Source organism: Planomicrobium okeanokoites, from assembly GCF_003428875.1.
In the GTDB taxonomy this organism is placed as follows: domain Bacteria; phylum Bacillota; class Bacilli; order Bacillales_A; family Planococcaceae; genus Planococcus; species Planococcus okeanokoites.
This window is the reverse complement of record NZ_QQRS01000002.1, coordinates 170,620-580,726: the sequence shown is the minus strand read 5'-3', so window position 1 is coordinate 580,726 and position 410,107 is coordinate 170,620. Positions and strand designations below refer to the sequence as shown.

427 protein-coding genes, 1 tRNA gene, 4 pseudogenes, 8 riboswitches and 1 other annotated feature (1 of these 441 cut by a window edge) are annotated in these 410,107 nt (G+C 46.0%); of the genes and pseudogenes, 315 read left to right on the top strand and 117 right to left on the bottom strand.

The genetic code is table 11. The features are described 5' to 3' along the window. Window positions 1–479 precede the first annotated feature (479 nt). From D2910_RS07925 to mtnW, 9 genes are all read right to left on the bottom strand, one after another. The gene (locus D2910_RS07925; RefSeq protein ID WP_117313045.1) at window positions 480–950 is read right to left on the bottom strand and encodes a hypothetical protein; all 471 of its coding nucleotides are present in this window, start codon (window positions 948–950) and stop codon (window positions 480–482) included. A gap of 147 nt (window positions 951–1,097) precedes the next feature. Next, window positions 1,098–1,478, bottom strand: coding sequence for a VOC family protein (locus D2910_RS07920; protein ID WP_117313044.1), 381 nt, complete (start codon window positions 1,476–1,478; stop codon window positions 1,098–1,100). A gap of 16 nt (window positions 1,479–1,494) precedes the next feature. Continuing rightward, the gene (locus D2910_RS07915; protein WP_117313043.1) at window positions 1,495–2,136 is read right to left on the bottom strand and encodes an alpha/beta fold hydrolase; all 642 of its coding nucleotides are present in this window, start codon (window positions 2,134–2,136) and stop codon (window positions 1,495–1,497) included. 120 nt (window positions 2,137–2,256) lie between these two features. After that, window positions 2,257–2,667, bottom strand: coding sequence for a DUF4395 domain-containing protein (locus D2910_RS07910; RefSeq protein WP_117313042.1), 411 nt, complete (start codon window positions 2,665–2,667; stop codon window positions 2,257–2,259). A 79-nt stretch (window positions 2,668–2,746) separates the two neighbouring features. Continuing rightward, complete coding sequence (gene mgtE / locus D2910_RS07905) at window positions 2,747–4,105, bottom strand: magnesium transporter (protein ID WP_117313092.1); 1,359 nt, start codon at window positions 4,103–4,105, stop codon at window positions 2,747–2,749. A gap of 180 nt (window positions 4,106–4,285) precedes the next feature. Next, window positions 4,286–4,819, bottom strand: a complete 534-nt coding sequence (locus tag D2910_RS07900; RefSeq protein WP_084243507.1) for a 1,2-dihydroxy-3-keto-5-methylthiopentene dioxygenase — start codon at window positions 4,817–4,819, stop codon at window positions 4,286–4,288. A 25-nt stretch (window positions 4,820–4,844) separates the two neighbouring features. Then, the gene (locus D2910_RS07895; RefSeq protein WP_377280274.1) at window positions 4,845–5,474 is read right to left on the bottom strand and encodes a methylthioribulose 1-phosphate dehydratase; all 630 of its coding nucleotides are present in this window, start codon (window positions 5,472–5,474) and stop codon (window positions 4,845–4,847) included. After that, a complete protein-coding gene (locus D2910_RS07890) occupies window positions 5,471–6,136 on the bottom strand; it encodes a 2-hydroxy-3-keto-5-methylthiopentenyl-1-phosphate phosphatase (protein WP_117313041.1) in 666 nt (221 codons plus the stop codon). Before D2910_RS07890 ends, D2910_RS07895 begins: the two co-directional genes overlap by 4 nt. A gap of 2 nt (window positions 6,137–6,138) precedes the next feature. Further along, window positions 6,139–7,353, bottom strand: a complete 1,215-nt coding sequence (gene mtnW / locus D2910_RS07885) for a 2,3-diketo-5-methylthiopentyl-1-phosphate enolase (RefSeq protein ID WP_117313040.1) — start codon at window positions 7,351–7,353, stop codon at window positions 6,139–6,141. A gap of 77 nt (window positions 7,354–7,430) precedes the next feature. Next, window positions 7,431–7,540, bottom strand: a riboswitch (SAM riboswitch). A gap of 818 nt (window positions 7,541–8,358) precedes the next feature. Continuing rightward, window positions 8,359–8,513: riboswitch (SAM riboswitch) on the top strand. A gap of 77 nt (window positions 8,514–8,590) precedes the next feature. Between mtnW and mtnK the strand changes: the two genes are divergently transcribed. The 7 genes from mtnK to D2910_RS07855 all read left to right on the top strand — a co-directional run bounded on the left by mtnK (window position 8,591) and on the right by D2910_RS07855 (window position 16,615). Beyond that, window positions 8,591–9,769 (top strand): S-methyl-5-thioribose kinase, encoded by a 1,179-nt coding sequence (gene mtnK, locus D2910_RS17025; RefSeq protein WP_205854595.1) that lies wholly within the window; start codon window positions 8,591–8,593, stop codon window positions 9,767–9,769. A 3-nt stretch (window positions 9,770–9,772) separates the two neighbouring features. Continuing rightward, on the top strand, window positions 9,773–10,816 hold the full coding sequence (gene mtnA / locus D2910_RS17020; RefSeq protein ID WP_205854594.1) for an S-methyl-5-thioribose-1-phosphate isomerase: 1,044 nt from the start codon (window positions 9,773–9,775) through the stop codon (window positions 10,814–10,816). A 330-nt stretch (window positions 10,817–11,146) separates the two neighbouring features. After that, entirely contained in the window at window positions 11,147–12,232 is a 1,086-nt protein-coding gene (locus D2910_RS07875) for a sugar ABC transporter substrate-binding protein (protein WP_117313039.1), read from the top strand. A 76-nt stretch (window positions 12,233–12,308) separates the two neighbouring features. Then, window positions 12,309–13,844 carry a sugar ABC transporter ATP-binding protein gene (locus D2910_RS07870; RefSeq protein ID WP_117313091.1) on the top strand — a complete coding sequence of 512 codons (1,536 nt, stop codon included), beginning with the start codon at window positions 12,309–12,311 and terminating at the stop codon, window positions 13,842–13,844. Continuing rightward, window positions 13,768–14,805 (top strand): ABC transporter permease, encoded by a 1,038-nt coding sequence (locus tag D2910_RS07865; RefSeq protein ID WP_117313038.1) that lies wholly within the window; start codon window positions 13,768–13,770, stop codon window positions 14,803–14,805. The genes D2910_RS07870 and D2910_RS07865 overlap by 77 nt, the downstream gene beginning before the upstream one ends. Before the next feature lie 147 nt (window positions 14,806–14,952). Next, complete coding sequence (locus tag D2910_RS07860; RefSeq protein ID WP_117313037.1) at window positions 14,953–15,957, top strand: EAL domain-containing protein; 1,005 nt, start codon at window positions 14,953–14,955, stop codon at window positions 15,955–15,957. Between the two features lie 64 nt (window positions 15,958–16,021). After that, window positions 16,022–16,615 (top strand): flavin reductase family protein, encoded by a 594-nt coding sequence (locus D2910_RS07855; protein WP_117313036.1) that lies wholly within the window; start codon window positions 16,022–16,024, stop codon window positions 16,613–16,615. Window positions 16,616–17,078: 463 nt separating this feature from the next. On the opposite strand, the gene D2910_RS07850 is transcribed toward D2910_RS07855, so the two are convergent. The 4 genes from D2910_RS07850 to D2910_RS07835 all read right to left on the bottom strand — a co-directional run bounded on the left by D2910_RS07850 (window position 17,079) and on the right by D2910_RS07835 (window position 20,865). Beyond that, on the bottom strand, window positions 17,079–18,086 hold the full coding sequence (locus tag D2910_RS07850) for a FecCD family ABC transporter permease (RefSeq protein ID WP_117313035.1): 1,008 nt from the start codon (window positions 18,084–18,086) through the stop codon (window positions 17,079–17,081). Beyond that, entirely contained in the window at window positions 18,083–19,081 is a 999-nt protein-coding gene (locus D2910_RS07845; RefSeq protein ID WP_117313034.1) for a FecCD family ABC transporter permease, read from the bottom strand. Before D2910_RS07845 ends, D2910_RS07850 begins: the two co-directional genes overlap by 4 nt. 66 nt (window positions 19,082–19,147) lie before the next feature. Beyond that, a complete protein-coding gene (locus tag D2910_RS07840) occupies window positions 19,148–20,068 on the bottom strand; it encodes an iron-hydroxamate ABC transporter substrate-binding protein (RefSeq protein WP_117313033.1) in 921 nt (306 codons plus the stop codon). A 5-nt stretch (window positions 20,069–20,073) separates the two neighbouring features. Continuing rightward, window positions 20,074–20,865: an ABC transporter ATP-binding protein gene (locus tag D2910_RS07835; RefSeq protein ID WP_117313032.1), complete on the bottom strand. Its 792-nt coding sequence runs from the start codon at window positions 20,863–20,865 to the stop codon at window positions 20,074–20,076. A 132-nt stretch (window positions 20,866–20,997) separates the two neighbouring features. Here D2910_RS07835 and D2910_RS07830 point away from each other — a divergent pair, with 132 nt between their 5' ends. The 3 genes from D2910_RS07830 (at window position 20,998) to D2910_RS07820 (ending at window position 23,850) form a co-directional block, all read left to right on the top strand. Beyond that, window positions 20,998–22,047 carry an NAD(P)/FAD-dependent oxidoreductase gene (locus tag D2910_RS07830; RefSeq protein WP_117313031.1) on the top strand — a complete coding sequence of 350 codons (1,050 nt, stop codon included), beginning with the start codon at window positions 20,998–21,000 and terminating at the stop codon, window positions 22,045–22,047. Window positions 22,048–22,616: 569 nt separating this feature from the next. After that, a complete protein-coding gene (locus tag D2910_RS07825; protein ID WP_117313030.1) occupies window positions 22,617–23,453 on the top strand; it encodes a PP2C family serine/threonine-protein phosphatase in 837 nt (278 codons plus the stop codon). Continuing rightward, the gene (locus tag D2910_RS07820) at window positions 23,443–23,850 is read left to right on the top strand and encodes a GNAT family N-acetyltransferase (protein WP_240633576.1); all 408 of its coding nucleotides are present in this window, start codon (window positions 23,443–23,445) and stop codon (window positions 23,848–23,850) included. Before D2910_RS07825 ends, D2910_RS07820 begins: the two co-directional genes overlap by 11 nt. Here D2910_RS07820 and D2910_RS07815 read toward each other — a convergent pair. After that, window positions 23,820–24,416, bottom strand: a complete 597-nt coding sequence (locus D2910_RS07815; RefSeq protein ID WP_117313029.1) for a histidine phosphatase family protein — start codon at window positions 24,414–24,416, stop codon at window positions 23,820–23,822. The genes D2910_RS07820 and D2910_RS07815 overlap by 31 nt on opposite strands. 90 nt (window positions 24,417–24,506) lie before the next feature. On the opposite strand from D2910_RS07815, the gene D2910_RS07810 reads away from it, so the two are divergent. Together D2910_RS07810 and D2910_RS07805 are read left to right on the top strand one after the other, a co-directional pair. After that, window positions 24,507–25,076 (top strand): GNAT family N-acetyltransferase, encoded by a 570-nt coding sequence (locus tag D2910_RS07810; RefSeq protein ID WP_117313028.1) that lies wholly within the window; start codon window positions 24,507–24,509, stop codon window positions 25,074–25,076. A gap of 47 nt (window positions 25,077–25,123) precedes the next feature. Then, on the top strand, window positions 25,124–25,840 hold the full coding sequence (locus D2910_RS07805; RefSeq protein WP_117313027.1) for a sulfite exporter TauE/SafE family protein: 717 nt from the start codon (window positions 25,124–25,126) through the stop codon (window positions 25,838–25,840). A gap of 345 nt (window positions 25,841–26,185) precedes the next feature. Here the strand turns inward: D2910_RS07805 and D2910_RS07800 are convergent, their stop codons facing one another. Together D2910_RS07800 and D2910_RS07795 are read right to left on the bottom strand one after the other, a co-directional pair. Next, window positions 26,186–27,025 (bottom strand): aldo/keto reductase, encoded by an 840-nt coding sequence (locus D2910_RS07800; RefSeq protein ID WP_117313026.1) that lies wholly within the window; start codon window positions 27,023–27,025, stop codon window positions 26,186–26,188. Between the two features lie 76 nt (window positions 27,026–27,101). Further along, window positions 27,102–28,331: a dicarboxylate/amino acid:cation symporter gene (locus tag D2910_RS07795; RefSeq protein ID WP_117313025.1), complete on the bottom strand. Its 1,230-nt coding sequence runs from the start codon at window positions 28,329–28,331 to the stop codon at window positions 27,102–27,104. Between the two features lie 629 nt (window positions 28,332–28,960). On the opposite strand from D2910_RS07795, the gene D2910_RS07790 reads away from it, so the two are divergent. Beyond that, complete coding sequence (locus tag D2910_RS07790) at window positions 28,961–30,193, top strand: MFS transporter (protein ID WP_117313024.1); 1,233 nt, start codon at window positions 28,961–28,963, stop codon at window positions 30,191–30,193. A 44-nt stretch (window positions 30,194–30,237) separates the two neighbouring features. On the opposite strand, the gene D2910_RS07785 is transcribed toward D2910_RS07790, so the two are convergent. Further along, window positions 30,238–31,089: a MurR/RpiR family transcriptional regulator gene (locus tag D2910_RS07785; protein ID WP_117313023.1), complete on the bottom strand. Its 852-nt coding sequence runs from the start codon at window positions 31,087–31,089 to the stop codon at window positions 30,238–30,240. Window positions 31,090–31,211: 122 nt separating this feature from the next. Between D2910_RS07785 and gnd (D2910_RS07780) the strand changes: the two genes are divergently transcribed. From gnd (D2910_RS07780) to D2910_RS07720, 14 genes are all read left to right on the top strand, one after another. Then, the gene (gnd, locus tag D2910_RS07780) at window positions 31,212–32,096 is read left to right on the top strand and encodes a phosphogluconate dehydrogenase (NAD(+)-dependent, decarboxylating) (RefSeq protein WP_117313022.1); all 885 of its coding nucleotides are present in this window, start codon (window positions 31,212–31,214) and stop codon (window positions 32,094–32,096) included. A gap of 417 nt (window positions 32,097–32,513) precedes the next feature. Further along, window positions 32,514–34,058, top strand: a complete 1,545-nt coding sequence (gene gntK / locus D2910_RS07775) for a gluconokinase (RefSeq protein WP_117313021.1) — start codon at window positions 32,514–32,516, stop codon at window positions 34,056–34,058. A gap of 197 nt (window positions 34,059–34,255) precedes the next feature. Continuing rightward, window positions 34,256–34,408, top strand: a complete 153-nt coding sequence (locus D2910_RS16860) for a hypothetical protein (protein ID WP_165850154.1) — start codon at window positions 34,256–34,258, stop codon at window positions 34,406–34,408. 389 nt (window positions 34,409–34,797) lie between these two features. Continuing rightward, window positions 34,798–36,474, top strand: a complete 1,677-nt coding sequence (locus tag D2910_RS07770) for an FAD-binding dehydrogenase (protein ID WP_377280309.1) — start codon at window positions 34,798–34,800, stop codon at window positions 36,472–36,474. A gap of 23 nt (window positions 36,475–36,497) precedes the next feature. Then, window positions 36,498–36,794, top strand: a complete 297-nt coding sequence (locus tag D2910_RS07765; RefSeq protein WP_117313019.1) for a hypothetical protein — start codon at window positions 36,498–36,500, stop codon at window positions 36,792–36,794. Then, window positions 36,787–37,230 carry a DUF4181 domain-containing protein gene (locus tag D2910_RS07760; protein ID WP_117313018.1) on the top strand — a complete coding sequence of 148 codons (444 nt, stop codon included), beginning with the start codon at window positions 36,787–36,789 and terminating at the stop codon, window positions 37,228–37,230. The genes D2910_RS07765 and D2910_RS07760 overlap by 8 nt, the downstream gene beginning before the upstream one ends. A 17-nt stretch (window positions 37,231–37,247) precedes the next feature. Then, window positions 37,248–37,463, top strand: coding sequence for a hypothetical protein (locus D2910_RS07755; protein WP_117313017.1), 216 nt, complete (start codon window positions 37,248–37,250; stop codon window positions 37,461–37,463). Beyond that, on the top strand, window positions 37,460–37,885 hold the full coding sequence (locus tag D2910_RS07750; protein ID WP_240633575.1) for a GNAT family N-acetyltransferase: 426 nt from the start codon (window positions 37,460–37,462) through the stop codon (window positions 37,883–37,885). The genes D2910_RS07755 and D2910_RS07750 overlap by 4 nt, the downstream gene beginning before the upstream one ends. A gap of 80 nt (window positions 37,886–37,965) precedes the next feature. Beyond that, window positions 37,966–38,505: a GNAT family N-acetyltransferase gene (locus D2910_RS07745; protein WP_101801070.1), complete on the top strand. Its 540-nt coding sequence runs from the start codon at window positions 37,966–37,968 to the stop codon at window positions 38,503–38,505. A gap of 35 nt (window positions 38,506–38,540) precedes the next feature. After that, entirely contained in the window at window positions 38,541–39,116 is a 576-nt protein-coding gene (locus D2910_RS07740) for a nucleotidyltransferase family protein (protein ID WP_117313016.1), read from the top strand. Window positions 39,117–39,128: 12 nt separating this feature from the next. Further along, complete coding sequence (locus tag D2910_RS07735) at window positions 39,129–39,647, top strand: GNAT family N-acetyltransferase (RefSeq protein ID WP_101801072.1); 519 nt, start codon at window positions 39,129–39,131, stop codon at window positions 39,645–39,647. After that, on the top strand, window positions 39,644–40,207 hold the full coding sequence (locus D2910_RS07730; protein ID WP_117313015.1) for a GNAT family N-acetyltransferase: 564 nt from the start codon (window positions 39,644–39,646) through the stop codon (window positions 40,205–40,207). The genes D2910_RS07735 and D2910_RS07730 overlap by 4 nt, the downstream gene beginning before the upstream one ends. Continuing rightward, window positions 40,200–40,676, top strand: a complete 477-nt coding sequence (locus tag D2910_RS07725; protein ID WP_117313088.1) for an 8-oxo-dGTP diphosphatase — start codon at window positions 40,200–40,202, stop codon at window positions 40,674–40,676. The genes D2910_RS07730 and D2910_RS07725 overlap by 8 nt, the downstream gene beginning before the upstream one ends. Window positions 40,677–40,694: 18 nt before the next feature. Continuing rightward, window positions 40,695–41,537 carry a hypothetical protein gene (locus D2910_RS07720; RefSeq protein ID WP_117313014.1) on the top strand — a complete coding sequence of 281 codons (843 nt, stop codon included), beginning with the start codon at window positions 40,695–40,697 and terminating at the stop codon, window positions 41,535–41,537. Window positions 41,538–41,586: 49 nt separating this feature from the next. Here the strand turns inward: D2910_RS07720 and D2910_RS07715 are convergent, their stop codons facing one another. Beyond that, window positions 41,587–42,012 (bottom strand): NUDIX hydrolase, encoded by a 426-nt coding sequence (locus D2910_RS07715; RefSeq protein WP_117313013.1) that lies wholly within the window; start codon window positions 42,010–42,012, stop codon window positions 41,587–41,589. Between the two features lie 170 nt (window positions 42,013–42,182). On the opposite strand from D2910_RS07715, the gene D2910_RS07710 reads away from it, so the two are divergent. From D2910_RS07710 to D2910_RS07685, 6 genes are all read left to right on the top strand, one after another. Further along, window positions 42,183–42,827 (top strand): class I SAM-dependent methyltransferase, encoded by a 645-nt coding sequence (locus D2910_RS07710; protein ID WP_117313012.1) that lies wholly within the window; start codon window positions 42,183–42,185, stop codon window positions 42,825–42,827. A 36-nt stretch (window positions 42,828–42,863) separates the two neighbouring features. Beyond that, the gene (locus D2910_RS07705; RefSeq protein WP_117313011.1) at window positions 42,864–43,625 is read left to right on the top strand and encodes a metallophosphoesterase family protein; all 762 of its coding nucleotides are present in this window, start codon (window positions 42,864–42,866) and stop codon (window positions 43,623–43,625) included. Window positions 43,626–43,636: 11 nt separating this feature from the next. Next, entirely contained in the window at window positions 43,637–44,047 is a 411-nt protein-coding gene (locus D2910_RS07700) for an HIT family protein (protein ID WP_117313010.1), read from the top strand. Between the two features lie 198 nt (window positions 44,048–44,245). After that, window positions 44,246–45,166, top strand: coding sequence for an ABC transporter ATP-binding protein (locus D2910_RS07695; protein WP_117313009.1), 921 nt, complete (start codon window positions 44,246–44,248; stop codon window positions 45,164–45,166). After that, window positions 45,159–46,115, top strand: a complete 957-nt coding sequence (locus D2910_RS07690) for an ABC transporter permease (protein WP_117313008.1) — start codon at window positions 45,159–45,161, stop codon at window positions 46,113–46,115. Before D2910_RS07695 ends, D2910_RS07690 begins: the two co-directional genes overlap by 8 nt. Before the next feature lie 38 nt (window positions 46,116–46,153). Next, complete coding sequence (locus D2910_RS07685; protein ID WP_117313007.1) at window positions 46,154–46,579, top strand: DUF4064 domain-containing protein; 426 nt, start codon at window positions 46,154–46,156, stop codon at window positions 46,577–46,579. Between the two features lie 475 nt (window positions 46,580–47,054). Here D2910_RS07685 and D2910_RS07680 read toward each other — a convergent pair whose 3' ends face one another. From D2910_RS07680 to D2910_RS07665, 4 genes are all read right to left on the bottom strand, one after another. Next, a complete protein-coding gene (locus tag D2910_RS07680; protein WP_117313006.1) occupies window positions 47,055–47,786 on the bottom strand; it encodes an SDR family oxidoreductase in 732 nt (243 codons plus the stop codon). 102 nt (window positions 47,787–47,888) lie between these two features. Then, window positions 47,889–49,220: a DUF4179 domain-containing protein gene (locus D2910_RS07675; RefSeq protein ID WP_117313005.1), complete on the bottom strand. Its 1,332-nt coding sequence runs from the start codon at window positions 49,218–49,220 to the stop codon at window positions 47,889–47,891. Further along, on the bottom strand, window positions 49,213–49,731 hold the full coding sequence (locus D2910_RS07670; protein ID WP_084243551.1) for a sigma-70 family RNA polymerase sigma factor: 519 nt from the start codon (window positions 49,729–49,731) through the stop codon (window positions 49,213–49,215). The genes D2910_RS07675 and D2910_RS07670 overlap by 8 nt, the downstream gene beginning before the upstream one ends. 115 nt (window positions 49,732–49,846) lie before the next feature. Beyond that, the gene (locus tag D2910_RS07665) at window positions 49,847–50,158 is read right to left on the bottom strand and encodes a hypothetical protein (RefSeq protein WP_101801083.1); all 312 of its coding nucleotides are present in this window, start codon (window positions 50,156–50,158) and stop codon (window positions 49,847–49,849) included. Between the two features lie 297 nt (window positions 50,159–50,455). Between D2910_RS07665 and D2910_RS07660 the strand changes: the two genes are divergently transcribed. From D2910_RS07660 to D2910_RS07630, 7 genes are all read left to right on the top strand, one after another. Beyond that, window positions 50,456–51,145, top strand: coding sequence for a Type 1 glutamine amidotransferase-like domain-containing protein (locus D2910_RS07660; RefSeq protein ID WP_117313004.1), 690 nt, complete (start codon window positions 50,456–50,458; stop codon window positions 51,143–51,145). Between the two features lie 47 nt (window positions 51,146–51,192). Further along, window positions 51,193–52,506, top strand: a complete 1,314-nt coding sequence (locus D2910_RS17050) for an alpha/beta hydrolase-fold protein (RefSeq protein WP_240633574.1) — start codon at window positions 51,193–51,195, stop codon at window positions 52,504–52,506. Window positions 52,507–52,525: 19 nt separating this feature from the next. Continuing rightward, window positions 52,526–52,999 (top strand): GNAT family N-acetyltransferase, encoded by a 474-nt coding sequence (locus tag D2910_RS07645; protein WP_117313003.1) that lies wholly within the window; start codon window positions 52,526–52,528, stop codon window positions 52,997–52,999. A gap of 19 nt (window positions 53,000–53,018) precedes the next feature. Beyond that, on the top strand, window positions 53,019–53,495 hold the full coding sequence (locus tag D2910_RS17015) for a GNAT family N-acetyltransferase (protein ID WP_205854593.1): 477 nt from the start codon (window positions 53,019–53,021) through the stop codon (window positions 53,493–53,495). Next, complete coding sequence (locus D2910_RS17010) at window positions 53,496–54,014, top strand: DinB family protein (protein WP_205854592.1); 519 nt, start codon at window positions 53,496–53,498, stop codon at window positions 54,012–54,014. Window positions 54,015–54,069: 55 nt separating this feature from the next. Beyond that, window positions 54,070–54,309, top strand: a complete 240-nt coding sequence (locus D2910_RS07635) for a hypothetical protein (protein WP_117313002.1) — start codon at window positions 54,070–54,072, stop codon at window positions 54,307–54,309. A gap of 89 nt (window positions 54,310–54,398) precedes the next feature. Next, the gene (locus tag D2910_RS07630; protein WP_117313001.1) at window positions 54,399–54,938 is read left to right on the top strand and encodes a GNAT family N-acetyltransferase; all 540 of its coding nucleotides are present in this window, start codon (window positions 54,399–54,401) and stop codon (window positions 54,936–54,938) included. A gap of 158 nt (window positions 54,939–55,096) precedes the next feature. Here the strand turns inward: D2910_RS07630 and D2910_RS07625 are convergent, their stop codons facing one another. From D2910_RS07625 to D2910_RS17005, 3 genes are all read right to left on the bottom strand, one after another. After that, window positions 55,097–55,513, bottom strand: a complete 417-nt coding sequence (locus D2910_RS07625; RefSeq protein WP_117313000.1) for an NUDIX domain-containing protein — start codon at window positions 55,511–55,513, stop codon at window positions 55,097–55,099. Between the two features lie 75 nt (window positions 55,514–55,588). Then, window positions 55,589–56,149 (bottom strand): peroxiredoxin family protein, encoded by a 561-nt coding sequence (locus D2910_RS07620; RefSeq protein ID WP_117312999.1) that lies wholly within the window; start codon window positions 56,147–56,149, stop codon window positions 55,589–55,591. Window positions 56,150–56,165: 16 nt separating this feature from the next. Next, window positions 56,166–56,825 (bottom strand): hypothetical protein, encoded by a 660-nt coding sequence (locus tag D2910_RS17005; protein WP_205854591.1) that lies wholly within the window; start codon window positions 56,823–56,825, stop codon window positions 56,166–56,168. A 340-nt stretch (window positions 56,826–57,165) separates the two neighbouring features. On the opposite strand from D2910_RS17005, the gene panB reads away from it, so the two are divergent. Further along, window positions 57,166–58,002: a 3-methyl-2-oxobutanoate hydroxymethyltransferase gene (gene panB, locus D2910_RS07610; protein ID WP_117313086.1), complete on the top strand. Its 837-nt coding sequence runs from the start codon at window positions 57,166–57,168 to the stop codon at window positions 58,000–58,002. 80 nt (window positions 58,003–58,082) lie between these two features. Here the strand turns inward: panB and D2910_RS07605 are convergent, their stop codons facing one another. Further along, window positions 58,083–58,490 carry a DUF1259 domain-containing protein gene (locus D2910_RS07605; protein WP_117312998.1) on the bottom strand — a complete coding sequence of 136 codons (408 nt, stop codon included), beginning with the start codon at window positions 58,488–58,490 and terminating at the stop codon, window positions 58,083–58,085. Between the two features lie 348 nt (window positions 58,491–58,838). Next, window positions 58,839–59,312 (bottom strand): universal stress protein, encoded by a 474-nt coding sequence (locus D2910_RS07600; RefSeq protein WP_084243563.1) that lies wholly within the window; start codon window positions 59,310–59,312, stop codon window positions 58,839–58,841. A 226-nt stretch (window positions 59,313–59,538) separates the two neighbouring features. Here D2910_RS07600 and D2910_RS07595 point away from each other — a divergent pair, with 226 nt between their 5' ends. The 4 genes from D2910_RS07595 to D2910_RS07580 all read left to right on the top strand — a co-directional run bounded on the left by D2910_RS07595 (window position 59,539) and on the right by D2910_RS07580 (window position 62,791). Then, complete coding sequence (locus D2910_RS07595) at window positions 59,539–60,213, top strand: Crp/Fnr family transcriptional regulator (RefSeq protein ID WP_372869688.1); 675 nt, start codon at window positions 59,539–59,541, stop codon at window positions 60,211–60,213. Window positions 60,214–60,517: 304 nt separating this feature from the next. Then, complete coding sequence (locus D2910_RS07590) at window positions 60,518–60,640, top strand: cytochrome c oxidase subunit 2A (RefSeq protein WP_117312997.1); 123 nt, start codon at window positions 60,518–60,520, stop codon at window positions 60,638–60,640. A 28-nt stretch (window positions 60,641–60,668) separates the two neighbouring features. Next, entirely contained in the window at window positions 60,669–61,136 is a 468-nt protein-coding gene (locus D2910_RS07585) for a cytochrome c oxidase subunit II (protein WP_084243566.1), read from the top strand. 2 nt (window positions 61,137–61,138) lie between these two features. Continuing rightward, window positions 61,139–62,791 (top strand): b(o/a)3-type cytochrome-c oxidase subunit 1, encoded by a 1,653-nt coding sequence (locus D2910_RS07580; protein ID WP_117312996.1) that lies wholly within the window; start codon window positions 61,139–61,141, stop codon window positions 62,789–62,791. Between the two features lie 954 nt (window positions 62,792–63,745). On the opposite strand, the gene D2910_RS07570 is transcribed toward D2910_RS07580, so the two are convergent. Then, complete coding sequence (locus D2910_RS07570) at window positions 63,746–65,221, bottom strand: murein hydrolase activator EnvC family protein (RefSeq protein WP_377280310.1); 1,476 nt, start codon at window positions 65,219–65,221, stop codon at window positions 63,746–63,748. 660 nt (window positions 65,222–65,881) lie between these two features. On the opposite strand from D2910_RS07570, the pseudogene D2910_RS07565 reads away from it, so the two are divergent. The 5 genes and pseudogenes from D2910_RS07565 to D2910_RS17045 all read left to right on the top strand — a co-directional run. Continuing rightward, window positions 65,882–66,013 (top strand): annotated as a pseudogene (locus D2910_RS07565) (DUF3934 family protein); the annotation flags it as partial. Between the two features lie 218 nt (window positions 66,014–66,231). After that, window positions 66,232–67,068, top strand: a complete 837-nt coding sequence (locus tag D2910_RS07560; protein WP_117312992.1) for a nucleotidyltransferase domain-containing protein — start codon at window positions 66,232–66,234, stop codon at window positions 67,066–67,068. Window positions 67,069–67,081: 13 nt separating this feature from the next. After that, on the top strand, window positions 67,082–67,600 hold the full coding sequence (locus D2910_RS07555; RefSeq protein ID WP_240633572.1) for a GNAT family N-acetyltransferase: 519 nt from the start codon (window positions 67,082–67,084) through the stop codon (window positions 67,598–67,600). Window positions 67,601–67,638: 38 nt separating this feature from the next. Beyond that, entirely contained in the window at window positions 67,639–68,133 is a 495-nt protein-coding gene (locus tag D2910_RS07550; protein WP_117312991.1) for a hypothetical protein, read from the top strand. A gap of 33 nt (window positions 68,134–68,166) precedes the next feature. After that, the gene (locus D2910_RS17045; protein WP_240633571.1) at window positions 68,167–68,697 is read left to right on the top strand and encodes a hypothetical protein; all 531 of its coding nucleotides are present in this window, start codon (window positions 68,167–68,169) and stop codon (window positions 68,695–68,697) included. A 30-nt stretch (window positions 68,698–68,727) separates the two neighbouring features. On the opposite strand, the gene D2910_RS07540 is transcribed toward D2910_RS17045, so the two are convergent. After that, window positions 68,728–69,168: a YybH family protein gene (locus D2910_RS07540; RefSeq protein WP_117312990.1), complete on the bottom strand. Its 441-nt coding sequence runs from the start codon at window positions 69,166–69,168 to the stop codon at window positions 68,728–68,730. Between the two features lie 254 nt (window positions 69,169–69,422). On the opposite strand from D2910_RS07540, the gene D2910_RS07535 reads away from it, so the two are divergent. From D2910_RS07535 to D2910_RS07525, 3 genes are read left to right on the top strand one after another with little or no spacing between them, the layout of a single operon-like run. After that, window positions 69,423–69,893, top strand: coding sequence for a GNAT family N-acetyltransferase (locus D2910_RS07535; protein ID WP_117312989.1), 471 nt, complete (start codon window positions 69,423–69,425; stop codon window positions 69,891–69,893). Between the two features lie 21 nt (window positions 69,894–69,914). Next, complete coding sequence (locus D2910_RS07530) at window positions 69,915–70,451, top strand: GrpB family protein (RefSeq protein ID WP_117312988.1); 537 nt, start codon at window positions 69,915–69,917, stop codon at window positions 70,449–70,451. 54 nt (window positions 70,452–70,505) lie between these two features. Beyond that, window positions 70,506–71,180, top strand: coding sequence for a metallophosphoesterase (locus tag D2910_RS07525; RefSeq protein WP_117312987.1), 675 nt, complete (start codon window positions 70,506–70,508; stop codon window positions 71,178–71,180). A gap of 265 nt (window positions 71,181–71,445) precedes the next feature. Here the strand turns inward: D2910_RS07525 and D2910_RS07520 are convergent, their stop codons facing one another. After that, window positions 71,446–71,970 (bottom strand): P-loop nucleotide/nucleoside kinase family protein, encoded by a 525-nt coding sequence (locus tag D2910_RS07520; protein WP_117312986.1) that lies wholly within the window; start codon window positions 71,968–71,970, stop codon window positions 71,446–71,448. 93 nt (window positions 71,971–72,063) lie between these two features. Here D2910_RS07520 and D2910_RS07515 point away from each other — a divergent pair, with 93 nt between their 5' ends. From D2910_RS07515 to D2910_RS07500, 4 genes are read left to right on the top strand one after another with little or no spacing between them, the layout of a single operon-like run. After that, complete coding sequence (locus tag D2910_RS07515) at window positions 72,064–72,540, top strand: GNAT family N-acetyltransferase (RefSeq protein ID WP_377280275.1); 477 nt, start codon at window positions 72,064–72,066, stop codon at window positions 72,538–72,540. 22 nt (window positions 72,541–72,562) lie between these two features. Then, entirely contained in the window at window positions 72,563–73,006 is a 444-nt protein-coding gene (locus D2910_RS07510; protein WP_117312985.1) for an ASCH domain-containing protein, read from the top strand. A 14-nt stretch (window positions 73,007–73,020) separates the two neighbouring features. After that, window positions 73,021–73,515 carry a GNAT family N-acetyltransferase gene (locus D2910_RS07505; protein ID WP_117312984.1) on the top strand — a complete coding sequence of 165 codons (495 nt, stop codon included), beginning with the start codon at window positions 73,021–73,023 and terminating at the stop codon, window positions 73,513–73,515. Between the two features lie 34 nt (window positions 73,516–73,549). Beyond that, window positions 73,550–74,017 (top strand): GNAT family N-acetyltransferase, encoded by a 468-nt coding sequence (locus D2910_RS07500; protein ID WP_117312983.1) that lies wholly within the window; start codon window positions 73,550–73,552, stop codon window positions 74,015–74,017. Between the two features lie 235 nt (window positions 74,018–74,252). Here D2910_RS07500 and D2910_RS07495 read toward each other — a convergent pair whose 3' ends face one another. Next, entirely contained in the window at window positions 74,253–74,792 is a 540-nt protein-coding gene (locus tag D2910_RS07495; protein ID WP_117312982.1) for a Rossmann-fold NAD(P)-binding domain-containing protein, read from the bottom strand. Between the two features lie 75 nt (window positions 74,793–74,867). Between D2910_RS07495 and D2910_RS07490 the strand changes: the two genes are divergently transcribed. From D2910_RS07490 to D2910_RS07465, 6 genes are read left to right on the top strand one after another with little or no spacing between them, the layout of a single operon-like run. Next, a complete protein-coding gene (locus D2910_RS07490) occupies window positions 74,868–75,434 on the top strand; it encodes a hypothetical protein (protein WP_133299087.1) in 567 nt (188 codons plus the stop codon). Between the two features lie 24 nt (window positions 75,435–75,458). Further along, on the top strand, window positions 75,459–76,001 hold the full coding sequence (locus tag D2910_RS07485; protein ID WP_165850158.1) for a kinase: 543 nt from the start codon (window positions 75,459–75,461) through the stop codon (window positions 75,999–76,001). 4 nt (window positions 76,002–76,005) lie between these two features. Then, the gene (locus D2910_RS07480) at window positions 76,006–76,533 is read left to right on the top strand and encodes a hypothetical protein (RefSeq protein WP_133299086.1); all 528 of its coding nucleotides are present in this window, start codon (window positions 76,006–76,008) and stop codon (window positions 76,531–76,533) included. A gap of 9 nt (window positions 76,534–76,542) precedes the next feature. After that, window positions 76,543–77,547: a DUF2268 domain-containing putative Zn-dependent protease gene (locus D2910_RS07475; protein ID WP_117312978.1), complete on the top strand. Its 1,005-nt coding sequence runs from the start codon at window positions 76,543–76,545 to the stop codon at window positions 77,545–77,547. A gap of 37 nt (window positions 77,548–77,584) precedes the next feature. Beyond that, window positions 77,585–78,649 carry a DmpA family aminopeptidase gene (locus D2910_RS07470; RefSeq protein WP_117312977.1) on the top strand — a complete coding sequence of 355 codons (1,065 nt, stop codon included), beginning with the start codon at window positions 77,585–77,587 and terminating at the stop codon, window positions 78,647–78,649. Between the two features lie 18 nt (window positions 78,650–78,667). Continuing rightward, window positions 78,668–78,862: a hypothetical protein gene (locus tag D2910_RS07465; RefSeq protein ID WP_117312976.1), complete on the top strand. Its 195-nt coding sequence runs from the start codon at window positions 78,668–78,670 to the stop codon at window positions 78,860–78,862. A 216-nt stretch (window positions 78,863–79,078) separates the two neighbouring features. Here the strand turns inward: D2910_RS07465 and D2910_RS07460 are convergent, their stop codons facing one another. Together D2910_RS07460 and D2910_RS07455 are read right to left on the bottom strand one after the other, a co-directional pair. Continuing rightward, window positions 79,079–80,296 (bottom strand): MFS transporter, encoded by a 1,218-nt coding sequence (locus tag D2910_RS07460; RefSeq protein WP_117312975.1) that lies wholly within the window; start codon window positions 80,294–80,296, stop codon window positions 79,079–79,081. Further along, window positions 80,293–81,336, bottom strand: coding sequence for an ArsR/SmtB family transcription factor (locus D2910_RS07455; RefSeq protein WP_117312974.1), 1,044 nt, complete (start codon window positions 81,334–81,336; stop codon window positions 80,293–80,295). Before D2910_RS07455 ends, D2910_RS07460 begins: the two co-directional genes overlap by 4 nt. 140 nt (window positions 81,337–81,476) lie before the next feature. Here D2910_RS07455 and D2910_RS07450 point away from each other — a divergent pair, with 140 nt between their 5' ends. The 3 genes from D2910_RS07450 (at window position 81,477) to arsC (ending at window position 83,367) form a co-directional block, all read left to right on the top strand. Beyond that, window positions 81,477–81,962: a tetratricopeptide repeat protein gene (locus D2910_RS07450; RefSeq protein ID WP_117312973.1), complete on the top strand. Its 486-nt coding sequence runs from the start codon at window positions 81,477–81,479 to the stop codon at window positions 81,960–81,962. Window positions 81,963–81,977: 15 nt separating this feature from the next. Then, the gene (locus D2910_RS07445) at window positions 81,978–82,829 is read left to right on the top strand and encodes an alpha/beta fold hydrolase (protein WP_117312972.1); all 852 of its coding nucleotides are present in this window, start codon (window positions 81,978–81,980) and stop codon (window positions 82,827–82,829) included. Between the two features lie 118 nt (window positions 82,830–82,947). Continuing rightward, window positions 82,948–83,367: an arsenate reductase (thioredoxin) gene (gene arsC, locus D2910_RS07440; RefSeq protein ID WP_117312971.1), complete on the top strand. Its 420-nt coding sequence runs from the start codon at window positions 82,948–82,950 to the stop codon at window positions 83,365–83,367. Between the two features lie 77 nt (window positions 83,368–83,444). Here the strand turns inward: arsC and D2910_RS07435 are convergent, their stop codons facing one another. Further along, a complete protein-coding gene (locus D2910_RS07435) occupies window positions 83,445–84,290 on the bottom strand; it encodes a GAF domain-containing protein (protein ID WP_117312970.1) in 846 nt (281 codons plus the stop codon). A 244-nt stretch (window positions 84,291–84,534) separates the two neighbouring features. On the opposite strand from D2910_RS07435, the gene D2910_RS07430 reads away from it, so the two are divergent. The 3 genes from D2910_RS07430 (at window position 84,535) to D2910_RS07420 (ending at window position 89,346) form a co-directional block, all read left to right on the top strand. Then, the gene (locus tag D2910_RS07430) at window positions 84,535–86,466 is read left to right on the top strand and encodes a fructose-1,6-bisphosphatase (RefSeq protein ID WP_117313081.1); all 1,932 of its coding nucleotides are present in this window, start codon (window positions 84,535–84,537) and stop codon (window positions 86,464–86,466) included. A 194-nt stretch (window positions 86,467–86,660) separates the two neighbouring features. Beyond that, window positions 86,661–87,113 carry a CopY/TcrY family copper transport repressor gene (locus D2910_RS07425; protein WP_084243594.1) on the top strand — a complete coding sequence of 151 codons (453 nt, stop codon included), beginning with the start codon at window positions 86,661–86,663 and terminating at the stop codon, window positions 87,111–87,113. 85 nt (window positions 87,114–87,198) lie between these two features. Beyond that, window positions 87,199–89,346, top strand: coding sequence for a heavy metal translocating P-type ATPase (locus D2910_RS07420; protein ID WP_117312969.1), 2,148 nt, complete (start codon window positions 87,199–87,201; stop codon window positions 89,344–89,346). A gap of 78 nt (window positions 89,347–89,424) precedes the next feature. Here D2910_RS07420 and D2910_RS07415 read toward each other — a convergent pair whose 3' ends face one another. Then, window positions 89,425–89,835, bottom strand: a complete 411-nt coding sequence (locus D2910_RS07415; protein ID WP_117313080.1) for an Lrp/AsnC family transcriptional regulator — start codon at window positions 89,833–89,835, stop codon at window positions 89,425–89,427. Between the two features lie 117 nt (window positions 89,836–89,952). Here D2910_RS07415 and D2910_RS07410 point away from each other — a divergent pair, with 117 nt between their 5' ends. The 6 genes from D2910_RS07410 (at window position 89,953) to D2910_RS07385 (ending at window position 95,290) form a co-directional block, all read left to right on the top strand. Next, window positions 89,953–90,714, top strand: a complete 762-nt coding sequence (locus D2910_RS07410; RefSeq protein ID WP_117312968.1) for an MBL fold metallo-hydrolase — start codon at window positions 89,953–89,955, stop codon at window positions 90,712–90,714. Window positions 90,715–91,078: 364 nt separating this feature from the next. Continuing rightward, entirely contained in the window at window positions 91,079–91,366 is a 288-nt protein-coding gene (locus D2910_RS07405; protein WP_084243598.1) for a metal-sensitive transcriptional regulator, read from the top strand. A gap of 77 nt (window positions 91,367–91,443) precedes the next feature. Further along, complete coding sequence (gene copZ / locus D2910_RS07400) at window positions 91,444–91,647, top strand: copper chaperone CopZ (protein WP_179135716.1); 204 nt, start codon at window positions 91,444–91,446, stop codon at window positions 91,645–91,647. 72 nt (window positions 91,648–91,719) lie between these two features. After that, on the top strand, window positions 91,720–94,149 hold the full coding sequence (locus D2910_RS07395; protein ID WP_117312967.1) for a heavy metal translocating P-type ATPase: 2,430 nt from the start codon (window positions 91,720–91,722) through the stop codon (window positions 94,147–94,149). A gap of 109 nt (window positions 94,150–94,258) precedes the next feature. Further along, window positions 94,259–94,606, top strand: coding sequence for a hypothetical protein (locus D2910_RS07390; RefSeq protein ID WP_117312966.1), 348 nt, complete (start codon window positions 94,259–94,261; stop codon window positions 94,604–94,606). 351 nt (window positions 94,607–94,957) lie between these two features. Continuing rightward, on the top strand, window positions 94,958–95,290 hold the full coding sequence (locus D2910_RS07385) for a hypothetical protein (RefSeq protein WP_117312965.1): 333 nt from the start codon (window positions 94,958–94,960) through the stop codon (window positions 95,288–95,290). Between the two features lie 386 nt (window positions 95,291–95,676). On the opposite strand, the gene D2910_RS07380 is transcribed toward D2910_RS07385, so the two are convergent. Beyond that, window positions 95,677–96,222, bottom strand: coding sequence for a hypothetical protein (locus tag D2910_RS07380; protein ID WP_117312964.1), 546 nt, complete (start codon window positions 96,220–96,222; stop codon window positions 95,677–95,679). Then, window positions 96,206–96,727, bottom strand: a complete 522-nt coding sequence (locus D2910_RS07375; protein ID WP_117312963.1) for an RNA polymerase sigma factor — start codon at window positions 96,725–96,727, stop codon at window positions 96,206–96,208. The genes D2910_RS07380 and D2910_RS07375 overlap by 17 nt, the downstream gene beginning before the upstream one ends. 278 nt (window positions 96,728–97,005) lie before the next feature. On the opposite strand from D2910_RS07375, the gene D2910_RS07370 reads away from it, so the two are divergent. The 9 genes from D2910_RS07370 to D2910_RS07325 all read left to right on the top strand — a co-directional run bounded on the left by D2910_RS07370 (window position 97,006) and on the right by D2910_RS07325 (window position 104,206). Continuing rightward, window positions 97,006–97,524 (top strand): DUF421 domain-containing protein, encoded by a 519-nt coding sequence (locus D2910_RS07370; RefSeq protein ID WP_117312962.1) that lies wholly within the window; start codon window positions 97,006–97,008, stop codon window positions 97,522–97,524. Window positions 97,525–97,650: 126 nt separating this feature from the next. Beyond that, entirely contained in the window at window positions 97,651–98,448 is a 798-nt protein-coding gene (locus D2910_RS07365; RefSeq protein ID WP_117312961.1) for an aminoglycoside adenylyltransferase domain-containing protein, read from the top strand. A gap of 373 nt (window positions 98,449–98,821) precedes the next feature. Continuing rightward, on the top strand, window positions 98,822–99,349 hold the full coding sequence (locus D2910_RS07355) for a GNAT family N-acetyltransferase (RefSeq protein ID WP_117312959.1): 528 nt from the start codon (window positions 98,822–98,824) through the stop codon (window positions 99,347–99,349). A 35-nt stretch (window positions 99,350–99,384) separates the two neighbouring features. After that, window positions 99,385–100,227, top strand: a complete 843-nt coding sequence (locus tag D2910_RS07350; protein WP_117312958.1) for a hypothetical protein — start codon at window positions 99,385–99,387, stop codon at window positions 100,225–100,227. A gap of 398 nt (window positions 100,228–100,625) precedes the next feature. Continuing rightward, on the top strand, window positions 100,626–101,036 hold the full coding sequence (locus D2910_RS07345) for an outer membrane protein assembly factor BamD (RefSeq protein ID WP_117312957.1): 411 nt from the start codon (window positions 100,626–100,628) through the stop codon (window positions 101,034–101,036). A gap of 348 nt (window positions 101,037–101,384) precedes the next feature. After that, on the top strand, window positions 101,385–102,092 hold the full coding sequence (locus D2910_RS07340) for a DNA alkylation repair protein (protein ID WP_117312956.1): 708 nt from the start codon (window positions 101,385–101,387) through the stop codon (window positions 102,090–102,092). Between the two features lie 150 nt (window positions 102,093–102,242). After that, window positions 102,243–102,656: an RrF2 family transcriptional regulator gene (locus D2910_RS07335; protein WP_117312955.1), complete on the top strand. Its 414-nt coding sequence runs from the start codon at window positions 102,243–102,245 to the stop codon at window positions 102,654–102,656. A 24-nt stretch (window positions 102,657–102,680) separates the two neighbouring features. Beyond that, window positions 102,681–103,580, top strand: coding sequence for an NAD(P)/FAD-dependent oxidoreductase (locus D2910_RS07330; RefSeq protein ID WP_117312954.1), 900 nt, complete (start codon window positions 102,681–102,683; stop codon window positions 103,578–103,580). Window positions 103,581–103,606: 26 nt separating this feature from the next. Then, window positions 103,607–104,206, top strand: a complete 600-nt coding sequence (locus tag D2910_RS07325) for a class I SAM-dependent methyltransferase (protein WP_117312953.1) — start codon at window positions 103,607–103,609, stop codon at window positions 104,204–104,206. A 148-nt stretch (window positions 104,207–104,354) separates the two neighbouring features. Here D2910_RS07325 and D2910_RS07320 read toward each other — a convergent pair whose 3' ends face one another. From D2910_RS07320 to D2910_RS07310, 3 genes are all read right to left on the bottom strand, one after another. After that, window positions 104,355–104,681, bottom strand: a complete 327-nt coding sequence (locus D2910_RS07320) for a DUF3784 domain-containing protein (protein WP_165850153.1) — start codon at window positions 104,679–104,681, stop codon at window positions 104,355–104,357. 200 nt (window positions 104,682–104,881) lie between these two features. Continuing rightward, window positions 104,882–106,684 (bottom strand): M3 family oligoendopeptidase, encoded by a 1,803-nt coding sequence (locus D2910_RS07315; RefSeq protein WP_117312951.1) that lies wholly within the window; start codon window positions 106,682–106,684, stop codon window positions 104,882–104,884. Window positions 106,685–106,939: 255 nt separating this feature from the next. Beyond that, complete coding sequence (locus D2910_RS07310) at window positions 106,940–107,143, bottom strand: hypothetical protein (RefSeq protein ID WP_133299085.1); 204 nt, start codon at window positions 107,141–107,143, stop codon at window positions 106,940–106,942. A 296-nt stretch (window positions 107,144–107,439) separates the two neighbouring features. On the opposite strand from D2910_RS07310, the gene D2910_RS07305 reads away from it, so the two are divergent. Genes D2910_RS07305 through D2910_RS07295 form a run of 3 tightly spaced genes read left to right on the top strand, consistent with a single transcriptional unit; the run spans window position 107,440 to window position 108,826 of the window. Then, entirely contained in the window at window positions 107,440–107,778 is a 339-nt protein-coding gene (locus D2910_RS07305) for a hypothetical protein (RefSeq protein WP_117312949.1), read from the top strand. Between the two features lie 34 nt (window positions 107,779–107,812). Beyond that, window positions 107,813–108,460, top strand: a complete 648-nt coding sequence (locus tag D2910_RS07300; protein ID WP_117312948.1) for a DUF3885 domain-containing protein — start codon at window positions 107,813–107,815, stop codon at window positions 108,458–108,460. Between the two features lie 21 nt (window positions 108,461–108,481). Beyond that, window positions 108,482–108,826 carry a DUF6176 family protein gene (locus tag D2910_RS07295; RefSeq protein WP_117312947.1) on the top strand — a complete coding sequence of 115 codons (345 nt, stop codon included), beginning with the start codon at window positions 108,482–108,484 and terminating at the stop codon, window positions 108,824–108,826. 63 nt (window positions 108,827–108,889) lie between these two features. On the opposite strand, the gene D2910_RS07290 is transcribed toward D2910_RS07295, so the two are convergent. From D2910_RS07290 to D2910_RS07280, 3 genes are all read right to left on the bottom strand, one after another. Beyond that, window positions 108,890–109,459, bottom strand: a complete 570-nt coding sequence (locus tag D2910_RS07290) for an anthranilate synthase component II (RefSeq protein WP_117312946.1) — start codon at window positions 109,457–109,459, stop codon at window positions 108,890–108,892. Beyond that, window positions 109,456–110,796 carry an anthranilate synthase component I gene (trpE, locus tag D2910_RS07285; RefSeq protein WP_117312945.1) on the bottom strand — a complete coding sequence of 447 codons (1,341 nt, stop codon included), beginning with the start codon at window positions 110,794–110,796 and terminating at the stop codon, window positions 109,456–109,458. The genes D2910_RS07290 and trpE overlap by 4 nt, the downstream gene beginning before the upstream one ends. Window positions 110,797–110,876: 80 nt before the next feature. Then, window positions 110,877–111,087, bottom strand: a binding site (T-box leader). A 130-nt stretch (window positions 111,088–111,217) separates the two neighbouring features. Further along, the gene (locus D2910_RS07280; RefSeq protein WP_117312944.1) at window positions 111,218–112,546 is read right to left on the bottom strand and encodes a TrkH family potassium uptake protein; all 1,329 of its coding nucleotides are present in this window, start codon (window positions 112,544–112,546) and stop codon (window positions 111,218–111,220) included. A 137-nt stretch (window positions 112,547–112,683) separates the two neighbouring features. Next, window positions 112,684–112,828: riboswitch (cyclic di-AMP (ydaO/yuaA leader) on the bottom strand. A 194-nt stretch (window positions 112,829–113,022) separates the two neighbouring features. Between D2910_RS07280 and D2910_RS07275 the strand changes: the two genes are divergently transcribed. Both D2910_RS07275 and D2910_RS07270 read left to right on the top strand, forming a co-directional pair. Continuing rightward, window positions 113,023–114,420, top strand: coding sequence for a M1 family metallopeptidase (locus D2910_RS07275; RefSeq protein ID WP_117312943.1), 1,398 nt, complete (start codon window positions 113,023–113,025; stop codon window positions 114,418–114,420). Window positions 114,421–114,438: 18 nt separating this feature from the next. Next, window positions 114,439–115,179, top strand: a complete 741-nt coding sequence (locus tag D2910_RS07270; protein ID WP_117312942.1) for a hypothetical protein — start codon at window positions 114,439–114,441, stop codon at window positions 115,177–115,179. Between the two features lie 457 nt (window positions 115,180–115,636). Here D2910_RS07270 and D2910_RS07265 read toward each other — a convergent pair whose 3' ends face one another. Next, a complete protein-coding gene (locus D2910_RS07265) occupies window positions 115,637–116,356 on the bottom strand; it encodes a cytochrome c biogenesis CcdA family protein (RefSeq protein ID WP_117312941.1) in 720 nt (239 codons plus the stop codon). A gap of 98 nt (window positions 116,357–116,454) precedes the next feature. Here D2910_RS07265 and D2910_RS07260 point away from each other — a divergent pair, with 98 nt between their 5' ends. The 3 genes from D2910_RS07260 (at window position 116,455) to D2910_RS07250 (ending at window position 118,247) form a co-directional block, all read left to right on the top strand. Next, the gene (locus D2910_RS07260; RefSeq protein ID WP_165850152.1) at window positions 116,455–116,976 is read left to right on the top strand and encodes a redoxin domain-containing protein; all 522 of its coding nucleotides are present in this window, start codon (window positions 116,455–116,457) and stop codon (window positions 116,974–116,976) included. 143 nt (window positions 116,977–117,119) lie between these two features. Next, complete coding sequence (locus tag D2910_RS07255) at window positions 117,120–117,683, top strand: hypothetical protein (protein WP_117312939.1); 564 nt, start codon at window positions 117,120–117,122, stop codon at window positions 117,681–117,683. A 21-nt stretch (window positions 117,684–117,704) separates the two neighbouring features. Then, window positions 117,705–118,247 carry a GNAT family N-acetyltransferase gene (locus D2910_RS07250; protein WP_117312938.1) on the top strand — a complete coding sequence of 181 codons (543 nt, stop codon included), beginning with the start codon at window positions 117,705–117,707 and terminating at the stop codon, window positions 118,245–118,247. Between the two features lie 36 nt (window positions 118,248–118,283). On the opposite strand, the gene D2910_RS07245 is transcribed toward D2910_RS07250, so the two are convergent. Further along, the gene (locus D2910_RS07245) at window positions 118,284–118,751 is read right to left on the bottom strand and encodes an immunoglobulin-like domain-containing protein (RefSeq protein WP_117312937.1); all 468 of its coding nucleotides are present in this window, start codon (window positions 118,749–118,751) and stop codon (window positions 118,284–118,286) included. Between the two features lie 104 nt (window positions 118,752–118,855). On the opposite strand from D2910_RS07245, the gene D2910_RS07240 reads away from it, so the two are divergent. Together D2910_RS07240 and D2910_RS07235 are read left to right on the top strand one after the other, a co-directional pair. Then, a complete protein-coding gene (locus tag D2910_RS07240) occupies window positions 118,856–119,326 on the top strand; it encodes an SRPBCC family protein (protein WP_117312936.1) in 471 nt (156 codons plus the stop codon). A gap of 53 nt (window positions 119,327–119,379) precedes the next feature. After that, the gene (locus tag D2910_RS07235) at window positions 119,380–119,646 is read left to right on the top strand and encodes a hypothetical protein (RefSeq protein WP_117312935.1); all 267 of its coding nucleotides are present in this window, start codon (window positions 119,380–119,382) and stop codon (window positions 119,644–119,646) included. Window positions 119,647–119,727: 81 nt separating this feature from the next. Here D2910_RS07235 and D2910_RS07230 read toward each other — a convergent pair whose 3' ends face one another. From D2910_RS07230 to D2910_RS07220, 3 genes are read right to left on the bottom strand one after another with little or no spacing between them, the layout of a single operon-like run. Beyond that, window positions 119,728–120,786: a hemolysin family protein gene (locus D2910_RS07230; RefSeq protein ID WP_117312934.1), complete on the bottom strand. Its 1,059-nt coding sequence runs from the start codon at window positions 120,784–120,786 to the stop codon at window positions 119,728–119,730. A 52-nt stretch (window positions 120,787–120,838) separates the two neighbouring features. Continuing rightward, on the bottom strand, window positions 120,839–122,146 hold the full coding sequence (locus tag D2910_RS07225) for a hemolysin family protein (protein WP_117312933.1): 1,308 nt from the start codon (window positions 122,144–122,146) through the stop codon (window positions 120,839–120,841). Between the two features lie 34 nt (window positions 122,147–122,180). Continuing rightward, the gene (locus D2910_RS07220; RefSeq protein WP_117312932.1) at window positions 122,181–122,570 is read right to left on the bottom strand and encodes a MerR family transcriptional regulator; all 390 of its coding nucleotides are present in this window, start codon (window positions 122,568–122,570) and stop codon (window positions 122,181–122,183) included. Window positions 122,571–122,933: 363 nt separating this feature from the next. On the opposite strand from D2910_RS07220, the gene D2910_RS07215 reads away from it, so the two are divergent. Continuing rightward, the gene (locus D2910_RS07215) at window positions 122,934–123,698 is read left to right on the top strand and encodes a TerC family protein (protein WP_117312931.1); all 765 of its coding nucleotides are present in this window, start codon (window positions 122,934–122,936) and stop codon (window positions 123,696–123,698) included. On the opposite strand, the gene D2910_RS16775 is transcribed toward D2910_RS07215, so the two are convergent. Next, window positions 123,695–123,988, bottom strand: a complete 294-nt coding sequence (locus D2910_RS16775; protein WP_133299083.1) for a hypothetical protein — start codon at window positions 123,986–123,988, stop codon at window positions 123,695–123,697. The two genes, D2910_RS07215 and D2910_RS16775, sit on opposite strands and share 4 nt — an antisense overlap. 114 nt (window positions 123,989–124,102) lie before the next feature. Beyond that, window positions 124,103–124,927 carry a DUF1835 domain-containing protein gene (locus D2910_RS07205; protein ID WP_117312929.1) on the bottom strand — a complete coding sequence of 275 codons (825 nt, stop codon included), beginning with the start codon at window positions 124,925–124,927 and terminating at the stop codon, window positions 124,103–124,105. 156 nt (window positions 124,928–125,083) lie between these two features. Here D2910_RS07205 and D2910_RS07200 point away from each other — a divergent pair, with 156 nt between their 5' ends. From D2910_RS07200 to D2910_RS07180, 5 genes are all read left to right on the top strand, one after another. After that, window positions 125,084–125,629: an RNA polymerase sigma factor gene (locus tag D2910_RS07200; protein ID WP_240633570.1), complete on the top strand. Its 546-nt coding sequence runs from the start codon at window positions 125,084–125,086 to the stop codon at window positions 125,627–125,629. After that, window positions 125,622–126,491, top strand: coding sequence for a signal peptidase I (lepB, locus tag D2910_RS07195; protein ID WP_117312928.1), 870 nt, complete (start codon window positions 125,622–125,624; stop codon window positions 126,489–126,491). The genes D2910_RS07200 and lepB (D2910_RS07195) overlap by 8 nt, the downstream gene beginning before the upstream one ends. A gap of 232 nt (window positions 126,492–126,723) precedes the next feature. Beyond that, complete coding sequence (locus tag D2910_RS07190) at window positions 126,724–127,272, top strand: NUDIX hydrolase (protein ID WP_117312927.1); 549 nt, start codon at window positions 126,724–126,726, stop codon at window positions 127,270–127,272. 22 nt (window positions 127,273–127,294) lie between these two features. After that, window positions 127,295–127,741, top strand: coding sequence for an NUDIX domain-containing protein (locus D2910_RS07185; RefSeq protein WP_117313078.1), 447 nt, complete (start codon window positions 127,295–127,297; stop codon window positions 127,739–127,741). Between the two features lie 20 nt (window positions 127,742–127,761). After that, the gene (locus tag D2910_RS07180) at window positions 127,762–128,655 is read left to right on the top strand and encodes a Type 1 glutamine amidotransferase-like domain-containing protein (RefSeq protein ID WP_117312926.1); all 894 of its coding nucleotides are present in this window, start codon (window positions 127,762–127,764) and stop codon (window positions 128,653–128,655) included. Between the two features lie 459 nt (window positions 128,656–129,114). Here D2910_RS07180 and D2910_RS07175 read toward each other — a convergent pair whose 3' ends face one another. Together D2910_RS07175 and D2910_RS07170 are read right to left on the bottom strand one after the other, a co-directional pair. Next, complete coding sequence (locus tag D2910_RS07175; protein ID WP_117312925.1) at window positions 129,115–133,659, bottom strand: FtsX-like permease family protein; 4,545 nt, start codon at window positions 133,657–133,659, stop codon at window positions 129,115–129,117. Beyond that, window positions 133,652–134,347, bottom strand: a complete 696-nt coding sequence (locus D2910_RS07170) for an ABC transporter ATP-binding protein (RefSeq protein ID WP_117312924.1) — start codon at window positions 134,345–134,347, stop codon at window positions 133,652–133,654. Before D2910_RS07170 ends, D2910_RS07175 begins: the two co-directional genes overlap by 8 nt. Before the next feature lie 412 nt (window positions 134,348–134,759). Between D2910_RS07170 and D2910_RS07165 the strand changes: the two genes are divergently transcribed. Then, window positions 134,760–135,272, top strand: coding sequence for a GNAT family N-acetyltransferase (locus D2910_RS07165; RefSeq protein ID WP_117312923.1), 513 nt, complete (start codon window positions 134,760–134,762; stop codon window positions 135,270–135,272). Window positions 135,273–135,605: 333 nt separating this feature from the next. Here D2910_RS07165 and D2910_RS07155 read toward each other — a convergent pair whose 3' ends face one another. Then, window positions 135,606–136,517, bottom strand: coding sequence for an iron-hydroxamate ABC transporter substrate-binding protein (locus D2910_RS07155; protein WP_117312921.1), 912 nt, complete (start codon window positions 136,515–136,517; stop codon window positions 135,606–135,608). Window positions 136,518–136,686: 169 nt separating this feature from the next. Here D2910_RS07155 and D2910_RS07150 point away from each other — a divergent pair, with 169 nt between their 5' ends. Beyond that, window positions 136,687–137,349, top strand: a complete 663-nt coding sequence (locus tag D2910_RS07150) for a uridine kinase family protein (RefSeq protein WP_117312920.1) — start codon at window positions 136,687–136,689, stop codon at window positions 137,347–137,349. 351 nt (window positions 137,350–137,700) lie between these two features. Here D2910_RS07150 and D2910_RS07145 read toward each other — a convergent pair whose 3' ends face one another. Beyond that, on the bottom strand, window positions 137,701–138,111 hold the full coding sequence (locus tag D2910_RS07145; RefSeq protein ID WP_117312919.1) for a GNAT family N-acetyltransferase: 411 nt from the start codon (window positions 138,109–138,111) through the stop codon (window positions 137,701–137,703). A 327-nt stretch (window positions 138,112–138,438) separates the two neighbouring features. Here D2910_RS07145 and D2910_RS07140 point away from each other — a divergent pair, with 327 nt between their 5' ends. From D2910_RS07140 to D2910_RS07115, 6 genes are all read left to right on the top strand, one after another. Continuing rightward, window positions 138,439–140,394: a phospholipase D-like domain-containing protein gene (locus D2910_RS07140; RefSeq protein WP_117312918.1), complete on the top strand. Its 1,956-nt coding sequence runs from the start codon at window positions 138,439–138,441 to the stop codon at window positions 140,392–140,394. Between the two features lie 335 nt (window positions 140,395–140,729). After that, complete coding sequence (locus D2910_RS07135; RefSeq protein WP_117312917.1) at window positions 140,730–141,593, top strand: AraC family transcriptional regulator; 864 nt, start codon at window positions 140,730–140,732, stop codon at window positions 141,591–141,593. A gap of 130 nt (window positions 141,594–141,723) precedes the next feature. Then, on the top strand, window positions 141,724–141,912 hold the full coding sequence (locus D2910_RS07130; RefSeq protein WP_112221786.1) for a hypothetical protein: 189 nt from the start codon (window positions 141,724–141,726) through the stop codon (window positions 141,910–141,912). Between the two features lie 167 nt (window positions 141,913–142,079). Further along, window positions 142,080–142,538, top strand: a complete 459-nt coding sequence (locus D2910_RS07125) for a VOC family protein (protein WP_117312916.1) — start codon at window positions 142,080–142,082, stop codon at window positions 142,536–142,538. 95 nt (window positions 142,539–142,633) lie between these two features. Further along, window positions 142,634–143,725: a low temperature requirement protein A gene (locus D2910_RS07120; RefSeq protein ID WP_117312915.1), complete on the top strand. Its 1,092-nt coding sequence runs from the start codon at window positions 142,634–142,636 to the stop codon at window positions 143,723–143,725. Between the two features lie 69 nt (window positions 143,726–143,794). Beyond that, window positions 143,795–144,217 carry a VOC family protein gene (locus D2910_RS07115; RefSeq protein WP_117312914.1) on the top strand — a complete coding sequence of 141 codons (423 nt, stop codon included), beginning with the start codon at window positions 143,795–143,797 and terminating at the stop codon, window positions 144,215–144,217. A gap of 90 nt (window positions 144,218–144,307) precedes the next feature. Here D2910_RS07115 and D2910_RS07110 read toward each other — a convergent pair whose 3' ends face one another. After that, complete coding sequence (locus D2910_RS07110; RefSeq protein ID WP_117312913.1) at window positions 144,308–145,117, bottom strand: MBL fold metallo-hydrolase; 810 nt, start codon at window positions 145,115–145,117, stop codon at window positions 144,308–144,310. A gap of 581 nt (window positions 145,118–145,698) precedes the next feature. Here D2910_RS07110 and D2910_RS07105 point away from each other — a divergent pair. The 4 genes from D2910_RS07105 (at window position 145,699) to D2910_RS07090 (ending at window position 149,594) form a co-directional block, all read left to right on the top strand. After that, window positions 145,699–146,196 carry a hypothetical protein gene (locus D2910_RS07105; RefSeq protein ID WP_117312912.1) on the top strand — a complete coding sequence of 166 codons (498 nt, stop codon included), beginning with the start codon at window positions 145,699–145,701 and terminating at the stop codon, window positions 146,194–146,196. A gap of 113 nt (window positions 146,197–146,309) precedes the next feature. Further along, window positions 146,310–146,615, top strand: coding sequence for a hypothetical protein (locus D2910_RS07100; RefSeq protein ID WP_117312911.1), 306 nt, complete (start codon window positions 146,310–146,312; stop codon window positions 146,613–146,615). 511 nt (window positions 146,616–147,126) lie between these two features. Further along, a complete protein-coding gene (locus tag D2910_RS07095) occupies window positions 147,127–148,599 on the top strand; it encodes a glycoside hydrolase family 32 protein (protein ID WP_117312910.1) in 1,473 nt (490 codons plus the stop codon). A gap of 29 nt (window positions 148,600–148,628) precedes the next feature. After that, on the top strand, window positions 148,629–149,594 hold the full coding sequence (locus tag D2910_RS07090) for a carbohydrate kinase family protein (RefSeq protein WP_117312909.1): 966 nt from the start codon (window positions 148,629–148,631) through the stop codon (window positions 149,592–149,594). 188 nt (window positions 149,595–149,782) lie between these two features. Here D2910_RS07090 and D2910_RS07085 read toward each other — a convergent pair whose 3' ends face one another. Then, entirely contained in the window at window positions 149,783–152,218 is a 2,436-nt protein-coding gene (locus D2910_RS07085) for a PAS domain S-box protein (RefSeq protein ID WP_240633569.1), read from the bottom strand. A 350-nt stretch (window positions 152,219–152,568) separates the two neighbouring features. On the opposite strand from D2910_RS07085, the gene D2910_RS07080 reads away from it, so the two are divergent. The 4 genes from D2910_RS07080 (at window position 152,569) to lepB (D2910_RS07065) (ending at window position 155,213) form a co-directional block, all read left to right on the top strand. Continuing rightward, on the top strand, window positions 152,569–153,483 hold the full coding sequence (locus D2910_RS07080) for a DMT family transporter (RefSeq protein WP_117312908.1): 915 nt from the start codon (window positions 152,569–152,571) through the stop codon (window positions 153,481–153,483). Between the two features lie 157 nt (window positions 153,484–153,640). After that, entirely contained in the window at window positions 153,641–153,970 is a 330-nt protein-coding gene (locus D2910_RS07075) for a hypothetical protein (RefSeq protein WP_117312907.1), read from the top strand. 46 nt (window positions 153,971–154,016) lie between these two features. Beyond that, window positions 154,017–154,523, top strand: coding sequence for a DUF3916 domain-containing protein (locus D2910_RS07070; protein ID WP_117312906.1), 507 nt, complete (start codon window positions 154,017–154,019; stop codon window positions 154,521–154,523). A gap of 123 nt (window positions 154,524–154,646) precedes the next feature. After that, a complete protein-coding gene (gene lepB, locus D2910_RS07065) occupies window positions 154,647–155,213 on the top strand; it encodes a signal peptidase I (protein WP_117312905.1) in 567 nt (188 codons plus the stop codon). 118 nt (window positions 155,214–155,331) lie between these two features. On the opposite strand, the gene D2910_RS07060 is transcribed toward lepB (D2910_RS07065), so the two are convergent. Genes D2910_RS07060 through D2910_RS07050 form a run of 3 tightly spaced genes read right to left on the bottom strand, consistent with a single transcriptional unit; the run spans window position 155,332 to window position 156,935 of the window. After that, complete coding sequence (locus tag D2910_RS07060) at window positions 155,332–155,820, bottom strand: DMT family transporter (RefSeq protein ID WP_117312904.1); 489 nt, start codon at window positions 155,818–155,820, stop codon at window positions 155,332–155,334. 11 nt (window positions 155,821–155,831) lie between these two features. Then, on the bottom strand, window positions 155,832–156,497 hold the full coding sequence (locus D2910_RS07055) for a Crp/Fnr family transcriptional regulator (protein ID WP_117312903.1): 666 nt from the start codon (window positions 156,495–156,497) through the stop codon (window positions 155,832–155,834). Window positions 156,498–156,509: 12 nt separating this feature from the next. Next, complete coding sequence (locus D2910_RS07050; protein ID WP_117312902.1) at window positions 156,510–156,935, bottom strand: DMT family transporter; 426 nt, start codon at window positions 156,933–156,935, stop codon at window positions 156,510–156,512. A gap of 231 nt (window positions 156,936–157,166) precedes the next feature. Between D2910_RS07050 and D2910_RS07045 the strand changes: the two genes are divergently transcribed. The 8 genes from D2910_RS07045 (at window position 157,167) to D2910_RS07010 (ending at window position 161,764) form a co-directional block, all read left to right on the top strand. After that, window positions 157,167–157,763 carry a class I SAM-dependent methyltransferase gene (locus D2910_RS07045; protein WP_117312901.1) on the top strand — a complete coding sequence of 199 codons (597 nt, stop codon included), beginning with the start codon at window positions 157,167–157,169 and terminating at the stop codon, window positions 157,761–157,763. A 63-nt stretch (window positions 157,764–157,826) separates the two neighbouring features. Continuing rightward, the gene (locus D2910_RS07040; RefSeq protein ID WP_117312900.1) at window positions 157,827–158,840 is read left to right on the top strand and encodes a serine hydrolase domain-containing protein; all 1,014 of its coding nucleotides are present in this window, start codon (window positions 157,827–157,829) and stop codon (window positions 158,838–158,840) included. Between the two features lie 51 nt (window positions 158,841–158,891). After that, the gene (locus tag D2910_RS07035; protein WP_117312899.1) at window positions 158,892–159,173 is read left to right on the top strand and encodes a hypothetical protein; all 282 of its coding nucleotides are present in this window, start codon (window positions 158,892–158,894) and stop codon (window positions 159,171–159,173) included. Window positions 159,174–159,195: 22 nt separating this feature from the next. Further along, window positions 159,196–159,516, top strand: coding sequence for a hypothetical protein (locus D2910_RS07030; protein WP_240633568.1), 321 nt, complete (start codon window positions 159,196–159,198; stop codon window positions 159,514–159,516). Window positions 159,517–159,892: 376 nt separating this feature from the next. Continuing rightward, window positions 159,893–160,639 (top strand): hypothetical protein, encoded by a 747-nt coding sequence (locus D2910_RS07025; protein ID WP_117312898.1) that lies wholly within the window; start codon window positions 159,893–159,895, stop codon window positions 160,637–160,639. Window positions 160,640–160,911: 272 nt separating this feature from the next. Next, the gene (locus tag D2910_RS07020) at window positions 160,912–161,124 is read left to right on the top strand and encodes a spore coat protein (protein WP_117312897.1); all 213 of its coding nucleotides are present in this window, start codon (window positions 160,912–160,914) and stop codon (window positions 161,122–161,124) included. Window positions 161,125–161,296: 172 nt separating this feature from the next. Beyond that, window positions 161,297–161,503, top strand: coding sequence for a hypothetical protein (locus D2910_RS07015; RefSeq protein ID WP_117312896.1), 207 nt, complete (start codon window positions 161,297–161,299; stop codon window positions 161,501–161,503). A 3-nt stretch (window positions 161,504–161,506) separates the two neighbouring features. Continuing rightward, window positions 161,507–161,764 carry a DUF4362 domain-containing protein gene (locus tag D2910_RS07010; RefSeq protein ID WP_117312895.1) on the top strand — a complete coding sequence of 86 codons (258 nt, stop codon included), beginning with the start codon at window positions 161,507–161,509 and terminating at the stop codon, window positions 161,762–161,764. 104 nt (window positions 161,765–161,868) lie between these two features. Here the strand turns inward: D2910_RS07010 and D2910_RS07005 are convergent, their stop codons facing one another. From D2910_RS07005 to D2910_RS06980, 6 genes are all read right to left on the bottom strand, one after another. Then, window positions 161,869–163,068 (bottom strand): M20 family metallopeptidase, encoded by a 1,200-nt coding sequence (locus D2910_RS07005; protein WP_117312894.1) that lies wholly within the window; start codon window positions 163,066–163,068, stop codon window positions 161,869–161,871. A 20-nt stretch (window positions 163,069–163,088) separates the two neighbouring features. Then, entirely contained in the window at window positions 163,089–163,928 is an 840-nt protein-coding gene (locus tag D2910_RS07000) for a MetQ/NlpA family ABC transporter substrate-binding protein (RefSeq protein WP_117312893.1), read from the bottom strand. A gap of 36 nt (window positions 163,929–163,964) precedes the next feature. After that, the gene (locus tag D2910_RS06995; protein WP_117312892.1) at window positions 163,965–164,615 is read right to left on the bottom strand and encodes a methionine ABC transporter permease; all 651 of its coding nucleotides are present in this window, start codon (window positions 164,613–164,615) and stop codon (window positions 163,965–163,967) included. Beyond that, on the bottom strand, window positions 164,605–165,636 hold the full coding sequence (locus D2910_RS06990) for a methionine ABC transporter ATP-binding protein (protein WP_117312891.1): 1,032 nt from the start codon (window positions 165,634–165,636) through the stop codon (window positions 164,605–164,607). The genes D2910_RS06995 and D2910_RS06990 overlap by 11 nt, the downstream gene beginning before the upstream one ends. 139 nt (window positions 165,637–165,775) lie before the next feature. Next, window positions 165,776–165,890: riboswitch (SAM riboswitch) on the bottom strand. A 135-nt stretch (window positions 165,891–166,025) separates the two neighbouring features. Beyond that, window positions 166,026–167,057 carry a C39 family peptidase gene (locus D2910_RS06985; RefSeq protein WP_117312890.1) on the bottom strand — a complete coding sequence of 344 codons (1,032 nt, stop codon included), beginning with the start codon at window positions 167,055–167,057 and terminating at the stop codon, window positions 166,026–166,028. Window positions 167,058–167,090: 33 nt separating this feature from the next. Then, entirely contained in the window at window positions 167,091–167,660 is a 570-nt protein-coding gene (locus D2910_RS06980; protein WP_240633567.1) for a TVP38/TMEM64 family protein, read from the bottom strand. Between the two features lie 235 nt (window positions 167,661–167,895). On the opposite strand from D2910_RS06980, the gene D2910_RS06975 reads away from it, so the two are divergent. The 9 genes from D2910_RS06975 to D2910_RS06930 all read left to right on the top strand — a co-directional run bounded on the left by D2910_RS06975 (window position 167,896) and on the right by D2910_RS06930 (window position 175,538). After that, complete coding sequence (locus tag D2910_RS06975; RefSeq protein ID WP_117312889.1) at window positions 167,896–168,513, top strand: bifunctional transcriptional activator/DNA repair enzyme AdaA; 618 nt, start codon at window positions 167,896–167,898, stop codon at window positions 168,511–168,513. Beyond that, on the top strand, window positions 168,464–169,372 hold the full coding sequence (locus tag D2910_RS06970; RefSeq protein ID WP_117312888.1) for a DNA-3-methyladenine glycosylase family protein: 909 nt from the start codon (window positions 168,464–168,466) through the stop codon (window positions 169,370–169,372). Before D2910_RS06975 ends, D2910_RS06970 begins: the two co-directional genes overlap by 50 nt. Further along, window positions 169,365–169,865 (top strand): methylated-DNA--[protein]-cysteine S-methyltransferase, encoded by a 501-nt coding sequence (locus D2910_RS06965; RefSeq protein WP_117312887.1) that lies wholly within the window; start codon window positions 169,365–169,367, stop codon window positions 169,863–169,865. Before D2910_RS06970 ends, D2910_RS06965 begins: the two co-directional genes overlap by 8 nt. A 90-nt stretch (window positions 169,866–169,955) precedes the next feature. After that, a riboswitch (cyclic di-AMP (ydaO/yuaA leader) is annotated at window positions 169,956–170,103 on the top strand. A gap of 86 nt (window positions 170,104–170,189) precedes the next feature. Then, window positions 170,190–170,846 (top strand): potassium channel family protein, encoded by a 657-nt coding sequence (locus tag D2910_RS06960; protein ID WP_117312886.1) that lies wholly within the window; start codon window positions 170,190–170,192, stop codon window positions 170,844–170,846. Between the two features lie 65 nt (window positions 170,847–170,911). Then, on the top strand, window positions 170,912–172,276 hold the full coding sequence (locus D2910_RS06955) for a TrkH family potassium uptake protein (protein WP_117312885.1): 1,365 nt from the start codon (window positions 170,912–170,914) through the stop codon (window positions 172,274–172,276). 82 nt (window positions 172,277–172,358) lie between these two features. Further along, a complete protein-coding gene (locus tag D2910_RS06950) occupies window positions 172,359–173,375 on the top strand; it encodes an ion channel (protein ID WP_117312884.1) in 1,017 nt (338 codons plus the stop codon). A gap of 214 nt (window positions 173,376–173,589) precedes the next feature. Continuing rightward, complete coding sequence (locus D2910_RS06945; protein ID WP_117312883.1) at window positions 173,590–174,162, top strand: DNA-3-methyladenine glycosylase I; 573 nt, start codon at window positions 173,590–173,592, stop codon at window positions 174,160–174,162. Between the two features lie 3 nt (window positions 174,163–174,165). Continuing rightward, window positions 174,166–174,678, top strand: coding sequence for a GNAT family N-acetyltransferase (locus D2910_RS06940; RefSeq protein WP_117312882.1), 513 nt, complete (start codon window positions 174,166–174,168; stop codon window positions 174,676–174,678). 557 nt (window positions 174,679–175,235) lie between these two features. Beyond that, complete coding sequence (locus tag D2910_RS06930) at window positions 175,236–175,538, top strand: hypothetical protein (protein ID WP_117312880.1); 303 nt, start codon at window positions 175,236–175,238, stop codon at window positions 175,536–175,538. A 13-nt stretch (window positions 175,539–175,551) separates the two neighbouring features. On the opposite strand, the gene D2910_RS06925 is transcribed toward D2910_RS06930, so the two are convergent. Then, window positions 175,552–175,830, bottom strand: coding sequence for a hypothetical protein (locus D2910_RS06925; RefSeq protein WP_117312879.1), 279 nt, complete (start codon window positions 175,828–175,830; stop codon window positions 175,552–175,554). Window positions 175,831–176,030: 200 nt separating this feature from the next. Here D2910_RS06925 and D2910_RS06920 point away from each other — a divergent pair, with 200 nt between their 5' ends. From D2910_RS06920 to D2910_RS06830, 18 genes are all read left to right on the top strand, one after another. Further along, a complete protein-coding gene (locus D2910_RS06920; RefSeq protein WP_117312878.1) occupies window positions 176,031–176,495 on the top strand; it encodes an NUDIX hydrolase in 465 nt (154 codons plus the stop codon). Between the two features lie 137 nt (window positions 176,496–176,632). Next, on the top strand, window positions 176,633–177,352 hold the full coding sequence (locus D2910_RS06915) for a class I SAM-dependent methyltransferase (RefSeq protein WP_117312877.1): 720 nt from the start codon (window positions 176,633–176,635) through the stop codon (window positions 177,350–177,352). Window positions 177,353–177,618: 266 nt separating this feature from the next. Further along, window positions 177,619–178,443 (top strand): MBL fold metallo-hydrolase, encoded by an 825-nt coding sequence (locus D2910_RS06910; protein WP_117312876.1) that lies wholly within the window; start codon window positions 177,619–177,621, stop codon window positions 178,441–178,443. Window positions 178,444–178,488: 45 nt separating this feature from the next. Then, the gene (locus D2910_RS06905; RefSeq protein ID WP_117312875.1) at window positions 178,489–178,992 is read left to right on the top strand and encodes a hypothetical protein; all 504 of its coding nucleotides are present in this window, start codon (window positions 178,489–178,491) and stop codon (window positions 178,990–178,992) included. A gap of 142 nt (window positions 178,993–179,134) precedes the next feature. Next, window positions 179,135–179,575 (top strand): NUDIX hydrolase, encoded by a 441-nt coding sequence (locus D2910_RS06900; protein WP_117312874.1) that lies wholly within the window; start codon window positions 179,135–179,137, stop codon window positions 179,573–179,575. A 410-nt stretch (window positions 179,576–179,985) separates the two neighbouring features. After that, a complete protein-coding gene (locus tag D2910_RS06895; protein ID WP_240633566.1) occupies window positions 179,986–180,540 on the top strand; it encodes a sigma-70 family RNA polymerase sigma factor in 555 nt (184 codons plus the stop codon). Beyond that, complete coding sequence (locus tag D2910_RS06890) at window positions 180,530–181,333, top strand: hypothetical protein (protein ID WP_117312873.1); 804 nt, start codon at window positions 180,530–180,532, stop codon at window positions 181,331–181,333. The genes D2910_RS06895 and D2910_RS06890 overlap by 11 nt, the downstream gene beginning before the upstream one ends. Before the next feature lie 148 nt (window positions 181,334–181,481). Continuing rightward, window positions 181,482–182,018 carry a sigma-70 family RNA polymerase sigma factor gene (locus D2910_RS06885; protein WP_117312872.1) on the top strand — a complete coding sequence of 179 codons (537 nt, stop codon included), beginning with the start codon at window positions 181,482–181,484 and terminating at the stop codon, window positions 182,016–182,018. Next, on the top strand, window positions 181,999–183,414 hold the full coding sequence (locus D2910_RS06880) for a DUF4179 domain-containing protein (RefSeq protein WP_117312871.1): 1,416 nt from the start codon (window positions 181,999–182,001) through the stop codon (window positions 183,412–183,414). The genes D2910_RS06885 and D2910_RS06880 overlap by 20 nt, the downstream gene beginning before the upstream one ends. 128 nt (window positions 183,415–183,542) lie before the next feature. After that, on the top strand, window positions 183,543–184,007 hold the full coding sequence (locus D2910_RS06875) for a YhfM domain-containing protein (RefSeq protein WP_117312870.1): 465 nt from the start codon (window positions 183,543–183,545) through the stop codon (window positions 184,005–184,007). A 139-nt stretch (window positions 184,008–184,146) separates the two neighbouring features. After that, the gene (locus D2910_RS06870; protein WP_117312869.1) at window positions 184,147–185,013 is read left to right on the top strand and encodes an ABC transporter permease subunit; all 867 of its coding nucleotides are present in this window, start codon (window positions 184,147–184,149) and stop codon (window positions 185,011–185,013) included. A 4-nt stretch (window positions 185,014–185,017) separates the two neighbouring features. Next, window positions 185,018–186,040: a peptide ABC transporter permease gene (locus D2910_RS06865; RefSeq protein WP_117312868.1), complete on the top strand. Its 1,023-nt coding sequence runs from the start codon at window positions 185,018–185,020 to the stop codon at window positions 186,038–186,040. 541 nt (window positions 186,041–186,581) lie between these two features. Then, the gene (locus D2910_RS06855) at window positions 186,582–187,337 is read left to right on the top strand and encodes a hypothetical protein (protein WP_117312866.1); all 756 of its coding nucleotides are present in this window, start codon (window positions 186,582–186,584) and stop codon (window positions 187,335–187,337) included. An 85-nt stretch (window positions 187,338–187,422) separates the two neighbouring features. Then, the gene (locus D2910_RS06850) at window positions 187,423–187,926 is read left to right on the top strand and encodes a PH domain-containing protein (RefSeq protein ID WP_117312865.1); all 504 of its coding nucleotides are present in this window, start codon (window positions 187,423–187,425) and stop codon (window positions 187,924–187,926) included. Then, the gene (locus D2910_RS06845; RefSeq protein ID WP_165850151.1) at window positions 187,919–189,403 is read left to right on the top strand and encodes a PH domain-containing protein; all 1,485 of its coding nucleotides are present in this window, start codon (window positions 187,919–187,921) and stop codon (window positions 189,401–189,403) included. The genes D2910_RS06850 and D2910_RS06845 overlap by 8 nt, the downstream gene beginning before the upstream one ends. A 225-nt stretch (window positions 189,404–189,628) precedes the next feature. Then, entirely contained in the window at window positions 189,629–190,480 is an 852-nt protein-coding gene (locus D2910_RS06840) for a mechanosensitive ion channel family protein (RefSeq protein WP_117313073.1), read from the top strand. Between the two features lie 605 nt (window positions 190,481–191,085). Next, complete coding sequence (locus tag D2910_RS06835; protein WP_117312863.1) at window positions 191,086–191,316, top strand: hypothetical protein; 231 nt, start codon at window positions 191,086–191,088, stop codon at window positions 191,314–191,316. Window positions 191,317–191,438: 122 nt separating this feature from the next. Then, window positions 191,439–191,723 (top strand): hypothetical protein, encoded by a 285-nt coding sequence (locus tag D2910_RS06830; protein WP_084243715.1) that lies wholly within the window; start codon window positions 191,439–191,441, stop codon window positions 191,721–191,723. Window positions 191,724–191,758: 35 nt separating this feature from the next. On the opposite strand, the gene D2910_RS06825 is transcribed toward D2910_RS06830, so the two are convergent. The 3 genes from D2910_RS06825 to D2910_RS06810 all read right to left on the bottom strand — a co-directional run bounded on the left by D2910_RS06825 (window position 191,759) and on the right by D2910_RS06810 (window position 194,627). After that, the gene (locus D2910_RS06825) at window positions 191,759–192,328 is read right to left on the bottom strand and encodes a hypothetical protein (protein WP_117312862.1); all 570 of its coding nucleotides are present in this window, start codon (window positions 192,326–192,328) and stop codon (window positions 191,759–191,761) included. Window positions 192,329–192,479: 151 nt separating this feature from the next. Beyond that, window positions 192,480–193,442, bottom strand: coding sequence for a hypothetical protein (locus D2910_RS06820; RefSeq protein WP_117312861.1), 963 nt, complete (start codon window positions 193,440–193,442; stop codon window positions 192,480–192,482). 423 nt (window positions 193,443–193,865) lie between these two features. Then, window positions 193,866–194,627, bottom strand: coding sequence for an SDR family oxidoreductase (locus tag D2910_RS06810; RefSeq protein ID WP_101801223.1), 762 nt, complete (start codon window positions 194,625–194,627; stop codon window positions 193,866–193,868). 141 nt (window positions 194,628–194,768) lie between these two features. On the opposite strand from D2910_RS06810, the gene D2910_RS06805 reads away from it, so the two are divergent. The 10 genes from D2910_RS06805 (at window position 194,769) to D2910_RS06760 (ending at window position 202,733) form a co-directional block, all read left to right on the top strand. Next, on the top strand, window positions 194,769–195,326 hold the full coding sequence (locus tag D2910_RS06805) for a TetR/AcrR family transcriptional regulator (protein WP_117312859.1): 558 nt from the start codon (window positions 194,769–194,771) through the stop codon (window positions 195,324–195,326). Between the two features lie 24 nt (window positions 195,327–195,350). Then, entirely contained in the window at window positions 195,351–196,202 is an 852-nt protein-coding gene (locus tag D2910_RS06800) for a DUF2785 domain-containing protein (protein ID WP_117312858.1), read from the top strand. Window positions 196,203–196,236: 34 nt separating this feature from the next. After that, window positions 196,237–196,776: a GNAT family N-acetyltransferase gene (locus tag D2910_RS06795; protein ID WP_117312857.1), complete on the top strand. Its 540-nt coding sequence runs from the start codon at window positions 196,237–196,239 to the stop codon at window positions 196,774–196,776. A 21-nt stretch (window positions 196,777–196,797) separates the two neighbouring features. After that, window positions 196,798–197,652 (top strand): phosphotransferase family protein, encoded by an 855-nt coding sequence (locus D2910_RS06790; protein ID WP_165850150.1) that lies wholly within the window; start codon window positions 196,798–196,800, stop codon window positions 197,650–197,652. Between the two features lie 113 nt (window positions 197,653–197,765). Continuing rightward, window positions 197,766–199,265, top strand: coding sequence for a flotillin family protein (locus D2910_RS06785; protein WP_240633565.1), 1,500 nt, complete (start codon window positions 197,766–197,768; stop codon window positions 199,263–199,265). A gap of 144 nt (window positions 199,266–199,409) precedes the next feature. Further along, a complete protein-coding gene (locus D2910_RS06780) occupies window positions 199,410–200,327 on the top strand; it encodes a DUF5996 family protein (protein WP_117312855.1) in 918 nt (305 codons plus the stop codon). A 227-nt stretch (window positions 200,328–200,554) separates the two neighbouring features. Further along, on the top strand, window positions 200,555–200,704 hold the full coding sequence (gene rpmG / locus D2910_RS06775) for a 50S ribosomal protein L33 (RefSeq protein ID WP_112221669.1): 150 nt from the start codon (window positions 200,555–200,557) through the stop codon (window positions 200,702–200,704). A 60-nt stretch (window positions 200,705–200,764) separates the two neighbouring features. Beyond that, entirely contained in the window at window positions 200,765–201,034 is a 270-nt protein-coding gene (gene rpsN / locus D2910_RS06770) for a 30S ribosomal protein S14 (protein WP_117312854.1), read from the top strand. A 36-nt stretch (window positions 201,035–201,070) separates the two neighbouring features. Next, window positions 201,071–202,093, top strand: coding sequence for a metal ABC transporter solute-binding protein, Zn/Mn family (locus D2910_RS06765; RefSeq protein WP_117312853.1), 1,023 nt, complete (start codon window positions 201,071–201,073; stop codon window positions 202,091–202,093). Between the two features lie 109 nt (window positions 202,094–202,202). After that, window positions 202,203–202,733, top strand: a complete 531-nt coding sequence (locus tag D2910_RS06760) for a DinB family protein (protein WP_117312852.1) — start codon at window positions 202,203–202,205, stop codon at window positions 202,731–202,733. A gap of 176 nt (window positions 202,734–202,909) precedes the next feature. Here D2910_RS06760 and D2910_RS06755 read toward each other — a convergent pair whose 3' ends face one another. Together D2910_RS06755 and D2910_RS06750 are read right to left on the bottom strand one after the other, a co-directional pair. Continuing rightward, window positions 202,910–203,569 (bottom strand): class D sortase, encoded by a 660-nt coding sequence (locus D2910_RS06755; RefSeq protein WP_422762735.1) that lies wholly within the window; start codon window positions 203,567–203,569, stop codon window positions 202,910–202,912. Next, the gene (locus D2910_RS06750; protein WP_117312850.1) at window positions 203,570–204,937 is read right to left on the bottom strand and encodes a processed acidic surface protein; all 1,368 of its coding nucleotides are present in this window, start codon (window positions 204,935–204,937) and stop codon (window positions 203,570–203,572) included. A gap of 160 nt (window positions 204,938–205,097) precedes the next feature. Between D2910_RS06750 and D2910_RS06745 the strand changes: the two genes are divergently transcribed. From D2910_RS06745 to mreB, 9 genes are all read left to right on the top strand, one after another. Further along, window positions 205,098–205,793, top strand: a complete 696-nt coding sequence (locus tag D2910_RS06745) for an HAD family hydrolase (RefSeq protein WP_117312849.1) — start codon at window positions 205,098–205,100, stop codon at window positions 205,791–205,793. A gap of 586 nt (window positions 205,794–206,379) precedes the next feature. Beyond that, the gene (locus tag D2910_RS06735; RefSeq protein ID WP_117312847.1) at window positions 206,380–206,610 is read left to right on the top strand and encodes a hypothetical protein; all 231 of its coding nucleotides are present in this window, start codon (window positions 206,380–206,382) and stop codon (window positions 206,608–206,610) included. Window positions 206,611–206,738: 128 nt separating this feature from the next. Then, a complete protein-coding gene (locus D2910_RS06730) occupies window positions 206,739–207,326 on the top strand; it encodes a copper resistance CopC family protein (RefSeq protein ID WP_117312846.1) in 588 nt (195 codons plus the stop codon). After that, window positions 207,251–208,384, top strand: coding sequence for a copper resistance D family protein (locus tag D2910_RS06725; protein WP_133299079.1), 1,134 nt, complete (start codon window positions 207,251–207,253; stop codon window positions 208,382–208,384). Before D2910_RS06730 ends, D2910_RS06725 begins: the two co-directional genes overlap by 76 nt. A 12-nt stretch (window positions 208,385–208,396) precedes the next feature. Beyond that, window positions 208,397–209,005: a dienelactone hydrolase family protein gene (locus D2910_RS06720; protein ID WP_165850149.1), complete on the top strand. Its 609-nt coding sequence runs from the start codon at window positions 208,397–208,399 to the stop codon at window positions 209,003–209,005. Between the two features lie 223 nt (window positions 209,006–209,228). Then, window positions 209,229–209,522: a MarR family transcriptional regulator gene (locus tag D2910_RS06715; RefSeq protein ID WP_240633564.1), complete on the top strand. Its 294-nt coding sequence runs from the start codon at window positions 209,229–209,231 to the stop codon at window positions 209,520–209,522. Between the two features lie 57 nt (window positions 209,523–209,579). Beyond that, window positions 209,580–209,777: a helix-turn-helix domain-containing protein gene (locus D2910_RS06710; RefSeq protein ID WP_165850148.1), complete on the top strand. Its 198-nt coding sequence runs from the start codon at window positions 209,580–209,582 to the stop codon at window positions 209,775–209,777. A 51-nt stretch (window positions 209,778–209,828) separates the two neighbouring features. Next, window positions 209,829–210,263, top strand: a complete 435-nt coding sequence (locus D2910_RS06705; protein ID WP_133299078.1) for a hypothetical protein — start codon at window positions 209,829–209,831, stop codon at window positions 210,261–210,263. Between the two features lie 58 nt (window positions 210,264–210,321). Beyond that, a complete protein-coding gene (mreB, locus tag D2910_RS06700) occupies window positions 210,322–211,341 on the top strand; it encodes a rod shape-determining protein (protein WP_117312842.1) in 1,020 nt (339 codons plus the stop codon). Window positions 211,342–211,366: 25 nt separating this feature from the next. Here mreB and D2910_RS06695 read toward each other — a convergent pair whose 3' ends face one another. Continuing rightward, window positions 211,367–211,546 carry a hypothetical protein gene (locus D2910_RS06695; protein ID WP_117312841.1) on the bottom strand — a complete coding sequence of 60 codons (180 nt, stop codon included), beginning with the start codon at window positions 211,544–211,546 and terminating at the stop codon, window positions 211,367–211,369. Between the two features lie 96 nt (window positions 211,547–211,642). Continuing rightward, on the bottom strand, window positions 211,643–212,950 hold the full coding sequence (locus D2910_RS06690) for an MFS transporter (protein ID WP_117312840.1): 1,308 nt from the start codon (window positions 212,948–212,950) through the stop codon (window positions 211,643–211,645). A 323-nt stretch (window positions 212,951–213,273) separates the two neighbouring features. Next, a riboswitch (cobalamin riboswitch) is annotated at window positions 213,274–213,450 on the top strand. A gap of 161 nt (window positions 213,451–213,611) precedes the next feature. Here D2910_RS06690 and D2910_RS06685 point away from each other — a divergent pair. The 9 genes from D2910_RS06685 (at window position 213,612) to cls (ending at window position 221,820) form a co-directional block, all read left to right on the top strand. Next, the gene (locus D2910_RS06685; RefSeq protein ID WP_117313070.1) at window positions 213,612–214,097 is read left to right on the top strand and encodes an acyl-CoA thioesterase; all 486 of its coding nucleotides are present in this window, start codon (window positions 213,612–213,614) and stop codon (window positions 214,095–214,097) included. Window position 214,098: 1 nt separating this feature from the next. Beyond that, the gene (locus tag D2910_RS06680; RefSeq protein WP_117312839.1) at window positions 214,099–216,381 is read left to right on the top strand and encodes a ribonucleoside-diphosphate reductase subunit alpha; all 2,283 of its coding nucleotides are present in this window, start codon (window positions 214,099–214,101) and stop codon (window positions 216,379–216,381) included. A 13-nt stretch (window positions 216,382–216,394) separates the two neighbouring features. Beyond that, the gene (locus tag D2910_RS06675; RefSeq protein WP_117312838.1) at window positions 216,395–217,441 is read left to right on the top strand and encodes a ribonucleotide-diphosphate reductase subunit beta; all 1,047 of its coding nucleotides are present in this window, start codon (window positions 216,395–216,397) and stop codon (window positions 217,439–217,441) included. Then, window positions 217,422–217,910 (top strand): flavodoxin domain-containing protein, encoded by a 489-nt coding sequence (locus tag D2910_RS06670; protein WP_117312837.1) that lies wholly within the window; start codon window positions 217,422–217,424, stop codon window positions 217,908–217,910. The genes D2910_RS06675 and D2910_RS06670 overlap by 20 nt, the downstream gene beginning before the upstream one ends. Window positions 217,911–218,174: 264 nt before the next feature. Next, entirely contained in the window at window positions 218,175–218,504 is a 330-nt protein-coding gene (locus tag D2910_RS06660; protein WP_205854590.1) for a PadR family transcriptional regulator, read from the top strand. Then, a complete protein-coding gene (locus D2910_RS06655) occupies window positions 218,501–219,685 on the top strand; it encodes a DUF2812 domain-containing protein (RefSeq protein ID WP_117312834.1) in 1,185 nt (394 codons plus the stop codon). Before D2910_RS06660 ends, D2910_RS06655 begins: the two co-directional genes overlap by 4 nt. A 127-nt stretch (window positions 219,686–219,812) precedes the next feature. Further along, window positions 219,813–219,959, top strand: a complete 147-nt coding sequence (locus D2910_RS16855) for a hypothetical protein (RefSeq protein WP_165850147.1) — start codon at window positions 219,813–219,815, stop codon at window positions 219,957–219,959. Between the two features lie 97 nt (window positions 219,960–220,056). Beyond that, window positions 220,057–220,251 (top strand): hypothetical protein, encoded by a 195-nt coding sequence (locus tag D2910_RS16850; protein ID WP_084243744.1) that lies wholly within the window; start codon window positions 220,057–220,059, stop codon window positions 220,249–220,251. Between the two features lie 108 nt (window positions 220,252–220,359). Then, entirely contained in the window at window positions 220,360–221,820 is a 1,461-nt protein-coding gene (gene cls / locus D2910_RS06645) for a cardiolipin synthase (RefSeq protein WP_338088687.1), read from the top strand. A gap of 202 nt (window positions 221,821–222,022) precedes the next feature. On the opposite strand, the gene D2910_RS06640 is transcribed toward cls, so the two are convergent. The 3 genes from D2910_RS06640 to D2910_RS06630 all read right to left on the bottom strand — a co-directional run bounded on the left by D2910_RS06640 (window position 222,023) and on the right by D2910_RS06630 (window position 225,806). Next, window positions 222,023–222,775, bottom strand: a complete 753-nt coding sequence (locus tag D2910_RS06640; RefSeq protein WP_117312832.1) for an ABC transporter ATP-binding protein — start codon at window positions 222,773–222,775, stop codon at window positions 222,023–222,025. A 1-nt stretch (window position 222,776) separates the two neighbouring features. Continuing rightward, complete coding sequence (locus D2910_RS06635; protein ID WP_117312831.1) at window positions 222,777–224,408, bottom strand: ABC transporter permease; 1,632 nt, start codon at window positions 224,406–224,408, stop codon at window positions 222,777–222,779. A gap of 330 nt (window positions 224,409–224,738) precedes the next feature. Next, window positions 224,739–225,806, bottom strand: a complete 1,068-nt coding sequence (locus D2910_RS06630; RefSeq protein WP_084243747.1) for a Fe(3+) ABC transporter substrate-binding protein — start codon at window positions 225,804–225,806, stop codon at window positions 224,739–224,741. 211 nt (window positions 225,807–226,017) lie between these two features. Here D2910_RS06630 and D2910_RS06625 point away from each other — a divergent pair, with 211 nt between their 5' ends. The 14 genes from D2910_RS06625 (at window position 226,018) to rpiA (ending at window position 241,059) form a co-directional block, all read left to right on the top strand. Further along, window positions 226,018–227,514 (top strand): amidase, encoded by a 1,497-nt coding sequence (locus D2910_RS06625; protein WP_101801257.1) that lies wholly within the window; start codon window positions 226,018–226,020, stop codon window positions 227,512–227,514. Window positions 227,515–227,805: 291 nt separating this feature from the next. Beyond that, complete coding sequence (locus D2910_RS06615; protein WP_117312829.1) at window positions 227,806–228,432, top strand: anthranilate synthase component II; 627 nt, start codon at window positions 227,806–227,808, stop codon at window positions 228,430–228,432. Continuing rightward, entirely contained in the window at window positions 228,407–230,149 is a 1,743-nt protein-coding gene (pabB, locus tag D2910_RS06610; RefSeq protein ID WP_117312828.1) for an aminodeoxychorismate synthase component I, read from the top strand. The genes D2910_RS06615 and pabB overlap by 26 nt, the downstream gene beginning before the upstream one ends. 523 nt (window positions 230,150–230,672) lie before the next feature. After that, a complete protein-coding gene (kduD, locus tag D2910_RS06605) occupies window positions 230,673–231,431 on the top strand; it encodes a 2-dehydro-3-deoxy-D-gluconate 5-dehydrogenase KduD (RefSeq protein WP_084243751.1) in 759 nt (252 codons plus the stop codon). A gap of 113 nt (window positions 231,432–231,544) precedes the next feature. Further along, on the top strand, window positions 231,545–232,441 hold the full coding sequence (gene gnd, locus D2910_RS06600; protein ID WP_084243752.1) for a phosphogluconate dehydrogenase (NAD(+)-dependent, decarboxylating): 897 nt from the start codon (window positions 231,545–231,547) through the stop codon (window positions 232,439–232,441). A gap of 78 nt (window positions 232,442–232,519) precedes the next feature. Then, window positions 232,520–233,578: a TRAP transporter substrate-binding protein gene (locus D2910_RS06595; RefSeq protein ID WP_084243753.1), complete on the top strand. Its 1,059-nt coding sequence runs from the start codon at window positions 232,520–232,522 to the stop codon at window positions 233,576–233,578. A gap of 127 nt (window positions 233,579–233,705) precedes the next feature. Continuing rightward, window positions 233,706–234,215, top strand: a complete 510-nt coding sequence (locus tag D2910_RS06590) for a TRAP transporter small permease (RefSeq protein WP_084243754.1) — start codon at window positions 233,706–233,708, stop codon at window positions 234,213–234,215. A gap of 33 nt (window positions 234,216–234,248) precedes the next feature. After that, window positions 234,249–235,523 (top strand): TRAP transporter large permease, encoded by a 1,275-nt coding sequence (locus D2910_RS06585; protein WP_117312826.1) that lies wholly within the window; start codon window positions 234,249–234,251, stop codon window positions 235,521–235,523. Between the two features lie 38 nt (window positions 235,524–235,561). After that, on the top strand, window positions 235,562–236,530 hold the full coding sequence (locus tag D2910_RS06580) for a sugar kinase (protein ID WP_117312825.1): 969 nt from the start codon (window positions 235,562–235,564) through the stop codon (window positions 236,528–236,530). Between the two features lie 18 nt (window positions 236,531–236,548). Beyond that, window positions 236,549–237,193 carry a bifunctional 4-hydroxy-2-oxoglutarate aldolase/2-dehydro-3-deoxy-phosphogluconate aldolase gene (locus D2910_RS06575; RefSeq protein ID WP_117312824.1) on the top strand — a complete coding sequence of 215 codons (645 nt, stop codon included), beginning with the start codon at window positions 236,549–236,551 and terminating at the stop codon, window positions 237,191–237,193. A 386-nt stretch (window positions 237,194–237,579) separates the two neighbouring features. Next, complete coding sequence (dgoD, locus tag D2910_RS06570; RefSeq protein ID WP_101801266.1) at window positions 237,580–238,728, top strand: galactonate dehydratase; 1,149 nt, start codon at window positions 237,580–237,582, stop codon at window positions 238,726–238,728. A 351-nt stretch (window positions 238,729–239,079) separates the two neighbouring features. Next, complete coding sequence (locus tag D2910_RS06565; protein ID WP_117312823.1) at window positions 239,080–240,075, top strand: C-terminal binding protein; 996 nt, start codon at window positions 239,080–239,082, stop codon at window positions 240,073–240,075. 20 nt (window positions 240,076–240,095) lie between these two features. Continuing rightward, window positions 240,096–240,362, top strand: a complete 267-nt coding sequence (locus D2910_RS06560) for an HPr family phosphocarrier protein (RefSeq protein WP_084243760.1) — start codon at window positions 240,096–240,098, stop codon at window positions 240,360–240,362. 13 nt (window positions 240,363–240,375) lie between these two features. Beyond that, complete coding sequence (gene rpiA / locus D2910_RS06555) at window positions 240,376–241,059, top strand: ribose-5-phosphate isomerase RpiA (RefSeq protein ID WP_117312822.1); 684 nt, start codon at window positions 240,376–240,378, stop codon at window positions 241,057–241,059. 71 nt (window positions 241,060–241,130) lie between these two features. On the opposite strand, the gene D2910_RS06550 is transcribed toward rpiA, so the two are convergent. Both D2910_RS06550 and D2910_RS06545 read right to left on the bottom strand, forming a co-directional pair. Beyond that, complete coding sequence (locus D2910_RS06550; protein WP_117312821.1) at window positions 241,131–242,258, bottom strand: MFS transporter; 1,128 nt, start codon at window positions 242,256–242,258, stop codon at window positions 241,131–241,133. Window positions 242,259–242,322: 64 nt separating this feature from the next. Further along, window positions 242,323–242,850, bottom strand: a complete 528-nt coding sequence (locus D2910_RS06545; protein WP_117312820.1) for a TetR/AcrR family transcriptional regulator — start codon at window positions 242,848–242,850, stop codon at window positions 242,323–242,325. Window positions 242,851–243,093: 243 nt separating this feature from the next. On the opposite strand from D2910_RS06545, the gene D2910_RS06540 reads away from it, so the two are divergent. Both D2910_RS06540 and D2910_RS16845 read left to right on the top strand, forming a co-directional pair. After that, window positions 243,094–243,537 (top strand): YhfM domain-containing protein, encoded by a 444-nt coding sequence (locus D2910_RS06540; protein WP_117312819.1) that lies wholly within the window; start codon window positions 243,094–243,096, stop codon window positions 243,535–243,537. Window positions 243,538–243,577: 40 nt separating this feature from the next. Next, the gene (locus tag D2910_RS16845) at window positions 243,578–243,715 is read left to right on the top strand and encodes a hypothetical protein (protein WP_165850146.1); all 138 of its coding nucleotides are present in this window, start codon (window positions 243,578–243,580) and stop codon (window positions 243,713–243,715) included. Window positions 243,716–243,813: 98 nt separating this feature from the next. Here the strand turns inward: D2910_RS16845 and D2910_RS06535 are convergent, their stop codons facing one another. Continuing rightward, window positions 243,814–244,266: a DUF305 domain-containing protein gene (locus D2910_RS06535; RefSeq protein ID WP_117312818.1), complete on the bottom strand. Its 453-nt coding sequence runs from the start codon at window positions 244,264–244,266 to the stop codon at window positions 243,814–243,816. Between the two features lie 195 nt (window positions 244,267–244,461). Continuing rightward, window positions 244,462–245,049: a YdhK family protein gene (locus D2910_RS06530; RefSeq protein ID WP_117312817.1), complete on the bottom strand. Its 588-nt coding sequence runs from the start codon at window positions 245,047–245,049 to the stop codon at window positions 244,462–244,464. 278 nt (window positions 245,050–245,327) lie between these two features. Between D2910_RS06530 and D2910_RS06525 the strand changes: the two genes are divergently transcribed. The 3 genes from D2910_RS06525 to D2910_RS06515 all read left to right on the top strand — a co-directional run bounded on the left by D2910_RS06525 (window position 245,328) and on the right by D2910_RS06515 (window position 248,026). Further along, window positions 245,328–246,731, top strand: a complete 1,404-nt coding sequence (locus D2910_RS06525; protein WP_117312816.1) for a sensor histidine kinase — start codon at window positions 245,328–245,330, stop codon at window positions 246,729–246,731. After that, window positions 246,709–247,392 (top strand): response regulator transcription factor, encoded by a 684-nt coding sequence (locus tag D2910_RS06520; protein ID WP_205854589.1) that lies wholly within the window; start codon window positions 246,709–246,711, stop codon window positions 247,390–247,392. Before D2910_RS06525 ends, D2910_RS06520 begins: the two co-directional genes overlap by 23 nt. A 301-nt stretch (window positions 247,393–247,693) precedes the next feature. Beyond that, window positions 247,694–248,026, top strand: coding sequence for a hypothetical protein (locus D2910_RS06515; RefSeq protein WP_117312815.1), 333 nt, complete (start codon window positions 247,694–247,696; stop codon window positions 248,024–248,026). A gap of 119 nt (window positions 248,027–248,145) precedes the next feature. On the opposite strand, the gene D2910_RS06510 is transcribed toward D2910_RS06515, so the two are convergent. The 6 genes from D2910_RS06510 to D2910_RS06485 form a co-directional block, all read right to left on the bottom strand. Continuing rightward, window positions 248,146–249,843, bottom strand: a complete 1,698-nt coding sequence (locus D2910_RS06510) for a cbb3-type cytochrome c oxidase subunit I (protein ID WP_117312814.1) — start codon at window positions 249,841–249,843, stop codon at window positions 248,146–248,148. Between the two features lie 21 nt (window positions 249,844–249,864). Then, window positions 249,865–250,332, bottom strand: a complete 468-nt coding sequence (locus tag D2910_RS06505) for a cytochrome c oxidase subunit II (RefSeq protein WP_101801275.1) — start codon at window positions 250,330–250,332, stop codon at window positions 249,865–249,867. 39 nt (window positions 250,333–250,371) lie between these two features. Further along, window positions 250,372–250,527, bottom strand: a complete 156-nt coding sequence (locus tag D2910_RS06500; RefSeq protein ID WP_117312813.1) for a cytochrome c oxidase subunit 2A — start codon at window positions 250,525–250,527, stop codon at window positions 250,372–250,374. A 458-nt stretch (window positions 250,528–250,985) separates the two neighbouring features. Continuing rightward, window positions 250,986–251,606, bottom strand: coding sequence for an FMN-binding negative transcriptional regulator (locus tag D2910_RS06495; RefSeq protein ID WP_117312812.1), 621 nt, complete (start codon window positions 251,604–251,606; stop codon window positions 250,986–250,988). A 27-nt stretch (window positions 251,607–251,633) separates the two neighbouring features. Next, the gene (gene paiA, locus D2910_RS06490; RefSeq protein WP_117312811.1) at window positions 251,634–252,149 is read right to left on the bottom strand and encodes a spermidine/spermine N(1)-acetyltransferase; all 516 of its coding nucleotides are present in this window, start codon (window positions 252,147–252,149) and stop codon (window positions 251,634–251,636) included. 9 nt (window positions 252,150–252,158) lie between these two features. After that, a complete protein-coding gene (locus D2910_RS06485) occupies window positions 252,159–252,611 on the bottom strand; it encodes a MarR family winged helix-turn-helix transcriptional regulator (protein ID WP_117312810.1) in 453 nt (150 codons plus the stop codon). 318 nt (window positions 252,612–252,929) lie between these two features. On the opposite strand from D2910_RS06485, the gene D2910_RS06480 reads away from it, so the two are divergent. Further along, a complete protein-coding gene (locus D2910_RS06480) occupies window positions 252,930–253,793 on the top strand; it encodes a GAF domain-containing protein (RefSeq protein ID WP_117312809.1) in 864 nt (287 codons plus the stop codon). A 54-nt stretch (window positions 253,794–253,847) separates the two neighbouring features. Here the strand turns inward: D2910_RS06480 and D2910_RS06475 are convergent, their stop codons facing one another. After that, window positions 253,848–254,630, bottom strand: a complete 783-nt coding sequence (locus D2910_RS06475; RefSeq protein WP_117312808.1) for a potassium channel family protein — start codon at window positions 254,628–254,630, stop codon at window positions 253,848–253,850. A gap of 131 nt (window positions 254,631–254,761) precedes the next feature. On the opposite strand from D2910_RS06475, the gene D2910_RS06470 reads away from it, so the two are divergent. Together D2910_RS06470 and D2910_RS06465 are read left to right on the top strand one after the other, a co-directional pair. Continuing rightward, window positions 254,762–255,502, top strand: coding sequence for an SDR family NAD(P)-dependent oxidoreductase (locus D2910_RS06470; RefSeq protein WP_084243776.1), 741 nt, complete (start codon window positions 254,762–254,764; stop codon window positions 255,500–255,502). Between the two features lie 80 nt (window positions 255,503–255,582). Continuing rightward, the gene (locus D2910_RS06465; protein WP_117312807.1) at window positions 255,583–256,443 is read left to right on the top strand and encodes a fumarylacetoacetate hydrolase family protein; all 861 of its coding nucleotides are present in this window, start codon (window positions 255,583–255,585) and stop codon (window positions 256,441–256,443) included. 93 nt (window positions 256,444–256,536) lie between these two features. Here D2910_RS06465 and D2910_RS06460 read toward each other — a convergent pair whose 3' ends face one another. Next, complete coding sequence (locus tag D2910_RS06460; RefSeq protein ID WP_117312806.1) at window positions 256,537–257,460, bottom strand: LysR family transcriptional regulator; 924 nt, start codon at window positions 257,458–257,460, stop codon at window positions 256,537–256,539. Window positions 257,461–257,671: 211 nt separating this feature from the next. On the opposite strand from D2910_RS06460, the gene D2910_RS06455 reads away from it, so the two are divergent. From D2910_RS06455 to kduD (D2910_RS06250), 41 genes are all read left to right on the top strand, one after another. Then, window positions 257,672–258,670 carry a tripartite tricarboxylate transporter substrate binding protein gene (locus tag D2910_RS06455; protein ID WP_240633562.1) on the top strand — a complete coding sequence of 333 codons (999 nt, stop codon included), beginning with the start codon at window positions 257,672–257,674 and terminating at the stop codon, window positions 258,668–258,670. A 34-nt stretch (window positions 258,671–258,704) separates the two neighbouring features. Beyond that, window positions 258,705–259,193, top strand: a complete 489-nt coding sequence (locus tag D2910_RS06450; RefSeq protein WP_101801284.1) for a tripartite tricarboxylate transporter TctB family protein — start codon at window positions 258,705–258,707, stop codon at window positions 259,191–259,193. Window positions 259,194–259,205: 12 nt separating this feature from the next. Further along, a complete protein-coding gene (locus D2910_RS06445) occupies window positions 259,206–260,726 on the top strand; it encodes a tripartite tricarboxylate transporter permease (RefSeq protein WP_101801285.1) in 1,521 nt (506 codons plus the stop codon). 22 nt (window positions 260,727–260,748) lie between these two features. Beyond that, the gene (locus D2910_RS06440) at window positions 260,749–262,353 is read left to right on the top strand and encodes a gamma-glutamyltransferase family protein (protein ID WP_117312805.1); all 1,605 of its coding nucleotides are present in this window, start codon (window positions 260,749–260,751) and stop codon (window positions 262,351–262,353) included. Between the two features lie 11 nt (window positions 262,354–262,364). Continuing rightward, complete coding sequence (locus D2910_RS06435) at window positions 262,365–262,913, top strand: chromate transporter (protein WP_101801339.1); 549 nt, start codon at window positions 262,365–262,367, stop codon at window positions 262,911–262,913. Then, window positions 262,910–263,440 carry a chromate transporter gene (locus tag D2910_RS06430; protein WP_101801287.1) on the top strand — a complete coding sequence of 177 codons (531 nt, stop codon included), beginning with the start codon at window positions 262,910–262,912 and terminating at the stop codon, window positions 263,438–263,440. Before D2910_RS06435 ends, D2910_RS06430 begins: the two co-directional genes overlap by 4 nt. 19 nt (window positions 263,441–263,459) lie before the next feature. Continuing rightward, the gene (locus D2910_RS06425; RefSeq protein ID WP_117312804.1) at window positions 263,460–264,431 is read left to right on the top strand and encodes a Bug family tripartite tricarboxylate transporter substrate binding protein; all 972 of its coding nucleotides are present in this window, start codon (window positions 263,460–263,462) and stop codon (window positions 264,429–264,431) included. 109 nt (window positions 264,432–264,540) lie between these two features. Beyond that, window positions 264,541–265,023, top strand: a complete 483-nt coding sequence (locus D2910_RS06420) for a tripartite tricarboxylate transporter TctB family protein (RefSeq protein WP_133299076.1) — start codon at window positions 264,541–264,543, stop codon at window positions 265,021–265,023. A 24-nt stretch (window positions 265,024–265,047) separates the two neighbouring features. Next, complete coding sequence (locus D2910_RS06415; protein WP_101801290.1) at window positions 265,048–266,577, top strand: tripartite tricarboxylate transporter permease; 1,530 nt, start codon at window positions 265,048–265,050, stop codon at window positions 266,575–266,577. Between the two features lie 260 nt (window positions 266,578–266,837). Continuing rightward, complete coding sequence (locus tag D2910_RS06410; protein ID WP_117312803.1) at window positions 266,838–267,635, top strand: carbon-nitrogen family hydrolase; 798 nt, start codon at window positions 266,838–266,840, stop codon at window positions 267,633–267,635. Between the two features lie 541 nt (window positions 267,636–268,176). Next, window positions 268,177–269,376, top strand: a complete 1,200-nt coding sequence (locus tag D2910_RS06405) for a quaternary amine ABC transporter ATP-binding protein (RefSeq protein ID WP_117312802.1) — start codon at window positions 268,177–268,179, stop codon at window positions 269,374–269,376. After that, window positions 269,369–270,229: an ABC transporter permease gene (locus tag D2910_RS06400; protein WP_117312801.1), complete on the top strand. Its 861-nt coding sequence runs from the start codon at window positions 269,369–269,371 to the stop codon at window positions 270,227–270,229. Before D2910_RS06405 ends, D2910_RS06400 begins: the two co-directional genes overlap by 8 nt. A 69-nt stretch (window positions 270,230–270,298) precedes the next feature. After that, complete coding sequence (locus tag D2910_RS06395) at window positions 270,299–271,225, top strand: glycine betaine ABC transporter substrate-binding protein (protein ID WP_117312800.1); 927 nt, start codon at window positions 270,299–270,301, stop codon at window positions 271,223–271,225. Between the two features lie 277 nt (window positions 271,226–271,502). After that, window positions 271,503–272,855, top strand: coding sequence for a dihydroorotase (locus D2910_RS06390; RefSeq protein ID WP_117312799.1), 1,353 nt, complete (start codon window positions 271,503–271,505; stop codon window positions 272,853–272,855). Between the two features lie 60 nt (window positions 272,856–272,915). Further along, window positions 272,916–273,536 carry a cysteine hydrolase family protein gene (locus D2910_RS06385; protein ID WP_117312798.1) on the top strand — a complete coding sequence of 207 codons (621 nt, stop codon included), beginning with the start codon at window positions 272,916–272,918 and terminating at the stop codon, window positions 273,534–273,536. A gap of 273 nt (window positions 273,537–273,809) precedes the next feature. Beyond that, window positions 273,810–275,486: a PucR family transcriptional regulator gene (locus tag D2910_RS06380; protein ID WP_117312797.1), complete on the top strand. Its 1,677-nt coding sequence runs from the start codon at window positions 273,810–273,812 to the stop codon at window positions 275,484–275,486. A gap of 117 nt (window positions 275,487–275,603) precedes the next feature. Next, complete coding sequence (locus D2910_RS06375; RefSeq protein WP_117312796.1) at window positions 275,604–276,581, top strand: amidohydrolase family protein; 978 nt, start codon at window positions 275,604–275,606, stop codon at window positions 276,579–276,581. 21 nt (window positions 276,582–276,602) lie between these two features. Then, entirely contained in the window at window positions 276,603–278,177 is a 1,575-nt protein-coding gene (locus D2910_RS06370) for a nitrilase-related carbon-nitrogen hydrolase (RefSeq protein ID WP_117312795.1), read from the top strand. Further along, entirely contained in the window at window positions 278,152–279,648 is a 1,497-nt protein-coding gene (locus D2910_RS06365; protein WP_117312794.1) for an aldehyde dehydrogenase, read from the top strand. The genes D2910_RS06370 and D2910_RS06365 overlap by 26 nt, the downstream gene beginning before the upstream one ends. Before the next feature lie 171 nt (window positions 279,649–279,819). Next, window positions 279,820–281,553, top strand: coding sequence for a CocE/NonD family hydrolase (locus D2910_RS06360; protein ID WP_205854588.1), 1,734 nt, complete (start codon window positions 279,820–279,822; stop codon window positions 281,551–281,553). 106 nt (window positions 281,554–281,659) lie between these two features. After that, entirely contained in the window at window positions 281,660–282,229 is a 570-nt protein-coding gene (locus D2910_RS06355; RefSeq protein WP_117312793.1) for a TRAP transporter small permease, read from the top strand. Then, window positions 282,229–283,494, top strand: coding sequence for a TRAP transporter large permease (locus D2910_RS06350; protein WP_117312792.1), 1,266 nt, complete (start codon window positions 282,229–282,231; stop codon window positions 283,492–283,494). The genes D2910_RS06355 and D2910_RS06350 overlap by 1 nt, the downstream gene beginning before the upstream one ends. A 23-nt stretch (window positions 283,495–283,517) precedes the next feature. Next, window positions 283,518–284,564: a TRAP transporter substrate-binding protein gene (locus tag D2910_RS06345; protein WP_165850145.1), complete on the top strand. Its 1,047-nt coding sequence runs from the start codon at window positions 283,518–283,520 to the stop codon at window positions 284,562–284,564. A 550-nt stretch (window positions 284,565–285,114) separates the two neighbouring features. Then, entirely contained in the window at window positions 285,115–286,746 is a 1,632-nt protein-coding gene (locus D2910_RS06335; protein ID WP_117312789.1) for a sensor histidine kinase, read from the top strand. 1 nt (window position 286,747) lies between these two features. Beyond that, window positions 286,748–287,419: a response regulator gene (locus D2910_RS06330; protein WP_117312788.1), complete on the top strand. Its 672-nt coding sequence runs from the start codon at window positions 286,748–286,750 to the stop codon at window positions 287,417–287,419. 192 nt (window positions 287,420–287,611) lie between these two features. Beyond that, window positions 287,612–288,592, top strand: a complete 981-nt coding sequence (locus D2910_RS06325) for a Bug family tripartite tricarboxylate transporter substrate binding protein (protein WP_117312787.1) — start codon at window positions 287,612–287,614, stop codon at window positions 288,590–288,592. Window positions 288,593–288,626: 34 nt separating this feature from the next. After that, a complete protein-coding gene (locus D2910_RS06320; protein ID WP_117312786.1) occupies window positions 288,627–289,076 on the top strand; it encodes a tripartite tricarboxylate transporter TctB family protein in 450 nt (149 codons plus the stop codon). A gap of 13 nt (window positions 289,077–289,089) precedes the next feature. After that, a complete protein-coding gene (locus tag D2910_RS06315) occupies window positions 289,090–290,580 on the top strand; it encodes a tripartite tricarboxylate transporter permease (protein WP_117312785.1) in 1,491 nt (496 codons plus the stop codon). Window positions 290,581–290,606: 26 nt separating this feature from the next. Then, window positions 290,607–292,124: an FAD-dependent tricarballylate dehydrogenase TcuA gene (tcuA, locus tag D2910_RS06310; protein WP_240633580.1), complete on the top strand. Its 1,518-nt coding sequence runs from the start codon at window positions 290,607–290,609 to the stop codon at window positions 292,122–292,124. Window positions 292,125–292,189: 65 nt separating this feature from the next. Beyond that, window positions 292,190–293,563, top strand: a complete 1,374-nt coding sequence (locus tag D2910_RS06305) for an SLC13 family permease (protein WP_117312784.1) — start codon at window positions 292,190–292,192, stop codon at window positions 293,561–293,563. Window positions 293,564–293,846: 283 nt separating this feature from the next. Then, window positions 293,847–294,863 carry a LacI family DNA-binding transcriptional regulator gene (locus tag D2910_RS06300; protein WP_117312783.1) on the top strand — a complete coding sequence of 339 codons (1,017 nt, stop codon included), beginning with the start codon at window positions 293,847–293,849 and terminating at the stop codon, window positions 294,861–294,863. Between the two features lie 41 nt (window positions 294,864–294,904). Continuing rightward, entirely contained in the window at window positions 294,905–295,543 is a 639-nt protein-coding gene (gene hxlA / locus D2910_RS06295) for a 3-hexulose-6-phosphate synthase (RefSeq protein ID WP_117312782.1), read from the top strand. Further along, window positions 295,527–296,084 (top strand): 6-phospho-3-hexuloisomerase, encoded by a 558-nt coding sequence (hxlB, locus tag D2910_RS06290; protein WP_117312781.1) that lies wholly within the window; start codon window positions 295,527–295,529, stop codon window positions 296,082–296,084. Before hxlA ends, hxlB begins: the two co-directional genes overlap by 17 nt. Window positions 296,085–296,149: 65 nt before the next feature. Then, on the top strand, window positions 296,150–297,187 hold the full coding sequence (locus tag D2910_RS06285) for a TRAP transporter substrate-binding protein (protein WP_101801340.1): 1,038 nt from the start codon (window positions 296,150–296,152) through the stop codon (window positions 297,185–297,187). Between the two features lie 73 nt (window positions 297,188–297,260). Then, on the top strand, window positions 297,261–297,743 hold the full coding sequence (locus D2910_RS06280; protein ID WP_101801297.1) for a TRAP transporter small permease: 483 nt from the start codon (window positions 297,261–297,263) through the stop codon (window positions 297,741–297,743). Beyond that, the gene (locus D2910_RS06275) at window positions 297,740–299,032 is read left to right on the top strand and encodes a TRAP transporter large permease (RefSeq protein WP_205854587.1); all 1,293 of its coding nucleotides are present in this window, start codon (window positions 297,740–297,742) and stop codon (window positions 299,030–299,032) included. Before D2910_RS06280 ends, D2910_RS06275 begins: the two co-directional genes overlap by 4 nt. Window positions 299,033–299,063: 31 nt before the next feature. After that, window positions 299,064–299,351 carry a cupin domain-containing protein gene (locus D2910_RS06270; RefSeq protein ID WP_117312780.1) on the top strand — a complete coding sequence of 96 codons (288 nt, stop codon included), beginning with the start codon at window positions 299,064–299,066 and terminating at the stop codon, window positions 299,349–299,351. 91 nt (window positions 299,352–299,442) lie between these two features. Continuing rightward, window positions 299,443–300,399: a sugar kinase gene (locus D2910_RS06265; RefSeq protein ID WP_117312779.1), complete on the top strand. Its 957-nt coding sequence runs from the start codon at window positions 299,443–299,445 to the stop codon at window positions 300,397–300,399. A 27-nt stretch (window positions 300,400–300,426) separates the two neighbouring features. Further along, a complete protein-coding gene (locus D2910_RS06260; RefSeq protein WP_117312778.1) occupies window positions 300,427–301,044 on the top strand; it encodes a bifunctional 2-keto-4-hydroxyglutarate aldolase/2-keto-3-deoxy-6-phosphogluconate aldolase in 618 nt (205 codons plus the stop codon). Next, window positions 301,041–302,036, top strand: coding sequence for a Gfo/Idh/MocA family protein (locus tag D2910_RS06255; protein ID WP_117312777.1), 996 nt, complete (start codon window positions 301,041–301,043; stop codon window positions 302,034–302,036). The genes D2910_RS06260 and D2910_RS06255 overlap by 4 nt, the downstream gene beginning before the upstream one ends. 34 nt (window positions 302,037–302,070) lie before the next feature. Next, complete coding sequence (kduD, locus tag D2910_RS06250; protein ID WP_117312776.1) at window positions 302,071–302,835, top strand: 2-dehydro-3-deoxy-D-gluconate 5-dehydrogenase KduD; 765 nt, start codon at window positions 302,071–302,073, stop codon at window positions 302,833–302,835. Between the two features lie 76 nt (window positions 302,836–302,911). Here the strand turns inward: kduD (D2910_RS06250) and D2910_RS06245 are convergent, their stop codons facing one another. From D2910_RS06245 to D2910_RS06230, 4 genes are all read right to left on the bottom strand, one after another. Further along, window positions 302,912–303,784, bottom strand: coding sequence for a GGDEF domain-containing protein (locus tag D2910_RS06245; RefSeq protein WP_117312775.1), 873 nt, complete (start codon window positions 303,782–303,784; stop codon window positions 302,912–302,914). 244 nt (window positions 303,785–304,028) lie between these two features. After that, a complete protein-coding gene (locus D2910_RS06240) occupies window positions 304,029–304,850 on the bottom strand; it encodes an alpha/beta fold hydrolase (RefSeq protein ID WP_117312774.1) in 822 nt (273 codons plus the stop codon). A 254-nt stretch (window positions 304,851–305,104) separates the two neighbouring features. Beyond that, the gene (locus tag D2910_RS06235; protein ID WP_117312773.1) at window positions 305,105–305,980 is read right to left on the bottom strand and encodes a hydroxymethylglutaryl-CoA lyase; all 876 of its coding nucleotides are present in this window, start codon (window positions 305,978–305,980) and stop codon (window positions 305,105–305,107) included. Next, complete coding sequence (locus D2910_RS06230; RefSeq protein WP_117312772.1) at window positions 305,977–306,648, bottom strand: GntR family transcriptional regulator; 672 nt, start codon at window positions 306,646–306,648, stop codon at window positions 305,977–305,979. The genes D2910_RS06235 and D2910_RS06230 overlap by 4 nt, the downstream gene beginning before the upstream one ends. 326 nt (window positions 306,649–306,974) lie before the next feature. On the opposite strand from D2910_RS06230, the gene D2910_RS06225 reads away from it, so the two are divergent. From D2910_RS06225 to leuD, 6 genes are all read left to right on the top strand, one after another. Beyond that, on the top strand, window positions 306,975–307,610 hold the full coding sequence (locus tag D2910_RS06225; protein WP_117312771.1) for an isochorismatase family protein: 636 nt from the start codon (window positions 306,975–306,977) through the stop codon (window positions 307,608–307,610). Further along, a complete protein-coding gene (locus D2910_RS06220) occupies window positions 307,603–309,651 on the top strand; it encodes a hydantoinase/oxoprolinase family protein (RefSeq protein ID WP_117312770.1) in 2,049 nt (682 codons plus the stop codon). The genes D2910_RS06225 and D2910_RS06220 overlap by 8 nt, the downstream gene beginning before the upstream one ends. Window positions 309,652–309,655: 4 nt before the next feature. After that, window positions 309,656–311,425 (top strand): hydantoinase B/oxoprolinase family protein, encoded by a 1,770-nt coding sequence (locus tag D2910_RS06215; protein ID WP_117312769.1) that lies wholly within the window; start codon window positions 309,656–309,658, stop codon window positions 311,423–311,425. A 68-nt stretch (window positions 311,426–311,493) separates the two neighbouring features. Then, the gene (locus D2910_RS06210; protein ID WP_117312768.1) at window positions 311,494–312,738 is read left to right on the top strand and encodes a CaiB/BaiF CoA transferase family protein; all 1,245 of its coding nucleotides are present in this window, start codon (window positions 311,494–311,496) and stop codon (window positions 312,736–312,738) included. 19 nt (window positions 312,739–312,757) lie between these two features. Further along, window positions 312,758–314,176, top strand: a complete 1,419-nt coding sequence (gene leuC / locus D2910_RS06205; RefSeq protein WP_117312767.1) for a 3-isopropylmalate dehydratase large subunit — start codon at window positions 312,758–312,760, stop codon at window positions 314,174–314,176. A gap of 1 nt (window position 314,177) precedes the next feature. Next, window positions 314,178–314,780, top strand: a complete 603-nt coding sequence (gene leuD, locus D2910_RS06200) for a 3-isopropylmalate dehydratase small subunit (RefSeq protein WP_117312766.1) — start codon at window positions 314,178–314,180, stop codon at window positions 314,778–314,780. Window positions 314,781–315,050: 270 nt separating this feature from the next. Here the strand turns inward: leuD and D2910_RS06195 are convergent, their stop codons facing one another. Together D2910_RS06195 and D2910_RS06190 are read right to left on the bottom strand one after the other, a co-directional pair. Further along, a complete protein-coding gene (locus D2910_RS06195) occupies window positions 315,051–315,491 on the bottom strand; it encodes a hypothetical protein (RefSeq protein WP_117312765.1) in 441 nt (146 codons plus the stop codon). Window positions 315,492–315,608: 117 nt separating this feature from the next. Further along, window positions 315,609–316,679: a DNA/RNA non-specific endonuclease gene (locus D2910_RS06190; protein WP_117312764.1), complete on the bottom strand. Its 1,071-nt coding sequence runs from the start codon at window positions 316,677–316,679 to the stop codon at window positions 315,609–315,611. A 369-nt stretch (window positions 316,680–317,048) separates the two neighbouring features. Here D2910_RS06190 and D2910_RS06185 point away from each other — a divergent pair, with 369 nt between their 5' ends. Continuing rightward, on the top strand, window positions 317,049–318,908 hold the full coding sequence (locus D2910_RS06185) for an LTA synthase family protein (RefSeq protein ID WP_117312763.1): 1,860 nt from the start codon (window positions 317,049–317,051) through the stop codon (window positions 318,906–318,908). Window positions 318,909–319,478: 570 nt separating this feature from the next. Here D2910_RS06185 and D2910_RS06180 read toward each other — a convergent pair. Then, the gene (locus tag D2910_RS06180) at window positions 319,479–319,895 is read right to left on the bottom strand and encodes a very short patch repair endonuclease (protein WP_117312762.1); all 417 of its coding nucleotides are present in this window, start codon (window positions 319,893–319,895) and stop codon (window positions 319,479–319,481) included. Between the two features lie 126 nt (window positions 319,896–320,021). On the opposite strand from D2910_RS06180, the gene D2910_RS06175 reads away from it, so the two are divergent. The 14 genes from D2910_RS06175 to D2910_RS06110 all read left to right on the top strand — a co-directional run bounded on the left by D2910_RS06175 (window position 320,022) and on the right by D2910_RS06110 (window position 336,851). Beyond that, entirely contained in the window at window positions 320,022–322,820 is a 2,799-nt protein-coding gene (locus D2910_RS06175; protein ID WP_117312761.1) for a Z1 domain-containing protein, read from the top strand. 2 nt (window positions 322,821–322,822) lie between these two features. Beyond that, on the top strand, window positions 322,823–324,865 hold the full coding sequence (locus D2910_RS06170) for a hypothetical protein (protein ID WP_117312760.1): 2,043 nt from the start codon (window positions 322,823–322,825) through the stop codon (window positions 324,863–324,865). Beyond that, entirely contained in the window at window positions 324,858–325,820 is a 963-nt protein-coding gene (locus D2910_RS06165) for a hypothetical protein (RefSeq protein WP_117312759.1), read from the top strand. Before D2910_RS06170 ends, D2910_RS06165 begins: the two co-directional genes overlap by 8 nt. A gap of 1 nt (window position 325,821) precedes the next feature. Next, window positions 325,822–326,478, top strand: a complete 657-nt coding sequence (locus tag D2910_RS06160) for a DUF6339 family protein (protein ID WP_133299075.1) — start codon at window positions 325,822–325,824, stop codon at window positions 326,476–326,478. Further along, window positions 326,462–327,805: a DNA cytosine methyltransferase gene (locus D2910_RS06155; RefSeq protein ID WP_240633561.1), complete on the top strand. Its 1,344-nt coding sequence runs from the start codon at window positions 326,462–326,464 to the stop codon at window positions 327,803–327,805. The genes D2910_RS06160 and D2910_RS06155 overlap by 17 nt, the downstream gene beginning before the upstream one ends. 11 nt (window positions 327,806–327,816) lie before the next feature. Then, a complete protein-coding gene (locus tag D2910_RS06150; RefSeq protein ID WP_133299074.1) occupies window positions 327,817–328,737 on the top strand; it encodes a PD-(D/E)XK motif protein in 921 nt (306 codons plus the stop codon). A gap of 158 nt (window positions 328,738–328,895) precedes the next feature. After that, window positions 328,896–329,978: a DNA cytosine methyltransferase gene (locus D2910_RS06145; protein WP_117312756.1), complete on the top strand. Its 1,083-nt coding sequence runs from the start codon at window positions 328,896–328,898 to the stop codon at window positions 329,976–329,978. Beyond that, complete coding sequence (locus D2910_RS06140; RefSeq protein ID WP_117312755.1) at window positions 329,978–331,243, top strand: DNA cytosine methyltransferase; 1,266 nt, start codon at window positions 329,978–329,980, stop codon at window positions 331,241–331,243. Before D2910_RS06145 ends, D2910_RS06140 begins: the two co-directional genes overlap by 1 nt. A 112-nt stretch (window positions 331,244–331,355) precedes the next feature. Then, the gene (locus tag D2910_RS06135) at window positions 331,356–332,315 is read left to right on the top strand and encodes a restriction endonuclease PLD domain-containing protein (RefSeq protein ID WP_117312754.1); all 960 of its coding nucleotides are present in this window, start codon (window positions 331,356–331,358) and stop codon (window positions 332,313–332,315) included. A 33-nt stretch (window positions 332,316–332,348) separates the two neighbouring features. Then, window positions 332,349–332,603 (top strand): hypothetical protein, encoded by a 255-nt coding sequence (locus tag D2910_RS06130; RefSeq protein WP_117312753.1) that lies wholly within the window; start codon window positions 332,349–332,351, stop codon window positions 332,601–332,603. 34 nt (window positions 332,604–332,637) lie between these two features. Next, on the top strand, window positions 332,638–333,147 hold the full coding sequence (locus D2910_RS06125) for a hypothetical protein (protein WP_117312752.1): 510 nt from the start codon (window positions 332,638–332,640) through the stop codon (window positions 333,145–333,147). Window positions 333,148–333,267: 120 nt separating this feature from the next. Next, the gene (locus D2910_RS06120; RefSeq protein ID WP_240633560.1) at window positions 333,268–335,403 is read left to right on the top strand and encodes an AAA family ATPase; all 2,136 of its coding nucleotides are present in this window, start codon (window positions 333,268–333,270) and stop codon (window positions 335,401–335,403) included. Then, on the top strand, window positions 335,396–336,427 hold the full coding sequence (gene mcrC / locus D2910_RS06115) for a 5-methylcytosine-specific restriction endonuclease system specificity protein McrC (RefSeq protein WP_117312751.1): 1,032 nt from the start codon (window positions 335,396–335,398) through the stop codon (window positions 336,425–336,427). The genes D2910_RS06120 and mcrC overlap by 8 nt, the downstream gene beginning before the upstream one ends. Window positions 336,428–336,461: 34 nt before the next feature. Further along, window positions 336,462–336,851, top strand: coding sequence for a hypothetical protein (locus D2910_RS06110; RefSeq protein ID WP_117312750.1), 390 nt, complete (start codon window positions 336,462–336,464; stop codon window positions 336,849–336,851). Between the two features lie 102 nt (window positions 336,852–336,953). On the opposite strand, the gene D2910_RS06105 is transcribed toward D2910_RS06110, so the two are convergent. Beyond that, window positions 336,954–338,099, bottom strand: coding sequence for a hypothetical protein (locus tag D2910_RS06105; RefSeq protein ID WP_117312749.1), 1,146 nt, complete (start codon window positions 338,097–338,099; stop codon window positions 336,954–336,956). Between the two features lie 188 nt (window positions 338,100–338,287). Here D2910_RS06105 and D2910_RS06100 point away from each other — a divergent pair, with 188 nt between their 5' ends. From D2910_RS06100 to D2910_RS06040, 12 genes and pseudogenes are all read left to right on the top strand, one after another. Further along, a complete protein-coding gene (locus D2910_RS06100; protein ID WP_101802224.1) occupies window positions 338,288–338,839 on the top strand; it encodes a glycerol-3-phosphate responsive antiterminator in 552 nt (183 codons plus the stop codon). Window positions 338,840–339,059: 220 nt separating this feature from the next. Then, a pseudogene (locus D2910_RS06095) lies at window positions 339,060–339,350 on the top strand (FGGY family carbohydrate kinase); the annotation flags it as partial. 28 nt (window positions 339,351–339,378) lie between these two features. After that, window positions 339,379–340,992, top strand: a complete 1,614-nt coding sequence (locus D2910_RS06090; protein WP_117313062.1) for a glycerol-3-phosphate dehydrogenase/oxidase — start codon at window positions 339,379–339,381, stop codon at window positions 340,990–340,992. Window positions 340,993–341,237: 245 nt separating this feature from the next. Then, entirely contained in the window at window positions 341,238–342,113 is an 876-nt protein-coding gene (locus tag D2910_RS06085) for an MIP/aquaporin family protein (protein WP_084243816.1), read from the top strand. A 13-nt stretch (window positions 342,114–342,126) separates the two neighbouring features. Then, the gene (gene glpK / locus D2910_RS06080; RefSeq protein WP_117312748.1) at window positions 342,127–343,650 is read left to right on the top strand and encodes a glycerol kinase GlpK; all 1,524 of its coding nucleotides are present in this window, start codon (window positions 342,127–342,129) and stop codon (window positions 343,648–343,650) included. 172 nt (window positions 343,651–343,822) lie between these two features. Further along, entirely contained in the window at window positions 343,823–344,272 is a 450-nt protein-coding gene (locus D2910_RS06075; protein WP_117313061.1) for a DUF4357 domain-containing protein, read from the top strand. A 45-nt stretch (window positions 344,273–344,317) separates the two neighbouring features. Beyond that, a complete protein-coding gene (locus D2910_RS06070) occupies window positions 344,318–345,289 on the top strand; it encodes a LysM peptidoglycan-binding domain-containing protein (RefSeq protein WP_117312747.1) in 972 nt (323 codons plus the stop codon). Between the two features lie 118 nt (window positions 345,290–345,407). Beyond that, complete coding sequence (locus D2910_RS06065; protein ID WP_101802229.1) at window positions 345,408–345,788, top strand: YhjD family protein; 381 nt, start codon at window positions 345,408–345,410, stop codon at window positions 345,786–345,788. 412 nt (window positions 345,789–346,200) lie between these two features. Beyond that, window positions 346,201–346,566, top strand: a complete 366-nt coding sequence (locus tag D2910_RS06055) for a YolD-like family protein (protein WP_084243820.1) — start codon at window positions 346,201–346,203, stop codon at window positions 346,564–346,566. A gap of 189 nt (window positions 346,567–346,755) precedes the next feature. Then, window positions 346,756–347,520: a 3-oxoacyl-ACP reductase FabG gene (fabG, locus tag D2910_RS06050; RefSeq protein ID WP_117312745.1), complete on the top strand. Its 765-nt coding sequence runs from the start codon at window positions 346,756–346,758 to the stop codon at window positions 347,518–347,520. Window positions 347,521–347,536: 16 nt separating this feature from the next. Then, window positions 347,537–347,986, top strand: a complete 450-nt coding sequence (locus D2910_RS06045; RefSeq protein ID WP_117312744.1) for a MaoC family dehydratase N-terminal domain-containing protein — start codon at window positions 347,537–347,539, stop codon at window positions 347,984–347,986. After that, complete coding sequence (locus tag D2910_RS06040; RefSeq protein ID WP_117312743.1) at window positions 347,983–348,405, top strand: MaoC/PaaZ C-terminal domain-containing protein; 423 nt, start codon at window positions 347,983–347,985, stop codon at window positions 348,403–348,405. The genes D2910_RS06045 and D2910_RS06040 overlap by 4 nt, the downstream gene beginning before the upstream one ends. Before the next feature lie 397 nt (window positions 348,406–348,802). Here D2910_RS06040 and D2910_RS06035 read toward each other — a convergent pair whose 3' ends face one another. After that, window positions 348,803–349,414 carry a hypothetical protein gene (locus tag D2910_RS06035; RefSeq protein ID WP_117312742.1) on the bottom strand — a complete coding sequence of 204 codons (612 nt, stop codon included), beginning with the start codon at window positions 349,412–349,414 and terminating at the stop codon, window positions 348,803–348,805. Between the two features lie 340 nt (window positions 349,415–349,754). Between D2910_RS06035 and D2910_RS06030 the strand changes: the two genes are divergently transcribed. After that, entirely contained in the window at window positions 349,755–352,034 is a 2,280-nt protein-coding gene (locus D2910_RS06030) for a putative bifunctional diguanylate cyclase/phosphodiesterase (RefSeq protein WP_240633559.1), read from the top strand. Between the two features lie 78 nt (window positions 352,035–352,112). Here the strand turns inward: D2910_RS06030 and D2910_RS06025 are convergent, their stop codons facing one another. The 3 genes from D2910_RS06025 to D2910_RS06015 all read right to left on the bottom strand — a co-directional run bounded on the left by D2910_RS06025 (window position 352,113) and on the right by D2910_RS06015 (window position 355,869). After that, window positions 352,113–353,390: an ATP-grasp domain-containing protein gene (locus D2910_RS06025; protein ID WP_165850144.1), complete on the bottom strand. Its 1,278-nt coding sequence runs from the start codon at window positions 353,388–353,390 to the stop codon at window positions 352,113–352,115. A 157-nt stretch (window positions 353,391–353,547) separates the two neighbouring features. After that, the gene (locus D2910_RS06020; protein ID WP_117312740.1) at window positions 353,548–354,513 is read right to left on the bottom strand and encodes a class F sortase; all 966 of its coding nucleotides are present in this window, start codon (window positions 354,511–354,513) and stop codon (window positions 353,548–353,550) included. A gap of 24 nt (window positions 354,514–354,537) precedes the next feature. Then, window positions 354,538–355,869 (bottom strand): hypothetical protein, encoded by a 1,332-nt coding sequence (locus tag D2910_RS06015; RefSeq protein ID WP_117312739.1) that lies wholly within the window; start codon window positions 355,867–355,869, stop codon window positions 354,538–354,540. A 430-nt stretch (window positions 355,870–356,299) separates the two neighbouring features. Here D2910_RS06015 and D2910_RS06010 point away from each other — a divergent pair, with 430 nt between their 5' ends. From D2910_RS06010 to D2910_RS05990, 4 genes are all read left to right on the top strand, one after another. Further along, window positions 356,300–356,866, top strand: a complete 567-nt coding sequence (locus tag D2910_RS06010; protein ID WP_084243828.1) for an RNA polymerase sigma factor — start codon at window positions 356,300–356,302, stop codon at window positions 356,864–356,866. Further along, window positions 356,859–357,758, top strand: coding sequence for an anti-sigma factor (locus D2910_RS06005; protein ID WP_240633558.1), 900 nt, complete (start codon window positions 356,859–356,861; stop codon window positions 357,756–357,758). The genes D2910_RS06010 and D2910_RS06005 overlap by 8 nt, the downstream gene beginning before the upstream one ends. 426 nt (window positions 357,759–358,184) lie before the next feature. Beyond that, window positions 358,185–358,781 carry a kinase gene (locus D2910_RS05995; RefSeq protein ID WP_117313057.1) on the top strand — a complete coding sequence of 199 codons (597 nt, stop codon included), beginning with the start codon at window positions 358,185–358,187 and terminating at the stop codon, window positions 358,779–358,781. Window positions 358,782–358,809: 28 nt separating this feature from the next. After that, window positions 358,810–359,526, top strand: a complete 717-nt coding sequence (locus tag D2910_RS05990; RefSeq protein WP_084243832.1) for a nucleotidyltransferase domain-containing protein — start codon at window positions 358,810–358,812, stop codon at window positions 359,524–359,526. 69 nt (window positions 359,527–359,595) lie between these two features. Here D2910_RS05990 and ytvA read toward each other — a convergent pair whose 3' ends face one another. Then, window positions 359,596–360,390, bottom strand: a complete 795-nt coding sequence (gene ytvA, locus D2910_RS05985) for a YtvA family blue-light photoreceptor (RefSeq protein WP_117312737.1) — start codon at window positions 360,388–360,390, stop codon at window positions 359,596–359,598. Between the two features lie 264 nt (window positions 360,391–360,654). On the opposite strand from ytvA, the gene D2910_RS05980 reads away from it, so the two are divergent. After that, window positions 360,655–361,350, top strand: a complete 696-nt coding sequence (locus tag D2910_RS05980) for an aspartate/glutamate racemase family protein (protein ID WP_117312736.1) — start codon at window positions 360,655–360,657, stop codon at window positions 361,348–361,350. Window positions 361,351–361,389: 39 nt separating this feature from the next. On the opposite strand, the gene D2910_RS17040 is transcribed toward D2910_RS05980, so the two are convergent. Continuing rightward, a complete protein-coding gene (locus D2910_RS17040; protein ID WP_233208580.1) occupies window positions 361,390–361,599 on the bottom strand; it encodes a thioredoxin family protein in 210 nt (69 codons plus the stop codon). A 319-nt stretch (window positions 361,600–361,918) separates the two neighbouring features. Between D2910_RS17040 and D2910_RS05970 the strand changes: the two genes are divergently transcribed. The 12 genes from D2910_RS05970 to D2910_RS05915 all read left to right on the top strand — a co-directional run bounded on the left by D2910_RS05970 (window position 361,919) and on the right by D2910_RS05915 (window position 369,640). Then, entirely contained in the window at window positions 361,919–362,488 is a 570-nt protein-coding gene (locus D2910_RS05970; RefSeq protein ID WP_117312735.1) for a class I SAM-dependent methyltransferase, read from the top strand. Between the two features lie 198 nt (window positions 362,489–362,686). After that, window positions 362,687–363,070, top strand: coding sequence for a DUF302 domain-containing protein (locus D2910_RS05965; protein WP_117312734.1), 384 nt, complete (start codon window positions 362,687–362,689; stop codon window positions 363,068–363,070). 69 nt (window positions 363,071–363,139) lie between these two features. Continuing rightward, window positions 363,140–364,258 carry an MBL fold metallo-hydrolase gene (locus D2910_RS05960; protein ID WP_117312733.1) on the top strand — a complete coding sequence of 373 codons (1,119 nt, stop codon included), beginning with the start codon at window positions 363,140–363,142 and terminating at the stop codon, window positions 364,256–364,258. 169 nt (window positions 364,259–364,427) lie between these two features. Further along, window positions 364,428–364,688: a metal-sensitive transcriptional regulator gene (locus D2910_RS05955; protein ID WP_084243837.1), complete on the top strand. Its 261-nt coding sequence runs from the start codon at window positions 364,428–364,430 to the stop codon at window positions 364,686–364,688. A 155-nt stretch (window positions 364,689–364,843) separates the two neighbouring features. Next, window positions 364,844–365,323 carry a DsrE/DsrF/DrsH-like family protein gene (locus tag D2910_RS05950; protein WP_084243838.1) on the top strand — a complete coding sequence of 160 codons (480 nt, stop codon included), beginning with the start codon at window positions 364,844–364,846 and terminating at the stop codon, window positions 365,321–365,323. 20 nt (window positions 365,324–365,343) lie between these two features. Beyond that, a complete protein-coding gene (locus D2910_RS05945; RefSeq protein WP_117312732.1) occupies window positions 365,344–365,709 on the top strand; it encodes a rhodanese-like domain-containing protein in 366 nt (121 codons plus the stop codon). 19 nt (window positions 365,710–365,728) lie between these two features. Then, window positions 365,729–366,025, top strand: a complete 297-nt coding sequence (locus D2910_RS05940) for a rhodanese-like domain-containing protein (protein WP_117312731.1) — start codon at window positions 365,729–365,731, stop codon at window positions 366,023–366,025. A 59-nt stretch (window positions 366,026–366,084) separates the two neighbouring features. Continuing rightward, the gene (locus tag D2910_RS05935; protein WP_117312730.1) at window positions 366,085–366,654 is read left to right on the top strand and encodes a sulfurtransferase TusA family protein; all 570 of its coding nucleotides are present in this window, start codon (window positions 366,085–366,087) and stop codon (window positions 366,652–366,654) included. A 39-nt stretch (window positions 366,655–366,693) separates the two neighbouring features. Further along, entirely contained in the window at window positions 366,694–367,089 is a 396-nt protein-coding gene (locus D2910_RS05930; protein WP_117312729.1) for a DsrE/DsrF/DrsH-like family protein, read from the top strand. A 45-nt stretch (window positions 367,090–367,134) separates the two neighbouring features. Beyond that, window positions 367,135–368,262, top strand: coding sequence for an MBL fold metallo-hydrolase (locus D2910_RS05925; RefSeq protein ID WP_117312728.1), 1,128 nt, complete (start codon window positions 367,135–367,137; stop codon window positions 368,260–368,262). 315 nt (window positions 368,263–368,577) lie between these two features. Beyond that, window positions 368,578–368,805: a sulfurtransferase TusA family protein gene (locus tag D2910_RS05920; RefSeq protein WP_084243844.1), complete on the top strand. Its 228-nt coding sequence runs from the start codon at window positions 368,578–368,580 to the stop codon at window positions 368,803–368,805. A 58-nt stretch (window positions 368,806–368,863) separates the two neighbouring features. Further along, a complete protein-coding gene (locus D2910_RS05915) occupies window positions 368,864–369,640 on the top strand; it encodes a sulfite exporter TauE/SafE family protein (protein ID WP_084243845.1) in 777 nt (258 codons plus the stop codon). A 208-nt stretch (window positions 369,641–369,848) separates the two neighbouring features. Here D2910_RS05915 and D2910_RS05910 read toward each other — a convergent pair whose 3' ends face one another. Together D2910_RS05910 and D2910_RS05905 are read right to left on the bottom strand one after the other, a co-directional pair. Further along, on the bottom strand, window positions 369,849–371,717 hold the full coding sequence (locus D2910_RS05910; RefSeq protein ID WP_117312727.1) for a heavy metal translocating P-type ATPase: 1,869 nt from the start codon (window positions 371,715–371,717) through the stop codon (window positions 369,849–369,851). A 217-nt stretch (window positions 371,718–371,934) separates the two neighbouring features. After that, complete coding sequence (locus tag D2910_RS05905) at window positions 371,935–372,363, bottom strand: hypothetical protein (protein ID WP_117312726.1); 429 nt, start codon at window positions 372,361–372,363, stop codon at window positions 371,935–371,937. A 431-nt stretch (window positions 372,364–372,794) separates the two neighbouring features. Between D2910_RS05905 and D2910_RS05900 the strand changes: the two genes are divergently transcribed. Together D2910_RS05900 and D2910_RS05895 are read left to right on the top strand one after the other, a co-directional pair. After that, window positions 372,795–374,903, top strand: a complete 2,109-nt coding sequence (locus tag D2910_RS05900) for a sensor domain-containing protein (RefSeq protein ID WP_117312725.1) — start codon at window positions 372,795–372,797, stop codon at window positions 374,901–374,903. Window positions 374,904–375,061: 158 nt separating this feature from the next. After that, window positions 375,062–377,365 (top strand): bifunctional diguanylate cyclase/phosphodiesterase, encoded by a 2,304-nt coding sequence (locus D2910_RS05895; protein WP_165850143.1) that lies wholly within the window; start codon window positions 375,062–375,064, stop codon window positions 377,363–377,365. Window positions 377,366–377,505: 140 nt separating this feature from the next. Here the strand turns inward: D2910_RS05895 and pdxT are convergent, their stop codons facing one another. Together pdxT and pdxS are read right to left on the bottom strand one after the other, a co-directional pair. Continuing rightward, entirely contained in the window at window positions 377,506–378,096 is a 591-nt protein-coding gene (pdxT, locus tag D2910_RS05890; protein WP_117312723.1) for a pyridoxal 5'-phosphate synthase glutaminase subunit PdxT, read from the bottom strand. A gap of 2 nt (window positions 378,097–378,098) precedes the next feature. Next, complete coding sequence (gene pdxS / locus D2910_RS05885) at window positions 378,099–378,983, bottom strand: pyridoxal 5'-phosphate synthase lyase subunit PdxS (protein ID WP_117312722.1); 885 nt, start codon at window positions 378,981–378,983, stop codon at window positions 378,099–378,101. Between the two features lie 206 nt (window positions 378,984–379,189). Then, window positions 379,190–379,233, top strand: a riboswitch (PreQ1 riboswitch). A gap of 7 nt (window positions 379,234–379,240) precedes the next feature. Between pdxS and queC the strand changes: the two genes are divergently transcribed. Genes queC through queE form a run of 3 tightly spaced genes read left to right on the top strand, consistent with a single transcriptional unit; the run spans window position 379,241 to window position 381,032 of the window. Next, entirely contained in the window at window positions 379,241–379,906 is a 666-nt protein-coding gene (queC, locus tag D2910_RS05880; RefSeq protein WP_117312721.1) for a 7-cyano-7-deazaguanine synthase QueC, read from the top strand. Next, window positions 379,903–380,328, top strand: coding sequence for a 6-carboxytetrahydropterin synthase QueD (gene queD / locus D2910_RS05875; protein WP_101802253.1), 426 nt, complete (start codon window positions 379,903–379,905; stop codon window positions 380,326–380,328). Before queC ends, queD begins: the two co-directional genes overlap by 4 nt. Further along, window positions 380,325–381,032, top strand: coding sequence for a 7-carboxy-7-deazaguanine synthase QueE (gene queE, locus D2910_RS05870; RefSeq protein WP_117312720.1), 708 nt, complete (start codon window positions 380,325–380,327; stop codon window positions 381,030–381,032). The genes queD and queE overlap by 4 nt, the downstream gene beginning before the upstream one ends. A 57-nt stretch (window positions 381,033–381,089) precedes the next feature. Here the strand turns inward: queE and D2910_RS05865 are convergent, their stop codons facing one another. Then, window positions 381,090–382,346, bottom strand: coding sequence for a YeeE/YedE family protein (locus tag D2910_RS05865; RefSeq protein WP_117312719.1), 1,257 nt, complete (start codon window positions 382,344–382,346; stop codon window positions 381,090–381,092). 295 nt (window positions 382,347–382,641) lie between these two features. On the opposite strand from D2910_RS05865, the gene phnD reads away from it, so the two are divergent. Both phnD and D2910_RS05855 read left to right on the top strand, forming a co-directional pair. Then, window positions 382,642–383,544 (top strand): phosphate/phosphite/phosphonate ABC transporter substrate-binding protein, encoded by a 903-nt coding sequence (phnD, locus tag D2910_RS05860; protein ID WP_117312718.1) that lies wholly within the window; start codon window positions 382,642–382,644, stop codon window positions 383,542–383,544. A 171-nt stretch (window positions 383,545–383,715) separates the two neighbouring features. Next, window positions 383,716–383,922: pseudogene (locus tag D2910_RS05855) on the top strand (thioredoxin domain-containing protein); the annotation flags it as partial. Between the two features lie 283 nt (window positions 383,923–384,205). Here the strand turns inward: D2910_RS05855 and D2910_RS05850 are convergent. From D2910_RS05850 to D2910_RS16840, 6 genes are all read right to left on the bottom strand, one after another. Further along, complete coding sequence (locus D2910_RS05850; protein WP_240633557.1) at window positions 384,206–384,814, bottom strand: polysaccharide deacetylase family protein; 609 nt, start codon at window positions 384,812–384,814, stop codon at window positions 384,206–384,208. A gap of 67 nt (window positions 384,815–384,881) precedes the next feature. Beyond that, window positions 384,882–385,643 (bottom strand): phosphonate ABC transporter ATP-binding protein, encoded by a 762-nt coding sequence (gene phnC / locus D2910_RS05845; protein WP_117312716.1) that lies wholly within the window; start codon window positions 385,641–385,643, stop codon window positions 384,882–384,884. 13 nt (window positions 385,644–385,656) lie between these two features. Next, window positions 385,657–386,412, bottom strand: coding sequence for a phosphonate ABC transporter, permease protein PhnE (gene phnE, locus D2910_RS05840; protein WP_117312715.1), 756 nt, complete (start codon window positions 386,410–386,412; stop codon window positions 385,657–385,659). Between the two features lie 116 nt (window positions 386,413–386,528). Further along, window positions 386,529–387,578 carry a selenide, water dikinase SelD gene (gene selD / locus D2910_RS05835; RefSeq protein ID WP_205854586.1) on the bottom strand — a complete coding sequence of 350 codons (1,050 nt, stop codon included), beginning with the start codon at window positions 387,576–387,578 and terminating at the stop codon, window positions 386,529–386,531. 21 nt (window positions 387,579–387,599) lie between these two features. After that, the gene (locus D2910_RS05830; RefSeq protein ID WP_205854585.1) at window positions 387,600–388,610 is read right to left on the bottom strand and encodes a glycosyltransferase; all 1,011 of its coding nucleotides are present in this window, start codon (window positions 388,608–388,610) and stop codon (window positions 387,600–387,602) included. A 262-nt stretch (window positions 388,611–388,872) separates the two neighbouring features. Then, window positions 388,873–388,969, bottom strand: a tRNA-Sec gene (locus D2910_RS16840). A gap of 136 nt (window positions 388,970–389,105) precedes the next feature. On the opposite strand from D2910_RS16840, the gene selB reads away from it, so the two are divergent. From selB to selA, 3 genes and pseudogenes are all read left to right on the top strand, one after another. Beyond that, window positions 389,106–391,004 carry a selenocysteine-specific translation elongation factor gene (selB, locus tag D2910_RS05825; RefSeq protein ID WP_117312713.1) on the top strand — a complete coding sequence of 633 codons (1,899 nt, stop codon included), beginning with the start codon at window positions 389,106–389,108 and terminating at the stop codon, window positions 391,002–391,004. 67 nt (window positions 391,005–391,071) lie between these two features. Next, window positions 391,072–391,254 (top strand): annotated as a pseudogene (locus tag D2910_RS17100) (Rdx family protein); the annotation flags it as partial. Window positions 391,255–391,284: 30 nt separating this feature from the next. Continuing rightward, complete coding sequence (gene selA / locus D2910_RS05815) at window positions 391,285–392,697, top strand: L-seryl-tRNA(Sec) selenium transferase (protein WP_117312712.1); 1,413 nt, start codon at window positions 391,285–391,287, stop codon at window positions 392,695–392,697. Window positions 392,698–392,779: 82 nt separating this feature from the next. On the opposite strand, the gene D2910_RS05810 is transcribed toward selA, so the two are convergent. Next, window positions 392,780–393,649, bottom strand: coding sequence for a patatin-like phospholipase family protein (locus tag D2910_RS05810; RefSeq protein WP_117312711.1), 870 nt, complete (start codon window positions 393,647–393,649; stop codon window positions 392,780–392,782). 196 nt (window positions 393,650–393,845) lie between these two features. Between D2910_RS05810 and D2910_RS05805 the strand changes: the two genes are divergently transcribed. Continuing rightward, entirely contained in the window at window positions 393,846–394,265 is a 420-nt protein-coding gene (locus D2910_RS05805) for a universal stress protein (protein WP_084243860.1), read from the top strand. Between the two features lie 53 nt (window positions 394,266–394,318). Here the strand turns inward: D2910_RS05805 and D2910_RS05800 are convergent, their stop codons facing one another. Beyond that, entirely contained in the window at window positions 394,319–394,861 is a 543-nt protein-coding gene (locus D2910_RS05800) for a recombinase family protein (RefSeq protein WP_117312710.1), read from the bottom strand. A 174-nt stretch (window positions 394,862–395,035) separates the two neighbouring features. Between D2910_RS05800 and D2910_RS05795 the strand changes: the two genes are divergently transcribed. Then, window positions 395,036–396,496, top strand: a complete 1,461-nt coding sequence (locus D2910_RS05795) for a SulP family inorganic anion transporter (RefSeq protein WP_117312709.1) — start codon at window positions 395,036–395,038, stop codon at window positions 396,494–396,496. 47 nt (window positions 396,497–396,543) lie between these two features. Here the strand turns inward: D2910_RS05795 and D2910_RS05790 are convergent, their stop codons facing one another. Then, on the bottom strand, window positions 396,544–396,729 hold the full coding sequence (locus D2910_RS05790) for a hypothetical protein (RefSeq protein WP_133299072.1): 186 nt from the start codon (window positions 396,727–396,729) through the stop codon (window positions 396,544–396,546). Between the two features lie 134 nt (window positions 396,730–396,863). Here D2910_RS05790 and D2910_RS05785 point away from each other — a divergent pair, with 134 nt between their 5' ends. From D2910_RS05785 to D2910_RS05765, 5 genes are all read left to right on the top strand, one after another. Then, window positions 396,864–398,228 carry a copper amine oxidase gene (locus tag D2910_RS05785; protein ID WP_101802266.1) on the top strand — a complete coding sequence of 455 codons (1,365 nt, stop codon included), beginning with the start codon at window positions 396,864–396,866 and terminating at the stop codon, window positions 398,226–398,228. A gap of 211 nt (window positions 398,229–398,439) precedes the next feature. Beyond that, window positions 398,440–399,237, top strand: a complete 798-nt coding sequence (locus D2910_RS05780) for an alpha/beta fold hydrolase (protein ID WP_117312707.1) — start codon at window positions 398,440–398,442, stop codon at window positions 399,235–399,237. Window positions 399,238–399,248: 11 nt separating this feature from the next. Further along, window positions 399,249–400,178, top strand: coding sequence for a GGDEF domain-containing protein (locus D2910_RS05775; RefSeq protein ID WP_117312706.1), 930 nt, complete (start codon window positions 399,249–399,251; stop codon window positions 400,176–400,178). A 150-nt stretch (window positions 400,179–400,328) separates the two neighbouring features. Next, entirely contained in the window at window positions 400,329–401,150 is an 822-nt protein-coding gene (locus D2910_RS05770) for an alpha/beta fold hydrolase (RefSeq protein WP_101802270.1), read from the top strand. Window positions 401,151–401,269: 119 nt separating this feature from the next. Further along, window positions 401,270–402,115 (top strand): STAS domain-containing protein, encoded by an 846-nt coding sequence (locus D2910_RS05765; RefSeq protein WP_165850141.1) that lies wholly within the window; start codon window positions 401,270–401,272, stop codon window positions 402,113–402,115. A 57-nt stretch (window positions 402,116–402,172) separates the two neighbouring features. On the opposite strand, the gene dapA is transcribed toward D2910_RS05765, so the two are convergent. Then, window positions 402,173–403,054: a 4-hydroxy-tetrahydrodipicolinate synthase gene (gene dapA / locus D2910_RS05760; RefSeq protein WP_117312705.1), complete on the bottom strand. Its 882-nt coding sequence runs from the start codon at window positions 403,052–403,054 to the stop codon at window positions 402,173–402,175. Between the two features lie 146 nt (window positions 403,055–403,200). Then, window positions 403,201–403,381: riboswitch (Lysine riboswitch) on the bottom strand. 129 nt (window positions 403,382–403,510) lie between these two features. On the opposite strand from dapA, the gene D2910_RS05755 reads away from it, so the two are divergent. The 5 genes from D2910_RS05755 to D2910_RS05735 form a co-directional block, all read left to right on the top strand. Next, entirely contained in the window at window positions 403,511–404,131 is a 621-nt protein-coding gene (locus tag D2910_RS05755; RefSeq protein WP_117312704.1) for a class I SAM-dependent methyltransferase, read from the top strand. Window positions 404,132–404,187: 56 nt separating this feature from the next. Continuing rightward, window positions 404,188–405,045 (top strand): KPN_02809 family neutral zinc metallopeptidase, encoded by an 858-nt coding sequence (ypfJ, locus tag D2910_RS05750; protein ID WP_117312703.1) that lies wholly within the window; start codon window positions 404,188–404,190, stop codon window positions 405,043–405,045. Between the two features lie 133 nt (window positions 405,046–405,178). Then, the gene (locus D2910_RS05745) at window positions 405,179–406,345 is read left to right on the top strand and encodes a TraB/GumN family protein (RefSeq protein ID WP_101802274.1); all 1,167 of its coding nucleotides are present in this window, start codon (window positions 405,179–405,181) and stop codon (window positions 406,343–406,345) included. A gap of 259 nt (window positions 406,346–406,604) precedes the next feature. Further along, complete coding sequence (locus D2910_RS05740) at window positions 406,605–409,664, top strand: efflux RND transporter permease subunit (RefSeq protein WP_117312702.1); 3,060 nt, start codon at window positions 406,605–406,607, stop codon at window positions 409,662–409,664. A 208-nt stretch (window positions 409,665–409,872) separates the two neighbouring features. Then, window positions 409,873–410,107 carry the beginning of an MDR family MFS transporter gene (locus D2910_RS05735; RefSeq protein ID WP_117313055.1) on the top strand. 1,115 nt of this gene lie beyond the right edge of the window, so 235 of the gene's 1,350 nt are visible here — the first part of the coding sequence; it begins with the start codon at window positions 409,873–409,875; the stop codon falls past the right edge of the window.

The following is a 410,107-nucleotide window of genomic DNA, read 5'->3' as shown; positions in this document are numbered from 1 at the left end:
CCGCTTCACCTCTACTATAAAAAAATTAGTAGGATAAACCAATGCCTTGGTTCGTCCTACTAATCTTAGTATGTTTTATGGAGAGGGTTAAGTTTTTGGTGGTAATATTATACAATAAAATCGGTGTTAAATTGAAATGAGGAACTGGAAAGTATTCAAGGTGATTTGGAAAGTAAGTCCAAATATTGGAAAATAAATTGCTGATTTTTCATTCTTTGATACGGTAAATCCCGCTCTCAATATGTAATGGACAGTATTTCATGGTTAACAGACAGTATTCTTGTTGAAATGGACAGTAAACATCGATTAATGGACAGTATTCGACTCATAACAGACAGTATATCCATGAAAGTGGAAATATCATTTCTCTCAAGCTTTTATCAGAAAACATCGTATAACAAAAATAAAGCAAGAAATTTCAGTTGGATGAACTGAAGTTTCTTGCTTTTATCTTTGTCATTTTGATCAATGGTTTAAGCTCAATTTTTTGCTGGGTCTGTTAACGTGTTCATTCTCACAAACTCTCCTACATTATAGCCGATCCAAGCACCGATAAATGGAAAGGCAGCTGAAGAATAATTCATTCCTGAATTATTGAAATCTGTTGTAAATATGAATATCGTAATAAAAACTGTTAGAACAACACCGAAGGCTGCTTCCAATGTTTTTCGCCGTTTCCAACGTTTCTCTCCTAAGCGAGCTTTATCAAACTCCTGAACACGTTTGCTTGTCTTTGTACCGATAAATTTTCCTGTTTTTAAATTGTACACTATACTTGCTGCCAAAATTACAACAAGGACATAAAAAATTCCTATGAAGAGATAGAACTGTCCATATTCCATAAAGTAATTTAGCAATACAAACAGCAGGAGCATCGCAAGATTGTATTGGAGTAACTGCTTCTTTTTTAGGATCTTAACTTCCCGTAAATCCCATTGCGTTTCTTCCATTTTATCTCCCCTTTAAATCCAACCGTTTCCTTAACTCATCTATATGCATATAAACTAACTGTAACATAAATATTCAGACTATTTTCGGAAGAAATGGATTTTAACAAAGAAAGCCCGGACAAATTTACAGTCCGGACTTTTTCATCGCTATGAAGCAATCTTATCACTCGTCAAAGCATGCGTATTTCCCTCGGTGTCTTCAAAGAACGCCATCCACGTTTCAGCGGGACCGTTTTTGACGACACAATGGGGAGGGCCGCTGAACTCGACGCCACGCGCTTGAAAGTCGGCGTAGCTGAGGTCAATATCTGTCACATCAAAATAGAGCACCGAACTGGCATGGGCGAATTGCTCTTTTTCCGGCAGGCTCAGCATCAGGCGCAAGCCGCCGCAGTCGAAGAACGCCATCGTATCAGTGTTGAACAGGAGGGACAGGCCCAGTTGTTCTTTGTAAAAGTCGATCGCCCGTGCAATATCTTTCACAGGCACGCCGATTTGACTGATTTTCTGCACAGCGGTTGTAGTCATTAATATTGTCCTCCTTTTAGAATTTCTCGATTTCTGCCATGATGTCTTTCATGATGTCGATGGAAGCGAGGGTCTTTCCGGAAATCTCCAGGCTGTGTTCGGTGCCCGGCACCAATTGCAGCGTCATCTGCGGATTCTTATTTAATTCATTCCAGCGCTCTGCATCATAAACCCGATCTTCATCGCCAATAAAACCGAGTGCCCGGTTCGGGAGAGTCTGCATCGCGTCAAAAACATCCGGCCGTTTGATGAGCGGCGTCAGCCAGATAGCGGCTGCATCCCGGAACAGCGGACGCTGCAATTCGGACGCCAACGCGATAGTGCCGAGCGATTTGCCGATAAGGCAGAAATCCTTATAGGAAGATTCGGCAATCACCTGGCCGATGACCTTCGCCACGTCAAAGCGGATGGCTTCGCTCAATTCTTCCATACTGAAGTCATCGTAAAAGTCATCGTTGTAACGGTAATTTACATTTAAAACATCATAGCCTTTTTGCAGATAAATATCCGTCGCGTAATGGAACAGCGGTGCCTGATTCGTATACCCTGCACCCGGCAGCATTACAGCAAGGCGGTCCGAAGCTTCTTCCTGCCTAATCATCAGATAAGGGACTCCGTAACCTTTATAACCTTCAGCAGATCCTTTTACTAATTTCATCAGCAATTCCCCCTATTATTTCCAGTATAGCGAAATTTCGGAATTATGGAATAAGAAATAAATAAAGACATATAAAAACGCCACATCGAAAGTGAAACATTTTCAATGTGGCGTCCAGTTTTAATTCGTCCGTGTACGGTTGTGCTTCATCATCATCAATCGGTAGCGGATGGTGCAGCCGATGCAATAGCCCATCAGTGCAATGCCGGCTGCTGCCATGACCATGATGGCGAAGAAATATGCGGCTGCCGTAATTCCGGCAGCGAAGAATACCAATGATAACCCCAGGCAGACAGTCGCAATCCATTGATTGAACAATTGCTGGTCGCGGTCTTCCTGGATATATTCATTGGCCGGCTTCTTCAAAATCGGTCTGGCGGCCTTGATGACCGGATTTTTCTTCGTGATCAATGTATAGACACCCACTGCAAAAGGCAGCAGAAGAATGGCTGGTGAAAAGATCAGTCCGGCGATAACGGACAATACGATAAAACTCTGATTTAATTGGACAAGCGGTTTTGGAATCGTCATAATGCAGCCCCTTTACTCTTTTGTTCATTATACCAAGTAACTTAATAGGAATAAAGGGAATAGAACTGGCGCAACCCTTTTACATCAGTTGCGTGATAAAAACTGTGGCGATGCCGAAATAAATCAGCAGCGACAGAATATCGTTTATTGTGGTGATCAGCGGTCCCGATGCGATGGCGGGGTCGATGTTTAATTTGAATAGAAGTAAAGGAATGATGGTGCCGGCCATGGTCCCGATGATGAGCGTCAGGAGCAGCGAACTGCCGACGACAAAGCCGAGCACGAGGCTGCCTTGCCAGAAATAAGCGATGCCTGTAATCAGCACGGCGCAAATCACGCCGATGATGATGCCGACCCATAACTCCCTGACGATCAGTTTGATGCTTTGACGGAAATTCGGTTTTTGCGATACGAGGCCGCGGACGACCACTGCCAGCGACTGGGTGCCGGTGTTCCCGGTCATGCCCGCGATCATCGGCATGAAGAAAGTCAAAGCGACGACCGTTTCGAGTGTGTTTTCAAAGCGGCTGATGATGCCGCCGGAAAACAGGCCGATAAACAATAACAGGATCAGCCACGGCAGGCGCCGATAAGCCGCAACAATCGGTTTCGTCTTGAAATCGATCGACTTACCCGAAGCGGAAAGTTTCTCGATATCTTCATTGGCTTCCTGCATCACGACATCGATCACATCATCGACGGTCACAACACCGACGAGCCGGTTATCGCCCTCGACAATCGGCAGGGAGACGAAATCATAGCGGCTGATCAGGTTGGCGACTTCTTCCTGATCCGTCAGCACATCGGCTTTTACGACACGGCTGTACATGACATTGCTGATTTCCTCATCCAGTTCGCCGAGCAGCAGATCTTTATAGGAAACCACACCTTCGAGGCGCCGATCCTCATCGACCACGTACAGGTAGTTCAGAAATTCAGCATATTCAATGAAATGCTTGATCTTGTCGATGGCTTCCCGGATCGTGTAATGACCCGGAATCCAGACGTAGCGGTCATTCATGATCCGACCGGCCGTTTCAGGCGGGTAATTCATCAGGTTCTGGACAATCGTCGATTCATCGCTGTTCATATTCGCCAGCAATTCGTCGGCGCGATGAGGCTCGATGTCGGCAAGCAGCGAAGCGAGGTCGTCATTATCCATCCGGTCGAGAACTTTTTTGGATTTCTCGATGCCCAGTTTATGCAAGATCTCCAGCTGCTCGTCGCTGTCGAGCTCATCCATCAATTCCGTCAATTGTTCCGTCGTTAAATATAGAAGGAACTTGGTGCGGTGCTTGCCGGGGATGCGGAGATAATGCTGTGCCATATCATAGGGCTGCAGTTCATCCATGACCTCCTGGAATTCCTGGATACGCCCTTCTTTGAGTGACTGCACAATGGCCAGTGTAATTTCGTTATCGGTCATTAATAATGCCATCAGAATCTCCCCTTGGATCAGCAGAACATCCGCCGCATCCGTAAGCGGAAACGGTGTGTTCATTTGTTACACTATCCCCCAAAACGCCGGTGATGAAAAGCTTTTTATACACAAAAAATCCCGGGAGCCGAAGCGATGCGCTTCTTCACCGGGATTCTGTTTCATTTACTTAACATGCTTTCAGCTCTGCACGCTTTCTTCCTGATAAACCGGCACCCATCCTTCAGTCGTCACGAAGATGCGCACAGCGACCACTTTGCGGTCATCGGAAAGTGTGAAATAATGCGTGATGTTTTCCGGCACCGAAATCAAATCGCCAGGCGTCAGGTGGACTTCGAAAAAGCGCTCGTCCTTGCCCTGGATGATGAAAACGCCGTGGCCGCTGACAATATAGCGGACTTCGTCGTCTGTATGGATGTGTTTGCGCTGGAAGTTCTTCAACAGTTCATCCAGTTTCGGGTTCGAATCGGAAAGGGAAATGACGTCAGCCGCTTTATAGCCGCGACGCTCAGAGATATCGTCGATTTCCGCTTTGAACGCTTGCAGGATCTGTTCTTTCTCGTCATCGCTCAAATCGAATTTTTCGCGGAGCGGTTCCGGCAATTTATTGATGTCCCAGTGTTCGTAAACAACTTCCTGCTGCTCCAAAAATGCTGCGACTTCGTTTTGCGCTTCGATCGTTTCGTCTGTACCTTGAATTTTGATGATTGCCATTAATAATCTTCCTCTCTGATTGGGTTTATTTTATTTGAAGTAATGCCAATTGATATTGAAATAAAAACTCGCTGGCCTCCAATAATTTCTTCGCTTCAAAAGCGTCTTTGCCCCATACGGTGATGCCGTGGTTGCGGATCAGCACGGCGCCTTTATCGGCCGTCAGGTGTTCTTCGAAATCTTCCGCCAGCCGTGGAATGTGAGCGTGGTTGGCGATGATCGGAATGGACAGCACGGCATCTTCATCCCATAAGCCGAATGCTTTGATGAGTTCCTGTCCCTTGAAATCGATTTTGCCATCGCGTCCGTAATGTTCGGACAAGACGTTATTGGCAACGGTGTGGACGTGCAGGCTGCAGCCGGCACCGGTTTTATTGTAGATGGCGCTGTGCAGCAGCGTTTCGGCGGAAGGCTTGAGGTGAGTGGCTTCGACCGGCTCACCTGCCGCATCGACGAGGAGAAAATCCTCATCGGTCCGTTTGTATTTATCCTTGCCGCTTGCTGTGACCAGAAACTGGAGCGGCGCATCGTTCACTTTGATGGCGAGATTGCCGCTTGTGCCCATGAACCAGTCGCGCCCGGCAAGCACGTCTTTAACATCCGCCAACTCATTCCATTTTTCCTGCAGCTTCGTCAATGTCTGTTCTGTCGTCATGACCGCACCCCTAATTTCGCATCGATGATTTCTGTAACGTCCCCGAAATTCTCAAAAGGCTCGTAAGGAATATTGAGTTCCTCGCATTTTTCAATGAGGAAATCGCGGGCAATGACAAGGTCGGCATATTTTGCCGCCTGCAGATCGGTGATCGAATCGCCGATGACAATGCTCGTGCCGCCGTCCGCAAGTAATTTGCGAATGATTGACGGCTTACAGCAGCCGCAGCCTTGGCTCGCGCACTCGTCGTCGCAGCCGTGCGGGAAATCGATTCGGATGGTATCGCCGGAGAAGTCCGCTTCGTTGCAATAAATGCCTGCGAACGGTCCGAACGGTTCAAGCAGGGGGTAGACGAAAAAGTCGATGCCGCCGCTGACGATATAAAGCGGGATGTTGTGCTGTCTCGTATAGGCGACGAAATCCGCAAAGCCTTCACGGATCTCCGCCTGCTCAAGCACGTATTCGATGACTTCATCCTTTTTGGAGGATGGCAATAAAGAAAACATCTTTTTGACACCTTCACGTATGGAGATGGTCTGAGCGAGAATCTCGTCTTTGATTGGTTCCCAGCCTGGCGGATCGAAATGCTTCATGATGGCGATTAAATTATCGTTGGTTGTGATTGTGCCATCAAAATCACAAAAGATGATTGGCTGTTTCATAATTACCCCCATAATTCCAAAGCTGTTTTTAATTCTGGTTGCTGTGTGCTTGCGTCTTCCAGGCTTTGCTGTTGCAGGACGGCATCGACCGCTTGGCGAAACGCCTTGCCGCCACCTGCTGCGCCGTCCGGATGTCCATGGACACCGCCGCCTGCATTGATGATGCTGTCGATGCCGAAATCGTTGATGAGTAATGGCACAAGTCCCGGATGGATGCCGGCGGAAGGAACCGGGAATGTTGGTTTTAACAGGCTGTCATTTGTTAACTGTTCGCCGAGAGCCAGTGCCGCTGTCTTTTCCATGGCAACACTGCCGTAAGGAGAGGGAAACAGCGAGAAGTCAGCCCCTGCGTATCGCGTCAGCTTACCGAGTGCAAGCGGCGCTGCGACACCATAGAACGGAGAAGAAGTGAACGCACCGCTGAACGCCGGATGCGCCATGAGCGGCAGAGCGATTTCATCGTCTTCCGCCAGTTCCTGCAGCACATCGAGCCCGTAAGCATGAACATTGAACAATAAAGCATCGGCGCCGAGTTCACGGGCTTTTCGTGCCTTGTCGCGTAATTGTGATGTGCGGCCCGACAGATTCACCGCGTAAAGCGTCCGGTGGCCGGTTTCGCTATATACTTCGTGCAATACCTGTTTCGCAGCGGTGATGCGCTGCTCAAAAGGAGTCAGCGGATTGTCGAACAGGATTTCGTCATCTTTGACCAGATCGACGCCGCCAAGTGCCTGCTGTCTGAGCTGCGCCGTTAAATAATCGATGTCCCGGCCAATCACACCTTTGAAGATGCTCATGACGAGCGGGCGGCCGTGGACATCGAGCAATCCCCGGATGCCGTCGATGCCAAAGCGCGGTCCAGGAAATTGTTGGAGCAGACCTTCTTCAAAATCGATGTCCAATAATCTCACTTCACCGTCGAGCGACAATTTGCCGAACACGGTGGTCAGAATTGCCGGCAGGTCCGCCGAGAAATTCGCGCTTGGATAGGAAACTTTGATATGCGCTTTGATTGCATCGGGCTTGAGCGGGTGAGGGCTTTGTGGAAATTCCTCCACCGACACCACATGGCCTTTATGTTTTTTCAATTGCTCTTGCTCGAGAAGCGGCAAGTCGGTCCACGACCCGATCGTGAGCCCAAGCGCGATGCCTTCCGCTTTCTTCTCAAATGATCCCGCTTGGCCGTATACCTGATAGCTCGCTGTCAATCTGCTCATATGTGACACTCCTTAAGTTCTTTTCCTGAAAAATAAAAAACCTCTTCAAATAAGAAGAGGTTAAGGGCGTTAACGACTTCTTATTTCTCAGCCACACGTTCTGGCTGCAAGAATTAGCACCGTGTCCATTACTGGACCGGTTGCCGGGCTTCGTAGGGCTTGTCCCTCCACCTGCTCTAAATAAGAATTGATATTCGGTTAGTTGTTGCAATAAAGTAATTCTGATTATTCCACGTGCGAAGAATTCTGTCAACAGGGAATTGTGAGAAAGTTTTTTGGGAGAGATGCCAATGATAAAACTGCATAGATGGAAGTGAGCAGCTCTTCGCTCACGAACCCAGCAGTTTGCGCAGCAAACTGTAGGCAATCAGGGTTTTGGATTTGGTTTGGGCGGCGGAAAGGGCTCCGGACAGTAAACAGGCCGCTCCGGACAGTATTTTCGTTTTGCGGACAGTATTTTGAGAATGCGGACAGTATTTCAGTGTATCCAGATAGTAAACCCTTAATTTGGAAATTAGAGTAGCTTGAAAATGGAAAACCATAACGCAAACAATCCAATTCCTATACGAAATCGCTGATTTTCATCAAATCCACCATCAGCAACCACCGAAATTTTCAATCGGCGACCATTTTCACGGTAAAACAGACGAAATCACGACCGAAACCGCCTCTCACTTCAACAAGCTCCGACAAACTGCCCCAAAAACCAAAGAATTAGGAATGGAAAAGCCTTCGCCGCCAGCGAAGGCTCCTTTCAAACCCACAAACCCAGGAAGTTTCCGCCGAGCGGAAAACTTCCGCTAAAAGGGACTTAGTTTTTATTTGAAGTAAAGGGGGAGGTGCAAAAGCAGTCCATCCACACAGCAGTTCTTTCATAAGAGCATACAAAATGGGACGAGCAGCCATTTTGCAAATTGAAAAATAATTCAAAAATTCTTGTTGACAGTCTATTCTGAACCGTGATAGGATTCATCTCATAACAAAAACCGCATATAAAACTTAGTACTCTTATCAAGAGCAGGCAGAGGGAAATTGGCCCTATGACGCCCAGCAACCGACCGTAATACCTTCGTGAGAAGGGGCGCTTTATGCGCCGGGATGAAAATCCCGCAAGGCACGGTGCTAATTCCACCAGAAAGTTATTTTCTGGAAGATAAGAGGCATGGAACCTCTTAATTCTGCGCCTCTTTCTTTCGGGAAAGAGGCGTTTTTATATTGTATTTTAGGAGGAAAAACCATGACAACTACAGCAATATCCACATATCATGCATTGACAGAGGCGGAGGCAATCGCTTTGGCGGCGGGACTTTTCCCGGCAGGAACAGATCTGGAATGCCAGGAAATCGGCGACGGCAATTTGAATTACGTGTACCGGGTAAGCGACCGGGCAAGCGGCAAAGGCGTCATTATCAAGCAGGCGCTGCCTTATGCCAAGGTGGTGGGCGAAAGCTGGCCGCTGACCTTAAAACGTGCGGCGATTGAAGCTGCGGCGTTGCGTAAGCACGGTGAATACGCTACTGACCTCGTGCCGGAAGTGTATGGCACCGATGAAGAATTGGCGTATACGATCATGGAAGATCTGTCGCATTTGACGATTGCGCGTGAAGGTTTGATCCAAGGAAAAGAGTATCCGAAGCTTTCAAACGATATCGGGGAATATCTGGCACAGACTTTATTCCATACATCGGACTTCGCGTTGCATCCGTTTGAGAAGAAGCGGCTGGCCGCTGAATTTTCCAACCCGGAACTTTGCAAAATTACGGAAGACTTGATTTTCACGGATCCATTTTTCGATTACGAGACAAATGATTTCGAACCGGAACTTCGGCAGACGGTCGAAGCCATCTGGCACAATGACCGTTTGAAACTCGAAGCGGCGAAATTGAAGCGCAGCTTTTTGACGGAAGCGGAGGCATTGCTTCACGGCGACCTCCACACCGGCAGCATTTTCGCTGATGACAATGAAACCAAGGTCATCGATCCGGAATTCGCTTTTTATGGACCGATCGGCTTTGATGTCGGCTTATTCATTGCCAATCTGATTGCGCAGGGCATCACGCGGAACGGCGATGGCCGCGGCACAATCGTCGGCCATATCGAAAACACGTGGCAGGTGTTCGAAACGCGTTTCACAGAGCTTTGGGAAAATGAAGGCATTGAAGATTTCAAGAAGGTTCCGGGTTACCGCGAATCCGTTCTCGACAAGGTTTTCAAAGACACGCTCGGTTTTGCCGGCTGTGAATTGATCCGCCGCACCATTGGCTTGGCGCATGTCAAAGACCTGGACGGCATTGAAGATGCAGCAGTGCGCATCGAATCCAAAAAACAGGCTCTCCGCATCGGGGAGACATTAATCTTAAAACGCAGTGAACTCACATCGATACAAGATGTGACAGCGCTTTTGAAGGAGCTGTAAAGAATGGCAATCCCATTATCGATCCAATGGATCAACAACCAATTGATCATTCTCGATCAACAAAAACTTCCGCATGAAACGGAATACATTGCGCTGAACACAATCGAAGATGTCTACGACGCGATTATTACCATGAAAGTCCGCGGCGCACCGGCAATCGGCATAACAGCGGCTTACGGTTTGGCGCTGGCTGCCCAAAAGCACGATACGGAAACACTGGAAGTTTTCCATCATTTCGTGAAAAAAGACGCGGTTTACCTGGCGTCTTCACGTCCGACGGCAGTCAATCTGGCATGGGCGATCGGCCGGCTGCAGCAAGTGATCCAATCAGCCAAAACGCTTGCAGCGGCAAAAGCGGAAATTTTAGCAGAAGCGAAACGCATACATCAGGAAGACGAGGAAGCGTGCCGGACAATCGGCGGTTATGCGCTCGATCTATTGGAAGGCCGCTCGAGAGTGATGACCATCTGCAACGCGGGCTCCATTGCGACAGCGAAATACGGCACCGCGCTCGCGCCGTTTCATCTCGGGAAGGAATTGGGGCGTGAGTTCGAAGTCTTTGCCTGCGAGACGCGTCCGGTATTTCAGGGGTCGCGCATGACGGTTTGGGAGCTGCAGCAGTCTGGTGTGGATGTGACGCTGATCACCGACAGCATGGCGGCGCACACGATCGGTGCGAAAGGCGTTGAAGCGATCATCGTCGGCGCTGACCGCATTGCGGCAAACGGCGATACAGCCAATAAAATCGGCACCTTCAATCTGGCAATTCTGGCCGCTGCCTATAAAATTCCGTTCTATGTGGCAGCACCGGCATCAACTTTCGATTTGCAGATTCCAAACGGCAAAAACATCCCGATCGAAGAGCGATCGGCGAAGGAAATTACGCATATTGCCGGCCAGCAAGTTGCACCGAACGGCACAAAAGTCTACAACCCGGCATTTGACGTGACACCGGCGCAGTATATTACGGCAATCATCACGGAAAAAGGCATTATTCATCCGAATTATGAAAGAAATATACCGGAATTGTTTGCGACAGTTAAGTAAGTTATATAATCGATATTCCGCAAAACAGCTTTGCTTTCCTGGGGGCTTGCACTGAGCTAACTCGGACTCAGTAGCCTTCGCCCGAGTGGATCTCAGCACTTCGCTCGAAACAGAGTTGGAAAGCCAACTCCGTTTCTATTCCCCTGGGAGTCTCCGCTGTTTTGCTCCATATCGTTAGAAACTTCTCTCAGCGACGGTGCGTTTCCGGACTGAGCGGAGCAATAAGACGAGTGTTCTTCTCGGCTTATTGCGGGAGCTTTGTCCATAGCACCGAAGCGGTATTCATAGTGATTACAACAAAAATATTGCAAGTTAAGAAGGAGAAAACTCATGAAAAAACAATCATTTTTAATAATCGGGGCTTTATTGTTCATCAGTATTTTATTGGCGGCGTGCCAGCCGAAAGGCGAGACGGTGACGGAAGCGGAAACGGATTCGGATAAAAAGTCGGAAGCATCGGAACATCCGCTGGCGGGCAAGGAAGTGGCGTTGATCCTGCAGCAGAATCTTGGAACGTTTTCGGCGCAATACATAGCCGGAGTGGAAGAACAGGTTGAGAGCTTCGGCGGCAAAGTGACCGTATTCAACTCTGAAGGAGACCTGGCGAAAATGGCATCCAATTTGGATGCCGCCATCAACCAGGGAGCAGACGCGATCCTGATTGACCACGGAACGAAAGAGGCGTTGAACCAAGGCGTCGAAAAAGCGGTGGAAAAAGGGATTCCGGTTGTAGCATTTGACGCAGGAGTTGATGTGGAAGGCGTGGTTTCGCTTGAACAGGGAGATCAGCTGATGGCGGAACAGACGTTAACGAAATTGGCTGAAGACCATAACGGCGAAGCGAATATTGTAAAAATCTGGACAGCAGGATTTGCCCCGATGGAACGCCGTCAAATCGCTTATGAGCAATTCTTGAAAGACAACCCAGGCATCAAAGAAGTAGCGGCATTCGGTGCTGCCACTCAAAATACAGCGCTTGATACACAAGCGCAGATGGAAGCAATCCTGAAGCAATACCCGAACGAAGGCGACATCACAGCTGTTTGGGCGGCTTGGGATGAATTCGCGAAGGGCGCTGTCCGTGCCATCGAGCAGGCAGGGCGCACAGACATCAAAGTCTACAGCATCGACATGAGCGATGAAGATTTGCAGATGATCCAAAAAGACGGCAGCCCGTGGGTGGCTTCGGCCGCAGTCGACCCGACAGATATCGGACGCATCCAGGTGCGTTACGCGTACCAATTGATCAACGGCGAACAGCCGGAGGAGAAAGTGGTGCTGGAGCCGGTCTTCATTGATGCCGCTGAGCTTCCGGACGAAACGGTGACAACTGAAACGTTGAGCGAGCACATCGAAGGATGGGGAGCAAGCGAGCAAGGCTATACCGACGATCTTCGTGAACTGGAAGGGGAATAAAGGATTGGAGCCGTCCTCGGAATTGGGCGGCTCCTTTCGGCGAAAGGAGGGTGCAGAAGTGGCACAATTACTGGACATGCAGGCAATCGGCAAACGATTTGGCCATGTAACGGCGCTGGAAAACGGCCAGCTGGAACTCGAAAAAGGTGAAGTTCACGCTTTGCTCGGTGTAAACGGAGCGGGAAAAAGCACGATGATTAAAATTCTTTCAGGAGTTTATGGCCAAGACAGCGGCGAAATCAGGCTGGACGGTAAAGTCATTTCCCTGCGTTCACCGAAACAGGCCAAAGAACACGGCATTTATTGCGTTTACCAGGAAGTCGATACGGCCATTGTTGCGGATCTGACGGTCGCGGAAAATATCCTGATGGACAGTTTTGCTTCAGGCAGCAATTTCCTGTTGTCGAAACAGAAGATCAACAAGCAGGCGAAAGAAGCGCTGGTCCAATTGCAGTCGGAGGAAATCGCCGTAACTCGAAAAGCGGGCACGCTCACTTTGGCGGAGAAGCAGCTGGTGCTGATCGCCCGGGCGCTCGTGCATTCGGCAAAGCTCATCATCTTCGATGAACCGACAGCGCCCTTATCATTGACGGAATCGGACAAACTGTTTTCAGTCATCCGAAAATTGAGCAGCGAAGGCGTCGGCTGTGTATTCATTTCCCATCGGCTGCCGGAAGTATTCGAAATCAGCGACCGCATCACTGTGATGCGCGAAGGGAAATGGGTAAACACTTTCGTTACGGCAGAGTCTGATTCCGAGCAAATTATCGAAGCGATGCTGGGTGAAACGCTCAGTCATGAACTGGAGTACCAGACGCATGCGACTGGCGAGAATCTGCTGGAAGTTCGGGGGTTATCGGACAGCGGCAAGCTGAAGGATATTTCATTATCCGTGAAAGCCGGTGAAATCGTCGGGATTGTCGGACTCGTCGGGGCAGGCAAGACAGAGCTGGCCAAAGCGCTGTTCGGGGTGTCAAGTTCAGTCAGCGGCTCTGTGGAAGTCGCGGGAAAACAGGTCCGTATCAAGCATCCGGAAGATGCGATTCGGGCAGGGATGGCATTGATTCCCGAGGAACGCCGGAAAGAAGGGCTGTTTGTCCACGAAACGCTGCGAGCCAATGCCTCGTTCCCGAATCTCCGGAAATTCTCGACCAAGCTGTTCATGAATAAAGCAGCGGAAAACAGATTTGCCGAAGACATCATCGATAAATTAAAGATCAAAACCGGCGATACGGAAACACCGCTTGTCCATCTGAGCGGAGGCAATCAGCAGAAAGTGGCCATCGGTAAATGGATGAGCCTCGATTCGCTGCTTTATTTATTCGATGAGCCGACCAAAGGCGTCGACATCGGCGCAAAAGTGGACATCTTCAAATTGATCCGGGAACTGGCCGGAAGCGGCAAAGCCTGCCTTTATTTCTCCAGTGAAATCCATGAAGCGATCGGCATCTCCGATCGGATTCTGGTAATGTGCGATGGTCAGATCGTGAAGGAATTGTCACGTCAAGAAGCGACCCAGGAAAGGATATTACTCTATGCAAGCGGTGGAAAAGAAGAGCTTACCCCAAACGAAAAACTCAGCGAAAGAGAACGCAGTTCAGTTCCTGTTTAAATACGGCGCCATTATCCTGCTGATTGTCATCATCCTGTATTTCAGCAGCCTCAGCGACGCGTTCTTCAGCTACGGCAACTTCGCGGACATCCTGCGGTCGATTTCAATCGTCACGCTGCTGGCACTCGGCGTCACATTTACGCTCGTCGTCGATGGCTTTGACTTGTCTGTCGGTTCGACGATGTCCCTGTCGACCGTAGTGACGGCGTCACTGATGGTGTGGTATGACATGCCCCTGTGGCTCGTACTGTTATTGCCGCTGCTGATCGGTGTCGCGGTCGGCCTTGTCAACAGCTTCCTCATCACGGTCATCGGCATCCCCGATCTCCTCGCGACGCTCAGCATGATGTATATCGTGGCGGGGCTTCACCGGACGTATACGGAAGGCTATTCGATCTACAATAATATGCCGCTGACTTCCGGCGGCACGGCTCCCGGCCAATTGTCGGAAGCGTTCCTGTGGATCGGCCAGGGCCAGATGCTCGGCCTTCCGGTGCCGGTATGGATCATGGTCGTCATGGTGCTGGCGGCGTATGTGATTTTGAATCATACCCGCTGGGGCCGCATTCTCTATATGACCGGCGGCAATGCGGAAGCGGCTACCTTGTCAGGCATCAACGTGAAACGTGTGAAGACTTCGGCGTACATCATTTCCGGCGTCTTCGCTTCGATGGCGGGCATCTTGTTTACGGCACGTGTCGGCTCCGGCCAGATTGACGCCGGCGCACCACTCCTGATGGAAGCGGTAGCGGCAGTCTTCGTCGGCTATTCGGTGCTCGGCGCCGGCAAGCCGAATGCGCTCGGTACGTTCTTCGGCGCAGCCGTCATCGGCATCCTGTTGAACGGGCTGACGATTCAGAACCTGCCGTATTACGCATTCGATATCATCAAAGGGGCAGTATTGGTCGCAGCGCTTGCGGTTACGTATGTGTATGCGAAGAATAAGTTTTCGAAGAGTTAAGCTTAATAAACTATAAAGAATAATAGCAGAACAGCCGATATACTATTGGATGTTCTGCATTTTTTTATCTAAAAATTGAATAATAATAAAGATTTATTAAGCAATTTAAGGTAATCTGAATTGTATAGTACAAAAGGAGTGTGACCAATGGAATGCAATAATTGTTCAGTCGCTGAGCTGAGGTTTGATATCAAGTTGGAAGGCGAGGCGAATCTGTCCTTGATGGATAAAGTCGTCAGCCACTTGGAAAGACGTGACATGGAGATTACAAGGAAAGAAAATAGATTGCTTATGAAGGAGCGGGGCGCACAGGAATTTCTCGATTTCTGCCTGCACCTGATGGAACCGGCGCAAGTGCAGTTCCGGCTTGATAAAGGTGAATGGCAGGAACTGAGTGAAATGGAACAGGTCTTCAAGACGGAGTGGATCGATGAAGTGATCCGCAAGGAATTGCTGGTCTGCCATTATCAGCCGATTGTAACGGCAAACGAAGAGATTTTCGCTTATGAAATGCTCGCCCGGTTCCATAACGAAGACGGCTCGGTCATTTACCCGAACGAAATCTTCCCCGCTGCCAAATCGCGCAGCCGGCTTTACGCGCTCGACCGCGTGTGCCGCATGGCCGCTGTACGCCATTCTGCTGCAATAAAAGATGTGAAAGCGTTCATTAATTTCATCCCGACTTCGATTTATTCGCCTGAATTCTGCCTGCGCTCGACGATCAATCTGGCCAACGAACTGGGCATCGATCCACGCCAACTGGTATTTGAAGTGGTGGAGACGGAAAAAGTGGATGACATCGATCATTTGCGGGACATCCTCGCTTTCTATAAGAAGAAAGGTTTCCAGTACGCGCTGGATGATGTGGGTGAAGGTTACAGCACCATCGAGATGCTGGCGGATCTCGAGCCGCATTATATGAAGCTCGATATGCAGTATGTAGAAGGCGTGGCAGAAGACGCTGAAAAACAGAAAACGGCATTGCGTTTCCTTAAAAAAGCGCTGGAAATCGGATCGGTTCCGCTCGCGGAAGGCATTGAGATGAAAGAGGATTTTGAATGGCTTAAACAGCAGGGCTATGAACTATTCCAGGGTTATTATTTCGGCAAACCGTCAAAAGAGCCGCAAGGAATTGCGACAGTTCCAGTTTAAAGTGAGCATTTCCTGCGGCAATAAAAAGCGTTTCGGGTAAACTGGATGAAAAGGAGTGGTGGCTGTGCTGAGCTTTGATCCTTATCAACAGACAGAACGCGAAAATTACAAATTGCTTGTGGGCACGATCATACCGAGGCCGATTGCTTTCGTCACAAGCAAATCCGAAGATGGAATTGTGAACGCGGCGCCTTTCAGCTACTTCAATATCGTGTCGTCGAATCCGCCGATGCTGTCCGTTTCCGTTCAGCGCAAAGGCGACGACAAAAAAGATACTGCGCGCAATGTGCTGGCGGGCAAAGAATTCGTCGTTCACATCGTCGACGAAGAAAATGTCTTCGAAGTCAATGAAACCGCGGCATCGCTGCCGCCAAATGAAAGCGAGATCGATGTGACCAAACTGACGCTGGTCGACAGTGAGGAAATCGATGTGCCGGCTGTGGAGCAGTCCAAAGTCCGTTTTGAATGCGTCCTTCACCAGGCGATCGACTTGCCGAACACGGATCTGCTGATCGGCAGGATCGTCCGGATTCATGTCGACGAAGCAATATATGAAAACGGCCGCATCAATGCGGATGCCTTGAAGCCGGTCAGCCGCCTGGCGGGTACGAATTACGCCAAACTAGGCGAAATGTTTTCGTTGAAGCGGCCGGATTAACTAAGGGTCCATGCCGGAAAGCGCTGCTTTCCGGCATGGCCTTTTTCTTTTATATCGGGTTATGCAAAGTTCGAAAGCAGGAGCGGATGTTTTTCGCTGTGCGAAAAACTCCAGTCTTTAAGGAAGTCGCCGCGGAAGTGGCGGCTTTTTCAAATTGGGGGGTGGTTTTGGGGTGAGCGCAACTAAAATGGGTTTAAGCGCAACTAAATGATGAAATCGCGCAACTGAAAGAAAAGATGTGGAAAATTTTTCGAATTATCGTCTGCTTTTTAACATTCCAGCGTTGAATAATCGCTGACCGCACCTCAAATGGAGAGAAGCGCACCTCGTAAGCCGATTTCCGCACCTCGCAAACGAATAACCGCACCTCAAACGCTTCAACCCGCACCCCAACCGATTCAACCCGCACCCCAAACCAAAAAACGCAGCCAGCTCACCAAGCTGGCTGCGTTCCCCGCATATTTCATTTCTTCATCAATAAATAAACAAAATAAGGTGCGCCGATCAAGGCGGCCATGACGCCTGCCGGGATGCCGGACGGCTCGAGCAGATTGCGGCCGATGGAATCCGCCAGCAAGAGCAGCCAGCCGCCGATCAGAATCGCAAGTGGCAGGAATAGTTGGTGGCGCGGACCGACCAATGCTTTCGCGATATGCGGCGCCATCAGGCCGATGAAGGCGATGCCGCCCGTAACGGAAACAGCTGAAGCGGCCAACGCGACGGCAGCGAGCAGCATCGTGATGCGCTCTTTTTCGACGGAGACACCCAAGCCGACCGAAACCGGTTCGCTGAGTCCGAGCATATTCAAGCGATTGGCTTTATAGAGGACAAACGGGATGAGCACCAATAGCCACGGCAGCAGCGCCAGGATGAACGGCCAGTCTGTACCCCAGATATTGCCGGCCAGCCAATTGGCGATGAAATCCACTTTTTCGCGTTCAGCGGATGAAATCAGCACAATCATGACGCCGGACAGCGCCATCGAAAAGCCGATGCCTGTCAGAATCAGCCGGATTGGCTGAAGCCCTGTCTCTTTCTGATAAGAGAACAGGTAGATCAATATCGCCGTCAGCAAAGCGCCGCCAAAAGCGACTAATGGCAATAGATAAACGAACGAACCTGCCTCGACAGGCACGAACAGGAAGAACAAAGCGATTGCAGCGCCGGCACCCGAATTGATTCCGATGATGCCTGGATCTGCCAGGTCATTGCGCGTAATGCTTTGCAGGATCGCACCGGACAAGGCGAGCGCCATACCAGCAAGCACCGTAATCAGGATGCGCGGCATGCGGATGGAGAACAGGACGAAATTTTCCTTGAACGTGCCTTGACCCATAAGCGCGGCAAAAATACGGTCATATCCCATGGATGAGTAACCTGCACCGACGCTGATGATGGCTGTCGCCAAAATCAACCCGAGCAGTGTGAAAAAGAAGAGACGCTGTTTTTTTATCAAAGCTGACTGAATCATGTGAATGCGCGGCCTCCTTTACGGACGATGATCAGGAAGAATGGCAAGCCGAGCATGGCGACGATTGCCGCCACCGGCGTTTCAAAAGGCGCGTTGATCGTTCGGCCGAGCAGATCGGCGAACAGCATGAAAATCGCACCAGCCACAGCGGACATCGGGATGATGTGCCGGTAGTCAACGCCCACGATAGCGCGCACGATATGCGGGACGAGCAAGCCGACAAACGCCATATTTCCGGCAAGCGCGACAGCGGCACCTGCCAAAGCCGTGATGACGACAAACAGCAGCGCTTTGGTGCGGTTGGTGTTCTGGCCGAGGCCGATTGCCGCTTCCTCGCTCAAACTCAGGATGGAAAGTTGGCGTGACAACAGCAGCGCAACCACCATCGCAATCAAGATGAACGGCGTAATCGTCTGCAGCTGGCCCCATGTCGTGCCGATCAAGCCGCCGGCCGTCCACATGGAGATGTCTTTTGAAATTTTAAAGTATAAGCCGATCCCTTCTGCAACGGCAGTAAGGAAAGCGGAGATGGCAGCACCTGCCAGCACAATCCGGAAAGGCGAGAAGCCGCCTTTTTTCATTGAGCCAAGGCCGAATACCAACGCACCGCCGACAGCTGCGCCAATAAAACAGGCGACCATGATGCCGAAATAATTGGCAGCGGGAATCATGGCGAGTGTTACCGCAAGTGCTGCATTGGCTCCGGCAGTCAGGCCAAGAAGACCCGGGTCCGCTAACGGATTGCGTGTCATCCCCTGCATGATGGCGCCGGACACAGCAAGCGCCGCGCCAACCAGGACAGCCGCCAGTTCACGCGGCAGGCGGATTTCACGAATCACTGAAATTGCATCGTTTGTAAGGTTTGAGAAGAGGGCGAGCCGGATATCGTTCAAGCCGATATCGGCTGCGCCAAAAGCGATGGCGGCTGTAAACGTCAGCACGAAAACGGCGACCGCCGCGAGCATCTTGGCAAAGAAATTGAATTTTGTCGGCATAAGGCATCATCATTTCTGTTAAGGATAAAAAGGAATTCCCGAGGATCCAGGAATTCCTTTTCTTTTTTATTGAGCTAAAAAGTTCTCTTTAAAGAATTCCAATTGGTAATCCAGTGAAAGCGGATCGTTGAAATAGAATTCCTTGGCGTTCGCTTCAAAGACATGGCCGTTTTTCACGGCTTCCGTATTTTTGTAGACATCTGTTTCCTGGAACGAATTGTCCTGTTCAGAGTCTTTGCTGAAGATCACGTAGTCGCCCATGTATTCAGGCAGAACTTCCTGTGACAACGCGTAGTAGCCGTCTTTCAAAGCCATTTCTTCCACTTTCGCCGGCATTTTCAATTTCATTTCCTGATAAAGGATTTCCGTTCCGCGGCCCCAGGCGTCGCCGAACACGTAAATTTGTTTATCGAAGTTCTCGATGACCGAGACGGTTGCGTCTTCACCGATTTCAGCACGGATTTCTTCGCCGGCAGTTTGCGCGCGTTCTTTAAAATCGTCAATCCAGGCTTGAGCCTCTTCTTCTTTGTTTACAACTTTACCGATTTCAAGATGCTGCGTCAGGTAATCCACGTTATTGTATGTAAACGTGACTGTCGGTGCGATTTCGTTCAACTTATCAATGTTTTTCATAGTGGACGAACCGATGATCAAATCGGGGTCCAATTCAATGATTTTCTCGAGGTCATCTTCGGCAACTTCTTCCACATCCGCCAATTCTTCTTCAAATCGAGGGTTCATCTTAGACCAGGAATCCACTCCGACCAGTGGCACATCAAGCGCCATGGCATTTCCTGCATAAGTCGATAAGACGATGACACGCTGTGGATCTGCAGGAACTTCAATCGGTCCTGTTTCTGATTCATATGTAATCGTTTCCGGCGTCGTTTCCGCCGAAGCTTCATCTTTTTCTTCCGTTGACTCTGAGTTGCACGCTGCAAGGAATAAAGCAGCCAATAAAATCAGCAAGAATGTTAATTTCTTCATTATGGTTATGCTCCTTTGATTAAGTTATAGGTGATGCAAATCGGTTTCTGCGTTCTTGGGTCCATTCCAATCTCCGCATCAATCCGAAAGACGGTTTTCAAGACATCGGCAGTGATGACTTCATGGCATGCGCCGGCTTTGATGATTTCACCGTTCTTCATGGCAATCAGGTGGTCGGCGAAACGTGCGGCCTGATTCAAATCGTGCAGGACCATGACGATGGTGCGTTCCTGCTCTTCATTCAGCTTCTGCAGCAACTCAAGAATTTCGAGCTGGTGGGCCATATCAAGGTATGTAGTCGGTTCATCCAGGAAAATCATTTCCGTTTCCTGGGCGAGTGCCATAGCGATCCAGACGCGCTGGCGCTGGCCACCCGATAAGGCATCCACCGGATGATATTTGAAGAACTGTGTACCGGTCACATCGAGTGCCCAGTTGATGATGTCATGGTCCTCGGCTGACAGGCGTCCGAAGCCTTTCTGATAAGGGAAGCGGCCGTATGACACCAATTCACCGACGGTCAAACCTGGCGCGTTTTCCGGAGTCTGCGGGAGAATAGCAATTTTCCGGGCGAGCTTCTTTGTATTTTCTTTGGCGATATCAGCGCCGTCAAGCACGATGCTGCCGGACTGATGGGGAATGACGCGTGTCAGGGCTTTTAGTAAAGTGGATTTGCCGCAGCCATTCGAGCCGATGATGGTGGTGATTTTCTTATCGGGGATGGACAGCGATAAATCTTTTACGATCGCACGGTCTCCATAGCTGATATCCAGATGCTCAGCGAACAGGCGAACCATATAGTAAAACCTCCTATTTGAAAATTAAATGAGAAACTAATTGATAACGATTATCATTTTCAGTACAATCAATACTATAAGGCGGATGCATGTCATTGTCAACGGTCAACTTAAGAGAAAAGGATGATTCTAATGAATGAAATAGAAGTTTTTGACGTCACCATTATCGGCGGAGGCCCAGCAGGATTATATTCAGCTTTCTACAGCGGCCTTCGGGAAATGAAAACGAAAATCATCGAGTTCCAGCCGCGCCTGGGCGGGAAAATCCACGTTTATCCCGAGAAGATGATCTGGGATGTGGGCGGTCAGCCGCCGATGCCGGGTGCTAAGCTGATCGACCAATTGGTGGCGCAGGGACTGACATTCAACCCGGAAGTGGTTCTCAATGAGAAAGTCCAAAGCATTGAGAAACAGGAGGATGGCTTGTTCAGGCTGGAAGGCTCGTCCGGCCAGATCCATTTCTCCAAAACGGTGATCGTCGCAGTCGGCGGCGGCATCCTCAATCCGCAGAAACTGGAGATTGAAGGCGCCGAGCGCTTTGAAGTATCCAATCTTAATTACACCGTCAAATCGCTCGAACGTTTCAAAGGGAAGACCGTCCTCATTTCAGGAGGCGGCAACTCGGCCATCGACTGGGCCAATGAGCTCGAGCCGATTGCCGACAAAGTATTCGTCAGCTACCGGAAAGATGCGCTGGCAGGGCACGAAGCCCAGGTCAGCCAATTGCACGGGAGTTCTGTCGTGTGTTATTTGAATACATCCATCAGCCGGTTGATCGCTTCAGACAGCCGCGATGCCATCGAGCTCGTTGAGTTGACCAATCGGGTAACTGCGGAGAAAATCCTGCTTCCTATAGATGAAGTCATTATCAACCACGGCTATGAGCGCGACATCAGCTTGCTCGGCAACAGCCCTTTGGATATTGAGATTGCGGATGATTACTATATTGCGGGAACGCCTAAAAGCGAATCATCGGTCGATGGCCTCTTTGCCGCCGGCGATATCCTCCAGCATCCCGGCAAACTCAATCTCATCGCCGGCACATTCCAGGACGCAGCCAACGCCGTCAACCAGGCGAAAAGCTACATCCAGCCCGACGCCAATAAAATCGCCATGGTCTCGTCGCACAATGAAATCTTCAAGAAGCGCAACAAAGAATTGGTCAAACAGATGATGAGTTAAGGGAGGCGGCCTCTGGGGCCGTCTTTTTTTCTTTGAAGATGGAGTCGAGTTCAAAAGCGTGGAGCGGATGTTTTTCGCGGTGCGAAAAACTCCAGTCTTTGGGAAGCTGCCGCGGCAGTGGCGGCTTTTTCAAAATAGGGGTTGGGGTTGGTTAGGGGACCGCAACTAAGTTTAAGCGCAACTAAATTGAATCTAACCGCAACTAAATTGTGAAATCGCGCAACTAGAATAAATAATTTGTTAAATATTTCAAGTTGTAATTCTCTTTTTAACATTCCAGCTTTGAATAGTTGCTGACCGCACCCCAGATGGAGAAAACCGCACCTCGCAAGCTAATTTCCGCACCTCAAAAGGGAATAACCGCACCCCAACTGAGTCAAGCCGCACCCCAAACGGTTCAACCCGCACCTCACACGATCCAAGCCGCACCCCAAGCCAATCAACCCGCATCCCAATCACAAACCAGCCACATCCCCACCGATTTTATTCACATAAATCCCGAAAAAGTTTTCCAGTCGCTGGCAGATGTTCTATAATTGTAAGAATATTAAAAAGAGGATGTGGGGTTGATGGAGGAGTTTGACTGGGTAGGCAGCGAGGAGCATTTTGTGGATCGGCCGGATATATGGAAGATGCAGAAGATGGCGATCGGGCGGTTTGGCGGCAATTCGGCAGCGGGGCAGACGAAGAACGAGGATGCTTGTCTGGCTTGGGCGAATCCGGAAGAGGACTGGGAATTGGCGATGATCATGGATGCACATGATACGGCGGAAAGCGCCGAAGTGGTGATGGAGCAATTCCTCGCGCATCAGGAAGAGATCAGATCGTTCTTGTCCATGGACGTCAGCTTTGAATTTTTTCAGAGTCTCGAGGCTTTGCTGCTGCGGATTTTTCGGCAAAAGGATTTCCTCGCGACGTGCCGGGAGATACAGGGTGAAACCGCGTGTTTGATCACGATCCGCAAAGGCAAGCACTTGTATTGGTTTTCGGTCGGCGATTGCCTGCTCTATCTATTTCATCCAGAACTTGCGGCAATGGGACAATATCAGCTGAATCAGCGTCATTTTTACGAGTGGATCGGACGCAATAACAGCTTTGCCCAGGCAGTGCCGAGCTTCAGCAGCGGCTTGCGTGAATTGCGGCAAGGGCGGAACCAGATCTTATTGGCGACAGATGGCCTGACGGAATGTCCGGGCGAACCTTATAAGGAACCGGCAATTATCTACGATCAGTTTGATGAAATAAATGAAGAAACTGGCATCCGGAACTTGCTTGAAACCGTTCAGCAACAAGGGGTGCGAGACAGTGTCACGTTAGTCACCTGGACAGTGGATGTTGCAGAAAAACCGCTATACGCCAGCAATCAGCAAACTGTGACGAAAGAGGATAGTTGGGGTGTTGAGTAAAGCTGCAGCACCCAAACCCAGCCTGGAGCTCAAGAAATTGATGGCTTCTGCGATGGCGGAGAAGCAGGTGGAAGCGGAATATGCCCGGTATATTGAGGATCCGAATCGAAATTTATATCTAATGGGTGAAGCGGCGTTTATTGGCATCGACTTGAAAGGCCCTTCGCGCTGTGAGATTCGCCATATTGCAGTTGGCGTCGATTGCCGCAGCAGCGGAATCGGTTCCCGGATGATTGAAGAAGTCACCAAACGTCACGAGGTCCAGGAAATCTTTGCTGAAACAGATGTGGATGCCGTCGGTTTCTACCGGAAAATCGGCTTCAATATAAAAAGCCTGGGCGAAAAATACCCAGGCCGTGAACGATTTTATTGTGCGAAGACTTTGCCGTCCAAGTGACGGGTGCAGTTATAGAGCGGGCATTGCCACGCATCCTCAGCATTTTTCAAAATAGTGATCGAGGTATTATCGAGCAGGGTCTTCGTGAATTGCTCCGGCAATAATGATTGGAGCGTCAACCCGATCAAGCCGCCGTGGCTGACGACAAGGACACGTTTGCCCGGATAATCTTTCACGATGTCCTGCAAGGCAGCGGCACCGCGTTCGGCCACCGTTTCACGTGTTTCCATCCCGAGGTCGAGCGAGCGCCAGTCGGCTCCCCATTTGGCAATGCGGTCATCTTCGGTCGTGCCTTCGATTTCGCCGCCGCTCATTTCGCGCAGCCGCGCATCAAAACGGCTGACGGAAAGTCCGATTTTTGCGCCAATGATTTCAGCGGTTTCCTTGGCCCGTTCCAAATCACTGGTGATGATCAGGTCCCATTCCTCTTCGGCTGCCAGCCGTTCGGATAACGCGATGGCCTGTTCACGCCCGGTTTTATTCAGCGGAATATTGCTGTTGCCCTGCGCAATCCCGAGTACGTTCCATTCTGTAATGCCGTGTCTGACGATGCCGATTGTGGTCATCCGATCCAACTCCTTTGACGATTTCTACTATATAGAATAAACCAATTTTGGAACTGACGCACTCGCTAATATCAAACAGGGGGAATCCGGATGAATGAAAAAACCATGATTTACGAAAAATTACCGACTATTGAAAGCGAGAGATTACTATTGCGCAAACTCGAAATGACGGATGCAGATGACATGTTCGAATACGCATCCGAGCCCGCCGTATCGCGTTTCATGCCGTGGCAGGCACACCAAACAACTGACGATACGAGAGAGTTTATCAACTTTATTCGCCAAGGCTATGAAGACAATAAAAAGTTGACCTGGGCCATCGAGTTGAAGAGCGAAAACAAGATGATCGGAACCATCGATTTCGTCAGCTGGCTGCAGAAACGGCAGCGGGCGGAAGTCGGCTATACACTGTCCCATCATTATTGGGGGCAAGGACTGATGCTTGAAGCTGCGGAAACGCTGATCGATTTCGGCTTCAAGGAAATGGATCTCATCAAAGTAGAAGCGCCGATTATGCTGGACAATACACAATCACAGCGCGTCGCCGAAAAACTTGGCATGATTCGTGAAGGTGTATTGCGCAAACACATGATCATCAAAGGGGAATTTGTCGATCTGGCGATGTATGCGGTTCTGAAGGATGAATTTTATTCGCGGTAAGCGTGTGGTAAAATCGTAGTCAATCTCATTGTAAGGCGGGTGCTTTTGTGGAAGTCTTCCTGTTCATCGCGATTATCCTGACGGCATCCGTACTCCAGACCAGCACCGGTTTCGGATTCTCGATTCTGGCGACACCTTTTCTGTTGCTTCTTTTCGACGTCAGTGACGCCATCCAAATAAATCTTGTGCTGTCGCTGATCATTTCCTCAGCGCTGATTTCGAAAATTCGCAAAGACATTGATTTCGATATTTTGAAAAGGCTGATCATCGGCAGCATCGCGGGCATGCCGATTGGCATCGCTGTTTTTGTGGTTGCCGATATGCAGAAGCTGAAACTGGGCATCAGTTTGGTCATTCTGCTGCTGACTGTTTTGCTGATTTTATCCCTGCGCATCAGGCGGACGGCGGGTCGCGATTTCCTGTTTGGCGGCTTGTCGGGTAGCCTGACGACCAGCATCGGCATGCCGGGGCCGCCGCTTTTGCTGTATTTCTCGGGAACCGATACCCTGAAGGAAAAGCTTCGGGGAACCACGCTCGCATTTTATCTGTTCATTTATTCGGTCAGCCTGGTGCTCCAGATTATTTTTACGGGCACGCACCGCACCGTCTGGATCTCCAGCGCGATGGCCATCCCTATTGTGCTGCTCGGCCTGTATCTCGGTCAGCGGCTGTTCCACCGGATCGACCAGCGCACTTTCCGCTATGTCACTTATGCGATTCTGCTGTTTACGGGTGTGTATTTGTTGGTGGATAATTTGGGCTGACCACTATGGAATAAAAACGAAAATGTCTTTGAATATTTTCTAACCGCAACTAAATCAAGTTTAAGCGCAACTAAATTGAATCTAACCGCAACTAAATGACGAAATCGCGCAACTAAAAATAAAATATTGGAAAATATTTCAACTTAATGGTCGCTTTTTTGTATTATAGCTTTGAATAATTGCCGACCGCACCTCAAATGAAGATAACCGCACCTCGCAAGCCGATTTCCGCACCCCAACCGATTCAACCCGCACCCCAACCGATTCAACCCGCACCCCAACAAAAAAAAGCCATCTTTCTCACCGGCAAGCGGTGCAAGAAAGATGGCTTTTCGCATCATAAAATCAAAAATCGAAATTATCCGGGTCCGGACCGACGCGGCGGTTTTCATTGAGCGCGGAAATGCGTTCCATGTCTTCGTCGGTCAGCTCGAAATCGAATATTTGGCCGTTCTGGATGATGCGCGGTTCTTTTGAAGATTTCGGAATGGTGACGACGCCGTTTTGGAGGTCCCAGCGCAGGATAACTTGTGCCGGCGTTTTTTCGTTCTTCATCGCAATTTCCTCGAGGACAGGATGGTCGAGCAGCTTGCCTTGCATGAGCGGCGACCAGGCTTCCAATTGAATATTGCGGGCTTTACAGAATTTATGAAGTTCTTCCTGTGTCAGCAGCGGGTGATACTCGACTTGATTGACCATCGGTACGATATCGACATCCTTCAATACATTCTCCAGGTGATGGATCTGGAAATTACAGACGCCGATCGCTTTGACGCGGCCGTCTTTATACAATTTTTCAAGCGCGCGCCAAGCATCTTTATACTTTCCTTCCACCGGCCAATGGATCAAATATAGATCGAGATAATCGAGTCCCAGCTTCTCCAGGCTCGCTTCATATGCGGACAGCACAGAATCGTAGCCGAGATCGGAATTCCATACTTTCGATGTGATAAAGATATCTTCACGTGACAGGCCGGTTTCTTCGAGTGCTTCGCGGACTCCCCGGCCGACACCGGCTTCATTGCCATACATGGCGGCCGTATCGATGCTTCGGTAACCGTTGACAATTGCTGTCCGCACGCAATCGGCGGTCTCGTCGCCGTCCTTCAGCCCGGATACGCCGAGGCCGAACCAGGGCATTTCGACGGCATTATGCAATGTGCTGGCGGATGCCAAATTTTTCATCGGATGAACACCTCCCAATCGTAAATAACTTGTCTTTTAATATACCCGCTGTTCCAATAAAAAAACGGCAGCTGCGTTACGCTTTTGCAGCCTGCCGTTTCTTTTCGGTTTTATCGATGACAGTCGTGCCGACAAGGTCACCGGTTACGTTCAGCATCGTTGCGCCCATGCCGACAAGTGCGTCAATCGCTGTCAGCAATGCGACAGCTTCCATCGGCAGTCCGAGCTGCGCGAAGACGGTGGCGATCATGACGATTCCGGCTCCTGGCACACCGGCTGTACCGACAGAAGCGAGCGTACCGACGAGCACCACCATCAGCATATCCGGCAAGGATAAGGGATTGCCTGTCAAATTGGCGGCAAAAGCGGCGGATACGGCGATTCGGATGGCGGCTCCATCCATATTGATGGTAGCACCGAGCGGCAGGCTGAAGCCGTACAAACTTTTCGATAAGCCAAGACCGCGTGCTGCTTCAAGTGTCAACGGCAAAGTGCCGGAGCTGCTTTGTGTAACGAACGCTGTCAGAATCGGCGTTCGCGCATGGCGGAAGAAGATGCCCGGTTTTATTTTCATCAAAATCAACAGAAGGGTATAGAGCACAATCTGCACGGCGATGGCGACATACAGCACGAGCACCATTTCACCGAGTGACAGCAGCGTATCAAGCCCCTGGCTGCCGACCACTTCCGCCATGATGGCGAAAACGCCGATCGGCACATATTGCAGAATCACTTTCAGGACGACGATGGTCGCCTCATTCAGACCGTTGACGGTTTTATAAAGATGCTCCCCAAGCTCCCCGAATTCCGCTGAGCTGCGCATATAGGCGATCGCCAACCCGAACGCGAATGCCGTGAAGATGATGCCGAGCAGATTCATTTCAGTGAACGCAGTAAAGATATTCGATGGTACGATATTCAGCAGTACATTGATGACACCGGGATTTTCAGGGGTTTCAAAAGTTTCATCGGCTGGCAGCGTCATGCCGGTGCCGGGCTGGAACAGGGTTGCGACGGTCAACCCGACGATGATGGCGAACGCCGAACTTAAAACATAATAGAGAAATACCTTTCCGCCCATGCGGCCGAGGTCACCGAGACGGCTCTGATTGACGCCGACCATCAAGGTGAACAAGATCAATGGAATGATCAGGAACGTCAATAAATTCAGCAGCAGATCGCCGAGCGGCGCCAGCACCGCAGCGTCTTCCCCGAACAGCAGCCCGACGATCACTCCAAGGATCAGGGCGATGGTGATTTTAACTATTAAAGATGTATCTGTATATTTTCTCCAAATGGCTTTCATATGCTACCTCCTTCAAATTATTGAAATATAGTTTAATCCGTACAAAATTACTTGGAATTACCCATTACAGTAGATGAAGGGCGGGCAGCTGTCAAAGCCGTTGCTCAAAAGGATGGTTTTACTAAACGATATTCCGCAAAACTGCTCCGAAGACATTAGCCGAAGCTTGCAAGGCTAAGTCTTTGCGACGAAGCAGCGCAGCGATGCAGGAGCACGCTTTACTTCCGCTCTTTTGCTCCATATCTATAGAAACTTCACTCAAAACAAAAACTGTAGATAAGTGTGTATTTTTTTATCAAAAATTTACCCTATACACTATTAGTGCCCAATGTTATCCTATTGAAAACCAAATGCGAAGAAGAGAAGAGTAGGCAGATCCCAACCTTTCACAAGAGACCCCTGGCAGCTGGAAAAGGGGAGAGGCGGACGGCTGAAACAAAACTCTGAGCAGCGCGCCGGAACCAGCGAATGGGGGTGGCGCGACAGGAGCTCCTGTTACCGGGCAAAAGTATAAGCAGGCGCGTCCTGCCGTACTTAATGAGACTGGCATGGCGACATGCCGGTGAACTGGAGTGGCACCGCGAACCCGAACCGCCTCCAAGACGAATTGTCTTGGAGGCGGTTTTTTTATGACGAAATTATTTGATTGGAAAGATCCGCTGATTTTATTGGCGGCAGTCGGCATTTCGAATATCGGGGCATGGATTTACCTCATCGCCTTGAATCTCAAAGTGCTGGCGATGGCAGATAATTCAGCATTGGCGGTTGCCGGCCTCTATATGACCGTGCCGCTCGCCGCGATTTTCACGAATATGTGGGCGGGCAGTCTGATCGACCGGCTGAACAAGCGCAAGCTGCTGATCGGGCTCGACCTGGCACGGGCAGCGCTCATTCTGCTGCTGCCGCTGTTCGATTCGCTGGCATCCATCTATGCCGCCGTTTTTGTGCTCGGCATCGCCGGCTCCATGTTCGCGCCGACGTCGATGGCTTATGTGACCCTGCTGCTGAAACCTTCGCAGCGTCAGCGCTTTAACGCTTTTCGGAGCCTTGTCGGTTCCGGCGCTTTCCTGCTGGGTCCAGCTGTCGCCGGCACCTTGCTAGCCGTCGGCAGTGCGGACTTTGCCCTTTATACCAACGCCGCAGCTTTATTTCTTGCGGCTATGCTGACCGCCATTCTGCCGAACCTCGATGGCAATAAAACCGGCAGCGCCGAAGAGCCATTGAATCTGAAACTGGTTCGCCGCGATTTGGCTGCGGTGCTCGCTTTCAGCAGGCGGAACCGTTATATAGCGCTAGTCTATCTGACTTTCAGCGCGGTGACGGTGTTGGCAACTGCACTCGATTCACTGGAAGCTTCTTTTTCGATTCTGGTGCTTGGCTTGAGCGAACAGCAATACGGCTTTCTCGTCAGTGTCGCCGGTGCCGGGATTGCTGCCGGATCGCTCGTCGCCGCTGGGCTCGGCAATCGGCTGACAGTTTCTTTCCTGATGGGAGGGGGCGCGATAATCGTATCAGCCGGTTATCTCATCTATGCTTTTTCTGAGGATTTCACAGGCGCCGCAATCGGCTTCTTTGTCCTGGCGTTTGCGCTCGCATTCGCCAATACCGGTTTCCAAACCTTCTATCAGGAAAACATTCCCGTTGCCATGATGGGCCGGATCGGCAGCATCTACGGCATGGCTGAAGCGATCCTCGTCATCCCGCTGACACTTTGCTTTGCCGTGGCTGCTGAATTGCTGGCCATCCGCCCGGTCATCATCACCGGCTCCCTGCTGATACTCGGCGTCAGCAGCGGTCTGGCCATTTTGGTCAGCAAGGAGCAGCCCGCTGCGAATAAAACAGAGAGCGAAACCGCCGTATGATCGTAAAAAAAACAGACCTGCCATCCAACGGCAGGTCTGTTTTCCTATAAACGTTTATGCGACATTGCTTCGCGCATATCCTGAAGCGATTGTTTGCCGTCATCGCCGCGCTTAATCATCAGGTTGGTGTACAGCGCATCGATCAGACTCAGCTGCGCGATGCGGGAAGACAAGGCTTCCGAGCGGAAATCGGTTTCCTCAGAAACCGTGTAAAGGCAAATATCCGATTCCTTCGTCAACGGGGACTTCGCGAAGTTTGTCAGGCAGATGATGGTGACGCCTTTATTTTTCAGCACACGCAGCACATCCAAAATATCGGTCGTCGAGCCGGAATGGGAAATGACAATGGTGGCATCCTGCTCATTCATCTGGGATGCGGACATCACCTGGACATGGGCATCAAGATTCATGGCCACCGGCAAGCCGAGGCGAATGAATTTATGGTAGCCGTCCATCGCAACGCTGGCAGAACCGCCATTGCCGAAAAATTCGACTTTGCGGGCGTTCATGATCGTCGTGACGGCTTGCTCGATTGTTTCGCCGTCCACAATCTGCAGCGTCGCTTCCAATGTCTTGATATTGGACCGGAACACTTTTTCAGCGACCGTTTTCACTTCATCGCCTTCTTCGATCTGCTCGTGGATATCTTTAAGCGGCGTCACCACTTCGGAAGCCAAGGAGATTTTAAAGGCCTGAAAACCTTTAAAGCCGATGCGCTGGCAGAAGCGGAAGATGGTGGACTCCGCGATGTTTAATTCGTCTGCTATTTGATTGATCGTCAAATGGATGATATTGCGCGGATCATTTAATACAAAATCAGCGATTTTCTTTTCTTTGTCGCTGAACTGTGAATAATTGCCCCGTATGGCCGCCTGCGCAAACTTTTGTTCTTTCATAAGTGAATTCCTCATTTCTGACACGTTTCGTACTGACATTATACTACACTTCCCTTGTGTAAGGAAAAAAATTTGATATAATAAAACCACTACGGAAAAAAATTCCCAAAGGGGCGATTGAAATGGAAATTGGTTTGATTGGATTAGGAAAAATGGGCTTGAACCTGGCCTTGAACTTAGCGGACCACGGACATCAAGTGGTCGGATACGATAATTTTGCCACAGTTGAAGAGGATAGCTTCAAGCGGGTTTCTTCTATAGAAGAAATGGTAGGCAGCTTGAAAGCACCGCGTACGATCTGGCTGATGGTGCCGGCGGGCGAAATCACGGAAACAGTGATCGGCGAACTGCTGCCTTTACTCGAAAAAGGCGATACATTGATCGACGGCGGCAACTCGAATTATAAAGATACGCTGCGCCGCGCAGCAATGCTGCAGGAGCACGGAATTTATTTCTTCGATTGCGGCACGAGCGGCGGCACAGAAGGCGCGCGCCACGGCATCTGCTCGATGATTGGCGGCGACGAACAGAAATTCAAGGATATCGAACAGGTATTTAAGGACATCTCTGTTGAAAACGGCTACCTGTACACAGGCAAAGCCGGCAGCGGCCATTTCCTGAAAATGATCCACAACGGCATCGAATACGGCATGATGCAGGCGATTGCGGAAGGCTTCGATATCCTCAGTAAAAGCCAGTTCGATTACAATTATGAAGAAGTGGCAGGCGTGTGGGACAACGGTTCCATCATCAGCTCATACCTGATGGGCCTCACACAAAACGCGTTTTCAAAAGACGCCAACCTCGACGGCATCCGAGGCGTCATGAACTCATCCGGCGAAGGCCAGTGGACCGTCGAAACGGCACTCGATCTGCAAGTCGCAGCACCGGTCATCACCATGTCATTGATGATGCGTCACCGTTCACAGGAGGACGACACCTTCACAGGCAAAGTCGTCGCAGCCCTGCGCAACGAATTTGGCGGACATGCTGTGGTTAAGAAATAAAGGATATATAAACTGAATTAAAGTATCAGTTTAAAATTCCGCTTCGTCGCTTAGGACAAAGCTCCCGCAATAAGCCGAGAAGAGCACTCGTCTTTGCTCCGTCGGCATTCGCCTGCTCCATAGGCGCGCCGGCGCTGAGAGAAATCTCTGGAGATATGGAGCAAAACAGCGAAGACTCCCAGGGGAACAGAAACGGAGTTGGCTTTCCAACTCCGTTTCGAGCGAAGTGCTGAGATCCACTCGGACGAAGGGGACCGAGTCCGAGTTAGCTCAGTGCGAGCCCCCAGGAACGCGAAGCTGTTTTGCGGAATATCGTCTACTTGATTTATTGTCTTAACCTTTATATTTTAAAACAGTTAGACCGGCAACCCATATTTTATTCGCGTATAATTTGAGTATCAGAAGAGGAGGGTTCCAATGGCTGAACCATCACATTATCTTGGAGTGGACATCGGGACGACTTCGACGAAAGCCGTTCTGTTCGATAAAGCCGGGCAGGTGCTGGCGACGGAGACGATTTTCTATCCGCTACACACGCCGACGCCGCTGACAGCGGAACAGGATCCGGAAGAGATTTTCCGCGCGGTTCTCGGCACAGTGCGGGAAACGATCCGCAAAAGCGCCATCGACCCGGAAACGCTGAAATTGGTATCGTTCAGTTCGGCGATGCACAGCCTGATTGCGGTCGGCGCGAAGGATCAATTATTGACGGAAAGCATCACCTGGGCGGATTCGCGTGCTGCCAAACACGCCACCCGCATCAAGGAAGAAATGGACGGCCATTCAATTTACCTGCGCACCGGCACACCGATCCATGCCATGTCGCCGTTATCCAAAATCGTCTGGCTGAAAGAAGATAAGCCGGAGATTTTTGGTCAAACGGCGATGTTCGCAGACATCAAGAGCTTCGTGTTCCATAAATTATTCGGGGAATACGTCGTCGACCATTCCATCGCTTCAGCGACCGGCCTGTTCAATCTCGAGAACCTCGATTGGGACAGCGGTGCGCTTGAAGTTGCCGGAATCTATGCCGGCCAGTTGCCGAAACCGGTGCCGACGACGCACCCCTTGAGCGGCTTAGCGTCAGAATATGCTGCTTTCATGGGAATTCCTAAAGACGTGCCGTTCATTATCGGCGCAAGTGACGGCGTACTCGCCAATCTTGGGGTCGGCGCCATCGATCCGGGTGTCGTCGCTGTCACGATCGGCACAAGCGGCGCTGTGCGCACCGTTTCTCCGGTGCCGAAAACCGATCCGAAAGGGCGGACGTTCTGTTACGCGCTCACCGCCGACCACTGGGTCATCGGGGGAGCGGTCAATAACGGCGGCATCATTCTCCGTTGGCTGCGCGACGAATTCGCCGCGGCGGAAGTCGAAACGGCCAAACGACTGTGCATCGATCCGTACGACGTATTGACGCGCATCGCTTCAACCGTCAATCCGGGATCCGACGGTCTGCTGTTTCACCCATATTTGACGGGTGAACGCGCGCCGCTGTGGGATTCCAATGCCCGCGGCTCGTTTTTCGGCCTGAGCATCCATCACGAAAAGCAGCATATGATCCGTGCCGTGCTCGAAGGCATCGTCTATAACCTGTATACCGTTCTGCTCGCGGTCGAGGAATTGACCGGCGAACCGACGCTGATCAAAGCGTCCGGCGGCTTTGCCCGTTCGGAAATGTGGCGCCAGCTGATGGCCGATATCTTTGGCCAGCCCGTCACCGTTCCGGAAAGCTTCGAAAGCTCTTGCCTCGGCGCCGTCGTTCTCGGCATGTATGCGCTCGGTGAAATCGACGACTTCAGCATCGTCGGTGACATGATCGGCCACACGCATACCCACGAACCGGATCCGGACTGCACCGAAATCTACAAGGAACTGCTGCCGATTTTCATCCGGCTGTCACGCCTGTTAACAGACGAATATGCAAGCATCGCCGACTTCCAGCGTAAGCACCTGGGCTGATGCGAATAAAATCCGGTGCCCCCAATGGATGGGGTGCCGGATTTTTTTATGTGGCAATTCACATAGGGAAAGGTGTATACGGATAAGATGGAGAGTGGAAGTTTTTCGCAGGCCAGAAAACTTCCAGTGTTGTGGGAACCTTCGCGGGAGCGGAGGTTTTTTCATATTAAGGGGGTTTTGGTAGAAGGGGGATAGATTTGAAACGCCAGCTGGAAATATTTTCTTTATTTTTCCTCTTTTACATTTTCTGTGGAAATTGTGACTTATGCGCGATTAGAGAGTTTTATGCGCGTTTAGAAGAATTATTGCTTAAAAAAGGTTATAGGTTTTTAAAAATTTATTATGGATAAAATTTCCGGACTTAGCATGTTAACTTTTGCGCCAGCGAAGAATTATTAAAAGTAGACCAAGTTATAGTAGGGAATTAGAGTGCTTCGCTGGGAATACTTTCTTTATATTATTTAGAATTCGAAAAATTCTTAGTCCAATGAATTTGCGGGCGATAAAATAATTATACGGGCGATTAAATGGATTTGCGGGCGATTAAAAAATTTTGCGGGCGTTCCAGAGTGCTTTACGGGCGTTCAGCAGAAATTCTCCTCAATGAAACCGATACAGCTTCTTTTTAAAATAATATTAGCTAATATTTCCAGACTCACCACCACCTTTATTGTCAGAAAACAAAAATTATTAACTATAATTTACCAGCTCAAAATGATACGATATTAGCAGAAACAGCATCACCAAGGGGGAAGCGTGGATGGAGTTTGATGTGATCGTAGTGGGGGCCGGGTTGGCGGGATTGACGGCAACAGCGGAGTTGGCGGATGCCGGCAGGAAAGTTTTATTGGTGGACCAGGAACCGGAAGCGTCTTTCGGCGGACAGGCCTGGTGGTCATTTGGGGGATTATTCCTGATCGACTCGCCGGAACAGCGGCGTATGGGAATCAAAGATTCGAAAGAGCTGGCGTGGCAGGACTGGCTTGGCGCGGCAGGCTTTGACCGGACAGGCGATGAAGATTATTGGGGATTGAAATGGGCGAAAGCGTATGTCGATTTCGCAGCTGGTGAAAAACGGGAATGGCTTGCCAAAATGGGTGTGAAATTCTTCCCTGTCGTCGGCTGGGCCGAGCGAGGCGGCTATCTCGCCGAAGGCCACGGCAATTCGGTGCCGCGGTTCCATATCGTGTGGGGCACGGGTCCAGGAATTGTCGCGCCATTCGAACGCCGCGTCCGGGAACATATGAAAAACGGACTCGTCGAATACCGGCCGCGCCATCAAGTGGACGGCTTATTGACCCAAGGCGGTGCCGTCACCGGTATCCATGGATCGATTCTGGAACCGAGCAACGTGGCAAGGGGAGAAGTAAGTTCACGCAATAAAATCGGAGACTTTACATATAACGCCAAAGCGGTAATCGTCACAAGCGGCGGCATCGGCGGCAATCACGAATTGATCCGCAAAAATTGGCCGGAGCGGCTCGGCGAAGCGCCGCAGGACATGTTATCCGGTGTGCCGGAACATGTCGATGGCCGGATGCTCGCGATTACGGAGCAGGCAGGCGGTCGCCTCGTTAACCGCGACCGCATGTGGCATTACACGGAAGGCATCAAAAACTGGAGCCCGGTGTGGAAGCGCCACGGCATCCGCATTCTGCCGGGACCGTCTTCACTGTGGTTCGATGCAACCGGCAAACGCTTCCCGGCGCCGAACTTCCCAGGCTTCGATACGCTGGGGACGCTCGAAACCATACAAAAAACAGGCTATAGCTATTCCTGGTTTATCCTGACGCAAAAAATAATCGAGAAGGAATTTGCGCTGTCGGGCTCTGAGCAGAATCCGGATTTGACCGGCAAAAGTATCCCGCAGGTGCTTTCCCGGGTAAAAAAAGGCGCAACAGCGCCGGTCCAGGCTTTCATGGATAAAGGCGAAGATTTTATTGTCGCGGATAATCTGCCCGATCTGGTGTCCGGGATGAACGAGCTGACCGGCGAAAACCTGATCGATCTGAAAGAAATCGAACGGCAAATTGCTGCGCGTGACCGCCAGCTGGACAATACATTTACAAAAGATCTGCAGGTGACAGCGATGCGCGGAGCCCGGAATTACAGGGGCGACCGTTTGATCCGCGTCGCTGCGCCGCATAAAATATTGGATCCAAAAAACGGTCCCCTCATCGCAGTGCGCTTGAATATCGTCAGCCGCAAAACGCTCGGCGGCCTGCAGACGGACTTAAGCTCACGCGTCCTGAATGACGCCGGCCAGCCCATTCCGGGATTATACGCCGCGGGAGAAGTCGCCGGTTTTGGCGGCGGTGGAGTGCACGGCTACCGTTCGCTCGAAGGGACATTCCTTGGAGGCTGCCTGTTTTCCGGCAGAGTCGCAGGACGGGCTGCAGCTGAATTCAGCGGCTGATATCGATGGAGAGGATGATTTAGATGAATAAGAACTATCTTACTTTCGCTTATGCAATTTCTGGTATCAGCATCATCATCGGCTTGCTCATGATCTTCAACAGCGGCTCCAGGGGGCAGTCACTCGCTTCTGCCGAAATTAACCGTAATGACGGTATGATGGATACAGCTCAATACAATATGAGCTACGAAGCCGGCATCAACCAATTTCTTATCCTGGGCGGCATTCTTATGGGCTTCGGCTTATTGATGACCTGCGTCCTGTCATTTGTTCTATTACTCAGATCCAAGCCGGAAGCCGAGGAAGAATTGCATGTTTGATGATCATCCGGACTACTCCCGTACATGGCTGCCTTTGGACTTTGAGTGGAAATTTGTTTTATTTCTATTGGGTATGGTTGCAATCCTGTTTCTCGTCAATCTGTTCCTGAAGAAAGTGTTGGGTGTCGAGAAACGGAATATATTCAAAACGAATTATGTGAATGCCAGGCATGAGAAAGTGGAGTTCTACTTGAATATAGCCGGGACTGTGGGGATGGTTGCTGCATTAATCTATGGATATGAACATGGTGCGCTGTATCCGATCTACGCCTCTGTCGTCGCGGCGTTGATCGTCACTCTCTACAAAGCGTATATGGAACGGAAATACGCAGAAAATCCGAGGGAGTACATTTTCACACTTCTTGAATTTCCTTTGATCATCCTGCTTATCCTAAGTTTCGCCGGTTTCATGTTCCCAGATATTCCATTATTTTAAGCAAAGGATGAATTTTGATGAAAAATAAAACGATGAGACTGGGGTGGATCCTGCCGAATGTGCTGATGTATTTTTTACTGATCGGTTTGCTGGTATTCATTAGTCTAAACGCTGAAGGACTGCAGGAAATAAACCAATTTATCATCTATATCATGCTGGCGTTAATGCTGGGGCTTGTGACAGTGGGCGGCAGTTTCCGGATACGGAGTTGGATTAAAGAAGGCAAGTTATGAAAGGCGGGAATCACATCATGCAGGAACAGCAGGAGCTGATAATCCGTCCATATGAAGTAACGGATTTTCCGGCAATTCATCAGCTGAATGAACAGGAAGGCTGGAGCAATCTGGTGGCGAATCATGTACAGACCAAAGCGGCATGGCAAGGGTCGAATCTGGCCGTAGTGGCGGAGCAGGATGGCCAATTGGTCGGCTGTCTGCGCGCGCTGACGGACGGAGCAGTGACACTATATGTCTGCGAATTAATTATAGAGAAAAGCAGGCGGGGCACTGGAATTGGCGGGAAGTTAATGCAGCATGTCCATGATTTACATCCTGGAACACGGATGGAATTGCTCGCCAGCAGCACATCAAGAACGTATTATGAAACAAAAAAGTTCCGTGCTTTTTATGGATTCCGAAAAACGTATGAGGAATAACTGAAATGTTTCACGTGGAACATCTTTTTGTTCTTTTAGCATGATTTTGTCCGGATGGACAAGGAAGAGGAGACGGTACGATGCGGGGAGAAAAAGTTCATATCCGTTTTTTGACGCTGGACGACGCGGAAGCGAAATTACAGATGGAACTGGACAACAAAGAGTTCTTCAAAGAATTCTCCGTCATTACCGGCGAAGATTTCTATACTTTATTGATGCAAAAAGAAGTGATCGAACAAAGCACGGAGAACCGCGAAGCTGGCCGGGAGTATAATTTTGCGATTGTGGAGAATGAAACCGGCCGATTGGTGGGCTCGATCAACCTTTTCCGGATTTTCCGCGGACCGCTGCAAAGCAGTATGATCGGTTATGTAGTCGACAAGAAATTTAATGGCAGAGGCTATGCGACAGAAGCGATCCGGCTCGCTGCGGATTACGCTTTCCAGGAACTTGGACTTCACCGGATTGAAGCCGGTGTCATGCCCCATAATGCCCCGTCAATCCGCGCGCTTGAAAAGGCTGGGTTCGAACGGGAAGGACTTGCCCGTAAAAATGTGCAGATCAATGGCCAGTGGCAAGATCACGTGGTCATGGCAATCATCAATCCGGAAGACGAATAAAGAAGTGGAACTATTGATGGAGCGGGAGATGCGGGATGAAAACGAAAGAAGACGTTTTGAATCTCATTGAAAAAGACGGATGGATGATGGAAGTGCTGCGTACAGCAGAGTCGCTGCAATTGCCGGATTGGTGGGTGTGCGCCGGCTTTGTGCGTTCCAAAGTTTGGGATCGTCTTCACGGTTATGCGGATAGAACTCCTTTGGGCGACATCGACGTCATTTATTTTGATGAAAATGCTTTGGACGAAGAGCTGGAGAAAGACTACGAAAGTCAGTTGGGCCGGCTGATGCCGGGCTTGCCGTGGTCGGTAAAGAATCAGGCACGAATGCACGAAGCCAATGCTTTGCCGCCTTACCGGTCCGCAGTCGACGCCATTTCGCAATTCCCGGAAACGGCGACTGCGTTAGGAGCGAAGCTGGATGAGCATGGCGAGTTTGAATTGACGGCGCCGCACGGTATGGATGATTTAATTCGCATGAAAGTTTGTCCGACTCCGGCTTTTGAAAAAGACGAGCGATTGATGGAGATTTATCATCAACGGGTCGAATCCAAGAAGTGGACAGAAAAATGGCTGAAAGTGGAAGTGGATGCAGGAATAAAGCGGCATTAAGAGGTGGAAGTTATGAAAATCGAATCGGAACGTTTAGTTCTTCGCCGTTATGTGGATGGAGACTTCGCTTTTTTGCATGGCATGGCAGCGGATCCCGAAATGGTGAAATATGTCGGAAACGGCGAAACGCGGGATAGGGACGGAGCGCTGCGTTTTCTTTACTGGGTTTATCAGGGGTATAAGGATGATCCGGCAACAGGGCTGTTATTGCTGGAGCGGAGGAGCGACGGGGAGCCTGTGGGCCATGCCGGACTCGTCCCGCAAAAAGTGGACGGCGCCGATGAATGGGAAATCGGCTACTGGGTTGCTAAGGATTACTGGTCACAAGGCTACGCGACTGAAGCGGCAAAGACCCTGCGGGATTATGCTTTCGGTGAACTCGGCAAAAAACGTGCTGTGTCATTGATCCATCCTGACAATAAAGCATCGCAGCGGGTTGCTGAAAATTGCGGCATGAAGCTGGAGAAAGAGAGTCTGATATCCGGCAGAGCCGCTTATGTATATGCAATCCACAAGGAGGAATGGAAATGAAATTTCCTGTATTGGAAACACCAAGGCTTCGTTTGGTTCAAATTGGTCCCGAGCATATCGATGCGCTGTTCGGCATCTTATCCAAAGACGAAGTAACGGAGTATTACGGAATGGACAGTCTTCAAGACCGCCACATTGCTGAAAAAATGGTGTCGGCGTTTCAAGTCGGCTTCGAAGCTCAGCGCAGTTATCGCTGGGGGCTGGAACTGAAAGAGACCGGTGAGTTTATCGGCACAATCGGGCTGAATAATTTAAATCCGGGAGCAAAGAAATCGGAGATCGGCTATGAATTGCATCCGGATTTCTGGCGCAGGGGGCTGGCGAAAGAAGCCGTGCTTGAAGTACTCCGTTATTCGTTCGAAGAATTGGGGCTCTACCGGATGGGTGCGGTCACATATCCTGCGAACGATGCTTCAAACACCATGCTGAAAAAACTGGGGTTCAAGCAGGAAGGGGTATTGCGCGGTTATTTATTCCAGCGGGGAACCTCGCACGACGCGCTGATTTTTTCGCTGCTTGAACCGGAATGGAAGGCGTTGCGGGTGAATGGCAATGGCTGATGGCTCCAACATAACTTTGATGACGATGTGTCTTGTACTCGACGGCGATAAGGTGCTGCTGATTGAGCGGCCGCCGGAAAAAGGGTTTCCGGGTTATATCGGAGCCGGCGGAAAAGTGGATTTTCCGGAGTCGATTGCCGAAGGCGCCATCCGTGAAGTGAAAGAAGAAACGGGATTGACTGTCACCAGGCTGATTTATAAAGGATTGGATGAATTCACTGACCTCAGTGAGGGTTCACGTTATATGGTGTTCAATTACATAGCAGTGGAATTTGAAGGCGAGCTGCTGGAAAATCCGCCGGAAGGAAAGTTGATGTGGGTGCCAGTGGCAGAAGCGCTGAAGCTGCCGATGCAAGGATGGTTCCGTGAGCGCTTTCCATTATTTTTTGAAGATGGCACATTTGAAGTGCATAAGCGATGGGACGGCGTTCAGGAAGAGGCGTTGAAGGAGTCGATCAGAAAATTATAGGACAAGGCGGGCGATCGAATGGTGAAAATCGTCGACACAGCAGGTTATTTTTTGAAGAATTACGAGGGCACCACTGCATTTTTAAGAAGTTATTATAACGAATATCCGGAAATTTTCGCCGAATATTTCGCTTATCATTGCAAGGACACAGAAGAACGCCATCTGCAGTCGATCCGCAAATACCCAAAAGCGATGGAGGGAATCGAAGCCGCCCGGTGGAGGCTGCCTGCCTTAATAGAAGAAACCGCTACAGCCTACGAACGGCTTTACGGCATCACGTTTCCGGTCGATGTGAATCTGCTTGTCGGAGGTTTTGGCTCGAATGCCTATACATACCGGGCATTGATCCCGGATATCAGCTTCGCGCTTGAAAAACTGTCGCCGGAGCCGGACCATTTGCGGGTTATCGCCGCGCATGAGTTCGGCCATGCGGCACATCACATCATTTCTGACAGGGCAGATATCGATTGGAGCCGGGTTGACTGGACCCACCCGCTGACTTGGATTTATCAGGAAGGCGCGGCTACGCATTTTTCGAGAAAGACTGCAGCCGGTCTGGATGCGGCCGTCTATTATTCATTCGACAGCGAAGGCGGCGAATGGCTGGATTTTGCGGTCCAAAATACCGCTGAAATAAAACGGGCATTCGCGGAAGATTACCGGACACTCGATTCGGCGGAGCTATTCAAGGAATGGTTCTCCATCAACGGCGGCAAGCGTTTCGGCTATGATCGGCTCGCATATTTCCTGGGAAATAATTTCTTTCAAAGCAAAATTGAAGAGATCGGTGAACTGAAGGCGATACTCGACTGGGGAGAGGAAGGGTTTCTGGAATCTGCTGAGGAGTGGTTGGAGGGATAGTGTGGCGATGTAAATGTGCGGGTGAAAGTCACCCGCATATTTACTCTTGTTATGTAGAGAACGTTTCCGGTGCCGCTAAAAATGACAACAGCTCCTCGCGGTCTTCCGGATAGGAAAATGGCAACATACGCAATTCTTCAGCCGGCTTCCAGGCGATATCAAGTATCGACTCGTCGGGATCTTGAATTTTAGCTTCGCCTCCGATAATGTTGACGGCAAAATAATGAACTTCATAGGCAATATTAAGATGTTCATATACACCTTTCTTCACTTTAAGTTTCATCAGGATTTCCGCTGTAAAGCCGGTTTCCTCTTCAATTTCCCGGAGCACGCATTGCTCGAAAGTTTCTCCTTTTTCGAGGCCGCCTGTGGGAATGGACCATTTTTGGGTTTCAACAGTTTCGCCTTCCAGAACCATCAATAATTGGGACGATTCATTTATGCAGATTCCAGCAGCACCATACCAGGTTCCCATTGCAGTCGCACCTTTCTCTAACAGGGTTCTGTAATTATTTCGACAAAACAGGGAAGTCTCCTTTTAGTGAGAGGGCTTTTTTAATGAATAGTGTCTGAACTGTGCATGTAACTGTCCCACCCGATTTATGTTAAAATTTAGGTAATCAAGATCAACGGAGGAATACATATATGTTAAATAAGCAAGGCTTTGATTTGTGGGCAAACGATTACGACCGCACCGTTCAATTGAGCGAAGAAAACAACGAATATCCGTTTGCAGGATATAAGGAAATATTGAATTTGATTTTCAATGAAGCTATGCAGAAAGAACAATCGCATGTGCTGGACATCGGATTCGGAACAGGTATATTAGCGGCAAAACTATGCGAAAATGGCCACCATATCGACGGCATCGATTTTTCGGAGGAAATGATCGCCATCGCGCAGCAGAAGATGCCGAAAGCACGTCTCCTGCAAGCGGACATCACTGAAGGTCTGCCGGAACCGATTGCCAGCAGCCTTTATGATACGATCGTCAGCACGTATGCGCTGCACCATCTGACGGATGCAGAGAAAACGGTATTTATCGAAACCTTGCTGGCGCGCTTGAAGCCGGATGGCAAGATCTATATCGGCGATATCGCGTTCCGTACACGCAAAGATCTGGCGCAATGCCGATTGAACAGTATTTCTTACTGGGACGAGGATGAGTTCTACTTTGCCTACGACGAGTTTAAAGCATCGATCAGTCACATCTGCCACAGTGAATTTCACCCCGTGTCGCATTGTGGGGGCGTCATCATTCTGTCAAAAGCAAACACGGATGTTTCGTAACAGCAGGGAAGAAATGAAAAATGGAGGAATCCAGCCATGAAATTTGCAGTGATAACGGATGTCCACGGCAACGCCGGCGCTTTGGAAGCGGTGCTTGCTGAAATCGACGCTGCCGGTGATGTCAGCCATATTTATTGTCTGGGCGATATGATTGCGATCGGTCACGAAACGGGTGAAGTGCTGGGTATCCTGTTTGGCCGGAACGACGTATCGATGCTCACCGGCAACCACGATGAAGCTGTTCTGGCGCTCGCAGCAGGACGCGAATATCCAAGAAGCCATCTCCACGTCCTTGCCCACCATCAATGGATTGCGGATAATATGGACGCCAAGTTTATCGGGAAGCTTGAGCAATTGCCGCGCGTCATCCGTGAAGAATTCAGCGGACATCGTGTGCTTTTCACACATTATCATATGGAAAACCGTAAAACGGCAATGCCGATCAGCGAGGATCCGTTCTCACAGATCGTCGAGCCGAATCTTGGCAACGCTGAAAAAATGTTCAGCGGCCACGATGAAAGTCTCATTTGCTTCGGCCATCACCATCCGCAGCATTTTTTTCATAACGACCGGACGATTTACCTGAACCCCGGTGCTCTCGGCTGCAACGATAAACCGGAAGCACCGTATGCCATCATCGAAGCGAAAGAAGAGGGCTTTGAAGTGGAAATAAAATCGGCTGCCTATGACAATAAAAAGTTTCTTGAGGCATATGACAAACTGCAGGTGCCGGAGCGTGATTTCATTCTGCGCATATTCCACGGCGGCCAGGCAAATGCTTCATTGAAAAAGAGATAGGGGAGAAAACAATGACTTATAAAGAGGATTGCCCATACTGTAATTTCGCGGATGACCCGGAACAGCATATCATCCTTGAAAATGATACATGCTACTTTTTGCAGCATGACCGTCATCAAGGTGTGTTGGAAGGATCCGGCATCATCATTCCCAAAACCCACCGCGTGAACACATTTGAATTGACGAAGGAAGAATGGAATGACACTTACGAATTGATGCAGCAGGCGCAGGAATATCTGAAGCAGGAATATTCGCCTGACGGCTTCACGCTCGGCTGGAATGTCGGCGAAGCGTCGAATCAATCAATTCTGCACAGCCATTTCCATATCATCCCGCGTTACAACGATGAACCGTATGCCGGAAAAGGCTTGCGCCACTGGATCAAAAAGCCGGAAAACAAGCGTCCGCAGCATCAGAGTTAATTAACGTAATAAGCAATGCCGCAAAAAAGTACGTCTTCAGTGAGGGAGACGTACTTTTTTTGAATTTCTGTATCAACCTATTTTCACCACCTTAAATTTTCTGTATCCAATAATTTTTAGGAGAATTACCATTTATGGGAACTTTCTTCCTGTTGGTTCGTAGAAAAGAGTGGAAAGTAAAATACGGAGGTGCACATCATGTCGAAGCCGGCAATGCAATTAGTGAATTTAAAAAAGACGATTGGCAGCAAGCCGATTATCAAAGGACTGGATTTTGATATCAGGGCAGGCGAAGTGTTCGGGTTTTTAGGGCCGAACGGTGCAGGGAAGACGACAACGATCCGGATGATGGTTGGACTCATCGACATCACAGAAGGCGATGTCCTGATTGAAGGCAAAAGCATCAAAACCGATTTCAAAGGAGCGATCCAGCATGTCGGCGCTATCGTTGAAAATCCGGAGATGTATCCATTCCTGAGCGGCTGGAAGAATCTGAAGCAATATGCGCGGATGGTTGAAGGCGTCACAGATGAGCGGATCAAAGAAGTGGTTTCTCTGGTTGGACTGGAAAAGGCGATACACGAAAAAGCGGGGCGTTACTCACTTGGTATGCGCCAGCGTCTTGGAATCGCTCAGGCTTTATTGCATGGACCGTCGATTTTGATACTGGATGAGCCGACAAATGGGCTGGATCCATCAGGAATCCGTGAAATCCGGAAATACATACGCAATCTTGCGGAAAAAGAGAATGTGGCGGTTATCGTATCCAGCCACTTACTGACGGAAATCGAATTGATGTGCGACCGGATCGGCGTCATCAAAAACGGCGAATTGATCGCCATCAAAGAGGTCAGAGCGGTCGAGAACGAGGAAGCGCTGAAAGAAGTGTACATCGAAGTCGAACCGATGGATACGGCCAAAACCTACCTGGACGGCCATCTGGCCAATGAAGTCGGTGTCGGCAGCAAGGAACTTTCCATGTCGGTCAAACGGGAAGAGATTCCGCACATCCTGAAAAACCTGATGGAGCTGGGCATCAGCATTTACGGCGTCCGTGTCCTTCAGGCAACGCTGGAAGATAAATTCTTTGACCTGATTGGAGAGAATACGATTGAATAATTTCATGAAGCTGATCTGGAATGAACAGATCAAACTGTACGCGAAAAAAGGTACGTGGGTCATGTTTGCGGTGCTCCTCGTGATTGCCATCGGCGGAGGACTTATTACAAAATTTTTCGGAACCGAGTCGGATTTCAAAGAGTACGGGGATGGCTGGCAAACGGAATTGCAGGAAGAAAATGCGCAGCTGACTGCTGAAATGGCGGATGAAGAATTCGGCGGCTTCATGAATGACATGATTATTGCCGAAAACAATTACCATCTCGAAAATAACATCAAGCCGCAGCCTTATGACGGCTGGGAATATGTGCTTGAAAACAGTTTCCTCACTTCGGTCATCAGCCTGTTCACGATTATCGTGGCAGCGGGCATCATTTCAAACGAATTTAAATGGGGCACCATCAAATTACTGCTGATCCGCCCGATTTCGCGGACGAAGATTTTATTGTCCAAATACGTGTCCGTATTGATATTCGCTTTGACATTGCTCATATTCCTGCTGTTGGCATCCTGGTTAGTCGGCGCAGTATTATTCGGATTGAACGGCTTGAATCCGATGATCGTGCAGGACATGATGCCAGGCTACGCATATAATGATGTATTGGGTGAAATCGCGAAATCTTACGGCTTCAGCATCGTCACACTGGTGATGATGGCGACTTTCGCCTTCATGATTTCGGCTATCTTCAGAAGCAGCGGCATGGCAATCGGCCTGGCGATCTTCCTGATGATGGCGGGCAACACGATTGTCGCGTTCCTGTCGCAATACGAATGGTCGAAATTCATCCTGTTCGCCAACACCAACCTGCAACAATACACAAACGGTACGGAACCGATGATTTCTGGAATGTCGATGACCTTCTCGATCATCGTGCTGCTGGTCTACTTCGCCATCTTCATGGGCGCAGCGTGGGCAGCCTTTACGAAACGGGACGTAGCAGGAAATTAAAGCTTAACTTTGAATAAAACATTTAGGAGGAATAAATAATGAAACGTACAGCAGAAATCGTATTAGGAATTATTGGAGCGTTAGGTTATGCATTTATGGCGGCAATTGGAGGATTCATGCTCTGGATGCAGAACAATCGAGAACTAATGGAAGAAACGATGACGGGGACAGGCGACCCGACGACGGATCTGACAATGGATGAGTTCGATGCAATGATTGACTTGATGGGTGCAGGCGGATGGGTGCTTCTGGCATCAGCCATCGGCGCAATCGTTCTCGGAATCATTGCAATGGTCTTGCTGAAAGGCAACAGTAAGCCGGTCATCGCCGGCATCATCTTCATCGCCACTGCAGTTATAGTCTCGTTCGTTACAACAGGCGTCGGCGTCATTGCCGGTATTTTCTATCTGGTAGCCGGCATCATGTGCCTTGTGCGCAAACCGAAAACGACGTTGGAAATGTAATTCGGAATTGAAATGGGAGGCTTTTCGCGCAGCGAAAAGCTTCCTTTTTGGTTTTTGAAGTTTTTGGGATTTTTGGAGAGGGGATGTGTGGGTTGAAGAGATGGTTTAATCGGGGAACGGCGGTTTGCGTGCGATTAGAATGAAATGCGTGCGATTAAGACCAGCTTGCGTGCGATTAGAAGAAGATATGCGCGATTAAGAGAAAATACGCGCGATTAAAAAATTTTATGCGCGATTAGAAAAAAATACGCTCGATTAGCCATCACTTATGCGCGTTCCGCGAAAAAGCCCCCTGGAATCCAAAATTCCAGGGGGCTTGCGGGCGGTTAAAAATTTTTGCGGGCGGTTAGACAAAAATGCGGGCGATTAAAATTATTTGCGGGCGATTAATCGAAAATGCGAGCGATTAAAAAGTTTTATCGGCGTTCAGCAAAAATCCCCCTGGAAACAGAATTTCCAGGGGGATTGCCACAAATTATTTCTGTTGTCTAGGACGGATCAATATTTCATTCACATCGACATGCGCCGGCTGCTCAACGGCATACCCGATCGCGCGCGCGATGTCTTCCGCCTGCAGGAATTCCATGGACGGGCCATTCGAAAAGGCCGACAAGATATCCTTGTCCGTAATTGTTTCCGTAAGTTCCGTCGCAACGGCACCCGGTGACACGATTGTCGCACGGATGTTCATCGCAGGATCCAACTCCTGGCGCAATCCTTCCGTAATTGCGCGCACGGCAAATTTCGTGCCGCTATAAACTGCACTGCCTTTTGTGACATCATGTCCCGCCACGGAAGAAACATTGATGATGTGGCCCTCCTTACGCTCTTCCATATGCGGCAGGACGGCTGCGATACCGTAAAGCACACCTTTGATATTGACGTCGACCATGCGGTCCCACTCGTCAATCTTCAATTTATTCATGAATGATAAAGGCATCAAGCCCGCGTTGTTCAGCAGAACGTCGATTTGTCCGAACTGCTCGATAGTCGCTTCGGCCAACGCTTTCATTTCTTCGGCTGACGTAACGTCCGTCACTTTATAAGCCGCGCGTCCGCCGGCGTCTTCGATTTCCTTCTTCAATTCCACGAGGCGTTCTTCGCGCCGCGCCGCCAGCATGACGGAAAATCCTTTATTCGCCAACTCTTTTGCTGCTGCTTGTCCGATGCCGCTGCTGGCCCCGGTGATGATTGCTGTTTTGCTCATCTTCGATTCACTCCATTTCCATATATTGCATACGAATTGCCTTTCATTGAAATAAAACAGGCAAGAACCTTAAGAAGGTTCCTGCCCTTTAGTGTACGCTTGTCATTTTTTCAGTTCAATTTTAACGTCTCCGTTGATGTAGTTGGGGTAGGCGAACAATTCCATTTTGACGGGGTTGATATAGCCATCGTCATTGATATCGACTGTCCAGGAGCGAATATTGTCTTCCTTGAACCCCATTCCTTCCGACGCAACATCCACTTTCTTTCCATTTGCATCGGTTAGTCCTGCTCCGAGTCCAAAATTGAATTCTTCTTCAAGCGGAGTCTTTAAGGTTAATTCAAATCCGTCACGGCTTGAGTGGACCATCTCCAGATTGTCATCCTTCGGAGTATTGATCAATGAACCTTTTTCCGTATCAATGACAAGAGAAGCGTTTTCTTTGTCGACTGCCTGCATTTTATTGATCCGCAAATAAAGCTCTTCGGGAGTTTCGAAATAATTGCTTTGAAGGAAATAAACGTAATCACCATTTTCATCTTCGCCGCGGGAAGAAATCCCATTCATAATTGATCCCCAGACTTCGCCATTCTGATCTTCCAGGCGCATATCTTCAAATTGAAGAACTTTCATCGTATTTTTTGAATCGAATGAAATTCGAACACCAATACGCAGCGGGTGGATCGTAACGTCTTTTACGGTGAATTTCTGCCCTTCAACTTCAACTTCCTCATTCATCTCATAAACGATACTAGGCTTCACGTTTTCCGGAATTGTAAAAGGCACAGAAAAATCGAACTTAGTGCCATCCAATATTATCGGCAACTCCAAGGTGAAATTTAAATCTTCAAATTTGACCGGGTCCTGGAAAGTGAAGCCCAAAATATCGGAATATCTCCTCGGTGAATCTTCCTGAGTGATTGGATGATTATAAGAAATACTGGATGGCGGCACATCCTGCTGATTTTCTAAAGCAGGCCCTTCGATCACAATATCCCCCATCTCCACAGCCGACTCAATCGTATAAAAAATATTCATCCCCGACTCATCCAAAATAACTCCGTCAATCGTCAAAGTCGCGTTGCCAATCGTTTGCGACTCGCCGATCGGCTGGTAATATTCGTTTTCAAATACGCCTTGTAATCCTTTATCATTCTGGATCAATTCCACAAATTCCTCCATACCCGGAATCGAGGCCACCGCATTGGCAAAAGCGGGGGACACGCGGATCGTCGTCACCAAGGTCAGTATAATCAACGCCGCAGCCGCCAAACTCCAAAGGGTCCGCTTGCGCTTGGCCCGCGCTTGCAGCTTTTCACGTTTCGCCCGTTCCAGTCCCTGCATGATTGCGCCATCCGCCGCTTCCAAAGGAAGAGCGACCTGTTCAAGGCGATCTTTGAAACCAGTCAATTTCTGTTCCTCTTTTTCATACATGGTCCATCTCTCCTTTGCCTTCGAAATGGCTGCGCAGTGTCCGCAATGTTTTATGCAATCGTGATTTCACGGTGCCTTCCGGGATTTTCTCGAGGGCAGCGATGTCTTTGATTTTGACATCCTGAAAATACTTCATATAGATCAATTGCTGCTCATCGGCCGACAAGATGCTTAAAGCTTCCTGCAATTCCAGCTGCGTCAGGTTGTCAGATACAGCGGAATCCGCTGATTTTCCATCTCTGACGTAACGTTTGTCTTTCTTTAATTGATCCTGGCAATAGTTGATTGTAATGCGGATGAGCCAGGTCTTGGCATAAGCAGGTTCTTTTAAAGTGCCGATTTTCTTGAATGCACGATAAGTCGTCTCCTGCAATGCTTCCAGCGCATCGTGCTCGTTTTTCAGGAAAGCCAAAGCTGTCCGCAATAAGGCTTCTTTATGTATTTGCATCAACGTGACGAATGCTTCTTCATCACCTTTTATCGCTTTTCGGGCGACTTCAATATCGTCCACAACCCACACCCCATTTCTTTCCGGTTACACATTAGACACGGCAGTGCCGAAAAAGTTCATATGAAATAAAATATTTTATTCGCATAAAAAAATCCCGGTATCGAAACCGGGAGGGCTAATCTTCTGCCCGGACACCCCGGGCTCTTTTTAAGATGAACCAATTCATGAACAGGTAGACCGGATAAAGCAGAAGCACCAGGCCATAGCTGAAAATCCAGTGGATGTTGTCTTCCGCGGCATCCATAGTCATGGACTGGAACCAGCCGAAGATCAGCATCAAACTGAGCAGGCTGGCGATGAAAATGCTGACAAAACCGATCAAAAGATTCTCGGAAATCCGAGTGACAAACCAGGCGATCACCATACACAGGACAGCTGCAGCGGCTAGGAAGAAAATATATAAATTCAAAACCGTATCCACATCCACCCGCATTCCTCCTAAAACCATTTTTAGAATCAGCAATTGGAATAAAATCTTTAATAAAACCATTTTACCTCATCTGCCAGAAAATAGGGGTACGTTATGGCAAACAAATCAAAATGTTCCGAATTGCATTGTAATGAGGCGGTTTGAACGGTAATATTTACCTATACAAAGCGATCCGCTCAATCGATGAACTGCAGCTGCCAGGCATTTTCAGTTTACGCCCAACTCTTGTTCAAATACGCCCAACTCGCAAAAACTCAATAGAAAACCCGACTGAAAACGAAGGAGCGAACACTTATGAAACAAATTATCGCAATGGGCGGAGGCGGTTTCCTGATGGAACCGGAAAATCCGTTGCTTGACCGTTATATCTTGAAGCAGGTCGGAAAAGACAGGCCGAAAATCTGTTATGTCGGCACGGCCGCTGGCGACAATGAAAACATGATCCAGAATTTCTATAACTTCTTCAATGGGGAAAATTGCGAGACGAGCCATCTGTCTTTATTTAAGCCGCCGGTCAGGGACCTGGAAAGTTATGTGCTGGATAAGGACATCATATATGTAGGCGGAGGCAGCACGAAAAATCTGCTGGCCCTCTGGAGGGAATGGGGGCTGGATGAAATCATGCTCAAAGCGCTGGATCAGGGAATCGTCTTGGCCGGCATCAGCGCGGGATCGATCTGCTGGTTCGAGGAAGGCGTGACCGATTCCTATGGTGATAAGCTGGAGCCGCTGAAAGCGCTCGGTTTCCTGAGTGGCAGCAACTGTCCGCATTACGACGGCGAAGCCGAAAGACGGCCGACTTACCGGAAGCTGGTGGACGACGGCACATTGCAGCCGGGAATTGCCGCAGATGACGGAGCGGCCATTCATTACGTCAACGGAGAAATAAAGAGGATTGTCAGCTCCCGGCCAGAAGCGAAAGCGTATTTTGTGTCGCCAGGGAAAGAGGAGGAGCTGGAAACTCGATATTTAGGCGATGAATAAGATAGTTAACCCAAAAAACTCCGGCTAACACGAAAGGAAGACGAGCTATGCTTGAGGTGTTTCCGATTTATTCAGAAAAACTGAAGAATGAACGACTCATCCGGGTGTATACGCCACCGGCTTATCAGCATGAGCAGAAAAGCTACCCGGTCCTGTATATGCATGACGGCCAGAATGTTTTCAATGACGAAGATGCTATTGGCGGGTCCTCACTTCAACTGGAGAAATATTTGGATAGCAATGATCTGGAAATTATTGTGGTTGCCATCGATCAAAATAGTCCCGAGCGAAAAGACGAGTATTGTCCTTGGCCGAATAACGAGTACAGCCGTAAATTATTGGCCGATGAATCGCTGTCGTTTGGCGGCAAAGGGGGTTTATACAGCAGCTTTGTAGTGGAAGAACTAAAACCGTTGATTGACTATAAATACCGCACGCAGAAAAATCGGTCAGCAATGGCAGGTATTTCAATGGGAGGGCAGATCAGTCTTTATATTGCCTGTAAGTATCCACATGTTTTTAAAGATCTGATTATCTTATCAAGCGCTTTTTACGCGAATCAGGAAGAAATGGAGAATCTTTTGGAATCAGCGGATTTAACCGGTATTGACAGTTTTTATATGGACTGCGGAACTGAAGAGGCAGGTACTGGCAGTTTTATAAGCACGGAATTTCTGGCTTCCAACAAATCGATCCAGGAAATCGTACAACGGAAAATCCCGCACGCTTCATTCCAAGTGCTTGAAGGAAATGAACACCATTACCGGTTTTTTCAAAACAGGGTTCCAGCACTTTTTACCTTCCTGAATAAAGAAGACAAAAGAAAGTTAAAAAGGAAATATGGTGATCGTTCAGGCTGGAACAGATTGATAAAAAGGGATTTTAAACAAATGAAAATAGAAGATGGCAGCTTTGCCGGCGATGTTACACTGCTGACAATGAACCAAGTTTCAGCCCCAGCGATATTTAACTATCCGAGCAGTAAAGTGTGTGTGGTAGCCGATGGGTATAGCTGGCTTCAGCATTTTCCGGAAAATGAGCGTTTTTCGCTGACGACGGTATTTGATGACATGGACAATATTGTCCAATGGTATATCGATATTTGTCTGGAAAATGGCAATGAAAATGGCCGTCCCTGGATGGACGATCTGTATCTGGATATAGTCGTTCTACCTGATGGAGACATTATCCATAAAGATGCCGAAGAACTGGAAGCGGCTCTTGCAGATGGGGTTATTACAGAAGAATTTTACCGGATTGCATGGGCTGAGGCTAAACGGATAACGCTGCTTCTTGAACAGGATCGATTCGAATTGATCAAGAAAACAAAAGAGCATAGACTGCTTTTACTCGAGCAGTAATCTAAAAGAAGGTGCATTCATGAAATTCACATCAGAACCAATGACAAAAAGTATCGCCGCGGAAATTCTGAACTGGCGCTATTCCTATCCTTATGATTTTTATAATAATAGTGTGAACGACGAATCGATGAGTGAAATCATGGATGGTACATACTGGGCGGTCCGCAATGAAAAAGGGGAACTCTTCGGATTTTATTGTACCGGCAATTCCGCGCAAGTGCCGGCCGGCCGGATAATTGGTGTTTATCCTGATGGCTGCATCGATTTCGGCCTTGGCATGAAGCCGGCGGAGACGGGGCACGGCTTGGGCAGCGAATTTTTCGCTTATATAAAGCAGGAGATTCTCCAACAGCAGCCTGGCAGGCCATTGCGGCTGACAGTGGCCACATTCAATAAACGCGCCATCCGCCTTTACGAAAAGTTCGGATTCAAAAAAGAGGCTGAATTTAAGACGGACTTTGCGGTGTTTCTGACGATGGTGGAAAAAGACTGAAGCAAATGAGGCGGGATAGATGAGAATTACATTGCGGGAGGCAGCCGAATTCGACGCTGAGGCGATACACAGAATGCAGCTGGAAGCATTTGCGCCGTTGCTGAAAAAATACAGGGATTACGGCACGAGCCCTGCGACAGAACCGCTGGAAAAAACGGTCAGCCGCATCAAAAATCCTGACAGTCGTTATTACATGATTTTGGCTGAGAACGAACTGGCCGGCGCCATTCATATTGTGCGCAAAGAAAAACAGGGAAGCCTGTGGATCAGTCCAATATTTATTGGCACAGCCCACCAAGGAAAAGGCATTGCGCAAACTGCCATGACGATGGCGGAAGAGCAGTTCGCAGACGATAAAATTTGGGAACTGTCGACGCTCGCTGAAGAAGCGGGTAATTGCCATTTGTATGAAAAACTGGGATATCAGCGTACAGCCAAGGAACGGAAAATCAATGACAGAGCCACATTGGTTTATTACAAAAAGGAGATGAATTAGATGATCGATTATGTCATTAAAGCGTCAAAAGGCTATCCGGATAAAATCGGTGAGCTGGTGTCGATGCTGGAACATGCGCGTGCTGTCACCCTTTGGGAAATCGGCGGAATGACCCAGCAGCAACTGGATCATTTAAAAACACGCCACAGCAATTCGATTGGTGCGTTGCTGCTGCACATCGCCGCAATAGAAAAAGTGCATCAGGTGATATCGTTCGAGAAGCGGGATTTTACTGAAGAGGAGATGGCGTACTGGGGATCTGCAGTCGACCTTGGAGATGAAGGGAGACGCGATATCAAAGATCGTCCTCTCGAATTTTATCTTGAGGAACTGGCGGAAGTCCGGAAAGAAACTTTGAAACAGCTGAAGACGAAAGACGAAGCGTGGCTGTTCGAAGAAAATACGTGGCCGAATGGCGTCTCTTACAATAATTATTATCTTTGGTTCCATGTACTTGAAGATGAAATCAGCCATAGAGGACAGATTCGTATGCTAAAACGGGAAATGAAGCACCGGTAAATCTAACTATTACGTTAAAGTAGTGTTGGAAATAGAGAAAATCAGGGGGATGACAATGAAATTGTTCATAGCTATATTGTTAAGCACGATTCTCGGCTATTTTTTATTATTCTTCGGACCATTTGTCGGGGGGCTTCTGGCGTTCGGAATTGTATTAGGTCTTCTGATCAGAGGACTTATGCTGCTGAATGAAATCCATAAGATCATGATCGGCAAGAAACCCGGAAGATCAGTTCTTGATGAATACCTGGAAGAACGGAACAGGAAAGAAAATGCGGCTGAGTTTAAAATGTAAAGAAACTTAGGAATTCAATTTTAAAGCGTAATGGTGTAGTGTAGACTACCTATGAAGAGCTGAAATTACTGAAGAGGAAGTGGACCTCGATGATTACGTTACGTTATTTTGAAAAGAAGGACTTCAAGCAATTGACGGACTGGGTGGAGACAGCGGAGTTCATGCTGCAATGGGCGGGACCAAGCTTCGTCTATCCTTTGAATGAGTTTCAATTGAAGGAATATTTGAAAGACGCGAATAAGAAAGATTCAACTTCCTATATCTACAGTGTGATTGAAGAGGAGACACAAAAACTGGTCGGCCATGTTTCCTTGTCCCGGATCGACCGGAATAATCGATCTGCGCGTATTGGCCGCGTCATTTTGGGCGATCCGAACACAAAAGGCAAAGGCTTTTGCTGTCAGATGATCCAGCAAGTGCTGAAAATCGCTTTTGATGAGCTTAACTTGCACCGGGTCACACTGGGTGTCTTTGATTTCAATAAAGCGGCCATCGCCTGCTATGAAAAAGCCGGTTTCCAAAAAGAAGGCTTGATGCGCGATCACCAGAAATTTGGCGATGACTACTGGAGCCTTTGGGAGATGGGAATACTCGAAGACGAATGGCGGAAAATAACTGAACGTGCGTAAAGAAAAGGCGGAGCCAAAACGATGGCTTCGCCTTTTTCTCTGTCTTAACCAGCTGAAATAGGCTGAACGCCGATATAATTTCCTGAACATCGATAAACACTTCATCAATGTCGAAAACGTGATGTTATATAAAGCAATTACTCACCCTGCGACATCCTTTACAGCATCTTATCCGCCAAACGGATATTCACTTTCAAGTAATCGGGCAGCTCTTCATGCACCAGAATTTCATTAGTCGTCATCCACAAAACCTCATCGACTTCATCCGCACTTTTGGCAAAAGGCTCGCCAGTCCGGTGATGGCATATAAAGACGATATCGATTACGTTCACTCCTGAATCCGTCACAAATGAAGAACTGTTTACATAGTTAAGGCCAGAAACTTCACAGCCGACTTCTTCGAATATTTCCCGTTCAAGGGTTCTTTCGAGAATATCAGAGGAAAAGCCTTCGATATCACATTGTCCACCCACCAGTGACAAACTGCCTCCGGCATGTTCCTCTTTTTCACTTCTGCGGATCAACAGCCATTTGCCATTCCGGTGAATGGCGCCCTCCACGTTTACTGCAAACATTTAATTAACCCCTTTTATCTGATCTGAGCTTCAATAATCATAATATTTCCCGGGAAATACTCTCCGTGCCAAAACTCATTTCATTTTCTCATACTCCTGTACCATCGTATTATAATTCATGGCACCATAAGCAATATAACTGATTTTTCCTTCTGCATCAATCATGTATGACGTAGGGTAAGCTTTGACATTGTAGGCGGAAGAAATATCACCTTTCGGATCCATCAGAACCGGGAAAGTTAAGCCCATTTCTTCGACGAATTTGGCTACGCCATCTTCACTTTTTTCCGTATCGGTCAAGTTGACGGCGAGGATTTCGAGGTCTTCATTGTCATAGAGTTTCTGCATGTCCGGCATTTCAGCGCGGCATGGCGGGCACCAGGTAGCCCAGAAATTAACGAAGACCGGTTTGCCCCGGAAATCCGAAAGCCTTGCTTGTTCACTACTGAGAGTTTCAAGTGTGAAATCTGGTGCAGTCTTACCGACAGCGAGACCTGTGTCAGCAGATTCGCCGGAAGCAGCGGAAGATGCAACGTCATTTGGCTGATTGGCGGAATCAGTGCCGGTCATGGTGAAATCGTAGATGGCCCATGACAGCATGGCGCCGATGATAAGAAAGAATATAATTTTTTTCATAAGAAGCCTCCAAAATTTAATTTAAATCGGGATCGGGCCGGTCTGATGACCCAGTGACTAGCAATCCGAAACATGCGGCAAGAAACAATGCCAGGAACCAGGGTTCTACAATATAACCAAAAACGGATAGATACGGCAGCATGAAATGAATGGTAAAGAAGCCGGCTGCTGCGGCCGCCAGCACGATGCTGATTTGATTCAGCGGATCCATCCGTCCCTGCAAGCCATGGAACAACGCCAGTAAAAGGCCGAAGACCACCAGATAAGGGAGTGAAAAAGGGTTTTCACGCCAAGCCAACTGGATGAATTCATAGACAAACGAGGCAGCCAAAAAAATCTGCAGAAACGTATGGGCCAGCCGTCCACCGGCTAGTTTACCCTGTTTGGCTTTAACATAGATCAAGATGCCAGTAAAAAGCGCAGCCAGATAAAAAGCTTCCGAATTGCTTGGATAGGCAAGGACTGCAAGCGGGTCCTGGACAAATAAAGGCAAATTCAATAAAATTTTTGCGAGCCACAGGAACAGCACGAAGTTGATCAGCTGCGAAGTGATTTCACTGATTTGCTGTTTTCGCTGTTCTTTTGGCAAATTACTCAGCAGGTAAAAAGCCAGAAATGCAAGGGCAAAGCTGATTGCAATGATTAGAATGATGGTTAATTTACTGATGATGGCCATAAGAACCTCCGAAAAATAGTAGCTATCGTATACTATACAGGGTATATGAAAAAGTTTAATCAAATTTGCTTGGAAATGAAAGTGTGTCCATATGGATTTCATTTTCTTATAAAGCGGGAAATATTGTCAGACTATTACAGCTTCTGCTATAGTGTGAGTGAGGGCGGTATCCGAATGGAACTGCACCGGCAAAACGATCGCAAACTATAAAACATTCTGCCTTGATCAATCAATGACAGGGACGGAGGAAACCAGCCGATGAAAATCCTGTCCTTCTGTCCAATTTGGAACAGAAGGCTTTTTATGTCCGGTTTTCTTCCTGAAAAGGAGAGAAAAAATGATGAAGAACACAGCTGTATTTACGAAGATGAAAAAAGAAGGCGAGAAAATCGCCATGTTGACGGCTTATGATTACCCTTCCGCTAAAATCGCGGAAGAAGCGGGTGTGGATATTATCCTGGTCGGAGATTCACTCGGAATGGTCGTTCTCGGCTATGATTCCACAGTCAAAGTGACAATCGAAGATATGATCCATCACGGCAAAGCGGCACGCCGCGGAGCGCAGGACACATTTCTAGTGGTCGACATGCCGTTCGCTTCATTCCATGGGGATATTGACCGCACTTTGCAGAATGCCGTCCGTATTTTTCAGGAAACAGGTGCGGAGGCTTTGAAGCTTGAGGGGGCGGATGAAGTGACTGATGTCATCAGACTGCTGACACGAACCGGTATCCCAGTTGTGGCGCATCTGGGTTTATTACCGCAGACGGCGGGGGTGCTCGGTGGCTTTAAAGTGCAGGGCAAGACGGCTGACGCGGCCAAAAAACTGATTGAAGACGCGAAGGCATGTCAAGCGGCCGGCGCGTTCATGCTGGTACTGGAATGCATTCCGTATCAATTGGCCAAAGAAGTGACGGAAGCCGTATCGATTCCGGTCATCGGTATCGGCGCCGGCAGCGAGACGGACGGTCAAGTGCTCGTTTACCACGACACTGTTAAATACGGTTCGCATCATCTGCCGAAATTTGTCCGTTCCTATGCGGAAGCAGGGGACGTCATGAAAGCTGGATTGAGCACCTATGTCAGTGAAGTGAAGTCTGGTGCTTTCCCTGCAGAAGAGCACCGGTTCACGATGAAAGAAGAGGAACTTCAGCAATTATATGGCGGCAAAGCCTGAACATAAATAAATCCGAATCCCTGTAAATGGGATCCGGATTTTTTATCTAATTTATATTGTCATGCTTGAAAGTTCCAGCGTCAGCTTACGGATTCAAGAGGCTCAAGCGCTTTTAAACAGGCTGCCAGGCGCATCGCAAAATCTTTCGGGCATTCCATGGATTCCAAATGCAAACAAACGATATTGGGATTGGTTTCGCAACGCTGCTTAAAATTGACGGGAAGCGGTATATAAAAATCGGACCAAGCCGCTGTAAAGGCTGGCAATTCTTCCGGCAATAGAAGGATTTCCGCTATATTCAAAGCGTGGCCATTATCTTTCAAGTTCTTAAAGGAAATATCCAGCTCCAAGATACAAGAGAAATTATTCTGGTCCGTGTGGATATTCAACCGTCTTTTCTTCTTGACAACACATGTCTCCCCTAAAACTTCAACCTCTGCATCAAGCAAGGCGGCGACTTCATCCGCTGTTTCCTGTAAACGGTTCATAATACTCTCTCCTTCCTTTTTTATCCAATAAAACTCACTAAAAAACGCCAAAAAAGAATCCAATGATCCTTTCCGGCGTTGTCAGCAGCACAATTGTCTGTGTCATCCTGTCCGAAGTTCGCTGATATTATATTTTATATTTGCTAAACATGAATAGACAAAATAAGCAGAAACGCTAATTGTTTTCCGACTCCTGTACTTCTATTTCCAATTTCAGTATCCAATCAAACCTAAATATAAAAAATAGGTTCTTAAGTCATGCCAAGAATAGAATGAGGTAAGCCGGAATCGAAAAAACCGTCTCCTGCATGGCAGGAAACGGCCGGGGTGTAGAAGATATTCAGAGATTTATTCGCTGAGCTGCTCTTGCCTCGCGGCGTCCTCTTCAGTCCGGACAACAAGGACGTCACATTTCGCAAAACGTACTATGCTTTGGGAAATGCTGCCCATGATGATCCGTTCCGCACCTGTCAGTCCCGTTGCACCGCAGATGATCAGGTCGGCGCCGGTCCGTTCAGCTATTTCTTTCGGAATGACGGATTTGGTGACTCCATATTCGACGATGACATTCACGGTTTCAACGCCTGCTGCTTCAGCTTCCTGTTTGTGCTTCGCCAAGAGATCCCGAGCTTCAATTTTCGCGCGTTTTGCACTATTTTTGTCATACGCTTCCACCATACCAAAAGAACGGTTGTCGATAATATTGACCAGATTCAGCACAGCGTTATTGCGCAAAGCGATGTCTACCGCTTTTTTATACGCCCATTCCGCTTGCCGTGAGCCGTCTAAAGCTACCAGTATATGAGAATATTTAAGAGTCATTCCAATCTCCTCCTTAAACCTCTTGTCTTTAACCAATTCTCTATCTCATTTCAATCTTCCTTCTTTTTCATGATAAATAGTTATATTTGATGCAGCAGAAGGTTTTCATTTTAATAGGAAATAAATACAAAAAATTTACGTCAAAAAACTGTTAATATGATATTCTTAACCTAAGATATTCAAGGAAAGTTGGAGCAATTTGAATAAAAAAAATACGGAAATCGGAATACATGAAGCGTTGCTGGGAAATGGCGCCATCCGCCACACCAGCAGAAAATATTCCAAAGGAAGCTACCTGTTCCGGGAAGGCGATCCGATCAGAGGCATCTACCTGGTGAAGGCGGGGAAAGTCCAAATCGGAAAGGTGACGCCTGAAGGCCGGGAGCTGACTTTGAAGATTTGCGGAGTTGATCAGATGGTCGGTGAAATCACGGTGTTCTCAGGACCTTCCAAGTACCGGCTGGATGCCAAAGCGGTTGAAGATACCGAATGCCTAAAGATCACGATTGAAGATCTGGAAGAAGCATTGCAGCGGGATCAGGAACTGGCCATGGCATTTATGCGCTGGACCGGTATGGATCAGCAAAAGACTCAGACGAAATTCCGCGATCTTTTGCTGCATGGCAAAAAGGGTGCGCTGTACTCGACACTGATCCGCCTCAGCAACAGCTACGGCGTAAGCCATCCTGAAGGGGTCCTCATCGATATGGTGCTGACCAATCAAGAGCTGGCCAATTTCTGCGGCATGACGCGCGAAGTGGTGAACCGGATGCTGAGTGATCTGAAAAAAGATGGCGTCGTTTCCATGAAAGACGGCAAACTCGTCATCCACCAGATTCCCAGACTGAAAGACGAGATCAATTGTGAAGAATGCCCGATTTATTTATGCAAAATCGATTAGGAAGCCGAACCGGAGACGGGGAGGCTTCTTTTTTTGCGGAAAAATTTTATTGCGTGCGATTAAATCAGGATGCGTGCGATAAAGAATGGTTTGCGTGCGATTAAATCAAAATGCGTGCGATAAAAAGCAATTTGCGTGCGTTCAGGTACATCGGCAGGCTGCCGATGGGACTCTTCGTCATTTTTTGTCCGAAAATTGACAACTTCACTAAAAACTTGTCCAGGTGTGATATTTATCACAATGCAACGGAACAGAAAAGCATAAGCTGACAATATAGAACGAATGACGTAAGAGGTGAAAATAGATGAGCAAAAATAATGAGCATGATGGAATGGATCTGCGAGGGACGCTTGCCAGTGTAATGGTTGTGGGTGTCATCATCGTCGTGATGTGGGTTGTAGTTTATATGATGTATATAAGCAGATAGAGAAAGAAGCAGAGGGGAGAAATTTTTAATGCATTTGCATAAATTTGAAAAGATTTGGCTGGTTTTTGGAATTATATCTTTAATTGTATTCTTAAGCATTGTAGGCGTTACGGCATTTTCGCAAGACCATCATCCGTCAGGCGGGATGGATACGATCGACCCGAAGAAAGTCGATCAAACAGCACCATTCGATAATCCGGGTGTTACCCAAATCGATGATGACACGTATCAGGTGGCGATTGTCGCCAGTGCGTTCAGCTACACGGCACCGGAATTGCGCGTGCCGGCAGGCAAAGAAATCATTTTTAAAGTGACAAGCAAGGACGTCGTCCACAGTTTCACGATCGACGACACAAAAGTGAATATGATGGTCGTTCCGGGCCAGATTACGACACGTGCCTATACTTTCGATAAACCCGGCAAGTATTTAATTCTCTGCAATGAATACTGCGGAACGGGCCACCATTTTATGTTTACAGAAATTGAGGTGTACTAAGCATGATCGCTCTGCAAGATCGCAAATTAGCATTATGGTATATCGGCGTTGCCTACATCGCCTTCCTGATTGGAACACTGATGGGACTGCTGCAAGTCTTCATCCGCAACGATAAACTCGATTTGCCCGCATGGCTTGATTATTATCAAATTCTAACGGCACACGGTGTGCTGCTCGCACTTATTTATACAACGTTCTTCATCTTTGCATTCTTTGTTACCGGCATGAGCAAGAGCCTCGGCACATTCGGGCCGAAAGTAAGACTCGTTTCCTGGATCGGTTTTTGGGTGACGCTGATCGGTACAGTCATGGCGACTGTCATGATCGTCGCTGGTGAAGCATCGGTTCTGTACACTTTCTACGCACCGCTGAAAGCAAGCGGCTGGTACTACGTCGGCCTGGCGCTGTTCGTAGTCGGCACTTGGATCTCCAGTTTCGCGCTGATCGGCCATTACCGCGTATGGCGCAAAAATAATAAAGGCCAATTGAGCCCGTTATTCGCATTCATGACAGTCACAACCATCGTACTATGGCTGATCGCTTGTCTGGGTGTTGTTGCAACCGTGCTGTTCCAATACATTCCTTGGGCTTTCGGCTGGACAGATACGATCAATGTCGAATTAAGCCGGTCGTTGTTCTGGTATTTCGGACATCCACTCGTATATTTCTGGTTATTGCCGGCATACATTGCCTGGTATGTAATCGTACCGAAAATCCTGGGCGTCAAAGTTTTCAGTGACTCGTTAGCCCGTCTGGCATTTGTACTATTCATCCTGTTCTCGATTCCGGTCGGTTTCCACCATCAATTAACAGAACCGGGCATCTCGAACTTCTGGAAATTCCTGCAGGTCGTCTTAACGTTCATGGTTATTATCCCATCACTTATGACAGCCTTCACAATGTTCGCGAACTTTGAAATTTCAGGACGCAAAAAAGGTGCAACCGGCCTGTTCGGCTGGTTCAAGAAATTGCCTTGGAAAGACGTTCGCTTCACATCGATCTTCATCGCCATGGCATTCTTCATTCCCGGCGGAGCAGGCGGTATCATCAACGCAAGTTTCCAATTGAACGAAGTTGTCCATAACACGCTTTGGATTGTCGGGCATTTCCATATCACGGTCGGTACACCGGTCGCGATGACATTCATGGGTCTCACATTCTGGCTCATCCCGTACTTGACTGGCCGTAAATTCACTAAAGCCATGCAGAAGCTGGCATTCGTCCAGATCATCACCTGGTCAATCGGCATGCTGCTCATGTCGACTTCCCAGCATATTCTGGGCTTGCTCGGTGCTCCGCGCCGGACGGCTTTCTCGAATTACAATAATCACCCGAGCGCACTGGAATGGTTCGATGGCATCCTCACTAGCCATGTAACAATGGCAGTCGGAGGAAGCATCCTGTTCCTGTCCGCCATGATCCTGATCTACATCGTCGTCATGTCGATGTTCCTGTCACCGAAAGCATTGAAAGTGGAAGACCAGGTCGAATTCCCGATGGCCGAAAGCGACAAGACAAATACACCGAAATGGCTTGAAAACTGGTGGATCTGGATCGGCATCGCTTTTGCTTTAATCATCATCGCCTACGCGATCCCGCTTTCTTCCATGATCATGCATGCACCACCTGGTTCAGAAGGATTCAAAACTTGGTAGGAGTTGAATAATTATGTTCACAATGGTCATTTCCATGATGCTGATTTTCATTCTCTTCACAGCTATATTGGTCGAAACAAGCGTTTCTGACGAGGAATAAAGAGAAATAGTGGAGTTAAAGAGCCAGCTGTCTGCGGACAGCTGGCTTTTTGGTGTGTGGTTTTGGTTTTTAACGGAAATTCGGGTAAAAGATACGGGTTTTTATAGAAGAATAGCCTGAGGGAAGAGGAATCTTGCTGCATCTTGGCAGTTATGTGCGGTGAGCCGATTTTATGTGCGGTGAGGAACATTTGTGTGCGGAAAAGAAGTTTTATGTGCGGTGGCAGGAAAATATGTGCGCAGTGCTAATTTTACGAGATTTTCACCAATTATATGTGCTCCGAATTTCAGATACTCTAAAATTCCAGATCCGCCACACCCAAAACCCAAGAACAACAGCGGATGTTTTTCGCCGCGCGAAAAACTCCAATCCCTTAAAGGAAGGCTTCGCGTCCGCGAAGCCTTTTTCATCTAAAAGGACTTATGGGGCAAAGAAAATCTCGCCCTTAAGAAGTTGGGATAAGAAGAGCAATTAGGTTTTTCTCGGATTCGACTAATTGCCATCTACTATAGAAGGGAAATTCATGAGAATAGTAATGTTTAAGCTGATTTTATTTCTAAAGGCTGAATTTGAGGTAAGGACGTCTGCTAGATGAGAATATTTTGATGGGTAAAGAGGAAATTACTCTTTTGAAAAGTTTTGTGGGCGGGAGAGCCGGGTTTGTGCGCGGCAAAGCACCGGTTATGCTCAACTAAATATTTGTATGCCAAAAATGATACTTTCTTGTCGCCGCCAAACCTCATCCCAATCCCTTAAAGGAAGGATTCGCGGAGGCGAAACCTCCCCCAACCAAATCATCCTCCCAAACAAAAAAGAGCAAACACCCAAAGGTGCTTGCTCTTGCTCATTTATGATCAGTTAAAGTAGTTTAATGGGTTGACTGCGTTTGTGCGCGCGCCGTTCCATGGGCCTACGTGTACTTCAAAGTGAAGGTGAGGACCGCTTGAGCGTCCTGTGCTGCCCATTGCGCCGATGCGGCCGCCCTGGGAAACGAATTGGCCTTGCCCAACAGAAATTGAATTCAAGTGAGCGTATACTGTTGCGTGTGTTTTACCGTTGATGGAATGCGTCATCATGACAACATTACCGTAAGATCCCATAGATCCTGCATAAGTTACATAACCAGATGCTGCTGCACTGATAGTTGTTCCAGTACCGTTGGCAATATCAATACCGTAATGGAACTCTCTAGCTCCGAAAATTGTACGGTAGCCGAATGGTGATGAGATGCGGCCTGATGCTGGACGGATGAATCCTGAGCTTACTGCTTCAGTTGGAGCTGAAACGACTGGTGCAGGTGCACTTACTTTTTCTTTCTCTGCCGCTTCACGCTTAGCTGCTGCTTCGCGTTCGTTGGCTGCCTGGCGCTCAGCTTCGTTTTTCGCTGCTGCGCGTTCAGCTGCCGCACGTTCTTCTGCTGCTCTTTCAGCCGCAGCACGTTCTGCCGCTGCTTTCTCGGCTGCCGCTTTTTCAGCTGCTGCACGTTCAGCCGCCGCTTTTTCAGCCGCCGCGCGCTCAGCTGCTAATTTAGCCTGGCGCTCTTCTTCAGCTTTGCGTGCCAATTCAGCAAGACGAGCTTGCTCTGCCGCAATTTGGTTTTCCAATTCTGCGCTGACTTCGATAACGTCCGCGTATTCTTCAGTCATTTCGCCTTTTTCGCTTTCAAGTCGTTTCTGTTCTGCTTTCAACTCTTCAGCAAGAACGCCCTGTTGTTTTTTCTGGCTGTCCAGATCAGACTTCAAGCTTTTCAGCTCAGCGTTGCGAGCTTCCTGCTGCGCAAGTTTTGACTCGACAGAAGCTTTCTGTTCTGCCAGCAATTCTTTATCTGCTGCCTGTTCACGCATGATTTCGCGGTCTGCGTCGATCAATGTGCTGACGGCAGAGAAACGGTCGATGAAGTCAACAAAGCTGTTGGCGCCAAGAAGGACGTCTATGTAGTCAACAGATCCGCCGCTCAATTGGATTGCGCGTGCGCGTTCCTGCAACAATGCAGTGCGTTCTTCGATTTTGATCTTCAATTCTTCGATTGAAGCTCTCAATTCTTCGATTTCAGCTTTAGTTGTATCGATATCGGCTTGGACACTGTTGATCTTGCCTTCAGTTTCCTCGACTTTATTGTTCAATTCCTGGATTTTCCCAAGGATTGTTTCCAATGTTGATTTGGTAACTTTGATTTCTTTGTCTTTTTCTTTGATGCCTGAGTTCAATTCAGCTTTTTTCTGCTCGGCTTCCTGTTGTTGCTGTTCAAGTTTGTTTAATGTATTGGCATTGACATCGGCAGTCGGCAATAAAAGCGAGATAGCTAATAATGATGAAACCCCAGACAACATCCATTTCGACTTCAAGTTCAAGTTGTTTTTCCCCTTTCGAATTTACGGTCTCTTTCTATCGTTTCTATATATATACTGTCAAATAGTTTTGTTGGATAAAAATTCGGTGCCTTATAATTGCAGCACGTTCATTATAACAGCTCTAAACCTCTTTTATGTTACAGTTGTATATCATTTTCGACGCTCTTTTGGTGATTTTTATAGGTATTAAGATACTCATTAACCTTTACACGAAATAAAATCTGGAATGCCTGTGCCAAAAGGTCCTTATTCTCGTTAGATTGGTGAAAAATCTGATAAATAGCTTCAGTTTATGCAGTAATAACAAGGGTTTGCTGTTTAATTCCAAATAAATGATCAATGCCGAACACGCAGCCAGATAAAGAGGATTCCGGTGGAATTTGGCTGCCCACCAGCGCCTTAAAAGAGAATTGGTAAAAAGAGTAGGTAAATCTGCTTGCGTTTTATTGAAATAAAACAGTAATAAAAAAAGAGTAGGACAGTTTTGTATTCGTCAATAAAGACAGGAGTGAAACTTATCTGGGGATAATGAATCTTGGAAGTTAGGGTAGGATCACCTGAAGTTTCTGGCGCTGCATGGATTAGAGGGTGTGCTAAAGGTGCTCCCTCCGTGTTATAATGCAAGATAGTAATGGAGTGATGGAAATGGCAAAAGAAAAGAAAAAAAGCGGCACTGGCCAAGGAACCGGCAAGAAAGGCTGGAACCGCTGGAAAGCGGGATCCAATAAAGCCAAGAGTTTTAAGCCGTACACAAGCAAAAACAACAAGAAATCCACGGACAATAAATCAGGCGAAAAAGCGAACGCTGATGAACCTGGCTGGATTGACGGTTAATTGAAATACACTGAAGCTGTCCTAAAAAGGACGGCTTTTTTTATATCTTCTCTTTTCTTCTGTAAATCTCCTTCTTTTGTACCAAAAAATGTTGCTTATGAGTAATGCGAATGGAATGATATGGATACAGGCAGAAATGGCAGGAGGAGAAAGGGATGAAAATAGAAGAAAAACATTTGCAGCGTGACAGTCAATTACCCGAAGCCAGGAACCGGTTGCTGGACCGGATTCGAAATGATCTCGAACAGGACTCAGATGTGCTGGCAGTTTATCTGGCTGGCTCCCTCGCGAAAGGGAATGCCGACAGCTATTCGGACATTGATCTCCACACCATCGTGAAACCTGAAAAGCTGGAAGGTTTTATTGCCGATAAATTCGGACGCGCGGGGAAGTGGGGCAATGTACTGTTCTATGAAGGAATTGCGGCGTCGCCGGTGATAGTCAGCCATTTCGACTGCTTCATCAAAGTCGATTCCTGGTACCATACCGCCGATGATATCACGCCATCTATTTGGATGAAGGGCATGAAAATCCTTTATGATCCTCACGGCTTGCTTGAACCGATTTGTCAGCTGTCGGAAGAAGCCATCTATAAAATCACGCCCGCGGAAGTGGAATTCTGGCGTACGAAAATACTGGCATTCATCCATGAAACCTACCGTGCGGCCATGAGAGGCGAACCCTATTACGCGCTTGCCAATCTCGACAGCGTACGCTGGCTTACGGCATACGGCTGGTATATGGAAATGGATCGGCATCTCGACAGCCCTTACCAGGTATGGTCAAAAATCGAAGGCTCAAGAAGCCGTCTGAGTGAAGAGCAGCTGCAGCGCTTGGCCGGCTGGGAAGCGGACCGTGACCCGGGCAGTGTATTGATGGCGCTCGAGAGCATATCGACGGAATTCATCCGGCTCAATAAAACATTGAGCGAGCAGGCCGGCACAGACAATAACAGCAAAGTGGTTAGACGGGCACTTGGCTTGGTGCTGTAGAGGGGGAGAGGATTTGAAAATACGCAGAATGAGCCATGGCGATTTAGAGTTGATGACGAAATGGCTCAATACAAAGGAAGTCCTTGAGTTTTTCGGAGATCCAGCTGCCCCGCCGAGCGCCGGGCAGCTCCGTGAAAAGTATGGCCCCCGGATTGACGGGTCAGTAGCGGTTGAACCTTATATCGCCGAAACGGCAGGCAAGCCGTTCGCGTTCATGCAATGCTGCAGGTTAACGGATGAAGATTATAAAAGCTATGGCTATTCTATGGAAGAAACTATTTACGGCATCGACCAGTTTATCGGTGAACCGGAACTTTTCGGCAAAGGGTACGGCACGCAAATGGTGACTGAATTTCTAAGCTTTATTTTTAAGGAAAAAGAAGCGGACGCTGTCACGGTCGATCCTGAATTGACCAATCCGCGTGCCATCCGCTGTTACGAAAAATGCGGCTTTCAAAAGGTGAAGCAAATCGATGGAGAGCGGAAATGGCTTATGGAGATTAATCGTGGGCGGTGGGCTGAAACTTTATGAGCTGATGAGTCGACTACTGGTATAAAGGGGCTGATGAGATGGGGGAGAAGTTTATAATTATTGTGGCGTTTATTGTCGCGGCCCTGCTGCTTTATGGCTGCGGAACGGCTGACGAGCAAGCAGGCGACCTGGCCGATCAGTCGGAGCCCATCCATTCACAATCCCAAACACCACCGGCTCTTGAACTGAAAATCGGTGACGAAACCATCCAGACATACCGGGGAAGCTACAGCTGGAGCTATTACGATTCGGAAGAGAAGTCGATGTCGGGGATCGAAGCAGAATCGATTCCACCGCATGAAATGATAAGCACGGACAACGCCCGGAAAGTTGACCGCCATGCGGATGTCGCCCTGGAGTTCGGCGAACGGCCGTTGTCCTATCAACTATTTGTCTGGGACGAAGCGGGCAACCGCACTGCCTATCCCGTTCCATTCGAGCTGTCGGAGCATGAAGGTCCGACGCTTTTCGAGATTTTTGCGCATTGGGAGCAGGGGCAGGCGAGCTACGTGGTTGCGCTGGATGTGGAGTGAACGACTGCCTATATATGAAGAGGAGGGTTCTTTTTGAGTCGAGGAAAAGAATATCAGTTATCCTTATTGCCGATGGGAATTTTTCTGGCATCAGGGCTGTTAATTTTGCTAATCGGTATTCTGGCTATAGCAGAAGCAGTTCAAGAAAGCGCGTGGCAAACGATTAAAGCTATCGGATTAACCCTTGTATTTCCCACTCCCTTTATAGCGTATCCCATCTATCTCTGGAGAAAAAGAAAAGCCGGAAAGACTTTTTACTGGGATGAAGAAGGCATCGTCATCGATTTGCAAGGCAATAAAGTTTACTGGGATGAAATAGAAGACATTCGATTTTTTAGGAGTTATTATATCTGGTTTTCCAAATCCACTGTCATCTACCCGCATTACACACACCATGAAAAGATAAGGGAAAGAAGAAAAAAGTGGATGCCGACCCCTGGTCATTCAATCGACTGGATCCTGATTGAAAATCCGAAAGACTACCACAAGAATGTCATGCAGGCGTGGAAAGAAAAACAAAAATTGGATAAGAATAAATGGGAACTTGGAGAAACAGAAAAATAACAGGGATTGCCGCAGCAATCCCTGTTATTTTTACTTCGCGTCGAAAATCCCTTTTCCAGTATCCATATCGATGGGCAGCGATGAATGCTCATGGGCGATGCTCCAGGAATCGCTGTCCTTTTTCAAGCCGAATGTGAACCGGTTGGTCATTTCACGCAATGTCTCACTTGAATCTTCATCCCGTGCAGCAAAAGTGATCGCACAATGCACGAATGCCGCTTTTTCATCTTCTGCGATTACCACATCATTAAAATCCACTTCGAGCAAAATATTCTCATTGTCCAATCCATTGAACCACTCCGCCACATTCTCTTTCCATGCCGCAATCCCCTTGCTCTCCCAGTGATTCCAGCTGTCGAAAATATGGATATCCGGATTGTAGATGGTCAGAAATTTGTCTGCATCCTGTTCGTAGATGGCTGATTTGTAAGTGTCCAGTACGTCCTGCACTTTGTGGTATTTCCCAGTCATATTCAACTTCCTCCTCTGTCGGCTGTAATTACGTGATTGCTTGCTAGTGAAGGTATTCGGGATTCAGGAATTTATTCCCTTCTTTTCATAGACTTTAAATAACTACTTCTATAATAAAGTTCTTTTTATTCTGATGGAAATTAATGCTAATATTATTAATAATAAGATTTTTTTGAGTTGATTGGGAAGACTTGAAGCAGATCTGTTGAACGGAAATATTATGCGAATGAAAAGAGATCTGGAGGAATAGAGAAATGAACATCAACAATCTTCAGCAATCCATGCAAATCGTGCTCATAACTGAACAATACGAAGAGGCGGCGAGGCAATTGATCCTCGACGGACTGGAAGAGCGTTTCGGGTTTTTGGATCATTCCTTCAATCCGGACCTGCGGAACATCATCCGAAACTACAGCCGGAATGGCGATGTATTCCTGGTTGGTCTGGAGGATAATAAAGTCGTCTGCACAGGAGCGTTAACCAAAGAAAGCGAAACTGCCGGAAGAATCCAGCGGATGTCTGTGAAGAAATCCCATAGACGCGACGGCCTGGCCGAATCGATGCTGCGAAAGCTGGAGGAAACAGCTAGGCAGCAAGGATATAAAAAACTGGTCCTCGAGACGAACAACGAATGGCATAGCGCGATCGAATTTTATAAGAAGATGGGCTATGGAGTGGACTGGAAAGATTCGGAACGCAGCCACTTCGTGAAATTATTGGGTTGATTGTTATAAAGGGGGAGTTCAATGAAGCTGGGCCTCAAAAAGAATGAAGTGAAAATAGTGGATTACACACCTGAATGGGCTGCAGAGTTTATTCGCGTGCAAGAAGAGCTGGTTGAAAATACGGGTCTTGATGAAAATAGGATTGAACATATCGGCAGTACGGCGATCAAAGGGATGGCGGCAAAGCCGATTCTGGATTTAATCGTTGGAGTTGACGACTTGAATCAGGCGGATCGAGAGTTGCTGCAGGCGTTTCAGCAAACTGGTTTTCTTCGATTGAAAGTGGAGCGGCCGGGTGAAATCGTGCTGGCGAAATTTACGGACGATACGTATCAGGAAAAGACCCACTTCATCCATTTGGTCGAATATCGGGGAGACCTATGGAATGACTTGATCTATTTCAGGGATTACCTGAATTCAAATGTGGAAGCCAAAACGCAATATTTACAGGTCAAATTGGCGTATCTGGAAAAGGCAGCTGCAGGCATGAAAGAATACACGGATCATAAAGAAGCGTTTGTGAAAGGGATTATTGCGAAGCGAACAGAGTCATTTTAAATAAAGGCTGTCGTTTCCGGCAGTTAAGACGGTGTAGCGGGGGAGTGCGTTTTTATGAAAAGGACTTTGGTGATCAGTGACATTCACGGTGAGCTTGAACTTTTTGAGGAGCTGCTGCAACAGGCGGGGTATGATGCTGCCGAAGACCAGCTGATTTTACTGGGAGATTATGTGGACCGCGGTCCGGATTCAAGAGGCGTTTTAGAGCGGGTCATCGAGTTGAAAAAGTTAGGTGCAATCGTATTGAGCGGAAATCATGACGCTATGATGCTGGCGGCGGCAAAAGGTGAACCCGCCGCCCTGGAGAGATGGGCGAGAAATGGCGCCATTCCAACTCTGCAAAGCTACGATCCGTCAATCAAAGAGGCCGGACTTCCGGAAACAGACATCTTTTGGAATCACGTCGCCTTTATTGGAGAGCTGGGCTTTTTCCATGAAACAGACGATACTATTTTTGTGCATGCGGGTGTTCAGCCCGGCACACCGGTTCAGCAGACGGATCCGTATATATTGATCTGGATACGGGAAGAGTTCTATGAAGCCTACGAAGGCGAAAAGACGGTAGTATTCGGCCACACACCGGCGTTTCTGCTGCGGCCGGGTGGCGGAAATGACATCTATTTTGGCGGCAATAATATAATCGGCATCGACGGCGGCGCGGCATATGGCAGCCAGCTGAATTGTCTGGAGCTGCCGAGCCGGAAGAGATATTTTGTGGAGAAACCGTGAGAAGCGACGATAATTTCGGGGTGGAAAACGGCTGAATGATCATAGAATGCTAATAAGTGATCATAGAATCCCCTGAGTGATCATAGAATGAAATAAGTGATCATAGAATCCGCTGAATGATCATAGAATAAAATAAGTGATCATAGAACCCAAAATACCGCTCATAGAATTGCAGCACTCCAAAAATATACCTTTTTCTTTCACGATTTCACGTATTTCATTGCCAATACCGTCTCTTTTATGCGAATAAAACTATCTTTTGCTATTATTTCTTTAAATAATCGATGACTTCTGGCAAATAAGCTGCAACTGGTCGTGCAGTATTGACGGTCAGGATTTCATGTCCGACAGGCTTTTTGCTGTTGGCGATTGTATAAGTGAAAGCTTCCGGTGAATGAATTTCCGGGATTTGGCTGACCATTCTGTTGCGTGTTTTTAATCTTCGGTTGATTTCGTCCATATCATCCAAATAGCATTCCACATACTTGTAACCGGCATTATATTTTTCGCAAAGGAAAATTCCTTTTTCGACAAGTTCATCGTACAAGCAGGGGCTGTCCAAAATGACGTTAAATCCTTGTGAGAGGTGGAATTCGACTAACGACCAATCGATGTTGTAGGCGATTTTACCGGCAAGCTTCGGGTCGATAGGCGCGTGCTCGATCGATTCCATCAAAGAAGATTTGACGATGTCGTGATCAACGATAACCGCGCCAAGCTGTTGTGCGATTTCACGGGAAAGCGATGACTTTCCGGACCCCGGAAACCCGGACATTTGAGCAAAGAACATAGAAACTCCTCGTTTCTCATAATATTTTATGTACTGCATAATCTATATTCTAGCTTATTTCTTACTTAAATCGAATCTGGAGGTGAACCAGCATTGGACTACTCTTTTCAAACAATGACCCAGCAGCAGGCGGAAGAAATCGCCGCCAATTGGCGTTACAGCGGGGAATATGCTTTTTATGATATGGACGCGGATCCGGAAGATTTAGCGGAATTTTTAGACCCGGAGGCACGCAACAATACATATTACAGCGTCATCCAAAACGGGGGAGTCGTCGGCTTTTACAGTTTTATTCAAACGGCTCAGGACACAATCGACATCGGACTGGGAATGAAACCGGATCTGACCGACAGCGGAAAAGGAAACGAATTCCTGAAAGCGGGCATGGAATATGCAAAATCCACCTACAATCCCCAAAAAATCACATTATCCGTAGCCGCCTTCAACAAGCGCGCGATTAGAGTTTATGAAAAGGCCGGCTTCAAAGAAACGGAACGATTTCAGCAGGCTACCAATGGCAGCGTTTTTGAGTTTGTAAAAATGAGTTATGACTGCACAAGCAAAAATTGATTCAGGAAATGAGGTTTTATTGATGAACAAACAGACAGAAAAATTCTGGAATAATTATTGGGTGGGACAAGGACAAGCGAAGCCGGAGAAAGTGGAAGCATTTCAATTTGGAGCGGAAGCGGACTGGCTGGCGGACCTGGTCGTCGAAGGCAAGAAAACTGCGACTTGCTCTGCCCATGTTTTATATGAAGTTGAAAATGAGCCTTTGCCGCAAGTCGGCCAATACAACATCGTCCTGGATGCGAAAGAAGAGCCCGTTGCAATCATCCGCGTGACCGAAGTTTCAATCATGCCGATGAACGAGGTGCCGGTGGAATTTGCGTTGGCAGAAGGCGAAGGGGATTATGAATTCTGGTGGTCTGCGCACGAAAAATTCTTCACAAACGAACTCGAAGCGCACGGTCTCGAATACTCGGAATCGATGCCGCTCGTCTGCGAGCGCTTTGAGACAATCCATACAAAATAATAGGAGAGAAGACCATGGAAGTAACCATTGCCAAACCAACTGAAAATCATATAGAAGCAATTTCCGCGATTTGCTCGGCCGGCTGGAAGCAAACCGTTGAGGGGAAATTAAGCGAAGCTTATCAGGAACGAAATGTGGATTTCTGGTATAACCACGAACGCATCCGCAGCGATCTGGAAGCCGGATCCTATACACACGTGGCTTTGATCGACTCTAACGTAGCGGGAGTGATTGGCGGCGGGCTAACCAGTCCTGGAGTGAGCGAGATATTCATGCTTTATGTAGAGGAAACTTACCGCTACAAAGGAATCGGCAGGCTGTTGCTGGAAGCGTTGACTGAATTGCAGAAAGAGCAAGGAGCAGCGGAACAATGGGTGTCGGTGCAAGAAGGCAATCAGTTCGGCATTCCGTTTTACGAAGCACGAGGGTTTCGGCTTCAAGGGAAGAAGACGGAAGGGACCGATACCGGCGAAGAGCAGGTGTCATTGCGGTATTCAAGGGAGATATGAAGAGGCATAAGTAAAGACACAAAGGGGTGCGGTAATGAAAACACAACTGACAGAAATGAATGATGAAGAATTTGATCAATACATGGAATTTTTTATTCCGGATTACGCCAAAGACTTATCCGACAATTTTATGATTCCGTATGAAAAAGCTTTGGGGGAGTCCAAAGCTTTAATGGCCACTTTACTTCCGGACAGGCAGAACTCAGCAGACCAGCACATCCGTAACATTTATTCACCTGAAGACGACAAGAATATCGGCGTGCTCTGGTATAACATCCAAGCCGAAAGCAATAAAGCCTATATCTACCACATCCTCATTCATGAAGCGTTCAGAAAAAGAGGATTCGCCAGCCTCGTGCTGAAGGAGTTAGAGGACGCGGCGAAAAGTGCCGGCGTCACTTCTATGGGATTGAATGTCTTCGGCAATAACCCTGGGGCCCAAAGAGTTTATGAGAAATTGGGTTACCAGCCGGCGTCTATGGCGATGGGGAAACGGATTTAGGCAAGAGTATGCTGCAGTATTTTAAAGGACCTTCTTCAAGGGTCCTTTTTTTACTTTCTGGAATCAGAAAGTAAAAAGAAAAGATATCCAAATAGTTGGGGATTAACTAAAATCACCACTCAAATATCTCTCACATCAATTGTTGATGCAAAAAACACAGAATGATTGGATGGTCTCCGCCTGGCGGAACCATCCCAGGAACATTCGCCGGGGCGAATGTTTTTCCGTTCAGATCTTAAGGTCGTCTCTCCCAAGGACTGAGCGTCCCGACGACGTATTGCGCTTTCTCGCCCCGTATCGCTTCAATGACACCAGTCGAAATCTCATCATTTGTAAGCCAGCGGGATGTGCCGCTTTCCAGCTTAAAACCGAGTTGGATTTGATAATAATGGACATGTGAGGGCACAGAAGCCTTGGCTTTTATCTCTTCCAGGTTGGAGCTGCTGCCGTTTACATGGAATAATTTCCATTCGGAGTCTTGCTGAAGAGAAGAGATTAAGCAAGGGATCACATCTCGACCATCTGAATGGATCCAAGCAAGCACCAATTGAATTGGGCCATTCTTTTGCTGAATCTGGGCTAACTGCTGAGCTAATTTTTCAGTGTCCTTATAATCGACTAACATCGAGTTTATTCCTTCAGGATTTCGTTCGACCAGCCGTTGCATTTTGCTGAGATTGCGGCCAATCGCCGAAACGCGGTATCCATTATGCGACAGCCAGACAGAAGTCTGGGCGAGCATTCCTGTGCCACCGATCACTAGTGCGTGTTTCATAAAAATCAGTCCTTTTTTGAACAGAATAATGCGATAATTGTAAATTAAAAGCCAGTAAAAGGGAATTAATGAGTTATGATAGAAGGAAAAAGGAGAATTCGAGTGAAACACTTACTTTTAAAAATCGCAGTGTTTTCTATTTTTTCATTTTTGATCATGGTGTCAGAAACGCCCTCATACCTAAAAATCATTTTTATATCCGTCATGCTGTTCTTTTTTCTGCCGTTCCGCTATGAATTTTTTACAAAGGAGCGGATGTGGAGAAAGTTCATAGCCGCAGTGAGTGGGACGATTATATTTACGATGCTGGTTCTATTTGTGCCGGTGCTGCTTTCTGGCGATTTAACGAATTTTAGTATTTTTATCGAATCTGGAGACTCTTTAGGATATAGTATACTCGTTTTTTCCATTACCCTTTTTTATTTTCTTATTTACGGCCTGCCGGTTTCGTTGTTATCGGATTGGTTAGCGGCGCGTTACCCTCATCGCATGGTGGCGGCAGGATTCGTGCATTTTGGATTTGGCATGCTGCTGATAGGGGAACTGTGGATTCTCCCGGTTCTCAGTGCAATGATCTTTTGGGTGATCGATGAACTTCTGCGAAGAAGAACGGCGAAAGAAGTCGCAGAAGTGAATATATAAGATATTGAGAAAGGCCTGATTCCAATAAAAACAAAGCTAATTATCTTACGGGGAAACTCGGGAAGCGGAAAAACCACAATAGCGAAAAGCCTGCAGGACCGTTTCGAGGATGGCACGCTTTTGGTGTCGCAGGATGTTGTGAGACGAGACATGCTGAGCGTCCGCGACAGAAAAGGAAACCTATCGCTGGAGCTCATCCGGCAGATCACCGAGTACGGTAAAGGCAAATGTGAGTTTGTGATTTTGGAAGGAATTCTAACGAAAGAACGCTACGGTGAAATGCTGATGGACTTGATCAGATTTTATGAGGGCAATGCCGATGTGTATTACTTCGATTTGCCGCTCGATAAGACAATCGAGCGCCATCAGTCACGTGAACTTGCAGATGCATTTGGTGAAGAATCATTGCGCGCCTGGTGGCGGCCAAAAGATTATCTCGGCACAGCGGGTGAAACGATGCTGACGGAAGAAATGACGGAGGAAGATATTCTGGATTTGATTTGCAGTTCAGGTCATCGGAATGCTGAACACAAAATAAAATTCAGTCAGGAAATGAAAGGGAAATAGTCTGGTGGAGAAAGGAATAGGACACATGACTCACTCAAATGAAGAGAAGCGTAAGCTCGTATCGATTGATTTGACAGAAGGAAAGCGGGTATTTGACACGAGCAAGATGGATGACTGGTCTCAAGAAGAATGGGAAGCCTTTGTCGGAGACGAAAATGATCATCAACATCATCTTGAAATTCCTCTATTGAATACAAACGACTATCATTTCTTGATTTCATCCGTTTACTTAAATGAGGCTACAAAAATTCATACATTGGAAATGCAGATTGAAAACAGGACTGAAAAAGATTTGAGCGTTTTGGTAAAAGAGCTGAAGTTGGATGACAAGTACTTTGATATTTACAAAAACCAACGATATTTAGTTAAGGCGCATGAAAAAAGCGAAGGGAAAGTTGAAGTCTTGGCATATGGAGACATCTATGATTTATTCAACCACTCTCTATTTATGTGTATTGATATAGAAGAAGCTCAGACAGGTAAATGGCTTGAAGGATATGAATTCGATGTAAAGGTCTTCCCTGAACAGTAACGAAGTGAGGTGGACACTATAAATCATTTAAAGAAGCTTGGCGCAGCAACCCTATTAATCGCGTTTCTTTCCGGATGCTCGTCAGAAGAACCTATTGAAACGGACGAAGTGAAAGAAAGCGGAGAGCAAACTCCAGAACCGGAACCTGCCGTACTGGAAGTCGGTACCCAGCAATTCAAAATCTTTTCCTACTACGACGCATTTGATGATTATGTGGAACTGGCGAAAGAGCAGCCTGAGGAACTGGACGATGCGTATGCTCAAACCATTTTTCACCCCTTCCGGCAAAATGCTTTTAGTGAAGGCAAAGGGCTCGAATACATGGATCTATTGATTTTAACTCCACCGCAAGACATCATACCGCTGCAGAGTGCACTCGCAGCGTTGTCTGATAAAGAAGCGGAGTTCCAATCGGAAATTGAAGAGTCGCTCGAAAGATCTGCGCAACTTTTGCCTGGCGGTAATAAAACCGTGCATATTTTTCCGGCAAATCCGGCTTATATCCATGGGATGAGTCCGGAATTGAATGCAAGAGGAGTAGCTTTGAATGAAGAAGTAATGATTCTGTTCGTGCATTCAAGTCTTGCTGCAGAAGAGTTGAAGCATACAGTAGCCCATGAATATTTTCATTTGATTGACATGGAAAAAGGAACTTTCGAAAGTTCGACGGCTGAATCCACATTGCTTGAAGCGACGATGATGGAAGGGAAAGCAGTGGCTTTTTCACTGCTCAGCTATCCAAGTATAAACCTGTCATGGATTTCAAATGAGGACGGCAAGGTTACTGAACAGGTGCGCACCATGTTCATAAATCAAAAAGATTCTGCCGATATGCAGGTTTGGGAAGATTTCCTTAACGGCAATCCCCTAAAAAGCATCCCGCCGTTCGCCAATTACATCATCGGACACGAAATCATGCAGAGTTTTCTGGCTAACCACCCTGAAATGGATATCAGTGAATGGCTGGGGATGAGCGCTGAAGAAATATTGGCAGGCAGTGATTTTGGAGAGTAAGCAACTTAATTTCAATAAACTCAAAGGAGCCGATAACATGTTCAACCAAAAACGGATACGCGATTACGGAGTGAAAATCGGCCAGCTACAAACTGGGCCGTGCAACGCCATCACTGATGTAGAAGGTGTAACGGTCGGGCATGTGACGCTCAGCGAAGGGGACAGCCAAACAGGTGTGACGGCTATCCTGCCGCATCAAGGGAACATCTTCAAAGAGAAGCTGATCGCTTCCAGCCACGTCATCAACGGTTTCGGCAAAACGATGGGAACGATTCAGATGAAGGAGCTCGGCACTTTGGAGACGCCGATTCTTTTGACGAATACGCTGGCTGTAGGAACAGCTGCCGATACGCTGACCGATTACATGCTGGAGCAGAACCCTGAAATTGGACGAACGACTGGAACGGTGAACGCAGTGATCGGCGAATGTAATGATATGCTCCTGAATGACATCCGCGCGAAATTTGTAAAGCGGGAACATGTTCTCGAGGCGCTCCATAACACTTCATCTGATTTCGCGGAAGGAGCGGTCGGAGCAGGGACCGGTATGCTGTGCTACTCGCTGAAAGGCGGAATCGGTTCCGCTTCCCGGATCATGGAGATGAGCCACGGCAACTATACAATCGGGGTACTCGTGTTGTCGAATTTCGGTATTCTCAGTGATTTGCTTATACAAGGCAAAGCAGTCGGGCAGGAATTGAAGGAGGCTCTTCTCGAATCTTATAAGGAAGAAGATAAAGGCTCTGTCATGATTATCGTTGCAACCGACCTGCCTGTATCTGAACGCCAATTAAACCGGATCCTCAAAAGGGCGGTTACTGGCTTGTCCAGAACCGGTTCGATCATCACCAATGGCAGCGGTGAAATCGTCATCGGCTTCTCGACCGCTGCCCGCATACCACACGAAAAACCGGAACAGCTTCTAACCATCCCGCAAATTCACGAAGAAGATATGGACACTGCTTTCCGCGCGATAGGTGAAGCGACGGAAGAAGCGGTTTTGAATTCATTGGTGACGGCTCATGAAGTAACCGGCCGTGATGGCAATAAAAGACCGGCGTTCAAGGATTTAATTGATAAGTTTGACGTATCGTTAGTGTAAGGGGGAGGGAGAGTTTCAGTGGTGAAAATCAGTGAAGAAAAGAAAGTTATGTTTGTTATGCTTCTTGCAATCGCGGCCATTATATACGCAGTAATTGATATAATACTGCAGATTCAAGCTGGTTTCTTCTCACGTATCTTCATCTCTTTTCTTATATTGGTTCAAGCAGTGTTGATTATTTATATAGTGGTGCCTGAAAAGAAGAAGCCGTGAAGCCTATTCATACGATTGAAGTAATAACACGATAAGTGAACAGTTAAAGAAGTAGATAGCTGTGAATCCTTCTTAGCAGAGAGGACCACAGCTATTTTATTAAGCCAATTTATTAAGCCAATCTTTTTGGAATTCCCACTAACTGGATGGTCCAGGTAACTTCGTCTTTAGGGTCGAAAATCGATTTCATCAAAAGAAAATCTAACCAAAGTTCTTTCACACCTTTTGTCTATATCTAATCAAACCATTCTTCTCTTGCAACGAAATTATCAAGTAATACAACCCCGGAAAAACGATCACAGCACCAATCCCAACATAAACAAATCGTATATTTAAACTTAGGAACGGTAAAGAAGCAAACAAGATTCCAAGGGGCATAGTAGCGCGAAGGAACAGCAGACGGACGGCACTTAATTGCGCAAGTCGGTCTCGGGGGGCTTCGCGCTGGAAAATCGCCGCGCTTTGGGCGTTGAATAGCGGAAACAGAATGCCGCCCATCAGTTCACAAAGCCAAGCAAACGGAACGGAGTGGACGAAAAACAGCAGCATAAACGACAGGCCGCCGCCAATCAAACCGATGTACATAGTCTGTGGACTTTTCGGCAATTTGGTGAGCAGCAGCATGCCAAATACATAACCGATAGGGAATGCCCCTTTGAAAACCCCATATTCCCATGCTTCTCCTTCCAATACTCCGCGGATAAAAGGAATGCTCAAGACCAGCGTGGCACCCACAGCGAATTGCACAGTAGATGACAAAAGAGTCAGGCGCAGCAGTTTCGGATAACTGAAAAAGCTCCGATAACCCTCCTTCATTTCAGACCACCAGAACTTTCTCGTCCAGGCGGCAACCTTTTGCTTGCCGGTTTGCGGCAGGCGGGAAAGTGCCAGGAAACTGATGAAGAACAGCAATGCCGATAGGCCATGGAGCCAATGCATCGGCAACACAATTAATAAGAGTGCCGTGACACCGGGTGCCAGAAAACTCATCAAGCGGAGAGTGGCGTCCAGCAATCCGTTGGCATCGGCTAATTCTTCCTCTGCACAGATTTCAGGTAATAGCGAAAATGACAGACTGGCAAAAATCGGCTGGAGCAATCCTAAAGTGCACTGCAGAATCACCAAACCGATGATGGTTCCTGTATTCGTCCCGATGATAAATCCGGTTAAAGGAAGTAAGTATGCGCCAGCCCGGATCAATTGAATGTTTTTTAGCATCTTTTCTTTGGCGACATGATTGAGAAAAGGGGAACTGATGCCTTGCAGCACCAAAGAAGGGATGAAATAGACGAGCCAAAGAATACCCATCCATTCTCTCGATCCCGTTAACTCATATAGGAGTAAACCATTGACGATTGCCCCCGCAGCGCCGCCGAATTCCGAAACGACTTCACCGTCCCATAACGATCTGAATGACTTTGAATACTTTTTCATTCCTTGATTTCCAAGTAACGGGTCAGCTGGCTTGATAAATCTTCGAGTTTTCCGGAGTTGATGGAATAAACACCTTTGTCAGCGCTGATGAATTTAGCGGCTTTCAATAAGGTGAGCTGATGATGGAGCGTCGTTTTTGAAATATTGAATTGGACGCTCAATTCCTGCAACGATAAAGGGCTTTTCTGAAGCTGGAACAATAACTTCAACCGCAGTTCATCACCCAGAGCCTTATGGCCGCTGACGAGTTCTTTGGACGGAACTCCGGGTTCGAGCAGATATTCTTCTTTCAACGGGTAAAAGAATAGTTTGGTGTCAGAGGTGCGAATTGTCAGCACCCAAGGGCGGTAGGAAACCTGAGGAACGAGTTTCACGGACCAAATTGAAGGTTCCGGCAAATAATCGACACCTCCTGTGACCCGCTGGATTTCAGCTGTCGGGACAGTAGCGTCCAGATGGCGATGCTGTTTCTGTTCAAATGAAAGAGCCTGCAGCCATTTGTTCCAGTCTTCTTTTGTTGTCATCCACTTCTCCCATTCTTCGAGCACCTTTGTCATCAATTCGGTTATTTCAGATTGAGAGAATTGGTGGATCTCGAGAATATACCCTTCTAAATAGTCGTGGCCTTCAAAGAGACCTGCATACTGCTCCCACAGCACGGTTTGTTCCGGAGCCGTTACTAGTTCTTTTTTCAGGGATTCGTGCCGGCGATCGTAATAGGGAAGAAGGTGGCTATAGAGAGCCGTTGAGGAAGCTCCCGTCAGCTGATTCGAAAAATCCTGAACAGAAACCGCAGCAAATTCATTTTGCAAGAGCAGCATGCCATACCAAAGATTCGATTGTTCGATTTTCTTCAGCAACTCAGTCAATGGAACCGGCATCGTTTCCTGGCCGGCTTTCCATTCTTCGTCCAACTCGAAAGTATGGCGAAGCTGTTCGTGTGTATAGCCGGCAATCCCCAGAATCAGCTCCCAGACAGGCGATTGTTCTACGTTTAAATCAATCGTTTCTGATGGTGGCGCGGAATTTAGTATTTTCATAAAGAATCCTCCATATCGCTAATTTTCCTTTGATTCTATATTAATTGAAAATATTATTCAATAAATATTGAATAATTAAACCTCTTCAGTTTTTGGAAGAATGTTAAAATGGCTATATTATGAAAGAATGGTGAAGAGTGATGAATCAAAAATTAATTGATGCGATTGAATTGAGGAAAAGCGGCCAGCACGAAAGGTCCAATGGACTGATGTTGGAATTGGTAACAGAATATCCGGAAGACCCCCGACTCAATTATCAATGTGCATGGAGCTTTGACTTGTTGGGTGAAGAACAGAAAGCAGTTCCGTATTATGAAAAAGCGATAAGTCTGGGGCTGGAAGATGAAGAGTTGGAAGGTGCTTTAGTGGGCTTGGGCAGTACATACAGAACTTTGGGAAGGTATCAAGAATCGCAAGAAACCTTTTTGACAGGTCTGGATAAATTTCCGGCTAACAATGCGATGAAGACCTTTTATGCAATGACTTTATATAACTTAAAAGAACATCAGGCAGCAATGGAAATCTTGTTAAAATGCTTAAGCGAAACCTCTGCCGATAAAGAGATTGCAGCTTATAAAAGAGCAATTGAATTTTACTCCGATAAATTAGATGATACATGGATATAAAAAGGGAGCGTTTTTATGAAATGGACCCAAAATATAATCACCACAACCCGCGGTGAATTCGAAATCTTTACAAAAGGTGAAGGCCACCCTTTATGCGTCACTCACCATTATTCCGAGTTCAATGAGACCGGCGATTTCTTTGCAGATGCTTTTACGAAGACGAATCAGGTGTTTCTGATCAATCTGAGAGAGGCGGGAAACTCCGCAAAAGCAGAGCAACCGCATCAACTCAGTCTGCTTGAAACGGTTCTTGACCTGGAAGCAATCCGCGAAGCGTTGGGATTTGATATATGGGGTTTTGCCGGTCATTCGACAGGCGGCATGCTGGGCATTGTCTATGGCATTTATTTTTCTGAAAAACTCAGCTTTGATGTAATCGTCGGCGCAGCGGCCAGGGAGTACATGACATTTTCAGAGGACTGCATCTATAACGAACAGCATCCCCAATTTGAAAAGATGCAGGAATTGATGGAAAACCTGAAGCAGCCGGGGTTATCGGCAGAGGAAAAGAGCAACTTGAAAATCCAGCGTACAAAGCTCTCTTTAGCGAATCCGGATAAGTACGATGATTATTTCACACAAGATATCCGAAAAGAACTGTCAGCTGTGCGGCTCAATTTCTTCAGCAGGGAATTGCATGTGTTTGATGTCACCAGAAAACTGGGGATTATCACTGCGCCGACTTTGATCATGTGCGGCAGGCACGATGTGCAATGCCCGCTCGAATATTCAGTGGAAATGAACGAATTGATACCGGGCTCCACTCTGGCAATATTCGAAGACAGCAATCATTATCCGTTCCTGGAGGAAGCGGAGCGATTCGGTGAGGTTTATCAATCTTTTATAACCAGCCACATTGATAAGTAGACAGGAGCGAAGAAGTTTTATTTCTTCCCTTAAAAATTTTCTGATACTGGACATGGTTCTTGAACATATAAGTGAATGCTGATATGTTAGTTGGAGAAAAGGGAAAGAGGTAGGTTATATGACGAAAAAAACATTGTACTTCCTATGCACAGGAAACTCGTGCCGCAGCCAGATGGCAGAAGGCTGGGGAAAACAGATTCTTGGCGACGAATGGCAGGTCCTGAGCGCGGGAATTGAAGCGCACGGCTTGAACCCGAACGCGGTGAAGGCGATGAACGAAGTGGATATCGATATTTCTGAGCAAACATCAGATATCATCGATACTGAAATCTTGAATAACGCGGATTTCGTCGTCACTTTATGCGGCGATGCGGCCGATAAATGCCCGATGACACCGCCGCATGTGAAGCGCGATCACTGGGGCTTTACTGATCCGGCAAAAGCGGAAGGCACGGAAGAAGAGAAGTGGACGGTATTCCAGAATGTCCGCGACGAAATCGGCGCCCGCATCCGCGAATTCGCTGAAACAGAAAAGTAATCGCATTATAGAACTGTATAAAGGAAGAGCAGCTGGGTGGGTAACCAAGCTGCTCTTCCTTTTATAATTTCAAAATTTTATTTCTCCAGCGTATATCCGATTCTATTCAACGCCGATTCGATATCCATGACATACTCCGTTTGCAGGTCCGTCAGATGGTCGCGGACTTCCTGCATTTTCACAAGCCACGGCGGCAGTCCCGTCATCATGACTTTGATGCCCATGATATTCAAACCGAGCACCAGGTTCTTCAGAATATCCGGAAAGCGGTTTTCGAGCAGGACGATTTGCGACAGGTCGATGATGAAAGAATGGCTGCCGTTTTTGGCCGCATAGCTTAACGTATCTTCCAGAATCTTTTGGGAGCGATCTTCGTTGATATTGCCTTGCAGCGAAAGAATCGCGAGCCCTTTTTTGATCGGGATGATCGGGACGCTCAACAATTCGATATCAGCAATCGTGTTATCCAGGTGGATGATATAGGAAAGCACTTCGGCCATCTTCTTCAGAAAATGGATATCATCCTCGCTGAAATCTTTTTCCTCTTTGTCCATGACACATAAGGTGCCGAATACGTTTCCATAAAAATCACGCAGGGTCACCCCTAAAAATCCTTTGACTTCAAGCTGCTCGGTCACTACCAGATCTTTTGTCAGGGTGAATGAACCGAGGTTATTCGTATGCATCGCTTCTTCGTCGCTTTGGATGATCAGGCGGCAGTAAGTTCCGTCATAATCGACTTGATAGCCTTCAGGAATAATATAATGATCTCTATTGAACGAGCTGATGACTTCCATCGCTTTGGGTCCTCGCTGGGTAACATAAGCAGTATTTACCTCCAGCTCATCGCTGATCACTTCAAACAGTTTATAGGAAACTGCTTTCAATGACTCATGAGTGGAGATTCTTTTCGTTTCGGGCATGTATCGACTTCCTCCTCATTCTCAAAGGCTCTTTGCAGAACTTTTCGATTTGTCTATCTTTAACCCTATAGGAAATGTGTTTTAACGGTCAAGGCAAAGGGCGCACTTTATACTAGAGCCTTCCCTCGAACTGCTATAGACTGGATAGAGAAGAGATTTCTTTTTTGGATGGCCAGCATTGAAACAGGTGAGGCTTTCTTTTTTAATAAACAGCGAATGGATTTCGAAAGGGGATATTCCGATGATGGATTCAAAATACCTGGATTTATTGGCGCAGAAATACGACAGCGAGGAAAAAGTGGCAAATGAAATCATCAATCTGGAGGCGATCCTGAATCTTCCCAAAGGGACGGAGCATTTTGTCAGCGATCTGCACGGCGAGTACCAGGCGTTCCAGCATGTGCTGCGCAACGGTTCCGGCAATGTGAAAGTGAAGATCAAGGACCTTTTCAAGGACGAGTTGCAGGAAAAGGAATTGAACGAATTTGCCACACTGGTTTATTATCCTGAAGAGAAACTGCAATTGATCAAAAGCAATTTCAGCAGCAAACAGGAGCTGCGGGAATGGTACATAGAAATTATCGAGCGCATGCTGAAGCTGGTGGCATATGCTTCATCGAAATATACACGTTCGAAATTGCGCCGTGCGCTGCCGAAGCAATTCATCTACATCATCGAAGAATTGCTGTACAAGACGGATGAGTTCACGAATAAAAAGGAGTATTACGCAAAAATGGTCGATCAGGTCATTGCGCTTGGACAGGCAGATAAGCTGATCATTGGGCTCGCTTATACGACACAGCGCCTGGTGGTCGATCATCTGCACGTGGTCGGCGACATTTACGACCGGGGACCGGATCCGCATAAAATCGTCGATACATTGATTGACTACCATTCCGTCGATATTCAATGGGGCAATCATGACGCCTTGTGGATCGGCGCATTTGCCGGCTCGAAAGTATGCCTGGCGAATATTATCCGAATCTGTGCCCGCTACAATAATTTGGACATCATCGAAGATGTTTACGGCATCAATCTGCGTCCGCTGCTGAACCTGGCGGAGAAGTATTATGACGACAACCCCGTCTTCCGGCCGAAACGGATTTCAGATGAAACACTGACGGAGCAGGAGCAGCTCCAAATCACCAAAATCCATCAGGCCATTTCGATGATCCAGTTCAAACTGGAAAGCCCGATCATCAAGCGCCGTCCTTGCTTCGAGATGGAAGACAGGCTGCTGCTGGAGAAAGTCGATTATAAAAATAAAACAGCGACGATCCACGGCATTACTTATGCGCTCGAGAACACCTGCTTTGCGACAATCGATCCCGAGCAGCCGGACCGGTTGCTGGATGAAGAGCAGCAAGTGATGGACAAATTGCTGTTTTCGATCCAGCATTCCGAAAAACTGGCGCGCCATATGAATTTCCTGATGAAAAAAGGAAGCCTTTATTTGCAGTACAACGGCAATCTGCTGATTCACGGCTGCATCCCGCTGGAGGAAAACGGCGATATGAAGAAGATGGAAATCGAAGGAAAAAGCTATGCTGGACGCGACTTGCTGGACGTCTTTGAACAATATCTGCGACACGCTTTCGCCAACCCTGACGAAACGGATGACTTTGCGACGGATATGGTATGGTATCTGTGGACCGGCGAGAATTCTTCATTATTCGGCAAGCGTGAAATGACGACATTTGAACGTTATTTCATCAAAGAGAAAGAAACGCACAAGGAACGTAAAAACCCTTATTATTATTTGCGGGAAGATGAAGAGATGTGCGGCAGGATGCTCGCTGAATTCGATCTCGATCCGGAACATGGCCGCATCATCAATGGCCATACACCGGTGAAGGAAATCGACGGGGAAGACCCGATCAAAGCTAATGGCAAAATGATCGTCATCGACGGCGGCTTCTCGAAAGCCTATCAATCGACGACAGGCATTGCCGGCTATACGCTTCTGTACAATTCCTACGGCATGCAGCTTGTCGCCCACCAAAAGTTCAACTCAAAAGAAGAAGTGCTGAGCAATGGAACCGATGTCCTTTCCGTGAAGCGGCTGGTGGATGAGGAATTGGAGCGTAAAAAGGTGAGGGAAACGAATATCGGTGAGAAACTTTCACAGGAAATTGCGAATTTGAACAGTCTGCGGAAACATCGGTATATGGAATGATTAAGTTATATAGACACTAGAAAACAAACTGGCACATCGAGCGCTTCGGAAGCGTTAGATGTGCCAGTTTTTTATTGATGGGAAATAAAAACACACACGATAAGGATAAATAGGTTGACATCTTAAGATTACAATTGTAAACTTCAATTATAAATTTCGATTACATTTGTAAACAAAAAAGGGGAGGGTATTTTATGGTCAATGAAATGGAATCTAAAATTTCTGCTGCTGAATGGGAAGTTATGCGTGTTGTATGGGCACAGGATAAAGTGACCAGCAAAGAAATCATTGATGTATTGCAGCAAAAAAAAGATTGGAAACCGGCAACCACTAAAACATTTATTGGGCGTTTAGTGAAAAAAGGGATCCTTCATACTGAAGAGGAAGGCAGAAAGTTTTTATATTCCTCTGCTGTAAATGAAAGTGATTTTATCAATAGTACGCTGGATGAGACTTTTGAACATATATGCAATAAGGACGTTGGAAACGCCATAGTGAATCTCCTATCGAACGCAACGTTAAGTTTCAAGGATATAGATAAGATTGAAAAAGTGATAGAAATGAAGAAAAAAGAGGCAGTGGAAGAAATTCCATGTAATTGTGTGCCTGGACAATGCAGATGTAATAATTGTTCATCTGGACATTAAAGAGTGGAAAATCCAATCTGCAAAAAGGCCAAAGGAGCAGGGATAAAATATTGTAAAATAAATTGCTTTTAAGGAGGAGTACTAAATGGAGAAAAATGAAAATAATCAACACAATGATCACCGTGAACATACGAATCACAACAACACGGATCATTCTGAACATGTCGGGCATGCTTATCATGAAAACCAAATAGAAGAGGGAATTCACGACGACAGCAATCCCTCTGACAAACACGATTCCCATGCTCACCACAATCATAGCGGTCACGATGCTCATGCGGAACATGGTCACGGTGAACACATACACCATCACCATGGGAACTTCAAGGAGATTTTTCTGAAGTCCTTGCCCATCGGAATTGTCATTCTGTTATTATCGCCGATGATGGACGTCAGTCTTCCCTTTCAGTTCAGCTTTCCATACTCGGATATAGCAGTCGCTGTATTGGCGACCATCTTACTGTTTTATGGCGGCAAACCTTTCTATCATGGAGCGATAGACGAATTCAGGCAAAAAGCTCCAGGAATGATGGCGCTGATTTCATTAGGGATATCCGTTTCTTATTTTTACAGTATTTATGCCGTAGCGGCCCGCTATGTGCTCGGAGAACACGTCATGGACTTTTTCTTTGAGTTCGCTTCCTTGCTTCTGATTATGCTGCTTGGACACTGGATTGAAATGAAAGCTGTCGGGGAAGCAGGAGACGCGCAACAATCGCTTGCCGAATTAATGCCGAAAGATGCACATGTAGTATTGGAAGACGATTCGATCGATACACGTCCCGTAGCTGAATTGAAAGTTGGAGACATTGTCCGTGTGCAGGCTGGAGAAAACGTTCCTGCTGATGGCATCATCACGCGAGGGAACTCACGGATTAATGAAGCCTTATTGACTGGAGAATCCAAACCGGTTGAAAAAAGTGCCGGCGACAAAGTGATCGGCGGTTCTACGAACGGCGAAGGTGTCCTCTATCTGGAAGTGGAGGGAACAGGAGAAGCGTCATTTATTTCACAAGTTCAAACGTTGATCAGCGAGGCTCAAAATCAGCCTTCACGAGCTGAAAATACGGCTCAGAAAGTCGCCGGCTGGCTGTTTTATATCGCCATTGCGGCGGCCGTCATCGCCTTTGCCGTCTGGCTGTATATAGCCGATATCCAAACAGCGGTCCTCTTTACGGTCACGACGCTGGTCATCGCTTGTCCGCATGCCCTTGGTCTTGCCATTCCATTGGTTATTGCGCGAAGCACCAGTCTGGGTGCGGGCAGAGGATTATTGGTGAAGGACCGGGAAGCGTTGGAACTGGCAAACAAGGCAGATGTGATGATACTGGATAAAACAGGCACATTAACTACTGGAGAATTTAAAGTTTTGAGCATGGAAACGCTTGGGGAAAAATATACCGAAGCTGAAATCGCTGCATTTATGGCAGGGATTGAAGGAGGGTCCAGCCACCCAATCGCCCAGTCCATCATCCACTATGCTGAGAAGCAGGGAGTTCAGCCTGTCCGGTTTGATTCGATTGAGATTGTGTCAGGTGCCGGCGTAGAAGGCAACGCTGATGGCCGCAAATACGAATTGATCAGCCAAAAGGCATTTGGAGAAGGTTTGGCGGTTGATGTTCCAAAAGGTGCCACCCTCAGTATATTGGTTGAAGATGGAGAACCTATCGGTACAGTCGCATTAGGGGATGAATTGAAAAAAGCCAGTAAAAACCTGATAGAGGCACTGAAACAATATAATATTAAAGCGATTATGGCTACGGGCGACAATGAAACAGCCGCTCAAGGGGTGGCTGAAGAATTGGACATTGAATACAAAGCCAATCAATCTCCGCAGGATAAATATGATTTAGTCGAATTACTGAAAAACCAAGGCAAAACTGTCATCATGGTCGGCGATGGCGTAAATGATGCCCCTTCTCTTGCGATGGCAGACGTAGGTGTAGCAGTTGGAGCGGGAACTCAGGTAGCAATCGATTCTGCTGATGTGATTTTGACACAATCAGATCCAGGAGACATTGCGTCTTTCATCGAATTGGCCAATAAAACAACCAGCAAGATGAAACAGAACCTTGTTTGGGGAGCCGGTTATAATTTTATTGCCATTCCCGTGGCTGCAGGTGTCTTAGCTTCAATCGGCATTACGTTGGCTCCTGCCGTCGGAGCGGTTTTAATGTCTGTATCGACGGTTATCGTCGCCATCAATGCGATGACATTACGGTTGAAACATTAAATCTGTTTGAACGGCTAACGCAAAATTCTCTCATCTGTTATTGTTTTGCGTTAGACCGTGCCTTCATCTTTCGACGGATTATTTATCGATGACTATCGATAATTTATAATTTACATGCTGATCCAATTTATCCAGAAATTCATTTAATAATTCATTGGAAGGGAATTTGCATTCAAGCAGATAACAGCTGTCTCCGCTAATTTTATAGTTATTGATCACATACTGTTCCTGTTCTTCCAGAAACGACAGATAAGGACGGTGATAAGTGCTGGCAGTAAAGATATTGATGATGGCATGAACAGCATATCCCATCTTTTCCTGATTGATCTTAATAGTGTAGCCTTCAATGATTCCGGCAGCTTCCAATTTTTCCACCCGCGCCGAAGTGGCAGGAGCGCTCAAATGGACTTTTTCGCTCAATTCTTTCATGGTGATGCGGCTGTTTTTTGAAAGTTCGTCCAGGATGTGCAAATCGGTGTTGTCCAATATCATTCAGATCCTTTCGTTAATAAAGTCAAAAGGCATAAAGACCTTATTTAGTCCATGTTCATATAGCCAGCATTTAGTATACACTAGGGACCAATCAAACAAAAAGGAGATGGAACCATGCATATTCAACAAATACGAAATGCTACCCTGATTATAGATTTTGCAGGAAAGAAGTTTTTAGTTGATCCATTTTTAGCGGAGAAAGGAACTTTACCGCCTTTCCCCAATTCAGACAGACAAGATCAAAACAATCCACTTGAGAGCCTGCCTCTTTCGGTGGAAGAAATCATCGCTGATATAGATGCTGTTATCGTCACTCACACACATCTGGACCACTGGGATGATGCAGCAAAAGAAGCATTGCCGAAAGACATCAAATTGTTCACGCAGAACGATGAAGACAAAGCAGAGATTGAAGGTGCAGGCTTCACGAATATTGAAGTTCTTCAGGAAGACACAGTATTCGAAAATATCCAGTTGATCAAAACAAAAGGCGAACATGGCAGAGGCGAAATCTTGAAGATGGCCGGCCATGTATGCGGCGTTGTCTTCAAGCACGCAGATGAAAAAACACTTTATGTAGCTGGAGATACTGTTTGGTATGATGAAGTGCAAAAAACGATCGATGCCCACAATCCGGAAATCATCGTGGTAAATGCAGGAGACAACCAATTCCTTCAAGGCGGTTCGCTGGTCATGAAAGAAGATGATGTCTACGAAGTGCATAAAGCGGCACCTGATGCAAAAATCATCTCTGTACACATGGAAGCTGTTAACCACTGGAATCTGTCAAGAAAAGATCTGCAGAAGTTTGGTGAAGAAAAAGACATGTCTTCCAATCTGATTGTGCCAAATAATGGCGAAAGCAACAGCTTTTAATCGCTGGAATACAGCTGGTAAGTGCTTGGGAAATGAGGAGTCTTTTAAAAACATTCTCTATTTCCTGCTAAATAATATATTCGATTTGAAATTGTTTTTTAAAATAGTAAGCAACGTGATGTATTTACCATGTAAAGACACGTATATGTTTTGGCGGCGGAGTTCAAGAGCCGCCCAATTTTTGACTTATTATATACCCCCTCACTGTATATTCCGCTTTTGAACTATTCAAAATTAATTAGCGGAGGAGATATAAAACATGCAATCACAAGTCAAACATCTTCGGAATCAACAGCTTTGACAAACTGTCAAAATATTAGTAATATACGGGTATAGGGTATATTGATTCGAGAGGGTTGATCAAATGGAAACTACAATGAAATCAACAGTACAGCCAAACAAACAGCAGCTTTTGAACCGGTTGAAACGGATTGAGGGGCAGGTTCGTGGCGTCCATCAAATGGTCGAGAACGACCGCTATTGTGTGGACATCCTCCATCAGGTGAGTGCGATCCAGTCGGCCATGAACAAAGTGTCGCTGGCTTTATTGGAAGATCATACACATCACTGTGTGGCAAAAGCCATCAAAGACAATAAAGGCGAAGAAGCGATCAATGAATTGATGGACGTCATGAAGACGATGACGAAGTAAAAGAAGGAACAAAAAGGTTGATATACCCTGAGAAGGTATATTAAGCTTAAGAAAATAAGAACTTAGGAGGAATTATAATGAATGAAACATTAAAAGTAGAAGGTATGTCTTGCGCACATTGCGTGAATGCGGTTGAATCGAGTGTGGGCGAACTTCAAGGCGTTTCGTCAGTGAAAGTGGATCTTGCAAACGGCCAGGTTGCCGTGGATTACGATGACAGCAAAACATCACTTGGCGAAATCAAGGAAACAATCGAAGACCAGGGATATGACGTAGTATAAGGGTGCTCTTTCAGCACTCTTCTCTTTTAAATGAAATATACCCCCATATAGTATAGGGAGGAGGAGAATATCATGGCGACAGCAACTAAAGAAACATCCAAAGAAGCTAACTTTCAAATTACCGGTATGACGTGCGCCGCCTGTGCGACCCGCATCGAAAAAGGGTTGAACAAAATGGATGGCGTCGAAAAGGCAAGTGTCAATTTGGCGCTTGAAAAATCGTCGATCCAGTACGACTCCACTAAACTCAGCGAAGCGGATTTTGAAAAGAAAATCGATGCGCTCGGTTATGGCGTCGTCAAACAGAAAGCGGAATTTGATATTACCGGTATGACGTGTGCGGCTTGCTCGACCCGCGTTGAAAAAGGGTTGAACAAACTGGGTGGTGTCACGGCGGCGAACGTCAATCTGGCGCTCGAGAAAGCGACGATTGAATTCAATCCGTCCGAAGTGACGGTTGGCGACATCATCGCGAAAGTGGAAAAACTGGGTTACGGCGCTCATCAGCACCAGGAAGAAACGGAAAAAGTGGATTACCGTGAAAAAGCCATCCAGGAGCAGAAATGGAAGTTCATTGCGTCAGCCATTCTGTCTCTGCCTTTACTGTGGACTATGGTGGGCCACTTTTCCTTCACTTCATTTTTATACGTTCCGGAAATTTTGATGAATCCGTGGATTCAGATGCTGCTGGCGACACCGGTGCAATTCATCATCGGAAAGCAGTTCTATGTCGGAGCTTATAAAGCGCTTCGCAACGGCAGCGCCAATATGGATGTGCTAGTCGCGATGGGGACATCGGCGGCTTACTTCTACAGCGTTTACCAGGCGATTATTCACGCCGGTTCGCCTCATATGGCACATCTGTATTTTGAAACCAGTGCGGTTTTGATTACTTTGATCGTATTGGGTAAATTATTCGAAGCGAAAGCGAAAGGCCGTTCATCGGAAGCGATCAAGAAATTGATGGGCCTTCAGGCGAAAACGGCTGTCGTGCTGCGGGACGGTGTCGAAACAATAGTGCCGCTCGAAGAAGTGGCAATCGGTGACACCATCTTCGTTAAACCCGGCGAAAAGATTCCGGTGGACGGCGAAGTGCTCGAAGGAACCACGGCAGTCGATGAATCGATGCTGACGGGCGAAAGTTTGCCGGTCGATAAAGCGGCTGGCGATTTGCTCTACGGTTCAACGATCAACAGCAATGGTTCGATCCAAATGAAAGCGACGAAAGTGGGGCGTGATACAGCGCTCGCGCAAATCATTAAAGTGGTGGAAGACGCGCAGGGAACAAAAGCGCCGATCCAGCGAATGGCGGATAAGATTTCCGGCATCTTCGTTCCGATTGTTGTCGGCATCGCGTTAGTGACGTTCCTCGTGTGGTATTTCCTTGTCGACCCGGGCAATTTCACACCGGCGCTTGAAGTGCTGATTGCGGTATTGGTCATTGCCTGCCCATGTGCGCTAGGCCTTGCAACACCGACTTCCATTATGGCGGGCTCCGGCCGGTCAGCGGAAATGGGTGTCCTGTTCAAAGGCGGCGAACATTTAGAGCAGACTCAAAGCATTGATACAGTGGTTGTCGATAAAACGGGTACCGTCACGCACGGCAAACCTGTGTTGACGGATGTTTCGCTCGCTGACGGACAAGACGAACAACACGTTCTTTCATTGATTGGCGCAGCTGAGAAACAATCCGAACATCCGCTGGCGCAAGCGATTGTGCAGGGGATCCAGGAAAAAGGCATCGAACTTGGCAAAGTACAATATTTCGAAGCGATTCCGGGTTACGGCGTTCAGGCTACCGTATCAGGACAAGGCGTCCTGGTCGGAACACGTAAGCTCATGCAGCAATACAGCATCGATGTATCAGCGGTTCTGCCTGACATGGAAGCGTTGGAAAGCGACGGCAAAACGGCGATGCTGGCTGCTGTCAACGGACAGTACGCCGGAATGGTGGCTGTCGCGGATACGATCAAAGACACTTCGCGCGGCGCGATTGCGCGCCTTCAGAAAATGGGGATCCATGTCATCATGATGACCGGCGACAACGAGCGGACCGCACAGGCGATCGGCAAAGAAGTCGGCGTCGACGCAGTGATTTCGGAAGTGCTTCCGGAAGGCAAAGCGGACGAAGTGAAGAAACTGCAGCAGCAAGGCAAGAAAGTGGCGATGGTCGGCGACGGCATCAATGACGCGCCGGCACTTGCGACAGCTGACATCGGCATGGCCATCGGTACAGGTACCGACGTTGCGATGGAAGCGGCGGACATCACTTTGATCCGCGGCGATTTGAACAGCATCGCGGATGCCATCATCATGAGCCGCAAAACGATGCGCAATATCAAACAGAACCTGTTCTGGGCATTCGCCTACAACACAGTAGGCATCCCGATTGCCGCCATCGGCTTGCTGGCGCCATGGGTAGCAGGAGCCGCGATGGCTTTCAGTTCCGTGTCGGTCGTCCTGAACTCCTTGCGTCTGCAGAGAGTGAAATTGGATAAGTAAATTATTTCGAAAGTAATAAAATCTGGAAGTTTCAAGCGCCTGCCGGGGAGATCCGGCGGGCGCTTTTTGTTGTTGGGGAGTGGGGATTGTGGGATAGGGGTTGTAGGGATTGGTGCGTGAAAAGCGGGTTGAGCATATTTCGGTGGAAGTTGGGCATAAACCAGTCGAAGTTGGGCGTATTTCGACTAAAGTTGGGCATAAAAAAGTCTGGCGCAAATTCGGGCAAGTTGACCATGTGCGAAATAGTATTTTTCATTCATTTCGGATAAAAATAAGAGGTGTTGAATCGCGGAAAAAGGGAGTTGGGAATAAAAGCAGCAAAGTTGGGAGTAAATCGACTGAAGTTGGGAATAAAAGAGGCAAAGTTGGGAATAAACCGACCAGAGTTGGGAGTAAAAATTTTCCCGCCAAAATCCAGCAGACCAACCCCAAGCCCAAAAGACAAATTGTGAGATAGAGGTTGTAGGGATTGGTGCGTGAAAAGCGAGTTGGGCATAAATAGGGCGAAGTTGGGCGTATTTCGATGAAAGTTGGGCATAAAACAGCCGAAGTTGGGCGTATTTCGACTAAAGTTGGGCATAAAAAAGTCTGGCACAAATTCGGGCAAGTTGGCCACACGTGAAATAGTATTTTTCATTCATTTCGGATAAAAATAAGAGGCGCCGAATCGTGGGAAAAGTGAGTTGGGAGTAAATCGACTGAAGTTGGGAGTAAAAGAGGCAAAGTTGGGAGTAAACCGACCAAAGTTGGGAGTAAAATTTTCCCGCCAAAATCCAGCAGACCAACCCCAAGCCCAAAAGACAAATGGATGCTTTTCGCAGGCGAAAAGCGAAAAACCACTCTGGTTAATATTCCTTTATTAGCTGGAGCGCTGTTGGCGAAAGAGCAAATGGCCGTTCGACCGCTGCAAATCTATTATGTTACAGTATATGGAAGGGGTGAGAGCATGAAAAAAGATTTGAAATCATTAGTTGGTCTGATTATGGGTGCAATCTTCGGCTATTTTATAGTTCGTATAATTTTTGGAGACGATGATTCCATAATGCAAACTACAATCGGTGTCGCATTTGGAATGGTCATCACCTATGCTGTGATAATCGGGATTAAAAAAGCTTCGGGTAAATACGAAAATCAGGAATAGAAGGCAGGAGGCGAAGGATCATTAGTCTTTTCTTGTTTATTATTATTCACATTTCTATCGGCTTGTTCCTCATATACACAAACAGAAAGCTGCCGAAAATAGTCACGGTATTCGGAACGGTCTTTTTTGTTGCGAGCTTTATGTATTGGGGAATTGTTGTGATCGATTTAAGTAATAGAGGGGCATTGAGTTGAGAAATACATAAATGCCCGTACTGGGCATGCTATATACAGGCATAGCCATTGGAGCAGCGGACTTGGTGAACAAACCGTGAATCTTAATGGAAGGTTTATTGAGAAATTCCATCGAACATAAAAGAGAGCTTGCCAAGTGCAAGCTCTCTTCTTGAAATACATTCATTTTCATGATTCATAAAAAACGTCTATTTACTCTTCACGAGTCAGCAGAAAAGATTCGGATTTTCCGTCCCACTTGATAGTGGCATCTATTTCTTCGTTTTCCTGTACCTTCGCACCGTTACCTTCTGATCTCCCGCCTACTGATTGATCTGCCGATAACTTGTCTCCACCATAGTGGCCACCAAAGGTGCCGTCAATTGAATATTCGACAGATTCAGGCACGTCGTTCCCAATAAATGTGATTGTGTAAACGATTTTCTGCCAGTCTTCTTTTGGATAGGTGACTACATACTCAACCTTCCAATTCTCGCTCGAACCGGTAAATACCAATTGATCTTCACCGGCGCCGCCGCTGGAAATATTCTCGAACATCGAAGAGTTGGAAGCGAAAAATACAAGAAAGACGATGACGGCCACGGCTGCAATACCAGATGCCAGAGTAGGGATGAAATGCGGCCGTTTACGGCTGAGCTTTCTTTGGATATTGGCAAGGCTGTCGCGTTTTGCGGAATCGGAAAGCTCGGCGCTTTTCATTTCTTCGAATAGGGGATCGAACTCATTCTGTTGGCTCATTTACAAAACCGTCCTTTCGGTTATATTCCTGCTTCAAAGCCTCGAATGCCCGTGCAGCCTTGGCTTTTACCTTCGCTTCCGTCCATCCCAGGATATAGGCGGTTTCTTTGATGGAGCGTTCGTTCACTTTGCGGAGAATCAAAACATCCCGGTAATCTTTCTTCAAATGGTCGAAAGCCTCATACAGTTTGGCAAGCTCTTCATTCCGCAGAATGGAGGATTCCGGACTCAAAGACGACGTGTCCACATCGTTTTTACTGTCCCATTTCAAAAAACTGATCAGCCCTTTTCTGCGGAAATGATCATAAGTCACATTGCGCGCAATCTTCAGCAGCCAAGTCGACTCGGAAGACTGCCCCTGAAACTTATGGAGATTCTTGAATGCCTTATAGAAGGTATCCTGCGTCAGATCCTCTGCAGTCTCCTTGTTTTTGACCAGCCAGTATATATAGCGGTACACCGTTTTATTGTGTTCGAGAAACAATCTTTCCACTTCTTCATCCATGTTTTCCCCTCCTTACCGGTCTAGACGATTGAGTTGGATAAAAGTAGCGCTTTATGTTCGGAATCGATGGTATTAAGTGTAATGCATACCAGCCTTCTGAAGAGTTCTTTATGGAATTTAAGGAATAAAATTAAAGCGGCCGTCATATTTTCATCAGGCTTGATCCATTAGTTTGCATTTTATATCTGCTCCCGCTTCCGTTTCAACCCGCACACCAAAGGGTAACTTTTGAGTAAAGCCCCGCCTTGTGAAACGAACGGAGAGGGAGTGGACAGATTTTGGATACCTTATTATTTGATGGATGGAAAAGCGTGTTGCGCATTGTAATTATGGCTGCGTTGGCTTATCCCTTCCTCATCGTTCTGCTGCGCATATCGGGGAAACGGTCCATTAACAATGTGAATATATTTGATTTCATCATAACTGTTACGTATGGTGCGACTTTGTCGAGCGTCATTACCAGCGAAAAGGTATCATTTGCGGATGGTGTCGCTGTACTGTCCATGCTGACTTTATTGCAATACATTGTATCCAAAACGGCTGCCAAATCCCGCCGATTTTCGGATTTCATAAAAACTTCACCGGTCTTTTTATATTACGAAGGCAATTTCAATGAAGAGCAGATGGAAAAGAACCGGCTCCGGAAGCAGGATTTGAGAGGCAAAGTGCGGCAACAGGGCATGAGTTCTTTTGAAAATGTGGAGGCAATCGTCCTGGAAGGGGATGGCTCGGTGTCCATCATCAAAAAGGAAGATGTGAAATCGAAGGATGCACTGGTAGGTGTATTGGAAAAATAAGAAAGGCGGCCGGAATCGATTCCGGCCGCCTTTTACTGTGGAAACGAAAAGCTTATAGTGATAAATAGGTAAAGTGATGGCTGGTTAGAAAGATGAAGCAATAAGTAAAAGGGGAGGCTTTTTCTTGTGGGCGATAAAATGACAATAAGTTCAATAGAAATAAAACAATTTCTCGATGCCTTGATCACTGATCTGCATCATCAGATAGAGGTTTCGGTTATCGGCGTCTACCTGCACGGTTCGCTTGCGATGGGCGGATTCAATCCGGCCCGAAGCGATGTCGACTTGTTGGTTGTGACGGAAACTCCGATCAGTCTGGAGACAAAGAGGAAGCTGGCCGCACTTTTCTTGGAGCAGTCGCGGAACCCATACCCTGTTGAAATCAGTGTTTTGAATCAAGCTCAGTTGAAGGATTGGAAGTTCCCGACGCCTTACGATTTTCATTTCAGCGAGTATTGGCGGGAGCGGTTTGAGCAGGACGCTGTGCAAGGGACGACTGCTTGTTTGGATACCGAAGGGAAATCCGATATCGACCTCGCTGCCCATTTTATGATTTTGCACCAGCGGGGGATTTGTCTGGAAGGCCGGCCGATTGATCAAGTTTTTCCGATGGTCCCAAAAGCGGATTATATAGCTTCCATCCTCGACGATTATGAGGACTGCCTGGAAAAAAATTTACGGGAACCCGTATACAGCGTACTCAATTTGATCCGGGTTTATTGGTATTTAAAAGAAGGAGAGATTTCTTCGAAACAGGAAGCGGGTGAATGGGGGGCGATCAACTTTCCGGAAAAGTTTGCATCGTTAGCCGGGACAGCGTTGAAAGTGTACGAAGGGTTCGAGGACAAATTCAATAGAGAGGGTTTACTGGAATTCAGGGATTACATAGATGCGCATGTAAAGATTCTGTTGAAAGAAAAATAATGTAATCCGAATTTGGATTTTTCTGTATATTTAGCGATATAATACAGATATCAAAGCATTCAAAACTTTCTTCAACGGAAAGGTGGAGCTGCATGACCGCAATCGTCGATTTTTTATTAGGATTTGGCTCGTTAACGTTAATCGTCCCTTCAATTTTGCTTTTCGGACTTGGACTGGCAAAAAACTCTCACCAAACGGTATTGCTCAGTTATTTTTTGTTTCTGCCCATCTTCCTGATTCTCATTTTTATCGAGATGAGAGTTTATTTCCTGCCGCTGGTGTTTCTCCCGGCTATTCAGATCTTTTATTATTTCAAAATTAAGAACCAGCCAGCCTGAAGTGGGCTGGGCACAAGCAAGGAGCTGAATTTTGTTTGTTTAAAACAGAAAGGTGTGTATTATCGGCTTTTCAGGAATCCGACTGTGAAGACGTTTCTAAGCTTTTTGTAAATGAGGAAGTAAGAAGATATCTTGGCGGTATTCGAGATGCGGATTCTCTCAAGGAAACTCTTGAAAGTATGCTCACTCCACAACCAGCTGCATATTGCTGGGTGGCGCGGAGAGAAACCACTAACGAGTTTATTGGCTTGATTTCTTTGGATCTTCATCACGATGGAATCGACTATGAAGTTTCCTACCAACTCCTGCCGGATTGGTGGGGAAAGGGATACGCGGCTGAATCGGTTACAGTGATTATCGATTTTGCATTGAACAGTTTAAAGTTGCCGGCGGTATTGGCGGAAACACAAAGTGAAAACTTTGCTTCGTGCAGGCTGCTGGAGAAATTGGGCATGGGATTGGAACGGAAAGTTATCCGGTATGGGGCAGAGCAAAGCATATATGCGATCCGTTGCTTGAAAAGCAATGGTGCGCAAGGGTTATTGCCAACTTCCAGCGAATAAACTAAGCATCAAGCAAAAGTCAGGATGTGCTGAAAATGCTGAAAACACCGATTCATCTGACTGAACAAGTTGTTTTTTCAAGCGGAGATTCACGCTTCAAGGAATATTCGATTCGTGACGCAGACTGGCAGGACCAAACTGGTCTGGTACTCTATCTATCAATAAAGGGAAGAAACTGGCTCGTTATCAACAGTGAATGGATTCCCTCTCCAATCAATGATCCCAATCCTTTTGTCCGCTGGATCGATCAGGACCGGATTGTTCTCGTGCAGCGCAGAAGCGGAAGGTTTGAAAGGAATATTTTCGTGCTGAATCTGTCGGGTGAAATTACAGCTTCGTTTTATGCGGGCGATGCGATCGAAGACATTGCAGTTGGTCCGGAAGGGTTCTGGCTCAGCTATTATTATGGTGGTTTCAGAAAGGGGCTGCCGAGTGAAAAGCTGGTGTTATTCGGGTGGGACGGCCTGCCGATTTTCAAATATGAAACCGATTTGCCGGATAAGCCCGACATTCTGGAAATACTGGCGCTCGTCAAAGGCGAGAATTCCGCAATCTGGCTTGTGCCGTTGCTGAAGCCGCTGATCGAAATCGTTCCGGAGTCGAAATCGATCACCATCCATATCGAACCGGACCTGTTGAACAAAGGCACCTTTTCGATCAGCATCCGCGGCGATTTCGTTTATTTCGTGCTGGAGGATACAAAATGGTGTTACGCCTGCCGTATCGGCGAAGAATCGGCGCAGCCCGTCGGCAAGATCAAAGGCGTTTCAAGAGGGCTCGCGCCGACTGAATCGTATAATTTCATCAGCCGCTCGGACACCTGGGGAGAAGTGAAAATTTACCGCATCGACAATAAGGAAGAGTATTTTTTGGCTTGAAACCGAAGGCTGGTCTGGCTTTCGGTTTTTTCGCTTTTCGCCTGCGAAAAGCATGCGTTTTTCTTTTGAATTGGGGTTTTGAGTGAGATGGATTGAAATAAAGACTGGTTGGTGGCTGAAACCGCCTTTTCGAAGAGCTGATTTTGCGTGATTGCTTGTAAATCGGCGTTCAGCAAATTATATCGGCGCTCAGGAGAATATATCGGCGTTCAGCAAATTATATCAGCGCTCAGGAGAATATATCAACGTTCAGTAAAACGAATCGCCCTAAGCGGGTTTCTCATCCGCTTTTTGCAATTTTATTGTCACCCCTAAGTGAGTGCTTCAACATATGGTAAAATATAGTTAAAAGATTTTGCGAAATTGAAAATGTAATATATCCGGAAGGAGCGGGTCATGTGAAGCATTTAAAAGAGTTGATTGCAACAGCCGTTCTCGCCATAACACTTGCAGGCTGTTCGTCAAATGATGAAGTGATAAGGATTGGGACTCCGTTTCAAGAGGATGAAACGAGTGAGGTAAAGTTCCATACTGACATCATGGCTGCAGAATCGATAACGGATTTGAGAGATATCATGAATTCTGAAAAAGAGGTGGAGAAACCCGCAAATTTATCCAGTTTAGCGGATACTTTCTTCACTTTGGATATTCCGGAGGAAGGTGTTTCTGAAATTAGCCGTTACGTCTGGTACCAGGAAGATGGCAGAACTATTCTTTCGAATGACGACCTAGCCGGAAATGAAGATCAGGACTTTTTTATTTTGACGGCAGATCAGACAGAAGAATTAAAGCACATACTAGCGGAATGAAAAGCAAGCTGATTCTAAAGGGTTGAGTGCCAGAAAGGAATGATTCAGATGATCTCATACATAGCGAGCAACAAGAAATATTATCTGATGCTTTTCACAGGTGTAATCGTGGCATTAGCGGCGGCGGAACTATTCGCTGATCCGGAAGGTTTCGGCTTGCTGCCGTGAATATTTGGCGGATTTCTGATTGCGGAAGTAATGAACTTTCTGAGGTGGCGCTCAGATAGGAAAAAAGTGAATTCTACAGAGATGAAGCCCAAGAGTTAAGCCGCAAAAATTAAATAACCTCGCGAGGTGTGACGGTTGTTGTAAAGAAGTGATAACGGAACGGAAAGGAAGTGCGCAGCGATGGATTTTGAAACGGTCATGCAGGAACTCGAAGCACTGAGCAAAGAGAATATGAAGAAGAAATATCTTACGAATGGTGCACATGAGCCGCTTTTTGGCGTGGCAACAGGTGTCATGAAACCGATGGCGAAAAAGATAAAGATCGATCAGGAATTGGCGGAAGAGTTATATGCGACCGGCAATTACGATGCGATGTATTTCGCGGGCATCATTGCCGACCCGAAGGCGATGACGGCAGAGGATTACGACCGCTGGCTGGATTCCGCGTATTTCTTTATGCTGTCGGACTATGTAGTGGCTGTGACTTTGGCGGAATCGGATATCGCGCAGGAAGTGGCAGACAAATGGATTGCGAGCGGCGAGGAGCTGCGGATGTCCGCCGGCTGGAGCTGCTATTGCTGGCTGCTCGGGAGCCGCAAGGACGAGGAGTTTTCGAAGAGCAAGCTGTCCGGCATGCTGAACCTCGTTAAAGACACGATTCACGATGCTCCGGAACGCACGAAGTCAGCGATGAATAATTTCATCGAAACGGTTGGCGTGTCGTTCAAACCCTTGACTGAAGAAGCGCTGGAAACAGCCCGGCAAATCGGTCCAGTTGAAATGAAGCGTGAAGGCAAGAAAAGCAGTTTCCTGAATGCAGCCGCGACCATCGAGAAAGCGATGGAAAAAGATCGATTGGGCTTCAAGCGGAGATATGTGAGATGTTAAATGGGAAGGAGCGGCTTGTTATAAAGCTGCTCTTTTTTGTGAGAAAAAATCCCGCGAGTTGACTTCCTGCATAGAGGGTGATAAATTTAAATCAATTAAAGACAAATAGAGTCTTTAATATCTGTGAATAAATATCAATAGGAGGTCACCATGAAATATTCGAACGCGACGAACTACGCTTTGCACACGATGGTCCATATCATGCGCCAGTCTGACGGGGAACCGATAGGGGTTCAGGAATTGGCTGCGATGCAGAAGCTGTCACCGACCTATCTGTCGAAAATTTTGACCAAGCTGACGAAATCCGGACTGATCGAATCGACGCCCGGCGTAAAGGGTGGCTACAAAATCTCACGCAAACAAAAGGAAATCTCGTTTCTCGATGTCATCAAATCGATTGAAGGGGACACGAATTTATTCGAGTGCTCGATCCATCACGAAGGCTGCCTGATTGAAAACGTCATGCAGCAGGCAGAAGAAAATATGAAGCACGAGCTCGAAAACAAACTGCTGATCGATATTGTCAGGATGGCGGAAGCAAAACAGGCTGGGATTGAAAGTTAATTGAAATTAGAAGGAGTGATTGGAATGATACTCGATTGTGCTGTAATCGGGGGAGGGCCAGCGGGGCTGAACGCTTCGCTCGTGCTCGGGAGATCTCGACGGAAAACAGTCCTGTTCGATGACAATAAACCGCGCAATGCGGTCGTTTCGGAATCGCATGGATTCATCACGCGTGATGGCGTCGATCCGCAGGAATTCAAACGAATCGGCCATGAAGAACTGGCGAAGTACCCGGACGTTGAAATTCAGAAACAACGGGTCGTGCGTGTCTATAAGGAAGATGGGCTGTTCCATCTTGAAGCGGAAGACGGAGCAGTATTACAGGCAAAGCGGATCATTCTGGCAATGGGTTTTAAAGAAGTTTTACCGGATGTGGATCGAGTGGCAGAGTTTTACGGGAAAAGCCTGTTCAGCTGCCCGTTCTGTGATGGCTGGGAAATGCGGGACAAGGCATTAGTTGTCATTTCAGATAACGAAGCGGCATCGCACATGGTGAAAGTGGCATCTAACTGGACGGACGATTTGATTTATTGCACCAATGGACGGCAGTTGCTTTCAGAAGAGAAAAGCCTGCTGGAAAGCAGGGGCATTCAGGTTTACGAAGAAAAGATCCGTGCGTTAAACGGTGAGAACGGCAAATTGGCGGAGATTCTTTTCGAAGACGGAAGAGCGGTTTCACGGGAAGGCGGATTCATAACGCCGGAATGGACGCTTGCTTCGGATATCGCAGCGTCGCTCGGCTGCAAACTCAATGACCGCGGCGGCGTGGAAAGCGACGCGATGAAACGGACGAATATTGAAGGCGTTTATGCCTGCGGAGATGTCTCATTGGCCGGCGCGTCCCAGTTGATTTTCGCGGCAGCAGAAGGCAGCATGGCCGCCATCAGCATCAATGCCGCGATGATCGAAGAGAAATTCAGCTGAAAAGATCAGCAAGAGGAGGAAAATAGATGCACGAGAAACATAAAAACTCGTATAGTAAGCATGGGTCTCACGGGAAAATGTCTTATCTGGAGAATCCCGCGCGAAAAAATGACTTGTCTCCAGAAAAATTATTGAGCCTGATTCCGATTAGTGAAACGGATACGGTGTTGGATTTCGGGGCGGGTACCGGTTACTTTACGATTCCCGCGGCGAAAGCAGTGACTGGGAATGTATATGCGCTTGATATGGATGCTGAAATGCTGGACGTTATAAAAGCGAAAGCTCTGCACGCGGAAATTGAAAACATCATTCCGGTTCACACAGATGGTTCGGACATTCCCTTGCCTGATGAAAGGGTCGACCTGGTGATCGCTTCATTGGTATTGCACGAGATCCGGCCTTTGGATCAAACATTGACGCAAATGAAAAATGTATTGAAAGATAGTGGCCATTTAATCTGTATCGAACTCGAGCCCAAAGTGGAAACATCCCATAAAGCACCGAGAATTTCTTTGGCAGGGATGGAACAGGAGATGGAGGATGCCGGTTTCCGGGTAGTTGAAAAAGTATTTCCTTCAGAATCGTTGTATGTATTGATTGTGCAGAAGCAGGGGGAAGTAGGGTAAGTATATTTTTTTGGTTTAATTACAGACAACAGATGTCTGTAAAGTGTGTAATATAAATAAATTCAAAAAAAACTGTGTCATATGGCCGGCAAGATAAAAGCATCCATTTTTTACGTACAATTCACTCGTAAGAAGATGCCTTTATCTTTTATGCATTCTTTTTAAACCGGTTCCCGGTATTAATGTAAATCAGTCCGAAGACAATCAGGACGGCGAGTAAAACGCCGCCGGCAATCATCAGGGAGTTCATCTGGAGTAGGTCACCCAGAGAAATCAGCGTAATGGGTGCGATGAAACTCAGGATCAATTTTCCAGTTGCCTTGCATAAAGCCGCTTCATCGTATTTTTCCTTTTCTTCTTTCGGCAAAGTGTTATATCCAGCGATCAACATCGCACCTTTGCCCTGCAGCAGGTAAATGCCCATGACGAGCAGAAGCAGGATGCCGAGAAGCGAAATGATTATATCGGTTGTCATGCGGAGTCTCCTCATAAATAGTTTTCCTCAGTGCCAGTCATTATGACTGGCGCTGTAAGTGGTTTATTACTTTCAGTTTGAATGGTTCTCATGTAATTTTCAATCACTTAAGGCAGATGTGCTTGCACTAGAACATATTAACGGAAAAAAGAAGGATTCCGAAATGGAATCCTTCTTTTAATTTATTCAAATCCATCAAATCACTGCCTCACCAAACTCCTCGACGACAGCTGGATAAACTCCTCTACATCCTTCAGGCAAAGAGCCATCCCTTTTTCCCAGAAACTCTCCTGCGTAATATCTTCTCCGAGGTGCTTCATTGCCAAATCTTCGACCGTCATACTGCCGGTGTCGCGCAGCAATGCTAAATAATTCTTCTCGAAATCGGCTCCTTGTTCTTTCGCTTTTGCATAAATACTGACAGCAAACAGATAACCGAATGTATAAGGGAAATTATAGAACGGGGAAGAAGTGATATAGAAATGTGGCGTCGAAATCCATGAATGGACTGGCAAGTGGCTCATGGAACCGGCATAGGCTTCAGCAAGCGCATCTTCCATCATATCGTTCAGCCGGTCAGCTGAAACCATGCCTTTTCCACGCGCTTCATAGAGCCGCTCTTCAAAAAGAAATCTCGAATGCAGGTTCATGAAATTCATGACACTGCGCTTTATTTTTTCATCCAGCAGCATCAGTTTTTTGTCCGAATCGTCCGTTTGCTCAATCGCGGCATCGAGCATAATCATTTCAGCAAATGTCGACGCGGTTTCCGCTGTGCTCATGCTGTAGCGGCGGTTCAGGGGAGCCACATCTTTCAATGCATGATTGTGGAAGGCGTGGCCGAGTTCATGGGCAAGCGTCAGAAGAGTGGTCATCGAGCCGTCAAAAGTCAGAAATACACGGGATTCACCCGACAGCGGAAAGCCTGCGCAAAAAGCCACAGCTGATTTTCCAGGACGATCGGCTGCTTCAACCCAGCCTTTTTCAAAGGCATTGCGGGTGAATTGCTCCAACTCCGGTCCGAAGTTCCGGAATTGCTGGAGGATGAATTCGGCGCCTTGCCGGTAATCGAGGGTGATGTCCTTTTCTGCTAAAGGCGCCCAAAAATCATAGGAAGGCATTTGATCGTTCCCGGCAGATTGCGCTTTATGGTCCAGATAATCGACGAACGCAGGCTTTTGCCGTTCGACAACCCGCCACATAGACTGCAGCGTCTTTTTGCTCATCCGGTTATCTTTGAGCGGCTGCTCCAGACTGCTCGAAGCTCCGCGCTTCCGGTCGACCTGCAAGCGGAACCCGGTAATGTGATTGAGAATCCGCGCCATCGTTTCCTGTTGCCCCGTCCACAAATTTTCCAAAGCAATAAAAGCGTTTTTCCTGATCGCTGGATTTGGATGCGACCGTAAATTCACTGCCTGTCCGATGGAAAACGTCTTTTCGACGCCATCCATCTCTATATAGACGCGCAAATTATTGAGGATGGAGCGGTATAGATCGTTCCAGGCATGATAGCCATCGACCATCAAATCGGAAATCAAAGCTTCTTCTTTATTCGACAGAGCGGCATCCGCATCCGTCCGCCATTCATTTAATATAAATCGGTAGTCCCTCAAACTTTCAGTTTGCAGCAATAAATCCCAGGCTGCCGAATCCAGTTCAGCAAGCTGGTATTGGAGTTTTTTCACCAGTGAACTGAAGTCAGCCTTTACTGAAGAAATGGTTCCTTGCAGGGAGGTGCCTGTCTGATTTCCCGGATTTTCAGCAAGCAGGCAAGTAATGAACGAACTCATTTGGGACAGTGCATTCTGGATGCAGCCGATGTCCCGGAGAATGATGGCGACCGGTTCTTTATTGTCTTGAGTATTGGTTAAATCCAGCGCCTCGGCTCGTTCCAGGCATTCAGCAATGCCCACTTTCGTTTGCGCGATCAAATCAGTCAGTTCACCTGACCCCTTTAACAGAGAATCCAATTCCCACGTATCCGTAAACTCGTTACCCTTCATCCGGAATCCCCCTTTTATATACAAAACAAAACATATGTTCCCGTTAAGTTTACATGAATACGAGTGGGAAGTCGAAGGGAAGTTACATGGAAATGTATTTATGGAAATAAAATTTTTCATGAAATCAGCGTTACCGCAAATAAATTCTGCTCAGCGCAAACAAATTCAATTCTGCGCAAATAAAATCCGCTCAGCGCAAACAAATCCGAATCTGCGCAAATAAATCACGCTCACCGCAAATAAACATTGAGATCGTCATTTCGTGGTGTCTTCCACCTTCACAAATTGCAGCAAAAAGGCATTAAACCAGGTGATGATTGGGATGGCAATCAGCAAATAGACAATCTTCCAATTTCCTGTCCCAATATTCCATTTCTCTATATCCATCTGATATGAAATAGTGAAAGCTGTACCTAAAAACAGAATATTAATCAAAAGCGTAAAAAAGATACTGATCATTTTCTTTTGTGTCTTTCGATAGACCAACCTCACGGCAACTATAGAAATAATAAAGGAAATTAATATCAGTGCGTAATACAACTAACTCACTCCCTCGAATCGGTCTTAATTAAAGAGACTTTAATTTTTAAAGATAGTTCCACAGATGAAACAAAATCTCCAAGGTGAACTAGTGTTATTTTTCCACAATCTGTATATTAGAAGTGGGCAGTATTTAAAATATTGGGTTAAATAGTGAAATTGAATAGGCACTTCATTGAATTTATTAAAATTTGACCCCACAAGGAGAATCTTCGATGAAAAAATTCATATGGCCAATCGCATTAAGTTTTTTAGTTTTGATAGGCGGCATTTCAGCTTTCGTACTCACTACGAGTTACAAAGCAGACGCCGAGTTACTGGATTTTCCGGTGCCTCAAAGCGCCACGCTCGTTGAAGAAAATGAATTCGGAAAGAATTACGAGTGGCCGAAAGCTTCCGGCGACAATGGCATTCCCTGGAGCTATCGATTGGCGTTGAAGCTAGATGGCTGGGAGAAAGTTGAAGGCGAACTGACGCCGATTTACCAGAAGGACGACAAGAAAATTGATCTGATTGCGACTACAGATCATTTGAGCGTGTTGAAAGTGGAGTAATCTTAATACAACCTTGAAAAAATGGAGGGATCCAATGCCCGACAAACTGCAATCATTTATGAATCAACACTTTAATGGCATCGAACTTGTGCCAGCCCTGTTTTATGCGTGGGAACCCGGGCTGCGTTTCGAGATAGCGGATCCTAAACGCTCTTACGAAGAACCGAACTTTTTAGCGCAGGCTTTCGAGCGTTCCACGGCGTTATTCGATGCGGCTTTCAATGACGAAGATGAAATCCTCTTTGTGACAGACCTGATTACATGGCAAAACAATTCCTTTATTCGCAAAAAACCTGTAAATGTTTACAAGAAATACATCAAGCAACCGCAGGCCTTATATAAACTGCAGCTGGAAGAGATCGAACTGCCGGAATTCGATGAAAATATTACGACTCGTCGCTTCAGCTACGCCTGCCGCAAAAAGGATATTCGCTACCCGCAATTATTGCAGGTCATCTGTTACCAGGATTTTGGTCACCCTTCAAGAATTACCAATTACCAGGGAAGCGACGCCCGTATTTATTTGATTAATATAACCCAGCAACTCATTTACCATCTCTACGATGACCGGGGATGCGATATCATCGCTGCGGATAAAGAAAATATCCGTTTTTTATACGAACAATATAACGATTGGATCCTCGATTACGACAGTGACAAGATCGATGCTGTATTCAAATAAATAAGAATGGAGAGTTTAAAAATGAACGTAGAATTAACAAGATTTCGAGTTAAAGATGGAAAGTCAGCTGTGGTCGATGAATGGCTGGCATTTCTGAATGGCAATATGAAGGATGTTTTGGTCACCTTGGAGGGTGAGAAAATGTATGTCGAGACGATTTTCCGTGAAATGCTCGACGGCAATGAGTATCTCTATTGGTATTCGGTCCAGGGCGAGGGCGGCCAGGAAGTGGAGACATCAACTCACTGGATTGACGAAAAGCATATGGCTTTCTGGAAGGAATGCATTGATCCGGAATTTGCGCCGGTTGATCTAACCACTGCGGTTATTATGATTCCGGAAAGTATAAAAACGAACATGAAATAAATCCAACACAAAAAAGCGGAATTCCCCCCCATTCACATGGCGCAGGAATTCCGCTTTTTATTTTTATATGCGATCCAAAAAGCCTGCCATCAATTTGTTCCCATCCGGCGTCCCAATCGATTCCGGATGAAACTGGATGCCGTAAATCGGATAGTCGGTATGTTTTACAGCCATGATCATGCCGTCATCTTCGGAAACAGCCTGAACTTCCAGACATGTAGGAAGCGATTCCGCCTCGATCACCAGCGAATGATAGCGCATGGCAGGGAGCGGAACTGTCATTTCCGAAAATATGCCTTGATGGCTGTGTGAAATCGCAGATACTTTTCCGTGCCGGATAATTGGTGCATGCGAAATTGTTCCGCCGAAAGCGGCGCCGATCAGCTGGTGGCCGAGGCAGATTCCGAGCAGGGGAACCCTGTCACCGGCAAGCTGGATCAGCCGGATCGATTCCGGCGCTGCATCAGGATGCCCCGGCCCAGGGGACAGGATGATGGCTTCCGGTTCCCGCTCAAGAATTTCCTCAGCCGTCAGCACACCGTAGCGCACGACTTCAACTTCACGCCCCAATAAGGAAACGGCCTGATAAATGTTATAGGTGAACGAATCGAAGTGATCGATCAGGAGAATCATCCGAACACCTCCGTCAGCGAACGAGCTTTGTGCAGCGTCTCTTCAAATTCCGCCTGGGGAATCGAGTCGTAAACGATGCCGGCACCTGCCTGGACATGGACCTGACTGTCTTTAACGACAAATGTCCGGATGGCTAACGCCATATCGAGATTGCCGTTATTGCCGAGGTAACCGATGGCTCCGCCGTAGACGCCTCTCCGTTCTTCTTCGAATTGCTGGATCAGCTGCATGGCGCGGACTTTCGGTGCACCAGAGACGGTTCCCGCCGGCAGACAGGAAACAAGTGCATCAAGCGGATGCATATCGTCGCCGAGCTCGCCGGTGACTTCCGAAACCAGATGCATGACGTGCTGGTAGCGTTCGATTTTCATGTATTTCGGTATTTTCACCGAACCGATAGCGGCCACGCGACCGACGTCATTGCGGCTGAGATCGACCAGCATCTGATGCTCGGCCCGCTCTTTTTCATCCTGCTCCAAATCTTCGGCCAAGCGCGCGTCTTCTTCTTCGGTCCGTCCGCGTTTTCGTGTGCCGGCGATCGGATTGGTCACCATATGGCCACCCCGCAGGGTCAATAAACTCTCAGGCGACGCCCCGACCACGGCGTAATCAGTAAAGTCGATATAAAACTGATATGGAGACGGATTCTGTTTGCGCAATTTCCGGTAGAGGCTGAAAGAGTCTCCTTTGTAATCAGCGGACAGCCGCTGCGATAACACAATCTGGAATACATCGCCGTTTTCGATATGCTTTTTGGCCAGCTTCACTTTCTGTTTGAAACTGTCGGCATCGGTTGTCGATCGGAAAGCAAGCGGCGACTGTGATTCGAAGCCCTCAGGCTGTTCCGCGTCTTGTAATTGCGCTGTTACTTGGTCGATTTTGCCTTCAGTGGACACTATCGTTACGTCATGCTTTACATGATCGAATATCACGACGGTCTGGTAATCATGCAAATGGATATCCGGCATCTGCAGGCTGTTCACGCGTGCTGCCTCAACAGGCTCATAAGCCGCAATGGCATCGTAGCCGATATAGCCAAGCGCACCGCCGGTAAACGGCAGTCCTTCAATCGATTCACGATCGGTCGGGACCAAATCTTTCAATATTTCCAGCGGCTTCCCGTGGTGAATCGTCTCCTCGCCGGTTCTGTGGTTGACTTCCATCAGCCGCTCTTTCTCGCCGATAAAAGACTTGACCGGATCGGCGCCGATAAACGAATAGCGGCCGGTAAGCGACGTTTTAAGCGAACTTTCCAGCAAAAACTTTCTCGGCCCTGTCAGCCGGTTGAACACCGCAATCGGCGTCAGCAAATCTCCTTCGATCTTTCTGATCTCCATCTCTGCTCATCTCCTCTGGTCTCGGTTCGGCAGCGCCGGCCAATAAAAAAAGCCCTCTGCAAAGAACAGGACTGTTCCTTGCAGAGGACGGATTGACCGCGGTGCCACCTCGTGTTAAAGCCATTGCAGCTTTCACTTGATCCCCAGTAACGCGGGGAAAACGGATGTCCTTACTCGATTTTCAGGACACCACTCACAGGCCCATTCACGCATTCGCCCCGCCGGTTTCCACCTGCCACCGGCTCTCTTTGAGAGGCTTTTTGCGCTACTTTTCCTGTTCGACGATTTACTCTGCTATGCTCAGCTCGGCTGTACTCAGGTGACGCCGCTCCCGGCGCCTGCTCCCATGATCATACAAAAGCTTGTCCTTATTCTATGCAAGCGGTCCCGCTTTGTCAATTCATCGCCCAAGGTTTTATTGTCATCCTGTAAATACTTGGTCGTACGGATATCTGAAATGCTCTTTCTTTTTCTTAAGCAATAAAAAGAACAAGGTGAGCGGACCGACTCGGCCGATGAACATCAGGATGCACAGCAGCACTTCGCCGAGATCGCTCAGCTGACCCGTCACACCCATCGACAATCCAACTGTGCCGAAAGCCGATACCACTTCAAACGCGAGCGGCAGGAATGGAAGTGATTCGGAAATCGTCAGGAGAAAGATGAACAGCCAGACCGTCAGCACGCTGATGGTGGTGATGGCCAGTGACCGCAACGTGATTTCAAGGCGGATCGAGCGGCCGAAAATTTCCGGTTCCCGTTCAGACCGAAGAAAGGAAACCGTTGCAAGCACGACAACGATGAACGTCGTCAGCTTGATGCCGGATGCTGTCGAAGCGCTGCCGCCGCCGATGAACATCAGGATCATCGTGAACAAGAGCGTCGGATCTTCCATAAAAGCGTAATCTACAACATTGAATCCGGCGGTCCGAGGAGTCACGCCGGTAAAATAAGATGCAAAAATCTGTTCGAACAATGACATGCCGCCGATTGTTTCGGGGTTGTCATGTTCCAGGATAAAAACGATGATTGTCGCGAACAGATTGAGCACCAATGTTCCGATGACCATCAATTTGGTATGAAGCGACCATTGCCGGAATGTTTTCTTCTGGAACAGATCGACTACAACGGTAAAGCCGATGCCGCCGACGATGAACAATGCAGACAAGAGGAACAGCACCAGTGGATCTGTCTGATGGCTCATCAGGTTATCCGGAAATAACGAAAAGCCGGCGTTATTAAAAGCGGATATGACATGGAATACGCTGAAATGCAGCGATTCTTTCAAGCCGTAATCGGGAAGCCAGTAAGCCGTCAGTAAGACGATGCCGATCGCCTCGACTGAAAAGACGAATAACAGGATGTACTTGACCAGTCGAATGATGCCGCCAAAGGTGTTTTGGGAAAATGCCTCCTGCAGATATAGCCGGTTCTGGATGCCGATTTTCTTTTTGAACATCATCAGGATGGCAACGGCAAACGTCATAAGGCCGATGCCGCCAAACTGGATCAATACCAGCAAAACCCCTTCGCCGAATCCGGTTAAAACAGTGCCGGGGTCGAACACGCTCAATCCGGTTACAGTTGTGGCAGAAGTGGCCACAAACAATGCGTCTGTCCAGGAAATCGGGGCAGTGGTCGCAATGGGTAATTTCAATAGAATCGTGCCCATGATGATTAATACGAAAAAGCTCCCGGAAATCAAAAGAGGCGGTGAAATCTTGACCCTCTTTTTACTGCGACTGCCCATTTCGTGCACTTCCTTATCTGTGGTTTTCACATGAATGACGATTATCCGTGAACTTTCTTGTTACGTCAGGCTTTTTAGGCCAAACAAAAAAGACCATCTTAAATAGAATGGTCTTAGGGGTGAACCTACGGCCTTTCTCTTAATGGAGTCAACGCTTACGAGGTTAGCTGTCGGATTAGGGACTAAGAGTATCCCTTCTTACACATGTAAGATTCACCCCAGGATAGCGGCTGCTATCCGGATTGGTTCCCCCGCTCATTACTGATTCAGCGAATAAAAGGTATGTGATAAGCTAAAAAATACGCCCGTTTCCAAGCTTTGTCAACAACTATTTTTATTGCTTATTCACTGGACTTCGAATGACCTGGGCGCCTCTTAGATGATAGACTTGTAAATGGATAAAAAAGGAGATTTTAATTCCGGCCTGCAGCCGGTTTTATTGGAATAAAAGAAGGAACTTCAACGGGGGATGGCTTATGAAGAAAAAAGGATGGGTGGCAGCTGGCGTCATTGCATTGATCAGCGTGGCGATTTTAATGATCGCTTTCTTTTCGGCCCAACCCGAAAAACGGGTTTCGGACGGCAAACCGGAGGGCGTGAATGCCAATTACGATTTGAATCTTGAAATGGACGAGGATGGGCTGTTCACGGTATCGTCTGTCATCGAAGTGACGAACGATTCCGAAGATGCCTGGGAGGAAATTGGCTTCTATCTCGTGCCGAATGCCATGAATGCGGTGGAGACCCATTCTTACCGGGACCGACAGGCGGAAGTCGAGTTGTTTGATGTATTAATCGGCGGGGAGCCGGCTGATTTCACGCTGGAAAATAATGAACTGATGATTCAATTGCCGACCGAGCTGGAAGTGGGCGGCGCTGTGGAAGTGACGGTCGACTACAGCCTGAAAGTGCCGGAAGACGGCATGCGCCTGGCTCAAGTGGATGATAATTTCTATCTCGCGCATTGGTACCCGATGCTTGGGGTTTACGATAACGGCTGGGACATTGAAGACTACGATCCAAAAGGTGAATCCTATGACACCGGCTACGGAAATTTCAGCGTCAGCTATGAGTTGCCTGAAGAATACCTGGTAGCCAGTTCAGCGGACGACGGCGCAATCGAGGCTGCAGCATCGGGTGAGCTGGCAGGCGATGATCTCAAGGATTTCTACATCGCCTTTATGGATCCGGAAGAATGGCAAACAGGAACGGCGCAAGCGGGCGACACAGACTTGCGGGTGTTTATGCCGGCGGATGCCGATTTGCTGGAAGAAACGATTGCGTTAGCGGAAGAAACCTACAGCCATTTCGAAAAGGAAATCGGCGACAATCCTTTCGATGAACTGGATATCATCGCGAACGACGGTTATATGGAATACCCCAACGTCATTGAAGTGGCGACGGAACAGGAAGCGATGGAGCCCATACTTGTCCATGAGATTGCCCATCAATGGTTTTATTTCCTGGTGACTAATGATCCGTTCGAAGATGCCTGGCTGGATGAGAGTGTGGCGGAATTTTTAACGGCGCTGTTCATCAGCGAGCGCAACGGCGATACGGACAGCGGTTTCTGGGATGCTTCGCTGAGCCAGGCCAGCCATCCGCCTGAGAAATACGTCAATCTGCCGCTGGATGAATTTGAAGAGGCCGCTTATTACTCGACGGTCTACGGCAAAGGGCCGTTGATGCTGAAAGAGTTTTTCGATGCCAATGGCGGCCGCGAAAATGCGCTGGAATTTTTATCGGATTATTACGCTGCATTCCAATTTAAAGCGGTGGACAGCGAAGACTTCAGAATTTTCTTCGAAGATTATTTTGACGGGGACCAGAGCGAGTTTTTGGACAGCTGGATCGAGCCGGCAGATGCACCTTAATGAAAGAGGGTATTCGAGTTGAAACATATTTATGCTTTTGAAAAGATGGCAGACTACGAGAAATTCGAGCCGGTTATCAAGCGCTTCAGTGAACGGCTGGCGGACTACGAGCAGACTTTGTCCCAAGACTTCGCTTTGACCGATAAGCCGAAAGGCATCGTCTGGACAACGGCTGAGCTGGCGACTTCGGTGCTGTCGGACATCCCGATACCGGCCTATACCAATAAAGACGTCATTTACATCTCACCTGATTTGGACGCGTGGCGCAAACTTTTCATCCGGCAATTGGACGGCAAAGAGCTGCCTCATATTCGAAAGTTTTACGAGAACTATTCGGAAAACCACCTGTTCACGATCGTCGGTCATGAGCTGACCCATCATTCGGATTTATTTCCGGATGAATTCGACGAAGAGCGGGATGACAGCATCTGGTTCGAAGAGGGCATGTGTGAATACCTGCCGCGGAAATTGTTGTTGAGCGAAACCGAGTTCGATGACATCACCGCGGTGGAGCGGGAATTGGTCGAGGCATTCACGCCGGAATACGGCGGCCGTTCCATCGACGATTTCGGCAGCAGTTCCTATCAGGGCAGCTTATCGAGCATCATGTTCGATTATTGGCGCAGCTTTCTCGAAATTACTTATTTAGTGGAAGAACGCTTTGATAATAACATCCACGCAGTTTTTAATGAGTACCATAGATGGCATGGAGCGGGGCGCAGGGTTTCACTGACGGCATATTTTGGATTGGATCAATAAAATAAATGAAAGTGAAAGCCCGCCGGGAATTGGCGGGCTTTGTTTATGGGGAGAGTGGATGGAAAAGTGGGCAAAACAAATTGGAAAGTATTTAAGCTGAATTGGAAAGTATTTATGCCAAACTGGAAAGTATTTCGAGTGAATTGGAAAGTATTTGAGCCAAATTGGAAAGAAAGTCCAAAATATGGAAATTAATAATTTAAATTCACATCATATTGGCAGCAATTCAAGCTGAATCAGGCTCTCTTCCAACTCATTTTGATTGGAAGAGAACTTTTTTAAATCACAAGCTTCAAAAACCTCGCACCAACGACCAAATCAGGGGGAAAAACGCCAAAAAACTCCTCAAGCCGCCGAAAAGTGAAAAAACAAAAGCGGATGTTTTTCGCAGCCGCGAAAAACTCCAGTCTTTTAAAGGAACCTTTGCGTCCGCAAAGGTTTTATCCGTTCATCGGTCCTAAGTCAGCAAGGACTCGATAAAATACTGCAGATCTGCAGTCCAGATGTTCAAATAATACATTTTGTCGAAGTAAATCATGGCGCCCATCACTACGATGATTGCTCCGCCGAATTTCATCAGAGCAGAAGAATACTTCATGATGAAACGCGTCTTGCCAATGAAAAATGCCATGATGATAAAAGGCACACAGAAGCCGAGTGAATAAGCGGTGACGACTGCAAGCGTATGTGCAGGATTAACCAGGCTGCCGTATGTGATGATGGCGCCGAAAATCGGTCCGATGCACGGCGTCCAGCCCGCCGAGAAGACGAATCCGACGACAAAACTATTCAAATAACTGGCGGGCTTCTTTTCATGTTTTATGCGTTTCTCCTTAAACATGAATTCAGGCTTGATGATACCCATCAAAAACAAGCCCATGAACACCAGAAAGATGCCGCCAAGCATCTGGATGAGCGTTTCATTTTGGGTGAATAAACCGGCTATTGTGCTCAAAGAAAAGCCGAGGACGTAATAAATGACAGAAAATCCGAGTGAAAAGAAAATTGAATGGATTAAGACTTTTTTTCTGAAAGCAGCTTGTTTATTCTCTTTTAATTCATTTACGGAAACACCGGTTATGTAAGAAACAAAAGAAGGATACAAAGGAAGGCAGCACGGGGATATGAATGCCAGAAATCCGCCGGCCAGCGCGACCCAAATAGTGATATTTTCCAAAGTCAACACCTCTATGCTATTCTAGCACAGGAGAGTTAACGAATATTTCCATAATTTCCATAGAATTTTACAAATAGATGAACAGAGGCGGATTGCGGATGAATAAGAAGAAAAAACGTATGATTTACAGGATTTCGGTCTTAGGACTGCTCGCAGTGATGGTGTTTTACGCAGCTTATGAAAGTATGAAAGAAGAACCGGAAACGGCCATGACTTCGCAGGGAAAGCAGGCTCCTAATTTTGCCGGTGAGACGGTGGCGAACGAGATGCTTGTTTTATCCAACGAGCTTGAAGGCAAAACGCTCATCAATTTCTGGGGATCCTGGTGTGAGCCGTGCAAACGCGAAATGCCGGCACTTGAAAACGCGCATTCAAAATATAAAGATGATGGTTTCAAAGTCATTTCCATCAATTTGGGCCAGTCCGACTTCATAGCCGGCCAATTCATCGATCAATACCAGCTGACTTTTCCCGTGATGATCGATCAGGACGGGTCAATCAAAGAAGCGTATCGTGTAGGCAATTTGCCAGCTTCCTTCCTGGTTGATGAAAAAGGTGTGATCGAAGAGGTTCATGAAGGTGAGCTGTCAGAAGAAATGCTTGAGGGATGGATTAACTAAATGAAGATAATAAGGCTTTCTCTTAAAGGGGAAAGCCTTTTTTATCGTCTTCAAAGGTGAATGAAAGGGAAGTATCGAAGTATCTAGTATAGGGAAAAATTCAAAGATTGTTGGATAGAGTAATAAAACTGGAGGTCGATCCATTGAAAAAACACACATTCTTATTATTTTTATTGCCATTGCTGCTGCTTGCTGCCTGTTCGTCGGAAGCAGCACAATCGGTTGAAACGGCTGAAGAGCAGGCAGAGAAAGAGCTTGATGCGGAAATTTACATTCCTGATTTTGAAGAGTATCCGATTGTATCGGCGGAAATCATCTCTGTTCCAATGGCCAGCTCGAAGAGTCTCCTGGTAACGTACTCGCGTGAAAAGGGTTCATTGAAGAGCGGTGAAATCATTTCAAATCACGAGGAAACGGTTGGATCTGAAGTCATCTACGGCATTTACGAAGGAGATCCGATCTTGTTCAAAATTACTTTCGACAAAAATGAAATAATCAGCGGGGATAACAGCCACGAACTTAGGACAGTGAACGGGGAGTCTGTTCTTTACCACGAGACCACCAGCGGTGACAACGAGTATTTGACTGCTTTTTTTAATGGAGAACAGGGTTCGTATTCATTCGAGTTTATGCTGACGGATGAATTGACGGAAGACGAAGCCTATTGGGTGATTTCAACTGTGATTCAAGGCCAGAATTCGAACTGAAAGTATGTTGGAGGATAGAAGATGAGAATTGAAGAGAAAGAATTTATTGTCAACGAACTGCAGTACCGTATAAGGTCAGCGGCGACAGCGGATGCGAAAGCCCTGTCCGAAGTCAGGCTGCAGGTGGACGGTGAAACTGAAAATCTGGATAGAGAGCCGGGCGAGGCATACATAGATGAAGCCGGATTCAAACGGATCATCGAAGATGATGCCGCAAGCAGCAGGAACCTATTTCTGGTGGCTGAAGCGGATGGCCGGATTGTCGGATTTTCAAGATGCGAGGGCAATTCACTCAAACGAACCGCCCATCAAGTGGAGTTCGGTGTCGGCGTATTGGAGGCGTATTGGGGCTACGGCATAGGAAAGAATCTATTAAAGAGATCCATCGAATGGGCAGATGGCAATCACATTAGAAAAATGACGTTGAAAGTCCTTGAAACGAATAAAAAAGCGATTCTTTTGTATGAAAAATATGGCTTCGAGGTGGAAGGAATCCTTAAGGACGACAAGTTGTTAAGTGACGGGAAATTTTATAATACGGTTTTGATGGGGAGGATTGGGTGATAAAGGATTAATTCTTATGCAAATTAATCCTTAAATCTATTCAATTACAAATTCAGCAGCAAGAATTTTTTGCTCCGATTCGGTGTGGAATGATTTCATAATACGGTAAGTACCTTCCTGCAATTGATAATGAAGCATATCAATCGGCACTTCATCAATATAAGTCTCACCAATGGCTATTCCGATTTCTGCATCAGTGAATCCTAAGTTTTTATACGGAATCTGATACCAGTCGTCATCTTCCAGTTTTTCAAGGTAAATAGCTGCACTAAAACCGATCTCTTTGCTTCCGGTATTTTCAATGACCAGATGGATTTGCTCGATAGGAAGAGAGTAGGTTTCCTGTTCACTTGATATGCGGACGGCAGCACCCTGTTTTTGAAATTCACTTGGCAAATCGTTGAATGGAGACTCTTTTTCCAGAGTGGTGGGATCCTGGCCAATACAGGCAGTTAATGAAAATGTGAAAATAGTCAGCAAGCCAATCAGTTTTCTGTAATGCATGACCAATTCCCCCTTTGATAGAGTAGTCGTTTAAGTAAGGCATACGTTACGGAAAAGAAAGCTAAAAGTTCAGGGATTCAGAATATCTTGAAGGGAGCATGTTAATGCCAACCATAAACCACGAAATCTACATCGAAGCGCCAGTTGAAGTCTGCTTTGATCTTGCCAGAAACGTTGATGTGCATACGGAAACAACCGGTAAGACAAAAGAGCGGGCTGTTGCGGGAGTGACGTCCGGCTTGATGGAAAAAGGGGATTCGGTTACGTGGGAAGCTGTGCATCTCGGCGTAAAGCAGAAACTGACGGGCAAAATTATCGAAATGGAAAAGCCGCATTCGTTTACGGATGCAATGGTGAAAGGTGCTTTTCATTCCTTCACGCATACACACGAATTCAGTAGTAAAGGGAGCGGCACGGTCATGAAAGACCGGTTTGTTTATAAGGCTCCTTTAGGAATTCTCGGCAAGATTGCTGACAAGCTGTTTCTGGAGAAGTATATGACCAGGTTTATTGCGGAGCGGGCGATTGAGTTGAAAAAGATAGCGGAAAGAACAATTGAGGGGCAAAGCACTTAGTTAATAGTGAAAATCACGACCAGGATATATTTTGAACAGGAGGTGTCGACGAATTGAAGAAATCATTCCTTTCTATACTGGGCGGTCTCGTACTGGGGTTGATTTTAGCCTTTCTCCTTTTCGATTATCAAAGCAGTTGGAGCACCCATTTAAACAGGGCCGGGGTTGACCAAATTGTCAATGAGATGGATTTTGATTTTGTATTCAACTCTTCATTATTGGTAATAGGTATATCAATCTTGATCTTTTTGGTTTGGAGTTTCGTTGATAAGAAAAGGGATGAAAAGTTTCTGAAGGATCATGAGAGCGGCAGAAAATAGAGTTATACGCTCTGCGAAAAAACAAATATAAAAAACAGGGCGAACCAAATTCTTGGCTCGCCCTGTATGCTGCTATAAATCTTAAGCCAGTTCCGGATCAATGGACTCATCGCTGATCTCTCCGACAATTTCCTCCAGGATATCTTCCATTGTCACAAGCCCGACTGTCGTTTTGTCGTCGGCAGCAGTCACCATTGCCATATGGGTCCGGTTTTGCTGCATTTTTGTCAGTACTTTTTGGATTGGTGTATTCTCAGTGAAACTCGGCATCGCATGAATAAAGGAAGACGGTTCCTGTTTTCTGCCTGCAGCCATACTGGTGAGCAGCTCTTTCGTATTAATGTAACCGAGAAGCCGGTCTTTATTGCCGCCATCGGTTACCGGATAGCGGGTGAATTCATGCTCATCCAATGCCGCGAAAAATTCGGAGCGGGAAAAGCCGTTGTCGACTGAGACCATTTGATCGCGTGGAATCATGATGTGTTTCACAACGCGGTCGTCAAAAGCGAAAATGTTTTTGAGATAAGTCAATTCGGTCTGGTTGATTTCACCGCTCTGGTAGCTTTCCGCCATGATCAGCTTCAACTCTTCTTCGGAATGGGCTTCTTCATGGCCGGCTGGTTCCACCTTGAACAGACGCAGCAATAAACGCGCCGAACCGTTCATTAGCCAGATGAAAGGGTTCATGATTTTGCCGAACCAATAAAGCGGCGGGGCGAGCATCAACGTCATGCGCTCGGCGTATTGAATTGCCAGGGTTTTTGGCGCCAATTCCCCGATGACCACATGCAGGAACGTGACAATTCCGAGTGCAATCGCATAGGAAAGAACAGTAGCTGTTGCTTCAGATAACGCGAAATAGTCGAATACGGGATGCAGCAGCTTTTCGACGGTCGGTTCACCCAAAGCACCAAGTATCAATGCAGTGATTGTGATGCCGAGCTGGCAGGCTGACAGATAGTAATCCAATTCGTTTGCGACTTCTTTGGCGCGAACGGCTTTTTTATTGCCTTCTGATATCAATTGATCGATTCTGGACATGCGCACTTTCAAAGTGGCGAATTCCGCACCGACAAAAAATGCTGTCGCGAGTATCATCAGCGCGACGAGCAGTAAATTGATGATTATTTGTCCATCCAATATGGTTCCCTCTTAAACGAGGGATTCACCTCCGTGTAATTGCTCATTGTATTTATTCGTTTTTAGATTTGGGATGATAAAGAACCTGCTTGACCTGCTGGTGATCCATTTCCACAACTGTCCAGATTCCATTGTCGCCAGTGAACACATCACCAGTTTGAATTTCACCCAGACTCTTGTAATGAACCCAGCCGCCGATTGTATCTATATCTTCGCCTTCATCAAATTCGAGGTCAAAGCGGTCCTCCAGGTCTTTCAGCAGCACGCGTCCGTTGATCAGATAATCGGCTTCATTGGTTTTGCTGATATCGGGTACTTCATCTGCATCAAATTCATCGCGGATTTCACCGACGATTTCTTCCAGAATATCTTCCATCGTAATCATGCCGGCAGTTCCGCCATACTCATCTGCAACCAATGCAATGTGGACGCGTGCCTTCTGCATTTTCATCAACGCATCCTGCAAACCTGTCATTTCAAAAATGGTCGGCATGTCGCGGACAAAATTCTGAAGTTCCCATGGACGGCCAGCGACGATGTGCGGCAGCATTTTCTTGGCACTGACATAACCGATGATGCTGTCTTTGTCACCGTCTTCTGTGACAGGGTAGCGTGTGTAATTGTTTTCATCCAGTATCTCGACGATTTCTTCCAGCGGCATATCTTTATCGAGGGTCACAAGCTCTGTTCGCGGCACCATGATTTCTTTGGCGGCCCGCTCATCGAACGTAAAGACATTTTCCATATAGGAAAGTTCGGTTTCATTGATGGCGCCGCCTTCAAAGCTTTGCGCCATGACAATTTTGAGTTCATCTTCCGAATAGGCCTGTTCATGTCCAGGCTGGATGCCGAATGTCCGCAGCAATAAGCGGGCAGCTCCGTTCAATGCCCAGATGAAAGGCTTCATGATTTGCCCGAACCAATAAAGCGGTGGAGTCAACAGCAATGACATCTTTTCTGCAAATTCGATTGCCAATGTCTTTGGTGCCATTTCTCCCACGACTACATGTAAATAGGTAACCAGCAGGAAGGCGATGGCGTACGAAGAAGCTGAGGCAATAGCATCCGATACGGCAAAGAGTTCGAAAATCGGATACATCAGCCGTTCGACGGTCGGTTTACCGAGCGCCCCGAGTCCGAGGGCTGTCACCGTGATGCCGAGCTGGCAGGCTGACAAGTAATAGTCCAGGTTGCCGGCCACTTTTTTAGCGGTAACCGCTTTTTTATTGCCTTCTGCAATCAGCTGGTCGAGCCGGGACATCCTGATCTTGACCACCGCAAACTCTGATCCGACAAAAAAAGCTGTCAGGCCGAGCAATAGTACCAATAATCCTAAATTCAATATCGTAATTATATCCACTTATGTCCCTGTAAAAGGGATTCACCTCCGGGGTTTATTGGAGCAAAACCAAAAGAGCCGTGATGGCAGCCATCTTTCTCTCCAGTGCTTTGCCCGTTTGTGTCTTCGCATAATACGGTGCATCCTTCAGCTGTTTTTCCAGCCGGACGATTTTTTGCTGCAGCTGATCGAACTCATTGATCACTTCATCAATCAGTTCATCCGTTTCCGGAGTATCGCCTGCACAAATAATTTCCCTAATCTCCGCGATCGACATGCGCTGTTTCTTCAATGCCTGAATCCGTTCGAGCGTGTGCAGAACATTGGGCGGGTAAAGCCGGTAATTAGCTTCAGAGCGTTCGAATGCCAATAAACCCGCAGTTGTATAATAATCAATGGTTCTTACAGACACACCACTCTGTTTTGCTATTTCACCGATTTTCATTAAATCCTTCCCAATGCACTCACCTCCAATTTAAATTAAGAATATCCTATCACATCGGGAAGCAAACCATACAGTGGAACGTAATGGTTTATGGCAATGAAAACTCGTCCCACTTAAATTTGCCACAATTCAGACAAAAACAATCTATTGTTTTCTTTTGAATGATGCTATACTGACGTTACAACTCAATAGACTTTTGACATTCGTCAAAGGGGAGTAGCTATAGGGAAACCTATTTCACAGTCGTCATTACGTGGTTAAGAGCCACCGGCTGTGATAGCAGTTAATTTTGCTTAGCAAGACCTTTGCCTTTAATTAGGCTGGGTCTTTTTTGTTGCAAAAAATTAGCTGGGGGTTTGGAAGATGGAAGCGATTTTATTGGAATATGTATGGGTGCTGCTCGTTCTTGTAGCACTGGAAGGGTTACTTGCTGCAGACAATGCGGTGGTTATGGCGGTGATGGTCAAGCACTTGCCGAAAGAGCAGCAGAAAAAAGCGTTGTTCTATGGATTACTGGGAGCGTTCGTGTTCCGTTTCGCAGCATTGTTCCTGATCACGCTGCTCGTCGATGTTTGGCAGATTCAGGCGTTAGGTGCGGCTTACCTGTTGTTCATCGCCTTCAAGCACATTTACGACCAGCGAAAACACAAGGAACATTCGCATGAGCCTGAAGCGACAAAAGGTTCAGGTTTCTGGACGACCGTTTTCAAAGTCGAGCTGGCGGACATCGCGTTCGCGATCGACTCCATGCTTGCTGCAGTCGCTTTGGCGATGACATTGCCTCACTTGGGCTCGATGGAAATCGGCGGCATCAACGGCGGCCAGTTCGGCGTCATGCTTGCCGGTGGATTGGTCGGCCTCGTCATCATGCGTTTCGCGGCACATAAATTCGTTAAATTGCTGGCAAACTACCCGCAGCTTGAAACAACTGCCTTCGTCATTGTCGGCTGGGTCGGCGTAAAGTTGACTGTCCTGACTCTGGGGCATAAAAATCTCGGCATCCTGCCATACGATTTCGTCCACTCGGCAGAATGGAAGCTGATTTTCTGGGGAGTCTTGCTTGCGATTGTTGCAGTCGGAGCGTTGGTTAGTGTCAAGAAGAAGCGTGAGTCAGAGAAGCTGGCTTAATGGAATAAAATCGGCCGGCTCAGGGGGGACTCTTCCGGGCCGGTTTTTTTGATAGAAATAATGAAGGGAAGCGGTGTCTTTTGAGTCGGTTTTCTTGGGAATTGAAATATATGCGCTAAAGACAGGGGAGTATGCGCGCAAAAAGACAAGTATGCGTCGAAGGAGGATATGAATGCGCGGAAGAGATCCAAGTATGCGCGGAAACCGGTCATGTTTGCGCGGGAAGATGCTTTTTTGTCTTTTGTATTATTTTTATGCCCTGAAAAACGGCGCAAGTTGAAGAATGCCACCCTGCTTCACCCCGCCCACAAAATCAAAAGAGCTAAAACGGATGTTTTTCGCTGCGCGAAAAACTCCAATCCATTAAAAGAAGGCTTCGCATCCGCGAAGCCTTTTGCATTTTGTCAAACCTCTTCATGAGCCAATCGCACATCATAACTCCGCATCGACCTGAGATCGCCTCTTGAAATCAGCTGTCCTGAACGGGTCAGTGAACGGAGCCTATAATCGATCCAGGCATCGGAATAGATGTGATAGGAATGCCCCAAAACTTCGCCGACAATCCGAGTTGCCTTGACGAAACCGTCGTTCAAGTTCTTTTCTTTTTGCCCGCGTACACATTTTAAAATGAAAGAATCGTCCCGCGTCTCTTCGGCGTCCAGAATTTCCCCGTTTTTCCAAGACCGCAATAGACTCGTACTCGACAGCAATTTCAACATGTCATCAGCTAACGCGACCGTTTCGGCATTCGGCAACCGCGTTCTCGAATGCTTAAAAAAGTGGGCCATTTGCTTGTTGTTACATTCCCCCGAATGTCGGATTTCAACCTCAATGTCCGAATCTCTCATCAATTCATTCATCGCTTCAGCGGTGTTGACGACGGACAGATCTACCTTTTTATTTGCCATAAGAAAACAAACGAGGCGCAGCCCAATTTGTTCCGCTGTATTTTCACCTGTCCAGATCGTTGCCTGGTCGCCGTCTTTCAAACTTTTTATTTTCTCTAAAGTCTGCCGGTACGTTTCTTCCTGATGCCCGAAATAATCATCTTCGAATGTAAATGAAGATCTGAGCCAGTCCACATGGCGCTGAATGCCTTCTTCTTCGTGGATTGCCGCAATCGGCCCCAGCGAAAGATCAAGCGACAAGGGGTAAATCTGATGGTTTTTCCCTCGAAAAGCCAGCTTCAAAGAGCCGGCAGCCGATTCTCCAACGACAAAATGATTCATTGTCCCACTCCTTTTTTATTACATAATATCCCATGTGTTTAAGCTTATCATAAGATTTAAAAAACCACGTTGCCTCTTTTTCACCTATACTTATAAAAACGAAACTATTATCAGAAAACTTGCGTCTATTGGGTGTTCAGGAAGGGATGGGGGCGTATGCCGGTGCATGAAGACACGAAAATAAGCGATGAAGAGATGAAAAAGATAATGGACAGCCACGGGGAATACCTGATCCGGCTGGCTTATTTCTACGTAAAGGACTGGTCGATGGCCGAAGACATCATGCAGGAAGTGTTCATCAGCTATTACCACAAATCCGCCCAGTTCGACAACCGCGCTTCCCTGAAAACCTATTTATCGAAAATTGCCGTCAATAAATGCCGTGATCATCTGCGGAGCTGGAAAAACAAACGCTCGTTGTTTTCGAATGGAATCGGCAGTTTAATTTCTTCAGGCAAATCTCCCGAGGCAGCCTTGGAGCAGCACACAGTCCAGGGCAATCTCACGAATAAAATTCTTGAGCTTCCGGTTAAATATCGGGAAGTGATCCTGCTGTTCTATTACCAGGAATTCACGTCGAAGGAAATCAGCGAGCTGCTGAACTGCCCGGAAAACACTGTCAAAACGAGATTGCGCCGCGCAAAGGATTTATTGCGCGAAAAAGTGGATTTGAAAGAGTGGGAGGGGATGCAGGATGAATAAATTCAAACGTGACCTGGATGAGTTTGTCGGCGAATCGCCTCGCTTTAACGAACCGCTGAAGCGGAAAATTCTAAATGACATGAAAAAGGAGCAGCGGCCGGCGAACCGGTTTGCTGATTTTAAATATGCCGCTGTACTGATGTTGCTTTTGACGGTCGTTACAACTTTTCTTGTCTTGAATATGGGTGAGAACAATACGGATCCATCCGGTCCAGCAGGAACGACGAGCGAATTGCCTGCTCTGACGGACCCGGATACGGTGCCGGAAATTGAAATGGTCGAAGCTAAGGAGAACACAATCTTAGTCGAATGGGGATCAGACGCAATGGATCGTGGAAATCATGATTATGACACCATTACCAACAGTAGCTTAGTTGTTGAAATGGAATATGAAGAAGTCCGTCGTGGAGACGTAGTATATTATAAAACTCCGGTTTCAGCCATCAATAAAAACTCGAATTTACCTGAGTATTATATTGCCAGAGTTGTAGGATTGCCGGGAGAAACCGTGGTAATACGCGAGGGGCAGATTTATGTGGACGACAAAAAACTTGATACGTTTTATGGGGCTGCAACAAGTTTAGGGCTCAGCAAGGACGAATATTTTAAGATGGTGGAACGAAACGTTGAAGAAGGAACCCTGACAACAGATATAGAAGTTTCTGAAGAAGAACAAATATCCTGGGTGAACGTGGACTCTATGAAAGAGTATTTCGCTACCTCGATGGAACCTGTAAAAGTATCAAACGAAGCTGTCTTTGTTTTAGTCGATCAATGGTGGAGAGGCACTGACAGCAGAGACTTCGGAGAATTGCCTTTAGAAGCGGTTGAAGGCAAGGTTTTAGGATATGCAAAAGATTAAGCGCATCTATAAACGAGTACTGCTTTCTGGCGGTGCTCTTTAATTATTCCATAAAGGAATTTTCAGGAATAAATAGAATTTATTATAGAAATAGAAAAAATTAAACGACAGCAGAGGAGAATTGGATTGGAACAGATAACTAACCAGAATTGGAATCTCAACACTTTATATGCTGGGGGAAGCTAGTCGATCGAATTGAAAAATTTAATTACCGAGTAGAAGGAGATAAGCAATGAAAGCGTGGAAAACAACAGATTCCGAATATCTCTACAAAACCCCATTCGGAAATTTAAGAAAAGATGCATGCAAACTGCCAAACGGCATCACTATCGATGACTATTACGTAAACGAATTTGCCGATTGGGTAAACGCGGTCGTTTTGACAAAGGACAATCAAATGGTACTGGTTGAGCAATACAGGTACGGAGGCCAAGGATTCTATCTTGAAATTCCTGCGGGCAAAAAAGAAGAAGGGGAAACCGATGAAGAAGGTATACTCCGGGAAATCCAGGAAGAGACGGGATACACTTCTATGGAAAACCCGGTATTGCTCGGTGAATTCATGGTGAATCCAGCAACACAGAATAACAAGATAAAAACTTTTCTTCTAACGGATGCTTATAAATCTGCTGAACAGCATCTCGATGAAACAGAAGAGATAGAAGTAAAATTAATCGAGTTTGAGAAATTTGGCGATTTGATAAGAAACCAGGAAATTCAAACGCAGCTTTTCACTGCCAGCGCCTATTACATGGCGAAGGCAGTATTGGATGAAAGATAAGCTATTAAAAGGAGTGCTGCACTTGAACACCACCAAAAATAACGGCTTTAGGTTTCTTGATTTTATTGCCATAAAGGAAGAAGAAATAAAGGGTTACGCTCCGATCGCCGGGTCCTTTGCGGTGATCAGCTGTGAGGAGAAGGTTCTGATGGTCTATAACGTCTGGCGGAAACAATGGGAATTGCCTGCAGGGCGGCGTGAAGGCGATGAGACGGAGAAGGAATGCGCCATCCGGGAGCTTTATGAGGAAACCGGCCAATACATAACGGAACTGAAGTTTAAAGGGCTGTTGAAATTGGAGAATAGTTCTGATGGCAGCGTCAAATACAATCCTGTTTTTGCTGGCAGTAGGGAGAAGCTGCAGCCATTCCTGAAGAATGACGAAACGTCAGAGATGAAATTATGGGACCGAAGCGAGGTACTCGGCGTTATAGATGAAATGGATTTGAAAATTCTTGATTATATTTGATGGGTGAAAGGGGCTTAGAAATGGGATCTTTATTTTTATCCGGCGGTGGAGACCGGAAGAACACTGAGAAGTTTGATGAGGAATTCAGGCGGCAAATCGGTCAGGCGAAGCCGCTCTTATATATCCCGATTGCGATGGACGGTATGATTCCCTACGCTGATTGTCTTCAGTGGATGCGGGATGTCTTCAACCCGCTGGGCATTCATGAAATCGTCATGTGGACCGATCTTCACCGGAAATCGGTGGACGATCTGCAGCAATTCTCAGCCGTTTATATCGGCGGGGGGAATACGTTTCATTTATTGAATGAAATGCGGAATTCCGGTTTCGATAGGGTGTTGAAAGAATACATACAAGGTGGTGGCGTCGTTTATGGCGGGAGCGCCGGCGCCATCATTCTGGGCTCGAACATCATGACCAGTGCACACTTGGATGACAATAGAGTGGGCGTACACGATTTCGCCGGATTGGATGTGCTCGACGGCCTGGCTGTCTGGTGCCATTACGAAAATGAAAACGATGAAATGATCCGTCGTTATATCGAAGATTTTGATGCGCCGGTCATCGCGTTGCCCGAAGAAAGCGGTGCGTATTTTCAGGATGGGCACATCAAAGTCACGGGCACGAAGTCTGCTTATCTGTTTATCGGTGACGACAAAGTCGAGCTGCAGCCAGGGGAGGCATTCAATTTCAGTGGAGATGGCGAGTACGATGCGCAGGCTATCGTTGGCGACAAAAAGCCGTTCAACGATGCAGTTGGGCATATGCAGAGCATCGAAGGCTACCCTGCTGCAGGAGATTACAGAAATCTGGAGACGATGCCTAAGGCACTTCAGGTTGGCGGGTATCTTTTTGTGGGGCTTGCGGTAATTTTGTTTGTTTCAATTGTTGTGGCGGGATGGGTTTTGCAATAAATGCTGAAGGGACGGCGAGTGGAGCTGTCCCTTTTTGCGTGGAATGAAAAATGTGCGATGCAAAGCCGCGAAATGGCTAGTTGGGAATAAAACCATTGAAGTTGGGAATAAACGGAGCGAAGTTGGGAGTAAATCGATGAAAGTTGGGAGTAAACAGGTCGAAGTTGGGAGTAAATATAAATCGCTCGAAAATGAAACTGCGAAAGTTTCGATTTCACTCAGCAGAAGGCTGATATTGTCAATAAATATCGACTCGCTAGCTGCAATTAACCAGTTGGGCATAAATCAGTCAAAGTTGGGCATAAACGGACCAAAGTCGGGCATAAAACACAAGAAGTTGGGCATAAACAAGCCCGAGTTGGGCATAAACCAAAATCGACCGGAAAACCCCCACCCCCCAGTCGCACAACCCAAAAAGAAGCGCCGCCCGGCAAACCGGACGGCGCGACAAAACCTGTTTTATTCCTTTTCAAGGTCCAGCCAGCTGTTCAGGAATTCACGACTGTCTTCGCCATGCTGTTCCACAAAAAACTCCGCAAACTTCTCAGTGTTGACGTAGTCGAAACGGAACTGCTCCACATATGCCGATAAAAAGTCGAAAGCCGCATCAGAGCCGCCGTTCGCTTCGAAATACTCCTGCAGCAGGAGAGGCGTTTTTCCGTAAATGGTCGAATAGTAATCGCCTCTTTCGAATTCGCTCAACGGCAAATTGATCAAGTGGGCTGTCGGGCTGGTCTGCGCCATTCTTTCGGCAAACTTGAATGGATCCGGATACCCTTCTTCGACCATATACATGGCTGCCACCCATTCCGTGATGCCTTCATCAAGCCACGAATCGGTGTAGGGGTCATTCGCCACCAGATAGTAGAACCACTGATGCGCGATTTCATGGATCAGCGTGTGTTCAAAATCGTCCGGATTACTGTTCACTTCAATGATATTCGGATATTCCATGCCGCCGTCATTGGCGATGACGTCCAATTCTTCGGCAGGATGGTCGGCAATCCTTTCTTCAAAGAAAGCGAAAGCATCTTCTGTTACTGCCATCATGTCCGCTGTGAAATCCAGCCCGGCAGAAGGGATATAAACTCGGAGCGCCGTATTGTTGACGCTCGAAGCCGCCGTATGCCAGTCATCTGGATCCATCAACGCGAGATAGAAATCTTTGATATTGTCGCCCGCCAATGTCCCGGAAGCCGTCGGCAAAACTTCGCCGTCCACTGCAGAGCTCGCGACTAAATACTCCGCCGGCAATTGATAATCGATTTCGTAGCTGCCATAGGAAGTGTGATAGGATTCGCCTTTGCTGTCGTAGTCCTCGATGTTCCAGCCGTCACTGTAATGGCCGAGCATCGGGTACCACTGCGCCAAGTAAAAATTGTCATCCACCTGCGACAGGCGGTTGCCGTTCTCCGGAAGCTTCAAGGTGTAATCGATCTTCACCGTTTTCTTCTCATCCGGTTTCAATTCCGCATCCAATTTCAACATAAGGCGATTATCGACCAACTCGAACGGAATCTCCTCGCCATCCGCGGTGATGCTCGAGATCGCCGTTTCCGCACCGTCTTCCATGAAATCGGGTTTATTGGCATCCGTCAAAGCGTTCGGGATGAAATAAAAGCCGATATCTGTCCACGAATCCTGCGATTCGTTGGTGACGTCGATTTCAGCGCTGATCTGAAAAACGTCCTGTTCGTCCAAAGCAAGATCGATATTGTAAGCTGCACTTGCGCCAGGAGATATACCGCTGGCTGAGTCCGTCTCGCCAAGCGGAATCTCCACGACGACCGGACTCGGATAAAATTCGCCGCTCGCCACAAAGACGGCGCGATCGAGATCTTTCGGAAGTTCGTAAGTCAAAATGGCGGTCATTTTGTTTGGAATCAAAAACTTATACTTGTGCCGCCATTTATCGCCGCCTTCGGTCACTTCCATATTCACCACGGGATATTCGGTGCCCTTATCGTCCATCATTTTAAAACCATGAGGCTTATAAGTCGTGGATCCACCCTCAGTCTCACTGGAACGATCAAGCGTCACCGGAAAGGATATTAATCGATTCTTCTCATCGCTCACTTGAACACCAGCAGGAGTCTCGACCAAATCACCTAATCTGAACTCTGCCGTATCGTCAGTTCCGTCACCTAATGTATAGGAACGATACGCAATTTCCTGAAGTTTGGCGATTTCACCGGTTGCGGTTTCCGCGACCTCTTCCACGACGTCGCTTTCTTCCGGTTCATCTTTTTCAGGGGCATCCGCCAGTAACTCGCCTTCGGTTCCGGTCGTCGCCGTTTCCGAAACGTTGCCACTTGGTTCATTATTGATTTCCGGCAAAGTGAACAGGAACAGCGAGAAGATGCCGGCCACCAACGTGGCGCCTGCAGCGCCGAGCGCCCATTTGAATTGTTTCTCCACTTTTTTCGAATTCTGGAGCGTGCCGTTGATCGCCTGGTACGGCAGGATGCGCGCCGCTTTCTCGGCAGGCAGTAACGCACCCAGCACGCCGGTGATGACCGGAATCAGCATCGTCAGCGACAGGAAGCCCAATTCCTCAGTCGGCAGCTGGCCGTACATGGAATAGATAATGACCAGTGAAATCGCCATTCCGATGATGCCTGCCAGCAGGCCAGTCAAGACGCCTTCCCATAAAACAAGGAAGCGGACGCTGTTGTTCTGCCAGCCGGTCGCTTTCAGGACTGCGATCTGCGCCTGCCGTTCCGACACATTCTGCCACATGATTTCGGTCGTCGTTAATATGGCAATCAATAAAGCGACCCCCATTGCGACATAATGCATGGTGCCGACTTCGAGTGCGACGAATTCACCGAGCCAGGTCGCATAGAGCACTCCTTGCAGGCGAAACGTCACGAACAGGAAGAAGATGAACAGGCTGGTCGGCACCGCAATAGCGAAAACGGATAGGACACTTCGCTGCCATTGCGAGAACAGATTATTAAAACTCATGCCGATGACGGATTCCGACCGCACAATTCGTTTCGCGCGGTGTGAGACCTCGCCGGAGCGCATCGATTCAAATGGTTTTATTCTGCGTATCAAAGCAATAGGAATCAGCGAACCGAGCCAATAGATGGCGAGTCCGCTGACACCGATCAGGAAGACACGGAATGCGGAAGTGTCCACACTGCCCGACACGAAAAACGCACCGAGAATAAACCAGCTGATCAAGGCGACCAGGATGCCGAGAATCGTCGCTTCCAGAAACAGCAATTTAGATAATTGGGAATGGCGCCAGCCGAGCGCGAGCAGCACCGCAAATTCTTTTTTGCGGGCAAACAGCATGATGATGCTGGACGCGAAGACGTAAACGATGGCCACCAGAATGACGCTGGCGATGACGCCGCTCATGCCGATTTTCGCTTCTTTGAAAATGGAAATGGACGAACCGATTTTGATCCACGGCTGCTGTACCCAGCCGAGCGCTTCTTCTCCGTCGAGCCCAGGCAGGTGCGTCAAGGCCAGCTGCGGGGAAGAGCCGAGCGTGATGTCTGTGATGAGACCGGTTTGCTGTTCAATTTCAGCAGCAACTTCCTGCAATAAAGCCTCACTTTCTTCATCCATCATCTCAACGCCTTTGACGTTTACACGGATGGCGGAAATGGGCGTATCGCCTAAAATCTGCGCAGCTGCTTCCAGTGTCGTCAGCACGAGCGGCGGCTTTGTCAGGAAACCGTAATCGTCGTTTGTCGGTTTCATTTCCGCAGGGGGATTGATCGGATTGTTGTCCGAATCCATTACCCACTGGGCTTTCGCCGGGAAATAGGTTTCCATCGGCAGTTCCGTCAGCGGGTCTTTGGAAATCTGCAGCTTCTGCGGATCGAATACGCCGACAAAATCCAGGCGCAATTTCGGCCATTTCGAACTGTCGTAGCTGTATGGATTGACCTGGCGATACATATGTTTTGTAGCCCACGGCGAATCTTCCGGAAGCTCAAACGGTTCCACTTCATAGGTATACGGCCAGCGCTCCGGAAAAGGGCTCGTGACAGGCGTATATTTTACAATCGAAGGCTTTGCAGCAATCCAGGCTTGATCCGGTACCGCGCGAATTGCTTCGGAATAGGGATTTAAAATCTTTTGGGTCAGTTTCTCATGAACATCCGTAGTTTGATAAGTGAATTCTTTTACTGGCGTTCCTTCAAATTCATCAAGATATTCTTCGCCGCCTTTTGAGAGGATATCCTCAGCAATCGCTTGCTGATCTGCATCAAAAGCGATATCCAGTTTTTCAAAGCTGTAAGTGAGTTTGGCATCAACGAAATCCTGATTGCTGATCAGTGCCGGAACTTTGTATTCCGGTGTATCGCCAAGCACTTCGCCGGTTGGAGCAGAAACATCACTTTCATTGAAATAACGGCTGGAATCACTGACAATAATCGCTTCGTCCAAACCGGCCATGGCCGCTTCCGCCTCCGGATCAATGCCGGCAATCATGATGGAAGTTCCGTAAGATAAGATCGGAATGCCAGGTGAAATACCGTAATCGATGGCAGTCGTGCCACTCGGCATCCAGCCACCGGCAGTGACATAAGTAGATGTCTCTTCTGTCTGGATGCCAGCTCCTGTATTCGTTTCCTCAACCATCTTCATCCGGTAGATTCCGGGCTCAGTGATATTTGGATCTTCCAGTTCCACATAATTCGTATTGGAACCGATCATCGCAATCGGCGCAGCAATTTCCACATCCGCCATCGCTTTGATCTGCTCGTACTGTTCAAGCGAAATTCCGCCTTCCAGTCCGCTCAAATAATTGGGCTCGAGGAGGTTCAACTCTTCCGTGACACTGCGGCTGCCTTCCGGACGCACGACAATATGATAAGAAGATTTCCACCGCTTCTGCAGCTCATCGACCACCGTCCCGTTATTGGCCTGCGTAATGCCGACCAAATAACTGAGCCCGGTGCTCAGGATCAAAACGCCGACCAGCAACAGAATGAAGCGCTCTTTATTGCGCCACCAGGAATTCCAGATGAATTTAAGCATACTGACTTACCTGCGTGTCCGAGACGATTTCACCGTCGCGCATTTCGATTTTGCGATTGGCACGTTCAGCAAGCGCCGGGTCATGCGTAACGAAGAGTACGCCGCATCCTTTCTCTTTATTCAGCGTCTGCAGCAACTGGAAAATCACTTCGCCGGTTTCCGAATCGAGATTGCCGGTCGGCTCATCCGCCAGCAGCCATTTCGGTTCATGGACTAGCGCGCGTGCAATCGCGACGCGTTGCTGCTGGCCGCCGGAAAGCTGCGAAGGAAGCGAGTTCGCCTTGTCCTGAAGCCCAACCATCTGGAGCAGATCCAGTGCCCGCTGTTTCTTGTCGTAACTCACTTTGCGCCCGAATAACGGCGCCATGATATTTTCTGCAGCCGTCAGTGTCGGGATCAGATGAAACTGCTGAAAGATGAAGCCGATGTTTTCAAAACGAAAATCCGCCAGCTGCCGGCTGTTGAGCTTATGTACAGGCTGCTGTTCGTGCAGTAATTCCCCTGAAGTCGGCTCATCCAATGTTCCGATGATGCTGAGCAGCGTCGACTTGCCGGAGCCGGACGGGCCGATAATGGAAATAAAATCGCCTTCCTCTAATGTCACATCTATATTCTTCAACGCGAATGTCTCCACGCCATCTCCTTTAAACGCTTTCGTCAACTTGCGGCATTCGATGGTCTGGTTCAATGGAATCGCCTCCTGATAGAAAATGTTATTTTATCTATTCCAAATATACCAAATTTTAGAAGGATAAAGTATAATTGATTGAACTTTCAATGAAATTCGGGATGCCGATGGGTCATGATGAAAATATTGCTGGAAGTTGGATTGATTTTTATTGTTACATAGTAGTACACGGTGCCGGAAAGACTAATTGGGAATATAAAAGTTTCGACTGAAAATGAACCGTACGGAGAATCAAAATACTCGCCCGCGCACCAAAATTCAGCACTGAAATGCGACTCGCTAGCTACGCAGATTAGCCAGTTGGGCATAAATCAGTCAAAGTTGGGCATAAACGGACCAAAGTCGGGCATAAAACACAAGAAGTTGGGCATAAACAGGACAGAGTTGGGCATAAATCAAAAAGGAGCAAAAAATGAAAATAAGAAAAGCAAAGTTGGTGGATGCAAAAGGAATCGCACATGTGCATGTGGATAGCTGGCGCACCACATACCGAAACATTGTCCCGGATACTTATTTGAACCAATTAAGCTGCGAAGCACGGGAACAATTGTGGAAAGAAAATCTTAAAGCAAATAACAACTTCGTAGCAGAAAATGATGAGGGTCATATTATCGGATTTGCAGATGGCGGCAAAGAGAGAACGGGGATGTACGAAAAGTTGCAGGGCGAGCTGTATTCAATCTATATACTGCCGGAATATCAGGGAAAAGGGATAGGCAGATCGCTGATGAAAAGAGTAGTCGAACATTTAGGAGATAGTGGCTACAACTCGATGCTCGTCTGGGTGCTGGAAGACAATCCTTCGCGCGGTTTCTACGAGAAGATGGGCGGCAAAAAAGTCGACCGCAAAACGTTAACTATTTCTGGTAAAGTGTTAAACGAGATAGCTTATGGGTGGGAAGAAATCGGTCTACTGAAAAATTGATTTGGGGTGATTATATGATTGGAACATTTTTTAGTTATTTCATTATCTTTTTTATTGTTGCGAGGCTAGTAAGTTTGACTAGTAAGATCGAATGGATGCCGACATTAACTAATAGTGTAAAACACGATGCTATATTAGCGGCGATCTTTTCAATGGTTGTTGTTTTAACATTGAACCTGCAAGGAATTTATAACCACCAATAGGGAATAGTTAACAGGAGATTCCTTACTGCAGTAATTAAGTTTTACATGGATGCTTATACATAAAATCCAGCAATACAAAAAAGCCATCACAGGTAAGAGGATTTCTCTTTCCCATGATGGCTTCAAAATTTTATTTAGTTAAGAACGATTCTTCAAAGAAATCCAACAGGTACTCCAATGTAATCGGGTCACTGTATGTGGATGCTTTCGTGTTGATTTCGAATACATGGTCATTCTTGACCGCCGGGATGTTTTGCCAAACATCCGTTTCAGTGAATGAGTTATCGACGTCGGGGTTCTTGCTGAAAATCACGTAATCGCCGGCAAACTCTGGCAGCACTTCAGAAGAGAAGGTGTAAACGCCAGCTTCCAGCGCCAGTTCCTCGACTTTTGCAGGCATATTCAGGTCCATTGCCTGATATAGAATTTCCGTGCCGCGCGCATAGTTGTCGCCGAACACGTAAAATTCCTTGTTGCCGCTTTCGATTACAGAAACTGTAGCGTCTTCGCCGATTTCGGCGCGGATTTCATCGCCGATGGCCGCAGCGCGTTTCTGGAAATCTTCAGCCCAGCTGACAGCCTCTTCTTCTTTATTCAATAGCTTACCGATTTCGACCTGCTGATCAAGGTAATCCAGCTTGCCCCATGTAAATGAAACTGTAGGAGCGATTTCGCCCAGTTTATCAAGGTTCTTCATATGTGAACCAGCGATGATCAAATCCGGATCCAGTTCAATGATTTTCTCGAGGTTGTCTTCAGTGACGATTTCCACGCCTTCCAATTTTTCTTCAAACAGGGAATTCATGCCTGTCCATTCATCAATACCGACGATATTGCCTTCAAGCGCAAGGACGTTTGGTCCATTTGTAAGAGCAATGATTCGTTTCGGATCAGTCGGCACTTCGACCGCGCCTGTCTCTGATTCGTATGTAAATGTATCGGAAACTTCCGATTCGGCAGCTCCACTTTCACCTTCTGCCTTACCGCAAGCAGCGAGAATAAGTATTAGTATAAGTAAAAAAGGCACAGCTAATTTTTTCATGAGTTTTCTCCTTTATTTTTGATAATGATAATCATTTTCATTTAGATATTATAGGAAAATGTAATTGGTGTCAATTGACAGTTAAATGATTTAAGAAATAAAAGCAGTTAAGCTTCCTCATTAAAAAATTTCGTATACTTAACTAAAGCTGACTTAAAAGGAGATAACAATGGAAAATCTTATGGACGCAGTTATAACTTGGATATCATCGAAGAAGGGGCGGCTCGTGATCGGCATATCGGGACACGGAGCGGCGGGGAAGTCCCATTTCACACAGGAACTGCTGGCCCGGCTTGGCAATAAAAACGTAAACTGCCTCAATACGGACCCGTATATCGTCAGTTCGGATATTCGACGGCTTTCTGCAATCGACTATACATATGAAAATGAGGATCACCGCTTTAAAATGACCGCATGCCATCCGGCGGCGCATCATTTGGGCGCATTGGAGCGGGATGTGCGGATGGCGCGGGATGGTCTCGATTTTTATACCATCGACGTCCATTACATGGAACGGGCTTTGATTTCTTCCGAAAATCAGTTGACGATTGTCGAGGGGATGAGCGCGGCTTTTATCGACCCGGAGCTGTTCGATTTGAGAATTTATTTTTACACAGATGGCGAAACGGAATTAATGAGAAGATCATCGCGCGATGTTGTGGAACGTGGGACTGATCTGGAGTACCTGAAGTTTTCGCATGCCGAACGGCGGATCCAATATGAAGTTTTCATGCATCCTTATAGCGAGAATTTTGATATCGTCATCAAGTCGGTCGGTGAGCAGCAATTTGTGGAGAAGATGGATTTTGAGTTTGGCGGAGTGGTAGAATGATCTTCTTTTTTGGGGCGAAAATGGCTTGCCGCGGATAAATGGCCTTTAGACGCGGATAAACATCGTCTAGGCGCGGGTAAATAGTCTTTAGGCGCAGATAAAACCCTCACAGGCGCGGATAAACAAGCCGCAGCCGCGGATAAAAGAGATTCGCCGTTTTTCAAAAAGAAAAACGGGGCTGTAAGAGCGCATTTCCTCATCAATATCCGCATTCATAGCTGCCTCAACACCCAAAATCACAGATCAAAAGAAAAATGGATGCTTTTCGCAAGCGAAAAGCGGAAAACCAACTAAAAATCCCGTGCGGGTGACAATCACCCGCACGGGATTTTTAGCGTCTGGAGATTTCAGTCAACCAAGCTTCGCGAAAGCCACGAGAGTCCCCTGGTCACAAGACTCGAAGCCGTTCTTTTCATAGAAGTGGCGAACACCTGCCGCTTCTTCTGTCAAAAGGACTTTTTGGCGGACATTGCGGTACTTTATGAGTACGCGCCGCATCAGTTCGCTGGCGTTTCCTTTATTCTGCCGGCATTTCAGTACAAGGATGTCCTGGATATAGATAATGGTGAGGCCGTCGCCGATCACTCGGATTAAGCCAATTAGCTCATCGTTGTCCCAAATTGACAGGACGTATAAAAAATGGGCAACCGCCTCCGCCAATTGGTCCAAATCTTTTGTATAGGCGAACCATTCCACGTCTTCATACAACGATTTCAACGATTCTTTATCTATTTTCTTATCTTCTTTGTATACATATTCCATCTTTTTTCCTCCTCAAATTTTTAATTTGAAGAGTGCATGCGCAATTTTTCCACTGTCTTATGCCTCCTTTACTTCAAAAATCCTGAAAGTATCTTTTGAGTAACTATAGTCAATTTACCAAGAACTTACAACTTCCAGCTCCTTCATAAATTTCAGGTTAAGCTAATAAACCCTGTATAGAAATCATCTTTTATATGTAAAAAAAGTAAAAAATAAATATTATAATGTAACTTTTGTTAAATTTATCTCACTTAATTGACGAAATAGTTATACAATGAAAAAGGGCTTGAAAGCCTTTGAAACATTAAGGGAAAAGGGGATGGAAAAATGAAGAATACGTTACATCTTTCATTAATCTTTGCACTTATTATTTCTTTTATTGCGCCTGTTATTGAAACAGGACAAGAAGCACATGCAGCAACTGCAAACGCTGTAGCCATCAATGAAATAGCTTGGATGGGGACGAGCTACAGCTATAATAACGAGTGGATAGAATTGCATAACACGACGAACTCAGCAATCGATGTGAACGGATGGACTTTAAATGCGGCTGATGGCAGCCCGAGCATCAGTCTCTCCGGTACCATTGCAGCGGGTGGCTACTATCTGATGGAAAGAACCAGTGATAGTTCAGTTCCCGGTGTGGCTGCTGATTTGATTTATACAGGGTCTATGGAAAATGGCGGTGAGATCCTCGAACTGAGGGATGCTTCCGGTGCTTTGATAGACAGCGCAGAAGCTTGGTATGCAGGTGACAATACCACGAAGGTGACAATGGAGAGGGTCGATCCGCTTATAGATGGCACTCAAGCCACTAACTGGATTGATTCTGCAAAAACATACGATGGAGGAAACGGAACTCCTCAGGCAGTCAATTCTAAAGCGAAAGGCTGTACTGATAGAACGGAACAGTTGAACAATGTTTCGGAAGCGGAAGGTGCCATCAATGTTTACTTTAATAAATGTGCTGATACTTCTTATGCGAGTTCCGGGAACGAAGCAAATTACAACGTGAATCTTGAAACCAGGTTGATTAATCGTTTAAATGAAGCGACGACAAGCATCGACTTTGCAACATACGAAATTAATTTGCCGGGTATTGTGGATACTTTGATTGCCAAAGCGGCGGAAGGCATCGATGTGCGTGTAATCGCTGACGCTAAGGACGCATCTGATCCTCATTACGCGGAACGCTTTAAAACGATGAGGCTGCAGGTGGAAAAATTGGTAAGGGGACAGGATGGAGAAGTGGGGACAGCGGATGATATTTATGTATTTTCCGATTCTCCGATGTTCGCTGTGGAAGACAGTGCAGCAAGAACGGATTTCGGATTGCCTTCCACGCCGGAAGATTTCCCGCTGGTGACTGTTGCTGTGGGGAATAGTGAAGTATCCGGCTATTTGTTCGTGGACGCTGAGGAAAAAAGTGCAGATGCCTACTACAGCCCCGGAACGCAAATGCATAATAAGTTTGCTGTAATTGATGACCGTTGGGTATTTACAGGAAGCTGGAATTTCACAGTAACTGGGTTATACGGTACGGAAACTAATATGGAACAAGGAATTTTAGACGGCAACCAGCAGCATGTAGTCGAAATCAACTGGCCTGCGATGGCTGATATTTTTGAAGTTGAATTCAATGAGATGTGGGGGAGCTCTGCATTATCTCCTGATACAGCCGCTGCTAATTTCAATACACGGAAGATAGATAATACAACGCACGAAGTGAACGTCAATGGTAAAATTGTTGAAATTTACTTTTCGGCAGGCGATGATGCTGTAGGGAAAATGCGGGAAGTTGTCAGAACGTCAGCTGATGTAAACACATATTTCACCATATTCGCCTGGAGCGATCAAGGGCTGGTCGATGAGTTGAAGAATCTCTGGGAAGGTTCTTATAATGATATGGAAGGCACGTTGACGGGCTTTGATATCAAAGGTGTATTCGACCAGAGCTTCTGGAACCAATGGTGGTCTGCAAGTGTCGATATGACTGGACGCACCGCTTCGCAGGTGAGTACGGATAATCCAAATACCCGCTGGGCGAACCCGGCGCCTGTTTACCAGGATAATGAGTCACGCAAGCTTCACAGCAAAACTATGCTGATCGATGCTGATACAAACAGTGACCCGACTGTCATTGTAGGTTCTACCAACTGGAGCAATAACGGCAATAACATCAATGATGAGAATATGCTGTTTATCCATGACGCAGCCATTACGAATCAGTTTTTACAGGAGTTCAACGTCAGATATGCACAAGCTGGCGGAGCCGTAAATTAAAGAGATAAAAAGACGAGGTTAATAAATTAAGTGGTGGAGCTGTGAATACAGCTTCTTTTTTCTTATGGTATTGAAATCGCCTGGCTTTTTCTTAGGCAGATCAGTATATTAAGGAAAAATGATAACAAAAATTTATGTATCTGAATTCGAAGAAGTTGAAGTAAGTATCGGAGAGACAGTAAGTTATATGGCAGAAACAAAGAAAATGTTTTTGTGGTGGGATTAGAGTCGCTGGTTTTATGGCTAATAAACTATTGCAGCCTGTCCACACTCAGCACAAACGGACAGGATTCCGACCGGATTGCTTGTTAAGATCAGATTAAGGAGTGAGGGCTATGGGATGGGTGGAATCGTTGCAGCACGCCATTGATTATATGGAGGTGCATATGGAGGAACCGGTGACAATCGAGGAGATTGCTAAGGAGGCAAATTCTTCTATATTTCATTTCCAGCGGACGTTTGCAATCTTGACGGATTGTTCGGTCGCTGAGTATTTGCGCAGAAGGCGGCTGACATTAGCGGCGCAGGAGCTGTCGGCTACTGATCAGAAAATCATCGATATCGCCTATAAATATGGCTACGACACTCCCGAGGCTTTTTCCAAAGCGTTTCGGCGGCAGCACGGTGTGACACCGAGTGATGCTCGAAAGAATTTGGGAGAGCTGCAATCTTATAACCGCCTGGCGATCCAGGTGAATCTGAAAGGGGCAGATCCGATGAAGTATCGAATTGTGGAAAAGGAAAGTTTTCAGGCGATTGGTGTGAAGCGGGAATTTTCGCTGCAGGGTGGAGAGAATTTGAGCGGTATTCCGGACATGTGGATGGAAATGAATCAGGACGGCACAAGCGACGCGATTGCCAAGCTGCAATCGGGAGAAATTAATGGCTTGCTTGGCATTTGTGCCAACTTCGAGGACGGGACCACGATGGATTACTGGATTGCAGCAGAAAGTGCACAAGCAGTTCCGGAAGGTTTCAAGCAAATCGAAATTCCAGCATCCAAGTGGGGCGTCTTCGAAGTGCACGGCGCGATGCCGGATGCCATGCCGAAAGTGTGGAAACAGATTTTCTCGGAATGGTTCCCGTCCAATCAATACGAAAACGCCGGAACCGCGGAGCTGGAAGTTTATCCGGCGGGGGACGCGTACAGCGAGGAGTATGTCTCTGAAATCTGGATTCCGTTGAAGAGGAAGCAGTAGAAAGTTTTAGGCTGGAAATAATTTCAGAATTTAAAAATTATTGAAACTAATTGCAATCAGATACGTATTAAAGGGTATAGAGATGACAGGCGGAGATGGGGAAAGCCTAAAACGAAAAGGGGTGTACTCTATGCATTGGATGATGTGGGTGTTTTGGGGAACTCTGGCAGCTATATTTATCATCAGTTATGTCGTGGATGTTTTGACGAAGCGTAAATACAGCATGAATAAAAAGGATAACACGTTGAACCAGAATATGGCTGAAGCAGAAGCGCGCCGGGATGCTGGACGCAGTAATCATGAAAGCGGAATGTTTTAGAAGACTGGACGGAATCAGAAATTAAATTTAGGGATATCAACTAAAGGGCTTGGAGCTACATTTCCTGGCTCTTTTATTGTGCGTTTTCTCAGGAAGGTATTTAAAACTTTCATCTCGAATTATTAGAGAACATGTTTCTGTGCTTTTATTCAAAAGGAGGCAAAGCCATGAATAAAAACAAATTGCTGAGAATGGATAACATCGGCATTGTGGTGGAATCCCTGGATAACGCCATCGCTTTTTTCGAAGAAATCGGCCTGCATCTCGAAGGACGTATGATCGTGGAAGGGGAATGGGCTGGACGAGTGACTGGCTTGGGTTCTCAAAAGGCAGAGATTGCAATGATGGTGACGCCGGATGGCCACAGTCGGCTGGAGCTTTCGCAATTCCACACTCCTTCGGTGATAGCGGATCACCGCGAGGCCCCTGTAAATGCATTGGGATACCTGCGCGCCATGTTCACGGTTGAAGATATTGATGAAATGGTTGCCAGGCTGATGAAGCATGGTGCTCAGCTCGTCGGTGAAGTGGTTCAGTTCGAGGACTCATACCGGCTCTGCTATATTCGGGGAACTGAAGGGCTGCTGATCGGGTTGGCGGAAGAAATTGGTGGTAAGGAAGTATGACGAAAGGGAGAGCAGATAGAGTTAAAACTGGGATGCATATATTATATGGAATTTGAATATTCGCCAGTTAGCTGAATATCTAAGGAGCGAAACCGATGATCCACAAAAAAGTTTCATGGCTGGAGTTATTTTTCGATTTGATTTTTGTTGCTGCAATAGCAAAAGCTACACATGTCTTGCTGCATTTAGAGCATGGTGTCATTCCCGTGGAATATCTGTTCAAATTCGTTTTGATATTTATTCCGATCTGGTGGTCCTGGGTTGGGCAGACCCTTTATACTAACAGGTTTGGCGAGGAGAAATTACCTCACCGTCTGTTTATGATTCTTCAGATGTTTTTTATGGTGGTTTTGACAGCCAGCTTGTCCACTGATTTTGACAGCTATTATATTCCGTTTCTAATCGGATATTGTGGTGTGCGGCTCGTTACAGCCATCCAATATATTTACACTATCCGTCTTGAAACCGGAGCTAAGCGTGAACTTGCCAAACGTTTGGGGTTCGGATTTTTAATCGGGATAGCTATTTCCCTGCTCTCAGTCTTTTTCGATTCATGGGCACGGTACATACTATTGTATACAGGGATTTTCGTTGATATTTTAATTCCGATAATCTATAGACGGTATTTGAAGAAAGTACCGGTTAATACACCACATTTATTGGAAAGGTTTGGATTGTTGACAATTATCCTGTTTGGGGAATCGATTGTCAGTTTAGTGGCTATATTTGAAACAGAGAGTTTCCTCTGGGGTAAAGTAGCAATTATCTTACTGGCGTTTTTATTGATCATTGCCATGTGGTGGCAGTACTTCGATAATCTGGAGAAGAAAATTGACAAAGAAGCGGTTACTTCCGGGCAAGTCATTATTTATGGTCATCTGTTCATCCTTATGTCCTTGAGCCTTTTTGCGGCATTGATACAGATGACTTACCTTTATGAAGTGAATTCGAATTTCCTGTTGATTTTGACTTTCAGCACGGCTTTTGTCTATTTTCTGGCTACGACGGCAGTTTTCCATAAATACCGGATACCGGCACATCGGTTGAAAATAGCACATTTGCTGTTATTCATCGCTATCTTAACTTTTTTCCTGGTTTTTAATCTGCTGGTTCCTGTTTCTGAGTTGTTGATATTGTCCGAGCTATTGATCTTTTTTGTTGTTTATACTGTCATTACGACAAAATAAATACTGCGAACACGTTATTAAAGAAGTAAAATGTTTGCAGCCGAATCAAAGAGGAGGAATCATCAGTTCATGAAACCACGAATAACTGTTATCACATTGGGTGTAGATGATTTAGAGAAATCGTTGAAATTCTATAAAGAGGGACTGGGATTTCCGACAGAAGGGATTATAGGGAAAGAATTCGAGCATGGTGCCGTTGCGTTCTTCGACTTGCAACAAGGCTTGAAACTGGCCATTTGGAACCGCCGCGATTTGGCTAAAGAGGCAAAGGTCCCTCTAACAGCCGCCAGTCCTTCAGAATTTACTTTGGGTCATAATGTAGGGAGCAAAGAAGAAGTCGACCAACTAATGGAACAGGCAAAACAAGCCGGTGCTGTTATTACTGATCCTGCCCATGATACATTTTGGGGAGGTTATTCCGGTCACTTTCAGGATCCAGACGGCCATCTATGGGAAATTGTATGGAATCCGGACTGGGCTTTAGAAGATTGATTTGGAGACGTAATTAAGGTCCATGAAATTTTATAGGCAAAAGGGAAGGATTCCCTCAACAGAATCCTTCCCTTTCGCTTTTGTGGTATGTTACTGTGCCTCGCCCATGATCGACGTCACGATATGCAGCGAATCCCATTCACCGCCCGAAAATTTGATGATCGGGTATTTGTGGGGAAACAGCTGATCGCGGATCTCTTCAGCGCTGTTGCCTTCATTTTGCAATTCCTGGACCTGCTGCTGCAGGGCAAGCAAATAATCTCTTTTTCGTTCGAGGGCGCTGCGCCCGTCTTCAAGAAATCCTGCGTGGCTGCAAAATACGTCCTGGAAATCGTATCTCAATACCCTATCCAAGGAATTGATGATGTCCGGAATATGCTCTTCTGCCAATACTACTTTTGTGCGTTCATTCACGAATAAATCACCGGTAAATAATTGGCCGGTATCCCTATTTATGAAAGCTTTATGGTCGAAAGCATGGCCTGGCGTATCGATTACATCCCATGTGGCAGTTCGCGACTGAAAAGTTTCAGGCATAGGCACTGCATGGAACGGCTTCCTCCTTCCCCAAAAAAGTTTCCGGTACAGCGGATAATCCGCACGCTGGGCACAGGAGGCGATTGTTTTTTGATTTAAATAAATCGGGACATCTTTATTCTTTTCAATATACGCTGCGCATCCGGAATGATCTTCATGATAATGGGTAAGCAGGACCTGATCGAAATCATTCTGGTCAATAAAGGCTTCAAAAAATTTGCGCAGCGACTGGGCGCCGGTATCGATCAGGACACCATCAATCAGATAACTGTACACATTTAATGATACGCCTTGAAATTGCACTTTGCCGTTCAAATAGGAGACGCCATGCCGGTCGCCTAACACTCCTTGCTTCTTCATCATCACGAACTTTCCTCCTCGAAATTCGAATTAAATAAGTAATCCAAGCGTAACTCATTGAATTGGAGAAATACATACAGTTTCAAGTGAAATGGCATTTTCCAACTGCTTTTCATCCATTCGAACGACCGAATGATCATAGAACACCGAAAAGTGATCATAGAATGAAATAAGTGATCATAGAATCAAATGAGTGATCATAGAATGAAATAAGTGATCATAGAACATCAAAAAGTGCTCATAGAACCCCGTGAGCCTATTCGTCTCCCTGTTTCTGGCAAAATTCCGCTAAAATGATGGAATAATATCAGCAATAACCGTTTTTCAAGCCAATACCAGTTTCCCACACACCTAAAGTTCAAGCGCAACAGCGGGTGTTTTTCGCCGTGCGAAAAACTCCAATCCCCTAAGGAAAGCTTCGCATCCGCGAAGCTTTTTTCATTTCAATGCTTTAAAAAGGAAATAATGGGTGTTTATGAAAAATTCAGTGCTTTTGCAGCCTCGAAAAGGATAAAATTGTGAAAAGAAGATCTTTTGAAAAAAAGATCACCATTTAAAAAAGAGCTTTAAGAAAGTAGGGTTCAATGATGAAAGGACGCGGAGATAGAAAAGTTACACGAAAACTGTCCGCCACATTTCTTTCCACTTTAATATCTTCCACGGCTATATGCAGTTGGGGGCTTGTCACAGACGATAATATCGAAAATAATTTGGCAGCTGATTTTTTTTCCTGGACGGTAATTTATTTTCTCTTTATGGGGATCATTGTGCTGATCTATGGCAATATCGTCTCTGTCATCGTCGAGTCTTTTCAGAGGAAATGGTTTGAAGAGGCAGACTGGTTATACATATTAATACTGGGCGTGTTCGGGGCAGCAATCGGACTGATATTACCACATTGGGAGGATATTATCCAAGGGTTCTTCGTCGCGATGCTTTATGGATTGATCGATAAATTTATGCTCAAAAGATGGCAGCAGAACAAAGGCACTGCAATGCTTTTCATCGTGCCGCTTGCGGTTTTCGTCGTGCTTTCTGTTTATTTCCATTACACATTGCCAACCTGGTCTTTTGAACAGTGATTCAGTCCGCACCTATATTCTATGAATAAAACAGATCATCACATAGAGAAAGGCCACCTATTCCAATAAACAGGACAATCCGCTGAAGCAGCCGGAAGAACCAGGAGGATATGATGAAGAAAATCTATGTTTGGTTAGTCGGGATTCTTTTATTGGCGACCATTTTATGTATTTTCGGACAGGGAATCGCTTACTTCTTGAGTGAAAAGGTGATATCGATTTATCCAGTCTATTATTTGACGGGTCTGACGATTTCAGGGCTCGTTCTATATCTGGCGGCAGGATTAGGAATTTTTCGGTTGTTTAAAAAACGGAAATCCTCTATTAGAAGGTTCGAACCTTTTATTGTGCTTTTATTTATCGTGTCACTAAGTGCAGCTATTTGGTCGATATTTGTAACGGTTATGTGGTGGGGCTGAAGGCATTTTTATAGTTGTCTTGGGCACCATCATGTCGACAAAAATACCACAATCATAAAAACATTAAATTATCAGATTTTTAAGCATCCTTCATTGATAATAAATCCTGAAACTATTATAATTCAGATAAGAAAGCGGTTACATTTGGCTTGAAATGGAATCGTTTCCGCAAAAAGCAGAAGAGAGCATTTACTGGGAATGGCCTGAATAACTATCATCCTTCTATTGCAAAACCGGAAAATCCGGTTGCAGTTTTTTAACCCACAATTAAAGCAGTCCGTGATGTCATATGCCTCGGCATCTCCACCTTAACACCCTTCAGAAAAAAGTAATTTCTATAATTACGTTCAGACTGATTTCTTCCCAATCCCGCATAAGAGCAGTGTCAAAGCCATTTATAGAGAGAGTTCCACGAATGGCTTTAGTCGGCAAGAATAGGCTCTTTGAAGATTTTATTTTGGAAAAATTTTTCATAATAAAGTTCTATTTTTACTGAAAGGGGAAAAACAAAATGGCACTACCACGGGGGAAAAGTTACATTCGGCTTGATCAGGTCAGTCAAGAAGATATAGATAACCTGATTATCAGAGTCAATAGCTGTACCTGGCGGCAAACGTTTCATATCCAGCCGGTTTCCGGGCTGCTCAACGATCCGAACGGTTTCTGCTTCTACAACGGTGAATATCATTTGTATTATCAATGGCATCCGTTAGGTCCGTTTCATGGCTTGAAGTATTGGTATCATACCAAATCAACAGACCTGGTAAATTGGACGAATGTCGGGATTGCCATTAAACCCGATGAGTATTTTGACAGCCACGGCGCCTATTCAGGAAGTGCGGTTGAGCATAACGGAAACTTGTACTTGTTGTATACAGGCAATACGCGGGATGAGAATCTCGTGCGGCATCCTTATCTTTGCATAGCCGTGATGGATGAGGACGGAAACATCATCAAATCGAAAAAATCAGTTCTCAATAAAGTTCCGGAAGGATATACAGAGCATTTCCGCGATCCGAAATTATGGAAGGCAGATGACAAGTTTTATGCCGTGATAGGCGCGCAAAGAACTGATAAAACCGGAGGCGTCTGTTTGTTGAGTTCATCTGACTTGCTGGAATGGAAGTTTGAAGGGGAGCTGGCCACAAATTTGGAACACTTCGGTTTTATGTGGGAATGCCCGGATTATTTTGAAATGGACGATAAGGGGATCCTGATTTTCTCTCCGCAAGGGCTGGAGCCAGTTGGCGATCTTTATCAAAATATTTACCAGGCGGGGTACGTTGTGGGAGAAAAGCTCGATCTGCAACGGCGTGAATTGATTCACGGAGATTTCATCGAACTTGATCGCGGATTTGATTTTTATGCTCCGCATACGATGAAAGATCCAGGAGGCAGAAGGCTGATGGTCGCCTGGATGGGATTGCCTGAAATTGAGTATCCCAGCGACATCAACGGCTGGGCTAATTGCCTGACCATCATGAGGGAATTATCGCTGCGCGATGGCAAACTGATTCAAAAGCCGGTTCCGGAACTTCAATCACTCCGTAAAAATAAAGTCGAAGCAGCAGATATAATTCGGGATGAAAATAAAATGGTTGATGGATTCTCAGGGGTCACCTATGAGCTGGTCTGTGAGTTTGAACAAGGTGACGCTTTGGAATATGGCATAGAATTCCGTGCGGGAGCTGAAGAAAAAACGGTGATCAAATACGATGCGATCCAAAAGAAAATCATTCTGGACCGCACATTATCTGGCAAAGTGATTGGCAGCACATATGGAACGGAAAGAAAATGCCGAATCGCTGGAGATTCCCACAAGTTTCAGTTATTTGTTGATTCTTCCTCAGTGGAGATTTTTGTGGACGATGGAGAAGAAACGTTCACCGCCCGGATTTTCCCGGATATAAGAAGCCAGGAAATCCGGTTCTATGCAATGGGCGGTTCTGCGGAGTTTAAAGCAGTGAAGTGGGATTATTTATAGGTGAATGTCCGAAGGAGGAGATGTGCTGAATGGGAAATCTGTTTTCTATTGGCGAGATATTGATAGATTTCATCCCCCACCAAAAAGGAATCGCCTTGAAAGATGTGGCTTCTTTTACGCGGGTGCCTGGAGGCGCTCCTGCAAATGTAGCAGCTGCGGTTGCGAAATTTGGTGGGACTGCTTCACTGATCACTAAATTAGGGGAAGATGCTTTTGGCGCCTTTCTATTGGAACAAATGACAGAGTTCGGCGTAAGGACAGATAAAATCGTAAGGACAAAGGAGGCGAATACCGGGCTTGCCTTTGTATCCTTGCGTGAAAACGGTGAACGTGACTTTTCATTTTACAGAAACCCTTCTGCCGATTTGCTTCTCAAAGAATCGGAAATAGATGAGGACTGGTTCCAACAAGGCGATTTTTTGCATTTTTGTTCTGTGGATTTAGTGGAGAGTCCGATAAAATATGCTCACCTTAAAGCGATTGGAGCAGTCAAGGCGCGCGGCGGGATCATCAGTTTTGATCCGAATGTGCGCCTGCCCCTTTGGGAGAATCCTGAGGACTGCCGAAAGACCATTCTGGATTTTGTTCCGATGGCGCATATTGTCAAAATTTCTGATGATGAACTGGAATTTATCACCGGTACAGCGGATGAATCAAAAGCAATTGCGTCTTTGTTTAAAGGGGACGTTCAGGCAGTGGTGCTGACGAAAGGCGCGGAAGGTGCGGATCTTTACGCAGGGAACCATAAATATTCGTCCGCGGGATATTCCGTGGAAGTGGAGGACACGACCGGGGCAGGGGATGCATTCACCGGCGGCTTTTTGTATCAATTGCTGAACCTGGATACAAGACAGGACAATCTGGAAGCTGTATTGAGTGAACATCACCAGGAGCTGCTGGCTTTCGCAAACGCCAGCGGAGCGCTGGTTACTACCGGGAAAGGAGCCATTTCCGCCCTTCCCACTAAAGAACAGGTATTGCAGTTAATGAAATAAAACAAAGCAGCATCCACCCTGAATGCTTTTTTGCTTCGCTGAATTCTGACGGGGTTGATTTCATTTGGTTTAGCTTTTATACATTTATACGGTTAATTCAAATGGATCAAAAAAGCTCGAAAGAAAACCGTAAAACGGCTTTCTTTCGAGCTTTTCATATTGTATCCAAAAATTTTCATCCTAAAAATTCACACGCGTTCCGCTACAAACACCTGATACGTATCCCGACCCAGTTTCTTCGCTTCATACAAAGCCAGGTCAGCGGATTTGATCAGCTGTTTTTCATCTGTGGAGTGGTCGGGGCAGAGCGCGATGCCGATGCTGGCGCCAATTTTGATATCGGATCCATTGAAGCGCAACGGTTTATTAAACGAATTCAGTATTTTCTTTGCCATGTCTTCGGCCGCTTCCAAAGACTCGATTGCCGGCAGGACCACGCCCATCTCGTCTCCGCCTAAACGCGCCGCGGTCGCCGTCGGATGGACGCAGGATTGCAGCCGCAGCGCCATTTCTATAATGACGGCATCTCCGGCATCATGGCCGTATTGGTCGTTTATCTGTTTGAATTTATGGCCATCCAGCATGAGGACAGCCACTTTTTTTCCGGTTGATTTTGAACGGTCAACCGCCTTTGCCAACTGGTCGTCAAAAGTCCGCCGGTTAGGTATACCGGTCAAATGATCGTAGAATGCCATTCTTTCTATTTTTTCCTGAAGCTTTCTTCGCTCTGTGATATCTCTCGATATGGTGAAGACCTGTTTTAATTCCCCATTTTCCAAAACGGGGGTTGGGGAAACCTCCATCCAGATATAATGGCCTTCCTTGTGTTTGAAGCGGGCTTGAAGCGTCGCCGGTTTGCCGCCTTTAAGCAAGGAAGCTACGCTTTCTGTCAATGCGGCTTCGTCTTCCGGATGAATGTTCATCATCAGGGGTTTTCCAATACAGTCGCTGGCGGAATATCCTGAAATCGTTTCGTAAGCTGGAGATACATATTCAATCGTTCCATTCAAATTGATCATCGTAACGATATCAAATGTGCTTTCTGTAATGATTTTGTACTTCTCCTGGCTTTTCAGAAGTTCTTTTTCGGCTATTTTAAGTTCCGTGACATCTTTATAGATAATGGTGGCACCAATAATTTCTTTATCCGCATTTCTTACAGGTGAATACGAAGAAATGATGTTCAGCACTTTACCGGTTTTCGTCAGACGGATGGTGTCATGGGAATTGACGGTTTCACCGGTAAGGAGCCTTTCTACAATATTGATTTGGTCGTGCCGCATATGCGGAGGGATGATGGTGCCTTTGCCGGTGACCATTTCTTCTTCCGTAAAGCCGAATGTCTTCTCGAACGCCGGGTTCACTTTCAGGATGTCACCTTTTGTGTCTATGTAAAAAATAGGATCAGTCGAATTTCCCCAGAAGACTTCAAGTTCTGTTTTAGCAGCAATCAAAGCCTGCTGGGCTTGATTGATCGCAGTGATATCGGTGATGATGCCATGGATTCCCACCAATTGGCTGTCAGCGATGATGGGGATGTTGATCACCTGCAGATCAATCAGGTGCCCTTTTTTATGGCGGAACGTCAATTCGTACTGCACTGGCTGCCGTTCAAGAATGGTTTTGTAAAAGTTGCTGCGCACTTTTTCCGCTTCTGCGTCCAATATGATTGAAAGGTACTGCTGGCCACCGAGTTCCGTCAGGTTATGACCTGTAATGGACTCGATCCTTTTATTGATACTCGATAGATTGCCAGCCTTGTCAAAAGTCATGATTCCGTGGGGATGATTTTCAAACAGCGACTTGTAGCGCTGTTCACTTTCCAGCAGGAGGCGTCCCATTTCCTTTTGCTTGGTGATCGCCTTCGCAATGGCATAGACTCCGATTACGTTTTCTTCAATAATAATCGGAATCGTATTCAAGTGAAGTACCTCAATCTGCCGATTTTTTGTATAAATGCTCACTTCGAAATCAAGGGCTTGCCCTTTTAACGCCTTTTCAACGTTCAATCGTGCCTCATCCAAGCAATGATCGGCTACTAAAGATAATATTGAGGATCCCAGCAGTTCTTCTTCCGAAAAGCCGGTTGCTTCCGCCACCATCTTATTGAGGCTGGTGAATCTTTGGTGCTGGTCAAATTCAAATACAGGATTTGCATTGTTGTTCACCAGCGAACTCAATCTTTTCCGCTCAATTTCCATCTCTCGCTGTGTATCCAGCAGTTCTTGTTTTTTCCGTTCCCTTTCCGTTACATCCCGGACAATGGCAAGGACATACAAACATCTGCCGTCTTTGGATACAATCGGATTAAGTTTTGTTTCTCCGATGAATCCACCGTACACAGTCTGGATTCGCTCTGTAAATTCGACGGATTTTCGAGTGGACTGTACCATCCGATAATGCACCATCAATTGCCGGCAAAGTTCCGGAGGCAGGACCTCACCGATCTGGAGCCCTTTAATTTCCGTTAAATCCAGTACGGATAAAGCTGCTGGATTGGCATACATATACTTGAATGAATCCTGTTCTTCTTTCATTAAAAATACCGGATCTTCAATGACATCCAATAGAGCAGTAGAGACTAAAAAATCCTGGTCTATATTTTCAATATAGTAATTCTCCAATCTAATTCCCCTCCTGGCAGATAAAGAAAGCTGCTGAAATCAGCTATATGTTAATTTTAGTAGAAAGACATTTTTTAAATCGAATTGTATATTTTGTAAAATGAATAAAGTTATTATTTTCCATCTATTCAAAGTTTAAATGATTGAGCAAGTGTAAGATAGTATTTCTTTTATAAATTTTGGAAAGTGTTTCATGAATCTGAATATTACTGAATTCTTGGTTTTAATCTTTTTCTTAATTAATTTTACAGCAAGAAATAATTTTCTCTAAAAGACAATGCCATCTGTTAATATGTATATTTAAATGAGATTTAAGGATTTGACACCATTTCAGTGAAAGGGGGAGCCTGATGAATCGGGTAAAAGGCATTGCGATGATTTTGAGTGGAGCGGCGTTATGGGGCGCAACGGGGCCGCTGATGGAATGGCTTTTTGAAGCTTATGGGATATCTGTTTCGTTTCTTTTGACTCTTCGGCTGATTATTGCGGGCGTTCTGCTGCTGGTTTTTCTGAAATTGAAGCGAGTCAAAATCCTCTCTGTTTTTCATGGCGGCATCTGGGTGCGGCAATTGCTGATTTTCTCTGTGCTTGGCATGCTGGGGGTCCAATTCAGTTTTGTTTCTTCTATTGAAACAAGCAACGCGGTGGTTGCGACCTTGTTCCAATTTTTGGCGCCGGTTTATCTGATTCTCTTTATTTCGCTGCGGCATAAGAAGTTTCCACCCAAGTACCAGGTGATCGGAATGATCGGTACGATGGCAGGGTTATTTCTCTTACTGACAAACGGACGGCTCGATGAACTGGCAATCAGTGGGATAGCGCTCTTCTGGGGAGTGATGGTCGGACTGGCTTTCGCTTTCTATACGCTCTATCCCGGGAGGCTCATGGAAGAGTGGGGCGTCCTGCTGATTGTCGGATGGTCCATGCTGTTCGGCGGCATTTTCCTGGGGCTGGTCAATCCTGTTTTCAGATCGGCTGATTGGCCGCTTCTGGCTAAACCGGGCGTCTCCCTGGGAATTTTGGCTGTCATCATTATCGGGACACTGGCATTCGTCCTGTTCTTGAGCAGCATGCGCTTCATCCTGCCCGTGGAAGCGAGCATCTTATCAGCTTTTGAGCCGCTGACGGCGATGATTATCTCAGCCCTTTGGTTTGGCCAATTCCTGGAACCCATCCAGCTTGGCGGGGCGGCAATCATGCTCGTCTTCGTCACCTGGCTGTCGCTTGCCGGTGACGGGGAATCAAAGGAACTGGCAGAAGAATAGCAGGAGGCGGCATCTTAACAGATGCTGCCTCTTTTATAATTGGACATGTAAATTTCCTTGGAAAAAGGTTTTTAAAGAAATAAGTGGAATAAAAAAAGAAGAGGCTTGATTGTTCGAGTCGGAGTGAAATAATATCCGCTGAAAAGGGGCGTCCCACGTGAAAAAAATTCTGTTCCTTCCATTCCTGTTTTTATTGCTGGCTGGCTGCAGTCCATCCGCTTCTGTGTTGCCTATCGAAATGATGGCATACAATAGCCTTTCAAAAGCGGAACAGGATTTAATTCCTGTCAGTCCCAAAGACTCTACTGTCACAAAAGAAGATGTCACACCTGGGATAGAATCATTGATCGACAGTGATTACCATAAAGAGCAGGTATATGCAGTGGTGTTTCACGACACAGGCAGCAATGCTTCCGGAAATCTGGTTGTGTATATTGACCTCGATAAAAGAAAAGTTGTGGGGAAATGGTATCAAGATAAAAAATAACGCCTCATGCCATTATTAATTTTATTTTAAAAGTTAGGAGATCAACATGAGAGAGAAAAAAGTTCGAGGAAGAAAAAGGAAAACAATTGGCATGGTTAAACAAATCGAAGAAAATACTGCTTTGTATCCAACAGAATTCTATAATGGTTACTGGCATATGCATTTACCCGTTGGCCAAGGGTTTATAAGTGGTGGTAAAACACCCGGAAAGATCAAACGGCTCAGTGTTCAGACATTAGTGGATAGAGTAACACATTTAATTTCAATAAAGCCTGACAATAAGGAAAAGTACAGGGTAGTCGCTGCAATAAATCTACCGGACTTATGGAATTCGCAACTCATCGTCTTCAAAGGGGATGAGTATTTCGAAGGCTTCTTTGACAGAAATAGTGCCTACCAGAAGTGGATTCCTTTATCTGATCATAGAGATATTCAATCTGAATGGGGATTGACTGTTCGCGAAGGTTTAAATATATGGGGCTTCGAAGAAGTAATCGACGATGAGGATGGGTATTATGAGAGTGAAATCTGGTTCGTTGGCGAACTTGGATAAAAGCCTGGAATAACTAATTTTTACTCGAAAGCAGCTAAGAGATTTGATTTTTCACCTTAATAGTTATAGTTTGTAAGAAACTCAGTTTAATTGATCCGTAAATTTCAGAGTAGGTGATGGAGCGTGGCAAAAGACAAAAAAGAGAAAAATGAGCTATGGGAATGGGTGAAGGCGATTCTGGTCGCTGTGATTATAGTCGGAGGCATACGGTTTTTCCTGTTTGAACCGGTAATGGTCGATGGTGTATCAATGATGCCGACCCTCGAAGACGGCGAACGGATCATTGTAAACAAAATCGGATATACCCTTGGAGAGCCGGAACGATTTGATATTGTTGTTTTCCATGCTTCTGAAGAAGAGGACTATGTGAAGCGTATAATCGGATTGCCAGGGGACCATATAGCTTACGAAAATGATGAACTGTTTATTAACGGAGAAACGCAGGAAGAACCTTATTTATCCACTCTTAAGGAGCAGAAAAGCGAAGGGAACAGCCGATTGACACCAGATTTTACACTGGAAGAGCTGCTTGAAATCGAAGAGATTCCGGAAGGCCATGTTTTTGTATTGGGAGACAACCGTGAACACAGTACAGACAGCCGGATTATCGGGTTGGTGCCGATCGAAGAGATTATGGGAAGCGCCAGTTTCGTTTTTTGGCCGTTGGATGAGATGGAGTTTGTGGAGTGATTTCTGAAATGAAAAAGATATCGGATATGAATCTGCTTGAAAATGAATATGATATAAACAGGAAAAGAACCCGGCGTGCCAAGTTTTAACAGGCACTTCGGGTTCTTTCATTTTAAGCTTAATCATTCACTTTAACCGTTTCAGCATTCAATTTCACAAAAGGTTTCTGTTCCAATTTAGGTCCCAGCTGGAACAGCAGCACGCCGCCGCTGATCATCAGCACGCCAAGCAGCGATTGCCAGGTGAATGGCACCTGCTCGAGCCCGAACCAGCCAAGCGTGTCCCACATCAAGCCGAAGAAAATCTGCGACACCATGACGAGTGAGATGGCGCGGCTTGGTCCAAGAATCTGGACGCCTTGAGTGACACAGGCAACAACGCCGACTCCGACGATGCCGCTGAACCAGAACCAGGGTTCAGCATCGAAGCTGAACAATCCGGTTCCTTCAAAGGCAAGGCCAGCCACGAACGAAGCTGCAAATCCGAGAAACAGTACAAGTGTTGTGGTCGTCCAGACACTGACGCGCTTTTTCACGTTTGCATTAAATGTATTCTGGATGGAGACAAATGCTCCGCCGATAATTGCCAAAAAGATTCCGAGAGCCATTTGGATTCCTCCTATTCGTAAATGTTTTGTCCCGCCTGCTCCAAAAGGGCATCGCGGTCGAGCAATGTGATTTTTCCGCGTTTCTTCACAATCCATCCAGCTTGTTCGAATTGCTGGAGGACACGGTTCAAATGACGGTAGCTGGTGCCGATCAAATCCGCCATATCAATGAGCGAAGTGGATTCGAGCATCTGTTGGGTCGGGGTCATCGACAGCAGGTAACTCGCCACACGGACATCAACTGTGTAAAGCAGGTTGAAATTCATTGCCCGCGTCTTCGTTTCGAATTTCGTCGTGATAGTTTGGAGCAGAAATTGCAGCCAGGCTGCGTTATCCGCCATATGTTTGCGCAGCACATCGTATGAGATGCCGATGACCACGATATCCGTTACGGCTTCCACCGTGTTGATGAACGGACATTCTCTTACGTATTCAACATCGCCGACGATATCGAACTGTGTCTTGAATGCGAGAATCAGCCGTTTCCCTTCTGGTGACAGCATGGAAATTTTTAATTTCCCTTTGACCAGCAGATAAAGCGTATTCGCTTCATCACTCTGTGAAAATAAGCGTTCACCGCTGCTGTAGGTAGCGACGAACATCTCTCCTTGGACATGATCCGGAAACAGATCCAAAAGCTCAAATTGCTGAAGATATTCCGAAATACGTCTGTCCATCTGTCTCCACTCCTACAATTTTAAAATAATGACGCCTGCGACCATCATCAGCACACCGATAATCTGTGTCTTGCCGATTCTTTTTTGAGCCATGTCGAACCATCCTCTGCCATCGATGACAATTGCCAGCACCAGCTGTGCAATCAGGAAGATGGCGATGGTTAACGTTACGCCCATAATATGGACCGCGGTCATATTGCTGAACAGCACAATCGCTGCCAGCATGCCGCCGGAGGCATATAGAGGCGAAACTTCAGTCAACTGCCGGTAAGAGCGGTCCCTGAGAACGATGACGATGAGGATTGCCAGTACAAAACCGGTCAATTGGGTCATCGCTGCAGCCTGCCACGAACCGATCTGACTGCTGATCGTCGCGTTGGCGACGCTTTGGAAAGTCAGGAAGAATCCGCCAAGCAGCGCAAATAAGATCCCTTTCATAAAATACACGCACCTTTCTATACTCCTAATTTACAGGAGGAGAATTGGGGCGAAAAGGACACATGTCCCATTCATCATCACTCAATTGCAGCAGACTGACAAGGGGAATCTTTTTGTAAAGAGTCTGAAAATTTAAGTTATAATGAAGTCTATAAGACAGCACTGTATTTGCCTGGGTATTTCCAGCGTTTATTGGCCACGGAATTTTTCTATACAAAGGAGCAGAGTAAAATGCAGAATCCCTTACCGAAAAAGTTCGATAAACAAGCGAATAAATACAATAAACTCCGGACGCATGACAAGACCTTCAAATACCGGCAAAAAATTTTCTCAGATATACACGGCGAAGTATTGGAGGTCGGCATTGGAGTGGGCCTCAATTTTCCTCTGTATAACCGGGACGTCAATCTCACGGGCGTGGATTTCAGCGAGGAGATGCTGAAAAGAGCCCGACAGGCCGCAAAAGAATATCCGTTCCAAACCAAACTTATTCAGGAAGATGTGGAAACGATCGAGTTTCCCAAGAACAGTTTTGATGTAATCGTTTCTTCAGGGACTCTGTGCGGCTATCAGAACCCGCTCGACGTTTTGAATAATTTTCAAAAATGGTGCAGACCTGATGGAAAGGTTTTGCTGCTCGAACACGGCCTCAGTACCAATAAACCACTGGCGTGGCTGCAGAAATCTTTGGATCCGCTGGCAGTGAAAGTGGCGGGCTGCCACGTGAACCGTGATATCAGCGGACTGGTTAAAAGCTCAAAACTGCAATTCGTCAAGGAAGAGCGGTATCTGGCGGGGAATGTTTATATGATATGGGCAAAGCCATAGGCAGCAAGTAATTATGAATTTTTAATAGGAAATAGAAACAAATCAACAGGAAATGGGTGGACTATGCATATTGAAACGAAAAACAATGTATCATTTTCTTCAGTACTTGAGCACGTCAAAAATTCAGCGAACACAGTAGACTGCACGGGTTCTGCACTGTTGATCATGCAGAACGGGGAAGTTGCAGTGGAAGAATATTGGGGTACGCATTCGAAGGGCGAGAATGCGGAAAAAGTACAGGCAACGACGCAATTCCATATAGCTTCAGTAAGAAAATGCTATATCGGTTTTGTTGCGGCTTATGCTGTCCACGAAGGATTGATCCGGTCGATTGATGATTTGGTGACCCAATATGTCCCGACTGTCGATTCTAAACTTTTCGAGGGAGTGACTATTCGCCATCTGTTGACTCATACCCACGGATTAAAGAACAACGGCCGTGAGATACAAAGGGAATTTCCGGCTGGCGAAAGTTGGGCATACCGGGGTATCGGCATCAATACATTAACCGAAGTCATTGAAAATGCGACTGGACGGACCGTTGCAGAAATTCTGACCGAACAAGTCTTCACTAAGATGAATTTTACCGAAACCGGCTGGTACGCGGAAATGAATGAAAATCTGGTGGATGTAATAAGAAATCCGGACGATTCGAGCTGGTACAATGGCACGAGCATTTCCGGAAATGAACGGAATATGTACGTTTCGGTGAGGGAACTGGCCAAATGGGGAGAGCTTCATTTGAACAAAGGCCGTGCAGCCGGTGAACAGCTTATTCCGAGTGAAATCATTGAGCTGGCTGCTTCGGTTCAAAGTCCGAAAATGCAGGATTCAGATTTACCGCAGAACGGCTTTTTGTGGTTTGTGAAAGACTGGCCTGCCAAACAGACTGAAATTGGCAATTCTGTTCCGGAAGGTTCATTTCAAATACTGGGTTATACAGGAGTGACGCTCCTTGTAATTCCAAAACATGATCTGGTGGCTGTCAGGGCTTTCAATAGTTTTGGCTCTCCGGACGGCTATGATTATCTGGAAGATGTAAGGACTTTTGGGGATGCGGTGGTTGATTGTTTATAGTCAGTGCATTTCTTTGATATTTTTATGAAATTATAGGACGGAGTCGTGTGCATGCATCATGCTATATATTTCGGTCATCTTTTCTTTTTGCATTCAGCTTTTTCGCTTTTCATATTTTATTTGAATGCTAATTTTCAAGAAACGTTATCTGCCCTGCAAACTGATGATATTTTCAGAGGTATAGTTATCTTAGTCATCATGCTTGTTTATTTTATGTTAATTGAAAACTTGAATGCTAATTTTACAGAAGCCAAAAAGAGTATGAAATTTTTCCTGTTTGTTTCATCTTTTTTAAGTGCTTTGTTGACTATGTTGTTTCTGGTTAGTATATGAATAAAAGAAAGGACGATTTCTCATGCCAATGGAACAAGAAACGCTCGGGTTATTGGTTGGCGGCTTTTCATCAGTTTTCGGCATAATGGTTCTGACGACTTTACTTTTATGGCGCCGAAGCAGCACCAATAATACAGCTTACGCCGCTGTCCTGGCTCATTTTCTCTTTCTGTCTATTGCTCTGTATTTCTTGCTGAAAGCCATTACTTTTAATGTGGATCATCCCATGGCTTCCGAAGAAATATCGCTTCGGTTCGGCATCTCCGGAATCATTTGGTCTGTAAGCATGGTTTGTCTGTTGATCGGATTGATCAAGTTTTCCAAGAGGAATGAAGTGTACTGACTTTCATATTTTTATAGCGGCTACTCATAAATCAATGATCGGAAAGGGAGAAACTTTATGTTTCTTCTTTTTGTTTAAATAAGAATGTAAATGTAAGAAGATGTGAAAAGATTGATGCTTTAAGCCTTCTTTACCTCGGAAGAGTTACTGTAAAAGAGAAGGGCATTTTTTACTTAGCGTTTAAGTTTTTGTATAAAGGAAATGATAGAAAAAAGGACAGGTAAGATCGGAAAGAAAGAAATCCATCATTTATAGCTGGCAACTGAAATCACTGTTAGTAGAATATTAAATAATTGCTGTTAAATACTTTGATGCTTATGCATTCATAAATGATTTTTATGAAGAAACAATATCCTACAAGAAGGGGAGTGCTCGTATGTCGGGCGTTAACTGGTTAAGTTTGTTATTCATAATCGGATTTATTGTGGTGCATTTTAGTGCGAAATATTGGAAACTCTCTATAGATAACCCTAGGAGTCCTTGGTTATCTGCTTTTGGCGGAGCAACAATTGCTTATGTTTTCCTGTACCTGATGCCTCAACTGCATAAGTATCTGGAAGTGATAAAAAAGGCAGTAGGTGACAGTTGGTTAACTTTTTTTGGCGACTACACATATTTATTGGCGTTGTTTGGTTTACTTGGCTACTTTGGTTTGCATTCATGGGCAAAGTCGAAGGGAGAGTCAAAAGGCGCAGAATCGGGTTCGCGGTCGACTAAAGTGTTTCTCGTCCACATTTCATCTTTCTTTTTATATAACCTGATAATTGGATATTTGTTAATTAGAGAGGAGTTCTCTAATCAGTGGAGCATGGCCCTTTATTTTTTGGCATTGGCAGCACATTTTATTGCAACGGATCATACATTAAAAGAAATCCATAAAAAAGATTATGATAAATATGGCAGGTGGTTTTTAGTCGCTGCAATATTTGTCGGCTGGCTGATAGGTGTGATTTTCAAGGTTCATGAAGTGATTGTCGGCATCGCTGTCTCTGTTTTGGCTGGCGGAATTCTCTTGAATGTCTTCAAAGATGAACTGAAGGAAGGAAACCTGAAAAACTATCTTGCATTTTTAAGCGGAGCAGTTGTAATTGCCGTACTTTACATGTTGGTAAATAGCTTATAAAGCGAAGGACGCAATTTCCAGAAATATTTATACTAAAAGAAAGGAACTTGAGTTAAGTTTCTTTCTTTATTTGACTCGCTAAGAATGCTGGGATTCACGTATAAATTCACTGGATGTAATAGTAAAAAGTAAATTAATTGAATAGCTTATATCCTCTATTTAACCAATTAAATTAATCAAATTTTTATCAACTATAATAAAAATGTTTAAAATTTACGTATTGGGGTAGACTATTAGACGTGAATCATTTCAAATAATAGAGGAGAATTTTTATGTCACCAATGTTGTCTCTTTTTGAAGCCGTGGAGATACGTGAGCTGCTTGCCTTTAAAAAGTCTGCCCTGACAAAAACCAAGCTGTTTTTTGAAAGTGTGAAAGAGCATTATCATACTGAAGTTTTGGAAGAAGATATCGAACTGTCCATTCAGGAAATTGAGGATTTGAAAAATATATTAATCGGTTCAGGTGTAGAAATTCAAAAATAGCCTGGAAAAGCTTATTTGAACAGGCGTTGTTTTGGTACAACGTTTCCATTAGAAAAAATAAAACAATAATGGCACCATTCGATACTCGCTGCATCTACATTGCAAGCGTGTTTTTTATTTGTAACTTTGCATCCCAAAACCCGGTCTCATCACGATAAAGGGGATGAGTGATTTGAAATGGTTGGCGATATTGATTTTAACAGGTGGATGGTTGCTCACTGGCTGCCAGGATATTCAAGAGGAGACAGCGGATATTCAGCCGAATACTGGACAGGAGCTGGACAGAAGTGCATTTTCCCCGTTGCCGCAAATAGATGTGATCGAGGTTGCCAGCTCAGGCGAAATAAAGAATAGGGATCGGTTCCAAACATTCTTGTAACGAGTGAATGAACAAGAACCGGATCACATCCAGCTAATCCAATTCACCAGCGAAGGGCATCCGATTTCCCGTGATGTGCAATTTGATGGCTCAGAATTCAAATCCATCGTAAACAGTTCGAGGGATTCTTACGGTTCGGGTGGTGTAAGTGAGGTGGCCTGTTCTGGGATATCGAAGAGTGAAACAGATGAAAGAATCGATTATCAGCTGGAAGGCTGTGAAAATAAGAAAGTGGTTGAGCTGTTGGTGATTTGGAAATAGTTTGCCGGCAAAAGAAACCCCGAATGAAAGACGTGAAGAATCCTGTCTTTCATTCGGGGTATTTTCATGGCTTATATCTTATTGGCACATTAGTAAACTGAAAATCATCTTTTAGCAGCCAATGACTTGGCATGTGCCTGCTTTATTTCCTCGAGCAGAGCGGCTTCAGTCAAAAGGCGATAGCCGGTATTCGCCAAAGCTTTTGCTCCGCGGATCAAAGCTTCATCGCCTTGCAGGGATTTGGCTGCTTCCCGGAACTCAACCGTGTGCCCGATCAAATCATCCGGCCCAATTTTGATATAAGGATGGGCGGTCGGGACGACGTGGCTGATATTGCCGGCGTCTGTCGAACCGATTCCGGTGTTGCGGGAAGTTGCGACTGTTTCGCCGACAGCTTCCAATTCTTCACGGACAATTGCGTCCAAAGGGGAAGTGAGGACGAGATCTTTCACTTCATTTTGGAAACGGACGATTTTGACACTTGCGCCGGTGGCCAGTGCCGTGCCTTCTGCAATGGCGCGTATCTTCGTTGCAGTTTCCGAAGCTTTTTTCCAGGAATCACCGCGTATGTAGAAGCGGGCTGCAGCGTATTCCGGAATGATGTTCGGTGCGTCGCCGCCGTGCGTGATGATGCCGTGTACACGGGCGTCAGATGGCAATTGCTGACGAAGTGCGTTGATACTGTTGAATAGCTGGAGCACGGCATCGAGTGCATTGATGCCTTCTTCCGGTGACCCTGCCGCATGGGCAGGCTTTCCGTAAAAATGAAATTCAAGCGGATCAACAGCAAGTGAAGGCGTGGTTGTCGAAGATCTGCCCGATGGATGGATCATCATTGCAGCATCGATGCCTTCAAGCAAACCGTGTTTCACGAAACTCCCTTTTGCGCTGCCGTTCGGACCGCCTTCTTCAGCTGGAGTCCCAAGCACGACAACACGTCCGCCGGTAGTGGCGAAAGTCTCCGACAGCGCAATTGCAGCAGCGACGCTTGTCGTGCCGATAATATTATGACCGCAGGCATGTCCGATGCCAGGCAGGGCATCATATTCCGCAAGATAGGCAATTGTCGGGCCAGGCAATGAACTTTCCTTGCTGGCATAAAAAGCGGTGTCATGACCAGCGACGCCGGCTTCAACCGAGAAACCGGCTTCTTTCAGCAATGTAATGAGAGTCGCGCTTGCAAAAGCTTCCTGGTTGCCGATCTCCGGTTTGGCATGGATTGCCTGGCTGGTTGCAATATACTGCTCCCGTCTTGAATCGATGGACTGTGAAATAGTTGTGTTTGCTTCCTTAATAGCTGTCATTCAGAATTCCTCCTCGAATTTTATTTGTAATCGACCAATTCTTCTACAGGAATGAACGTCGGAATTTGCGCACCTTTTGTATGCTCGACGATAAAGTCAGCTGTGTCTTCCTGCTGATAAAGTTCTACGATTTTCAAGTAATCTTCGTCGTCTGCATTCTCTGCACTTGCCGCGATCAAGTTGATGTAAGGGGTGGCCGTATCGCTTTCACGGGCAATCGGATCGTCAGTCGGATTCAGGCCTGCATCCACTGCAATCCCGTTGTTAACGATTGAGGCAGCGACATCCGCCATTGCACGCGGCGTTTGTGCGGCAACCATCGGTACGATTTTAAGATTTTTCGGATTTTCAATGATGTGGTCAGCTGTACCGGTCAAACCGGCATCGTCCGACAATTTGATCAAACCGGCTTCCTGAAGCAGCAAGAGCGCACGGCCCATATTGGTGGCTTCGTTCGGTACCGCAATTTGTGAACCTTCCGGAAGTTCATCGATTGAATCGTATTTTTCAGAGTAGAGGCCCATTGGAGCGATGACTGTAGAGCCGATTGGCACGATGTCGATGTTATGCTCTTCGACAAATTCGTCAAAATAAGAGATTGTCTGGAATGCATTCAAATCGAGCTCGCCTTCAGCCAAGGCGATGTTCGGTGCCACGTAATCAGAGAACGTGACGATTTCAAGGTCGATGCCTTCTTTTTCCGCTTTATCTGCGATGTAATCCCAGATTGTCGTATCCGAGCCGCTGATGCCGAGTGTTATTTTACGGTTGCCGTCTCCAGCACCTTCTGTTTCACTGCCGCATGCTGCAAGTGTCAAAGCCAATAGAGACAATAAGAAAAGAGTTGTTATTTTTTTCATGGTTGATTCCTCCAGTGTTTTATTAGAATGAAAAACTTAACGACGACGGACGCGCCGCGATAACAGGTTGCCGCCGGACTGGACGCCTTGGACAAGTACGACCAGGATTGCTACGGTGACGACCATGACGAGTGTGTCGAAACGCTGATAACCATAAGTGATGGCCAAGTCGCCGAGGCCTCCGCCTCCAATGGCACCGGCCATGGCGGATGCACCGATCAAGCCGACGATGGCGATTGTCAAAGCCAGCACAAGTGAGCTTAAGGCTTCCGGTATCAGAAAACGGAAAACAATCTGGAATGGAGATGCGCCCATTGCCTGTGCCGCTTCGATCACTCCTTTATCAACTTCAAGGAGCGAGTTTTCAATCAGCCTTGCGATGTAAGGGCCAGCGTAAAAAACGAGTGGGACAATCGCAGCCGCTGTGCCGATGGATGTGCCGACGATGATGCGAGTCAACGGAATGATGGCGACCATTAGGATGATGAAAGGGACGGACCGGAAAATATTGATGATGGCATTCAGAACTTTTGAAACCGGTTCGTTTTCCAGTAGATGGCCTTTCCGTGTAACGACGAGCAAGAGCCCCAGTATAAAACCGATGATCACGGAGAACAGAAACGCGACTCCTGTCATATAGATTGTTTCCCATAAGGCTTCCAGGATCTGTTCGTTGTCAACTAGCATAGTTCAGGACCTCCTCGACATGGACATTGCCTTCCCGGATATCTGCCAGCGCTTTTTTGATCTCTTCGGCAGGACCGGTGAATTCAACGATGAGATTGCCGTACGGCGCGCCCTGTAACTCGGTGATGTTCCCGAACAGGACGTTCAGATCCAATTGGTATTTACGCGAGATACGGGACATCAGCGGCTGGCCGACCGATGTGCCTGTAAATTGAATCCGGTAGATGGAATTTTTACGGCTTGGGTTTTGTATCTGCTTCAGCAGTGATTCCGGCAGTTCATCGTTCATAACTGAGCGGACAAACCTTTGCGTAGTCGGCTGCTGCGGATTCGTAAACACTTCGAACACCGTTCCTTGTTCAATGACTTTACCTGCTTCGAGCACAGCCACTTTATCGCAGATTTCGCGGATGACACCCATCTCGTGGGTAATCAGCAGAATGGTGATGTTGTATTCACGGTTGATGCGGCGCAGCAATTCCAGAATCGCCTGTGTCGTCTGCGGGTCCAGCGCTGATGTCGCTTCATCGCATAAGAGCACCGAGGGATTGGTGGCCAAAGCGCGTGCAATGCCGATGCGTTGTTTCTGGCCGCCCGACAGCTGATCGGGATATTTCGTTGCCTGATCGGAAAGGCCGACAAAATCGAGCAGCTCTTTTACCTGCTCCTTAATCTTGTTTTTCGGCGTGTTGGCTAGAATAAGAGGCATCGCGACATTGTGGAAAACCGTTTTCGAATTCAGCAAGTTGAAATGCTGGAAAATCATGCCGATGTCTTTCCGCGTTTTCCGGATTTCCTTTGCCGATAGCGTGGAAATGTCTTTGCCATCTATCCGGACATGCCCGCTGCTGGGACGCTCCAGCAGATTGACTGTGCGGATGAGGGAGCTTTTGCCGGCTCCGCTAAAGCCGATCACTCCGAAGATCTCTCCAGTTTCGACAGTGAGATCGATGCCGTTCAATGCATGAATTTCCTGTTTCCCTGACTGATAGGTTTTTGTAACCCCCTCAAATTGAATCATTAGTACGCCTCCTTCAGCTGTAAATAATTTTGCAAATCGTGTGCGTACAGATCTAACTTTCCAAAAATGAACGAAAAAAAGCCCTCTTTTTTTCTTAATCCATAAGAAAAAAAGAGGGCTCCTGAATGAAACCATCTCGTTCTCATCTTCCAAATGCAAGGATCGCATTTGCAGGAATTAGCACAGTTTTCGCATGAAGCGAATCCGCTGCCGAAACGTCATAGGGCCTGTCCCTCGGTTTCTCTGGATAAGAAAGTGATGTACGTATTTGATTTGTAATGACAACTTTAGTGGCGTTCGAAACAAAAGTCAACAGTTTTCATTTTATTTTTTTTAAATCCTGCATTCATGATTGCCCGACAACTTCCCGGCATCCCCACAAGCTCAACCTATCTTCTCACAATGACAGCCTGGCTTCCCATTGCTTGATAGCTATCAAAAAACATTTTTTCAGGATAGCTTACACGACCTTTAAGGGGGTCCATTACATAGACGTTGCCGTCTTCCCAGCCGTCCAGCACCACGCTGTGCAAATTGCTGTAAGAAGGATGGAAATCGCCAGTTTCTTCGATGTACCAGCCGCCGGAAGTGACCGGTGGCGACAAATCCAGTGTGACCCAGACAATGACCGGAATATTTCGATCGGTATAGGAAAGGATTTCCTCCTGGGTGCTGCCGCTGACATTTTCGGCGATCAGCCGGCTGCTTTTGGAATCGATGATTCCTTTGGATGCTTCGACGATCGGTTCTGCAAATACATACCAGCCTCCGTTTTCCTTTCTGGGATCGCCGGCATATGCCTGATGAGGATCTGGTCCGAAACGTTTGCCGTTTTTGAAGGTGAAAGACGATTTTGGCAAATAATCATCAGCCATGGTCGTTTTGGAAACTTTGAGGCGATAATGATTGAGAGCAGATGTCAATGTCGTAATTTCACAGCCATTCGGCAGTTCGGGGTCCTGCATCAGAATCGGTACATTTATATGAGTTGCTTCACGTTCAACATAGGTTTCAATCGTGGTCGGCAAGTCGTCCGGCTGATGAAGATACATTTTTTCTTCCGCCAATTTTACGGCGCCTGAATCTGTATCTGCGCGCACAATTCGAATCCGGTATTCTTTTCCGTCGACCAATGCATCTGCTTCCATTTCACCGGCTTCATCGGATTTTATTACATCGACCAATGTGCTGGTGCTGGTATCAATGAGGTATAGCAGATAGTTTTCAAGCGGCTGTCCGTTTCTGGAATTTGTCAGCAAAAAAGCCTCTGAAGATACATTTTGATCAGGTGATTCAATGGCAAAGCCATCAGCCATGATTTTTTTGAATGAAGTTCCAAGCGACGATGGGCTGAATCCGACAATGAAAAAGGACAGCGCAAAAAAGGCTCCGAATCTTATAAGTTTATGGGATGTCTTCAAGGTAACAGCTCCATTATGGGGTAAGTTGAAATATTACATCTGAACTTTTCTTCTGTTTTTATTCCAGATCAGCAGCAGTACCACGAGAGTCAGAGCGGCTAAGCTGTACTGATAACGGACGGGAATGGTGTGGATCACGCCATACATGATGGCCACTTCAATAAAGACTGCCGGAATCTTTCCGATTGTGCTGGCAGCCATAAACAGCGGAGCGGAAATCGGTGTTAACGAAGCGCCTGCGGTCACCAGTCCAGAAGGAACAAATGGAATGAGGCGAAGCAGAATAACCGTCCAAAACACCTGGCTGGATGAAGACTTTTGAATCCGTGTCCAGAACCGGTGCTTCAGCCATCCGGGATCCATTTTTTTGAATCCGAAACGGTAAAGATAAAATCCGGCAATCGCCCCGAAAATTTCGCCGGACAGCGAAAGCACTGTACCGAGCGCAATGCCGAAAGAACTGATATTAAGGCCGGTCACCAGGAAGCTTGGAAAAAATCCTATCGCGCCGATCCCCAAATTCAACAGCAGCAACAGAAGAAAATCAATGATGGGAATTTGAGTAAGAATAGGATTCGCCTCCTCCGGTGAAAAGTTCAACATGATTGATTGACCTAATTATACATTGGAATAAACGGCACGGCTTTAATTTTGAGAAATACTTTCTGAGGTTTTTTTATGCGAATGAATCATTCTGCTGGAGCGACCATAAGCGCAAAATCGAGGACGAAAATTTCGGGCTGTGATTGGTAAAATGAAAGCAGAAGTATTGCCGGTAATTGGTTACAATGGAGATAAGATTTAAGAGCGGAAAATTCGTGGGAAGGGAGTGTGGAGGATGACTGCCGAAATAAATTTTACGTTTGAAGAAATGTGGGAGAAAATCATGGCCTGCGACCGGAAATACGATGGGCTGTTCTATACAGCGGTGAAAACAACGAAGATCTATTGCAGACCTTCGTGCCGTTCCAGAAAGCCGAAGAAGGTGAATGTGGAATTCTATACAACGATTCAGGAAGCGGAGAGCCGTGGGTACCGGGCGTGCAAAAGATGTCAGCCGGAAACGGAACACTCACCTAACGTTGAAGTAGTGCGGAGAGTGATCGACTTGCTTTTGGCTTATCATAATCGCAAATTGAACCTTGAAGAAATCGCTGCACATGCCGGCTTGAGTCCTTCGTATCTGGACCGCATTTTTAAGCAGGAAACAGGAGAGACACCCCGATCGTTCCTGGAGAAAATCCGCGTGGACAAAGCGGCACATTTGCTGAAGCATACTCAAAATACGAATCTGGAGATTTGCTACGCAGCAGGTTTCCAGAGTACATCGCATTTTTACAAAGCATTCCGGCGCTCTAAAAACCTTTCGCCAAGCGATTACCGGAAAATGACGAAGGAGCTGGGAAATGATTCCGAATACAAACAGCAGTTACGTGAGAGTTCCTACGCCCGTTGAGTTTAGTTTCGATGAATGCTTAGTCTTTCTCAATCGGTCGCTCCAGGAAAACCTTCACCGAATACAGAATGATCAAATCATAAAGCTCATCGACCATCAGGGAGAACTGATATTAATTGGCGTTACGCATGCGGAGCAGCATTTGCGGGTTGAATTTTTAAACGGCAAACCTTCTGAAGCAGGGCAGCGGGCAGCTGCTGAATATGTTTGGGCCTGGTTTGACTTAAAGACGGATTTGGTGCCATTTTACGGGATGGCGGCGGATGATCCGATTTTACAGCCGATTGTTAAGCGTCATTTCGGTTTGCGGGTTATGGGTTTTCCCGATTTATTTGAAGCGATGGCTTGGGCAATCACGGGCCAGCAGATTAATCTGACTTTCGCCTATACCTTGAAAAAACGGTTTGTCGAAGCTTACGGAAAATCATTAGTTTACGAAGGCGAAATTTACTGGACGTTCCCTTCCTGCGAAGAAATTTCGGAGCTTAAGGTAAGTGATTTGACGCCTATGCAGTATTCGGTGCGAAAAGTGGAATACATCATCGGCATTGCAGCTGAAATGGCGAAAGGAAATCTGGTGAAGGAAAATTTCACAGATGGAAAAGATGCGCAGACTGTGGAAAAAGAACTGGTTGCGATAAGAGGAATCGGCCCCTGGTCCGCTAATTATGTCATGATGAAATGCCTTGGCTTCACCTCGGCTTTTCCGATTGCCGACGTCGGTTTGCACAACGCGTTGAAATATCAACTGGAGCTGGAGAAGAAACCGTCGATAGCGGAAATCGAAAGCTATGCAGAAAACTGGAAAGGGTGGGAAGCGTACGCCACTTTCTATCTTTGGAGGAGTTTATATGAGTAATTTATATCAAGTGGATTATCAATCACCGATCGGCGTCATGGAAGTAGTGGGTACAGAAGAAGGGATCCTGTCGGTTTTATTCACGGAACGAGACGAGATACTTGAACAGCCGCAGTCAGACACGCCGCAGGTTTTAAACGATTGTCTGCGGGAGTTGGACGAATATTTCAAAGGTGAGCGCATGGACTTCACCGTTCCTTATATTTCGGAAGGAACGGAATTCCAAGGCAAAGTATGGTCAGCCCTGACGACTGTCGGCTATGCGGAAACCGCTTCCTACCGGGATATCGCGGTGAAAGTCGGAAGTGAAAAAGCCGTGCGGGCAGTGGGCAACGCCAACAGCAAAAACAAGCTGACCATCATTGTGCCGTGCCACCGGGTCATCGGCACGAACGGGAAACTGACGGGTTATGCAGGAACTTTGACGAGAAAAGAATGGCTTTTGAAGCATGAGCAGGCGATGAAAAATAAATTAATGAGTGTGGAAAAATAGAAAAATAGGGCAATAGAAAAGTTCTGTTGAAAAGTATTGACATTACACAATAGGAAGCGTAGATTTTATTCTATTAAATGAATTGCAAGAACCTTTTAATCGCTGAATCAGAAATGAACGGGGGAACCACTAACGGCAATAGATGTTATTGTCTTGGGGTGAATCTTACCTTGGTAAGAAGGGGCACTCTCAGTCCCGAATCCGACAGCTAACCTCGTAAGCGTTGAAATGCAATTGGAGAGAAGGGTCCGCGCAGTAGCCTGAGACCACGTTCTTTGATGTGGTCTTTTTTTATTGGCAACAGAAAAGGGAAGGGGAGTACACGTGAAAAAGCAGTTTGTTGTCATCGGATTGGGAAGGTTCGGAAGCAGTATTTGTAAAGAACTGTATAAATTAGGGCATGAAGTGCTCGCGATAGATTCGGTGCCGGAGCGAGTGGAATCGATACGGGATTTTGCTTCCCATACAGCCATCGCCAATGCTGCGGATGAAGAAAATCTGAAAGCGCTCGGTGTCCGCAATTTTGAACATGCCGTTGTAGCTATTGGTGATAATATGCAGACAAGTGTTCTTTGCACGCTTATGCTGAAAGAACTCGGGGTACCGGTGGTCTGGGTCAAAGCAAGGGACCTGCAGCACCAGATGATTCTGGAAAAAGTGGGGGCTGACAAAGTGATTCAACCCGAAAATGAAATGGGGATAAGGGTTGCACACCACATGGACTCAGAAAAAGTAGTTGACTATATCGACCTTTCCGAAGACTACAGCATTGTTGAATTGGTCGCTTCCCAAAAGATAGCAAATCAGACCTTACTTGAACTGAACATCCGCGCAAAATACAATTGTATGATTTTGGCGATAAAACGGAATGAACAAGTGAATGTCGCTCCTATGCCGGAGGACTTGGTCCAACAAGCCGATATCCTGGTCGTGATGGGACACCGCAGCGATTTAAAGCGTTTTGAGGAAAAAGGAATTTAAGCAATAAACGATTGAAAGCATAAGCAATAAGGGTTTTGAAGATATTTACAGACTGGAGTTTTAGTATGCGAATTTTCGCCTTGTTTTCAAAGTGGACACAGTTGTCCGCAATCAGGCTAATTGTGTTTTATTATGCATTGGCTGTTATATTCTCCTTCATCCTGTTAGGCCTTCCGTTCTTTCATGATGAAGGAGTTGAATTATCTTTTATCGATCTTTTATTTACAACAGTCAGTGCCATCAGTGTTACGGGATTGGGTGTTGTGTCGACAACCGATACTTTCAATACCCCCGGTATCATCGCATTGACTTTCGTGCTGCAATTTGGCGGAATTGGCATCATGACACTCAGCACTTTTATTTGGATCATTTTCCGCAGAAAGATTGGTTTGCGTGAACGGCAATTGATTCAAATTGACCAGAACCAATCTTCCTTAGCAGGTTTAGTAAAGCTTATGTTAAAAATACTGAAAACCATCTTGTTTATCGAATTGATTGGAACCATCATATTAAGCATTTATTTTTTGGACTTTTTTGATACATGGCAGGAAGCGCTGCTTCAAGGCTATTTTGGGGCTATAAGTGCTACTACCAATGCTGGATTTGATATAACAGGCACCTCGCTGGTACCGTTTGCGGGTGATTATTTTGTTCAGACAGTCAATATGACCTTATTGATTTTGGGGGCGATCGGATTTCCTGTCTTGATTGAACTTCAGGACTTTTTGTGGGGTGATCAGAGCCGTGGGAAACGTTCAAACAGTTTTTCTCTTTTCACCAAACTGACGGTGACGACATTCTTCGCGCTGATTGCAGTTGGAGCTGTTTTCATGCTCATTTTGGAACAGGGAAAGTTTTTGGCTGATAAAACCTGGCATGAGCAACTGTTTTTTTCTCTTTTTCAATCGGTAACTACGCGGAACGGCGGGTTGGCTACAATGGATGTCAGCGAATTATCAGATCCGACTTTAATCCTTTTTTGTGCGCTGATGTTTATCGGCGCTTCTCCGAGTAGTGTCGGCGGCGGAATACGGACAACAACTTTTGCAATCATGCTGTTGGCAATCTATAATTTTGCGAAAGGGAGATCCGGAATTAAGGTATTTGGACGGGAACTGGATACTGACGATGTTATCCGTTCGTTCATCGTTATCACAACTGCTTCCATGCTCTGTACGGCAGCTGTAATCGCTTTGGCCTATCTGGAGCCGTTCCCGATTTTGCCAATTGTATTTGAGGTTTCATCTGCCTTTGGAACCACCGGTTTATCAATGGGCATCACGGGAGACCTGAGTACACCGGGGAAAGTGATTATCATTGCTTTGATGTTCATCGGCCGCATCGGTATTTTTTCTTTCCTCTTCCTGATTCGAGGAAAGGTTACGAAAGACAGCTATCATTATCCCAAAGAAAAAGTGATTATCGGATAAGTTTGCTGGTAATTGTTTATCCACTTAAAAACTGGCTATCAAATTGAAGTGCAGAATAACACTTCCAGGTGGAGGTTGAGACATGTTCGAACTGATGAAACGAATTGTGAAAGTGAATACCGCGAAATTAATCATGTTTGCCAGTATTTTTTATATCGCAAGTGCGTTCATTATCTACTTTCTTGAGCCGGAGACTTTTCAAAACCCTTTTATCGGCTTTTGGTGGGTAATGACTACCGTGACTACGGTGGGTTTTGGGGATTACTCGCCTGTTACAGTGCCAGGTATGCTATTTGGAATCTTCCTCTACCTTTTCGGTATCGGACTTATCGGTATCATATTGGGGAAAGTGGTGGATTCATATACTTATTATGGGAGGCTTAAAATGGGTGGGGAATTGAGTTATAAAGGGAAAGGACATTTCTTGATCATCGGCTGGTCTGATAGCGTTAAAAAAACAATCGAAGAAATACTGCTAAGCAAAGATATCAAGAAAGATGTAGTTTTAATAGATCATGTCGAAGAAGCTCCTTTTAAGCATGACCGGTTCCACTATATCAGGGGGAATCCGACAGATACAGAAATTTTACAAAAGGCAAATATTGACGAAGCAGATTCGGTGGCAATATTTGCTTCTGAAAGTGATTATGAGGTCCAAGCGGACGGAAAGACCCTGCTCATCGCTTCAGCTATTGAAAGGTACGCTGCCGATCGAAATGAAAATATTTATACAGTAGTGGAGATACAGCACAATGACCATATCCGCATGTTCGAACATGCAGGAGTAAATGAATTTGTACTTTCCAGTGAATCGTTTCCCCAGTTAATGACAAAATCATTGTTACATCATGGTTCAAGTCGTTTATTCATGCAATTATTGAATCATGTATATGGAGAGAATATTTGGGAAATCAGCCCTGCACCCTCTTGGAGAACTTATGCAGATGCATTCGAAGACCTTAGACAGCAAGGGGCAAACTTAATTGCCGATGGACATGATTTCAGTATTATCCGCAGAACGGGAGATAAAATTGAAAAAGATGCCCGCCTTTATATAATCTGTAATCAAGAGACGTATGAAAATTTAAAATTGGAGTAATAAATGTAGTATCTTTTTAGGAATGAATTTACTGCAAGACAGTCTAAAAAGGAAGGAACTTTGGATAAGTTTCTTCCTTTTTTCTGTGGAAAACTTTTATTTCAACGATTTAGAAAAGTTATCACCAGCCCTTCTTTTATTTTCATGGGAGTGCACAGAAGTTCTGGGAAAAATGGTAAAGTGATTTCAATAGGATGAAAGAGGTGTGGTGAAGATGGCTCAATGTTCATGGCCGGGCAGCAGCGAAATGATGCAGGCATATCACGATGAGGAATGGTGCAGGCCGACCCGGGACGACCGCTATATTTTTGAATTGCTGAATTTGGAAGGCGCACAGGCGGGGTTGTCGTGGAGCATCGTATTGGCAAAACGGGACGCATACCAGGCGGCTTTTAAAAACTTCGACATCGCGTATTGCGCAGGGTTGAGCGATTCAGATCTGGAGTCAATAAAAGAGAATTACAATGTCATCAAACATTTTGCGAAACTGCAATCGGTCCGCAGCAATGCGCAGGCAACTTTGAAAGTGCAAGAGGAATTCGGCAGTTTGGCTGAATTCCTGTGGAGCTTTACAGAAGGCGAACCGGTCATCAATCAGTGGGAAGACAGTGCGCAAATGCCTGCTGAGTCTCCTTTGTCCGTGCAAATCAGCAAAGAACTGAAAAAGCGCGGCTTTAAATTCGTCGGACCGGTTACAACTTATTCGTTTCTGCAGGCGATCGGCATGGTGGATGATCATGTGAAAACCTGTGATTTTCATACTTCGAATCGAAAAAGGAGCTTATAAGTGATGGAGATTTCACTGAGCTTGCTGCAGGAGGATGATGCAGAAGTATTATTCGAATTTGAAAAGGTAAATCGAATTTTTTTTGAAAAGATGGTGCCAGGCCGAGGCGACGACTATTACCAGTGGGAGATTTTTTGGGAGAGGCATCGAGAGCTTTTAGAGGAGCAGGAGCGAGGCGTTTGCCGGTTTTATTTAATAATAGATCCTGACGGAAATATCGCTGGGCGGATTAACTTGGTTGATATTGATGAGGCTGCCGGCACGGCGGAAGTCGGTTTTCGGCTGGGAGAAAATTATGGCGGCAAGGGAATCGGAAGCAAGGCTTTGTCCCTCCTTTTATCCACGGAATCCGACTTGAAACAGATTCAGGCAAAAACGACGACTGTGAATAAGTCTTCTCAACGAGTTCTGGAGAAGAATGGATTTATCCACATGGGGATAAGTGATGATGAATTTGAAATGAATGGTGAGAAAATGAGATTTGTGCGGTATTTGTGGATAAGTGATGGAAGATAGCGAGTAAGGGTTAGGACGTATGGGGGCTTTGGATGGAAGGGCATAATAGTGAAGAAAATGATGACTGAAGGACATTTGGAACATAATCAGGAGGAAATTCACTTTATTCGTGAGAATGGGTGGGGCTGGATTCGATTTTATCTATAAATGGAATCATCTCTTTGCGGAAATGATGATTATCACTCATTTGAAATGCTTTCTTGATTCGGAAGGAGTCGCGAAGAAACCCGAATGCCGGATTTCTTCTTTTTATTATGTGCGACGGATTTCTATGAGCAGTTTTCGGGGTTCTATGATCACTTATTTGATTCTATGATCACTTATCGGGGTTCTATGATCACTTTTCAGCATTCTATGATCACTCGGCCTTATTTCGGCCGATATTTTGTGGAATCTCACCGCTCATGAACAAATCGTGCCCAGTATATAATGTTTTAGAAAATCTCTCCTCGCAAATATTGCTCTTATAAAACATAAAATAGAATTGTCATTAAATCGTACAATCAATATAAAAAAGCCTTAAGAAATATTTTTATTACTTAAACGGAGGGGATTTATTGGAACTGTGGATTGCTTGGCTCGGTACGATTTTGTTCGGCTATTTTGCATTAACCAGCTTGTACGCAGGTCTGAAACATTATAAAAAAGGGGAAAAAAACGAGTTTAATGAAGCTTTCTCTTATGGTGACGGGATTTTTGCTTTCATAGGATTATTTTTTGAATTCATTTTATGGGTTAGTGAAAGAGTATTTCCACAAAGATACCAACTGGTTGTATTCAGGATAGTAGCAATCTTGATCTCTTTCCTTATGATGGGAATAGTTTATTTATTTTGGTACCTTTACTTCAATTTCAATTAAACTCCGAGTACACTCAATCACTCCGAACATTCTTCGAAGTGTAACCGATGAACAAAAATATGAATCCGATCACGCAGGTGACAATGGCATATCCAAAACCGGCCACTCCTCCTGCAATGCCATCCCCCGTCAGCGCCCCAACTATTCTAATGCCGAGAAAGAAAACGATCACAGGCAGTAAGAAAGCTGTTACATATCCGGCATTAATCCACCTGTGCCGTTCATTTCCAGCGAATTTACTGACGCCGTAACATAGCAGGATTATATAAGAAATGAAAATCAGAATATCCATTAAAATACCTCCTTCTTTTGCTGGAAAAGACGATTTATATAGCCAGGTACATGCATATCTTTATCCGATAAAAAACTCAGGAATGTAAAGAATAATTGTTATTAAATGGTATAATCAGTATAGAACAAAGTGACGGAAATTTCTGCATTTATTGTTATAGTAGACCGATTAAATTAAGAAGATGAAGGAGAACAACTCAGATGGATTACATAAAAAATTTGAGGTCGATGGTAGGGCATGAAAAAGTGATTATGGTAATCGCCGGAGCTTTCGTATTCGATGCCGCCAATCGGCTGCTTTTGCAGCAGCGCTCCGACACCGGTGAATGGGGATTGCCGGGAGGATTCATGGAGTTGGATGAAAGTGTCCAGGACACAGCGCGCAGAGAAGTGTTTGAAGAAACCGGCCTGCAATTGAAAGAGCTGGAGTTTTTCGGCATCTATTCGGGACCGAAATACGACAAAACCTTACAAAATGGAGATCAGGTTGCCATGGTTCAGATATTGTTCACCTGCCGGAATTTTGAAGGGCAATTAGTTGAACAAAATGAGGAATCATTGAGCAATAAATTCTATAGTCTAACGGAGCTGCCTGATAATTTGTTTCAGGACCACGCAGACTTCTTTGAAGATTTACTATCGCGTCAACAGACTTCAATCCGATGACTTTTATTTTAAAAATTTTGCTTTGTTATATTGCAGGTGTTTTGTGGAGTGTCAGCAGAAAGCGCAGGCAATCTGCTGAGAATAAACGCTCTGATCAGATGGTGACTTGATAAAATCTGAAGAAAGAAGGTCCGCCGATGAAAGAAACGATTCGCAGCCACGAAGATTTATTGGATATGCTCGATTCATTGTTAAGGGAGCCAGCTGGATTTTGGAATGAATTTTATGCCAATCGCTTGAAACGAATTCCTTTTTTTGTGAATAAACCGGATGAAAACCTGGTAGCTTATTTCAATAAAGGCGTTTTGAAGCCAGGGAATGTATTGGAGTTAGGAAGCGGCCCCGGAAGGAACGCGGTTTATTTCGCTGAGCAAGGATGCAGGGTGGATGCCGTGGACCTTTCAAAAGAATCGATTGACTGGGCGAAAGAAAGAGCTGAAGAGCGAAACTTGGAGATTAACTTCATCCAAAATAATATCTTCGATGTGCAGATTGACGATGGGACATACGATATTGTTTATGATTCAGGCTGTTTTCACCATATCGCTCCTCACAGACGCAACAATTATATAGAACTGGTGGAAAATGCTTTAAAGCCGGGAGGCCATTTTGCAATTACGTGTTTTATTGAAGGCGGAGAATTGGGCGGTTCGGATATGACGGACTGGGACGTGTATCGGGAGCGGAGTTTGAACGGCGGGTTGGGATTTACTGAAGAAAAACTGCGCGATATTTTTGGAAGCTTTGAGGCGGTTGAAATCAGAAAGATGAGAAAAGCTGAAGAAGCAGAAGAAGTATTCGGTGTATCGGGCTTGTGGACGGCTTTATTCAGAAAAAAACAGATAGGATCACGCTGAGAAGAGACCCGATGGCTGGGTTTCTTCTTTTTATTGTCTGCGGGAGATTTCTATGAGCACTTTTGGAGGTTCTATGATCACTTATCGGATTCTATGATCACGCGGCTTTATTTCGACCAGAATTTCCGCGGAAATTTTCTGTTTGTGAACAATCTGGCTAAAGAGTGAATTCAATTTGGGATATTTAGGATATACTGGTTATTGAGAAGTCTAACTGATTTAAAATTAAAAATTTTCATACACATAGAGATGAGAGGGTGGAGGAGATGAAAAATTTCATCTGCACGACTTGCGGGGTACAAGCGGAGAAGTCGGCAAAAGAGCCGAAAGAATGCATGATTTGTAACGAGGAGCGGCAATACGTAAGTCCGAATGGCCAAACCTGGACTACATTGGAAGAGATGATTCAGGCGGAGAAATATAAAAATGAGATTGTGCCGGCAGAAGAAGGGCTCTATACCATTTCCACTTCACCGAGTTTTGCCATCGGGCAGACGGCGTATCTGGTGCAGGAGAAGAACATTAATTTATTGTGGGACTGCATTACGTACCTCGATCCGAAGACGATCGGAGAAATAAAAAAGCTTGGCGGCATCGACGCCATCGCGCTGTCGCATCCGCATTATTATTCGGCACAAGTGGAATGGGCGGAAGCATTCGATGCGTCGATTTACATTCATGAAGACGATAAGGAATGGGTGACGAGACCGAGTGACAGAATTATTTTTTGGTCAGGTGAATCGCTCGAATTGGCGGAAGACATCGTTTTGCATCGTGTAGGCGGGCATTTCAAAGGCGCCGCTGCAGCACATTGGAAAACTGGGAATGACGGCAAAGGTGTCTTGCTTACGGGAGATATCATCCGGGTAGTGGCGGACCGCGAGTGGGTGACGTTCATGTACAGTTATCCTAATTTCATTCCGCTGCCGGCATCGGTTGTTGAGAGAATGGCAAATCAGTTGGAGAAAATTAAGTTCAACAGGATCTACGATGCATTTCATCGGATTGTGCAGGAAGATGCAGGCGCGGCGGTGCAGCGGTCGGCGAAAAGATATGTGGATGCGTTGAATGGTGAGCTTTTTGAAACGTGAAAGTAGAAAGAGAATAGACGATTTAAGAGGAGGTATAGCTGTCCGATGAAAGTCTGCAAATCATTTCTTATAAGTCTATTGCTCATGTTATTAGTTTTAGGCGGGTGCAGTACTGGCGCAAGTAATACTGAACGTGTCATAGCGAGTGAGAAGACATTACCTTCTGAGTTCTACGAGGGTGCGTTCGAAAGAGAAACAGCTCCACTTTTTCAATTCATGGCTAGAAGAGCTGTGGATCAGTCACAGTTTGAGCAAACTTGGGATATGTATGGATTTAAGGGAGAGAAGCCAGATGTGGATTTTGACGGAAAAGATGTCCTTTTCATCGGAGTTCATGAATCGGGCACATGTGCTTTAGAGGTAGGAGATATTGAATGGTTCAATGATATTGTTATGCAGGTACCATTAATAGAACCGGATCAGCCCTGTACTGCTGATGCCACTCCAAGAACGTTCGTTATTGAAGTTAATAAAGAAAAATCCAGCGGGCTGGAGAATTTAGTGATTGTCCAAAGCGGCATATCAACAACTGTGCCATTTGAAAACTAGTTGAAATTGAAGAAACGCTGAAATCTTCAGGGTGTTTGAATCGGCGGTTAGTGTCTAATGAGAAGTTTCCAGGCTGGAACTAGTATATAAGGGATATTTGAAGTCAATAAACTATAGAGATAATTCGAACGGGGGAAATGCCATGATATCTAAAGAACAAAGCACGCAAACACTTTATACACCACCGAAGCATATCGTTTCGGCAGCTACAATTGTGCTGAATGAGAAAGGTGAAATCTTGTTGATCAAAGGTCCACGCAGAGGCTGGGAGATGCCGGGCGGACAAGTGGAGGAAGGGGAATCGCTGAAAGACGCGGCAATCCGGGAAACGAAGGAAGAGTCGGGCATCGATGTTGAAATTGTGAAGTTCTGTGGTGTATTTCAAAATGTCGAAGGATCCATCTGCAACATGCTGTTTTTGGCGAAGCCAGTTGGAGGTACACCGACAACGTCATCTGAAAGTCTGGAAGTGGGATTTTTTCCGCTAAGCGAAGGGCTGGAGATGGTGACATGGAAAAACTTCCGGGAAAGAATCGAGTTTTGTTTAAATGAAAAAGAGCATCCGTTTTACGTGGAGTTTTAAGTTATGGCAGGAAGACGTGCTGAACGCGCATAACTTTTTTTAATCGCGCATAAAAACTTCTAATCGCGCGCAAATTTTTCTGACCGCGCATAAAAAAATTTAATCGCACGCAAATGAAAATAATCGCACGCAAGCAGACCCGGATCGCACGCAAATCGATTTAATCGCACGCAAATCCTTCCGGCATCCAATTTCCACCTTTACCAAAGCCCCAAAAACCAAAAAGGAAGCTTTTCGCCCAGCGAAAAGCTTTTATTTAAGCAAAAAATACGGCTTAAAGTGGGAATGCACATCTTTTAACCAAATGTTGATGAGAATCCAGAGAAAATTACGCTGATTTGAAACCAAAACTTTCTCACTTACGTTACAAGGATACTTAAATAGAAAAAAACAAAAAAGGGGGGAGACGGGTGTCGGTGAATGTGGAAACGCGGACGTATGAAATGGCGGATGCCGAACAGTGGCTGGTGGAGATCATGGATACATACGGTGACCGGCTGACGAAGCTAGCCTACAGTTACGTCAGGGATTGGGGCACGGCGCAGGAAGTGGTTCAGGATGTTTTTTTGACTTGTTATAAAAAACGTGGAAGTTATGAGGAGATAGGTTATTTCAAGGCGTGGATCTATCAGATTACGATCAACCGGTGCAAAGATGTGCTGAGGACTGCCTGGGTTAAGCGGGTGGTCGTCAATAATTCTTTATTCCAGTTTCTCAATGCGCAGGAGCGGACACCGGAGCAGGAATCCGTCCGCCAGCAAGCCAATAACGAACTCGTCGAAAACATCCTGTCCCTCCCGCTGAAATATCGGGAAACGATTCTTCTTTATTATTATGAAGAGCTGAGCATACAGGAAATCAGTGATTTATTGAAAATGAAAGCCAATACCGTCAAAACGCGCTTGAAGCGCGGGCGGGAAATGCTGGGCGATACATTGGAAAGAGGTGATTTTGATGAAATCTAAACTGACCGATGTCCGCAGGTTGATGGATGACAGCGTGTTTGAGGGTGAAAAGTTCACGGAGCAGCATAAACGGCAAGTGCTCAACCGGATTACGAAGGAAGAGCGAAAAGTGGATTGGGTGCCGCGATCATTAAGTGTCGTATTTTCACTCGTTCTGATTATCGCGGTAGCTTACTTACTGAATACTGTTCTGGACAAAACTCCGGTACAGCAGGGCAATCCGGATGGAGCGGAGCAGCCGCAAACGCCGCCGCAGGAGCCGATTGAATCGCTGGTGCCGCCAGTGCCCGAGGATTCAGAAGCAAATAAAGAAAAAGAGGATGCGGCAAAAGAAGAAGAAAATACACCAAATGAAGAAGAAAACGAGACAGCTGACGACGGCGTATTCGAATTGACGCCGGAGGAAATGGCGGCCTACGAAAATTTCAGTGCGGATTTCGATACTGCTCACTTGAAAGATCTCGATCCCGTCAGTGTGGCGAAGTTATACGTTTGGGCAGGGTATAATCAAAATTATGAAGTGGAATATGAATTGCTGACGGATCGTGAGGAATCCATCATGTGGAGCAAAGAAGAACATTTGGCTATTCCAGCAGAGGATAAATCTTCTCCTGATGAAGTTTTTAAAGTATTTAATAATATAGAAGACGGGGAGTTCATCCAGAGAGAAGAACATAGAGGCTACATCCGTTATTATCCGACCGAAGCCAGAGACCCGGAAGCTACGAGAGGTTTCCAAATGCGCCAAAACGAAGACGGCGTCTGGCAAGTCGGTTTCATGGCCTTGCAATAATAAAACCCATATTTCCAATAAGATTCGGTGAGTCGCTCCAAGCCATCTGATTCCAGATGGCTTTTTTAATGAAGAAAATTAAGTTATTTTATTGCGCTGAAACTTTTCCAGACCCCAAATGCTCTAACGGTTGAAAGGAGGGTGAAACGTGGAAGATTTGGCCTTGGTGAAGAAAGCGATTAAAGGAAATGAAGCAGCTTTTGAGAAGCTGGTGAAAAGTGAAAGTGAGAAATTGTATAAGACGGCTTATTTATACGTCCGCAACAAAGAAGATGCGCTTGATGTGCTGCAGGAAACGATTTGCAAGGCGTTCACGACGATCGATCAAGTGAAGCAGCCGGAATATTTCAGCACCTGGCTGACGCGGATTTTGATCAATACGGCTTATGACCTCTTGAGAAAGCGGAAACGGCTGGTGCTGGATGAAGATTTTATTCGTGAAATGCCCGATACGAGCGGGAAAGATATCGAGAATAAGATGGATCTGGTGAACGCGATACATAAATTGGATGAACGGTACCGGACGGTCATCATCCTGTTTTACTACCAAAGTCTGTCGATACGTGATATTTCAAAAGTGTTGGAAAAGCCGGAAAATACGGTGAAAACGTATCTGAGGCGGGCAAAAATGGAACTGAAAATGATCATCGGGGGAGTGGAGATCAATGGACGAAAAACAGTTTGAAAAGGAAATCGGTGAAATCGAAGTTCCGCAATTCGAAGTGCTCCAAGCTATTGATAAAGGAATAAAAAATGGAAGAAAAGCGAAAAGAGAAAACAAAAGATTCAATGCGAAGACCATTGGAGCGGTAACATCTGTGGCGGCATCTGCTTTTCTGGCATCCGGCTTACTATTCGCACCTGTTTCAAATGTGCTGGCCGCAGTTCCGGTCATCGGCTCCATCTATGAGAAATTCGGATTGCAGATCGGGGCTGAGTTGGAAGAAAGCGGCTTGATCACGCAACTCAATCAGGCAGCATCCAGCAACGGAGTTGATGTCACTGTCACGAGTGCTTATTACGATGGCAATGTGGTGGGGATCACTTTTACGGCGGAAGGGGATGAGCTTACGTTTGATCCATATAAAGATAATGGCCCGGAATCCGGCTATAGTTTCCATCTGTTTGACGGTGTTGAGCAAAATCAATGGGCGTCATCGATGACCCAACTGGAAGAAACAGAAGGAGGTTATACAGCCGCGATGGAATTCTATAATCCGGAAGCGGATTTGCCTGCTGATTTCAATTTGCCTCTGACTTTCAATTCAATGGGTGGCGTGCAGGGCGAGTGGAAATTTGATATTCCGTTCGAGCAGATATCAGCGGAAACAATCATGACGGATGCGGAAAGTCAGCTTGTAGGCACAGAATACGCGCTTAAAATGAAATCTGTAGAGAAAGGTGAAGGTACCACTCATTTGAATTACGAAACAAACTTGCCGCTGGATGGAGAAGGGGATGAAATCAGGCTCACTGTGTTTGATGACCTTGGAAACCGTCTGTCGAAAAGTCATGCAGATGTGCTTACCGAAAATGAAAATGGAACTGTAATCCAGCAGAATGTCCGGGAACTGTTCAGCAGCAAAATTGACGACGAAGCGAAATATCTGCTGATTCAGCCGGAAGTGGTCAGATACGAAGAAGAGATGATCCACACTCTTGATGGACTGGCTGCGCCGTTCACAGTGGAAAGCGAACGATTTGATTACAGCCTTTCAGTCGATAACGTCAAGCAGGAGGGTGATCAGGTCATCCTCGATTACACGATTCAAAATCTCGAAGACGGCAAGCTGCGGGAAGATTTAATCCAGAACTTTGCGGACTTTATTGTGCTTGTGAGGAGCGGCGATGCAGTATTGGATGAAGCAGGAGAAAGAGATTTTGGCCAATTGATGGAAAACAGGATTCAAGGAGTGGCGACGAAACAAGCGAGTGATGAACCGTATCGTTATCAAACTACTTTCACTGTCCCTGAAAACTTCAATCCGGGTGATTATTCGTTGATGGTCCCATTCGGCACATTGAGTTCGAACCAGCCGATTGAGATGGCCCCTATTAAAATCGATTTAACGGAAAAATAAAATCACACCCGACTTCGAAAGGTTTTGTAACCTCCGTTGTCGGGTGTTTTTGAATTGATGTGCTGGTGTAACTTTAGACCGAAACTTCCGTCTACTGGGAATAATAAGAAATAATGGAGGCGGCATAAATGAAAAGAGCTGTAATCTTATTTTTATTCGCGTTGACAGCAATCGTTCTCTTCGGACGCCAGCCTGAACAAGAAACGGTAATGGCTGGAGAAGTGGAGAATAAGACTGAAGTTGAAAGGGAAGGATTATTGGCAGAGGGCGAAATCGCACAAGTCGAACTGTCTGAAGTAAAAGGGTTCGAGCCTGTTGTTTATGTTGAAGCGGTTGAGCTGGAGCTTTTTCGCAATCTGTTTTCAAGTGCTGAAAAAGAACCTGGTCTTGTGAATATGAGCGACCCGGACTTCTATCTGACACTGGTCATGAAAGATGGAGAGAAGCATTATTTGAATATGTGGCTTGGCGGCGAAGGGGAAATGGCTTCGCTGATGGATTCGAAAGCCACCCACACGGTTTATGCGGTTACACCGGATATTAAGAAGAAGTTATCGGATATAATCCTTGCCAATGAAAAAATGGAGCATTGAAGGCACAATCAATGCTTCTTTTTTATGCCATTGAATTATTGGTTTCAAAGTTTTGCAAAAGCCGGTTTATTTACCAATTTTTAGTATATAATTTAGTTAACTATTCTAAAACTTTATATAGCTTTAAGGGGGTGGAAAGATGGCGGCAAGTTTTGACATATTTTTAAGGTTTTTTTATGTTGCGCTCGGATTGATTTTCTTAAGCGCGTTCGTTGGGTTATTTACTGACGGATTTCACTTGGATATCGGACTTTTCGTGTCTAATGTCATAGGCATTCTTGAATCATTTGTATCGCCGGATGAGCTTTCCATAATCGGGCCGAATGGCAAGGAATATACGATATTCCTGCAATTCTGGGATCATTACTTCTATTCTTTGATGATTTTTCTTTCAGCATTCCTGCTTGCCTTAGGGGCAGGCATCTTGTTGGCTTATATTACTGCATTTCTTCCTGAAAACCGGTTTAATTCCGTTTCGAAAACCGTTTCTCTTTTAGAGGCGCTGCCGGATTTGTTTATTATCATCGTCATTCAGTTTGCGGTTCTTTTCTATTTTAAGCAGACGGGGACATTGCTGTTTCCGGTTGCATCGACCGGGCAGAATAAATCCTATATGCTGCCTGTTTTGGCATTGGCGCTGATTCCATCATTAATGGTTTATAAAGTGATCCTTTTCCTGGTCAAAGATGAATTGGAAAAACCGTATGTGAATCTGGCAAAAGGCAAAGGAATTTCGAAGTCCATGCTCTTTTTTCGCCATATCTTGCGGAATATCATACCCAGCATCTTCAGCCACAGCAAGTCCATTCTATTGCTGTTGTTGTCTTCAATGGTCATTTTCGAACAGATTTTCAATATCAACGGCATCTTTACTTTTATCATTACGTACCCCGAGCCGAATGTCATCGCGTTCACGCTCATCCTGTTTTATCTGCCGATTTTTCTGCTGTATGCCCTAGTCACGCTGTTAATCGGGAAAACAACTGGCCAGAGATTGGAGTGGTGAAGGCATGGCAATGATCAGGCAATTAATCAAATACAAATTATTTTTGTTCGGGGCAGTGTTGATCGGCGGCACTTTCCTGGCAAGTTTGTTCTATTTCATCTTTTTCAATGACCAGATCCCGTCATCTCCCTTACTTTATGATGACAATGGCCGGCCGCTGCATGCCCCTTACAGCGGAATTGTTTATCCGCCTTTAGGAACCGATGAATTTGGGCGGGACATTGCGGCAGTCATGCTGGTTGGTGCCAAGTATACAATCGGGGCCGCTTTTCTGATTTCGTTATTGCGTGTTGTGCCCGCAATTTTCATCGGAGTCTTTATCCAGCTTTATTTGAAAGGAATAAAACGTCCATTGAAATCAATCGCTGATTCTCTGACTTATTTTCCGATTACGCTATTGGCATTTCTTTTATTGAACTGGGTGAGTTTGAGAGGGATTCTTTTTGAAGAAGGTGCGCCGCCTTCTGGTATTCAAATCATTATTTATGTCGCAGTGCTGTCGCTGATTTTTATACCAATAAATTCAGTGCTCATCGCGAATGAAGTGGAATTGATCTATAACAAAGAGTTTATCGCTTGCTCGCGTACATTAGGAGCAGGAAAATGGCGCATCATTACAAAACACATCCGTCCGTTTCTGGTTCCGCAGCTGTGGATTATTCTAATCCGCGAGTTTATCCAGAGCCTGATCCTCATGTCACATCTTGGCATATTGAGCATCTTTATCGGCGGAGTTGTTTTTAAGGAGAACCTGTTTGGCAATCGAGCTGCCGTTTCGCTGTCCAGCGAATGGGCGGGCACGCTGGGCATGTGGTGGGATTATCTTTGGACCTCTTATCCGTGGATCGCTTTTATACCGATCGGATTGATTACGCTGCTAATTTTAGCAGCGAAAGGGATGCTCGACAGTCTGGAGCACCTGTTGGCATCGGAGCAGCCGGTACAGATGGAAAAGGCTGTGAAAGAAGAAGATGTTTCGCTGACACATCTTACATCTTTTCAATTATTAAAGGCGCGGAATGAATAAAGCTTTATATTATGTACGTATGACGGTGAGTAAACAGGGAATCCATCCTGGTAAATCAACTTTTTTCCCGCAGCTGCGCCTGCTTTTCCAATAGGGAGATAAAACTTTTTTGGGCTTTTTCGTTCTTGATTAAGTGATTCACTCTCAATGAACTTTGCAGATACGAACGAATTTTTTTATTGGCAAAGAAAGAGCGCCTATACCTTTCATCTTCATACAAATTAACAAACCAGGAAGACTCCTTCAGTTTCTCTACGTTCTTATCAATCTTTTGGGTGTTGAGGCCTGTATTGCCAGTGAACGGCGAAACAGAGCTGCTGAGACTGATGAGTATTCCCAGGAGGTAAGTGAGGATTAGAACTGGTTTTTGAAATGATCTCTTTTTCATATGATCCGTCCATTCATTAGTTGATATGCAGCAGAAACGATCCTGATAACAAGATTATTTTTACTTTATCACATCGCCTATTAAGAAAGTTCTGTTTAGCGTATCATCGAAGAAAGACCGTTTACATAAAATTGGATTGAAGGGGGACCTTCCATGCAACTGAAAGAATCCATAGACTCCCTTCTACTCGGCTTAGTATTGCTGTTTGTAATCGCAGCCGCCTGGTACATATTCAGAAAGAGGAAAAAATGGGCGATGCTCATAACTGCTGTGTTGATCACCGGATATATGGGCTATTATTTCTACCTTCCAACTTTAAAAGCGGACACCCATGCCGTGAAATATGAGCAAATCATGGAATACTTGGACAGCAATTATCCGGACCGACAATTTACTGTCAGGCCGGAGCGGTATGAACCCGGCTATTATGTTGGTACATTTGACATTAATGATAAATTAACGCCTGACTTCGGTGTTACATTACATGTGGAAGATGACGGTAATGTCGTCCAGACAAGCTACTGGGAAGATGGCGGCTTTCCATCACAGCAGGACTTATGGAAGAAGCTCGCTTTTAGCTACCATGAGGAATACTCACTCGACAGTAAAAGGGTCGAAATCACAAAACAGGACGAATGGATCGTTGGTGAGCTGACGGTTTTCGCCTTGCTGATAGACGGCAATCCATCAATCGCTGTCTACGAATATTCACAGGCAGGGTATAGCTGGAATGATTTACAGGAATCCAAAAACGGAGATTTCGTGTCAGCTGAAGCCGGTGGACGTGTGTTTATCTTTATTGATGAGGCATACACAGGAAATACTGCAGAAGTGCAATTGCAGAACGGTGAAACGATTGTCGTGGATGCTGCAGAACATAGAGGGGAACTATTTATCGCAGACCAATAATGAGACCGTCAGTCCGAGCTTCGGAGGCTCTTGATTTTCCGAAACTTAACGACTTCAGAACCGTAATAAAGATGAGGTGAAAAAGATGGAATATATATTGAAGGAGCCAGAAAGGCAGATTTCCACAAAAATCATCCAGATCTGGCGAACGACGAATACAATCGGCCATGGATCTTTTTTATTGGGATTTGTTGCGCTGCTTACAGCAAGCCATTACTGGGACTGGTATAACTGGGTCAATATCACGCTGTATGTGCTGATCGGCATCACGGTGCTGTCGGCGATTTTCAGTATCTTGATCGAGCCGGTTTTTATCCAGCGCACTTGGCGCTATGATGTGGATGAGAATTTCATCCAGCTGAAGCACGGCCGCTGGAACGTCGAACATAAAATCATTCCGATGGCGAAAATCGAATATGTCACGACTGACCAGGGACCTTTTTTGCGAAAAGCAGGCTTATATTCACTGAACATCGGAACGACTGCTTCGAGCCATAAGATTCCTGCCATCCCGGAAAAGGAAGCGCTGAAGCTGCGTTCACTGATCGCTTCGTATGCCAATGTGAAGGAAGATGATTCTTTTGAATAATACACAGGAAGCCAAACGCTATCATCCGGCCTATCTGCTTGTGGAACTGTTTGAATTCCTGCGCAATAGTTTTTTCTTTATTTTATTCCTGTTCATCTTCAATTTTGACGTTACGACAGGGTGGATTTTCTGGGCGAAGATTGCGTTTCTCGCAGCAGCCGCATTTACAATCGGGAAAATCTTTTTGTCCTGGCGGCTTCATACCTATGAATTCGACCGGAAATCCATCACCTTACGTGAGGGTATATTCGTAAAGAAAGTGCGGACCATCGCGTTCGACCGCGTCCAGAATAAAAAGACTTCGACTTCCTTCATACATAATTGGTTCAAGTTGACGTCTCTGACCCTTGAAACCGGCACGTCCAACGACGAGGCCTCAGTGCGCTTTCCGGTTTTGAAAAGACAGGAAGCCGATGCGATAGTAGAAACCATCGATAAAGGGGCGGCTGCGGAAACTTCCTCGGTTGAATCAGAAGAAGGGGAAACGGATGCTTCATTGCCGGTAAGGTCCGAGAAGTCGCAGCGCCTGGAATACTTTCGTTCAACGAACAAGGATACATTGCGCGCCGCATTCACATCGCTGAGCTTTCTGGCCATCTTTCCGATTCTGCTGACTCTGTATTTTCAGATCGATGATTTTTTCTCGATTGAAGACGATGCGGAAAATGCGGTCCTTTATTTCGCGGACCATTTTTGGCTGCTCGCTCCGCTGTTCATTGTCGCCATCCTTATTTCTTCGGTCATCGGTTATATCATCACTACGATCCGCTACGGTAATTACCGGATTGAAGCGGATCGTGAGCGCATTTACATTACGCGCGGTGTCGGGCAGGTCCATACATTTTCCATCCAGCGCAATAAAGTCCAGGCGATTCAAATCGAGCAGCCATTCATGAAGCGCATCTGGGGCATCGTCGAAGTCAAACTGATCAGCGCAGAAGCTCTCAGTATCGGTGATGAACTCGCAACCAATTCGCTGTATCCATTCATGAAGACAAAAGAAGCTTATGCGTTGCTTGGGGAGTTGCTGCCGCAGTACACAGTGCAGGACAATTTAAACCGCCTGCCCCGCAATACGATTTGGCTGAAGCTGCTGCGTCCGTATTACGTGACGGTCTTCGCCGGCGTCGCTCTATGGTTTTTCAGGCCGTCGCTCTTATGGGTGGCAGGAGTGCTTTTCGCGATCAGCCTCGTCAGCCGCTTATTCGATTACCTGTTTACGCGTTACGCGCTCGAAGGCGATTCGATCCAGATCCGGACGGGCGGTTTCACGACGACGACTTTCGTCACCCGCCGCGAGCGGATTCAGGAAATTGAAGTAAGCCAGTCCAAGCTGCAGCGTGCTTTCGGCGTTCGAAGCCTCGGATTCACCAATCGCGCAAAGCCGATTCACGTCAGTTCGATCCAGGACGTGCCGGATGGACTGGGCAACGACTTTAAGCAATGGTTCGTCCAGCGTAAAGTTAAATTGGAATAGGAAAGTAAAGATAAAACCGCTCCCTCTGATTCTGTGCTGAATCGATTGGGGCGGTTTTATTGTATTTGAAAACTGTGATCCATTCTAATGAACATACGCTTTTGATCTTTCATTTAGAATGAAATACATCAACGATTTATGTTATAAAGGAACATGGAACTAATAGAGGTACCTGACAAAACTTTGTTTACGGTAATGTCTAAAAGGAATGAAAGGATTGATTTTGTGTTTGATTATAAGAATATTGACTGGGAAGTGCTGCTCATTGAGGCTGGCGTAATTGCAGCTCAGATTATCGGCATCCTGATAGCATTCTTTATTGTACGGGCCATCGGCAATAAAGTGATCGGCCGCTTTTTCAATAAACTGCTGAAAAAAGGCGACGTTACTAAAGGCCGCGCCTTGACGCTTCAAAGCTTATCGGAGAACGTTTTTGGCTATGTGCTGATCTTTATCCTGGTAGCGACGATCTTCAGCATATTCGGGTTGTCGGTCGCGAGTCTGATTGCTGGAGCGGGGATTGTCGGCCTGGCAATCGGGTTCGGGGCTCAAGGGCTTGTCAGCGACGTGGTCACCGGATTCTTTTTACTATTGGAGAAACAAATTGACGTCAATGATTATGTGACGGTGGGAAGCATAGACGGTATTGTCGAGGCAGTCGGATTGCGCACAACGCAGATCCGCAGCTTTGATGGAACGTTGAATTATATTCCAAACCGCGACATCACCACGGTCAGCAACCATTCACGCGGCAATATGCGCGCATTGGTGGACATCGGCGTATCGTATGATGCGGATATCGACAAGGCCGTTGCAGTGATTCAGTCGGCTTGCGACAGAGTTGCGGCCGACAACGAAACGATTGTTGAAGGGCCGGATGTCATCGGCGTCCAAGCTTTCGGCGCATCCGACGTAACGCTGCGCATCATCGCCAAAGCGAAGAGCGGCGAACAATGGGGAGTCGAACGCCAATTACGCCAAGCCATCAAGGAAGCGCTGGATGCAAACGGCATCGAAATTCCATTCCCGCATCAGGTGAACATCCATAAGAATTTGGAGATGGCGGAGCAGAGGTAACGGAATGGACTTGTTATTTAACTGTTTTGGATAAAAATAAAGATAAATCTCGAGGTTTTAAATGAATCAGAGGCTTTTCGCTCAGCGGAAAGCTTCTTTTTGATTTTCGGTGGCTTTGGGGCGTGACGGAAATAGCAGTGTGTTAATGTGCGGGCGATTAGATCAGAATGCGGGCGATTAAATCCGTTTGCGGGCGATTAAAAAATTTTGCGGGCGTTTAAAATAAAATGCGGGCGATTAGACTGGAATATGTGCGATCAACAAATTTCAGCATAAAAAGTCGAGCAACCAAGCCTTTCCTGATTTATTTCAAGTAAACAATTATGAAGAGCCCGAAAAGGTAAAAGAAAATCTGAGTATTATTGGTATAATGTAAAAGATTAGATGGAATTTATTAACTGCTTTGACAGATGTATTAGTTCGTCATGAAGGTGATAGAGAAAACTGAGTGAAGAATGCAAAGAAAAAAGCATCCTACTATTTCTAGTTTCTGACGCCTGAAAATTCACTTGAAATGTATCAGGAATTGCGTTTTGCTGACAATTTTGAAGTAGCAAGGGTATTCTTCCTGGAGTTAGGACAATAAAACCAAAGGGGAAAAGAAAATGAATGATGCAGTTTACTTAAATTTCGGGGATATTGTCGCGACGATTCTAATACTCGGCATTCCGACAATCCTCATTTTTTTCATCATTAAAGCTTTCAAGCGCGATAAAGAAAGAGCGAATGAGCGACTGGGACTGGAAAAAGAAAATGCAGTCATGCTGCAAAAGCGCATCAATGAGCTGAATGACCGGCTCGTCGTGGTTGAGGAGAAGTTGAAGGAAGCTGAGTAAGGGAAAAAGGCACCGCTGGTAGAGGGTGTTTTTAATTTGGTCGACTCTTTGTTTCAATATATAAAAGCAGCCGCTATAGAAGCTGTAAAGTATTATAATGTGAATGAAACGAGGTGAGCGTAATGAAGAGAAAAAACCTGAAGATGTTTACCCAAATTTCATTTTATATAGCACTCGCTGTAGTTTTTCTTTTGCCAATCTCAATTTTGTTCACATTAAATGGCCTGACTGTGTTCCTTTTATTAGCTACTGTATTTGGCATTCCATTAAGTGTCGTTTCCATGTTCAGCAGAGAAAATCTGGCGATACGAATTTTTTCGCTGATCGTCAATTTTGCGCCGAGCATGCTCTTCGGCTACGCGATCCTCATGGAAGTTATGGACGATCTTCTCCGATCACCGCCTTGAATCCTTTGTAAGGCAAACTTTCTATGGTTTCTGCCTCATTTATTCTTCTCAAAAAATACCATTCTTTCATTGATTTCCACGGAAAGTTCTTCGACATTCACCTTCATATCAGATAACACCTTCAAATCTTCAGCATCTAACTCAATTCGGCTCTGCCCAAGTTTTTCGTATATGAAAGGCGCTGTTTTTTCATAGAGGTAGATATCCCGCGGGTCACTGTTATCCGGGTGCAGGCCTTTCATATGTCCGATGACAACCAGAAATTTTTTATTGTCATCGGCAGAATTGAAACGATGTCTGCTGTGCTCGTCGTCGGCATTCATAGTTATATATAAAAAGGATGCAAGAATCGTAAATGGAATAAAGAAAGCCATCAAAGCAATTGAAATGTATTTTATGGGACGATTAGATTTAAAGAAATGGTACAAACTGAAAAAGAACAACATTGTCGATATGATATCGGCACTAGGCAGCAGTAAATCGAGATCAATATCCTTATAGATAAAAAGGTGATTCTTATTGGCCATTGCATACAACATGGTCAACCTCATGAGAAAATAAACAGAAGTGAAAAGCAGGATTGCCAGGTGGATTTTCTTTTTCATCTTTTAGACGCTCCTTTGCTATTAATTTTATAGGACGGCTCAGGGATGGAGTAGTTTCTTGTATTTACGGATTTTGGTTAAGAATGGGAAGGATTTATGGGGGGAATGTAAATCCGGACAATAGGAAGTATTTTTCTTACAATTAGTCAATTCAACTATCCTCAATCGGCAATTGTTTATTTTTATACACCGCCAAATCAAAGGAGTAACTTTCATATTCACTCTGCAGCAAGAGTTTTGAGCCACGGCCACTGACAAAGACCGGGCATATTTGATTCCCTGCCGAATTTATAAACTTGAGTTCATTCACTTTATGGTACGCTGCATCTGTCCGTTCAGCTAAATGAAAAACCCCGTCGTTTCGCGCCTTATCATCAGACAACAGATAATCGCCAGCTACGGCAAAAGCGGAAAGGTAGTTTGGGACTTCTTCGTTCATGTAATAAGTCGTTTTGCCATTTCTTCTATTACCTATCTGAGAATCCCATAGCCCGCAGGTAAACCAGATTTCTTTATTTGACAGTACATTCAGAGCAAAGCAATCCATAATAAAATGCTTGTCTGGCTGTTCGTAAGTGTAGATGACTTCCCCAAATTCAGTCCAGTTGATCAGTCCATGTTTCCCGATGGGGTCATCCCAGCCATAATTGCCGAAAACCCCTTCGTCAAAATATCCAGTCCAAATCTTCTTGTCTGCCGATGCAGAAATCTGTTCAATGCCATCCCCTAAGCAAAATGAACGGACAAAATTCCCTTTCGTATCGAAGATTCTTGCGTTTTCGTCCACTTCTCCATTTTCATATTTAATGGCTCTCGCACAAACCAGAAGGAGCTGATCTTCGCCTAAGAGTTGGATATAGTGATAATTCCATGGTTGTCGAGGGATGGGAATTATTGTTTTTACCCCGTCAGAGAACAGAATAACTTTGTAATCGATGAATTCTGTGGTTTTGCTTTGTGGAAAGCTTCCATCAATCAGTTCAGGAACCGAATTTGCCAACAGCAGGCAGATTTCGTCATTGGAGCCGAGTGATGCGTTTCGAAGTGTGTAGCCAGCCAGTTCGTCTTGCCAAACCGCTTCCGGTTTGAGTTCGATCGTTTCGTGTTTTGTCATCATTTTAGCTCCTTTGTGTAAATAAGCAATCCTGTTACTATATTCTACCGCAGAATTTGATGCAGTTCCCAGAAAAAGGATGACGTTTGTCTCTGTGGAATGAAAAACCCATAATATGAAAAAGCCTTAGCGGCCGCTAAGGCTTCCTTTAAACCATTGGAGTTTTTCGCCCAGCGAAAAACATCCGCTGTTGCTCTTTGAACCAGACGAGAAGGCGATTGATTTATCATTCTGTTGCCTGGTTTGACGGAATGCTTCGTGTGTTTTTTCCAGAAAAATGGATATACTGTCCGTAACAGGCTAAATACTGTCCGGAAAATGAAAATACTGTCCGCATTCGAAAAATACTGTCCGGAAGCCGGAAACGCCATAAAAATGCCAGTCCCGCACTCAAGCGGGACTGGCATTTAACATTCAATCTGATTAAAACGCAGAAGTCCATCCCGCATCTGCCACAATCACTGTGCCATTCACGAAGCTTGACTCGTCTGAACCAAGGAATACCGCCACTTGGGCAATTTCTTCCGGCTTGCCGATGCGGGGGATGACGCCTTGTACCGCTTGCAGGCGGCCCGCGCCGAATTGGCTGACATTCGACATGGTGGATGCGATATTGGTTTCGACGCCGCCCGGTGCAATCGCGTTGCAGCGGATGCCTGAGTTGGCATACATATAGCCGGTGTTTTTAGTGAAGCCGACAACGGCATGTTTTGACGCGCCGTACGCAGCACCGGCGTGAGCACCGTTCAATCCGCCTGTTGAAGCAGTGTTGACGATGACGCCTTTGCCTTTTTCAAGGAAGATCGGAATCGCTTTACGCGTGGCGCGCATGACGCCTTTCGTGTTTACATCAAAAATCAGGTCCCATTTTTCGTCCGTGATCTCGCCGGCTGGCTCAAAACCATCCATGATGCCAGCGTTATTGACCAGGATGTCCAACGTTCCGTATTCGTTCACTGCTGTATCAATCATGTTGTCGATGTCTTCCTGGCTCGTGACGTTCACTTTCACCGCTTTGGCTGTTCCGCCGTTCGATGAAATGCCTTGCACTACCGCTTCAGCGCCGTCGAAATTCATATCCGCAACGACCACTTTCGCGCCTTCTGCCGCATACAATTCCGCAATCGCCTTGCCCATTCCGGATGCTGCCCCAGTAACTACCGCAACTTTACCTTCTAATCTCATCAATAAAACCTCCTCATATTTAATGAACAAGTGTACAATAAAATTATATTCCCAAGAAGCAAGAACATTCAATAAACAAAAAAGATGATAATGTTCAGTATTAAACAAAAAGAGGGATTCTGTTCGCTAAGGAGTGAAAATATGAAAACGGATTTGCGGATCTCCAAAACAAAAGATGCTTTGCGGGGAGCCTTAATGCATTTATTGAAGCAAAAGGGCCTGAACTCGATTTCCGTCACTGAATTGTGCCAGCTGGCGAAGGTGAACCGGGGGACGTTTTACGCGCATTATGGCCAAGTTGAAAATCTGTTCGAGGAATACTTCAAAACAATCATGAAAGACTTGGCGGATTCCTATCAGGAGCCGTATAAGCATGTTCGGAACCTGCTGTCGAAAGACGTCAATCCGGCTACGATCCGCATCTTTCACCATATCGAGAAGTACGAGACATTCTATCGGATCGTTTTCTCGAAAACCGTGCCGCTGTCTTATTATTACCTGCTCTTCGACCATATCCAGACGTTGATCAGGGATGATGTAAGTGAACATTATCTCGATAGGCTCGATATTGATATCTCGATGGTCAGCGCCTATCAGGCAAACGCCATCCTAGGGCTTGCCATCGAGTGGCATCGACAGGATTTCAAGCAAAGCGCAGAAGACATGAACCGGCTGCTGGTCAGGATTTTAAGTATTTAATCGTATTAGGAAAAGAGGGTTTACATGAATAAAACGGAACATCCTGCTTTGTTGACAGCATCAGAATTGAAAGAAGTACTGAAGCAGATTCAAACTGGAAAAAGGGTATGGAACGAAGAAGATGGAGATATGCTCATCACATCGATGCTTGAGCATATGGGTTCAACAGACAGCACGCTGCGAGACGCATATATATACGGGACATTCTGTAAATTGGCGATGGACAAGAAACTGGACGACAGCTTGCTGAGTGCTTTGCTCGATACTTGCTTAACGGACGATATGCTGTTCAAAGGAATTGGGGAAGCAGGAACGGATTCGGTGCTTACGAGGTCTTTTACAACCTTGTTGATTGCTGTTGTACTTTACAGAGATAATGAATCAAGCTTTCTGTCAGAAGATAAAATAAACGAAGTGAAAAATAAAATGGTTAGCTATATCAATACTGAAAAGGATTTGAGAGGGTTTGTCGCTGGGAAAGGCTGGGCACACAGCATTGCTCACGCAGCGGATGTTTTCGATGAGTTGGCTAAAAATCGCTTCGCAAACGCAGAAATGTTTACAGAACTTTTGAGTCCGCTATGGAAAAAGGCTTTTGTTTCGGCTGGAGTCTATATCCATGATGAAGAAGAACGTATACTTAACCCGATTGTGGAAATGCTGAAAAAGGGACTGGACTTTCAAGTTGTTGAGAGCTTGCTGCAGAAAGTGCCTGCTGATATGGAAATGCGAAAAGCGCAGTTGGAAGAAGAGAATTACTGGTTTTTAATTGCCAATGCCAAGAGTTTCCTAAAAAGTTTCTACATCCAAATTGAAGATTCAACGGAGTTGTCAGAACTCCATAAGAGTATCCGAAGCTGTTTAGCTCAACTTTGAATACATTTAAATCGATGCATAAGGGGTGACTTTAATGGAGAAACTGGAGACTGACCGGCTTTATTTGCGTGAATTCAAAAAAGAAGATTGGAGCGCCGTCCATAAGTATGCATCGCTGGAACACGTCAGCAGAAATCAGCCATGGGGGCCAAATACTATAGAAGAAACGAAGGCATTTGTGGAGGAAGCTTTGAAGGATACAAAAAATGCGCCGAGAACCCGCTACCTCTTTGCAATCGTTTTAAAAGAACATAACGAATTGATAGGTGCGGTGGAAATAACGATCAGGAGCGTCGCCAATAAATCAGGTGAAATCGGCTATATCGTCAATCCTGATCATTGGGGCAAAGGCATAGCCACAGAAGCTGCGTCCATGATGATCGGCTTTGGTTTCAAAGAGCTGGAGCTTCACCGGATTTACGCTACTTGCGCTCCTGGAAATGAAGGTTCACGCAAAGTGCTTGAAAAGCTGGGCATGCGTTTTGAAGGCAGGATGCGGGATCATATTCTGTTGAAAGACGGCTGGCGCGACTCGGATCTGTTCAGTATATTGGCAGGCGAAAAAGCTCTTTGAAGAGTGAGGATGATAGCAGAGATGGATACACGGATTAAAAAAATAATAGCAGAACTTATTAAACAAAACGTGATAGCTACAGAGCCATCAAGATGTAAAAAACTGAGCGGCGGAACCGTCAGTGAGCTCTATCTTTTGAAAGTGGATGACTCAGAGTATGTGCTGAAGTTGAACGGGCCGGAAGTCACCGGGCCTGAAGCATTATTCCTGGATACATATAAAGAGGTGGGGATGCTGCCGAAGCTCCATTATCTTGATCCATCGAAAACTTTTATCGTTTATTCATTTATAAGTGGATCGACTGATTACAACGGGAGTAACAAGAAAAAGGTGTTGAAAGAGCTGGCTGAAGGTCTTATCAATCAGTATGAAAAAGTTGCGCCTGAATCAGGATGGGGCTGGGTGGATTCGCCGTCGACTTCCTGGCAGGAGTTTCTAGGGAACGAAGTGAGCCATGCGAAGGAAGCTATCGGATCTTCGCTTGGACCAGCTGATCATCAATTTATTGCCGGCCTCGTCGAAAAGGTTGGTGTGAAGACCGAAGCGTATCTGTTGCACGGAGACTGCGGTTTCCATAATTTCATATTCAATGAAGGGCAGCTGACAGGCGTTATTGATCCTGCTCCAGTCATCGGTATCCCGGTCTATGACTTTGTATATGCATTTTGTTCAACACCTGATGATTTAACAAAAGAGACTTTCGATTACGCAGCTCGCTTTCTGAGAGTAAGGCCGTCCGCTAACTATGACCTCGTGCTGATCGGCTTATATCTCCGAATCACATTGTGCGGCAAACATCATCCTGAAGATTTAACGTATTACATGGAGGCATGGTCCGACTGGCTGAAGATAGTGGAGAGGGAGAATGGATCTTAAGAAGATTAACAATTAAGGATTAATTCACAAATAAACTGAAACGTTTTGCAATTCTCCCCGTATTAAATAGTGAGCGATATAAATAAAAATCTGTTTAAAGGGGAGATGGACAAATGTTGGAATCAATCGGATATGCCACGCTGGGGATTGCGGTGCTGATTGTCGCAGTTCTGGCGGGTATCGGATACTTTTTCTGGGTAAGATTCCGTTACCGCACAGCCAAATCAAATGAGGCATTGATCATTACAGGACCGAAACTGGGGGATCCTGAAAAAGATACGAATATATTTACCGATGAAGAAGGAAGGTCCATGAAGATCATCCGGGGCGGCGGTTACCGGCTGCGCCGTTTCCAGACTTCCACACCGGTCAATCTGACTTCATTCCAATTAAAGCTTTCGACACCGCGCGTCTACACGATTGCCGGAGTGCCGATTGTGGCGGATGCGGTAGCCATGGTGAAAGTCGCCGATACACTGAACGGCATCGCCAATTACGCCGAGCAATTCCTCGGCAAAGAACAGAGCGAGATCGAAACGGAAATCATCGAAGTGCTGGGCAGTAACTTGCGTGCGATCTTGTCTAAGATGACGGTCGAAGACATTAACGGAGACCGCGAAAAATTCAATCAGGACGTCCAGGAAGTTGCGCAAAAGCAGCTGGATTTGATGGGCTTCAAAATCACTTCTCTTGGGCTGACCGATTTGCGCGATGCAGATGAGCAGAACGGCTATCTCGAAAACCTGGGGCGGCCGCGAATCGCTGAAGTCCGCAAACAGGCTGAAATCGCAGAGGCGGAGACTGACCGTGAAACGCGGATTCAGCGCGCGCGTACAGACCAGGAAGCGAAAGAAGAAGAATACAAACGCCAGATTGCAATTGCCGAATCGCGTAAAGAGAAAGACATCAAAGACGCTGCGTTCAAGGAAGAAACTGAACGGGCCCGGGCGAAATCCGAACAATCGTATGAGCTTGAAAAAGTGAAGCTCGCGAAAGAAATTCAGGACGAAGAACTGAACCTGAAATTCATGGAGCGGGAACGCGCCGTTACATTGGAAGAAGAAGAAAGTAAAGTACGGAAAACCAAAGCGGATGCTACATATTACGAAACCACCCGTGCAGCGGAAGCGGAAGCCCGCAAGTCGGTTATCAGCGGGGAAGCGAAAGCGAAGATCCGCCGCGACGAAGGTGCCGCCGAAGCGGAAGTTATCCGTGAACGAGGAAAAGCGGAAGCTGAATCACGTAAATTGCTTGCTGAGGCGATGGAACAGCACGGCGATGTCATCATCACCGAGAAATTGATCGATATGCTGCCGATATTTGCGGAAAAAGTCGCTGCACCATTGAACAATATCGATTCAGTGAAAATCATCGATTCCGGCAACGGCCAAGGAATCCCTTCATTCGGCCGCAGTGTCACCAAAACGATGGTCGATATGCAGGAGCCCCTGAAGGAAATGACAGGAATCGATATCGGGGAACTATTGAAATCCTATGTCGGCAAAACGCCGAACCAAGTCGTGCAGACTGCTCCGGCTCCGCAGTCTCGAAACGACGCGGACAATGATTTGCCAACTGAAGAGCAATCAGATCCGGAAGCAGATGATCAGTAATCCTCTTATATCCCTTTATCCACAGAAATAAATCTGTGGATAAAGGGATATTCTTTTTTATGTCGAATATCCACTGTGGATAAGTAAAAGTGGAATTCAGGCGTGTCTGTCTGCTGTTCCATTTTGCGACAGGAGGAGAATGGATTGAAGATTGACATGATCAAACATTCGGAATGGGCAGGAACCAAATTCACTCTGCATTTGCTTTCGCAGATCCTCGGGAAGATCAAATTGGAAACAGCACAGCAGGAACCTCAATGGGCACATGTGGCATTAGACGTTACAGCTGATGGTTTTAGCACTGGATTGTTATTCACACATAATCATGTTTTCCAGGTAGACGTTGATATTCAGAACAGCCGCATTCTGGTAAATACAGATGGAGACACGCAAAGCATTGGCCTCGAGCCGTCCAGATCGATCAAATGGTATTATGATGAAATTTTCAGCGCACTGTCATCCCGTGGAATTGATTTGAAAATCAATCCGAAACCGCAGGAAATGGCTTATACTACGCCTTTGAATGAAGACGATGCGCCGCTCGAATTCGATCAGCAGAAGGCCATGAAAGGATTCAGGCTTTTTCAATTTGCGTTATTGGAGCAAAGGAAATTTATCGCGCCGATGCGCTGCCGAAAAATGAAGCCCGCTTTATTTTGGGGGACATTTGATGTGTCACTGCTGATATTGCCCGGCATCATGGAACCGTTTCCGGAAGACCGGGTTATCGAAAAAGCCGCTTTTGATGAGCAGATGATCGAATATGGTTTTTGGCTGGGCGATGAGCAAACAGATATACCCGCTTTTTTCGTTCTTCCTTATCCATTCCAGTACAAGGATTTGAATTCGCCTTCGATAAAACCTGTTGAAGCGTTTTACGACGAAACGAAAAGTGAATATTTTCTCCTTTTGGATGCGGTTGCCGCGAAGGAAAATCCAAGTGAAGATATACAACAGTTCTTCCGTTCCACTTTTGATACTTTGGCTGCTGAACTGGGCTGGCAAGGCTGCGATTATTATTTCACTCCATTGAAAATGAAAGAGCAGGTAACTGAAAATTAACATGAGGGTCATTCAGTTTGAAAAGCATCCCGAATACAGTTATGTATGGGCATTATAATAGAAAGTGGGAAAGCTGCCTGGTGCGGCTTTTTCTTTTTTTTGCCACAAGAATTCTTATCAATTTTGAACGCTGGTGAGAAACTGCTTGCAGAACCAGGCATTTCATTATATGATGTAAAACGTAATAATTACTATTTACGAATAAATCATAATTTAGGAGGATAAATATGAGAGTGAACATCACGTTGGCATGCACCGAGACAGGGGACCGCAATTATTCGACGGTGAAGAACAAGCGCAATAATCCAGAACGGATCGAATTGAAGAAATATTGTCCGCGTCTTCGCAAAGTCACTTTGCACAGGGAAACAAAATAAAAAATTTTACGGTTTTATAAATCGTAATGATTACTAATAAGGGTTAAGGAGGTTGAGAAGGTGGCTAAAAAATCTAAAGTGGCTAAAGCCAGAAAGCAGGAGCAGATGGTGGAGCGCTATATCGATTATCGGAGAGAGCTGAAATCAAACAGAGAATATGAGGAATTGAACAAGCTGCCGAAAGATTCTTCGCCGGTAAGATTAAAAAATCGCTGCATGGTGACGGGGAGACCAAGAGGTTATATGCGCAAATTTGGCATGTCGCGCATCGCGTTCCGTGAACTGGCTCATAAAGGACAGATTCCAGGAGTCAGAAAAGCAAGCTGGTGACGAGCACAAAATTTAAAACGAATTGAGGAATGACAGATGAAAAAATTACTTTTGCCCCTGCTATTATTCATTTTCATAGCAAGTGCCTGTGGAAATACCGAAGAAGCCCAAACAACGGCTGATACTGAAAATGCAGCAACAGAAGAAAAGTTGAACATCTACACGACCGTTTACCCTCTTACATATTTTATGGAACGCATAGGCGGTGAGCACGTGAATGTACAGTCGATCTATCCGGCTGGTTCGAATGAGCATACATTTGAACCGACGCAACAGGACATGATTGCGCTTGCTGACGCGGACGCCGTGTTTTATATCGGATTGGGTCTTGAAGGTTTTATTGACAGTGCCCAAAAGACTTTAAGCAATGAAAATGTTGAATTTGTGGCGACAGCAGAATCGATTCCGGAAGCGGATCTTGGCGAAGGCCATTCGGATGAAGAAGAGCACGAACAAGGACACGAAGAAGGAACGGAAGAAGAGCACGACCACGCGCACGAAGAAGGAACGGAAGAAGAACACGACCACGGGCATGAAGTAGATCCGCATGTCTGGATTTCTCCAGTGCTCAGCCAGCAGATTGCGGAAGCCGTCAAAGATGAATTGGTTGAGCGCGACGGCGAAAATGCCGAAGAGTACGAAGCTAACTATGAGCAATTGGTTGAAGAACTGAAGAAGCTGGACCAGTCGTTTGAACAGATGGCAGCTGCAGCTGAACAGAAAACATTCTTCGTATCCCATTCCGCGTTTGGTTATTGGGCAGATACGTATGGTCTCGAGCAAGTGGCTGTCGCGGGATTGAACAGCCAGGACGAGCCGTCTCAACAGGAGCTTGTTGAGATCGTGAAGCAGGCGGAAGAGCTGAACATCGATCACATCGCTTTTGAACAGAATGTATCTTCGCGGCTGACTGAAGTGATTCAAAATGAGATTGGAGCGGAAGCCGTTCAATTACACAATTTGAGCGTACTGACGCAAGGTGAAATCGATGCAGGCGAAACTTATTTTTCATTGATGCAGAAGAATCTTGAAGTGATGGACGAAATCCTGCGGCAATAAAATAAAGAGTTGTGTACTGTCTTCGATGACCGGATGTTGGAAGGAGAACAGCGAAACAAAGCGAATTCTATACAGGAAGAAAGTAAAACCATCGAAAAGAGGTGCCTGTATGAATTTTCGCTTTGACGAAGCTATACAATTGCTGGCGCGGACACCGGCCAGCTTGGAGGCGTTTCTTTCCGGCTTGCCGGAGGGATGGATCCACTGCAATGAAGGCGAAGGAACCTGGAATGCGGAAGAAGTGATCGCCCACCTGATTGAAGCGGAGCTAAGCAACTGGATTCCGCGTATTGAGACGTTGCTCCAGCAAGGGGAAAGCCAAACTTTTCCGCCGTTTGACCGGTTCGCTCATTTGGATACCACAGCCGATACCACGATTGAACGGAAACTGGCCGCATTCAAGGAAATACGCATGACCAATCTGGAGAAGCTGAAAGAATTGGTGGATCCTGAGGAAGATCTGGATTTGCGGGGGATGCATCCCGAATTCGGCTCCGTCACTTTAAGGGAGTTGCTCTCTACCTGGGTCGTGCATGACCTGACGCATATTTCACAAATCACGCGCGTCATGGCCGAAAGATACCGGCAGGATGTCGGTCCGTGGGAGCAATATTTGAGTGTTTTGAAAGCGGAAAAGTGAATTAATAAAAAAGCGCCTCACTCTACAATTAGAGTGAGGCGCTTTTGCCTTAGAAATGGGAGAATCGCTGATAAACTCCAAAAAATCGCCGATAAACCTCGAAAAATCGCCGATAAACCATCAAAAATCGCCGATAAACCATCAAAAATCGCTGATAAATCCGACACCGCAATTTTTTATTCCTTCGAAATCAAATCAGCAATCAGGATAAAGCGTTCGGGTGCATCAGAACCGATGAAATCAAACGGGTAGCATGTCGAAACCGTCAGCGTAGCTTTGGGTTTCGGCACGATCACCGTGCGGTCATCTGCGTCCACAATCCGGGTTTTTCTCACCTTATAGGTGAATTTCCCGGCGGATGTTTCGACAATCAGCAAGTCGCCTTTGCCGACTTCACCCAATTCGCGGAACACGGTGTCCATATGACCGGAAAGAACCGTATTGTCCTTTTCCCCGGGCAAGACACTGTCCGCAAAATGGCCGACGCCTTTCAGCAGCTCATCTTCATCGGTGCCGTGAAAAATCGGCAATGTCGCGCCGATTACGGGAATCTTCAAATCACCGATATTTTCGCCTATTACGGGACGCACCGGATAAAGGACTTCATCTTCTTCTTCATCTTCTTCCGGCAGGCTGATCGCTTCCGTGGAAGTCGCCGTCTTGGCACTGACTTCCGTTTCATTGACCTGGCCGGTTTTAAAAAGCAGATAGCCCTTCAGGAAAGTGGCGGCATTTGTGCCGCTGAACCAAAGACCGAATGCAATCATTGATAAAGCCAGGACCGACAAAATCATTTTTTTGCGGCCGGCCCCTTTGTTGCTTTTAGTTCTCATCAATCAGTTGCTCACAGTTTTCATGCGGCGGAACAAAAGGAATCCGATCAATACGAACGCAAATCCGACTAATGTGTTGCTTACATAATCAGTAGCGGTTTTCGGAAGTTTTCCGCCTTTGGTTGTTTGTACAGCTTTTGTATCTTTTTTCACGGACTTCACTTCTTTTTTCACTTCTTTAGTTTCTTTTACAGGAGCTGCAATCACTTCTTCAACGACTTCAAGGTCTTTGCCAGTTTCTTCAATGATCTCAGATCCGAACATTTCAGCTGTCAAGACGATGTCAGCAAGGAAAGTGCCTTCACGATCGAAGATTTCAATCAGCAAATCTTTACCGTTTGTCGTTTCCAAAGCCAGCAATGCAGTCAATGTAAGTGCTGTTTTTTCTGTGCCGTCAGTCAGGTAGTACTTTGTTTCAACTTCGAACAAGTTCATCATGTCATCGAAGATATCCAATAGGATCGCGATTTCTTCAGCGTCCAGGTCATCTGCGCTTTCAAAGTAAGGTACAGCATCCAAACGCTGCAATAGAGCATCTAATTGATCTAAAAATGTTTCATCTTCAAAGTTCAATGTAATAAAATGTTCAAACAGGCGGTCCAATTCTTCTTCAGTAAGACCGACTTCTGTAAAGATGTCCAAATCATTCAGGTCGATATAGTTTTCATCATCCAAGTACCATTCCACATAGAAATAAAGATCTTCATTGAATATGATATACATATTGCTGTCCAATACATCCTGGCCTTCTTCAATATCACCGTATTCGACAAGCAATGCATTCAGTTCTTCACGCGTCAAATCGAAATCTTTCATTACTTTCTGAACGCCTTCTTCAGACAATGGCGTCCCTAATTCCGAGACGTCAGAGAAATATTCAAGGCCCCAGTCTTTGCTGTCAAGGTAAGCCAGGTAATCTTCTTTAGTCCAGTTGATGCTTTCCAGGAATGCAGTGAATTCTTCGCCGTCTTCATCAATCATTCCGAAGTCTGCAGTCAAATAATATTCTGTAAAGAAATACAATTCTTCGTTGAAGATGAGGTAAGTTCCATCCAGAACGTCTTCGCCTTCTTCGATATCACCAAACTCCACCAGCAACTCGTTCAATTCTTCACGAGTCAGTTCGAAGTCTTCCATGACAGTCTGAACGCCTTCTTCAGACAATGGGGTTCCGAGCTCAGATACATCACCGAAATCATCCAGGGACCAGTTTTTTTCCATCAGGTAATTTATATAACTCTTTTTGGACCAGTTGATTTCTTCAAGGAATTTTTCAAACTCAGGATCATCTTTCGCAATCGCGAACGTTGAAGCAGGTAAAGCGGAAACCACCAATAATACTGCCATCAATAAAACCAATAATTTTTTCATCTCTTTCCCCCATCTAACAAAATTGTGATATCCAGAAAATTATAATAGGGAAATCTTGAAGGTTATATAGGCACAAAGACCTTTATTTCAAAAAAGTTCCAAAATACTGTATTATTTATACCAATGTGAAGTAATGGGGGAAACGGAGGTCTTTAAAAACATGATAAAAGCAGTCATCTTCGATTTGGACGGAACCTTGCTGGACCGCGATAAATCAGTGGAAAAGTTCGTTTCAAATCAATATAGGCGATTAATTGAGGTGCTGGGTCATATTGATCAGACGGATTATATGCAGCGCTTCATCCAACTGGATGATTACGGATATGTCTGGAAAGATAAGGTCTACCAGCAGTTAGTTGAAGAATTCAATATCACAGAGATTTCTCAGGAGCAGCTGCTGGAAGATTATTTGGCTCATTTTGCCGCGCATTGTGTTCCTTTTCCGCATCTCATCCAGATGCTTGAGAAACTGAAGGCACAACAGCTTCAAATCGGCATGATCACGAATGGTTATACGGAATTTCAGGCAGGCAATATCGAGGCTCTCGGCATAGAGGAATACTTTGATGTGATTTTGATTTCTGAAAAGGAAGGCTTGCGGAAACCGGATAAACGGATATTTGAAAGAGCGCTGGAACATCTTGGCGCAGAAGCGGAGGAGGCAATCTTTGTCGGCGACCATCCGGCGAACGATGTGGCAGCGTCCGCGGGTGCTGGGATGATAAGTGTCTGGAAGCGGAATGCTCAGTGGGAAAATGCGAAAGCTCATTTTACCATCGACGCTCTGGATGAAATTCCAGGGATTGTTCAGGGGTTAGAGCACCAAGCGGAACTTGGAATAAAACCCAGCAACTAAACAAGCACATTTCCATTTATGTTAGAATGCAGGAAATATAACGATGGGGAGCTGCAGTAAATAAAAAGAAGTTTCTATAGAAGAGTTTTCGCAAGCCGGCTAGCAGACGGGGTCCCCGCAACGCAGTAAAGTCGGCAGGTTGCTTGAATAAGATAAAAAAAGTGATCCAACCTTTCACTAAACAACGTTATATAGCTATGATCGAGGAAGAAGCCGGATTTCTTGTAAGCGACTCTGAATCTTAACGGTCCGTTCGAATGCATTTGGAGAAAAGAAGGCTGATAGCAGTAAAATCAACAGGTTTTAAGGTTTTTAATCGCTTTTCGCCTGCGAAAAGCATCAGTTCAAGCCGTTTTCTTTTAATGTTAGAGGAGGAGGAAGTGTTTTTTCTTTCAGACTGGAGTGTTGGAAATTATATCAACGTTCAGGAAAATATATCAACGCTCCAGCGATTATATCGACGTTCAGGAGATTATATCGACGTTCAGAAAATTATATCTCCGTTCAAAAAATTATATCAACGTTCAGCATTCGCTCCACACAAATCACCGCATTCCAGCGGCTTCAGCAGATGAGGAGGCAGCAAATGAAGACAATTCGAATTATCCTGATCATCATTTTATTGGCAGGAGTCATTTACTGGCTGTGGACCGGCAGCGAGCGGTTCCTTCCATATGTGATGCTGGCGGCATCGGCTTCTGCGTTTCTTACGACTTATGAAGAACTATCAAAAAGCTGGAAAAGCGTGGATGGCTATCTCGCGCTGGTGACTTCCCTGATATTCGGCGCATACGGCATTTCGTTGCTGATACGGTAGTTCGCAGCCGTCACTTATGGTTTTATTCACACAAATTTAACATCATGAACAAATGTGACGCAGCAATATCACATACTATTAGAAGGTCAGTAAAATTCAAAAGTCTAAACGGATAGAGGGAGCACATCATGAAAAAATTTATAGCAATCGCATTTCTATTATTATTCTTGCCGGTCACGGCACACGCACATTCAGGTTTATCTTCTTCCACACCAGCGGAAGGCGCGACACTTGAAGGATCGCCGGAAGAAATCCAATTCCTTTTCGAGTCGCCTATCCAGCAAGGGGATATGATAATAAAAGATGAAGCGGGCAATACGATTGAAGTTGCCGACATCAGCTTTTCTGAAATGGAATTGACTGGCCAATTGGCGGACGAACTTCCGAACGGTGCCTACACAGTCGATTGGAGTGTAATCAGCCAGGACAGCCATGAAATTACAGGGACTTTAACATTTAATATCGCAGCGGAAGAAACGGAAGTAGCGGCTGAAGAAGAAACAACAACTGAAGAAGCTGCAGAAGAGCCGGCTTCAGAAGAAGCAACAGAAGCAACTGAAACAACAGACGTTGCTTCGGAGGAGCAGTCAGCCGAGGAAGATTCTGCATCAGCTGTTGAGCCTGCAAAAGCGGAAACGCCTTGGGTGACCATTCTGATCATCGCCATTTTGGCAATCGCGGCAGCTGCATTCTTCGTGATGGCCAGAAGAAAATGATCCTGTTTACCATCCTTTCTGATTTTCTGCTTTACCTGGTCATGTCATTTTTGGCTGGTGTGCTGGTTCTGCAATTTGTTCCCGAGCACCTGAAGCCGAAAATTTCGATTAGAAACTCAGCGGTCCTGCTGGGGATTGCATCCATTCCTTTTTTGTCGGCGGCTCCGGCAATCCAATTGCTCGGCTTGTTGCTGAATAATGCCAGTTTCGGTTCCGCAGTCTGGACATCTATCACCGAATTCCAGGTCGGCCAAAGTTTCGCGTTCAGCATTTTTCTTTCATTTTTCTGGTTCGGCGCAACAGCCGTCAATAGCTCGAAATACATTCAGGCATTCTGGTTCCTGTTGTCCGTCCTCAATATGGGATTCGGCAGCCATGCCGCATCACTCGATTTTCTGCCCGGCCTGTTCAGCCACACCATCCATTTTTTATCGCTGACGCTATGGGCAGGAGTGTTGATCCTGGTTGCCTGGGGTGCACCGGCACTTACGAATTGGCGCAGCTTCCTGAAATGGTTTACACCGTTCGCATTCAGCTTGATGGCCATTATCCTGGTGAGTGGTTTCGTTGTCTGGCTGCTGTTTTCAAAACCCGCTGACTATGCGGCTTCCTGGGTGCTGCCTTATGGCCAGATGCTGCTCTTGAAGCACTTGAGCATCCTGCCTTTATTGGTGGCGGCTTTCCTTAACGGCTTTGGCAATAAAGCGAAGGAACCTTCGCACAATCTCTTGAAGCTCGAAACTTTCATGCTGGGGCTGGTTTTTCTTTCTACCGCTGTCATGAGCAAGCTGGCGCCGCCGCATAACGTCAACAACACATTTTTGACAGAAGGGACGGCTCCGCTGCTCGAAAGCCTGATCGGTGAACAATACTTGCCGATCACACCGGAATTTGTCTTCTCGCTTAACGGCATCCTGCTGTTATTGATCGGTGCGCTGGCAATCGGCCTGATGATCATGAGCTTCTTTAAAAAGATGCCTTTATGGCTGTCATTCATCTTTGGATTCGGTTTTATCGTAAGCGTGTATCTGGGCTTAATGTTGAATATGAATTTTTAAGGAGTGGGGAAATTGCTGGCAATAAAACATGGAAACCGGGCGCTTGTGCTTGTCCTGCATGAAATCTATGGAATAAATGATCACATGGAATTGGCTGCGGCTTCATTCGCGGAGCAAGGGTTCGATGTTTTAGTACCCGATCTAATTGACAGAAATCCGCCGTTTTCATATGATCAAAGCGAAAGGGCCTATCGAAACTTTATGGATGCTGTCGGATTCGACTCTGCTTTTGAACAGGTAAAAAAGCTGCTTGCTGAAGAGGCAAAAGATTACGATGAAATACATATTGTCGGATTCAGTGTCGGGGCGACTGTCGCCTGGCTTTGCAGTCAATTGGACCATATTGCCAGCGTAACAGCATTTTATGGATCAAGAATCCGGGACTACCGGGAAATTACGCCGCTTTGTCCAGTGCTCCTGATTTATGGCGAGCGTGAAAAGTCGTTCAATGTAGCTGATTTTATAGCCGAAGTTGCCGACGGTTCCATTGAAGCAGTGAGTTTACCTGGAGAACATGGTTTTGCAGATCCTTTTGCGCCGGTATTCGATAAAAATTCCCGCCAAAAAGCGTTGGATTTATTGAAAAATTTCCAAAAAACCCATTCCACTATATTAAATTGAACCGTAATATTGCCGTCCTGAAGTCATGACTTCACGGGCGGTTTTTCTATGAAATCGTATAACAACAGGCTTGGGGGAGCACACGGAACCGAATGACAAAAAGTATTTCGTGTTACAAATATTATTTTCTGATAAATCTATTAAAAATATGATTAGGGGTTTAAATGGAGGGTAAATATGTAAGAAGAAATATATATTTGTAAGTTTATAGGAGGTGCTAGTTGTGGTTGGTAAATCTGCGGTATATGGCAACTTAAGAATGGAAGAAAAAGATCTGCTGAAGAAATCACGGCAATGCTTCGCGGGACAGGACGATAAAAGTATAAGGAACGGGGAGGTATTCATGATTTATTTCCTGAATAACTGCTCGTCGGAAGGTGTTTTATTTAAGACGATAAAAGAAATCACTACAGATTTGAATATGTCGCATGCAGCTTTGACGCGGGTGTTGAAAACCCTGGAAGACAAACAATTCATCTATCGCCGCAATGGCATGATCGGCTTGCACCAGGCATAACCGGCCACAATCGGGGAAACTGTCCAACTAAAATATATGGAAAAGAGGTCATGGAAGATGGTGAATGCGCTCAGTGGATTACGTGACTTGAGGAAAGCCAAAGGAATGTCTTCCAAAGAACTTGCCCAGCAAATCGGCGTCGCAACCAGCGCGATATGGGCATACGAAAACGGCACCAAACAAATTTCGGAAGATCACGCCGAACGTCTGGCAGCCTTTTTCGACGTTCCGATGGAAACATTGCTTACGGAATAAATGAAAACAGCCAACCTTATTGACGGCATAATCGAGAAGGAAGGGGACTTCATGAAAAACACCGAAACTTCAACTAATCATTTTTACAGGGAAAGAGCCTTTACTGAATTTACTGAAAGACTGAGTGGGCATGAGCAGGAAATTGCCAAAAACGCCTTATGGGAGATTCAGGTGCTGAAGCGGGAAGTTCAATTATTGCGGCGGGACAAGGATACGCTGCTTCATGATAAAAAAGAGCTGAAGGAAGAGTTGAAAAGCGAAAAGTACCGTTCGAAAGAAATGCTTCGCTACTTCAGCCGGTGGACCGAGGAGTACGCGAAAATCATTAAAATTCCGATTAACATGGAAAACGAATCACATATTCGCCAGCATTATTTTTCATTGCGCGAATCGGCAAAAAACCTGGTTCACAGCTGCCGGCGCAAATTGAAGGAAATCGACTTTGCGATGGAAGAACAGGACAAGCCGACTTTCAAGCGCCATTGACTGGGCCCGGCGCTCACAGCATGACTCCACTAGATAGCAATGGAAGGGACGAAACCGTATGTTGAACTTTGGTATAAGAGAGGTGGGAATCGATCTTGGTACCGCCAACACCTTATTAGTGCTTCAAAACAAAGGAATTATTATGCGGGAGCCGTCGATGGTGGCGGTGGACGGCGGAAATGGTGAGGTGATAGCTGTCGGAAGGGACGCTTATGAAATGAACGGACGCACTTCCGGCGGTATTAAAGTCAGCTATCCGATGCGCTGGGGCGTGATTGCGGATCACGAAAAAGCCATTGTGATGATAGCCCGCTTTTTGAAGGAAATCACCAAAACCGTCGGGAATTTAAAGCGGAAAATCTTTGTTATCAGTGTGCCCATCGGCATTACCTCGGTCGAGAAACGGGCAATCATCGAAGCGGCCAAAAGGGTGGGTGCCCGGGAAACACTGACGATAGAAGAGCCTTTGGCGGCGGCTATTGGAGCCAATCTTCCTGTGTGGGAACCTGAAGGCCTGATGGTGGTGGATATTGGCGGAGGAACTACAGAAATGGCGGTCATTTCGTCAAATGGCATTGCTGTCAGCCAGTCCCTGAAGAATGCGGGGCAGGCGATGGATCGTGTAGTGGCAGAGTATATCCTGAAAAACTACGAATTGAAGATTGGTTCCCGGACAGCAGAACAATTGAAAATCCGTCTGGGGACGGCTTATGGACTGATTGATGGAAAACGTGAAGAAACAATGGAAATCGGCGGGAATGACCTGATGACCGGCCGGCCGAAAACGATTGAAATCACGGGGCTGGATGTAGAAAAAGCACTGGAAGAAACAGTAGCAGGCATTATCAACGGCGTGCGGCGAACACTGGAAGTCACGCCACCCGAACTGGCAGCTGATCTCCACGACCGGGGGATTGTCCTCACCGGCGGCGGGTCTCTTTTGCATGGGCTAGACAAGAAGATGGCTGAAGAAATCAAGGTGCCGGTCATACTTGCGGAAAATCCGATGGACTGTGTTGCGCTCGGCACAGAAAGAGCGATGCGCAATCTGGACAGTTTGCGGCTGGCTTCATCTTAATGGTGGAAGCGATAATTGTGTTAAATCAGTGTCCGCCTCCATAATGGTCAGTGTTCCCATCCCCTGCAGTATAATTAGAACTTTCACCCGGCTTTGCATGTGAGTTGATCGACTTCAGCGCTGTGTTATTATTCCGTTTTCTTCTCCAATCAATAAAACCTGCGAACCCAATCATGCCGAATATCATTACGAAAAACCACGTCATTTTCGGACACCTCCATTTTTTGATAATTCTATCTTCATTGTACCAGAAAACTGGAAACAAAAAACAGGAGCGTTCTCAATTGAGAATTCTCCTGTTTTATTCGCTTGGAAGCGGTACTTGCTTAGCAGTTTGCGGTGCCGGTAATGCAGCCGTCTTTTCTTTTGCCGTTGCTTTGACCGGCGGATTCGCCATCAAAGCAGCTGCCATGCCCATTGCCGGGAACAGCATCAAAGCCCAGAGAATTTCCGCGTAGCCGCCGAATACGTCGAAAGCAATGCCGAGCGGCAACGGGCCGAGCGCCGAACCGGTGACGATCATCGCCATCGAAATGCCGCTGATGCTGCCGATGTGTTTGCGTCCGAAATAATTTGGCCAGACAACTGCCATGACGATGCGTTCCATCCCCATACTGATGCCCCATACCAGACCAAAGATAACGGCAGCTGCCATGAAGTTCGCATTTTGCAGCAGCAGGAGCGAAACGATTTCGCCGGCAAACACCAGCACCAGCATATACTGCACTTTTACTTTATCGAGCAGCAAGCCCGTCAGGAAAGTGACTGGCAGACCAATCAGCGCCGTTAAACTCAGGATGCCTGCAGCGGCTTCAAGTGACAGCGAATTTTCCTTGAAAATAGACACCAGGTGAAACGTCAATCCGGTGTTCACAATACCGGGGATGGCGGCACAGATGAGCAGAAGCCAAAAAGCGCGTGTTTTGGAAGCTTCGCTGACAGACCAGCTGACTTCTTCGACCGGCTTTTTCTTTTTATCCGCTTTTTCCGCAGCTCCGTTATCCGGCAGCAAACCGACATCTTCAGGAGAATTCCGAATCAGGAAAAGGGCGAGCGGTGTGAACAGCACAATGATGATCGCGCCAAGCACCATCCAGGACATGCGCCAGCCGAACGCTTCAATCAGCCAGACATTGAGCAGCGGAAACGCCGCTGAACTGACCAGTCCGCCGATTGCAGCGATGCTGAGTGCGCGTCCCCTCTTTTTCACAAACCATTGGGGAATCAGTGAATTCGAAATCAGCGCCATCGAACCTTGTCCCAATAAACGGATGAAGAAGAAACCGATGAACAGCATAAGCAGACTGGTGACGAAACTGTTGAACAGACAGGCAACCGCCAGTAATCCCGATACGATCACCGCCATTTTCCTCGAACCATTCCTGTCGATCAGCCGTCCCACGAAAAACAGCAGAAATCCCGCAGCTAGCGTTGCGCCTGAATAGATGCCGGAAACCGTCGAACGGCTCCAGCCAAAGTCCTGTATATAATAATCGATGAAAATCGAGTTTGAATAAGTTTGTCCGGGACCTGAGAAGAACTGCGATAACGCCGCAATCGCGACGATCACCCAGCCATAGTGGAAGTTGTTGGGGGCGAATTGTTTCATCTTAAAATTGCATCTCCAGTTTATTTTTTATTCCGTAATACAGCATCGATATGTATATTTAATACGCAAACATCAGTTTCTTATCATAGCATAATTAATTTTGAAATAAAGTATATAAGACTACAGTAATAGAAATGAAATCTATCTGATAATTGTTATTTTCAGATAATCATTTATCCCTTTCATATTTGTGCTGGATTGCTATAATCGAGAGAGTGGATTTTAAGAAAAAATGAAATCTGCCATTGCCAAAACATACTGGCTAAGATATAGTTTAGAAATACAATATTTAGTGTATAGTACATAAGAAAACACAATATATAGTAAAAACCGATAACGAAGGTGCCTGAAAAGGCTTAATAGGGAAGCCGGTGAAAATCCGGAGCTGTACCCGCAACTGTAAGTGCTGACGAGCTATGGAAACCACTGTCGAAAGATGGGAAGGCCATAGCAAAGGATGACGCACAAGCCAGGAGACCTGCCTTCGTTATATGTTAATTGCCTTCTCCGGGAGCTGGGGGGTGTAACGATGGTCTTAACAGGAACCGAAGCAATTTTCGGCTGCTCCATTCCTTTTATGCTGCGTTATTCAACCCATCCTCTCTCCGGAGAAGATGGGTTTTTCTATGGTTGTTTTTTATTCGGAAGGGATGATGATTTAATGGAACAGCAGATTTCAGCGGGCATATCGAGGACAATTCAAACGAGGCTGGTGCTGCCGCCGGATACGAATCATATGGGCACGATTTTTGGCGGAACGGTGCTCGCCTATATTGATGAAATCGCTGCGATCACGGCGATGAAGCACAGCGGCAAAGTCGTGGTGACGGCATCGATCGATTCAGTCAATTTCCTGTCATCGGCAAGGATCGGCAATGTGCTGATCCTGGAAGGCGTGGTCATTTCAACCGGCAGGACTTCGATGGAAGTGTATGTGAAAGCGGAATGCCAGGATATTGAAACGCGCGGACGCACGCTGACGACCACCGCCATCCTGACAATGGTGGCCGTCGATGAAAACAGCAAGCCGACGCCTGTTCCCGGAGTCATCCCTGAAACGGACAAAGAAAAGAATCTTTTCAAAAGTGCACAGGCACGGAAAGAACGCCGTATGAAACTGAACGAATTCGCGAAGGAGCTGGTCTGATATGAAAATGGGAATCTCAACAGAAATGGATGCAGTCGAAAAAGCATTGGAACGTGCAGAGCGGTTGCATGGTCTCGATACTACAGCGTTGCGCAATAAAATCGGCGAGCTGGATGGCAAGATTGATACGGAACAATCCATGCTTTATGCGCTGAACCGCATTTCGATGGATGAACCGAAATGGACATTTCTTGCAGCAGAACTTTATTGCAGCGAGCTTTATCGGCAAGCGGCTGCGAGCCGCGGCTACGAAGCGCAGGAAAAGTACGGTGATTTCTATCAGCTTGTTGAAAAACTCTCACGTATCGATATTTATTCGAATGAGTTGCTGGCAGCTTATTCCGAAGCGGAAATCAGGGAACTGGGTGCAGTCATCGAGCCGGAACGCGACCAATTATTCAATTACATCGGCTTGTTCCTGTTGGCGGACCGCTACCTGGCAAAAGATTATGAAGGCAATCTCCATGAATTGCCGCAGGAGCGCTTTTTGGTCATTGCGATGGCGCTGATGCAGAACGAGCCGGCTGACAAGCGGACGGAACTTGTGCGGGAAGCTTACTGGGCTATGAGTAATCTGTATATGACGGTGGCGACGCCGACTCTGTCGAATGCAGGCAAAAGCTTTGGCCAATTGTCTTCCTGCTTTATCGACACGGTGGATGATTCGCTGGACGGCATCTACCTGAACAATTGGGACATTGCGCGGCTCAGCAAAGACGGCGGCGGACTCGGCATTTATTATGGCAAAGTGCGCGCGCTTGGATCGGACATCAAGAAATTCAAAGGCAATTCATCAGGCATCATCCCGTGGATCCGCCTCGTAAACGATACGGCGGTCAGCGTCGATCAGCTCGGGCAGCGTCAGGGAGCGGTGGCGGTTTACCTGGACGTTTTCCATAAAGACATCATGAACGGCTTCCTGGATCTGAAAACGAATAACGGGGATGAGCGCCGGAAAGCACATGATATTTTCACGGGTGTTTCAATTCCGGATCTGTTTATGGAGAAATTGAAGGAAACGGATGAAAATGGCCGCAGTGTCGGCGAGTGGAACACATTCTGCCCGCATCAGGTTAAGCAAGTGATGGGCTGGAAAGATGCGAACGGCAACGCACTTGGTCTGGAAGATTTCTATGATGATACCGACCGTGCCTACTTCACCGAAAAATATGAAGAAGCGGTTGCTAATCCTTTATTGCCGAGAAAGACGTACCGGGCAATGGATATCATGGCGCGCATTATGGTGTCACAGCTTGAAACTGGCACGCCGTATATGTTCTACCGCGATGAAGTCAACCGCCAGAATCCGAACAAGCATCTGCGTGGACGTGGATTGACGTCGATTTATTGCAGTAATTTGTGCAGCGAAATCACTCAAAATATGTCAGCTACCACAATTGTCAAAGAATTCACGGACGAAGACGGCAATCTGGTGATGGTACGCAAACCGGGCGATTTCGTGGTCTGCAACCTGTCATCGATCAATCTGCCGCGCGCGGTGAAAGCGGACGTTCTAGAGCGCTTGGTGCCGATTCAGATGCGCATGCTGGATAATGTCATCGACTTGAACACGATTTCTGTAGGGCAGGCCGATGCCACGAATAAAAAATATCGCGCAGTTGGTCTCGGAACTTTCGGCTGGCATCACTTATTGGCGCTTGAAGGCATCCACTGGGAAACGGAAAGAGCCGTTGAATTTGCGGATAAATTATATGAAGAAATTGCCTATCACTCTATCCGCTCGTCGATGGAACTGGCGAAAGAAAAAGGCAGCTATAGTGAATTTGCCGGCTCGGAATGGCAGACGGGCGAATACTTCAGCCGCAAAGGCTATGAAGGTGAGAAATGGCAGGAGCTGCAAAAAGAAATCACCGAACACGGCGTCCGCAATGGCTGGATGATGGCTGTTGCACCGAACTCGTCGACCGCAAAAATCGGCGGCTCCACAGACGGAATCGATCCGCTCTATGCCGTGGAGTATGCGGAAGAGAAGAAGAACTTCAAATTTAAAGTGACAGCGCCGGATCTCGATCACCGGACGTATGATTATTACCGCCGTGCGAGACATGTACTGGATCAGAAATGGAGCATCCGCCAAAATGCGGCGAGACAGCGCCATATCGACCAGGCAATCAGCTTCAATCTGTATGTACCGCATACCGTGAAAGCGAAGGAATTGCTGGAACTTCACCTGGAAGCATGGCAGCAGGGATTGAAAACGACTTATTACGTACGCAGCACTTCACAGGCAGAAATCGAAGAATGCGAAGCGTGCCAAAGCTAAGGGAGGACTAATGATGGCAATCGATTCACCATTAACGAAGATCAAATTGCTCAACCCTGAGCACCCAAATAAATCGACAGGCATACTGAACGGTAAATCTTCCGGATTATTGAATTGGAACGATATTGCCTATCCGCAGATGTACGATTTGTATCAAACGTTACTGTCGAATTTCTGGAAAGCGCAGGAAATCAATATGCAGGACGACATCAAACAATGGGATCACCTGACGGATACGGAGCGCGATGTCTTCCTGCGCATCAATACGCAGCTGGCCTCTCTCGATTCCTTGCAGACGCCGACAATGACGATGGCGATGGATTATGTGACCGACTCAAGTTTCAAAGCGATTTTTGCGGTCATCTCGCAGCAGGAAGCGGTCCATAACGAATCGTATTCCTATATTCTGAGTTCGCTTGTGTCGGTCGCTGAGCAGAACGAGCGCTTCAACCAGGCGAAAAGCGATCCGGTCGTGCGGAAGCGCAATGATTTGATTCTTGATGCTTACGAAGAATTCCGCCAGAACCCGACGCCGCAGACTTTATTCCAGCTGGGCATCAATTCGATCAACCTCGAAGGCATTTATTTCTATGCCGGCTTTGCATTCTTCTATCACCTGGCGCGTCAGCAGAAGATGCTGAAAACGAGCACGATGATCAGTTATATCCAGCGTGACGAGATGCAGCATGCTTACTTCATCGGTCAGTTTGTCCGCATCCTATTGACGGAAAATCCCGAGTTGAATAATGAAGAGAATATCGCTTATATATACCGGACGGTGGATCAGGCCGTACAGCTTGAAAAAGAATGGGCCGAGTATATCCTGGGGGATATCGAAGGACTCGATTTGGATGAATTCGGCGATTACGTCGAATATCTTGCAAATAAACGGTTGCGCCAGCTGGGCATGAAAAATCTCTACGAAGAACGCAGCAATCCCATGCCATGGATCCAGGTATTCGGCGATGATATGATGAACGGCACGAAATCGGATTTCTTCGAACAGAAATCGCGCACGTATTCGAAAGTGTCCCAATCCAATGGGTTTGATGAATTGTAATCAGAAAATCGCTCTTGTCTATGCATCGGTCACCGGCAATACTGGGGCGGTGGCTGAAGTTTTGACGGAACGTTTCCGGGCTGCAGGCTTTTTGCCCGACGTCTATGAGATCGATCATTTCGATATAAATAAACTCGGACGTTACGATATAGTTATCGTCGGCACGTATACATGGGGAAGCGGAGAAATTCCGGCAGAGATGCAGGAGCTGTTTGAAGCATTTGAAGAATTGCGGCGTCCCGAACTGGTGACGGCCGTGTTCGGGACAGGGGACAGCTTCTTTGCGGAATTCTGCGGAGCGGTCAACCGCTTCCGTGACATGCTGTATGTTCACACTAATTTGGCTGCGACGCTGAAGATCGAACTGATGCCGCAGGAACAAGATCTGGTGCGGTGTGAAAAGTTTGTGGAAGCAGTGGTCAGGCGACTGGTGGAAGCTGATGAAAAGAGAAAACGCAAAGCGACTTGAAAGTGGAGTCGCTTTGCGTTTTTTTGACGGATTTATGGAGAATTGCTGATAAATTAGAAAAAATCGCTGATAAACGTCTGAAAATCGCCGATAAACCCAAAAAAATCGCCGATAAACAGGGAAAAATCGCTGATAAATCCTCAGAAATCGCCGATAAACGTAAAACCCCGACAAGCCTCCCACATTTCATCAGAAAAAAATCTACCCTTTTATGTCACGTCGTGATATAGTCAAGGTATGACATAGTGAAAAAGAGGGCTGCCCGTGGAAATCCAGAAAATGCTGAAGAAATATGTGCCGATGACCGAGACGGCTTTTTATATTTTATTGTCATTAACGGAGCCGCGGCATGGCTACGGCATCGTCAAGCATGTGGAAGATATTACAGCCGGCCGCCTGGTGCTTGGCTCCGGCACGGTTTACGGCACGTTGACGAAGATGCAGAAAGATGGCGTGATCACGGTGTTCGCTGATGAACAGCGGAAGACCGTCTATGAGATCACAGATGCCGGCAAAGAATTGATGAAAGTGGAAATAACGAGGATTAAAGAAGTGCATCGCAATGCAATTGCGTTCGAGGGGGAATTCGGATGAAGAAAATTTACAGGCCATTCTGGAGTTATGATGTGAAGCAAACAGAAGACTGGCTGGCAGAGATGGCGGCACAAGGGTTGATCTTTACCAAGCTGAACCGTTGGACGCGCTGCTTTTATTTTCAGGAGCAGGAACCGGCGACTCGCGTGTACCGCATAGCCTATAACAAGATGAGTTCGTCCGTATTGCCGAAAACGCTGCAGGCGGAAGGCTGGGAAAAGGCTGGAACCGCAGGCAACTGGGAATTCACTTTTAATGAGCAGCCCGAAAGCGCTATAAAAACATCACCGATTCGTGAGGGGATCATTAAGCATAACCGCATGATTACATACATTTACTATGGAATTTCCTTTTATGTCGCCGGTATGCTGATGGCGAATATTTCAATGCTCGCTTCTTCCTACAGACAGGACGGCGGCATTAATATAGTGGAAAGTCCGCTGTGGATCCTGACATTTATCTTCTTCGCGATCCTGTTGGGAACCATGGTTCTCGGAATTTATTCGATCGCCAAAATCACCGGGACGAATAAGGAACTTGATGGAACGACAGATGGATTCTGGCCAGTCGATGAAATCGATCAGCAGGGTGAAAAGGAATTGAAGAAGGCCGGGCGCTGGGTGACGAAGGTAAAATTCAGCTGGATGTATTCGCCCGATAAAATGGAACAATGGCTGGAGTCGATGGAACAGCGCGGTTTAAACCTTTACCGGGTCAATAAAATCGGTACCATCTTCCACTTCGTTAAAGGTGAGCCCCGCCGGATTGCATACAGTATAGATTATCAGCGAGGGCCGACCGAGAGTTATTTTGCCATCCACCGGGAAGCGGGATGGCATGAAGAGTTCACTTCGTTTTCGAATATGGAGAAGTGGACGATCTGGAGCAAAACTTATGGTGAAACCGAAGAGCGGCCGCAACTGTACAGCGATCAAAGCAGCCGGCTCAAACACGCAAAAAGGATTGCGCTGACTTATACGGCCATGTTCTCGCCGCTTGTTGCTTTCTATATTTATTTCATCATCAATATTATGAGTAGTGCAGATACAATTCAGGATAGGTTTTTATGGAACAGCAGCGGCATGATGCTTCTGGCAGTACTGATATTTGGCACATTCATCGTGCGCATCTGGTCATATTATGGCCGCTTAAGAAAACAGGCAGCCGCCTGGAGTAATTGAAACAGTGACTTTTACATCATTCCAAAGGCTCCGCAATTGCGGAGCCATTTTTTCATTTATAATAAAAAGTTAGGGGTCAAAACGGTTTCGGCACCCGTCTAATCTTTGAAGGGAGTTGCATTAGCGCATGGAAACGGCGAATAGGGAAGCATGGCAGGCGACTGCCGATGAACATGCAGTACTCGAAGATCTGACTGGTTATTCAAATAAACTTAAGGGTGAGAACATTTTTCAAATCACCCGTTCCAGCAGGTTGGCAGAAAGCGAAGAATAATTCACCTGGCGACAGTCTGCCTTCAAAATGTGTTTAACCCAAGCACAGAGGGTAAAGGTATAGCATAGAACAACCGATCAGAAAAGGAGGAATTCAGATGGCACAAGCCAAATGGGCAAAACTCGGTGCGGCCGCATTTCTTTCTGTCGGTATGCTGGCTGCCTGTGGTGATGCAGAAAACGAACAGAATAACGACGAAGATATCGATGTAACGCCGGAAGAAGGCGAAGAAGAAATTATTCCGGAAGAAGAGCCGAAAGAAGGCGAAGAAGACGAAGAAGAGGAAGACTGAACAAGCCAACCGCAAAATGCGGTTGGTTTTTTACTTTTTAAACGCAGGTGCGGCGGGTATGGATTAAATAAGTATGTTTTATAAACAAAAGCCGGAACTGGAGGAGGGATTCAGATTTCATTCGAATGGATCAGTACATTAAGTAACTTGTTTATCATATTGAATATAGTGCTGGCGTTTTTCATCTTGTTTTTTGAACGCAAAACAGCTTCTTCCGCATGGGCCTGGATCCTGATCCTCTTTTTCATCCCGATTCTGGGCTTCATCCTTTACCTGTTATTCGGAAAACCGTTGCGGAGAGATCGGCTGAAACGGCCGGCTGCCTACGAAAATGATGATTTTGAAGCGATGGTGGACCAGCAGCTGAAAGAAATAAAATCAGGGGAATCAGCAATTTCTTCACCTGTCGCCAAGGAAATGAAAGATATTGTCCAGATGAATATGGTCCGGACGGAAGCCCCATTGTCGACTGCCACGGATATTATCATTTATAACGACGGAGCAAACAAATTTGAAGCTTTATTCAATGACATAAGGCAGGCGCAAAATCATATCCACTTGCAGTATTTCATTATGAAAGACGATGATATCGGCAAGCGGCTGCTGGCTTTATTGACGGAAAAAGCACAGCAGGGAGTAAAAGTCCTGTTCCTCTATGATGACCTGGGATCCAGAAGTCTGCCGAAAGATTTCTTCGAGGATTTGAATAGAGCCGGCGGAAGGGCAACAGCGTTTCTGCCCGCGATTTTGTCGAGCATCAATCCAAGGCTGAACCACCGGAATCACCGAAAGTTGGTGGTGGTGGACGGAAAGGTCGGTTATATCGGCGGCTTTAATGTGGGCGATGAATATATAGGCAGGAAAAAAGAGTTCGGCTACTGGCGGGACACGCATCTCCGCGTCGAAGGGGAGATTGTCCATTCGCTGCAAAACCGCTTTTTCATCGACTGGAATCAGGCGGCCGCCAAATACCCGATGAAGTACGCCGAAAATTATTTTCCGAAGCTGGACAATAAAGAAGGTGTGCCCATGCAGATTGTTGCAAGCGGTCCACTGGAAACGCATGAAGACATTAAAAATGGATTTTTGAAGATGATTCATCATGCGCGCGAATCGATCTATCTGCAGACGCCTTATTTTATTCCGGATAAATCCATAATGGACGCGCTGAAGACGGCGTCTCTCGGAGGAGTCGATGTTCAAATCATGATTCCGCACATGGCAGACCATATGTTTGTGCATTCGGCGACACTGTCTTTCGTGCGGGAGCTGCTGCCGGACGGGGTGAAAGTGTACAGCTACAAGAATGGATTTCTGCATGCGAAGACGCTGATTGTGGACGAAAAAGCGTATACGGTCGGCTCTGCGAATATGGATATCCGCAGTTTCGCATTGAATTTCGAATTGAACGCGTTCGTCTACGGCGTGGAAGCGAGCCGCAATATGGCGGACACCTTCTTCCAGGACAAGAAGCTGTCAGTCGAATTAACGGAAGAGACTTTCAAGAATCAAACTTGGCTTGAGAAAGGGAAACAGGACATTGCGAAGCTGGTTTCGCCGATTTTATAATCAGAAAAACGGAGAAAAGATGGAAATAGCGGCCTGGAGAATTCCGGGCCGCTATTTTAGGAAGTGTTTTCTGACGGTTATGCGCGCAAATAGCAGGTTTATGCTCAACTTAATAATTATCAGGCTTTCATGGTGTTATTCGTGCATCCGAAAGACGCCGAAAAAATCCCCGCCGCTCTTCAATCGAGCAACGGGGATTTTTTCAGTTAATGCCGATCAGATTCTTCTCGACAAAACCTTTTGTCGATGGCTGCTGCATGCCCGGCTGGCGATAGGTATCGAGCATATCGCAAGGGCGTCCGACAAAATCGATGCGCCCATCTTTTAAACGGACGATGCGGTCGGCGAGAATATGGGCATCTTTTTCATCGTGTGTAACAAAAATCGATGTGATATTCGCTTTTTTCAGGATATCGCGCAGATCTTCGCGGATTTTACCTTGAAGTTCCGCGTCGAGGTTGCTGAACGGTTCATCCAGCAGGATAAGGTGAGGATTCGGTGCAACGGCGCGCGCAATGGCGACACGCTGCTGTTGGCCGCCGCTCAATTGATGCGGGTAGCGTTTTCCGAAATCCTGTAATTCCACTAGCTCCAAGACTTCCTGAAGGCGTTTTTTCTTCTCTGCTTTTTTCATTCGGAACAAGCCGAACAGGATGTTCTCGGCAACGGTCAGATGAGGGAAAAGTGCGTAATCCTGGAATACCATGCCGATGCCGCGTTTTTCAGGCTGCAGGAAGGTTTTATTGTCAAAAAGTACTTCATCCTGGATGACGAGCCGCCCCTTTTCAGGTTTTTCGAGGCCCGCCAATAAGCGCAGCACCGTGCTTTTGCCGCTGCCGCTGCGTCCGAGGATGGAGATGACTTCCCCTTTTTCAATCTTCAGTGTGAAATTATCCAGTGCTTTGGTTTCTGCATTTGAGTACGAAAAACAGACATCTTCGATCGCCACAAACATGCTAATCCAACTCCCTTTCAAGGAACTTATAAAAGAAAACAATGGCCAGGGCACTAATACCGACAATCAGCAAGGAAGCCTGTGAAGCTTCCATGATTTTTTCATCACTTGCGTATTGAAAAGCTTTGGTGGAAAGTGTATCGAAATTGAACGGACGCAAAATCAGCGTCAACGGGATTTCTTTCAAAACATCGATGAATACCAGGATAAAGCCGCTGATAATGGCGCCTTTCATCATCGGCATATCGACTTTGAAGAATGTTTTCGTGACGCCGAGGCCGAGGGTGCGGGAAGCGTCCCGGAAATTGGTGCCGATTTTATCGTAACCTGTTTCAATGGAATTATAGCCGATGGCAAAGAACCGGATAATATACGCTGTCACCAGCAGCACGATGCTGACGCTCAGGACAAGCGTCGTGCTGAAGCCTGCCCATACGTAAACCGGTGCCAGGAAGCGGTCCAGCCCAATAAAGGCGGTGACCACTGCGACGGCGATGACGGCACCGGGTATCGAATAGCCAAGAACCGTCAAACGCGGCAGCAATTTGCCGAGGCGGCCGCGCACCATACGGGCGAAATTGCCGACAATCAGTGCGAAAATGATGATCAAGCTCGCGCTGAGTCCGGCAACGAAAACGGAATTTTTCACGTAACTCATAAATTCACCCATCGGAATGGTGCCGAAGGTGAGGACGGTCCAGTCAATCAATTGAGCGACCGGTATGAAAAAGGCCAGTGACAGGATGATGAAGCCGTATCCTGTCGCGGCGGCCGCTTTCCAGCCTGATAGTGTAATCAGCGGAAGCGGGCGGACCTTTGTAGTTGAATAACTGTATTGGCGCCGGCCCCGGAGAAGTTTCTCGATCATCAGGATCAAAATGACAAAGCCCATCAGCGATGCGGCGAGTTTGATCGATGATTCGATATCACCGAGTCCGAACCAGGTTTGAAAAATAGCGGTTGTAAAAGTCTGAACACCATAATATTTTACCACACCATAGTCATTCAATACTTCCAGAACGACCAGGCTGGCTCCCGCAATGATGGAAATCCGCGAAATCGGCAGCACGACCTGAAAGAAAGTCTTCCATGGCCCTTTGCCGAGGATGCGTGTGCTCTCAATCAACGAAGCGGATTGCTGGGACAGATAAACTTGCGTAATTGAATACACATAAGGAAACAGGAACATCGTGTAAATGAAAATCGCACCCGGCAGATTCATGATATCGAAAAACGCGGGATTAAGGGTGACACCAAACGTATCGCGCAATGTCGTTTGAATGATTCCCGTATGGCTCAGCATGCCGTGATAGGTGTAGGCACCGATGAACGGCGGAATGGAAAGCGGCAGGATCAGCGCCCATTTCAGGAACCGGCGCATCGGGAAATCATATTGCGCAATCAGCCATGCCAGACTCAAACCGATCATGATGGTGAAAAAGGCCGTTGCGGCAGTCAGGATCAACGAGTTTTTTACAAAGCCCCATAGCACAAATTCTTTCATGTGCTCCCAATTTTCGTTGGAAGGGGTGAACAGACCGGATACAATCGTCAGGTTCGGCAGGAACAGCAGGATGATGATGATCACCGCGCCGACTGTCCAGGCATTTATATTTGCGAATCTGTGTTGCACGTTTCTGGCACCTCTTTCCAATCGCAAGAAATCCCCTGCTGCAATTGTAGTTGCAGCAAGGGCTTGCGCTTTTCTTTAATGGATAAGAAAATCAAATTATTAAAAGTTTGAAGTTTCTTTGTATGAGTCTATTCGTGTCCAGACTCCAACGGCCAGCTCCTCGAGTCGTAAGCCACTTTGGCTGCATGGCTGAAAAGACGCCATTTCGCCAAATCGCGAAAAACCTTACTGCTCCTGCATCGCTTCGCTAGCTTCGTCGCAAAGAGATGTCCAAATTACATTTGGACCATCTCTTGCTTATCGGAGCTGAACGGCCGTTTCCGCTTTTCTTTATTTCCAGCCGACTTCATTGAAGATCAGGATGGCTTTAGAATTGTTGTCGCCAAGAACGGATAACGGGATATCCTGTTCTTTGAAATCACCCCATGATGCCAATAATTCGCTCGGTTCAACATTTGGGTTGACCGGATACTCATAGTTAGCGGAAGCGAAAGTCTCCTGAGCTTCCGGAGCGGATAGGAATTCAAGCAGCTTCACTGCATTATCCTTGTTTTTCGCTGCTTTGACAACACCAGCGCCGCTGACATTGACGTGTGTGCCGGTTGTGTCCTGGTTCGGGAAGAAGACACCAAGGCCTTCTGCAACTTTCACTTCTTCAGGATCTTCGGAATTCAGCATCTGGCCGAAGTAATACGTGTTCATGATTGCCACATCGCCAATACCTGCAGCAATGGCTTTCGCCTGGTCGCGGTCTCCGCCTTCAGGGTCACGCGCAAAGTTATTGACCATGCCGGCTGCCCATTCTTTAGCTTGTTCTTCACCGTTGATTTCGATGAACGAAGCCAACAGGGATTGATTATAAACGTTTTCAGAGCTGCGGATCAGCACGCGGCCGTTCCATTGCTCTTCAGTCAAAGCTTCATAAGTGGAAAGATCTTCAGGTTTTACTGTTTCTTTATCATACAGGATGACACGTGCACGTTTCGTCAGGCCATACCACATCTGGTCGCTGTCCTGGAAGTTTTCAGGAACTTGCTCATCCAACAGGTCGCTTGAAACCGGCTGCAGCAATTCATCTGTTTTTGCGCGGTGCAGACGGCCGGCGTCAGCTGTCAGGAACAGGTCTGCCTGTGTCGCGTCGCCTTCGCGTTTGATGCGCTCAAGCAATTCATCGGCTTCGCCTTTGATGACATTCACTTTGATGCCTGTTTCTTCTTCGAATTTTGCGTATAATTCATCGTCGACGTCGTAATGACGTGCTGTATAAAGATTAACTTCCTTGCTGTCTGTTGCCTCAGTAGCAGTTTTGCTGTCTGTTTCCTCTTCTTTCGCCTGGCCGCCACATGCAGCAAGGATCAGAGCTGATAATGCAATGACAAGAAATAAAAGCTTTTTCATGAATAATTTCTCTCCTTTTATTTTAAATGAAAATGATTCTCAATATCAATTGTAGTGATGTGAAACTAAAAGTCAATGCCTAAATCATAAAATTTTAATATTATATAAAAAATAATAAACCATCTTCTTATTACCGACATATGTGATGGAAAAAAATAGATGCTATACTTTTTGTACATGAAACGAAATTTGAAACAGAAGGGGAATCACAATGAACTTGAAGGATTATATGCAACTGGATGCAGTCGGAATGGCCGCTTCCTTGAAGAATAAAGAAGTGAGTGCTGCGGAATTGCTGGAACTCAGCTTTAAACGGCTGGAGCAGGTGGAGCCGGCGCTGAATGCTTTCACCGCAACACGCAGGGAGCTGGCGGAACAATCGCTGGATGGGCTGGCCGACGGAGGGTTTTCCGGCGTCCCGATGGCTTTGAAAAATATTTCACAGGCGTTGAAAGGGGAAGGGCTGACGGCCGGCTCGAAATTACTGAAAGAAATGAAAGCTGCCCAGGATTCCCATTTAACGGCGAAACTCAGAAGTGCCGGTTTTACGTTTGTGGGACATACGAATACACCGGAATTCGGATTGAAAAATATCAGCGAACCGGAACTTTATGGTCCGAGCCGTAACCCGTGGAATCCGGATCATTCCCCGGGCGGGTCAAGCGGCGGCTCAGCTGCCGCGGTCGCTTCCGGTATTGTGCCGATTGCCGGAGCAAGTGACGGAGGAGGGTCGATCCGCATTCCAGCTTCTTTTACAGGACTGTTCGGATTAAAGCCGACGCGCGGACGCATGCCCGTCGGACCCGGTGCGGGGCGGCAATGGCAAGGAGCATCCATCGATTTCGTGTTGACGAAATCAATCCGCGACAGTGCGGCCATGCTGGATTTATTGCAGACAGTGCAGCCGGCAGCCGCTTTTCACACGCCTTTATTTCCCGGGAAATACAGCGAAGAAATGGAAAAGGATTTTCAGCGGCCGTTAAGAATCGCTTTTTCAATCGACTCACCGGTTGGTACGCCGGTTTCGGCAGATGCGCGCCAAGCGGTAATGAAAACAGCGAAGTGGCTCGAACAGCAAGGGCATCACGTTGAAGAAAAGGGCAATGGCATCGATGGTATCGGGTTGATGCGGGATTATTACTTGATGAACAGCGGAGAAATGGCACTGCTCGTACGCAATCTGGAAAAAGGTGCGGGCCGGGAACTGACAGCCGGGGATATGGAAATCGAATCGTGGCTGCTGAGCCAGGCGGGATTGAAAGTGTCGGCTGCCGATTATTCAGCGAGTCTCGCTTCATGGGATGCGGCTGCAGCGAAGATGGCCGTGCTGCATGAAAGCTATGACTTCTATCTGACTCCCGCAACGGCCTTTCCGGCGCCGAAAGTCGGCGAACTGACGCATAGTCGGGAATCGCGCGCAGGATTGCTCAGCAGTTGGGAACAGGCTTCGACGATGGCGGCTCAGCAGCAGATCATCTACGATATGTTCCTGCCGAGCCTGACTTATACGCCGTATACGCAACTTGCCAATTTAACAGGCCAGCCGGCGGTATCGATTCCGGTCCATGTTACGGAAAACGGTCTGCCGCTGGGTGTGCAGGTGATGGCCGGCAAAGGGCAGGAGCATCTGCTGCTGCAATTGGCGCGCCAGATTGAACAAACGGATCTATGGGAAGGAATGAAGAAGAATCCCGGCTTGAAAATTTAATGGGACTTGAGTGTGGCTTGTGGATTTTAAGGAATCGCCGATAAACCATGAAAAATCGCCGATAAAAGCAAAAAAATCGCCGATAAACCATGAAAAATCGCCGATAAACCTCCGAAAATCGCCGATAAATCCCAAAAAATCGCCGATAAACGCAAGCTGGCCTTGAATCCTTTCCATGGCTTCTTGCAGTTCAGATACAATCTGATATTTGGGCAGAAGTCCGCTTTTCAATTATCCGGTGAAACACGTATAATGAAACAGCCTAACAACCTTATTGAAGAGGTGTTTTCCATGATTCTTATTATCGATAATTACGATTCATTCACATATAATCTTGTGCATTATTTTGAACAGCTAGACCCCGAAGTGCGGGTTTTTCAGAATGCCGAAATCACGGCAGAAGAAATCGACAAACTGGCTCCGGACCTCATCGTCCTGTCGCCTGGTCCCGGCCGTCCTTCAATGGAAGGGGCCAGCCGCGAAGTGCTTGAAAAGCTGGGGTGCAAAATGCCGATTTTAGGCGTCTGCCTCGGCCATCAGGCGATTGTCGAATATTTCGGCGGTGCCATTGTCAAAGGCAGCCAGCCCGTCCATGGCAAGGTATTCGAGATGACTCACGATAGGAGAGGGTTGTTTGAAGGCATCCATTCGCCGACACAAATTACCCGCTATCATTCATTGGAAGCTCAAGCAGGGTCAATGCCGGACTGCCTGGAAATCACTGCCCAAACAAATGACGGGTCAGTGATGGCCGTCCGCCATCTTGAATTGCCCATAACCGGCATTCAGTTTCATCCCGAATCCATCATGACGCTCGATGGCTTTCAGATGTTGAAAAGCGCCTGCGAGCAAGCGAAAGCCTGGAAGTCAGCGCAGAAAGGAGATGCGGCAGATGAAGAAACCCTATCTTCTTTTTGAGTTTCAAAACGAGCAGGGAAACATTGAACCGCTCGCATTTTCAGAGCCGGTTCGGATTCTGCAAACAAGGGAGCTTTCAGAAGTTCCTTCTATTATAGAAGAAATCGATCAGGCTACAGAGCGGGGCTATTACGCCGCTGGATTTGTCTCGTACGAAGCGGCACCGGCTTTTCACCCTGAAATGAAAACCCGCGAAATCGCTTCCCTTCCATTATTATGGTTTGGGATTTATAAAAACCCTGACGTTAGGAAAGAGAGTTTATCCGATTCTGATACTTACTCAGTTGGCGACTGGAAGCTCACTGGCTCGCCAGCGCATTATAAAAATGGCATTGCCAGCATCAAAAACGCGATTGCGGAAGGCCATACTTACCAAGTCAATTACACTGAAAGGCTGCATGCGGATTTCAGTGGCAGTGATTTCGCGTTTTACCGCCAGCTGGCGCGTAATCAACAGGCAGGCTATGGTGCTTATCTCAATATCGGCGATTACAGCATCCTGTCCGCTTCACCTGAGCTTTTCTTCAAAGTGCAGAATGGCAAGCTGACAACCAAGCCGATGAAAGGCACAGCTCCAAGAGGCCGCACACTCGATGAAGACAAGATGCACATTGCCAAACTGCGGGCTTCTGAAAAAGAGCGGGCAGAGAACCTGATGATCGTGGACCTGCTTCGAAATGATATGAGCCGTCTTGCGAAGAGAGGATCGGTCAAAGTCGACAAACTGTTCGAAGTGGAAACGTATCCGACCGTCCACCAGATGACGTCGACAATCACGGCGGAGCTTACTCCGGATTTAACGATGATGGACTGGTTCAAGGCTTTATTTCCTTGCGGGTCAATCACCGGCGCACCGAAAATCAGCACGATGGAGACGATCGCGGCACTTGAGTCGACACCGCGGGAAGTATATTGCGGGGCTATCGGATACATAACGCCAGCTAAAGATGCAGTGTTCAGTGTGCCGATCCGCACAGTGGTTGTTGACAAGGAAACGAATCGCGCGCGTTACGGCGTTGGTGGGGGAGTGACTTGGGATTCGACTTCGGAAGGCGAATTCAAAGAACTGCAGACGAAAGCCGAAGTGCTGACAACGCGCAGGCCAGAGTTCGAGCTGCTTGAATCGCTGAAGCTTGAGAATAGAACGTATCCATTACACTCTTATCATATGAAGAGGATGCTCGACTCTGCCGCTTATTTTAATTTCCCAGTGGATGAAGCGGCGATAATCACAAGCCTTTCCGAACTTGCAAAGGAATTTCCGCAGGGGACCTTCAAAGTACGGTTATTGCTCAGCCGCACAGGCGAGTTCAATATGGAGGCGCAGGAAACGGCGACAATCACTGAGCCGGTGCATTGCAGTCTGGCTGACGCCGCCATCGACAGCGGGAATCCATTTCTTTATCATAAAACCACGTACCGCCAGGTTTATGAACAAGCCGCGGAAACAGTGCCGGCGGATGCTTTTTCGGTATTATTATGGAATGAAAGACAGGAACTCACGGAATTTGCGATCGGCAATCTGGCAGTCGAAAAAGATGGAGAGTTTTTCACGCCGCCCGTGAGCTGCGGATTATTGCCGGGGACTTTCCGCCAGCAGTTATTGGATGCAGGAGAAATTAAGGAAAAAGTCATCCGCAGAGATGAACTTGTAGATTATAATGCTGTTTGGTTCATCAATAGCGTCCGTGGCTGGCTGCGGGTGGAAATGATTTGAAGAAAAAATGAAGCGGCAGGTTTTTCGTCTACGAAAAGCCTGCCGCTTTTTGTTTTTGGCTAAAAGGAAGTGGAAATTTAATCAGTGGAAGGCTAGAAAAATTTCTATGGTCACTCAAACGATTCTATGATCACTCAACGTATTTCACCCACACCTATAACTCCAGCCAATCCACTAGGCGGTTTTCCTATCTCCAATAAAGTGGCAACTTCCCCTAATCTCCACATCTCTTCCTACCGGTTACCCAGTCGCATGGAACTAAATTCCGTAAGTAACATTGCATTTAGATAAAACATTTTTCGATAATTTAAAATAATGGTTGAAATAATTTCCGTACGCTTTATAATAAAGTTTATGGAAGGGTTTACATTCTTTTCTTTCAAACGAAATTACCTTCACGATTTCGCGAGGTAAACGCATTATTAACTGAATAGCACCACGGAATTTATTTCCGTAATATATGTTGGCACTGGAAAATTCAACACACACCATCAAGCCGACGGCAGAAAGCGGGGGTTCGATTATCAATCAATCACTTTTTGATCTGACAGGAAAAACCGCGGTGATCACCGGCGGCAACCGGGGGCTCGGGAAAGAAATTTCACTGGGATTGGCGAGAGCAGGAGCGGATATCGTCGTTGTTGCAAGAACCATCGATGAAGCGGTGCTGGATGAAATTCGAAAACTCGGCGTGAAAGCGGCAAAAGTCGAATTCGACTTGCTGAATTTTGAACAGTACGGCGAGTTGCTGGAGCGCTGCAAGGAATTGACTGGCAGCATCGACATCCTCATCAACAATGCCGGTGTTCAAAAGCGGCATGATTCAACCGATTTCCCTAAGCAGGACTGGGATTTTGTAATGGACGTCAACGCCAATGCGGCATTCTTCATGTGCCAGACATTCGGGGCGCATATGCTGGAAAACGGCAGAGGCAAGATTATCAATCTGGCTTCGCTGCTTTCTTACCAGGGCGGCCTTCGGGTTCCTGCTTACGCGGCGAGCAAAGGAGCCGTGATCCAGTTTACGAAATCGCTGGCCAATGAATGGGCGCATCGCGGCGTCAACGTCAATGCCATCGCTCCGGGCTATATGGATACGGAGATGAATACGGCATTGCTGGCTGACGAAACGCGCAACCGCCAAATCCTTGAACGCATTCCGGCGGGACGCTGGGGCAAACCTGAGGATATGCAAGGGGCAGCCATTTTTCTGGCTTCCGCTGCTTCCGATTATCTCCACGGCATCACCATTCCGGTGGACGGGGGCTGGCTCGGAAGATAAATCACTAAAACAGCAAAAAAATAATAAAATACTTCTTGAAATGGACAGCGGCATACGATAAAGTTTGACGGGCGCCGAATGTTTTCTGAAGTGGAAAGAAAGGGGTTACAAGCATGAAATTAGCAATGATAGGCGTCGGCAAGATGGGCTACAACCTGGCGTTGAACATGATGGACAATGGCCATCAGGTAGTGGCGCACGATGCAAACAGTGAGCAAGTCGACAAAATCGCGGCTGATGGCGCGATTGGCGCATATTCACTCGAAGAAGTCGTTCAGCAATTAGAAAAACCCCGCGTTTTGATGATGCTGGTGCCGCACGGCGAGATTACGGAAAATGTCATTGCGACATTAAAACCGCTTCTTGACGAAGGCGACATCATCATCGATGGAGGCAACTCCAATTATAAAGAATCGGTGAGACTGGGTGAAAGCCTGAAAGAAAAAGGCATCCACTTCATGGATTGCGGAACAAGCGGCGGTGTTTCCGGCGCGCGTGAAGGAATCTGCACAATGATCGGCGGCGACCCTGAAGCATTTAAAATCATCGAACCGGTCATCAAGAGCGTTTCTGTCGAAAACGGTTATTTCTATACCGGCGAACTCGGCAGCGGACATTTCCTTAAGATGATCCATAACGGCATCGAGTACGGCATGATGCAGGCGATGGCTGAAGGCTTCGATATCCTCGAGAAGAGCGAGTACGATTATGACCTGGAAGGCGTGGCGAAAGTCTGGAACAACGGTTCCGTCATCCGCTCATGGCTGATGGAATTGGTCGAAAGCGCATTTTCGAAAGATCCGAAACTGGAAGAGATCCGCGGCGTCATGAACTCTTCGGGTGAAGGGAAATGGACGGTTGAAACCGCACTTGACCTTCAGGTGCCGGCACCGGTCATCACCATGTCACTGCTGATGCGCTACCGTTCACAGGAAGACGATACCTTCACCGGTAAAGTCGTAGCAGCGCTCCGCAATGAATTCGGCGGCCACGCAGTCGTCAAAAAATAGTTCAGTTACACACGCTTCACCACATAAAATCTTTTACAAATTTTACACCAAATAAAACATGAAAAAGGGGAGACTGACATGAAAAAGATTTTTTCTTTATTCGTATTGGCAATGATGGTATTGGTTCTTGCAGCATGCGGAGGCGGAAACGACGAAGCATCTGAAGGTTCGGCAAGCGAAGGCGAAGGATCAGGCGAAACAAAAACAATCCGCGCTGGTATCGGCCTTAACGATTCACACCCGCAATACCTGGCATTATTGGAATGGAAAAAAATTGTTGAAGAGAAAACTGACGGCGCGATCAAAGTTGAAACTTACCACAGCAGCCAATTGGGCGATGACCGCGCAATGACTGAAGCGTTGCAGCTTGGTTCACAGGAAGTAACAATTCCTTCAACGGCACCAATCGCTAACTTTGTACCTGAATACAGCGTATTCGATTTCCCGTTCCTGTTCCCGAACGAGCAAGTAGCGGATAAAGTATTGGACGGCGAAGTCGGACAGAAATTTCTTGATAAATTGGAAGACCAGAACCTTGTCGGCCTTGCTTACTGGGAAAATGGATTCCGTGATGTAACGAACAGCGAACGCGCAATCGAATCTGCAAGTGATTTCGAAGGCTTGAAATTGCGTACAATGGAAAACGATCTGCACCTTGACGCTTTCAAAGCACTTGGAGCTAACCCGACGCCAATGGCATTCGGTGAATTGTTTACAGCAATGCAGCAAGGTACTGTCGATGGACAGGAAAACCCGATCCCGACAATCTACCTGCAAGGTTTCTACGAAGTACAGGATTACGTTTCTACAACACACCATATCTACAGCCCATTCGTATTCTTGATGAGCAAGGAATTCTTTGATGGCTTGACTGAAGAGCAGCAGACAATCGTAACAGAAGCGGCTGTTGAAGCGGGTAAAATGAACCGTGAACTTAACCGTGAAGCTGTTGCGGAATATGCTGACGAATTGAAAGCTGAAGGCATGAACTACAACGAAGTATCTCCTGAAGCCCGTGCGGAAATGGTGAAAATCGTTCAGCCGGTCCTTGATGAGTACGCAGAAAAAATCGGTAAAGAAACTGTTCAGGAAGTCTACGACGCTGTCGCAGAAGCTGAAGCAGAATTGGCAGAATAATAAATAGGCAGCGGCTTTGAGGAGGAATATTTCCTCAAAGCCGTTTTCTTGCTTTTCTGGAAATGGAATTTACATCTTTCTACTCCCCTTGTAGACAAATAAAATTTTATTGATGAAGGAGACCGACATGAAAATCATACATTGGTTAGACCGGCATATCGAAGAAGTGCTATTGGTGCTTTTTACCACGATCATGGTAGCGGTCATTTTCCTGCAAGTGGTCATGAGACAACTCGACAGCTCTTTGTCCTGGACTGAAGAATTGGCGCGCTACAGCTTTATCTGGCTGGTCTATATCGGCATCAGCTACGGCGTCAAAAAAGACCGTCACATCAAAGTGGATGTCCTGCTATTGGTACTTAAAAACAAAGGCAAAATCATTCTGACGATCATCGCTAATCTGCTGTTCATCGCTTTCGCCATCTTCGTGATCCGCTATGGCTACGACATAGCGAGCCAGCTGCTGGCATTCGGCCAGAAATCTCCGGCCAACCAGATTCCGATGGGGCTCATCTACCTGGCGACACCGGTCGGCATGGGCTTGACGCTGATCCGTCTGGTGCAGAACCTTGTGAAACACATCAAAGCGTTAAAGCATGAAATGAACCAGGATAAGCAAATCGAAAAACTAGGGTAGGTCCCGGAATGAAACATCTAGGAGGTTTATAGAATGACTATTGCAGTGTTATTTGGCAGCTTTGCGCTTTTGCTGATCCTGACGGTGCCAATCGGTATCGCCATCGGCTTATCAACACTTATCACAATTATGTATACAGGCAGTCTGCCGGTCGAATTCCTCGCGAAGGAATTGATCACATCTGTCGATTCGTTCCCGTTAATGGCGGTTCCGTTCTTCATCCTTGCCGGTGAAATCATGGGCAAGGGCGGTATTTCCGAACGCCTCTTCAATGTAGCGAACGCGCTGGTCGGCAACAGAACCGGCGGCTTCGCCATTGCGACAATCATCACATGTATGTTCTTTGCAGCCATATCCGGTTCCGGTCCCGCAACAGTTGCGGCAATCGGCGGAATCATGATTCCGGCAATGGTGCGCCAGGGTTATGACATCAAATTCGCAACGGCTACTGTAGCAGCAGCCGGATCGATCGGTGTCATCATCCCGCCGAGTATCCCGATGGTCATCTACGGGGTAACCGGCAGCGTTTCTATCGGCGATCTTTTCATCGCCGGTATCGTTCCCGGGATCCTTGTAGGTCTGTCTATGATTGCATGGGCATACTTCTATTCGAAGAGAAAAGGCTATAAAGGCCTTGAAGAAAAGACTTCATTCAAAAAAATCGGTGTCGCTTTCTGGGAAGCGAAATGGGCATTGCTCATTCCGATCATCATCCTCGGCGGTATTTACGGCGGTTATTTCACACCGACAGAAGCCGCTGTCATTGCAGTCGTCTACGGTTTATTCGCAGCGATGATCCTTTACCGCGCATTGAAAATCCGTGATTTGCCGAAAGTCATCATCGATTCCGCGCTGACGACAGCGACTGTGCTGATCATCGTCGGAACGGCGAACGCTTTCGGACGTCTTTTGACAATCGAGCAGGTGCCAAACCAGATTGCTGAGGCGATGCTGTCAATTTCCACGAACCAGTACGTCATCATCCTGCTGATCATGCTATTGTTGCTGGTCGTCGGCATGTTCATGGATACACTTGCCGCCATCATCATCCTGACGCCGATCTTGCTTCCGATTGCAGTCCAGATCGGTTATGATCCGGTCCATTTCGGTATCCTGATGGTCGTCAACCTGGCAATCGGTTTCTTCACGCCACCGGTCGGAGTCAACTTATTCGTCGCATCCGGTATTTCCGGCGTATCGATCGAAGCGCTGTCCCGCGCCGTGTTGCCATTCGTCCTTTCAATGATCATCACATTATTATTCCTGACATTCGTTCCGGCTATCACGATGTTCTTCATTCCGGAGTAATGAAACCGGGAATTACGTTAGAGAAGGTTGTGTCTTAAATGGAGAAATCAGAAGTGTTTACATTTGGCGAAACGATGGTGCTGTTCCAGCCTGAGCAGATGCTGCCGCTGGAATACATCCATCAGTTTCCAAAGAAAATCGGGGGAGCGGAATCAAATGTCGCGATCGGCCTTACGAGACTTGGCCATTCCGTCACTTGGTTCAGCAAACTCGGCAACGACCCATTCGGGCGTTTTGTAGTGAAAAGCATACGCGGGGAAGGCGTCGACGTTTCATCCTGTCTGCAGACGGATGAAGCGCCGACTGGCCTCCTGTTCAAGGAACAATTATCGCCGGAAGACATGAACGTCTATTATTACCGGAAGGGGTCTGCAGCCAGTCTGATGCAGCCGGAAGAACTGGATGCCGGCGCGATTGCGGCGGCACGCATTCTCCATATCAGCGGTATCACGCCGGCGCTAAGCGATTCGGCACGCGCCACTGTTATGGAAGCAATCGAGATCGCGAAACGCAATGGCACGAAAATCGTTTTTGACCCGAATCTGCGCTTGAAATTGTGGAGCGCTGAAGAGGCGAAGAAAACGTTCAACGAAATTGCCGCAAACGCCGATGTCATCCTCCCTGGACTCGATGAAGGCCAGCTGATGACCGGTGAAACAGACGTCGAAGCAGTGGCGGAGACGCTCGCTGATGGTGACAATGAAAAAATTGTGGTCATCAAGCTTGGTGATAAAGGCGCTTACCTGCACGCGGGTGAGCAGAAAACTTACATTGAAGGCTTTCCAGTAGACCGCATCGTCGACCCTGTCGGCGCCGGAGACGGCTTCGCCGCAGGTGTCATCAGCGGCTTGCTGCGCGAACAGCCGCTGGAACAAACGGTCCGCCGCGCCAATGCAATCGGTGCAATGGTCGTCGGTGTGAGCGGAGACATCGAGGGGCTGCCGACATTCGAGGCAGTCGAACGCTTCATGAAACCAGCCGGGGCCAACCGCGACGTAAAACGTTAAACCGAGGAGGAAGCAGCCATGAAAAAATGGGAAAACCTTATTCGCCTGAAAGAATCAGGACTCATCGCAGTCATCCGTAAACCCAAACAATCACAGATCCACCAAATCGCGGAAGCGCTTGTCGAAGGCGGCACCGGTGCCCTTGAAATCACATTGGACACGCCCGGTGCACTCGGCATGATCCGCGACCTGAAAGAGAAATTCGGCGACCGCGTTCTTGTCGGCGCTGGAACCGTCCTCGACGCGCCATCTGCCAAAATGGCCATCGATGCCGGGTCGGACTTCATCTTCTGCCCGAGCTTCGATATCGAAACCATCCAGATGGCGAACCGCTACGGGCGCATCTCCATTCCGGGTGTCATGACGCCGACTGAAATCGTCAACGCTTATTCCGCAGGCGCCGACCTGTTGAAAATCTTCCCGGGTGCCGCACTCGGTGAAGCCTATATCAAAGATCTGCAAGGGCCACTTGGCCACATTCCGATGATGCCGACCGGCGGCGTTTCTTTGGACAACGTCGAAACCTTCATCCGGAATGGCGCCGTGGCAGTCGGAGCTGGCGGCTCTTTAGTCGACAGTAAAGCGATCGCGGAAGAACGCTACGAAGTATTGACGGACCTGTCCCGCCAATTTATCGGGAAAATTAAAAACGCCAGAAGCTAAAGCGCTGAAACTGGCGTTTTTTTAGCATTGGTTGGAAATAAGGCTGACGTTAGGTGGGGGAATAGCGGGTGGAAGGGTGATGAATCGGCGAACGCCGATATATCTCGCTGAGCGCCGATATAATTTTTTGAACGCCGATATAAATCGCTGAACGCCGATATAATTTCCTGAGCGCCGATATAATCTCCCGAACGCGCATATCCGTTAACTCATCGGAAGAAGTCGCTAAGAAACCGGCGCAAAAAGCTGATTATGAGTAGTTTCAGGTTTTATTTCCATCAAAATCTCTGCAAAAACCAAAACCAAAAGACGAACGGATGCTTTTCGCACGCGAAAAGCGAAAAACCGGACATAAAGATCATAAAAAAAGAAACGAGGGTTTTATTGTGAAAATCACGAAGCTGGAAACATTTATCGTTCCGCCGAGATGGCTGTTCCTGAAAATCGAAACCGACGAAGGCATTGTGGGCTGGGGAGAGCCGGTCGTTGAAGGCCGCGCCGCTACAGTCGAAGCTGCTGTCCATGAGCTTGGCGATTACCTGATCGGCAAAGACCCGCGCCGCATCGAAGATTTGTGGCAGATGATGTACCGTTCAGGCTTTTACCGCGGAGGTCCGATTTTGATGAGCGCGATTGCCGGAATCGACCAGGCGCTGTGGGATATCAAAGGGAAATACCACAACGCACCGATTTCAGAATTGATGGGCGGGGCCGTCCGCGATTCAGTCCGTGTCTACTCATGGATCGGCGGGGACCGTCCGAACGATGTCGGCACGGCAGCCAAAGAAGCTGTTGCAGCAGGGTTCAGCGCTGTGAAGATGAATGGTACGGAAGAGCTGCAATACATCGACTCCTACGAAAAAGTCGACCAGGCGGTTGAACGCATCGCGGCAGTCCGTGACGCGGTCGGCAAATATGTCGGCATCGGCATCGATTTCCACGGCCGTGTACATAAACCGATGGCGAAAATCCTCGTCAAAGAACTCGAGCAATTCCGCCCGATGTTCATCGAAGAGCCGGTCCTGCCGGAAAACAATGAAGCCCTGCGTGAAATCGCGCACATCACCAATATTCCGATTGCGACAGGTGAGCGCATGTTCTCGAAATGGGATTTCAAGAAAATCCTGTCGGACGGCTACGTCGACATCATCCAGCCGGATTTGTCGCACGCAGGCGGAATCACGGAATGCAAGAAGATCTTCGCAATGGCGGAAGCTTATGATGTGGCGGTTGCGCCGCATTGCCCGCTCGGTCCGATCGCGTTAGCATCATGCCTGCAGGTCGACGCTACGTCGCATAACGTCTTCATCCAGGAACAGAGCCTCGGCATCCATTACAACCAGGGCAGCGATCTGCTCGATTACCTGAACGACAAAACGGTCTTCGAATACAAAGACGGTTATGTCGACATGCTGCAAAACGCAGGCCTCGGCATTTCCATCAATGAAGACTTTGTCCGCGAACAGGCGAAAATCGGCCATAACTGGAAAAACCCGGTATGGCGCCATAAAGACGGCTCCATTGCTGAGTGGTAAAAAGAACAACTTATTTAAGTTGTCAGCATTTGCAAATCGCTTCGGCGCTTAGGACAAGACTTTCAGAATAAGCCGAGAAGACCACTCGTCTTATTGTTTCGTCCAGTCCGGAGGCGCGACGGCGTTGAGAGAAATCTCTAGAGATATGGAGCAAAATAACGAAGACTCCCAGGGGAAAAGAAACGGAGTTGGTTTCCAACTCCGTTTCGAGCGAAGTGCTGAGATCCACTCGGGCGAAGGTTACTGAGTCCGAGTTAGCTCAGCTCAAGCCCCCAGGAAAGCGAAGTTATTTTGCGGAATATCGGTTATTATAATTTATTATTTATACATTCAACAAAAGGAGAGAACCCCATGAGCCCATTCAAAGTGGTCGTCACCGACTACGAATACAGCACATTCGCACCGGAAGAAGCCGTTCTGGACAAGCTCGGCATCAAACTGACTTTCGAACAATGCAAAACGGAAGACGACGTCATCGCCGCCTGCAAAGACGCCGATGCACTGATCAACCAATACGCGCCAATCTCGCGCAAAGTCATCGAACAGCTTGATAACTGCAAAGTCATTTCACGTTACGGGGTCGGCTTCAACACGATTGACGTTGACGCAGCGACTGAAAAAGGCATCATCGTCGGGAACGTCACTGACTATTGTCTAGATGAAGTTTCAAACCACGCGATGGCATTGCTGCTGTCGCTGGCGCGCAAAGTGACGCTCCTCAATAACTCGGTGAAAAACGGTGTCTGGGATTTTAAAGTCGCTGTGCCGATTTATCGCCTGCAAGGGAAGACGCTCGGCCTTGTCGGTTTCGGCAACATCCCGCAGACCGTAGCGAGAAAAGCGAAGGCATTCGATCTGAACGTCATCGCCTACGACCCATTCGTGGCACCGGAAGTCGCTGCCGCGCAAAACGTCGAACTCGTGACGCTCGAAGAACTCTGCGGACGTTCGGATTACCTTTCTGTCCATGTGCCGCTCAATGCGCATACGGAAAAGATGATAAGCACGAAAGAATTCGCTATGATGAAAAAAGAAGCATTTATCATCAACACGGCGCGCGGGCCAATCATCGATGAACAGGCACTGATCGAAGCGCTGCAGGCAGGAACGATTGCCGGCGCCGGCCTTGATGTGCTTGAAACAGAGCCGATTGCCGCCGACAACCCGCTTCTGGCAATGGACAATGTCATTCTGAACCCGCATTCCGCTTTTTATTCTGTTGAAGCGGAAACGGAACTCAAGCGCAAGACGGCTGAAAACGTGGCCGACGTGCTGTCGGGTTATTATCCGACCTATCTCGTCAATAAAGCCGTGAAAGAGAAAGTGAAATTGGAAGACAAGCTGTAACCAATAAAGGAGGAATTTTCATGGAGAAAAGCGTATCGAAAGACATCACCGTCAATATTTCAGACAAGACGACCATCGTCGAAGTCAGCAAAGCGACACAGAAATACCAATCGGAGATTTATTTGAAGAAATCAGTCAACGGCACGCCTTACGAAATCAACTTGAAAAGTTTCCTTGGACTGATCACGCTGCAATTGCGCAATGGGGACGAACTCAATATCCGTACTGTCGGTGAAGATGCGGAAGAAGCGATGGCAGACGTCGTTTCCTATTTGAGCCAAGGCTAAGGAGGCGTTTCGGATGACAGAGAATCAGGACCTTTATAAAAAAGCCGCTGCTGAACAGGCGGTGGAATACGTGGAAGACGGCATGGTGCTTGGACTGGGTTCCGGCACGACCGTCTACTGGCTGCTGAAGCGTCTCGGAGAACTGGTCGATCAGGGACTCAATATTAAAGGCATCCCCTCATCACTCCGGACAGCAGGCTGGGCGAAGGAATTCGGCATTCCGCTGACCGATTTCTCGGAAGTCGAAACACTCGATCTGGCGATTGACGGAGCGGATGAAATCGATCCGGCTTTTCAGCTCACCAAAGGCGGCGGCGGTTCGCTCGTCCGTGAGAAGCTCGTCAACGCGCATGCCAAGCAAGTCATCATCATCGCGGACCAGTCAAAAATGGTCGACCGGCTCGGGAAATTCCCGTTGCCGGTCGAAGTGCTGCAATTTGCGTGGCAGCGCACGGCCGACAAAATCGAGGCGCTTGGTGCCAAGCCAGTGCTGCGGGAGCGGGACGGCGAAGTGTTCGTGTCGAACAACGGCAACTACATTCTCGACTGCGCTTTTGAGTCGATTGAAGACCCGCGCGCCCTTCACAACCAACTTAAACTGCTGCTCGGTGTCGTCGAAACAGGCCTGTTCATCGATATGACCGACAAAGTCATTCTGGCGGGGCCGGATGGTGCGCAGGTAATCAATAAAAATTAATGCCACTGAACAATAAAAGAACGTCCGCAAAAGTCTCAGGACATTTGCGGACGTTCTTTTTTTAATTTGCTTCACGCTTTGGTTTCGGAAATCTTAATTTTGCAGAAGACAAAGAGAGCGCCGGCGATTGAAAATGCGATAAAGGCGAAAGGGAAAGAAGTTCCGTCAATCAGCAGCCCGGCGATGACCGAACCGATCGACTGCCCGATGCCCAAAGAGAAGAAGGCGATGCTGACGCCGATGAAAGGCGAATCGGGGAATTGGCGGGTACCCCAAACGATGATTAATCCGGTCATGAAAATGAATGAGATGCCAAAGAGTACAGCTGACAGGTAGATGCTGGCCTGATAAGGGAGTGTCAGGACGAAAAGGGAAGCTGATAAAGTCAGCATCCCTAAGCGATAAGACTTGGCCAGTCCCAGTTTGCTGATTGTGGCACCGGCGATTCCACCGAGTATGCCGGCGGCTCCCATGATGATCCAGAACACAGCGCTTTCTGCCGTGGTGTTATCGTGTACCATGGTCACGTAACTTCTTGAAAATGTCCAGTAGATGGAGGAGGCCAAGCCGATGCCAATAGAAGCAATGATGAGAAAACGAGCGTCCATCAATAACTTCTTCCCGAATTTGAGACGGGCTGGAGCGGCGGAATCCTCTGTTTTATTCGTTAAAGCAGCCGCATTCCACCAAACCGAACCAAAAGCGAGGACCGCAAACAGGACATATCCCCATCTCCATTGTTCGGAAAAAAGCAAAACTGCAGGACCGGTCAGGACAATACCGACGCTGGTGCCGGTGTTGATCCATGTATTCCCTTTATCCTGAAGATCGGGAGTCAAGGATTGAACCACGATTTGGCTGAAGGCTGGTGAAATCCAGCCGCTGCCAAGACCCGCAATGAATGCGCTGAGAAGCAATATGATGAAATTGGGTGAAGCCGCCATTCCAAGCATGCCGAGGATGGCAGTGACACCTGATAACAGGACGATATGCCGTGCTCCGGATTTGGAGATGAAGATCGAGGCTGTGATTAAAGCCGCGGTATAGGCTAAATAGGCAGCGGACCCCACATAGCCGGCTTGGCTTTCTGACAGATTCAAGTCTGAACTGATATTCGGCAGGAAGAGACCGAAGCTGTATCTGGCAAATGCGTATGTAACGCCGATCATGGATATGCCAGGCAAGACAATTTTCCACATAACAATCAACTCCTATTTTTATATAGAACGGTCACTCTATAAATGAGGTAAAAAAAGTAAGCTGTCAACTTACTTCAATACAGTCGACAAATGACTTCAAAACACCTTCCACTTCTTTGATATCGGTGGTCTCAGCCAGTGAAGTCGTACCTTCAAACAACAGCGATAATTTCAAAGCCTCGCTTCTGTCCAATCCGTATGCCTGTATAAAGCGGATCGTATTTTCTTTATGGGAATTCACACTGGTGACAATCGGATGGTCGGAATCGCTGCTGAATTCCTCTTTCGCCCGCAGGAACATACAGCCGTTCGAAGCTGTGTCTTTCAGCCATGCCAGATGGGCAGAAGCAAGCTTTTCCTGCACAGTACCTGTCTCCTCGGTGATGACTTTCCGCAGCACATCAAAATAGGCCTGTTCTCTTCTATTGAGGATTTCTAAAATCAATTCTTCTTTAGAAGCGAAATGGTTGTAGAGGGTCATAAGCGCAACCCCTGCTTCCTGTACAATCGCCTTCAAGCCAATGGCATGAAAGCCGTGGGTATAGAAAAGCCGTTCTGCGGCTACCAGTAAATCTTCTCTTTTAGAACTCATAGAATCGGCCTCCTCTAGTTTTTAGATATAACGGTCACTCTAAAATTAACACGTATTAATGTAGAATACAATTCAAAGCAGCTGAGGAAGAAAATCGTAAAAATCGAAATTCGTTTTTAATCAATTCATTAAAAGATAAAAGAAGGGAAATTATTTTACATAAAACGGTAATTTTCCTGTAGACTTGAAATAGACAGTTAATTCATGAAGAAAATAATGTTTGTGGGAAAAAGGGGTGCTGATATGCAGATTGCTAAATGGTCGCCGATTCTGATGCTTCTTTTCTGCTCGGCCTGTTCTTCAGCCGTCATTGAAGAAGCGGAAAATTTGCGGATGGATTATTGGGAAACAGAAGGTTCGGAAGAGCTGGCTGAACAAGAATACCTGGACGGGAGCAACGGGCTCGCAATCTTCACAGAAGCAGTCAATTCTGCAGAGGAGATGGAAGAAGGCAGCATCATTACCACAAGACCTGTGCTCACGATGGAGTTCATGATGGAAGATGAAGAAAACCGGACTTACCATCTATGGGTCACTGAAGATGGTGAAGGTTATCTGCAGAGCTTGCATCCGCATAAAAACGCAACGTTCCGGATGGATGAAGAATCTGCACAGGAAATAAAAGATTTTATTGAAGCGAAAGGCGATGTAGAAGTGGTGCAGGGGACAGTCGAGTTTGAGCAGTGAGGGCTTCGCCGTATACATCCAAAGAAACGGGAGAGGTGTAATGGATTTTATGATGGAAATTATACTGATAGGCGTTGTCTTGATCATTTCAAGCACCACTGAAAAGAAACTGGATTCGCTCGGCGAACAGAATAAACGGGTAATTGAACTGCTGGAAGAAATAAGGGATAAGAAGTAAGAGTCGGCAATTGGTAAAGATGAGCTGATGACACCGAAACAGAAAGGAAGGCCAAAAGCGAAACATCTTCGCTTTTGGCCTTCCTTTTTCGCTTTAAATCATTCTTCGTTTTCAAGCTTTTCTATCAGTTCTTTCATTTTGGCAATTTCTTCACGCTGTGTTTTGATGATCGTATCTGCAAGTTCTCTGACCTCAGGATCTGATATGTCGGCACGTTCACTAGTCAGGATAGCAATGGAATGGTGCGGAATCATCGCTTTCATCCAACCCTCATCTTCAATCAGCACCTGGCTGCGGACCAGCCAAAGTGACAGTGCGAACACCACAGCGCTGCCGGCTAAAATGATGGAATTTACTTTCTTGTTCTTATACATCGGCCACATGAATAGCAGCATGACTATGGCCATGACGGAACCCATGATCAATGCCATGTAGATTCGGGTTTCACTGTATGTGACATGTTCGAACTGGAACACATTCAAAAACATCAGCCAATACATTAGAAAAGTCGAAGTTAAAATCATGATTCCGAATTTTAAATAACTGTTCATAAAACCTTCTCCTTTCGTCATAGTTTATGTGATTGTCCACCGGAAAAGTCCGTTCACTATTTGTATACCATTTAGACGTATGAATAAACTCCATAGAAAGTGCACAATTAAGCCGGTAGAACATTTTAAAGATAAAACGGAAAAACCACCGATCCGATTAAGAATCAGTGGTTCTTCCATAGCATTCAATATTCGTTAATTCGCTGAAAGCTCGTCTTCAGTCACCCATTTATGGTTGGTCACCTTATCATTGCCAGTCGTCGTGTTGAAGTCGATCATATAGACGGTAGTTTGCTCAGCGGAATCGATCGTGGCTGTAACCCCATCCATTCCCTTCATATGATCTGCAGCAAGAACAGCTTCATCTCCGGGTTCCAGCGGTTCCTCCCCGGCATTTTCAAGTTCTTCATGAATTACCCATTTATGATTGGAAACCGGTTCGCCGCCATTGGCCGGGGTATAAGTGACAGCATAAACGGTCGTATCGTAAGCGCCGACAATCGTAGCTTCAGCACCTTTCATCCCTTCCATATGATCGGAGTTGATGACGGCCTGGCTGCCGACTTCGTATAACGGATTTTCGGCTTCTTCCAATCCAGCCGGCAGTTCCCCGGAACCGGAATGCTCCATCTCCATGTGTCCGGAATCATGGTTCATGCTGTCCTCGTTTACAGGATCCATGTCCATGTTTTCGTTTGGCATATCGTTTCCTGTGTTGCATGCGCTTAACGTCAATGCTGCCAATAAAGACAAAAATCCCATCGTCCATCTATTTTTATGCATATAAATCCCTCTTTCCATGTTTTTCTGTTCTCACTTTACCCAAAAAGAATGCACAATGTGTGCAGGAACCATGACATTTCAAGGACAATGAAATTATCGGTGGCAACGGGGAGTTTCAAAGAAAGTTTTTGACTATAGAAGAAACTGCACAAAAACTTGAAACTTTTCCGCTAAACTGTTTTGAAAGCTATACGGCAATGACCCGCTTGATGAAGTATACTATTGACAATAAAGGTCAGCGGCAAAGAAATACTATTTGAATTAAAAAGAGGGACGCTATGCTAAATCGCCTTGCATTAAAAATTGGATTACTATTTTTGGGGTTCATCATACTTATTGAATCGGTTCTGTTTTTGACTTTGTATATTACTTTTGTCAACGAACGGGTCGATGAAGTCATGACAAACTTGCTTGCAAGAGGCAATACACACAGCGAAGTATTGGCCGGCAGTTTTGAACCGGCAACTTTGGAACATGTGGCCCTGATGGAATCTGCATCCGATTTCATCGTCATCATAACCGACGCTGCCGGCAATGAATTGATTCATTCGGATTCGATTGAACCTGAGATGAATGCTGTTTTGGAGCATACGGATTTTGATGAAATTGTGCACGAAGGGGAAATAGTGGAAGAGAGATGGAATGAAAAAGAATTTATCGCGACTGACAGCCCGGTTACGATTGATGGGGAACATCGTGGCCACGTCTTTATGTTTGCAGGAACGAATCAGATCCAGCAGATGGTCAGCCACCTGAGAAACCAATTCCTCGCTGCGGGTCTTATGGCACTCGGGCTGACAATCATTACAATTTTTTTATTATCACGATTTATCACATTGCCGCTGATCAGAATGAAGAAAGCGACAGAACAATTAAAGAGCGGAAATAACAAAGTGAAGCTGAATATTGAACGCAACGATGAGCTGGGTGAATTGGCGTTTGCCATCACTACTTTATCAAGTGACTTGGATCGCTTAAGAAATGAACGAAATGAATTTCTGGCGGATATCGCCCATGAGCTGCGGACTCCGCTTACCTATATAAAAGGGTATGCGGATATTGCGAGCCGCCCGACTGCCTCTGATGAGGAAAAAGCCCAATATATCACGATCATACGGGAGGAAACTGCCCATCTGACAGAATTGATCCGGCAATTATTCGAATTGGCGCAGCTGGATCACAACCAGTTTGAGATACAAAAAGAGGAGTTCTCCTTGAATGTGCTTTTCCAATCTGTCGTCGCTCTGGTGCGTCCAGCTTTCGATGAGAAGAAAATCGAATTGTCCATAAGATGTGATCCAGCCATAATCGCCTTTATCGATCCCGAACGGTTCCAGCAGGTGCTGCTTAATATATTGGACAATGCCCGCAAGCACTCGCCGGAAGGGACGCGTGTCACACTGGCTGGGGGCGGTGATGAACAGCGGACTTGGATAAGGGTCAGTGATGAAGGGGAGGGCATACCCGAGAAGGATATTCCTTTTATATTCGAACGGCTCTACCGTGTAGACAAATCCAGGTCGCGGCAATTCGGCGGCAGTGGGCTGGGATTGGCGATTGCCAAAGAGATCGTCGAATCGCATGATGGCCAGATCACTCTTGAAAGTGAGCAAGGACAAGGAACAACTGTCCGGATTGAGTTGAAAAGAGGTGAATCGGATGAAGAAAGTTCTGTTGATTGATGATGAAAAACGGATGTTGGATTTACTGGCTTTGTATTTGCAGCCCCACCAGTATCTTTGCAAAAAAGCATTGGGAGCAAAGGAAGCACTTTCATATCTGGAGCAGGAGCCTTTCGACATTGTGCTGCTGGATATCATGATGCCGGAAATGGATGGCTGGGAATTGTGCCGTGAAATCCGGACGTTTTCAGATGTGCCCATCATTATGCTGACAGCCCGGGAGCAGCAGAAAGATATCATAAGAGGATTGAATCTTGGAGCGGATGATTACATCACGAAACCATTCAACGAAGAAGAACTGCTGGCACGGATGACAGCATTATTGCGCAGAAGAACGCCAAAAAACATTATTGAAGTGAATGGGCTGCTGTGGAATGAAGAACAGTTTGAACTCAGTTACCGCAAACACGCCATCAAGCTGACACCGAAAGAATTCCTGATGGTGGGCCACCTGATGAAAAATAACAACAAAGTATTTACAAGAGACCAGCTGATTCAGCTGATTTGGGGATATGACTCTGAGACGGAAGGACGCACCATCGATTCGCATGTGCGAAATGTCCGCGAAAAAATACGGCAATCAGGCTTTCCTGTCGATGACCATTTCATCACCGTCTGGGGCATCGGCTATAAATGGACAAACGAAGCAGAACAAATTTAAAAAACACGGCGCAAAATTTTTTCGCCGTGTTTTTTAATAGCTGTTTTATGCGATTTTCCGACAAGCTTCGCAAATTTGCTGAAGGATTGGAGTTAATGGATAAACCCGGTTAAAGCCTTATCGCTTTACGCAAAGCTGCACTTCTTTTAGTATATTAAATAACTAAAAACTCACTAACACACAATTTAACAGGGCAATCGGTAAAATGCAGGGGACAATAGTGCTGCCTGCAAAGCCGCAGAGAATCTTTGATTCTTTGCGGTTTTTTTTATTCAAATCCATTTAGGACAGGAGAAGATCTATGCAGAAGCAGACAGAGCCTCCAAAGAATATCGGTTATTATCTATCGCGTGTGAAAGACATCCATGTCGAAGAGGGCCAAACGTTCATCACTTTGTTCGCCCGGCTGTCCATCAAGACACCGGAACGGAATCAGAATGTCTGGGTGGAAATAGAAGAAGTTGCGTGGCATCAGGCCAGCCGGCAAATTCAGCAGCTGCCGAATGGCGCATATTATTTTCAACTATCCGAACCCGTTTTTCGCGAAATGGAGCGGGTGTCCAAAGAGCAATTGAAGACGCTGTATCATTTTACGCCGCTGTATGAATCGGTCACTTTTAAAAAATTAGGCTAGCGTTCCAGAACTCATAGCGATTTTCTACCATAGACTAGCTGAATGACAGAGGAAGACAAAAAAGGAGGAGGCACAGTCACGTGCCTCCTCCTTTTTTGCTTAAATCAGTTTTAATTGAATCAAGGCATTAAAAACGGCGGTGAGCCTGGATTCGTGCCGGATGCAAAATCGATCAGCGGGATTACATATGCGATGGCAATCGAAACTGTCGCCAGCGCGACCCAAATCGACCAGCGATCCATGAACAGCGGCGAAGCGTCAGAAGGGCTGTAATCTTCGCCGATTGGGAAGTCGGCATCTCCTTTTGGTGCGAAGAACGCCAATTGCGCCCAGATATAAAGCAGCAAAGCCATGCCGATGACGAGGATGACCCCGCCCATGGCCATCAGCGTTTCGTACATTGCCCAGTCGGCTGCGGCGCTGCTTCCGTTGTAAGTCGTATTGGCGGTGCGTCGCGGACTTCCGAGGAGACCGTTGATGTGCATCGCGCCGGACATAAGCAGCATGCCGCCTGCCCAGACGATGGTTTGTATAACCGCCAGACGGTTGATGGTCTGCGTCATCCTCCGTCCGCTCAAATAAGGGATGAGCCAGTAGGAAATTCCGAAAAACGTCAGCATGACCGTTGTGCCGACCGTCAAGTGCAGATGGCCGGTGACCCAGATGGAATTATGGACCACCTGGTTGATCTGGTTGCTGGCGTTGATGATGCCTCCGAGTCCGGCGGGGATGAACGCGAACATCGCGACGATCAATGCGAAGAAGCGAGCGTCAGACCAGGGAAGTGTTTTCCACCAGCCCAGTAAGCTTCTCACGCCTTTCGCTCTTCCCGCGCGCTCCATAGTCGCAAGCATCGCAAAAGCGGTCATTAGCGATGGGAAGATGATCATAAACGTCTGGATGACGTGCAGGAATTTTAGTTCGACAGACAAGCCCGGGTCAAGAATCTGGTGGTGAAACCCTCCCGGGACATTGGCTACCACAAGAATGACCACTGCTACACGCGCAAGTGAGTCACTGAAGACTTTCCCGCCGATGATTTTTGGCATGGAGACATACCAGGCGGATATGGCTGTCAGCATCCAAATGTTCACCAGCGTGTGGCCGAATGCCCAAAACAAGGTTCGTCCCATCATCGGGTCGATGGTCGGTACCCACCCGAATGCCCAAGGTATGACCATGCCGACAACAAACACTGCTATGAACAAGGAAGCGAAAACCCACAGCACGAAGACGGCATTTGCGAAAAAGGCGAACAGCGGCGTCAATTTTCCGGGATTCCGTTTTCTCCAGCTTTGATAAGTGATGAACATGCCGACGCAATTCAACAGGATGCCGACGACGATGAGCGCCAGTCCGACGTAGAACCAGGGATGTGCCTGCATAGGCGTATAAAAGGTATACAGCACATTCGCATTGCCCGTCAGGATGAAGAACGCGGCCATTACCGTTCCGACGGACATGAGCGCAAAACCGGCCCAGCCGAAAGCGATTGTTTTATCGGCCAGTCCGCCAAGGACCCGGGAAGTGCCGGCGTATAAATAACCGATGCTGAAAAACGAAGTCAGCACCAGGATGAACATCACGCCGTGAGCGGTCAGAAGTGCGTAATAGCTGATCCAGGAAGGGAGCTCCAAAAAGCCGCTCCGAACCAGTCCCTGCAGGAGGCCTGCAATCCCGCCTACCATAATGGCGATAAAAGCAATGGATAAATTGGCGGCGGATAAACGGATATCGCGGCTGGTGATACCGGAAGCCGCTGCGTCATTCACGGCCACTCCTTTATGGAGAATCGGTGCTTCATTGATATGAGCCATTATTTCCCCTTCTTTCTTTGGTTATTTGACTGTGATGGTATTTGCCATGAACTCATGGCCGAGACCACAATATTCGTTGCAAAGAATCAGGTATTCGCCGGGTTCGTCGAACGTGTGGCTGACTTTCGAGATATGGCCGGGCACCACCATGACATTGACGTTGGTGTCAGTGATTTTAAACCCGTGCGTCACATCCGGGGAAGCCAGAGTGAAATGGACGGTTGCTCCTGCAGGAATTTCCAGATCTCCTGGCTGGAAAGTGAACATTTCCGCGATGATGGCAATTTCGTATTCGTTATCACCGATTTCTTTCAGCTCCGGATCTGCAAAAATTTCTGATTCCCGGACACTTTGGGGATCGATCATTTCTGCATGGCTCGGCGGCCCCATATCCAGGAAGAATGTTTGAACCGCAACAATGCCAAGAAAGATGAACAGGATGATGGAACCGATGATCAGCCACAGCTTTTCATAACGATGGATATGCATATGTTGAATCTCCTTTCCGATTTCTGTAGTGGCCCGCTCTTAATTGCGCTCCAAAAATAAGATGAAAACACTGAACCAGGATATCAGCATGAAAACGGCGATGATCAGTACGGATGTAAAGGTGCCTTTTAATGATGTTTCCGCGGAATCGGTATGATTCCGGTTCTTGTTAGTGTCTCTCGGAGCATTCTTCATTACGGAATTCCTCCTTTCATCTGCATGTCGTTTTGCCGAAGCTTGTTATCTGCCGATCAAAGACTATTGTTGGACGATGAAAACTTAATTCCTGAAAAGGATGGAGAATACCGTTAAAAACCTATAGAATGCAATTAAAGAAATATTTAAAATATTTATTTAATTAAAGTATACACAATAAATTGGTAAATTCATTAGAAAATATATAATTTTTTAGTCTGAATTGCTCAAATATGTAAAAACCGTGAAAGTCTGAAGATGAAGATAGCCATACGTCAAATATGGAGGAGGAAATCCGATGCTCGTCATGGCCATCGCTCTTATCGTCACTGCATTCTTGGTGCTGGTGATATCGGCGGAAGTGAGTGATAAAGAAGAAAAAAATTAAAAAGTTCCAAGCAAAAAAGCTGTCCAGTTGAGAAAATTCAACAGGACAGCTTTTACATTTAACCAGAAGCTCAACGCTCCTTCCTTTTCTTCTCCATTTCATCCGCCATCCGGCTGGAATCCGTGTTGCCTTCATTCCGCAGCTGCTCGATGATATTGCGGTAATCCGTGTCGTTGCGGTTCTGGCTCATCTTGAAGGCAGCTTGGATATCGCTCACTTTCACTTTGAAGCCGACGATGCCTTTCATTTCTGTTTCTAATAGAGAAGGGGACAGCTTGTCCCACAGAACGGTATCCGGGCGGTGGTGCTCGTATTTCTCCATCAGCTTCGTCAAATCCTGCTTCAATTCTTCTCCGTCCAGAATTTGGGCGACGCCGTATATATGGACTGCCTGGTAATTCCATGTCGGGACGTTTTCCTGCTCATACCAGGAAGAGGAGATATAGGAATGCGGTCCCTGGAACATGATCAATATTTCTTCATCCTGCTCAAAAGTCCGCCACTGGGGATTTCCGTATGCCATATGGCCGGTTACGTAATAATCATCCTCTTCTTTCACCAGCTGCAGGGGCAAATGAGTCGCGATAGGTCTGCCTTTTCTTGTCGTGACAAGCGTGCCGAACGAATGATGCTGCACAAATTCCACTATCTCATCAATATCGGTCACTTTATAAAACTTTGGGATATACATTTCAAACCGCCTTTCTGAATAACAGCATCACATTGTTTTTGTCATGATCAAATCGATTTGCTTGTCGTCGCCCATGTAAAATGGATGCGCGCCGGTTTGGACAAATCCTTTCTTCTTATAGAAGGCAATGGCGTTTTCATTATGTTCCCAGACGCCCAGCCACACTTTCTTCTTCTCCAGTTCAGCCGCCACATCAAAAGCTTTCTCCAGCAAGAGCTTGCCAAGCCCTTTTTTATGGAACTTCTTCTTTACATAAATACGCTCGACTTCGAGTGAATCAGCGCCCATCTTTTCCGACTGTGCTTCGCCGACGTTGATTTTCAGGTAGCCCGCGACTTCGTCGTCGCTGTGGACGAAATAGAATCGCGATTCCGGATTCGCCAGTTCAAGCGCCAATTGCTCCTGATTATAGGCTTTCTCCAAGTATGCATTCAAGTGTTCGGGCGAATTCTGCTCCTTGAAAGTTTCAGTGAACGTCTCCCGGCTGATGGCCTGAAGTTCAGGCAGATGTTCAGGTGTACATTTGATTAATGGCATATGCAGCGCGCTCCTTTAATAATGTCGTTTTTGTCCTTTTTTGACCGCTTCCCAATCCCTTTCGATATTCTTTCGGATCCGTCGCAGCAGGCTGGCGGCCATTTCGGCTTCTGTTTCTGTGAACCCTTCCAGCGCAACGTGATTGGAATGCTCATTTTCCCTTTTGATGAAAGGGTATGCTTCTTTCCCTTTTTCGCTCGGAAACAATCGCTTAATCTTCTTATTTTCGGTGTCGGGCTCTTTTTCAATAAAACCGTTCAGCTCCAGTTTTTGAATAGCGCGGGTCGCTGTAGAGCGGTCCACTTTTATCAATTCCAGCAATTGTTCCTGGATGATTCCGGGATTTTCACAGATTCTTACCAGATAGAGGTACTGGCCCTTGGTCAGATCAAGCTCTTTGAATTCGATATTGCTGATGGAATCCAAAGCCCGGGCAATCATGCCGATTTCACGCAGAATTTCAGTCATTGAAACAGCCTCCGTCTAATTAGTATAAATAAAATCTACTCTATTTTTATTGCAAATGCAACAAAAAAATCTTTGCTGCTGGTCTTTTTCTTCATTCATGAAAATTTTCAGGTGAGGGGTATAAGAAACAGTCGATTTCCCGGCACGGCAACCCACTGTGAAAATTCTTTCTGAAACCGGATGTGCCAGTGAGCATTTCTGACACTGGAAGGTTATACTTTATTGTTAACGGGTATCATATTAGTTGGTGTCTGAAAATGATCGTAAGTAAAAGTGCAGCAATATAGATCAAGTAGAATCCCAAAATGGAGGAATATGATGGCACAGTCAACTGCGGGTTCATCCCGGCAATTCGAAAATTTCAATGAGGCAGCCGATCAGGTGCTCAAAATGCTAAGCGGCCGCATGAACATAAATACGCTGTTCATCGCGAAAAATGACGGCGAAACCAATACCATTAAGAAAGCTTTTAATCGGGACGAAGAATTGGTCAAAGAAGGCAGTGAGTCGCCTTTGAACCAGACTTTCTGCAACCTCTCGATCCAACATGGCCAGGATGTGCTCAGGATAGATGATATATCGAAGGATGAAAATGCCCAGACTCTTGAAATTGCATCCAATTTCGATAAAGGTTCCTTCATGGGCATCCCGATTTATTATGAAAACGGTAAGGTCTACGGCACCATTTGCGGCTTGGATAAGCATCCATATGACTTCACTCCGGAAGACCAGGAAATGTTCGAGATGATGTCTTCGCTGCTGACGTATATTTTGGAACTCGAAACGGCCAAAAAGGAAATACAGAAACTTTCCTCTCCGCTTGTTCCTTTGACCGATGGCATTTCCATTCTGCCGATCATTGGCCACATCACCCTTACACGTGCCAAACAGATGATTGAGGACACAGTCAATAAAGCAGGCGGTGAGCTCGATTTTCTGATCATCGATTTTTCAGGAATCACAGAAATCGATCCGCAAATCGAGCAGCCATTGCTGGATTTGGTGAAAATCTTGAAAATCATGGGTGTGACCCCGGTCATTACAGGAATCACTCCATCCATCGCATTGAATGTTCCGCATTTCGCCCATTCGCTGAAAGGTGAAAGAATGGAAGCGACACTGAAGATCGCTATTGAACAAATGGGATTTGTGCTGACGAAGAAAATTGAATCCTGCTCGTAAAGTTAAAAAGAACGCCGGTGAAGCCATTAAAAATGGCCAGCCCGGCGTTCTTTTTTACATTTCGCTTGTTTCAGTAAAAATGGAATTCACGGCCATACGGGCAATCGTGCCGTTGGACATGATGAACTTATCGACTTTGACATGTGAGAAGTTCGGAAGGTGCTCTTCCCGTTCGACTTCGACAGTCGTGAAAACATCCGGCGACATCCGTTCCACGGCAGTGGCGATCAACAGGGACTTTCCGTCAGTCAGCTTCTGGTCTTCAATCCGGTCATCCGCAAAAATCAGCACTGCCTTGGCCTGCTGGATATTGGCCTGGCGAAGCACATCTTCGTGGGTGGCATTGCCTTTCACGTAATGGATGCGCGGGTGGATCTCTTTCGCTTTATCCAGCCGGTCGATCACCACAACATCGGTTTGGTCATCCTGTTTCAGAATTTCGGCAATTGCATTTTCAGCTTTGTGGGACCAATCGATGATGACGATATGGTTTTTTCCTTTAAACATCAGCTCACCCCTTTCTTCGCGTTTTTTGTGCAGGCTCAGGCTTTCAAACGCCTTTCCAATAAATGATGCAAACAGCCCGATGCCGATTATGTACAGGAAAAAGACAGTGAAGATTCTTCCGCCGGTTGTGGAAGGGTAAAGATCACCGTAACCGACAGTCAGCATGGTCGTCATCGTGAACCATAACGAATCGGCATAGCTGGTGAAAGTGGATGGCTCGATTGCAGGCAGCAACAGGGTGCTGAAAGCGATCAGCAGCATTGTGCTTAGCGTAAGGATTAGCCAGGACAAGCTTGTCGCCTGCAGATAGAGCCGTCGAAGTATGATCAAACTGGATCCCCCCTTTTTAACTAACAGTATACACGAAGAGACTTATGGCAGAGACAAGTGATTTTATTATCAATAAATTAACTATTTCGATAATATAAGAGTGAACCATCATAAAAAAGGAGGACACGTACATGGATTTAGCAGGAAAAGTGGCAGTAGTGACAGGCGGCGCTTCGGGAATCGGGCTTGCCGCAGCAAAAGCGTATCTGGCAAAAGGCGCGAAAGTGGTGATTGCGGACTTCAATGAAGAAGGCGGCAAGAAGGAAGCTGAAAACCTGAAGGGCAGCGGCGAAGTGGAGTTTGTCCAAGTGGACGTGGCAAGCGAAGAATCGGTTCAGAACATGATTCAGTTTGCCATCGACACGTTTGGCACAATCGACATACTGGTGAATAATGCCGGCATCGGCGCACTGGGCGAAACACACGAACTGAGCTATGAAGATTATCACAAAGTCATTGCGGTAAACCAGGATGGCGTGTTCTTCGGCTCGAAACATGCCGTTCGCCACATGATGAACAACGGCGGCGGCGTCATCGTCAACACCGCTTCTATCCTTGGCAGTGTCGGGGAGGGCGGGGCTTTTGCCTATAATGCTTCAAAAGGCGCCGTCAACTTGATGACTAAATCACTGGCGCTTCAGTATGCCAATAAGAATATCCGCGTCAATGCAGTGGCGCCGGGCTATGTGGAATCCGGCATGGTCAGCCGCGACGCACTGGGACCGGAATTCTACGATCAGCTGGTCCAGAAACATCCGATCGGACGCCTCGGCACAGCGGACGAAATCGCACATGCCATCATCTTCCTCAGTGAAAATGATTTCATGACAGGCGCCACTATACTGGTGGACGGCGGCTACACGGCACAATAAGAAAAATGGAATCGCCGTCCATCTATTTGGTGGGAGGCGGTTTTATTCTATAGACTAACGATACGAAAGGGTAGATACATATGCGCTTAGCAACCATTCAACTGGACGGAAAAGAGACGGCTGCCGTCGTCACAGCAGCTGGGGCAATTCCAGTCGAAACCATCAATAAAGAGTTTGGCCAGCAGTGGCCGACACAACTTTTTGACCTGCTGCCGCTCGAGAAATTGGAGCCATTCAAAGAATGGATCGCCGGACAAAATACGGAAGCGCTCGAGCAATTGGTTATTCAGGACGCCAAATTCGGTCCGCTTTACCGCCATCCGCGTAAAATCTGGGGCATCGGGCTGAATTACGTCGAACATGCCGCAGACCTCAGCGAAGTCTCGCCGAACATGGAGCCCGCCAGTTTTATGAAACCTGATACGACAATCATTGGACCCAGAGATACGATCCGTGTGCCGCTGCAATCCGAACGCACGACGGCGGAGTCTGAACTTGGCATCGTCATCGGCAAGGAATGCAAAGACGTCGAAGAGGAAGACGCGCTCAGCGTCATTGCGGGCTACACGACCATCATCGACATGACCGCGGAAGACATTCTGCAGAAAAATCCGCGCTACCTGACACGCGCGAAAAGTTTTGACACCTTTTTCAGTTTCGGTCCGCAGCTCGTGACAGCGGAAGAAGTGGAAGATGTGCTCGACCTGAAGGTGGCGACTGTCATCAACGGGGAAATCCATCGCGATAACCTCGTGTCCAATATGACCTTCCGGCCGCAGCAGCTGATTTCCTTCCACTCAAAAGTCATGACGCTTTTGCCGGGAGACATCATCTCGACGGGCACACCGGGAGCCGTCGTCATCCGTGACGGCGATGTGGTGGAATGCCGCATTGACGGATTTGAGACGCTGGTGAATCCGGTAATGGATTTGAAGGGATGATAAAAAGCTGTCTCCTTGTTAAAAGGAAGACAGCTTTTTTTCGTGGACACGCATTTATGGGGAATCAACATTCCTATGAATTCTGCAATAGTTTTATTTAATTTTCTTTTTGGTGTGGACAGAAATTTTCTCGCCGAGTACATAGGAATCTAAAAATTCTTTAAAGATCTGCACGGCCTGTGTGTGTAGTTTCGATTGGTGGGTGATGTAATGGAAACTGGTTTCATTTGGGTAATCACTAAGACTGACGCCCTTTAGCGTGCCGACCTGTACATCGGATTTAATGACCGATTCCGACAGGTATGAGACTCCAAGCCCGAGTGCCACCGACTCCTTAATGGTCTGCGAGCTTCCGAAACTCATGATGCGTTTTGGCGCAATGCCGAGCTGGGAGAAGAATTTATTAGTGACATCTCGAGTTCCTGAACCTTCTTCACGGATGATCCAGGTTTCTGCTTCCAGCATTTTCTTATCAATGGATGAGTTTTTATTGATGGGATGGTCGGGACGAGCCACAATAAGCATCATCTCCTCTGAAAACAGATTGACATCGACATCATATTCGGCGACATCAGCTTCAACGATAAAGCCGATGTCAAGTTCCTGTTTGTGAATTTGTTCCGCAATGACTTTAGAATTCTGAATGGTGATATTAGGAAGGATATTGGGATGTTTCTTATTAAAAGCATAAAGGATGGCGGGAAGGAAATATTCACCGAATGTATAAGCGGCGCCTATCGAAATCGGTATATTCTTTGAAGGATCCAAGTTAATAAGTGATTGTGTCATATCATGGTATTGCATAAGAATCTCTTTTGCATGGGTGTATACAACTGAGCCTTCTGGTGTCAATTGAACATATTTGTTGGTCCGATCGAAGAGTCGGCACTCAAGTTTACTTTCTAAAGCTTTAATGCTCAGACTGATGGCAGAGGGCGTCATATGCAGTAATTCAGCCGCCCGGGTAAAGCTTTTCTGTTCGGCTGTCGTGACAAAGATTTCAAGTTTGTGTTCCATGGTACACCTCCATATTGAGTTTTATTAATTATAACATTAAATATATTTAATTTTACTAATCCATACAATGTTTTGTAAGATTGCAATAAGTTTAAATTATCAATTATTTATTCTTTGAAAAGGTTGGAGGGTGGATTGTATAAATACATCGAAAGAACTTCATAAGATAATAAATCTAGTAAAAACAAAAAAATGAGGGGGAAAAAAATTCATGAATATATTCAAAAAGTCGAAAATGTTTAAGACGGCCACAGCAGCTGTGGCTGCAGGATTACTATTAGCAGGTTGTTCATCTGAAGGTTCTTCTGGTTCGGCAGAAACGGCAGAGGGATATCCGAACAAGCAAATTCAATTGATGCTTCCATGGGGTGCAGGCGGGGACTCTGATGTAATAGCGCGTACCATCAATAAATATCTCGAAGAAGAGTTGGATGTGAAAATCGTAGTGACGAATATGGGCGGCGGAGGCGGCACCATCGGAGCTCAGGAATTTATGAAGCAAAATCCGGATGGGTATTCCATGCTGGCTGGCCACGATTCAATCGCAGTATCCCATCTCATGGGCAAAGCAGATTTTTCATACGATGATTTTGAACCGGTATCATTGATGACGACAGCAAATCAATTGATAGCGACAAACGTGGCAAACGATTGGGAAAATATGCAGGACGTTGTCGATGAATTAAAAGAAAACCCTGAATCCATAAGTTTCGGAGCGAGTATCGGATCAACGACACACATTGTCCCACTCGGAATAATGGATAGCCAGGACGTGAAGTTCAATATCGTAGCCTATGAAGGAACGGCTCAGCGTACGCAGGCATTATTAGGGAATCATTTGGACCTCGGATCCACTACAATCCCTGCTGCGAAAGAATATATGAAAGCCAATCAATTAAAAATGCTGGGAATCGCTTCTGAAGAAAGAAATCCGGCATTACCGGATATTCCTACTTTAAAAGAGCAAGGCATTGATTTCGTGAATGCGACTAATCGGGGCTACTTCTTCCCGAAAGACACTCCACAGGAAATTGTTGATGTCATGGACGAAGCGCTGAAGAACGTAGCTGAAAATCCTGAGTTTATAAAAGAAATGGAAGCAATGGGAGTCGATGTGAATTATAAAGACACTGAAGAATACACGAACTACTTAGAGGACGATGTAGAACACCTGGAAGGAATGCTTACCCGCCAGAATATTATTGAATAATGAAGTTCTAAGAATCGCGAGAGGGAGACGGAAAATGAATCATGACCGCATAGCAGGTATTGTTATTCTAGTATTTTGTGCGTTCTTCTACTATCAAAGTTTTGGAATCAGCAATCAAAATTTGACTGGCTTGGAAGCCACTTTCTTTCCACGGGTTTTACTTGTCGGAATCGCAGCGCTTGCTCTGCTGTTATTGATAAGATCGTTCTTTATTAAAAGTGCAGCCGTGAAGAAAGTCGAACAAGGTGAAGAATCAGGACCATCAAGAAAATGGTGGAAAGTTCCGTTGATATTTGTCTTGTTTGCAATCTATATTTTGCTGATAGACATTTTAGGCTTCACCTTTTCATCGTTTCTATTTATGACAATTGTTTATTTAATCGCTATTACTGCAACGCCACTTAAAAAGACTGTTAAGAAACATGCTGTATCGATAGGGTTTTTGCTGGTGGTTTCAATAACACTGACATTCATATTTGAGAGGTTCCTGTCAGTGTATCTGCCAAAAGGGCTATTTTTCTAAAGAGGTGAGATTTTGGGGAATTTAATGATGAGTCTGCAGGCAGTTACTCAATGGGAAGTATTGCTCTTAATGCTAATTGGAGTAATTATGGGTATAATCTTCGGTTCAATACCGGGTTTTACTATTACGATGGCCGTTGCTTTAACTTTGCCGTTCAGCTTCGGATTGGAGCCTTTATCAGGAATTGCGTTGATGATGGGTGTCTGGCTGGGAGGAGCTTCGGGTGGCCTGATTTCATCCATCCTGCTTGGAATTCCGGGAACACCTTCGTCGGTGGCCACTACATTTGATGGTTTTCCGATGGCTAAGAAAGGTGAACCGGGGCGTGCTTTGGCAATCGGCTTATGGTCTTCATTTTTTGGTTCTTTGATTGGTGGAGCCATATTGATAATCGGGGCGCCTCTATTATCTCAATGGGCTATTCAATTTGGACCTTGGGAATTTTTCGCACTGATGGTATTAGGTTTAAGTGCAATCGCGAGTCTCGGAAATGGCAGCTTGATCAAAGGGATCTTGGCAGGTTTGCTGGGAATGTTCTTTGGAATGTTCGGGCTGGATCCGGTTCTTGGCACTGAGAGGTTTACGTTTGGAGCAGTATCAATGATGGCAGGTTTCAGCTATCTCCCAGTACTGATCGGTATTTTTGCTTTTTCCCAGTTATTATCTGAAATTGGCAAGCATTCAGGTGGAAAAAGTGAAGTCGATACGAAAATCAGTCTGTCATATCCGATAGGGAAAACATTGAAAGATATGGGCGGCTCTTTTGTGAACGTTATTCGTTCTTCTATTATCGGAACAATTATTGGTGCTCTTCCGGGAGCAGGTTCGAGCATTGCCAATATCATGAGTTATGACGTTGCAAAGAAACTATCCAAAAAACCAGAACTTTATGGAACTGGAACGAAAGATGGAGTTATTGCCGCTGAAACGGCAAATAATTCCTCAGAAGGTGGTGCGTTGATTCCGACGCTGGCACTGGGGATACCTGGAAGTGCTGTTACGGTTATGATGATGGGCGCATTACTGGTCCATGGAATCCAGCCAGGTCCGTATTTTTTCGTATCTCAGCCGGTACTGGCATACGGCATTTTCCTATCTTTCTTTATCTCAGCTATATTGATGCTGGTCGTCCAGTCTCTGGGCATAAGATTGTTTTTGAAAATCAATGATATTCCAATGCACTTCCTGTTGCCGGTCGTTATCATCTTATGTGCTTTAGGAAGTTTTGCATTAAACAACAGGGTTTTTGACATCTGGGTTCTCTTGCTGTTCGGTGTAATCGGTTATTTGATGAAAAACTCAGGTTTTTCACTCCCGGCTTTTGTACTCGGCATTATACTTGGTCCTTTGACAGAAGAAAATTTACGGAGAGCGGTAGCTACAAGCTCGGATTTGACGCTGTTTTTCACTCGTCCTTTATCAGGAGTCATACTTGTATTGGCAATTCTATCTATTCTGTATGGAATCATCACTGAAATCAGATATACGAAAAAAATGAAACAGCTAGAAACGGAAAGTTCATCAGATCTGTAAACATTAGTCAGGAGGAGAGATTTTGGATTATTTAAATCACCCGTTTCCATCTAAGAGAAATACAGTATTCGCAAAAAAAGGTATGGTGGCAACTTCACAGCCCCTAGCGGCACAGGCCGGAATTGAAATTATGAAAAAAGGCGGCAATGCCATTGATGCTGCGATTGCAACAGCCGCATCCTTGACGGTGCTCGAACCGACATCGAATGGCATCGGCGGGGACGCTTTTGCATTGGTATGGGTGAAGGGCGAGTTATACGGATTGAATGCCTCAGGGCCTTCGCCAAAAGGATTGACCATAGAAGCCGTGAAAGGCCTCGGCCACGATAAGATGCCGGTGCATGGCCTGGTTCCGGTAACGGTGCCGGGTGTCCCCGCTGCCTGGGCGGAGCTTTCACAGAAATTCGGCAAACTTTCACTGCTTGAAACACTGCAGCCGGCAATCAGCTACGCCGAAGAGGGCTATCCGCTGACGCCAATTCTCGGGAAATTCTGGCAAAAAGCCTATAACAGTTTCAAAGGATCATTTACGGCAAAAGAATTCGAAGGCTGGTTTGAGACGTTTGCGCCAGATGGTAAAGCGCCAGCAATCGGAGAAGTTTGGAAGTCGCCAGGTCACGCAGAGACGCTTCGTAAAATTGGCGAAAGCGATGCCCGAGAGTTTTACGAAGGTTCCATTGCCGACGAGATCGACGCATTCATGCAGGAACATGGCGGCTTCCTGCGAAAAGAAGATCTTGCCAGCTATCAGCCGGAATGGGTGGAGCCGATCTCAACGACTTACAAAGGCCACGAAGTGTGGGAAATTCCACCGAACGGGCAAGGCATGGTCGCGCAGATGGCGCTGAATATTTTCAGTCAGCTCGACGCACCTGAATGGCAATCGGCGAAGACATTTCATCAGCAGATTGAATCGATGAAACTGGCGTATACGGACGGCCAGGCATTTATCACTGAACAACAACATATGCCGGTAACAGCGGAACATCTGCTGTCTGAAGAATACGCCAAAAAACGGGCGGTTCTTCTCGGCGACACGGCAATCGAACCGGTGCCCTACGATCTTCCGGCAGGCGGGACAGTTTACTTGTCGACAGCTGACGCGGAAGGCAATATGGTTTCCTTTATTCAAAGCAATTACATGGGCTTCGGCTCCGGAATCGTCATCCCGGGAACGGGCATAGGCCTGCAGAATCGCGGAGCAGATTTCTCACTCGATGAAAGCCATCCGAATGTGCTGAAGCCGGGCAAGAAAACATTCCATACAATCATTCCAGGCTTCCTGACAAAAGACGGAAAAGCCGTCGGACCGTTCGGAGTGATGGGCGGCTATATGCAGCCTCAAGGACATTTCCAGGTTGTGGTGAATACGCTGGATTACCTGCTTAACCCGCAGGCAGCCCTCGATATGCCGAGATGGCAATGGGTCGGCGGCAAGAAAATTCACGTGGAGCCTGAATTCCCAAATTACCTCGTTCAGGCATTGCAGCGCAAAGGCCACGACATTGAAGTATTGCCGGATGGCGGCACCTTTGGAAGAGGACAAATCATCTGGAGAAATCCAGAGACGGGGGTGCTTGCCGGCGGAACCGAATCTCGGACGGACGGAGCGGTTGCAGCTTGGTAAAAACAGATAAAATTCGATACAGCAACGTCTTTATGGCGTTTTTCCGATCAGGGATGCTGGGATTCGGAGGAGGGCCCGCAGTCATACCGCTACTTCAAAAAGAAGTGGTGGAACGCTACCACTGGATGAACGACGATGAGTTCGGCGATACCATCGCTTTGTCGAACACGATGCCGGGGCCGATCGCGACAAAACTGGCGGGCTATATTGGCTACAAGATCGGCGGGTTATGGGGCTTGCTTGTTGCGCTCGCGGCGTCGGTCATTCCGACAGTGGTCCTGATGGTGCTGCTGCTTGGTGTGCTCCAGAGCTATAAAGATGTACCGTGGGTGCAGAATATGTCTCAGACAGTCGTACCCGTCGTTGCGGTTATGCTCGGAGTCCTCACCTGGAATTTCGTCCAGCAATCTCAAAAAGCTCTTGGCTGGGGCGTCGCTATTTTCCTCATCGTGATTTCAATCATCGTAATGGAAGTCCTCGGAGTTCATCCGGCAATTCTGATTGCGGCCCTCATTGCGGTGGTCCTGGTTCCCTTTATTAAAAGGGTGGTGAGTAAATGATTTACTGGCAAATTTTCATTGCATTTTTCATACCCGGTATTCTGGGTTATGGAGGCGGTCCTGCATCCATTCCGCTCGTTGAAGAAGAAGTGGTCGAGCGGTATGGCTGGATGTCGACACAAGAATTCGGTGAAGTGCTGGCACTCGGCAATGCACTTCCTGGCCCAATCGCCACAAAAATGGCAGGCTATATCGGCTATATGGAAGGCGGATTGCTGGGAGCGTTTATCGGCCTGTTCGGCACAATCGCACCATCCCTTATCCTGATGCTTGGATTAATGGCGATTCTGTTTAAATATAAGGATTCAGCGGAAGTAAAAAATATTTCGAAAGTGGTGAAGCCGGTCATCGCTGTGCTCATTGGCTTTATGACATTGCAATTTGTAATTGAATCTCAATCCGCACTTGGAAATATTCAGACTGTTGCTATAATGGCTATAAGTTATTTGATGCTGGAGCGGATGAAAGTGCATCCGGCAGCGGTAATTGCGTTGGCTCTAGCATACGGAGCGGTCACCGGAATTTAAAACAAAGGGGAGAATTGATATGACCAATAAAACATTTAAAAAAACGATGATGACAGCCGCTATGGCTTTGACAGCGCTTGGTCTGACGGCTTGCGGCGAAGAAAGCGGCGGTTCTGCTGAATCATATCCAGAACGTGAAATTGAACTGACTATCCCGTGGTCTCCAGGTGGCGGCAGCGACATCGAAGGCAGACTGGTTGCTCAGCATACAGAACAAAACCTGGATACTTCGTTTGTTGTCATCAATTCTCCTGGAGTGGGCGGCACTGTGGGCCTTGAAGAACTGGCTGAGAAAGAAGCCAACGGCTATAATATAGGCCAAATCCATGAAGGGCTGCTGGTGGCACATCATACTGATATCACAACGATCAATTATGATACGTTCATACCGATTGCTGCGATGTCTTCTTCCGACCAGATTTTAGCGGTGCCGAGCGATTTCGAAGCAGATACCCTTGAGGAATTTGTGGCTTACGGCAAGGAAAATGAAATCCGTTTTGGCGGAACAGTGGCAGGCATTCCACGCGTATGGGTGGAGCAATTAGGTAAAGAGCTTGAGATCAACTACAACCTGGTGGGCTATGAAGGATTAAGTGAAGCGATCCAAGCACTTTCAGGCGGCCATATCGACGCAGCAATTGTCGATTATTCTTCTGCCAATGAATTTGTTGAAGCGGGCCTTATGAAATTTATCGCCATCGGTACGGATGAGCGAGTTGAAAACTTGCCGGATGTTCCTACTTTCCAGGAAGAAGGCTACGATATCAATATGAGCATCAACCGTGGTTATGTAGCACCTGAAGGAACAGATCCTGCAATCATCGAAGAACTGGCAGCAGCTTTTGAAGCAACTGCTGAGGACCAGGAATACATTGAAGCAGTCAATAATGTCGGATCGTCTGTCAATTACATGGGGCCAGACGCCTACCGCGAATACCTTGACAAACAAAATGAATTGATCAGCGAAATCGTCTCTGAAATTTCCGAGTAAGCAAGTTAGTCCTGCAGAAGTCATGTGCGGGGTGGAAGGAGGGTGAACTGACCCTCCTTTTTTTGCTAATGAGATCGTGGGCGAAAAAAATCAGAAAGCGGGATGGCATATGGGAGAAATAATAATTGGATTGGCCTTGATTGCCTTGGGCCTCATTATCTATGTACAGGGCGGTGACCTGCCTTCATTGAATGAAGCATTTTTCAATGCAGGTTCTTTTCCGAGACTGATAGCAGGGTTGCTGATTTTATTGTCACTCATCTTAATTCTTTCAAAAGTACTGGAATTGCGGAAGAGGAAGCCGGTTGAGGATAAAGTCAGCAACAAAGAAAAAATGGGTTCATTTTATCGAGAATACAGACTGGTCATTTTAACAACAGTGGTATTTTTCGTATATATCTTTTTGCTTCAGTTTATCGGCTTTGTCGTTTCTACGATCCTCTTCATTATCGGCGCTGCCATTTTAATCGGCTACCGGAAGCGAAAAGAAGTAATGACCATCTCCGCAGTCGCGGTAATTCTTACATTGACCATTTACTTCTTTTTCGAAAACGTGCTGTATGTCCGTTTTCCTTCAGGAATATTCATCTGAGAACAGCGAGAGGAGCTACTGAAAATGTCGGATTTATTTTTATTGGGAATTGCTGAAGTATTTCAGCTGCGAATTTTAATCGTCATTTTGATTGGGGTCGTTGTCGGCATTCTGGCAGGGCTGATTCCTGGATTTACTGTGGCGATGGCGATCGTCCTAACGTTGCCGCTCACATTCGGGATGGATCCGGTGGCGGGTGTGTCAGCAATGATTGGAGTCTTTGTCGGCGGTATGTCCGGCGGACTGATTACAGCAGCACTGCTCGGTATCCCGGGGACGCCATCGTCCATCGCTACAACTTTCGATGCTTATCCGATGTCGCAAAAAGGCGAGTCGGGCAAGGCATTGTCAATTGGAATCTGGGCTTCTTTCCTGAGCTCGATCATCAGCTTCTTCCTGCTGGTAAGCATCGCACCGCAAATATCGCGTTTTGCATTAATGATGGGTCCATGGGAAATGTTTTCTTTGATCGTTGTGTCCCTCACCATCATTGCGAGTGTCACTGGTGATTCCATTATTAAAGGGCTGATTGCAGGCTTATTCGGACTGCTGATTGCCACAGTCGGAGCGGATCCGATTACTGGTATTTCCCGCTTTTCGTTTGATTTGGCAACACTGCGGGCGGGGATCCCGTTCCTTGTCGTGCTGATCGGTATGTTCGCAATTTCCCGCCTGCTTCAATCTTTGGAAGCGAAGGAAATCAATAAAGACGATATCAAGCGCCAGGAAGACAAAATTAAGAATTTGAAGTTTGTCATGCGGCCGATAAAGACACTGATGGTTGTGTTGAAAAAGCCGGGTACGTTGTTCGGCGCTTCCACTATAGGTTCCATCATTGGTGCAATTCCAGGGGCGGGCGGCAGTATCGCCAACATCGTCGCCTATGACCAGGCGAAAAAATGGTCGAAGAATCCGGAGAAATTCGGCACCGGCTGCGAAGAAGGCATTATTGCCTCTGAAGCCGGCAACAACTCTACTGTCGGCGGTGACCTCATCCCAACGGTAGCCTTGGGTATTCCAGGCTCTGCCGTTACGGCAGTGTTATTGTCCGCATTGATGGTACATGGCATCACGCCAGGACCTTTACTAATCGTTAATGAACCGAATATCGTCGGTGGGATTTTCTTCGCCTTCCTGGTCGCATCTTTCTGGATGCTGATCACACAATTTTTGGGTATGAAGTATTTTATGAAAGTAACACAAATCCCGGTCCAAGTACTCGTGCCAGTCATTCTGGTATTGTGCGTGGTCGGTACTTTCGTACTTAATAACCGTTTTACTGATTTGTATATCCTTCTAGCTATGGGGTTGATCGGCTACATCTTTACCAAATATGATTTTTCTCTAGCCCCCGCTATTATCGGCGTCATCCTAGGGCCAATCGCCGAAGTGAATTTGCGGAGAGCCGCTATGGCAGACCCTGATTGGACGTTATTTTTCACCCGTCCGATTTCGCTCGTGTTCTTAATTCTAGCCGTCCTGTCAATTGTCTATACCGTTTGGCAGACGTACCGGACGAATTATCGCCTGAAAAAGTCAATGGGCGAGAAATAAATATAGGAAGAAGCTGTCGAGGAGATGCTCGACAGCTTTTTGTATGTGTTTAGCAAAGTTCATGGCTGACATACAATTGTAATAAACATGTCATCCGAAAAGATGGACTTTACTGCCTTTTAATGGGTATTCTTGAGATACGATACTGAAATGCGTGGATTTTTATTTGTATAATATTGTTAATGTCTTGGCCTAGAGACATTCAACAAGAAGTTCCAGCTGCAAATCAGTGTAAATAAAGCCTGTGGGGAGAGGTTCAGATGAAATACTCTATTTACCAGATGGACATTATAGCTGGAAAACCTGACGCGAATCGCATGAAGGTCAGACATTGGCTTGAAGCGGAGATGAAAGAGAATAAGCCCGATATTGTGGTGCTGCCCGAAATGTGGACGACCGCTTATACGCTGAAAGCCCTGGACAAAGTCGCCGATACCAACGGCGCAAAGACAAAGAGTTTCCTGAAGGAATTGGCCTTGACGTTCAAAGTGAATATTATCGGCGGTTCCGTCGCCAATCAGAAGGACGGCAAGTTTTTTAATTCATCTTTTGTTTTCTCGCGGAACGGCGACTTGGTGTATGAATACGATAAAGTCCATTTGGTGCCGATGCTCAATGAACATGACTTTCTGGCCGGCGGCGAAAAAGTGCCGGAAGTATTCGAACTTGAAGGCATCAAAATGGGGTTGATCATCTGCTACGATTTGAGATTCCCGGAAATCATCCGGAGCCTCGCGCTGGACGGTGCACAGGTTCTCCATGTCGTAGCCGAATGGCCGGCAGCAAGAACCCGCCACTGGAAGGTGCTGCAGACGGCACGGGCAATCGAAAACCAGATGTATGTGGTTTCCGCCAACCGTGTCGGTGAATATGACGGAGTGGAGTTCGCGGGAGCATCGATGGCCATTGATCCATGGGGAGACGTACTCCTTGAGGCAAGTGAAGAAGATGAAGAAACCTTATCAATTTCTCTGGATCTGGATAAAGTAGAGAAGGTGCGCAAAGAAGTGCCTATCTTTACCAGTCGCGTACCGCATTTATATAAGAAAGAAATATAAGGTGAACAGCCAATTTTATAGCCAATATCAACGCTGTTCCGATGGAAATTTCCGTCGGAACAGCGTTTTTTTATTCGGGGAAAATCCGCTGTTCGAATGCAATAAATGCGGGCGAAATCACCTCTGAATTACGCTCCTCAAAAAAATATTTTAAAAAATTTAAACAAAGTATAGTCCTAAAGAATCAGATTTTTCTATCAACTTTTTGAGCTCCCGCCATAGAGCGAACGAGCCCTTTAATTATAATAAAAAATTGCGGTTTTTAAAGGTGGTTTTTGCAGGTAGAAAAGCCTTTCGTAAGCCGTAATTTTAGAGAACCGGTTTGAAATCATAGGTAATTAAGCGTATAGTTGTGAACATGCGGCTTAGGTTATTTGGCACGAAAAGAGTTTATTTACATAGGTTTTTGTTTGATTGACGACAGAATAAGGCGGATTTTCTGCGTAGCATAAACAGCCTGCAAATAGATTGAGGCACAAGAGATTTTAAAAACTCTTACAGCCATGAGAAGCAAAAAAATGGTAAAAGAGGTGTATGAAACATGCCAGTCATAAAAGTGGACGGCTTGTCGAAAGTATTCGGCAAAAATGCAAAACAGGCTTTAAAGTTATTGGAAGCCGGCAAGACGAAAGAAGAAATACTGAAACAGACAGGCAGCACCGTCGGGGTAAACCGCGCTTCCTTTGAAGTGGAAGCGGGCGAGATTTTCGTCATCATGGGATTGTCTGGAAGCGGCAAATCGACATTGGTTCGGCTGCTCAACCGATTGATCGATCCGACGGAAGGCCATGTAATCGTAGACGGGGAAGACCTCGCGACGATGAACAAAAAAGACCTTCTGCGTGTGAGACGTACGAAAATGAGCATGGTATTCCAGAAATTCGCACTTTTCCCGTTCCGCTCGATCCTGGAAAATGCAGAATATGGCTTAGAAATACAAGGGATGGCGAAAGAAGAGCGGAGCCAAAAAGCCCGCAAGTCGCTTGAAATGGTTGGATTGGGCAATTATATCGAACAGTATCCAGCCCAGCTTTCCGGCGGAATGCAGCAGCGCGTCGGTTTAGCGAGAGCGCTTGCCAACGACCCGGAAGTCCTGCTGATGGACGAAGCGTTTTCGGCACTGGATCCGCTGATCCGCAAAGAAATGCAGGATGAATTGCTGGACCTTCAGGAAAAGATGAAGAAAACCATCATTTTCATCACGCACGACTTGGATGAAGCACTCCGCATCGGCGACAAAATCGCTTTGATGAAAGATGGCTCGATCGTACAGGTCGGTTCACCGGAAGAAATCCTGATGAACCCGGCAAACGATTATGTAGAGAAATTTGTTGAAGACGTGGACCGTTCAAAAGTCCTGACGGCTTACAACATCATGAAACGTCCGGAAACAGTCAACATCGAAAAACATGGCCCGCGGGTTGCGCTGGAACGGATGCAAAAAGAAGGCATCTCCAGCATTTACGTAACAGACGGCAAACGGAATCTGAAAGGCTATGTAACGGCGGATGACGCATCCACTGCACTCCGCAGTGATGTGACGAGCCTGATGGCGATTCTGAAAACAGATGCGCCGACCGTCACGAAAGATACGCTGATGAACGCCATCTTCGAAATCAGCCACAACTCGCCGGTACCGATTCCGGTCGTGGAAGACGGCAAATTGCTTGGGATCATCGTGCGCGGCGCGGTCATTTCAGCACTGGCAGGACAGGGTGAGGTGAATTTGACACATGCTTAACTTCATGGAGAACATCGAAAAATTGCCTTTAAGTTCATGGGTATCCGATTTTACAGGATGGATTTCCGACAGCTTCGCGTTCCTGTTCGATCCGATCAAAAATGAATTCGGGGACGGGCTGGAAAGTTTCGCCGACATGCTGGCGGCAGTGCCGCCGGTCATCGTCATCTTGATCGTTGCGGTCATTGCATTCTTCCTCAGCGGCAAACGATTTGGCCTTGCCGCGTTCTCGGTCGTCGGTTTGCTGCTCGTCTGGAACCAGGGGCTTTGGGAAGAGCTTATGCTGTCCTTCTCCCTGGTGCTCGTCGCCAGTCTGCTCTCGGTCATCATCGGTGTGCCGATCGGCATTCTGATGTCGAAGAGCAAAGTTGCCGAGAACATCATTACACCGGTTCTCGATTTCATGCAGACGATGCCCGCATTCGTTTACTTGATTCCTGCGGTCGCATTTTTCAGCATCGGGATGGTGCCCGGAATTTTCGCCTCCCTGATTTTCGCGACACCGCCGACGGTCCGGTTTACAAACCTCGGTATCCGTCAGGTATCGGAAGAATTAGTGGAAGCAGCCGACGCATTCGGCAGCACCGGTGCGCAAAAATTATTCAAAGTTGAATTGCCGATGGCCAAGACTACGATCATGGCCGGCATCAACCAGACAGTCATGCTGGCCTTGTCCATGGTGGTCATCGCATCGATGATCGGCGCACCTGGACTTGGCCGTGAAGTTCTCTCGGCTCTGCAGCGCGCAGACGTCGGAACCGGCTTTGTCGCCGGTCTTGGGATTGTCATCCTGGCAATCATCATCGACCGTTTCACGCAAAGCTTCTCGTTGAAAAAAGGAACGAACATCTGATCCAGCTGGAATTTTTCCTGAGTAGGGAAATACCATACAATTTTAAAGAAAAAGGAGATTGATCTATTTATGAAAAAAGCACAATGGAAACATTTAGGTTTAGCATTTGCAGTAACACCAATGATGCTGCTTGCAGCTTGCGGAGATGACGAAGCAACTACGGACGAAGGGACTGCCAGCGATTCAGGCGAAGTGAATTACGGCGAAGAAATGGACTATAAAATCACAGGCATCGAACCTGGTGCTGGTGTTGTAGCAGCTTCTGAAGCAGCTACTGAAGAATACGACAGCCTTGAAGGATGGGAAGTTGTAACTTCTTCAAGCGGCGCGATGGCGACTGCACTTGGCGAAGCGATCGACAACGAAGAACCGATCATCGTAACGGGCTGGAGCCCGCACTGGAAGTTCCAGAAATACGACCTGAAATACCTTGAAGATCCAGAAGGCGTTTTCGGTGGAGAAGAAGTAATCAAAACGATGGCACGTAAAGGGTTGGAAGAAGAAAATCCTGAAGCATTCAAAGTCATCGACCAATTCCAGTGGGAAACAGCTGACATCGAAAGCGTTATGCTGGAAGTTTCAAACGGTACGGCTGTAGAAGAAGCAGCGGCAGCGTGGATCGAAGAAAACAGCGACAAAGTGGCTGAATGGACGGAAGGCACTGAAACGGTTGACGGTACGGAAATCGAACTTGCATACGTGGAATGGGATACAGAAGTCGCTTCCACAAATGTACTTGGTCAAGTGCTTGAAGCTCAAGGCTTTGACGTAACATTGACTCCGCTTGACAACGCTGTAATGTGGTCGGCAGTGGCTGAAGGCCAGGCTGATGCAATGGTAGCTGCATGGTTGCCGGCAACACACGCATCACAGTTCGAAAAATACGGTGAAGATCTGGTAGACCTTGGTGAAAACCTGACAGGAGCTAAAGTTGGATTTGTTGTCCCTTCTTATATGGACATCGATTCAATCGAAGATCTGCAGCCAGCTGAATAAGGGAATAAAAGATGACCGAACCTCTGAGAGATTTTTTCTTGGGGTTCGGTTTTTTTGTGCGATTTTACAAAATGAGCATTAAGCTTAAAAGTTGACTAGGTTGGCGAAGCAAAATACTACTTAGTAGAGAAGGGTAAACAACTTTTATTTCAATTTCTCTTGTTTCTAATAAACAATGCATACAAAGAATCTTTGGTTTAAGGACATATATATAATTATTTAAATAGTTGATATATTCTTTATTATAAGAAATTTAATGAAGAAAGGATGTGTGCTGATGTTCGATTTAGAAATTATCAATGCAAATGTTGTTACTCCGACAAATACTTATAAAGGGTCCATATCAATAAAAGATGGTGTTATTGCGGCAATCAGTGAATTTCCTTTAAATAATTCAGTTAGAACGATTGATGCAGAAGGCCTGCATTTGGTTCCAGGTATGGTGGACCAACATGTGCATTTTATGGATCCGGGTGAAACGAGCCGTGAAGACTTTATTTTTGGGTCCTCAGCCGCGGCCATTGGCGGGATAACTACGGTTGTTGAACATACCCATGCCGTGCCGGTCAGAACGGTGGAAGGGTTCAACGGTAAAATCGAACATTTAAAGGATCGCTCGCTTGTCGATTATGCTCTAACTGCTCATGTTTTTCCGGAAGATTTGGGCAACTTACGTGCATTATGGGAAAGTGGCGTAAAACTATTTAAAATTTTTACATGCACCACGCACGGCATACCCACATTAAATAATGACGAATTGTTTAGAGCTTTTAAAGAGATTGCCTCTTTTGATGGACGTTGTCTCGTGCACTGCGAAGATGATGCTATCACAGAAGGGAACGAAATTCGTTTAAAGGAACAACATCGTTTTGATAATGGCATTGTATCGGAGTGGCGTTCGGATATTGCGGAAGAAGTGGCTGTTGCCAATGTAGCATTGATGGTCCGGATGACTGGTGTTACTGCCACCATTGCACACGTCAGCCATCCTTTTGTAATTGATCTGATTAAAAGAGAACAAGCTCATGGGGCAAAACTTTACGCAGAGGTTTGTCCTCAATATTTATTTTTGAATGAAAAAGATGTATTGGAGAATGGGCCTTTTGCTAAATTTACACCACCCGCGAGAACTGAAGAACAGTCAAAAGAGCTAATGGATCTATTGAATAATGGGAATATCCAAATATTATCTACTGACCATGCACCTTCAACAATTGAGCAAAAAAAAGCAGGTACTATATGGGATTGCAATTTCGGCTTACCGGGAGTAGAAACAACATTACCTGTAATGTTGAACTATGTTAACGAAGGTAAAATCAACTTACAGAGAGTGATTGAAGTCTTCTCGGAAATGCCTGCAAAAGTTTTGAATATGTATCCCCGTAAAGGTTGTATCTCTATCGGATCCGATGCCGATATAGTATTGATCGATTTGAAACGGAAATGGACAATTCGAAATGAAGATATTGTTTCCAAAGCTGGTTGGTCTCCTTATGACGGTGTAGAAATTACTGGTAAACCAGTAACTACAGTTGTTCGCGGAAATGTAGTAGTTGAAAATGGGGAAATTGTTGGTGAACCTGGTGTGGGTAAACATGTGGAGCAAGTAAATAAGAGTTTTGTTTTATAATATCTGACATATAAACGAAAGTTAGAATGGAACCCAATAAAAGTTTGAGGAGGAGTTTTTATGAGTATTGCTGTTATCGCTATTGATTTGCACAGGGGACACTTGGATCCATCGGTAGCAACTATGCCGTTGCCTGAAGAAAAGTGCAAACAGGTAATTGAAGAAAACCGGATTTTCTTTAATGAATGCCGCAAATCAGGCATTCCAATTATACATTTACTTACACAGTATCGCTCGGCCGAGGAAATCTTATCGAACCCTGCCTGGAAAGAGCGTTCTGAAGATCCAAATGCAACCAGAAAAAATGTTGCAAACCACAATATTGAAGGTATGCCTGGAGTTGAAGTCATTCCGGAGCTTTTGGAATCACAGGATCTGATTGTGGATACGAAGAAGCGCTATGATTGTTTTGTTGCCACCGATTTGGAATTTGTTCTTAAATCAAAGGGAATCAAAACTTTATGGATTACCGGAGTGAATACTAACAGCTGTTGTCTGGCTACTTCTATAGATGCATCATGCAATGATTATGCAGTAACGATGGTTTCAAATTGTGTAGATACAATGGATGGTATTGAATTTCATGAAGCCGCGTTAATGGTTTTTGAACGCGCATTTGGCAAAGTGAAAACTAGTGATCAATTAATCGAGGAACGACAAAAAAATTCACATGCTATTTAAAAATTATTGGAATAGAACTTAAATTGAATTCGAAAATAAAACCCTCCTATAAAAGGAGGGTTTTATTGGTTGGTAAAAAGTGGATGAGAAGTAGTTGTTTTCGCTGTAATTCCTCATTAAACGGAGAAATTCCTATAAGATTACATATTGGATTATTCTAAATTAATTGAAAATAGTCGGCGAAAAAGAATTATAATAGAAGAACAAAGTTTTGATTAACTTCTTTAGGATGTTCAATCAATGTAAGCAAGAAAGTGAATAAGGGGGATCTATATGATTACTGTGCAGGATATACTCAATGCCGAGGTTTTTAAAGACAGTCAGGTTATAGCTGGAAGAAATGGGCTATCGAGGGAACTATCAACTATAACGATTGCGGAGGTACCGGATTCCGCTAATTGGCTGAGGGGGGGAGAACTGGTGTGCACAACCGCTTTTTTTGTCAGCAATCAGGTGACCCATCAGCAGGAGTGGATTGAAAGCATTATCGGTAACGGGGCCTCTGCGCTTGTGATTAAAGCAAGTCGCTTTTTGGGTGTGGTGCCAGAGGCTATTGTGGAGGTGGCAAACCGCCATCATTTCCCAATTATCAGCGTAGCACATGAAGTAACATGGCCGGTCGTCATTGAAGAATTCATGGACTTCTTTATGAACGAAAGAATGAAAATAATGCAGCAGGTGGAAGAAATTCAAAGTGATTTGACTAGCCTGGTGCTGGAAAACGCAAGTCTCGACACAATTGTTGGACGTATCGCTCAATTGATAGGAAACCCGGTAATTCTGGAGGATGCGAACCTGCAAATGATTTCCGCTGGCATTCCCAAGTCCGATTTGACAGCTTTCGAGATTGAGGTGTTGGAAGAACGAAAGACGGAGGACTTTAAAAGCAGAATAGTCAACACGAAATTTTATCGAAACATTCACCAGGGTGTGGTAGATACCCAACAGGAAACTATCATCAGCCAAAAAGATGAAAAGCGAATCAAAAATATCATGATTCCCGTTTATTCGAATAAGAGCATATACGGTTACTTATCGATGATTGATCTTAAAAATCCTCATCTGCCGATTGACAGAATCATTTTAAAGACTTCGACTACTGCACTGGCATTGTCCTTGATGCAACAGTATGTAAATAAGCAGACCTTCCGGAAGAAAAACCTGGCATTAATCGAGGACATCATCAGCGGCCGGATTCACACGAAAGTGGTTTATGATGAGGATTTTCTGGACATCAACTGGTCTAATCCGATGGCAGCAATAATGATTGAAGTCGTTGGATTTAATGAAGATGGCAACAGGGTTAATGATCAGTATGAAGAGCTGATATACCGTATGACACAAAACCATCTTAAGAAATATTTTGGGCAAGTGATTATAGGTAACGTAGGTTCTTTGTTTACTGTCCTGGTATCATTCAATCCGAAAAAAGTGAAGGAAATGCCTTCTGTTCTGAAAGAGATAATCGGAAAATTAAAAAGTGATTTAGAAGAACAGTTCGGCAAAGAAAAAGTGCTAATAGGAGTCGGAGGAGCATATACAACTTTGAATTTGGTCAGCAGAAGTTATAAAGAAGCGAATATGGCCCTGTCAGTCGTAAGGAAATTCATATGGAAAGGGACGCTGATGTTTTCAGATGATATTGGTATCTATCGAATCTTCTCAATGATTGAGAATCATGAAGAGATAGAAGATTTTTGCAACAGTTATCTGGAAGATTTGAAAAAATACGATAAGGAACACGGCAATGTTCTTTTGGAAACGTTGCACGTATTCCTGCTAAGTGACAGCAGCATAAAAGCGACGGCCGAGAAAATGTTTCTTCATCCGAATACCGTCTCTTATCGAATCAAAAAAGTGAAAGGGATAATTGGCAATGAGTTGAATTCTCCAGAGTTCAAACTGGCTTATTTATTTGCGTTGGAATCGAATATCTTATTGAATCAATGAATTAGTTTGTCGTGTTGCAACAATGGATAAGCCACATCTTTGTTCCTGAACAATATATATATCCGTTTGATTTATTGGTATATTTTAAAAAATCAAAAAATTAGATGGGGGAATTCGATGATTATTGATACGCATCATCACATCATACCGAAAAATATCGTGGATTTAGTGCGTAAAGGCGACAGCCGCTTTGATGCGGAGGTACAGACAATTGATGGGCAGGAGTGGATGATCCACAAGCAAGGCTATAAATATCCCTTATTTAATAAGTTTTATGATAGCGCTTCCAAGAAGGAAGATATGAAGACAGGAAAGCTTGATAAAATCATACTGTCACCTGCGCCACCTACTTTCAATTACTGGTTAAATGACACAACGGCAAAAGAAGTGGCTATTCTGGTAAACGATGGAATTGCTGAAATGATGGCCGAAAATACGCAAGTGTATAGGGCAATGGCTACGGTACCGATGCAGAACCCGCAACTGGCAGTCCGGGAACTGGAACGAGTGCATAAAGAATACGGTATCAAGGCCGTCGAGCTGGGCACTTCGATTGAAGGCGTGAATTTGGATGATCCGAAATTCCTGCCTTTTTTTGAGGCCGCTGATGACATGGGCATCACTTTATTCCTTCATCCATACTATGTAGGGGATAAATCCGGTTTATCCAAATACTACTTTACCAATCTGATTGGGAACCCGTTAGATACGGCGGTTGCAGCTGGCAGCCTGATTTTTGGCGGAGTGCTGGATCGCTTTAAAAACCTGAAAGTAATGTTGGCCCATGGAGGCGGCTACATGCCATATCAAATTGGGCGGTTTGACAAAGGATACCGCGAAAGAAAAGAAAGCAGAACTTGCGAAAATCTGCCTTCCTCCTATTTAAATAGATTCTATTTCGATACTTTAACATTCTCACCAAAACCTTTGGAATTTCTCGTGAACCTTGCAGGAGAAGATAACGTAGTATTGGGAAGCGATTATCCTTTTGACATGGGGACGCTGACTCCGGTGGACATTGTAAACGAATGTAATTTCTCGGAGGAAGTAAAAGCAAAGATTTTAAGCAAGAATGCGGAAGTTTTATTCGATTAATCGAAGGAAGGAGGAGCTTCTATGAAGGTTGCGTCGATTCAAGTTCAAGCCAATGACTTAAAGGACTTTCAAAAAGCATGGGCTAAACTCGAAGATCATATTTTGAAAGCATCAAAAGAGAATGATCTCATTCTGGTGCCGGAATGTGCATTCCCCGCTTACTTCCTGAACCGCGAGGAAGGAGATCTTGATTTTATTCTTAGTAAAGGAGATGAATACCTGGCTAGGATAAAACAGCTCGCAAAAGATCAGAAAGTATACATTGCTTACGGTTATGCAGAAAAGTCAGAGGAAATCGTCTATAACTCGGCAATATTAATTGATCGCAATGGAGAAGAAGTTATTAAGAAACGTAAATCCTTCCTCTGGCATTTCGACAGTGTTTGGTTTACTGCCGGAGACGACGTAGCAGTCGCTGACACAGAATTCGGGAAGGTCGGCCTTGTGGTTTGTGCGGATGCGAGAATGCCGGAGATAGTTAAACTGGCAGCTTTGCAAGGCGCCAAATTCATTATCGACTTGGCAAATCTCACCGCGACGGGACCTGACATTTCTGGACTGCACAACGTGCAGAGCGCGTATATGCTGTCTGTTCGGGCTTTGGAAAATCAAGTCTGGCTGGCTGTTTCTGATAAATGGGGTGTAGAGGCAAATTCGATAACCTACGCTGGACGGTCAGGAGTATTCGCTCCAGATGGAACGTGTGTCCATCAAGCGGGTTCCGATAGTGATGAAATCGTTTCTGTTGAAATTCCTACCGATCTAAGCGGTCGAATCCTTTCACCAAATGAAGCTTTGGGAATCACCAGAGAACCTTTGCTGTATAAAACTTTGGTAGCGGAACCGGAGTCATTGCCAATCATGGAGATCCTGGAGGAAAAAGTAGTTCCTGCAGATATTACGCCGTTCATTTCTGTCGCAGCCGGAGATTTTGAGGAACCGGAAAAATACCTTCAAATGATTTCGCGGCTAAATCATCAAGGCGGGCAAATAATTTGTATGCCTCCAGTAAGTTTCCCGATTTCAAAAAGTGCGGTTAGCAGCATTTTAGAGAAAGATACGACGGCAATCTGTACTGAGGATAATTTGGATGGCACGATGACCAGTTTTCTCATAACAAGTGAAGGCATACAGGATATTTATGATACCTTACACAATGGCAAATTAATAACAGTAACGCCGCCAGTTTTTAAAACAAGGTGGGGCAGAATTGGCATCATGCATAATAAGGAAGCGTTGATCCCTGAATATCCAAGAACATTGATGCTGTTGGGAGCCGATTGTCTTGTCTGGCCAAACCGGCTGCAACATTCAGTTGCAAGCAATGTTGGCCGTACAAGGGCTGCGGAGAATCGAATGTTTATAGTATCGGCCCAAGCCGAAGCAGCACAGAAGGCGGTCAGCCAAATTATAGATCCTGCCGGGGCGGTAATCGCTTCCACCCTAAGCAGCGAGAAAGTACATGCAGCAAGCGGCTTTGCATCATTTACGTTGAGCCGGGTGAAAGAAGTAGTGCCCGGAACCAGTGTTGTGAAAAGTCGCAGGCCGAACTTTTATGGAGGTCTTGTGAATGAAGAAAATAGAGCAGTTCATTAATGGAGATCCATTTGTCTCTGATTCCGGAAAATACTTTTCGGTTATTAATCCAAGCACGAAGGAAATAATTGCAGAAGTGGCTGAAGGCAATGAAACAGACGTTAACAAAGCAGTAGAAGCCGCAACGTTAGCTTTTCAAACATCTGATTGGGCAGTGAACAAAGATTTACGCTACCGCGTGCTCAACCGCTTCGCCGCTATTTTAAGAGAATCATTACCAGAGCTGGTCGAGCTGGAAAGCATGATGACCGGCAGGCCGATCAGAGAAATGAAGGCGCAGCTGAGCCGCCTACCTGAGTGGTACGAATACTATGCAAGCGTATTAAAGACATTGGATGATTTTTCGCCACCTTTTGGCGAAGGATTTGTTAATTACACCACCCGAATTCCGCTGGGTGTGGTGGCTTTGGTTGCACCGTGGAATCATCCGTTATTAATCCTTACGAAAAAATTGGCGCCTGCCCTGGCAGCCGGCAATGCAGTCGTTATTAAGCCGTCAGAAAACACACCGTTGACGACATATTTTTTAGCAGAACTGGCAAAGGAAGCTGGCGTGCCGAACGGTATTCTGAATGTGGTGCAGGGATACGGCAATGTTGTGGGGAAAGCACTGATTTCGCATAAAGCAATTGAAAAAATTGATTTAACTGGCGGAACGGAAACAGGCAGGCAAGTAGCTGCAATAGCAGGTTCCAACCTGGCAAAAGTTTCCGCTGAACTGGGCGGCAAAGCTTCGGTGCTGATTTTGCCGGATGTTGATTTGGACGAAGCTGTCAATGGCGCGGCTTTTGCATCCTTTATCGCTGCAGGACAAACTTGTGTGCAGGGATCCCGGATTTTAGTGCCTGCCTCGCTCCATGACGAATTTGTGGAGCGATTTATAAAAAAGGTAGAAGGATTAGTGATTGGTGATCCGAAAAACGTCGAAACAGATATCGGCCCGGTCATTTCGGAAAAACAATACAACCAGATTTTAAACTACATTCAAATCGGTATCGACGAAGGCGCTAAATTAGCTTATGGCGGCGGAGCACCTGCTGATGAAAAGACGCCACCGGGTTTCTATATTACGCCAACCATTTTCACGCAAGCGGATAATTCAATGCGCATTGCCCAGGAAGAAATTTTCGGGCCGGTCACTTGCATCATTAAATACAATGATATCGAGGATGATTTAATTCCGTTGGCAAATGGCACGGAAATGGGATTGGCGATGTCGATCTGGACCAATAATATCCGTGATGCTCATTGGCTCGCGAATCAACTCGAAGCCGGCATCATCTGGATAAATGATCATCACCGTATTGACCCTTCTTCTCCTTGGGGCGGCTTTAAAGACAGCGGCATTGGCTCGGAAAACAGTATTCAGTGCTATAAGGATTATACAAAAATCAGGAACGTCATCGTCAATACCAGCAGAACTGCATTTGATTGGTTTGATGGCTCAGGGCAAGTTAAAAGGTACAGCTGAACTTGGTTCAGTGGACGCTGTCCATAGGCGAAGAAGAAGATACTATCTTTTTCTTGAATTTTTCACAAAACCGATTTTGAAAGTTCTCTAAGAAATAAAAGCAAGTGAGCTGTTTTTGCACTGAGTTTTGCTAATTGAATGATTCAAATTTTTCAAAGAGGAGGAAATCAGTTGGAACATAAAATTGAAGAAAAAGATGGTATGAAAATCGAATGGGACGTTCCCATCCAAATGGATGATGGTCTCGTTCTGAGGGCGGACGTTTTCCGGCCAATCAAAGAAGGGCGCTATCCGATCGTTCTTTCATACGGACCTTATGCCAAAGGACTTTCATTTCAGGAGGCGTATTCCCGTCAATGGAACTTGATGGTTTCTGAACACCCCGATGTAGAACGAGGCTCTACCAATAAGTATCAAACTTGGGAAGCGGTGGATCCTGAGAAGTGGGTTCCGGATGACTACGTCTGTGTCCGTGTAGATTCCAGGGGAGCCGGACGCTCTCCCGGCAAACTTGATCCATTTTCAAAACGGGAGACGCAAGATTATTATGAATGCATCGAATGGGCGGCTGTACAGCAATGGAGCAGCGGCAAAGTAGGTTTATCCGGGATTTCTTATTACGCAATGAACCAATGGCAAGTGGCTTCACTTCAACCACCACATTTAGCGGCCATGATTCCGTGGGAGGGATCATCAGACTGGTATCGTGATGCAACGCACCACGGGGGTATCGTATCAACTTTCTGGGAAACGTGGTTGCCACAAATCCTGACGGTACAGCATGGTGTGGGCGAAAATGGCAGCAAAAATCCGAATAATGGCGAGTATGTGGCTGGACCAGAAACGCTTTCACAGGAGGAATTAGCCAATAACCGTGTGGCTTTGGGTGATGAGATTTTGGCGCATCCGCTGGAAAATGACGAATATTATAAAGAACGTACGGCGGATTTCTCCAAAATCACTGTGCCATTCCTTTCAGCAGCCAACTGGGGAGGAATTGGACTTCACTCCCGAGGGAATTTTGAAGCTTATGGAAGAGCCGCTTCGAATCAAAAATGGCTAGAGGTCCATGGTCTGGAACATTGGACACACTTTTATACCGATTACGGCATTGAAATTCAAAAAAGATTTTTTGATCATTTTCTTAAAGGAGAAAATAGTGGATGGGATAAACAGGCGCCGGTTCAGCTGCAAGTGAGAGGAGTCGACAGCTTTACTCAACGCGAAGAACAGGAGTGGCCACTCGCCCGGACAGATTGGAAGAAGTTCTATCTTGATTCAAAAAATAACGGATTCAGCGCTAACCCCGTAACTGAAAATGACTCGGTTCAATACAGCGCAATGGAAGATGAAGTCACATTTTCGAGTGAACCGTTTACTGAAGAGACGGAAGTAACAGGCCCTATGGCTTCTAAATTGTTCATTTCTTCATCGACTGAAGATGCAGATCTGTTTCTGACCGTCCGGGTGTTCGATCCTGAAAACAGTGAGATTGTATTCAGTGGAGCGATGGATCCGCGCACGCCGATTTCACAAGGATGGCTGCGGGCTTCTCACCGAAAATTAGATCCAGTTAAGAGTGAGTTCTACCGTCCGTTCCATACGCATGATGAAATCGAGCCTCTAGCTCCAGGTGACATTTATGAACTCGATATTGAAATATGGCCTTCGTCAATCGTCATTCCAGCGGGCTATCGACTGGCACTGACCATTGGAGGCAAAGATTATAAAAATACTAATGAGGGAGTCCGGTTCCATACGAAATTCATGACCGGCTCCGGAGCATACTGGCACGATGATCCAGTGGATCGACCGGAAAGTCTTTTTGGTAATAAGATTACGCTTTATACTGGCGAGGGCAAAGATTCGTATTTCTTGGTCCCTGTCATCCCAAACAATAACTAAGAACGAACTGATGTAACGGAGATCCAAGTAGTAGTTTTGCTGAAAATATATTTATCTGCATTACTATTACAAAAGACTCCCAAAAGCCGATTGGTGGTGTATTTAAATGGAGGAATCCATTAGTAAGTCGGAAAAAGCTTATCACTCTAATCCAGTAATCAGAATCCTATCGTGGATTGATCGATGGATAATCGAAGTGTTTGAGAAGTTTATTCTCTCTTTTGGATTATTGGCTTTATCTGCAATAGTATTTGGTGTTGTTATAGCAAGGTATTTCCTGGGTTTTTCGCCTGACTGGTCAGATGAATTGCCGCGCTTCATGGTCGTGTGGATTACCTTTATTGGAATGAGTTATTGTGTCCGGCAAGGATCCCATGTCAAAATAGATTTATTTTTAAATAAAATGCATGGAAAAGTTAAAAAATATATCAATGTAACGATTCTCTCAATCTGTTTCTTGTTTTTTGTTTATCTGACCTATCTTGGATATAACTTAACAATGGCAGTTTTTGCTGCCAATCAAATGTCCGTTTCATTGGATATTTCGTTAGGCTATGTTTATATGGCCATTCCGATAGGGTGTTTTTTAACCGCTAAAAACTTTTTGCATTTGCTTATCAAAAATATTCTCTCAAAAGAAGTAATAGCTGATTTAAGTGAGAGGGGGATAAAATAATGGTCGCCAGTCTGTTTCCATTGGCCATATTCTTTCTGCTCCTGGGATTCCCAGTCTTTATGGCTATATTAATACCCAGTTTCGCTGTTTTAATTCAGAATTTTCCAAACATAGCTCCCGATATATTGCTGCAACAAATGGTTGGTGGAGTCAATAATTTCTCCATCCTTGCGATTCCATTCTTCATATTTGCAGCGGATGTAATATCTCAAGGGCAAATTGGCAAAAGGCTGGTGAATCTGGCGAACAACATGGTGGGCCATATAACTGGTGGTTTAGCTATAGCAACGATTATTACTTGTTTATTTTTTGGTGCCATCTCCGGTGCCGGATCAGCGGCAGTCGTTGCAGTGGGAGGTATTGTCTATCCGATTCTGGTTGAAAAAGGATATAAGCCGAATTTTGTAATCGGATTGGTACTGGCTTCGAGCAGCTTGGCAATGCTCATTCCGCCGAGCATCGCAATGATTCTCTACTCCACGGTAGCTCCGGCAGCTTCTGTACGGGATTTGTTCTCCGGCGGATTGATTTTAGGGATCATGGTGGGAGTAGCCTTTATGGTATACAGCTACTTTTATGCGAAAAAGAATAAAATTCAAAAAGAAGAATTTATCGGATTCAAGAATTTGGGGAAAGCATTTGTTGAAGCAGGTTGGGCATTGGGCTTTCCAATCGTTATTCTTTCCGGTATTTACCTCGGCATCACAACCATCACCGAGGCTGCTGCTGTTGCTGTAGCATATGCTATTTTTGTAGAAGTTGTCATTTACAAAGACTTAAAACTGAAAGAATTGGGCAGTGTGGCGACCAAATCAGGTTTAATCATTGCCATGTTACTGGTGCTGATTGCGGCTGGTAAAGCGATATCGTACGTAATGACCATCGGTGGATTACCACAAATGATCAACAGTCTACTGGGAGATTATTCGGTAGTCGTCGTTTTACTGCTGCTGACATTGATCTTCCTGGTTGCCGGCATGTTTATCGACCCCAACTCAGCTGTTATTATTTTGGTGCCATTAGTCGCTCCGGTCGCATTTGGACTGGGTGTTGATCCTGTTCACCTTGGATTGATTATCGTATTCAACCTAACGATTGGGATGATAACCCCGCCATTCGGCTTAAATATATTCATTGCGCAGAGTACATTCAAACTTCCTTATGAGAAAATCTTACCTGGTTTAGTGCCGTTCCTGGCAATATCTATAGGATTATTACTGGTGGTTACTTTTGTTCCCGATTTAATCATGTGGTTTAAAAACTAAAAATGAAAATGGAGGCGAAAAAGATGAGAATTCCAAAATTCCTACTAATGTTGACATTAATCGCTGCTTTGATTCTTGCAGGGTGTGGTGGTGGAGACGACGCTGCCAATGAAACCGCAAGCAGTGGGGGAGATTCTGCTGAAGCCGTAACAATTAAGCTTGCGCATTCATCGGCTCCAGACAGTGCCAGAGATTTAGGCGCCCAGAAGTTTAAAGAAGTTGTGGAAGCTGAAACAGATGGACAAGTGACAGTCGAAATTTATCCGGCATCCCAGCTAGGCAACCCGACTGAAATCGTTCAAGGTGTTCAAATGGGCAATATCGAAATGGCAATTTCTCCAACAGCATTTATGGGCGGATTTGAACCATTGATCACTTTGCTCGATATTCCATTCCTCTTCCCGAATGACAAAGATGCTTTGATGGAATTGCAGGACAGTGAAGCAATGGCCAACTTGCTCAGCAAGACAGATGATATTGGAATTGAAACCCTGGGTATTTGGCACACGGGTTATAAACAATTCACAGGCCCTGTAGCATTAGATGACCCGGCAGCATTTAACGGATTAAAGTTCCGATCCATGCCGTCCCCAGTTTTATTTGAACAATTCAACATTTTAGGTGCTTCTCCGACAGATCTGCCTTTCGCAGACACCTATAATGCTTTGCAGACAGGAACTATCGATGGACAGGAAAATCCATTGGACACGACCTACGACATGAAACTGCACGAAGTTCAGGAAGTTGTGACCATGACCGACCACGGAGTATTGGACCAATTGATCATTATGAACAAAGATTTCTTTGATGGCTTGGATCCGGCTTATCAGGAGGCAATCCAAAAAGGCTTTGATGAAGGCCGCACGGTAACCGTTGATGCAACATATGAAAATATCGAAGAAGTAAAACAAATTATGGAAGATGAAGGCATAGAGTTTGTGGAAATTACACCTGAACAACGTGAAGCCTTTATCGCTGAAACCCAGTCTGTAAGAGACTTCTACATCGCTGAATTTGGCGAAGAAGGGGAAACGCTGCTGACTGATATTGAAGCAGCCATCGAGCAATAAGCAATAGTAAGTAAGCGGACCAATACCGGACTGATCCACGCACGGCATCTTGATGAGGAGGGATGGAATGGCAATAACTATGTTGCTTTACATTTCGTCTATAAGTATTGGAATTTATATAGTTCTGAATCTAAGGGACTTTGGGGTACTGAGTTTATCGCTATACCTGCTCTTCTTTCTCGCCATCTCACTTTTGGCTGTGATGACAGCTGATAAACTTAACTCCAAATCAAAGAGTAGTTTTTACTGTTAGATGTAATGGCTAGTCATTAGTACATCAATTCAATCAAAAGTTTAATGCCAGCTGAATAAGGGAATAAAAGATGACCGAACCTCCGAGAGATTTTTTCTTGGGGTTCGGTTTTTTTTATGCTCACCTGCTGTCTGGCGCTAAAGGGATTAATGATATTCTGTCCATATGAATTTCATCAGGAAGGCAAGCGAATAGTAAAAACAGCTCTGCTACGAAAGTTGATATTATGGTAAGGTGGAAATTACGGAATATTTGAACAACCTAATCAGCTAAAGAGGAGGTTCGTCCAACAAAAAGATGAAGAGCCAAAAACGGGTATTTTCGAATATACCAATCCAGATCAAGATTACAGGGCTGGCCCTATTAATCATCATGCTCATAGTAGGGAGTATTTCTACGCTTGTAATCATTATGGATTATCAGGAAGATATAGAAGCTGCAGAAAATATCGCTTTACAGACAGCAAAGACGCTGTCCTATATGCCGGCGGTTCAAGAAGCGTTCCAGCAAGGTGTACATAGTGAAGAACTGGGGCTCGTAATAGATAGTATCCGGCAGGATGTAGATGCCTCATCGATAATCATACGTGACAGGGAGCAAGTTTTTTTAATGGATTCAGACAGTATTGATGAACCCATGGCATCAGCATTACAAGAAGAGGCTACTGGGATCGCCCAGATGTTTGGCAACAGTTATGTAACGACCGTGGGGAAAGGGAAAGATTCTTTGCTCGTCGGTGTTTCGGGAATTCAGATAGATTACGGTTCTTATTATAAAATGCAGGGCACGGCAATGGTGGTTTATGACAAAGGGCAGATTTTGAGCGGAATCGTGGATGGAGCGAAAAAAATCATCTATATATCGCTTGCAGGCATACTTTTAGGACTTTTGGGCAGCTGGATTCTGGCCAGGGATATACGGAAAGATATGCTGGGTCTTGAACCGAATCAAATCGCCTCCCTTTATCTCGAGCGGACAGCAGTGTTCCGTTCCATCAGGGAAGGGTTGGTCGTTGTCGATGCAAATGAAGAAGTGACGATGGCCAATCCTGCAGCCAAAACTATTTTGGAGATTAAGGAAAAGGTGAAAGGCAAAAAACTGAGAAATGTGATCCAATCGGAAAAGGTTTTTCATACTTTACGGGACCTTCAAAAAGGGGAGACGGTTGAATTTGAATACAATGGGCAGATGCTGATCGCAGATGCACAGCCTGTCTACCAGGAAGAAGAGAGAATTGGCATTATATACAGCATTAAAGACAAAACGGAAATACGCAAAATGGCCAATACTTTGAATGAAGTCAAACAGTATTCGGATGATCTTCGGGCTCAGACACATGAATTCAAAAATAAATTACATGTGCTTTTCGGTTTGCTGCAACTGGGCCGAATCCCGGAAGCACTGGAGTTTCTGAATGAAGAATCACAACAGCAGCAAAACAGCACTGATTTTCTGAACCAGAATATACTGGATGAAAAGGTCCAGGCGATTCTTATCGGAAAAATTGCCCGTGCCTCGGAAACGAAAGTGAATCTGTATATTCACCCTGACAGCTCATTGGAACCCTTGCCTGATTACATTGGTCTGATGCCATTGTTGACGATTCTTGGCAATTTGATCGACAACTCGCTGGAAGCGGTAAGTGGCCGAAATGGAGGTTACGTCTCAGTGTTTACAACCGATTATGGAAATGATGTCATTTTCGAGGTTACTGATAACGGGGACGGCATACCGGACGAACTGGCTCAAACGATTTTTCAGAAAGGCTATTCACAAAAAGGAACTGGCCGTGGGTACGGACTTTATAACGTAGTAAAGGAAATAAGCATTTTAGGCGGAGAAATTGAAGTTGAGAGCAGTTTCGGGGAAGGCACTACGTTCACGGTTTATCTGAAGAAAGAAATTGAAGCAGTGGAAAAGGGGAGCTAAAGTGATTAAAATCATTATTGCTGAAGATGACTACCGGATAGCACAAATCCACGAAGCTTTTATCGAGCGGATTGATGGCCTTGACTTGGTGGGAAAGGCGAAAAACGCGGAAGAAACCATTGAAATGCTGAATATGCATGAAGTAGATCTTATACTGCTGGATATCTATATGCCGGACCGTTTGGGCACAGACTTGCTGCACCAAATCAGGTCGGATTATCCGGGTGTCGATATTATCATGATTACAGCAGCCAAGGAAAAGCCGTTTATTCGAAAAGCGATGGAATATGGTGTATTTCGGTATTTGATAAAGCCTTTGCAGCTTGAAGAATTTACTGAAGCAATCGAAGAATATAAAAAATTTAAGGAAATACTGAATGAGGATGAAGGGGAAATTGAAGCCGGCCATTTGCAAAAACTATTCAGCTATAATCTTAAAGAAGAAAAGAATTTACCGACAGGAATAGATTCAATCACCTTGGGGAAAGTGGTCGAATTGATCGAAATGCGGCCGGAAGGATTAACATCAGAACAGGTGGGCAGTGAAATGGGGGCTTCCCGTACAACTGCCCGCCGGTACCTGGAATATCTCGTCGGGACTGGAAAGGCAAGAGCGGAAAGCGTTTATGGAATTGTAGGACGTCCGGAGCGCAAGTATTTCCACAGTAAATAGTAAAAGAGCCGGCAGCTCGATCTGCCGGCTCTTTTTATTTTGTTATGACATGCCGTGAATTTAATGAACAAAATAGCGACAATAAATTTTAATTTCTATATTTTGAAAACGTTTACATTCTTAATGTTCGAAGTTTATTATTATTTCAGACAACTTATTAGTTTTGTAAAAAACAAAAAGGGAGTGGAAAAAATGAAGAAATTCTTATTCGTAACAGCTGCAGCAGCTTTAGCAATGGTGGGATGTTCTGATTCAGGAGCGTCAGGCGGCGGTGAAGAATTCCCGCAAAAAAACCTGGAAGTGGTAGCGCCTGCATCTCCTGGTGGCGGGTGGGATTTAACTGCCCGTTCTGTCCAAAAACTTTTGCAGGACAATGACCTTGTGGAAGAAAATATTACTGTTTCAAACAAACCTGGCGGCGGCGGTGAAGTTGGCTGGAAGTATCTTCAAGGGCAGGATGCACATACGCTGGCGGTAAATTCAAGTTTAGTGCTGACGAATGAGCTTTTGGGCTCCAGTGAACTGACTTATGAAGATTTTACGCCTTTGGCTACTTTAGCGACGGAATGGCAATCACTGGCGGTTGCGCCGGATTCTGAGTATCAAAGCCTTGAAGATCTGATGAACCAAATGAAAAAAGACCCTTCTTCCATCAATATTGGTGTAGGGCCGGCTCTTGGCAATGATGATCACTTGTCTCTTGTGCAAGCGGCAAAAGAGTTCGGAGTCGATCCGAAAAAATTGAATTTCCTTGTATATGAAGGCGGCGGTGATGTGGTTACAGCTTTATTGGGCGGCCATGTTGATGTAGTCACCACTTCCTTGTCTGAAGTGAAAGAACAGCATTTGGCAGACAAAGTAAACATACTGGCAGTGTCTTCAAGCGAAAGACTGGAAGAGCTGGATGATGTTCCAACGTATAAAGAACAAGGTGTAGACATGGAATTTCCTCACTGGAGAGGTATCATGGGACCACCTGATATGACTGAAGAGGAAATTGCTTTCTGGGATGAGAAACTCGGTGCAATGGTTGAAACGGATCAATGGAATGAAGTCATGGAAAATAATGACTGGTCCGGTTTCTATAAAAACAGCGAAGAAACGCAACAGTTTATGGAAGAACAGCATGAATTGTATACAACATTGGTGGAAGAGTCAGGAATGGCAAAATAAATCGTGTTGTCATCAGGTAAGGAGAGTATAACTCATGAAACTATTTAAAATCGGCATGCCTGTATTTCTGATAGCGCTAAGTATCGTGTGCTTTTTCGCAAGCCTGAATTTGCCAAGAGCAAATTTGGGCAATGCGAACGGCCCGATCTATTTTCCGGTGGGAATCAGCATTTTCCTTTTCATTTTCAGTGTAATTTATTTGGTTCAGGAAATTAAAAGTCTGCACGATATCAATGAAAAAATTTCTGAGCTGTTCAGTGGCAGAACACCGCTGCTGGTTATTGCGACTCTTGTGCTCGGTGCCATCTATGCATTGATATTCGAGTCTGTCGGATTCCTGGTTTCAACAATAATTTTTCTTGGCTTATTGCTTTTCCTGGTAAATGGTCCAAAGAAATGGCTGGTCAATATCTCAGTGACCCTCGTCTTTTCATTTCTGTCTTGGTATGCCTTCAGTGAATTGCTTGGCGTAAGTTTACCGTAGGAGGTTTAAAATAATGGATGCTTTCTTAGAAGGTTTAATGACCTCACTGCAACCCATCAATATAATGTGGATTGTGATCGGCGGATTTTTAGGGACCGTCGTAGGGATGCTGCCGGGTCTTGGTCCAGCTACCGCAGTTGCAGTCCTGATTCCGGTGACATTTGGCATGGATCCCGTCAGTGCGCTGATTTTAATGGCAGCCATTTACTATGGCGCAATGTATGGAGGTTCCAGAAGTTCGATTTTACTGAACACTCCAGGTGACGGTTCAGCCATAGCTGCAACATTCGATGGGTATCCGATGGCCCAAAAAGGATTGGCCGGTCAAGCGATGGCCCTTTCTGCTGTAGCATCGTTTATCGGCGGCATCATGGCGACGGCCGGATTCATCATCCTGGCTAAACCACTGTCTGAATTTGCATTGAAGTTTGGTCCGGCTGAGTATTTTCTATTGATGCTGCTGACACTTTCGGCCATTATCTCCCTCTCCACCGGCCGGATGGTAAAAGGCTTCATTGCCATGTTCATCGGTCTGTTCCTCGCGACAATCGGTGTCGATACGCAAAGCGGTGTTTACCGTTTTACGTTCGGTATCCCGCATTTAAGTGAAGGATTGGAATTTCTGATTGTCATCATCGGAATTTATGCAGTTGGAGAAGTTCTGTACAACTTTATGAATATTGATGATGACCATAAAAAAGAAAAAAAGAAAGTCGGAAAAATTTGGTTCACCAAAGAGCAATGGGATCGTTCAAAATGGCCGATCTTACGGAATGGCCCACTAGGATTTATCATTGGCGTTCTTCCGGGTGCAGGCGGATCAATCGCTTCGATGCTGAGTTACACGACTGAAAAGCAATTATCAAAGCATCCTGAAGAATTTGGCAAAGGCGCACCTGAAGGCCTTGCAGCTCCGGAATCATCCAATAACGCAGCCTCTGTGGGTGCGTTGATCCCGCTACTTACAATGGGAATTCCGGGTTCCGGTACAACAGCTGTTATGCTCGGAGCGTTAATCATGCTCGGCATCCGGCCGGGACCACTGCTTTTTGAAAATCAGCCTGAGATGGTCTGGACGTTAGTCAACAGTATGTTTGTCGGCAATATAGCACTTTTGATCATCAATATATTGCTGGTGGGACTGCTCGTTAAAATCCTGGATACTCCAGCAAAAGTGTTGTACCCAATCATTATCATGCTGGCGTTTATCGGTACATATACGCTTGGCTACAGTACAGTAGACTTTTTCCTGCTGCTTGTTTTCGGTTATTTCGGTTTGGTGCTGAAGATTTTGGATTTCCCGATCGCCCCATTGATACTGGCTGTCATTGTCGGCGGGGACATGGAACAAAACTTCCGTATGGCACTCACTTCTTCGCAAGGAAGTGCTTCGATTTTCTACGGTTCACCTGTAGCTGTCGGCTTGATCGTCTTAACTGCTTTATCACTGTGTTATCCGCTGATCATCAAAGCTTTCAAGAGACGGAAACAGCAAACTGAATAGCACAAATGGAAAGGATGAAAATCTTGGTGACAAAAAATGAACTTCAATCCCATTATGATATTGTAGTCGTCGGTGCAGGAAATGCTGCTTTATGTGCGGCTATCGCCGGCAGCGAGCAAGGCGCAAAAATTCTTGTGTTGGAGCGGGCCCCTAAAGAGAAAAAGGGGGGCAATTCCTTTTTCACAGATGGTGCCATCCGGGCGGCTTACGGTGATTTAGAGAACATCCGCAAAGTCATTCCCTTGTTGAGTGATGAAGAAGCGGCGAATACGGTGATGCCCGAATATGATGCAAAAGAATATTATGATGATTTAATGCGTGTAACAGAAGGCAAAAGTGAACCGTCGCTTGCCAAAACCCTGACGGAAAAATCACTTGAAACGATTCTCTGGATGAAAGATCAAGGGGTAGTATTCGAGTTGAATAAAGGAAATCAATCTTTTGTCGAAAATGGAAAAAGACATTTTTGGGGCGGCTTGCCGTTAAAGACACAAGAAAAAGGTATTGGGTTAATGCGTTCCTTGTTCGAGCGTGCAGAAACATTGGGCATTGAAGTATGTTATGATGCCCGCGCTGTGGAATTATTGATGGATCGCGCAGAAGTTAAAGGAGTAGTTGCAGAAATCGACGGTGAAAAAGTGGACATCCACAGTTCCAGCGTCATTCTTGCGAACGGCAGTTTCGAAGCGGATAAGAGCAAGCGCAGAGAGCATATCGGAGAAGAGTGGCAGGCAGCCATCGTCCGGGGCACTGAATACAATACCGGCGATGGTCTTGATATGGCACTGGCTGCGGGTGCGCAGAAATTTGGACAATGGTCTGGATGCCATTCAATCGGCACCGACTCCAATGCGCCTAAAGTCGGCGATTTCAAAAAGCCTGGTGATATCTACAAAAAGCACTCGTACCCGCTCAGCATCATGCTGAACAAAGACGGACAGCGTTTTGTCGATGAAGGAGCAGATTTCCGCAACTACACATATGCCAAATACGGCAAAGAAATCTTAAAGCAGCCGGACCATGTGGCATACCAATTGTTTGATGCGAAAACGCGGCCATTGCTCCGGGATGAATACAATCTGGAAGAAGCCACTTTCTATGAAGCGGAAACGCTGGAACAGTTGGTCAATCAGCTTCCTGTCGACAAAGATAAATTCCTTGCGACAATCGAAGAATACAACAACGCTGTACAAGATGGTGACTTTAACCCTTCTGTTAAAGACGGCAAACGTACAGAAGGAATCGTGCCGCCAAAAACGAATTGGGCAAATACGATAGCAGAAGGTCCGTTCTATGCTTACCCCGTGACTTGTGGAATTACGTTTTCATTCGGCGGTATCCATACCGATACGGAAGGCCAGGTATTGGATGAAACAGAAAAGCCTATCCGAGGGTTGTATGCAGCTGGCGAAATGGTGGGTGGCATCTTCTATCATAACTATCCGGGAGGTTCCGGTTTGATGTCCGGGGCGGTCTTCGGGAAAATTGCCGGCACTTCTGCAGGCCGGTACAGCAAAAAAATGAGCGACGCTGTAAGCAAATAAGTTCATGGATAACGAAGCCGCCAATGAAAATTGGCGGCTTTGCTGATTAAAGGAGTTTCCTGCATATGAAAAAAACGATTCTCATGATCCTTGCACTCGGAATATATCTGATTTTCATTCCGGACTACTCAAACTTCGCATTGGAATTGAAGGCTTTTGCTGCATTGGCAATCATCCAGATCCTGTGGATTGGCCGCGTCTTTCCTTTGGCTCACAGTTCGATCATTCTGATGCTTATTTTATCTTTTCACTTTTTCAGCTATGAAGAGACATTGTCATATATCGGATCGGATATTGTATGGCTGCTGTTTTCGACTTTTTTCATCTCCCATTCGTTCATCAATACTGGACTGGCATCCCGTGTATCATTGGCAGTATTGAAAATGTCTAAAGGATCGAGCCGTTCCCTGATCCTGATTTCCTACGTGCTGATGTTCCTGCTGTCGTTGATGATCCCTTCGAATGTGGGCAAAGGAAGTTTAGTCTCTTCAGTATTCGACGACTTGCTGAAAAACGTCCGGAAAATCGGCGAAGTGGAGAACCTTGGCAAATCCCTTTTCATCGGAATTGCCTATATCACATCTATTTCAGGATCCGTCGTAGCTACGGGTGCGAGTTCCACCATCTATACATTCGGTATACTAAATGAAAATATGGAAGGCTTGAATTACGTAAGCTGGCTTTTGTTGTTTGCTCCGCCAACCATCTTGTTTGCACTTATTCTGTGGCTCATTTCCTTATCTGTTTTTCCACCTGAGAAAATTGATTCTCAGGCATTGCTGCAAACTTTGAATAAGAAGTCGGAAGAAATGGGGCGGCTCAGTTTGCCGGAGATTAAAGTGATTTTTATCCTCATCCTGATCCTGGTTCTCTGGAGCACACAGCATTTCCACGACATTTCCATTCCGCTGACAGGGCTCTTGGGTGCTGCACTTACCATCACACCGAAAATCGGAGTATGGACTTGGGAAGAGGCGAAAAGAGCCATCGATTGGGATATGGTCATATTTTTCGCCGCTACGATAATGGTTGCCGGCATGTTGATCCAGACCGGTACGATTAACCTGGTGTCAGATTTTCTTGTCAACAATATACCGTTGGAAATGCCTATTCTGGTACTTTTCCTGCTGATTCTTATTACTGCATTGATCAGGCTGATTTTTGTAAATGTCCTGGGGCTGCTGACCATCATCCTGCCGCTCAGCGTTACAGTCGGGCAATCACTTTCAGGGCTTTCCCCAGGTGTCGTCACGATGGCGGTATTTCTTGCCGGCGTCCCGGGTTTTCTTTTTGTAACCCAATCCCCAGTCCATTTGATCGCTTTTTCGTATAAGTATTTTACAGAGCGGGACTTGCTGAAAATCGGCAGCTTTTCGATGATTGCCTGGGTAATGGTCATCACATTGGCGGCAAGTTTATACTGGCGACTATTGTTATAGAACTAGATTAGCGGACCAATGACCTGACACCAGCCGAATAAGGGAATAAAAGATGACCGAACCTCTGAGAGATTTTTTATTGGGGTTCGGTTTTTTTTATATGGAAGAAACCTTGATTTATGAGGATTACCTTTCGACCGCAGATAAGAAAAAACAGATTTATTTGAAAAAAGGGTTGTAAAGCGCTTTCATTTTTAATATACTTGGTAAAACAACTTACTAAACCGGTTTAGTAAACCGATTTAGTCGAAATAAAGTTATTTTCAAGTTTGGAGTAGATTTTATGAAAGCGGTTACGATGGCAGATGTCGCCCGACATGCAAATGTCTCAAAGAGTACTGTTTCCCAATACGTAAACAATAGATTCGATTACATGAGTGAAGAAACGAAGAAAAGAATAGAGCAGACAATAATTGAACTGGATTACCGCCCGAATATTTTAGCGCGGAGCCTGAAGCAAAAATCCACTACGACCATCGGCGTTATTGTCGCGAACATCCTCCATACTTTTTCCACGCAGATTATCCGGACCATTGAAGATGAATGCAATGAGGCGGGTTTTCATGTGATGGTGTGCAATGCGGACGATGATCCGGAAAAAGAGAAGAAGTATATCGAAATGCTGCGGGCCAAACAAGTGGATGGCATAATCATCCTTCCGACCGGCAATAACATAGCCCTTTATGAAGAGATGGTTAAAAGCAAATATCCTGTCGTGTTTGTAGACCGCACCGTTCCGAATATGAAAATCCCTTCAGTCATGCTCGACAATGAGAGAGCAGCCGGACTTGCAGTCGAACATCTGCTTCAGAATGGTTATGAAAGAATTGGAATAATAACAAATGTAGTGAAAAATGTTACACCGCGGGTCGAGCGGATCAATGGTTATAAAAATGCCCTCGTAAACAATGATGTATCCGTTAATGAGGATTATATCAAGAATTTAGAAGTTACTCAGGTAGCCCAGGGTCTCCAGGAAATGCTTCTTCTTCAGCCGCCGCCCCAGGCAATTCTGGCAGGAAATGATTTGGTGCTAATCGAAGTGCTGAAACATATTAAGCGCAAAGAAATTCAAATTCCATCGGAGCTGGCAGTCATCGGCATAGATGAAGTATCGTTTTCAGAGTTCTACGAACCACCCCTCACCATTGTTGAACAGCCGACCATTGAAATCGGTAAAAAAGCGGCAGAACTGCTGCTGAAGATAATCACGGATAAAGAATCCGTACCTGAAGAAGAAATTTACCGGTTTGAACCAGTTTTGAACATAAGAGAATCGAGTAAGCGAATCCAATCTTAGAATAGCCATGGAAATGATTATTTCATGAAAGGACAGATCAGATGAACTTTCAATTAGCGCTGGACCGTTTAACACGGGAACAATGTTTTCAATTATTAAGAGAAACTGAGTCATCGGTTGATTGGATTGAGGTCGGCACAGGTGTCATTAAAGAATACGGCATGGCGATTGTCCGGGATATCAAAGCAGCGTATCCGGAAAAAATACTGGTCGCTGATATGAAAACTTGTGATGCCGGCAAACATGAAGCGATCCAAGCTTTTGAAGCTGGGGCGGATATTACCACAGTTATGGCTTTTTCAGCGGACAAAACAATTACCGAGACGCTGAAAGTTGCCGAACAGTATGGCAAGCGGATCATGATTGATTTGCTGGGGGTAAAAGAGCCTGAACGGCTGAGCGAGCTCCAGAATTTAGGTGTCGATCTCGTCAGCCTTCATTACGGTAAAGATATGCAGCTTGAAGGAGAAATGAAAGATGATCTGTTTTCTCTGACAGAACATCTGGAAGGCATGGAGGTTGCTATCGCCGGTGGCATCAACAAGAAGAGTCTATCGGATTTGTTGGACAAACCGCTCCAAACCGTAATCATTGGCAGTGCCGTAACAGCTGCACCAGATCCGGGACTGGCGGCAAAGGAATTGAAAGGGGTGATGAACCAGCATGAAATCAATCATTGAGACGGTGGCGGATGAAGTTTCCACTGTTCTGTCGAATATCGATGAAAAGGAAGCGCTTCATCTTTCAGAACGAGTATATGCAGCTAACCGAATATTTGTTTACGGTGAGGGGCGTTCGGGACTTATGGGGAAAGCATTTGCCATGCGGCTGATGCACGGCGGATTTACTGTCTATGTAATTGGTGAAACCATTACCCCGAGCATTGAAAAAGGAGATTTGCTGATTGCCATTTCGGGATCAGGTTCTACTGGCGCTGTTATGCAATTCGTTTCTAAAGCGAAAGAAGCAGACGCAGAGGTCTTCCTGGTGACGACCAATAAGGAATCGAAGCTTGCAGAGTTATGCAGCGGAGTACTTATTGTCCCGGCAGCGACGAAATACAGGAGAGAAAGCGAACCGCCTACTATCCAGCCGCTTGGAAACCAGTTTGATCAATCAGTGCACTTGCTGCTTGATGCCATCATTATTTATTCGATTCAAAAAGACGGACAGACATCCAGCCACGAGAACATGAAAAACCGTCACGCCAATCTTGAATGAGAATTGGCTGAAAAAAATAGACTAAGCAATTCAAATAGAAAAATTAGGAGGAAATTAAAATGAAAATGAAAAAATTAGTGTCAGTACCATTTGCAATGCTTTTGGGTGTATCAGTTGCGTTAGCAGGATGCGGCAGTGAAGAAGGTTCGGGTTCAGGGTCTGAAGGGGACGGCGCAGAAAAGATCAAGCTGATTGCAGCGCATAACCAGACAACACCGGATACGCCGTATGGTGTAGGGTTGGATAAATTTAAAGAAGTGGCAGAAAGTGAATCAGACGGAAACATCGAAGTGGAAGTTCACGAAGGCACAATTGGCACCGAAGAATCCGAACTGGTTGAAAAGCTGAAATTGGGAGCCGCTGATGTGGTATTGGTTTCCCCAGGCTTTATGACGCAAACAGGCGTAAAAGAAGTCGATTTGTTTGCCCTTCCATATTTGTTCGACAGCTTTGATCATTGGGAACAAGTAGTGGATGGTGAAGTCGGAGAAGAAGTAGCTTCGATTGTAAATGAAAAATCGAATAACGACTTTAAAATTGTCGGTTACTGGTCTGCTGGAGTCAGACATTTCTATGGAAAAAAACCGCTTGAAACAATGGATGATTTAAATGGAATGACAATCAGAACACAAACTTCCGGTGTAGTTTCCGACTTCTGGAAACAAACAGGAGCAGTCCCGACTTCTGTAGCGTGGGGCGAATTGTACCAGGCATTACAGCAAAACGTAGTGGATTCAGCTGAAAACGCATATCCATATTTCGTGGCACAAAATCACCACACGACTAAAAACGGAAAATATACTACAGAAACGGCACATGATTACACAACAAGATTTTTACTGGTTAACGGAAATGAATTTGATAAGTTAACGGAAGAACAGCAAGAAATCATTTTGAAAGCTGCCGATGCTTCTGTAGCCGCTGAACGAGAAGCGTTATATGCACAAGAGGAAGAATACAAAGAGAAAGCCATCGCTGAAGGCGCAGAAGTAAGTGAAATCGATACGGCACCATTTGTTAAAATCGCTGAACCGTTGCAGGATGCAGCTGCCAAAGATATGGGTGTAGAAGAATTGCTCCAAAAAGTAAGAGACTTAAAATAATTTATTGATCAGCAGAGGGGAGATTGGGCTTGCCTATTCTTCCTTTTACTCTGTTGGAGGAAGGTCGGTAATCATGATAAAAACCTTGGAAAAAGCACAGATGATGCTTGGCGTCGTTATGCTGTCGATATTCTTTATCGCCATCATGATTCAAATCGTTTCCCGCCATATGGGCATTTCCATCATTTGGACAGAAGAAGTGGCAAATTATTCGTTTATCTGGTCCGTGTTCATGGGAGCTGCAGTAATGGTGAATCAGCGTGAACATTTCAGTTTCGATTTTCTGGCCTTGAAATTAAAAGGCGTTAAAAAAATCGGCCTTATTCTTCTGCTCGACACCATTGTCCTGCTTTTTGCAATCGGTTTGCTGTATTACGGAATACAGGCAGCAAGCACATTCTGGGACTACAATTGGGTGGCTTTGCCAGAGATGAAGATGGGCTACGTCTGGGTTGCGCTGCCAATCACAGGTTTAACAATGGCGATTTACACGCTGGGCCATATCTTTAATGGCTTTAAAGACTTCAAACAGGTGAAAAGGGGGGCCAGTTCATGATAGGCATCTTACTTGTCGTTTTATTCCTGGTCCTCATGTTAATAGGGGTACCGATTGCGTTCGTTATCGGGATTGTTTCGTTCATCGGCGTTCTGAGCATTGAGACATTGCCGGAAGTTACGGTTCCGATCAAGATGCTGAACGGAATCGATTCGTTCGTACTTCTTGCCGTTCCGCTGTTCATATTGGCGGCAAACTTGATGAATCACGGGAAAATATCACAAAAACTGATTGATTTGGCCCTTTCCGTTGTCGGCCATATAAGAGGCGGCTTGGCGCATTCGAATATTTTGGTCTCGATGATGTTCGCAGGTGTATCAGGTGCCGCACAGGCGGATACGGCTGGTGTCGGTAAAATTCTTATTCCGAATATGAAAAAGCAGGGGTACGATACGGAAACAGCGGTAGCAGTTACAGCTGCGTCCTCCACTGTCGGAGTAGTCATCCCTCCGAGTATTCCGATGATCATTTTTGCCGGATTGACCAACGCATCGATCGGTGCTTTGTTCTTGGGGGGAATTGTGCCGGGAATCCTGATCGGTGTCAGCATGATGATTTTCGTTTATTTCATGGCACTGAAAAAAGGGTATCCGCGCTCGGAAAGATCGTCATTAAAATCTTTCTCTAAATTGTTTCTTCAGTCATTTCCGGCATTGCTCACGCCGGTCATCATTATCGGCGGTATCATCACCGGGTTCTTTACAGCGACAGAAGCCGCTGCAGTCGCATCCCTTTATACGTTTGTAATCAGTATGTTCTATTATAAAACGCTGAAATTAGCTGATTTGCCAGGCATTCTGAAAGACACGCTGGCTCTAAGTTCCCTTTCGTTGTTTGCATTGGCAGCAGCGAGTGCATTGGGTGAATTGATGAGTTATTATCAGCTTTCGGTCATCGCCCAGCAATTCTTCGTGGACAACGTAGGGGCGAAATGGGTATTCATTTTGATCATCATCGCGTTCTTCTTGTTCATCGGAACGTTCATGGATGCGATTCCGGCAATGATCCTGTTTGTGCCGATCATTTTGCCGACAGCCACATTATTTGAGATGGACCCGGTACACTTGGGGCTCATCGTGGTCATTACTTTGGCGATCGGGTTAATCACTCCGCCATATGGTCTATGTCTGCTGTTAGCGGCGAAGATCGGGGATTTGAGTATAGAAAGGTCTATGCTGGCAGTTCTGCCATACATTGCAATCATTCTGGTAGTTCTTCTCTTCGTAGCTTTCTTCCCGGAAATTGCTTTTTACTTGCCTAAATTAATAAATCCAGACTTATTTCTATAGGTGACAGGGGATTTAAAGAAAGGAAGATTTGATGGTCACTAGAGAAATCTTATCAAGCGAAGGTTCAGTCATGGTCGTAAAAGTACGCTTGGCAGAAGGATTTGCAGGAGATGTGGATCAGCATCCTGAAGAGCAGGTCACTTACATTGTAGAGGGGCAATTGGAGTTTGATGTCGAAGGGGACAAACGGATTTTAAATCCGGGAGATACACAATATATCCCTTCGAACAGCAAACACCAGGTAAAAGTCCTGAAAGAATGTGTCCTGTTGGATGTCTTTACGCCGATCCGGAAAGATCTATTGGCAGAGAGCCGATAGACAATAGCAACAGGGAGAGGAAAAATGCCTCTCCCTATTTTTTATCAATCTGTATCCAATAATTTCTCAGCGATAGAAAGGGGCAGTTATTATGCCGAAAACTTTTGGTGTGTTTACACTGGGAGATGCTTTAATCACATTTGATCCGGCAGAAACCGGACCATTGCGATATGTGCCAAGCTTTACCCGTAAAGTGGGGGGAGCAGAACTGAATTTTGCAATCGGCTGCGCGAGGCTTGGGCTGCATACGAAGTGGACCAGCAGACTGGGGGGCGATGAGTTTGCCCGTGTCATTTACAATTTTGCGCGAGGCGAAGGCGTGGATATGGCAAATGTGGAATTTGTAAAAGGGTACCCTACCTCCCTGAATTTTAAGGAAGTGCGGGAAGACGGCTCAGGAAAGACGTTCTATTACCGTTATCAGTCGCCGATTCTGACACTTGAACCGGAAGATATCACTGAAGAGATGTTTGGGGATATTGATCTGATTCATCTTACGGGGGTCTTTTTAGCCATCGATCCTAAAAATCTGGTCATTGTGAAACGTGTACTGGAAATTGCGCGTGCAAAAGAGATCACCGTTTCATTTGATCCGAATATCCGTCTGAAGCTCTGGACATTGGAGCAGGCGAAAGCCGTTTATCAGGAAGTGTTCCCATTCGTTGATATTCTGCTTTCAGGATTGGACGAAATCGAAATGATCATCGGTGATGCTTCAACAGAAGCATTGGAAAACTGTGCCGCCCAATATGATATCAAACAACTTGTGATAAAAGACGGCAGCAACGGTGCCAAAGTGCTGACCGGCGGAATCTGGTATGACCAGCAAGCTTTTTCAGTCAAACCGATTGACACAGTCGGTGCAGGCGATGGTTTTGATGCAGGTTATGTCTATTCGGTGCTGAACGGTTATACACCGGAAGAGGCCCTGCGATTTGCCAATGCGGTAGGAGCTCTCGTCACGACTGTATCGGGGGATAATGAAGGACTGCCGTACCTGGAGGAAGTCAAAGCTTTTCTTGGCGATGAAAAAATAATCGAACGCTAACACCATTAAAGACAGGAGGACAACGATATGCAGAAGTATTCCATTCTTTCACAATTGGCTGAAACAAAAGTGGTCGCGGTCATCCGCGGGAACAGTGCTGATGAAGCGATTGAGCTGTCGAAAGCTGCAATCAAAGGCGGCATCCGCGCCATCGAATTGACGTATACTACCCCGCAGATCGGCAAGGTCTTTGAAGCGCTGCTGGAAGAAGATGTTTTACTCGGCGCAGGATCAGTGCTGGATACGGAAACAGCACGCCATGCCATTTTAGCAGGAGCCCAGTTCATCGTGAGCCCGAGCTATATGGAAGAACTCTCGCCTATTTGTAATCGCTATAGCATTCCGTATCTCCCAGGTTGTACGACTATCAGGGAAATGGTCAAATCGCTGGAAGGCGGAAGCGATATCATCAAACTATTCCCCGCAAACAATTTTGATCCGTCATTCATCAAATCCATCAATGGCCCGCTGCCGAACGCACGGGTGATGCCTACTGGCGGGATCAATATGAACAATATGAAAGACTGGCTCGATGCAGGTGCGGTTGCGGTAGGAATCGGCAGTGATTTGAATAAGGCTTACGCTGCGGAAGGCTTTGAAGCGGCCGTCGAACTCAGCCGGAAATATATGGAGCAGGCAGGATGAAACTAGCGACTGTCGGTACTAATTGGATTACGTCGCGGTTCATCGAAGCGTTGGAGGAAACAGCCGGCATCGAACTCGAAGCTGTCTACTCCCGGTCAAAGGAGAAAGCAGAAGCTTTCGCACATAAGCACCATTCACCTTCGTATTTCACTAACCTGGAATTGATGGCTGAAAACGAAGCGATCGACTGTGTTTATATTGCATCTCCCAACTCGCTGCATTTTGAACAGGCCATACTGTTTCTGAAGAATAAAAAACACGTGATTTGCGAAAAACCGATATTTTCAAATACAGCTGAATTTGAAGCGGCGCACCGAAAAGCAGAAGAAAATGGTGTTTTCCTTTTTGAAGCGCTGCGCGGAATCCATACGCCGAATTTTAAAGAGTTGAAGGAACAACTGAATTCAATCGGTAAAGTACGAAATGTTCTGCTGCATCGCAATAAGTATTCATCACGGTACGAAGACGTTCTGCGTGGAGAAGTGCCGAATATTTTTTCGCTGCAGTATTCCGGCGGCGCGCTGGTGGATCTGGGTGTTTATCCGTTGTCGATTGCTGCAGCATTATTCGGAAAACCAGATAAGAGTTCCTATTCTGCTGCGCTGCTGTCGACAGGGGTTGATGGGAGCGGGTCTCTCGTCCTTGAATACCCGGAATTCGTCTGCACCATTCTTTGCTCCAAAATATCGACTTCCTATAATAGTTCAGAGATTCAAGGGGAACAGGGGACGATACAGATCGATGATACCGGATCACTAGCTGAAATTAACCTCATCGATAACCATTCCGGCGAGCGGCATGTCATTGGAGAGGTAGAATCAGCCGGAAACATGAAATACGAAATTGCTGCTTTTCTTCAGATTATCGGAAATGCGGATTGGACAGAATACGAAAAATTGACGCAGCTCAGCCGTGAGATACTTGAGATTACAGAAGCAGCCAGAAAGCAGAATGGCATCTTCTATCCGTCCGATAAAGAAGAAATGCGATAAATGACGGAAACAAAATAGTTCAGGAGGCGAAAGGATGTCATTTTCACTTGAATCGTTTTCATTAAAAGGAAAAACAGCATTGGTGACGGGTGCCAGAACGGGTATCGGGCAAGCGATCTCAGTTGGATTGGCAGCAGCCGGTGCGCATCTCTTGCTGCTCGGCCACCGCGATAACCTCGATGAAACCAAAGCGAAAATCGATCAGCTTGGCGGAACACATGAAACCATTTTGCTGGACTTGAGCGAGGTTTCATCGATCCGGGAAAAGCTTGTTCCTGTACTGGAAAAATACGATATCGATATTCTGGTGAATAATGCGGGCGTCATTCACAGGGAACCAGCCATGGAATTCAGTGAAAGTGAATGGCTGCGTGTCATGGATGTCAACATCAATTCCGTCTTCATCTTGTCACAGGAGATAGGAAAAACGATGGTTCAAAGAGGGAGCGGTAAAATCATCAACATCGCTTCACTTCTTTCATTCCAAGGTGGCATGTTCGTTCCTGCCTATACGGCGAGCAAGCATGCGGTAGCGGGATTAACGAAAGCTCTGGCAAACGAGTGGGCTGGCAATGGGGTGCAAGTGAACGCTATTGCCCCGGGATATATTGAAACAAATAACACAGAAGCGATTCGGCAGGACGAACACAGGAATCAAGCCATTCTGGACCGTATTCCAGCGGACCGCTGGGGAGAAGCAGACGATCTTGCGGGCACTGCCGTGTTCCTGGCTTCAAAAGCAGCGGATTATGTAAATGGGCATGTGCTTGTGGTCGACGGCGGCTGGATGGGCAGATAAAAAAGCTCAAATATATAACAAAGGGGCACCGGAAGATTTTCTCCAGGTGCCCCTTTTCTAACGGAATTATAGAACATCAACAACCCCCAAACACCTCAGAAGCCTGAACCTCACCCTGCTGCTGAAACAGATAATAAGAAAGGCCTTCCTGTTTCTTGGCTTCGTACATGGCGAAATCGGCCTTGCGGATCAGTTCGGCCAGATTCTCGCCGTCAGCCGGTGCCGTGCTGACGCCGATGCTGGTCTGCACCTGCTGCAAGCTGCCGCTAATCTCAAAGGGTTCAAAGAAGAGGGCCATCAATTGTTCGGCGAGGTCTTTGCCCGTGAATTTCTCTGACAGATTGGCGACCAACAGAAATTCATCACCGCTCAGGCGTACCAGGAATTCATCTTCGGCGAGCGCGGCTCTCACTCTTTCAGCCACCACCATCAGCACTTTGTCTCCGTAGAGGTGGCCGTGCTGGTCATTGATTTCCTTGAATTTATCCAGATCGAAAAACAGGAAAGCAGTCCGGTGGCGGGTCAGCCGTCCGAAGTTCTTCCGGTAATATTGCTTTAGAAATTGCCGGTTCGGCAAGCCGGTCAACTCATCATGAAGCACTTCGTCATTTTTCTCTTCCAGGTGTTCAAGGGCGCAGTTCACATCATCTGCCAGCAGGCCGATCATATCGCGGCCCGAAAAATTCACGCGGGCACTGTAATCTTCTTCCTGAATACGGGCGAGGATGGTCCGGAAATGCCCGATGATCGAGCGAATAAAAGCATAATTTATTAGAAAAATAGCTGCGGCACTAATCAGAGCGGCTCCAAGTGCCAATAAATACAGGGATAACACTTCTTCTTCCGGCACTGTGATAAGGAAACGCACAGTGGCAGCGAAAGCAAGCCCGATAAGCGAACCGGTTCCCAGGAAAGCTGCAAACATATAAACACTATAATTTTTACGCATGTTAAATCCCGCTTTCTCCTAGATGCTGAATTCATTTTTGCAGGTCATTTCTCACCTTATAATAGGACTATACACTAAATACGAATTACAGAATAGTAAGTACTAAGACCTAACTTTTAGTTACCCCTCTAGACTTTTAAATAAACCCAAAGAGCAGAGGAAGCCGGTCTCTTCTATATAAATACGAAAAGTCTCGGGAAATAGATCATAAGGGATATGCTTTCGAACCTAAAAAGAACGATGCCTAAGCATCGTTCTTCAAAAAACCTTCGAGTATTTCGTTGAATTTGTCGCTGTGTTCCCAAAACATCAAATGACCGCCGAGTATTTCGACGCGTGCTTCCGGCGAAATCCGCTGCATGAACGAACGGGCCGTTTCACTCCAATGTTCGGCGGCGATCGTCAGCGTCGGCACCTGCTCGATCAGCAGTTTCGCTTCTTCCCGGTAATCCGAGAACATGCCGGCGGCGAACAAGTTGGATGCGATATAATACGGCGTCGTGAGCGCTTCTTCGATGATCCACTGCAATTCATCTTCAGTCAATTCGCGCTGCACCATGACTTCAGTGGCGTACTCGGTGATGAATGCCCGCTGGCCCTCCGGATTGCGTAAGTTCTGTGTATAGGCGCCAGCTATTTCTTCAAGCGGCCCTTCGACCCAGTCGTTTTCATCATCACGTGACAGCGGCTTCGGCGACAAATCGACGATGACGGCCGCTTTCACATTATCCGTACCGTTCTGCCGAATATACTCCCACACCGTCAAACAGCCGAACGACCAGCCGAGCAATGTGACATCCTTCAAGCCCAGCTCACTGATCACTTTCGTCACATCCTTGCCGTGGGTGATGTAGTCGTTGCCCTGCAGGGACATCGTCGACCGCCCCTGGCTCCGCGGATCAATCGCAATCACACGATGCGTCTTCGAAAAATGCTCCACCTGGCTCGCAAACGCCTTGGCGGAAAATACCCAGCCGGGAATCAGCACGAGCGGATCGCCGCTCCCGACATCCTGCACGAATAATTCCACTCCGGGATCCACTTCGATATACTTGCCATTCGTCATACTGAATCGCTCCTTTTTTAATGTATTTTCGTTTCAATATTATGATGGAAATAGACTCACTAATTATTTATTCCCTTCTAAAGCGGTAAATCCCTTTCATAAACGAAAGATAATATGAACGGAAGAAAATCAGGATATAAGGGAACAGCATTCTGCTGGAATACTGAAACACTGAAATAAATAGCAATAAAAAAACAGATGAATTCGAGTCCAGAATCATCTGTTGCATGCTGATTTTATTGAATCTTTTAATTTTATATCTTCATCACCATGCCATCCAATGGTTTCTCCATCAGTTTTTCCATCCATTCAGCTGTGCTGATCAACTTATCTAAATTAGTCCCTGTTTCAACCTTCATCTCATGGAACATGTTGACGATATCTTCGGTGCAGACATTGCCGACTGCTTTTGGCGCAAATGGACAGCCGCCGAGACCTGCGATGGAAGAGTCGAAGCGGCGGATGCCGGCTTGATATCCTGCCAGGACATTTGCGATTCCAAGGCCGCGGGTGTTGTGGAAATGCAGACCCAGGTGAATCTCATCTCTAAAATTCTCCTGGAATTTCTTGACGGTTTCTTGGACTTGAAGCGGGTTGGCAAGGCCGGTGGTATCGGCCAGTGTAATTTCCGAAGCGCCGGCTTTAACAAAAGCCTCTGCCACTTCAAGCAGCCGACTGACTGGAACTTCACCGGAGAAAGGGCAGCCGAAAGCAGTGCCGAGAACACCGGAGACTTTTTTCTTCGCCTGTGTGCTTTCTGCAATGACTTTCACGAGCTCATCGACATTTTGCTCCACGGTTTTTCTGGCATTTTTCAGATTGAATTCGTCGCTTGTGGCGGTAACAATATGGAAGGTGTTCAATTCCGTCTCCAATGCCCGTTTCATGCCGGAATAATTTAAGACAAGTCCTGCATACTCCACTCCGTCCACTCGGGGCACCCGCATCAATACTTCTTCCGCATCGGCCATTTGAGGCACAACTTTAGGATTCACAAAAGACACTGCTTCAATTTTTTTGATGCCGGCATCAATCAGTTTGGCGATCAGCTGTACTTTATCGTCTGTTGAGATTAACTTCTTCTCATTTTGCAATCCGTCTCTCGGTCCCACTTCGCAAATTTGAATCATTGAGCTTCTCCTTTCCATAATTCGATATTTGGGTTATTTAATTGGATCAGTACATCATCACGGCCTTGGTAAATATGCTCCTGCATGGCGATTTTCGCACGTTCAGGTTCCCGGTTTTCGATTGCTTTAAGGATAGTGTTATGAACTTCCAGCGATCTCAGTAACTGCCGCTCGTTATACCAATAGAAGGAACGGAATACTAAAGGTACGACCACCACCTTGGAAATGTGTGATCTTAAATGTTCGTTTTTTGTCGATTTGAAAATTTCTTCGTGGAAATTCAGATTTTCCTGCTGGATATCTTTAATTGTGGAGATATCGGATTTTTTGAGTTTTCTTATGGCTTCCTCATAAGCCTGATTTCTCTCGTGCATCCTAACCAGCTCTTCATCCGTTCGATATAAGGCAGCTTCGCTTGCGCCGTGGCTTTCAAGCAAAGCCCGTAAATTATAAATTTGCCGTATATCTTCAACTGAAAACTCTCTTACTATATATCCTCGGCGCTTGTAAGGAATGATTAATCCATCTGCTTCGAGTTGCTTGAAAGCTTCCCGTATTGGAGTCCGGCTGACCTGCAGTTCTCCGGCATGCCCTTCTTCTGTCAAGCGCTGTCCCGGTTGGAGCCGGCCGGTTACTATCTCGTTCTTAATATACTCATACGGATTCATTATCTTCACCTCTTCTTTATATTGTATACAATAAGTTAAATCCTATCAAATAAAAAAACAGAAATGTTAATAAATTTTCTTTTTATCCCCGTTTTATTAACGTTTTTAATTTATTCATAAAAAAATTAATTAACGTGTTGACTGTATTGTATACAGTGTGTTACTTTTTATTTAATTCATAATTATTTGAAAACTTATTCTTGAGTCACGATAAGTTTTTGGAAGAGGTGAGAGACAAAAGGATGATAATACTTAAATTGTAGGATTAGCTAATGGAGACTTCAAGCAAGGTCCGAAAATAATGAGCAATATAAAAGAGGGATAACATGAAATTCGATCAATTTGAAGGGTTCGGAAATTACACTGGTCTGGGAAGCAGCCCGGCGATAATCGTTATAGATTTTATGAACGGCTTCACTGATCCGCAATCTCCATTAGGAACGGATTTCGAAGATGAAATAAAATCGACCAGAGAACTTCTCGGTGTAGCCAGGGAACATAGTGTGCCGATTATATTCACTACGGTAATCTACGAAGACCATTTTCAGGATGGTGCACATTTCGTCAAAAAAATTCCAGCTTTGAAAATATTAAAAGAAGATAGTGATTGGGTGAAAATCGATTCCCGTTTAGAAAGGGACAGAACCAAGGAGCCACTCATTATCAAGAAATTTGCAAGCGCTTTCTTCGGAACGAATCTTGCTTCTCTGCTCTCCTACCATAAAGTCGATACGGCCATCCTGGCAGGCTGTACGACTTCAGGTTGTGTCAGAGCCACTGCGGTGGATGCCTTGCAGCATGGCTACCGGGTTGTTATTCCGGAAGAATGTGTAGGCGACCGCTCGCAAAAAGCCCATGAAGCAAATTTATATGATATTCAAACGAAATACGGGGATGTTGTTCAGCTCGATGACTTAAAAAAATATTTTTTAAATATGAAAGGGGATAAAAGGTATGTATAGAGTTGCAGTGGATGTAGGAGGAACTTTTACAGATATCGTTCTCCAAAACGAAGAGACAGGGGAAATTTACGGAACGAAAACACCTTCAACGACAAACGACCAATCAATCGGCCTTATGTCAGGGATTAAAAAAGTCTGCGAAGAACGCAACGTGGGCATTGAAGAAATCCGTTCCATTATTCACGGAACAACAGTTGCAACTAATGCCGTGCTTGAAGAAAAAGGGGCGAAAGTCGGCTTGATCACTACAGAAGGTTTTGAACAAATTCTTCACGTTGCACGTTCATGGACGCCCGCGCCGATTTCAGCCTGGATGGGATTTCATAAGCCCGACCCGCTTGCTGACTTGATTTATACGCGCGGAGCGAAAGAGAGAGTTACAGCTCAAGGTGAGATTTATGCAGAGTTGGACGAAGAGGACGTGCGTGGGAAAATTACAGACTTATACAACGAAGGTGTCGAAAGTTTGACAGTGGGGCTGTTAAATTCATATGCCAACCCTTCCCATGAACAAAAAATTCAGGAGATCGCGATGTCCATCGATCCTAAAATCCCGGTTACTATCTCTTATGATATCTTGCCGGAATTCAGAGAATATGAACGAGTACTTACAACGGTCATGAATTCGTATGTACGTCCTCCGATGCAGCACTATTTAACGAATATTGAGTCTAAGCTGAAAGACGAAAAAGTGAAAAGCCGCATCAGCATCGTTCGGTCTGACGGCGGTTTAATGAGTATTCCGGCCGCATCTTCCCGTCCAGTTCATACGATGCTGTCAGGTCCATCCGGCGGCGTCACCGCGTCTGCCATGATCGGTGTCCAAGCAGGGCATGAAAATGTCATTTCTTTCGATATGGGAGGAACTTCCACGGATGTTTCCTTGACCCACGCAGGAAAACCGAAAGTATCGAGAGAAACAAAGATCGGTGTCTTTCCGGTCAAAGCCCCTTCGCTGGAAGTGGAAAGCATCGGAGCAGGCGGCGGCTCGATTGCCCATGTTCCGATGACCGGAGCATTGCGTGTCGGACCACAAAGTGCTGGTTCAACTCCAGGCCCTGCCTGCTATGGACGTGGAGGCACAGAACCGACTGTAACGGATGCGAATGTCGTTCTTGGTTACCTTCCACCGAGCCTGGTGGGTGGGGAGATGAAACTGGATGTTGAAAAATCCGTAGCAGCAGTCCAAACAGTGGCAGAAAAGTTAGGTGTGGATGTTTATACTGCGGCTAAAGGTATTTATGACATCGTGAATGAAAATATGTACGGGGCAACCCGAGTGGTGTCGGTTGAAAAAGGTTATGATCCTCGTGAATTTTCATTATTGGCTTTAGGGGGAGCAGGTCCGCTTCATGCAAATGCTTTGGGTAAATTATCCGGCAGCTTCCCGGTTATTATTCCGCCGATGCCAGGAGTTCTTTCCGCTCTTGGGTTCCTGCAGTCTGTTATCCGGAACGAATTCTCAAAGACTTTCATCCATTTATTGAGTGCCTTGAAAGTCGAGACCGTTCTTTCTGAATTACAGGAGCTTGGCGATAACTGCACAAACTGGCTGTCGGAAGAAGGGGTGCCGGAAGCTCAGCGGACGGTTAAACATGAAGTTGATGTACGCTATTATCGACAAGGCCATGAAATTCCAATTGAAGTGAATAAGGAAGAAATCCGTGAAAAAGGATTGGTCTCCATTAAAGAGAAGTTTGATGAGATACACGAAAAAGCATATGGATTCAAGATGGATTCAGAAGTCGAAATCGTTAATATCCGTGCAGTGGCCTTGGGTGAAGTGAAAGCACTCAAACTTCCGAGCAATGAAGCCGGAAGTGAGGACGCTTCAGATGCCATCATTGATAAAGATCATCAGGCATACTTTGAAAAGGAATTCCTGAATACACCAATCTATGCGCGTGAACTTCTGAAACCGAATAATAAAGTGCATGGCCCAGCAATAATCATCCAAAAAGACAGTACGACACTGGTTATGCCAGGGAATGTCGGAGTTGTTGACCAATACATGAATCTTTTAATCAAAGAGGAGGCATAAGCGTATGACGAAAATTGATTCGATTACAGTTGATATTATTGAGAATGCCTTGAAGAACATAAAAGAAGAAATGGATGTGACTCTATTCCGTTCGGCCATGTCGCCGGTAATCCGCGAGCAGCATGACTGCTTCCCGATGATTACGGACGCTGAAGGCAAGATGGTGGTAGGTAACTTCGGTTCTCATATTCCTGAAGTGACGAACCAGTTTCCAGAAGGCATGCACGAAGGGGACGTCATTTTTGTAAGTGATCCTTACAGTTGCGGAGGATCCGTTTCACACGTCAATGACTGGATGATTATTCTTCCGATTTTCCATCAGAAAAAGCTGGTTGGCTATTCATCTATGTTCGGCCATGTCATCGATGTCGGCGGACCGGTACCTTCGAGTATGCCGGTCACAGCAACAAGTATTTTTGGTGAAGGTATCCGCTTTCCGCCAGTCAAGCTTTACGACAAAGGTGTACTGAATGAAGCAATCATTAAAATCATCAAAGCGAATACACGCACACCGCTGGAAAACTACAGTGACTTGATGGCACTGGTTGCTTCCTGCCGGACAGCTGAAAAGCGGGTCAAGGAATTATGCGAGCGTTTTGGCGAAGAGCCTTATGCAGAAGCTTTGGACGCGCTGCTTGACCGCACAGAAAAAATGATGCGACATCTGATCACTAATTTCCTTCCGACAGAGCCGGTATCATTCGAGGATTACATCGATGATGATGGGTTAAATAATGGTCCGTTTAAAATGAAATTGACCATGTGGCGTGAAGGGGATAATGCATATTTTGACTGGACAGGGACTGACAAGCAGGCACCGGGTCCCATTAATTACTACTTGAGTGAACCGATGTTCAAGATGTTCATTGGCTCGTTCCTGATTTCCGTTTACGACCCCGCCATCAACTTCAATGATGGTTTCTACGATCTGCTTCACATCGAAACGCCGGAAGGTACACTGATGCGGCCGAAATCTCCGGCAGCTTTAGGATGCCGGACGCACGCATTGAGCCGTCTTTTTGATGTGTTGAGCGGAGTATTGGCAATTAATTCTCCTGAAAGCAGCCCGGCTGCCGGATATGGCACAAGCCCGTATTTCATCTTCTCAGGAACCGATGAAAAAGACCGTCCGTTCAACCTGATGGAAGTTATGTATGGCGGATTACCGGGCAGACCGGTTGGAGATGGACTTGACGGACATTCATGGTGGCCGGCATTCGTAAATATTCCGACCGAATATCTTGAAACTTATTATCCATTAATGGTCAACTCATACAAGACAGGAACAGATTCGGGTGGCGCAGGCAAGAACAGAGGAGGCAATTGCAACGAAAAACTATATACTATCCTATCTTCGGGAATTGTATCCATCCATGATGATCGTGCGAAGATTCAACCATGGGGCATCAACGGAGGGGAGCCTGGATCTTCTTCATCGAAATTATTGATCAAGAAAGACGGAACACGGATTCCGCTGCCTTCGAAAGTCGATAATGTCGAAGTGGAAAAAGGAGATCAAATCTTGTTCATCACCGGAGGAAGCGGCGGCTATGGAAATCCGCTTGAGCGTGATCCGGAAGCAGTGAGGCGGGATGTCGCCCGCGGCCTGGTCAGCAGAGAGAAAGCGTTGAAATCCTATGGCGTCCACTTGGATGATCGATTAGAAGTGAATTACGAAGAAACGGAATCTGTTCGTGCACAGATGACAAATGACAACGGAGAGCCGAAGTCCTTTAACTTCGGAGACCGGGATCAAGTACTGGTAGAAATGTAAAAAGAAAAGGAGTACTTTGTTTCAGGCAAAGTGCTCATTTTTTCAATAAAGAGTCGGAGGTGCCGGAAATGGCTAAAGTGACAGAAACACCTGATGTGGAATCAACAACAGAAACGGCGGAAAGGCTGCCTCTTGAAGGGATAAGAATTCTTGAACTGGGCACATTATTGGCGGGTCCTTTTACAGGACGCATGCTTGGTGATTTCGGAGCGGAAGTCATTAAAATTGAAGCTCCAGACAAAGCGGATCCGATGCGCCAATGGGGCAAACAAAAAGACGGAGAAGGCCTGTGGTGGCCGATTCAATCCCGTAACAAAAAATCAATCACTCTGAATTTAAGAACGGAAGAAGGCCAGGAAATTTTCAAAGACCTTGTGAAGGAAGCAGATGTCATTATTGAGAACTTCCGTCCGGGAACGATGGAAAAATGGAATCTTTCCTATGAGATCCTTTCTGAAATAAACCCGGGAATCATTATGACGAGAACTTCCGGTTACGGACAGACAGGACCCTATCATAAGCGGGCAGGTTTCGGAAGCGTCGGCGAAGCCATGGGAGGAATTCGCCACGTGACTGGGTTTCCGGACCGAGCACCCTCGAGAATTGGCATTTCTCTGGGAGATACACTGGCTGCACTGTTCGCGACAATCGGCACATTGACGGCCCTTCACGAAAGAAACCATTCAGGTAGAGGGCAGGTTGTCGATACGGCTATCTATGAATCGGTATTTTCCGTGATGGAGAGCACGATTCCGGATTATTTGCTGGCGGGTTATGTACGTGAACGGATGGGCAATATTCTGCCGGGAGTCGCCCCTTCCAATATCTATCTTACGAAAGATGGGACCTATATCGTCATTGGAGCGAATGCGGATGGGGTCTTCAAACGGCTTTGTGAAGCGATGGGCAGCCCGGAATTATTTGAAAATCCTAAATATCGCACCCATCATGCCCGGAGTGACAATATGGCTGAATTGGATCAATTAATCGAAGAATGGACAAAAACTCAAGAAACGAAAGAAGTCCTGGAACTGCTGGCTGAAAAAGGCGTTCCTTCCGGTCTTATATACTCAGCAAAAGATATTGTGGAAGACCCGCATTATCAGGCGAGAGAAATGATTATAAAGACTGATCATCCGACGCTTGGGGAATTCCCAATGCCGGGGATTGTACCGAAGCTGAGTCGCACACCAGGAAAAGTAAAGCATGTCGGAGCGGAAACGATGGGCAAATACAATGATGAAATTTATGGGAAGTTGCTGAAATACAGCGAGGATAAATTAGCTGAACTGAAAGGCAACGATATTATTTAAAGCCGGGAGTGAAGGCGTAATGGGTAAAACATTATACGAAAAGATTTGGGAGCGGCATGTGGCGGTGAAACAGGAAGCACAGCCCGATATCCTGTATATCGACCTTCATCTTATCCATGAAGTGACTTCTCCTCAGGCTTTTGATGGTCTTCGGATGAACAGCCGCAAAGTTCGGAGGCCTGACCGGACGGTTGCCACAATGGACCATAGTGTGCCGACTTCAGACCGTGATAAGCCATTTGAAGATAAAATTGCGGAAAAACAAGTACACGCGCTCCGTCAGAACTGCAAAGATTTCGGTATCAAATTATTCGATCTTTTTAGCCTTCGACAGGGCATTGTCCATGTAATCGCTCCTGAAATGGGATTGACACAACCAGGCCAAACAATCGTATGCGGGGATAGCCATACCGCAACCCATGGGGCATTCGGCACTTTAGCTTTTGGGATCGGTACGAGTGAAGTAGAGCATGTTCTGGCAACTCAAACATTAAAGCAAGGCAAGTCAAAAACTTTAGCCGTCAATTTTGTCGGCGATCTTCCGCTTGGTACGACTGCAAAAGATCTCATTCTGGCATTGATCGGCAAATACGGCCACGATTTCGGCACAGGATATGTCATTGAATACAGAGGCCGGGCCATCAAAGGTTTTTCAATGGAAGAGCGAATGACAATCTGCAATATGTCGATTGAGATTGGCGCGCGCGCTGGGCTTATCGCGCCGGATCAAACCACTTTCGATTATTTGAAAGGAAAGCCTCATGCTCCTAAAGGCGAAGAATGGGAAGAAGCGATGGAACTGTGGTCGGAATTATACAGTGACAGGGACGCTGCGTTCGATCGTTCGGTGGATTTTGATTGCTCAGAAATCGAACCACAAGTGACTTGGGGGACGAATCCGGGGCTGGTGGTGTCCGTCAATGGACAGGTTCCGGGCATAGAGGATTTCCCGTCAGAAAAAAGAAAAATGGTCGAAAATTCACTGGAGTATATGGGTCTTGAGCCCGGCACACTTATGACGGATATTGATGTGAATACAGTATTTATCGGCTCCTGTACGAACAGTCGGATTGAAGATTTGCGCGAAGCAGCAAGAATTGTGGGAGGCTATAAAGTGGCTGACGGTGTTCGTGCAATGGTGGTTCCCGGTTCCCAGATGGTCAAACAGCAGGCGGAGCAGGAAGGGCTGTCGAAGATATTCATTGATGCTGGTTTTGAGTGGCGGGAAGCAGGTTGCAGTATGTGTTTGGGGATGAATCCGGATATTGCGGGTCCTGGTGACCGCATCGCTTCAACTTCGAATCGAAATTTTGAAGGGCGTCAGGGAAGAGACTCGAAATCCCACTTAGTCAGTCCGCCGATGGCTGCGGCAGCTGCCATCAAAGGTCATTTCGTCGATGTCCGGAACTGGCGGACAAAAATTGCGGAGGAAGTGTGATATGGAGGCTTTTAAAAAAATCACTGGCACAGTCGCGCCGCTTGATCGGGCTAATATCGATACAGATGCCATCCTGCCAAAGCAATTTCTCAAGCGCATCGAAAAAAGAGGGTATGGGCAGTATTTATTCTATGATTGGCGCTATACAGAAAGCGGCGAGCCAAATTCCGGCTTTCTTCTGAATAAACCCGAATACCAAATTGCGCAGGTCCTGCTGACAAGAGAAAACTTCGGTTGCGGTTCATCTCGCGAACATGCTCCGTGGGCTCTTGAAGACTTTGGCTTCAAAGCCATCATTGCACCTTCTTTTGCGGATATCTTCTATAATAACTGCTTCAAAAACGGCATTTTGCCGATTTCGCTGCCGAACGAAAAAGTGCAACAGCTCTTCGGCAAGGCAGAAGCAAAAAAAGGATATCAGCTGACAGTTGATCTGGAGAAGCAGGTTGTCAGGGATAATGAAGGATTTGAAACCCGCTTCGAGGTGGACGAATACCGGCGTGATATGCTGCTGAACGGTTTGGATGAAATTTCGGCAACAATTCAGTTTGAGAAAGAAATCATGGAATTTGAGAAGGAACATCGTATCTTCTATTCCATTTAACTAAAAAAATCCCTAGTGGCCTATGAGTGGCACTAGGGATTTTCAAGTTGAATGGAGCTGGGGAGGGAAGAAAATACTCTTAAATAAATTGTTTTAATTCTTCTTCAGAAACTATATGTTTTATAAGCTGGTACTTTGTTAACGTGAGAGGAGTATCAAGAGGGCTGTTGTTAGTCTGTGCAATCTGCTTGATGATTCCATTCCCGTCTTACTGGAGTATAATCGGTCTGTCTCTCAAAAGGACAGATCAATCATGAACACTTTTTCAAACTACATATTTTTATGCGTTTTGCTCAAGTTCTTCAGCCACTTCCCATACTTCCGCTCATCGACCTGCCACGCACGAATCGTCTCCTGCAATTCAAGCAGCTCCTTTATATAGAAGAAAATCTCCGCAGAAAACACACCATCACTTCCAGCCAGGCCATAATAATCCCAGTACGGATCCATCGTTTCATCCAGCCAATCCAGTAAATCGCTCTTCTTCGGGTAGCCGAAATAGACGCTCTTGTGCAAATCGTCTTCATAATTCTGCATCCAGTCAATATAGGAAATCCGCAGCATATCATAATCATCGATATAGGGATGGCTGAAATCATCCGGCCCATCCTCGAACTTTTCAAAACACTCATCAGAACAGAACACATTGCCCGCACTGTCCACACGGCGCTCTACCCACGGCTTTTTCCTGCAAACTTTACACATCTTCATATCCATCACTCCTATGTCGTTGGTAATGGGCAGTATACATAGGGATTCGGAAAACTGTTATGCAAATAAAAAACGGCAATGCCTAAGCATCACCGTCTTAACTATTAAAGGATTATTTCACTCCCCAACCATCCCATCACCATCACGGTCGTCCATGTACTGATACAGCCAGTGGTCGCTCGTGATCGGCATGCTGAAACCTGCTGCTTTCGCTTCGGCAATCGTCACTTGACCGTTGCCGTTTGCATCGACTGTGGAAACGTCGCCGCCTGAAGGTGCAGGGGCAGACTCAGCAGGCGCACTTTCTGTCGCCGTACTGCCTGAATCCGATGAACCGCTGCCTGTCAGGCCAAGGGAGGCGTTGATTTCGTCAGGGTTTCCGTTAACGAATTCATCAACGACTTCGTTGCCCATTACTGTATAGGAGTACTTGTAACTGGAAGGGATCTGCGTTTCTGTATCCGGGTAGGTGATGATGGCTTCGAAATTCGTCGCGCCGCCTGCGTCGCGGATGACGTCTTCCATATAAGCCTGGTCACCGTGCCGGTTGAGTGTGCTTTCCTGCGGCGTGATGTTATAGGCATTCGCCACGCCGCCAAGGGAATCGGCAATGACATGGCCTTCGTCTAATATGTCACTTTCGACGCCAGGCACTTTTGCTTCGTCGGCATAATATCTGCCGTCTCCTGTGACCGGTTCGCTCGCGTCATCCTGCAGGATGATTTCAGCCGCGACGACACGCACTAATTGGCCATGTTCGTTCGTGAATGCCCAGTACTCGCGGTCACCAAATCCGATGTCCACAACGACATTGGCTTCACGGTAGCCGGACAAATCGCCGCCGTCCACTTCGATCAGTTCGTAGCCCGCGAACAATTCTTGCTGCTGTTTGGCTGCGGCTTCCGCTTCAGCCTTTTCTTTCGCGGCCAGTTCCTGCGCTTCTTTTTCTTTCGCCAGTTCTTCAGCCTTGGCTTTTTCTTCGGCTTCCTGCTGTTTCGCCAGCTCTTCCGCTTCAGCTTTCTCGGCAGCTTCTTTCTCTGCCGCTAAACGAGCTTCTTCTTTTTCAGCTGCCGTCTCTTCCTGGACAGCCGTTTCCACATCTGCATCTGCCGCTTCTTCCACGTTGGTGCAGCCTACCATAAAGACTGCTGCCAAAAGCAGTATTAAATAGTTCAATTTCTTTTTCATTGCCGTACTCCTTCTTATGTATATTGATGGATCTCTTAGCGCTGTATTGCCGGTTCCAACTCAAAATATAGCACGGAATCAAAGGCAAATACTAGGTTATAATAAAAATTTGTCTGGAAATATTTAGTTTCATAATGTATTCGAATAAAAATAGCGGTCAGGAAACTTTTCGGTGCCCGAAACGTTTATCATTAGAGTAGGTTTCCCGTTTCTGCAAAATGATTCAGCTGCCGTTTCATTTGGTGCGAAACAGGGAAAATAAATAGAGCAGAAATAACATGGATTCTTTTCAGAACGAATACATACATAGCGAGCTGCTGTATTTCCCGGGCGGCAAAAAATCACAAAGCGAAGTTGAGCTGATTTGATATGAAAATGCTGCACAATCGATTTAAAAATTTAACAGGCATCCAGCTTACGTTACTGATCGCCGGCATCCTTTGGCTGAAGACGGTCATCGTCAGTTTTATCGGCTTCAACCTCAGTGTCCAGTCCCTTTTTGACGTTGCACTGATTTTGACCAGTTCAATCGGTGCACTGCTTTTAGTGATGGGCATCAGTTTCTATTTTGGCGGCAAAGTGAAGCCGGCGATCCTGTTCGCGCTGTCAGTGGTCGGGACCGGTGTTCTTTATGGCGACCTTCTTTATTACCGGTTCTATAATGACTTCGTGACGGCACCCATCCTGTTCCAATTCGATAACGTCGGCGGCTTAAGCGCCAGCACGGTCGAATTGATGAGCTTTTGGGATATCCTGCTGTTCGTGGATCTGTTTGTGCTTGGCTGGTTTCTGATGAAACAGCGGTTCGAGCTGACGATCCACAAAGAGACGAGGAAGAAGTATGTCGCAGTCGGCGCGGCTTTCCTCGTGTTGACCATCGGCCTGGGGCTGGTGAAATCCGTCCATCTCTTTTCGGAATCCTATGACCGCGAACAAGTGGTCAAGTCGCTGGGGCCGCTGAATTACCATGTCTACGATCTGGCGGTCGGGATCTCAGCGCCTTTGCAGCGGTTGACGATGACCGAAGCTGAAGCTGTGGCTTCCATCGAATCCCTGCAGCAGAAAGAACCCGGACGCACCGATCTGTACGGAATGGCGGAAGGCAAAAACATTGTGCTGATCAGCCTCGAATCCACCCAGGATTTCGTCATCAATCAAAAAGTGAACGGGGAAGAAGTGACGCCGTTCCTGAACGATTTGATTGGAGACAGCTTTTATTTCGATCAAGTCTACGACCAGACGGCACAGGGGAAAACGTCCGATGCGGAATTCATGATCGACACGAGCCTGTATCCGCTGGCGAGCGGGTCGGTGTTTGTCAGAAGGCCGGAAAACACCTTCTACAGCCTGCCGCATATCCTGAAAGAACAAGAGGATTATTACGCGGCCACGTTCCACGGCAATGTGGATACGTTCTGGAACCGCAATGTCATGTACGACAGCCTCGGCTATGACCGTTATTTCTCGAAAGAAGATTACGACGTAACCGAAGGGAATTCGGTCAATTACGGCTTGAAGGACATTCCGTTCTTCAAACAGTCCGCGACCTATATGAAGAATCTGCCGGAGCCGTATTACGCCAAATTCCTCACCTTGACGAACCATTTCCCGTTCCTGCTGGAGGAAGAAGACATGCTCATCGACCCCGCGGCAACGGATGAAGACGTCGTGAACCGCTACGTCACCACGGTCCGTTACCTGGACAAATCGCTTGAGACCTTTTTTGAGCAATTAAAAGAAGAAGGCCTGTACGAAGACACCGTATTCGTCCTCGTCGGCGACCATTACGGCATTTCCGAAAAATACGAAGCCGGACTCAATCAGCTGCTCGGCGAGGAAGCCACCATCACCACGCAGATGCAGCATAAACAAGTGCCGCTGATCATCCACATTCCCGGTCAGCAAGGCGAAACCATCTCAACACAAGGCGGCGAAATCGATATCCGCCCGACGCTGCTCCATCTGATGGGCATTAAGACCGAAAACCGCTATTCCTTCGGCCATAACCTGTTCACCCGGGACAGCGACCACCCCGTCATTTTCCGGGACGGCAGCTTCATCTCGGACGAGTATATCTACAAAGATAACGTCTGTTACGCAAAAGAAAACGGAGCGGCCATGGATGAGCAGTCCTGTGAACCTTATCTGGAAACAGTGAGAGAAGAATTGAAGCTGTCGGATAAAATCATTTTTGGGGATTTGTTGAGGTATATGGTTGGGGAAGAGTGAGGATTATAGAGGGGGAAGTAGTGTAGAATACTAACCGATATTCCGCAAACAGCTTCGCTTGCCTGGGGGCTTGCAAAAACCCGTGCTCCTGCATCGCTACGCTAGCTTCGTCGCAAAGAGCCGGCCTTGCAAGCTACGGCCAACTCTTAGCTAACTCCGACTCGTTCCACTTCGTCCGAGTGGATCTCAGCACTTCGCTCGTAACGGAGTTGGCTTACCAACTCCGTTACTACTCCCCTGGGCGTCTTCGCTGTTTTGCTTCATATCTCTAGAAATTTCTCTGCATCTGTGTGCATAGGAAGCAAAAAAGACTGCCGGCTTTTAGGAGCTGGCAGTCTTTTTGGTTTGTTGGGTTACGCTATAGACACAAAACTAAGTCGAGACAAAACAAGATAAAAAAGTCAGACGTGAAATGAGAATTAGAACGTAATGAAAAGCAAATCATAGGTAGTAATAAAATCTTGTTTGAAAAGTTCTTATAATTGTTATTTTACTTCTAATTAGGGCAATTTAAATTTTTGTTTATTGTAAAAAAATGAGTATTTATATTGAGATTTATTGCTTCCTATACTACTTATCTTTATTGCGAACTATAAAATCTTCTATTTGAGATACGCTGCCATCAAAATCTTCTTTAAAATCGTGTTCCCAAATTCTTAGTATGTTCCAATTTTCTTTTAAGTAATATGTGGTAACCTCTTTATCTCTTTCTATATTTCTATTTAATTTCTTTTCCCAAAATTCTTGATTATTTTTAGGACGATTACCGTGTAATGGGCAAACATGCCAAAAACAAGAATCAATAAATATTACTATTCGGTATCTTTTAATAGCAAAATCGGGTTTGCCAAATAGCGATTTTACATTTCTTCGAAGACGGATTCCTCTTTTCCATAAAGCTTTAGAAATTTTATCTTCTAATTTAGAGACTGATCGAATGGCCTTCATGTTAGCTGAACGTTGTTGAACGGTAATTCTTTCTTTCATTAAATCTCCTCCTAATTAAGAGAATTTCAATAAATATAAAGGGAATTATTTCAAATTCAGTTGAATGCGTTATAATTATTATAGAATAAATATTATTAAATAAAAAATTACAAAAGGGGTTTTACTGTGGGCAATTATTCTCAACCTAAATACGATTATATTGTGAATATGATTAATAATATGAGGAAAAATGATAGAACATGGGATCAGATTAAGTATGGTGGCGGAAGCAAGATGGAGGATTTGAACAACTTTATAGATATGCAAAAGATGACGGGTTTTTTTTCGAGCGATATAACTAAAGAGTTATGGCTAGACAGAGTGAGTTGGGCAAAAAATGCTGAAGAGCAGCAAGTGCAAATAGAAAAGAGTTCTGATCGAACTATTATACTTTCGAAAAACGCAGATACAGACGCTGAGGTTCCTCTTAACCCTAAGTCTTCATGGCAATTATATAGAACGAAGTTGTTAAACGAAAAATGGTCTGAAGATTCTATTAATGAAATTGAAAAATCCACCATACATTTGCTGAGAAAATTAAACTCTGATACTACGGAAAGTGGACCTATTAAAGGTCTTGTTATAGGAAATGTACAATCTGGAAAGACCGCTAATATGGCAGGGCTTATGGCTATGGCTGCCGACCATGGATGGAATATGTTCATCATACTTTCAGGTTTAATTGATAATTTGAGAAAACAAACAGAGGAACGCTTAATAAGCGATCTTAATCACCCCGGGATGTTTAGTTGGCAAGCTTTAGATAATCCATCAAAACATGCACCTATTTCCAAACATACTCAATCTCTTCATTTGAATAGTAAAGATAGAGAAAGATATTTAACTGTTTGTTTAAAGCATAAAACTAGGCTCGAAAATCTAAACAAATGGTTAGTAGCAGATAAGAATAAGTATAAACAAATGAAAATTCTTGTGATAGAAGATGAAGCAGACCAAGCTGGTATCAATACAATGGACATTGAATCTGAAGAGCGTGCAAGAATAAATAATTTAATAGTTGAATTAGTAAACGGCAAGGCAGGCTCAGAAATAAAACCCCGTTCAATGAACTATATAAGTTATACAGCGACGCCTTATGCGAATGTACTTAATGAAACTTCAAAAGAATCACTTTATCCCAAAGATTTTATAGGTATCTTAAGAACTCCAAAAGAATACTTTGGACCAAAAGAGATTTTTGGTTTGTATGAAACTGATGATTACGTTGGACTAGATATTATAAGAGAAGTGCCGAAGTTGGAATTAGATCAGTTAAAAGAAGTTCATAAAGATTTAAGTCATGAAGTACCTTTAGCTATGAAAAACTCTATAATTTGGTTTTATTGCGCCGCTGCTGTTCAACGACTTAATGAATATAAAAAACCAGTTAGTATGTTAATTCACACAAGCCAAGTGCAAAGTCATCATCAAAAAGTAGCTGATGCAATAGATAAATGGTTAAATTCCTTAACTTTAGACGATTTTATAAAGAAATGTGAACAATTGTATTATACTGAAACACGTAAATTTACTATTAATGATTTTTATGGTGCCTACCCTGACTATGGAGTAAAAAAAGAGAATATAAAAGATTATCCTCCATTTGAAAAAATTGTAGAGTTTATAAAAGAGTTGAAAGAGAAAAAGTCACATATTCAATTGGATCAAAAAGGTGATTTGAATTACCACAAAGGCGTTCATTTATGTATAGATAACTGTGCTAATAATGGTATTAATGATGAGAATCAATATGTGCGTTTAGCCTATCCTAAAAGCGGCATATCTAACGTCGAATCTTATGCGCCAGCTTTTATAGTTATTGGAGGGAGTACCTTATCGCGTGGGCTAACTATTGAAGGTTTAGTGAGTACTTTCTTTCGGCGTTCCACTAAGCAAGGTGATACGCTAATGCAGATGGGAAGATGGTTCGGGTATAGGAAAGGATACGAACTTTTACCAAGAATCTGGATGACTGAAAATACACAAAACAAATTCAGATTTTTGGCTTCTCTAGAAAACGAAATGAGAGAAGATTTCCATCCCTTTGTAGAGTTGGGCATGAGACCGGAGGAATATGGGCCTCATATTAAAAATTCTCCGGAGCTTTCTTGGTTAAGAATTACGGCTAAAAACAGAATGCAAAGCGCTGTTGAAACAAATTTAGATTTTTCTGGTGTTTCTAGCCAAACTGTTGTTTTTACAAATAATAAAGAAAAACTTGACAATAACATTAAAGTAACAAACGAGTTTATAAAAAGCTTAAATACTCCAGTTGTAACTTTTGATAAAGCAGGTTTATTGTGGAAAGATGTGCCATTTACAAAAATAAAGGAAATGTTTTTGGATGGTTTCGAGTTTGAAAATTCTCACGTTTTTAATCAAATTGACGGCTTCTCTGAATGGTATAGAAAGGTAGAAAAAGAAGAGGGCTTTACAGGTTGGAATGTTCTATTTGTTGGTAAAGGCAAAGTAGATGAAAATCAAAATGGATTTAGAGTTGATGCATATAATATTGGTAAGGTCGAACGTACTCGAAAAGGAAAATATTCTTTAGGTGATGAAAAAGTGAGTGTTGGTGTCTTAAGAAATCCTTCAGACCTGTATAAAGACATGAGTATAAAAGATTTAGAGGCTGCAGGAGCAAATTTAAAAGATTTGAGAGCTGATAACTTCACAGTCCATAATATCAGAAAGAAAGCAGGCTTAGATAAAACTGCCCAGCTGATTATCTATGTAATTGACAAAGATTCTAAAGCAAGAAAAACGGCAGGAAATAAAGGAGAAAGATACGATTTAAATTTTGATGAAGACATCATTGGAGTTAGCATATTAGTTCCTGGCAAGAAAAATAAGAGTTTAGCAAAGAAATTAACAGTACATTTGAAGAATACACCTGAGATTGAAACTGAAGATGGAGAGGAATAAAAATGAAAATTGAAGTGGCCAAGTATGAAAGAATGGCTGAAACAGGAAGTTCGTTATTAAAATTACTACAAAATAATGATACACCCCTTTTAGATCTTTTATTAAGAGAATCTGTACAAAACAGTTTAGATGCAGCATTGTCTAATAAAAAATCAGTCATAGTTGATATTGGTACAAAAGAATTCTCAAGTGATGTATTAGTAAATCACTTAGAAGGTATTCAAAATGAACTTAAATTAAGATTTGGCAACACCAAATCTAAAGCTCTTTATATTTCCGATAATAATACTGTTGGTCTTACAGGGCCAGTGTATGCAGAAGATGTAGAAGGGCATGACTATGGGAATTTGCAAAAATTAATTTATAATATTGGTACCCCTCAAGAGAAAGAGGGGGCAGGCGGATCATGGGGACTAGGCAAAACTGTTTATTTTAGATTTGGAATCGGATTAGTGATTTATTATACTAGAATAAAAAATGAAGACGAGGAATTTGAAGAACGTCTCGCGGTTACCATGGTTGAAAATGAAAAAAGTGATAAAGCAATACTTCCAGCAAAAGATAATAAACCTAAACGCGGGTTAGCGTGGTGGGGACAGCCTGCTGGTGACGGAAGTACTATTCCTATTACAGATCCAAATGAAATCGAAGAAATTCTAAATATATTCTCTATTCCTAATTTCAAGGACGATGAGACTGGTACCAAAATTATTATTCCGTTTATAAATGAAGAAAAGCTGCTGCCAAAAGAGAAGTTATGGTGGAATTCTAAAGTTGAAGATTACCTTAAAGTGAGTTTTCAAAGGTGGTATGGTGTCAGAATCGACAATCCAAATTATCCCTATGGAAGTTGGTTAGATGCTAAGGTTGGAGGGAATTCAATTAATTTTGAAGAAATGGAACCACTATTCCAAATCCTTCAAACCCTTTATAACGGGGCTGTAAGTGAGAGTATCCCTAAAGTAAATCTCTCACGTCTAGATATTAAATATAATATAAGTGATATAAATTTGAGAAAAGAATTTAAAATTACTTCTGGTGGAAATGCTGGAAAGGTAGCATTTTCAAAGTTTAATCTAAACGATTTGAAAATGCTTCCGCCAGAAAATAGGTACAGTCCATATAACTATATAAACATTGAAAATAATTCCGAAAGTGGAAATCCACCAATACTGTTATATACCAGGAAGCCGGGAATGGTAGTAAGCTATGAAATTGATGGAGCATGGTGTAACGAGATTCCGAACGCTTCGGAAGATGAATTCATTATCGGTTTATTCGTACCAAATTCAAATAGCGAATTCAAAAGCGAGTATATGGAGGAATATACTAATTTAGAAGGGTATTTAAGAGGAAGTGAAAAGGCCGATCATACGTCTTGGAAGGATTTAATCAATCCAGAGAAAAAAATTACTGTAATTTCAAGAATACAAACTAATGTTTCAAAAGCAATTCGAGAAAAGTATTTAGATGATAAAGAAAAATTACAAAAAGGAAAAAGAAGTGCTCTAAGTAAGTCGCTTGCGAATAAATTGTTGCCTCCTCAAAACTTTGGCAGAAAGCCTACTGGAAAAACTAAACCAAATCCAAAAAATGGCGGTAAAAAGCTCTCGAAAAGTAATTTTAGTATAAATAACCAGTATATTGATGACCATGGCATAATGCATATAGAATTTGAACTTGAATCACCTAAATCATTCAATTCTGTGGTTGAAGTAGTAGTACTTTCTGAAAACGGGATAATTAAAGGAGATAGCTGGGAAAGTGAAAAGGGAGTAGGAACTGATTTTCCATTAAAAATTAAAGAGGTCAAAGTTCTTAGTTTTGGTACGGTGGGCGCAGATGGCACTCGAAATCCTAAAAAAGAGGGAACTCTGCCTATTGCTTTGATTAGAACAAAAGAAACCAATACTGCATGTGGTATAGCATATACAGGTACGAATAAGAATGGTTTTTTAGAAGGCACTTTAAAAATCGAAAGAAAAGATCCTTATATACAACCTTCTATTTCACTTTCATCGGTGGAGGTGAAGAACAATGACTAATGATTTAAAGTTTTTTAGAGAACTCGATGAGAAACTTTTTATGAAAATTGGATATCAAACATCAACAATGAAATTTCAATATGCTTTAGATAATAAGATTGTTGACATGGAATTAGAAGATAAAGAAGGCATATTAAATAATGAAACTGTCTATCTTGAAGACAGAGATGGTGTATGGAACGCTGAAGAATATAACCTAATTATCTCAATGAATTATTATATAAATAATCCTGGGTTTTTGTTTAATGAAAATGGAGTAGCTCTACCAGGAGCTGAAATTGGAGTTGCACTAAACTGGTATTCAAAAAGTTCAAATCAACGAGGAATTGAACATTTAGGTGTTATTAAAGCTGATCTGGATGGCGGTTACCAAGATGAGCTGACATATACATTTAGAAAAAAACAGTTATCGGGTGACGTTACAATTGAACTCGTTTTATATCTTGCGTGTGAGTCTGCTCAAAAGCATCCTTATTATGCTGACCAGGTTGGTACCGTTCTAGGAACTTTGGATACTCGTTATTTAATTATAGATGGTCACGGCTCTGCATTTCCAATCGCTGAGGTATATGCACCTGAGAGACCACTTTGGTTTGTAACTTTTAATTTCACAGATCCTATGAGTGACCCATTTACAGAAGAATATGTTTGTATAAATTTAAATACTGCCCATAGAAATTTTCACTTAATAAGTGGAAAGAAAGGTATGTCTGATAGTCCATTACTGAGTGAGGTTATTGCAGGCGCTTTACAGGTAATTGTTCAAAAGGTAATGGAGGATGAAGAAAGTGAGAACATCTTAAGCGGAAATGGGTTTGAAGATGGTACAATAGCTCAAGCTGTATTTTACTTTTTAACGAATTTTGATTGGGATATCTCGTCTCCAGAACAGCTAGCTGAATCGATTAGAAAAGACTGGGAAACAAGAATCGGTGGTGAAGAAGCTGATGTTTAATATGAATAAAAAAGAAGCAGCAGAAGTATTTGAAACACTTAAAAGAAAAGGGTTGGAAAATTTTCAACCCAGTTCTGAATTTAACGACATTCATATAATTTTAAATAAAAAATATAATGAAATAAGAGATTATCAAAATGCTAATTTGTATGAACGAGATCTTCGTTTCGCCATATATCTATACGATAATTTAGATAAGTACTTTGGTTTTTCTGAACGTGACGCTTCTAAGGATGAAAATTGGAGATTTATTTCGTTAAACATACTTCCAAATATAATTTATGATCGATGGAGTGGGTTTCACGAAGCTAGATTTTACAATGATTCACGGCGTATGTGGCTTAAATCACTATGGTGGTACATATACTTATCTTGGCAAGGTAGTTCAGTTGAAACTTTTAATATTTTAAAGAATAACACTACAGATGATTTGGTTCAGTTGGTGGAAAGACCTGGAAGCAAAGGTTATCGAGTTGAGCTGTCTAGAGAGTTAATGAAGCAATATAGCTATCTGAACAAAACTAATAGAAATCAGCTTTTTAGAAAAGTGATGAAGTTAAATACCGCACGAGTAAAAATTATTGAACCCTCTTTAACCAGAGGAGGAAATGAGCAATACGTAAAGGAGCTTTTCGATTACTTTGACAAAAATAATTAATGAACAATTAGAGGTAATTGATTTATTTTCAGGCTGTGGTGGATTGGCGTTGGGTTTTCAAAATGAAGGCATGAATATTAAAAGTGGGATGGAATTAGACGGTTCTGCTGCAAATACGGCATCGTACAATCTACATTGGAAACATGGGGTTGATAATGAACACTTATGTGGTGATGTGACTTTAGCAAATGGTAATGATTTTGCAAATTATAATAAACCTATAGTAATAGGTGGTCCTCCCTGCCAAGCTTACTCAATGGCAGGGAGGGCTAAACTTAACTCTTTGGGTGAAGAAAGACATGTGTTTAAAGATAGTAGAGGCGCGTTATTTCAGGATTTTTTAAGAATAGCTTTAGAATTAAATGCTAGAGCCGTTGTAATGGAGAATGTACCGGAATCTGTTAATTATAATGGCATTAACATCCCGGAAACAGTCTGCGAAATATTGACTGAAAATGGATACAATGCCATTTGGACGGTATTAAATTCAGCTGATTTCGGAGTTCCACAAATTAGAGAACGAGTCTTTGTAATTGCCATTAAAAAGGAGATGGGAAATATTGAACACCTTCCTGAGCCTACACATAAAAGACCAGACCATAACTTTAGAACAATGAACGAAGGAAGATTTGCTAGTTTTTCTCAAACGAAGTATTTTACTTTTCCTTTACCGGCAAAAGAAAGCTTACCAAAGTGGATAACAGTAAAAGATGCAATATCAGATTTGCCTATTCTTTTCCCTGTATCAACGTCAGTTTATAAGTTGCATAATCAAGAATTGACATTGCCTTATCAATCCCCCCCACAAAGTGACTATCAAGAGTTAATGAGAAGTGGCGTAAGGATAGATGGAGTCAGTGGAAACGGATTTAGAAATACAAAGAGAGATTTTAAGATTTTTGAACAAATGGCTGCAAATGATAATTATCGAGATGCACATGATATCGCCATGAAAATGTTGGCAAAGGAATGTATTAAAAAAAAGATAAAAGCAAAAACTCATCCCAACCAATACGAAGTCCTTAAAAAGAGCATTGTTCCCCCTTATTCAATAAACAAGTTTTTAACCAAATGGAAAAAGTTGGATCCACATAAGCCATCCCACACTTTAGTAGCGCATTTAGGGACAGATACCTACAGTCATATCCATCCATGGGAGCCTAGAGGAATTTCTGTTAGGGAAGCGGCTCGATTACAATCATTTCCAGACGATTTTTATTTTAATTGCTCAATGACAGAAGCCTTTAAACAAATTGGAAATGCAGTGCCTCCTTTGCTATCTAAAGCTGTTGCGACAGCATTAAGAAAAAACCTAGGAGAGAATTGAGGTCATTGAATATGAAGTCAATTGAAGAAATCAGAAATTATTTTTCTTCTATTAAACCTGGAAACTTAATTCAACTTAGTAGTTATGACGATAAATACCCAGCTTGGGTTTTTAGAGATCATGGAAAATTTGGTGTAGCTATAGAAGTATCGAATAGCTTCAACATTAATGAAAGATTTTCTAATGCCAGGTTTTATACAGAAAATATATGGATGAATAATGAGGAATTAAACTTTTTATGGTTATCTTCCAGCACTGAAGAATTGCGATATGAGTTTGCTTCTATTTGTGCTGTTTTTCTTGATGCTGGCATCGATGGTGAAGATAGAATAAGAATCTTAAAAGATCCATTAGAATGGTGGAATAGTTACAAAGAGTTAGTAGGAAATAAAACATACCTTAAAGAACCTTACAGTCTATTGGGAGAAATGATTTCCTTTTATTATATTTATCAATCCGACAAGACGGCTACTTGGGGTGGACCTAAAGCAGCAAGTATAGATATTTCATCAATTAATGAACTCGTTGAAGTAAAATCAACAGTTTTAAAATATGATAATGTGATTCAGATATCAAGTCAGTATCAATTGAGTGTTGATAGAGATCAGAATTTATATTTTTGTCGTTTTGAAGAAGCTGACTATGGATATTCCATTAATGATTTAGCAACTAGATTAATTTCAAATGGATACCCAGATGAAAAATTAGAAGAAGCGTTGTCTAGTCAAGGGTTTGAAAAAAATATGTCAGTAAGAGATAAAAAATATGAGTTGCTTGAAATGAAGAAATATAAAATTGACTCAAGTTTTCCTATAATTGATTTTAATTCAGTAGTACCTAGTGAATTTACTGATCACGTTATAAAAATTACTTATACTATTGACTTAACAGGAATCAATTCGGAAGCTATCAGTAAAATTTTTCTAAATTAAATTCATAATTTCTCATTGCCTGTAGTTCAAAATGAACTACAGGCATTAAATGATAAGAAGGCAAGAAGAGTAAGAATAAAAAATGAACTATTTTCGATGGACGGGAATATATGTTCCTGTATAATTTATCTTAATAGCGTTATGAAGGAGTGAATTTAATGCAACATGGAAAACCAACAGTCATAGACATGTTTTCGGGATGCGGAGGACTTTCTAGAGGCTTTATGGACGCTGGATATAAAGTGCTATTAGGAGTAGATAATGAAGAAATTGCATTAAAAACTTTTAGAGAAAATCATGGAGAAGCCAAAACCTTAAGGACAGATTTATTTGATCCCTTTGCTATTGAGGAAATGAAAAATATTATCGATGGAGAAAAAGTGGATTTAATTATTGGAGGACCGCCATGTCAAGGATTTTCACTGACTGGTACTAGAAAGGAAAATGACGAAAGAAATACTTTATTCAGATCGATGGTCAAAGCTGTAGAATCTTTCGAGCCTCAAGCGTTTGTATTAGAAAATGTTCCGGGATTAGGCACTCTATATAATGGAAAAGCAAAAGAAGAAATTCTAGAAAGCTTTCATGAGTTAGGTTATAAAGTTTCTTACAAAGTGCTCTTTGCTCCAGACTATGGAGTTCCTCAGATTAGAAAAAGAATTTTCTTTGTTGGTGTTAAGAGCAAAGAACTTTATGAATTTCCACTCCCCACCCATTCTCCGGATAATTATATAACTTGTGGTGAAGCTATTAGTGATTTACATGATAGAGTTGAAGGCAATGGAATAGAAGAAGATGAATATATGACTCCTCCGTTAACGGAGTACCAACAATTGATGCGGGCTAAATCAGATAAATTATATAACCACATAGGAACAAAACATACTGAGTTAGTCAAAGAAGTGATTTCTCATGTACCTGAAGGAGGTAACTTCAAAGATCTTCCACCTGGATTAGGTGAAAGCAGAAAATTTAATGAGGCATGGACAAGATATCATAGCCAAAAACCTTCAAAAACAATTGATACTGGTCACAGAAATCATTTTCACTATAAATTTAACCGAGTTCCCACTGTGCGAGAAAATGCGAGACTTCAAACGTTTACTGATGATTTCAGATTTTATGGTACAAAAACTCAGCAGTATAGACAGGTTGGAAATGCTGTCCCCCCAATGTTGGGATATCACATTGCTCAAAAGCTGAAAGCATACATTAGAGAAGCTGAAGAAGTGAGCCTGTAATGAAGAAGTACAATACTATTGATATATTTGCGGGCTGTGGTGGACTGACAGAAGGTTTTAAAAGAACAAATTCATATAATGTAATTGCAGCTGTTGAATGGGAAAAAGCCCCAGCTGCAAACTTAGTGAAAAGATTAGAGGGAAAATGGAATTATGAGGATGCGGAAGAAAGAGTTTTAAGATTTGATTTACAACAGACAGATGAATTATTTAACGGATGGCATGACGACGAAAAGTATGGCTCTCACAGAGGATTGGATTACTTAGTCGATAATCAAGAAATTGATGTTATTATTGGCGGCCCTCCTTGTCAGGCTTATTCTTTGGCTGGAAGAGTTAGAGATAAAGATGGAATGATCAATGATTACAGAAATTATTTGTTTGAAAGCTACCTGAGAGTCGTAAAAAAATATAAACCCAAGGCCTTTATATTTGAAAATGTTCCAGGAATGTTTAGTGCTAAGCCAGGTGGAAAACTAGTTACAGACTTAATTAGAGCGGAGATTGAAGATGCGGGATATGTCATAGTCGATGACTTGAAAAAGCATGCTTTAATAGATGTAACCGAATATGGTATTCCTCAAAAAAGAAATAGAGTAATCATATTGGCTTTGAGTAAAGATTATTATCTTAATCCACAAATAGTGCTTCACGAATTTTATGAAAGTATTCTCCCATCTTACAAAGAACGTCGGCAGACTGTTAAAGATGCCATATATGATCTGCCTAAATTATATCCGGCAGTTCAGGACTATAAATTTGAAGGAAAAATGTATTCGCATCATATTAATAATAATAGAGTTTTTAATCACCAACCTAGGTATCACAGCAAAAGGGATATTGAAATTTTTAAAGAATTAGCACTTGATATTGAAAATAAAATCTACAAATATGCATCATCAGAATCTTTAAAAATGCTTTACACATTAAAAACTGGGAAATCATCAAATATTCATAAATACCATGTTTTGAAATGGGATTCTCCAAGTAATACAATTCCTGCTCATCTTTACAAAGATGGGTTAAGGCATATACATCCTGATTCTTCGCAAGCAAGATCTATTACTGTCAGAGAAGCCGCCAGACTACAAACTTTTGATGATGACTATGAATTTATCAGTAATATCGGTGATAATTATAAAATGATTGGTAATGCTGTTCCTCCTAAATTGGCTGAGAAATTAGCATTTGCTTTAAAAGAAATATTATCACCAGTTTATCAAGTGAAAAAAACATCAAGTAATGACTTGTTGACATTTTTTTAAGCAGCCTATGGCTGTTTTTTTTTTATTTATTTTATATGAATTTCCTATTAATAACTTTTATGTATTTCTAAAGTCATGTGAGGTATGATGGGAAATATAGGGGGGAGAAGAAATGTTTTTTACTAATAACTTAGAAGAAAAAATCTTTAATGTACATAAGTATATTAAATGTGATGAGTTACAAATACTCTCTGGATACCTTGGACCGACTCCAGTATCTAGACTGCAAAGTATTTCTATAAAAACAAAAGTTATATATGGTATGTATGGAAGTGAGTTAATACCAGAAGCTTTGCATAAAATATTAGTGGACAACCATCTTGATGGAAGACATGAAATCCTCTATTCAGATATACCTGTGCATTCGAAATGTTATGTTTGGAAACTGGAAGGAAAAATAGTTTATTCTTTGATTGGTTCGGCCAATTTTAGTACAAGTAGCCTAAGTGCAGGTTATAGAGAATCGCTTGCAGAAATGACTAATGATTCTTTCGGTGAATTAGAAAATTACATGAATCACATTATTGGAAATTCAATAAAGTGTAATTCTCCTAAAGTAAGGTTTATTCCTAACACCTCTGAAAATCGCAGTAGTCAAGAGTGCTCAATGATTCTATATAATCCACTTAATAACGAGGTGCCTCAAGGTAGTGGTTTAAATTGGGGGCATAGCGTAAAAGGTCATACTAACATAGGTGATAGCTATATAACGATAAGAACTGAACATCTTAAGAAATATCCTAAATTATTCCCTAAAAAACAAATTAGTACTAATTTGAAAAATCAAGAAGGTCGGAGTAGCAGACAAAGTGATCCTATTGAATTAATTTGGGATGATGGATTTGTTATGAAAGCGTTACTTGAAGGAACTCAGCCGATGGGAGAGACTAGGTATCCTAAGCAGATAAGCTCTTTTCCACGTAAAAATATTTTAGGTGAATATTTAAGAAAGAGAATGGAATTACCTGGGGATGCTTTGATAACTAAAAAGGATTTAGAAAGCTACGGAAGAAGTGATATTAAAATTTCATTGTTAAAAAGAGGGACATATTACGTAGATTTTTCTGTTTAGTTATTTGCACAAAAAATGCGGGTGGGATCTTTAGTGGAAGCAAATATTATTTTAGGAAGAAACATAGATACCTCATATTGGATATTAGAATTAAAAAGTAGTGGAGCAAGTAACATAAATGTATTGGATTACGAATATTTTGGAGACCCTATACAAATAGATGATGTAATTTATTTGTCTTCCTATGATCTTAAGGAAAAAATAAAAAGCTATGACTCTATAATTTATTATAAATCGATGTATATATTTCCGACGCTAAAAAATTATAAAACCCTTAAAAGTAAGTAAGTTCCGTTTAAGATAATGAATGGGAGTAAACATAATGAAATTAAAATTTGAAGATATATTTAAAGAGCTAAATGATATAGAGCTAATGAGTATTTATGCTATATGGTTAAAAGAGTTAAAAGAGAGAAATTTGATAAGAACTAATAATGTGATTGGTGAATTAGGTGAATCCTTGGCTATTAAAATTTATAATAGCACGAAAGATCTTCCGCGTTTACAAGCGGCACCCATAGGCACGCAAAATATTGATGCTATTTCTGTAGAAGGAAAGAGATATAGTATTAAATCTACAACAGGAAGAGTTACGGGGGCATTTTATGGTCTTTTGGAGCCTGGTAGTACAGAGTCAGAAAGCATCAAATTTGAATACGTAATTGTTGTTGTATTCAGTAAAGAATTTGAAATTAAATATTTTTTGGAGGTGGAATGGTCAGTGTTTTTAAAATATAGAAAGTGGCATAGTAGGGTAAGGGCTTGGAATTTACCAATTACTAAGGGTTTAATTGCTGAATCCAACGTCATTGTTATGGATTCTATAATATAAATATTTTAATAGACTATCTTATTTCCAATTTCTTTTGTATTACTATATTCGAGGTGTGCTTTTCTGTCGTGAAAGAATAAAAAAATATATATAAATGAGAATAAAGGGGGGATCCTATCTATGGTGGAACATTATTTAAAGGATGAATTTAAAGAATGGATGGCACATCAAAAAAAAACGAACGGAAAAGAGTATAAATTCACAACTATTAAAATGTATTCTAATGCCTTGGAAAAAAGCAGTGCAAAGTTGAAAGTGTCGAATCTGCCTGTAACAGATTTGTTTAATATAGTCTCAATAGATAAGTTTAGGGAGATAGAAAAATTACTTAAAGCTGCCCCAAATTTTGCTGAGGTGGACCGTGCTACAAATAATAAAGCTTATTCAGCAGCTATGTCACTATACTCTAGATTTCTTATAGAAAGAGAACATTATTTTGTTTGGATATTTCAAGGTAATCCGAAGTACTATGATGTAGTCGATGCAGTAAATGATTTAGAGAAAATTACATGGGCAGTTAATCAATATACAAAGCAAATTAAAAAAGGAGACAGAGCTTATATTTGGCTGTCTGGGCCTGGTGGAGGCATTGTCGCTGCTGGAACAATTTTATGCAATCCTGAGATTCGCCAGCCAAACTTGCAGGATCGCTATAGTCAGAGTGAAAGTTTGAATAACAAACAATATTTAGCAGTGGATATAAATATCGAAAGAAAATTGACTGCTTCAATTGTCGAAAGAACGCTTCTTCTCGCTGATGAAAGAACGAAAAAGATGGAAATATTGACTTATCCCGGGGCAACGAATTTTAAAGTTACTAAAGAAGAAGATCAGGTCATACAGAGTATTATTGAAGGTAATTATGAACACATTCCAGCTGCTACACCTCCTGAAGTTCAAATTAAAGATGAAAGACGTTATTGGATGTACGCTCCTGGAGAAGGATCCCGTTTATGGGAAGAATTTTATGAAAAAGGAATTATGGGGCTTGGATGGGAAGACCTCGGTGATTTGAAGCAGTTCCCCACAAAAAATGCGATGAAAGAAAAAATGAAAGAAATTTATGGAGAAGATTTTTCTTATAAAAATGCTGGGCATGCGACTTGGCAATTTGCCAATGAAATACGGAAAAACGATGTTATTTATGCAAAGAAAGGTCTGAAAAAGATCATCGGGCGGGGAGTTGTGACTTCGGAATACTTTTATGATGAAACACTTGAGGAATATAACCATATTCATAAAGTGGATTGGACACATAAAGGAGAATGGGACTATAAAGGACAGATTGCCCTTAAAGCACTCACGGAAATCACCCCTTACACAGAGGATTATCATAAGCTAGAACAATTATTTGATGAAATTTCAGATGACATTCTTATTTCTGATGATGAAAATTTTAATTATGAAAAATATAAAGAGTCGGATTTTCTTTCAGAAGTGTATATGAGCAAAGAAAAATACAACACACTTAAGAATCTCCTTATTAGAAAGAAAAACCTTATTTTACTGGGGGCACCCGGAGTAGGTAAAACTTATGCAGCTGAGCGTCTCGCTTATTCTATAATGGGCAGTAAAGATAAGAGCAGAGTTCAAGTTGTACAATTCCATCAAAGCTACAGCTATGAAGATTTTATTATGGGCTATAGACCTGATGATAATGGTTTTTCTTTATCAAAAGGCCCTTTTTATGAATTCTGTAAAAAAGCGGAGCCAGATGACCGGCCGTATTTTTTTATCATTGATGAAATCAACAGGGGAAATTTAAGTAAAATTTTCGGGGAACTATTAATGTTAATTGAAAATGATAAAAGAGGGAAAGAGTTAAGACTGCTATATTCTGATGAACAATTTTCTGTTCCGGAGAACGTTTATATTATAGGAATGATGAATACAGCTGATCGAAGTCTGGCTATGATCGATTATGCTTTACGCCGCAGATTTGCTTTTTTTGAGTTTGAACCGGCTTTTGGAAGTGAAGGATTCAAGAAGTATCAAGCAACTATTGAGAATGAGAAATTCGGACAATTAGTGGACACTGTGATTGCATTGAATAAAGCAATTGCGGAAGATGCTTCTTTGGGAGACGGTTTCCGAATCGGACACAGTTATTTTTCAACCAGAATTGATATTGACGATGAATGGCTGACAGAGATAGTGGAGTATGAATTAATTCCGCTCATTAATGAGTATTGGTTTGATGAACTTTCGCAGGTAGAGTATTGGAATAATAAGCTCAGAGGTTCCCTACGTGATTAGGCTGAAAAACATCTATTATATGCTCTCCTACGCTTATCGAGTTTTAAACGAGGAAGGTTATAAAAGTATCCAGGCCGAAGAATTTGAAAATATTCATGATTTAATGGCTGCTATTTTAATTCAGGGAGTGACTCTCCAATGCAAGAGGGGGTTGCATAAGGACTATATCAAGGCCACTGAAGTGACAGGCAATTTGCGAGGAAAAATCGATGTTACAAACTCAATAAAACAAAATACGCTGATGAGAAGAAGTATGGTATGCCATTTTGATGAATTCTCAGAAAATATCCTGTTAAATCAAATCGTCAAAACGACTATGCAATTACTTATTCAGAGCAAAGAAGTTAAAGCGGACAACCGCAAAGAACTGAGGAAACTCTCTCTTTTCTTTGAAAATGTAGATTTAATCTCACCGCAGACAATCAATTGGAGTGCTCTTTCTTATCACCGGAATAACGCAACTTATAAACTGTTGATGAATATTTGTTTACTAATTATAAAGGGGTTGCTGATGACAACGGAAAACGGAGAATACAAAATGCGGCAATTTCTGGATGATCAGCAAATGCATCAACTATATGAAAAATTTCTTCTTGGTTATTTTAAAAAGGAGTATCCGGAGTTTTCCGTAAAAGCCTCATTTATTGATTGGAATGTTGATAATGGCATTACTGAATTTCTCCCGGCAATGAAATCTGATATTACTATGATTAATGGTGATAAAACATTAATCATAGACGCCAAGTATTACGGGAAAACGATGCAGACACATTCGATGTACAACAGCAGAACTCTAAACTCCAACAACTTATATCAAATCTATACTTATGTTAAAAACAAAGACAGAAGCGGAAGCGGAAATGTCAGCGGTTTGCTGCTTTACGCCAAGACTGATGAAGAAATTTCTCCAAATAATCAATACCAGATTGATGGAAACAAGATAATTGTAAGAACATTAGATTTAGGAGCGGAATGGGCTATTATAGTTGAGCAGCTGAGTGAAGTGGCAATGATCGTAAAGTAAAATTAGATTAACTATAAAAAATGGGAGAACAACAATGGAGTTCAAAATCACTGAAAAAGAAATGCAATTTGAAAACGAGCAATATGCATCAAGAATGATCATAACTGGAAAAGGTCAAGGGCACGATAGAGGAGAACCGAGACTCAGATGTGCGGTTACATTAACTATCCGGATTAAAGGAACTGATAACGAATTAAAACTCCGCGGGAATATTTATTGGGATGCAAAATATCCAAAAACACATGTATTTTTTACTGGAGGAAGTTTAGTCGAGTTTATTGGTGAACAAGGTTTGGACTATGCCCAGTTCAAAACAGAATACTGGGACAAGGTGAAACGACTGGCAGCAAATGTCTTCACGGATAAAGAGATTCTTGAATACAATAAAATGATGGAACAGGCAAAAGCCGATATACCTGTTTAGTTAATTTCAAAATCTAAAATGAGAAAGCAGACCGCCATGCTGGCAGTCTGCTTTTTCTATTCTCTGATATACAATCTGCTTCAAAACAGCCCACATCTTCACCTACTGATAATTCACAACCGCCGGACTCGGATCAAGCGCTATGACTTCTTCCGGGGTTAAGATGGGTTCGTCTTTCTTATAGAAAATTTTAAAGCCGCCGTATTGGGAAGTTTCGTTCCGCACGAATCTTCGGTAATTCGAAATTTTGGGGGAGGCAGGGCCCCACCCGTCAAAGTTCAGGACGACTTCAACATTTTCAGTTGGCTGGATGGCTTCTTTATTCGTCAGCGCTTCATCCATGAACTGGTGGACGAGGACGATTTTGTCCGGCAGATCATGTTCTTCCACCATGTTCGTGAGGTAGTCCACCGCTTCCTGCACTTCGGAACCGTTTACCTGGCCCAGGACCGTGCCGGGGATTTCGCCTTCCTTCACAGAGAATTCAGTGTCGATGGCGAGGTGGACGTGAGGAAGCTTCAGCCATTTCTCGATCAGCTTGACTTGGTTCAGGACAGAATCTGTTCCCAGCTGCACGTCCAGCATGAGCAGCGCGCCATTTTCTTCGGCGAGTTTGGCGTACTCGTCAATTTTATCGGATGGTGTCATGTGATAATATTTTCCGTCGGTCGCCGGGCTTCTTTGGGCGACGGTGGTGATCAATTCAATCATCGGGATGGCTGGCCGGTCAGGGTCGGCGTCCGAATAAGCCTGGGTCTGTTCTTTCAGTTTTGCCATGAAGGCATCCGGTTCCATTTCACCCAATATGCCCATATTGGACGAGTTGGGATGTCCGTAATAGGCCACAAGGCGATGATTTTTTAAGGGTCCATCAGTTAGGTCCTCGCCATCTTTGACCAGCGTTTCACCGGCAGGAACCATTCGTTCGGTTTCGTCTCCATAAGCTTGGGCTTCAGGCATATTGGCCAGTTCTTCTTCAGACCACGACTCCTGAATGGACTGGGCCCCTTCAGCCGGCTCTAAGGCTGTAAAGGGCTCTTCGGGCTCCGGTTCTTCTTTTTCCGCTTCTTCTTTATCTTCTTCCGAAGCTTTTGTTTCTTCTTGCTCGTTGTCTTTCTCCGTTGTCCCGTCCTGGGCTGCTGCGTTTTCGTCTTCTTTGTCTTGGCCGTCTCCAGTAGAAGAGTCGGAGCAGGCTCCAAGGAATAAAGTCAGCAGCATGGCAAAGGCCAGCAGGATTAATTTTTTCATGAAGTCACGTCCTTATGTATTTAGATTGGCTGGATGGCACTGTCTTATATTCCCTTCTGTCTGGATTTTAATCATGAATTTCGCTGGATTAGGGAAACCTCCCCCTTGATTAATCCGCCAAATAGTAGCATCATCAATCTTAGAAGCGATTGAGTTGAGAGCGCAGAATATCTGAGGAGGAAAACGGAATGCCGGAGTTGCAGGGCGTCTTGCCCGTGTTGCGGAATATGAAGGATTTTGAGCGTTTGCTGGAGAGCCATCATCCGTATATTATTTTTCTGGAGGTGCGGCTGGCGCAGCTGCAGGTGCTGGTGCGGACGGCGAAAAAGGCGGGGAAGAAAGTTATTTTGCATGCCGACTTGATCCAGGGGCTGAAGACGGATGCTTACGGCTTTGAGTTTCTGGTCAGGGAGATCAAGCCGGACGGCATCATTTCGACGCGCGGCAATGTGATCACGCTGGCGAAGAAGAACAACCTGCTGACGATTCAGCGCTTGTTTTTGCTGGACAGCCAGGCGCTGGAGCATAATATCAAACTGATCGGCCAGAACAAACCGGATTATATCGAGCTGCTGCCGGGCATCATTCCGTCGGTGATCGAGGAAGTGCATCAGAAAACGGGTATCCCGATCATCGCCGGCGGGCTGATCCGCACGCCGGAAGACGTGGAGCTTGCCTATAGCGGAGGGGCTCTTGCCGTATCGACGTCGGATTCCGATCTGTGGGATTTGCAGCGGTAGCAATCTATTGACCGCGTTTTTAAAAGCTGATAAATTTAGAGTGACAAGTTAAGCGCTGTGCAAGAGAAGAAGAGACCCGCACTGGTACGGACAAATCCTCATGGGGATTTGTCCGTTCGGTGCGGGTTTTTTCTGTTTTTCAGGTTTCTGGACGGCCGGCGCAGAACTGGGAAGAAGCCGCCGCAATGCAGGGCGATTAGACGAAACCGCGGTTTCATAGATGTTGGAGGAGAGCGACTTGAAGAAAGACTATATCTTATCGATCGACCAGGGTACGACAAGCTCACGGGCCGTACTGTTTAATCATAAAGGGGAAATCGTTGAAACGGGCCAGCAGGAGTTTCAGCAATTCTTCCCGAAACCGGGTTGGGTGGAACATGACGCCAATGAAATCTGGACGTCCGTATTGGCGTGTATCGCGGATGTGCTCCGCAAGTCGGAAATTACGCCCGACCAGATCGCCGGAATCGGCATCACGAACCAGCGCGAGACGGCGGTGGTCTGGGACCAGTTTGAAACGCAGCGAAACAATTAGTGCCATGAAAAACGAGCCACTCGACTTATTGGTCATCGGCGGAGGGATTACGGGCGCCGGCATCGCCTTGGACGCAAGTGTCCGAGGCGTCAAGACGGCAGTGGTGGAGATGCAGGATTTCGCAGCGGGCACCAGCAGCCGTTCCACCAAATTGGTGCACGGCGGCCTGCGGTACCTGAAGCAGTTTGAAGTGAAGATGGTGGCGGAAGTCGGCAAGGAACGGGAAATCGTTTATGAAAACGGACCTCACGTGACGACGCCGGAATGGATGCTGCTGCCGTTTTACAAAGGCGGCACGTTCGGTCCTTTGAGCACCAACGTCGGTTTGCGCGTCTATGACTTTTTGGCTGGCGTCAAACGGGAAGAACGCAGAAAGATGCTGAGCCGCAAAGAAACATTGAAACGCGAGCCTTTATTGAAGAAAGAAGGCTTAAAAGGCGGCGGCTATTATGTGGAATACAAGACAGACGATGCGCGCCTGACCATTGAAGTGATGAAAAAAGCGGTGGAAAAAGGAGCGCTTGCGCTGAACTACGCGAAAGTCATCGATTTCATCTATGATGGCGGCAAAGCAGTCGGCATCCGCATGGAAGACCAGACAAACGGCGAAGTCCACGAGATTTTCGCGAAACGGATCGTCAACGCAGCGGGGCCATGGGTCGACACTTTGCGTGAAAAAGACCATTCGAAAAAAGGCAAAACGCTGCAGCTGACAAAAGGTATCCACCTGATTTTCGATGGCAGCCGTTTCCCGCTGAAACAAGCCATCTATTTCGATATGCCGGACGGCCGGATGGCATTCGCCATTCCGCGTGAAGGCAAAGTGTATGTCGGGACGACCGATACCGTTTATAAAGCGGATATCGCCCATCCGACGATGACACGGGAAGACCGCGATTATGTGCTGCGCGCCATCGATTTCATGTTCCCGGAAGTGGCCATTAGCGAAGACGATATCGAATCGAGCTGGGCAGGGCTGCGTCCGCTGATCCACGAAGAAGGCAAAGATCCTTCGGAGATTTCGCGCAAAGACGAAATCTTCATTTCGGATTCCGGCTTGATCTCCATTGCAGGCGGCAAGCTGACCGGCTACCGCAAAATGGGCGAAAGCATCGTCGACTTGGTGACGGAGCAATTAGCAAAAGAGCAGGGACTGCGGTTCCAGAAAGTTTCGACGAAGCATCTGCCGATTTCCGGCGGTGAAGTCGGCGGCTCGGAAGGATTCAAAGCCTTCCGTCTGGACCGTGAGCAGCAGGCGCTGTCCATGGGCTTGAACCAGAAGACGGCGGAGATGCTGACAAGCCGTTACGGCGCCAATGTCGACCAGGTGCTGGGAATATTCGCCGGCAGACAGCAGGAAGCGGCGCAGGCAGGACTGGATCCATTGGTGTTTGCGATGCTGCGTTACGCGATGGAATACGAGGCGGCGTATAAACCGGTCGACTTTTTCGTCCGCCGGACAGGCGCTTTGCTGTTCGATATCCAGTTTGTCTATAAATTCAAAGAAGCGGCCATCGCGCATATGACGGAAAGCTTCGGCTGGACAACGCAGCAAACGCAAAGCTACACGAAAGAATTGGATAGGTTGCTGTACGAAGCGACGCATCCGGTCGGATAAACGGACAACAGTGCGAAAAACAGGAGAAAAGCAGTCGGGAAAATCGGCTGTTTTTCTCCAATATTCAGACATATATTGACAGCGCTTTCTTTTGTATGTAAAATATATACAACAAGTTAAGAATTGTGCTGGAGATCTGAGATTCGCACATCAATGAGTCCTTCTGTTAAAGGAGAACTCTCATTGATTGCGGATTTTTTTGTGTTCCAGTGTGTTTGCTTTAAACTGAAAAGGAGTGTTTTGGAATGTCAGAATTTTTGGCAGAATTGATCGGCACCATGATCCTGATTATTTTCGGGGGCGGTGTCGTAGCAGGAGTGGTATTGAAAGATTCGAAAGCGGAAAACGGCGGCTGGATTGTTGTCACGATTGCCTGGGGGCTGGCGGTCACCATGGGCGTTTACGCGGTCGGCAATTTTTCAGGGGCGCATCTCAATCCGGCTGTGACTTTGGGCTTTGCGGCCATCGGCGAACTTCCGTGGACAAAAGTGCCGGTCTATATTGCGGCGCAGATCATCGGCGCCATTATCGGGGCTGGCATCGTCTTTTTGAATTATCTGCCGCATTGGAGCCGGACAGAAGACAAAGACGCGAAATTGGCTGTTTTTGCCACAGCTCCGGCAATCAGAAGCCCGTTTTCGAATTTGGTGAGTGAAATCATCGGTACGGCCGTTCTCGTGATGGGCTTGTTGTTCATCGGCGCGAACGAATTTACGGAAGGCTTGAACCCACTGATCGTCGGCGCATTGATCATCGCGATCGGGATGTCGATCGGCGGTACCACCGGCTACGCCATCAACCCGGCACGGGATCTGGGGCCGCGCATCGCACACGCACTGCTGCCGATTCCGGGGAAAGGCGGTTCCGACTGGAGCTATGCCTGGGTTCCGGTAGCCGGTCCGGTTTTCGGCGGTATTTACGGCGCCGTGTTCTACAGCGCCGTGTTCACGGGCGATTACAATGTGCTGTTCTGGGTGCTCAGCGCAGTGATGGCCGTGATTTTATTCGGCGCAGCCAGTGCTGAACTGAAAAAAGGCCATACCGCAGCCAATGAAATCGAAGACACGTTAACAGATGACAAAGGAAGACAGAACAATCGCGTTGCAGAAAAATCCATTTGAGGAGGAATTCACAATGAGCAAAGATTATATTTTGTCAATCGACCAGGGGACCACGAGTTCACGGGCGGTGCTGTTTAACCATAAAGGGGAAATCGTCGAAACGGCCCAGCAGGAATTTGAACAATTCTTTCCGAAGCCGGGCTGGGTGGAGCATGACGCCAATGAAATCTGGACATCTGTCCTCGCTTGTATGGCGGGCGTCTTGCGCAAATCGGATGTGGAACCAAGCCAGATCGCCGGCATCGGCATCACGAACCAGCGCGAAACGGCGGTCGTCTGGGACCGCAACACCGGCAAGCCGATCTACAAAGCGATCGTCTGGCAGTCTCGCCAGACCAGTGAAATCTGCAAGGATTTGAAAGAGCAGGGGCACGAAGAGTTGTTCCGCAAGAAAACGGGCTTGTTGATCGATGCTTATTTCTCCGGCACGAAAGTCAAATGGATTCTCGATAACGTGGAAGGCGCACGCGAAAAGGCGGACAACGGCGATTTGATGTTCGGTACGATCGATTCGTGGCTCGTCTATAAATTGTCAGGCGGCAAAACGCATATCACGGATTACAGCAACGCGTCGCGCACGCTGATGTACAATATTTATGATCTGGAATGGGACGACGAATTGCTGGAGATTCTGACGGTGCCGAAAAGCATGCTGCCGGAAGTGCGCCAGTCGTCTGAAGTCTACGCGGAAACCGTCGACTATCATTTCTTCGGCCACAACGTGCCGATTGCGGGCATCGCGGGTGATCAGCAGGCGGCATTGTTCGGCCAGGCCTGCTTTGATAAGGGCATGGCGAAAAACACTTACGGTACGGGATGTTTCATGCTCATGAATACGGGTGAAGAAGGCGTCGTTTCCGAGCACGGCTTGCTGACGACCCTGGCCTGGGGCGTCGACGGCAAAGTGGAATACGCGCTGGAAGGCAGCATCTTTGTCGCGGGCTCCGCGATCCAGTGGCTGCGGGACGGTCTGGAAATCTTAAAAACGGCACCGGAAAGCGAAGGGCTTGCCACGTCAGTCGAATCGACGGATGGCGTCTATATGGTGCCGGCATTCGTCGGACTCGGCACGCCGTATTGGGATACCGATGCGCGCGGAGCGGTTTTCGGTTTGACGCGCGGCACGACGAAAGCACATTTTGTCCGGGCGACGCTTGAATCACTCGCTTACCAGACAAAAGATGTCGTGGATGTCATGATAGAAGATGCGGGGATCGAGCTCAAAACCTTGCGCGTGGATGGCGGAGCCGTGTCGAACGATTTCCTGATGCAATTCCAGAGCGACATCCTGGATGTGCCGGTGGAACGCCCGGTCATCCAGGAAACGACAGCATTGGGTGCGGCTTACTTGGCTGGACTCGCCGTCGGTTTCTGGCAAGACAAAGAAGAAATCGCCAAGCAATGGCAAGTTGAAAAAACCTATAACCGTGAAATGCCTGCCGAACAGAGCGAAGAACTCTATGCCGGCTGGCAGCAAGCGGTCGAATCGACCAGAACGTTCAAACAGAAAACAGCACGAAAAGCGCCGATCGCTTAATAAGCGGCGGCTATAGAATTCAATGGACTGAGTCCATCTGCAGATTTTATTCTGCGGATGTGATTCGGTCTTTTTTTTATTCGAAGAAAAGTATCCTGTTATGGCCTGATTCGCTATATAGGGAGTATAGGCCCCTTTGCTGGGAATCCTGCCTAAAAAAGGAGATGAAAAAATGACGAAAACACAGTTTGTAAAACGGATCACGCATCCCGATTACGGCGAGCTTTACCAGTTTTACGAAGTGGATGGAGCGACACTGGAAGAAACTTCGCTGGATCCGTTCGAGGCGGGGCTTCTGCTGATGGCGGAAGAGGAAGAAGTGGAAGTGCTGCCGGAGATTCTGAAGATCTCTTCAAGACGGGGAGCGGATGCCAGCGGCTATTTCGCCGGCGAGCAGTTTGTGGTGCGGAAAGGGTCGAAGTTCGCCGCATCGACTTCGGCGAAATGCCCGAAGAATTACGTGAAGCTGCGTGAAAAGCTGGTTTTGGAAGGCTTGCTGATTCCGCTGCATAACCAGCTGTTTTTACTGGAAGATTACACGTTCGAGAATCCGGTGATTGCCATGGGCACAGTGATTGGCGGCTGGTGCAAAGGGCCGCATGGCTGGAAAGGGAAGAAATGAAACACATAGCGCATTACAAGGTCAAACTAAAACAGGGGGTTAGTCATGAAAAACTTTTTAGCATTGCCGAATGTCGTGGATATGCGCAGCCGTTTGCCGAAGAAACAGCATTACGGCGCGCGGAGCAAGAAGATCACCACCCGCGTCTGGCATCATTCGCTGACGCTGTCGCATTTGCCAGGGTCCGACGCCGAAAGTTTTGCAAGCTATCATATAGAAGCGAACGGCTGGCCCGGAGTTGCGTATGCGATCATCATCGAGCCGAAAAACGTTGTGCAGACGCCGCGCGGCAAACGGGCGCGCATTGTCTGGGCGCATGATTTTGACCGGCGCACGTACCACGCCGGCAACGCCAACGATTATTCGCTCGGCATTTGCGTGGCGGGCGATTACCGCAATGAACGGATGCGCGATTTCGTCAAAGAGACGATCGATGAATTGCAGGCGGCGCTGGTGGCGGACGGCGTCGGCCGCGAAGATAAATCGCATCACGAAATGCCGGGCTACAGCTGGAAAGCGTGCTGTGTGTTTGACTATAAAGGGGCTTTCACATTCCTGAACCAGCAGGCGCTGGTCAAACCCGTGCCGGCGACGTATACCATCCAGGAAGGCGATACGTTCTGGAACATCGCGAATAATATGGACGGTATCCGGGTGGCAGATCTGGAGGCGGCGAATCCGGGCGTCGACAGCAGGTTCCTGCAGATTGGCCAGGTCATTAAACTGGGTGAGGCTAAAGGAGCCGCTCTAAAAGAGAAACCGGTGCCGGAGCGGCAACTCGCCATGAAGGAATATGTTTACTTGCCGGAAACGGCGAAGACGTGGAAGACCTACCGGCTGGACGCGGCGCCGGTTGCGAAGAACAGCGACTGGAGTTTGACGCCGGCGAAGTTTGGAGGACTGGAATATGAGATACTGGGCTATCCGCAAGCGCATATTGCGACGATTGAAACGGGCCGAGGCCATCGGAATATTTATGTCGCGCCGTCGACTGGTGCCAAGATTTTTATGAGATAAAGGATGGAAAGCCGCTCATTTTCAGCTGGGGGGCTTTTTTTATTTGCCAGAAAGGATTGCCATTTGTACATATATGGTATAAAATGAGAACAAACGTTCTTATGTTAGGAGGGTTTACATGACTCCTTTAATGTCGAAGGACCTTATCGTTCATTTCGAGAATATGATTTACCTGCCTTTTGTTCTCACCATTTTGCATAAAGACAGGGAGATGATTGACACGATGCCCTTTAAATTAAAACGTCCTTACCTGCAGATGGTTGACCAAGCGATAAAATGCGCTGAAAACGATTTGAGAACCACCAGAATTTATATGAAAAGACAGCAGTATCGAATACTTAAGGGCAAGAAAGACGATCTGTTTACAGAGTATGTGTTTTACTACAACGGCTACGAAGACCACCGCAAGTATATGCATTTTCAATTACGCAATCGAACCGAAGAATTAATCGGTATGTACTTGTCGTTGACTGGGCCAGTGGAAAACCCTCTTCCGTAATCAGGAAAAGGGTTTTTGTCTTGTTAAAATATATTGCTCAAAGCTCGAATAAGGACTCTGGGAATGAATAAGATGATATTCCATACGATGCTTATCAACAGTTCGAATACCAGCGTAAAGCTGAATTCAGCAAAGCAATCAAGAAACACATTGTCTTTGCTGCTTTTGTTTTTATCTTTTGCCTTACGCTTAAAATTGTTCATAGTGTCTCCGTTCAATAAGGTATTTTGAATAGTATAGCTAAAGAGGAAGAACTTGCCAATCCTTTCTTTGCATACTGATTGGCCAATTGTTATGAGTAACCACTGAGACAGTTGTTTCCGGCTTTTATTTGCCATAAAGGATTGCCGCCCTCTTATACGTGGTATAGAATAAGAACAAATGTTCTTATTTTTAGAAAGGGGTGGTTCTGATGAAGAAGATGAACAATCAATTCAAGATGCAGGGCGATATCAAGGACCGGGGAAATATCAAATGGCAGGGGCTGATGCTGCCGGAGCATATCCAGATGCTGCGCGAATGGTATAAGGAAGATGAGGAAGTGAAGCGGCCGGAGCTCGATGAATTCGACCTGCAGCTGATTCAGGAAGAGCTGGACATCGCGTTGAAGCGGAAATGCGAAGTGCTGATTGAAACCTGGCGGGAAAAGCAGCTGTTCAAGCATCGCGGCGTCATCGAGCGCATCGATGTGGCGCACCGGGAACTGGTTTATGAGAGTCCGTTCGGGATGGAGCGGTTGAGTCTGGATGAGATTGTGGGGGTTACGCTGATCGATTGAGCGGGAAGGCAAACTGGATAGCTGTGTAATTTGGAGGCTGCCTGTCAGGCAGTTCTTTTTTGATTGGGCGCCGGGCTGGGTGCCTAATTGACTGGCCCAAACGCTTCCTGTATATTGAAAAAGTAATTAATTGTCAGAAAAATTAAACAGATAATGAATGGTTTTATTTACACAGAGAGGGGAATCGGCATGACGAAGAATTTTGAAGGACGTACAGCATTGGTGACAGGAGGGAGCAGAGGGATCGGCAGGCAGATCGCCGAACGCTTTGCGGAAGAAGGGGCGAATGTCGCGATCATCGATATCAACGAAGAAGCGCTGGCCGCGGCGAAAGAGGAGCTGGAGGCAAAAGGCTATTCCGTTTATGCGAAAGTGGCGAGTGTCACGGAAAAAGAGCAGGTGGAAGGTGCGGTGGCGGAAGTGAATGAGCATTTCGGCTCCATCGACATCCTTGTGAATAATGCAGGCGTCATCCGGGATAATATGCTGTTTAAGATGACGGATGAAGACTGGCTGACGGTCATGGACGTGCATTTGAAAGGCGCGTTTTATGCGACACGTGCAGCGCAGAAATACATGATCGATCAGAAATACGGCAGAATCATCAATATTTCGTCCACTTCGGCACTTGGCAACCGCGGGCAGGCGAATTACGCGACAGCCAAAGCGGGGCTGCAGGGCTTCACGAAGACGCTGGCGATTGAACTCGGCAAGTTCGGGGTAACGTCCAATGCGGTGGCGCCGGGCTTCATTGAAACGGATATGACAAAAGCGACGGCGGAGCGTATGGGTGTGCCGTTTGACGGCTTTGTCGAAGCGAACGTGGCGATGATTCCTGTCGGCAGAAGTGGCAAGCCGGAAGACATCGCGAACGCCGTAGCATTTTTCGCGGATGAACGTTCTTCATTTGTATCCGGCCAGGTCTTGTATGTCGCTGGCGGACCAAAGGACTGAGAAAGGAGATGCGCGGATGCTGAAAGAGATGATTGGCAGACGGTCTGAGAAAATGAAAAATGTGATTGAACGCGGTGCGGTCAAAAAGTTTGCGGAAGCGATAGGGGAAGCTTCGCCGCTGTTCACAGATGAAGAAGCGGGAAAACAGTCAGTCTACGGCAGAAACATTGCGCCGCCGACGTTCCCGGTCACTTTCGACAGCGGGTCGATTCCGGGACTCGACTTGCCTTCGAAAGGGCTGATCCACGGCGAGCAGAAATATGTCTATACGCGTCCGCTTTATGTAGGTGAAGAAATCTATTGCTGGATCGAAGTGAAAGATTATTATGAGCGGACCGGCAGTTTCGGGAAGATGGGTTTTCTCATTGTCGTTCTTTACGGGGAAGACAAAGAGGGGGAGCTGCTCTTTTCGGAAGAACGTGTGATCATCATCAATGAAGCTGCGCGGAAGGAGATGGGGAAATGAGCCGGATCGGTCAGATGAAAGTAGGGGAAACGCTGCCTGTAATTGGGCTGGAGCCCGTCTCGCGGCTGGATCTTATTAAGTATGCCGGAGCTTCCGGCGATTTCAATCCCATACATACGATTGACAAGGAAGCGGAGCGCGCCGGGCTTCCGGGCATCATCGCGCACGGCATGTGGACGATGGGGAATCTGGCGAAACTGTTCACCCCTTATTTGGATGAAGGTTTTATTGAGACCTATTCAATCCGCTTTAAAGGCATGGTGTTTCTGGGTGATGTCATTTCGCTGCAGGCGGAGCTGAAAGAGAAGGAAAGCGACAGGCTGATTTTTGAAGTTGCGGCTGTCAATCAGGACGGGAAACGGGTGCTGAGTGGCCAAGTGGCTTTTTCGCTGGCGATTCAAAGTTTTACGAATAAATGAAGAAACGATAAAAGGGGACTCGGATGAAAAAGAGCGCACATATAGGTGTGTGCTCTTTTTGTTTTGGAGAAAATGGGTGAGGGCCCTGATTAAGGTGAACGTTGATATATTTTTCTGAGCGTTGATATAATTTCCTGAGCGTCGATATAATTTTTTGAACGTTGATATAATCTCCTGAACGTTGATATATTTCGCTGAACGTTGATATCCGCCGGCATCCCTAATTCGAGAACGGAAAAACAGCACAAAACACCGGTGAAAAGAAGAATTTCACTCAATATCATTCTAAAATCAAAGGTCAAAAGCCAAAATGCATGCTTTTCGCGGGCGAAAAGCGAAAAAGAGCGCACAGAAATCCTGTGCGCTCTTTTTGTAAAGAAGAAAACATTTCAAAACGCTAGTTTTTATTGCCAGTCAGATTCCTGTTCACTAATAGCACCAGCACCGGCCCGATAATTGGCACCCAGGCCAATCCTTTGGAGCGGGCGTCCGGATAAAAGCGGTGGACGGTGTAGATGGACAGGCCGTACAGCACGAACCAGTCGACGGTCATGACCGACACGAGACTCGAGGCGAAGAAATAATCGACGTAATCGGCGAACGAGAATCCCTGCAGCAGCGTCAGCCAATTGCCAACCCACATGATGATGAGGGCGATGAGCCAGAAGCGGGAGCGGAGGAAGCGGACGAGCCAGCGCGGCGTACGCAGTTTCTTGTCGGATTTCTTGATGCCGAATGCGTAATATGGGAGCAGCGCAAAGGCGCCGATGCCGAATGACAGCAGGGCGAACGGCCACGCCGGCCAGCGCTGTTTGTCGTTGAGCAAAAGAATCGTCAGAAAGACCATGGGGAAAATGCCGAGCGAATTGAATACGGCAAAGACGAGCGGATCGATGTCGCCGATATTGCCGTTGAATAGTTCAGGGAAAATCGGGTTGTTGGCGCCTGTGCCGGGAGCTATGTAGACAGCGTACCCGATCAGAAGCAGCCAGATGAGTAAGAAAATCATTTCTTCACCTCGTTTTTTGCGCTAAAAGCTTATATTGACCGTAGCAATGTCGAAAAAAGAAGTCAATTTTTACGGAGATTTGCCGATAAAGGAGGATAAGGACGTCTTTTTGCATAAACGATGAGGGGGGATTCCGACTCTTCGTTTCTCGAAATGAGTAGGTCCTTAGGCTTTAATCCCTTATATTGTAAATGTGATAAAAGTTCTATGTTTTTGTCATAATAACGGTTATACTGTTTTTACTAAGTTATTGCTGTAATTTCACTTCCGCAGGTGAAATCATATTTGGCTAAGCGGAGTCTGCAGTTCATTCAATTTCTGACACCTAGGGGGAACAACCTTGTTAAAGCAGATGCTTTTTCCCATTACAATACTTTCATTGGCAATCGCCTTATTCTATAGCTGGACACTGACATTTCAGGGAGACCCGTGGCTGGTGACAACGGGGACCAATGTGCTGCAAATTCTCGCCGGGACACTCAGTTTCATCTGGCTGTACCAGGCTTACCGCAGTGCCGAGGCCAGACATAAATCTTTTTGGCTGCTGTTGCAGCTGGCGCTGATTCTGTACACAGCCGGCAACTGGATCTGGCTGATTCTTCAGTTCAGCCAAGGGACGGAGAATTCAACGATTCTTTCTTCTGTCGTGTGGCTCAGTTCCTATCTGATTTTCCTCGTGGCACTGATTTTCAAAACCCGCGAATTGAGCAATGAGTTCAGCGAAAACTCCTATCTGTTTAATATCGCGGTTTTCATCATCACCGTCGCTTCGATCAGCTTTCATTACCTCATCAATCCGGTGCTGGAATTGTCCGGAGAATCCTGGCTGATCACGATGACCGCCATCATTTATCCGGTAGCAGACATCACCATTTTATTGGTGGTCAGCATTCTGTACTATCTGATCCGGAAGAATAAACAACAGGAAGTGCTGCTGTTTTTGCTGATTGGATTTTTTATTCAGATTGCTGCTGATTTTCTTTATGTCTATGTATCCTACAAAGAAAGTTACCAGCCGGGGCATCTGGTAGACCTGCTCTGGCTGCTGTCAGTGCTGCTGTTCGGCTTTTCGGGCTATTACTCCAAATCCGATAAGAGAAATGAATTATGGAAGCTGAAAAGTACAGCGAACGATAAAGGAACCGCTTTTCCGTATGTAAGCATCCTGATTCTGCTGATGCTGGTCATGCATAGTTATCAGTTTGACTTCAACGGGCTCAGCAGCGGTTTGCTGATCATCTTCATTATGGTGCTCGGCCGCCAGCTGCAGGTGCTGTTGAGAAATCGCCAGTTGGTGGAGCAATACAGGTATCTGGCATATCATGATCAGCTGACGGATTTACGCAACCGAAGCAGTTTCAATGAGGAAATCGAGCATTTCCTTGCGGATTATCCGACCAAACAGATGGCGCTGCTGCTGATTGACCTAGACCAGTTTAAAGTGGTGAACGATACGATGGGCCACCACATCGGGGATTTGGTGCTCGTCAAAACGGCTGAACGGCTGCAGGCGGCGCTGGACCCCGATATGCTGCTGTACCGCCTCGGAGGAGACGAGTTCATCATTGTCGTTCTGGATGCAACCGATGAAAAATGTGAAGCTGTCGCCAATAAACTCCTGGACAATTTCAATGAATCACTCGATGTGGATGAATATCAGATCAACATCACGCCGAGCATCGGCATCAGCAAATATCCGGAGCATGGCTATACGCCGGAAGATTTGATGAAAAATGCGGACGCGGCAATGTATGTGTCGAAAGAAAAAGGCAAGAATGGCTACAGTTTTTTCAATGCAGAGCTGAGCCAGGAGAAATCACGCAAAATGACGATTGAAAATGCTTTGAAGAAAGCCATCCAAAGAGATCAATTTATCCTTTATTACCAGCCGAAAGTCGTGCTCGGCACACGGAAAATCATCGGTATGGAAGCCTTGCTGCGTTGGCGGCATCCGGACCTTGGCTGGGTATCACCTGTTGAATTCATACCGGTGGCTGAAGAAACCGGGCAGATTGTTGCCATCGGGGAATGGGTGCTCGAAGAAGCGTGCCGCCAGAACAAGCAATGGCAGGACGCGGGTTATCCGCCCCTGAACATTTCGGTCAACGTATCGGTGCTGCAGTTCAAGCATGGCAAATTCCTTGAAACGGTCGAGCGGATTTTGGGTAAAACGGGGCTTGATACCCGCTATCTGGAGCTGGAAATCACCGAGAGCATCATGCAGAACATCAAGGAAAGCAAAAAGATTCTTGTAAGCCTGCAGCAGATGGGCATCAAAATATCCATTGACGATTTCGGGACCGGCTATTCGTCTTTGCATGTCCTGCAGAAATTGCCGATCGATACCTTGAAAATCGACAAATCATTCGTGGATGAACTGGACATTGACGAGTTGAATCCGATGGTAAAAGCCATCATCGATCTAGGCCTCAACCTGGACATGACGCTGGTCGCGGAAGGAATCGAATCCGAAAACCAGATGAACGTCCTCATCGAACACGGCTGCACGATCGGCCAGGGTTACCTGTTTTCGAAGCCGGTCGCGCCGGAAGATTTCGAGGGACTGATGCAAATTCCCGGAATGCTGGCGGAAGAACTCGAACATGGCATTGTCCGCTGAATGACTGATATCAATAAAGACCTTCCTGCATTCTGATGAATGGGGAAGGTCTTTATTGGTTGAGCGATTTAAAACCCTTCAGGCTTTGAGAATTTCTTCCGGATGGAAACGGACCAGCAGCATCTCCTCACCTTCAGTGGAGCGGATTTCGAGTGTGTCATAGATGGCATCGATGGCCCGGTTCAGTTCGGTGGAAGAATCGGCGACAATGGTGAATCGGCCGAACATCTGTGCATAGGAACCTGAAGGCGCAACCGTGTCGCCCGCTTTACGGTTGACGACAGCGGTCAGGATTTCCGGCATGGCCAGAATCTCTTCCATGCCGCGGATGTCCGCGATGGTCCCGCTGTGCATCAGGATCGGCAGGTTGCAGGAAGGATGCGGGATATAGCTGTCGTCGAAATGGCGGGTATCGTATTTGCTGATGTCCTTGCCGACGGAAAGGTCCAGCATCATTTCGAGCAGGTTGATGCCGGTCTGCTTTTCGATGATATTGTAATGCTGTGAACCGCTGATGCGGAAGCCCATTTCATAAAGATAGAAGCGGCCATTATCGTATAGCGCCTGAATCAGGAGCACACCGTTTTGGATGCCCATGCCGCGCAGCATGGCACGCACCTGCGGATCGACATCCGCGAGATATTGTTCGCGGTGGCGGGAAGGGAACATGACAGCGATCGGCAGCGGCGGATGTTCGGCAAAATGCTTATGGACATGGCGGTCCGTCACGGCTGACAAGACAATATCCCCCTGATAGGCGGTATAGTACATCATTAAACCATACGGGGTATCAATGAACGGCTCGATGATCGCCGTTTCGGATTTCGAATACTCCAGTGCTTTGGCATAACCTGCTTTTACGTCTTTCGGTCCGTAGCACACGGTAATGCCCTGGCTGGCATAGCTGTCGACCGGTTTGACGATGACGGGGAATTGCAGGCTGCCGATCAATTCTTCTGTGAGCCCGTTGTCCAGATTGTATTCTTCGACAACGGGCACATCAAAATTTCGGCAATGATTTTTAAAGCGGTCTTTATTGGAGCAGATTTCCAGCTGTTCATAGGTGGCGTAATAAGGGATGCCGAGACGCTCGCAAAGAGCCAGCGCGTTCCATGTATTGACGTCGTCAAAACCGTTGAAGACGCCATCGATCTTTTCGGCCTGGGCGATTTCCACGAGCCTGTCGATATCGGCCGTGCTGACTTCATAGCTTTTATCAGCGGCTTTTTTGGCCGGAGATCCGGCGTCGCGGTCGGTGACGATGACGTAGTATCCCATGTTCTGGGCTGTTTTGACGACATCGACCATGTGGGCGATGCCGCTGAGCAGCAGGATCTTTTTTTGCTGAGCTTCCATGAACTGATTCCCCCTTTGAATTCGTGCACGTCCAGCTGACATGAAGCCTATTATATTGAAACTAGCAATCAGCGGCTTTATTGTCAATGGTTTTCTGAATAATTAGATAAATTAGAAAAAAGGGCAATGGAAGGTTTCTCCAACTGCCCTTGCTTCATTATTCGGCCGGTGTTTTCTCCGACTCATTCAGATCGACATCCACAGAAGACACATAATAGCGTTTTGCATCATCCGCTGTAATTTCCACTTTCTTGCGGTCGAACAGCGACACAGTGGCGACCTTCGTCATTTCACCCGTCTCGATATCTTCTTCGTAGACGCGGTAGCCGATGATCGCGTCATCGCGGACCGCATGCCAGGAAACATTGAACGATGTCGCCGTGACATTCGTCGGCGCTTCAGGCTGTTTATCCTGGACGCTCGAGTCTGATATCAATTTTGCCGTGACAACGAGGCGTTCTTCATGGGAACCTGTATCCCGGTTAAAAGTACCGGTGCAGGTGATCAAATTGATCATCCGGCTGTCGGAAGGGCCGAAGATTTCCTCAATCGGCGCTTCGTCTGTCACATAGCTTGTTTTTTCTTGGATTTCATAGACCATTTCACGGCCGTCTTTATCCGTTACGATTACTTTTTCGCCTGCTTCCACTTTCTTCAGATGATAGAAAATCGCCGGTCCGGTATAGCTGTCGACATGTCCCGCTAGAACCGCATGGCCTTTGGCTCCGACTTTAAAGCCGGGTTCAAACCAGCCCACCTGGTTGATGTCTTCCGGTACACCCATTTCACCGTTCTCCAGAATGCCGGTCGCTTCGATAGCCGCGTCCACACCGATGGAAGGAATGGCCACTCTTGCAGGAACCATGCCCTGGATGCTTTGCTGACGCTGTTTCTGCAATTCCTGCAGCTTTTCGCGCTGTGCCGGTTTAATCGGGAATTCCGCGATTTTATCGATGTCTTCACCCGAAGCCAGCAGCTCAGCCGGCGCTTCTTCGGTCACTTCCGGAAGGTCGAGCTGAGCGATGTCTTCTTCAAATGTAGGTTCATCCGCAAGGGGTTTCAAGATAACGAACAGCACCCCGCAGAGGATGACCGCTGTTGCCATTGTCCAAAATTGTCTCATCGCCCATGCTCCTTTCCAGTTTGGTTATTGCTGCTTTCTTTGACGAAACGTCATTGTTCCAGCTGCCAATAGGATCAGCGTGCTCATTGCAACCCAAATCATCATCGTGTTTGACTGGTTTGCTGAACCGCCAAGGCCGGTAGCAGGCATTTTGTCAGGAACAGCTGTTTCGAATTTTTCAGGGAACTGGTCAACGATCGCGCCGCTTAAGCCTTTACCGATTGCAAATACAATTGTGTAGCCTTCACGGTACGTATTATAAGATGATTCGAAATCGCCGGTCGCATATTGAGTGAAAGTATCAATTACCGATTGCTCATGTGCTGCAATATTAGCTGTCAATTCTTCCTGCGGCAAACGTTCTTCTGTTGCAGTGCTCAGGAATGCAGCCAGTTCTGATGCAAATGTTTCAATCAACGCTGTTTGCGCCTGTTGAATTTCTTCTTCATTGCCGCCTGCTTGTGCAGCAGCTAAATCACTTTGTACCGAAATGTGTTCGTTGTTCCAAAGAGTCGCGAATTGAGTGGCTGCGTCTTCACCGTAAAATGAAGCGATGGCTGCACTGAATTCTTCTGTGTTCTGATCTTGTGCCCAATCGGCAAAATCAAAGTCTGCCGCACCGTTATAGCCTTTTGTCATGCTAAGCTGTGCCAATGCGAAATGCTCTGCTGCAATACGGCTGACCGTTGAACGGAAGTCGCCGGCTGGTGTATTCGGGTCAGTGAATTTATCTGGGAACTGTGCAGCGATTGCGCCACTGATGGCACCGCCGGCTCCGAAAATCTGTTTGAAGCCTTCAAGATAAGATGTGTAAGCTGCTTCGTAATCACCGTCTACATAAAGGTCAAAGGTGTTTTGCACGAAATCTTCATGTGCGCGAAGTGCTTCAGTCGCGCCGTCTTCCGGAAGATTGCCTTCAGTGGCAGTTCCAAGGAATGCGCCCATTTCATCGACGAAAGACTGGATCTCAGCCAATGCTTCTTCCTGAGCTGCTTCGTCGCCTGCTTTCACGGCCATGGCATATTCATCAGTGCCGGTATTATGTGTTTCAAAAATCTCAGTAAAAGCGGCTCCGCCTTCTTCACCGTATACAGAAGCGATCACCGGCTCCATATCTGCTGCATTGGCGTCAAGAGCGGCCATTGCTGCTTCAGCTGCTTCGTCGCCGTCATAGATTTTCATCATCGAATCGACTGCCAGTGCGTAATGCTCGGATAACAATGAATCCAATGTAGCCCGCAGCTCGACACCGCTCGTTTCTGTTGGTGCCATTTCATCTGCGCTTACTGTCATGCCCATGCTTGGCACCAATAAAGCTGCTCCTAAAATAGGTGCTAAAATTTTTCCGTATTTCATCCTCAACACTCCTTTGTTTTTTGTTTCATACAGGTATAACGGAGGAAGTTGGGAATTAGATCAGTTTTTTTATAAAAATACAAAGATTTTTTGAACGAAGATGCTGTGTACTAAAAACTATCTAAGATATGTAGCAAAATAGCGAAGACGTCTGCAGATCAGCGAGACTGCCGAGACCCCGCAGGGAGCGAATGCGGACGAGGAGGCTTGGAAGCGAGCCTGCGACAAGCGAGCTGTTTTGCGAAATATCGTTTATCAATTCTTTCATAATAAGGAAGCGACACATTATTTATTGCAAAACTGATCTAAATCGGCCTTTTGCACGTTAGATAGATAAGCTTACAAAAAATAATACCGGCCGAGACTATCTCCAATCTGGCAGGGTATAGTAAGCTAGTACTATGACACACGAATACAAAGGAGAACATCCATGGAGAAAAGTTCCGATACGCTGCTTTACTCGCGCATCCGTGAGAAAGACAAAGATGCGCTGGAATATTTGTACGACCGGTACGAAAAGATCCTATTCTCGTTTCTCTTAAAAATGACCCAGGACCGCGACTTGGCGGAGGAAGCCCTGCAGGAAGTGTTCATCAAAATCTGGCGGGGCGTCGGCGAATACGACGACAGCAAAGGGAAGTTCACTTCCTGGCTGTTCCGGATGGCGCAGAATTCCGCGATCGACCTGATCCGGAAACGGAAGAAGGCGACTGTGCCGCTGGATGAAGTCGCTGAAATGCCGAGCGGCGAATCCAGTGTCGAGCAGACGGCTGAATGGCAGGAAGAAAAAGAACATATCCAGGCTGCGGTTTCGCAGTTATCAGCTGAACAGCAGGAGATGATCCAGTTGTTTTACTTTAAAGGCCATACACACGAAAAAATCGCCGAATTATGCGGGATACCGCTCGGAACCGTCAAGAGCAGGATCCGGCTGGCGCTCAGCAAGCTAAAGAAAACACTGCACGGGATGCAGGAAAGGGGGGCTATCGATGAATAACGAACATTGTGATCAATTGGTCGACTATCTGAACGGCACATTATCCGCCGAAGAAAACCGCCAATTCGAAGAACACCTGAAGACATGCGACGAATGCCGCGAAATCGCGGACGCAACCGGGCAGCTCCCTTATCTTTCAGACCCTGCAGAACCACCTGCGGGAATGAAATCACGGATCCTGTCGAATGTTTTCGCAGAAGAAAGTGAAAGTGCTGATCCAGCAGACAGTGGAACAATTGATGGCGAGCCGGAAAACCGGAGTTCACATTCGGCGTCGAGTGCTTCATCTGCATCGTCCGCCGCTGCAGGAGCTGCTGTCGGCAACCGGGCATCAAGTGCTTCACACGCTGAGTCTGAAACATCAGATCGAAAGCCGCGCAATGATGAACGGACGAATGTGGTGCCGATGACCGGCCGTGGCCGCAAACGGAATTGGGTGACGCCGCTGATTGCGGCAGTTCTGCTGGTTTCATTGCTTGGCAACGTGTTTGCATACATGCAATTGCAGGAAGAGCCTGAGCAGGCGGCGCCGGAACCGGCACCAACTCCGCCGGAGACAGCCTTCCAGTCAGTTGACTTGCAGCCAAGCGAAGGCTTTGGCGGCGACGCAACTGCCGCCGTTATTGAAGAAGAAAACGGGGCGCTCAATCTGGTTGTGACAGCAGAACAGCTTGCCGCACTTGAAGGCGACCAGGTCTACCAGGTCTGGCTCATCGAAGGCGACAACCCGATTCCAGCCGGCGCATTCACGACGAACGCAGACGGCGAAGGCGCAACGTATTTCAATATCGACAATAGCACCGAAGAATGGGATACCATCGCGATCACCTTGGAACCGCAAGCCGGCAATGAATTGCCGCAGGGCGAAGTAGTGCTGAGCGCGGGGATATAGATTTGAAAGCAAGCCGGCTGCCGAGTGCAGCCGGTTTTTTTGATGGTTTTTAGAACGGCGATGCGGCAATTTTGCCGCCGGATTGGCTGAACGCCGATATAATTGTCTGAGCGCTGATATAATTTTTTGAACGCCGATTTAATCTCCTGAGCGCCGATATAAATTTTTGAACGCCGATATAATTTCCTGAACGCCGATATAATTTTTCAAAGCCTCGATGGCCACTCCAAATCGAGCAAATATCAACAAAATAAAACCCAAACTTCCCAAACAGCAAGTCTTTCTGTAAAGAAATCAACTAAAATGAGAAAAAACGCGGCAAAAACTCTCCTTTCCTCATCCCAGAATTTATTCGCATCAATCCGGATCTTTAAAGGAAATCGCCGCGCGGCAATCGAAACAGTAAAGGAGAGGCTGAAAGGAAAGATGGAAATGGAAGAGCTGATTACTCAAATTACGGAGCGCCTGCCGGCAATCGGCGGCGTCCGGCTTGTGGTGGGTATCGATGGGCTGAGCCGGTCGGGGAAGACGACGCTTACGTCGAAGCTGCTGGCGCATTACGAAAAAGAGAATATACCGGTGATCAGTTTTCATCTTGATGATCTGATTGTCGAAAGGGAACGGCGCTACGGCACGGGCAAAGCGGAATGGTATGAATACTACCAGCTGCAATGGGAAACGGAATGGCTGCGCGAGCATTTTTTCGGGCAACTGAAAACCGCCGAAGAACTGGCGCTGCCATTTTACGATCCGCAAATGGATCGCCGGGAGAGCCGGAAAGTTGCGCTTCCTGAAACCGGCATTATCATCATCGAAGGCGTTTTTCTGCAGCGCAGCGAGTGGCGCGGACTCTGTGATTACGTCGTCTATGTCGACAGTGCGCAGGAACAGCGTTTCAACCGCGAATCCGCAGAAGCCAAGCGGAATATTGACAAGTTCCAAAACCGCTACTGGAAAGCGGAAGATTATTATCTGAAGTCACAAAACCCGCAAAGCCACGCGGATTTCATCGTCCGGAATTAGCGGCAGATACATAAAAGGAGACAAAAACATGGAAACAACCGATAAAACAGCGCCGCTCGAAGCGGCGCGAAAGTTCATAGACCAAAATTTTCCAGATTGCGACGGCGCGTTGCTGGCCGGCAGCGCGGTGCGCGGGGAAGCGACCGCCACATCAGATTTGGACATTGTCGTGTTCGACAGTAAAGTTCCGTCTTCCTACCGGGAGTCATTGATGGCGTCCGGCTGGCCAGTCGAAGTGTTCGTCCATAACCTGACATCGTATCAGGCGTTTTTTCGGGATGATACTGAGCGGGCCCGGCCATCGATGCCGCGCATGGTATCCGAAGGCCTTGTGCTCCGGGATACTGGTGTGATCGACGCCATCAAAGGTGAAGCGCAAACCTTGTTGGCGAAAGGACCGGAAGAATGGACAGATGCCGCCATCCGCACCAAGCGCTATTTTCTGACCGACACGCTGGACGACTTTATCGGCTGCACCGACCGCGCGGAAGGCATCTTCATCGCGGGTGCTTTGGCTGAAGGCATCGCTGAGTTCGAGCTGCGGACGCATGGTCGTTGGATAGGCGCATCCAAGTGGATCGTTCGCTCTTTGAAGCAGTACGATGGGCAGTTCGCCGAACATTTTGTGGAGGCATTCGACCATTATTACCGTCATGGCAATAAAGAAAGGGTCATCGAACTTGCCGATCAGGTCATGCAGCCGCACGGCGGACGTTTGTTTGAAGGCTTCTCAATGGGGAAATAAAAGCTGAATAGAAAAACCCTCCAGAAAATGAGTTCCTGGAGGGTGACTGTCTTCTTATAAAGCGATTTGTCAGTCGCGGGATTCAAGGCTGATGCCGCTTGAAAACTCGATGGCCTGTTGGACAGTGGAGAATGTCATCAGGGATTGGCGGTGCATCTGGAAACCGGAAATTTCAATGGCGGTTTTCGCGTTGATGCCAGTCACATATAATTTGCCGCCCATTAAACGGAGCACATCCTGGATCATCAAGAGGCGGTGGATGAAGGAATCGCCTTCCCAGATGACACCGGAAATGTCGATGATGATGTGCTGGACAGCATTTTTCTGTACATACTCACTCAGTTTTTCCGTCAGCGCGGAGAACCGTTCTTCATTCATCTTGCCGACGAGTGTCACTGCACCCAGGTTATTATGGATGGACAGGATCGGCAGCATCAGGCGGTTGATCTCATCTTCTTTCTCGATGAGCAGCAGACGCTGGCGTTCTTCGGTGGAAACGTCCGTCTGTGTACCGATGAAATAGAGATGGTCATTGACGGTCATCGGTTCGATATTCAACCGGTTCCAGAACGGAGTGCCGTCTTTCTTGAAATTGCGGAGGGTGACAGTCGTCTTTTCTTTATTCGCAATAGCGTCCCTCAGTTGTTGAACGGCTCTTTGGCTGGTGTCTTCCCCTTGCAGGAAACGGCAGTTTCTGCCCATAGCTTCCTCGCGGCTGTAACCGGTCAGTTTTTCAAAAGTTTGATTTGTATAAATGATGGGATTATCCGGCTGCTGCGGATCTGTTACGGTCGTTGCAACCTGGCTTCCATCAAGCATCGCCTCAAAAAGGGCGGATTGGGTATCGGGGCTTAAATGTTTCATCGTGATTTCTCCAGTCTGTTAGGTAGTCAGTGGTGCAGCCAGTCGCGGCTGCTCCCATTCAAAAGCATGGCATGACCGGAGAATCGGATAAATTGAAGCCTCCGTTAATATTGGTTAATCGCGGTCGTCTGTATTTCTCAGTTTTCAGTTTACCGATAGTGTCTTCACCTTGTCCAGAAATATGGGGCTTTATTCACGAAAAGTTAGAAAACAACAGTCAAGATTTCATCGAATTGAAATAAAAGAAATGAAGGAGGCAATTTCATGAAGACAATTGGCTTAATTGGCGGCATGAGCTGGGAATCGTCGCTCGAATACTACCGGATGATCAATAAGAAAGTGAATGCGCGGCTAGGCGGCTTGCATTCGGCAGAATGTCTGCTGTACAGCGTCGATTTTGACGAGATTGAACAGCTGCAATCAGCGGGTGAGTGGCAGAAAGCGGGTGAACAGCTGGCGGACACAGCGAAAAAACTGGAACAGGCAGGTGCGGAATTTATCGTCATTTGCACAAATACGATGCATAAAGTTGTCGGGCAGATTGAAGAAAAGATTTCAATTCCGGTGCTTCACATCGCTGACGCAACCGCTGCGGAAATCCGCAGCCGGGGACTGATAAAAGTCGGTTTGCTCGGCACCCGCTATACGATGGAACAGGATTTCTACCGCTCGCGTATCGAATCACATGGCATCGACGTGTTGGTGCCGCCAGCCCAGCAGCGCGGTGAGATTAACCGCATCATTTTTGAAGAACTGGTTGCGGGTGACTTACGGCAAAGCTCCAAGGAGACTTTCCAGCAGGCCATCCGCGAACTGGTGGCTGATGGCGCAGAAGGGATCATCCTCGGCTGCACGGAAATCGGTTTATTGATCAAGCCGCAAGACGCGGAGGTGCCGGTTTTCGACACAACCGAAATCCACGCGGCTGCAGCCGTTGATCAGGCATTGGATAATAACTGATAAAACGGCGGGCGATTACGGAAAAATCGCCCGCCGTTTTCATTGGTCTGAAGAATAGAAGCCTTCATATATTTTACTGACTTTCATTTTAAACTCTTCTACATGGACAAACCTTGCCTCTCGCAGCATCTCTTTTCCGTCCGCGAATAAAATAAGGACCGGCACTGTGAAAATGGAGAAATGACCGGCAATCTCGGGGATTTCCTCCGCATTGGCAACGCTGGTTTGAATACGCGGAAAATCATTCATCGCTTCCTCGACCTGAGGAAGTAAACCATGGCATACGCTTCAACTCGTCGTTAAAACGTAGAGAAACTGCAATCCCGGCTTTTCGCTGAACGACGTTACTTCTTCCATTGAAATGAGTTCCTTCATTATTTTCACTCCTGACTTTTCCACCATTCAGGTTTTACCTATTCCATTCCCTCGCCGGCAGCCTTTTCAAACAACAGCGCACCATTTTGAAGCCAAGTCGAATCAGTTGTCTAATAAAATCAATCGCGATATCCTTTTTACATAGATACCCGCAGGGGTATATAAGAGATAGTGAAGAACAGGAGGTTGCGTAATGGTGGAAAAAAGATTTAATCCTGAACAAGCGGCTGTACTGTACAGTGAGGAACGGAAGGCTTTATTGCCGCCTGAAAGTATTCTTGCGCATTTGAAGTTGAATGGTGATGAAGAAATCGCGGATTTAGGTGCCGGAAACGGATATTTCACTTTACCGTTGGCGTCAAAGACGAAGAATCAGGTTTACGCGGTGGACATTGAACCGAAGATGCTGGCGCTGCTGCAGGAGCTGGCTGAAAAAGGTGGATTGGCCAATATCCGCTATATCGAAAGCGATTTGGAAAGTATCCGATTAAAAGATCGTTCCGTGGACAAAGTGATGGCCGCATTCGTCATCCATGAAGTGCCGGATCCCGCAAAAGCTCTTAAGGAGATCAAGAGAATTCTGAAGCCGGACGGGACATTGCTTTTAATCGAGTGGGAAGCGGTCGAGACAGAAATCGGGCCGCCGCTCGAAGATAAAATTCCTTCAGCGGATATGGCGGATCTTCTTAAAGAAAATGGTTTTACTCAAGATATTATTCAGTTGAATGAAAAAAATTACGGCATCATCGCGAAACTTGCATGACGAAAGGAGCCCATATGAAAGACCTTTGGACGGCTTTGTGACCATCTCAAAAATTTGCGTTCCTGGCAGGAATCGCGTTTCTGTTATTCCTTATTATTACTCAGTATTAACGGCTTAATTCGATAAAAAATGTTTTATATGCATCAATGAGGGAAATTTACCAAAAGAATGAGTACTTAAAAGAGAGGAGCAATACACATGTTTGATTACACAGTAGAAACAAGCAAGAGCAAGGACGAAGCAGTCCGGGACCTGGAAGCGAACTTGAAAGACGAGAAATTCGGGGTGCTTTGGAATTTCGATTTGACGGCAAAGCTTCAGGAAAAAGGAACTGATTTCAGTACACCTTATACGATACTTGAAGTCTGCAACCCGCAGGAAGCCAACCGCGTATTGTCGGAAGATCTAATGGTCGGCTATTTCCTTCCATGTAAAATAGTTGTCTACGAAGAGGAAGGCACTACGAAAATCGGCATGCCGAAGCCAAGTGCGCTAATCCAGATGGTTGAAAATGATTCGATCAAAGAAATCGCAGTGGATATTGAGAAAAGATTGATCGGCTGCATCGATAAGACCGTTTAAGATAAATTTTTTTAACGGCCCATATACCCCATACGGTAATAAATGGCTAAATGGCAAGGAGGAATGCATATGACAGTAGAATTCGTATCACCCAAGAAAGTTGCCCGTCAGGTTTTTAACAATGAACCCATTTATGTATTGGATGTCCGCAGCCCAGAGGAAGCGGAAGACTGGAAAATTGAAGGCGATCACGTTCAATTTATCAATATACCATTCAAAGAGTTGAGTAATTCCGACTCATCCGACCTGAAAGAACTGCCGGAGAATCAGACACTGTATACGGTTTGCGGGAAAGGGAATACTTCACAGAAAGCTGCCGCATTCCTGCAGGAAAATGGTTTCGATAATGTGTACTCGATCGAAGGCGGTATGGCTGCCTGGAGTGAACAGCTTGAAACAGTCAAAATCGGCGAAGTGGCCGGCGGTGCGCTTTATCAATTCGTGCGCCTGGGCAAAGGCTGCCTGTCTTATTTGATCGAATCTGACGGAGAGGCCGCCATTGTCGATGCCAGCCGCATGACAGAATCCTATGAAGAATTCGCGCGGGAAAAAGGGCTGAAAATCACGCATGTAATCGATACGCATTTGCATGCCGATCATATTTCAGGCGGTAAAAAGCTGGCGGATTCAGCGGATGCCACCTACTATCTGCCGCCGGACGATGCGGAAGAAGTCGTTTTCGATTTTGAACCGATAACCGACGGCATGAAACTGGAAGTCGGCAGTGCGGTAATCGAAGCCGTATACTCTCCGGGGCATACGATCGGCAGCACAACTTTCGTTGTCGACAATAAATACCTGCTGACGGGTGATATTCTGTTTGTTGAATCCATCGGTCGTCCGGATCTTGCCGGTAAGGCGGGAGACTGGGCTGATGATCTTTATCAGACCCTGTATGACCGTTATAAAAAGTTAGCGGATGATTTGCTTGTGCTCCCGGCCCATTACGCTGACGTCAGCGAATTGAACGAAGACGGCAGTGTTTCCGAAAAATTGTCTGTCCTGTATCAGAACAATGAAGGCTTGCAGATTAACGATGAAGAAAAATTTATCAAACGGGTGACGGAAGATCTGAAAGATCAGCCGAATGCTTACGAAGAAATACGGCAGACCAATATGGGCAAAATCCATCCGCCGCTTGAAGAAGCGAAGGAAATGGAGACCGGTCCGAATAACTGCGCAGTATAATAGAAGAAAAGGATAATCCTTGACCGTGGAAATGTTTAGTCCTAAACTGGGCACAGGTCAACGGATTATCCATTTTACTTCTCAGTTCAATTACTTGAATTTATACCCTAAGGGGTATATAATTGGGTTATAGTATTAATAAAGAAATCAACAAGGAGGCAAGAAAAAGATGGAATACGACAAACAAGTCCAGAATCGCTTAAAGCGGATTGAAGGCCAGCTGAAAGGTGTGCTTCGCATGGTGGAGGAAAATGACGATTGCCGTGATGTAGTTACACAATTGTCTGCTGTAAGAAGTGCAGTGGATCGGGCTATCGGGGTCATCGTCAGCGAAAACTTGGAACAATGTGTGCGTGAAAGCCTTGAAAACGGTGAAAGCACAGACAATCTCGTAAAAGATGCAGTCAGCCTGCTTGTGAAAAGCCGATAAAAAAATTCGTCAAACTTATGGGTTGACGAGTTTTTATCTCGGATGTTAGTATACCCCTATAGGTATTTTACTTCTCTGTTGCTTAAGCCGGTGCGTTTTTTATTTTTGACTTTTATATACCCCATAGGGTATATTATCAAGGGGGATACAAGCAATTGGAACAGAAAAAGACAACGAACATCATATTATTCAGTGGAGATTACGATAAAGCAATGGCTGCTTATATTATTGCAAACGGAGCAGCGGCTTATGATCATGAAGTGACGATCTTCCACACATTCTGGGGATTGAATGCATTACGGAAAGAAAATCCGCCAGCAGTGAAAAAAACACGCCTGGAAAAAATGTTTGCCAAAATGATGCCGCGCGGTGCGGACAACCTTGGCTTATCCAATATGAATATGGGCGGTATGGGCCCGAAAATGATCAAACAGGTCATTCAGAAGCATAACGCAATGACAATGCCGCAATTGATCGAAATGGCAGAGGAACAGGATATCAATCTTGTAGCATGTACGATGACAATGGACCTTCTTGGATTGAAACAGGAAGAACTGCTCGACGGTGTGACGTATGCAGGAGTAGCCGCTTATCTGGCGGATGCTGAAGACGGCAACGTAAACTTGTTCATTTAACAGAAGGAGAGAGGGAAAACATGGATACTTGGTTAATCATTTTAATCGGAGCAGTAATCGTCTTCATCGGTTATCGCGCAATGTCACCGGCAAAAGGTGTAAAATCCATTTCCATAGACGAATTGAAACCACAATTGAAGAAGAAAGATAAGCAATTCATCGATGTTCGGACGCCTGGAGAGTTCAAAGCCAATCGCATCAAGGAATTTAAAAACATTCCATTGAATGAATTGCCTGGACGGGTCAGCGAACTCGACGCAAATAAAGAAACCTATGTTATTTGCCAGAGCGGCATGCGAAGCAGCAAAGCGGCTGCCATCCTGAACAAAAATGGTTTTACTGATGTGATCAACGTAAGAGGCGGCATGGGAAGCTACCGCGCTTAATTTAAAGGAGGAATAACGAATGAAAACAATGACTGCACAAGAAGTACAAGAATATATGAATAACAATAAAGCTGTTTCAATTATTGATGTCCGGGAAACAGAAGAAGTGAAGGCAGGGAAAATTCCCGGTGCTGTGAATATTCCTTTAGGGCTTATCGAGTTCCGCCTGCAGGATATCGACAAATCTCAGGAACACATTATGGTATGCCGTTCAGGAAGCCGCAGCGGAATGGCAACAAACATTCTCACGGGCCGTGGCTACAATGTAATCAATATGGACGGCGGCATGATGGCCTGGGACGGACCGACTGAATAAATAAATCAATATTTTTTTAACAATTAATATACCCCAGGGGGTAATTAGGAGGAAATTAAATGATTCAAACAGATAAATTACTGGATGCAAAAGGGCTTGCTTGCCCAATGCCGATCGTACGCACGAAGAAAGCGATGACTGAACTCGAGCCGGGGCAGGTTATTGAAGTGCAGGCAACTGACAAAGGATCCTTGGCTGACATCAAAGCCTGGGCGAAGAGCAGCGGCAACCAATACCTCGGAACATTCGAAGAAGGCGATGTGCTGAAGCATTATTTGCGCAAAGCGGATCAGTCAGAAGAAAAAGAAGAAGTGCAATTTCCGCATACAGTGACAAACGCTGAATTGAAAGAACAGATGGGCCGCGACGATGTAGTCGTACTTGATGTCCGTGAACCTGCTGAATACGCATTTGGCCACATCGAAGGCGCAATTTCCATTCCGCTTGGCGAGCTGGAAAACCGTACAGCGGAATTGGATGCTGAAAAAGAAGTGATCGTCATTTGCCGCACAGGCAACCGAAGTGATTTCGCAGCAAAACAATTGGCGGACAAAGGCTTTGGACGCGTAAAAAATGCAGTAGAAGGCATGAGCCAATGGGACGGCGAAACAGAACAAAACAACGCATAAGCATATATTAAAAAACAATTTAACTGGAGGAATTATAAAATGGCAGGTAAAACAGCAATCATCGCATCAAACGGAACATTATTCGATGCTTATAAAGTATACAATATCGCAACAGCAGCAGCGGCAAGTGATCACGAAGTGGCAATCTTCTTTACATTCGAAGGATTGAACTTGATCAATAAAGAAGCATATGGCCAATTGCCGCTGCCTGAAGGCAAGGAAGAAATTGCTGAAGGATTCGCAAAAGGAAATGTACCGGCAATCCCGGAACTGGTTGAAATGGCGCAGGAACTTGATGTGAAATTCATCGGCTGCCAAATGACAATGGATTTATTCGGCCTTGAAAAAGATGCTTTCGTCGATGGCATTGATGTTGGTGGAGCAGTCACATTCCTTGAATTCGCAAAAGACGCAGACGTTACATTAACTTTCTAATCTCTTAAAAATACAACGAAAAATATACTGATGGAGGTATTTAAATTGACTGTAAAAGCAATGACAGCAAAAGAAGTAGCACGCAAAGTAATAGAAAATCAGCCTTTATTTATCCTTGATGTCCGCAACGGCGACGCTTTCGCCGACTGGAAAATCGAAGGCGGCAACATTCAGTATCTGAATACACCTTATTTTGATTTATTGGACGGTGTCGAAGAAGTGGTTTCAGAACTTCCGAAAGACAGAGACATTCTTGTCGTTTGCGCGAAAGAAGGATCTTCTGTCATGGTTGCGGAAATGCTTGATGAAGAAGGCGTCGACGCGGCGTACCTTGAAGGCGGCATGAAAGCGTGGAGTGAACACCTGGAACCAGTGAAAGTCGGCGATTTGAAAAATGGCGGGGAATTGTATCAATTCGTACGCATCGGAAAAGGATGCCTTTCTTACATGGCAATCTCAGACGGTGAAGCCGCTATTATCGATGCAACACGCATGACTGATATCTTCTTGGATTTCGCGCAGGAAAAAGGTGCTAAGATCAAGCACGTATTCGATACGCACTTGCACGCAGACCACATTTCCGGAGGACGCCAGATCGCTGAAGCAACAGGCGCAACGTATTACTTGCCGCCGGCTGACGCTGAAGAAGTGGTATTCGACTATGCGGAATTGGTCAATGGACTGGAAGTGGCTATCGGCGACGCGAAAATTGAAATCGAAGCATTATACTCACCGGGGCATACAATCGGTTCAACATCATTCATCGTTGACGACCAATACTTGATGACAGGCGACATCCTGTTCATCGATTCCATTGGACGCCCTGACCTTGCAGGCCTTGCTGAAGACTGGGTAGGCGACCTTCGTGAATCGCTTTACAGCCGCTATGCGGAACTCGCTGATGAACTTGTCGTTTTACCGGCTCACTTCATGATCATGGATGAGTTAAATGAAGACGGAAGCGTCGCGAAAAAATTGGGCGACCTTTTCAAAGAAAACCACGGATTGAATATCGAAGATGAGCAGGAATTCCGCGACATGGTAACGAAAAACCTGCCGCCGCAGCCAAACGCTTATCAGGACATCCGCAAAACAAATATGGGTAAAATCACGCCTGACGAAGAAGTTCAGCGTGAAATGGAAATCGGGCCAAACCGTTGTGCGGTTCGTTAAGTAGTAATCCAAAGTAATCGATATTCCGCAAAACAGCTCCGCTTTCCTGGTGGCTCGCGCTAAGCTAACTCGGGCTCGTTCCACTTCCCCCGAGTGGATCTCAGCACTTCGCTTGCTCACCTGGGAGTCTTCGCTGTTTTGCTCCATATCTTTAGAGACTTCTCTCAGCGCCGGCGCGCACATGGACTGAGCGAAGCAATAAGACGAGTGGGCTTCTCGGCTTATTGCGGGAGCTTTGTCCTAAGCGCCGAAGCGTTAAGTAAAAGTTATTTTTATTGGAATTAAAACAACACAAACCCTAAAGGAGAGATTTTGATGAACGCAGATAAAGTACTAGACGCAAAAGGCTTGGCTTGCCCAATGCCGATCGTAAAAACAAGAAAAGAAATGAAAGACATGGAGTCAGGACAAATCCTGGAAATCCTTGCGACTGACAAAGGAGCAAAAGCTGACATGACTGCCTGGGCAAAATCAGGCGGCCACGAACTATTGGAGATTGAAGAAGCAGGCGACGTCCTTAAATTCTGGATCAAGAAAGGCTAAGAGTTGCAAGAGGGTATCGCTGTGATACCCTTTTCGCTTTTGGAAGAGGTGACAAAAGATGAGTTTTGATTTTATTATCGTCATATTCCTGATCGGCTTCATCGGTTCCTTCATCTCCGGAATGGTTGGAATCGGTGGATCGATCATCAAATACCCGATGCTGCTGTATATTCCGGTCATGTTCGGCTACACGGCGTTCAGCGCCCATGAAGTATCCGGCATCAGCGCGATCCAGGTGTTTTTCGCCACCATCGCCGGTGTTTGGGCGTACCGTGGCAGCGGTTATCTGAATAAAACCCTGATCACTTATATGGGGGGAGCTATCCTGGTCGGGAGTTTCATCGGCGGCTACGGCTCGACGCTTCTTTCGGAGGCAGCCATCAATTTTGTCTATGCTATTTTGGCGACCATTGCGGTCGTCATGATGTTCCTGCCGAAAAAAGGTGTCGATGACATCCCGCTTGATCAGGTGACATTCAATAGATGGCTGGCGGCTGGCTTGGCGTTCGTCGTCGGAATTGCAGCCGGCATCGTCGGAGCAGCAGGTGCTTTCATCCTGGTGCCGATCATGCTGGTCGTCTTGAAAATCCCGACGCGGATGACGATTGCGACTTCCCTCGCCATCACATTCATTTCGTCCATCGGGTCGACTTTCGGTAAAATCGTTACAGACCAGATCCTTTATGGTCCCGCGGCAGTCATGATTGTGGCAAGTATCATCGCCGCACCGCTTGGCGCCAAACTTGGCCAGAAGATGAACACGAAATACCTCCAATGGATATTGGCGCTGCTGATCCTCGGCACAGCAATTAAAATTTGGATGGATATTCTATAAAAATAAAACCAGTATCGGCGGATTGGAGCCGATACTGGTTTTTTTGCGTTCATATTTAACAACTTATAAATTTGTTTGCGCAGAATTGATTTTATTTGCGGTGAATCAGTTTTATTTGCGCAGATTGGAATTTACTTGCGCAAGGCTAATTTTCTGCTTCGGATATGATGATTTTCCGCGCTGTAACGATCCCAAACAGAGTTGCAGTTCATATATTCCGATTCAACATACGCAGGCCGTTCAGAATCACGAGGATCGTGCTGCCTTCATGGCCGACAACGCCGATGGGGATCGTAATCGACTGCATGAAGTTCAGGATCAGCAGCACAATGATGACGCTGACTGAGAAAACGATGTTCTGTTTGATGATGCGCTGCATTTTTCGTGCCATCCGGATGGAATAGGCGATGCGGGTCAAGTCATTTTTCATCAGGATAACGTCAGCTGTCTCGAGTGCGACGTCGGTGCCTTCGCCCATTGCGATGCCGGTCGTGGCAATGGCAAGCGCCGGCGCGTCATTGATGCCGTCGCCGATCATGGCGACATATTGATGCTCGGTCAGCAGTTTTTTCAGTTCTTCGACTTTATCGCCAGGCATGCAGCTGCCGATATAAGCGTCCATGCCGCTTTCTTCGGCAATGGCTTTGGCGGTTTTCTTGTTGTCCCCGGTCAGCATGATGCAGTAGATGCCAGCTTTCTGCAGGTTCTCAATCGTCGCTTTTGCGTCTTCCCGAACCGTGTCTTTCAGCGAAATGGCGGCTGCGATGCCTTTGCTGTCGCGGACGAAGGTCACTGTCTTTCCTTCATCAGCCCAGCGGTTCAGCACACCGCCCTGAAACTCTTCCGCATCGTGAAGGTTGACGAAATCAGGTTTGCCGATCAAAATTTCTTCACCGTCAATTACCGATTTCAATCCATTGCCGGGTACATCGGTGATCTGCAGATTTCTCAATGGTTCTATGCCTTTTGCTTGAATAAATTCAGTGATCGCCTTGGCAAGCGGATGGTTCGACTGCATTTCGATGCCGGAGATGATGGCCATCAGCCGGTCATTGTCGATATCTTTCCGCAGTGAAAAATCAGTGACTTCCGGTCGTCCGCGCGTAATGGTGCCGGTTTTATCGAAAGCGATGGCACGAATTTCACCAAGGTTCTGGAGATGGACGCCGCCTTTGAAGATGATTCCGCTTTTCGCGCCGTTTGAAATGGCCGCCAGCGTTGCCGGCATGATCGATGCGACCAATGCGCATGGTGAAGCCACAACCAGAAAGAGGATGGCACGGTAAATAGTCGTGTTCCAATCCCAGCCGATCAAATAATGCGGCAGAAACAGTAAAAGGATGAATACAATCAAAGCGATATTTACATATCGGCCTTCAAAACGTTCGACGAATTGCTGGGAAGGCGGTTTTTCGCTATGAGCAGACTGTACAAGATCGATGATTTTCTGTACCAGCGTTTCGGAATTCGGCTTGGTCATTTCCATTGTAATAGCGCCGCTCATATTAACCGTAGAAGCGAACAGTTCATCTTCAATATCTTTGGAAACCGGCACCGATTCCCCGCTGATGGCGGATTCATCAACTACCGTATGGCCGATCAGCAAACGGCCGTCTGCCGGAATGCGTTCCCCCGGTTTGACGACAAGCCGGTCACCCGGCTGCAGGGAAGAAACAGATACGCGGGTCGTGTCACCGTCTTTCAAGAGCCACGCTTCTTCCGGCTGGATCTGCATCAATGCCGAAACTTCCTTGCGGCTTTTATTCATGGTATAGGTTTCAAGTGCGCCGCTGAGGGAGAAGATGAAAATCAGGATGGCGCCTTCCGTCCAGTAGCCGATTAGGGAAGCGCCGATTGCGGCCAGCACCATCAGTAATTCCACATTCGGCTTCCGGTTTTCGATCGTCTTGCGGATGCCGTATTTCGCTTTGGCGTAACCGCCGATCAAAAAAGCCGCCAGATAGGTGATGACCGACCACAATTCGATGGACTGGGTTTCAAGAATATAAGCAATGATGATCAAAATACCGGAAAGAATGGCGGCGATCAGTTCAATATGCGTTCTCCAATTCCTCATGGGCTCATCTCCCTGCAGAAATCCAGATTATCCTTAACCAGAAAACTTATCTTTATTATAATCTTTTCTAGTGATCGATAAAGGCAACTGAAAACAAATAAGTGAAAATTAAATGAAATCTTTGTTCAAACTCAATTAAGTTTTAGTCAAGAATATCGATTCTCTTACTTCAGTTTAGAACCAATATTCTTAAAAGGTATCCTTTACAGCTGAAAATTTATTTTTTCCAAACTAAACTAAACTTTTTAATGGAATTTACTTCTATATCAAATAAGGTCATTAACTCACAAAGACAGTAAAATGCTACTGAATTCTTTCGGCTTAATCCTTTAATAGCCTCATCATCGATATAAATATAAGGGATGTCGGATTTTGTCGGGTTAAAATATCTTGTTTCTGTATACAAGGGGATGTTGTAGATGCTGCTGGAGCCTTCTGACGCTAGGTTGAAATTTTTCAAGTGAAAAAGTGAGCCTTCTATATAATCTCGTTCCCAGGTGAAAATAATGACTAAATCGTATTTTTCTATAACATATATTGTTTCTTCTTTACTGATGAGCAATAATTCCACCGTTTTTTCGATATAATTTTTTAATTCGTCTAAATCTATATCTGACAGCAGAGGTTTTCTTTTGAAAATGAACAATCGAACCAACCCCGTTCTTAAGTCTAAAAAATATATACTTGAAAATAAGTACAATTGACTAATTATCTCAAAGTGCTAAAATAAGTATATAATTAAAAAATATAAGCAAATATAGGTAATTATAACCTAAAATAAATAATTTTAAGTTGTAATTACTGTTTATAAATCAATTTTAAAACAATTAGTTAAAAATATGACTGTATTTAAGGAATTGGAATAATTGCGAATATTGACAGATACCTTGAATAACAATAAAAATCGAATATGGTATTGTACTCGTTTTTATTATAAAAATATTGTTATGTTGATAATTTATTTTTATTGGATGGTTATTAGACAAACAAGATTTCTTTTGTAGCATCCGGTTAGAATTGTTAGTTACGAATAACAATTGTCTCCCTATCAATAGACATTAATCAGTCAGGCTATTTATGACAAAAAAGGTGGAAAATATATTGAGTGATTTTAAGAAAAGCAGAGTCGTTGAAATGGAAGGATTATTATCGTTCTTCAGTGCCACTGAACAAAGGGAAGTTAATCTGTTTGGTGAAGATGTAAAAATCCTTTTCTGGGGATTGGATGTTATTGAAAATGAAATTATATTTTCTGTCGAATTTGAAGAAATATATGGATATCAAGTGGATGAAATAGAAGGAGATATGCTGGGGGAAGAATTATTCCATTCAGACAGCAAAGATTCACAGAAATCAATCATTGAATCCTATTATAAAAAAGAAAAAATTGATGTGACTTACAAAATTGTTAAAAAAGATGGACAAACGGCTTGGGTGAGAACGAAGGGGCGGCCTGTATTTGATTCGAATGGGGAATTGAAAAGATACAATGGCTTTACGATGGACGTTACAGCCCCTAAAATCGCTGCGATAGAGCAAGCTGAAGCTGCCATGAAATACAAGACGCTTGTGGAAAATAACGCCCAGGCAGTTTACATATCCCAACCCGACGGTTTGAAGTATGTAAACGAGCGGATGGCAGATATGACTGGATATAGTGATCGGGAACTGCTTGGGATGAATTCCCTTCAGTTACTCGATCCAGAAAGCCGGGAAATCGCCTTGAAGCGAGTGGAGCATGTTTTAAAAGGACAGGATAATGATTGCCAGGAAGTTACAATGGTAAGAAAAGACGGCAGCCGCATAATTGCGGAACTTCGCTCGGCTTTAATCACTTATCAGAATGCACCTGCCATGATGGGAACTTTACTGGATGTAACCCAAAAGAAAAAAGATGAAGACTTGATAAACAGTCTGGCCTTTTTTGATACACTAACAGGATTGCCGAACCGACATCAGTTTTATGAGGAGTTAAACGTATTTGCAGAAACTTGCGGAGAATCAAACACTTCGTTTGCACTCCTATTTATCGGATTGGATCGTTTCAAATCCATCAATGATACGTATGGGCATAGAGCGGGAGATCTTGTCGTTAAAGAAGCCGGTAAGAAGATAAGAGGGTTACTGCCGGAATCTGCTTGCGTAGCCAGGTATGGAGACGATGAATTTGTGGGGATCGTTCCATTTTCCGTAAAAGACGAGATAGAATTATTAGTAAAACAAATCATTGATTTGATTCCTCATACTCTGCCGCTTGAGATTAATATGACGCCGACAGTTGGCATCAGTTATTTTCCAGAGCACACTCAAGACACGGATGATTTGGTCCGCTTTGCTGATATTGCCATGTACCGTTCTACACGCAACAAAAACAGAAAACAGAATTACCTGGTATATGATGAATCCTTTACATCCAATCTCATGAAAACAAATAAGCTGATAAACGATTTTCAAAAAGCTTTGGACGAAGAGCAATTCCACTTGGTTTATCAGCCTAAAATTGATCTTCAAACACTTAAGCCCATGGGGGTGGAGACCTTGATTCGTTGGGAGCATCCGGAATTCGGGAATATTCCCCCACTGGAGTTCATTCCGCTCGCTGAAAAAAGCGGTAAAATTGTTGAAATCGGTAATTGGGTATTGAAGCATTCTATGGAAAAAATTAAAGCGATTTCACCAGATCTTATGTTGAATGTCAATGTTTCCGTTCACCAGTTATTGCAGGACGGTTTTGCAGAGGAAGTTTCTTCAATGCTTCGGGATAACTCCTTTAATCCTGGAAAATTGAATTTGGAAATTACTGAAAGTGTTGCTTTATATGATGTGAAAAATACGTTAAAAGTGCTTCACGATTTAGTTGGGAAAGGAATCAAATTATCACTTGATGATTTTGGTACCGGCTATTCGTCTCTCAGTTATTTAACTAAATTGCCTGTTCATTATTTAAAAATCGATCGGTCATTTATCAATGGTTTGGAAGATGATGTATCAAATAGGACTTTAACAAAATCAATCCTGGAAGTTGCACACAACTTGGATTTAAAAGTAATAGCTGAAGGTATTGAAACTGAAACGCAGTGTGAAATTTTAAAGGATTGGTCCTGCGAAATTGGCCAAGGATATTATTTCAGCAAGCCTCTTTCTTTAAAAGATTTAAAAGTATTTCTTAAGATCCCTGTAAAATAGACATTTGTATAGAGTCAGGTTTCTCTATTTTTCAGTGCGCTCAAAAAATAATGATGAAGAAAAAAGATGGCTGCCATGTTTTTCTACAGTCACTTTTTTTGTTGAGATAAAAGAAGATGCAATCGATTTTAAATAATATACTAACAGGTGGTTGCCGAATGAATATAAAGTTGAAAACCATGGGGTTAATAGGGGCAACTATGATTATTTGCATATCATTGGTGTTTTTGTTTGTACGGCCGGTGTTACTGGAAAATGCAAATGAAATGGATCAGGAAAGTTTGGAGAAAGACCGGGTTCGTGCAGTGAACCATCTCGATTCCACTGCCTCAGACTTACAATCATTGAACCGGGATTGGGCCATTTGGGATGACACATACAATTTTGCAGACACCTTAGACCCTGTTTATATCCAATCAAATATTTTTTTTGAGACTTTTGAAAACAATGACATAAATCTCATGGTTTTTCTTAATGAAGAGACAGAAATATACTTTTCAGCAGGCTATGATTTGCAAACTTCAGAGGAGTGGGAAGATAATTCTTTTGCCTTCATGAATTCCATGCTGCTGGAGGAACTGGAACATAGCGAAGCAGGCACTATCATATATGACACTCGGTTGGGATTACTTCTGCTGACTAGCGAAAAAATATTACCAAGCAATGAAGAAGGTCCTTTTAAAGGATATTTGGTGATGGGAAAGATATTGGATTATCAGTTTTTCAAGAAGATGAACAATCAATTGGTCATTAATACAGAAGTGCTGGCCAATCCTTGGGAAATTAGGGAAGCCGTTACTAATGCTGAGCAGAAAAATAGGGAACTGGTATCTAAGGTCGTTTATCTGGGTGACGATATCGCCATCGGGGTGGAAAAGGACAGGAAATATTATAACGAGAAATTAAGGAGTATCAATGATCTTTTTATCTACATGACATTAGCAATGCTAATAATTACATTTATAACGTATAGTTTAATGAATTCACTTGTGTTATCCCGGATATCCTTTTTAGCCAATCAATTAAAAGGGATCAACGTCAGTAATCCAGAGACTTTCCAGGTGAAGAAGTTAAAAAATGCTGATGATGAGATTACTGCACTTGAAGATGCATTCCAGGAAATGGTTGAAAGTTTAGGTGGGGCCCACCGTGAAATCAGTCAAATGGCTTATTTTGATTATTTAACAGATTTGCCTAACCGTTTGAATCTTTCTAAATATTTTAAAGATGAAATAGAAGATGGTACATCAGTATATGCAATTTTATTTTTCGACTTGGATGGTTTCAAACGCATTAATGATTTGTTTGGCCACAATATTGGTGATGAGGTGCTGAAGCAGGTTGGAAGGAGGTTGAAGAATTGGACGTCGGATGACAAAGCAGTATTATTCAGAATAGGGGGAGATGAATTTATCATGATAACTCCCTTTGACGACAAAAATCGTCTGACTCAAATGATTGAACAACTGTTATGTGAAATCCGAAAAGAAATATCGATAAAAAACATCCGTACCTCGCTTTCCACCAGCATTGGGATAAGTGTGTATCCTTCTGATGGAAATAGATTAAGTGATTTGCTGCAATATGCCGATACAGCCATGTACGAAGCGAAAAAGACAGGGAAAAACGGTTTTTGCTTTTATGAAGAATTACAAAACAAAGAGCTTCATAATTATTACTTGAATCTAAAAGAAGATTTGCTTCATGCGTTGAATAGAGAAGAATTTTTCTTGGAATATCAACCTGTCATGAATCCGGAAGCTGAAAAAATTTCTGGGGTGGAGGCTTTGATCAGATGGAGACATCCGGAATTCGGAATTATTCCGCCCCTGCATTTCATTCCATTGGCAGAAGAAAGTGGCTTGATCAGAAATATTGGAGCCTGGGTCATCCGGCAAGCAGTAAAAGATATTAGCAGCTGGAATGATAAATTCACTGAGAGCATTTCTGTGGCAGTGAATGTATCGAATTACCAATTAAACTTTAAAGAAGAATTGATTTCAACCATAGATTCCGTTCTAGGGGAATACGATTTTAAAGCGAATCTGCTGCATGTGGAAATCACTGAGAGTGATATGGTGGTTCAAGAAGAAGAAATGATAAATTTTATCCAGGAACTGAAGGCGAAAAATATTGTGGTGTCATTAGACGATTTCGGGGTTGGTGCGTCGTCCTTATTCAAATTGATTCAATTGGATGTGGACAGAGTAAAGATTGACCGCAGCTTTCTTCAAAAAGTTCCAGCAGGCGCCAACGATACAATTCTGTTAAAACGAATCTATCAAACCTTGGGGGATTTGGGTATAGAAGTGGTGACCGAGGGAATTGAAACCGAAGAACAATTGCGGTTTGTCCAAAGGGAAAGTCACTCTTATTTGCAAGGGTATTACTTCAGCAAGCCATTGACACTGGGGAAACTAAAAGATTGGAAGAACAGTCAATTAAAAGAAACGCATAATTAAAGCCGAGAATAGATCTCTGCTGGTGAAGTCAATGGATATTCCAATCAAATCAAAAACAGGTGCAGAAAAAGCGGGATTTTTCTGCACCTGTTTTTTTGAGACAGATTAAAATGTCATCAGTTTATCTAATCGGTCATGACTTACGCTTGGAGACTTTGGATTTCTGCAGAAATCATCTTCATAAAATATTCAGTAATTCGGTAGTCTAATGTCAATTCGGGATGAAACGAGCAGCCAAGGAATTGTGCATGACGTGCCATTACGATTTTTCCATCGTATTCACAAAGCACTTCGGTGTCTGGTCCAGCACTGATAATATGTGGCGCACGGATAAAGACTGCATTAAAAGAAGCATCAAATCCTTTAATTTCCAGGTCTGCTTCGAAACTGTCGATTTGGCGTCCAAATGAATTGCGTTCGACTTTTACATCCATTACGCCTAAATGCGGTTCATCATAACCTTCTACTTCCCGAGCTAGCAGGATCAGCCCGGCGCATGTGCCGAGCATTGGTTTTCCAGTCTTAGCGAACTCACGCAGAGGATCAATAAATCTATAGCGTTCGATGAGTCGGCGCATTGCCGTGCTTTCACCTCCTGGCAACACGAGTGCATCCAAGCCTATTAACTCTGCCGGTTTTTTAATAGGTACCGCTTTAGCACCGCATGCTTCGATGGCAAGCAGATGTTCCCGGACAGCGCCCTGCAGCGCCAGTACTCCAATTCTTTTCATACTTACCAGCCCCGCTCCTGCATGCGTTCACCGGCAGCAATTGCAGAAATTTCTATACCGTGCATAGCGACGCCAAGATTCTTGGATAAATCCGCAATCAATTGATAGTCCTGATAATGAGTAGTTGCTTCTACTATTGCACGTGCGAAGTTTTCAGGGCTTTCCGATTTGAAGATTCCGGAGCCGACAAAGACACCATCAGCACCCAATTCCATCATCAATGCAGCATCCGCCGGTGTAGCAACCCCGCCAGCCGCAAAGTTTACTACAGGTAAGCGCCCCAGAGATTTCACTTCACGGAGGAATTCATAGGAAGCCCCTAAATTTCGTGCTTCAGTCATCAATTCGTCGTCGCTCATATGGACCACTTTCAAAACTTCAGAATTGACTTGACGCATGTGGCGGACAGCTTCGACAATGTTTCCTGTCCCTGGCTCACCTTTAGTCCGGAGCATGGATGCACCCTCCCCAATCCGTCTTGCTGCTTCTCCTAAGTTTCTGCAACCGCAGACAAAAGGCACTGTGAACCGATCTTTTAATAAATGGAACTCTTCATCGGCTGGTGTCAGTACCTCACTTTCGTCAATGTAGTCTACACCCATTGCTTCGAGCACCCGCGCTTCAACAATATGGCCAATCCGCGCTTTTGCCATAACCGGAATGGACACAGCTTTCATCACTTCTTCAGTTATGCGGGGGTCTGCCATCCGGGCAACACCGCCGTCTCTGCGGATGTCTGATGGTACTCGTTCTAAAGCCATGACAGCAGTCGCTCCTGCTGCCTCAGCAATCCGGGCCTGCTCCGCATTTACTACATCCATAATTACACCGCCTTTTTGCATTTCAGCCATACCTCTTTTTACGCGATTCGTTCCTTGCTGATTCATATATTATTCCTCCTTGAAGTTTGATACCTCCAGTTTAAAGGAATTTGACCATATGAAAATGACCAGATTTGTTTTTTTAAAAGGGTCAGATTATTTTTGCAGTAATAAATTCAAAAATCAGCATAGAAAATTTGTTTATCAATAAAAATTCGAGAATATATATTGACGCTCTTTTCCTGGAATGTGGTACGATGAAAAACGTTCAAAATATAGAGGTTCGCGAAATCCCTCTTAAAAAAACTAAGGAGATGTTTTAATTGAAGAATGAAAAAGCGGTCGTCGTATTCAGTGGCGGCCAGGACAGTACAACCTGTCTTTTTTGGGCATTATCAAAATTTAAGGAAGTTACCACCGTTACGTTCGATTACGGACAGCGCCATGCTGTGGAAATAGAGTATGCGCGAAAGATTGCCGAAGAATTGGAAGTTCCGTTTAAAGAGCTGGATATGCAATTGATCAATCAATTGTCTGCCAACGCGCTTACACGTGACGAAATTCCGATCAGCGAAGAAGAAGGGGAGCTGCCTTCCACTTTTGTGCCGGGGAGAAATCATCTATTCCTGTCATTTGCTGCTGTTCATGCACAGACAATTGGGGCACAGCACATCATTACCGGTGTGAGCCAAACGGATTTCAGCGGCTACCCGGACTGTCGCGACACGTTCATCAAATCACTTAATGTAACACTGAATCTGGCGATGGATGCTCAATTCGTCATTCATACGCCGCTTATGTGGCGCGATAAGAAACAGGTATGGGAGCTTTCTGACCGATTCGGGGCACTCGAATTTGTGCAGGAAAAAACGGTCACCTGCTATAACGGAGTACCAAGCAGCGGCTGCGGGGAATGTCCGGCATGCCAGTTGAGAAATGACGGTCTGGAAGCTTATCTGGCAGAAAAGACCGGCGGTGCAGCGAAATGATGCAGCAATTTTATCCATCAGTCCCGCATGCCTACAGATTTGAATTGAATAAAGATATGAACTTCTCAGCAGCGCATTTCATTCCGCATGCGGAAGCAGGGAAGTGTCAGGCGGTGCACGGACATACGTATTTTGTAAATGTAACGGTGGCTGGAAATGAACTTGATGCTTCTGATTTTTTAATAGATTTCAAATTGCTGAAAGACGCAATCCATAAAAAGTATGACCATTCGATATTGAACGATCACCCCGAATTCAACGGTAAATTCCCGACCACGGAACGGCTGGCGGAACAGATTTGGCAGTCGATTGATGGAATCCTTAAAACCCGGGACAATAAACCGGCATGCCTTCAGGTCATTGTCAGGGAAACACCGACGAGTTACGTGATTTACCGGCCGGAACAGGGGTGGCTGCGATGAAGATTCCTGTAATGGAAGTATTCGGTCCGACAATACAAGGGGAAGGAATGGTCATCGGCCAAAAAACGATGTTTGTCCGGACTGCCGGCTGTGATTATTCCTGTTCATGGTGCGATTCCAGTTTCACATGGGACGGTACGGGCAAAAGCTTTTCCCGGAAGCCACAGGAGATCATCGAAGAACTGAAAGAGATCGGTGGGCAAAAATTTTCCCATGTCACCATTTCGGGTGGGAATCCGCTGCTCCACAAGGGAATCGGAGAGCTGATCCGGCTTTGTCATGTGGAAGGCTGGAAAGTGGCGGTGGAGACACAAGCGACATTCTGGCAGGACTGGCTGCTGGAAGTGGATGATATTACACTTTCACCGAAGCCGCCAAGCTCAGGCATGGTTACTGATTTTGAAAAGCTTGATGTTTATATGGAAAAGCTGGAGGATTCGAATGCCAGTTTAAAAATCGTGATATTCGATGAAACGGATTTCGCGTTTGCCGGGCAACTCCATCTCCGTTATCCGGCCGTGCCATTTTTTCTTCAGGTGGGAAATGACGATATTACCTCTACAGACGATGTCCGTCTGGTATCGGGTTTATTGGAGCGCTATGAATGGCTGATCGATCTCAGCACGAATTCCACCATCATGAATGATGTGAAAGTGCTGCCTCAGCTCCATGCTTTGGTATGGGGAAATAAACGCGGTGTCTGAAACAGAAAAAAGGAGTGTCTGCCATTTTGACAGACACTCCTTTTGTGATTGGATTCATCAACATACCGAATCATTGGATTTTGGCACCGACAGCCCGAACAGTGGCCGGAGATACAGTGCGAGGAAAGTGCCGGCAAGTGCCAGGACTCCCCAGATATAGCCGTGGAGGCTGAACGATGCAATGCCGCCGAAATATGCGCCGATGTTGCAGCCGAAAGCAAGGCGTGCGCCGTAGCCCATCAGCAAGCCGCCGATGACAGAAGCAGCGAAATTGCCAGCAGTGACTTGTGTGAATTTGAACAAGCCGCCGGCAGCGGAAGCGACGAATGCGCCAAGGATGACACCGAAGTTCAAGACGGTTGTGGAGTCAGCGAAAATGGAAGCTTCAAGTGAAGCGGCATTGGCGCCTTGCCAATAACCCCAGCTTGCCACGTCGACACCGAATGCGCCTGCAATTTTGGAACCCCAAAGGGCGAAAGCGGATGTGATGCCCCAAGGCGTACCGCGTGTCATCAATGTCAGCGCATTAAGCAGCGCCAAAGCGATTGCCGCAGCGAATAATGGCCAAGAACCGCGAAGGATCCGGTGCCAGCCTTTTGCAGATGGAACCGGCGCCATTTTCGGCGCTTTGCGTTTCTTCTCGATAATCAGTGTAATCCATGCAATCACACCGAAGAAGATGATCGATACAAGCCATGCGCCGCCATAGCCCAGACCCGTAGAAGTGGCAAGGGAGTAAGGCTCGAACGCAGGCATTTCTTCTGTCCAGAACGGCAAGTGGTATGCGCCGATTGTTGCGCCGACGATAAAGAACAGCAGCGTCACGAACATGACGGTGCGTCCGCCGCCGATTGCGTAAAGTGTGCCGGAAGCACAGCCGCCGCCGAGCTGCATGCCGATTCCGAAGAGGAACGCGCCAACAACAAGGCTGACGCCGACAGGTGAAACGTATCCCGCAACCGGACCGCCGAAAAAGGTGGTGCCGTATGCAAGTATCGGTGCGAACAGTGAGACTGCCACTGCCAGCATCAGCATATGGGAGCGCATCGCCTGGCCATTGCCGACTGCCGCTATGCGGCGGAACGCTGAGGTGAAACCGAAGCGTGCATGGAATAAAGTGTAGCCAAGCAGCAGGCCAATCACAAGAAGCATGGACTGTGAAATATGCTGGGTGGCGAGCAGATAAACGAGTAAAAGAAATCCGACAATGATCCCGCCCGCAATCAATGCTTTTTGAGGATCATTCAGGGCAAGACTGTCTCTTGCAATCGGACCTTTTGTGTCGTTGACAGGTTGAACTTGTGTAGTGGTCAAATTTATAACATCCTTTTCCTATTAATTTAGTCGGGAATATTTTTCTATGATAATGTTTCTGGAAATTCAAGTCAACTCTTTGAGCTTCCAGCAAGAGAAAGCTTATTGGAACGGTATGGTATGAGAGGTTTCTCCCATTCCTTACGAGCAGGCGAATGGCTCGTCCTAATTTGTTTGGATTTATTGCAAGGCTAATTCCTTGATTGTATTGAACGTCTGTTGAATAATTACTACAGCATAATCTTATTTTCATTTGAATGAAATGAGGAAATAAATAGAAGTTGAGGTGCAATGGATGAAGAAATTTTGGATGACTGCAATTTTGCTGAGCCTCGCCATCGTTTTGGCGGCTTGCGGAAGCGCAGAAGAAGAAAACACAGAGCAAGCAACAGAAAGCTCAGAGGAAGCCTTTACAATCGGCGTTATTCCGGCTCAGACTGAAGGGGAAATGGAAGAAGCGATGAACAAGCTCCAGAATTATTTGAGTGAAGAGCTGGATCGTGAAGTGAAACTGGATGTTTATCCGAATTATAACGGTGTGGTGGAAGCGATGAATTACGACAAGATCGATATGGCATATCTTGGGCCATTGACTTTCGTAATCGCGAATGCCAACAGCAACGCGCAGGCGATTATTACCTCATTGGTGGACGGCGAACCTTTCTACCGTTCATACATCATTACGCATGCCGATAATCCATGGAATTCTCTTGAAGATTTACTGGAAAATCCGGGGGATGTCGATTTTGCGTTCGGTGATCCGAACTCCACTTCGGGTTCATTGATTCCGTCCATTGAACTGAAGGACCGCGGTGTTTATGAATCACAGCAGGAAAATGACTTCAATTCCGTGCGCAACACAAGTTCACACGATGCCACTGCTTTGTCGGTTCTGAACAAGCAAGTGGATGCCGGTGCGATCGACAGCGCGATTTACAATCAATTGGTGGAATCAGGAAAAATCGATGGCGAACAAATTAAGACGATCTGGGAATCGGAAGAATTATTCCAATATCCGTGGGCAGTCCGTGAAAGCATCGATGAAGAAACGGTTGACAAGCTGCAGGAAGCATTCCTTGCGATAGAAGATCAGGTCATCCTGGATGCCTTCGGTGCTTCAGGTTTTACTGAAGCCACTACGGAAGATTATGAAAGCATCAGACAGGCAGCGATCAAAGAAGGCATTATCGAAGAATAAAGATGAAACGTATAGCCGTTATAAAAAAACGGTTATACTATAGTTCGTATAGAAAAAGGAGGATGTCATATGGTTAAAACAATCACTGCAGAAGACTATGCAAATTTTGTTGGAAACAATGAAAGACCGGCAGTCCTAAATTTTGGATCGAATGGTTGAGGGCCTTGCGCCCAATTGGGGCCGGTGGTCTCAAATGTAGCTGAACAGGTTGATTCAGTAGATTTTTATAAAGTAGTTGTCAACGATGCTCCAGAGTTGGCAGAGCAATTCGGCATTATGAGCATCCCGACTTTAGTGCTCGTTAAAAACGGGAAAGAAGTAAAACGTTCTGTCGGCTTTATGCCGGAAGAACCGTTGAAGGAATTTGCACTAACGTAACTTCCATAAAAATAGCGCCTCCAGCGTCAGTCTCACGAAGCAATTCGTGGACTGTCAGCTGGAGGCGCTTTTTTTGACATAAAACAGGTTAAGAGTTTTTTATTTCAAGGCGTTTTAAGCGAGTTGGGAATAAAAGCGGGGAAGTTGGGAGTATTCTGGCCTAAGTTGGGAGTAAACCGAAGGAAGTTGGGAGTATTCAGGCTAAAGTTGGGAGTAAACGAAAAAGTATGTATTAAGCCTAAAAAAGCTTGCGCCCAATTGAAGGGAGCAAGCTTTTCATACATTATTCGGTTTCCAGTACAGCAAACTCATATCCCTGTTCTTTAATGGCGGCAATCAGCTGCGGAAGAACTTTGACTGTTTGGCTTAACTCATGCAATAAAATAATGGCACCGTCTTCCAGATGGTCGACGACATTCGCGACTATCTGGTCCGGCTCGTCTTTCAGCTCCCAGTCCATCGAAGCGATGCGCCACATGACGGTTTTGAGCTTCAGCTGATTGGCTGCCCGAAGCGTATCATCATTGAACTGCCCATAGGGTGGACGGAAGAAGGCCACTGGTCTGCCGGTGATGCGTTCGAGCTTGTCTACACTCTTTTTCAGTTCATCGTATTGCTGCTGCTGTGTCATTCGGTCAGCCAAATTTCTGTGGTTTACGGTATGGGTGCCGATTTGATGGCCTTCAGCCAAGACCCGTTTCCACGGTCTTTCCTTATGCAGAAGGCGTGTCTGCCAGAAGAAAACCGCGGGTGTCCCGGTTGCCTTTAATACATCAAGTATGTCAGGCAGGACCCTGCTTGGCCCATCGTCAAAAGTGAGAATAACGGTTTTCCTGTCCGCGCTCCGGTTAGGAGCCGAGGCCAGGATTTCCGGATTTTGAGAGTCGTACACGACTCTGGACGAATTGACTGCTCATGGACTTTTTCTCATCAAAATCACCTTCCTTAAGACGATTGTATCAAATCTGGAAGAACAGATTCTGCTGTTCAGCCTCGTAAGTTTCTTCATATTCCGTGCTCGTGAAGTCCTGGGGCTTGCCGTCAAAAATCAATTCGCCGTCTTTCAGGGCGATGATCCGCGTTGCATAGCGTTTGGCAAGTTCAATATCATGCACATTGATGATGGTCAATAAACCCAGTCGTTCATGGATGTCCTGCAATAAAGAGAAAATCCGGTTCGAAGTTCCGGGGTCCAGGCTGGCAACAGGTTCGTCACCCAGAAGAATCCGCGGATGCTGAACTAATGCGCGTGCAATGCCGACACGCTGTTTTTGGCCGCCGCTCAAATTCTCGACACGGCGGTTTTCCATTTCCGTCAATCCGACTTCCGCGATGATGCGCTTCGCTTCCTGGATCTCTTCCGATGTGAACCAGCCGATCAGGTTTTTTAATGTGGAACGGTAACCGAAGCGGCCGGTCAGCACATTTTGCAGCACGCTCATGCGGGGGATCAGGTTGAAATGCTGAAACACCATCCCCATTTCACGCCGGGTCTGGCGCAGCTCTTCTTTTTGAAACGACATCGGCGTGCCGTCAAAATGGATTTCGCCTTCCGTCGGCTGCTGCAAGCCGTTGATGCAGCGGATGAATGTCGATTTTCCGGCGCCGCTTTTTCCGAGAACGCAGACAAACTCATCTTTTTCAAAAGACAAATTGAGCTGGTTAAGGGCATTGTCTTTCATTCCCGGGTACCGGACGGATACATTTTTCAGTTCAAGCATTTTCATGCCTCCTTTAGATAACGCGATTCCGGACAAAACTGCCGAGCGAGTCGACGAGAATGACCATGACCATGATGATCAGGACATCGAGCGACACAGATGAATAATTGAACGTATTGAAATCATTGAACAGACGCTGGCCGATACCGCCGCCGCCGATGAATCCCAATATCAATGAAGTGCGGATCGCCACTTCGAAGCGATAGAAAAAGTTGGACAGGACATTCGGCCAGATCTGGGGAAGGATGCTGAAGAGTGAAGCGACCCAGCGTTTTGCGCCGACCGCTTTCATCGCTTCCTGGGGTCCGGTATCCGCCGCTTCGATCAGCTCGGAAATCAGTTTGCCCATGACGCCGATGTTATGGAATGTAATCGCCAGCACTGCCGGGAATGGCCCGAGCCCGAGTGTAGTCAGAAGAATTAAACCAAAAACGATTTCCGGTACAGAGCGCACAAAACTGAGTGCCACCCGGAAAAAGTGAAACACAAGCTTGGAATGTGCTGTATTCCGCGCGGCAAGGAAACTCAGCGGCAAACCGATGATCAGCCCGAGAAAACTGCCGAGAAACGCCATCGCCAAAGTGGCCAGGGTATCTTCGAGCATACCAGGCAAGCGTGTGAAATCCATCGGGAACCATTGCGACAAGAAGTCGATCATATTCCGGAAATCCCGGAATTTCGTCAGATCGAACTCAGTCAGGCGCATACTGATGAATATCGCCACAACCAATAAAGCGTATATTACTAAACTCCTCTTTTTAAACCACATCAAAATCAACTCTATTCTTTGGTGATGCCGCTACGGCTTATCATATTGCCTGTAATTTTAAAACAAGGACTCGTTGCGAGTCCTTGTTTTTATTGTACAGTTTTTAAGGCTTTTAATTAGATAACTTTAATGCGTCCCGCATTGTCTTCGGTAACTTCTCCGATAATCGAAGAGTGGACGCCGCTGCTCTGAAGGTCGCGCTGCAATGCATCCGCTTCTGCTTCAGGAACAGAAATCAGCAATCCGCCGGAAGTTACAGCGTCACAAAGGATGAGCTGATCGATTTTGCTGATATTGTCCGCGTAATCGATATCAGGCGCAAGCCATTTGTGATTTTTATGCGTGCCTCCTGGAATGATGTTCTGTTCAGCAAGCTCCTTGGCTCTCGCCAGGACAGGGACATCATCGTTGTAGATCGTGACGCCTGTGCTGCTGCCTTTCGCGATTTCCATCGTGTGGCCAAGAAGGCCGAAGCCGGTGATATCCGTGCAGGCATTGACGGTATAGTTCTCCATTGCTTCAGCCGCTTTTTTATTCAGCGTGGCCATAACTTCCATCACTTCTGCAAGATCGTCTTTTTCAAGCAAATCCTGCTTGATGGCAGTCGTCAGGATGCCGACGCCGATCGGTTTGGTCAAAATCAAGCGGTCGCCAGGCTTCGCTCCTGCGTTCGCGCGGATGCGGTCAGGGTGAATCGTGCCGGTAACGGATAAGCCGAATTTCGGCTCCTCATCATCGATTGAGTGTCCGCCGACCAAAGTGGCGCCGGATTCCTTCACTTTGTCGGAAGCACCGGCCAAAATGTCAGCCAGGATGCTCTTATCAAGTGTGTTGATCGGGAACGCCACAATATTCATGACGGTCAGCGGCTTGCCGCCCATTGCGTAAACGTCGCTCAATGAGTTGGCTGCGCCGATTTGTCCGAACATATAAGGGTCATCGACGATTGGTGTGAAAAAGTCCAAGGTTTGGACAAGCGCCACATCGTCGCTGATTTTATAAACGCCGGCATCGTCGGCTGTATCCAGTCCGACCAGTAAATTAGGGTTTTCTGCATTTCTCGGTAAATGACGCAGAACCTGCGCCAGGTCCTCAGGACCAATTTTGCATCCTCAACCACCTTTCGATGATAAAGAAGTCAATTTAACCATATCTTTTTCAGTCATTAGGATCGCCTCTTTTCTATATTAAGTAATGTCCTGCTGTGTTATTGAAGTGTAAATTTTCAGCAAGGCTTCCGCTTCGAAGGAAGGGGAATGGTGAGCGGCCGCATATTGTTTCGCCTGCATGCCGATGCGTTGCCTTGCTTCGTTATTATTAATCAGCTCGGCTGCGTAATCAAGGAATTGCTTTTGGCCAGTAAATAAATACCCGGTTTTTCCATTTTCAACCATCCCGTTATTGCCGGCAACATTTGAAACTAGAACGGGCTTGCCGTAACCCATTGCTTCCAAAATTGCGGCAGGCTGGCCTTCTGAATGGGAAGTGTTCAGTACGACGTCTGCCTTTTCGAAAACTGCCCCCATTTCAGCATGAGGAATTTCTCCGATGTAGGTCAGCCAGCTAGCGTGTTCTTCCGTCAAAGCGAGCACGATGTCCGCTTCCGCTTGTTCGAGAATCGGGCCAGCCAGCCACAGGCGAATGTTCGGAATCGCTTCATGCAGTTTGGCGAGAACATTGATGGCAAAAGGGATATTCTTCACCTTTCGGATGCCAGCCGGCAATACGAATAAAAAAGTACCCGCTTTTTTTTCAAGCTGTGAATGGTTCGCGGGAGAAAAATCACTCGTACCTTGCGCAATCGCGAAGACTTTCCCCTCGAATTGCGGCGCTTCCTGCAGCACTGTGTTTTTGGCGGCTTCATCAAAAACATGGATTGCAGCTGCGTCTTCCAGCGTGCTGAGCACTCCAGGCCGTTTTTCCGGATTGAAGAGATCCGCGTTCAAATCGGTGCCGGTCATCGTGATGATATAAGATTTCGGTTTTTGATCGAGCTGCTGCAGAAACTGATGGAAGTAATAGGCGTGAAAGCCATGCACCAGATCGGCTTCGGGCAATGTGTTGGCGCGGTTTTCTCCTGTAATTGAAACAATTTCAGTACGTACACCAATTTTCTCCAAATTCGCTGCAATTCTTCGCACCGTCACGGTGTTGCCCCGCGGCTGTGGATAATTCGGCGCGGCCAATACTATTTTCATCGTCAGTTCAATCCTTTTGCGTTTTGGCGTATAGAATCAGCCAGGGATTAAATGTCTCCACTTAATTATCCTGAAACTAGTGTATTTTGTCATCTTTAACCACTTGCTAATTTTTTATTTCAATAAAATCTTTGAGAATTGGGCGGAACGCACGCAAGAGGGTGTGAATCGCACGCAAGCAGACCCTAATCGCACGCAAATTTCCGCCAGGCTACTTTATTATAGAAAAAGCCGCCGAATTGGCGGCTTTTCTTCTATGTATTGGCGGGATCGTGTGGGAATCGAACCCACCGGACCTGGCACGCAGGTCCCTCAGGGTTTTGAAGACCCAGGAAGACACCAGTCACTCATCCAACCCCGTAATCTGTAAGCGATTTTAATTGTATAGGGAAACTTGGAGAATCGCAAGAACGGAGATTGGAACGCTGTGCTTGAAACCCGCCTGATGGAAGCTTAAAGTTAAGATATGATCAAACAGAGAAGTCGGGTGAGCAAATGGAGAAGACATATTACACGATCGGCATGGCCGGTCACATCGACCATGGCAAAACGGCGCTGACGAAAGCGCTGACGAATGTGGACACGGACCGTTTAAAGGAAGAGAAAGAGCGGGGCATTTCCATTGAACCGGGTTACGCACCGTTCGAGACGGAAGACGGGACGCAATTATCGATTATTGATGTGCCAGGGCACGAACGGTTTATCCGCCAGATGATTGCCGGGGTTGCCGGAATCGATTTGGTGGTTCTTGTCATAGCGGCAGATGAAGGTGTCATGCCGCAAACTGAAGAGCACTTGGAGATTCTTCAATTTCTGGGAGTTGAACATTGCATCGTGGCCATCACGAAAATCGACCGTGTTGATGACATCATGCTGGAACTCGTACAGGAAGACATTCAGGAGCGGCTCGAAGGAACGATTTTTGACGGCGCGCCGTATGTGATGGTCGACAGCTTGTCGGGAACTGGCGTCAATCAATTGAAATCCACCATTATCGATAGCCTGAAAGCGGTAAAATTCCGTGATGCCTATGGTTCATTCCGTTTGCCGATTGACCAGGTGTTTACGGTACAAGGGCAAGGGACGGTTGTCCGCGGAACAATCTATGAAGGGGCGGTCCAAAAAGGGGCACAGCTGACTTTATTGCCGAAAGGGCTGAAAGTGAAAGCACGCCAGATCCAAGTTCATCACGAAGAGCGGGAAGAAGCGCGGGCAGGGCAGCGGACAGCGGTCAACCTGGGCGGAATCGATAAAACCGAGGTATTCCGTGGGGATGTGCTGGTGGCATCCGACCATTTTCTGGTGACTGCCACCATTGATATCGTCTTGAATCTTACCGGCGGCTCATTCACGCCGCTCAAGCAGCGGGCACCGGTGAAAGTGCATGTGGGAACTTCGGAAGTGATGGGGAAAATCGTCTTTTTTGACCGCAATGAACTGGAGCAGACCGGTGAAGAAGTGATGTGCCAGATTCGTCTTGATGAAGAAATCGTGGTCCGGCGCGGCGACCGCTTCATCCTGCGGCGGCCAACGCCGGTTGAAACACTGGGCGGCGGCTGGGTAATCCAGCCGAAAGGCGGCAAATACCGTTTCGGTCCGGAAACGATCGAGATGCTGCGGAATGTCATGAAAGGGACACCGGCAGATCTTGTTGAAGAAGCGCTGGCGAAAAATATCCTGCTGGATTTAAAGCAACTGATCCAGCAAACTTCACTGGATGAACCGGTCCTGAAAGAAACGATTGCGGCGGGCTTGGAGAATGGCAGCCTGCTTGAAACGGGTTCGCAGAAATTCACCCTGGCGAAAACTTTTTCAAAAATCACAGGGGAATTCGTAGAGCGCGTTGAAACCTATCATACAGACTTTCCGATGAGACCCGGCATGAGCAAGGCGGAATTGAGCCAGTCGCTGAGTGCCAGTTATCCGAAGCCTTTCATTGAATACAGCCTGAACCGATTGACTGAACAAGGGGACCTGAAGAAAGTCGGGCAGTTTATCGCGCTCGGCACTTTCGAACCGCATTTGCCGAAGCAATGGAAGGTGCGGATGGAAGGGATTATTGCCGCACTTGAAAAGGACGGCATCCAAGTTAAGAAATGGGAGCAGTACTTTGCAGGCTCGCCGCTGCCGAAAAGCGAAATTTCGGATTTGACGTTGTATTTATTGGAAATGAAACAGATTTACCCGCTGCAGGAGGATACGATGATTCATCGCAGCGCAGTTGAAGAGGCTGCAGCCAGACTCAAGCAGGATACAGAAGCGGCATTCGGTTTGAAGGAAGCCAAAGATTCGCTGGATTTATCACGGAAATACCTGATTCCATTATTGGAACTGTTCGATTCGCTTGGAATCACCGAGCGCGCTGAAGACCAGCGCCGCTGGACCGGAAAATAGCGCAGAAGGGAGTGTGATGGCAATGAAAATCGTAATCGAGTTTTGCATGCAATGAAATTACGCACCCAAAGCCGCAAGTTTTGCGGAACAATTATTCAGCCATTTCAGACACGACATCAAAGCGCTTGAACTCATCCCGAGTTCCGGCGGCGCATTCGAAATCACAGTGGATGGAACAAAAATCCACTCAAAATTGGAAACGAGGCAGTACCCGGAGCTCAGTGAAATCATCCGGATCATTGAAAAATAGCTTACCAACACGGCAGATGGAGGATTTGCGATGAAGCAATATTTGCGCCTATTACCGCCCGTCCATGAATTGCAGAAAGACAGGCGTTTTGAAGAATTTTTAATTTCTTTCGGGCTGACTGCCGAACAGGGTACGAAGTACATCCAGCAGGAATTGGGTGTGCTGCGTGAAAATCTGCTTGCGGGAAAATCGGATGTATTGCCTGCTGAGGAAAATTTCAGCGAACTGATTTTCAGCAACGCCAAGAAAAAAGCAGCTGAATGGAATGAAGACCGGCTAATGCGTGTCATTAATGGGACCGGCACGGTGCTGCACACCAATCTGGGGCGCTCGCGCCTGAGCAAACGGGCAGTGGAACAAGTGACACGGGCAGCGCGCGACTACTCCAATCTGGAATATCGGATCGCCGAAGGAAAGCGCGGTTCGCGCCATGACATCCTGGAAGACCTGATCAAGCAGGCGACAGGAGCAGAAGCGGCTATGGTCGTGAACAATAACGCTGCGGCAGTGTTTATGATTTTAAGCGCATTGGCGAAACGGAAAGAAGTCATTGTATCCCGCGGCCAGCTTGTAGAAATCGGCGGATCGTTCCGGGTTTCTTCCATTATGGAAGAAAGCGGGGCGCATCTCCGTGAAGTCGGCACGACCAATAAGACGCATTTATTCGATTATGAAGATGCGATTAATGAAGAGACAGCTATGATCATGAAAGTCCATACCAGCAATTTCTTCATGTCGGGCTTTACAGCAACGGTTGAAACCGAAGAATTGGTGGAATTGAAGAAACGCTACGACGAGCTGGTGTTTTATGAAGACCTCGGCAGCGGCGCGCTGTATGACTTCCAAAAACACGGTATCGGAAGCGAACCTCATGTACGGGATGTGATTGCTGCAGGAGCGGATCTCGTCAGCTTCAGCGGCGATAAATTGCTCGGCGGCCCGCAAGCCGGTATCATCGCCGGCACTAAAGAGCTGATCGGCAAGCTCAAGAAACATCAGCTGGCGCGTGTACTGCGTGTCGATAAAATGACATTCGCTGCATTGGAAGAAACGCTGAAAGCCTATGTGGCTGGTGGAGATGCCGTAAATGAAATTCCGACAGTACGGGATATTATGCGAGATTCAGATGACATTAAGCGGCAGGCAGGGAGTTTTATCACAGCACTGGAATCACGCACCGGTGATTACAGTGTGGAATTGCTGGCGGGGGTTTCTCAAATCGGCGGCGGCACCATGCCGGAAGTCGAAATTCCCACATACCTGGCGGCGATCAGCCATGATGGGATGCCCGCGCAGCAACTGGCGAAGCGTCTCAGAGAAAATCGTCCGCCGGTCATTGCGAGAATCCAAGATGAAAAAGTGTGTGTCGACTTCCGGACGGTCCGTGAAGATGAAATGGACGAAGTCATACAGGCATACATTACTATTGCGGCAGCAGAATAAAAATAACCCCGGTCAGCTCACACTGAAAAACAGTGGAGTGACCGGGGTTTTTTAAACGCATGCGTAAAGTGGGCCAGCAAATTCAGCTGGATTCCACAGCTTTCGCCTGGAGCCAGTTTTCCATCGCTTCAAAAGCATGCTGTGCATCCGAGTAGCCCTGACGGTAAAGCTGATCAAGTTTCACGGGATCACGCTCGGCCCGTTTTACTTTAATATCCTGTGACGGGCGGATGACGAACACTTTGCCTTCCCGCTCAAGCTGTTCGATTTCTTCCAATTGATCATTATAATGTTTCCAGCGGATTTCAAGTGCATGAGTAAGTCCCATATAGTCCTTGTAAAAATAGCGGCCCGTTTTTCTGAAGCGCGAAGGTTTCCTGCGGTACCCTTTGCTTTTCGTCAGCACGATCACCGGCTTCTCTACACCGTCTGCGAGCGCCTTTTTGAACGGTACCGGATCTGCTACGCCGCCGTCCATCAGCTGATGGCCATTGTATGTAACGGCTTTGGACATGAAAGGCAGGGAACTGGAAGCGCGGATGATCGACAGGATGTCTTTCGGGCTGTCATTTTTTTCGAAATAAACCGGTTCCCCGGTTACGCAATCCGTCGTGCCGATGACAAACCGCTCTTTTGCTTCATGAAAAGCAGGGAAATCGAACGGCAAAAGTTTGTTCGGAATCTGATCGAAAATCAAATCCATTCCGAACAATTCTCTTTTTTGCATGAGGTTGCGCAATGAAATGTAATCAGGGTGACGCACGAAATCGACCATCACCGATTTATTTCTTCCCGGCTGTCTGGAGATATAGGAAGCCGCATTGCAGGCGCCGGCCGATACGCCGATGACATACGGGAAATAACGGTCTTTTTCCATGAAATATTCCAGTACGCCGGCGGTATAAATCCCTCTCATGCCGCCGCCTTCCAAAACTAATCCACTCTCGTACATATCGATCCCTCCATCTCAAGTTAACGGATCTGCATTTCCATTTAATTTCCTACATCATAACACATAATTTATTTTTCCTATAAAGGTTATTTTTTGGGAATTTTGGTGGTACACTGTGAAGAAAAGGGAAGCAGCTGGCGAAGCAGAACAACAAGGTTTTTCGCCAGCTTTGATCAGCTAAAAGGAGTGTTGGCAGATGTACAGCAAAATATTATTGGCGGTGGATGGTTCGGACCATTCCCTTCGCGCCGCAAAAGAGGCAATCACTATTGCGGGAAACAATGGGGATTCACAAATCACCATCGTATATGTAGCAGACCACGACGATGCAAAAAACGATGTGCTGCACAGCGGAAGTTCAGTTGAACTGGACCTCCAGCGCCGTAAGAAACTTCAGCCAGTGGAGGAAAAAATTGCTGAAGCAGCAATTAAATATCGTGTGAAGATTTTGCATGGGAGTCCGGGGCCGGCTATAGTCGAGTACGCCAATTCGGAAAGCTTCGATATTCTGGTCATCGGCAGCCGTGGTCTGAACTCGCTGCAGGAAATGGTGCTGGGCAGCGTCAGCCACAAAGTGGTGAAACGCGCAAACTGTCCTGTGCTGATTGTGAAATAGAAAAAGATTAAAAAAGAGCGCCGAGGCGCTCTTTTCTTCATAATCTGGAGGGGCTAGTTTTCCAGGTAGCGGTATAGGGTGGATTTGCTGATGCCGGTCTTTTCCTTGATTTCTGCAAGATTATATTTCTTGCTTTCATACATCTCAATCGCTTTTTTTACATTAGCGTCCGGTTTTCTCGGCCGTCCCGCGTGCATTCCTTTTTCCTTGGCTACAGTCAGGCCGGCTTTTGTTTTGGCACTGATCGAATCGCTCTGAAAATCCGCGAGGCATTGGACGATTTTCTGGAAACTGTATAATTTATCCGGATCGGTATCGATCTGTTCCCTGTGCGAATATAATGTGCATCCTTTCTGCTCCAGTAAATCCAGCAGTTCCATCAGGTGACGCGTTGAATCAGCCAGCACATGAAGGCTTTTCACCATCAGTCGGTCATCAGATTTAAGATGTTCCAGAAGCCTTTTCAGTTCCTCTCTTTTCTTTGGAGAAGAGTGGCTTTCAACATAAGTTTCGGCACAGTTCATATCAGTGAACAGCTCTTTTTGCTTGCCGCAATCAATATCCCCTTCTATGGGTCTCGCATAGCCAATCTTCACGGTTAAAACTCCTCGTCTAGCATATTGCTTTCATTATAACATATTTATTTGAAATGAAAGGACCAAAAAGGTTCCATTTTCGGATTACGGATGATACACTATTCTCATTGTGAAATCGTAGTTCCGTAATTCGGGGCAACACTCAAAATTAGACAACAAGAGGAGAAAAATATCGTGGGTGAAACTTTAAAAAAAGAATGGTTCGGAAATATACGGGGCGATATTCTGGCGGGAACTGTCGTTGCCTTAGCATTAATCCCTGAAGCCATTGCATTTTCAATCATTGCAGGCGTCGATCCGATGGTCGGCTTGTATGCATCATTCAGTATAGCCGTCATCATCGCTTTTGTCGGCGGACGGCCCGGTATGATTTCAGCGGCAACCGGCGCTATGGCCCTGTTGATGGTGCCATTGGTGCAGGATCACGGACTTGAATACTTACTGGCAGCAACCATCCTGACAGGGGTCATTCAAATTTTGTTCGGCGTCTTCAAAGTCGCAAAAGTGATGAAGTTCATCCCGCGTGCGGTGATGATCGGCTTCGTCAATGCACTCGCAATCCTGATTTTCATGGCGCAAGTGCCGCATTTCCTGGGCATCAATACCATTACGTATGTATTTGTCGCCATTACATTGGCAATTGTATATATTGTACCGAGATTCTTTAAAGCCATACCGGCTCCGCTGATTGCACTTGTTTTGCTTACAGCTGTAGCGATCTATTCGGGTTTCGAGATGCGCACAGTGGGAGATTTGGGAACCATCAGCCAGACACTTCCAGCATTTTTATTGCCGAATGTGCCTTTTAATCTGGAAACTTTGATGATCATCCTGCCGTATTCATTGGCATTGGCGGTTGTTGGATTGCTTGAAACCTTATTGACGGCGAATATCGTCGATGACATGACAGATACGGAAAGCAATAAAAATAAAGAAGCGCGCGGCCAGGGGATCGCCAACTTCGTAACGGGATTCTTCGGCGGAATGGCGGGCTGTGCCATGATCGGCCAGTCGATCATCAATGTTAAATCGGGGGGCAGAGGCCGTTTGTCGGCTCTGGTCGCTGGTGCCTTGCTGATGTTCCTGATCATCGTATTGGGTGACGTTGTCATTCAAATTCCGATGCCGGTGCTCGTTGGCATCATGATCATGGTATCGATCGGAACATTCGACTGGAAGTCGTTCTCTTATTTGAGAAAAGCGCCAAAAGCGGATTCGATTGTAATGGTGGCTACTGTGGCGATTGTCGTTTATACCCACGATCTGTCAATGGGTGTACTGGCAGGTGTTTTATTGAGTGCGATTTTCTTCGTGGCCAAGATTTCGAAGATCAAAGTGCAGAAGCGGTTGCTTGATGCCACGCATTATCATGTGGAAGGCCAATTGTTCTTCGCTTCTGTCGAAGATTTCCTTGAGAAATTCGACTACGGCATCACAGGTGAGAAAGTGGTCGTCGATTTCACCGATGCCCACATCTGGGATGATTCCGGTGTCGGCGCCGTTGACCGTGTCGTCCTGAAGTTCAGGGAGAATGGCAATCAAGTCGATATTGTCGGACTCGATACAGGCAGCCAGAAGCTGATTGACCAGCTGGCGATCTTCAAGAGTGATACAGCTAAGTTGCCGACACATTAAATAGCTTTATGTAACAGCCTTTCTTATATAGTAGAAAGGCTGTTTTTCTATGGGTAAAAAATTGAAAGGGGCAGTTCTGTGCCAGCGAATCGCGCATAAACTTTTTTAATCGCGCCTAAACTTTGCTCACCGCGCATAAAAATTTTTAATCGCGCGTAAATCCCGCTCACCGCGCATAAAAAATTCTGACCGCGCATAACCCATTTTTGATGAGGTTTCTGTTCCTTAATCAAGTAGAAATCACCCTGATCTCTCTCCCAAAAACCACTCCCCAAAATTTTATTGAAAAAAATGTGATCTAAAAAAGATCCGCCTGCGTTATACAGTCAGAACGAAAAAATAAAACAGGAAAAAGGAGAGATTCATGATGAAAATGAACAAACTTTTAGTAGCACTTCCACTTAGCTTGGCAATGTTGGTACCAACGGCGGCTCTTGCCGACAGCCACGGATCACATTCGAGCGGAACCAATGAATCAGCGCAAACAGCTGTAGCGACGGATACAGCAGCGGCTGAACTTCGCATCCAATTGGATACAGTTCTTACGGAACATGCTTTCCTGGCAGTTGAAGCAATGAGAAAAGGTGTTGACGGCGCTGATGACTTCGAAAATGCTTCAAACGCATTATTGGCAAATTCAGATGATCTTACAGCAGCAGTAGCTTCAGTCTACGGTGAAGAAGGCGGAGCGGCATTCCAGGAAATCTGGAACTCGCATATCGGCTATTTCGTTGACTATGTAAAAGCAACAGCTGCAGATGACCAGGCTGCAAAAGACGAAGCTTTGGCTCAACTTGAAGAATACAAGAAAAAACAGTCAGAGTTCTTCGATACAGCAACTGAAGGACGTTTACCTGCAGCAGCAGTTCAAGAAGGATTGGACATGCACGTTGATCAGCTGATCAAAGCATTTGACGCATACGCTACAGAAGACTTCGAAACTGCATACACTTTAGAGCGTGAAGCAATTCACCATATGAGCATGTTTGCTGAAACATTATCAATCGCAATCGCTGATCAATTCCCGGAATTGGTGGATGGCACAAACCCTGATACTCCGGCAATCGATTTGCGCGCAACTTTGAATTACACATTCACTGAGCACGCAGGTCTTGCGGTAATGGCTATGCAGGACGGCGCTGATGGCGCAGCAAGTTTCGATCAGGCGGCTGGAGCATTGATGGCTAACGCTGATGACCTTTCAGCAGCAGTAGCTTCGGTTTATGGTGAAGAAGCAGGAGCACAATTCGCTGAAATCTGGGGCTCGCATATCGGCTACTTCGTTGATTATGTGAAAGCGACTGGAGCTGGGGACACTGAAGCACAGGAGCAGGCGAAAGCTGATCTTGATGAGTATATTGTGGAACAGGCAGCATTGCTTGATGCAGCAACAGAAGGACGTGTTCCGGCTGATGCTTTGGAAGAAGGTTTGACAACACACGTCAGCCAATTGCTTGGATCATTTGATGCTTATGTAGCTGGTGACTATGAAACAGCTTACGCTGAAATGCGTTCTGCATATGCACATATGACAATGCCGGCAGCTGGATTGTCAGCAGCCATCACGGATCAATTCCCTGAACAATTCGGTGGAGCTGAAATGCCTGAGAAAATGCCTGCAACTGGTCTTGGCGGAGCTGAAGGCGGAACAATCCCATACCTATGGATCTTCGCTGGATTGATGCTTGCAGCATTGACAACAACTATGGCGTTCAGAGCACGTAAACAATAATATATAGCAGTAAGTTATAAACCGGCCAGCTGATGGCCGGTTTTTTCTATGGCTAATAAAATCTCGGAACCAGGTATTTAGTATTGTTTAAGGTTATACATACACATATATATATTTTCTTCATATAGTTTAAACGGCTTATTTGATATGATAGTCCCATTGGAAAAGTTTCAAAGGATTTACGCATAATAAAGGGAATGGGTGGACTCGCATGATGGATGTTGCAAAAAGAAATAATGTGAAAATTACGGGGCAAGGAAAAACAGCGATTATTTTCGGACACGGCTTCGGCTGCGACCAATTGGTGTGGAACGAAGTCATTGATCAATTTAAAATCGATTATAAAGTGATCACATTTGATTACGTCGGTTCCGGCCAAAGTGATAAAACAGCTTATTCACAAGAGCGGTACAGTGATTTGTACGGTTACAAACAGGATTTGCTGGATGTCTGTGATTCCCTCGAAGACGATAGCTTCATCTTCGTCGGACACTCGGTCAGCAGCATGATCGGGATGCTTGCCTCGATTGAGCGTCCTGAATTATTCAGCAAGCTGGTGATGATCGGGCCGTCTCCGCATTATCTGAATGAACCCGGCTATCAGGGCGGCTTCGATAAATCGGATATTATCGAGCTGCTGGATATGATGGAAGTGAATTATAAAGAATGGGCAAAATATTTAGCGCCGGTAGTAATGAGCAACGAGGACCGTCCAGAGCTGGCGGAAAACTTTGAGCAGCTGCTTTGTTCAAATGATCCGAAGATCGCCCGTCAGTTTGCGGAAGTGACTTTTACTTCCGATATGCGTTCGGAGCTCAGCAAACTCACAGTGCCGACATTAATCATGCAAACTCAATTCGATGCCATTGCGCCCCTCGAAGTGGGGCAGTATGTGCACGACCATATTGCCAATAGCCGGCTGGTCATCATGAAAGCCATGGGCCATAATCCGCACATAAGCGATGCCGCAGAAACGGCCACAGTCATCAAAGAGTATTTGGCTGGTTAGGAGATGAGTTGATGGAGGAACAATTGAATTTCGCCCCACTGGGCTATCTGGTGATGGACCAGGAATTGAAGATTATTGAGATGAACAGGACGATGATTGAAATGTCCCATCTGGTCTCCGTTCCCACTCATATGCATGACTTACTGACCATTGCTTCAAGAGTCTACTTTCAAACTTATTTCATTCCGGCAATCATTACACACGGGGCTGTCAGTGAAATGTTTTTAAGGTTGAAAGGCCCTGATGGACCGATTCCTGTATTGATGAACACCCGTAAACGGAATGAGCTCTTTGAATGTGCCTTTATGCAGGTGCCCATCCGAAATGAATATGAAAATGAATTATTGAACGCCAAACGGGAAGCGGAACAAATCAGCCAGGCGACAGCAGAAGCGAACAGCGAGCTTCAATTATTGCTGGATGAAGTGAAATACAAACAGGAAGAATTGAATATAATGAATGGGCGGCTGAGGGAAATGACAAATACAGATGTATTGACAGGACTCAAAAACCGCCGTTATCTGGAGGAATTCCTGCCAGGTCTCATTGCAGAAAGCAATTTGACATTATTGATAATCGATATTGATTTTTTTAAAAGGATCAACGATACATTCGGCCATCATGCGGGAGATGTGGTTCTGAAGGAATTAGCAGAAGTGCTGACCAGGACGATTGGAGATGATGGTTTTGCCGCGCGTCTTGGCGGAGAGGAATTTGTTGCCGTATTACCCATAGTGGAGCTGAGTGAGGCTCAAAAAATTGCGGAAAAAATTCGCTTTAACGTGGAAATGCATGACTGGCCCTATCAGCCGATTACCGTCAGCATCGGCGTGGCAAGCAATTCAGACTGTAATTCTTTTCCCGATTTACTGAATGAAGCGGATACAGCTTTATATAATTCTAAAAATGCAGGACGGAACCGTGTATCGGTTTCTTCCTGAACGTCGAACCTTGCCACCGTGGCAAGGTTTATTTTTATTTTTGTATAATTTTTAAGCTCTTATCTTAGGAGATTGGTCTTAAGTTTGTTAGTATGAAATTAGCATTGTAAAAGGAAAATAGCGATTTTATTGCAAGGGGTGATGACGTAAATGACTGAAACGAAAGAGTCCGCTGCTCAGCTGGTCAGAAGGAATAACGTTAAAATTGGGGGGCAAGGACAGAAAGTTCTAGTGTTTGCCCATGGCTTCGGCTGCGACCAATATGTGTGGGATAAAATTGCGCCAGCTTTCGAAACAAAATATAGAGTTGTACTTTTCGATTACGTCGGTTCCGGTCAAAGCGATAAATCTGCATATAATAAGGAAAGATACCGGACATTGGAAGGTTATAAACAGGACCTTCTGGAATTATGCGATGCCTTGTCGCTTGAAAATATAGTGTTTATCGGCCATTCAGTCAGCAGTATGATCGGCGCTCTTGCCGCAGTCGAACGTCCTGAACTGATGAAAAATCTGATCATGATCGGGCCATCTCCATACTTTTTGAATGAACCCGGTTATCACGGCGGATTTGAAAAAGCTGATATTGAAGGCATGCTGCAGATGATTGAAGGTGACTATAACGAGTTCGCGCGTTTCTTATCCCCAGTTGTCATGCAAAACGCTGCCCGGCCACATCTGGCAGCTGAGTTTGAACAACTGCTGTGTGCGAACGATCCGGAAGTGATGCGCGATTTTGCGGAAGCAACTTTCCTGGCGGATGTTCGTGAAGAATTGGAGAAAGTGAAAGTGCCGACTTTGATCCTGCAGACACGGGGTGACGCGGTCGCACCTGAAGCTGTCGGTGAATACGTACATAGCCGGATTGAAAACAGCGAGTATAAATTGATGGATGCTGAAGGTCATAGCCCGCATGTAAGCGATGCGGAAGAAACCATCAGCAAAATAGCTGAATACCTATCTGTTTCTTGAGTCTTTCGCTTTTTACAAGATAATATTTTTTCGAGTTTATCTAAAAGCAGTACACTGAACTTCACTCTACAGGTATAATAAATTCAAATAACATTGAATGCTAGCTCATGGAGGTACTGATGGATAAATATTATGAAGTTTTGGGACAGCGTGTCATAGATGATAAATACCTGATTGCGGAACTGATCAACGAAGAAGTCATGAAGGATTCGGAACCTGATGATATGGTCCAAAATGAACAATTCATCAAGCAGGTCATAGAAGCCCGAGCAGGTTTCGTAGAATTGCTCGGAACTTCCCTGATAAATTCCTGTGACGAAAAAAAGGTTTACGAAGCCATTGATTCCTGGGGCTTCGCAACTGGCCGCTATTTCCTGGAAGCGAATATGATGCTGGACGCAGCTCTTGCTGAATCTTCTTTATACCGCAAACATTTGGCGAAATTGATCAGAAGTGAAGGGAAACTTCAAAGTATCCCTATGGAGACTTTGTTCGATGCGATGGAATTTTTCCATACACTTTTGGATCACGCTATGTATTCTTACAGCAGCGCCTATATCGATGCATATCAGGAAAGACTCACTGCAGCGCGACAGGAATTTTTCGAACTTTCCGCTCCAGTGGTGCCGATCGCTGATAAAGTAGCGATTTTGCCGCTTGTTGGAGATCTTGAAATTGACCGTGCTCAGTTCATCCTTGAGAAAACACTGACAGCTGCCAATAAACTCCGGATTTCCACATTGGTGATCGACCTGTCCGGCGTAGTCAAAGTGGATTCAATGGTGGCTGAACAAATCATTAAGATTGTTCAGGCACTCAATATGGTGGGTGTTAAAGCGATTTTGACCGGCATCCGTTCAGAAATTGCGATTACGCTGTCCCAATTGGGTATCGACACGCGTTCACTCGTAACGGGCGGCAGCTTGAAGCAGACACTTGAGAAGCTTGATTTCACTAAATTATAATTGAACACGAAAAAACGCTGAAGCGCGATGCTCCAGCGTTTTTTTCGTTCATATGAATTAAGCCCGGATATTGCCGGCTTCGAGAAGCTGACGTAGGGTGACAGTTTCTTCGTCGTTCAACGGAATCATCGGCAAGCGGACTTTGCCCGTCTCGACGCCGAGTAATTGTAAAGCAGTTTTTACCGGTACAGGGTTTGGTGCTGCAAACAGCGCGTTCATGACCGGAAGCAGTTTGCGGTGCTGGGCTGCCGCTTCTTTGATGTTGCCGCTTGTAAAGTTAGCAATCATCTCCTGCATTTCATTGCCGATGATGTGTGAAGCCACTGAAACGATGCCGTCCGCGCCGATTGCCATCAGCGGAAGCGTCAAACCATCGTCGCCGCTGTATACCGTAAAGCCGTCCGGCGTGCCATCGATAATCATTGACGCAGCGTCAAGGTTGCCGCTGGCTTCTTTGACAGAAACGATGTTGCTGACAGCGGACAAACGGATGATTGTTTCAGGTGCCATATTGACAGCGCTGCGGCCGGGGATGTTGTAAAGCATGATCGGCAGGTGAGTTGCTTCGGCGATGGCTTTGAAATGCTGGAATAAGCCTTCCTGCGCGGGCTTATTATAATAAGGCGTGACAAGCATGATGCCATCGACACCTGCTTCTTCAGCTTGCTTTGTCAACGCAATCGATGAACGGGTATCGTTTGAACCGGTTCCTGCAATGACGGGAATACGGCCATTCACTTTCTCCGCGGTAAATTTGAACAGCGCCAATTTTTCAGCCGCCGTCAAAGTCGGCGATTCACCGGTAGTGCCGGCAACGACGAGGCCGTCAGAACCGTTTGCGATCAGGTGCTCAATCAGTTTTTCTGTAGCTGGAAAGTCAATATCGCCGTTTGCATCAAAAGGCGTGACCATCGCAGTGATGATTTTTCCGAAATTCATAATATCCCATCCTTTTAAATTTTTTTAGTTCCATCCGAGGTGAGGTCATCTGCTTTATACCACATCAGAAATTATCTATGGCCATAAAAAAAGCAGCGGCGAAGGGCCGCTGCTGCTGCGCAAACACAAACGGGATGTGTTGCTGTGCGTCAGATAGCCCTCCATGCGTCAAAAGCCGCATGACAATCCGGCATCTCTTAAATGCAGGACCAGCAACGGAAATCAGGGGCTTCCCGCCGCTTCGGCAAATATCCCTTCCGGCAGAAGTCGGCGGAGCCCGTGCTCCTCAATCTGCTTACTGATGATAATTGCGCCTCTATCCTCACTTCCCTGTAAAGGAAGCAAGAACTATTGAATTAGCTCGACTTTATCAAAATACGCTGTTATTTGCAAGAAGAATCGGGTATTGAAAGACAAGGCCAGCACTCAAGGCAAGCAGAATCGGGGGAGAACAGCATGAAGGAATTTGAAGGCGACCAATATTTGAATATCGCGACAGAAGGCACACAATGGATTTCTGAAGCCACACTTCACCACAACAGGTATGAACCAACCCCATATCTGCATTTAAAGGAATTATTCAATCGCCATCCTCTTGGCGTCGACGATGGACTGGTGGATTTCGGCAGCGGCAAAGGACGGCTGAATTTTTATGCGCACGACCGCTTCGGCTGCCGTTCCACAGGCATTGAACTGAATACCAGCTTTTTTACGGAGGCGCTAAAAAACCTCGAAACTTATAACCGTAAAGGAAAAAATCATAGAGCTGCAGGGCGCATCGACTTCCGTGAAGGCTTGGCTCAGGACTATCATATTCAACCGGAAGATACGGTCTTTTACTTTTTCAACCCTTTTTCCGAGCAGATATTCATGAAAATCGTAGACAATATTCTATTGTCCGCTGAAAGTTTTCCGAGAGATCTGACAATCATCCTCTATTATCCTTCTTCCGAATACATTGACTTTCTGGAACGCGGCAACCTGTTCAAATTGAAGGACCAAATTGGTTTGCCGGAATTCAATAAAGATCCTTCAGAGCAATTTTTAATTTACAAATTTACTCAGCAAGAGATTTAACGAATCTTAAAAATGGGTATAAACAATTGAAATGAGACAGAAACGGGTGTGGTCCTATGAAGTGGAGAGGCCGGAGAGGCAGTGCGAATGTAGAAGACAGAAGAGGAAGCGGCGGCGGTAAAGGATTGGCAGTCGGCGGCGGGCTCGGCGGGATTGTGCTGATCCTGATCGTGACATTCCTCGGAGGAGATCCGGGCATCCTGCTCGATGGTATGGGCGGAAATGGTTCCGGCGGCAGCAGTACAGGTGAACCTTACCAGGCGACCGAACAGGAAGAAGAATTGGCTGACTTCGTATCTGTCGTACTCGCGGATACAGAAGAAGTGTGGACCGAAGTTTTTGCAGAAGAAGGCATGCAATATGAAGAGCCGACACTTGTCCTGTTTACGGACAGTGTACAGTCTGCCTGCGGTACTGCCGGTGCGTCGGTGGGTCCTTTTTATTGTCCTGCAGATTATAAGCTTTATATCGATTTGGATTTTTACGGTGAATTGCAGCGTCAATTCAATGCGCCTGGTGATTTTGCCATGGCGTACGTCATTGCCCATGAAGTCGGGCATCATGTGCAGAATCTGCTCGGCGTGATGCAGGAAGTGCAGCCGCTGCGCAATCAATTGAGTGAAGAAGAATACAATAAGGTGCAAGTGCAGCTCGAGCTCCAGGCGGATTATCTGTCGGGCGTCTGGGCGCATCATGCCCAGGAGATGGGCTATCTTGAAGAAGGCGACCTTGAAGAAGCGCTGACGGCTGCGGCGGCAGTCGGAGATGACACTATCCAGATGCGGTCTCGCGGCTATGTTGTGCCGGAAAGCTTTACGCACGGCACCAGCGAACAGCGCAAGGAATGGTTCTACAAAGGCTTTGAAGCGGGCAACCTCGATGAAGGCGACACCTTCAGCGCAGACGGATTATAAGAAGCTTTTGTGAAACCTGCTGAAATGGGATGCGCAGGATTGATATTTTCCGCCCAGTAATCCATTATATAGAATAGACAGTCTTTTCATGCTTTTCGTGGGAAGAAATAAATTCTATGAAGGAAGTAAACCCATGCAAGAAGAAAATATCACACGCCTGCAATATGGCGATAAAGAATTGATCCTGATCGGTACAGCCCACGTCTCCAAACGGAGCGCCGAACAAGTTAAAGAAGTGGTTGACGCTGAACAGCCGGATTCCATCTGCATCGAATTAGATGCCCAGCGCTATCAATCGGTCACGGACAACAGTAAATGGAAAGAAACCGATATCTTTAAAGTGATCAAAGAAAAGAAATCGAGTCTCCTGTTGATGAACCTGGCAATCTCTTCGTTCCAGAACCGGTTGGCCGATCAATTCGGCATCAAACCGGGGCAGGAGATGATTCAGGGCATCGAATCGGCAAAAGAAACGGGCGCCGAACTTGTGCTGGCAGACCGCAATATCCAAGTGACGTTTTCACGGATTTGGGGCAATATCGGTCTATGGGGCAAAGTGCAGCTGCTGTCGTCGGTATTTTTCAGCATCTTCTCAAAAGAAACGATTTCTGAAGAAGATCTCGAGAAGATGAAATCCCAGGATACACTGAGTGCAGTTATGGACGATTTCACGAAAGCCTTCCCGCGCCTGAAAACGCCGTTGATCGATGAACGTGACCAGTATCTTGCGCAGAAAATCAAAGAGGCACCAGGCAAAAAAATCGTCGCAGTGCTCGGCGCGGCTCATGTGCCGGGGATCACGAAAGAAATCCACAACGAACATGATCTTGAAAAACTTTCTGAAGTGCCGCCAAAATCGAAATGGCCAAAAATCATCGGGTGGGCGATTCCGCTGCTCATCATCGGAATCATCGCTTATACCTTTGTCGCCAATCCCGCAGCAGGACTTGACCAGACGATCAGCTGGATTCTGTGGAATGGTACATTGGCCGCAATCGGCGCCACCATAGCATTCGGCCATCCACTCGCCATCCTGACGGCGTTTGTCGCTGCCCCGATTTCTTCGCTTAATCCGCTTGTGGCGGCAGGCTGGTTCTCGGGACTGACGCAGGCGTCGATCCGCAAGCCGAATGTCGGTGATTTCGAAACGCTGTCAAAAGATGTTTTTACCCTCAAGGGTTTCTGGGACAATAAAGTCACGCGTGTCCTGCTTGTTGTTGTTCTGACGAATCTCGGCAGTTCCCTTGGAACGTTCATCGGCGGCGCAGATGTCATCCGGCTGTTTTTTGAGAATATCTGATACTGCTAACCTGTCCAGCTTTAACAGCGGGCAGGTTTTTTAATGTGGAAAAACAATGGAGAACAATACAAACATCCAACTTCTCCGTTTTATTGGAAAAGAAAGCTGTCCCAAATGTAAATAGGTTATGCAAGGATTATATACATATGAAGAAGAAAAAAAGATTTGCACATTTACAGCATTTTCAAGTTTATAGAGTGGACATTTTAAACGATTAAGTTATACAATAATTATACAAGAAAAGAAGGAAGGTTATATTATGAATTACATATTAGAGCGGAGTAAATTGTTTATTTTTCTGATTTTCATCTTTATGCTGGTGGGGGTTTATACCTTTCTGACTTTGCCGCAGCGTGAAATTCCGGAAACACCGCCGGGTCTTGTGCTGGTGTCGACGATTTTGCCGGGCGCCGGACCTGAAGAAGTGGAGCGGTCGATTACTGTGCCGCTGGAAAATGAAATCCAGAAAGTGGATGGGATTTCATCCATCCAATCCATTTCTTCCAATTCAGCATCAATCATCACACTGGAAATTGAAGAAGGCGTTGAGCCGGACGGGCTGATCAATTCAATCCAGCAGGAAGCGCAGAGCGCCTCGGGCAATTTTCCGGATCAGGCACAGGAAACATCTGTCGAAAAGCTTGACCTGACATTCCCGCTGGTGTCGTATATGTTTTACGGCGACCGCGCTGAACTGGAAGGCATGAAACAGGCGCTGGCTGATTTGTCTGAAGACGTGGAAGCGGTGTCTGGAGTCGCAGGCACTACTGTCAAAGGACTGAACGATCAGCAGATCCTGATCGAACTGGACAGTGAAGCCCTCGCCGAGAATAATCTTCAGCCATTTGCTGTGCTCGAATCGCTGCAGCAGGCCAATCAGCCGCTGTCGCTTGGCACGCATGATAATGGCAATGAGCGTCTTGTATTGACGGTCAGCCAGGAAGAAGGCATTGAAAAACTGGAGCAATTGCAGGTCGGCCAGGCTGCTGTGCCACTTAGTGAAGTGGCGGTGATTGAAACCGTGGACCAGGAAACTTCCGACATTGTCACTTTTGAAGGAGAAGATGCCATCTCCTATACCGTTTTCCTTCAGACTGGCCAGGACGTGCCATCTGTTGATGAACGTGTGACAGACGTGATTGAAGAGTTCAATGAAAATCTGCCAGCCGGTGTACAGGCCAATAAATACGAATCCCAGGCTGATAATGTCAATGAAATCTTCAGCGGGCTCTATATTTCATTGTTGATAGCTGTTTTAGCCGTACTTATCACCACGACCGCGGGCCTTACTTTATTTGGCGCCTTCGCAGTGGCATTGACGGTATTGGCTTCGGTATTGATCGGGCTGATTCCGATTCCTTACATGGGCGTCGACTTGAACCAGATTTCGGTCATCGGCCTCATCATCGCTATCGGGATACTGGTGGATGACAGCATTGTCGTCAATGATAATATCCAGCGGCGTTATAAATTGGGCGACTCTGCGCGTGCAGGCGCGATTAACGGCGTGCGTGAAGTCTATCCATCCATTATTTCGTCCAGTTTGGCAATTGTTGTAACATTTTCACCATTATTGCTGTTATCAGGCGGCAACGGAGCATTCATCAAGGCGCTGCCAAGTATTCTGATCACAACAATCATTGCATCGACAGTCCTGTCGATTACTTTGGTGCCGATGATGCAATATTTGAAAACGAAACGAAAAGCGAAAAAAATCTCCGATACACCGGGATTCCTTGGCAAACCATTGGAAAAGCTGGCTGTATTCTATTCGGAAAGAGTATTGCGCGGCGTGTTGAAACGGCCATTGTGGGTCGGGATCGGCGGACTTGTGATTGCGACAGGCTTATTATCACTCGCGTTGTTCACACCGTTTGAATTCTTCCCGGAAGCTGACCGTGAGGAAGTGACGATGAATGTCCGCCTGGCGGAAGGAACGCCGATTGAAGAAACGGACGCATTTATCACGGATGTCACCGAAACTCTTGCAGAAGAGGATGAAAATATTAAAGAGCTGGCAATCTTTACAGGTGACGGGCTGCCGAATCTGTTTGCCTCATCGATGGATAACACGGGTTCAAATACCGGTCAGGTTGCGATCCGCGTTTATCGCGACAACACATCCGCTTCCGCGTTCATCGATAAATGGGAACCGGAACTGCGCGAACGGTATCCGGATGCAGAAATTTTCCTTGATACGATTGTCCAGGGCCCTCCAGTCGGAGCGCCGGTGACAGTCACTATTACAGGCGAAGATATTGAGGAACTTGAAGGTCTCCGTGATACATTGAAAGAGCAGATGCTGGATAATGGAGCGGATATCGTTACGGATAACCTGGGCGATCCTGTGCCGGCCATTGAATATCAGCCGAACACTGACGTCCTTGAAAGCAACAGCATTGCGCTCAGCACTGTAACGAACCAGCTGCAGCTGTTGACGCAAGGCATTCCGCTTTATTCGATCTATGAGAACAATGAATTCTATAACGTCGTCCTGAAACAGGCGGGAATAGAGGAAGGGGAAGAAATCGACCTTTCGCAATTTGCAGTCCCCGCAACTGGAGGACAAGCTCCGCAGCAAGGGCCGCCGCAATTGATCCCGCTGAATGAGCTGCTGGATGTGGAAGAGACGACTGCAATCGCCCAAGTGCCGCATGAAGACGGCGAACGCGCTATTACATTGCGTGCATTCGGGAGCACGGATAATTTTGAAGCTGACATGCTGGAAGTGGTCGATGCTCAAAGGGCTGACCTAGCGGAAGGGTATGAAATTTCCACGGGCGGCGAAAATTCCGATCAGGAAGCGTTCTTTGCGGAAATCGGCATTCTCTTCCTGGTTGTATTGCTGCTGGTTTATCTGGTCATCGCGTTCCAATTCAAATCGTTCGCTTTGCCATTCCTGGTACTGATTGCGGTCTATCTCGGAATTTCAGGCGCGATCCTTGGTTTGTTCCTGACGCAAACACCGCTAAGCTTCCTGGGTGTGATGGGGATTGTCTCCTTGACGGGGATTGTCGTCCGTAACGCAGTTGTGCTGATCGATTTCGTGGAGACACGCCGTTTGTCAGGCGACTTCTCCATTAAAGAAGCGATTCTGGAATCCGGTTACGCGCGCATCAAGCCGATCATTTTGACAACGATCACTTCGATTGTTGCATTGATTCCGGTCGCCTTGTCGGGTGATCCGTTATTTGAACCGCTTGCGGTTACAATCATTGCCGGACTGGCTTTCTCGAGTCTATTCACATTAGTGATGATTCCGGCTCTTTACCTGGTGTTCTACCGCATCAGCCACCGTAAAGAGAACGCGAAAGCTTAACATTTCGCAGCACAGCCGGGGACGGGCTGTGCTGCTTTTTTAATTCGCGATGGCGATTAGTTGAAACCGATGAGGGTAACTAGGATAATAGAACGCGGATTAGACTAAAAAAGCGGATTATTGATACAAAGAGGTGAAGCTATTGGCAAGTAAGCACGATGTCCACGATAAAAAAGATATAAAAATAGGGCCGCTGCTTGCGGTGCTGATGGCAGGCGTCTTTGTCGCCATCCTGAACCAAACCTTGCTGGCAACGGCATTGCCGCATATTATGGATGATTTGGAGATTACCGCGAATACTGCGCAATGGCTGACGACGGTGTTCATGCTCGTCAATGGCGTCATGATTCCGGTAACCGCCTTTTTAATCGGCAAATTTTCCACGCGGTCTTTATTCCTTACAGCAATGGGCCTGTTCACCATCGGCACAATCGTAGCGGCAT

Excerpts from the sequence above, each read along its gene's own strand:
- hxlA (WP_117312782.1), top strand. The coding sequence starts at position 294,905 with ATGAACTTTCAATTAGCGCTGGACCGTTTAACACGGGAACAATGTTTT.
- D2910_RS07860 (WP_117313037.1), top strand. The coding sequence starts at position 14,953 with ATGGAATGCAATAATTGTTCAGTCGCTGAGCTGAGGTTTGATATCAAG.
- gntK (WP_117313021.1), top strand. The coding sequence starts at position 32,514 with ATGGCTGAACCATCACATTATCTTGGAGTGGACATCGGGACGACTTCG.
- D2910_RS05915 (WP_084243845.1), top strand. The coding sequence starts at position 368,864 with ATGAGTTTTGATTTTATTATCGTCATATTCCTGATCGGCTTCATCGGT.
- D2910_RS07450 (WP_117312973.1), top strand. The coding sequence starts at position 81,477 with ATGAATCAAAAATTAATTGATGCGATTGAATTGAGGAAAAGCGGCCAG.
- D2910_RS06480 (WP_117312809.1), top strand. The coding sequence starts at position 252,930 with ATGGCACAGTCAACTGCGGGTTCATCCCGGCAATTCGAAAATTTCAAT.
- D2910_RS07090 (WP_117312909.1), top strand. The coding sequence starts at position 148,629 with ATGGGAAATCTGTTTTCTATTGGCGAGATATTGATAGATTTCATCCCC.
- D2910_RS05740 (WP_117312702.1), top strand. The coding sequence starts at position 406,605 with ATGAATTACATATTAGAGCGGAGTAAATTGTTTATTTTTCTGATTTTC.
- D2910_RS07790 (WP_117313024.1), top strand. The coding sequence starts at position 28,961 with ATGACGAAATTATTTGATTGGAAAGATCCGCTGATTTTATTGGCGGCA.
- rpmG (WP_112221669.1), top strand. The coding sequence starts at position 200,555 with ATGAGAGTGAACATCACGTTGGCATGCACCGAGACAGGGGACCGCAAT.
- D2910_RS06950 (WP_117312884.1), top strand. The coding sequence starts at position 172,359 with ATGTTCGAACTGATGAAACGAATTGTGAAAGTGAATACCGCGAAATTA.
- D2910_RS07120 (WP_117312915.1), top strand. The coding sequence starts at position 142,634 with ATGATCCACAAAAAAGTTTCATGGCTGGAGTTATTTTTCGATTTGATT.
- D2910_RS07435 (WP_117312970.1), bottom strand. The coding sequence starts at position 84,290 with ATGCCCGAAACGAAAAGAATCTCCACTCATGAGTCATTGAAAGCAGTT.
- D2910_RS06370 (WP_117312795.1), top strand. The coding sequence starts at position 276,603 with ATGAAGGTTGCGTCGATTCAAGTTCAAGCCAATGACTTAAAGGACTTT.
- D2910_RS07095 (WP_117312910.1), top strand. The coding sequence starts at position 147,127 with ATGGCACTACCACGGGGGAAAAGTTACATTCGGCTTGATCAGGTCAGT.
- D2910_RS06595 (WP_084243753.1), top strand. The coding sequence starts at position 232,520 with ATGAAAAAGATTTTTTCTTTATTCGTATTGGCAATGATGGTATTGGTT.
- D2910_RS06560 (WP_084243760.1), top strand. The coding sequence starts at position 240,096 with ATGGAGAAAAGCGTATCGAAAGACATCACCGTCAATATTTCAGACAAG.
- D2910_RS06540 (WP_117312819.1), top strand. The coding sequence starts at position 243,094 with ATGCAGATTGCTAAATGGTCGCCGATTCTGATGCTTCTTTTCTGCTCG.
- D2910_RS05780 (WP_117312707.1), top strand. The coding sequence starts at position 398,440 with ATGATGGATGTTGCAAAAAGAAATAATGTGAAAATTACGGGGCAAGGA.
- D2910_RS06255 (WP_117312777.1), top strand. The coding sequence starts at position 301,041 with ATGAAACTAGCGACTGTCGGTACTAATTGGATTACGTCGCGGTTCATC.
- D2910_RS06025 (WP_165850144.1), bottom strand. The coding sequence starts at position 353,390 with ATGGAAGCTCAGCAAAAAAAGATCCTGCTGCTCAGCGGCATCGCCCAC.
- D2910_RS06495 (WP_117312812.1), bottom strand. The coding sequence starts at position 251,606 with ATGTATATCCCAAAGTTTTATAAAGTGACCGATATTGATGAGATAGTG.
- D2910_RS06515 (WP_117312815.1), top strand. The coding sequence starts at position 247,694 with ATGCAGAAGCAGACAGAGCCTCCAAAGAATATCGGTTATTATCTATCG.
- kduD (WP_117312776.1), top strand. The coding sequence starts at position 302,071 with ATGTCATTTTCACTTGAATCGTTTTCATTAAAAGGAAAAACAGCATTG.
- D2910_RS07295 (WP_117312947.1), top strand. The coding sequence starts at position 108,482 with ATGAACGTAGAATTAACAAGATTTCGAGTTAAAGATGGAAAGTCAGCT.
- D2910_RS07330 (WP_117312954.1), top strand. The coding sequence starts at position 102,681 with ATGATACTCGATTGTGCTGTAATCGGGGGAGGGCCAGCGGGGCTGAAC.
- D2910_RS06100 (WP_101802224.1), top strand. The coding sequence starts at position 338,288 with ATGCCGGAGTTGCAGGGCGTCTTGCCCGTGTTGCGGAATATGAAGGAT.
- D2910_RS07315 (WP_117312951.1), bottom strand. The coding sequence starts at position 106,684 with ATGAAGGGTAACGAGTTTACGGATACGTGGGAATTGGATTCTCTGTTA.
- D2910_RS06980 (WP_240633567.1), bottom strand. The coding sequence starts at position 167,660 with ATGTTGAACTTTTCACCGGAGGAGGCGAATCCTATTCTTACTCAAATT.
- D2910_RS06265 (WP_117312779.1), top strand. The coding sequence starts at position 299,443 with ATGCCGAAAACTTTTGGTGTGTTTACACTGGGAGATGCTTTAATCACA.
- D2910_RS07350 (WP_117312958.1), top strand. The coding sequence starts at position 99,385 with ATGCTGAAAACACCGATTCATCTGACTGAACAAGTTGTTTTTTCAAGC.
- D2910_RS07405 (WP_084243598.1), top strand. The coding sequence starts at position 91,079 with ATGGAAACTACAATGAAATCAACAGTACAGCCAAACAAACAGCAGCTT.
- D2910_RS06055 (WP_084243820.1), top strand. The coding sequence starts at position 346,201 with ATGAAGAAGATGAACAATCAATTCAAGATGCAGGGCGATATCAAGGAC.
- D2910_RS07505 (WP_117312984.1), top strand. The coding sequence starts at position 73,021 with ATGGAAGTAACCATTGCCAAACCAACTGAAAATCATATAGAAGCAATT.
- D2910_RS07605 (WP_117312998.1), bottom strand. The coding sequence starts at position 58,490 with ATGAACCGTTTACAGGAAACAGCGGATGAAGTCGCCGCCTTGCTTGAT.
- D2910_RS07420 (WP_117312969.1), top strand. The coding sequence starts at position 87,199 with ATGGAGAAAAATGAAAATAATCAACACAATGATCACCGTGAACATACG.
- D2910_RS07825 (WP_117313030.1), top strand. The coding sequence starts at position 22,617 with ATGGAGGAGTTTGACTGGGTAGGCAGCGAGGAGCATTTTGTGGATCGG.
- D2910_RS05945 (WP_117312732.1), top strand. The coding sequence starts at position 365,344 with ATGGATACTTGGTTAATCATTTTAATCGGAGCAGTAATCGTCTTCATC.
- D2910_RS17040 (WP_233208580.1), bottom strand. The coding sequence starts at position 361,599 with ATGAATGATTTTCCGCGTATTCAAACCAGCGTTGCCAATGCGGAGGAA.
- D2910_RS07380 (WP_117312964.1), bottom strand. The coding sequence starts at position 96,222 with ATGAGCCAACAGAATGAGTTCGATCCCCTATTCGAAGAAATGAAAAGC.
- D2910_RS06525 (WP_117312816.1), top strand. The coding sequence starts at position 245,328 with ATGCTAAATCGCCTTGCATTAAAAATTGGATTACTATTTTTGGGGTTC.
- D2910_RS05930 (WP_117312729.1), top strand. The coding sequence starts at position 366,694 with ATGGCAGGTAAAACAGCAATCATCGCATCAAACGGAACATTATTCGAT.
- D2910_RS06690 (WP_117312840.1), bottom strand. The coding sequence starts at position 212,950 with ATGAAACAATTCGCCCCCAACAACTTCCACTATGGCTGGGTGATCGTC.
- D2910_RS06405 (WP_117312802.1), top strand. The coding sequence starts at position 268,177 with ATGCCAGTCATAAAAGTGGACGGCTTGTCGAAAGTATTCGGCAAAAAT.
- D2910_RS05895 (WP_165850143.1), top strand. The coding sequence starts at position 375,062 with ATGAATATAAAGTTGAAAACCATGGGGTTAATAGGGGCAACTATGATT.
- D2910_RS07765 (WP_117313019.1), top strand. The coding sequence starts at position 36,498 with ATGAATAAGAACTATCTTACTTTCGCTTATGCAATTTCTGGTATCAGC.
- D2910_RS06670 (WP_117312837.1), top strand. The coding sequence starts at position 217,422 with ATGGGTTTGATGAATTGTAATCAGAAAATCGCTCTTGTCTATGCATCG.
- D2910_RS17015 (WP_205854593.1), top strand. The coding sequence starts at position 53,019 with ATGAGAATTACATTGCGGGAGGCAGCCGAATTCGACGCTGAGGCGATA.
- D2910_RS06920 (WP_117312878.1), top strand. The coding sequence starts at position 176,031 with ATGGATTACATAAAAAATTTGAGGTCGATGGTAGGGCATGAAAAAGTG.
- D2910_RS07870 (WP_117313091.1), top strand. The coding sequence starts at position 12,309 with ATGCAGGCAATCGGCAAACGATTTGGCCATGTAACGGCGCTGGAAAAC.
- D2910_RS07715 (WP_117313013.1), bottom strand. The coding sequence starts at position 42,012 with ATGGGAACCTGGTATGGTGCTGCTGGAATCTGCATAAATGAATCGTCC.
- D2910_RS07325 (WP_117312953.1), top strand. The coding sequence starts at position 103,607 with ATGCACGAGAAACATAAAAACTCGTATAGTAAGCATGGGTCTCACGGG.
- D2910_RS07725 (WP_117313088.1), top strand. The coding sequence starts at position 40,200 with ATGGCTGATGGCTCCAACATAACTTTGATGACGATGTGTCTTGTACTC.
- D2910_RS06625 (WP_101801257.1), top strand. The coding sequence starts at position 226,018 with ATGAACTTGAAGGATTATATGCAACTGGATGCAGTCGGAATGGCCGCT.
- D2910_RS05970 (WP_117312735.1), top strand. The coding sequence starts at position 361,919 with ATGGTGGAAAAAAGATTTAATCCTGAACAAGCGGCTGTACTGTACAGT.
- D2910_RS06190 (WP_117312764.1), bottom strand. The coding sequence starts at position 316,679 with ATGAAAAAGAAATTGAACTATTTAATACTGCTTTTGGCAGCAGTCTTT.
- D2910_RS06285 (WP_101801340.1), top strand. The coding sequence starts at position 296,150 with ATGAAAAAATTAGTGTCAGTACCATTTGCAATGCTTTTGGGTGTATCA.
- D2910_RS07245 (WP_117312937.1), bottom strand. The coding sequence starts at position 118,751 with ATGCATTACAGAAAACTGATTGGCTTGCTGACTATTTTCACATTTTCA.
- phnC (WP_117312716.1), bottom strand. The coding sequence starts at position 385,643 with ATGCTTGAACTGAAAAATGTATCCGTCCGGTACCCGGGAATGAAAGAC.
- D2910_RS06415 (WP_101801290.1), top strand. The coding sequence starts at position 265,048 with ATGTCGGATTTATTTTTATTGGGAATTGCTGAAGTATTTCAGCTGCGA.
- D2910_RS06305 (WP_117312784.1), top strand. The coding sequence starts at position 292,190 with ATGAAAAAAACGATTCTCATGATCCTTGCACTCGGAATATATCTGATT.
- D2910_RS07540 (WP_117312990.1), bottom strand. The coding sequence starts at position 69,168 with ATGACTGGGAAATACCACAAAGTGCAGGACGTACTGGACACTTACAAA.
- D2910_RS07520 (WP_117312986.1), bottom strand. The coding sequence starts at position 71,970 with ATGTTCTTTGCTCAAATGTCCGGGTTTCCGGGGTCCGGAAAGTCATCG.
- D2910_RS07070 (WP_117312906.1), top strand. The coding sequence starts at position 154,017 with ATGAGAGAGAAAAAAGTTCGAGGAAGAAAAAGGAAAACAATTGGCATG.
- panB (WP_117313086.1), top strand. The coding sequence starts at position 57,166 with ATGAAGAACACAGCTGTATTTACGAAGATGAAAAAAGAAGGCGAGAAA.
- D2910_RS16850 (WP_084243744.1), top strand. The coding sequence starts at position 220,057 with ATGGCACAAGCCAAATGGGCAAAACTCGGTGCGGCCGCATTTCTTTCT.
- D2910_RS07340 (WP_117312956.1), top strand. The coding sequence starts at position 101,385 with ATGGATTTTGAAACGGTCATGCAGGAACTCGAAGCACTGAGCAAAGAG.
- D2910_RS06195 (WP_117312765.1), bottom strand. The coding sequence starts at position 315,491 with ATGAAGATGTGTAAAGTTTGCAGGAAAAAGCCGTGGGTAGAGCGCCGT.
- D2910_RS06590 (WP_084243754.1), top strand. The coding sequence starts at position 233,706 with ATGAAAATCATACATTGGTTAGACCGGCATATCGAAGAAGTGCTATTG.
- mreB (WP_117312842.1), top strand. The coding sequence starts at position 210,322 with ATGTTGAACTTTGGTATAAGAGAGGTGGGAATCGATCTTGGTACCGCC.
- D2910_RS06510 (WP_117312814.1), bottom strand. The coding sequence starts at position 249,843 with ATGGCTCATATCAATGAAGCACCGATTCTCCATAAAGGAGTGGCCGTG.
- D2910_RS07635 (WP_117313002.1), top strand. The coding sequence starts at position 54,070 with ATGAAATTGTTCATAGCTATATTGTTAAGCACGATTCTCGGCTATTTT.
- D2910_RS06865 (WP_117312868.1), top strand. The coding sequence starts at position 185,018 with ATGGCAATGATCAGGCAATTAATCAAATACAAATTATTTTTGTTCGGG.
- mtnA (WP_205854594.1), top strand. The coding sequence starts at position 9,773 with ATGGCAATCCCATTATCGATCCAATGGATCAACAACCAATTGATCATT.
- D2910_RS07470 (WP_117312977.1), top strand. The coding sequence starts at position 77,585 with ATGTTCAACCAAAAACGGATACGCGATTACGGAGTGAAAATCGGCCAG.
- D2910_RS07800 (WP_117313026.1), bottom strand. The coding sequence starts at position 27,025 with ATGAAAAATTTGGCATCCGCCAGCACATTGCATAATGCCGTCGAAATG.
- D2910_RS05940 (WP_117312731.1), top strand. The coding sequence starts at position 365,729 with ATGAAAACAATGACTGCACAAGAAGTACAAGAATATATGAATAACAAT.
- D2910_RS07550 (WP_117312991.1), top strand. The coding sequence starts at position 67,639 with ATGGGGGAGAAGTTTATAATTATTGTGGCGTTTATTGTCGCGGCCCTG.
- D2910_RS07150 (WP_117312920.1), top strand. The coding sequence starts at position 136,687 with ATGGAAAATCTTATGGACGCAGTTATAACTTGGATATCATCGAAGAAG.
- trpE (WP_117312945.1), bottom strand. The coding sequence starts at position 110,796 with ATGGAGATCAGAAAGATCGAAGGAGATTTGCTGACGCCGATTGCGGTG.
- D2910_RS06185 (WP_117312763.1), top strand. The coding sequence starts at position 317,049 with ATGAAAATGCTGCACAATCGATTTAAAAATTTAACAGGCATCCAGCTT.
- D2910_RS06810 (WP_101801223.1), bottom strand. The coding sequence starts at position 194,627 with ATGAGATTAGAAGGTAAAGTTGCGGTAGTTACTGGGGCAGCATCCGGA.
- D2910_RS07425 (WP_084243594.1), top strand. The coding sequence starts at position 86,661 with ATGGTCAATGAAATGGAATCTAAAATTTCTGCTGCTGAATGGGAAGTT.
- D2910_RS06230 (WP_117312772.1), bottom strand. The coding sequence starts at position 306,648 with ATGAATCCGTATGAGTATATTAAGAACGAGATAGTAACCGGCCGGCTC.
- D2910_RS05765 (WP_165850141.1), top strand. The coding sequence starts at position 401,270 with ATGGATAAATATTATGAAGTTTTGGGACAGCGTGTCATAGATGATAAA.
- D2910_RS07140 (WP_117312918.1), top strand. The coding sequence starts at position 138,439 with ATGAAGAATACGTTACATCTTTCATTAATCTTTGCACTTATTATTTCT.
- D2910_RS06110 (WP_117312750.1), top strand. The coding sequence starts at position 336,462 with ATGGAGTTCAAAATCACTGAAAAAGAAATGCAATTTGAAAACGAGCAA.
- D2910_RS07920 (WP_117313044.1), bottom strand. The coding sequence starts at position 1,478 with ATGACTACAACCGCTGTGCAGAAAATCAGTCAAATCGGCGTGCCTGTG.
- D2910_RS07125 (WP_117312916.1), top strand. The coding sequence starts at position 142,080 with ATGAATAAAAACAAATTGCTGAGAATGGATAACATCGGCATTGTGGTG.
- D2910_RS05960 (WP_117312733.1), top strand. The coding sequence starts at position 363,140 with ATGACAGTAGAATTCGTATCACCCAAGAAAGTTGCCCGTCAGGTTTTT.
- D2910_RS07660 (WP_117313004.1), top strand. The coding sequence starts at position 50,456 with ATGAAACAAATTATCGCAATGGGCGGAGGCGGTTTCCTGATGGAACCG.
- D2910_RS06905 (WP_117312875.1), top strand. The coding sequence starts at position 178,489 with ATGAAAGTCTGCAAATCATTTCTTATAAGTCTATTGCTCATGTTATTA.
- D2910_RS07005 (WP_117312894.1), bottom strand. The coding sequence starts at position 163,068 with ATGACAGCTATTAAGGAAGCAAACACAACTATTTCACAGTCCATCGAT.
- D2910_RS07260 (WP_165850152.1), top strand. The coding sequence starts at position 116,455 with ATGAATAAGAAGAAAAAACGTATGATTTACAGGATTTCGGTCTTAGGA.
- D2910_RS06240 (WP_117312774.1), bottom strand. The coding sequence starts at position 304,850 with ATGACGAATGGCAAGTATATCGAAGTGGATCCCGGAGTGGAATTATTC.
- leuD (WP_117312766.1), top strand. The coding sequence starts at position 314,178 with ATGGAGGCTTTTAAAAAAATCACTGGCACAGTCGCGCCGCTTGATCGG.
- D2910_RS06830 (WP_084243715.1), top strand. The coding sequence starts at position 191,439 with ATGAAGAGAAAAAACCTGAAGATGTTTACCCAAATTTCATTTTATATA.
- D2910_RS07200 (WP_240633570.1), top strand. The coding sequence starts at position 125,084 with ATGCCGGTGCATGAAGACACGAAAATAAGCGATGAAGAGATGAAAAAG.
- D2910_RS07240 (WP_117312936.1), top strand. The coding sequence starts at position 118,856 with ATGCCAACCATAAACCACGAAATCTACATCGAAGCGCCAGTTGAAGTC.
- D2910_RS07760 (WP_117313018.1), top strand. The coding sequence starts at position 36,787 with ATGTTTGATGATCATCCGGACTACTCCCGTACATGGCTGCCTTTGGAC.
- D2910_RS07335 (WP_117312955.1), top strand. The coding sequence starts at position 102,243 with ATGAAATATTCGAACGCGACGAACTACGCTTTGCACACGATGGTCCAT.
- D2910_RS07030 (WP_240633568.1), top strand. The coding sequence starts at position 159,196 with ATGCCAATGGAACAAGAAACGCTCGGGTTATTGGTTGGCGGCTTTTCA.
- D2910_RS06790 (WP_165850150.1), top strand. The coding sequence starts at position 196,798 with ATGGATACACGGATTAAAAAAATAATAGCAGAACTTATTAAACAAAAC.
- D2910_RS07525 (WP_117312987.1), top strand. The coding sequence starts at position 70,506 with ATGAAAAGGACTTTGGTGATCAGTGACATTCACGGTGAGCTTGAACTT.
- D2910_RS06575 (WP_117312824.1), top strand. The coding sequence starts at position 236,549 with ATGAAAAAATGGGAAAACCTTATTCGCCTGAAAGAATCAGGACTCATC.
- D2910_RS06260 (WP_117312778.1), top strand. The coding sequence starts at position 300,427 with ATGCAGAAGTATTCCATTCTTTCACAATTGGCTGAAACAAAAGTGGTC.
- mgtE (WP_117313092.1), bottom strand. The coding sequence starts at position 4,105 with ATGGCATTATTAATGACCGATAACGAAATTACACTGGCCATTGTGCAG.
- D2910_RS06390 (WP_117312799.1), top strand. The coding sequence starts at position 271,503 with ATGTTCGATTTAGAAATTATCAATGCAAATGTTGTTACTCCGACAAAT.
- D2910_RS07810 (WP_117313028.1), top strand. The coding sequence starts at position 24,507 with ATGAATGAAAAAACCATGATTTACGAAAAATTACCGACTATTGAAAGC.
- D2910_RS07445 (WP_117312972.1), top strand. The coding sequence starts at position 81,978 with ATGAAATGGACCCAAAATATAATCACCACAACCCGCGGTGAATTCGAA.
- D2910_RS06630 (WP_084243747.1), bottom strand. The coding sequence starts at position 225,806 with ATGAAAAAGCTTTTATTTCTTGTCATTGCATTATCAGCTCTGATCCTT.
- glpK (WP_117312748.1), top strand. The coding sequence starts at position 342,127 with ATGAGCAAAGATTATATTTTGTCAATCGACCAGGGGACCACGAGTTCA.
- D2910_RS06800 (WP_117312858.1), top strand. The coding sequence starts at position 195,351 with ATGAATAAAACGGAACATCCTGCTTTGTTGACAGCATCAGAATTGAAA.
- D2910_RS06675 (WP_117312838.1), top strand. The coding sequence starts at position 216,395 with ATGGCAATCGATTCACCATTAACGAAGATCAAATTGCTCAACCCTGAG.
- D2910_RS06505 (WP_101801275.1), bottom strand. The coding sequence starts at position 250,332 with ATGCATATCCATCGTTATGAAAAGCTGTGGCTGATCATCGGTTCCATC.
- D2910_RS06235 (WP_117312773.1), bottom strand. The coding sequence starts at position 305,980 with ATGATTCAAATTTGCGAAGTGGGACCGAGAGACGGATTGCAAAATGAG.
- hxlB (WP_117312781.1), top strand. The coding sequence starts at position 295,527 with ATGAAATCAATCATTGAGACGGTGGCGGATGAAGTTTCCACTGTTCTG.
- D2910_RS06150 (WP_133299074.1), top strand. The coding sequence starts at position 327,817 with ATGAAGTCAATTGAAGAAATCAGAAATTATTTTTCTTCTATTAAACCT.
- D2910_RS07375 (WP_117312963.1), bottom strand. The coding sequence starts at position 96,727 with ATGGATGAAGAAGTGGAAAGATTGTTTCTCGAACACAATAAAACGGTG.
- D2910_RS06460 (WP_117312806.1), bottom strand. The coding sequence starts at position 257,460 with ATGGAACACAAACTTGAAATCTTTGTCACGACAGCCGAACAGAAAAGC.
- D2910_RS06300 (WP_117312783.1), top strand. The coding sequence starts at position 293,847 with ATGAAAGCGGTTACGATGGCAGATGTCGCCCGACATGCAAATGTCTCA.
- D2910_RS06380 (WP_117312797.1), top strand. The coding sequence starts at position 273,810 with ATGATTACTGTGCAGGATATACTCAATGCCGAGGTTTTTAAAGACAGT.
- D2910_RS06395 (WP_117312800.1), top strand. The coding sequence starts at position 270,299 with ATGAAAAAAGCACAATGGAAACATTTAGGTTTAGCATTTGCAGTAACA.
- D2910_RS07705 (WP_117313011.1), top strand. The coding sequence starts at position 42,864 with ATGAAATTTGCAGTGATAACGGATGTCCACGGCAACGCCGGCGCTTTG.
- rpiA (WP_117312822.1), top strand. The coding sequence starts at position 240,376 with ATGACAGAGAATCAGGACCTTTATAAAAAAGCCGCTGCTGAACAGGCG.
- D2910_RS06140 (WP_117312755.1), top strand. The coding sequence starts at position 329,978 with ATGAAGAAGTACAATACTATTGATATATTTGCGGGCTGTGGTGGACTG.
- D2910_RS07835 (WP_117313032.1), bottom strand. The coding sequence starts at position 20,865 with ATGGTTCGCCTGTTCGCTGAGCATCTGGATATCAGCTATGGAGACCGT.
- D2910_RS06875 (WP_117312870.1), top strand. The coding sequence starts at position 183,543 with ATGAAAAGAGCTGTAATCTTATTTTTATTCGCGTTGACAGCAATCGTT.
- D2910_RS07395 (WP_117312967.1), top strand. The coding sequence starts at position 91,720 with ATGGCGACAGCAACTAAAGAAACATCCAAAGAAGCTAACTTTCAAATT.
- D2910_RS17005 (WP_205854591.1), bottom strand. The coding sequence starts at position 56,825 with ATGGCCATCATCAGTAAATTAACCATCATTCTAATCATTGCAATCAGC.
- D2910_RS07215 (WP_117312931.1), top strand. The coding sequence starts at position 122,934 with ATGGAAGCGATTTTATTGGAATATGTATGGGTGCTGCTCGTTCTTGTA.
- D2910_RS05900 (WP_117312725.1), top strand. The coding sequence starts at position 372,795 with ATGACAAAAAAGGTGGAAAATATATTGAGTGATTTTAAGAAAAGCAGA.
- D2910_RS06270 (WP_117312780.1), top strand. The coding sequence starts at position 299,064 with ATGGTCACTAGAGAAATCTTATCAAGCGAAGGTTCAGTCATGGTCGTA.
- D2910_RS06835 (WP_117312863.1), top strand. The coding sequence starts at position 191,086 with ATGAATGATGCAGTTTACTTAAATTTCGGGGATATTGTCGCGACGATT.
- D2910_RS06535 (WP_117312818.1), bottom strand. The coding sequence starts at position 244,266 with ATGAACAGTTATTTAAAATTCGGAATCATGATTTTAACTTCGACTTTT.
- D2910_RS06925 (WP_117312879.1), bottom strand. The coding sequence starts at position 175,830 with ATGGATATTCTGATTTTCATTTCTTATATAATCCTGCTATGTTACGGC.
- D2910_RS06135 (WP_117312754.1), top strand. The coding sequence starts at position 331,356 with ATGTTTTTTACTAATAACTTAGAAGAAAAAATCTTTAATGTACATAAG.
- D2910_RS06855 (WP_117312866.1), top strand. The coding sequence starts at position 186,582 with ATGCAACTGAAAGAATCCATAGACTCCCTTCTACTCGGCTTAGTATTG.
- D2910_RS06355 (WP_117312793.1), top strand. The coding sequence starts at position 281,660 with ATGGAGGAATCCATTAGTAAGTCGGAAAAAGCTTATCACTCTAATCCA.
- D2910_RS06760 (WP_117312852.1), top strand. The coding sequence starts at position 202,203 with ATGAATTTTCGCTTTGACGAAGCTATACAATTGCTGGCGCGGACACCG.
- D2910_RS05755 (WP_117312704.1), top strand. The coding sequence starts at position 403,511 with ATGAAGGAATTTGAAGGCGACCAATATTTGAATATCGCGACAGAAGGC.
- D2910_RS06335 (WP_117312789.1), top strand. The coding sequence starts at position 285,115 with ATGAAGAGCCAAAAACGGGTATTTTCGAATATACCAATCCAGATCAAG.
- D2910_RS06035 (WP_117312742.1), bottom strand. The coding sequence starts at position 349,414 with ATGATTTTCTTACTCATCTGGCTGCTTCTGATCGGGTACGCTGTCTAC.
- D2910_RS07495 (WP_117312982.1), bottom strand. The coding sequence starts at position 74,792 with ATGAAACACGCACTAGTGATCGGTGGCACAGGAATGCTCGCCCAGACT.
- arsC (WP_117312971.1), top strand. The coding sequence starts at position 82,948 with ATGACGAAAAAAACATTGTACTTCCTATGCACAGGAAACTCGTGCCGC.
- D2910_RS07890 (WP_117313041.1), bottom strand. The coding sequence starts at position 6,136 with ATGAAACAGCCAATCATCTTTTGTGATTTTGATGGCACAATCACAACC.
- D2910_RS07060 (WP_117312904.1), bottom strand. The coding sequence starts at position 155,820 with ATGGCTCTCGGAATCTTTTTGGCAATTATCGGCGGAGCATTTGTCTCC.
- D2910_RS06465 (WP_117312807.1), top strand. The coding sequence starts at position 255,583 with ATGCGCTTAGCAACCATTCAACTGGACGGAAAAGAGACGGCTGCCGTC.
- D2910_RS07190 (WP_117312927.1), top strand. The coding sequence starts at position 126,724 with ATGAAAGCGTGGAAAACAACAGATTCCGAATATCTCTACAAAACCCCA.
- D2910_RS07280 (WP_117312944.1), bottom strand. The coding sequence starts at position 112,546 with ATGGGCAGTCGCAGTAAAAAGAGGGTCAAGATTTCACCGCCTCTTTTG.
- selA (WP_117312712.1), top strand. The coding sequence starts at position 391,285 with ATGAAGCAATATTTGCGCCTATTACCGCCCGTCCATGAATTGCAGAAA.
- D2910_RS06485 (WP_117312810.1), bottom strand. The coding sequence starts at position 252,611 with ATGACTGAAATTCTGCGTGAAATCGGCATGATTGCCCGGGCTTTGGAT.
- D2910_RS07630 (WP_117313001.1), top strand. The coding sequence starts at position 54,399 with ATGATTACGTTACGTTATTTTGAAAAGAAGGACTTCAAGCAATTGACG.
- D2910_RS05920 (WP_084243844.1), top strand. The coding sequence starts at position 368,578 with ATGAACGCAGATAAAGTACTAGACGCAAAAGGCTTGGCTTGCCCAATG.
- D2910_RS06280 (WP_101801297.1), top strand. The coding sequence starts at position 297,261 with ATGATAAAAACCTTGGAAAAAGCACAGATGATGCTTGGCGTCGTTATG.
- D2910_RS16855 (WP_165850147.1), top strand. The coding sequence starts at position 219,813 with ATGGAAACGGCGAATAGGGAAGCATGGCAGGCGACTGCCGATGAACAT.
- D2910_RS07625 (WP_117313000.1), bottom strand. The coding sequence starts at position 55,513 with ATGTTTGCAGTAAACGTGGAGGGCGCCATTCACCGGAATGGCAAATGG.
- queE (WP_117312720.1), top strand. The coding sequence starts at position 380,325 with ATGAAGATTCCTGTAATGGAAGTATTCGGTCCGACAATACAAGGGGAA.
- D2910_RS07620 (WP_117312999.1), bottom strand. The coding sequence starts at position 56,149 with ATGAAAAAAATTATATTCTTTCTTATCATCGGCGCCATGCTGTCATGG.
- gnd (WP_084243752.1), top strand. The coding sequence starts at position 231,545 with ATGAAATTAGCAATGATAGGCGTCGGCAAGATGGGCTACAACCTGGCG.
- D2910_RS07915 (WP_117313043.1), bottom strand. The coding sequence starts at position 2,136 with ATGAAATTAGTAAAAGGATCTGCTGAAGGTTATAAAGGTTACGGAGTC.
- D2910_RS07510 (WP_117312985.1), top strand. The coding sequence starts at position 72,563 with ATGAACAAACAGACAGAAAAATTCTGGAATAATTATTGGGTGGGACAA.
- D2910_RS06680 (WP_117312839.1), top strand. The coding sequence starts at position 214,099 with ATGAAAATGGGAATCTCAACAGAAATGGATGCAGTCGAAAAAGCATTG.
- D2910_RS07675 (WP_117313005.1), bottom strand. The coding sequence starts at position 49,220 with ATGTATGAAAAAGAGGAACAGAAATTGACTGGTTTCAAAGATCGCCTT.
- D2910_RS06655 (WP_117312834.1), top strand. The coding sequence starts at position 218,501 with ATGAAGAAAATTTACAGGCCATTCTGGAGTTATGATGTGAAGCAAACA.
- D2910_RS06160 (WP_133299075.1), top strand. The coding sequence starts at position 325,822 with ATGAATAAAAAAGAAGCAGCAGAAGTATTTGAAACACTTAAAAGAAAA.
- D2910_RS05770 (WP_101802270.1), top strand. The coding sequence starts at position 400,329 with ATGACTGAAACGAAAGAGTCCGCTGCTCAGCTGGTCAGAAGGAATAAC.
- D2910_RS06005 (WP_240633558.1), top strand. The coding sequence starts at position 356,859 with ATGAATAACGAACATTGTGATCAATTGGTCGACTATCTGAACGGCACA.
- D2910_RS06105 (WP_117312749.1), bottom strand. The coding sequence starts at position 338,099 with ATGAAAAAATTAATCCTGCTGGCCTTTGCCATGCTGCTGACTTTATTC.
- D2910_RS06890 (WP_117312873.1), top strand. The coding sequence starts at position 180,530 with ATGAAATCTAAACTGACCGATGTCCGCAGGTTGATGGATGACAGCGTG.
- D2910_RS06710 (WP_165850148.1), top strand. The coding sequence starts at position 209,580 with ATGGTGAATGCGCTCAGTGGATTACGTGACTTGAGGAAAGCCAAAGGA.
- queD (WP_101802253.1), top strand. The coding sequence starts at position 379,903 with ATGATGCAGCAATTTTATCCATCAGTCCCGCATGCCTACAGATTTGAA.
- D2910_RS06015 (WP_117312739.1), bottom strand. The coding sequence starts at position 355,869 with ATGAAATACGGAAAAATTTTAGCACCTATTTTAGGAGCAGCTTTATTG.
- D2910_RS06125 (WP_117312752.1), top strand. The coding sequence starts at position 332,638 with ATGAAATTAAAATTTGAAGATATATTTAAAGAGCTAAATGATATAGAG.
- D2910_RS07180 (WP_117312926.1), top strand. The coding sequence starts at position 127,762 with ATGGGATCTTTATTTTTATCCGGCGGTGGAGACCGGAAGAACACTGAG.
- D2910_RS06325 (WP_117312787.1), top strand. The coding sequence starts at position 287,612 with ATGAAGAAATTCTTATTCGTAACAGCTGCAGCAGCTTTAGCAATGGTG.
- pabB (WP_117312828.1), top strand. The coding sequence starts at position 228,407 with ATGAAGAAACCCTATCTTCTTTTTGAGTTTCAAAACGAGCAGGGAAAC.
- D2910_RS07020 (WP_117312897.1), top strand. The coding sequence starts at position 160,912 with ATGTCACCAATGTTGTCTCTTTTTGAAGCCGTGGAGATACGTGAGCTG.
- D2910_RS06065 (WP_101802229.1), top strand. The coding sequence starts at position 345,408 with ATGACTCCTTTAATGTCGAAGGACCTTATCGTTCATTTCGAGAATATG.
- D2910_RS07135 (WP_117312917.1), top strand. The coding sequence starts at position 140,730 with ATGGGATGGGTGGAATCGTTGCAGCACGCCATTGATTATATGGAGGTG.
- D2910_RS07050 (WP_117312902.1), bottom strand. The coding sequence starts at position 156,935 with ATGAAAGGGATCTTATTTGCGCTGCTTGGCGGATTCTTCCTGACTTTC.
- D2910_RS07000 (WP_117312893.1), bottom strand. The coding sequence starts at position 163,928 with ATGAAAAAAATAACAACTCTTTTCTTATTGTCTCTATTGGCTTTGACA.
- D2910_RS07410 (WP_117312968.1), top strand. The coding sequence starts at position 89,953 with ATGCATATTCAACAAATACGAAATGCTACCCTGATTATAGATTTTGCA.
- D2910_RS06375 (WP_117312796.1), top strand. The coding sequence starts at position 275,604 with ATGATTATTGATACGCATCATCACATCATACCGAAAAATATCGTGGAT.
- phnE (WP_117312715.1), bottom strand. The coding sequence starts at position 386,412 with ATGTGGTTTAAAAAGAGGAGTTTAGTAATATACGCTTTATTGGTTGTG.
- pdxT (WP_117312723.1), bottom strand. The coding sequence starts at position 378,096 with ATGAAAAGAATTGGAGTACTGGCGCTGCAGGGCGCTGTCCGGGAACAT.
- D2910_RS06040 (WP_117312743.1), top strand. The coding sequence starts at position 347,983 with ATGAGCCGGATCGGTCAGATGAAAGTAGGGGAAACGCTGCCTGTAATT.
- D2910_RS06820 (WP_117312861.1), bottom strand. The coding sequence starts at position 193,442 with ATGACAAAACACGAAACGATCGAACTCAAACCGGAAGCGGTTTGGCAA.
- D2910_RS07035 (WP_117312899.1), top strand. The coding sequence starts at position 158,892 with ATGCATCATGCTATATATTTCGGTCATCTTTTCTTTTTGCATTCAGCT.
- D2910_RS06315 (WP_117312785.1), top strand. The coding sequence starts at position 289,090 with ATGGATGCTTTCTTAGAAGGTTTAATGACCTCACTGCAACCCATCAAT.
- D2910_RS06735 (WP_117312847.1), top strand. The coding sequence starts at position 206,380 with ATGAAGACAATTCGAATTATCCTGATCATCATTTTATTGGCAGGAGTC.
- ytvA (WP_117312737.1), bottom strand. The coding sequence starts at position 360,390 with ATGAAACATTTAAGCCCCGATACCCAATCCGCCCTTTTTGAGGCGATG.
- D2910_RS06580 (WP_117312825.1), top strand. The coding sequence starts at position 235,562 with ATGGAGAAATCAGAAGTGTTTACATTTGGCGAAACGATGGTGCTGTTC.
- D2910_RS07600 (WP_084243563.1), bottom strand. The coding sequence starts at position 59,312 with ATGACTCTTAAATATTCTCATATACTGGTAGCTTTAGACGGCTCACGG.
- D2910_RS06685 (WP_117313070.1), top strand. The coding sequence starts at position 213,612 with ATGGAACAGCAGATTTCAGCGGGCATATCGAGGACAATTCAAACGAGG.
- D2910_RS16845 (WP_165850146.1), top strand. The coding sequence starts at position 243,578 with ATGGATTTTATGATGGAAATTATACTGATAGGCGTTGTCTTGATCATT.
- D2910_RS06085 (WP_084243816.1), top strand. The coding sequence starts at position 341,238 with ATGTCAGAATTTTTGGCAGAATTGATCGGCACCATGATCCTGATTATT.
- D2910_RS06245 (WP_117312775.1), bottom strand. The coding sequence starts at position 303,784 with ATGCGTAAAAATTATAGTGTTTATATGTTTGCAGCTTTCCTGGGAACC.
- D2910_RS06615 (WP_117312829.1), top strand. The coding sequence starts at position 227,806 with ATGATTCTTATTATCGATAATTACGATTCATTCACATATAATCTTGTG.
- D2910_RS07310 (WP_133299085.1), bottom strand. The coding sequence starts at position 107,143 with ATGATCAGTATCTTTTTTACGCTTTTGATTAATATTCTGTTTTTAGGT.
- D2910_RS06975 (WP_117312889.1), top strand. The coding sequence starts at position 167,896 with ATGACTGCCGAAATAAATTTTACGTTTGAAGAAATGTGGGAGAAAATC.
- D2910_RS05955 (WP_084243837.1), top strand. The coding sequence starts at position 364,428 with ATGGAATACGACAAACAAGTCCAGAATCGCTTAAAGCGGATTGAAGGC.
- D2910_RS07830 (WP_117313031.1), top strand. The coding sequence starts at position 20,998 with ATGAATGAAATAGAAGTTTTTGACGTCACCATTATCGGCGGAGGCCCA.
- D2910_RS07205 (WP_117312929.1), bottom strand. The coding sequence starts at position 124,927 with ATGAATCATTTTGTCGTTGGAGAATCGGCTGCCGGCTCTTTGAAGCTG.
- D2910_RS07695 (WP_117313009.1), top strand. The coding sequence starts at position 44,246 with ATGTCGAAGCCGGCAATGCAATTAGTGAATTTAAAAAAGACGATTGGC.
- mtnK (WP_205854595.1), top strand. The coding sequence starts at position 8,591 with ATGACAACTACAGCAATATCCACATATCATGCATTGACAGAGGCGGAG.
- D2910_RS06545 (WP_117312820.1), bottom strand. The coding sequence starts at position 242,850 with ATGAGTTCTAAAAGAGAAGATTTACTGGTAGCCGCAGAACGGCTTTTC.
- D2910_RS06940 (WP_117312882.1), top strand. The coding sequence starts at position 174,166 with ATGGAGATTTCACTGAGCTTGCTGCAGGAGGATGATGCAGAAGTATTA.
- D2910_RS06070 (WP_117312747.1), top strand. The coding sequence starts at position 344,318 with ATGAAAAACTTTTTAGCATTGCCGAATGTCGTGGATATGCGCAGCCGT.
- D2910_RS07865 (WP_117313038.1), top strand. The coding sequence starts at position 13,768 with ATGCAAGCGGTGGAAAAGAAGAGCTTACCCCAAACGAAAAACTCAGCG.
- gnd (WP_117313022.1), top strand. The coding sequence starts at position 31,212 with ATGGAAATTGGTTTGATTGGATTAGGAAAAATGGGCTTGAACCTGGCC.
- D2910_RS05990 (WP_084243832.1), top strand. The coding sequence starts at position 358,810 with ATGGAAACAACCGATAAAACAGCGCCGCTCGAAGCGGCGCGAAAGTTC.
- selB (WP_117312713.1), top strand. The coding sequence starts at position 389,106 with ATGGAGAAGACATATTACACGATCGGCATGGCCGGTCACATCGACCAT.
- D2910_RS17050 (WP_240633574.1), top strand. The coding sequence starts at position 51,193 with ATGCTTGAGGTGTTTCCGATTTATTCAGAAAAACTGAAGAATGAACGA.
- D2910_RS07385 (WP_117312965.1), top strand. The coding sequence starts at position 94,958 with ATGCTTTTCGCAGGCGAAAAGCGAAAAACCACTCTGGTTAATATTCCT.
- D2910_RS07535 (WP_117312989.1), top strand. The coding sequence starts at position 69,423 with ATGAACATCAACAATCTTCAGCAATCCATGCAAATCGTGCTCATAACT.
- D2910_RS06765 (WP_117312853.1), top strand. The coding sequence starts at position 201,071 with ATGAAAAAATTACTTTTGCCCCTGCTATTATTCATTTTCATAGCAAGT.
- D2910_RS06215 (WP_117312769.1), top strand. The coding sequence starts at position 309,656 with ATGACGAAAATTGATTCGATTACAGTTGATATTATTGAGAATGCCTTG.
- D2910_RS07145 (WP_117312919.1), bottom strand. The coding sequence starts at position 138,111 with ATGGAATATGTATACAAAGAAGATAAGAAAATAGATAAAGAATCGTTG.
- D2910_RS17010 (WP_205854592.1), top strand. The coding sequence starts at position 53,496 with ATGATCGATTATGTCATTAAAGCGTCAAAAGGCTATCCGGATAAAATC.
- D2910_RS06165 (WP_117312759.1), top strand. The coding sequence starts at position 324,858 with ATGACTAATGATTTAAAGTTTTTTAGAGAACTCGATGAGAAACTTTTT.
- D2910_RS07785 (WP_117313023.1), bottom strand. The coding sequence starts at position 31,089 with ATGAAAGAACAAAAGTTTGCGCAGGCGGCCATACGGGGCAATTATTCA.
- D2910_RS06345 (WP_165850145.1), top strand. The coding sequence starts at position 283,518 with ATGAGAATTCCAAAATTCCTACTAATGTTGACATTAATCGCTGCTTTG.
- D2910_RS07110 (WP_117312913.1), bottom strand. The coding sequence starts at position 145,117 with ATGATGAAGAAGCAAGGAGTGTTAGGCGACCGGCATGGCGTCTCCTAT.
- D2910_RS07460 (WP_117312975.1), bottom strand. The coding sequence starts at position 80,296 with ATGAAAAAGTATTCAAAGTCATTCAGATCGTTATGGGACGGTGAAGTC.
- D2910_RS05965 (WP_117312734.1), top strand. The coding sequence starts at position 362,687 with ATGTTTGATTACACAGTAGAAACAAGCAAGAGCAAGGACGAAGCAGTC.
- D2910_RS06970 (WP_117312888.1), top strand. The coding sequence starts at position 168,464 with ATGATTCCGAATACAAACAGCAGTTACGTGAGAGTTCCTACGCCCGTT.
- D2910_RS06990 (WP_117312891.1), bottom strand. The coding sequence starts at position 165,636 with ATGATTCAATTTGAGGGGGTTACAAAAACCTATCAGTCAGGGAAACAG.
- D2910_RS07585 (WP_084243566.1), top strand. The coding sequence starts at position 60,669 with ATGCATTTGCATAAATTTGAAAAGATTTGGCTGGTTTTTGGAATTATA.
- D2910_RS06010 (WP_084243828.1), top strand. The coding sequence starts at position 356,300 with ATGGAGAAAAGTTCCGATACGCTGCTTTACTCGCGCATCCGTGAGAAA.
- D2910_RS07165 (WP_117312923.1), top strand. The coding sequence starts at position 134,760 with ATGAAAATAAGAAAAGCAAAGTTGGTGGATGCAAAAGGAATCGCACAT.
- D2910_RS05745 (WP_101802274.1), top strand. The coding sequence starts at position 405,179 with ATGCAAGAAGAAAATATCACACGCCTGCAATATGGCGATAAAGAATTG.
- D2910_RS06695 (WP_117312841.1), bottom strand. The coding sequence starts at position 211,546 with ATGACGTGGTTTTTCGTAATGATATTCGGCATGATTGGGTTCGCAGGT.
- D2910_RS07580 (WP_117312996.1), top strand. The coding sequence starts at position 61,139 with ATGATCGCTCTGCAAGATCGCAAATTAGCATTATGGTATATCGGCGTT.
- D2910_RS07925 (WP_117313045.1), bottom strand. The coding sequence starts at position 950 with ATGGAAGAAACGCAATGGGATTTACGGGAAGTTAAGATCCTAAAAAAG.
- D2910_RS07430 (WP_117313081.1), top strand. The coding sequence starts at position 84,535 with ATGGATTCAAAATACCTGGATTTATTGGCGCAGAAATACGACAGCGAG.
- D2910_RS06870 (WP_117312869.1), top strand. The coding sequence starts at position 184,147 with ATGGCGGCAAGTTTTGACATATTTTTAAGGTTTTTTTATGTTGCGCTC.
- D2910_RS06020 (WP_117312740.1), bottom strand. The coding sequence starts at position 354,513 with ATGAGACAATTTTGGACAATGGCAACAGCGGTCATCCTCTGCGGGGTG.
- D2910_RS06275 (WP_205854587.1), top strand. The coding sequence starts at position 297,740 with ATGATAGGCATCTTACTTGTCGTTTTATTCCTGGTCCTCATGTTAATA.
- D2910_RS05995 (WP_117313057.1), top strand. The coding sequence starts at position 358,185 with ATGGAAATGGAAGAGCTGATTACTCAAATTACGGAGCGCCTGCCGGCA.
- D2910_RS06550 (WP_117312821.1), bottom strand. The coding sequence starts at position 242,258 with ATGTGGAAAATTGTCTTGCCTGGCATATCCATGATCGGCGTTACATAC.
- D2910_RS07025 (WP_117312898.1), top strand. The coding sequence starts at position 159,893 with ATGTCGGGCGTTAACTGGTTAAGTTTGTTATTCATAATCGGATTTATT.
- mtnW (WP_117313040.1), bottom strand. The coding sequence starts at position 7,353 with ATGAGCAGATTGACAGCGAGCTATCAGGTATACGGCCAAGCGGGATCA.
- D2910_RS07700 (WP_117313010.1), top strand. The coding sequence starts at position 43,637 with ATGACTTATAAAGAGGATTGCCCATACTGTAATTTCGCGGATGACCCG.
- ypfJ (WP_117312703.1), top strand. The coding sequence starts at position 404,188 with ATGAAGTGGAGAGGCCGGAGAGGCAGTGCGAATGTAGAAGACAGAAGA.
- D2910_RS05810 (WP_117312711.1), bottom strand. The coding sequence starts at position 393,649 with ATGTACGAGAGTGGATTAGTTTTGGAAGGCGGCGGCATGAGAGGGATT.
- D2910_RS06995 (WP_117312892.1), bottom strand. The coding sequence starts at position 164,615 with ATGCTAGTTGACAACGAACAGATCCTGGAAGCCTTATGGGAAACAATC.
- leuC (WP_117312767.1), top strand. The coding sequence starts at position 312,758 with ATGGGTAAAACATTATACGAAAAGATTTGGGAGCGGCATGTGGCGGTG.
- D2910_RS06500 (WP_117312813.1), bottom strand. The coding sequence starts at position 250,527 with ATGAAGAATGCTCCGAGAGACACTAACAAGAACCGGAATCATACCGAT.
- pdxS (WP_117312722.1), bottom strand. The coding sequence starts at position 378,983 with ATGAATCAGCAAGGAACGAATCGCGTAAAAAGAGGTATGGCTGAAATG.
- D2910_RS07175 (WP_117312925.1), bottom strand. The coding sequence starts at position 133,659 with ATGCTTAAATTCATCTGGAATTCCTGGTGGCGCAATAAAGAGCGCTTC.
- copZ (WP_179135716.1), top strand. The coding sequence starts at position 91,444 with ATGAATGAAACATTAAAAGTAGAAGGTATGTCTTGCGCACATTGCGTG.
- D2910_RS05910 (WP_117312727.1), bottom strand. The coding sequence starts at position 371,717 with ATGAGGAATTGGAGAACGCATATTGAACTGATCGCCGCCATTCTTTCC.
- D2910_RS07080 (WP_117312908.1), top strand. The coding sequence starts at position 152,569 with ATGAATCGGGTAAAAGGCATTGCGATGATTTTGAGTGGAGCGGCGTTA.
- D2910_RS07735 (WP_101801072.1), top strand. The coding sequence starts at position 39,129 with ATGAAAATCGAATCGGAACGTTTAGTTCTTCGCCGTTATGTGGATGGA.
- D2910_RS06730 (WP_117312846.1), top strand. The coding sequence starts at position 206,739 with ATGAAAAAATTTATAGCAATCGCATTTCTATTATTATTCTTGCCGGTC.
- D2910_RS07530 (WP_117312988.1), top strand. The coding sequence starts at position 69,915 with ATGAAGCTGGGCCTCAAAAAGAATGAAGTGAAAATAGTGGATTACACA.
- D2910_RS07755 (WP_117313017.1), top strand. The coding sequence starts at position 37,248 with ATGAAAAATAAAACGATGAGACTGGGGTGGATCCTGCCGAATGTGCTG.
- D2910_RS07815 (WP_117313029.1), bottom strand. The coding sequence starts at position 24,416 with ATGACCACAATCGGCATCGTCAGACACGGCATTACAGAATGGAACGTA.
- D2910_RS07590 (WP_117312997.1), top strand. The coding sequence starts at position 60,518 with ATGAGCAAAAATAATGAGCATGATGGAATGGATCTGCGAGGGACGCTT.
- D2910_RS07220 (WP_117312932.1), bottom strand. The coding sequence starts at position 122,570 with ATGAAAATCGGTGAAATAGCAAAACAGAGTGGTGTGTCTGTAAGAACC.
- D2910_RS07840 (WP_117313033.1), bottom strand. The coding sequence starts at position 20,068 with ATGAAGAAATTAACATTCTTGCTGATTTTATTGGCTGCTTTATTCCTT.
- D2910_RS07645 (WP_117313003.1), top strand. The coding sequence starts at position 52,526 with ATGAAATTCACATCAGAACCAATGACAAAAAGTATCGCCGCGGAAATT.
- D2910_RS07845 (WP_117313034.1), bottom strand. The coding sequence starts at position 19,081 with ATGCCGACAAAATTCAATTTCTTTGCCAAGATGCTCGCGGCGGTCGCC.
- D2910_RS06410 (WP_117312803.1), top strand. The coding sequence starts at position 266,838 with ATGAAATACTCTATTTACCAGATGGACATTATAGCTGGAAAACCTGAC.
- D2910_RS07055 (WP_117312903.1), bottom strand. The coding sequence starts at position 156,497 with ATGGACAGACGTATTTCGGAATATCTTCAGCAATTTGAGCTTTTGGAT.
- D2910_RS07155 (WP_117312921.1), bottom strand. The coding sequence starts at position 136,517 with ATGAAAAAATTAGCTGTGCCTTTTTTACTTATACTAATACTTATTCTC.
- D2910_RS07320 (WP_165850153.1), bottom strand. The coding sequence starts at position 104,681 with ATGACAACCGATATAATCATTTCGCTTCTCGGCATCCTGCTTCTGCTC.
- D2910_RS06640 (WP_117312832.1), bottom strand. The coding sequence starts at position 222,775 with ATGTTTGTGGCGATCGAAGATGTCTGTTTTTCGTACTCAAATGCAGAA.
- D2910_RS05830 (WP_205854585.1), bottom strand. The coding sequence starts at position 388,610 with ATGAAAATAGTATTGGCCGCGCCGAATTATCCACAGCCGCGGGGCAAC.
- D2910_RS06180 (WP_117312762.1), bottom strand. The coding sequence starts at position 319,895 with ATGAAAGAAAGAATTACCGTTCAACAACGTTCAGCTAACATGAAGGCC.
- D2910_RS06565 (WP_117312823.1), top strand. The coding sequence starts at position 239,080 with ATGAGCCCATTCAAAGTGGTCGTCACCGACTACGAATACAGCACATTC.
- D2910_RS06420 (WP_133299076.1), top strand. The coding sequence starts at position 264,541 with ATGGGAGAAATAATAATTGGATTGGCCTTGATTGCCTTGGGCCTCATT.
- D2910_RS06915 (WP_117312877.1), top strand. The coding sequence starts at position 176,633 with ATGAAAGAAACGATTCGCAGCCACGAAGATTTATTGGATATGCTCGAT.
- D2910_RS06795 (WP_117312857.1), top strand. The coding sequence starts at position 196,237 with ATGGAGAAACTGGAGACTGACCGGCTTTATTTGCGTGAATTCAAAAAA.
- D2910_RS07500 (WP_117312983.1), top strand. The coding sequence starts at position 73,550 with ATGAAAACACAACTGACAGAAATGAATGATGAAGAATTTGATCAATAC.
- D2910_RS06910 (WP_117312876.1), top strand. The coding sequence starts at position 177,619 with ATGAAAAATTTCATCTGCACGACTTGCGGGGTACAAGCGGAGAAGTCG.
- D2910_RS06365 (WP_117312794.1), top strand. The coding sequence starts at position 278,152 with ATGAAGAAAATAGAGCAGTTCATTAATGGAGATCCATTTGTCTCTGAT.
- lepB (WP_117312928.1), top strand. The coding sequence starts at position 125,622 with ATGAATAAATTCAAACGTGACCTGGATGAGTTTGTCGGCGAATCGCCT.
- D2910_RS07250 (WP_117312938.1), top strand. The coding sequence starts at position 117,705 with ATGAGAATTGAAGAGAAAGAATTTATTGTCAACGAACTGCAGTACCGT.
- D2910_RS07750 (WP_240633575.1), top strand. The coding sequence starts at position 37,460 with ATGAAAGGCGGGAATCACATCATGCAGGAACAGCAGGAGCTGATAATC.
- D2910_RS07680 (WP_117313006.1), bottom strand. The coding sequence starts at position 47,786 with ATGAGCAAAACAGCAATCATCACCGGGGCCAGCAGCGGCATCGGACAA.
- D2910_RS06385 (WP_117312798.1), top strand. The coding sequence starts at position 272,916 with ATGAGTATTGCTGTTATCGCTATTGATTTGCACAGGGGACACTTGGAT.
- D2910_RS06785 (WP_240633565.1), top strand. The coding sequence starts at position 197,766 with ATGTTGGAATCAATCGGATATGCCACGCTGGGGATTGCGGTGCTGATT.
- D2910_RS06210 (WP_117312768.1), top strand. The coding sequence starts at position 311,494 with ATGGCTAAAGTGACAGAAACACCTGATGTGGAATCAACAACAGAAACG.
- D2910_RS06045 (WP_117312744.1), top strand. The coding sequence starts at position 347,537 with ATGCTGAAAGAGATGATTGGCAGACGGTCTGAGAAAATGAAAAATGTG.
- D2910_RS06220 (WP_117312770.1), top strand. The coding sequence starts at position 307,603 with ATGTATAGAGTTGCAGTGGATGTAGGAGGAACTTTTACAGATATCGTT.
- D2910_RS07040 (WP_117312900.1), top strand. The coding sequence starts at position 157,827 with ATGCATATTGAAACGAAAAACAATGTATCATTTTCTTCAGTACTTGAG.
- D2910_RS06585 (WP_117312826.1), top strand. The coding sequence starts at position 234,249 with ATGACTATTGCAGTGTTATTTGGCAGCTTTGCGCTTTTGCTGATCCTG.
- D2910_RS07570 (WP_377280310.1), bottom strand. The coding sequence starts at position 65,221 with ATGTTGTCTGGGGTTTCATCATTATTAGCTATCTCGCTTTTATTGCCG.
- D2910_RS07745 (WP_101801070.1), top strand. The coding sequence starts at position 37,966 with ATGCGGGGAGAAAAAGTTCATATCCGTTTTTTGACGCTGGACGACGCG.
- D2910_RS07045 (WP_117312901.1), top strand. The coding sequence starts at position 157,167 with ATGCAGAATCCCTTACCGAAAAAGTTCGATAAACAAGCGAATAAATAC.
- fabG (WP_117312745.1), top strand. The coding sequence starts at position 346,756 with ATGACGAAGAATTTTGAAGGACGTACAGCATTGGTGACAGGAGGGAGC.
- D2910_RS07100 (WP_117312911.1), top strand. The coding sequence starts at position 146,310 with ATGAAGAAAATCTATGTTTGGTTAGTCGGGATTCTTTTATTGGCGACC.
- D2910_RS07730 (WP_117313015.1), top strand. The coding sequence starts at position 39,644 with ATGAAATTTCCTGTATTGGAAACACCAAGGCTTCGTTTGGTTCAAATT.
- D2910_RS06470 (WP_084243776.1), top strand. The coding sequence starts at position 254,762 with ATGGATTTAGCAGGAAAAGTGGCAGTAGTGACAGGCGGCGCTTCGGGA.
- D2910_RS07490 (WP_133299087.1), top strand. The coding sequence starts at position 74,868 with ATGATAGAAGGAAAAAGGAGAATTCGAGTGAAACACTTACTTTTAAAA.
- D2910_RS07105 (WP_117312912.1), top strand. The coding sequence starts at position 145,699 with ATGATGAAAGGACGCGGAGATAGAAAAGTTACACGAAAACTGTCCGCC.
- D2910_RS06705 (WP_133299078.1), top strand. The coding sequence starts at position 209,829 with ATGAAAAACACCGAAACTTCAACTAATCATTTTTACAGGGAAAGAGCC.
- D2910_RS06225 (WP_117312771.1), top strand. The coding sequence starts at position 306,975 with ATGAAATTCGATCAATTTGAAGGGTTCGGAAATTACACTGGTCTGGGA.
- D2910_RS06170 (WP_117312760.1), top strand. The coding sequence starts at position 322,823 with ATGAAAATTGAAGTGGCCAAGTATGAAAGAATGGCTGAAACAGGAAGT.
- D2910_RS07850 (WP_117313035.1), bottom strand. The coding sequence starts at position 18,086 with ATGATTCAGTCAGCTTTGATAAAAAAACAGCGTCTCTTCTTTTTCACA.
- D2910_RS06850 (WP_117312865.1), top strand. The coding sequence starts at position 187,423 with ATGGAATATATATTGAAGGAGCCAGAAAGGCAGATTTCCACAAAAATC.
- D2910_RS07795 (WP_117313025.1), bottom strand. The coding sequence starts at position 28,331 with ATGAAAGCCATTTGGAGAAAATATACAGATACATCTTTAATAGTTAAA.
- D2910_RS07910 (WP_117313042.1), bottom strand. The coding sequence starts at position 2,667 with ATGACGATTCCAAAACCGCTTGTCCAATTAAATCAGAGTTTTATCGTA.
- D2910_RS06825 (WP_117312862.1), bottom strand. The coding sequence starts at position 192,328 with ATGAAAAAGAAAATCCACCTGGCAATCCTGCTTTTCACTTCTGTTTAT.
- D2910_RS07290 (WP_117312946.1), bottom strand. The coding sequence starts at position 109,459 with ATGATTCTCCTGATCGATCACTTCGATTCGTTCACCTATAACATTTAT.
- D2910_RS05805 (WP_084243860.1), top strand. The coding sequence starts at position 393,846 with ATGTACAGCAAAATATTATTGGCGGTGGATGGTTCGGACCATTCCCTT.
- D2910_RS05980 (WP_117312736.1), top strand. The coding sequence starts at position 360,655 with ATGAAGACAATTGGCTTAATTGGCGGCATGAGCTGGGAATCGTCGCTC.
- D2910_RS07740 (WP_117313016.1), top strand. The coding sequence starts at position 38,541 with ATGAAAACGAAAGAAGACGTTTTGAATCTCATTGAAAAAGACGGATGG.
- D2910_RS06805 (WP_117312859.1), top strand. The coding sequence starts at position 194,769 with ATGAAAACGGATTTGCGGATCTCCAAAACAAAAGATGCTTTGCGGGGA.
- D2910_RS07455 (WP_117312974.1), bottom strand. The coding sequence starts at position 81,336 with ATGAAAATACTAAATTCCGCGCCACCATCAGAAACGATTGATTTAAAC.
- D2910_RS06965 (WP_117312887.1), top strand. The coding sequence starts at position 169,365 with ATGAGTAATTTATATCAAGTGGATTATCAATCACCGATCGGCGTCATG.
- D2910_RS05785 (WP_101802266.1), top strand. The coding sequence starts at position 396,864 with ATGAAAATGAACAAACTTTTAGTAGCACTTCCACTTAGCTTGGCAATG.
- D2910_RS06455 (WP_240633562.1), top strand. The coding sequence starts at position 257,672 with ATGAATATATTCAAAAAGTCGAAAATGTTTAAGACGGCCACAGCAGCT.
- D2910_RS06945 (WP_117312883.1), top strand. The coding sequence starts at position 173,590 with ATGGCTCAATGTTCATGGCCGGGCAGCAGCGAAATGATGCAGGCATAT.
- D2910_RS06320 (WP_117312786.1), top strand. The coding sequence starts at position 288,627 with ATGAAACTATTTAAAATCGGCATGCCTGTATTTCTGATAGCGCTAAGT.
- D2910_RS05935 (WP_117312730.1), top strand. The coding sequence starts at position 366,085 with ATGATTCAAACAGATAAATTACTGGATGCAAAAGGGCTTGCTTGCCCA.
- D2910_RS07875 (WP_117313039.1), top strand. The coding sequence starts at position 11,147 with ATGAAAAAACAATCATTTTTAATAATCGGGGCTTTATTGTTCATCAGT.
- D2910_RS06350 (WP_117312792.1), top strand. The coding sequence starts at position 282,229 with ATGGTCGCCAGTCTGTTTCCATTGGCCATATTCTTTCTGCTCCTGGGA.
- D2910_RS06120 (WP_240633560.1), top strand. The coding sequence starts at position 333,268 with ATGGTGGAACATTATTTAAAGGATGAATTTAAAGAATGGATGGCACAT.
- D2910_RS06955 (WP_117312885.1), top strand. The coding sequence starts at position 170,912 with ATGCGAATTTTCGCCTTGTTTTCAAAGTGGACACAGTTGTCCGCAATC.
- D2910_RS06400 (WP_117312801.1), top strand. The coding sequence starts at position 269,369 with ATGCTTAACTTCATGGAGAACATCGAAAAATTGCCTTTAAGTTCATGG.
- D2910_RS07115 (WP_117312914.1), top strand. The coding sequence starts at position 143,795 with ATGAAACCACGAATAACTGTTATCACATTGGGTGTAGATGATTTAGAG.
- D2910_RS07300 (WP_117312948.1), top strand. The coding sequence starts at position 107,813 with ATGCCCGACAAACTGCAATCATTTATGAATCAACACTTTAATGGCATC.
- D2910_RS06880 (WP_117312871.1), top strand. The coding sequence starts at position 181,999 with ATGGACGAAAAACAGTTTGAAAAGGAAATCGGTGAAATCGAAGTTCCG.
- D2910_RS07685 (WP_117313007.1), top strand. The coding sequence starts at position 46,154 with ATGAAACGTACAGCAGAAATCGTATTAGGAATTATTGGAGCGTTAGGT.
- D2910_RS06425 (WP_117312804.1), top strand. The coding sequence starts at position 263,460 with ATGACCAATAAAACATTTAAAAAAACGATGATGACAGCCGCTATGGCT.
- D2910_RS07560 (WP_117312992.1), top strand. The coding sequence starts at position 66,232 with ATGAAAATAGAAGAAAAACATTTGCAGCGTGACAGTCAATTACCCGAA.
- D2910_RS06145 (WP_117312756.1), top strand. The coding sequence starts at position 328,896 with ATGCAACATGGAAAACCAACAGTCATAGACATGTTTTCGGGATGCGGA.
- D2910_RS07720 (WP_117313014.1), top strand. The coding sequence starts at position 40,695 with ATGGTGAAAATCGTCGACACAGCAGGTTATTTTTTGAAGAATTACGAG.
- D2910_RS06745 (WP_117312849.1), top strand. The coding sequence starts at position 205,098 with ATGATAAAAGCAGTCATCTTCGATTTGGACGGAACCTTGCTGGACCGC.
- D2910_RS07130 (WP_112221786.1), top strand. The coding sequence starts at position 141,724 with ATGCATTGGATGATGTGGGTGTTTTGGGGAACTCTGGCAGCTATATTT.
- D2910_RS07900 (WP_084243507.1), bottom strand. The coding sequence starts at position 4,819 with ATGGCAATCATCAAAATTCAAGGTACAGACGAAACGATCGAAGCGCAA.
- D2910_RS06075 (WP_117313061.1), top strand. The coding sequence starts at position 343,823 with ATGACGAAAACACAGTTTGTAAAACGGATCACGCATCCCGATTACGGC.
- D2910_RS06900 (WP_117312874.1), top strand. The coding sequence starts at position 179,135 with ATGATATCTAAAGAACAAAGCACGCAAACACTTTATACACCACCGAAG.
- dapA (WP_117312705.1), bottom strand. The coding sequence starts at position 403,054 with ATGAATTTCGGAAAAATCATCACTGCGATGGTCACGCCTTTTGATGCA.
- D2910_RS07275 (WP_117312943.1), top strand. The coding sequence starts at position 113,023 with ATGAAGAAAAAAGGATGGGTGGCAGCTGGCGTCATTGCATTGATCAGC.
- D2910_RS07710 (WP_117313012.1), top strand. The coding sequence starts at position 42,183 with ATGTTAAATAAGCAAGGCTTTGATTTGTGGGCAAACGATTACGACCGC.
- D2910_RS06430 (WP_101801287.1), top strand. The coding sequence starts at position 262,910 with ATGATTTACTGGCAAATTTTCATTGCATTTTTCATACCCGGTATTCTG.
- D2910_RS06530 (WP_117312817.1), bottom strand. The coding sequence starts at position 245,049 with ATGCATAAAAATAGATGGACGATGGGATTTTTGTCTTTATTGGCAGCA.
- D2910_RS07895 (WP_377280274.1), bottom strand. The coding sequence starts at position 5,474 with ATGACGACAGAACAGACATTGACGAAGCTGCAGGAAAAATGGAATGAG.
- D2910_RS06750 (WP_117312850.1), bottom strand. The coding sequence starts at position 204,937 with ATGAAAAAATTATTGGTTTTATTGATGGCAGTATTATTGGTGGTTTCC.
- phnD (WP_117312718.1), top strand. The coding sequence starts at position 382,642 with ATGAAGAAATTTTGGATGACTGCAATTTTGCTGAGCCTCGCCATCGTT.
- D2910_RS06450 (WP_101801284.1), top strand. The coding sequence starts at position 258,705 with ATGAATCATGACCGCATAGCAGGTATTGTTATTCTAGTATTTTGTGCG.
- D2910_RS07305 (WP_117312949.1), top strand. The coding sequence starts at position 107,440 with ATGAAAAAATTCATATGGCCAATCGCATTAAGTTTTTTAGTTTTGATA.
- D2910_RS06520 (WP_205854589.1), top strand. The coding sequence starts at position 246,709 with ATGAAGAAAGTTCTGTTGATTGATGATGAAAAACGGATGTTGGATTTA.
- D2910_RS05775 (WP_117312706.1), top strand. The coding sequence starts at position 399,249 with ATGGAGGAACAATTGAATTTCGCCCCACTGGGCTATCTGGTGATGGAC.
- D2910_RS06090 (WP_117313062.1), top strand. The coding sequence starts at position 339,379 with ATGAAAAACGAGCCACTCGACTTATTGGTCATCGGCGGAGGGATTACG.